Source organism: Kitasatospora sp. NPDC096147, from assembly GCF_044763225.1.
Taxonomy (GTDB): domain Bacteria; phylum Actinomycetota; class Actinomycetes; order Streptomycetales; family Streptomycetaceae; genus Kitasatospora.
Genome location: NZ_JBIWFX010000002.1, coordinates 435,628 through 807,343, shown reverse-complemented (window position 1 = coordinate 807,343; position 371,716 = coordinate 435,628). Strand labels below are relative to the sequence as shown.

Here is a 371,716-nt window from a genome sequence, read left to right as displayed (position 1 = left end):
CGCGCGGCGGTACTGCGCGAGCAGTTCGTCCGACGACGCGGCGTCCCCCCGACGGCCTACCGGCAAGCCTTCGGCCGGATCTGACGGGGCCTCACCCGGCACCACCCCGCACGCCCGGCTGCTGGAGCTGCGACTGTCCCGCGCCGAGGAACTGCTGGAGACCACCACACTGCCGGTCGAGGAAGTCGCCCGACTGGTCGGCTACCGCAGCGCGGCGGTACTGCGCGAGCAGTTCGTCCGACGACGCGGCGTCCCCCCGACGGCCTACCGGCAAGCCTTCGGCCGGATCTGACGGGGCCTCACCCACCGCCCGACTCCACCTCGTCGGGGCACGGTCCGCCGTCCGCCGCGAGGGCCCGGGCGGAGACGCGAGCGCCGGGTGCGGCGATGCACACCTGTCACCAGGTGTCCGCGCCCGGCGACCGACCCACCCTCTCCCGCTGCGCGCCGTCCCTCGCAGGCAGGGTGTCAGCCCGCCGTCGGCCACTGCGCCGTGCGCAGCAGGCGCGGGACGGCCAGCGCGAGCAGCGTCACGGCCAGCAGCACCGCCACCGAGCCGAGCACCGTACGGGCCTGGAAGTGGCCGAGCAGCACCCCGCCGAGGAAGGTGCCGAGCGGTACGCCGAGCATCAGCACGGTCATCGAGGCCGCGATCACCCGGCCGCGCAGTTCGTCGGCCACCCGCTGGAAGACCAGCAGGTCCAGCATCACCCGCAGGGCCGGGATGCCCAGGGCCATCAGCACCAGCGCGGCGAACAGCACCACCGGCGCGGCGCTGACGTAGGGCACCAGCAGCACCGGCACCAGCATCCCGCTGACCAGCAGGGTCAGCACGCCAGGCCCGAACCACCGGTGCAGCGGCCGGACCAGCAGCGCGCCGAGCAGACCGCCGACCGCCTCGCCAGCCAGCACCAGGCCGATGCCGGTGGAGTCCGTGCCGCCGTCCCGCAGCAGCACCACGATCGGCATCAGGCAGGTGGTGCCGGCCAGGTTGATCAGGCCGCTGACCGCCAGCACCGCGAGCATCAGCCGGTTGCCCGCCAGCTCCCGCAGGCCGTCCAGCAGGCCGCCCGCCGGTGACGCACCGTCAGCTGCCGGGCGCCCGTCGAAGCGCACCAGGCAGGAGGTGGCCAGGGCGTAGAGCGAGCCGCCGGCCACGGCCAGGAAGGGGACCGCCCGGCCCACCCCGAGCAGCAGGCCGGCCAGCGGCGGGCCGAGCAGCGAGGCGCCGTTGACCCGGATCTCGTCCTGCGTGAGCGCGGCGCGGAGCTGGCTCGGCGGCACCACCGAGCGGACCGCGAGCATCCGGACCGGACCGGCGTACGCCGTGGTGGCGCCGATCACCGCGGCCACCGCCAGCACGTGCGGGACGGTGAGCCGGTCGAGCCAGAGGGCGAGCGGCACGCTGAGCGTGGTGAGGGCCCGGACGGTGTCGCTGACGATCAGGATCACCCGTCGGTTCTGACGGTCCGCCACCGCGCCGCCGTGCAGGCCGAGCAGCAGCGAGGCGGTGAACTGCACCGCGCCGAAGGCCCCGGCCAGGGCCGGGGAGCCGGTCATCGCGAGCAGCATCAGCGGGTAGGCGGTGTCGGCCACCATCGTGCCGAGCATCGAGGCGGCGGCCCCGCTCCACAGCGCCTGGAAGCGCCAGTTGCGGCGCAGCGGCACCACCGGCTCCGGCTCGGACTCCGGCCCGGTCCCCGCCCCGCGTTCGACCTGAAGCGCAGTCATCACACCCACCCCGTTCACTCACTGGACACCATTCACGTTCGAGTGAACGATTGCAGAAGCGTGACCGTTTGCGCAAGGGTTGATGTTCATGGGTTAATGACCGCATGAATGACCGCATGGTGGAGCAGCTGACGGAGCGTGAGGTCACCGACGTGGCGACCCTCAAGGCGCTCGCCGACCCGGTCCGGATCGCGATCATGAACGCGCTGTACCGGCGCGAGCCGCAGGAGCTGACGGTCAAGGAGATCGCGGCCGCACTGGACGAGCCGCAGACCAAGCTCTACCGGCACATCAAGCAGCTGGAGCAGACCGGCCTGATCCAGGTGGCCGGCACCCGGCTGGTCTCGGGCATCACCGAGAGCCGCTACCGGCTCGGCCAGAAGTCGCTGAAGATCTCCCCCGGGGTGTTCGCGGGGGACTCGGCGGAGCGGCCGGAGGCGCTGAACGCCATGCTGGCCACCCTCGACCTGGTCCGGGAGGACTACCAGCGGCTCTACCTGGCCGGGCGGCTCGGCCTGCCCACCACCGACCCGGCGCAGCCCGCCTCACCGGGCCTGTTCAGCCACGTCGGCCTGCGGGTGCGCCCGGAGCGGGCGGTGGAGATGCGGGACCGGCTGCGCGCGGTGATCGACGAGCTGATCGCGGAGGGCAACAGCACCGACCCCGACGCGGTCGAGGTCACGCTGATGAGCCTCTACTACGCCGTCAGGCCGGACCGGCAGGAGCGGAGCTGACCACCGGTCAGACGTAGCGCTCCAGGATGGACGATTCTGCGAGCCGGGAGAGCCCCTCGCGGACCGAGCGGGCCCGGGTCTCGCCGACGCCCTCGACGGTCTGCAGGTCGTCGATGGAGGCGGCCAGCAGCTTCTGCAGCCCGCCGAAGTGCTCGACCAGGCGCTCGATCACCGTGTTCGGCAGGCGCGGCACCTTGGCCAGCAGGCGGTAGCCGCGCGGCGAGACGGCCGAGTCCAGCGACTCGGGGGTGCCGGAGTAGCCGAACGCCTTAGCCACCGTCTGGAGGTCCAGCAGCTCGGCGTGGGTGAGCGCCTCCAGGTCGGCCAGCACGTCGGCGACGGTCTTGCCGCGCTTGGCGGCCCGCTCCGGGAAGTAGTCCCGGGCGACCAGCTCGCGCTCGGGCTCGACGCCCGCGATCAGCTCGTCCAGCTGGAGCGAGAGCAGCCGGCCGTCGGTGCCGAGCTCCAGCACGTAGCCGGCGATCTCGGCGGCGATCAGGCGGACCATCTCCAGCCGCTGGGCCACCGCCGTGACGTCCCGGACGGTGACCAGGTCCTCGATCTCCAACGCGGAGAGGGTGCCGGCCACCTCGTCCAGGCGGAGCTTGTAGCGCTCCAGGGTGGCCAGCGCCTGGTTCGCCCGGGAGAGCACGGTGGTGGAGTCCTCCAGCACCCGGCGGGTGCCGTTGACGTACATCGCGATCAGCCGCATCGAGTGCGAGACCGCGACCACCGGGTAGCCGGTCTGCCGGTTGACCCGCTCGGCGGTGCGGTGCCGGGTGCCGGTCTCGTCGGTGGGGATGGTGGAGTCCGGCATCAGGTGCACGCCGGCCCGGACGATCTTGGTGATGTCCTTGTCCAGCACCACCGCGCCGTCCAGCTTGCACAGCTCGCGCAGCCGGGTGGCGGTGAACTCCACGTCGAGGACGAATCCGCCGGTGCTGATGGCGTCGACCGTCTTGTCGAAGCCCAGCACGATCAGGCCGCCGGTGTTGGCCCGGAGCACCCGCTCCAGACCGTCCCGCAGGCCCGTGCCCGGGGCGATGGCACTGAGGGAGGCCCGCAGCAGGGCCTCCTCACGGGAGGACTTGTCCGCCCGGTCGCTGGCTGCCACGTGACTCCTCCGGTAGACCCGGACCGCGCGCGTGCTGCCCTGCGGTCTGTCTCTCGATGTATTGCATTACTGCACTGCATGCCGATTAAACAGGGGAAAGTCTAACGGCGTGCGGCAATAACGGGGCCGGGGTCAGCGGAGTTCGTCGGAGTCGACCGGCTCCCAACCCTCCATCAGCTCGTCCGGGTAGGCCGCGACCGGGGCCCGGCGCGGAGCCGGAGCCGCCGCCGAGCCACCCGCTCCGGCCTCGGACTTCGGCTTGGCCGCGGCCCGGCGGCGGCCCGGAATCGCCCGCAGCGCCTCACCGATGTCGGCGACCTCGACCACCTTCATGCCCGGCGGCACCTTGCCCGGGTCCGGCGGCACCAGGGCGTGGGTGAAGCCCAGCCGGTGCGCCTCGGCGAGCCGCCGCTGAACACCCGTCACCCGCCGCACCTCGCCCGCCAGGCCGACCTCGCCGATCGCCACCAGGTTGTTCGGCAGCGGGGTGTCGGTGGAGGAGGAGGCCACCGCGAGGGCGATCGCCAGGTCGGCCGAGGGCTCGGTGAGCTTCACCCCGCCGACGGTGGCGGTGTAGATGTCCTGCTTGCCGAGCTTCACCCCGCCGTGCCGCTCCACCACCGCCAGGATCATCGCGATCCGGGGCGACTCCAGACCGGAGGTGGTCCGGCGCGGCGAGGGGATCTGCGAGTCGACCATCAGCGCCTGCACCTCGGCCACCAGCGGCCGCTTGCCCTCCAGGGTGACGGTCAGACAGGTGCCGGCCACCGGCTTGTCACGGCGGGTCAGGAACAGCCCGGACGGGTCGGCCAGGCCGACGATGCCCTCGTCGTGCAGCTCGAAGCAGCCCACCTCGTCGGTGGCGCCGTAGCGGTTCTTGACGCCCCGGATCAGGCGGAGCCGGGCGTGCCGGTCCCCCTCGAAGCTCAGCACCACGTCGACCAGGTGCTCCAGCAGGCGGGGGCCGGCGATCTGGCCGTCCTTGGTGACGTGGCCGACCAGCAGGGTGGCCATGCCGCGCTCCTTGGAGACCCGGATCAGCGCGTTCGCCACCTCGCGGACCTGGGCCGGGCCGCCGGGCGCGCCGTCCAGCTCGGCCGAGGCGATGGTCTGCACCGAGTCCAGGATCAGCAGCCCGGGGTTGACGGTGTCGATGTGGCCGAGCACCGCGCCGAGGTCCGACTCGGCGGCCAGGTAGAGGTGGTCGGAGAGCGCGTTGATCCGGTCCGCGCGCAGCCGGACCTGGCCGGCCGACTCCTCGCCGGTGACGTACAGGGTGCGGTGCTGGGCGGTGGCCGCCTTGGCCGCCACGTCCAGCAGCAGGGTCGACTTGCCGACCCCGGGCTCACCGGCCATCAGCACCACCGCGCCGGGCACCAGGCCGCCGCCGAGCACCCGGTCCAGCTCCGGCACTCCGGTGGAGCGGGCGGTCGCGACCTGCCCGTCGATCTGCCCGATCGGCTTGGCCGGCGAGCTGACCGGCCCGGCGGCGGTGGTCCGGATCGGCACCGCGCCGTACTCCTCGACGGTGCCCCAGGCGTTGCACTCCGGGCAGCGGCCGACCCACTTGGGCACCACGTTCCCGCACTCGGTGCAGCGGTAGGCCGGGCGGGGCTTGGCGGTGGTCTTGGTACGGGCAGCCATGGCCCACACCGTAACGGCTGGCGCCGACATCGGGGGGCGCGCGCAGGTGACGGGGGAGCTGGTGTTGTTACCCGAAAGAAGTACAAGGAGCCGGAATCCGCCCCGGCGCGCGGGCCGGTGCCTAGCGTCGGAAGGGTGTCGACTTCCCCCACGCCCCCGGCCGGCTCCGCCGTCCCCACGGCCGCGGCCTACGAGCAGTACGCCGACGGGCTGTTCACCTACTGCCTCTCGGTGCTCTGCGACCACGACGCGGCGGTGGCCGCCGTCCGCGAGGTGCGCGACCTGGCCCTGCGTCACGACGCCCGGCTGGGCGCGCCGGAGCTGCGCCGGGCCTGGCTGTACTCGCTGGCCCGGCACTGCTGCCTGCGCCGGATGGCCGAGGGCCCGGCCGGCGACGAGCCGGGCGGCGGTCCCGCCGGAGCCGCCCCGGTCAGCCGGGAGCACCGGCGCGAGCTGGCCTCGCTGGCCTGGCCGGAGGGGGCCGGCACCTCGCCGGAGCAGCGCGAGGCGCTGGAGCTGGCGGTCCGTCACCGCCTCGGCCCCGGCGAGGTCGCGGCCGTGCTCGGGCTGCCGGGGGCGGAGGCGGACGGGCTGCTGGCCGCCGCCGAGGCCGAGGTCTGGCGGACCAGGGTGGCGCTGCTGGTGCTCGGGGTGGGCAGCTGTCCGGTGCTGGCCGAGCTGGGCGGGGCCGGGGCGGAGCACTGGCGGGAGTGGGTGCTCGGGCCGGCCCTGCGGCGGGAGCTGGTGCGGCACGTGGTGGAGTGCCCGACCTGCCGGGGCACCGCCGAGCGGGTCTCCGGCGAGCTGGACTCCGGGCTGGCCGCGATGCCCGGGCTGCCGCTGCTGCGGGCGCCCGAGGTGCTGCGGGAGCGGCTGGTGGTGCGGCGGCAGGCCGGGCCGGAGGAGGAGACCCTGCGCTTCGACCGGCAGGGCTTCCCGCGACACCGGGCGGCGCGCCGGCTGCGCGGTCCGGCGGTCCGTCAACGGGTGGTCACCACCGGGGTGCTGGCGGCCGTGCTGACCGCGCCCGTGGTGGCGCTCTGGGGCGCCCACCGGGGCGGCGACGACGGCGCCGGCACGGCCACCTCGGTCTCCTCGGTCCGGGTGGAGACCCCGGCGCCCGCTGGTCCGCCGCACGCCCCCGAGGCGGCCTCCCTCGCCGACGGCGCCCCCGACGACGGCCCCGGCCCGCTGCCGGCAGCCGGCCTCACGCTGGCCGGTGCGGTCACCGGCAGCGGCACCCCCGGCCATGCAGAAACGTTGCTCCCCGCGGTCCTCGGCCCGGCCGTGCCGGTGCCGACCAGGAACGCGGTCCGGCTGGATCGGGTGACCCCGCATCCGGAGACCCCGGCCGCCGCCCCGGCGGCCCCGCCGCAGGGCCAGTCCGGCGGCCAACTGAGCGTCGCGGCACAGGAGTTCGGCGAGCGGACGGTCATCACCCTGGTCAACTCCGGCAGCACCGTCCTGCACTGGCGGGCCGACAGCGACGCCCCCTGGCTGCGGCTCAGCCGGGACGCCGGCACCCTGGAGCCCTCCCAGCGGATCACCCTCACCGTGACGGTCGATCAGGACCTCGCCCCGCAGCACCCCTGGCAGGCCAGGATCGCCCTGCTCCCGTCCCGTGCCGTCGTCACCCTGGAAGGCGGCCCGTCCGACCGTGGCATCCCGACCCAGCCGGCCGAACCCACCCGATCGGCCACCCCGGCCCCCACGGCCGAGCCGACGCCGTCGACCGGTCAGTCCCCCTCCCCCGAGCCGACTCCGACGCCCACCCCGACCCCCACGGCCGAGCCGACGCCGTCCGGGTCACCGTCCGCCGACCCGAGCCCCGCACCCACCCCGTCCGACACCCCGTCACCGACCACGAGCCCGAGCGCGTCCTGAGCCCGTCCCGGGCCTGCCCCGAGCCTGTCCCGAGACCACCCAGGCCTGCTTCGAGCGCGCCGGGCCTGCCCCGGGCCTGTGCCACCGGCCGCTACGGCAGCCGGGCCTCGGCCCCCCAGGGCGAGGGCCACTACCCGGCCCTGCGCCCCGGGTATCGCCACCGGTGAGCGGGGATGCCGAGCGGTACAGCTGCCCGTTGCCGGACATGGCGAACTCCAGGTACTCCTGGTCCCGTCCCCCGTCACCCGCCACCACTGCGTCCACACCCCACTGACGCACCGACGGGCGGGGGACGTTACCGACCCCCGGGCACGGATTCGCCGGAACCGGGGGCGGCACGGCTCCGACCGGGGCGCGGCCGGGATGCCGGGCACGGAGAACGACACGCGGGGGCCGGCGGTGGGGTGGCTCAGTAGGCGCGGCGGGTGACCAGCTCGGCCAGGGCGAGCAGGTCGTCGGCTGCCGACGGGTCGGGAACGGCGTCGGCGAGGTGGCCGATGGCGGCGGCCATCCGCTCGCAGGACTCGCCCTGGGCCCAGGCCCGGCCGCCGGCGCGCTCCACCGCCTCGGCCGCCTCGGCCAGCTCCTCGTCCGTCAACGGACGCTCCAGTGCGTAGAGTTCGGCCAGCCGGTCACCGGCCTCCCCGCCCGAGCCGAGCGCGAAGACCACCGGGAGCGACTTCTTCCGGGCTGCCAGGTCGGCGCCGACCGGCTTGCCGGTGACGGCCGGATCGCCCCAGATGCCGATCAGGTCGTCGATCAGCTGGAAGGCCAGGCCGATCTCCCGGCCGAAGGCGTCCAGCGCCTCGGCCGCCTGCTCGCCCGCCCCGCCGTACAGGGCGCCGACCGCGCCGGCGCAGCCGAGCAGGGCGCCGGTCTTCGCCTCCGCCATCGCCAGACACTCGGCCAGGGTGACGTCGGTGCGCTGCTCGAAGGCGCAGTCGGCCTGCTGCCCGGCGCACAGCTCCACCACGCAGTCGGCCAGCCGCCGCACCGCCGCCGAGGCGGCCGGGTGGGAGTCCTCGGCCAGCACCCGCAGGGCCAGCGAGTGCATCGCGTCCCCCGCCAGGATCGCCTCGGTGATCCCGAACGCCCGCCAGGCGGTGTCCCGGTGACGCCTGGTCAGGTCACGGTCGATCACGTCGTCGTGCAGCAGGGTGAAGTTGTGCACCAACTCCACCGCCGCGGCCGCCCGGACCGCGACGGCCGGGTCGGTGCCGCCGACCGCCTGGGCGGCGGCCAGCACCAGGGCCGGGCGGATCGCCTTGCCCGAGCCGGTGGCCGAGGGCGTGCCGTCCACCTCCCACCAGCCGAAGTGGTAGCCGGCCACCCGGCGCATCGACTCCGGCATGGAGTCGACGGCGGCCCGCAGGGCCGGATCCACCACCGCCTTGGACCGGGACAGCAGTTCGGCCGCCTCCTGGCCCTCGTACGTCTCACCGCTCCCGGCCCCGGCCCCGCCCCCGGCTGTGTGCGAGGCCGTGCCCCCGACCTCCCGGCCGTCCTCGGTGCCGCTGCGCTCCAGCGCGAAGATCCCCATGCTGCTGCCCCCCAATTCTCGAACCACTGCTCGAACGACTGCTCGAAGCTCTCGGACGTACGGAACCGCCGGGACCGGTGCCGGCCCCGGCGGGGGTGGACGGGTGGCGCTAACTCCGGTGGGCCACGTCGACGTTCTCCAACACGCCGACCGCGTCCGGGACGAGGACGGCGGCGGAGAAGTAGGTGCTGACCAGGTAGGAGATCACCGCCTTCTCGTTGATCCCCATGAAGCGCACGTTCAGCCCGGGCTCGACCTCGTCCGGGATGCCGGTCTGCCGCAGCCCGACCACGCCCTGCTCCTTCTCGCCGACCCGCATGGCCAGGATCGAGGTGGTCTGCCCCGGGGTGATCGGGATCTTGTTGCAGGGCAGGATCGGCACTCCGCGCCAGGTGGTGAGCAGCTTGCCGTCCTTCTCCCGGGCGGCCGGGTACAGCCCGCGCCGGTTCGCCTCCCGGCCGATCGCGGCGATCGCCCTCGGATGGGCCAGGTAGAACCTGGTGCCGCGGCGGCGGCTGAGCAGGTCGTCCAGGTCGTCGGGGGTCGGCGGGCCGGAGCGGGTGGAGATCCGCTGCTCGTGCGAGGCGTTGGCCAGCAGGCCGAACTCCGGGTTGTTCACCAGCTCGTGCTCCTGGCGCTCGCGCAGCGCCTCGATCGTCAGCCGGAGCTGCTGCTCGGTCTGGTTCATCGGCTGGTTGTAGAGGTCGGAGACCCGGGTGTGCACCCGCAGCACCGTCTGAGCGACGCTCAACTCGTACTCGCGGGGCTGGAGTTCGTAGTCCACGAAGGTACTCGGGATGACCGGCTCGCCGGTGTGGCCGGCGGCCAGCTCGATCGCCGCCTCACCGCGCTTGTTGGCCGGCCGGGCGGCCGCCTCGCGGTAGCCGTGCAGCTGCGCGCGCAGCCCGGCCGAGCGCGCCGCCACCTGCCGGAAGTCGGCCAGCGGGAGGGCCAGGACGGTGCCCGCCGTGTCGGCGGTCAGGGTGTACGGCCAGTGCGGCTCCTCCTGGGCCAGCGCCTCGTCCCCGACCGGGTCGCCGTCGGTGGCGCCGCCGAGCGCGGTGGTCTCGCCGTACTTGCCGGTGCCGGTCCGGGTGAGCTTGCCGTGCACCACCAGCAGCACCTCGGCCACCGGCTGCCCGGCCTCGGCCAGCACCTCTCCGGGAGCGATCGGCCGCTGCACGCAGCGACCGGCCAGCTCGGCCAGCGGACCCTCCTCGGGGAAGCCGCGCAGCACCGGGAGTTCGCGCAGCGAGGGCGGTACCACCCGGACCTCGGCGCCGGCCTGGTCGAAGGCCACCCGTCCCCGGCCGGCCAGGTACGTCAGCCGCCGGTTGACCCGGTAGGTGCCGGCCTGCACCTCGACCCAGGGCAGCGCCCTGAGCAGCCAGCGGTCGGTGATCTCCTGCATCTGGGGAACGGACTTGGTGGTGCTGGCGAGGTTCCGCGCGGCCTCGGTGCCGAGGCTGGAGCGGGACTGCTCGGCCGCACGCGGGGCGGGGATTCCGTGCTGGATCTCGGTGGTCATCTGCGACCCCTCCGCGGGCACGACGAACGTGGACGTGGTTGCACCCCATGGTGCTGCCCGGTCGGACGCCCACGGTCCGCTCCGGTGGCCCGACTCACCCGAACTGATGACAGTTCAGGCGTTCGAGCCCCGGCGGCGCCACCACTGTGCTCCGGGCGCCCTCGTGCGCCCCGTTCCCGGAAGATTTCACCTGCCGGTAATCTTCCGCCGCTCCCCCCGGAACCCGTCCCCAGCAGGGTTTCTGACCACCTGTCCACCCCCGGGGCGAGGGGCCTCCCGGATCCGCTGCCACCCCCCGTTCACCCGGTTCGAACGGGGCGCTAAGGTGCCACCTCAAGGGCGCAGCAAGGCCGCTCTGGCCACTCTTCCGCCGGACGCCCTCTCCCTTCGCCATGCCTTCCGCCGTGCCTCCGCCGTACCCCCTGCCGTACCGCTGTGCCCTCCTGTCGTGCACTCTCCCCGGGAGACCTCCGTGAGCGCCCCCGTCCGCGTCTGGCTGAACCGCACCTACGCCGAGAACGTCTTCTTCATCGACCTGCTCCGGGCCGCCCCGGTCGAGGTCTTCGCCACCCACGTGGACATCGACTCACCCGTCCTGGCCGCCGCCGACCACGGCCTGCCGGAGCCGGACGGGCTGACTCCGGAGGCGTACCTGGAGTTCGCGCTGGACTTCTGCGCCCGGCACCGGATCGACGTCTTCCTGCCCCGGCTGCACCAGGAGGTGGCGGCCCGGCACCGCGCGGAGTTCGAGGCGCTCGGCACCGCGCTGGTCTGCCCGCCGGCCGAGGGGATAGCCACCTTCGCCGACAAGGTGGACGGCTACGTCGCGATGGCGGCTGCCGGACTGCCGGTGCCGCCCTGGTACCGGGTCCGCACGGCCGGCGAACTGCTGGCCGCCGTGGCCGAGTTGGAGGAGATGGGCGAGCAGCCCTGCCTGAAGCCGGCCAGCGGCGCGGGCGGCGAGGGATTCCGCACCATCACCCGGGAGCCGTTCAGCCTCCGGCAGCTGCACGGCTGGCCGGGCGGCAGCGTCCAACTGGACCAGCTGGCCGGTGCGCTGGCCGCCGCACCGGGCTCGGTGGACCTGCTGGTGATGCCCTACCTGGCGGGCCCCGAGGTCTCGGTGGACTGCCTGGCCGACCGGGACGGCCGGGTGCTGGCCGCCGTCGGCCGCACCAAGAGCGGCCGGCGCCGGAGCTTCACCACCGACCCGGTGTACCTGGAGCCGGCCCGGCGCCTGGTGGAGACCTTCGGGCTGTCGTACCTCTCCAACGTGCAGTTCCGCCACTTCCGGGGCGCTCCGGTGCTGCTGGACATCAACACCCGCCCGTCCGGCGGCCTGCACCAGCTCCGGCTGTGCGGCCTCAACCTGCCGCTGGCGGCGGTGCAGCTCGCCCTCGGCGCCACCCCGGTGCTGCCGGCCCTCGGTGACCTGCCGGGCACCGACTACGCCCTGGTCTCCTCGATCCAGCCGGTACTGCCGGTGCCCGCAGCGGTCTCCGCGCCGGCCCCGGTGGCCGCCCCGGTGACGGTGGAGCTGCCGGTGACCCGGCTCACCCCGCTCACCGCCGCGCTGGCCTGACGACCCCTCGGACTGGACCGGCCGCCCCGGGCCCCGTCAGGTCGGGCCGGTCCAGTCCAGAGTGGGCGGCAGCACGCCTTCCAGGGTGAGCAGCCAGCGCTTCACCTCGATGCCGACCTGGCCGCCGCCGAAGCCGCCGATCCCGTCCGAGGCCACCACCCGGTGGCAGGGCACCAGCAGGCAGAGCGGATTGGCCCCCATCATCTTGCCGACGGTCCGGGCGGCGGCCCAGTCGCCCTCGTCCAGCTCCTCGAACGCCCCGCTCCGGGTGGCGAGTTCGCCGTAGGTGACGGTCCGGCCGAACGGGACCTGGCGCTTCAGGGTCTCCAGCACCACCCGGTGCGGACCGGTGGCGAACCGCCAGTCCACCGGCAGCTCCAGGTCCCGGCGGTTCCCCGCGAAGTACTCGTCGAGCCGGGAGCGCACCCGCTCCACCCGCTCCCGGTCGGTGCACTCCGGCAGCCCGGCGGGCAGCCCGGCCACGGTGTCCCCGTGGTACGAGACCGCCGCCACCCCCTGGTCGGTGACGGCCAGCCGGACGGGTCCGCTCGGCAGCGGCGTCGGGACGGTCACCCACGAGATCGACATGCCCGCACGCTACCGGCCCGGCCCCGTCCCGCGTGCCGGACGGCGGAATCCGCCTCGTCCAGGTATCAAGAGAAAGGCCATCAAATCGGTACATAAGGAGCAGCCGCATGCCGGTCCTCGCCCCTCCGCCGCTGCTCACCGCCGACAGCTCCGCCCTGATCACCGAGATCGAGGCGTACCTCGCCGCCCTCCCCGCCCCGGTCCGGCTGGCCGTCCCGTACGTCTGCCCGCTCGGCAGCGTGCCCGTCCCGTGGCACCGGGGCTTCCCGCTGCCCGCCCCCACCCTGCTGGACCGCCTGCTCCGGCGGCCCCCGCGGCCGACCGGGCTCGGCGTCGCCGACCACCTCGCTCTGACCTCCCGCTACCTGACCGGGGCCGGCTGGGTGCAGGGCACCATGTGGGACGCCCGGGGCCGGGTCTGCCTGCTGGGCGCGCAGGCGGCGGTGCTGGCACACGGCCTCGGCACGGCGGCCGTGGCCCGCCGGGCCCGGGCCCAGGTGATGGAGGTGCTGCACTCCGACGGACACTCCGTCAGCTCCCCCGACGAGTACAACGACGCCCCCGGTACGAGGCTCGCGGACGTCCACCGCGTGCTCGCACGGGCCGAACTGCGCGCCCGTACACTCGACATCTGAGCCCTGTCGGCGGACCGCCGGCCCACCACCGGAGGGAGCACCCGCCATGAGCCAGGCCACCGTGCGCACGGCCGCCGTCCAGGACGAGAAGAGCCGCCGCAAGCAGATGTGGCTGCGGGCCAGCTTCTACGTCGCCGGGACCCACCTCTTCGCGGGCTTCGTGATCCTGCTGTTCGCCCTGGGCAACCGGCACTGACCGGCCGGGGCGCGAGCCCCAGCGGCGGTCAGCGGTACAGGGCGTCCAGCAGGAAGGCCCCCAGCGGCATGCCCACCAGCAGTGCGCAGATCGTGAGGTTGACCACCTTGTGCTCCCAGAAGACCGCGACGAACTCGCGGATGGTGGCGCTCGGCAGGTAGTACCCGGCGGTCGGGGCGCCGCGCACCTGGCCGTTGACCCCGGCCCGGCGGGCCAGCATGGCGGCCCGGTAGGCGTGGAAGTTGTTGGTCACCACGACGCAGCGGTAGTCGGGCACCGCCTCGCTCATGATCCGGTGACTGAGGATCAGGTTCTCCTCGGTGGTCCGCGACTGGTCCTCCTCCCGGACGTTCTCCGACGGCGCACCGTTCTCCACCAGCCAGGCGGCCATCGCGGTGGACTCCGGCAGCTTCTCGTCGGTCCCCTTGCCGCCGGAGGCGAGCAGCACCGGGGCCGGCCGGCCCTTGCCCACCTGCCGGTCGTGCACGGCCAGTCCGCGGCGCAGCCGGGCGGCCAGCAGCGGCGGCACCCGCTCGCCGTCGATCAGGCCGGCCCCGAGCACCACCACGTAGTCCACCTCGCCGCGGGCCGGGATGCGGCCGTAGAGCCAGGCGTAGCCGAGGAAGGAGAGGCAGAGGAAGGAGAGGTAGGCGGAGAGCAGCAGGACCGCGACCACGAAGGCCAGGTAGCCGGAGGAGGCGTCCGGCCGGCCCGCCAGCAGGACCAGCGCCACCATCGCGTAGATCGCCAGACCGAGCAGCAGCGAGAGCAGGGTGGCGGGGCGGGCGCCCTCCTTCCTGACCACGGTGACGCCGTTCAGGACCAGGGCCGCCCCGAGCACCAGCACCCCCAGCGCGGGCACCAGCAGCACCGCCGCGTAGACGATCATCGCCGGGGTGTCGGGCAGGTGCCGGGCCTGGGCGACCAGCGCCGCCGCCAGGCTGGTGAGGGTCAGCCCGAGCAGCACCGCGTTGCGGAACCGCCGTCGGTCCTGCCAGACGCTGGTACAGAAGGCCAGGAAGAAGACCAGGGCCGGAAGGAAGGCGTACATGCCGCCCATCGTAGGCGGCGGCCCCGCCGCCGCGGTGTGAGCGGTCGCGACCCTCCCTCGGTCCTCGGGCAGCAGTGCGAGGAACCGCCGGAGCGCCGCCGGCTGAGCCGGGGTCAGCGCGTCCGCACCCGGTGGGGAGCGCGAGGCCGACCAAGGCGGCGAGTTCGCTCGTGCGCATGGTCGCACCGGACACCGCGCGGCAACGCCGGGATCACACCCCCGCATCAACCAGATGTTATTGCGGGCACTCTGTCGATATTTTGCGCTTTTCCATGGACTTCATGCAGGAGCGCGCCTAGTCTCTCCCTCGCTCGGCCGTCGTCCCCCACCCACGAGCCAGCGAGGCCCCTCTCATGCAGCCACCCCCCGTCCGTCGCCACCGCCTGCGCGGACCGGTCGCCGTCCTGACCGCAGCCGCCCTCTCCACCGGCGCCCTGCTCGCCGTCACCACGGCCCCCGCGCACGCCGCCGCCGTCCCCACCCTCTCCCCGCTCGACGTGCCCGGCCGGGGCGCGAGCGTCCCGTTCAAGGAGCAGGAAGCCGAGTTCGCCGCCACCAACGGCACCGTGATCGGGCCGGACCGGCGCTACGGCACGCTCCCCTCGGAGGCCTCCGGCCGCCAGGCCGTGACCCTCAACTCCCCCGGTCAGTACGTGGAGTTCACCCTCACCGCACCCGCCGACGCGATGAGCTTCCGGTACTCCCTGCCGGACTCGGCCGACGGCCGGGGCCGGGACGCCTCGATCGACCTGCTGGTCAACGGCAGCAAGCTCAAGGACCTGCCGGTCACCTCCAAGTACGGCTGGTACTACGGGGGTTACCCGTTCAACAACAACCCCGGCGACACCAACCCGCACCACTTCTACGACGAGACCCGGACCATGTTCGGCTCCCTGCTGCCGGCCGGCAGCAAGATCCGGCTCCAGGTCTCCTCCACCGCGCAGTCCCCCACGTTCACCATCGACCTGGCCGACTTCGAGCAGGTCGGCCCGGCCAAGGCCAAGCCGGCCGGCGCCCTCGACGTGGTGACCGACTTCGGCGCCGACCCGAGCGGGGCCACCGACTCCACCGCGAAGTTCCAGGCCGCCGTCAACGCGGGCCAGGCGCAGGGGAAGACGGTCTGGATCCCGACCGGCACCTTCACCCTCTACGACCACGTGGTGGTGGACGGCGTCACGCTGGCCGGCGCCGGCCCCTGGTACTCGGTGCTCGGCGGGCGCGACCCGATCAACCGCAACCGCGCCGCCGGCATCTACGGCAAGTACGTCCCGGGCGGCGGCTACGGCGGTGCGGTCCGTCCGCACGAGGCGAACGGGCCGAGCCGGAACGTCACGCTCAAGGACTTCGCCATCATCGGCGACATCCGCGAGCGGATCGACGACGACCAGGTGAACGCCCTCGGCGGCGCGATGAGCAACTCCACCGTCGACAACCTGTGGATCCAGCACACCAAGGTGGCCGCCTGGATGGACGGTCCGATGGACCGCTTCACCCTGAAGAACAGCCGGATCCTGGACCAGACCGCCGACGGGGTCAACTTCCACACGGGGGTGACCAATTCGACCGTCACCAACACCTTCGTCCGCAACACCGGCGACGACGGCCTGGCCTCCTGGCCGGAGCGGGTGCCCAACGTCGGCGACAGCTTCACCCACAACACCGTGGTGCTGCCGATCCTGGCCAACAACATCGTCACCTACGGCGGCAAGGACTGGACCATCTCCGACAACGTGATGGCCGACACCATCTCCAACGGCGGCGGCCTGCACATCGCCAACCGCTACCCGGGCGTCAGCTCCGGCAACGGCACCGCCGTGGCGGGCACCATCACCGCGGCCCGGAACACCCTGATCCGGACCGGGAACAGCGACTACAACTGGAACTTCGGCGTCGGCGCGGTCTGGTTCAGCGGCCTCAACGAGCCGATCTCCGGGGCCACCATCGCCATCTCGGACACCGACATCCTGGACAGCTCCTACGAGGCGATCCAGACCATCGAGGGCCCGTCCAACGGGATCAGCTTCACCAACGTCACCATCGACGGCGCCGGCACCTACGCCGTCCAGGCGCAGGCCAACTCCTCGATGCGCTTCACCAACGTGAAGGCGCGGAACATCGCGCAGGCCGCCACCCCGGTCCACAACTGCGTCGGCACCGGCTTCCAGATCACCGACGGCGGCGGCAACTCCGGCCTGACCGGCTCGACCTGCACCGGTGTCTGGCCCGCCCCGCAGTTCACCTACGGCGGCCGACCGTCCAACGGGACCGACCCGACGCCCACCCCCACTCCCACGCCCAGCGCGACGCCCACCCCCACGCCGACCCCGTCGCCCAGCCCGAGCACCAGCACCCCGCCGGCCTGCACCCCGGGCGCCACGGCGAGCAGCACCAACCAGAACTACGGCGCCGCCAACGCGATCGACGGCAACACCTCGACCTACTGGGAGAGCGCCAACAACGCCTTCCCGCAGACCCTCACCCTCGACCGCTGCACGGCCTCCGCCGTCACCGGCGTCCGGCTCACCCTGCCCTCCGGCTGGGAGTCCCGCACCGAGACGGTCGCCGTCCAGGGCTCCACCGACGGCACCACCTGGACCGAACTCGCCTCCCAGCGGGGCGTGGTGATCAACCCTCAGGGTGAGATCACCTTCCCGGCGGCCACCGTCCGCCTCCTCCGCCTGACCTTCACCGCCAACACCGCCTGGCCCGCCGCCCAGCTCTCCGAGCTGACCGTCCTGACCGGCTCGACCCCGACCGGCACCCCGACCGCCACACCGACGCCCACCCCGACCCCGACCCCCACGCCCACGGCCTGCACCGCGAGCGCCACGGCGAGCAGCTCCACCCAGAACTACTACGCCGGCAACGCGATCGACGGGAACCAGGCCAGCTACTGGGAGAGCGCCAACAACGCCTTCCCGCAGACCCTCACCCTCGACCGCTGCGCCACCACCGCCACCACCGGCCTCCGGCTCGCCCTGCCCTCCTCCTGGGGCGCCCGGAACGAGACGGTGGCCGTGCACGGCTCCGCCGACGGCGTGAACTGGACCCAGCTGGCCGCCGCCCAGAGCGTGGCCATCGCTCCGACCGGCACCGTCACCTTCCCGTCCAGCACCGCCCGCTACCTGCGGCTGACCTTCACCGCGAACACCGCCTGGCCGGCCGCCCAGCTCTCAGAGCTGACCGTCCTCTAGCCTCCTGACACGACGACAGCGCCCCCTCCGGTCCGCGGACCGGAGGGGGCGCTGTCGTCGTGTCAGGGCTCAGGAGCGCTCGCGCGGCGGGGCGGTGGAACCGCGCACCACCAGCTCCGGCTCGAACAGCAGCTCGTCGTGGGTGATCTTCGCGCCGCCGATCTCGGCGACCAGCAGGTCGACGGCGGCCCGGCCCATCGCCTCGATGGGCTGGCGCACGGTGGTCAGCGGCGGGTCGGTGCAGGTCATGAAGGAGGAGTCGTCGTAGCCGATCACCGAGAGGTCGTCCGGCACCGAGAGCCCGGCCCGGCGGGCCGCCCGGACGGCCCCCAGGGCCAGCGGGTCGCTGGCGCAGATCACCCCGGTGACCCCCTGCTTGAGCAGCCGGGTGGTGGCCGCCTGGCCGCCCTCCAGGGTGAACAGCGCCCGCTCCACCTGACTGTCCGGCAGCTCCAGGCCGGCCTTGGCGGCGGCGGCCCGGGCCGCGTCCAGCTTGCGCCGGGACGGCACGTGGTCGGCGGGGCCGAGCACCAGGCCGATCCTGCGGTGGCCGAGCTGCTTGAGGTGGCCGATGGACTGCTCCACCGCCACCGCGTCGTCGCAGGAGACCCGGGCGAAGTCCAGACCGTCGATGGCGGCGTTCAGCAGCACCGTGGGCAGGCTGCGCTCGGCCAGCCGGTCGTAGTGGTCGTGCGGCGCGTCGCCCTGGGCGTAGAGGCCGCCGAAGAAGACCACCCCGGACACCTGCTGGGCGAGCAGCAGGTCGACGTAGTCGGCCTCGGACACCCCGCCGGCCGTCTGGGTGCAGAGCACGGGGGTGAAGCCCTGGCCGGCCAGCGCGCCGCCGACCGCCTCGGCGAAGGCAGGGAAGATCGGGTTCTGCAGCTCGGGCATCACCAGGCCGACCAACCGGGCCCGCTCGCCGCGGAGTTGGGTGGGACGCTCGTAGCCGAGCACGTCGAGTGCGGTCAGCACGGCCGCCCGGGTCGCGTCCGAGACCCCGGGCTTCTCGTTCAGCACGCGGCTGACGGTCGCCTCGCTGACCCCGACCTTCTGCGCCACCTGGGCGAGTCGTCGCGTCATGATGGGAGTGTACGTCGTCCTTCGCAAGCCGTTTGCGCTTTCTTGCGCTGCTGCCCCGGGCGCGTCAGGGGCGCCCGGGGCAGCAGCTGCTCTAGGAGGGATGGGACCCGGAGGGGACTACGGGTTCCTGGTGATGGTGAAGGTCGAGGTGGTGTTCTTGATGTCCTGCGCGTTGCCGCTCATCCGCAGGTTGTTGAAGACCACCGACCCGACCGCCGGGCCCTGGCCGGCCTCGGCCGCCTCGTTGGCCCAGATCCCGAAGCCGGACTTGGCGTCGAAGGCGTCGCCGCTCTTCTTGGCCCCGGTGATCGAGATGTTGCTGAACACCGTGTCCTTGACCGGGAACTGCGGCTGGCCGCCGACGTAGTTGGTCTGGAACATGATGCCGTGGTACGTCGGGTCGACGATGTCCACGTCGCTCACCCGGATGCCCTGGAAGACCTTCGAGGCCGAGAAGACCCAGATCCCCGGGAAGGTCTGCGAGCCCCAGAAGTGGCCGCCGGCCCGGACGATCGAGATGTTCTGCAGGTTGGTCGGGTCGGTGCCGAAGCCGTTCATCGGGTACCCGAAGTCCAGCGAGCTGATGGTGATGCCCGAGTAGACCAGGGTGTCGGCGATGTGGATGTTGCGGAAGGTGTTGGCGTAGCCGCCGTAGACCGCGACGCCGGCCGCCCGCCAGGTGAGGATCGAGGTCAGGTTCTCGAAGACGTTGTTCTTCTCGTCCGCGCCGCCCGCGTCGATCGCGGAGAACAGCGCGAAGGAGTCGTCACCGGTGGCCCGGGCCTCGATGTTGGTGATCAGGTTGTCGGTGGAGCCGTTGGTCATGTTGATCCCGTCCGCGAAGGTGTCGCGGATCCGGGAGTTCTTGATGACCATGTTGTCGGTGTTGGCGCCCCAGTAGAGGCAGACCATGTGCTCGACCCAGATGTTGTCGATCACCATGTTGGCCACGTTCGCGAAGTCGAAGACCTTGCCCGGGCCGTCGATCCGCGAGGTGTAGTTGCCGAAGTAGGCGAAGCCGGTGAACGAGGAGCCGTTGGCGGTCGCCTCGGCACGGAAGCCGACGTCGGTGTTGGACTGGGTCTCCGGCGCCTTGAAGCGGGTGAACCACGGGCCCGCGCCGACCACCTTCACGGCCTTGCCGTAGACCTGGAACTTGCTCGCGGTCTGGTAGTCGCCGGCCGGCAGGTAGACGCCGACCAGGGTGCCGGTGGTGTCCATCCGGACCTTGTCCAGGGCGTTCTGCACGTCCTGGTGGGTGAAACCGGCCGGGACGGCGTACCGGGCCGGGTCCGGGTTGGCGACCGCCGTGGCCTGCTCCAGGCTGACGAAGTCGATCGCGTACTGCGAGGTGTTCCCGGCGTCCTTCTGCAGCTTGATCTTGCTGCCGGCCGGGACGGTGGTGCCCAGCAGGACGTTGGCCTCGTCGTAGATGTGGCGGGGGCCGCCTGCGCCCGGCGAGTTGCCCGGGGCGGTCTCGCTGCCGTACAGCCAGGCGTACTTGGAGGTCAGGTCGATGGTCTTCAGGAAGGACCCGTTGACGTAGACGCTGAGCGTGGAGTTGATGCCGTCACCGCCGGCCGCGTCCGGGATGGAGAACCGGGTGACCAGGGTGTTGGTGGGCGCCTTGGTGGTGAACTCCACCGAGGCACCGGTGGAGTTGAGCGTCACCGCACGACGGCCGCTGGCCTCGCCGGCCAGGTCGCCGACCACCCGGTTCGGCCCGACCAGCGCGGCCCCGCCGGCCAGCACGCCGTCCTCGGCCTCGTAGGTGTCGTACGGCATGTTGGCGCCGCGGCCGACGTACAGCGACTGGGTGTCGGTGTTGTTGGCCCGCTTCACCGGCAGCTCGTTGGCGTCGTCGGCGATCACCGTCTTCACGGTGTACTTACCGTTGCCCGCCGTCCAGCTGCCCAGGTTGACCGGGGCGGCGGTGGCACCGGCCGCGATGGCCCCGGTGTACGCGCCGGTCAGGGTCTTCACCACGGCGCCGCTCGCGTCGGCCACCGTCAGGGTGATGGCGTGCGCGCCGCCGGCCGAGGCCACCGTGCCCTGGTTCTTCACCGCCACCGAGAAGGTGACGGCGTTCCCGGCCGCCGGGTTGGAGGGTGACCAGCTGACCGGGGAGGCGAGCAGGTCGGAGCTGGCCACCTGACTGACCACCAGCGGGGAGGCGCTGGTGAAGCTGTTGTTGGTCTCGTCCCGCTCGATCACCGCGTTGGCCTCGTCGACCTTGGCGGAGAGCTGGTAGCTGCCGGCGTTCTGCACGCCGGCGTTCACCTGGACGGTGGTGGAGGCCCCGGCGGCCAGCGCGCCGACGGCGGCGGTGCCGACCTTGGTGGAGCCCAGGTAGAGGTTGACCGAGCTGGCCGGGGAGGCCAGGTTGCCCACGTTCTGCACGGTGGCGGAGAGCGTGACGGCGTCGGTCTCCACCGGGTTCGCCGGGCTGGCGGTGGTGGCGGTGACGGTCAGGTCCGGGTTCGGCGCCGGGGTGCCGATCACCTGGAACTCGGCCACCTGGCCGCCGCCGGAGCCGGAGTTGGCGGTGAACTTCAGCTGCACCTCGGCGGCGGTCGCGCTCACCGGGATGGTGACGGTGTTCCCCGAGGGCTGGTCGAAGGTGTAGCTCTTGGCCGCCACCAGCGAGGTGAAGCCGCTCCCCGCCTGGTCCCGGCCGAGCACCTCGATGGTCTGGGTCCGGGTGGACCAGGCCGCCGCCGGGTTGAGCTTGACGACCACGGCGCTGACCGAGGCGTTGGAGCCGAGCTGCACCGCCAGGGTGCCGGGCTGGCCGGCCGCCTCCCAGTAGGTGTTCAGGTCGTTGTCGTTGGCGTTGGCCGCGACGAAGGTGTGGATCACCGAGGAGGCCGAGATCGGCTTGCCCGCCGCCAGGTTGGTGCCGCCGACGGTGCCGGTGCGCAGCACGGTGTTGCTCGCGGCCGACTGGTTGCCCGCCGCGTCCTTGGCCTTGACGTAGTAGGAGACCGTCTCGGAGTCGGCGCGGCTGTCGGTGTAGGTCAGCACGTTCCCCGCGACGCTGCCCCGCAGGGTGCCGTTGGCGTACACGTCGTAGCCCGTCACTCCCACGTTGTCGCCGGCCGCGCCCCAGGCCAACTTGACCTGGCCGGAGGCGGGTTGGGTGTAGGAGAGGGTGCCCGGAGCGGACGGCGCCTGGGTGTCGCCGCTCTGGCCGGTGCGGGTCACGGTGTTGCTCGCGGCCGACTGGTTGCCCGCCGCGTCCTTGGCCTTGACGCTGTACGAGACCGTCTCGGAGTCGGGGCGGCTGTCGGTGTAGCTGAGCGCCGTGCCGGCCACGCTGGTCAGCAGCTCGCCGTTGGCGTACACGTCGTAGCCGGTCACGCCGACGTTGTCGGTGGCCGCGCCCCAGCTCAACTTGACCTGGCCGGAAGCGGGTTGGGTGTACGACAGGGTCCCCGGAGCGGACGGCGCCTGGATGTCGCCGGTGTTCGGCCCGTAGACCTCCAGCTCGGAGAGCTGGGCGGCCGGCCAGGCGGTGTTCGCCGTGACGTTGACCCGCAGGTACCGGACGGTGGTGGTGCCGAGGTCCACCGTCACCGCGTTGCCGCTCGCCGGGTCGAAGACCCGGCCGGCCGAGGCGGAGAGGTCGGTGAAGGTGGTGCCGTTGGTGCTGCCCTGGACGGACAGCGTCTGGGTGCGGCGCTCCCAGCCGGCCGGCAGCTTGAGCACGGCCCGGTTGACCGCGACGGCCGAGCCGAGGTCGACCTGCACCCACTGCGGGAGCGCGTTGTTGGCGCTCTCCCAGTAGCTGGCCTGGTTGCCGTCGCCCGCGTTGGCCGCCACGTAGGTCTGGCTGACGCCGCTGGCGGAGAAGGCCCGGCCGAGCGCCAGGTTGGGGCTGGCGGTCGAGGAGCCGTGCACCTCCAGCTCGGAGATCTGGGCGGCCGGCCAGCCGGTGTTCGCCGAGATCGCCAGCCGGACGTAGCGGGTGGTGGCGGCCGGGAAGGTGATCCGGACGGTGTTGCCCGAGCCCGGCTCGAAGGCGTACCCGGCCGAGGTGGCCAGGGTGGTGAAGGAGGTGCCGTCGGCGCTGCCCTGCACGGCCAGCGTCTCGGTGCGGCTCTCCCAGCCCGCCGGGAGCTTCAGCACCACCTCGTCGATCGAGGTGGAGCTGCCGAGGTCGACCTGCACCCACTGCGGCAGCGCGCCGTTGGCGCTCTCCCAGTAGGTGCCCTGGTTGCCGTCGTTGATGTTGGTGACGGCCTGGCCGCCGGTGGTGCTGGAGGCGGAGACCGCCTTGCCGGCGGCCAGGTTGGGCCCGCCGGCGGCTGCGGCGGTACCGGCGGGCAGCAGCGGGCCGGCCAGCGCCAGCAGGCTGAGCGTGGCCGCGGTGGCCACCAGCCGGGGGATCGGAGCTCTGGTTCTCACGGGGGTCCTCTGTCTCTGACGACGGGGTGGGGGTGAGGAGTTGAGGGAACCTTGCGCGTACGGTGGCGACCGGGCCGAGACGGCCATCCGGGCCTCCGGTGAGGGGCGGCGGGCCGAGCGGCACCCGACCCGATGGCGGGCCGGGCGGAGGGAGGCCGCTCGGTCGGCGAGTCAGGCGACGCGCAGCCAGACCGCGGTGTCGGTGGGGAGCTGGGCGGGGCCGGCGAGCGGGCCGCTGGCCAGCAGCAGGGTGCGGTGCTCCGGGAGCAGGACCGGCTCGGCCCCGAAGTTGACCACGCAGAGCAGGTCGCCGCGGCGGAAGGCGAGCACCTCGCCGACCGTCGAGAGCCATTCGAACTTGTCGCCGTGCAGGGCGGCTTCGGTGCGCCGCAGCCGGAGCGCCTCGCGGTAGAGGGTCAGCATCGACTCAGGATCGGCCGACTGGGCCGCCACCGTGAGCGGGGCCCAGTCGGCCGGCTGCGGGAGCCAGGCCTCGGCCGTCGAATCCTGGCTGAACCCGTACGGGGGTCGGTCGCCCGACCAGGGGAGCGGCACCCGGCAGCCGTCGCGGCCGGGATCGGTGCCGCCGGAGCGGAAGTGCATCGGGTCCTGGAGCCGGTCCAGCGGGAGGTTCTCCACCTCCGGCAGGCCCAACTCCTCGCCCTGGTACAGGTAGACCGCACCGGGCAGGGCGAGCGAGAGCAGTGCGGCGGCCCTGGCCCGCCGCAGGCCCAGCGCGAGGTCGGTCGGGGTGCCCCAGCGCTTGGCCGCGAAGTCGAAGCGGGTGTCCCGGCGGCCGTAGCGGGTCACCGTGCGGGTGACGTCGTGGTTGCAGAGCACCCAGGTGGCCGGGGCGCCGACCGGGGCGTGCAGGGCGAGCGTGGAGTCGATCGACTCGCGCAGCGCCGCCGCGTCCCAGGGGCGGGCCAGGAAGTCGAAGTTGAAGGCGGTGTGCAGTTCGTCCGGGCGCAGGTAGCGGGCGAACCGTTCGGCGTCCGGCAGCCAGACCTCGCCGACCAGGATCCGGGTGCCGGGGTACTCGTCGGCGATCGCCCGCCAGGAGCGGTAGATCGCGTGCAGCTCCTCCCGGTCGGTGTAGGGGTGCGGATCGGTGCCCTTGACGAAGTCGGGCAGCGCCGGGTCCTTGGCCAGCAGTGCGGCGGAGTCGATCCGCACCCCGGCCGCACCCCGGTCGAACCAGAACCGGAGGATCTCCTCGTGCTCGGAACGCACCAGCGGATGCGCCCAGTTGAGGTCAGGCTGCTGGGTGGCGAACAGGTGCAGGTACCAGCTGCCGTCCTCGATCCTGGTCCACGGGCAGCCGCCGAACTCGGACACCCAGTCGTTCGGCGGGATCTCGCCGTGCTCCCCCCGGCCCTCCTTGAAGTGGAACAGCTCGCGCTCCGGGCTGCCCGGCCCGGCGGCCAGCGCGGCCCGGAACCAAGGGTGCTGGTCGGAGACGTGGTTGGGCACCACGTCCACCACGGTGCGGATGCCGAGCTCCAGCGCCTCGGCGATCAGCAGCTCGGCCTCGGCCAGCGTGCCGAACAGCGGGTCCACACCCCGGTAGTCGGCCACGTCGTAGCCGCCGTCCGCCATCGGCGAGGGGTACCAGGGGTTGAACCAGACGGCGTCCACCCCGAGTTCGGCCAGGTAGGGGAGGCGGGAGCGGACGCCGGCCAGGTCTCCCGTGCCGTCACCGTCCCCGTCGGCGAAGCTGCGCGGGTACACCTGGTAGATGGCCGCGTCGCGCCACCAGTCGGAGCGGTCGGGCGGGGATTGCTGTCCCACGGTCTGGGTGTCCTTTCGGGATCGGCGCCCGGGCCCCGGCCTCAGCCTTTGAGCCCACCCGAGGTGAGCCCGGACATGATGTTGCGTTGGAAGAGCAGGAAGAAGGCGATGGTCGGCAGCGAGGCGATGGCCAGCGCGGCGATGATGACGTTCTGCGGTACGCCCATGGCCAGCGACTTGATGCCGATGTTCAACGTCTGGTTGGCCGGGTCCGGCTGGACCAGCATCGGCCAGAGGAAGTCCTTCCAGACGTTCACCACGGCGAAGATCGAGACCACTCCGAGGATCGGCCGGGACATCGGCAGCACGATCGAGGCCAGGGTCCGCATCGGGCCGGCCCCGTCGATCGCGGCGGCCGCCAGCAGGTCGGCCGGGATGGAGTCGAAGAAGCGCTTCAGCAGGAAGATGTTGAAGGCGTTGGCCACCGTGGGCAGCCAGATCGCCCACGGGGTGTTGACCAGGTTGAGGTGGAGCACCGGCAGGTCCAGCACCGTCAGGTACTGCGGCACGATCAGCACCGCCGCCGGGATCATCAGGGTGGCCAGCATCATGCCGAGGATGACGTTCCCCAGCACCGGCCGGAGCTTGGAGAGCGCGTACGCCGCCGCCACGTCGAACACCAGTTGGAAGGCCAGCGCCCCCAGCGCGTAGTACAGCGTGTTGAACAGCAGCCTGCCGAGCCGCAGTTGGCTCCAGGCGGTGGCGTACGTCTCCGGGTGCAGCTCGCTCGGGAAGAGCGTCGGCGGATTCTGCACCACCTCGGCGGTGGACTTCAGGCCGCCGGTCACCAGCCAGTACAGCGGGCCCAGGAAGACCAGCGTGAAGCCGAGGACGGTGACGGCCAGGACCACCCGGTAGAGCCACCTGCCGAGCGGACGGTCGAGTTGGGTCTGGGAGATCAGCGTCCGGGTCTGGGGCTCTGCCACCGGGCGTCCTTTCTAGTCGGCCGCCTTGCGGGACAGCCGCGCGTAGAGCACGGAGAAACCGGCCAGCACCAGCAGCATGATCAGCCCGAGTGCGGAGGCGGCACCGTAGTTGTTGAAGTTGAAGGCGTACTGGTAGACCAGGAAGACCACGGTGGTGGTGGAGCCCTGCGGCCCGTTGCCACCGGTCAGCAGGAAGGGCTCCACGAACACCTGCATGGTGGCCACGATCTGCAGCAGCAGCAGGAGCGAGAGGATCAGCCGGGTCTGCGGGATCGTCACGTGCCAGATCCGCCGCCAGATGCCGGCCCCGTCCAGCTCGGCCGCCTCGTACAGCTCTCCGGGGATGCCCTGGAGGGCCGCCAGGTAGATCAGTGTGGCGCCGCCCATGTTCATCCAGGTGGCCGCGATCACCACCGAGATCATCGCGGTGTCCGGTGAGTTGAGCCAGGCCGAGGTGGGCAGGTGCAGGGCCCGCAGGATGCTGTTGAAGAGCCCGAAGTCCGGATCGTAGAAGTACTTGAAGAGCAGCACCGAGGCCACCGGCGGCATCATCACCGGCAGGTAGACCAGGATCCTCAAGTACGCCTTGGCGTGCCGGAGTTCGTTGAGCAGCACGGCCACGAAGAACGGCATCGCGAAGCCGAGCACCAGGGCCAGCAGGGTGAAGAGCAGGGTGTTGCCCCAGGCCTGCCAGAACGCCGGGTCCTGGAGCAGCTGTTCGACGTTGGCCCACCCGACCCAGGTGGTCCGCCCCCGCTTGGTGCGCTGGAAGCTCATCACGACTTCCCGCACCATCGGGTACCAGGTGAAGAAGCCGAAGCAGAGCAGCGCACCGATCAGGAAGCCGTGCGCCGTCAGCTGCTCCCGGACCCGACGTAGTGTCACTGCAGGCTCGCCAGGACCTGGTTGACCTGCGCCTCGGCGTCACTCAGCAGCTTGGCCACGTCGGCGTTCTTGTCGGTCAGGACGGCGGAGACCGGGTTGTCCAGCACCTTGTAGATCTGCTGGGCGTTGGCCGGCTCGGTCTTGCCGGGCACCTGGACGGCCAGGTACGGCGCGTAGTTCTTGACCGGCACGGTGGCGTTGGCGGCCTTGGACTTGTTGTCGCCCTCCAGCGAGGCGCCGGTGAAGAAGAACGGCTGCGGCAGGCCGACCGGCAGGCCGTCCGCCTTGGTCCGGGCGTAGTCGAACTGGCCCTTGCCCAGGGTGAGGAACTTGAAGTTGATCCAGGCGATACCCGCCTTGATCTGGTCCGGGGTGGACCCCTTCTTGAACATGTAGTCGTTGCCGCCGAGCAGTGCGGCCTTGGCGCCCGGCATCGGGCCCATGCCGTAGTCCTCGTAGTTGCCCTTGAGGGTCTGCACCATGTAGGTGATGTCGTCCGGCGCCCCGACGTACATGCCGAGCTTGTCGGTCGACATCTGGGTCATCAGGTCGGGCCACTTGAGGCTCTGCGCGGCGCCCATGCTGTTGTCGGTCCACCGCATGTCGTACAGGTTCTGCAGGACCTGCTTGCCCTCGGGCGTGTTGAACGCGGCCTTCTTGCCGTCCTCGCTCACCATCGACCCGCCGAGGCCGTACAGCTCGGCGGTGTAGTGCCAGCCGCCCTGGTTGGTCGCGCTGTACTCGCCGTACCCGTTCACCCCGTTGCCCAGCGCGGCGATCTTCTTGGCCGCCTCCCGGATCTCCGCCCAGGTGGCCGGCGGCTTGTCCGGGTCCAGGCCCGCCTGCTTGAACAGCTTGCGGTTGTACAGCAGGCCCATCTTGTAGTTGGAGGTCGGCAGGCCGTAGAGCTTGCCGTCGTCCTTGAGGGTGGCCAGCACCGAGGGGTCGATGTCCTTCAGCGCCGGCACCGTCTGCTCGTTGACGTACGCCGAGATGTCCTCGGCCGCACCCTCGTCCAGCACCTGCTGGAGGTCGGTGAAGTAGGTGTAGAAGACGTCGGTCTGGGTCTTGCCCTTGAGCTGGGCGGTGAACGGGGCGGGCTCCTCGCAGGGCGAGGCGTCCTTGCTCTTGATCGTCACGTTCGGGTACAGCTTCCCGAACGCCGCGATGTCCTCGTCCCACTGCTTGCGCTCGGCCGCCTTGGTCACCGGCGGCTGGCAGTCGACGCTGATCGTCACCTTCGCCGACGGATCGAGCGTGGCGCCCCCGGTCGCCTTGCCCTCCTCGCTCGCACCCCCCGAACTGCCGCATGCCGCAAGGGACATGGCCATACCTGCGGACACCGCGACGAGGACGGATCTGTGGACGATCCCGGTTCTGCTCATGACGGGGGAACCCTTCTACGGGCACGGGTGGGTGGGGTGCCGCGGCACTCACCGGCGGCAGCCACACTTAACCACCGCCCGACAGATGACCACAAGATGTCGACAGGATTCCGCAAAAAAATGACAGCCATAGACACGGGCTGAGCCTCGACCTCACACGGGGGCGAAGCCCAGCGCCAGCCACCCCGACGGGCAGTCGCCGTCAACGGGACCGCCGACCCGCGACCGCCACGAGGGGAGCCATCGGCAGCCACGGCCCCTCTCGGCCAGAAGCGGAATAGGTAATTCCGAATTACCGGGACGGCATAGGCCCCGTTCGAGCGTTTGGAATTTGGGCAACCATGATCAGGTGTGATTAGATGAACTTCGCGCTGTATCCCCAAATCCCGGCTTATGCCATCCAATCCCCCTAACGCAGCGCTGAAGGGCACAGCCATGCCTAAGGCCAGGTACTCGTTCGACCTGCCCACCCATCAGGTTGACTATGGTGTTGAGCTTCCGATCAAGAGCCTCAACATCGATCCGCAGGCCCAGCGGACCCTCAACGAGAAGCGGGCGCAGAGCATCGCCAACAACCTCGTGAGCGAGGCGATCGGCTCGATCATCGTGTCGCAGCGCTCGGACGGCGAGCTTTACATCGTCGACGGACAGCACCGGTGGCGCGCGTGCGCACTCGCGGAAATTCCCATGATCATGGCCGAGGTGCATCACGGCCTCTCCCAGGCCGAGGAAGCCATTCTCTTCCTGATCAAGAACCGGGAATCCCACAAGCCCCGCCCCATCGACGAGTACTACGTCGGACTCACCGGTGGCGTACCCCTGTTCGTCGACACCGACCGGATCCTCAAGAAGCACGGGCTCACGCTCGGCTCGACCTCCACCAACGGCGTGGGCGCCGTGTCTGGTGTCCTCCAGATCGTCGACCGCTACGGGGCCTCGGTCTTCGACCGCACGCTCGCGGTGGCCGAGGACGCCTGGGACCGTTCCCCCGAGACCTGGGACGGCATGTTGCTCGGCGGCATCGGCATGTTCCTCGGCCGCTGGGGCGACCTGGTCGACGACAAGGAGCTCGCCAGGAAGATCCTGGCGCTGGGAACCGCAGCGAAGTGGCGCTCCGAGATCCTGAGCCAGTCGTCGCGCGGGGGGTTCAACAACAGCGGTACCGGTTCCCGAGTCGCGACCGCCTATCGACTGGTCGTGAACGCGTGGAACAAGAACCGCAAGGTCGAGAACCGCATCGACGCATGACCCGATGCTCAGCCGGCGCGTCCGCGTGATCCGCGGAAGCTAATGTCCACCGGCTTGACCTGAGCGAACGCCGTTCCCCTCAGAGTCCTTCCCCCGTCACAGGGCAACCCCCGAGATCTCCGCGAGGAGATCTCGACCTGTGGCGTACTCCGGTCGAGATGACCGCTTCCGACAGGCATTCACGTCGATCTCGCTCATGTCTTGCCGACCTCAATGACAAGGGTCTGCAGCAGTGTTCTTCCAACTCCTGGACGGTGCGCCCGTAGGGGTCATCGTCGTAATCGCCGTTTCCTGCACGCTGCTCGCCGTGGCACGGGTGGTCAGGAACCTTCCCAAGGATTCGATCAACAAGTTCTTCGAGCACCAGACGTCCAAGTACCGGATCATCGCCGGCGACACGCAGGGCCGCTTGGCCGTAGTGCAGAAGCAGCGCCTGCTCTTCATGGCGTTTCTCTGTGCCTGTGTCGCCGTCGTTCTGCTCGGACTCATGGGCACGACGCGCGGCGAGGCCGAGGCCCCCGGCTCGCCGCCAACACCGACGCAATCGCAGTCCACGCGCTAGCGGTTCAGCGCCCCTCCGAGACGGACTGACGCAACGTACGAAGGGCCAACAGCGGGCGTTCTCCCGCCTGTTGGCCCTTCCGTCACCCGTAGAGCATGGAGCCCCCTGTCGGGTTCGAACCGACGACCCCCGCTTTACAAGAGCGGTGCTCTGGCCAGCTGAGCTAAGGAGGCACGGTGACCGTCCGCGGCGCGGCCACGGCGGTACCAGTGGGCAGTGTACCGGGCGTGGGTGGGGGCCGTGATCGGATTGATGCCGGATTCGGCGGGCGGAGGGGGCTGACAATCCGGCGATCGGGCGGGTAGCGTCGCCGGGAAGCCGCACGTGCGGCCGGGTGGTCCAGACCACTTGGCGCCGGACGGCGGACCACAACTCCACCCTTTACTCGGATCGTCCGGCACGTTCCTGCCGGTGAAGGAGCGCAGAAGCATGGCTTCGGTCACGTACGACAAGGCCACCCGTGTCTACCCGGGTGCCACCAAGCCGTCGGTCGACGGTCTGGACCTGCACATCGAGGACGGCGAGTTCCTCGTGCTGGTCGGCCCCTCCGGCTGTGGCAAGTCCACCAGCCTCCGGATGCTCGCGGGCCTCGAGGACGTCAACGGCGGTGCCATCCGGATCGGCGACCGCGACGTCACCCACCTGCCGCCGAAGGACCGGGACATCGCCATGGTGTTCCAGAACTACGCGCTCTACCCGCACATGACCGTCGCGGACAACATGGGCTTCGCGCTCAAGATCGCCGGCGTCAACAAGACCGAGATCCGGGCCAAGGTCGAAGAGGCCGCGAAGATCCTCGACCTGACCCAGTACCTGGACCGCAAGCCGAAGGCGCTCTCCGGTGGTCAGCGCCAGCGCGTCGCGATGGGCCGCGCGATCGTCCGCGAGCCGCAGGTCTTCCTGATGGACGAGCCGCTGTCGAACCTCGACGCCAAGCTCCGCGTCTCCACCCGCACCCAGATCGCCTCGCTGCAGCGCCGCCTGGGCATCACCACCGTCTACGTGACCCACGACCAGGTCGAGGCCATGACCATGGGCGACCGCGTCGCGGTGCTCAAGGACGGTCTGCTCCAGCAGGTCGACTCCCCGCGCAACATGTACGACCGCCCGGCCAACCTCTTCGTGGCCGGCTTCATCGGCTCGCCCGCGATGAACCTGGTCGACGTCCCGCTGGTCGACGGCGGCGTGAAGTTCGGCGGCTCGATCGTCAACATCTCCCGCGAGGACCTGGCCGGCGCCGGCACCGACAAGAGCGTCACCGTCGGCATCCGCCCGGAGCACTTCGAGATCGTCCCGGCGGGCGGCATCGAGGGCGTCGCGGTCACCGTCAACGTGGTCGAGGAGCTCGGCGCGGACGGCTTCGTCTACGGCACCACCAAGATCGGTGGCGACGACAAGGACATCGTGGTGCGCGTGCACGGCCGTCAGATCCCGCAGAAGGGCGAGACCATCCACGTGGTCCCGACCGGTGGCGAGACCCACGTCTTCAACACCACCACCGGCGCCCGCCTGAGCCGCTGATCGCCTGACTGATCATCATACGAAGGCCCCCGTCCGGGTGGACGGGGGCCTTCGGCGTCAACCAACGGGAGGGACGAAACCGGACACGCGTCACTCATTGGGGTAACGGAGAGCCACCGGAGCCCGACACGCCGCTACGCTCTCGTGCGTGAAGCAACTCGTGCGCCGCATCGGCCAGACCGTTGCGCTGACCCTGCCCGTGATCCTGGTGACCACCGGCACGCTCGCCGTCACCCGCGTGCCCTGGGCCCCGCCCACCGGCCTCGACCAGCAAGTGGTCGCGGCCTCCAGCGGCGACGGCACCATCGGGCGCAGCGCGACCGCCGTGAACACCGACGGCATGTCCCCCAAGGAAGCCCTGCGCACCGACCTGATGGCGGAGCTGCGCAGCCACAACCCGGGCACCGCGCTCGACCTGCTGGAGCGCTCCATGCGGGAGAAGCCCGCGCTCACCCCGTACTGCACCGAGCTGGCCGCCGATCTCGGCCGGGCCGCCGTGCGCAAGTACCAGGGCGACGCACAGCGGGCCCGCAGCTTCGCCCGGCCGGTCTGCGACGGCTCGTTCGCCACCGGCGTGGTGGGCTAGCAGCCTCCCGCCCCGTACCCCGCGTACCCCGCGTACCCCGCATACCCCGCGTACGGGGCGACAGGACGTCAGCTGTCATGCCTGGGCCTATCGTTCAGGCATGACAGCTGACACCGCCTCCACCACAGCCCTGCACTCCCCCGCCGTGACGCAGGCCGTCATCCTGGCCGGCGGCCAGGGCTCCAGGCTCCGTCCCTACACCGACGACCGGCCCAAGCCGCTGGTCGAGATCCCGGGTACCGGTACGCCCATCGTCGGTCACCAGCTGGCCTGGCTCGCCGCCGAGGGGGTCACCGACGTGGTGATCTCCTGCGGCCACCTGGCCGAGGTGCTCCAGGACTGGCTGGACCGGGCCGAACTCCCGCTCAGGGTCAGCACGGTGGTGGAGACCGAGCCGCTCGGCCGGGGCGGCGGGCTGAAGTACGCCGCGAAGGCGCTCCCCCGCCCGGACCAGCCCTGGTACGCCACCAACGGCGACATCTGGACCAGGTTCAGCCTGCGCGAGATGGCCGCCTTCCACCACGAGCGGGACGCCGTCGCGACGCTCGCGCTGGCCCGGCCGCGGATCCCCTGGGGCGCGGTGGAGACCGACCAGTTCGGCAACGTGCTGGACTTCATCGAGGCCCCGCCCTCGCCCTTCCTGATCAACGCCGGCCTGTACGTCTTCGCACCAGGCTTCCAGGACCTGCTGCCGGACGTCGGCGACCACGAGCGGACCACCTTCCCGCAGCTGGCCCGGAGCAAGCGGCTGGCCGGCTACCAGCTGCCGCAGGGCTGCTACTGGCGGGCCATCGACACCGCGAAGGACCTCACCGAGGCGGCCAAGGAGCTTGCCGTCGCGACGAACTGACCACCGGTCAGGGCCCGGCACGGCAGTCCCGGGCGCCGGTCAGGCCCGGCAGGGCAGACTCGGGCGCGGCAGCCCGGCACGGCAGGCTCAGGTGCGGCAGCCCACCACGACGCCGCAGCTCCGGGCACGGCGGCGGGGCTGGTGAGGCCCCGACAGCAGCGCGACCTCCCGTCCGGGTGGACGGGAGGTCGCGCGTGCGGCGGGGCCGCGGATGCCGGGGTGGCCTCGCGCCCGGAGCTACACCACCGGCCGCTCCGCCGAGCCGGGGCCCATGCCCAGCAGCGGGGCGCCCAGCACGCCGCCGAGGATGCCACCGCTGCCGCCCGTACTGGGGGTCGGCTTGGGGGCGGTGCCGGTGCTGGTGGAGCCGCCGGTGGCGCCCCGGTTGCTGGCACCGGCCGGGGTGCCTCCGCCGCCGGTGGCCTTGCTCGGGGTGGGGGCGGCGGCGGGGGTGGAGGCGGCCGGCGGGCGCGCACCGTCGCTCTTGCCGCTGCTGGAGGGCTTCGGCTTGGGGCTGGCACTGCCCTTGCCGGCCGAGGGGGCGGTCGGCGCCGGGGTGGGCTTGGCGGACGGCGGCAGCGGGGCCACCGGCACCGCGGAGGTGGAGGCGCCCTCGCCGGGCCACATCGGCGAACCGAAGTCCGTCGGCGGCTTGGCCGGCACCGGACCGGTCCGTCCGTTGGTGCGGACCGCCGCGCCGAGCATCGACCCGACCAGCAGCGTCAGCCCGACCACCACGGCCGTCAGCACGCCGCCGCGCCGCCGGATCCGGCGGCGGAGCGCGGCCGGGGCGGCGGCGGCGCCGTAGCGGCGCCAGGCGTCCAGCGCGATCCGCCCGTCCAGCGAGCCGAACGGCGCACCGGCGATCAGCAGCGGGCTCCAGGCCACCAGGAACAGCAGGTCGGGGGTGTCGTAGACCGGCACCGCCCGCCAGCTGACGGTGAACAGGAGCGCGGCGGAGAGCAGCATCGCGGCACCGGCCGCGACCCGCTGCCAGAGGCCGAGCAGCGAGAGCACACCGACCACGACCTGGGTGAAGGCGACCGCCAGACCGGCCCCGACCGGGTGGGCCATGGCGAAGTCCAGCAGCGGCTGGGCCACGCCCCACGGGTGCAGGGAGGAGAGCCAGCGCATCATCGAGCCGCGGTCGCCGCCGTCGAAGTACACCGGGTCGCAGAGCTTGCTGAACCCGGCGTAGACCGAGAGCGAGCCCAGCACGATCCGCAGCGGCAGCAGCACCAGCCCCAGGTCGACCTTCCGGCCGGGGTACCAGGCGTGCTTGGAGTCGGCACCGACCGCCGAGACCTCGGGCAGCTCGCCGGCCGGGGACCAGTCCCGCGGCCGGACCGCCGCCGCCGGGGCGGCCTGGGCCGCCGCCGGGGCACCCCGGTAGGTCTGGAGCTGCTCGGTGTCGCCCTCCTCGACCGGGCGGGCCGGGGCCGGCACGGTGTTCAGCCGGACGGCCTCCAGCAGCTGGGTCGCCGCCTGGTCACCGGGCCCGGTCTGGCCGGTCCAGGTGACGGCGGTGACCCGGCCCTTGCGCCGGGTGGCCGCCACCGATCCGGCCAGCGCCGGGACCTGGGCGCCGGCCACCACGACCTGCGGGGTGACCATCGGCCGGGGGGCGAAGCCGGGCGGCAGCCCACCGCTGAGGGTCCCGTACGGGTCCCCGAAGGCGGCGCCGGGCGGGGAGTCGATCAGCGGTGCCACCGGGGCGGCGAGCCTGACCCGGAAGCTGACCTGGGTACTGCTGAGCCGGGCCGGGTCGGACGGCACCTTGACCGTGTTGAGGCCGGGGTCGGCATCTATTCCCGCCATGCCGCCCGGTGCAGGGCGCCGAGGTGTTCTGGTGTCCACACCCGTCTAACCGGGTGACGGCCGGTTAGGACACTCTCCCGGGTGGATTCCTGACGGCAATTGAAGTGATCATGAGTAAACCGATCGGGCCTGGTCAGGCCCGATCGGTTTACCGTTCCAAACGTACGACTGACTCCGAACCCGGTCCCGGGCCGGCGGCCGGTCAGCCCTTCGAGCGCAGCCGGGCCGCCTCGTAGAGCACGATGCCCGCCGCGACACCGGCGTTCAGCGACTCGGTCAGACCGGACATCGGGATCCTGACCCGGATGTCACAGGTCTCCGAGACCAGCCGGGACAGGCCCTTGCCCTCGCTGCCCGCGACGATCACCACCGGACCGGTCAGCGCGTCCAGGTCGCCGATCTCCGCCTCGCCGTCGGCCGCCAGGCCGACCACGATCAGGCCGGCCTTCTGGTACGCCTCCAGCGCGCGGGTCAGGTTGGTGGCGCGGGCCACGGGCAGGCGCGCGGCAGCGCCCGAGGAGGTCTTCCAGGCGCCGGCGGTCATCCCGGCGGCGCGCCGCTCGGGGATCACCACGCCGTGCGCCCCGAAGGCGGCGGCCGACCGGACCACGGCACCGAGGTTGCGCGAGTCGGTGACCCCGTCCAGCGCGATCACCAGCGCGTCCTCGCCGTTCTCGGCGGCGTCGGCCAGCAGGTCGTCCGGGTGCGCGTACTCGTACGGCGGCACCTGGAGCACCAGGCCCTGGTGGTTCATCCCGCCGGTCATCTGGTCCAGCTGCGGGCGCGGCGCCTCCATCAGCGGGACGCCCCGCTCGTTGGCGGCCTGGAAGGCCTCGCGCACCCGGTCGTCCGAGTCGATGAACTGCTGGACGTAGAGCGCGTTGGCCGGCACGCCGCCCTGCAGCGCCTCGACCACCGAGTTCCGGCCGAACACCAGCTCGGCCGAGCCGGCGCCACCGCGACCGCCCCGGCCGCCACCGCCGGCCCGGCGCATGCCGGCCCGCGACTTGGCGTCCATCTCGCGCTTGGTGGCGGCGTTCGCCTGCCGCTGCTTGACGTGACCCTTCCGGGCCGAGGCGGGCGGGGTCGGGCCCTTGCCCTGGAGCGCCTTCCGGCTGTGGCCGCCGGTACCGACGGACGCGCCCTTCTTGGATCCGGGGTTGCGTCGGTTCCTGCGCTGGCTGTTGCCGGCCATGGCTGTACTTCCCTTGTCTGTCTCGCCCGCCCCGGCGACGACCGTCGGCGGCGGGCTCTGCGTCGTGCGGGTGGGCCGCACCGGTGAAGGTACGGCCCACCCGCGCCCCGAGGTCGGGGCTACTGGTTGTTGAGCGTCCAGCGGGAGCCGGTCGGGCCGTCCTCGACGGACAGCCCGGCCTGCGTCAGCCGGTCGCGGATCGCGTCCGCGGTCGCGAAGTCCTTGCGGGCCCGGGCGGCCTGCCGCTGCTCCAGCACCAGGCTCACCAGCGAGTCGACCACCGGGCGGAGGTCGTCACCGCGCTCGGCACCGGCCCACATCTCGTCCAGCGGGTCGAGACCCAGCACACCGAGCATCGCACGGACCTCGGCGAGCCGCGCCACCGCGTTCTCCTTGTCGTCCGCCGTGAGGGCGCTGTTGCCCTGGCGGACAGCGGTGTGCACCACGGCCAGCGCCTGCGGGACGCCGAGGTCGTCGTCCATCGCCACCGCGAAGGCCAGCGGCACCTCGGGCGCCGCGTCCACCGGCCCGCAGACCTCGACCGCGCGCTCGATGAAGTTCTCGATCCGGGCGAAGGCGGTCTCCGCCTCGCGCAGGGCCTCCTCGCTGTACTCGATCATCGACCGGTAGTGCGGGGCGGCCAGGTAGTAGCGGAGCACGATCGGACGCCAGCGCTGGACCATCTCGGAGACCAGCACCGAGTTCCCCAGCGACTTGGACATCTTCTCGCCGCTCATGGTGACCCAGGCGTTGTGCACCCAGAAGTTGGCGAAGTCGTCGCCGAACGCCTTGGACTGGGCGATCTCGTTCTCGTGGTGCGGGAAGATCAGGTCCAGCCCGCCGCCGTGGATGTCGAAGGCGGTGCCCAGGTACTTGTGCGCCATGGCCGAGCACTCCAGGTGCCAGCCCGGTCGGCCCCGGCCCCAGGGGGTCTCCCAGCTGGGCTCGCCCTCCTTGGCCTTCTTCCACATCGCGAAGTCGCGCGGGTCCCGCTTGCCGGTCTCGCCGGCCGACTCGGGCTGCCGCAGGTTCTCCAACTCCTGGTTGGAGAGCGCCAGGTAGTCCGGGTAGGTAGTGACGGCGAAGTAGACGTTGCCGTCCGACTCGTAGGCGTGGCCGCGCTCGATCAGACCGCGCATCATCTCGATCATCTCGGGCACGTGCCCGGTGGCCCGCGGCTCGATCGAGGGCGGCAGGCAGCCCAGCGCGTGGTAACCGTCGGAGAAGGCACGCTCGTTGACCGAGGCGACCTGCCACCACGGGACGCCCTGGATCTGGCCCTTGGCGATCACCTTGTCGTCGATGTCGGTGACGTTCCGGACGAAGGTGACCTGGTAGCCGCGGTAGCCGAACCAACGGCGCATCACGTCGAAGTTGAGGCCGGACCGGATGTGTCCGATGTGCGGGGGCGCCTGGACGGTCGCGCCACACAGGTACATCGAGACACAACCCGGTACGAGCGGGACGAAGTCGCGTACCTGGCGGGTGCTGGTGTCGTACAGGCGAAGGCTCACAGCGTCAAGCGTAGTGGGCGGCGGGGGGTGCCCCGCCACCTTTCCGTCATGGTCCTGTCGAATTCAGAGGTTCCCGACCGCCTTGCGGGCCGTCAGACGGCACACCACCCGGACGTCCCCGGGGCCGTCGAAGCCGTAGTCCTCACCCCGGTACTTCCGCGACAGCTCGTCGATCAGCTCCCGGCCGCCCTCCCGGGTCATCGCCACCTCGCCGCGCAACTCCAGGTAGGTGTACGGCGCCTCGGGCGGGTTGACCAGCAGGGTCACCCGGGGGTCGCGCACCATGTTGAGGTGCTTGCGGCGGCCCTCGACGGTGGAGAACAGCACGTCGTCCCCGTCCCGGGTGACCCAGACCACCGACGACTGCGGACTCCCGTCGGGCTGCACGGTGCTCACCACCGCGAAGGTCTTCCCGTCGAACCGCGCCCTGGCCTGCTCGGAGAGCTCAACGGCCATCCCGTACACCTCTTCCCGTGGAGTGCCCCCGGGGAACGCTACTGACCGCCGTGCCCCGCAGGGCAGTTGAACACCCGTCAGCCATCCGATCGGACCAACCGGCGTCAGCCCGTGCGTTTCATCAGCGCCACCGTCAGCCCCACCCCGGCGACCACGCTGGTCCTCGTCCGGCCGCTCCGCCAACCCCGGAGGGCGGTCACGAAGGCGACCGGCGAGGCGGCCGCCCCCGGCGGGACCGGCCGGCCGAATCAGTACCGGCCTCAACTCACCCGGTACACCAGGGCGGTGGCGATCGCGGCCAGGCCCTCGGCCCGACCGGTCAGACCGAGGCCGTCGGTGGTGGTGCCGGAGACCGAGAACGGGGCGCCGACGGCGGCCGACAGCACCGCCTGGGCCTCCGCCCGGCGCTTGCCGACCTTCGGGCGGACACCGATCACCTGGACGGCCACGTTCCCGATCTCGAAGCCCTCGGCCCGGACGATCCGGGCCGCCTCGGTCAGCAGCGTGACGCCGGAGGCGCCGGACCACTCCGGGCGGTCGGTGCCGAAGTGCGCCCCCAGGTCGCCGACCCCGGCGGCCGAGAACAGCGCGTCGCAGGCGGCGTGCGCGACCACGTCGGCATCGGAGTGCCCGGCCAGCCCGTCCCCGGCGTCGGGCCACTCCAGGCCGGCCACCCAGAGCGGGCGCCCGGCCTCGAAGGCGTGCACGTCGGTGCCGATCCCGACCAGCGGGACCAACGGAGCGTCAGAAGCCATCGGAGGCCCTCCTGCGGGCGAGCACGGCCTCGGCGAGCACGAGGTCCAGCGGACGGGTGACCTTGAACGCCTCTTCGTGGCCAGGCACGACCACCACGGGGCCGCCGTAGTGCTCGACCATCCCGGCGTCGTCGGTGACGGTGAGCTCCGGCTCGGCCAGCGCCCGCTCGTGCACCTCGGCCAGCAGCTCCCGACGGAAGCCCTGCGGGGTCTGCACCGCACGCAGCGCGGAGCGGTCCGGGGTCTCCAGCACCGGCTCCGGCCGCCCGCCCGGCTGCGGCTCGACCCGCTTCACGGTGTCCGCCAGCGGCACCGCCGGCACCACCGCCCCGGCCCCGGCCCGTACGGCTGCGGCCACCGCGTCCACCACCTCGACGGGCACCAGCGGCCGCGCCGCGTCGTGCACCAGCACCACCGGCACGTCGGCCGGGATCGCGGCCAGCCCGAGCCGCACCGACTCCTGCCGGGTCGCCCCGCCCGCCACCACCCGGACGTCCTTGCCGTCCAGCCCGTGGCTGTCCAGCAGCCCGACCACCTCGGCCACCCCGTCCGGCGGAGCGGCCACCACCACCAGCCCGACCGCCCGGCTCCGGGCCAGCGCCCGGACCGCGTGCACCAGCAGGGGCACCCCGCCGAGCTCCCGCAGGGCCTTCGGGGCCCCGGGCCCCAGCCGCTCGCCCCGCCCTGCGGCGGGGACCACGGCCGCTGCGACTGCTGCCGTACCGTTCAGGATCTCGCTCCTTCGGCGCTCTGGTGCATCCATGTTTCGCGCCCTCGGCGCGGTGGGTATGGCCACTGGCGAAGCCGAACGAGGCGTACCGGTCCCCTTCCGAAGCCGGCCCGCCACCCGTTCGTCCTCACACCGAGTGACCGGGGCGGCCCGCCCCCGGGTACGCCGAAGCGCCCGTGCTGCCGGACCGCACCGGGGCCACGTTACGTGACCACGGTGAGTGCACCGGCATCGGGCGCTTCGAACCGCGGTGGACCGCTTACGAGGCCAGGACCTCGTCGAGCAGCGTCTCCGCCTTGTCCTCGTTGGTGTTCTCCGCGAGCGCGAGCTCGCTGACCAGGATCTGGCGTGCCTTGGCGAGCATCCGCTTCTCGCCGGCCGACAGACCGCGCTCCCGCTCGCGACGCCACAGGTCGCGGACGACCTCGGCAACCTTGATCACATCGCCGGAGGCGAGCTTCTCGAGGTTCGCCTTGTACCGGCGGGACCAGTTGGTGGGCTCCTCGGTGTACGGGGCGCGGAGCACCTCGAACACCCGGTCCAGGCCCTCCTGGCCGACGACGTCACGCACGCCGACGAACTCGGCGTTCTCCGCAGGGACGCGGAGCGTCAAGTCTCCCTGCTGCACCTTCAGCACCAGGTAGGTCTTGTCCACACCTTTGATCTGGCGAATCTCGATGGCCTCGATGAGCGCGGCCCCGTGATGGGGGTAGACCACCGTGTCGCCAACCTTGAACGTCATGTGACAGGACCCCTTCCGTGGCTTACCAGAATAACACGGTTCGCCGTCCACCCGAAGGGCGTTTTCGCAGGTCAGGGCCGGTCTCAGGGCTTGACAACGACCCCTTCGGCATGCTGCGACCGATGTTCGACGCGGCCTTCCCGCAGGTCGGAGGCGGTCTGCACACCTGACGAAACCTCTGGCAACACTCCCGAAACCATGATTGGATCATGAGTTTTTGCCGCATGCGCGTGCGGGACGTGCTCACGGCACCCGAAGGGCGGCTCGGGGCGCGACACGGGGCCACCCCGTGATGAGCGGATATGTGCGGTCGGTAATCTGAGCCTGACCACCGATCAGATACCCAAGGAGATGCCGCCGCCGTGAGCCGCAGCCTTCGTCGCGGCGCGATCGCCGCCGTCGCCCTCGCCGCGATCCTCCCGCTGTCCGCCTGCGCCGCCGGGAACACCCCGGACACGCTGCAGATCAAGCCGGACAACGCCTCGACCTCGATCGGCACCACCCTCAAGCTCAACAACATCGTGGTGGTGACCGCGCCGGGCGCCAGTGAGGAGCACCCCGGCCCGGCCAACGTCACGGTGAACATCAGCAACAGCGGTTCCCAGCCGGAGACCCTGAAGTCGTTGGAGCTGGCCGAGGGCGGCGCCGCCACCTTCACCGACGCCAAGGGCGCCCCGCTCTCCGAGGTCGTCATCCCGGCCGGCGGCGCGGTGCTGCTCGGCGGCGAGGACCAGCCGGTGGCCAGGGTGGCCACCGCCAAGGTCCGGCTCGGCGGCAACGCCCCGGTCTCCTTCACCTTCGGCGCGGCCGGCAAGGTCGCCGCCGAGGCCCAGGTGCACACGGCGCAGGGCATGTACCGGCCGTTCGGCCCGTCGGTGGCGCCCAAGGTGCCCGCCGCCGGCGCCTCGGCCTCCGCGTCGGCCGGCGCTTCGGCCACCGCCACCGCTTCGCCCTCGGCTTCGGCCGGTGCCTCGGCGACCGCCTCCACCCCGGCCGCGCCGCCGGCGGCCAGCCCGAGCGCGAGCGCCGGCGCGCACTGACGCCGCGTCAGCACGGCCGAAGGCCCCCGCTCGGATCGATCGAGCGGGGGCCTTCGGGTGCGCGCGGTGCGGTTTACGGCTCGAACTTGTAGCCCAGGCCGCGGACCGTGACCAGGTAGCGCGGCGCGCCCGGGTCCGGCTCGATCTTGGCCCGCAGGCGCTTCACGTGGACGTCCAGGGTCTTGGTGTCACCGACGTAGTCGGCGCCCCAGACCCGGTCGATCAGCTGCATCCGGGTGAGTACCCGGCCCGCGTTGCGCAGCAGCATCTCCAGCAGGTCGAACTCCTTGAGCGGCAGGTCGACCTTGGCGCCGTCCACCGTCACCACGTGGCGGTCGACGTCCATCCGGACCGGGCCGGCCTCCAGCGCGCCGGGGCCGCTGTCGACGGTGCCGTCGGCCTCGCCGCGGCGGCGCAGCACGGCGCGGATGCGGGCCACCAGCTCACGGGTGGAGTAGGGCTTGGTGACGTAGTCGTCGGCCCCTATCTCCAGGCCGACCACCTTGTCGATCTCGCTGTCCTTGGCGGTGACCATGATCACCGGGACGTTGGAGCGCACCCGCAGCTGGCGGCAGACCTCGGTGCCGGGGAGCCCGGGGAGCATCAGGTCGAGCAGCACCAGGTCGGCGCCGTTGCGTTCGAACTGCTCCAGCGCGTCGGGGCCAGTGGCGGCGATGGCCACCTCGAAGCCCTCCTTGCGGAGCATGTACGACAGGGCGTCGCTGAACGACTCCTCGTCCTCGACCACCAGTACACGGGTCACGAGCGGGCCTCCGGGGCAGGAAGGGGGTTGGGCTTGGGGATGGGGTGCTGCTGTTCCTCGACCGGGGGTTTCCCGGCCGGGAGCCGAACGGTGAAGGTGGAACCCTGGCCCTCGACGCTCCACACGGAGACGGTGCCGCCGTGCGAGGCCGCCACGTGCTTGACGATGGAGAGGCCGAGGCCGGTTCCTCCGGTGGCCCGGGAGCGGGCCGGATCGACGCGGTAGAACCGCTCGAAGATCCGCTCGCGGTCCGTCTCGGAGATGCCGATGCCCTGGTCGGTCACCGAGATCTCGATCAGTTCGCCGTCCGCCTCACCGAGGGCGGCGGCGCTGGAGATGCGCCGGGTGGCGATGGCCACCCGGGTGCGCGGAGGGCTGTAGTTCACGGCGTTCTCGACCAGGTTGCCGAGGGCGGCGGCCAGCTGGCCGCGGTTGCCGTGCAGGTAGAGGCCGCCGATGCCGCCGGCCGCGATGTGGATCTGCTTGGCGGCGGCGGGCTGGCGGCAGCGGTCGATCGCCTCGGCGATCAGGGTGTCCACCGCGACCGGCTCCGGGTCGACCAGCAGCTGGTCGTCCTGGACCCGGGAGAGGTCGATGATCTCCTGGACCAGGCTGGCCAGCCTGGTCGCCTCGATCTGCATCCGGCCGGCGAAGCGCTGCACGGCCTCGGGGTCGTCGGAGGCGTCCGCGACGGCCTCGGAGAGCAGTGAGAGGGCGCCGACCGGGGTCTTGAGCTCGTGCGAGACGTTGGCCACGAAGTCGCGGCGGACGGCCTCGATCCGGCGGCGCTCGGTGCGGTCCTCGACCAGCACCAGGACCAGCCGGGAGCCGAGCGGGGCGACCCGGACGGAGACCGCGAGCGGCTCGCTCGGGCGGGCCACGCCGGGCTTGGGGACCTCCAGCTCGACCTGGCGGATCTCGCCGTCGCGGCGGGTGGCCCGGGCCAGCGAGAGCATCTGCTCGACCGCCACCGCGCCACCGCGCACCAGGCCCATCGCGTAGGCGGCGGAGCTGGCCTTGACCACCTCGTCGCCCTCGCCGAGCACGATCGCGCAGGAGCGGAGCACCGAGAGCACGGTGTCCACTCCGGGTGGGAGGGGTGATTCCTGGGCGGGGAGTCCGCCCGATCCGTTCTTCCCGCCTCCGCTGCCCGCACGCGCCTGCTCCCGCTCGCTCCAGCGGAAGGCGATCGCGGCCGTGAGACCGACCCCGAGCCCGGCTATGGCGCAGGCTGCGGCGGCGGCCACATTCACGTCCATGTGGCCAGCGTAAGCGCATCGCGGCGGCGCACCCCACGGGTGCGATCAAGGGATCGGCCGCACGTTACCGAGAATTCACCTCGAAGCTCCCGCCGGTTCACCACACCGGCCGTGCGTGGTCGCCCGAACGGCCCAGGGTGAGTTGCACAGCCCGTGCGGGCGGTGGCGGCACTACGATGCGGCCACCAGCAGCGGCCGTTCCGATCTTCCTACGGTACGGCCGGTCGGCACCGCCACCGACACAGCTACTGAGGAGAGCACAGCAATGCGCGACGCGTACCACGAGGAACTCGACTCGATCAGCGACAGCCTGGTCGAGATGGCACGGCTGGTCGGCTCGGCCATGGGCCGGGCCACCACCGCGCTGCTCGACGCCGACCTGGAACTGGCGGAGAGCGTGATCGCCGCCGACGAGAAGATCAACGCGCTCCACCACGACCTGGAGAACCGCGCGATCGACCTGCTGGCCCGTCAGCAGCCGGTCGCCACCGACCTGCGGATCGTGGTCACCTCGCTGCGGATGAGCTCGGACCTGGAGCGCTGCGGCGACCTGGCCCGGCACGTGGCCAAGGTGGCCCGGCTGCGCTACCCCGAGACGGCCGTCCCGAACGACCTGCACCCGATCCTGCTGGAGATGGGGCAGCTCGCCCAGCGGCTGGTGGCCAAGGCCGGCCTGGTGATCGCCACCAAGGACGTGGACAAGGCACTGGAGCTGGAGCAGGACGACGACGCGATCGACGCCCTGCACCGCGAGCTGTTCTCGCACCTGCTGGACGACCGCTGGCAGCACGGCATCGAGACCGCCGTGGACGTCACCCTGGTCGGCCGGTACTACGAGCGGTTCGCCGACCACGCGGTCTCGGTGGCCAAGCGCGTGGTGTTCCTGGTGACCGGTGAGCACGCGGGCGAGTTCGTGCCCCTGACCGAGGTCGAGGGCTGACCGCACCACCCGGACCGGGCGTGAGGGGCGGAGCGGGGGCGCACGGGAGGGCGATCTCCCCGCCCCCGCACGCCTGTTGACGGCGTGTCACCGGGGGGGCTTCACTCATGGACGGGGACACACCGCCGTGTGCACCCCCGGTGCCCTGCCGAGGAGGCCCAGCGCGATGAAGGCGACCACAGCCCCCCACACCCCGCCGCCGAGCTCCGTCACCCCGACGGCTGCCCGGCTGCTGCCGGTGCTCTCCGCCACCTGCGGCTGCGGCCCCGGCTGCGGCTGCGGCTGCCAGTCCGGCGCGCCCTGCCAGTGCGGCGGCGCCAGCGGTGGCTGCTGCGGCGGCCACTGACCCTGCTCCTCCTCCGGTCCCGTCGGCCGGGCGCCCCTGACCTGCCGGGGTGCCCGGCCGACGTACGTCCCGGGGTCCTGCCGGACCGTCAGAACTGCAGGTCGACGCAGGAGTAGAACGCGTTGGTGGTGTCCGCCACGTCCCAGACCGCGAGCAGCACGTGGTGACCGGTCAGGCCGGCCGGGAGCGGCACGCTGTGGGTCAGGGTGCTCGGCGGCTGCTGGTTGTTGCCGGGCACGGTGAGCAGCGGGGTGAGGTTGAGGTTGCTCCGGCTGAGCGCGGTGGCCGCGTTGTAGCCGGACTTGGTGAGGTAGTAGCGGTACGAGGAGGTGGCGTGCCGGGCGGTGAACTTCCAGGTGAAGTTCTGCCGGGAGCCCGCCGTCACCTTGGTGGTCGGCCAGGCCCCGTTGCGCGGGTTGTCGAGTTGGGCGAAGCGGCTGTTGCCGCCCGCGCAGAGCTTGCCGTCGGCCGGGCCGGAGTTCGGGAAGCCCTTCGGCCCCTCGACGCTCTGCGGCTCCCACTGGATGTCGCCGCAGTTGGTGACGGTGCCCGCCGCGCAGAGCGCGGCCCGGCTGGGCGGGCCGGTGACGTACCCGTGCGAGTAGGCCGGCAGGGCGGTCGCGACCGGGACCGCGACGGCCGCCACCAGGGCGCCGACGAGATGACGCTTGCGCATGGTGCTCCTTCCGACTCGGCTCCGGGCAGGCCGGAGCGAGCTGTGGGGGTGGATGGAGTACTGGGCCGCGCACGCCGGTCCGTGGGGGGATCTTGGCGTGCTCGTGCCACTGGTCCATACCATAGGAGCGCCTCGGGAGACCGTCAATGGTCTGAACCACCGTGATACGGAGGCGAGTTGACGAGGAAACGGCCCCACCCGTGCGACGGGTGGGGCCGTTGATGCAGACCGGGAGGCGCGTGCGTCAGCTCGCCTTGACGGTGATCAGGGTGGTCTCGTTCCGCCCCCCATTGGTGGCCTGCCCACCGAGCTGCAGGCTGCCCACCGCCGTCGCGGTGAACTTGGACAGCCGCAGCACGGCCTGGCTGCCCGAGCAGGCGACCGTACCGAGCGAACCGCGCTCGGCGGAGCCGGACTTGGTCCAGGAGAAGGCGATCTGGTCGCCGGACTTGCAGCCGTTGTACGTCACCGTCAGCGCCCCGCCGGTGGTGACGGTCTTCGGCTCGGCGACCAGGCTGCTGGCCGGCTGGGTGTTGTGGGTCTTGCTCTTGCTCTTCTTCTTCTTGCTCGAACCGCACGCCGCCAGCGTCAGCACCAGCAGCACGATGAGCGCACCCACCATGGACTTCTTGACCATCGGTCCCCCCGTAGTCCTCGTCTCGAAAGCCCACAGGATAACGGCCCCCCTCCCGTCCGGGAGGGGGGCCGTCGGAAGCCGGAGCCGGAGCGTTACTTCTTGCCCTGGTTCTTGACCGCCTCGATGGCGGCGGCGGCGGCGTCCGCGTCCAGGTAGCGACCGCCCTTGGTGACCGGCTTGAAGTCGGCGTCGAGCTCGTAGACCAGCGGGATGCCGGTCGGGATGTTCAGGCCGGCGATGTCCTCGTCGGAGATGCCGTCGAGGTGCTTGACCAGGGCGCGCAGGCTGTTGCCGTGCGCGGTGACCAGGACGGTCTTTCCGGCGGCCAGGTCGGGGACGATGGCGTCGTACCAGTACGGGAGCATCCGCTCGACGACGTCCTTGAGGCACTCGGTGGCCGGGCGCAGCTCGCTGGGGATGTCGGCGTAGCGGGCGTCACCGGCCTGCGAGTACTCGGCGTCGTCGGCCAGCACCGGCGGCGGGGTGTCGTACGAGCGGCGCCACAGCTGGAACTGCTCCTCGCCGAACTCGGCCAGGGTCTGGGCCTTGTCCTTGCCCTGGAGGGCGCCGTAGTGACGCTCGTTCAGCCGCCAGCTGCGGCTGACCGGGATCCAGTGGCGGTCGGCCTTGTCCAGGGCGATCTGCGAGGTGCGGATCGCGCGGCGCAGCAGGGAGGTGTGCAGTACGTCGGGGAGGAAGCCCTCGGCGGCCAGCAGCTCGCCGCCGCGCGCGGCCTCCTTCTCGCCCTTCTCGTTGAGGTCGACGTCGACCCAGCCGGTGAAGAGGTTCTTCTGGTTCCACTGGCTCTCGCCGTGACGGAGCAGGATCAGTCGGTAGGTCGTGTCAGCCATGGGGCTCAGCTTAATAGAGGCGGATAACGGCTAGCCGGGACCAAAGTCCGCCGGTAATGTTCACTTCGCAGATGAGCCACTTACATTACCGCCCAGCGGTCATCCGTCCTGCCCGGGTACCGCTGAGCGGTCCCTCACGCCGCCCGGGAGCCCCCACATGCCCTCCCTTCACCGCCTCTACGTCTCGGTCACCGAGACGGGTCGTGGACTACCCCGTCAGTTCTGGTGGCTCTGGGCCGCCACCCTGGTGAACAAGCTGGGCGGCTTCGTCGTCCCGTTCCTCTCGCTGTACCTGACCGTCGAGCGCGGCTGGTCGGCCGCGTACGCGGGCCTGGTCGCCTCGCTGTTCGGGCTCGGCTCGGCCATCGCGGCGATCGGCGGCGGGGTGCTCACCGACCGGATCGGCCGCCGGCCCACCCTGCTGGCGGCGCAGCTCGGCACCGCCGTGTCGGTGGCCGTGCTGGGCTTCACGGACGGCCAGGTGGCGATCGCGGCGGTGGTCTTCCTGGTCGGCCTCAGCAGCAACGCGTCCCGCCCGGCGATCTCCGCGATCATCGCCGACGTGGTGCCCGCCGCCGACCGGGCCCGGGCCTACGCGCTGAACTACTGGGCGATCAACATCGGCTTCGGCGCCTCCGCCGCCGTGGCCGGCCTGATCGCCGCCCACGGCTACCTGACGCTCTTCCTGCTGGACGCGCTGAGCACGCTGCTCTGCGCGGTGCTGGTCTTCGTGAAGGTGCCGGAGAGCCGACCGGTGGCGGCCGTCGCCGCCGAGGGGCCGGCCGGGTCGGCGGCCGGGCTCGGCCGGGTCTTCCGGGACAGCCGGTTCATGGCGGTCTTCGGGGTGAACCTGCTGCTCGCCCTGGTCGCCCAGCAGGGCTCCACCACCCTGGCCGTCGACATGGGGCAAGCCGGGGTGCCCGCCTCCCAGTACGGCCTGGTGATCGGTCTGAACGGGGCACTGATCGTGCTGCTCCAACTGCCCGTCACCCGGCTGATGGCCGGCCGCAACCGGACCGGCCTGCTGGTGGCCAGCTCCCTGCTGATCGGGTGGGGCTTCGGCCTCACCATGTTCGCCGGGTCCTCGGCCTGGTTCTTCGCCCTCACCGTGGCGATCTGGACGATCGGCGAGATCGTGAACGCCCCGACCATGATGGCGCTGGTCGCCGAACTGGCCCCGGCCGACGCGCGCGGGCGCTACCAGGGCGTGTACTCGCTCTCCTGGTCGCTGGCGATGTTCCTCGGCCCGGCGGGCGGAGCACTGCTGCTCCAGTACGGCGGCGGGGTCGCGGCCTGGGGCACCTGCGCGCTGCTGGGCACCGCTGCGGCAGCGGGCTTCCTGCTGCTCGGGCGGGGGCAGCGCCGACGGGCCGGCTCCGTCGCGGCGGAGGAGCCGGCCAAGGCGCTGGTCTAGTCGGCCTCGGGCGCGGCGGGTGCGGCGGGGGTCACGGGCTCGGCGGGGGTCGCGAGGTGGGTGAACGCCTCCAGGTTGCGGGTGGACTCGCCGCGCTTGGTGCGCCACTCCCACTCGCGGCGGATGGCGGTGGCGAAGCCGAGTTCGAGCAGGGTGTTGAAGGGCTCGTCGGCGGCCCCGAGCACGGTGCCCAGCAGCCGGTCCACCACCTCGGGCGTCAGCGCCTCCAGGGGAAGGCGCCCGGCCAGGTAGACGTCGCCGAGCGCGTCGATCGCGTACGCGACGCCGTACAACTTGGTGTTGCGCTCCAGCAGCCAGCGGTAGACCGCCTCGTGGTTCTCGTCGGGACGGCGGACCACGAAGGCGTTCACCGAGAAGGTGTGGTCACCGACCCGCAGGGCGCAGGGGGTCGCCAGCTTGCGGGTGCCGGGCAGCGTCGCGACCAGCGTGTACGGGTCGGTCGCGGCGGGCTCCCAGGCCACGCCCGCCTCGTCCAGGGCGGTGCGGAGCAGGGCCAGGGCGTCGTCCTTGGTGAGGGTTGCCATGGGGCAGACGTTACTCGGGGGTATGCCGCAGCCCTCGCCTGACTCCCCGTCACGCCGCGGCGGAACGGACCGGTACCGACCCGGCGGCGCAGCCCGGATCGTGACGCCGGGTCGTGACGCCGCACCGGGACGGCGGGTCAGGCCAGGCGGAGGCCGGCCAGCAGGGACGGGGCGTGCTGCATGGCGGCGGCGTAGACCTCGGCGGTGCGGCCGGCGGCGCGGTCCCAGCCGAAGGCGGCGGCGTGGGCGGCGGCGGCCCGGCCCTGACGGTGCACCAGCTCACGGTCCGTCACGTACGGGCGGAGCGCACGGGCCCAGTCCTGCGGGTCGTGGCCGGGCACCAGGGAGCCGGTGCGGCCGTCCCGCACCGCGACCGGGAGGCCGCCGACCGCAGCGGCCACCACCGGGGTGCCGCAGGCCTGGGCCTCCAGGGCGACCAGGCCGAACGACTCGCTGTAGGAGGGCATCACCAGCGCGGTGGCGGCCCGGTACCACTCGGCCAGCTGCTGCTGGCCGACCGGCGGGTGGAAGCGGACCACGTCCGAGATGCCCAGCTGGGCGGCCAGCTTCTGCAGGCTCTCCGGCTTGGCCAGGCCGGTGCCGGACGGCCCGCCGACCACCGGTACGACCAGCCGGCCGCGCAGCTCCGGCTCGCGCTCCAGCAGCACCGCGACCGCCCGCAGCAGCACGTCCGGCGCCTTGAGCGGCTGTATCCGCCCGGCGAACAGCAGCACCGCCGCGTCCTGCGGCAGCCCCAGCCGGGCCCGGGCGGCGGCGCGGGCGTCGGCGGGGCCCGGGCGGAAGACGTCGAGGTTGACACCCGGGTGCACCACGGCCAGCTGGTCGGGGCGGGCCGCGTAGTGGAGGGCCAGCTCCTCGGCCTCCTCCGCCGTGTTGGCGATCAGCCGGTCGGCCGCCTCGACCACCTGGCTCTCGCCGATCTCCCGGGCGGCCGGCTCGGGGGTGTCGCCCTCGGCCAGCGCGGCGTTCTTGACCTTGGCCATGGTGTGCATGGTGTGCACCAGCGGCACGCCCCAGCGCTGGGCGGCCAGCCAGCCGACCTGACCGGAGAGCCAGTAGTGCGAGTGCACCAGGTCGTAGTGGCCGGGCCGGTGCCCCGCCTCGGTGCGCAGCACGGCGTGGGTGAAGGCGCAGAGCTGGGCCGGCAGGTCCTCCTTGAGCAGCCCTTCGTAGGGGCCCGCCGTGACGTGCCGGACCAGCACGCCGGGGGCCAGCTCCACGGTGGGGGCGTCGTCCGAACTGATGGCGCGGGTGAAGACCTCGACCTCGATGTCGAGGGCGGCGAGGCGCTTGGCCAGCTCGACGATGTAGACGTTCATCCCGCCCGCGTCGCCGGTGCCCGGCTGGTGCAGGGGGGAGGTGTGGACGCTCAGCATGGCGATCCGGTGCGGGCGGCGGCGGCCGACCAGGCCCTGCAGGCGGCCCAGCGAGGGCGGGAGCAGGGGGGCACGGCGTGCCGCCGTACGGGCGGGGTGCTTGGTCACCTGGCTAGCCTCCTGTCGCTCCCCTGGGCACCACGCGTCCGGCCCTTGGGCATTCGTCCAGGCCTACAACCACCCGAACGCCGCGTCGCATTCCCGCTTGCCGGAAAGTGGCCGGAGATGGTGCGTCCTCGCAGGTCGGTGCGGAGGTGTCGGCGCGGGGCCGGGTGGTGGGGCGCGGCGGTGCCGGTGCCGGGTGCCGGGCCGGGTGGCGGGGCGGGTGCCCCGGATAGGCTGCGGGCATGGTCGCGCCGTCCGTTCCGCACAGCTCTCCCGCCCGGGGCCGGGGCTCCGGGCCCGAGGGGACGGTGACCCGGGGGACGACGGGCACCAACCGGCTGCGCCGGATGGACCGCTGGATCGCCCACACGCTCGGCCCCGCGCTGCGCGCCGCCGAGCAGCCGCCGACCGCCGTGGACCTGGGGTACGGGGCGGCGCCGTGGACGGCCGTGGAGCTGTCGAACCGGCTGCGCGCGGTCCGCCCGGACGTCCGGACGGTGGGCGTCGAGATCGAGCCGGAGCGGGTCACGGCGGCGCTGCCGTACGCCGAGCCGCCGTTGCTGACCTTCCGCCGGGGCGGCTTCGAGGTGCCGCTGGACGGCAAGGGCGGGGCGCTGCTGATCCGGGCGGCCAACGTGCTGCGGCAGTACGAGGAGGCCGCCGTCGGCCCGGTCTGGGAGCGGCTGTGCGGCCGGTTGGCGCCGGGCGGACTGCTGGTGGAGGGCACCTGCGACGAGATCGGGCGGCGGCACGTCTGGGTGGCGCTCGGCCCGGAGGGGCCCCGGACGGTGACCTTCGCCGCCCGGCTGGCCGGGCTGGCCCAGCCGTCCGAGCTGGCCGAGCGGCTGCCGAAGGCGCTGATCCACCACAACGTGCCGGGCCGCCCGGTGCACGCCTTCCTGACCGACCTGGACCGGGCCTGGTCGGCCGCCGCCCCGTACGGCGCGTTCGGCGCCCGGCAGCGGTGGATCGCCACCTGCCGTTCGCTGTCCGGCAGTTGGCCGCTGGCGGATGCCCGGGGGCGCTGGCGGCAGGGCGAGATCACCGTGGAGTGGCCGGCCCTGGCACCGTGACGCCCGGGCGGCGGGGCGGCGGAGCGGCGTGACACCGCATCGGCAGGGCGGAGCGACAGAGCGCCGTGACGCCGCATCGGTGGGGCGGAGCGACAGAGCGCCGTGACGCCGCATCGGCGGGATGAGGTGACGGAGTCTCAGCCGGTCGCGTCGAGCGCGTGCCGGAAGACCTCGTGGGCCTCCGCCCCGAACAGCACGAAGCGCACCTCCGTCAGCTCCGGGTGCTCCGCCACCGCCTCCCGCACCGCCGCGACGGCGATCCGGGCGGCGTCGGCGAGCGGCCAGCGGTAGACGCCGGTCGAGATCGCCGGGAAGGCCACCGTCCGGGCACCGAGCCCGGCCGCCACCCGGAGCGACTCGCGGTGGCAGGAGGCCAGCAGCGCGGCCCGCTCCTCGTACTCCTCCGGCAGGTGGACCGGCCCGACGGTGTGTACGACCCACCGGGCCGGGAGGCGGCCTGCCGTGGTGGCCACCGCCTGGCCGACGCCCAGCCCCCGCCCGTACCGGGAGGCCCGCAGGGCCCGGCACTCGGCCAGGATCTCCGGCCCGCCCCGGCGGTGGATCGCGCCGTCGACGCCGCCCCCGCCGAGCAGCGAGGAGTTGGCCGCGTTCACCACCGCGTCCACCCGCTGCGTCGTGATGTCACCCTCGACCGACGTGATGCGCGTCACCGTCCTGCCCTTCCTGAAGGTCCGTCACCGGTCCATACCAGAATCGTTCCTCCCGAGGCCAGCGCATCGTCCCGGTGGCGTGGTGATAGCCACAGAGCCGCCCGTCAGCCGGAGGAAAGGGCTCCGTCCGCGTTATGGTCACCGAAGCTCCCCGACACCCGGTGCCGACCGGGCACCACACGGCTGGCCCAGCCGTTGCGCTGTCGGGGAGAGGGAGGACCGAGCCAATGCCCGCAACGGGAGACGGGCGGGCGCCAGTCGCCCCGCCCCGGCCGGGCGCCGTCGCCGAGGCGCGCGGTGGACGCGCGGAGCGGTCGGCCGCCGACCGGGCGTCGGCGGCCGGGGCGCCCGTCGGCATGCCGATACCGCACCCCCGGGCCAACGGGGGCGAGCAGCCGTTCCGGCTGCTGGTGATCGAGAACGACTACACCGACGCGGCCTTCCTGGAGCAGTTGGTGGCCGAGTCCGGCGCCCCGATCGAGCTGCACTGGGCCCGGGGCGTGCCCTCCGCCGCGGACCGGCTGGCCGGACCGCCCGTCCCGCCCGGGCCCGGCCGCCGGATCCCGGCCCGGCCGCGCGAGCCGGAGTTCAGCTGCGTCCTGCTCGACCTCGCCGACCCGGCCGACCAGACCGGCCCGCTCCAGGGCCTGGACGGTCTGCGCGAACTGCTCCGCCGGGCCCCGCAGACGGCGGTCGTGGTGCTCACCGACGCCGCCGGGGCCGAGCTCGGCGCGGCGGCGGTGGCCGCCGGGGCGCAGGACTTCCTGATCCGCCATCAGACCGACGGGCCGCTGCTGGCCCGCGCCCTGCGGTACGCGGTCGAGCGCCGCCGGGCGGACGAGTCGCAGCGCCGGCTGGTCGAGGCCGAGCTGCGCGGCCAGGAGAACGCCCGCCTCCAGCGCCACCTGCTGCCCACCCCGCTGCTGGACGGCGCCGGGCTCTCTTTCACCCGCCGCTACCGCCCCGGCCGCAGCCGGGCGCTGCTCGGCGGCGACTTCTACGACGCCGTGCGCACCGACGACGGGACCGTGCACGTGGTGATCGGCGACGTCTGCGGGCACGGCCCGGACGAGGCGGCGCTCGGCGTCGCACTGCGGATCGCCTGGCGCTCGCTGGTCTTCGCCGGGCTGACCGGGCAGACCCTGCTCACCACCCTGCAGCACGTGCTGGAGCACGAGCGGCGCAGCGACGAGATCTTCGCGACGCTCTGCCTGCTGGTGCTCTCCCCGCCCTCGGCGGAGGGCCCGGCGGTCGGCGTCGAGCAGGCCCGGATGTACCTGGCCGGCCACCCCGCCCCGCTGCTGCTGAGCCGGGACGGCACGCCCGCCCTGCTCCCGGCCGAGGAGGCCGGACCGGCCCTCGGCCTGCTGCACTGCGACGACCCCGGGGCCGCCTGGCCCACGCAGGAGCTGACGCTCCGTCCGGGCTGGAGCCTGCTGCTGTACACCGACGGCCTGATCGAGGGCCGGGTCGGCGCCGGATCGCGGCGGCTCGGCCAGGACGGGTTGATCGGTCTGATCGCCGACCACCAGTCGGGCGGGCTGACCCGGGGCCGGCTGGTGGACAGCGCCATCGCCGAGGTCGAGGAGCTGAACGGCGGGGCGCTCGCGGACGACGTGGCGGTGCTGCTGCTGGAGCGTCAGCCGGTGCCGGTGATCATGGGCTGAGGCCCCGCACGCAGGACGGAGGGCGGGCCCGGCCGGGCCCGCCCTCCTGTCGCTTCCGCTCGCTCCCGGTCGCTCCCGGTCGCAGCCGAGCCGCCCGGGTCAGTCCCGAGGGGTCGTCACCAGGGGCCGTACGGCCCGTTGTTGCTCCGGCTGCCGTTGCCCCGGCCGTCCGTGAGCTGCTTGATCGCGGGGCGGACGTCCACCGTGTAGACGATCGAGGCCACCAGACCGATCAGCGTCAGCGGGCTGAACACCGAGGCTCCGAGCAGCAGGTCGAGCGCGAGCGAGGCACCCGTGACGGCCAGCCAGAACGGCTTGGTCTTCTTGTCCGCCGCCCGGTACGCGTCCTCACGTCTGGTCACCGCGTCGCCGAAGGCGAAGACCTTGAACGCGATGATCGCGATCGACAGCCACCACTCCGGGCTCAGGAAATGCAAGCTCAGGATGTTCACCACTGCTGCCGCCTCCTCACTGTGATCAGGACTGCCTTCCGGGCACTACCGTCGCCCATGGTGGCACGGCAGGGCGGCCGTGCCCGGCTCAACGAGCCGGACCGCCCGGATGTGCCCGGACCGGACCGGGTTCACACCCGTCCGCGCCCGTTCTCACTCGGCGTCGGCCGGCGCGGCCTTGGGCTTGCGGGTGCGCGGGGCGCGCTTGGGGGCCGCCGCCTCGGGCTCCGTCTCCACCTCGGGCTCGGGCTCCAGGTCGAGCACCACGGGCTCGGGCTCGACCACCTCGGCCTCGACGACCTCCTCCGGCGCCCCGGGCTCCGGCTGCGGCTGGTTCTTCTCCACCACGGTGCGGCCCCGGACGGCCAGCTCGTCGTAGGCCTCCTTCGCCTTGACCGCCAACTCCAGTGCCAGGCCGACCTGCTGGAGCGCCAGGCCCTGCACCTTCTCCTGAAGGCCCTTCAGGTCGGAGGGCAGCCCGCCGACCGTCTCGGTCACCTTGGCCTGCGCACCGACCAGCTTCGCCCCGGCCTCCTGGAACGCGGCGGCGGCCTTCTCCTGGGCCCCCTTGCGGTCGGCGGCCAGCGCCTCCACCCGGCCCGGCACCTCGCGCAGCTTCTCGTACGCCAGGTCGCCCGCGCCCGCGAGGGCGTAGAGCGGCGTCGGGTCGCTCAGGGTCTTCTTGATCTCGTCACCGATCGGCATGGCCGGTCCTCTCCTCCGCTGTTGCGTCTGCTGTCCGCACTGTCGCTCCTGCCGCTCCTGCCGCTCCCGGCGGCGTGGCGGCGGGCTGCTCCTGGTTCTCCTTCAGGAACGCCTCGTACACCGCGAGCAGCGCCTGCTTCTGCCGCTCGCTGATCGACGGGTCCGCCAACACCGCCGCCCGCACCCCGGGGGTCTCCCCCGGGCCGGCCTCCGGACGCTCGTCCAGGATCCCGGCCTGCACGTACAGGGTCTCCGCCGAGATCCGCAGCGCCTTGGCGATCTGCTGCAGGATCTCCGCGCTCGGCTTCCGCAGCCCCCGCTCGATCTGGCTCAGGTAGGGGTTGGACACGCCTGCGGCATCGGCGAGTTGGCGCAGCGAGTACTGCGCGTTCCGCCGCTGCTCACGGATGTACTCCCCGAGCGAGCCCACGTTCAGTGAAGCCATGGCAGCAGTCTGCACGGCCGTGCTTGCAATTGCAAGCACGGTGCTAGCGCGAGCATGCACCGCCTCTGCGCCCGTGCACGCGAGTCGGCCGGTCCGCGCGGCCTTGTCGGCCGGAGGCTCAGGGCCGGGTCGGCCTGGTGACCGGCAGGCGGGACCGGGCGACGTTGCGGATGCGCCGGGTCCGGCCGCCCTCGGCCAGTGCCGCCAGAGCCGCCTCGGCCGCGGACTTCTCGGCAATGTGGAGCTGAAGCCAGTTGGAGGCCGCGAGCAAGGCCTCGGCGTCCCACGGCTCGCCCATGGTCATCGCCCGGAGCAGGGTCCACTCGCGCAGGCGGCGGGCGGCGAAGTCGTCCACCGCCACGGGGTCGGTCATCTCCAGGGACCAGGAGGGGTAGCCGGGGTCCGTGAGGAGCGCGGCGGCGCGGCGGTCGAGGTACTCGCAGACGGCGCTGTTGGCCATCGACCCATCGGGGTCGGTGAGCACGCGGGAGACCAGGGCAGCCGCGTCCTCGGGGGTCACCTCGGCGAACGCCCTGCGGTAGCGGGCGAACCGCACGTGCTCGTCCGGATCCCAGTCCGGGTCACCAACCGACACCGCACCGCTCACCCTCGTCACCCCTCCAGCTGCTGAAGGCGGGATTCTGCCACAGCCGCCCACCCGATCAGGGCGCGGTGCCGACCACCGCGATCAGCGCCGGAAGGCACGGACCGGAGACCGGCCCTCTTCACCCCGACGCCGGGCGGTTGGCCGAGGCGTACTCCTCCGCGACGTTGAACACGCAGGCGCAGCTCGGGCACTCCGCATCGCCGAACAGGTGGGTGATCCCCTCGGCGAGCACGTCCTCCCCGTCGCGGGCGGCGGTGCCGTGCATCCACCGGCCGACGCCGGCCAGGGCCGCCGGCGGCACCGGTCGCAGGTGACGCCGGTCCACGTCACCCAGATCCCAGTCCCGGACCGCCGAGTAGCGTCCGTGGCCACCGATGGCGATCGTCACCTCGACGGCACAGTGCGGGCAGTCCACGCGGTGGAAGTCGTCGGTGAAGTCCCCCAGGACTGCCGCCCAGTGGTACTGCTCCTCGGCTGCGAGCAGCGCGCGGAAGCTCGCGAGGTAGTCGGCCGGCCGCGATCGGAGGTACCCGTCCAGCAGCTCCCGGAACTCCGCGACCGCACCCGCGCAGTCCGCGAACAGATCGTCGCAGCCGTGGTGGGCCGCAGCGCGTTCGAGGATCTCGCCGGCCAGACGACGCGCCGACGCACTGTCGGATGCTAGGCGCACGAGGCGCGGCAGCGCCACGAAGCCGGCGGCCGACACCATGTCGTGCTCGAGGACCAGCCGGTACCCCAGCTCCCTCCATGCCTCGGCGTCGTCCCCACTCTCGACGCGCGCCAGGAGTTCGGGGACACGGTCGGTGTCGGACCACCAGTCGTACGCCCCTGCCCAGTTCACCATCCGGGCATGGAACCACACCGTCGGGCGCTCGCGGCGGGCGGGCGTCAGGCGGTCACCTTGGCGACGAAGGCGGCGAGGTTGGTGGCGGTGCGGGCGATCCGCTCCTCGGTGGTCAGGGTCTCGTGGAGGCGGGTGCCGGAGGTCGAGGGGTGCCGGAGGTGGTGGGAGCAGGCGAGGTCGGTGCAGAGGTAGACGCCGACCGAGTTGCCCTCGCGGCCGGCCTTGCCCGCCTTGGGGGCGACCATCAGCGAGACGCCGCCCACGTGGGTGGTGACGCAGACCGAGCACATGCTGCGGCGGGCCTGCCAGGAGGCGGCGGACGGGCTGCGCAGGACCAGGCCGACGGGGGCGCCGTCGAGCTCGGCGACCAGGTAGGCGCGGTCGGGTGCCTGCGGGTCGCGCCAGCCGAGGTAGTCGAGGTCCGGCCAGGGGCGGGTCTCCAGGTCGCGGGGGACGGCGAGGCGCTTGGCCTCGCCCTTGGTGCAGTTCACGAAGGAGGCGCGGATCTGGGGGTCGGTCAGCTGCTTCATAAAGGTGAGGCTATTTTGCCTAAAGCTTTTAGGCAAACGCATAATGGGATCAGGCACGCCGGAACGACGACCGGAACGACGAGAGGGAGCCGAGCCGATGGCACGCGCAGGACTGTCCGCCGAACGCCTCACCCTGGCCGGAGCCGAGCTGGCCGACGAGGTGGGCTTCGACGAGGTGACCGTCTCGGCGCTGGCCCGGCGCTTCGACGTGAAGGTGGCCAGCCTCTACTCGCACGTGCGCAACTCCCAGGACCTGCGGGAGCGGATCGCCCTGCTGGCCCTCGCCGAACTCGCCGACCGGGGTTCGGCCGCCCTGGCCGGCCGGGCCGGCAAGGACGCGCTGACCGCGCTGGCGAACGTCTACCGCGACTACGCCCGCGAACACCCCGGCCGGTACGCCGCCGCGCAGCTCCGGCTCAGCCCGGAGGCCGCCGCCGCGAGCGCGGGCGCCCGGCACGCGGAGCTGACCCGGGCGGTGCTGCGCGGGTACCGGCTGGAGGGGCCGGACCAGACGCACGCCGTGCGGCTGATGGGCAGCCTCTTCCACGGGTACGTGACGCTGGAGCTGGGCGGCGGCTTCAGCCACAGCGCGCCGGACACCCAGGAGACCTGGGAGCGGGTGCTCGACGCGCTGGACGCGCTGCTGCGGAACTGGCCGGAGGCCGGCGCCGGGGCGTGACGGGACGTCAGGGGCGGTCCGCGTCCAGGAGGGCGAGGGCGTAGCGCTGGTCGGGGGTGAGGCGGGCGGGGTCGAGACCGTTCAGCCAGGTGAACAGTTCGGAGCCGGCCAGGTATTCACCACCGTGACCGAGCCGGAGGGCGTCCGCCCGGTCGTGGACCACCCAGCCGTCAAGGAGTTCGGCGAGCCGACGGTCGGCGACCGGATGGCCGGCGGCCGGCCAGCGGTCGAGCCACGGGGCAAGGCCTCCGGTGGCGGTCGCGACCAGGTCCAAGACCTCGTCCACCGGCACGGGCGCGGGATCGTGACGCACGGTCAGGTCGAACCAGGTCCGCCACAGTGTCAGCAGGGCGACCCGCTCGGGCTCCGGCCAGCGCGGCCAGTCCGCCTGCCGGAACCGCGTCCCCAGGGAGCCCGCCCCCACCCCCTGCCCGCCGGCGACCACGGCACGCATCAGCCGGGGCGCCAGACGGCGGAGCAGAGCGGTCGGATCGCTCCAGTGGCCGGGCGACCGGTACGCGACGGCAGCCAGCAGCCGGCCCGGGACCGATTCGACCGGACCGGCCAGGGCGGCCAGCTCCTCGGCGGTGTGGCAGTGGCCGCAGGCGGCCGGCCGGAACCGACTGTCACGCGGGGCTACGACGGCATAGGCGTCGAGGGCGGCACCGAGGCGCTGCCAGGGATCGGTCATGACGGTCCGTCCGGGGCTCCGACCGGCGGACCGGCGAAGATCCGCACGCTACCAGCGGCAGTCAGCCCGCGGCGGCCCCCTCGGCAACAGGGGCGGCAGCCGCAGAGGGAACGGCGGCCGGCCGGAGGTGGCGGGGGCAGACCCGGGCGCAGGTCAGGACAGGCGCAAGTCAGGACAGGCGCAGGTCAGGACGGGCGCAGGTCAGGACGGGCGGACGCCGATGACCACCGTGGCGTCGTGGTCCTCCGAGGCGGTGGTGCGGGTGAGCAGGCCGGCGGCGGTCATCGCGGCGGCGGTGGACGGCGACTGGCGTGCGCTGGTCTCGATCAGCAGCCGGCCGCCGGGGGCCAGCCAGTGCGGGGCGTCCGCGATCACGCGGCGCTGCACGGCGAGGCCGTCGGGGCCGCCGTCCAGAGTGGCCAGGGGCTCGTGGTCACGCGCCTCGGGTGGCAGGAAGCGGATCTCGTCGGTCGGGACGTAGGGGGCGTTGGCGATCAGGACGGTGATCCGGCCGCGCAGGGTGGCGGGGAGCGGCGCGTACAGGTCCCCCTGGTACAGCGCGGCGTCGGCGGGGAGGTTGCGGCGGGCGCAGGCGACGGCGGCCCGGTCGAGGTCGGCGGCGTGCAATTCGGCGTACGGGCCCCTGGCCAGGACGGCCGCCACGGCGCCGGCCCCGCAGCAGAGGTCGAGCACCACCGCCTCCGGGGTGAGCAGGGCGGTGGCGAGCTCGGCCAGGTACTCGGTGCGGCGGCGCGGGACGAACACGCCGGGTCCGACCGCGATCCGCAGGTCACAGAAGGCGGCCCAGCCGAGCACGTGCTCCAGCGGGTAGCCGGCGGCCCGACGGGCCGTCAGCTCGGCGAGCCGTCCGGCGTCGGTGGTGGCGGCGAGCAGCAGCTCGGCCTCGTCCTCGGCGAAGACACAGCCGGCGGCACGGAGGGTGGTGACGGTGGTGGCGTACGACATGGTGAGATGCCTTTCGAAGCTTCGAAGGGCGCTCTCGGTTCGGTCGGTCAGACCGAACGGGAGACGGAGGAGAGCACCCGGACCGGCACAGCGGTAATGGGACTCACCTCCTCGAACGGCCCGTGGACCGTGACCACGGGAAGGCTTGCACTCTATCGGACACCCGGCTCGGTGCCCGTCATCCGGCGGTAGCCGTCGGCCAGCACCGCCGCGAGGTCGCGTCCGCCGAGGCGCAGGCCCGCCGGGCCGAGGGCGTCCAGTGCGGTGCCGCCCTCCTCCGGCTCACCGGGGGGAGCAGCCGCTCCGAGGGTGAAGTCGCCGTCCCAGAAGCCTTCGGCCACCTGCCGACCGTCCGTCATGTCTCCTCCTGCGCTGCCTCGGTGGCCAGGGTGACCAGCTCGCGCAGGGCGGCCGGGTCGAGCTCGGTGAGCCACTTCTCCTCGGCGGCGACCGCCTGCTCGGCCAACGAGCGCTTGGCCTCGATGAGTTCGCCGATCCGCTCCTCCACGGTGCCGACGCAGACCAGGCGGCGGACCTGGACGGCCCGGTGCTGGCCGATCCGGTGCACCCGGTCGGTGGCCTGGTCCTCCACCGCCGGATTCCACCAACGGTCCAGGTGGATCACCTGGTTGGCGGCGGTGAGGTTGAGGCCGGTGCCGCCCGCGCGGAGCGAGAGCAGGAACACGCCCGGGCCGTCCGGCTGCTGGAAGCGGGCCACCATCTCCTCCCGCCGGTGCCGGGGCACCCCGCCGTGCAGGTAGAGCACCTCGGTGCCGAGCCGCTCGGCCAGGTGCGGCTGGAGCCGCCGCCCGAACTCGGCGTACTGGGTGAACACCAGCGCCCGGTCCCCCTCCGCCAACGCCTCGGTGAGCAGCTCCTCCAGCCGCGCCACCTTGCCCGACCTGTCGCCCAACGGCGATCGGTCGCGCAGCAGTTGGGCCGGATGGTTGCAGACCTGCTTGAGCCGACCGATCGCGGCCAGCACCGCGCCCTTGCGCTCCACGCCCTTGATGCCCTGGAGACGGTGCAGCAGCTCGGCCACCACCGCCTGGTAGAGCCCCGCCTGCTCGGCCGTCAGGTGGCAGCGGACGGTGATCTCCTGCTTGGCCGGCAGCTCGACGGCCACCGCCGGGTCGGACTTGCGGCGGCGCAGCACGAACGGACCGGTGAGCCGCCGCAGCCGGGCCCCGGCCGCTTCGCTGCCGTGCTGCTCGACCGGCAGGCCGAAGCGCTCGCGGAATGACTCGGCGGTGCCGAAGAGTCCCGGGTTCGCGAAGTCCAGCACCGTGTGCAGCTCGGCCAGCCTGTTCTCCACCGGCGTGCCGGTGAGGGCGATGCGGTGCACGGTGGCGGGGATCGAACGGAGCGCCCGCGACTGGGCGGTGGCGGCGTTCTTGACGTGCTGCGCCTCGTCGGCGACCACCCGGCGCCAGCGGACCCGGCGGAGCAGGGCCGTCTCGCGCTGGAGCACGCCGTAGGTGGTGATCACCAGATCCGCGCCGGGGAAGGGACTCCGGGCCGGACGGGTCGCGCGAGCGGCCCCGGCGGCGAGATCGGGATCGGCGGCAAGGTCGCCACCGACGGCGAGGTCAGGACCGGCAGCGAGATCGGCCCGGTCGGCGCCGTGGTGGACGTGCACCCGCAGCATCGGGGCGAACCGGGCCGCCTCCCGCTGCCAGTTCCCCACCAGGGTCATCGGGCAGACCAACAGGGTCGGGCCGGCGCCCCGTCCCGACCGGGGACGGGCATGGTGCTCGGCCGCGAGCAGGGCGAGGGTCTGCACGGTCTTCCCGAGGCCCATGTCGTCGGCCAGCACCCCGCCCAGGCCGAGCCGGGCCAGGGCGTGCAACCAGGCCAACCCCCGCTCCTGGTAAGGACGGAGGGTGGCCCCGAAGTCGGGCGGCAGGGGCGGGGCGGCGGTGTCCACGGCGCGGCCCGCGAGCAGATCGCCCAGCGGGCCGACGGCGGTGACGGCGGTGACCGGCAGGCCCCCGGCGGTGGCGGAGGGGTCCAGCGCGAGGCGCAGCAGGTCGGGGGTGGTGATGGTTCCGCCGCCGTACTGCTCCAGGAAGCGCAACGCGGTGGCGATCTGACCGGCGTCCACCTCCACCCAACGTCCGCGCAGCCGGACCAGGCCCTGCTGGGCCGCTCCCAGATCGGTCAACTCCTGCTCGGTGAGGGCCGTTTCACCGAGCGCCAGCTGCCACCGGAAGTCCACCACCGCATCCCGGTCGACCTGGGCCTCGCGCTTCACCGAGCCGGGTGGGGTGACCCGAGCCGCCGTCAGGGCGAAGCCCAGGCGCGGCCGGCGTTGCCACCAGGTGGGGAGCAGGACGCCGAACCCGGCCTCGGCCAGGGCCGGAGCCGCATCCCGGAGGAAGGCCAGGGCTTCGGTGCGGTCCAGCCGCAGCGCGGTCGGCCGGGAGCCCGCCAGGGCGGGCCGGAGCTCAGGGCGGCGCAGCGCGGCACGGTGCAGTTCGATAACGAACTGTTCTGCCGCATCCGGCACTTGACGGAGGAGAGCGGCTGCGGGCGGGCCGTCGGCCCAGAGCTCGGCGGCGGAGAGCAGCAGCGAAGGCCGGTCCACCGCCTGGAGCAGGAAGTCGAGCCGCCAGTCGTCCTCGTCCGGGCGGCCCTCGGGGTCACCGTCGCCCGGCCCGAGCGGTTCGGAGAGCCGGAAACAGAGCCGCAGCGACCGGTCGGGGGCGGGATCGCCCGCATACCAGCGCGCCAACCCCTCCCGCAGGGCAGCCAGTTCACCCCCGATCACGGGGACGGCCGCAGCGGTATCCCCCTGACGGTCGGCCGGGGGCGGGGGCGTCGGAGCGCCGGAACCGCCGACGGAGGAGCCCCGGGACGGAGCCGACCCCGCGTCACCTCGGGTGCCACCGGCGTGGCCCGGCCCGCCCTCGCGGCTCACGGCATCGACCCCCGGTGCCCCGACTACGCCCGGAGGAACGGACGGTGAAGCCACCGAGCCCCTGGCCGCACGCTCACTCGACGCCGACGCCGACGCCGACGCCGACGCCGACGCCGAGACCGAGACCGGGCACACGGGCAGGGACGGGGCCGGCCCCGGGTCGGCGAACGCCCCGTCGGCGGCGTACAGCGCGCCGAGCCAGGCAGCGACCGGCCCGTCCCCTGCGGGCACGGGCGCCCCCTCCAGCGCCACCCGCACCTCCCGGTCGGTGAGCACGTCGAGCAGCTCGGCGACCAGGGCGGCGGCTCCCACCCCGGAGGGCCGCCCGCCGGGGCCGGCCGCCACCTCCGCCAGGGCGATCGGCGGGCAGCCCCGGGCCAGCGCCTCGGCCTCCGCCCGCGCGGCCCGGTCGGGGGCGGGCTGCCAGTGGGCGTACGGCCGGCCGTCCCGTTCGCGCAGGACGGGGAGGACGCGGCCCCGGCCGGCCAGCCGCCAGGCGAGGTCGTGCACGGCGGTGAGCCAGCGCAGCGAGGCGCCGTAGGCCAGCTCCACCGGCTCGTCCAGGCCCGGCAGTTGGACGGTGGCGGCGGACCACCGGGGGTCGAAGAGCTCGCCGAGCAGCTGGGCGGCGGCGGTCGCCGGGAAGAGTAGGACGGGCACCCGCCAGTCGGCGAGCGAGAGCCCCTGGCCGGTGACCCCGACCGGGAGCTGCGGGGACGGACCAGGGGCCCCGCCGAGGCCGGGCAGCCGGAGGGTGCCCCAGCGCTCGGGGGCCTGGCCGGCCAGCCAGCCGACGCCGGGGCCGAGCGCCGCCAGCAGGCGGACCACCTCGGCGGCAGGGCAGGCGTAGGGGTGGGCGGCGGACGTCCCCCGGGGAGTCCCGAAGGCCCGGGCGTCCTCCGCCCAGAGCGCCAACTGCCCGTCGGCCCGCCAGAACGCGTGGAGCGCGAACATCGGCGCACCCACCTCCTGATCACCGGGAATCCTCGCTCCCACCTTAAGCGGCACCCCCGACACCACCCCGGCTCGCACACCCACCCACCCCGCCCGTCCCGTCCCGTCCCGTCCCGTCCCTCAAAGCCTCCCTCCGAAGCCCTCCGTCTGAAGCCTCGAAGCCGACCCGCGCGCCCATGGTTGAACTTTGAACGAAATGGGTCTACGGTGGAGCCATCGACAAAGTTGAAGCCTAAACAACTGGCTTCGCACCCCGAGGAGCAGCAGCCATGGGCATCTTCAACCGCAACAAGACCGCCGCCGCCACCACGACCACCGCCGTCGCCGAGCGCCCGGCCGGCCCGGACCTCTCCCACCTGACCGGCGACTACGCGATCGACGCCGCGCACAGCAGCATCGGCTTCGCGGTCCGCCACGCCATGGTCACCAACGTGCGCGGCCAGTTCACCGAGCACGAGGGCCTGCTCAAGCTGGACGGCACCACCCCGGAGAACTCCACCGCCACCCTGACCATCAAGGTGGCCAGCGTGGAGACCGGCAACGGCCAGCGCGACGAGCACCTGCGGACCGGCGACTTCTTCGCCGCCGAGACCTACCCGGAGATCACCTTCCGCTCCACCTCCGCCCAGCGCCTGGACGGCGACTCGTACCGGATGACCGGCGAGCTGACCATCAAGGACACCACCCGCCCGGTCGTGCTCGACCTGGAGTACACCGGCAGCGCCACCGACGTGTACGGCGCCCAGCGGGTCGGCTTCGAGGGCTCGACCACCGTCGACCGCACCGACTGGGGCCTGAGCTACAACGCCGCGCTGGAGACCGGCGGCGTGCTGATCGGCGAGAAGGTCAAGCTCACCTTCGACATCTCCGCCGTCAAGCAGGGCTGACCCCACCTCGAGTCCGGAGCGCGACCCCGGGGACTCCATCCCCGGGACCGGCGCCCCGACACCCGGACTCCCGGGCCTCAGCTCCCCGGCAGCAGCGCAGCGTCCTCGGCGGGCAGCCAACTGCCCGCCGGACGGCGCAGCCAGTCCTCACGGACGGCGAGCCGCCCGGCCGCCTCCCACAGGGCCCGCAGACCCGGATGGCGTTCCCCCGGCCGGTGCACCAGGCTGACCAGGGCGAGCGGCACCGGATCGACCAACGGCAGGGTCACGGCCCCGGGTATCCCGGGGCCGCCCGTCGTGGTGAGCATCGCCTCACCGTGCCGGGCCAGGTAGTGCCCCACCTCGTCCACCCCGACCGGCGGCACGTGCGGATCGGCCGCCACCAGGCCGAACGCGTCCAGCAGCCGGCGCCCCAGCGCGGTCCACTCGGTGGTGGTCGGGTTCCCCGCGCAGATGTCCACCGGATGCCCGGCCAGCGCCGCCAGCGGCACCCGGGCCGACCCCGCCAGCGGATGACCGAGCGGCAGCATCACCGCCATCTCCTCGCACCGGACCGGCAGTTGGACCAGCGCGGCCCGTACGTCCGGCGCCAGCCCCGCGTACCGCCCGAACGCGGCGTCCAGCCGGTACGCCAGCAACTCCCCCGCCGCAGCGGCCAGTCCACCGTGGAAGCGGGCCAGCAACTCCTGCTCCGGGCAGGCCTCCCGGGCAGCCGCCAGGACCCGTACGCCGGTCAGGTCCAGCCCGTCGACGTCGTTGCCCAGGTCCACCAGCAACGGCCGGCCCGCCTCCGGGCCGCCCAGCAACTCGTCGTGCAGCGCGAGCAGTTCCCGCACCTTCGGCAGCAGCCGCTCCCCGTCCGGGGTGAGCCGCACGCTCCGCGTGGTCCGGTCGAACAGCCGTCGCCCCAGCGCCTCCTCCAGTCCCCGGACGTCCCGGCTGAGCGCCTGCTGCGCCACGTGCAGCCGCTCGGCGGCCCGGCCGAAGTGCAGGGTCTCGGCGGTGGCGACGAAGCCGCGCAGCAGCCTGGGGTGGAGATCACGGGGCATCCGGGCACCCTAGCCGAACTGACAACACCAGTGCGTCAATCGTTCCGAACAGGTGTTGGACCGGGCCGGGTGCGGGCGGTCAGGGTGGGTGGCATCCCCCACTGACGCCCGTTCAGGAGTTCCGTGTCCGCCTCGTACCGCCGCCTGTTCGCCGCTCCCGGCGCGCTCGCCTTCACCCTGACCGGGCTGCTGGCCCGGCTCTCCTTCTCGATGACCGGCGTCTCGACCGTCGTGCTGGTCGCCACCCGGTGGGACTCCTACGCACTGGCCGGGGCGGTCTCGGCCGCCGGGGTGGCGGCGGTGGCGGTCGGGATGCCGCTGCTCGGGCGGCTGGTCGACCGGTACGGGCAGGCCCGGGTCTCGGTGCCCTGCGTGCTGGCCGCCGCCGGGCCGATGGCCGGACTGCTGCTCTGCGCCCACTACGGCGCGCCCGCCTGGACGCTCTTCGTCTGCCAGCCGCTCGCCTCGGTCCTGCCCAACCTCGGCGGCATGGCCCGGGCCCGTTGGGCCCACCTGTACGCCGACGACCCGGACGCCCGGCACACCGCCAACTCCCTGGAGCAGTCGCTCGACGAGGTGTGCTTCATGGCCGGGCCGGTGCTCGGGATGGCGCTGTGCACCTCGCTCTTCCCGGAGGCCGGACTGCTGACCGGCGCGGTGCTGGGCGGCACCGGGCTGCTGCTGTTCGCGGCGCAGCGACGGACCGAGCCGCCGGTCGCTCCCCTGGCCGCCCCCGGGACGGCACGGTCCGGGGTACTGCGGTCGCGACGGCTCCGGCTGCTGGTGGCGGTCTTCACCGCGACCGGGGTGCTGTTCGGCGCGATGGAGGTGACCACCGTCGCGTACGCCGACGCGCTCGGGCACCGGGCGGCGGCGGGCTGGCTGCTGGGCCTGGTGGCGGCCGGGTCCGGGATCTCCGGGCTGCTGTCCGGCCTGGTCCGGAGCCGGACCGGGCCCGCCACCCGGTTGCTCGCCGGCCTCGGGGTGCTGGCCCTCCTGGTGCTGCTGCCCCTGCTGGTCGGCCGGGCCGGGGGCGGACTCGCGCTGCTCGGACCCGCGCTGTTCGCGGTCGGGGTGGCGGTGGCCCCGACCATGGTGACCGGTATGACGCTGGTGCAGGAGGTGCTCCCCGAGGGCCGGTTGAACGAGGGGATGGGCCTCGCGGTGGCCGGCATCCTGGTCGGCATCTCCGCCGGAGCGGCGGTCGGCGGCGCCGTCGCCCAGCACGCGTCCCCGGGCACCGGCTACGCGATCCCGGCCGCCGCGGCCCTGCTCGCCCTCGCCGTGACCGCAGCGGGCCACCGGCAACTGAACAGGGCGACCGGTCGGGCCACGGGCGGTGGCGGCACGCACGAGGGGGCGGAGGTGCCCGTCGCCGGCTGACGGTCCCTCAGCGGTTCCCGCCCGGGGCCGGCCGCCTCAGAAGGTGTACTCGTACTCCGGCAGCGCGTACCCGCCCGGGAACCAGCCCGTGCGCTCGGCCGTGCGGACGGCGCCCTCGCGCTCGTAGAAGGCCACCGCCCGGACGTTCGCCCGGAGCACCTCCAGGTAGAGCACGCCCTCCGCACCGTACGCCCGGCCGCGCTCGCGGCAGTGCGCCCGGCAGGCGTCGAGCAGGCGGGCCCCGATCCCACACCCCGTCAGCCCCGGCCGGACGTGCAGGTTGTCGAGCAGCACCCGGCCGTCCGGCTGCGGCTCCAGGTACGCGAAGCCGACCACCTCTCCGCCGGTACCGGCACCGGCACCCGTACCGGCGCGCTCCGCGATCAGCAGGACGGGCGTGTTCGCGGGCTCGCCGTAGTCGACGGTCAGCCGCAGCTCCCAGAGCTCGCGGCGCTCGGCCGCCAGCCCGTCGCCGAGCGCGGCGGCCGGGACGATGCCCGCGTAGGCGGTGCGCCAGCTGGCGCTGTGCAGGGCGGCGACCGCAGGGGCGTCGGCGGCGGTGCCGGGCCGGATGAGCAACTGGTCCATGCCCGGAGCCTGCCACAGCGCCCCGGCCGCGAACGACCCCGGACCAGCCGTATTGAACATGTTCAAGAAAGGGCCTACAGTCATGCCCAAGAGTTTTGAACACGTTCGAAACGGAGTCGCTCCATGGACCTCACGGTCGTCAGCTATGCCGTCTACCTGCCCGTGGCCACCGGGGTCACCTTCTGGGTGGCCCGCACCCTGCGCCGCAACGGCCGCCTCTTCCTCACCGACGTCTTCGCCGGGGACGACCGGCTGGCCGACGCGGTCAACCACCTGCTGGTGGTCGGCTTCTACCTGATCAACCTCGGCTTCGTCGCGCTCTGGATGCGCAGCGACGCCCGCGCCGAGGACGCGGCCGGGGTCTTCGAGGCGGTCTCCTACAAGCTCGGCACCGTGCTCCTGGTGCTGGGCGTGATGCACCTGGCCAACGTCTACGTGCTCAACCGGATCCGCCGCCGGGGCTCGCTGGAGAAGCAGCAGCGCCCGCCGGTCGCACCGCAGGGCTTCGTCGCCCCCCAGCCGCTCTGACGGGGAGTCACCTTCCATGACCACCATCCCGGCAGCCGCTCCCGTCACCCGCCTCACCGTGCTGCACGATCCCGGCTGCCTGCTCTGCCGACACCTCACCGGATGGCTCCAGGCCCAGCCGAAACTGCTACCGGTCGACCTGGTCGTGGTCGGCTCCCCTGCCGCCCGGCGGCGCTTCCCGGGGCTGGACCACGACGCCTCGCTCGGCGAACTGACCGTGGTCGCGGACACCGGCGAGGTCTGGCGCGGGGCCCCGGCCTTCGTCACCGCACTCTGGGCCCTGGCCGACCACCGGGCGCTGGCCGTCTCGCTGGCCACGCCCGCCGGGCTGCCGATGGCGCGGGCCGCCGCGCTCGCCGCCAGCGCGTACCGCCGGGCCACCGGCGCCGCAGTGCCGCCGGGCCCGGCCGGCGGCGGGGCCGTCGGCCCGGCCGACGATCGCTCCGGCGGGTCGCTCGGTGGCCCGGCCTGTGACGACGACTCATGTCCGCTGCCGGGCACGCCGTCCGGGTAGGCTCAACCAGCGTGGAGCAGCCGAACCAGCAAGAGAGCGCCAGCAGCACCGCCGCCGAGCAGGCCACGGAGCTTCCGGGCGGCCGTGCCCTCCCCAAGACCGGGAAGAGCGAGCAGACCCGGGCGCTGATCCTGGACACCGCGATGCGGTTGTTCAAGGAGCGCGGCTACGACAAGACCACGATGCGGGCGATCGCCTCCGAGGCCGGGGTCTCGGTCGGCAACGCGTACTACTACTTCGAGTCCAAGGAGTTCCTGATCCAGGGCTTCTACGACCTGATGACGTACGACCACGCCGCCGACGCCCGGGTCCGGATGGCGGGCCACACCGACTTCGCCGACCGGCTGCAGATCGCCCTGGAGTCCTGGTTGGACACGGCGGCGCCGTACCACGAGTTCGCCTCGCAGTTCTTCCGGACCGCCGCCGACCCGAACAGCTCGCTGAGCCCGTTCTCCAACGAGTCGCACCCGGCCCGGGCCACCGCCGTGGCGCTGTTCGGGGAGGTCCTGGCCGGCTCGGCCCTGGAGAGCAAGCTGGACGCCGAACTGGCCGAGCTGCTGCCCGACTTGCTCTGGCTGCACCTGATGGTCGTGGTGCTCTACTGGGTCTTCGACCGCACCGAGGACACCGAGCGGACCCGGGAGTTCGTCCGGCGCTCGACCCCGTTCGCGGCCAAGCTGCTGACGCTCTCCCGGTACCGGGTGTTCCGCCCGATCGTCCGGGACGCCAAGGGCCTGATCCAGGACTTCATCCTGCCGACCATCGGCCGGACCCAGAAGCCCTGAGCCGGTCGGCCACGGGGCAGGGGCGCAGGACCGCCGGACGCAGGACCGCCGGACGCAGGACCGCCGGACGCAGGACCGCCGGACGCAGGACCGCAGGGCGCAGGACCGCAGGGCGCAGGACGCGGGTCAGAACGGCTCGGGATTCCAGGCCCTCAGCGGCGTGCGGAGCAGCAGGTCGGCGGTGGCCGCCGCCCCCGGGCGCAGCTCCGTCACTAGGCCGGCCGGCACCCGCCGGGAGGCGGATTCGGAGCCGAGGTAGAGGGCGCCCAACTCGGCAGCGTCGAGAGCGAGTTCGGCCGGATCCTCGGTGCGCTCGGCCCGGCCGGTGCCGTCCTCGGCCACGGTCAGCGCCCAGCGGCCGGCCGCGTAGCCCTGACGGTCGGTCACCTCCAGCACCACGCGCCCGGGGGCGGCGTACGTCCGGGCGGCGAAGGCCGCGGGCACGTCCAGCAGCCGGAGCCAGGTGGCGTCGCCGTACTCCTCGCCGGGGACGGCGTAGCGCGGGTCCGTCAGCAAGTACGGCAGCGGGTCGTCGGCGCCGAGGTTCTCCACCACGACGGTGCGGACCCAGTCCACCGAGAAGACCAGGCGCCAGAGGGCGACCGCGGCCGTGGGGTCCAGGGCGATGAAGTCCATGACCGTGAGGGTGCAGTTGGGCAGCCCGCCGTCCCAGGTGTCGTCCACCTTGTAGGCGACCAGGCCGGTGACGGTGCCGTGCTCGTCCCGGTGGACGGCGACGAACGGCTCCTTCCAGTCGTAGCCCGGTGCGGCGACCTCGCCGGTGTACATCTTCCACCGGTACGGCTTGCGCTCGATCGCCCCTGGCTGGCCGGGGCGCCAGCGGTCGTAGAGCTCCGGACCGACCTTCCCGTACTCGGCCATCGAGACGAAGTCGACCCGGCCGGCCGTCCGGGGCAGGTCGTCCCGGATGCCGCGGCTGCCGAGCACGTCGATCTTCAGCCCCTCGATCCGGGAGGCGGGACCGAAGCCGAAGCGGCCGTAGATGGTGTACTCGGCGGCGAGCAGGATCGCGACCGCACAGCCCCGGGCGGCGGCGTCGGCCAGGTCGGTGGCCATCATCCGGGTGAGCAGGCCGCGCCGGGTGTGGGTCGAGTTGACCGTGACGGCGGAGACCGCGTCGGCCAGGACGGTGCCGCCGCCCGGCACGGTCAGCTCGGTGTCGAAGCTGCGGAAGGTGGCCACGCAGCGGGTCGGGTCGAAGGGGTCGAACGCCCCCTGGAAGCGGTTCGGCTCGAACATGAGACTGCGGAACTCACCTCCCACCCCGATGTGGGGACGGAGGAAGCCCCGGGTGAGGGCGCGGTCCCAAGCCGGGAGGTCGTCCTCGGTGATGTAGCGGATCTCGACCTGGTCACCAGGTCCGTCGTTGCCCATCCAGCCACCGTACGACGCACCGTCAGGGCCGGGCATCCGGTTTTCCGCCGGGTGGCGGTCAGGGACTCCCAGGACCCTCCCAGCCTTCCTCATCTCACATATGAGATATCGTCTGGCGAATGAGCGACGACTACCTCAAGCGCATCGGCGGTCTCATCCGCACCGCCCGCGAGCACAAGGGCAAGACCCAAGGCCAGCTCGCGGAGGCGCTCGGCACCAGCCAGAGCGCGGTCAACCGGATGGAGAAGGGCCAGCAGAACCTCACGCTCGAGATGGTCGCGCGGATCGGCGAGGCGCTGGACAGCGAGATCGTCTCGCTCGGCTACGCCGGCCCGATGCACCTGCGGGTCGACGGCGGACGGCAGTTGAGCGGCGCCATCGAGGTGCGCAGCAGCAAGAACGCCAGCGTCGCCCTGCTCTGCGCCTCGCTGCTCACCACCGGCCGCACGACGCTCCGCCAGGTCGCCCGGATCGAGGAGGTCTACCGCATCCTGGAGGTGCTCTCCTCCATCGGCGTCAAGGCCCGCTGGGTCAACGACGGCCGCGACCTGGAGCTCACCCCGCCTGCCGAACTCGACCTGGACGCCATGGACGAGGCGGCGGCGGTGCGCACCCGCAGCGTGCTGATGCTGCTCGGCCCGCTGATGCACCGCGCCGAGCGCTTCCGCATCCCCTACGCGGGCGGCTGCGACCTCGGGACGCGGACGGTGCAGCCGCACCTGGGCGCGCTCCGGCAGTTCGGCCTGGAGGTCGCCGCCACCGACGGCAGCTACCACGCGCACGTCGAGCCCGGGGTCTCGCCGGGGCGGGCGATCGTGCTGACCGAGCGCGGGGACACCGTCACCGAGAACGCCCTGATGGCCGCCGCCCGGCACGACGGCGTGACGGTGATCCGCAACGCCAGCCCCAACTACATGGTCCAGGACCTGTGCTTCTTCCTGGAGCAGCTGGGCGTGAAGGTCGAGGGCATCGGCACCACCACGCTGGTGGTGCACGGACAGCCCGATATCACTTGTGACGTGGACTACGCGCCGGCCGAGGACCCGGTCGAGGCGATGAGCCTGCTGGCCGCCGCCGTGGTCACCTCCTCGGAGCTGACCATCCGGCGGGTGCCGATCGAGTTCCTGGAGATCGAGCTCGCGGTGCTGGAGCAGATGGGCCTCGACTACGACCGCACCCCCGAGTACCCCGCCGCCAACGGCCGCACTCGCCTGGTCGACCTGACGGTCCGTCCGTCCAAGCTCACCGCCCCCGTCGACAAGATCCACCCGATGCCCTTCCCCGGCATCAACATCGACAACGTCCCGTTCTTCGCGGTGATCGCCGCCGCTGCTCACGGCACCACCCACATCAACGACTGGGTCTACGACAACCGGGCGATCTACCTGACCGACCTGACCCGCCTGAACGCGGACGTCACCCTGCTCGACCCGCACCGGGTGCTGGTGCAGGGCCCGACCCGCTGGCGGGCCGCCGAGACGGTCTGCCCGCCGGCCCTGCGGCCGGCCGTGGTGCTGCTGCTCGCCATGCTCGCGGCGGAGGGCACGTCGGTGCTGCGCAACGTCTACGTCATCAACCGGGGCTACGAGGACCTCGCGGCGCGGCTCAACTCGATCGGCGCCAACATCGAGACGTTCCGCGACATCTGACGGGCAGTCGGAGTGGCGCCGGGCAACGATGACTTGGCGCCGGACATCATCTCGGGAGCTGTGACCGGGGCGGTGGTCGCCGATAGCCTGACGCGCAGGTCCACTCTCTACAGATTGTCTGCAATGCCCGCTTCGAAGGAAGTTGCACGCACCACCCACCTCCGCTGACATCACCCCAGGTCACGGAGACTGCTCCCCGCGCATGCGGGGTTGGTCCCCTCAAGTGCGCAGCGATCGGCGAGGTGCAGCGCTGCTCCCCGCGCATGCGGGGTTGGTCCCAACGAACTTGTCGATTCCGTCGTGCAGACGCACTGCTCCCCGCGCATGCGGGGTCAGCTTTCTGGCCGCCTGCTGCTGTGCTGCTCGGGTCTCGCGAGGCCAGGTGGGGACGGGTCGCACCGAAGTGATATCCCCAGCGATCGATCAAACAGAGTGCAAGATCAGTCTCTTCTATTCATCCGGACCCGAAGCAGTCGTCGGCGTGTTCAATTGGGCCCGTGATTGGAGCGACGCCCGATCCGGGGTTGCCAGCCGGGCTCTCGCCTGCCGCTCGTGCTGTCTGGGCCAAGTCCGAGCAGGGTACCGGTGCGTGGTTGCCGCTGTGGCGGCACATGGCGGACAGCGGTGCGGTGGCGGGGCTGCTGTGGGACAGCTGGGCGCCGGAGAACGTCCGGGAGTTGATCGCGGCGGTCGTCGAGGGGGATCGCGAGCGGGCGCGGGCAGTCGTGGTCTGGCTGGCGGCCACCCACGACGTGGGGAAGGCCACCCCCGCCTTTGCCTGCCAGGTGGACGGCCTGGCCGGCCGGGTGGAGCAAGGCGGCGAAGCGGCGGCGGTTCGGGGGGCGTTAGGGGCTGTCTCCTCGGTCTCCTCGGTGTCCGAGGGGGCGGTTAGCCTCCGGGCATGACGATCTCTGGAGGGCGGGAGTTCCCGGGCGGCCTGGCGGCGGCGATGGCGGTGCCGTTCGCCGGGGAGGGCGGAGAGAGCGGGGTGGACTTCGAGGCCCTGGGCGGGTTCCTGCCGGCGGCGGAGACCGCGCAGTGGTTCCGGGAGTGGTGCGGGAACGAGGAGCAGAACGGGAGCGAGTTCCTGGTCTTCGGGGCCGACGGCTCGGGTGGCTGTGCGGCGGTGTGGCTGACCAGACCGGGGCGGCCGTTGGCGGATCAGCCGGTGGTCTTCCTGGGGTCGGAGGGCGAGGCGGCCGTGGTGGCCCGGGACCTGGGGGACTTCCTCTGGCTGCTGGCGGACGGCTTCGGGCCGAAGGAGGCCGCCGAGCACGCGGCGGGGCGGCGACGGCAGGCCCGTCCGCATGCGGAACTGACGCTGATCGCGCAGGAGTTCGCGCCCGGCCCACGGCGGCCGGCCGCGATCGTGGTCGAGCAGGCCGCCCGGGAGTTCCCCGACTTCGAGGACCTGGTGTCGGCAATGAGCTGGACCGAGGCGGATCGCGCCCTGGGGTGAGGGATCGCCAGGGAAGGGTGTGGGGTGAAGGCCCGTCAGGGGGTGGCGGACGGGGCCGGGACGCGCAGGGCGAGCAGCAGGCCGTGTACGGCCGCGACGAGGGCGGCGCGCAGGGCAGGCCGCCCCGCCCGTGCGGTCCACCGGGACGACGACACCGGCACTCCGCCGGTCCGAGGCTGCGTCAGCCCGGCGCTCAGGCCGACTCCTCGGCCGGGGCACCGGCGAGCTGCACTCCGCGCAGGGTGAGCAGCATCAGGGTGGCGGCGGCGCCGACCAGGGCGATGTCGGCGACGTTGCCGACGAACGGGCCGTAGTCGATGAAGTCGACCACGTGCCCCCGGGCCGGGCCGGGCGCACGGAACAGCCGGTCACCGAGGTGGGACACCGCACCGCCGAGCATCGCGCCCAGCACCAGGGCCCAGGCCGTCGAGGTCAGCCGCCGGGCGGTGTACAGGATGCCGGCCACACCCGCTGCCGCCGCGAGGGTGAACACCCAGGTCGAACCGCTGCCCAGGGAGAACGCGGCACCGGGGTTGTACAGCAACCGGAAGTGGATCAGCGGCGGGACGACGGCGACCCGCTCGCCGCCGGAGAGGGCGGAGACCGCCCACAGCTTGGTGAGTTGGTCCACGAGCAGGACCACTGCCGCCAGGACGAGCATCACCCCGTACAGCCGGCCCGAACCCCGCTCCACCCGCACCATCCTGGCCTCCGTACCCGGCGATCCCGAACTGAGGTTCCCGAGACTATCCGGCCCGTTGCAGGTTCCATTCATGATCTTCGTTCGGTGTCGAGATGAGCTGGGCCGATGAGCCGCTTCCCAGCGATCTCGCGTGGATTTTGACCCGTCGTCTTTGCACTTCCCTCGCTGGCAGGGTGGTCGGGCCGCGCCCGGGTACTCGTTGAAGTGCCCAGGCACGTACCGGACATCGCGCTCGTCCTGGTGACTCTCAGGTGGCAGGTCCGCTGAGGCTCGCAGCGCAGTCGGCTGACCCTCGCGGCGCACGCTTCTGGCGGGGACGAGACAACGGGAAGGTTCACCAGGCCGGAACAGCGGCCTGCCGTCGTGAGAGGGCCAGCCTTCGCCGCTCTCGGTCGAGGTCGATGACGACGACCGAGACTTCGTCGCCGACCTGGATCGCGTCCTCTGGCGTCTTCACCGGCGTCCGGGCGAGCTCGTCGAGGTGGACCAGTCCCTCGATGCCGTCGGCCACCTGGACGAAAGCGCCGAATGGAACCAGCTCGGTGACGACTCCGCGCAATGTCCGACCCACCGCATGGCCGTCGGCGAAGACCTGGAAGGCGTCCGGCTGCACCGCTCGCAAGGACAGCCGGGCCTCTCCGTTCCAGGTGTCGAACTGAAGGAACTCGCAAGAGACGTGCTCCCCGACCTGCACGATGTCCGACGCTGCTTCGAAGCGGCTCCAGGAGAGTTCGGGGATCGTGATGAATCCGACGCCGGGGAAGACCGGGTGCTCAGGGCCGTCGTCCAGCGCCACGAACACGCCGAATGACTCGATGGCCGCGATCGTGCCGGAGAGGATCTCGCCGCGGTCGAGTCGGTTCAGAAACGTCCAGAGCTCCGGATTCTCGGTGGCAGCCAGTGACAGCCGGACGTGGCCTTCTTCCAGGTCGACGGCCATCACCTCGCCGGTGATCCGCTGACCGACCTGCACGGCTTCGGCCCTGGGCTGTCGCCAAGACACGTCGAGCGGCCAGACGGACCCCAGCGGCTTGGCGGTGAATCCGTCCAGCGTCACCGCCACCCCGTGAGAGCGGGTGATCTCGGTTGCCACCCCGCTGCAGAGGTCACCTACGTGAATCGTTGACAGAAAGCTCCGTATGGCTTGATCGTCCGACGCTTCATCCATGACGACAGCCTTTCACGGGGGCAGTACGTCGACTCGAGAATCCGCTCTCCCCGGAGGCGTGAGGGCACCTGCCCCGAACGGCGGCTCTTCTCCCTGCAGCAGCGGGTCCGCGGGCCTTGCCGGTCACGGCAGCGTCGTCGTCCGGTGCCGATGCACGGCCTTCAGGTCCACGCCGACCACTGAGGCGTCCGTGAAGTGGGAACCCATACCCGGCCGGCTCCGGTCAGGGGCGGCCGTAGAAGTCCGGGCGGCCCATGATCCAGAGGCTGGCCTGCTTGATGACGGTGCCGGGGCGGGGGGCCTCGATCATCTGGTCGTCGCCGATGTAGATGGCGACGTGGTGGATGTCGCGGGCCCGGCCGGTGTCGGTCCAGAACACCAGGTCACCCGGCCGGAGTTGGGCGTAGGAGACCGGGGTGGATTCGGCGTACTGGTCGGCCGCGAAGTGGGTGAGGGACTTGCCGCCCTTGCGCCAGGCCATCATGGTCAGCCCCGAGCAGTCGTAGCCGGCCGGGCCCTCGCCGCCCCAGATGTAGGGCAGGCCGATCTTGGAACGGGCGAAGGCGATCGCGGCGGCGGCACCGTCGGCGGACCACGGGGTGTCGGCCGCGTAGGAGTCGGAGGATGAGGACGAGGACGAGGGGGACGACGAGGGGGCGGGCTTGGTGGCCTTGGCCTTCGCGGCGGCCTCGGCCTCGGCGGCGGCTGCGGCGGCTGCCGCTTCGCGGGCGGCGGCCTCCTCGGCTGCGCGGGCGGCTGCGGCGGCCTGCTCGGCGGCGATGGCCTCCAGTGCCTCGCGGCGCTGACGCTCGAGTTCGAGGGTGGTGTTGCGGGCGGCGGCCAGGGCGGTCAGGAGCTGCTCGCGGCGGGCGGCGATCTCGGTGACCTGGGTCTGCTGGCTCGCGAGCCGGGACTCGGCCGCGATCCTGGCCAGGTGCACGGCGTCGGCGGCGCGGCCCGCGTCCTCCTCGGCCCCCCGGGCGGCCTCGGCCGTACGGGCCGCCTCGGCGGCGGTGGAGGTGGCGGCGTCCAGGATCGCCTTGGTGGTGGCGCCGATCACGCCGACGGCCGCCGCCTGACGGCCGGCGGCGGCCGGACCACGGGCTCCCAGCAGGGCGTCGATGGCGGAGAGTTGGGGCCCTGCGCCGCCCTGCCGGTAGGTCTCGGCGGCCAGCGCGGCGGCGGTCTCGGCGGCTTCCGCGCGGGCCGCCTCCGCAGTGGCGGCCTGGGCGGCGCGGGTCGCGGCCTCGGCGCGGGCCCGCTTGAGGTGGGCCTGGGCTCCGTTGTAGGCCTCGACGGCCTGCTCGGCCTCACGGCCGGCCCGCTCCAGGTCGTTCTGGGCGGTGGTGAGGCTGGCCTCGATCGCGGCGGTGTCCGCCTGGGCGCTGGCCTCGTCGGCCCGGGCGGCGGCGATGTCCTCGGTGGACGGGTACGGGTCGGGGGCGGCCACGGCGGCGGGGAGGAGCCCGAGCAGGCCGGCCAGGGTGAGCACCAGGGTGGGGAGGAGTCTGCGGGTCACAAGGGTCCTCTCGCTCACGCCGCCTGACGATCAGCCAACTATCCCATCAGGTGACAAATCAGTCACTCTCGGTCATAGTCTCAGACCTGACGGGGACTCAGAGCCAGACCCACGGCGCCGTTCGGGTGAGATGTCGGATTTTCGGCGCCGCCGCCTCGCCTGCGGCGGGCTTCGGTGGACGGCCGGCCGGGACCGCCTGCGGCGAGCCCTCCGGACCAAAACCGGAACGACCGGACCGGCGCAGCCCGGCAACGCTCCCGCCCACAACGAGCTTCAGGACGACAGCCCGAGCGGCCTCGCCTGCGGCGGGCTTTAGGGAACTACCGACCAAGAGCGCCAGCGGCGGGCCCCAGACCGGGGCCGGAACGACCGGATCGGCGCAGCCCGGCAGCGCTCCCGCCCACGACGAGCTTCGGGACGACAACCGGAGCGGCCTCGCCTGCGGCGGGCTTCAGGGAGCTACGACCGGGAGCACCTACGGCGGGCGCCTGGCCAGGACCGGAACGACTGGACCAGCCCGGCAACGCTCCCGCCCACGGCGAGCTTCAGGACGACAGTCCGAGCGGCCTCGCCTGCGGCGGGCTTCAGGGAACTACCGACCGGGAGCGCCTACGGCGGGCCCCTGAGCAGGGCCGGAACGACCGGACAGGTACTCCCCGGCTACACCACCGCCCCCAACGAACCCCGGGGCAACCGGAGGAGCCGACGGGAGCACCCGCCCCGCCTGCGACGGCCCCGACGGACGGCCGGCCGGGACCGCCTGCGGCGAGCCCCACTTCGCCGCCCGAGGGTGGTCGCCCACCGCAGGCTCCGGGCGGTCAGGCGGGTGACGGTCCGCGGTCTGCGGGTGGCGGTCAGGCGGGTGGGGCCGGGGTGGCCGTCCGGTGGGTCGTCGTCAGCGGTGGTTGACGGTAAGTCAACTCTTGACCCCGGGCGGGTGACGGGAAGCGCCCCCGCCCGAGGGGTGAGCGTGCCGTCAGAGGCCAGCGGGACCCGGGGTCGCGGACTGCCGTGGCGGGCGGGGCCGGGGCGCCGCCCCGGGTCAGCGGCGGGCGTACGGGCGGTGGCGGCCGGCGTGGACGGTGCGGCGGCGGCGGGCGGCCGGGGAGCGGCGGTCGGGGGTGGTGGCACGGGTGGTGGCCCGGGGGGTGGGGCTGCGGTCGGCGAGGCGGGCGTGGCGGCGGGCCAGCGAGCGGGCGGTGTGGGCGTCGAGGTGGGCGGTGGCGGAGGCGGCCATCCGTTCGGCGACCCGGTGGGCGGCGGGGTGGTTGGCGGGGACCTTGTCGGGGGCGCCCGCGATCAGGTCGAACAGCCAGGTGCGTGCGCGGTCCGCCCGAGCGTGCAGCAGCCGTTCACGCCGGAGGGCGCGCGCCCTGCGGCGCGGACGGCGCTCGTACCGCCAGCGCGCCCACGGGCTGCTGGGACGGGCCAGCCGGACGGCGCCGACCCAGGAGATGCCGGGCACCATGATGCCGAGCAGGCCGGTCCACATCTTCCCCTTGAAGAGGGCGACGATCGAGGCCAGCGAGTTGAAGGAGATCACCGCGACCAGACCCCAGCGGGTGTCCTCCCCCGGGACGACGCCGAGCGGGACGTAGCCGATCAGCAGCAGGCCGGTGACCAGGATGCCGATGATCACCGCGTCCACGGACTTGCGGCCCTGCTCGCTCCAGTAGACGTCGTCCAGGTGCAGGATCAGCGCGAACTCGTCCAGCACCAGCCCGCAGCCGATGCCGAAGGTGAGGCCGAACCAGTCGATCCACGGGTGCCCGCCGTTGGTGGCGAAGACCCCGATCCCGCCGAACAGCAGGAAGCCCAGGCCGAAGACCATGTGGTGGATGTGCAGGCCGCCGGGGGTGATGTTGCCCGGCCACCAGCGCACCTTCGCCCGGATCATCCGGACGCTGACCCGGATGAAGACGAACGACGAGATGAACCCCACCAGCAGCAGGAACAGCGGCTGCTTGTGGGCAGCCACGATGTGCGTCCGGTAGCCGTCCAACAGGGATTCGATCACGGGCCGTACCTCTTCGTTCGCTGCTCACCACACCCACCACAGACCTTCGGCATCCTGACGACGGGTCAGAAGCCCCGGGTGCGTTTGGCCGCCCGGCGGGGCACCAGCAGGTACGGGGCGAGGCGCTCGCCCGCCGTGCCGGGTCCGCGCAGCGGGCTGCCGGGACCGCCCAGGGTGCTGGGCATCTTCATGGTCAGACGCGCGACCTCGCCTCCGAGGTTCACCCCGACCGCGAGCGCCAGCGCCAGGGTGGCGGCCCGGCCGACCTGGACCACCCCGCCGACCGGGTTGTTCTGGGTGAAGGCGAGCATCCCGAGGTAGAGCGCCGAACCGGGCATCAGCGGACCGATCGCGGCGGTCACGTACGGGAGCGAGGAGGTCGCGTTGTAACGGGCCATCAGCTGGCCGAACAGGCCGACCACCCCCGCCGCCACACCGGTGGCGACGATCGGGGAGGTGTCGGCGTTGTAGGCCAGCACGCCGTAGGTGGACCAGCCGATGCCGCTGTTGAGCACCACCGGAAGAAGGTTTCTGCGGCTGGTCTGGAGCAGCATCGCGAAGGCCAGGGTCAGCACCATCGCGGCGCAGAGCTGGATCGGCGGGCTGCTGATGCCGATCAGGCTCTCGCTCGGATTCAGCTTGGGGTCGAACTTGGAGCCGGTGTAGAGCACCAGCATCACGCCGATCACTATGCCGGCGACCAGGTAGAGCACCTCCAGCAGGCGGGCCGCGGCGGTGATGTAGAAGCCGGTCAGACCGTCCTGCACGGCGGCCACCAGGGCCCGGCCGGGCAGCAGCGCGAACAGCCCGCCGGTGATCACCACCGAGCCGCGCAGGCCCAGGTGGTTCAGCGACAGGATGATCCCGGAGACGGCGGCGGGCATCGCCGCGATGACGAACTGGTAGAACTCCGGCAGTCCGCGCCGGGCGATCGCCGAGGCCAGCTTGTCGCCCAGCACGGCGGCCACGAAGGCGTTGGCGAAGACCAGCCACGCCTTGGCGTCCACCTTGCCGCCGACCAGGAAGGTGGCCGCGCCGGCCAGCAGGCCGGTGGCGAGGGAGAGCAGCCAGGACCGGTACGGGTGCCGGTTGCGGCGGATCTCGGCGAGCCGGCGGTAGGCGTCGTTGACGGTCAGGCGCTCGGCGGTGATGTCCGCGACCAGGCGGTAGACCGCCGCCAGGCGGGTGTAGTCGGAGGTGCGGCGGCGGACCACCCGGTCGGCGGTGACCGGGGGCTCGACCAGGGACGGCTGGTGCGAGATGCCGATCAGGGTGAAGGTGACCTGCGGCTCGCAGTGGTCCAGGCCGAAGGCGTGCGCGATGCCGAGCATGGCGGCCTCGACGTCCTCGGCGGCCTCCCCGCTGGCGAGCAGCAGTTCGCCGATCCGCAGGGTCAGGTCGAGCACGCGGGGGACGTTCTTGCGGACGGCGGCGGGTTCGGGCTTCTGCTCGGGCTGGGTGCGCTCGTACTTGGGACGCTCGGCCATCGGGGTGCGGAGCAGGGTGCGCATCCGGTCCGGCCAGGGAGCGGCACCGGGGGCGCCCTGACGGAGCGCCTGGACGTCGATCTCGACGGTCTGCTCCATCGAGACGGCGCGCCAGAGCTCGGGGGTGAGGGTGTCCTCGGAGCCGTGGCCGGGGAGGGCGTGTTCGCCGGTGGACTCGGCCGGGGAGAGCAGGCCCTCGGTCTGCTGCGGCTTGGGGGCGAGCGGGATGGGGTGCGGCTGCTCGACCGGCGGGGCGGCGGGGCCGAGCAGCCCCTCGGTGGGCGGGGCCTGCCTGGGCGGTACGGACCGCTTGGGCGCAGGCCGCTGGGGCCGGCCGCCCCTGACCTTCTTGGCTCCGCCGCCCGCTCGTCCCCGGCCCCGCTTCGGCACTGCCGCTCCGTCCCGCACGTGTGATCGTCGGTCCCACCTTGCCTGATGACGTGCGCGGATGCACAACGCCTGCGGCGGGCGGGAGGCACATCCTGCCCGACCGCCGACCCCGGCGGGAGGGGGAGCGGGCGAAGGGACGGTGACCGGACACCGGGCCCGGATGAACGGCGCGTGCGACCGGCCGCCGGGCGGGACCTGACGGGACGTCGGGGGGCGGACGCGAAGCAGCCTCCGGCTGGGGGGACGGCCGGAGGCTGCGGGGGTACGACGGTGAGCACCGCCGTCGTACCCGGCTCGTGGGGTGAGGGGGCGTCAGGCCGCGATCCGCTCGCGGTCCTGGTCGGCGCCCTTCCTGGATGCGCGGCGGGCCCGGAGCACCTCGACCACGATCGGGAGCACCGAGAGCAGGACGATGCCGATCAGCATCGCCTCGATGTTCTCCCGGACGAACGGGATCTGGCCGAGGAAGTAGCCGAGCACGGTGACGCCCGCGCCCCAGAGGACGCCGCCGATCACGTTGTAGAGCACGAAGGTGCGGTAGTTCATCCGGCTCACCCCGGCCACGATCGGGGTGAAGGTCCGCACGATCGGGACGAAGCGGGCCAGCACGATCGCCTTGGGGCCGTGCTTGTCGAAGAACGCGGCGGCCTTCTCGACGTTCTCCTGCTTGAACAGCCGGGAGTCCGGGCGCCGGAACAGGCTCGGGCCGACCTTGCGGCCGAAGAGGTAGCCGACCTGGTCGCCGACCACCGCCGCGACCACGATCAGGGTGCAGACCAGCCAGAGCGGCTGCTTGAGGTAGGTGCCGTCGGCCACCAGGAGGCCGGCGGTGAAGAGCAGCGAGTCGCCGGGCAGGAAGAAGCCGATCAGCAGACCCGACTCGGCGAAGACGATCACCAGGATCCCGATCAGACCGAAGGTCGAGATCAGGTGGTCGGGATCGAGCCAGGAGGGGCCCAGGGCAAGGCTGGTCACGGTCGGTGGCTCCTCGGGCAGGGTTCGGGAGGATCGGACCTTGGCAATGAAATGGTAAAGCATTCGCCAAGCAGACCCCTTGATGAGCCGCCTACAACGGGCATACCGGGCAGACTGACCCGTCATGAGCACCGTCGAGGGCGAGGGCCGGGGCCAGGACCAGGAGCAGGACCGGGGTCGGGGTCGGGGTCGGGAGAACGGCGAGGAGCAGGGCGAGGAGCAGGAGAGCCTGGGCACGGTGGTGGTGGCCGGGCTGTGCAACCTGGGGATCGCCGCCGCCAAGGCGGTGGCCGGGGCCCTCAGCGGCTCCAGCGCGATGCTCTCCGAGGCCGCGCACTCGCTGGCGGACACCGTCACCGAGCTGCTGCTGTACGCGGCGATCAAGCGCGGCTCCCGCCCGGCCGACGACGCGCACCCCTTCGGCTACGGGCGCGAGCGCTACCTCTGGGCCCTGCTCGCCTCCTTCGCCACCTTCGTCGGCGGCGCGGTGTTCTCCGTGCACGACGGCATCCACACCCTGCGGTACGGCGAGGAGCTGGGCAGCCCGGCGCTCTCCTACCTGGTGCTCGCGCTCGCCTTCCTGCTGGAGGGGATCTCGCTGCGCCGGGCGTACCGTCAGGTGCGGGGCGAGGGAAGGCGGTTCGGGGTCGGCCCGGCCCGGTACCTGCGGCACACGCCGGACACCGCGCTCAAGGCGGTCTTCCTGGAGGACTCGGCCGCACTGGCCGGGCTGCTGCTGGCCTTCGGCGGCCTGCTCGGCGCCCAGCTGACCGGCTCGCCGGTCTGGGACGGCACCGCCTCGCTGCTGATCGGGCTGCTGCTGGCCTGGGTGGCCTACGTGCTGGCCCGGGACAACGCCTCGCTGCTGATCGGCCGGGCGCTGCCGCAGCCCTTGGAGGACCGGATCGAGGAGACGCTGCGCCGCCAACCGCAGGTGCGGGCGGTGCTGGAGCTGGTCACCGTGGTGCACGGCCCGCAGGAGGTGCTGGTGGCGGCCAAGGTGGACTTCTCCGAGCTGGCCACCGCCACGGAGGTGGAGCTGGCCTGCGACGCCGCCGAGCGGGCGATCCGGGCCGAGCTCCCCTCCGTGACCCGGGTGTTCCTCGACCCCACGCCGGGGCCCGGGGCGAAGCGCGGGACCCCGGCCTGACGCCGGGTCGGCCCGGCCCGACGGATCGGGACCTGACGCCAGGTCGGAACCTGACGCCAGATCGGCCCGGACCGACGACCCGGGTGGGGTCGGAGGCAGCCGGTGGGTCAGAGGCCGTAGCGCCGCAGCACGTCCAGGTGGGGTGCCTGGTCGGCTCCGGCGGCGGCGGCCAGCTCGGGCCAGCTGAGCGGGTGCGGCCAGCCCTTGGTGAGGGTGGTGAGCACCGCGTCCGCCTCGGCGGCGGTGGCCAGCGGCGGGACGCCGACCGCCGCGTAGACGCCGCGCAGGCTGCCGCCCGGGGTGTCCGGATCGGTGATCAGGTAGCCCTCCCCGCTGTGCACCCAGAGCCCGTACCCGGCGTCCGCCAGCGCCTCCCGCAGGGCGGTCCAGGTGGTGGTGCCGGGCCAGGCGCCGTCCAGCCACCAGGTGGTGTAGCCGGCCGGGTCGAGCAGGGTGAGCAGGTCGAAGGCGGGCCGCCACTCGGCACCGTCCTCGTCCGGGGACGGGTTCTGCACCGCCGGTCCGAAGACCACCACGTCGTGGTGGTTGAGCGGCAGGTCGTCGCCGAGCACCGGCAGGATCCGGGCGGTGGCCGGGCCGGTGCGCAGGGCGGAGAGCTCGGCCACCGTGCCGTCGCTGCGCGGCGCCCGGACGGTGACCAGCTGCCAGTCCTCGTCCACCGGGCCCTCGTCCTCCTCGAACTCCAGGCCCAGCAGGGCCCCGGCCTCCCGGACCACCGGCCAGTCCCGGTTCACGGTGGCCACGGTGACCAGGTGCCAGAGGTCCGCGGGCCAGGTCTCCTGGTGCAGGTCCTCCACGCCGTCCGACAGGGCCAGCAGCTCCTGGTAGAGCCGCTGGGCGGTCGGGTAGTCGCCCAGCCGGGTGGCGGCGGCGGCGCCGAGACGGCGCGGGGCGGGCCGGGACGGGTCCCGGGCCAGCACTGCCGCGCAGCGCTCGGCCGCCTCGGCCCAGCGGCCCTCGGCGGCGGCCCAGCGGGCCCGCACCCAGTGCGCCTCGGCCGGGCTGCCGGCCGCCAGCCGGTCGGCCAGGCGCCGCACGCCCTCGCCGTCCCTGGCCTCGATCAGGGTGGCCGCCAGCAGGTCGGCCACCGGGACGTCACCCGGCGTCAGGTCGAGCTGCTCCCAGAGCAGTCCGGCGGCGGCGCGGGCGTGGCCGAGCCCGCCGAGCACCCCGGCCAGCGCGGGCAGGTGCCCGCCGTGCGGGTCGGCGGCGTGGGCGACGGCCAGCAGGTCGGCCGCGCGCTCGCCGTTGGCGGCGGCCGGGTGGTCGGCCAGCCACTGCGCCAGTTCGCCGACCGGGACCGGGAGTTCCAGCAGCGGGAGGGCCTCGACGGCCGACCGCAGGGCGGCCAGCTGACCGGACACCCCTGCGGTGCTGCGCAGTTGGGACAGCTTGCGCTGGCCGGCGATGACCAGGGTGCGGGCCACCTCGCGGGCACCGCGCGCCACCGCCAACCGGCCGGCGATCAACAGCAGGTCCAGGCAGGGACGGTGGGAGCCGGCCGCGTCCAGGTACCCGACCCAGTGGGCCAGCCGGACGCCCAGCTCCGGGTCGTTCGGGTAGGCCCGGGCCCCGGCCAGCAGCTCCACGGCGGCAGCCCAGCGCAGCCGGATGTCGGCGTAGCTCTCGGCCTCCTCCAGGTCCGGGAGCTGGGCCAGCGCCTCCTCCCGGCGGCCCAGCGCCGCGTACTGCAGGGCCCGGCCCACCGCGAGCTTGCGGCGGTCGTCCTCGTCCAGCCGGCGGCGGGCCGCCACCTGCGCCAACTCGGCCACCCGGTAGGCCTCCAGGGCCTCCTGGTGGCGGCCGAGCCGGTGCAGCGCGGAGGCCCGGCCGTGGCCGAAGGCCAGCGAGACCTGCTCCCCGGCCGCCAGGATGCGGGCCTGGGCCCGGTCCAGGTGGGCCAGCGCCTGCTCGGGCCGGCCGGCGTCCTCCAGGGTGTCCGCGTACTCCCGGGAGAGGCAGTCGAAGCAGGCCCGGGCCGGCTCCACCCGCTCCAGCGCCTCCTCCAGCACGGCGAGCCGCTCGGGGACGTAGCCGGGGCCGTCGATGTTGGCGTGGCAGATGGTGAAGTCCTGGACGGCGCAGACCGCCTGCGGGCAGCCCTCGGTCTCCGGGCGGTGGGCGTACTCGAGCAGGGAGACCGCCTCGGCCAGTGCGGCCTCGCCCTGGTGACGCTTGTTCAGCAGGTTCTGCAGGCGCCAGTGCCGCAGGAAGACCTCCACCCACGGCAGGCCGAGCGCCCGGGCCGAGGCCAGCGCCTCCGGGAAGACCGCGTCCAGCTGCTCGTTCCGGCCCTCGACGGCGTGGCCGGCGATCTCGGCCAGTGCGGTGGCCAGCCGGTGGTGGCCGGCCTCCACCAGCCGGCCGTGGCTGTCGTGCACCCAGGCCCAGATGTCGGTGGTCATGCGTCCTCTCCCTCGGCCGGAGCACCGGCGTCGGCGGATCGGGGGGTGGTGGGCGCGGCGGCGGACGGGACGGCGGCGGTCAGGGCCGCCACCGCCGTGCCGATGCCGCCCAGGGCGGCGGTCAGGTCACCGGTGGCGGAGCCGGAGGCCGCAGCCATGATGACCTTGAGCGAGCGGAGCAGCCCGGCCGCCGTGGCGCTGCCGGTGTGCCCGGCCCGGTAGGCGTCCAGCAGTTGACGGACCGCCGGAGCGGAGAGGTTGAGGTAGAGCCGGGCCCGGACGCTGCCGTCGGTCCGGCCGGTGAAGGCCCGGGCCAGCCGGAGCGCGGCGGCCGGGATGCGGGCCTCCGCCTGGTCGTCCTCCAGCCGGGCCTTGAGCTCCGCCTCCCGGTCCGGCACCAGCACCAGCGGCAGCCCCGGCGGGTCGAAGCGGGCCGGCACCAGCTGCTCGCCACGGTCCGTCAGGGCGGCCGTCAGCCAGCCCGACTCCTCGCTGGTCAGCGGCTGTTCGGGATCGCGGAACAGCTCGCGGTTGCCGCTCTCGCCGCCCAGCTCGACCAGCCGGCACTCGCGCTGGCGGGCGTACCGGCGCAGGAAGGGCAGCACCGCGTACCGGTCGCCCCGGGCGATCGGCACCTGCATGGCCCGGTAGAGCATCTCCTCGAAGCCGCCCTCGGAGCCGAGCGCCACGTGCACCGCGCCGTCCCCGGCCGCCCGCAGCGCGCCGGCCGTCAGCTCGCCCTGCGAGGTGGGCACCGGCACGTCGTCGGCGAGCAGGGTGAACAGCCGGTCGTCGCAGAGCGCGGCGCCGAGCAGCTCCTGACCGTGCCGGGCCAGGATCCGCCGCCAGGTGGCGGGGTGCAGCCGGGCGGTCTCGTACAGGCCGTCCACGATGGCGTCGGTCAGCACCTGCTGGAGCGCGCGGTAGTGCCCGTCCCGCTGGAGGTCCTCCCGGCTGGCGGTGGGGGTGAGCAGGTCGGACTCGATCACGCCGCCGATGAAGCCGGCCCAGGAGGGCAGCAGGTCGCGGGCGTCCTCGGCCAGCAGCATGCCGCGCAGGTAGACCGCGAGTTCGCGGTTGTCGGTGGAGCCGTAGGTGCCGCCGTCCTGCACCCAGAGCAGGCCGACGGCGTCGCTGGCGCCGTCCACCGGGGCCACCGGCAGGGTGGCCAGCGGTGGGAACCGGCGGCCGAAGGCGGTGGCGAAGTGCAGCCGGGCGGCCTCCAGGCCGCCGGCCGGCCGGGGTGCCTCCCGGCGCCAGGGCACCGGCACGTCGTTCACCGGCTCCGGATCGGCGCCGACCAGCACCGGGACGGGCAGCAGCACGCAGTACCGGACGAGCACCTCGCGCAGCGTGTACTCGTCGGCCAGCCGGGCGTGTTCGGGCTTGAGCAGCAGCTCCACCCGGGTGCCCGGGGTGGCCCTCGGCGGCACCGGTTCGACGGAGTACTGCTCGCCGCCGCGGCTGGTGTAGCGGTGGCCGACGCCGGGCTCGCGGTGCGAGGTGGTGGTGACGACGACCCGGTCGGCGATCGAGAAGGCGGAGAGGAAGCCGAGTCCGAATGCTCCGATGAGTTCCTGACTGCCCGTCAATTCCCTTAGCAGTCTGGTGTATCCGGTGCCGACGGTGGCGAGGTAGGCGTGGATCTCCGGCTCGGTCAGGCCCGCGCCGGAGTCCTCGATCGCGATGGTCCGGCGGGCCGGATCGGCGCTCACCCGGATCACCGCACCACCGGCACTGCCCGGGGCCTCCAGGCTTCTTCGGGTGTGCGAATCGTGGGCGTTCTGGACGAGTTCGCGAAGGGCCACCAGGGGGGTGGAGTAGAGGTGGGTGGCCAACACTCCGACCAGGCCCCCGAGGTCGACCTCGGTCGTTCGCAGATTCCGTTCCGGCTGCCGACCGGGCTCAAGGTCTTCCGACATGAGGCCTAAGTCTGCCAGTCGGACAATCCGCCTACTAGGTTTTTCGCTTTACCGTTACCTGGCCCGGAGTTGTCCGCCTCCTGCCCGGGAGCCCCGCAGGTCAGGAGGGGGGAAATGAACCGGAGTGACGGCCTTCGGCATTTGCCGCCGACCCGCCCCACGGCAGGGCCGTGACTCGTTCGGGCGAACCGGGCGAGGACCCATTGAAGTCAATCGGCCGACTGGGGAATGCTGATCACGCGACGTCAGACACCGGCACGTTGCGGGGCGGCCACCCCGTACGGGCCACATTCGCACCAGTTAGCAGGGAGACCACCGTGTCCCGAATTCGCGCAGCCGCCACCGTCACCGCCCTCGGCGCCATTCTGCTCCTCGGAGCCGGCACCGCCCACGCCGACAACGGCGCGGGCGCCACCCACGGCTCCAACAGCAGCGTGGTGAGCAACACCGGCTCGGGGAACATCGTCGGCAGCGTCAACGGCAACGGCAACGCGACCCAGCAGGCGGCCACCGGCTCGGGCGCCTCGAACCAGAACAACAGCGCCGGGGTGGCCGGGAATTCCGGCGGCATCGGCGTGATCCAGGGCAACGGCGCGTTCACGCACTCGGTGTACTACCCGTTCGTGCTGTACTGACCCACCTCGTCCTGAGCACCCCGCAGGGGCGGGCCCGACCGGGCCCGCCCCTGTACCGTGTCCAGGCCCGGCAGCCCCGACACCGCCCCGGCGAGATCGGTCAGACACTGCGTCAGGTCGGGCCCGGCCCAACCGCCCCGCACCCCGTCGTTGACCAGGGCGAACACCGCGTGCACCCGGATCCGGGCCTCCGCCCGGCCGTACTCCGGCCGGACCCGCCGGAGCAGCTCCACCCAGCTGCGCAGGAACGCCCGGCGGAAGTCCACCGCCGCCCGGCGGTCCGGCGCCGCCAGCCGCTCGGTCTCGCTCACCATCACCCCCAGGTGGTCGCCGTGCCGCCGGGCGAAGTCCACGTACGCGTGCAGCCCGGCGGTCAGCGCCGCGTGCGGATCGGCCGCCGGCCGGCCGTCCGCCCCGGCCAGCACCTCCGACACCTCCTGCCGTAGCCGGTCCCGACAGTCCGTCAGGACGGCGGCCAGCAGCTCGGTCTTGGTGCCGAAGTGCTTGTAGACGCTCGGCCCGGCGATCCCGACGGCGGCGCCCAGCCGGTCGGTGGTCACGTTGTCGAAGCCGTGCCGGTGGAACAGCCGGACGGCCGCACCGAGCAGCTCCTCCCGGCGCCCGGCCGATGGGGACGGCGGCGCCACCGGCCGGACGGGGGCGGGCCGGTGGACGGCGGCGGGTGGCAGCGGGGCCGCCAGCACCGCCCCGGTCAGCTCGACGAGCAGCCGCTCGAACCGCTGCCGGGACGGGGCGAAGGTGTGGTGGGACAGCGCGGCCAGCACGGAGAGCGCCGACCAGCAGAGCAGACCGGCCTGTGCGGAGGAGAGTTCGGGCCTGGAGCGGCGTACGGTGGCGGCCATCACGGCCACCTCGGCCCGTAACTCCCGGCGCAGCCCGGCCCGGTGGGCCGGTGGCAGCAGCCGGGCGTCCCGCTGCCAGAGCGTGCCCAGCGCCCGGTGGTCGATCGCGGCGGCGGCCAGCGCGGCCCGCAGCCCCGCCTCCCCGGCCGCCCCGGCCCGGACCGCGCCGCGCAGCGCGGCCAGCTCGGCGGCCAGCACCTGACGGAGCAGCTCCGCCTTGCCCGGCACGTGCCGGTAGAGCGCGGGCGCGGTGACCCCGAGCTCGGCGGCCAGCTCCGCCATCGAGACCCGGTGGTACCCGTCCCGGTGGAACCGCTCCGCCGCGACGGCCAGGATCTGCGCCTTCCGCCCCGGCGACCGCCTCGTCGCCACTGCCGCCCCCCGCCGAAGCCCTCCGCGAAACCGTCCGGCCAGGCTAGCAACGATTCACTTGACGGGCCGTCCGAAGCCCCAACACCGGACGGACCGGCGGACGAAGTGCTGGACACCGGAAGCTACCGGCGATTAACTTGACCCGCGATCAGAGCCGCATCGGAGCCGACTCCGGGCCGCCACGAAGGGAGCGCCGCCGTGCGCCGCACCGTGTTCGACGAGGACCACGAGGCGTTCCGGGAGACCATCCGGGACTTCATCGCCAAGGAGGTCGTGCCGGTCTACGAGAGCTGGGAGACCGAGGGCCACCCGCCCCGCGACTTCTACCGCAAGCTCGGCACGCTCGGCGTCTACGGCATCGAGGTCCCGGAGGAGTACGGCGGCGCGGGCCAGACCGGCTTCAAGTACCAGGCCGTGGTCGCCGAGGAGTGCGCCCGGGCCGGCGTCACCTTCGGCTCCTCCGGCGTGCACACCGGCCTGGTGCTGCCCTACCTGCTGGAGTACGCCACCGAGGAGCAGAAGCAGCGCTGGCTGCCGGGCTTCGTCTCCGGCGACCTGATGACCGCGATCGCGATGACCGAGCCGGGCGCGGGCTCCGACCTGGCGGGCATCGCCACCACCGCGAAGCTGTCCGAGGACGGCACCCACTACGTCCTGAACGGCGCCAAGACCTTCATCACCGGCGGCGTGCTGGCCGACCTGGTGCTGGTGATCTGCCGCACCAGCCCGTACGACCCGGCCGACCGCCGGGCCGGGCTCTCCATCCTCTGCGTGGACACCACCTCGGAGGGCTACGCGGTCGGCCGCAAGCTGAAGAAGATCGGCCTGCGCACCTCGGACACCGCCGAGCTCTCCTTCACCGACGTGAAGGTACCGGTCGGCGACCTGCTCGGCGAGGAGGGCAAGGCGTTCGGCTACCTGACCCACAACCTGGTGCAGGAGCGGCTGGCCATCGCGGTGGGCGCGTACGCCACCGCCGCGGCGGCGGTCCGCTTCGCGGTGGGCTACGTGAAGGACCGCAAGGTGTTCGGCCAGGCGGTGGCCGAGTTCCAGAACACCAAGTTCACCCTCGCGGACTGCCAGGCGCAGGTGCTGGCCCAGCAGGCGATGGTGGACCAGGCCCTGGAGCTGTACCAGAACCGGGAGTTGACGGTGGCCGACGCCGCCGCGACCAAGCTGTTCTGCACCGAGTCGACCTCCCAGGTGGTCGACAAGTGCCTCCAGCTGCACGGCGGCTACGGCTACGTCCTGGAGTACCCGATCGCCCGGCTCTACACGGACAACCGGGTCTTCCGGATCTACGGCGGCACCAGCGAGGTCATGCGGACCATCGTCGCCAAGTCGCTCGGCCTGTAGCTCCCCACCGACCACGTCCGGCGGTGTCCCCCACGACATCGGCCGCCGGGCGTCCGGCAGCGGGCCGCTCCCCCATCGGCCCGCTGCCCATCCCCCGTCCGCCGGTCGTCAGTTGTGGTGCCCGGGGTGCTCCGTGCGCCAGGCGTCCCAGCCCGCCATCGAGGCGGCCCGGGCCTGGTGCAGGGTGCGCTGGGCCAGCTCGCCCGGCGGGGTCTCCAACTGCCGCACCCAGCCGCGCCCGGCCGAGAGCAGCGCCGCCCCGACCATCGCGGTGCCCGCGAGACCGACCAGCGCCGCCGCGCCGGTCAGCGCCACGCCGGTGACCAGCAGACCCCGGTTGACCTCGAACCCGCCGATGAACTTCTGATACGTCGCCATGGCCCCCACCCTCGGCCAGCCCCGGGCGGGCCGCACGCCGAGCGCCGGTCCGCTCGGCCATCAGGGGTGAGGCACCGTCAGCCGCCGTCCGGCCCCGCCCCCAGCACCCGGCCGGCCGCCAGCTCCAGGCCGCGCAGCATCTGCTCCCCCGTCAGGGACTGCGCCGGATCGACCAGCCACTGCGTCACCACCCCGGCCAGCAGCGCCTGGTAGAACGCGCCGAGCACCACGTCGTCCTCGGTCCCCGCGGCGTCCGGCCCCCCGATCCCCTCGGTGCCGCCCACCATCCGGGCGATCTCCAGCCGGGCCAGCCGCTGGACCCCGGCGAAGGACGCCTGCACGTCGGGCACGTCGTCCATCCGCGCGATCACCTCGAACTGCGCGGCCCAGATGCCGCGGTACTCGACCATGGCCGCCCTGATCGCGTCCCAGACCACCACGAACCGCTCGCGCGGCGCGGTCGGCGCCCCGGCGGTGGCCGCCTCGACGGCGTCACCCCAGCCGGCCACGGACGCCATCATCGCCTCGTTGAGCAGCGCGTCCTTCGACCCGTAGTGGTAGCCGATCGCGGCCAGGCTGACCCCGGCGGCGGTGGCGATGTCCCGCGCGGTGGTGCGGCTGTAGCCCTTCTCGGCCAGGCAGCGCTTGGCCCCGTCGAGCAGATCCTCACGATTTCCCATGGCCCGAAGCGTACGCCCCGTCCCAGACGATCGTCTTGCACGCTTGTACTAGACACTCGTCTCAAACGCTCGTACAGTCTTCCTCGTGACCACCACCCACGGCCTCGCCGGCCGCCGCGAATGGACGGGCCTCGCCGTCCTGCTCCTGCCGACCCTCGTGATCGCGATGGACATGGGGATCCTGTTCTTCGCCGTCCCCTTCATCAGCACCGAGCTGCGCCCGAGCGGCACCGAGCAGCTCTGGATCATGGACATCTACTCGTTCCTGCTGGCCGGGCTGCTCATCCCGATGGGCGCGATCGGCGACCGGATCGGCCGCCGCCGGCTGCTGATGGCCGGCGCGGCCGGCTTCGCCGCCGCCTCGGTACTGGCCGCCACCTCGGACGGTGCCGGGCAGTTGATCGCGGCCCGGGCGCTGCTCGGGATCACCGGGGCGACCCTGATGCCCTCGACCCTGGCGCTGATCCGGAACATGTTCCACGACCCGAAGCAGCGTCAGGCCGCAATGGGCGCCTGGGGCGCCGCGATGATGGCCGGCGCCACCCTCGGCCCGGTGGCCGGCGGGCTGCTGCTGGACCACTTCACCTGGAGCGCGGTCTTCCTGGCCGCCGTCCCGGTGATGGTGCTGGTGCTGCTCACCGCCCCGCTGCTGCTCCCGGAGTACCGGGCCCCGAAGTCCGGCCGGTTCGACCTGCCCGGCGCACTGCTCTCGGCCGCCGCCGTGCTGCCCGCCGTCTACGGCGTCAAGCACCTGGCGGTGGAGGGGTGGAGCACCGGTGCCCTGCTGGCGCTGCTGGCCGGGGCGCTGCTCGGCGCCGCGCTGGTGTGGCGGCTGCGCACGGCGGCCACCCCGCTGGTCGACCTCGGACTGTTCCGCAACCGCACCTTCAGCGGTGCGGTGGTGGTCAACACCGTGACCATGCTGGCCATGATGGGCTTCACCCTCTACACCTCGCAGTACCTCCAACTGGTGCGCGGCATGGCTCCGTTGACCGCCTCGCTGTGGGCACTGCTGCCGAGCGTCGGGGTCTTCGCCACGGTCGGGGCGTCCGGGGCGCTGGCCGACCGGGTACGGCCGGGCGTCCGGCTGGCCGGCGGTCTGGTGGTCGCCGCCGCCGGGTTCGCGATCATGACGCAGGTGCAGCCCGGATCCCCGCTGGCACTGATCCTCACCGGGGCCGGCGTGCTCGCCGCCGGGACGGTGGCGAGCATGATGCTCACCGCCGAGCTGGTGGTCTCGGCCGCACCGCCGGAGGAGGCCGGCGCCGCCTCGGCGGTCTCCGAGACCGCCACCGAGCTGGGCGGCTCGCTCGGGATCGCGCTGCTCGGTGCGGCCGGTGCGGCGGTCTACTCCGCCCGGCTGGACGACACCCTGCCCGCCGGGCTCCCGGCGGACCTCGCGGAGGTGGCCCGGGACACCCTGGGCGGGGCGGTCACGGTGGCCGGCCAGCTGCCCGACGGGCTCGGCGGACAACTGCTCACCGCCGCCCGGGAGGCCTTCACCGACGGGATGCACCTGGCCGCCGTGGTGGGCCTGCTGACCATGCTGCTCGGGGCCTTCCTGGCCCACCGCATGCTGGGTGACCTGCCCGTTCCCGCCCACACACCGGAGACGGCCGAGGACGGCGCCCGGCAGTCGGAATTGGTCTAGACCGCGAATTGTCCAAACCTCGTGTGAACACCTGGTTTTCGTCCGATGTTTCAGGACCGCTGTATACGTCGGCCCGGCGCGCCATGCATACTGGCCGAGGTGGGGCAAGTTCGCCCGACCCACGAAACAGCGAGTAATCCGAAGGGACCGGTGGTCAGGGATGCTGCGCAACGGTCTGGAACCCTGGCACCTCCTCGTGGTGCTGGCTGTCGTCATCCTGCTTTTCGGCTCGAAGAAGCTGCCCGAGATGGCACGCGGCCTCGGCAAGTCGATGCGCATCCTCAAGGCCGAGACCAAGGCCCTCCGCGAGGAGGACGGCCAGCCCGCCCCGGCGGCCGAGGGCACGGCGCAGAGCACCGCCGCCGAGCAGCCCCGGCAGCCCGCGGTCGAGCCGACGGTCATCACCAAGGCCGCCGACCCGAGCGCCCAGCAGAAGAAGATCTGACCCGCCACCACGCGCGGTCCGCACCGGGCCGCCGGCCTCGTCCCCTCCGGGACGGCCGGCGGCCCGGTCTTCTGCGTTCGGGGCCCGGCGGCTGACTGGCCGTCGGATTCATCCTGGTATCTGCTGGTGTGCACCGACGCGCACACCGGGAGGAACGGATGGCCGACCCGACCCCCGACCCCGAGGTCGAGGAGCTGCGGCAGCGACTCGCCGCGCTGGAGCAGCGGCAGGCCCCGCCCCGGCGGCACCGGGTCAGGTCGGCGTTCGCGGTCCTGCTGGTGCTGCTGGCCGCCGTGCTCACCCCGCTGAGCGTGGTCGCCGCCTGGACCAGGGCCGAGGTCGGCGACACCGACCGGTACGTCGCCACCATGGCGCCGCTGGCCGAGGACCCGGCGGTCCGGGCCGCCGTGACCGACCGGGTGACCGCCGAAGTGATGAAGCACCTGCCGGTGAGCACCCTGCTGGAGCAGGTCGCCCCCGACGACCGGCCGCTGCTGGACAAGGCACTCGGCGCCCTCGGCTCCACCCTCACCGACGGGCTGACCGGCTTCGTCCACGACCGGGTGGCCAGGGTGGTGGACAGCCCGGCCTTCGCCACCGCCTGGGTGACCGTCAACCGGGACGCGCACGCCGCCGTCGACCGGATGCTCACCGGGAAGGGCGGCGGCGCGGTCGAACTCCGGGGCGACACCGTGACGCTGGACCTGGCACCGGTGATCGCGCAGGTGAAGGACCGGCTGGTGAGCGAGGGCCTGGGCGTGGCCGCGAAGATCCCCGAGGTGCACACCGACTACGTGCTGGTGCAGTCGGACGCCCTGCCGAAGGCCCGGACCGGCTTCCGCCTGCTCGACCTGGCCGGCTTCTGGCTGCCGGTGCTCACCGTGCTGGTGGCGGCCGGCGGCGTCCTGCTGGCCGGACGGCGGCGCCGGGCCCTGGTCACCGCCGCCCTGCTGGTGGCCGGCGGAGCGGCCCTGCTCGGTCTGGCCCTCACCGTCGGCCGGGCCTTCTACCTGGACCGGCTCCCGGCCGGCGTCAGCCAGGACGCCGCCGCAGCCGTCTTCGACGCCCTGGTGCGCTACCTGCACACCGGCGTGCGGACGGTGCTGGTGCTCGGCGTCCTCGTCGCCCTGGGCAGCTGGCTGACCGGGCCCGGCCGGCGGGCGACCGGTGTCCGGCGGGTCTGGGCGGCGGGCTTCGGCGCCGTCCGGTCCACCGCCGGACGGGCCGGACTGCGGCTCGGGCCGGTCGGACGCTTCGTCCACCGGTACAAGGCGTGGCTGGGATGGGCGGCGGTGGCCGGGTGCGCGCTGGCGCTGCTGTTCTGGAGCTACCCGACCGGGGCGGTGGTGGCCTGGCTGGGGCTGGCGCTGCTCGCCGCGCTGGGCTTGCTGGAGCTGCTGGACGAACGGCCCGAAGGGCTGCCGGGCGAACGGCCCGAAGGGCAGCCGGGCGGACCGCCGGACCGGCCCGTGGACGGGGCGGCCGGGCCGTGATCCGTCGGACCGACCCCGCCCGGCGGTTCGACCTGGTGGGTCTGCTGTACGGCGTCGGCGGGGCCGTGCTGCTGCTGACCGCGTACTTCCTGGTCCCGCTCGGGGTCTTCGGGCCGCACCATCCGGTGCCCAGCTGGCTGACCTTCACCGGGGCGCTCTGCCTGCTCGCGCTCTTCCTGCTCCGGGAGATCCGCCGGGAGTACCTCGGGCTGCCCGGCCGGCCGGCCATGGCGATCCTGCTGCTCAGCGCGCTGACCCTGGTGGTCTTCTCCTCCACCTACTACGCGCTGGCGGGCGAGTTCAGCGGGCTGGCCACCCGGATCGACGCGCTCTACTTCACCGTCGTCACCCTGGCCACGGTCGGCTTCGGGGACGTCACCCCGACCGGGCAGTCGGCCCGGGTGGTGGTGATGCTGCAGATCCTCTACACCCTGGTCTTCCTGACGGCCGGGGCCACCACCGTCAGCCGGCGCCTGCACGAGCGGCTGGCCGAGCGCGCCACCGCACGGGGCGGCGGGGGCGGTGGGCACCGGCACTGACCGGCCCGGTGCCGACCGGTGCGAGCCAGTGCCGGCCGGTGCGGGCCGGGCTGACGGGAGGTCAGCCGACCAGGGCGATGACCGCGCCGATCTTGGCCTGCCAGAGCAGGCTGGTGTCGCCGTCGATGGCGTGCCGCTTGCCCAGGTCGCGGACCATCTTCTGGGCCTCCTTCAGGGAGCGTGCGGCGTCGTCGGGTTGACGGTCCCCCAGTGCGTCGGCGGCCTCGTCCAGCCGCTCCAGCAGATCCTGCTGCCGGTCCCGGTCCCGGTCGAAGTCGCTCTGCGCCACGCTGGAGCGGAGCAGCGCCAGCGCGGCGGCCGGGCCGGACTTCGCACTCGGCGAGGGCTTGGCGCTCGGGGAGGTCTTGGCCGAGGGGGTGGGCGTCGGGGTCGGGGTCGGAGTGGGGCTCGGGCTCGGGCTCGACGCGAGGGACGGGGCGACCGAGGCGGCCGCGGCCGCCTTCGGGGCCGACGCCTTCGGGGTGCCGTCGTCCGGGCCGCCCATGGTCAGCAGCGCCACCACCGCCGCGCCGGTCAGCGCGACCACCCCGGCGCCGGCGTACAGCAGCGGGTTCCGCCGGCGGGCGGGCCGCTGGTCGGCGTGGTCGGGGGCGTCGTGGAAGTCGTGGGAGTCCTGGGAGTGGTGCGAGCCGTACGGCTGGGCGGCGTAGGGCTGTTGGGCGAAGTGCTGCGGGACCGGGGGCAGGACCGAGGTCGCCCGGGGCGGCGGGGGGAACTGACCGCCCGTCAGGAGGTGGGCCGGGACCGGGGCGATCACCTGGGTGGCCGCGAGCAGTTCGCTGGTGCGGTCGGCCGGTGCGTGCAGCGGGACGGCGGCGAGCAGTTCGGCCCGGGCGGTGGCGGCGTCGGCCGGGCGGTCGGCCGGGTTCTTGGCGAGCAGCCGGAGCACCACCGCGTCCAGCGCCGGGGTCAGCCCGGGGCGGCGGTAGGACGGCGGGGTGGGCTGGGTGCCGACGTGCTGGTAGGCGATGGCCACCGAGTTGTCCCCGCCGAACGGCGGTGCGCCGGTCAGCATCTCGGTGAGCACGCAGCCCACCGAGTAGAGGTCGGAGCGGCCGTCCAGCGGGCTGGCGGTGGCCTGCTCCGGGGAGAGGTAGGAGGCGGTGCCGAGCACCTGGGCGGCCTGGGTGAGCTGGGCGCCGGACGAGCCGGCCCGGGCGATCCCGAAGTCCACCACCTTCACCCCGCCGTCCTGGGTGATCATGATGTTGCCCGGCTTGATGTCCCGGTGCACCAGGCCTGCCGCGTGCGCGACCTCCAGCGCCTCGCAGACCGCCGAGGCGATCCCGACCGCCCGCTCCACCGGGAGCCAGGTGGTGTCGGCGATCAGCCGGCTCAGCGGGTGGCCCTCGACCAGTTCCATCACGATGTACGGCGAGCCCTGGTCCACGCCGGAGTCGAAGACCGTGACGATCCTCGGGTGCACCAGGCGGGCGGCGTGCTGGGCCTCCTGTGCGAAGCGCTCGGCGAACCGGGGGTCGTCGGCCAGGCCGCCGTTCAGCAGCTTCACCGCGACCGGGCGGCCGAGCTGGTGGTCGTACCCCCGGTGGACGGTGGCCATGCCGCCGACGCCGAGGACCTCGCCCAGCTCGTAACGCCCGTTCAGTATCCGGCCGATCACCTCGACCACTCCCTTCCACTCCGCGTGGCCGAGACGGCCCGGTGCTCGCGCACCCGTGCACGATAGCGGTTGGCCCGGTGGGCGATCCGGGTGCCGGTCACCGGACGAGCCGGCCGGTGTCCTCGGTGGCGGGGCCGGCGGCGGGCTGCTCGGGCGCCTCGTCCTGCCCCTCCTCCTTGCCGCCGCCCTTGCCGTTGCCGTTCTCCGGCCTGCCGCTCTCGGTGGGGGACTTGGTGCCGCCCTTCCCCCGGCCCTCGGCAGGCGAGGTGGAGGGCGAGGGCTTGGTCCCGTTCGCCGGGGCCGGATCGGTGGCCGGGTCGGTGGCCGCGGGCGGTGCGTCCGGCCGGGCCGCGCAGTAGCCCGCCACGGCCTGGGCCCCGCCGGCCGCCGCGACCAGCGGGGCGAACCTCGGCTCGGTCAGCGGGGACACGCCCCGCTCGCCCTCCGCCGGCCGCTCGGCCAGGTCGTGGCAGAGCTGTGCCAGCTCGGCCCGGGTGGCGGTGGCCGACCCTCCGCCGCCGCCCTCCGACGGACCGTCAGAAGGCGTGGCGGGGACCGCTCCCGGGGTGGTGCCGCCCGCCTCGGGCGTCGGACCGGGTGAGTGCGGGGTGCCGAAGCCCTGCGGGAGCGACGGGACGGAGCCGGACGGGCCGGCGCTCGGGCCGGACCCCGGGCTCGGGCTGCCGCCGGTCCGGTGCCCGGCGCCGCCCCGGGAGGACGAGGACGGGGACGGGGCCGAGGAGGACGGCGCGAGCGGCTGGGCCTGGATGGCCCGGCCACCGCCACCGAGGCCGCCGGGCAGCCCGGGGAGCCGGGCCAGACCGCCGGTGCCGGCCGCGACCGCGGCCCCGCCGAGCGCGGTGGCCACGCAGGCCACCAGCACGGCCCTGGCGCTGAACGCCCGCACCCGGAGACGTCCGGGCCCGGCCGGGCCGTGCCGGGGAGCGGGGGTGTGCGCGGCGGGCGGTGCCGCGACCGGGGGGCGGGCGGGGCCGGTGACCGGGGCGGGGTGCGCCGCCCGGAAGGCCGCCAGGGCTGCCTGCTCGCCGGGCTGCTCACCGCCGTCGGCTTCGGGGGCAGCCGCGGAGGCGAGCAGCCCGGCCAGCGCCGCACGGCCCGGCGGGGCCGTGCGGTCGGCGAGTCGGTCCGGACCGGCCGCACGGGTGCCCGGGGCTCCGCCGAGCAGGCGCTCGGCGGTGGCTCGGTCGATCCGGCGGGATCGGTTGGTGCTCATCTCATGTCCTTCAGCGTCACGGGCTGCTCGGGCGTCACACCCGGCGGAAAGGATTCCCCGGTTTCGGTCCCGGACTCCGGCTCGGGGCGGGCGGCCCGTCCGAGGCGGCGCGGCTGCCGCCCCTTCCCGGCCTGCGGCGGTACGGCGGCGGGCTGGTGGTGCAGGCCCGCACGCGGCTCCCGGCGCGGTTCGACCGGCTGCCGGTGCGGCTCGACGGCCTTGCGGCGGCGGGCCGGGAAGCCCTCGGCCGGTACCTCGCCCTCCAGTCGCGCGGCCAGCCGGCGCAGGCCCCGGTGGGCCGCCATCCGGACCGTGCCGGCTCGCTTGCCGAGGACGGCGGCGGCCCCGGCCGCGTCCAGACCGACCACCACCCGGAGCAGCACCGCCTCGGCCTGGTCCGGCGGCAGCTCGGCGATCAGGGCCAGCGCATCGGCGGTGGAGACCGCCGACACCGCGCTCCCGGCGGTGTCCTCGGCGGCGGCCAGCTCGGCCAGGTAGGCCTCCGGCAGGTCGGCGATCGGCCGGCGGCGGACCCGGCGCAGGTGGTCCATGGCGCGGTGCCGCGCGATGGTCGCGGCCCAGCCCCGGAAGCCGTCCGCGTCACCCCGGAATCCGCCCAGGTCGCGGGCTATCTGCAGCCAGGTCTCGGAGGCGATGTCCTCCGCGTCCTCCGGGCCGCCACCGACCAGCACCCGCAGGTAGCGCAGCAGACCGGGCTGGACCGTCCGGAAGAGCAGGCGGAACGCCTCCTCGTCACCGCGCTGGGCCGCCAGGACGGCCTCGGCGAGGTCGGGCGGCAGGCCGCCGGGTCGGTGGTGGGAGCTGTGCACCCGCCACATCATGCGCCATCGCGGGCCCGATCCGGACCGGTTCGGCCGCTCCGGTCCCGGGGAGCGGAGGTGACCGGACGGGGTGGTGAGCACGTCGGTGCGGTGAGGAGGAACGGCCCGGCCCGACGGGACCAAGGGCCCGCCGGGCGCCGCCCTTGGCCCACAGCCGGGGGCCGGTCCGCCGACCTAGCGTTGGAGGTGAACGAACCATCACCCCCCACCTGCAAGGACCTGCGATGACGGCTGCCCGGGAACTCTTCGCCGAAGGGCTGCGCTACCACCTGGCGCCGGCCCTGCGGGCGATGGGCCTCACCGACCAGCGGCAGGTCTTCCTCCTCCCGGCGCCGCTGCACTGGGCGCAGGTGGGCGTGCGGGTGGTGGACGCCGACGCGCACGCGCTCCGCTACACGGTCCACCTCTCGCTCGCCGCCAAGCCGACCGCCGAGCGGGACCACCTGCTGCCGGTCGCCCCGCCGGAGCCCTGGGCACCGGACGGCAGCGAGCTCTGGCACGCCCGGATCGGCGAGCTGATGCCGGTCGACGACGAGGTCTGCTGGGAGATCGCCCCCGGACCGCGCTGGCTGGTCGCGGTGGAGGACTCGATCGCCGCCGTCCGCCACTACGGACTGCCCGAGCTGCGCCGCCGACTGGCCGCCGCCACCGCCGGGGCCCCCGGCGCGGGCGAGACCTACCTCTCCCCCGCCGAGCTGGACGAGGTCAACGCGGCCCTGCTGACCGCCGCCGTGGCCCGCATCCAGCGGGCCGAACTGGACGGCAAGACGCTGGTGTTGACGGGTGCCTGGAGCCGCTCCGACCCAGTCGCGTACGAGGTGCTCACCGGTGTGGCCACCGGTTTCCTGGCGGGCGGCGACGAGCGCTTCGTCCAGGTGCGCTGCACCGACACGCTCGGGCGGGAGCTCTGGCTCTTCTGACCCGCACCACCCGGTCCGGCCGACTCGCTGTCCGCCGGGCCGCTCACCAGAGGCGGTCCACCGTGCCCGGGTGGAGCGCGATCCGGCGGTGCGCCCAGACGGCCGACCGGGCCCGTTCGGTGCACAGGTCGGCCAGCACCACCTTGTCGAACCCCGGCCGGTCGGTCGGGAACGGGTCCTCCGGGGTGCCGCCGACCAGGACCGCACCGGGGAGTTCGGCCCAGCCGGCGCCCTGGTAGAACGCGCGGAGCGGCCGGTCGCAGCTGAAGATCCCGAGGTCCGCCCCGCTCTCCCGGACGGCCGCCCGGGCGGCGCCGACCAGCCGGCCGCCGTGGCCCCGGCCTCGCTCGGCCGGGTCGGTGACCACACAGCTCAGGCCCCGGGCCAGGTACCGGCCGCCGTCGTGCCCGATCTCCTTGATGAGCAGGTCCAGCGCGGCCAGCACCCGGGCGCCGTCCACCAGCAGCAGGCTCTCCGGGGCCAGCGCGGGATCATGGCTGAGGCCCGGGTCGGGCGCACCGCTCGGCCAGGCCGACTCCTGCAACTGCCAGACCTGGCTGCGGAGTTCGGCCGGCACCCGGGCCTCGGGGAAGGTCAGCAGCCGCACCGTGGGCCTCCGGGAAAATGGCTGGCGGCCGTACGGCCGGTGAGTGAACACTGCGAAGTATGGTGCAATTCGCGGACTTTGACTCCCGCCACTACCCGACCGTGGACGTCCGGACCGGCTACGGCCAGTGGGTGGCGAACTACGAGGACACCGTCGAGGACCTGATGGACCTCGCGGTGCTGGGGGACCTGACCGTCCCGCACTGGGTGGAGCTGGCCCGGGCGGCCGACCTGGGGTGCGGCACCGGGCGGACCGGCGGCTGGCTGCGGGCGCGCGGGGTGGCGGCCGTGGACGGGGTGGACCTGACCCCCGAGATGCTGGACCGGGCCCGCCTGCGGGGCGCCCACCGGGTGCTGCTGGAGGGGGACTTGGCGGATACCGGACTCCCCGGGGGCGAGTACGACCTGGTCATCTCCTCGCTGGTGGACGAGCACCTGCCCGAGCTCGCGCCGCTCTACCGGGAGGCGTACCGGCTGGCCGCGCCGGGCGGGCTCTGCGTCCTGGTCGGCCTGCACCCGCAGTTCATCATGACCGCCGGCATGCCCACCCACTTCACCACCGCCGAGGGCACCGACCTGGCCATCGACACCCACCTGCACCTGGTCAGCGACCACCTGACCGCCGCACTGGGCGAGGGCTGGCAGCTGGCCGAGATGCGGGAGGCCGTGGTGGACGAGCGGTGGACCGCCCTCAAGCCCAAGTGGGTCAAGCACCTCGGCGTCCCGGTCTCGGCGGCGTACGTGTACCGCAAGCAGGGCTGACCCGACGTCAGAAGCCGGATTCGGGGCTGGTGACGATCCGGGGGCGGCCGTCCGCCCGGGCCTCCAGGGCGGCGGCCAGCCGCAGCGAACGGCTCGGCCCGAGCAGCCGCAGCGCCTCCTCGACGGTGGCCCACTGCCATGCGTCCAGCTCGTCCTCGGGGAGCACCACCGGGGTGTCGGCGGCGACGGTGCCCAGGTCGAAGAGGAAGTGCACGGCCGGGTGGTCGAGTTCGTCGGAGGCGTGCGTCCAGGCCACCGCGAGCAGCGGGCCGGCCTCCCGGACGATGCCGGTCTCCTCCGCCAGCTCCCGGGCGGCGCACCGGGCGCCGTCCTCGCCCCGGTCGATGGTGCCGCCGGGGAACTGCCAGTGCTCGCGGTAGCCGGCCTTCACGATCAGCACCCGCCCGTCGGGGTCGGTGAGCACGCAGCCCGATCCGGTGTAGGAGCGGGGCAGCGAGGCCAACCACTCCTCGCGGGGCAACAGCTTCTCCGGCATGACGCTCCTTCAGGTCGTGGATCAGCTTCGGACCCTACTGCCCGGAGGGCCGTGGGGCGCGGAGAACTGGGCGGAGCGAGAGACGGTGACCTCCGTGCCGGGCGCGGGGCCTCACGTACGGGCGGCTGTCCGTACCCGTCAGACGGGCCGCCCCTTCCGTCTCGCCCAGCTCCCCGCGCCTCTGACCGCCCTCCTGACCGCCCTCCGGAGAGGCACGGAGCGGCGGGTGGACGGGGGTACGGCAGGAGGGCGGTCTCCGGTGGGGTCCGGGGGCCGCCCTCGTGGGGGTGGTTGTGGGGGTCAGTGGGCAGAGTGCTTCTCCGCGCCCCGGTGTCGGTGGCCGGGGAGTTCGGCGTGGTGGGCCGGGCCGGCGGCCATGGCCGGGGTGGCCATCGAACGGCGACCGCCGTGGCTGAAGACGGCGTCGCCGAAGTGCGGGGCGGACGCATCGCCGGTCATCCCGGTGCCGCCGGTCATCGGTGGCCGCATGCCGGGGTCGGCCGCCATGGTCCGGCGCTGGAGCAGCTCCTGGGTGCCGGTGCGGAGCTTGGTCATCATGCCCGTGGATCGCTTGGTCATCATCGACCTCCGTTCGGCGAACGATCGCCCCGCCGGTGTGCGCGGCGATCCGGACGCCAGGCAGTTATGCCCGGATTCTAACCTTCTGACCCATTCTGTCCATCGGTGGTGGTCAGCGGTACTCCTCCTCGTCCAGGTCGACCACCCGGCTCTGCTCCGCCACGTCCGCGTCGTCCGCCTCCTCGTGGCCGAGCGCGCGGCGCTCCCGCAGTTGCTCGTAGCCGTCCGGCGCGTGGTCGGCGGCGTCGCGCTCGGCGTCCACCACCTCCTGGGCGACGGGCGCCGCCTCCGCCTCGAAGTCGTCGTAGTCCTCGGGGAACTCGGGATTCTCGGGGTTCTCGCGCATGGCTCCGTCCCTGCTGGGTTCGACAAGACAGGCCCTAGCAGTATCCGCCCGGCACCACTGCGGCGCGTGCCCTCGGCAGCCCGGCGGCGTGTCCCGGGCACCCGTCGGGCGCCGGTCAGGTGCCGGTCGGGGGCGCCCCGGTGCCGCCCGGGTGGTGGGGGGTCAACCGATCGGATGACCCCCTGGTCGGCCGGGGCGCCGACGGGATCGGGCCGCGACCGGAGAGAGGATCGATACCGAGAGCGGGAGCCGGTGGCTCCCCCGAATCCTGAGTGGAGCAACTGGCATGCAGAAGAAGACTGTTCGGGTCCGCGTCCTGACCGGTGCCGCCGTCCTCGCGGTGGCCGGGGCCGGCACCGTCGGCGTGCTCTCCGCCAACGCCGCGCCGAAGAACGACACCGCCCAGACCGCCCAGGCCAAGCCCGCCGCGGACCTGAAGAAGAACGAGACCTTCACCAGCACCCACCTGACCGTCGAGGCCGCCACCAAGGCCGCCCAGGCCGCGCTGGACGCCGCGAAGAAGGAGAACCAGCGGGTCTCCGTCGCGGTGGTGGACCGCAACGGCAACACCGTGGTCACCCTGCGCGGCGACGGCGCCGGCCCGCAGTCGTACGAGTCGGCCGAGCGCAAGGCGTTCACCGCCGTCTCCTGGAACGCCCCGACCTCGGAGCTGGTCAAGCGGCTGGCCCAGACCCCGAACCTGAAGGACATCCCGGGCACCCTCTTCCTCGGTGGTGGCGCCCCCGTCGCCGACAAGGGCGCCCCGATCGCCGGCATCGGCGTCGCCGGTGCGCCGTCCGGCGACCTGGACGAGAAGTTCGCCCAGGCCGGCGTGGCCGCGCTCGGCAAGTGACCCGGCTGCCGGGCACCTGGCACCCGGCACCGCCACGGACCGGCGGTCACCGGCGGAGACCCCCGCGCGCCGGTGACCGCCTCCCGCGCGGAGGGCCCCGTCGGCGGCCCTGCCTGACGAGTGGTCAGCCTCGGCCGGGGGCGCCGGAGGCCTCGGCCGCGCGGAGCGTACGGGCCGCCAGCTCGCGCAGGTGCGTGACCAGCTCGGCGGGCTCGCGGACCTCGAACTCGCAGCCCAGCGCGGCCAGTCGGATGCCGATCCACTCCAGCGAGTCGGACCGGGTGCGCAGCAGCGTCCGCCCGTCCGCCAGCGCGGTCAGCTCGTCCTCGGCCATGCCGAACCGCTCCCGCATCCGCTCCGGCGGCGCGTCCAGCACGGCCACCGCCTCGAAGCTGCGCGGGCGGGTGTGCAGCCGTTCCCGGACGTACTCGCCCGCGTCCTCCGCGGGCAGCTCCCGCGCCGCGCAGCGGGCTCCGGTGAGCTGAGGGGCGGTCACCCGGTCCACCCGGAAGATCCGCCAGTCGTCCCGCTCGTTGTCGAAGGCGACCAGGTACCAGCGCCGCCCGGTGGCCACCAGCCGGTGCGGCTCGACCAGCCGGCGGGTCTCGGCGCCGTCCCCGGCCCGGTACCCGAAGCGCAGCCGCTCCCGGCCGGAGGCCGCGGCGGCCAGGGTGGTCAGCACCTCGGGATCGACCCGGGGCCCGGCCCCGACCATCGGCACGGTGGCCGCGTTCAGCGAGCCGACCCGGTGCCGCAGCCGGGACGGCAGCACCTGGACCAGCTTGGCCAGGGCCCGCACCGACGCCTCCTCGATGCCCTCCACCGCCTGCCCGGCGGCGGCCCGCAGGCCGACCGCGATCGCCACCGCCTCCTCGTCGTCGAGCAGCAGCGGCGGCATCGCGGCGCCGGCCACCAGCCGGTAGCCGCCGATCGCGCCCTTGGTGGCCTCCACCGGGTACCCGAGCTCGCGCAGGCGCTCGATGTCGCGGCGGATGGTGCGGGGGCTGACCCGGAGCCGGTCGGCCAATTCGCTGCCTGGCCACTCGCGCGGGGTCTGGAGGAGGGAGAGCAGGCTCAGCAGCCTGGCCGGGGTGTCCGTCATGGGATTCAGCATGACGGACCAAGCGGCCAGGATCTGACCTAGATGGCCCCTATCTTCGGACCGTTCCCGAGCGACGCACGGCGTCCTGGCCGAAGGAGTACCCCCATGTCCACCACCCCCGTGACCGCCCCCGACCGGAGGCGCTGGCTCGCGCTGGCGGTGGTGATGACGGCCAGTCTGATGGACCTGGTCGACGTCACCATCGTGAACATCGCGATGCCGAGCATCCAGCAGGACCTGGGAGCGGGCTTCGGCGCGCTCCAGTGGATCACCGCCGGGTACGCGCTGGCCTTCGCGGTCGGCCTGATCACCGGCGGGCGGCTCGGTGACATCCACGGCCGCAAGCGGCTGTTCCTGCTGGGCATCACCGGCTTCACCCTCGCCTCGGCGCTCTGCGGCCTGGCCTGGAGCCCCGAAGTCCTGGTCGGCGCCCGGGTGTTGCAGGGTGCCACGGCGTCCCTGATGGTGCCCCAGGTGCTCTCCATCATCCACGTGTCGTTCTCCGCCGAAGAGCGCGGCAAGGTCTTCGGCCTGTTCGGCGCGATGGTCGGGATGGGCGCGGTGCTCGGCCCGCTGGTGGGTGCGCTGCTGACCCAGTGGGACCTGTTCGGCCTCGGCTGGCGGCCGATCTTCCTGGTCAACCTGCCGATCGGGGTGGCCGCCCTGGTGCTGGGCGCCAAGTACGTCGGTGAGTCCCGGGCCGAGCGCGCGCTCAAGCTGGACCTGGTCGGCATGGTGATCGGCGCCGTCGGCCTGCTGATGCTGCTCTACCCGCTCACCCACGGCCGGGAGGCCGGCTGGCCGCTCTGGGGCTTCGTCTCGATGGGCCTGAGCCTCCCGGTGCTGGCGCTGTTCGTCGCCTACGAGAAGGCCAAGACCCGGCGGGACGGCTCGCCGCTGGTGGAGCTGACGCTGTTCCGGGTGCGGAGCTTCGCGGGCGGGCTGGGCGTGCAGCTCTGCTTCGGACTGGCCACCGGCATCTTCTTCCTGGTCTGGACCCTCTACCTGCAACTCGGCCTCGGCTGGAGCGTGTTGAAGGCCGGCCTGGTCGGCATCCCGTTCTCGCTGGCGGTCTCGGCGGCGGCCGGCACCTCGGTCCAGGTGCTGGTGCCGCGGTTCGGCCGGAAGGTGCTCCAGGCGGGCGCGCTGGTGATGGCGGCCGGGACCCTGCTCTACCTGGCCGAGGCGGACCGGTACGGGCAGTCCGTCGCCTTCTGGCAGATGCTGCCGCCGCTGGTGCTGATGGGCCTCGGGATGGGCCTGATCGTGGCGCCGCTCACCGACCTGGTGCTCTCCGAGGTGCCGCGCGAGCACTCCGGCTCGGCCTCCGGACTCGTCAACACCACCCAGCAGTTGGGCTTCGCGCTCGGCCTCGGGCTCTCCTCGGTGGCGTTCTTCACCGTGGTCGACGCCGCCGATCCGGCCGCCGGGCCGATGGGGCCGGTCTTCGTGGACGCCTTCCAGCACGCCCTCTGGTGGGTGGCCGGCGGCCTGCTGCTGGTCTTCGCCCTGGTCTTCGCCCTCCCTCGCCGCACCGCCCGCCCGGCGGAGGCCACCCCTGACGGCACGTCGGCCCCGGCCGACCGGGAGCCCGCCCTGGTCTGACCGCCCCTCCCCCTGACCGCCCCTCGGGCCGCCCATGCCGCCCGGAGGGCGGTCAGGGGCGCGGGGAGCTGCGCGGGACGGCGAAGTCGGCCCGGGTGCCGGAGTACGGAGCGCTACGTGCCGGTGGTCCTCCGTACCCGGTATGCGGGCGTCACCTCCGCCCCGCGCAGCTCCCCGCGCCCCGGGTCGACCGGCTCCCCACGCCTCGAACCCGTCGTTCCCCCACGCCCCGGGGCCACCGGGTGCACGCCGGCCGACTCGGTCAGGTGACCCCGCACTCCGGCCCGGCCCGCGTGCCGCGCTCGGCGAGGTACTGTCCGAAGGCCGGGGCGGGAGCAGGCCCTGACGGAGACTCAGCGGGAGCTGGGCTCGCCGAGCCAGCCGAGGGCGGCGACCTGGATGCCGGCCTGGAAGCGGCTGCGCGCGTCCACCCTGACCATCAGGTCGGCCATCATCCGGCGGACGGTGCGCAGCGAGACCCCGAGCCGCTGGCCGGCCCGCTCGTCGGTCAGGCCCTCGGCGAGCAGCCGGAGCAGTTCGCGCTCCTGCGCGGTCAGACCGTGCGGGTCGCGCTGCACCGTCTCACCCAAGGCCCGCGCCTGGTCCCAGAGTTGCTCGAAGAGTGCACGCAGCGCGGCGATCACCCCGGGGCTGTGCAGCAGCACCGCGCCCTTGGTCGGGTCCTCCGGGTCGATCGGGACGATGGCGGTGGCGTTGTCCACCAGGATCATCCGCAGCGGCAGGGTCGGGGTGGTGCGCACCGCGCCGCCGAGGCCGTGCAGCCAGCGGGCGTACTGCACGGTGGCCGGGTCGTTGCGCACGCTGTCCTGGTAGATGGTGCGCATCCGGACGCCGCGCTCCAGGGTCTCCTGGTCGAGCGCCCGGCTGGCCTCCATCACCTGCGGCGGCTGCGGGCCGCCGGGGGCGAGTGCCAGCACCTCCGCCGTTGCGTCGGAGGCGAGTTGGACCAGTCGGCCGCGCACCTCGCCGAGGTCGGAGATCAGCTCCACCCCGGTCTGGTTCGCTGGCGTGCGCACACTGGCGTACTCGGCGATCAGCCCGGCCATCGCGGCCCGGCTGCGCTCGATCTCCTGCTGCCGGCGGGCCGCCTCGGCCTCCTGCCGGGCGAGCAGGGTGGCCAGGCCGAGCTCCGGGTTGACCGCGCGCCAGCGGTCGTCCGCGCCGGTGGGTCTGGTGAGCGCCAGATCGGCCAAGTGGTCCAGTGCCGACCGGACTTCGGCCTCGGGGGCCTCCAGCCGGGCGGCGATGCCGTGGGTGTCCAGCTCCGGGTGGAGCAGCATCGTCCGGTACACCGCTTCGCCGAACGGGTCGAGCCCGATCGGCCGGGACTCGGTCAACGTTCCGTCGCCAAGAGGTCGGAACACATCACACCCTCCCCGTGGGACCGAACGTCGGACCGCCGTGTCCGCTACCCGACACTGACAGGCGGTCAGCGTAGCGTTACTTGACGGAACTTAGAACAGTCTTCCGGACAATCGCGGCGATCCGATGGATGAACCGTGAAGGCCCGGGCACCCCTCCGCGCAGGTGGCGGCGGAGGGCGGGCCTCCGCCGCCCGAGCGGCATTTGACCCAGGCTTGACCGCGACATGTTGGTGCCAGGCGGCGAAATGCCACCCGGAACTGCCGGTCGAAGGCCTGCCGGTGCATCAGTCTTGGTGCTGTGTACGCGATTCGTGCCCACCTGGAGACGAGCGGCCCCTCGGCCTGCCCTCCCGGGGCACCCACCGTGCGGGACGGCCTGGAGCGCGGCTTCCGGGGCCCGGCCCGGCTCAGCCACGCGCGCGTGCGGGTGACGCCGCAGGCGGTGGACGCGGTGGCCTTCGTGGTGGCCGGCAGCCTGCTGGACGCCGAGGACGGGCTGCGCGAGGCGTGGCACCAAGTGACCGCCCCCGGCGCCGTACTGAGCGGGTGGCACCTTCTGCACTGCGAGGCGGACTCCCGGCTCGCCCTCGGCCTGCACGAGCTGCCCAGCCTCCCCTGACCTCCTTGCGGGGCATCCCCGCAGGTCAGTGCCACTGCGGGGCACCTGGCACCAACCGGCCCGAGCTGGCCTCAGGGTGTCACGGCACTCTGGTGCCAGCTCGGAGTGCTGACAGGGAGCACCCCGGGCGGCCAATCTCATGGTGTCGGCAAGAACGACGGACCGGAACACCGGGACAGCAGCCCCTCCGGGGGCCCGGTGAGGACCGTCAGCCGCACTCTTCGAGTCCCGGAAGCAGCCCGGGGTTCAAGTCGAATTGCGAGAGGTTGGGCACACCCATGACGCAGAAGGTCCGTTTCCTCACGATTGTCGCCCTGGGTTTCAGCGTTCTGACCGGCACGGCGGCCCTGCAGCTGGCCGACTCCGCCCCGACCTCGGTCGTCGTCTTCGCCGACGGCACCGCCGCCCCCGACGCGGTCACCGGTGGCCAGCCGGCGCCCGTTCCGGCTCCGGCCGGCACCCCGATCCCGATCCCCACCGGCACCCAGGGCACCTGGGGCTGGGGGTGAGCAGCACCCCTCCACTGACCGCACCACCAGCACGGCCGGCACGACCAGCACGACCCGTGTCACGCGTGTCACCCCTGTCACCCGTGCCACCGCACCACCAGCACCGCACGTACCGCACGCACCACCAGCGCTTCCTGCCTGACCGCTCGTCAGTCCACTCGTTCGCCCGACACTTCCTGTCACCGAGGTAGCCGGATGATCACCCTCCTGGACCAACCCCCGTACCGTTCGGTGCCGGCCACCCCCGCCGGGACCACCGACGTGAGCGTCCTGCTCGCCGACGGACACCAGCTGTTCCGTTCGGGGCTCGGCGCCCTGCTCGACCGGGAGCACGGCCTCGCCGTGGTCTCCGAGTCGACCAACGCCGAGGAGGCCGCCGCCGAGGCCGCCCGGACCAGGCCGACCGTCGCGGTCCTCGACCTGGACCTGCCCGGCTCCGGAGGCCCCGCCACGGCCGCCCTGATCCGGGACCGCTCACCGGAGACCGCCGTCCTGCTCATGATCGCGGTGCCGCGGTCCTCCGACCTCCAGCGGGCGGTCGCCGACGGGGTCGCCGGGGTCCTGCTCAAGGACGTGCCGCCCGGCGCGCTGATCTCGGCCGTCCGCGAACTCGCCCGGGGCGGACAGGTCTACGACCCCCGCCTGGTCGCGGAGGTGGTCCGGCCGGCCGCCGTGCCGCTCACCCCCCGCGAGCTCACGGTGCTCGGCCACGTCGCCGAGGGAGCCACCATCTCCGAGGTGGCCGCCGCCCTCTCGCTCTCCCCCGGCACGGTGCGCAACTACGTCTCGTCCGCGATCGCCAAGACCCACGGACGCAACCGCTGCGACGCCATCCGGATCGCCCGCGAGCACGGCTGGCTCTGAGGCCGCCGAGGCCACCGGGCCGGAAACACCCATGGACATGCCGCTGCCCCGCCACTCCACGGCGGGGCATCGGCATGTCCGGGTTCAGAGCGCAAAGACCGACAACGGTACGTCAGTTGCCGCGCGAGGGCGCGACGATGTCACGGAAGCCGTGCGCGGTGCGCGGCACGTCGGCCGGGCGGCTGCCGATCAGGAACTCGCCGACCGAGGACTCGGCCGTCCAGTCCAGGCCGAGCGCCCGGGCCGCCGCGTCGGTGTCGCCGGAGCCGAGGCCGCAGGGGGCCAGGCCCATCGCGGTGGCGACCAGGTAGAGCGTCTGGTAGACCACGCCGACGTGCTTGAGGGTCAGCGCGTAGGCGATCTGGCTGTACTTCCAGGAGAGCCGGCCGAACCGCGAGGTGACGGTGAGCAGCACCTGCGGGTCCACCGTGCAGCCGGTGGCCCGCCAGGCCGCGGTCATCAGCTCCCGGAAGGCCGCCTCGTCGGCGGTGCCCGCGAACGGCCGGGGCCGCAGCCGGTGCGCCGCCGCGTCGTAGCGGTAGACGCCCGGCACCAGACCGTCGCAGCGCACCACCGAGAGGTAGATCTCCAGCTCCCCGGTGGAGCCGCCGGCCGGGTAGGGCCGGTCCACGATGTCGTAGCCGTGCGGATCGGACGGGTCGCCCGGGATCACCCGGCGGACCCGGGCCACCCGGTACAGCAGCTCGCCCAACTGGGCCAGGGTGACCGGGGTTTCGGCGTAGCTGCGGACCGAGCGGCGGCCCTCCAGCACCTCGCTGAGCGCCGGGTCGCGGGCCAGCACCTCGTCCCAGTCCGGCACCGGGAGGTCGATGCCCGTGCCGTCCTCCCGGGCACCGGCGCCGGGGATGGCCGGCAGCTGGGCCACCTCCGGGTGGGCGAACAGGCCGCCGCTCGGGTAGTCGTGCCGCCCCGGGCGGCTGCGGGCGTGGAACAGCAGGTCGTGGAAGTCCCAGAGCGGCGGCTCGCCGGTCGCGCCGTCGTCCAGGAAGCCGGCCCCGGCCAGCAGCCCGGCCAGCGCCTGCCCGGCCGGCTGGCTGATCCCGGCCAGCAGGGCCGCCTCGGCGACCGAGCGGTTCGCGGTCACCGCCGCCACGAAGGCGCCTGCGGCCGGCTGGTGCAGCGTCAGGCGGAAGGGCGCCATCGGGGACTCCAGCACGCAGGCCCCGGCGTGCTCCTCCGGCAGCCGCCGCAGGTAGGCGAAGCGCGACAGCACCACCGTCGAGGGGGCCCGGACCAGGCCCGGCAGTCCGGCCGCCCGGGCGATCGGGACGGCGGTCGCCAGTGGCTCGCCGAGCGGGTCGGCCAGCGTGGTGGAGACCAGGTAGGGGAATCGGCTGAGCAGGTGGTAGAGCCGTCCGCCGTCGGCGAGTTCACCGACGTCGAGGTGGCCCCGGGTGAGGGCGGCGAGCCGCTGGACGGTTTCGGCGCCGAGCGCGTGCACGCGCTGCCGGCCCCACGGGTGGCTGAGTTCCAGGTCGTCACCCTGGGCGGTGACTTCCACCTCGGGACGCAGCCGCAGCAGCGTCCGCGGCGCCCCGCCCTCGGCGGCGAGGTCGGGAGGCAGCTGTTCGGTCACGGTCATGGTTGAACCTCTTTCCGGGTCTGGGCTGGTCGTTCGGGCCCCTCCGGACGACTCCGCCGCGCGGCGGGCGCACGGCGGGGTCCGGACGACCAGCCCGGGCCGCCGCCGCGTGGATCGGGGCGGCGGCCGGGCGGGTGGATCAGATGAAGATCGGGATCGGGTTGAGGTCCTCCTCCGGCGTGGGCGCGTCAAGCCAGCCCAGGGCCACCGGCACGTCGTACAGCCGGCCGGGGGCGAACCGGGCCCAGAAGTGCCGCATGCCGGGGACGATCACCTTGGCCACCGGGAGGCCGATGTCGGGGCGGGTCTGGTCGAGCACCAGGAACTCCATCCCCCGCTCCTCGACCAGGCGTTGGACCAGCGCCAGGTCCTCGGCGAGGTCGGCGCCGGCCAGCGGCTCCCAGCGGTCCGGGCCGGCCGCCTCGGCGGCCGGGTCGGGCAGCAGGTAGGGCTGGTTCTGCACGGTGGCGGTCAGCCACCACTGCTTCTGCTCGCGGTCGGCCCCGGCGTAGCTGACGTGGCCGTTCTCGTCCCCGGCCACCGGGCCGAGGAACTGGTTCATCTCGGTGAGCGCCCGGGTGAGCGCGATGTGCGGGTCCAGGTGGGCGCCGAAGGCGATCAGGATGTCCTCGGCCGGCTTGTCGGTGCGCCGGGAGAACGCCCCGACCACCGGGATGCCGAAGTCCGAGGTCAGATCGAGGGCCCAGATCTCCCGGTTCAACCCCCGGTAGATCTCCCGGAGTTGACCGATGTACGGGTCGCCGAAGGCGTCCAGGTCGATGGCCGGGCGCTGCACCCGGTTGTACCACCAGAGCGCCACCGCGTCCCGCTCCACCAGCTCCAGGAAGCCCTGCAGGGTGGCGTCCTCGAAGGAGGTGCCGGCCGCGCAGCCGTTGGAGTCGCCGGCCGCGAAGAAGCCGTCGTGGTGCCGGTAGCCGTAGTACAGCGACATGGTGGGCAGCCAGCGGGTCCGCTGCTCGGTCAGCGACCAGGCCGGGGACCACTCGATCTCGTCCTGCTCGCGGAACCGCTCGGGGATCGTGTTGAACATCGAGGGCTGGCCGTTCCACTGCTCCCGCTCGGCGTACTGCCGCTCGCTGTAGAGCAGCGAGGCCGAGGGGTGGATCGCGGCGTCGCCCAACTCGGCGAAGGTGGCCCGGCGGCGGGCCTCGTCCCCCTGGAAGACGCCGGAGTACCGCTCCATCGCCTCGCCCAGCGCACTGGCCCTGGCCTGCACGTCGGTGCGGCCCTTGCCGCAGCTCACCGAGCGCAGGCCGGTGCGGAGCTGCTTGAGGTCGCCGCTGCGGCGGGAGAGGTTCTGTCCGGAGACGTAGACCCGCAGCCCGGTGGGGGTGCGGCCGGCCGGCACCAGCGAGGTCACCACGCCGGTGACGGGCGAGAGTTGGGGCTTGTACCGGTCCAGCATGTCCTCCGGCGAGGCGGACCGGTGGCCGCCGTCGGCGGTGAACGCCTTCGGGCGGCTCTCGAACCGGACCGGCGCCGACTGGCGCTCCGCGACCAGGCCCTCGTCCCCGCAGGCCGGGCATTGCGGGCGGCGGATCAGCCGGTGCCGCTCGGTCTCCAGCAGCACCGTGTCCAGGGTGAGCACCACCGGCTCGGCCGGGCGGACGCCGGCCAGCCACTTGGCGGTCTCCAGCGCGGCCAGCTGGACGCCCGCCCCCAGCGTCGGTGCCAGGTGGGCACCGGCCGTGGAGATCGGGTTGTCCTGGCCCAGGCGGTGCTGGAGGTAGCTGAGCGACTGCCGGTTGGCCGAGAGCCGGTGGGCCAGGCACTCCCAGCAGCCGGTGGTGGTCTCGTCCTCGGCCGGGCCGGGCACGAAGACCGGGCCGACCCAGAGGATCGAGCCGACCGGCCGGACCAGCAGCCACGGCCGGCCGCTCTCCCGGGCCGCGCGGTCCCGCTCGGCCAGGCCGGGGTGCAGGTAGTCGTCGGTCAGCGCGACGGTGAACTCGGCCTCCTGGTCCACCGTCACCCCGGCCCCGGCCAGCGCGGCCAGGAAGGGCTCCGGGTCCAGCTCGCCGTACACCTCGACCCGGGCCCGGGCCGTGCGCAGCGCGGTGCTCGCGGCGGCGCCGTCCAGACCGGCCATCTCGAAGTAGGCGGCCACCGCCGGGTCCCGGACCGGGCCGGTGTCGGCCAGGTAGCCGCGCTCGCGCAGGCGGTCGACCGCGATCCTGACCTTGTCGGCCGGGACGGTGCCGCGCAGCGCCTCGCCGATCTGCTCGGCGGTGCGGGTGCCGTCCAGCAGCGGGGCGAGGGCCTGGGCCAGGCCCCCGTCCACCACCGAGACGCCTCGCTCGGAGACCAGGTAGACGGCCTCGCCGGCCACCACGTAGGGGGTGTACTGGTGCTTGAAGCCGATCGTGCCGTCGGTCGCTGCGGCGTGGGTCGATGCAGCGTGGGTCGATGCGGTGCCGGCCGTTGCGGTGCCGGCCATTGCGGTGCCGGTCGTTGCGGTGTGGTCGGTGGTGATGTCGGCCGCCGCGAGGTCGGCCGCTGTGGTGTCGGACATGACGGTCCCTCGGATCTCGGGCGTGGTCAGCGGAGGGTGGCGAGCGGGGCGGTGGCCGGGTCGAGCAGGCGGAGCAGCAGCAGGGCGACGGCGGCCGAGCCGTCCAGCGCGCTGAGGTTGATCCGGTCGGCGGCGGCCCGGTCCGGGTACCAGTCGCCGGTGGCCTCGCGCCGTGCGATCAGCTCGCCGACCAGCAGGGCGGCGGCCTCCCGGCCGTCGTAGAACGGGCCGGGGAGCAGCGAGTCCTGGGTGTCCGGGACGGTGTGCAGCAGACCGGCCTCGGCGGCGCTGAGCGCCTCGCCGGCGGTGGCGACCAGGTCGCGGGTGGACCGGTCGGCGATCTGCCGGGCACTCACCGGCGGGGTGAGGGCGGAGAGTTCGGCCGGGTCGACGATGCCGGAGCCCAGCGCCACGGCGGTGTCCAGGCAGGCCAGACGACCGGCCCGGGTGGCGGTGGCGAAGCGGTGGCCGCGCAGCCGCTCGCGGACCGCCTCGGCGTTGGCCAGCAGGCCGGGGGCCTCGGCCACGGTGCGGGCCAGGGCGGCGGCGACCGAGTCGGGGCCGGCCGGCACCAGGTCGAGGAAGCCGTTGTCGGCCTCCGCCTCCGCGCCCTCGGCGGGCTCGGCGGCCAGGTGCTCCAGCGCGGCGGCGGCCAGCCTGCGGATGCCGTCGTCGGTCGGCGCGTGGCCGGGGCCGGTGACCCGGCGCAGCCGGAGCAGGTTGAGCAGCAGACCGGCGCTGCCGAGCGGCGCGTCCGGGTGCGGGGTGCGCACCGGACGGCCGGGCCGGGCCGCCGTCGGGAACGCCACGCCGACCGCGCCGGGCACCAACGCCTGCGCGGAGGCGACCAGTTCGGGTTCGCCGATCAGGGTGCCGACCCGGGCCAGCGCGTGGATCAGCGCGCCGGGGCCGGAGAGGCCACCGGGCACCGGGGCGCCGCCGGCCAGCCGGCCGTCGGAGGCGAAGGCGAAGGCCTGCGGAGCCTTCGGGTCGATCAGCCGGGCCGCAGCGGTCATGGTGTGGTGGGCGGCCCGGTGGAAGCGCGGCTCGCCGGTGGCGGCCCAGAGCTCGGCGAACAGCACGCCCAGCCCGGAGGTGCCGCTGACCAGGTCCAGGCCGAGCACCTCGACCTGGCGCAGGCCGCTGCCGGGGTACCAGCTCAGGCCGAGCCAGCCGTTGCCGTGCCGGTCGGCGAGCAGCCGGTCACCGATCTCGACGGCGTGGTCGAGCAGTTCGGTGTTCCCCGGGATGCGGGCCCGCACGGTCGGCGGGACGGCGGGCACCGGCAGCTCGGCGCCGGACCGCGCGGCGTCCACGCAGCCGGTGAGCACCGCGAGGTGGGCGTCCAGGTCGAAGCCGTCCAGCTCGGCGATCCGGTCCTGGAGGCGCTGCCAGCCGGTCGAGCGGAAGTGGCCCGGGATCTCCCGGCCGTCGGCGGTGAAGGCGGACGAGGAGGTGGTGAGCGAGCGGAAGAACGGGATGTCGAGCTGGCGGAAGGAGTCCAGCTCGGCCAGCACCACCTCCAGCAGGTCGCCCCGGCCCGGATCGCCGGCCAGCGCGGTGATGGCCCCCTGCAGGGCACCGGCGATCACCGTCTCGCGGGTGGCGCCGCTGTCCAGCGCGAGCGGGCTGGTGGAGGCTCGGATGATCTTGTAGCCGTCCCAGGTGTGCCGCCAGATGTAGCGCACCCAGACTCCCCGGAATCCGGCCAACGGGCCCTCCGGGTCCGCCAGTTCACCGCTCAGCGCGACCAGCGCCCGGTGCATCTCGCGGTAGCCCTCGGTGAGTTCCTCGGTGTACTGCCACGGGTCGGCGGTGACGGTCTCACCGCTCTCGTCCAGCCGGACCGGGCGGTACGGCGGCAGCGGCAGGGCCGGCACCCCGGGGGTGATCTCCAGGCTGCCGATCCGGGACAGGCAGCCGATGTCCAGGGTGGCGCCGAACTTGGCCGGGGTCCACGGCTGGAAGGCCATCGCGGTGCGCACCACGGTGGACTCCAGGGCGTCCAGCAGGCCGTGCTGCTCGGCGCTGATGCTCGGCGGGGTCTGCACCCTCGGGTAGAGCACGCACTCCAGGTCGATCATCGTCGGGTACTCGCCGTCGGCCAGCAGGTTGTCGGCCCACAGGTCGCGACCCTCCAGCAGCTGCACCAGACGGATCGTCATGCCGAGCCGCCGGTAGAAGCGGGCGAAGCCGCCCTCGTCGGCGACCGGGCCGTGCGGGATCAGCTGCTCCCAGCCGTAGTCGCTCTCGCAGTCGGTGGCCAGCGAGGCGGCGTGGCCGTCGTCCCCCCGGTCACTGCGGATCAGCACGGTGCGCAGCGGGAGGTCGAGCGAGAGCTCCCGGTTCAGCCGGGCGGAGACCTCCAGGTAGGCGGAGACGTGCCGCATGTCCTTCGGCTTGTAGACCACGGCCCGGTCACCCTCGAAGTGCAGCAGCGCGACCGACCGGCCGCCGGCGTGCCGGTCACCGGCCTCGCCGCGCAGCCGGCTCAGCGCGCCCGGGTCCTCGCCGCCCCACATCCGCTCGACCAGCAGCTCGCGGTCGGCGGCCAGCCGGGCGAACATCTCGGTCTGCACGTGCTGCCACTGACGGCAGGCGGTGCCGACCAGGTAGGCCAGACCGGGCAGCCGCTCCAGCCGGGCCAGCCAGCCCTCCTGCGAGGTGTCCAGGCCGCCGGAGGCGTCCCAGTCGGTGGCGCGCGGCCGGCCGGTGGTGGTCTGCAGCTCGTGGCAGAGCGCGAGGTTGCACGCCTCGACCAGCCGGCCGGTGAGCGAGCCGGCCAGGTCGGCGAACGCCTCGTCGGTGACCGGGACGCCGAGGATGCCACCGTCCGAGCGGGGCAGCAGCTCGCCCGCGGCCCGGCCGAAGGCGGCGCTCAGCGCGCCGGGTGCGGAGGTCTCCGGGCCCGGGGTGGCCGGGAGGGTGCGCAGGAAGACGGCCAGGGCGAGGGCCCAGTCCGGCAGCCGCTCCGGGTCGGCCAGCACCACCGGGCGCAGACCGTCGCCGAGCGGGCGGCCGGTCGCCGCCAGGTGGTCCAGCAGGGCGCCCGCGCCGCCGCGCTCGCCGGCCGCCCGGCGCAGCCAGGTGTCGACGGTGGCGCTGCGGCCCCGGCGGTCCTCGTCCGGGTCCGGGGCGAAGAAGGCGGAGCCGTCCGTCCGGGCCTCGGCCCGCTCGGTGAACGAGGCGGCGGCGGCGACCACGGCGCGCAGCCGTTCGTCGCCCCGGGCCGCGCCCGGCAGCAGCCGGCCCTGGCCGGGCTCGGTGGAGTGGTCGGTATCGGAGGGGGTGGCGGCGTCGGTGGTCGGGGCGGAGGCACCGTCGACGGGGAGCCAGGTCTGCAGGTCGAGCGGCATCTCACATCTCCTGGAGTCGGGCGAGTCGGGTGAACAGCGGGTCGTGGCCTAGTAGTTCGTCGTAGGTGCCGGAGGCCGTGAGCCGGCCGCCGGAGAGCACGTGGATCCGGTCGGCGGTGCGGATGGTGCTGAGCCGGTGGGCGATCACCACCCGGGTGCGGTCCAGGCCCGCGACGGCCTCGGCGACCCGCAGCTGGGTCGCGTTGTCCAGCGCGGAGGTGGCCTCGTCCAGCAGCAGGACGGCGGGCCGCCGGACCAGTGCGCGGGCCAGCAGCAGGCGCTGCACCTGGCCCCCGGAGAAGCCCTGGGCGTCCTCACCGACCCGGGTGCCGAGCCCCATCGGCAGGGCACGCAACTCCTCCGCGATGCCGGCCAGTTCGGCCGCCTCCCAGATCCGGTCCTCGGTCACGTCGGGGTCGTTGCCGGCCAGGTTCTCCAGCAGCGAGCCGCGCAGCATCCGGCCGTGCTGGAGCACCACGCCGAGCCGCCGGCGGACCAGCCGGGCGTCCAGCCCGGCCAGGTCCTTGCCGTCGTAGCGGACGGCGCCGGACTCGGGCGTCTCGAAGCCGAGCAGCAGCCGGATCAGGGTGGACTTGCCGGCCCCGGACGGGCCGACCACCGCGACCAGCTCGCCGGGCTCGGCCCGGAGCGAGAGCTCGTGCACCACCGGTGCGGCGGTGCCGGGGTAGCGGAAGGTCACCCGGTCCAGCTCCACCGCGCCGCGCAGCTCCCCGGGATCGGTCAGCTCCCCGGTCCGGTCGGTCACCTGGACCTCGGACAGGATCGGCCGGAGCCGGTCCAGCACCGGGGAGATGCCGTAGGCACTGGCCGCCGCATGGGTGACCTGGCCGAGCGCGGCGGCCACCTGTCCGGCTGCCACACCGGCCGCCATCAGATGGCCGGACAGTGTGCCGCCGTCGAGCGTGGCACCGGCCAACAGGACGGCCAGCAGCAGGGGTTGGAGCCCCGAGGTGAGTGCGGAGGCCGCCGCGTCGGCCCGTTGGGCTGCCGCGTCGGCCCGCTTCTGCGCCGCGAACGGCACCGCCCAGCGGGCGAATGCCTGGATCTCCCGGCCGGCGGTCTGGATCTTGTCGATGCCGAGCAGCAGGCCGTAGAGCACGCCGTTCAGCTTCCCGTGCAGTTCGAAGACCGCACTCTCGTGGCGTTGGCGGCGGCGACCGAGCACCAGCAGCAGCCCGGTCACCGCCAGGACGGCGAGCAGCAGCAGCCCGCCGAGCCAGGCGTCCACCACCATCAGGACCGTGAGCCCCGAGGTGGCGAACACCGCCCCCAGGACCGCACTGACCAGGACTTCGGACAGCGCGGCCCGGGCCTGGGCCACCGCATTGGCACGGTGGACCAGGTCTCCGGTGCTGAAGTCGCGGAAGAACCGGGCGTCGTGACCGAGCAGACGGTCCCAGACGGCCGGTTCCAACGCGCTCTGCACCCGCCCGGTCAACCGCACGGCGGCGGTGTTCCGGACGATCACCAGCAGCCAGGCCGCCAGCACGGCCGACCCCAGCAGCAGGGCCAGCCAGCGGACCGGATGCCGGTCGGCCGCCATCAGCTCCGGCATCAGCACACCGGCGCTCAGCGGCACGATCAGCCCGAGCAGTGCCGCCCCCAGACCGGCTGCGGTCAGCCGGGCCAGGTCGCGGCGGGCACCGGGCACCCGCAGGACGAAGCGGGCCAGGTCCGCCGGACCCAACTCGCCTGCGGGCAGCGGCAGGTAGAGCAGCAGCGCTCCGGCCTGCAGCGCGACCGGGGCCGGCGCCCCGGTCGGGTCGATGCGGCGGTGGCCACCCGCCGGGCGCGGCACCAGGGCGACCGGGCGGCCGTCCTCGGCCGCGAAGCCCACCATCGGACCGGCCGTACCGGCCGGCTCGCCGTGGCCGTCCGGGCCGGTCGGCAGGGTCACCGGGCGGTACCGCAGCCCGGCCGACCGCAGCAGAGCGGTCAGCGGGTCACGGGAGTTCCGCACGGCGGAAGGGAGTTCGGCGTCTGCGGGGAGCGCCCCGAGCGCGACGAGCACGGCGTGCGCCTGCTCGGCCGGGTGGGTGGTGACGGCCTGTCGGTGGTTCGGTCGTCCGCCACGGCCGGGGTGCAGCACGCCGATGGTCGCGGCGAGCGCGGCCCGGTTGGCTTCGGCGGTGGCCGTGGCGGTCATGACTTCTCCTCCTTCGGGGTGTCGGATCCGGTGGGTCGCCCCCGGGTCCCGGTCTGCCGGGCCTGCTGGGTGGGCGGGTTGGTCACGGAGCGCCCGCGGGTCCCGGTGCGCCGGGCCTTCTGGGTGGGCGGGCTCGCTGCGGAGGGCTCATGGGTCCCGGTCTGCCGGGCCATTTCGGTGAGCGGCGTCGCTGCGGAGGGCTCAGGGGTCCCGGTGCGCCGGGCCTTCTGGGTGGGCGGGCTCGCTGCGGAGGGCTCATGGGTCCCGGTCTGCCGGGCCTTCTCGGTGAGCAAGTCCTGGTAGGGGCCGGGGACGGTGGCGAGCTCGGCGGGGGTGCCCTGCTGGACGATCCGTCCGCCGGCCAGCACCACCACCCGGTCGGCGGCCTGAATGGTGCTCAGGCGGTGCGCCAGCACCAGGCAGGTGGTCCCGCGCCGCCGGAGGTGCTCGTTGACGGCCGCCTCGGTGTGCGCGTCCAGCGCGGAGGTGGCCTCGTCCAGCACCAGCAGGGCCGGATCCAGGGCGAGCGCGCGGGCCAGTTCCAGCCGCTGGCGCTCACCTCCGGAGAGGTTCCGGGCGTCCTCGTCGATCCGTCCGGCGTCCAGGCCGCCGCGCCGGGCGACCAGCTCGGCGACCTCGGCGTCGGCCAGCGCGCGGTGCAGGGCGTCCTCGTCGGCGGCCGGGTTCCAGAGCGTCAGGTTCTCCCGGACGGTGCCCTCGAAGAGCCGCAACTGCTGCTCCACGTAAGCGACCTGGGCCGTGACCACGGCACGGTGCCAGTCGTCCCGGGGCCGGCCGTCCAGCAGCACCTGGCCGGACCACGGCCGCAGCACCCCGGCGGCCAGTCGGGCCACCGTGGACTTGCCGCTGCCGCTGCCGCCGACCACCGCGACCCACTCCCCCGGGCGGATGGTCAGCGAGATGCCGGTCAGGGTGGGCGGGCGGTTCGGGTCGTAGCCGAACTCGAGGTCACGCAGCTCCAGTGCACCGCTGAGGCGCGGGCCGGGCTCGGCCGGAGCGTCCAGCACCGGGGTCAGGTACGGGTCGGGCTCGCTGCTCTCCACGTCCTCCAGCAGCGCGTTCTGCGCCCGGGCCATGGTGAGCTCGGAGGCGGCGCCGACCAACTGGCCGACCGGGCCGAGGAATCCGTTGAGCAGCAGCAGGAAGGCCAGCAGGGTGCCGATCGACAGCGAGCCGCCGATCAGCATCGAGGTGCCGGCCACCACCACGGTCGCGGTGGCCGCCGCGTTGAACGCGCCGGGCAGCGAGAGCGGCACGATCACGGCGGCGGTGACCTTCTGACCGGTCTCCATCGCCCGCGCCTGCCAGCCCGCCCAGGAGCGGAAGAACGAGTCCTCGGCGCCCTCCGCCTTCAGCGTCTCGATCGCCGAGACACCGGCGAAGGCCACCCCGTCCCGCTTGTGCTGCTCGGCGTGCAACCGGTGCACCAGCCCGCCGCGCCGCCGGTCGGCGACCCGCAGGGCCAGCACGTCCAGCACCGCGACCAGCACCGGCACCACCGCCAGCCGGGGCTCCAGCCAGGCCAGCGCGCCCAGGTGGACGGCGGCGGCGGTCAGTTGGGCCGAGGCCGAGGCGACCCGGTGGGAGAGCAGCATCGCCAGACCGTCGTTCATCTGCACCCGGGTGACCAGGCCGCCCAGCTGCCGACGGTGGAAGAACGAGCCGGGCAGCCGGATCAGCCGCCAGAGGAAGCCCGCCGAGGAGCGGGCCGCCATCGACTCCAATACCCGGTTGACCAGTGTCTGTTGCAGCCAGCTGCCGAGCACCACGGTGCCGGCCACGGCCGCCGAGGCGAGCGCCAGTGGCAGCGCCCAGGAGACCATGCCCCCCAGCACCACCGAGCGCAGGTAGGCCCGCAGCAGGAAGGCCGCGACCACCCCCGGCACCGCCAGCGCGACCGAGAGCAGCACCGCCAGCAGCAGCGGAGCGGCGAACGCCCGCATCCGGCCGCCCAGCGCCCGCAGCAGCGGGAAGCGCTGCCCACCGGGCTCGAAGTCCGGGCCGGGCTCGAAGCCGACCGCGATGCCGGAGAACGAGTCCCAGAACTCGGCCGGGGTGGCCGAATAGGAGCCCATGGAGGGGTCGTTGACGTACACCCGGCCGCGCTTGATGCCCTCGAAGACGGCGAAGTGCGGGCCGGTGACCAGGACCATCGACGGCACCTGGACGGAGTCCAGCCCCTGGAGCCTCTCCTCGGTGCGGACGATCCGGCGGCCCTTGGCGAGCACGCCGTACCGGCCGGCCGCCCGGGCGACCGCAGCGGCACTGACACCGTCCCGGCTCACCCCGCAGGACCGGGACGCCTCCTGAAGGGTCACCCGGCGGCCGAGCGCACCCAGCACCACGGCCAGGCAGGCGGCGCCGCAGTCCTGCTCCTCCATCTGCGGCACCACGGGGGTGCGGAGGTGGCGGCGCGGCTTGCGGGTCCTGGCCGGCTTGGCGGGCTTGGACGACTCGGCGGGCTCGGTGTGCTGGGGAGCCGGCTGCTCCTCGGCCTTCACCGACTGCTCGGGGGCCTTCGGGCGGCCGGCCGTCGAGGGTGCGTCCGCTGAAGGCGCGTCCGCTGAAGGCGCGTCCGCTGAGGGCGCGTCGGTCGGGGGCGCCGCCGCCGTCTGCCGGACGTCGAGGCTCATCGGCCGGCTCCCGTCCCGAAGACGGCCTGGTACGGATGCCTGGCTCCCAGGTCCACCGCCACCGTCAGCGGCACCGGGCCACGCAACTGGCTCACCGAGTAGGGGAGTTCGGCGCGGGCCGTCCAGACCGGGGCCGCACCCGTGGGTACGCCCGGCAGCGGGACGGGGAAGGTCCCGTCCAACGAGTCGGCCCGGACCGGCAGCGGATCGACCGCGGTGATGGTGGCCTGGACGGTGCCCGCGCCGGGCACCGGCACCAGCACCGTCCGGCCGGGCACCAGGTGTCCGGCGTCCTCCAGCGAGGTCGCGAACAGCCGTACGGTGTCCGGGAGTCCGGCCGCGTCCAGGGCGGCCAGCGCGGCGCCCGGTGCGATCGTGGCGCCGGGAGCGGCCAGCAGCGCGGTGACGGTCCCGGCCTGCGGAGCCGGGACGGTGAGCTCCTCGCCCGCCGCCGTCCTGAGCACGGCGATGGTCTGGCCCTCGGTCACGGCGGCACCGGGGCTCACCCGGTAGGCGAGCAGTGCACCCGGGCGGTCGGCCCGGACGGTCTCCGGGGCGGCGCCGTGCGCGAGCACCGCCGGGAGCGGAAGGGTGTGCGGGAGTGTGCCGAAGGCCAGCCAGCCCCCACCGGCCCCGACCACCAGCAGCAGCGCAGCCGCAGCGGCCCGGAGCCGGGCACCGACCAGGCCCACCGGGCGGTCCAGCCCGGGTTCGAGGACGGCGGCCGCCCGGGCAGCCGCCACGGCGGTGCTCTGTGCGCCGGACGTGCTCCCGCCCTTGGTCTCGGTCCTGGCGTCGGTCTCGGTCCCGGCTTCGGCTTCGGTCTTGGTCTTGGTCGTGGCGTCGGTACCGGTCTCGGCGTCGGCGTCGGTCGTGCGGATGGCGTCGGCCCCGGTCTCCGAGGTCCGTTCGGCTGCGGTGAGGCTCATGCCTGTCCCACCCCCACCAGCTGCGCCACCGGCGGGCACTGCAGCGGGAGTTCACGCATCCCGCCGAAGACGAACTGGGTGCTCCAGCGCACCGTCCGCTCGGTCAGCGGAGTGCTCAGCGCGCGGGTGCGGCCGGCCTCGGCCAGGCCGCGCAGCACGGCGGCCCCGGCCATCAGGGAGAGCGGTGCGCCCAGGCAGTGGTGCGGACCGTGGCCGAAGGCCAGATGGCGGGTCTCGGCCCGGTCCGGGTCGAAGGTGTCGGGGTCGGCGAAGCGGCGCGGGTCCCGGTTGGCCGCCGCGTAGAGCATCAGGGCGACCCGGCCGGCCGGGATCACGGTGTCGCCGAGGACGACGTCCCGGGTGAGGGCGCGGGCGCTGGCGCGCACCGGACTGCCCAGCCGCTGGGCCTCGTCGAACACCGCTTCGGCCCGCTCGGGCCGGTTCCGGATCAGTTCGGCGAGGTCCGGGGAGTTCAGCAACTGCCAGACGGCCAGGGCCAGTCCGGAGGTGAGCGTCTCCAGTCCGTTGGCGAGCAGCATCACCACGAAGGCGAGCAGGTCCTCGTCGTCGAGCCGGCCCTCGGCGCGCGCGACGGTGAGCCGGCTGATCAGGTCGTCGCCGGGAGCGGCTGCGCGCGCGGCGCACAGCTCCTCGACGTAGGCGCGGAACTCCTCGAACTCCGCGTCGAGTTCGGCGATCCTCGCGGCGTCGGCGGTGGTGTCCGTGCCGCCGCCGAAGTCGTCCAGCAGCGAGCGGGCCACCAGGCCGGCCCAGCCGACCACCCGGTCCTGCTCGGAGTCCGGGATGTCCAGGATGGCGCAGGAGACGGCGACCGGCAGCGGCACCGCGAGGTCCGCGACCACGTCGAACTCGCCTGCGGCGATCAGGGGTTCGATCATCCGGGCGGTGGTCGCCTCGATCCGGGCGCGCATCTGCTCCAGGCGGCGGGCGCTGAAGGCGGTGGTGGCGAGGCGCTTCAACCGGGTGTGGTCGGCGCCGTCGCGCATCGGGAGCATCCGGTTCACGATCCGCGCCAGGGCGGTCGAACCGGCGCTGGGCAGACCGACGGTGGTCGGATCGACGGCCGTCCCGGGGTTCGTCAGGACGGTGACGATCTCCTGGTAGCCCGAGACCACGTGCACCCGTCCGAGGTCCAGCACCGGCGCCTCGGCCAGCAGTCGGCGGTAGAGCGCGGGCGGGTCCTGCTGAGCGGCGGGGTCCTGGATGAACCGCGTCAGCTCGTGCCGGAGGTTCTCCATGACCCGGCTTCTCCTTCGCTGCTGAATGTCGGTCAATTCGCTTGCGGTGGTGGAATGATGGGGAAGACGAGGGTGCCGCGGTGACCCCGCCCGAAGGCGGACTCACCGCGGCACGGTTCCCGCATTACTCGGCAGCGACCTCGGCCGCGGCGTTCGACACCGAGCTGAAGCTCGAGACCGGGCAGGCGGCGCAGGCCAGGGAGGAGACGGAGACGCCGGCGTTGACGCTGTCCAGCTCCTCGATCTCGATGTCGAACTGGTCGTTCGCGGGGGTGGTGTTCTCAGCCATGATGAGCTCCCTCTTGGGTTTCGGTGCCCGCCCCGGCGGGGCTGGTCACCTTCTCCGCCGATTCGCTTTCCGGTCTTTTTCTCCGGCTCGTTCTCGGCGATGAGGAAACTATGCACCCGGGGCCTGCTCGAACATCAGTAGGGAATGTCAAAAACCCATCCGTCGAAAATGCCACACCTGCACCCATGACATTTTGCATACCCTCTGACCTGCAGTTATGTCGTGCACTTGCCTTATAGGGGAAGCCAGGGCCACCCTATGTCCCATGACACTCACCACAGGCCCGGGAATTCCCGGGGAGGCGGCCGTGGAGGTCCACGGTCTGCGGATCAGCTACGGCGACTACGAAGCCGTCCGGGGCATCTCCTTCACGGTCGCGCGGGGCGAGCTGTTCGCCCTGCTGGGGACCAACGGAGCCGGCAAGACCACCACCATGGAGGTCCTGGAGGGGTACCGCCCGCCGAGCTCCGGCACCGTCCGGGTGTTCGGCCTCGACCCCGTCGCCCAGGGCGCGCAGGTCCGCAGGCGGACCGGTGTGATGCTCCAGGAGGGCGGCTTCTTCAAGGAGTTGACCGTCAAGGAGACGGTGGACTCCTGGCGCACCTTCATCTCCGGGGCCCGGCCCACCGCCGAGGTGCTCGACCGGGTCGCCCTCACCGAGCGCGCGGGCACCCGGGTGGCCCAACTCTCCGGCGGGGAACGGCGTCGGCTGGACCTCGCCCTCGCCGTGCTGAACACCCCGGAGCTGCTCTTCCTGGACGAGCCCACCACCGGCATGGACCCGGAGGCCCGGCGCACCACCTGGCGGCTGGTCCAGGAGCTCCGGGCGGCCGGCACCACCGTCCTGCTGACCACCCACTACCTGGAGGAGGCCCAGCAGTTGGCCGACCGGGTGGCCATCATGGACCGGGGCGAGATCGCCGCCGTCGGCACCGTGGACGAGGTGCTCTCCGGCCAGGGCACCCGGGTCACCTTCCCGCTGCCGGCCGGCGTCCTGCCCGCCCAACTCCCCACCGTGCTGGGCGAGTCTCCCACCCTCGACGAGGGCACCGTGCTCTACACCGTCGCCAAGACCGCCCCCGCGCTGGCCGCCCTGCACTCCTGGGCCGCCGAACTGGGCGTCGAACTGGACGGCATCGAGGCCCGCAACGCCTCCCTGGAGGACGTCTTCCTGCAGCTCGCCCACGACAAGGCGGAGACCCGATGAGCACCCTGACCACCCCCCTCGCCCTGTCCGTCCCGGCCCGCAAGGAGCTCAGCTGGCCCGCCTACGCGCGGGGGCAGTTCCTGCTCTCCTGGCGGGTCTTCTGGCGCAACCGGCGCTCCACCTTCATCGGCTTCCTGCTGCCGGTGCTGCTCAACCTGGTGATCGCCGCCCCGCTCCGCGACAAGGAGATCGGCGGGGTGAACGCCGCCGCGTACAGCACCATCGGCTTCATCGGCTTCACCCTGGTCACCTCGTTCATCAACCTGCTGAACGGCGTGGTGGCCCGCCGCGACGACCTGGTGCTCAAGCGGCTGCGCGGCACCGAGGTGCCGGCCACCGCCATCTTCGCCGGGCAGTTCGGCGCGGCCGGCGCGGTGGTGCTGCTCCAGGTGCTGGTGCTCGGCGGCACCGCGGTGGTCTGGTTCGGCGCTCCGCTGCCCGCCGACCCGCTGCTCTTCCTGCTCACCCTGACCGGCGGCTTCCTGCTCTTCGCGATCCTGGCGGTGGCCCTCTCCGGCATCACCCCGAGCGCCGAGTCCGCCCCGATGATCGCCACCCCGGTCCTGCTGATCTGCATGTTCGCCAGCGGCGTGGTGGCCCCGCTCAGCTCGATGCCGCACTGGCTCCAGGGCCCCGCCCACAACCTCCCGCTGGCCCCGGTGGTGGAGACCCTGCGCACCGCCTGGTTCGGCCGGGGCTTCGGCACCGAGTCCTGGAGCAGCGCCGCCCTGCCCGAGCTGGACCTGGTGCACGGCTGGCAGCACGCCGCCACCGCGCTGCTGATCATCGCCGCCTGGACGGCCGGGGCCGCCGTGCTGGGCCGCCGCCTGTTCCGCTGGGAGCCGCGCCACGGCTGACCCGCCGTCACGATGCCGCTGGGCGAGCCCGCCGAGGCAGTACCTCGGTCCGGGCCCGCCTTCGGCGTCTCCGGGCCCGGGCGGCTCAGGCCGCCGGGGCAGCTCAGGGCGACTCGGGTCGAAGCCGACCGGCGCGGAGGCCACCCCGCACCGGGCGGGCCCACCCCGGGCCCGCCCTGCCGCGCCGCTCCGCTACAGCACCGGGATGTCCACGTTCAGCACGAACGCGTGCGGCGGCGGGTCGGCCGGCGCCTCGTAGGTCAGCACCGCCCGCACCGTCCCGCCGGACGGACAGTGCTCACCCACCCGGACGGCGAAGTCGCGCTTGGCGGTACGCCAGGTGTTGCTGACGATGTCGTAGGGGCAGACCGCGGTCGTGCCGTCCGCCGAGATCTCGCACTGGTCCCGCTCCTGGGTGGGCAGGAAGCTGGACCCGGGCGGCAGTTGGGCCACCACCCGCCCCCGCCACGGGTAGTCCACCGACGGCCCGAGGTTGCTCTCCTCCACCTGGAACTCGGCCGTCCCGCCCGGCGCGGTCGGCGCCGGCTGCTTCGTCAGCGCCAGGAAGGCACCGGTCACCGGCGCGGTGATCTCGGAGGTCCAGGTGGCCAGATTGTCCGACGGATCCTGGTCCGCGTCCCAGAACACCTGGGCCGTCCCGCCGGGGAAGGTCCGCGAGCCGTCCATCCCGGCCAGGGTCCGTGCCCGCAGCTTCAGATGGATGCAGTCGTGCGCCCGCAGCCCCGCACCCGTCCTGAAGCCGATCCAGTTCCACCCGCTGTCCTGCACCCCCCAGCTCTCCGAGGTGAGCTCCATCCCCTCGTCCGGCGGGCCGTTCACCACCACGCCCACGTCCTCGCCGAGGTCCTCGCTCCCCTGGTTGCACACCACCACGGTGAACGGCACCACCTCACCCGGCGCCGACGGCTGCGGCGCCGCCACCGAGACCGACAGGTCCCGGGCGTACGGCTGCCCGTCCCCCTCCGCCGCCTGCGCACTGACCGGTACGAGCGCGGCCACCACCACGGCGGCCACCACTGCGGGAATCCGCACGGGCATCTCCCTCGAAGACATCGCGGGCAACGCTGCTCGCCACCCACGTTTCGCCCACGAAGCTATCCGCCCCCGCCCCTCACGGGCGCCGCCCGCACGGGTGAACCTCACCCTGAAACAGCGTCAGTTCCAGCCACCCGCAAGGAGCTCCCCCTGCCCCTCACCCGACCGGACGCGGACCACGACCGACCCCGTATCGTCCTGCCATGAACGTCGTCTACAAGATCACTTACCCCGACGGGAAGATCTACATCGGCTCCGATCGCACGGACAGCAGGCTGACCTACTTCGGAAGCCCTTCCAAGGAAAGGCGGCACCACGACTTCGACTTCGCAGAGCTGCGAGACTTCACCATCCGCAAGGAAATCCTGTGGGAGTCCGAGGACGCCCCGATCGGCGAGGTGTTGCGGATGGAGAAGCAGCTCATCGTGGAGCACGGCGCGAACGACCCCGAGCGCGGCTACAACCAACGCCCCCACCACAAGCCGGCGGTCCGCCGGTAGCGAGGACTGCGGGGCCGACGCACCGGGCAAGCGGCCATTGACGATCACGGCCTTCCTGCAGCGCTCGCAGATCGGCAGGACGCGGACAGCAAGAAGCCCGGCCAGAGCATCTGACCGGGCCTCTTCATTCGGAGCCGCCTATGGGATTCGAACCCATGACCTACGCATTACGAGTGCGTTGCTCTGGCCAACTGAGCTAAGGCGGCACCGCTGCCCTGGCCGTGCGAACACGGCTTCGGCAACGCGGGCCAGTCTACACGGTGCGTACTGGTGGTCCGCACCGGCTTTCCGGCGGGCGCGGCGTCAGGCGGAGGACACCGCGAGCTTGGCGGCGAAGCCGGCGAAGAGGGCGGCGACGCCGGTGGTGAGGGTGGCGGAGAGGCGCTTGCGGCGGCGGAAGGCGCCGGCGAGGGTGGTGCCGGCGAAGATCAGCACGGAGAGGTAGAGGACGCTGAAGGTCTGCAGGACGCCGCCGAGGAGGGCGAAGGAGAGGACCGGGGCGCCGTAGGACGGGTCCACGAACTGCGTGAAGAACGACAGCAGGAAGAGGATCGCCTTCGGGTTGAGCAGGCTGATCACCAGGGCCCGGCGGAACGGGCGCTCGGAGTCGGCGGCCGGGGCGTCGCCCGCCTCGGTGGCCTCGGCGGCGGGCAGGGCGTGCCGTTCGCGCCAGAGCTGGCGCGCGGCCCGGAGCATGCCGAAACCGATCCAGAGCAGGTACGCGGCGCCGCCGAACTTCACCACGGCGAAGACCGCGGGGTTGGCCTCCAGCAGGGAGGAGGCGCCGAGCGCGGTGAGGCTGATCAGGGTGAAGTCGCCGAGGAAGACGCCGGCGGCGGCCTGGTAGCCGGTGCGTATGCCCTTGCGGGCGGCGACGGAGAGCACGTAGAGCGAGTTGGGGCCGGGCAGCAGGACGATGAGCAGGGCGCCGAGGACGTACGTCGCCAGGTCGTTGACTCCGAGCACGGAGCACTCCTTGGGCGGGCAGGGGTAGGGGCGGTCATCGTACATACGGACCACCCCGCTGCCGAAGCCCGTTTCCGGGTGAGGTGGGCTACTTCGCGCAGCGGGTGCCGTCGGCCGGGGCCTCGCCGCCGAGCAGGTAGCGGTTGACCGCGCCGTCCACGCAGGCGTTGCGGCGGCCGTAGGCGGTGTGGCCATCGCCGTCGTAGGTGAGCAGGCGGCCGGAGTCGAGCTGGTCGGCGAGGGACTGGGCCCAGGCGTAGGGGGTGGCCGGGTCGCGGGTGGTGCCGACCACCACGATGGGGGCGGCTCCGGCGGCGGCGATGGTGTGCGGGGCGCCGGTGGCCGGGACCGACCAGTAGGCGCAGGCCAGCGCCATCCAGGCCATGTCCCGGCCGAAGTGCGCGGAGGCCCGCTCGAAGTCGGGGACGGCTGCGGCGGCCTGCTCGGGGGTGGTGAAGGGGGCGGGGAGGTCGAGGCAGTTGACGGCCATGTTGGCGTACATCAGGTTGGGGTAGCCGCCGTCGGCGTCGCGCTCGTAGTACTGGTCGGAGAGCTTCAGCAGGCCGGTGCCGTCACCGGCCTTGGCCGAGGCGAACGCGGTGCGCAGCTGGGGCCAGAGGAACTCGGCGTACATCGCGTGGATCACCCCGGTGGTGGCCTGGGCCTCCGTCAGCTTCCGGGCCGAGTCGGTGGGCAGCGGGGTGGCGTCGAGCTGCTTGAAGAGGGCGAGCAGCTGCTCGCCGGCCTTCCGTTCGTCGTCGCCGAGCGGGCAGTCCGCCCCGCGCCCGGTGCAGTCCTCGGCGAAGGCGGACCAGGCGGTCTCGAAGCCGGCCGCCTGGGTGCGGTTGCCGGCCACCGCGTCGAGCGCCGGGTCCATCGCACCGTCCAGCACCATCCGGCCGACCCGGGTGGGGTGTAGCCCGGCGTAGGTGGCGCCGAGGAAGGTGCCGTAGGACTTGCCGAGGTAGCTGAGCTTCTGGTCGCCGACCAGGGCCCGGAGCACTTCGAGGTCACGGGCCGACTCGACGGTGGAGACGTGGCCGAGGACCTGACCGGCGTTCTTCGCGCAGCCGGCCGCGAACTCCTTGTCGGAGGCGACCAGGGCGTCGATCTCCGACTGGTCGTCAGGGGTGATGTCGACGGCGGTGTACGCGTCCATCCGCGCGTTGCTCAGGCAGGTCACCGGCTGGGAGCGGCCGACGCCGCGCGGGTCGAGGCCGACCAGGTCGTACTTGGCCCGCACCTCGGGGTCGTAGCCCTTGGCCACCGCCTCCATGTACTCCACGGCGGAGGAGCCGGGGCCGCCCGGGTTGAGCAGCAGGGAGCCCAGTTCGGCCCGGCCGCCGGTGCGGGTGGAGGCGGGCTTGCGGGCGGCGGCCAGGGTGAAGTCGCCGGCCGCCGGGTCCGCGTAGTCGAGCGGGACCTTGAAGGTGGTGCACTCGAAGTCGTCGTCGCAGGCCCGCCAGCTGAGCTGCTGCGCGTAGTACGGCGCGAGCGCGGCCGGGATCTCGGCGGGCAGCGGCAGGAGCGGAGTGGCGGAGGCGCGCGCGGCCGAGGCGGCCGAGGCTCCGGCGGCGTCCGAGGAGGGCGGGGTGGACGCGGCGGGGCGGTCGGACGACCCTCCCGAGCTGCACCCGCCGGCCAGCAGCGCGGCGGCCAGCAGCGCGGGCACGAGGCGGGCGGGCCGGACTGCGCGCATCGGTACGTCTTCTCTCGGCAGGGGGCGGCGGATGCCCCGAGCCTAGCGTTCGGCGGATCACCCGCCCGTGCCCCGGCGCGCGGTCCGCTCCGCACGCCACCCGTCCGCCTCCGGTGCGCGTCGGCGTCCACGCCGCGCTGCCGGTGCGGTGGCTGGCGGTGTGTCAGGTCCTCACCGACCCCGGAACCTGCCCGCGCCGACCGACGTGGCGGTGCCGTCAGTGCGTCAGGTTCTCCGCCAGGTACTGGACCGCCACCCGGACCAGGCGCAACCGCTCCCGGTCGGGCGCGAAGTCCCGCACCACGTCGGAGAGCCGGACGTTGGCCTTGGCCGCCCGGCCCTGACCCTCCTTCAGCGCCTTCTGCAGTCCGCGCGCCGCACCCAGCCCCTCGACATCCTCCTTGGCGGCGGCCAGCAGCAGCTTCGCCGCCGTGCCCTCCGGCGCCTCCGCCGCAGCCGCGGCCAGCGCCGCTCCGTCGTACCGGCCCGAGACGGCGGCAGCCGCGCCGTACAGGTCCGGGCGGGCCAGCCCGGCGGCGGCGGCGCAGGCCGCGCCGCCCTCGACCCCCAGCACGCCCCAGCCGCCGGGGCCGGGCGGCAGGGTGCGGAAGGCGGCGCCGACCGCCGTCCGCAGCGCCTGGTCGTCGGCGATAGCCTGCGGGGCGGCGGCGACCAGTTCGCAGGGGTGCCCGGTACCGGCCGGAGCCGCCGGGGCGACCAGGACGAACGGGCGGGAGCGGCCGAGCTTCACGGCGGACGCGACGCCCTCGAAGACGTCGGGCAGCTCGGCGTCGGCGGTCCGGCCGGTGGTGCCCGCATGCAGCACGACCACCGGGAAGCGGGCCTGCGGCTCGGCCCGGTAGCGGTCCGGCAGCCAGACCCGCACCGTCCGGGGACGGCCGTCCGGCCCGGCCACCGCACCCTCCATCAGCTCACCGCCCGCGGGCTTGCCGATCAGGTCGAACTGCGTGACCACGGGAGGGAGTTCGACCGCGGAAGGCGAGGGCTGCAGTGGCGGCGCGGCGGGCTTCTCCACCGACACCACGGTGACGGCCCGGTCGGGACGCACCCCCCGGCCGTCCAGCACCACCGCGACGGTGAGCGCGGTCGCGCACATCCCGCACAGTACCGCGCCACCCGCCCTGACCAGCAACGGCCGTTGCTCGGCGGTCAGTTCGTAGGTCTGGGCGGCCTTCAGGTCACGCCAGCGGACCAGCGCGGCCCGGGCCAGCAGGAACCCGACGGCCAGGGCCGCCACCAGCGGCACGACGAGGAACGGTCTGGGCATGCGGCGCACCACCTCGTGGACGGTCGGCCCGGGTGAGCGGGCCCGGGCCACTGCGGGCTCGGTGCACAGCGTGCCGGGCGCAGCGGCGGGCGGCGGCGCGGCTCCCGGGGTGGGTCCGGGTTTCACTCGAAGGGAGGAGGCGAGGTTTCGTCAACCCACCGCCGTACGGCGGCAGCCGGGGCTCCGTGAGGGCGGGCCCGGCGCGGCCGGGGCCCTGCGGGAGCGGGGCTCGGTGGCCCGCAGTTTCGTGGGCCCCGGGCTCGGACGGCCACCGCTCCACGCGGGCGCAGCTCGGTGCGGGCGCAGCTCAGTGGAGGCGCCGCTCAGCGGAGGCGCCCCGGGTGACGGCCGGTCAGCCCGCCCGCAGGGCGACCGTCATCGCCTCGACCGCCAGCAGTGGGTCCACGTTCCGGTCCAAGGCCCGGCGGCAGGCCAGCACGGCCTCGATCCGGCGCAGCGTGTTCTCCGCGCTCCCGGCGCCCGCGACCCGGCCGAGCGCCGGGCGCTGGTCCTCGTTGGAGAGCGGACCGGTGGCGCCGAGCTGGATCGCCAGCACGTCCCGGTAGAAGCCGAGCAGGTCGAGCAGCGCCACGCCGAGCGTCTCCCGCCGGGTCCGGGTGGCCCGGCTCTTCTGGCGCTTCTCCAGCTCCTTGACGGCGCCCGCCATGCCACGCGGCGCGCGGCTGCCCTCGACCGCCCCGTAGGCCGCCCTCAGATCGCCGGTCTCCTTGGCGTCCTGGGTCTCCGCCAGTGCCTCGGCGTCCGCCTTCGCGGTGTCCACCAGACGCTGGGCGGCGGCCAGGCAGCCGCCGATGTCCGCGACCTCCAGTGGGATCTTCAGCACGTCCAACCGGCGGGCCCGGGCCTGGTCGTCCACCGCCAGGCGGCGCGACCGCTCGATGTCGCCCTGCCCGGCGAGCGCGGCCAGCCGCGCGGTCTCCGCCGCCACGCCGTCCCGGCGGACCAGCATGTCGGCCACCGCCTCGGCCGCCGGGGTGCGCAGGACCAGCAGGCGGCAGCGCGAACGGATGGTGGGGAGCACGTCCTGCACCGAGGGGGCGCAGAGCAGCCAGACGGTGCGCGGGGAAGGCTCCTCCACACCCTTGAGCAGCGCGTTGGCCGCCGCCTCGGTCAGCCGGTGCGCGGCGTCCACCAGGATCACCGACCAACGGCCGCCGGTCGGGTAGCTGGCGGCACGGAGCACCAGGTCGCGCATGTCGCCGACACCGATCGAGAGGCCGTCGGTGCGGACGTACTTCACGTCGGCATGGCTGCCGGAGAGCACCGTGTGACAGCCGTCGCAGAAGCCGCAGCCCGGCACGCCGCCGAGGTCGAGGTCGGGGCTGGTGCACTGGAGCGCGGCGGCGAAGGCCCGCGCGGCGGTGGTCTGCCCGGCTCCCGGAGGACCGGTGAACAGCCAGGCGTGGGTCATCAGCGAGGCGTTCCCGCCAGGGATGCCCTCTGACGGGGCGTCACCCGAACGTCCGGCGACCACCGTCGCCCGCGCCGCCACGGCCGCCGCCGTCAGCTGCTCGACCACCCGATCCTGGCCGACCAGGTCGTCCCACACACTCACGCCGCACTCCCTCGTCCCACCCGAGCCTAGCCGCAACGGCGGACACCCAGGGGCCGCCACCGTCCCGGGGCACCGGACCGGACGGCGCCGGAGCACGCGCCCCTGGGCCGCACAGTACGGAACCGCACGACGGAGGGGCGGGCCCGGCCACCGGCCGCACCCGCCCCTCCACCCTGCTCACTTGCGCTTGCGGCCCTTGCGGTTGCTCTCCGGGTCCTCGCCGGTCTCCTCCCAGCGGGCCCACTCCTCCCGCGAGCCGAGCAGGCTGTCGGTCAGGCTCGGGAGGTCGTCCATCGGGGTCTCCTCGGCCCAGGACGGACGAGGCCGCGCCCCGTCCACCGGCACCTCCAGCTCCCGGGTGGACTCGGCCTCGGACTCCGCCGGTTCGTCCCGCCACAGACCCGGCGGCACCCGGTCGACGGGCGCAGCGGGCACGGCCGGCGTGGCGGGTGCAGCCGGCGCCACGGGCGCGGCCGGAGCCGCCGCTCGGCCGCCGGTCAGCTTGGGCAGCTCGGCGGTCCGGGCCCCCTCCACCTTGGGCAGCACGGCCGTCTCGTCCGCCGGGACGCGCGGCATGACCGCCGTCTCGTCCGCCGGCACCCGGGGGAGCACCGCGGTCTCGTCGGCCGGCACGCGCGGCAGCACCGCGGTCTCGTCCGGCTTCCGGAGCTGGGTGGTGGCCTGGTCCCGGTCGCGGCCGGGGTGGGCCAGCTCCATGGTGGTGGCCGACTCATCCGTCGCGGAGCCCGTACCGGAGCCCGCACCCGCCGCACCCGCCGCACCCGCCGAAGCAGCAGCCGTTGCCGCCGCAGCCGCCAGCCGGGCCGCCTCCGCCCGCTGCAGGGCCTCCTCGGCCCGCCGTCGCTGCTCGGCCCGCTGCTCCTCGCGCTGCCGCTGGAGCTCGGCCTGCGCCGCCGCCTCGGCCGCCAGGCGCTGCCGCTCGGCCTCCTCGACCTTGCGCCGTTCGGCCTCCGCCGCCGCCCGGGCGGCCTCCTCCTCGGCCCGGCGGGCGGCCTCCGCCTCCGCCTTCAGCCGCGCCTCCTCGGCGGCCTTGGCCGCCGCCTCGGCCGCGACCCGCTCGGCCTCCTCACGGGCGAGCCGGTCCTTCTCCTCCTGCTCCTTGCGCAGTTCCTCCAGCAGGGCAAGCCGCTTGCGCTCGGCCTCCTCGGCCTCGGCCTTCAGCCGGGCCTCCTCGGCGGCGCGGCGGGCCGCCGCCTCCCGGGCGAGGCGCTCCTGCTCGATCCGGGCGGCCTTCTCCTGGTCGGAGAGCGGCAGCTCGCGGTCGAGCCGGTGCCGGATCGCGGTGGTGACGGAAGCGGGCTGCTGGCTGCCGTCCACCACCAGGTAGCGGGCCGGGTCGGCGGCGGCCAGCGCGAGGAAGCCGGCCCGCACCCGGGCGTGGAACTCGGTGGGCTCGGACTCCAGCCGGTCCAGCGCCTCGGTGAAGCGCTCGCGCGCCGCCTCGGGCGCCACGTCCAGCACCACGGTCAGGTCGGGCACCAGCCCGCCGGTCGCCCAGCGGGAGATGCGGGCAACCTCGGTGGCGGCCAGGTCGCGGCCGGCTCCCTGGTAGGCGATCGAGGAGTCCATGTACCGGTCGGTGATCACCACTGCGCCGCGCTCCAGCGCGGGACGGATGACGTTCTCCACGTGCTCGGCCCGGTCGGCCGCGTAGATCAGTGCCTCGGCCCGGTGCGAGAGGCCGGTGTTGCCGACGTCCAGCACCAGGGCGCGCAGCCGCTGCCCGATCGGCGAACCACCGGGCTCGCGGGTGATCACCACCTCGTGGCCCTTGCTGCGGATCCACTCGGCCAGCGCGTTCGCCTGGGTGGACTTGCCGGCACCGTCCCCGCCCTCCAGGGCAATGAAGTAGCCGGTGCCGCTGACCCGGTGCGGCGGCACCTGGTCCGCTCCCCGGACGGAGCGCAGCAGCTCGCGGCCGAACGGCACGCTGCCCCGCTGGTCGTCGGTGCGCAGCAGCACCACGGCGGCCAGCACCAGCACCAGCAGACCGGCGGTGCCGACGGCCAGCGCGGCGCCGTCGTGGATGAAGGTGAAGCTGCCCGGCCGGACCTCGCCGAGCGAGATCTCGCCGTACCCGGCGGCGGCCAGCGGCATCAGCACCAGCGCGGCGCCGACCACCACCCGCAGCACCGCCTGGAGGTGCTCGGTGACCTGCGGCAGCCGGGCCTCCTCGACCTCCTGGGCGAGCAGGGTCCGACCGGTGCCGATCACCACGCCGGCGGCCAGGCCGGCCAGCACGGTGAGCAGCAGCACCAGGACGAAGTCCAGCACCAGACCGGCCAGGATCAGCGCCACGCCCTCGGTGATCAGGGCGAGCGCCAGCAGCCGGCGGCGGGAGAGCGAGGGCAGCAGCGGGCGGGTGATCCGCACGCCGACGGCGGGGGCACCGGCCGCCGCCAGCACCAGCAGGCCGTAGCCGATCGGGCCGCCCCGGTGGTCCACCGAGGTGAGCACGCCGAGCGCGACCACGCCCGCCATCGAGGCGTAGGCGGCGGCCACCGCGAAGGTGAAGAACGGGGCGGAGCCGGTCCGGCCCTTGCGGAGGGCCGGACCGGGGGTGGCGTCGGTCGGGGCGCGCAGGCCCCGCAGCGGGGAGCGCGGGGCGGCGGCCGGGCCGGCGGGCAGCTGCTGGAGGGCGAAGAGCACCGCGGAGGCGGCCAGCAGCAGCGCGGCACCGACCCCGGCGGTGGTGAACTGGTGCGCCCGCAGCCAGTCCGACCCGAAGGCGGCGAAGACGTTGTTGACCAGGGTCAGCACGACCAGCAGCGCGCCGGCCATCGGCACCACGGCCCAGCCGGTGCGCAGGTCGACCGCGCGCACGGTGTCCAGGTAGGCGGCCGAGGGCCGCTGCTCCGACTCGGGCGCGTACTGGTCGGCCACCGGCAGCAGGCCGGGCACGGCCGCGTCCTTGGCCACCGCCCAGATCCGCTCGGCCGCACCGAGCAGGAAGGCGGTGCCCAGCAGCAGCCAGAGCGCCGACCCGGAGGCCCAGCTGAGCCACCAGGGGGCGAGTCCGATCAGGACCGCGCGGAAGGCGTCGGCTCCGATCAGCACCCAGCGCCGGTCCAGCTTCGAAGCGAACAGACCGTGCACCGGTCCGAGCAGCGCCGCACCGAACAGCACGGTGGCCAGCAGCCGCGCCGCCAGCACCGCCGCCACCGCCAGCGCCCCGGCCCGGTAGCCGTGGCCGAACTGGCCGCCGACCAGCGCGGCCACCCAGGCCAGGCCGACCAGCACCAGCAGCCCGAGCCGGTCACCGGCCCCGCCGATCAGCTGCGCGGTCCACAGCCGCCGGTACGGGCGCAGCCGCAGCAACGCCCTGGCCCGCTCACCGGGGGTCCCGGCGGGACGGATCTCCGGCGGCTCGGCGACACCGGTCGGACTGGGCTGCTCCTCGCTCGTCATACCGTCAGCGTAGCGGTCACGGACGGTCGGATAAGAGGGGCGAGGCGCTCCGGAACGCCGTCATCACAGGGTTGTGACACTCCCCCCGCACACGTCGAGGGCCCGTACCGGAGTACGGGCCCTCGACCCTGACGGAGGCTCAGCCGCGCGCCGGGGCGGGCTGACGACGGCTCAGTCCTGCTCGGGAGCAGCCACCTTCTCGGCCGCGACCTTCTTGGCCGCGGTCTTCTTGGCGGCGGTCTTCTTCGCCGTCGCGGTACCGGCCGCCGTGGTCTTCTTGGCCGCCGTCTTCTTCGCCGTGGTGGTCTTCTTGGCGGCGGTCTTCTTGGTCGCCGCCGCCTTCTTCGCCGGTGCCTTCTTGGCGGCCTTCTTCACCGGGCCCCGGGCCCGCTTCTCGGCCAGCAGCTCGTAGCCGCGCTCCGGCGTGATGGTCTCGACGTCGTCGTCCTTGCGGAGCGTCGCGTTGGTCTCGCCGTCGGTCACGTACGGTCCGAACCGGCCGTCCTTGACCACCACCGGTCGCTCGCTGACCGGGTCGTTGCCCAGCTCCTTGAGCGGCGGCGCCGCGGCGGCCCGGCCGCGCTGCTTCGGCTGGGCGTAGATGGCCAGCGCCTCCTCGAGGGTGACGGTGAACATCTGCTCCTCGCTGGTCAGCGAGCGCGAGTCGGTCCCCTTCTTGAGGTAGGGGCCGTACCGGCCGTTCTGAGCGGTGATCTCCACGCCCTCGGCGTCGGTGCCGACCACCCGGGGCAGCGACAGCAGCCGCAGGGCGTCGTCCAGCGTGACGGTGTCCAGCGACATCGTCTTGAGCAGCGAGGCGGTGCGCGGCTTGACCGCGTTCTTGCCGGTCTTCGGCGTGCCCTCGGGCAGGATCTCGGTGACGTACGGACCGTAGCGGCCGTCCTTGGCGACCAGCATGTTGCCGGACTCCGGGTCCTTGCCCAGCTCGAAGTCGCCGCTGGGCTTGGCCAGCAGCTCCTCGGCCAGCTCGACGGTCAGCTCGTCCGGCGGCAGCTCGTCCGGGATGTCGGCGCGCTGCCCGGACTCGCCCTCGACCGGCGAGGCCTTCTCCACGTACGGGCCGTAGCGGCCGACCCGCAGGGTGATCTCGTCGTTGAGCGGGAACGAGCTGATCTCCCGGGCGTCGATCGCGCCCAGGTCGGTGACCAGCTCCTTCAGCCCGCCCAGGTGGTCACCGTCGCCGTTGCCCGCGTCGGCGGCGCCGCCCGCGATCGCGGCACCCTCGCCCTCGCCGAAGTAGAAGCGCTTGAGCCACGGCACGGACTCGGCCTCACCGGCCGCGATCCGGTCGAGGTCGTCCTCCATCTTGGCGGTGAAGTCGTAGTCGACCAGCCGGCCGAAGTGCTTCTCCAGCAGGTTCACCACGGCGAACGAGAGGAAGGAGGGGACCAGCGCGGTGCCCTTCTTGAAGACGTACTTCCGGTTGATGATCGTGTCGATGATCGACGCGTAGGTCGACGGGCGGCCGATCTCCCGGTCCTCCAGCTCCTTGACCAGCGAGGCCTCGGTGTAGCGGGCCGGCGGCTTGGTCGAGTGGCCTTCGGGGGTGAGCTGCTCGGCGGCCAGCGGGTCGCCCTCGGCGACCTGGGGCAGCCGGCGCTCGCGGTCGTCCAGCTCGGCGTTCGGGTCGTCGGCGCCCTCCACGTAGGCCTTGAGGAAGCCGTGGAAGGTGATGATCTTGCCGGAGGCGGAGAACTCCACGTCCTGCCCGGTGGCCGCCCGGCCGCCGACCTTGACTGTCACCGACTGGCCGACGGCGTCCTTCATCTGGGAGGCGACGGTGCGCATCCAGATCAGCTCGTAGAGCCGGAACTCGTCGCTGCTCAGACCGGTCTCGGCCGGGGTCCGGAAGCGGTCGCCGGAGGGGCGGATCGCCTCGTGCGCCTCCTGGGCGTTCTTCACCTTGGAGGCGTAGGTGCGCGGCGCGTCCGGCAGGTAGTCGGCGCCGTAGAGCTGGGTGACCTGGGCCCGGGCAGCCGCGATCGCGGTCTCCGAGAGCGTGGTCGAGTCGGTGCGCATGTAGGTGATGAAGCCGTTCTCGTACAGCTTCTGGGCCACCTGCATGGTGCGCTTGGCGCCGAAGCCCAGCTTGCGGCTGGCCTCCTGCTGGAGCGTGGTGGTGCGGAACGGCGCGTACGGCGAGCGGCGGTAGGGCTTCGACTCGACGCTGCGGACCGAGAACGCCGTCTGCTCCAGGGCGGCGGCCAGCGCGCGGGCGGCCGTCTCGTCCAGGTGCAGGGTGTTGGCGCTCGCGGACTTCAGCCTGCCGTCCGAGCCGAAGTCACGGCCGGAGGCGATCCGCTTGCCGTCCACCTGGGACAGCCGGGCGCCGAAGGACTCCGGGTCGGCCGCGTCGGCGGTGGTGCGGCCGGTGCCGAAGGTGCCGGTCAGGTCCCAGTAGGAGGCGGTGCGGAAGGCCATCCGCTCGCGCTCCCGCTCGACCACCAGGCGGGTGGCGACGGACTGCACGCGGCCCGCCGAGAGCTTCGGCATGACCTTCTTCCAGAGCACCGGCGAGACCTCGTAGCCGTAGAGGCGGTCGAGGATGCGGCGGGTCTCCTGGGCGTCCACCAGGCGCTGGTTCAGCTCGCGCGGGTTGCGCACGGCCTCCTGGATGGCGTCCTTGGTGATCTCGTGGAAGACCATCCGGTGCACCGGCACCTTGGGCTTCAGGACCTGCTGGAGGTGCCACGCGATGGCCTCGCCCTCGCGGTCCTCATCGGTGGCGAGGAAGAGCTCGTCGGACTCCGCGAGCAGCGACTTGAGCTTGGTGACCTGGGACTTCTTGTCCGCGTTCACCACGTAGATCGGCGCGAAGTCGTGGTCCACGTCGACACCGAGGCGACGCACCTCGCCGGTGTACTTGTCCGGCACCTCGGCGGCCGTGCCGGGAAGGTCGCGGATGTGCCCGACGCTGGCCTCGACGACGTAGCCGGGGCCCAGGTAGCCCTTGATCGTCTTGGCCTTGGCCGGCGACTCGACGATGACGAGTCGCTTGCCGTGCGCGGTCTCGCTGCTCGGGGACACCTTCGCTCTTCTCTCCCGGTCGTTTCTACGTCTGCTGGGCGGCGCTTGGTGGCCGGGGAGAGTGCGAAAATCCCGTCCTCCCCGCCGTGCGGGACTGTCGCTCCGCGACGGCCCCACCAGCGGAGTGTGACCGTACCCTGGCCACCCTTGTCAAACGAACGGATCGCACTTTTTCACCGGCAAGGCCGACCTACGCCACTCGAACGGTAACCCGATGGCGCGCGTTCCCGCCGCGCGGAGGGGGGTCCCGAGTGTCCCGGGGGTCGGATTCCGGACGGCGGCGACCGTTCAGCGGGCGCACCCGGCGAGCCGAACCGGGGGACGCGACGGCCCGTCCGGGCCGCCCAGGACGGGGCCACGGGCCTTGCAGTCATGGGATCGATCGCATCCGCACCGATGACGGCGCCGGGCGGAGCGGGCGGTGGCGGGCGGCTCCGGCGCCCGGGCCGTCGCGACGGGAGCCCCGCCGTCGGGCGCCGGGTACGCGGTGACGTGAACCCGTGAATCCGGCGTCCCTGAGCTTCAGAGCCCCGGAGCTTCGGAGGCCTTGAGCCTTGAAGCCTTGAGCTTCAGGCCCGGGGGTCAGCGGGCCAGCACCTCGCCGAGCAGGCTGAGGCCGCCGGCCAGCGCGCTGGTTCCGAGCAGCAGCCACAGCACGTCGCCGGGGACGGCCGAACCCGCCGAACCCGCCGCCAGCACCACCCGGCTCGGCCGCCGCGCGTCGTACCGCACCGGCACGGCTGCGCCGGGCACCAGCCAGGCCGGGCGGCGCAGCGGGGTCTGCCCGCGCGGCCTGGTCAGCACGGACCGGTCAGGACCGGTCGGGACGGCGAGCAGCGGGGCGCTGTCCAGCTCGCCGTAGGTCTCCGCACCGGGCTCGCCGAACGCGTCGCGGTCCGCGACCACCCGGGCGGTGACGGGCACACCGTGGCGGCGCAGGTGGTGGCGAAGTCGCAGTTCGACAGCGCACCAGAGCAGTAGCGCGCTACCGAAGAGCGTGAGTACCACCCCTGCCGCCAATGCCGTCGGCGTCTCCATCGCCCCACCCCTCCCGCCCGCCCCACCTCGTCCACAGCCTGTGGACGGGAGGCTGGCAGGTGCGGACGGCCGGGTGTCGTACGCCCGGCGAAGCCGGGGCCCCCTGGGGGTGAACCGGAGATGACGGGCCGTCACAGGGCCCCTGGTGGCCGCCGGGCCGGCCGCCGACGGGCCACTTCCGCGTTCGAACCGGGCCGGGCCGCACCGTTGTCCACCGCCTGTGGACAACGTTCTCCACTCTCACCGCCCGGGCCCGAAGGGCGCACCCCTCGGGCCGCCACCGGCGCCCCGCTCCGCCGGGCTACCCGACCGGCTCGATGAAGCCCTGCTCGGTCAGCAGCCGCAGCGACTCCGGCACCCGGTCCCGCAGCACCACCCGGTCCTCGCCGAGCAGCTGCGCGATCGCGTCCACGATCTCGCCGGCCGCCAGCGTGCCGTCGCAGACCCCGACGAAGCCCGCGCCCACGGTGTCCACCTTGGTGGCGCGGCGCATGCCCCGGTTGTGACGGAGCACCACGTGCTCCGGGTCCTCCGCGCCGGGGGCACCGACCTGCTCCTGCACCACCTCGTCGGCCAGCTGGTAACGGGCCGCCAGCAGCGCGGCATCGTCGTGGCCGCGCAGGAAGTCCTGCCGTTCGAACCAGCCCTCGATGTGCGGGCCGAGCGGCTGCTCCACCGGGTGCGGCCACTCCTCGATCCGAACCGTCGGCTGCTCCGCGCCGCCCGCCCGCAGGGTGATCCAGCCGAATCCGATGCCCTCGACCCCGCCCGCCGCGAAGGCGTCCAGCCACTCCCCGTACCGGGCCTGGTAGTCCGAACCCGGGCCCCGGTGGTCACCCCCGTCGCGCAGCCAGAGCTCGGCGTACTGGGCCGGGTCCTGCACCTCTCGCTGCACCACCCAGGCGTCCAGCCCGGTGCCGGCCACCCAGCCGGCCAACCGGTCCTGCCAGTCCTCGCCCCTGACGTGCTGCCAGTTCGCCAGCAGGTGGCAGTAGCCGCCCGGCTCCAGGTGCGCGGCGGCACCCCGGACGATAGAGCGGCAGAGCTCGTCGCCCGCCATCCCGCCGTCCCGGTAGACGAAACGGCTGCCGGGGGAGATCACGAACGGCGGGTTGGAGACGATCAGGTCGAACCGCGCGTCCCCGACGGGCTCAAACAGGCTGCCCTCGGCGGTCTCCACGTTCTCGAAGCCGGACAGCGCCAGGGTCAGCGCGGTGAAGTGCAGCGCGCGCGGGTTGAGGTCGGTCGCGGTGACGTGCTGGGCGTGCCGGACGGTGTGCAGCGCCTGCACACCCGAACCGGAGCCCAGGTCCAGCGCCCGGCGCACCGGGCGGCGCACGGCCAGGTTGGCCAGCGTGGTGGACGCCCCGCCGACACCCAGCACCAGGTCCTTGCGGGCCACCCCGTTCGAGGTCTCGCCGGAGCCGATGCCGCCAGCCCCGCCGACCGCGCACCCCAGGTCGGAGACCACCCAGGCATCGGCGCTGGGCAGACCGGAGACCTCGTTGGCGTACGGGCGCACGTCCACCGCGGCCCGCACCTCGTCGCCGTCCCGGACCAGCCAACGGTCCGTCAGGCAGTCCTCCACCGGCAGCGCGGCGGCCGCGGCGGCGTACGGCGCCGGCTGCTGGAGCAGGAACAGCCGGACCAGGGTCTCCAACGGGCTGCCGCCCCCGGTAGCCCGCAGGGCGGGCACGGCCTCGCTCCGGGCGAGCGCGGCGTACGCGGTCGGCCCGAGCAGGTCGAGGCACCCGTCGGCGGTGAAGGAGGCGGCGAGCAACGCCTCGCGCAGCTTCGCGAGGCGGGCATGGTCAAGTGCAGGGCTGCTACTGGTCACCGGCCCATTCTCCCGCCTGTCGGCGGGGCGGCGGGCCGGTGACCGGAGCTCAGCCGCTCGGCGTGGCGGCCGGGGTCCCGGACGGGGTCCCGGAGGCGGCGGCCGAGGGAGTCTCCGAGGAGCCGGTGGAAGGCGTGCCGGAGGCCGCGGCGGAGGGCGACTGCCCCTCGGTCGGCGCACCGCTCTGCCCGGGCGTCTGGCTCGGCGCCTGGCTCGGCGTCTGACCAGCCGTCTGGCCGCCGTCCGGGCCCGGCGTCTGACTGCCCGTCGGCGAGGGCTTGCAGCCGGTCTGCTTGGAGATCGCGACGCCGAGCTCACCGCTCTGCAGCGTGTTGAGCGCGTCCGTGGACTGCTGGGCCAGCCGCTGGATCTGGTCACTGACGCTGCGCAGACCGTCGGCGAACTTCGCCTGGTCCTCGTTGGGCAACGCGGTCAGCTTCTGCTGGACGTCCAGGTAGCCCTGGGCTGCCTGCTTGAGCTCGTCCGAGGCACCCTGCTGGACCTTGGCGCCCTCACCGACCTTCGGCGCACCCGCCTTGGCGATCGCGTCCGCCAGCTGCTGGTTGGTCTGCGCCAGCGTGCCCAGGTCGCCGGCGAGCCGCTTCTGCAGCTCGGCCGGAGCCTCACCCGGGACGACCTTGCCGCTGTCCTCCAGCGCGGTCTTCGACTGCACGATCGGATCGTGCGCCGCGTCGCAGACGCTCTTCGCCCAGGAGTCGAGCGCGGCGGTGGCCGAGTCGTCGTCACCGCCGCAACCGACGGCGCCCACCGCCAGCGTCAGGCCCAGCACGGGTACGGCCCACAGCCGCTTCTCGAACTTCACCCTGTGAACCTACACGGCGGCCACCTGCCACCGATCCGCTCCGCCGGATCCCGCTCCGGGCCGTGCGCCCGCGCTGCGACTCGGGACCACCCGAGTCACCGTACGACGCTGCGCTCCCGCGAGCCGAGCCTCCCCGGAGGTGTCCGGCTCCCGGACATGCTCAGGACCCGTCGATGTGCTCAGGACGCCTCGATGTGCTCAGAACTCGCCGAGGTGCTCAGAACTCGCCGAGCTCCGGCAGCAGCGGCCAACTCATCCGGATCAGCCCACCGCCAGCCCCCGAGGTGACCTCGACGTCCTCGACCAAGCCGGTGATCACCGCGAGTCCGAGTGCGTCCTCCGCATCCTCGCCCGCCTCCTCGGCGGCACTGCCGACCGGCGGCAGACCGGACGGGCCGGCCTCGTCCTCCACCTCGACGAGGAAACGCTTCTCCTGATCGGTGAGCGCCACCCGGACCGCGCCGTCGACGCCACCCCGCTGGTGCAGACCCACCGCCCGCGAGCACGCCTCGCCCACGGCGAGCCGGACCTCATCGAGCACGGACTCATCGACTCCGGCACGCCGCGCCACCGCCGCAGCCACCAGACGGGCCGTCCGCACGTGCTCGGGAAGTGCGCTGAACCGAAGTTCGACCGTTGCCATTGTCTTCCCCTCCGGGATCGTGCCCGGGATCACACCCCGGGCTCGCGCGGGCCGGACGGCGCCGCGCCGGGGCAATCGCCCACCATCCGCCACCGGCGGGGCCGCAGTGGCCCCGCCGGTGTGCGAGTGAGCTTCATCGAGTGCCGCCGCGCGGGACGGGCCGGAAGCCAGGCTCCGGATCGCCCTGCTGACGGCAGGTCAGCGCCGCTCGACCGGTGCCGAGTCCGCACTGACGCCTGGTCAGACCACCAGGCCGGGGTGCCTGAGCACCCGTCAGTCGTTCGCCGCGACCGCGTCGTCCACCGAGGGGTGGATCGGGAAGACCTTGGTCAGACCGGTGATCCGGAAGATCTTCAGGATGCGCTCCTGGTTGCACACCAGGCGGAGCGAACCCTCGTGCGCGCGAACGCGCTTGAGACCGCCGACCAGGACACCGAGACCGGTCGAGTCCAGGAAGTCAACGCCCTCCATGTCGACGACCAGGTGGTAATTGCCCTCGTTGACGAGCTCGACCAGCTGCTCGCGCAGCTTGGGGGCGGTGTACACATCGATCTCGCCGCCAACCTCGACGACCGTACGGTCGCCGACAGTGCGGGTCGACAGGGACAGGTCCACGGAACCTCCAGCACCTTGCCTTGCTACGTCATTGCGATCCTCGGCCGGGTGACCGCGACCGCTTGGTCGCAAGGCCGGGCACGGCACGGCCACTGTCCTCGTGCGAGCGCGGCGATGCAACCCTCGGCCATGCGGCCGTCACGGCTTCATTCAACCACCTGTGACCATGCCCGCACGATGGCTTGGCGCGATTCTCCGTCACGGCAGTGACACACTGGATGGTCATGCCGCCCCGACACCACCAGCCAGAGGCCCTGCTGGCCGCCCTCTCAACCAGCCGTGGCAGAGCCGACCGCCTCACCCATACGGAGCACATGGCGGCCCGCCCCGCCCGGCACGCACCGTGGCCGGAGGGCATCCGCCCGGAGGTGGTGGCCGCCGCTCGGGAGCTCGGCATCGGCGAGCCCTGGGCCCATCAGGCCGAGGCGATGGAATTGGCCAAATCGGGCCAAACTGTGGTCCTGGCCACAGGCACCGCCTCCGGGAAGTCCCTCGGCTACCTGGCACCGGTGCTCAGCGACCTGCTCACCGGCACCGAGGCGCGCAACGGCCGGGGTGCCACGGCGCTCTACCTCGCCCCGACCAAGGCCCTCGCCGCCGACCAGCGCCGCCGCGCCGCCGAACTCGCCCCGAGCCGGGTCCGGGCCGCCCTCTACGACGGGGACACTCCGTTCGAGGAGCGCGAGTGGGTCCGCCAGTACGCCTCCTACGTGCTGACCAACCCGGACATGCTGCACCGGGGCATCCTGCCCGCACACCCGCGCTGGGCCTCCTTCCTCAAGACGCTGAAGTACGTGGTCATCGACGAGTGCCACAGCTACCGGGGCGTCTTCGGCTCGCACGTGGCCCAGGTGCTGCGGCGGCTCCGACGGCTCTGTGCCCGCTACGGCTCCTCCCCCACCTTCCTGCTCGCCTCCGCCACCACCGCCGACCCGGCCGTCACCGCGCAGCGGCTGACCGGACTGCCGGCCGTCGCGGTGACCGAGGACGCCTCGCCGCGCGGGCCGATGGTCTTCGCCCTCTGGGAGCCGCCGCTCACCGAGAACGTCGGGGAGCAGGGCGCGCCCGTACGCCGCACCGCCACCGCCGAGGCCGGGTACCTGCTGACCGAGCTGGTCGAGCAGGACACCCGCACGGTGGTCTTCGTCCGCTCCCGGCGGGCCGCCGAGTTGGTCGCCCTGCAGGCCCAGGAGCAGCTCGGCCAGCCGCTGGCCGCCCGGGTCGCCGCCTACCGGGGCGGCTACCTGGCGGAGGAGCGCCGGGGGCTCGAACAGGCCCTGCACTCCGGCCGCCTGCTCGGCCTGGCCTCCACCTCGGCGCTCGAACTCGGTGTGGACGTCTCCGGTCTGGACGCCGTCCTGATGGCCGGCTACCCGGGCACCCGGGCCTCACTCTGGCAGCAGGCGGGCCGGGCAGGGCGCGAAGCCCAAGGGGCGCTGGCCGTGCTGATCGCCCGGGACGACCCGCTGGACACCTATCTGGTGCACCACCCCGAGGCGCTGTTCGCCACTCCGGTCGAGGCCACCGTGCTGGACCCGGACAACCCGCACGTGCTCGCACCGCACCTGTGCGCAGCCGCCGCCGAACTCCCGCTCGGCGCCGAAGACCTGACGCTGTTCGGCCCGTCTGCCGAGCCGCTGCTGCCGGTGCTGGAGAAGCGCGGACTGCTCCGGCGCCGGACGGAAGGCTCCTGGTACTGGACCCGCCGGGAGCGGGCCGCCGATGCCGTGGACCTCCGGGGCAGTGGCGGCAACCCCGTGCAGATCGTGGAGGGCTCGACCGGCCGGCTGCTCGGCACCGTGGATGCCGCCGCCGCCCACACCACCGTCCACACGGGGGCGGTCCACCTGCACCAGGGGCGCAGCTACCTGGTGCAGGACCTCGACCTGGAGACCTCCGTCGCCTTGGTCGAGCCGGCCGACCCGCCCTACACCACCTCCGCCCGGGACATCACCTCCATCTCCGTGCTCTCCACCGACACCACCGTGGAGTGGGGCGAGGCGCGGCTCTGCTTCGGTTCGGTGGAGGTGGTCAACCAGGTGGTCGGATACCTCCGCAAGCGCATCTCGACCGGCGAGGTGCTGGGCGAGAGCAAGCTCGACCTACCGCCCCGGACGCTGCGCACCCGCGCCGTCTGGTGGTGCGTCACCGAGGACCAACTGCTGGACGCCGTGATCCCGTTCGACCAGCTGCCGGGCGCCGCCCACGCCGCCGAGCACGCCTCGATCGGCCTGCTCCCGCTCTTCGCCACCTGCGACCGCTGGGACATCGGCGGGGTCTCGGTACCGCTGCACCCGGACACCGGCCTGCCGACGGTCTTCGTGTACGACGGCCACTCCGGCGGTGCGGGCTTCGCCGAGCGGGGCTTCCGTGGCGCCGAGCAGTGGCTGACCGCCACCCGGGAGGCCATTGCGGCCTGCGAGTGCGAGCGGGGGTGCCCGTCGTGCGTGCAGTCTCCGAAGTGCGGCAACGGGAACGACCCGCTGGACAAGGCGGCAGCAGTGCGTCTGTTGGACGTCCTGCTGGCGGGTGCACCGGGGCGACAGGGCGAGCGGCTGCCGTCGGCAGGCGGGGAGCAGTCCTGAGGCGCCGTCACCTCATCTGCAGGGTTGGAGCGGGCGGGCCGGGCCGATCCATCCCCGTCCGGGGGCGACGGACTCCGGGGCGGCCTGCCGCCGGGCAATCCACTCCCGGGCTCTCCACGAGCGAACAGACCGGTCGAGGACAGTCCGGTCACGGCCGAGGTCACGGCCGGGACCCCCGGCACCCTCGGGACCGATCCGGCAGCGGACGGCCCGGGTAGGAGTGGCAGCGTAGGGGTGAGCGCGCTCGCAGCACCGGGACCGGTGTCGCCGCTGACGCCGACTGCTCCATCGCCCCAGGCCCACACCGGACCTGCCCTGGACCGCGCCCGCGCCGGACCGACCGGGAGGGGAACGCCCGAGACCCGGACCTCCACCACCACGTCGACCGCGTCGATGCTCTCGTGCACCTGGCAACTCACCAGCCGGGCCCGGTGCTCGCCAACAATCCGGGCCGCCCGGCCACAGCCGCCGTCCTCGTCCACCATCAAGTGTCCGGCGGCGGCGAGCGCAGCCAGATCAGCGGCCGACTCCGCCCGGTGCCGGGCGGCCACCACCGCCCCGACGGCCAGGCTCGCGGCGAAGACGACGCAGCCGAGCATCGCCAGCGAGACCAGCCAGATGCTCGCCGAGCCCCGGTCGGCCGCCGACCGAGGACCCGAATACCCTTTCTTTTGACGGCTGTTGGCGCCTGCTCGCCTGGCATCCGCCGATGCCATGGGGTCCTGTCCCTCTGTGCTCAGGCCGGCCACGGACCCCCGCCTCCCTCCGCGCCGATCACGTCCTCCCTGGCTGCAGCAGCCTCCGCGTGCAGACGGACCGACAACAGCCCGCCCAGCCGTCCGGGTGCCGGACTCGGGGCGTCGACGCTGACCCGGACGGTGTCGCCGGTCACCGAGACGGAGACGCTCGCCCCTGGTGGGGCAGCCGCACGCGCGAGCCCAGCCGCGCCACCGTCACCACGGGCAGCCGCCCGGGCCCCGATCCGCGCCGCGTCCACGCATTTGATCTGTGCAGCCGCCGCGACCACACCCCACACCAGCAAGGCGACCAGGAAGACCAGCGCGGGCAGGACGACCGCCGTCTCCGCCGTCACGAATCCGCGCTCCGCCGACCGCCTGCCGACCTGACGTGATTGCCCTGACCGTCGTCGCCCCCGGCCCGGCCAGCCAGCCGCCGTGCCACCGGCCCCCGGGGCGGGCACGGCCCGCCCGCCCCGGGCCGACGGCACGTCAGACCGCATGGAGCGCCCGGTTGAGCAGCTCGCTGATGGCTCCGGAGACCGCGCCACTGGTCACCACCTTGTACAGCAGGGCGGCGAACCCGCAGGCCGCCACGGTACCCACGGCGTACTCGGCCGTGGTCATCCCGGCGTCGCCCCGGGTGGTCCGCAAGCGGTGGACCCGGCTCGTCAGCCAGCGTCGGCGTCGGCGCATCAGCACGCGGATCCGGCGACTGCCGCCGATCGGCTGACGGGAACGGACCTCGTTGTAGGGGTGGGCGTGGCGAACGGTACGAGTCGTCATGACAGAACTCCTTCGTCAGTGCGGAGAGTTGGAGGTGCTCGAAATCGGAACAGGGCCACAAGGACGGCCGGGCCGGCAGGGTCGAAGGAACGGCGGGGTCGAAGGAACGGGATGTCGGGCCGCAGCGACTCACGCCCGTGCGGCGAACAGCGAGGTCAGGCCCATCACCACCGGCACCACCCCCACCAGCACGAAGGCGGGCAGGAAACAGACCCCCAACGGGGCGGTGGCCAGCACCCCGGCCCGGCGGACCCGGGCGTGGGCGGCGCGGGAGGCCGTGGCCCGGTGGGCGTGCGCCAGGCCGGTCAGCGGAGCCGTGGGAGGGGCACCGCTGATGCTCGTACGGACCAGGCAGCGGGCCAGCGGGGCAAGCGAAGGGCAGTCGACTCCGAGCCGCTCCCAGCACAGCTCGGGTGGGGCACCGAGCGTCAACTCGGCTGCCACAGCTGCCAGTCGGCCGCTCATCGGCTCGTCCACGCTCTCCGACACGGCCGCCGCCGCAGCGGCCGGCGAACTACTGGCACCCAGACAGGCGGCCAACAGCTGCGCAGCGAGCGGGAGTTGCCGGGTGAGGTGGTCCTGCTCCGCCGCAGCCCGGCGAGCAGCAGGGGAACGGACCCGGGGCAGCCACCTACGCGCCGCCGCCCCGGCCAGCAGACCCACCCCCAAGCCGGCCGGGCCACCCACCAACACGGCTGCTCCACCACCGACCAGCACCGGAAGCACCCGCTCCAGCAGCACCGTCCGGCTGACGCCCCGCGCGGTCATGGCCCGGCCGAGACGTCCACCACCCGGCCGCCACACGCGCCGGGCCCCGATCGAGCGCTGCCACCTCCTGATCCGGCGCCGGATCACCCACCCTCGGACCACCTGGGCCACGCCCGCTCCGACCGTGACCGCTGCCGCTCCAGCGAACAGCAGCAGTGGCAGCAACTCCCGCCTCACCACGCCGCCTCGGCCTGCACGGACGGGGCGCTCCGCCCGACCCACTGGTCCTGGGGCCGGCCCTCGGGCGAGGTCCGGGAGATCCCGCACCGGGCCACGCCCCGGCTACCGCCGTCCTCGCCCAGGGCTCCCGGCACCCCGTCGCGGGGCTTCCCCCGCTCCCGCCGCTCGGGCGCACCCTCGGCGGCCCGGACGATCCTCGCCGTCCACGCCAGCCCGGCTGCCTCCAGCACGGCACCGGCCACCAGGCAGGCCAGACCGGCCGGGGTGTGCAGCAGGATCCGGACCGGATCGGCACCGAGTGCGGCGCCGAGTAGCAAGCCGATCAAGGGGAGGGCCGCAAGCAGCGCGACGGTGGTCCTCGGCCCCGCCAACTCCCCCGTGATCTCCTCGACCAGGGCGCGCTCCGCCCTGAGCGCGTCGGCGAGTTGGTCGAGGCCCGGGGCGAGACCGGTGCCGCTCTCGGCGGTGACCTGCCAGCAGGCCGCCAGCGCCGCCGCGCCCCGGCCGCCGGGCAGTTCGGCGATCAGGCGCAGGGCGGCCGGGACGTCGGCCCCGTACCGGCCGGCCGTCAACCGCGCTGCGGGCTCCGCGCCGAGGCCGTCCCTCAGCCCCGAGGGGCGGCTCATCAGTAGGGCCAGCGCCTGCCCCGCCGTGGCTCCGCTGCGGAGTTCGGCGGCCAGCCCCTCGCAGAGCTCGATCACTGCCGAGGCCCGCCGCCGCGCCTCGGCAGCCCTCCGCCGTCGGCCCCGCCAGCGCCGCACCGGGACCACGCCCGCGACGGCCAGGAGGACCGGCACCGGCGAGAGGGTGAACTGACCGATCACCAATCCAGCCGGCACCAGCAGGAGTTCGACCACCAGCCACGGCGGCCGGGCGGTCCCGAGCGCCAGCAGCCGCCCGCGGCGGCCATGGCTCGCCACCGCCACACCCAGGAGGGAACGGGCCCGGATCGCCACCTTGGCCCGCCGCCTCAGTCCGAGCCAGAGGCCGACGGCCACACCTCCGGCCCCGGCGACAGCCAGCATCTGCCCGGCCATCATCGGCACCCCTCCCCGTCCGCACTCCTGTCGGCACCGCTGCCGCCTCCGGACGGCACCGCCCGCGCACCGCTCTGCAACAGGCACCAAGCCGTCACCGTGACCCCGCAGAGCGCCGCCGCCCAGAGCAGCTCCACCTGCCGGAGGCTCATCGCGCCACCTCGTCCACCGCCCCGGCCGTCCCGAACCCCGTCGTGGTCGGCGCCACGGTCCCGCCCACCGCTGCCGGGATGTCCGGCAGTCCGATTCCCCGTTCGGTGCAGCGGCGGCGCAGCCGCTCCCACCCGGGCCCCGGCAGGGCCACGCCGCCGGCCGTGAAGGTCACCGCCGGCACTGTCACGGCTAGCCCCCGGTCATCGCCGACCAGCATGTGGAGCTCCGCCACCCGGCGGCGCCCGGTCCGCTGGTCCCGGACCAGGTGGACCACCACGTCCAGCGCGGCCCGGAGTTGACTGTGGAGCGACAGCCGGTCCAACCCCGCCTGCGAGCCGAGTGCCTCCAGCCGGGCCGGGACGTCCGCCGCCGTGTTGGCGTGCACCGTGCCGCAGCCACCCTCGTGGCCGGTGTTGAGAGCGGAGAGCAGGTCGACCACCTCCTCGCCCCGGACCTCGCCGACCACTACCCGGTCGGGCCTCATCCGCAGGGCCTGTCGCACCAGGTCCCGAAGGGTCAGCTCGCCGAGCCCCTCCTGATTCGGCGGCCGGCTCTGGAGCCGCACCACGTGCGGGTGGTCGGGTCGGAGCTCGGCCGAGTCCTCGGCGAGCACGATCCGCTCGTCCGGCCCGACCAGACCGAGCAGGGCCGCCAGCAGGGTGGTCTTGCCCGTGCCCGTCCCGCCGGAGATCAGCAGGGAGAGCCGGGCCCGGAGCACTGCGGTGAGCAGCTCGACCCCGACCGGGGACAGCGCGCCTCCGGCCGCCAGCTCGTCCAGGGTGAACGGGCGGGCGCGGCAGATCCGGAGCGAGATGTGGGTGCAGCCGGCGGCGATCGGCGGCAGTACGGCGTGCAGGCGGGTGCCGTCCGGCAGCCGGGCGTCCACCCAGGGTCTGGCGTCGTCGAGGCGCCGCCCGGCCGCCGTGGCCAGGCGGTGCGCCAGCCTCCGCACCGCCTCGGCATCGGTGAAGCGGACCTCGGACATCCGGCGCAGGCCCGCTCCCCGGTCGACCCACACCTCGTCGGGCCCATTGACCAGCACGTCCGTCACGTCCGGCTCGCGGAGCAGACCATCCAGCGGCCCAGCCCCGACCAGCTCGGAGCGCAGCACCCGGACCGCGTCCAGCACGTCGTCCCCGCCCAGCGGCGGCCTCGCGGCCCGCAGCGCAGCCGCCACCGATCCAGCCGTGGGCGCGGCACCGGCCTCGGCCAACCGGATCCGCACCGCATCGATCAGCGCCGCCGCCCGATCGTCCGTCACCCGTCGGGGAACCGCAGGGCCGCCAAAACCTCCGGCACCCCCCGGACTGCCCGGGCCACCCCGACCGTCGCTGCGGAGCCTGCTCCCGGAGAACCGGTCCTCCTCCCCGGCGCGCTGACGCCCGATCAACGGCCGGCGCGGTACGGCACGTTCGGCGCTCCGACTCGCGGCCGGACCTCCCGGTCCGATGGCCGGCCGGCCGGGCCAGGGGATTCCGGCATCCGCCGCCCCCCGCCCCGGCTCCATCTCTTCGGGCCACTGCGACCCACTCTGACGATCCGTCACGGCGCTCCTCCTTCGACTGTCTGGACGGGCGGCATCGCCTCGGCCAGGAAACGTGTGCAGAACCGGGCCAGCGGGCCCCGCTCGCGTATGCCGGGCGGGGATCCGCGCTCGACGTCCACCGTCAGGCCGGGCTCCGGCGGCAGCTCGCCCGCCAGCCGGAGCCGGAGCCCCCGGGCCACCTCCGTCCCGGTGAGCCCGGCCGGCCCTGGCACCCGGACCACTGCACGCAGATCGTCCAGCCGCATCCGGACTGCGGCCGAGACCCGGTCGGCCGCCGCCATCGCGCGCAGCTCGGCAGGCACCACCAGGAGTCCGGTGTCGGACTGCTCGAGGGCCTGCCCGGCAGCCGGATCGAGGTGCCGGGGCAGGTCGAGGACCACCAGGCCGCCCCGGCGCCGGGCGGCCGCCAGGACGCTGTGCATGGCCTCGGGCGGCACCGCCAGGGTGTCCCCTCTGTCCCAGGACAGGGCCGTCATCCGGTGCAGGGCCGGCAGCGCCTTGGCCAGTTCCGTGCCGCTCACCCGGCCCCGGGAGCCGGCCAGGTCGGGCCAGCGCAGGCCGCTGGCCTCTTCCCCGCCGAGCAGCACGTCGAGCCCGCCGCCCAGCGGGTCGGCGTCGATCAGCATGGTGCGGTGTCCGGTGCGGGCCGCCGTGACGGCGAGGGCGCAAGCGAGGGTGGAGGCCCCGGCCCCACCCCGGCCGCCGAGCACCGCCACGGTGAGGGCCGGGGTACCGACGCCCTCGGCCGCGTCGGCGATCCGGTCGAGCAACCATGCCTGCGCATCGGGCAGGAACAGCACGTGCTCGGCGCCGAGTTGGACCGCCCGGACCCAGATGTCGCAGTCGTCCAGGTCGAGCCCGAGCAGCAGCACCCCGGCGCGCCTGCTGAGGCCGGCGCAGCGCTCGGCGAGGTCGTCGCCGACCAGGACCAGCGGCGCCTTCTCCCACAGGCTCCGGGGCGGCGGAGCCCCTGCGAGGAGCTGGGGGTCGGTCCCGGCAGCGGCGCACAGCCTCAGCAGGTGCTCGGTGAGCGCCTGGTCCTCGGTGACGATCAGCGGCCCCGGCAGGGCTGACCGTTCGGTCGTGGGCGTCGACATGGCTGCCTCCCCGGCGTGGTGCGGCCGGGCGGTACCCGGCCGGACACCACCGTGCGGGTGGACGAACGGTCCGTCGGCCGAGGTCCCTTTGCCTGTGGATAACCCGGGGCTGTGGATAACCGAGTTCACTCACACGGGGGGTGATTGCGCAATGAATTGACGCCGATGACGTCACGGAGAAGATCCGGAGGATTTCGAACAGTGGCAATCGGGGCTGATTGGCACCCACGGGACAGTGGTGCCGCACCGACACGCAGAGTGACGAGATCGGATCGCCCGCCGGCTGCGGCGCCGGGCGCCGTCGAGCCTCGAGGTGGTCTCCGCGAGCCGCCCCCGTGAGCCATCAGGCCCGGAAAATGGGCCTGGACGTGCGACGACCCCCGCCGGGGGGGAGAGCGGGGGTCGTCTATCCACGGTCCGACTCGGGGGGGAGGAGCCGGACCGGGTTAGCACGGTCGCGAACGATCCGTGACTTCCATGGTGTACCCGAAGGCCCAGAAACACAAACCCGAGCGCCTGCGAGTACGCCATATGGCGGGGTGTTTCACCCGGCCAACTATCCTCTGATCCCGTGGACACCACCGAGAACGCCGACACCGCCGACCACGGCGAGAACTCCGCCCCCGCCCCGGCCGCGGGCGCCGCCGCCCGCGCTCCGGAATCCGCCGCCCCGGCGACACCCGCCCGCCCGCTCGGGGCGACCCGCACCGCGGCGTTCTTCGACCTGGACAAGACGATCATCGCCAAGTCCAGCGCCCTGGCCTTCAGCCGCCCGTTCTACCAGGGCGGCCTGATCAACCGTCGGGCCGTCCTGAAGAGCGCCTACGCGCAGTTCCTCTTCCTGGCCGGCGGCGCCGACCACGACCAGATGGAGCGGATGCGCGAGTACCTCTCCGCCCTCACCAAGGGCTGGAACGTTCAACAGGTCCGTGAGATCGTCGCCGAGACGCTGCACGGGATGATCGACCCGATCATCTACGACGAGGCCGCCTCGCTGATCGAGCAGCACCACCAGGCGGGCCGCGACGTGGTGATCGTCAGCAGCTCCGGCTCGGAGGTCGTGGAGCCGATCGGCCAACTGCTGGGCGCCGACCACGTCATCGCGACCAGGCTGCAGGTCGAGGAGGGCCGCTACACCGGGGAGATCGAGTACTACGCCTATGCCGAGACCAAGGCGGAGGCGATCCGGGAGCTGGCCGGACGCGAGGGCTACGACCTCACCAACTCCTACGCCTACAGCGACTCCTCGACCGACCTGCCACTCCTGGAGGCAGTCGGCCACCCCTCCGCGGTGAACCCCGACCGGGCCCTCCGCAAGGAGGCCGCGGCCCGCGACTGGCCGGTGCTCCGCTTCGAGCGGCCGGTCGAACTCCGGCGGCGCCTCCCCGAGTTCGGCGCCCCGAGCCGGTCAGCCCTGCTGGCGGTCGCGCTCGGCGCCGCCGCCCTGACTGCCGGGCTGCTCTGGTACGCGGCCAAGCACCGCCGCCCCGGGCCGGCGGGCCCGGTCGCCTGATCCGATCCGGACAGTCAGGCGAATCGGACAAAGGGTGAAGAAAATCCCATTTCGAGTTCCCCTTTGCCCGGAATCGCGGTAGAAAGGACTTACGGCCCGCGAGACCCGGTCAGGACCCACGAGAGGTCAAACCGACAACGCATCATCAGGCCCCACGGACCGCGTACAGATCACTGAGCACCCACATGCAGCCGACCCGCTGTCGGGCCGCCGCACCAGGTGAACGGGCACGAGATCCCCGCCTGATGGGCACTGAACGGTGCATGCTTGGTCACCCGGTACCTGTACCAGCGGCGGCGCCCAGTACCACCGGGCGCCGCCGCAACCACGTTCCCGGCCGGCAGGTCAGCTCCGGCCCGCGCTCGGGTCAGACCATCCCGCGCTGCATGGCCTCGCAGACCGCCGTGCTCTCCCGGACCCCCAGCCCGACCGCCCGGCCGCAGTGCGTGATCCAGGCGGCCATCCCGTCGGCGCTGCCGCTCGAGTAGCCGAGCAGCGCCTCCTGGTAGGCCGCCGTGCCCAGTTCCGCCAGGCCGACCTCGGCCGGGCAGATCGACTTCGGGTCGAGCCCCTCGGCGATCAGCACGATGCGCTGGGCAGCCCGTGCGACGACGCCGTTGTGCGAGGCGAACGGGCGCAGGGCGAGCAACTCGCCGTGGACCACCGAGGCGACCACCAGGGCGGGCGCGCCCGACCCCGGGGCACGGTCGGCACGGGCCACCAGCAGCTGTGCCAACTGGTCCAGCCGGGCCGCCGCTTCGGCGGCGGGCGGCGCGGCGGGCAGCCGGCCGGCGAACGGCCCACCTCCCACGGCCGGCCCCTCGACCGCTTCCAGGGCGAGCGGAAAGAGCTCCTCGGCCCGCTCGTCGCCACGTCGGGGGCGGCCGGCCTGCTCCGCCGGGCTCCCCTCTCCGACCGCCAACAGGTGCAGGCGGGCGAGCACCTGGAGCGGCGAGTGCCGCCAGACGCTGAGCAGCTGACCGACCTCGGCGGAGACCCGCAGGGCCCCACCGAGCACCCGCGCCTGCTCGTCGGCACCGAAGTCGCTGCGGCGCCGCACCTCCTCCAACGGCCAGTCCGCACCGTCCAGTGCGGCGGAGGCCCGAGCTCCGCGCAGGGCCGATTCCGAGGTCACCTCAGCGGCCCGGCGGCGCATCACCCGGTGGCCGTACAGCCGGTCCGCTGCCTTGCGCACCTCCGCGACGGCCTCGGGGACTCCGGGGAGACCGGCCAACGGGGCGAGGGGATCAGTTCCAGTGGTCACCTACCCGAGGGTAATGAACCCGCCTCCCGGGACTCCACAGCAACCCCACCATCACCCGTTCGAGGCAATCCGCACGACCCGTCCTCCCGGGCCCCCTCCGCCTCGCTAGCATGACAGCTATCGGTGACGATAACGATTACCAAATACCGAGCACCACGGCCGGCCGGATCGCGGCCGCCCCGGCCGCACCACGGCCGACCCCGAGAGCCAGCAGCCAGAGAGCCAGCCCGAGAGCCGGAGCCTCAAGATGAAGATCGCCTTCGTGGGCAAGGGCGGCAGCGGCAAGACCACGCTGTCCGCACTGTTCATCCGCCACCTCGCCGCGGCGGGACGCCCGGTGATCGCGGTCGACGCCGACATCAACCAACACCTCGGCCCGGCCCTCGGCCTGACGGACGATCAGGCAGCCGCGCTGCCCTCGCTCGGCGCCCACCTGCCCGAGATCAAGGAGTACCTGCGCGGGACGAACCCGCTGATCCGCTCAGCCGAGGAGATGATCAAGACCACCCCTCCCGGCCCGGGATCCCGCCTGCTGCGGATCGTCGAGGAGAATCCGGTCTACACCGCCTGCGCCCGGCCGGTGGCACTGGACGAGGGATCGGTGCGCCTGCTCGCCACCGGCGCATTCACCGAGCAGGACCTCGGCGTGGCCTGCTACCACTCCAAGGTCGGGGCGGTGGAGCTGCTGCTGAACCACCTGCTGGACGGCCGGGGCGAGTACGTGGTGATGGACATGACCGCGGGATCGGACTCCTTCGCCTCCGGCCTGTTCACCCGATTCGACCTGACCTTCCTGATCGCCGAGCCGACCCGGAAGGGCATCTCCGTCTACCGCCAGTACAAGGAGTACGCCCGGGACTTCGGGGTGGCACTGCGGGTGGTGGGCAACAAGGTGCAGAGCCCGGACGACCTGGCCTTCCTGCGCCGCGAGGTCGGCGAGGACCTGCTGGCCTGCTTCGGCCAGTCGGACTGGGTGCGCCGGCTCGAACAGGGGCGGGAGCCCGCACTGCGGGAGCTCGAACCCGCCAACCGCGCCGTACTGGGACTGCTGCGGGAGCAGGCGGACCAGGCCTTCGAGACCCGTGATCCGCAGAGGTACACCGAGCAGGCCGTGCACTTCCACCTGCGGAACGCGGAGAGCTGGGGCAACGCGAAGACCGGCATCGACCTGGCCAGCCAGGTGGACCGGGGCTTCCTGCTCGGCTCCGCGCAGGCCGACCGGCTGGACGCTGCGGGAGTCTGACGCGCCGCCCACGGGGCTGCCGGGCGACGAGGGTGACCCCCGCGGGGGCCGCCCTCGTCGGCATTGGTACAGGCACCCGTGGTCGGGGGTGGTGCTAGGGCGAACCTTCCCATGGACCCAACTGGTTCGACTACTCCCCATTCGAGTGAATCCAACACTCTGATCTAGCACTCGATTTCACGCTGTGCAAAGCTCTCATTACTCTCGGTTTACCGAGTCTTGATTGTTCAAGGGTGGACACCACCATCCCCGCCACACCGTCGCGACCCACGACAGCCGATCCGATCCCCCGAGCACCACCCGGACCTGACTGCGTTCGTTCCCCCGGAAAGACGGGCAACCATGACCCTCGACATCTCCTCCGCTCCCATCGCCTCCGACACCACGGACCACGCGCCGCCCTCCGCCCGGGCCACGGCCCCGGCCGCCGCTCCGGCTCCGCGCGCCTCCCTGCTACGGGACCTCCCCGCCTCCGTGGTGGTCTTCCTGATCGCCGTTCCGTTCTCCCTGGGCATCGCCCTCGCCACCGGCGCCCCGCTCACCGCCGGCCTGGTGGCCGCCGCCGTCGGCGGCCTGGTCGCCGGCACGCTGGGCGGCGTCCCGCTCCAGGTGACCGGCCCGTCCGCCGCCCTGACGGTCGTGGTGGCCGGGCTGATCACCCAGTTCGGCTGGCAGCTCACCTGCGCGGTCGTGGTCGTGGCCGGCCTGCTGCAGCTGCTGCTCGGCTCGCTCCGGGTGGCCCGGGCGGCGCTCGCCGTCTCGCCCGCCATCGTGCACGGCATGCTGGCCGGCGTCGGGCTCACCATCGCCATCGCCCAACTCCACGTGGTGCTGGGCGGATCCCCGCAGAGCTCCGCCCTGGCCAATCTGGTCGCGCTCCCCGGTCAGCTCTCCACCGCCCACCTTCCCGCCCTCGCGGTCGGTGCACTGGCGATCGCGCTGCTCTTCGGCTGGCCCCGGCTGAGCCGCCTCCCCGGCAAGGCCGGGCGCTTCGGTGCCCGGGCCACCCGGATCCCGGCCGCGCTGGTCGCGGTGGGCGCCGCCACCGGCCTCTCGGCCGCACTCGGCCTGACCCTGGCCCGGGTCGAGCTGCCGACCTGGGAGCAGCACGGCATCGCCACCCTGCCCTCCCTCAGCCTGCTGGAGCAGCACTGGCCGACCCTGCTCGCCGCTGCCCTGACCATGACGGTGGTGGCCGGTGTCGAGTCCCTGCTCTCCGCCGTGGCGGTCGGCCGGATGGCTCCCGGCCCGATCGACCTGGACCGCGAGCTGCGCGGACAGGGCATCGCGAACATGGTCTCCGGCCTCCTCGGCGGCCTCCCGGTGGCCGGTGGCGCCGTCCGGTCCACCGCCAACGTCCGTGCGGGGGCGAGCAGTCGGTGGTCCTCCGTCATCCACGGAGTCTGGGTCCTGATCGCCGCGCTGACCCTGTCCACCGGCTTCCGGCACATCCCGCTCGCGGCGCTCGCCGCGCTGGTCCTGGTGGTCGGCCTCCAGATGGTCAGCTTCGCCCACATCCGGCAGGTGCACCGGCACCGCGAGTTCCCGGTCTACCTGGTCACCGTGCTCGGTGTGGTGCTGATCGACGTGCCGCTCGGCGTCCTGGCCGGCGGCGCCGTCGCGGGCGTGCTCGCACTGCACCGCCTCACCAGGGCGCACGTGGACGTGGTCGCCGAGCCCGACGGCTCGTACACCGTCCGCACCCACGGTCCGCTGACCTTCGCGGTGGTGCCCCGGCTCAGCCGGACCCTGACCAGGATCCCGGCCGGTGCCACCGTGGCGGTCCGCCACGACGGGTCCTTCCTCGACCACGCCGCCTACGAGGAACTGCACACCTGGCGGGCCGGGCACCAGGCCGGCGGCGGCCGGGTCTCGATGCTGACGGAGCCTCACGAGGACGACGTGCTCGACCCGGACGGCACCGTGCGATCCGGCAGCTCCCCCGGCCCGCACCGCTGCCGCGCCTGGACTCCGTGGGTCGGCCACCACTGCATCGAGCAGGCCGAGGACGATCCGCACGGCCGCCTGATGGAGGGCGTGCGCGGCTTCCAGCAGCACACCGCCCCGCTGATCCGTCCCGAGCTCGCCCGGCTGGCCCGGGAGGGCCAGACTCCCTCGCAGCTCTTCCTCACCTGTGCGGACTCCCGGCTGGTCACCAGCATGATCACCAGCAGTGGCCCCGGTGACCTCTTCACCGTGCGCAACGTCGGGAACCTCGTGCCGGCCCCCTACGAGCCCGGTGCGGCCGACGACTCGGTGGCGGCGGCAGTGCAGTACGCGGTCGAGGTCCTGGAGGTCCGCTCGATCACCATCTGCGGGCACTCGGGCTGCGGGGCGATGAAGGCTCTGCTGGACGGTGTGCACGAGCAGTCCGGCCCGCCCACCCCGCTCACCCGCTGGCTACGGAACGGCCGGGGGTCGCTGGCCCGGCTCCGCCGGGCGCCCGCCTCGTTCGCCCATCGCGCGGTCGGCGACGAGGCCGAGCAGCTCTGCATCACCAATGTCGTCCAGCAGTTGGACCAGTTGCTCGCCCACCCGTCGGTGGAGCGGAGGGTGTCCGAGGGGAGCCTGCGCCTGGTCGGGATGTACTTCGACTTCGCCGACGCGCAGACGTACGTGCTCGATCCACAGGCCGGCGCCTTCGTCCCGGTCTCCGAGCACCGACCCGGCACTGACGACCCGTCGGACACCCGACGCCGACTGGTCCTCGATCCTCCGGCCGCCGGCGCACCGGCGGGCCAGCCGCTCGCCGCCTGAGAGCCCCCGCCGCTCGAGCCTCGCCCCGGCCCGCCCGGGGCGAGGAAGCAGGAGAAGCCCGGACCTCCACGGCCCAGTCCGGTGGACCGCCTTACGGGTCCAGGAGGTTGGCGAGGTCAGCCGGCGTCACGTACCCGGACCAGCGGCCGTCGGTGAAGAGGTGCACGCCGGCGTCCTGGTAGCACTGGTCGACCAGTTGGGAGCAGATCATGTGGCCGCTGTTCGCCACGTAGGCCCTGATCAACAGCCCGACGGGGAGGCGGAAGCGGTGCGCGGCCAGGGCCAGGTAGTCGGCCACGCTGTAGGGCGTGCCGACGTACCCCCGGGCAGCGGCGACGATCGCCCGGCGTTGGTCGTCCGTCAGCGGTATCCGGCCGGTGGACCAGCGGATCGGCCGACCGTCGGTGTAGACGGAGAGGGGACGGAGTTCGGCACCGCCCGGCTGGGCCTCGACCAGCTCCTCGTTGCCGACGTGGACGAAGGCGTGCTCGAAATCGTCGAAGCCGTCCCCGTTGAGCCACTGGCCGATCCGGATCGCGCGGCCACCCCGGCCGCCCATCCGGACCACGGCGAAGTCACCTGGGAGGGGTCTGACTTCGGCGCCGCCGACCGGGTCGGGGAGGGGGGCGGCTGGTGTGTCGGGGACCGAGGAGGAGGGCTCGGTCGGCGGGACGGGTGCGGTCGGCATGACTGTCCCCCTGCCACGGTGGAGGGCGGCCGGCCCGGTGCCGGACGAGCCCTGCCCGCTCTGATAGTGGAGTACCGGACTGACGGACCGTCAATGCCCGCCGCACCGTCACCCCATCCGGTACCGACGCCACCTGACAGAGCCTGCACCGATCCGGCACCGCCACCCCACCCCGCGCACCGGCACCACCCTGCCCCGGGCCGTGATCCCGCGACCTCCCCGCCCCCGGAGCTCGGGTGCACCCACCAGCCCCACCGCCCGACCCTGCTGCCGCACCCGACCGTGCGCCCGACCACGCAGCCGGCCAGGTGCCTGGTCACGCGCCGGTCAAAGGTCTACACCAATTAACGGGCGCCTCTTGTCAACATGGCGGTTCGCCTGGTGAGCTGTGCGCTGGGACACACGGGACAATCCCTCCGCACGGGGTACCCCGCAGCATTGAGACTCGATGAGGAGTGCGCGTTGAGTAACGAGAGCCTGGCCAACCTGCTCAAGGAGGAGCGTCGCTTCGCCCCGCCCGCGGAGCTGGCGGCCAACGCAAACGTCACCGCAGCCGCGTACGCGCAGGCTTCCGAGGACCGGCTCGGCTTCTGGGCCGAGCAGGCCCGCCGTCTCAGCTGGGCGGTCGAGCCCACCGAGACCCTGGACTGGTCGAACCCGCCGTTCGCCAAGTGGTTCGCCGACGGCAAGCTCAACGTGGCGTACAACTGCGTGGACCGCCACGTCGAGGCCGGCAACGGCGACCGGGTCGCCATCCACTTCGAGGGCGAGCCCGGCGACTCCCGCTCGATCACCTACGCCCAGCTGAAGGACGAGGTCTCGCAGGCCGCCAACGCGCTGCTGGAGCTCGGCGTCCGCAAGGGCGACCGGGTCGCGGTCTACCTCCCGATGATCGCCGAGGCGGTCGTCGCGATCCTCGCCTGCGCCCGGATCGGCGCCACCCACTCGGTCGTCTTCGGCGGCTTCTCCGCCGACGCCGTCGCCTCCCGCATCAAGGACGCCGACGCCAAGGTGGTCATCACCGCCGACGGCGGCTACCGCCGCGGCAAGCCCTCCGCCCTCAAGCCGGCCATCGACGAGGCCCTCACCAAGGTCGAGGGCGTCGAGAAGGTCCTGGTCATCCGCCGCACCGGCCAGGAGATCGACTTCACCGAGGGCCGCGACTTCTGGTGGCACGAGCTGGTGGAGCGTCAGTCCACCGAGCACGCCCCCGAGGCGCACGACGCCGAGCACCCGCTCTTCATCCTCTACACCTCCGGCACCACGGGTAAGCCCAAGGGCATCCTGCACACCTCCGGCGGCTACCTGACCCAGGCCGCCTACACCCACCACGCGGTCTTCGACCTCAAGCCGGAGACCGACGTCTACTGGTGCACCGCCGACATCGGCTGGGTCACCGGCCACTCCTACATCGTCTACGGCCCCCTCGCCAACGGCGCCACCCAGGTCATCTACGAGGGCACCCCCGACACCCCGCACCAGGGCCGGTTCTGGGAGATCGTGCAGAAGTACGGCGTCACCATCCTCTACACCGCGCCGACCGCGATCCGCACCTTCATGAAGTGGGGCGACGACATCCCCGCCAAGTTCGACCTCTCCAGCCTGCGGGTGCTGGGCAGCGTCGGTGAGCCGATCAACCCCGAGGCCTGGGTCTGGTACCGCGAGCACATCGGCGCCGGCAAGACCCCCATCGTCGACACCTGGTGGCAGACCGAGACCGGCGCCATGATGATCAGCCCCCTGCCGGGCGTCACCGAGACCAAGCCCGGCTCCGCCCAGCGCGCCCTGCCCGGCATCGCCGCCACCGTGGTCGACGATGAGGCCCGCGAGGTCCCCAACGGCTCCGGCGGCTACCTCGTGCTGACCGAGCCGTGGCCGTCCATGCTGCGCACCATCTGGGGCGACGACCAGCGCTACATCGACACCTACTGGTCGCGCTTCGAGGGCCGCTACTTCGCGGGCGACGGCGCCAAGAAGGATGACGACGGCGACATCTGGCTGCTCGGCCGCGTCGACGACGTCATGCTCGTCTCCGGCCACAACATCTCCACCACCGAGGTGGAGTCCGCCCTGGTCGGCCACCCGGCCGTGGCCGAGTCCGCCGTGGTCGGCGCCACCGACGCCACCACCGGCCAGGCGATCGTGGCCTTCGTGATCCTGCGCGGCAACGCGACCGAGAGCGAGGAGCTGATCGCCGAGCTCCGCAACCACGTCGGCAAGACCCTCGGCCCGATCGCCAAGCCGAAGCAGATCAAGGTGGTCGGCGAGCTGCCCAAGACCCGCTCCGGCAAGATCATGCGCCGCCTGCTCCGCGACATCGCCGAGGGCCGCGAGGTCGGTGACACCACCACCCTCGCCGACGCCTCGGTGATGAACCTGATCCAGTCCCAGCTGCCGACCGGCGAGCAGGGCTGACCGGAGCCGGTCATCACGACCGGCTGACGCTCCGCCGTCCCGCCCGGGCTCGCGCCCCGGCGGACGGACGGTCCTGGTGGTGCCCGTGGCACCGGGTCCCACCAGGACCGTCCGGCAGGCGAAGTGGCCCGGGCGGGACGGCCGCCGGCCACGGGCCCAGCCCCGCGTGCCGCCCGCACCAGCGGCCTTGCCTCCGCCGCAGCAGCACCTCGCCGCCACACCCGGTCGGCCGCACGCCGCCGCCACACCCCGCCACCCCACCCGCCCGGCCCCACTCCGCTACGCGGTCACCCATTCGCGCAGCCACCACGGCGCCAGGCGCCGGCGCCCCCGCAGCGGCGCCCCGCTGCCGCAGCCGTCCCCCCAAGTGCCGGTCCCCGCTACCCCGCCAGGCGGCGCAGCGTCCCGTAGGCGGTCTGGGTGAACCGCCGCCGCAGCCCCGGCAGGGTGCTGGTCATCGCCACCAGCCCCACCTGGGTCACCGGGTTGAAGCCCGCGAAGACCGCCGAGGGCGCCCCGCTCCCGGTGCTGTCGCCCCGCCCGATCCGGCCCCGCGCCGAGCCGGTCGATCCCGCGTGGTAGAGCAACTCGCCGTCCTCCACCGGCCGCTGGTTCCACGTCAGGGCGATCCGCACTCCGCCCCGGCCGCCGCTCCCCCGCCGGCGCTCCACCCTGGGCAGCCGGACGTCGCGCAGGGCCGAGCGCAGCGCCGCCGCCGCACCGCCGCGCTCCGGGATCGGCACCGCGTCCACCGCCAGGTGGGCCTGGAGGTAGCGCAGCATGTCGTCCGCCGTCGAGCTGAGCGCCGCCGCGCCGGGCAGGGCCGGGAGTCGGAAGGACGCGACCCGCCGGCCCCGCCGGTAGCCGGAGGCGGGTTCGCGGTCCTCGGCGCAGGAGGTGTCGACCAGACCGAGCGGGCCGCAGACCCGGCCCGCCAGCAGTTCCTCGTAGCGCTGGCCCGCCGCGTTCTCCAGGGCCAGCCCGAGCAGTCCGCAGCCCAGGCTGGAGTAGCGGTACTGCGCGCCCGGCATGCCGCGCACGGGTGTCCGGGGCAGCGCACGGAGCAGGTGCGGGCGGCTGAAGCCGGCGTGGGCGTCGGTGAACCAGCGCGGCACCGCCGCCGGGGTGAGGCCGACCGGCAGCCGGGGCAGGCCGGAGGTGTGGGTGGCCAGGTGGAGCAGGGTGATCGGGCGTTCCTGTGGGTAGCCGGGCAGCGAGTCGGCCGGCAGGTAGAGGTCGATCGGATCCTCGTAGCGGACCTCGCCACGGGCGACCATCTCGGCAAGCAGCAGTCCGGTGAAGGTCTTGGTGACCGAGCCGAGGGCGAATCGGGTGTCGGCTCGGACCGGTCGGGAGGCGGAGCGGTCGGCGTACCCCCGGCAGACCACCGTCCGCTCGCCGCCCCGGATCACGGCGACGGCGATGCCCCCGCCCGGGGCCGCCCCGCTGAACAGCGGCCTGAGCAGCTGGGCGAGTTCGGGCGAGAGCGCCGAGGAGGGCGGCGCCTCGGGCGGTGCCTCCGGTGACGCCTCCGGCGGAGACGCGAAGGGAACGGGTATCGGGGCGGGAGTCTGACTGACCATCACATACTCCGGTGGGACGAGCCGGCCCGCCCGGTCTGGGCGGCACATTGCCCCGACGTTAGGAAGGCGCCGGGAGTGTCGCACCACGCTGCGGCCATTCGAGGGAGCGCACGGGGAGCGGTGGCCGAGCACCGCGAACGCGCTCCCCGTCGTAGCGGCAGCCGCGCCCCCGGACTCCCCGCGTCCCGACGCTCCCGGATCCCCCGAATCTCCCGAACGCCCGCGAGCGGACCGCCGCCGACTTCATAAAATGGGCAAACCGGACACCACCTCGGAGTTCCCGGACAGCACCCGATAAGCTGTCAAAAACACAACAAGAACTCCGAGGCGCGCCGGGAAGTCTGGTCGGCACTGCACCACCCGTGTGTCCACATCCGTGGGCACGCCCCGCCGCCCCCGCCTTGGAGGTCCGCCCCCGTGGTCACGCCGCCGCCCGCCCCGACCCGCCGTCAGTTCCTCGGCAGGCTCTCGCTCCCCGAGCGGACGTACATCACCGACGCCCTGCGCACCGAGACCGTGGGCGGTGTCCTCCTCCTGCTGGCCGCCACCGCCGCCCTCGTCTGGGCGAACGTCTGGCCCGGCGCCTACGAGAGCGTCAAGGAGTTCACGGTCGGCCCGTCCGCCCCGCTGCACCTCGACCTCTCGCTCGACGCCTGGGCCAAGGACGGCCTGCTGACGATCTTCTTCTTCGTCGCCGGGATCGAGCTCAAGCGCGAGTTCGTGGCCGGAGAGCTGCGCAATCCGGCAGCCGCCGCCCTGCCGGTGGTGGCGGCGGTCTGCGGTGTGGCACTACCCGCCCTGGTCTACACGCTGACCAACTCCGGGGCCGGCGGCCACCCTTCCGGCTGGGCGATCCCGACCGCGACCGACATCGCCTTCGCCCTCGGCGTGCTGGCCGTGGTGGGCAGTCACCTCCCGTCCGCCCTGCGGGCGTTCCTGCTCACCCTGGCCGTGGTGGACGACCTGATCGCGATCCTGATCATCGCGGTGTTCTACAGCTCGGGCATCAAGTTCTGGGCACTCGGCCTGTCCTTCGCCGGGCTGGTGCTGTTCTGGTACCTGCACCGGCACGGGGTGCGCGGCTGGTACCTGTTCGTGCCGCTGGGCGTGGCGATCTGGGCGCTGATGCACGAGAGCGGAGTGCACGCCACGGTGGCCGGCGTGGCGATGGGTCTGATCCTGCGCTGCCACCGGGAGGAGGGGGAGGAGGTCTCCCCCGGCGAGCACATCGAGCACCTGGTGCGGCCGTTGTCGGCCGGGTTCGCGGTACCGGTGTTCGCGCTGTTCGCCGCCGGGGTGACGATCTCCGGCCCGGCGCTCAGGGAGGTCTTCACCCAGGCGACCCCGCTCGGCATCGTGCTCGGGCTGATGATCGGCAAGACCGTCGGCATCTTCGGCGGCACCTACCTGGCGGCCCGCTTCACCCGGGCCGAACTGAACCCCCAGCTGAAGTGGGCGGACCTGTTCGCGGTCGCCGTGCTGGCCGGGATCGGCTTCACCGTCTCGCTGCTGATCAGCGAGCTGGCCTTCCCGGACGACCCGGCGCTGGCCGACCGGGCGAAGGCCGCGGTGCTGGTCGGTTCGCTGCTCTGCGCACTGATCGCCACCGTCCTGCTGAAGCTCCGCAACCGCCACTACCGCGCGCTCTGCGAGGAGGAGGACCGGGACTCCGACGGCGACGGGATCCCGGACGTCTACCAGCAGCAGGCGGGCTGACGGAGCGTCGGCTGAGGGGCCGTCGGATGCCCCTCCCGAAGCCCTGACGGGTGACGCCGTCGCTCCAGGGGCGCCCCGGAGTGGTGCCGGACTGGCCGGTAGGGGCATGATTCAGAGCTGTCGGTACCGAACGCCGAGGACCGCAGCCCACGCCGAAGGAGAACCGCTGATGCCCACAGGAACCGCAGACCCGACCAGCGCCGGCCGGGCGCCCTACGAGGGTGAGCGTTCGGTGGGTCAGCTGTTCGCCGCCGCCACCGCCGACCTCTCCGCCCTGGTGCACGACGAGATCGCGCTGGCCAAGGCCGAGATCCGCCAGGACGTGAAGCGTGGCGTCTCCGGCGGCGTCTCGCTGATCGTGGCGGGCGTGGTCGCGCTGGCCGCCGTCCCGATGCTGAGTGCCGCCGCCGCGTACGGCCTGCACGCGCTCGGCCTCTCGCTCGGTTGGTCGTTCCTGATCGTGGCCGGTGCCTACCTGCTGCTGGCCGTGCTGCTCGGCCTGCTGGCGCTGCGCTCGTTCAAGCGGATCGAGAAGCCGCGCCGCACCATCGAGGGCGCCCAGAAGACCGCCGACGTGCTGAAGAACGCCCGGCCGCGCCCCGCCACCCAGGAGGAGATCGACCGGGGCCTCGGCCGCATCCGCTGAACCGGCGCCCGGCGCTCCCGCACCGTGGGCCGAGGGGCCGAGGGGCCGCCGGCAGCTCGCCAGCCGGGCTCACGGCCCGCACCCGGACCTGACGTGACGCGGCATCAGCCTCCCGGACCGAGTGCCGGGAGGCCGTTCCGCAGCCGGGTGTGACAGGCTCTCGGGTATGTCGCTGACCGCCAACAGGCCGAACCCCGGAACGAGAGCCACCGAGATCGCCGAGACCCCGTGGGAGCTGCGTTCCGCCGGCCCGTGGACCCACCGCGACCTGGCGGCCAACGGTGCCCGGTTCCACATCGCCGAGGTCGGCGAGGGTCCGTTGGTCCTGCTGGTGCACGGGTGGCCCGAGTACTGGTGGGCCTGGCGGCACCAGCTGACCGCGCTGGCGGAGGCCGGCTTCCGGGCCGTCGCGCTGGACCTGCGCGGCATCGGCGGCAGCGACCGGACCCCGCGCGGCTACGATCCGGGCAACCTCGCGCTCGACATCACCGGGGTGATCCGCTCGCTCGGCGAGCGCCAGGCGCACCTGGTCGGCCACGCGCTGGGCGGTTCGCTGGCCTGGGTCGCGGCCGTGATGCGGCCCTCGGTGATCCGCAGTCTGACGGTGGTCTCCGCCGCCCACCCGCGCCACCTGCGCCGGGCCCTGCTGACGGACCGTCGGCAGATGGCGGCCTTCGACCACATCCTCGGTTTCCAGCGCCCCTGGGTGCCCGAGCGCAGGCTGGTCGCCGACGACGGCGCCCTGGTGGCCGAGTACCTGAACGCCTGGACCGGCCCCAACCAACTGGCCCCGGAAGCCCTGCACGCCTACCGGCAGGCCATCCAGATCCCCAGCACCGCGCACTGCTCGATCGAGCCGTTCCGCTGGCTGCTGCGGTCGATGGCCCGGCCGGACGGCATCCAGTTCGCCCGCCGGATGAAGCGCCCGATCACCGCGCCGACCCTGCACGTCCAGGGTGCGGCCGATCCGGTGCTGCTCTCGCACACCGCCCTGGGCGCCGGCGAGTACGTCGAGGCGCCGTACCGGTGGCGGCTGCTGCCCGGGGTGGGGCACTACCCGCACGAGGAGGTCCCGGAGGAGTTCTCGGCGGAGTTGGTCTCCTGGGTCCGCGAGCACCGGTCCTGACGGCGCTCCCGCCCACCACCCGCGCCTATTGCCCGGGGTCCGGGGTCCGGGGTCCGGGGTCCGGGGTCTGGCAGCAGTCGGACCTGACAACGGTTCTGACAGAGCACCGGACGCACCTCCGCAGTCCGGCGGACCGGCCCGGACGAACTGACGGAGTCTCATAGCGCGACACTCATATGACAATCGCATAGTCCAGGTGACCATCCGGTAGCGATTAGCCCGCCCGACACGGGGCATCCATCCGGTATGACCTGGATGCCCGATCGCGAAGCTGTCACGCGTCGACGCCGCCGTGCCGACAGCCCGCAGTACCCCGAACCCCAAGCCGTGGACTGGCGCCACGAGTACGACGGCCACGGCCGGATCGGTCGGCAGCGCCAAGCCGGGGACGAGCACCCGCTGGGCATCCCGCGCATCCTCGGCCGCCGCGCCCGATGGGTCGGGGCGCGCCTGCGTCGCGAAGGCTGACGACCGGCAGACCGTGCCCCGGGGACGTCTCCCCGGGGTGGCCTTCAGAGACGGCTCATCAGACCGGCACGGTCGGTGAGACGGCGGTGAACCAGAGCAGGGCGAAGGTGACCACCGACATGATCGGCACCAGCACCTTGGTCTCCATCGCGTTGCCGCTGCGCTTGATCAGCACCGTCTCGTAGCGTTCCTTGTGCGGCCAGAGCAGCGGCGCACCCTTCTTGGTGAGGCAGTCGCCCAGCAGGTGGGCCAGCGTGCCGAGGGCGACCGCGTACGGGAGCCAGCCGGGGGCGCTGGGCAACCAGTTGTCGAGGCCGGCCGTGCCGAGCACGGAGAGGCCGACGATGGTGATCCACATCGTCGGCCCGTCGCCCGGCGGGTGCAGCCGGAGGGCGCGGACGGCCAGGGCGAGCAGGAAGAACGTCGTGCCGAGGGTGAAGCCGCGTCCCAGGTAGCTGATGCCCGCCCAGGTGCCGCCGCCCATCAGGGCGACGAAGAGCAGCGAGTGGGTGGCGTGCCGGTGCCCGCCGGACACCCAGGCCACGAAGCGGCAGAGCAGCCTGGAGACCGGGCCGAGGAAGTTCGCGATCGTGCCGTCGTGGTGGTCGAGGTCGGGCAGCAGCGCGGCGCCGGCCGCCAGCACCGTGCCCATCAGCACGTCGGCGGGCGCCAGGTGGACGTCGAACAGGACCGGCGCGAGGAACGGCGCGGTGCCCGCGTACAGCATCGCCCCGCTGACCGCGTGCGAGTGACCCATCATGACCGGCCGTCCTCCGTCCTCCCCGGCAGTCGCCCCGCCGGAGCAGGCACCCAACCGACCGACCACCGACCGGCCGGTCCCCGGCTGACTCATCGTCGGCTCGCCTGCGCGGCAGGGCAGGTGACCAGGGTGCAGCTGAGCCGAACGGGTGAGCCCGGCGCGACGCTACCAGCCGGGACGGCCGGAGCCGGGGAGGTCGGGGCCGGGATCACCCGTCAGAGTGCGCAGCCCTCGGTGTCCACCCGGCCGGTGGCCGCCGCGCCCGCCAGCGCCTCGCCCTGCACCTCGGCGGCGGTCAGTACGTACCCGGTGTCCGAACTGTCCAGCGACTTGGCGAACACCACGCCGAAGACCTTGCCGTCCGGGCTCAACAGCGGGCCGCCGCTGTTGCCCTGACGGACCAGCGAGCGGATCGAGTAGATGTCCCGGACCACCTGACCACGGTGGTAGATGTCCGGTCCGGTGGCCTTGATCCGGCCCCGGATGCGGGCGGGCTGGACGTTGAAGGCGCCGTTCTCCGGGAAGCCGGCCACGATCGCGCTGTCGTTGCTCTTCGCCTCGTCCGCGAACTCCAGGGCGGGAGCGTCCAGTTTGGGCACGTCCAGCACCGCGATGTCGCGCTGCCAGTCGTACCGGACCACGGTGGCGTCGTAGAGCTTGCCGGTACCGCCGATCTGCACGGTCGGCTCGTCGACACCCCCGACCACGTGGGCGTTGGTCATCACCCGGTGCGGGGCGAACACGAAGCCGGTCCCCTCCAGGGTCTTGCCGCAGGCGGTGGCGGTGCCGACCACCTTCACCAGGCTCAGCTTGGCCCGGGCGACCACCGGGCTGGCGGCCAGTGCCGGATCGGGCGGGCTGACCTCGGTGATCGGCTCCTGCTCGAAGGGGTTGAAGACCTGGGGGAAACCGTTCCTGGCCAGGGCGTTGGTGAAGTCCCGGAACCAGTTCGGCGCCGAGGCGGGCAGTGTCGACTGCACTCCGCCGAGCACCTGGGAACTGCGGACCTGCTTGGAGACGGTCGGCATCGAGGTGCCCGCCAGCGCCGAACCGATCAGCCAGGCCACCAGCAGCATCGAGATCACGTTGACCACCGAGCCGCCGATCGCGTCCAGCGTCCGGGCCGGACGGCGGCCGATGTGACCGCGCAGCTTCCACCCGAAGTGCGTGGTCACCGCCTGGCCCACCGCCGCGAAGACGATCACCACCAGCACCGCGACCACCGAGGCCACCGTGCCGGGGTCCAGATGGCGCAGCAGCAGCGGGAGCAGCTGAACGGCGATCAGACCGCCGCCCAGGAAGCCGAGCACCGACAGCACGCCGACCACGAAGCCCTGCCGGTAGCCGGTCACGGCGAAGCCCAGCGCGGCGACGATCAGCAGAAGATCCAGGACGTTCACCCGGCTACCCTCCCACGGGCCGCCGCCCGAATGGCCGAAGGACCGGGCAAAGGCCGGGACAAGGCCCGGTAAGCCCGCCGCCGGAACGGACCCGTCACCCCGGCCACACCGGCCGCCCCACCCGGACCAGCTGCCCCACCCGGACCGGCCACCCAGGGCCGTACCCGCCGCACCGGCCCCCGGCACGGACCCGCCGCACCCACCGGACCCGCCGCACCCGCGATCAGAGGTCGAACGTGCGGGAGGTGTCCCACTCCCGCTCCAGACCGCCGTAGTGCAGCACCCGGTCGATCACCCCGGCGGTGAACCCCCAGACCAGCCGCCCCGCCACCTCGAAGGCCGGGCCGACGTGCCCGGAGGGGTGCCGCAGCCGGGCCCGGTTGGCCGGATCGGTCAGTTCGGCGATCGGCACCCGGAACACCGCACCGGTCTCGGCCAGGTCCACCGGGGCGACCGGGGTCTCCCGCCGCCACCAGCCGAGCACCGGGGTCACCACGAAGTCGCTCACCGGGATGTAGAGCGCGGGCAGGGTCGCGAAGACCTGCACGCCGCTCGGGTCCAGCCCGGTCTCCTCCTCCGCCTCGCGCAGCGCGGCCACCACCGGACCGTCGCCCTGCGGGTCGCCGTCCTCCGGATCGAGCGCACCGCCGGGGAAGGAGGGCTGCCCGGCGTGCGACCGGAGCGCCCGGGCCCGCTCGATCAGCAACAGGTCCGGACCCGACGGCCCGTCACCGAACAGCACCAGCACCGCCGATGCCCGCCCGCCCTCGGCCGGGGGCAGGAAGCGGCTCAGCTGCTCGGGCCGGACGGTCTCCGCCGCCTCGCGCACCGGCACCAGCCACTCCGGCAGCCCGTCCCGCTCCACCCGCACCGTCTGCTGCCCGGTCACTCCGCCTCCCCCACGGCCGAAGCCGTCTCCACCCATCCCGCCGGCCGGGCCGGCTCGCCCGGGTAGTCGGCCGGTGGCCGCAGCCGCTGGCCCGGCTGGCCGCCCTTCTCGTACTTCAGCAACTTCGCGGCCTTCTCCGGGTCGATCTCGCCCACTCCGTACGACGGGCAGAGCGCGGTGATCGGGCAGGCGCCGCAGGCCGGACGGCGGGAGTGGCAGATCCGGCGGCCGTGGAAGACCACCCGGTGCGAGAGCATCGTCCACTCCGACTTCGGGAAGATCTCCGCGACCGTGGCCTCGACCTTCACCGGATCCTCGTCCTCGGTCCACCCGAACCGCCGGGCCAGCCGCCCGAAGTGGGTGTCCACGGTGATGCCGGGGACGCCGAAGGGTTCTCCCGTTTTAGGATCACGTGCGTTTCCGAGGACGACGTTGGCGGTCTTGCGGCCGACACCAGGCAGCGATGTCAGGTCTTCCAAGGTCTTCGGCACCTCGCCACCGAAGTCATCCCGGAGCCTAGCCGACAGGCCGAGCAGGGACTTCGCCTTGTTCCGGAAGAACCCGGTCGGGCGGATCAGCTCCTCCAGCTCCTCCGGCACCGCCACCGCCATGTCCTCCGGCGTCGGGTACTTCGCGAACAACGCCGGCGTCGTCTGATTCACCCTCAGGTCGGTGGTCTGCGCCGACAACACCGTCGCCACCAGCAGCTCGAACGGGTTCTCGAAGTCCAACTCCGGATGCGCGTACGGGTACACCTCCGCCAACGCCCGGTTGATCTTCCGCGCCCGCCGCACCATCGCCAGATGCGACTCCGGCTTCCTCGGCTTCCCCACCGCCGTCTTCGCCGAGCTGGCTGCGGCCTTCCGGACCTTGCTCTCTGCCATGCACGAAGGCTACGCCGTACTGCCGCACCCTTGAGGCGGATCATCAACACGCGCGATCACTGGCAGCTAGCCGTGAACCGATACTCCGCAGCTCGCCGTAGGAGCCTGCCAGAGCAGCGAAGCAGACGATCGAGGCGATCACCGCTGCGGTCATCGCCTGGACACGCACCCTCAGCTGCGGACTCCGGTCCGGGCTCGCCACGGTGGCTGCGCGCTGAATCGCGAAGCCCGTCTCGCGCGCTCGGAACCCCGGCCCAAACATCGTCCGTGGGAAATCACCGACAGCCGCTTACACCCTCCATGACCGTCTTTGCCTTGCATCAGACGTAAGCAACCGCACAAGCGCCGTGGTGCCTGACCGTTCAGGTGGTACGCCGAGCGGTCTGATCATTCAGACTGGCCGGCGAGTTCCTCGAAGTTCAGGGCGCGCTCCGCGCTATCCAGCAGGTCGGCATACGTGAGGACCTGGATACGGCTGAGGTGCGCGTTATATGTGCGGATGGTCTGGTCGACCTCTTCGCGGGACACCAATCCACTCCTGTCGGGGTGGCCGATCACGACGGTCGCACGGGCGCGCCGGTAGTCGTGGTCGATGCCGAGTTCGCTGCGCTGGATGGTTCGAAGAGCTGCACCCAGCTCATCCATTGTCCTCAGATAGTTCATGCACTGGCCGACCGCTTCGTGAACGTCGGCAGTGACGATCGCGTGGTTCTTGCGGTGCCGGCGAACCAGGGGGGCCTCCGGGCCCTTGAGCTCGATGATGTTGAGGCTCTGGTCGGCCGAGATGAGCGGGATGTCGTGCTGCTGCAGGGGCATCAAGTCTCGTCGCTCTGCAACGCCCACGTACTGACCTCCGAAGAGCCAGTAGTTCCCGCCGAGGGCCTTCTGCATAGCAGTCTCGTTGACGCCTTCGGACAGGGCCAGCACCCGCAGATTCGCGATCAGCTCGCGACGTCGACGGATGACTGCGGCTTCTGCCGCGACGAGACCCTTGCGCGTCGAGGTGAAGCCAGTCATCAGTGCGTCGATGTCGCTGGTCTGCACGAGCAGTTCACCGAACCGCACGGAGGTCAGCCCACTTCCCTCCCTGAGCTCGCCGACCTGCGACACGTGACTGGTCAGGGCCGAGAGAAGCCCCTCCATGCCCATCTGCGGACGCGGCTCGAGCTGGTCCGCGTCCCCGGCGATGTTAGGGGTGGCGTAACAGATCCCGTCATAGAGCTCATCAACGAGGAAGCGTTGGAAGGCATCCTCGAACCTCTCCTTTACGGACGACGGGCGTCGAGACCCCGGGGCGGTTCGTCGTCCCCCCGCGATCGGCCTGGTCGTCTGCTCACTGTCTTCGAGGATGAAGATCAGGCCGAGGAAGGGCTGGTAAGGGTCGAGGTCGGGTGATCCATAGCCTCGGCGGACGTCGAACGCCGAGGCCATGAACTCCTGGATGCGGTTCGTCACGTTCTTGGAGGATCCGCTACCGGACTGTGCCTTGATGATGATGGCCGCCAGCGGGATGTCGTCCCGAACGATGGTGATGTCCCAGGGGCGCCCGACGGCGTGGAAACCTGGTAGTTCTGCGCCGCGGCCGGTGCGGATCCAGGCAGGGTCAATGCCTCGTTCGATGAGTTCGTCGACCAGCGCCTTCTCAAGGTGCTGGTGCGCGCCAACGGCGAAGCCTGACCGAGACATCCAGCCGGCGCCTCCGTCGTCTTGCCGGCTTCTAACAGCAGCTTCAGCCTCCCGCCAGAAGCCCTTGATGAGGTCGTCAATCCGCTCGGTCATCGATCCCCCTTCGAGTAGCGACGGTCGGGGACAACACTATCGATCGCCTGCGACAGTGTCCTCGATGTAAGCAGCGGACCAGAACAAGCTCAGCGACGCTTGATCTTCCGCAGCACCTTCTGCCCTGGCAGGTAAGCCTCCGGCATACTGCGGTCACTGCGCAGGACTCCGAGCATTGGCTGCCCTGCTTCGCAGCTGAAGTAGTCGTCGATCCCCACACGTGTGACCCGCGCCGATCGATAGTTGCCGTAGGCCGACTCGATCAGAATCGTGTCACCTTCGCGGAGTTCGCTTGCTGACACGCTCTCAGCGTTTCGGAGGACCGGTGCATTGCGCCGCTCCCGCTCCCGCTGCCGTTCCTCAAGCATGGCTTCCATCGCCGTTGTCTGGATGCGGATCCGCTCCAGGCCAGCACGCTCTACCTCAATGGCCTGGCGGGCCTCGCTAACCAGCGCCTGGACTTCGACTGGGGAAGGCCAGCCAGCAGGACGGCTCGGGTTTCCAAGCTCGCGCGCGAGGTGATCAGCGAGCGAAGCCATGAGGTCTAGGAGATCATCTTCGCGGCTCATGTCGATCATTCTGCCGGATATCAAGCCCCTCGAAGGCCAGAACGGACCCGACCCTCGAGCTTCATGGCTACGCAGCGAGCAAGCATTCCACCGAGCCGGTGGACGGCCCAGTCCGATCAATCGACAGCAGCCCTCAGGTCCTCGACGGCTGCGCGGATCGTCTCGTCCTCCGTGAAGGCCCGCCAGTTACCGGAGTCGTGCACCCGTCGGTCGGAGTCCGGGAGCTCGCGCAGAAGGCGCGCTGCCGGGCGTGCGGCCGGGCCGATCCGGGTCAGGTGGCGTACGGCGGTGAGCATGACCGGGCGGTAGGTGCCCTCGGCGAGTGGTCTAACGGCTGTCAGCAGCGCAGGTACAGCGGCCTCTGCGTCCCCGGTCGCCGTCCAGAGGGCGTGTGCCGCCTGCACGCTGGCCCAGGGATCCTCCGTCGCAATGGTCATCGCCCGCAGCCGGTCCGCGTAGTCTGCCGCATGCGGGCCGAGGTCGGCGAGCCTTCGCAGGTCGGGATGCGGGAAGCGGCCTTGCGTGGCGGCCGGGCCGAGGACCGCGAGGGCGCGCTCCGGCTCGCCGCCGACCTTCCAGTACGCCCAGGCGGCCAGTGGGGCGCCGGGGCCACCTGCGTCGGCGCGCGCCAGCAGCAGTTCCTTCGCGCCGTTGCCGGCGGGGCCGATGCCGCCGAGGGCAGTCGCTGCCGGCTGCCAACCGTGGTCATCCTCCAGCAGGGCAAGCAGTTCCGGGACGGCGGCCTTCGCCGCCGGCCCCCAGGCGGCGAGCACCTCGCCGAGCCGGTTGAGCAGCAGGGTTTCCGCGTCGGGGCGCAGGACCTCTCGGATGGCCGGCAACAGCGGCTCGGTGTGATCCTTCGCCAGGAGCAGCATCTCGTCGAGGGCCGGCAGGTGCGGCCAGTAGGGCATACCGCGGCTGACGTGCGAACCGCCCAGGCCGAATCCGCCCCTCGCGCCCGTGAGCCGCTCGGTCAGTCCCGGCACGCAGCGTGGGTCGTTCATGCGGACCAGTGCCCACAGGGCGGCGTCCGCGACCGTGTCCTTGCCGCTGCGCGTCGGCCGGACCGCTGTGTCACCGAGCAAGCCGGCCACCGCGTCCGCATGCCCGGCGGCCAGGGGGCCGAGACACGCCAGAAGGTCGACCGCGCGGTAGCGGACCTCAGTGTCCGGGTCGGCCAGCCGCTTCCCGAGAACGGGGAGCAGCACGGTCGTGGGAGAACGCCACTCCGAAAGCAGAGAGGCGGCCTGCGCGAGGGAACCGATCCGCTGCTCAGGGTCCGGGTGATCGGCCAACAACCCGATCGCGTAGTCCGGGTCGGCGCCCGGAAACAACTTTCCGTTCCACAGGTGGACTCCCAGGACTCTGGTCCCGACCCACGCTGAGTGCTTCCAGAGCTCGACACTGCGGTCTCGTGCGGCCGCCACGACGAGTTCCCGGCACCGTGCGGGCAGGTCGGGGTCACTCACGGCCCGCGCGTGGACCGCCGCCAACCGTAGCTGGGGCTCCCCGTTCTCCAGCAATGCTTCGAGGAGTTCCACGACCTCGTCGGCGGGCTCGGTTCCGGCGGCCCGTCCGATCGAGAGCACCAGGTCCAGGCGGTTCACCTGGTCCTGCTCAGCTTCGAAGGCGCGGAGCAGTGCGGGCAGCAGCTGTGCCGCCGTGCCGCCGCAGACGCCCAGTAGATAGGCCGTCATGCGCCTGATCGAGGGGGACGAATCAGCCAGCAGAGCCAGCACCTCGGGCAACACGTCGGCCCAGGCCGGATGCCACCCCGGATCGACGTACTTCGGAACGGCTTTCACGGAGGTCGACGCCAGGTGGGCCAGCGTCTCCAGCGCCTCATGTCGGCTCGGCACCTCGGCCCCAGCCGCCAACCGCACCAAGAACGGCAACGCGGCGGTGGCGGCGTCGCAGACCCAACCACCCTGGTGAAACAGCAGATTGTCCAGTTCCGAGGCCGCTTCCTGCGCGTCCTCGACATCCGGCCCCTGGCATCGGCGCAACAGGGCCGGTACGTCCTCGGCCGATCCGTAGTTGTGCCTCAGCCCCGCCCAGTCGACGGCGTCCAGTCGCTCCCACATGCACGGGACGCTAGCGCCGACCACCACGCCGGGGCGATGCCCTCTTCAGCGGCTGTTCGGACCCAGTCGTCTGCGACACGATCACTCGTCAGCCTCGCACCCGCCCACCACCCCGCCTTGCAGCACGGTGATGTCACGCCGCCAGAACCGTGATCGGTCGCTCCCCGAAGGGTTCTCCCGTTTTAGGATCACGTGCGTTTCCGAGGACGACGTTGGCGGTCTTGCGGCCGACACCAGGCAGCGATGTCAGGTCCTCCAAGGTCTTCGGCACCTCGCCACCGAAGTCATCCCGGAGCCTAGCCGACAGGCCGAGCAGGGACTTCGCCTTGTTCCGGAAGAACCCGGTCGGGCGGATCAGCTCCTCCAGCTCCTCCGGCACCGCCGCCGCCATGTCCTCCGGCGTCGGGTACTTCGCGAACAACGCCGGCGTCGTCTGATTCACCCTCAGGTCGGTGGTCTGCGCCGACAGCACCGTCGCCACCAGCAGCTCGAACGGGTTCTCGAAGTCCAACTCCGGATGCGCGTACGGGTACACCTCCGCCAACGCCCGGTTGATCTTCCGCGCCCGCCGCACCATCGCCAGATGCGACTCCGGCTTCCTCGGCTTCCCCACCGCCGTCTTCGCCGAGCTGGCTGCGGCCTTCCGGACCTTGCTCTCTGCCATGCACGAAGGCTACGCCGTTGAGGTAGCCGCACAGGGACGATCGGCGGACCTAGGCCGGTCAACTAGCCCAGGGCCAAGCCCAAGACGTTGGCGATCCTCACCGAACACCCCCCGATTGGCGGAACCTCCGGACAGAGATAGCGTTATCTTAAGAAGATTTTCCGTATAGCAAAATTTTCATCCTTGAGAAAGGGTCACCCAGGACAAAAAAGGGGTTATTGTGGACTACTCCAAGCTTGCACCGTCCTTGATTGCGGCCTACGACCGGTACCAGAAAGGCGAAATAGATCCTCTTCGCCGACAGGCCAAGAGCTTCGGGTGGACAGCGCTAGACGAACCAGCAAAGCCAGCCTCGGCCATCGTCTCCCTCAAGTGTGATCCCGATGCCAATTTGGATGATCTGAGAAAAGACGGGATCCGAGTCAATGGCGGCGGCAAGCGCATACGCACCGCCAGCGTGAAATTCGAGGACCTAGAGATAGTCGCCAAGCACGGCGAAGTCAATCGCATAGTATCCGCACACCGCCTTCATCCGTGCCTGGATGAAGCTTGCAAGAATTCCGGGATATCAGAGCTTCGAGAAGGGACCAAACTCTCCGGCAGTGGGGTACTAGTCGGTATAGTCGACACTGGGATTGATCCCCATCATCCTGCCTTCGAAGGGCGGATCGAGAGAATATGGGACCAGACAATAATCGGAGGCGAAGGAGTCGATGAAGGTCGGTATGGGCTTGAATTTTCCAGCTCCAGCGCAATCCTTCCGCAAGACACCGACGGACATGGGACGCACGTGGCCGGGATCTGCACTGGATCAGGAAGCGAATACGAGGGCGTAGCACCAAATGCTCAAATAGCCATCGTTAAGACAGGATTTCTTGATACTCAAATCATCGATGGGGTCCAGTACCTCTTTAGGCTGGGCCAAGAGCTCGGCTTGCCTACTGTAGTGAACTTGAGCCTCGGGGGCCACAATGATGCACACGACGGCAGCGATTCACTGTCTGAGGCGGTAGACGACGAATGTGGACCGGGGCGAATCGTGTGCTGCGCCGCCGGAAATGAGGGCGACATCGATATCCATGCCCGCGTTTCAACCAAGGCAGGACAGTCTCAATCGATCCCCTGTATTTCGGGCACCCTGCAAGGGCTCCCGGAGCCATTTTGGCTAAACGGATGGTACGCGCCGGATGCGAAGGTCGAGGTCGCAATCGCATCACCTGACGGCCAGGCAACACCATTCCAGTCGGCAACAACCGATCCAAGCATCTCCGCGTCGACACTTTACACCCTTTCAAGCGGGCGAGTTGAGATAACAACCCCGCCACCCGACCCATCGAACGGCGACTTCAATTTCCACGTCCGAGTGGAGCCGTCGCCGATTTCCCCGTTTACCATTCTTTCCACATGGCAACTCCTTCTGCGATCAACGAGCGACGCCAATATAGTTGACATCTGGATCATCAGTGAAAGTGACCGCGCGCGCTTCGATGGGCCTTTCAATTCGCCGGAGATGAAGGTTGGATCACCAGGGGTATCCTCGTCCGCCATTACCATCGGGGCATACACGACAAAGACGAATTGGGTAGATATCGATGGAAATCCGCAGTCAGCGCCGTGGTTGCAGGCCGACGACATAGCGAGCTTCAGTAGCCCTGGTCCCAGACGCGACGGTGCACACAAGCCAGACTTCACCGCTCCCGGCGCAATGATCGTCGGCCCTCTCGCAGTGAACTCGTCACCTAACCGATGGCTGACCCTAGACACCCATCACGTCGCCCTTCAGGGCACCAGCATGGCCTCACCGTTTGTTGCCGGCATCTGCGCACTGCTACTAGAGCGTGATCCAGAACTCGATCCGACTAGACTAAAGGAGCTTCTGCGCGCACACTCTGTTGTCCCAGGCTCCGCGACAGGCAGCTTCGACCGTAGATGGGGCTACGGGCGCATCCGCGCGATGAACCTATGAGGGGTGGGACGATGGACTACCGCAAGCTCGATGCCGCCCTTGCCCGGACGGTCGACAGTGTGGGCGATCCGAAGGCCAGAAACATCGCGGTCGTCATCCGGCTGGTCGAGGCGGCCTCTGAACAGCAACAAGTGCTGCTCCGAGCTGCCGGGGTCGTCCGGAGTGCGGCAGGCCGCAGGGTGCTTACGGCGAACATGTCCCGCGAGGACGTAGAGGCCCTTTCTGCTCTCCCCTGGGTCCGCGCCCTCTCGCTGTCGGAAAGCCGCCAGCCGTTGACCGCCCCCCTGTAGTCGCATCGCCTGCCTCGCGAACCAAGACGCCTCACCCAACGCCCCTCTGCAAGCGGTCTCGTCCTGCGCTCTGGCAGCGGACACGGCATGAACGTGGCGGGCGAACTTCGGGATGAGTAGCGCGACCGGGCGGCCCGTCGGCACCGCCACGCACCAAACTTCGGGCTGGACCGGTCAGATCCCTGTCGTTCGGCTCCGGAGCCAAGGCACCGGAGCCGGGTGACGATGGCTGGTGTGACCTGGTGCAAGCCGGCTGATCCACCGGGCCCGCAAATCCGGGCCGCCAAGACGAGCCGAAGGGCTTCGACTGGCGATGCCTCCGTGACCTGATCGCCCGCCTACCCCTGACAAGCCGCTGCGGGTGTTCATCGCCACCAAAGCTGACTGGTTCACGCCAGGTCAGCCACGCGTCGGAGCACCAGACCGTGGATTTCGATGCTCCGACTCGTGGTGGCGATAGATCCGCTCTACTGGGGACGTAGCTGCAGCCTGGTTCAAGAGTGGGATGGAGATCGGCGAGTGCTGGCCATCCCTGCGAGCCCTGGTTCCTCAGCTATACCGAGCCACTCCCGAAGGGCCAGGCCGAGACCTCGACTGTGAGGCGACTCCCGTCTTCTCCTGCCATGATCAAGGCCACTACCGGCAAGGCCGCCGCAAGGTCCGTTCCGTTGTCCTCAGCCTGCCGCCTCGCCTCAGCCCGTGCCCGTTCCATCGCCGGCACCCAGGGCTCCGGCACCACCACTGGTTGCGCCAGTAGCAGGACCTGGCCCCCGTTCGCGAGAAGGATCCGGCCGACCTCGGTCAGGGCTGTGTCCCACCCCACGGGCGGAGCGGATGCGTCCCCGAGCAGCACCATGACGGCGACGGCGCGACCTGGCCCAGCAGCCGGGAGCAACGTGGTCTTCTTCGCCTCGGCTGGGTAGTTCTGGAGCTCCGAATCAGGCATGACGATCGTGTACCCAAGTGTCCAGCCCGGTGCCATGGGCTCGCCCACGGGTTCGAACTTGTCGAAGGCTCGATCGGCACCGGTCGCAAGGAACCCAGACGCAGCCGCTTCGTTCAGGAAAGCATGCCGCCACCTGCCTGATTCGTGGAGGCTCACCTTGATCCGTCCCGCTATGGGGCGCGCGGCGATATAGACGTCCGAGGTCCCGGAGTTGGCGAACACCGTCCATGAGGACGACCTGCGCCCGTCCGCGGCCACGGTCTGGAACCGAAGCTGTCCGCCTGTCTTCGTTGCCACTTCCGACGCCAACTCGCCATCTCCCCAACTGCTTGCACCAGCCACCGCAGTCACGAGGGCTTCGAGCGATAGACGAGCGGGGCCGCCGTCCAGTGCCCCGGGCCGACAAATCTCGGCCATCCTGCCCACCTTTGACGCATCGGAGCCGACGAACACCAGGCCATCGAGGTGTCGGCCTGGCGCCATCGGCTTTCGCCGAGGCGGCCGAGCTGCCGGTCCTCGGTGAAGTCCCAGAGTGCCTCCCGGATCTGTAGGGGAGCTGGACGAGGTGCTCACCGAGTTGGGCAAAGTGGAGGTCGTTCCGCTACGGCACTACATCGCCTACCAGCGGCTCCAGGTCGTAGGTCTGGGCCGCGCAGCAACGAGGCCCAGCAACCATCGCAGCTTGCCGGGCCTCTGACCGGTCGTCAGTCGACGAGGTAGTGGGCCTCGATGTAGGCCACGGTGGAGTCGTACGGCTCTCCCACCGGCTTCAGCGTGTACCGCCGGAAGACCGCTGCGGTGGCACGGCGGGCGCCCCTGTTGCGAGCGTCAGCGTTGTCCCACGAACGGGCAAGGGTCTGGGTGACCACCTGGTCGATCTCCTCGGCCAGGTTCCTCTCCGTGACGGTCACACCGGGTGGTGCGTGGTCGTGGATGATCCGCGACAGCACGCCCACGCGATCGTCGTCCAGCACGATGACGGCTTCGTTGGGGTGCTTCTCCGCGTCCACAACAGCGCGGGCAACCCGGAGTGCATCGGCTAGGAAGTCCAGGGCGTCCTGCGCGTTCTGGATAATCCGGTCCCGCAGCTGCCTTATCCGCTCCGCGAGGGCGGTGTACTTCGCGGATTCTGGTTCGACGCCCTTGTCGAGGGCGGCCTTGATGCGGTCGAGGATCTCTGCTGCGGACGGCGGCTTCTCGCTCTTGCTGTCGTCGTTGCCGGGATTGGGGCGGACAAGAGCGAGCAGTTCCTTGAGGATGGCGATGCCCTGGGCATCCAGGACGAGGGCTTCCTCCTGGGAGCGGACCACGGAGAAGGAGTGGACGTGGGCGTTGATGATCTCCAGGACCATCGGCCCGAGCTCAGCCAACCGCTCCTTTCGCTCGTCGTCGGAGGACTTCTTGAACAAGGTCGTGTACACGGACCCGAACAGGCCGAAGCCGTCCCGGTACTTGGCAACTCGATTGTCACTGATGATGAGCGGGTACAGGCGGGCTAGAAGCCGGTAGTCCTTGGCGAACACCTCAGCGATGTCGGGCCTGGCGTCCAGGAAGTTGTTGGCGGCTCGCACGGACGCGTATCCGTGCGCTGTGAGGTCCAGGCCTTCCACGTACGCCAGTAGGTCTTCGATCCGGGCAAAGACCTTTCGGAACTCCTTGACCAGGTCGGACAGGTCGGCAACGAACCCGCCGCCCTTGACTCTGCCCTTGGCAGTGGGGTCGGCGACGGCCCGCTGAACCTCCTCTGCCAGGCTGATGAAGTCCACGACCACACCACGAGTCTTCACGAACCCGGTCGGGGAGACCCAGGTGCGGTTTGGGCGGGTGATCGTCTGGAACAGGCTGTGTGCCTTCAGCGGCTTGTCCAGGTAGAGGACGCCTTCGTTGGGGGCGTCGAACCCGGTCATCAGCTTCGCAGTAACCACCAGGAAGCACAGAGGGTCGTCCGGGGCGAGGAACTTTCGCTTCTGTTCCTCTTCCTGAGCCTCCGAAAGCTGGAACGGCCGCATGGCGGGGTCTTCGTCCTTGGAGTCAGAGACGGAGATGTTCACTTCTGCGGTGATCTGGGCGTGCCTACCGACCTTGGCGAGCACTTGCGACGCCTCGTAGCCGGCGAGCAGCTCGTTGATCTTGTCCGTGTAGGCCACGGCTAGCTCGCGGTTGTAGGCGACGACCTGGGCCTTGAGGCCGTTGCGGTAAGCGCTGGCCAGGTAGTGGTCCACGATGTGCTGACACACCGTGTGGACTCGCTCGGGGTTGGCGAAGACCGAGGTGAGGCGCCCGAACTTGCGGGACAGGGCTTCGCGGTCGGGGTCGTCGAGGTCGAAGGTGTCGGCAAATTCGTCGAACTCGTCCTGCAGCGCCTGGTCGTTCATCTCAAAAGAGACCGGGTAGGGGTCCAGCACCACTGGAACGGTCGCCTCGTCCACTAGGGAGCGAGATACCGAGTAACGGTGCAGCACTCTGTCCGGGTCGCTCTCTTCACCGAAGAGCGCGAAGGTGTCAGTGGCGAGGTTCCTGACCGGGGTGCCAGTCATGCCGAAGAACTTGGCGTTCGGCAGAGCTGCGCGCATCTGCCAGGCCAGGGACTTCTCCTTGGTGGACTGGGTGCGGTGCGCTTCGTCGACCAGCACGATGATGTTGTCCCGGGTCGACAGGTCCTTGCCGGCGTCGGCGAACTTGTGGACGGTCGTCGAGATGACTCCGCGCACGTCGTCGGCCAGCAGGGCGCGCAACGCTTGGCCTGTAGCTGGCCGGTGAAAGTAGGAGTCGCCCATAGCGGAGGTATAGGCCTTGGACGTCTGCCGAACGAGCTGGGTCCGGTCCGAGAGCAGGATGATCGTGGGTGACTCAGTGCGGGAGTCAGCCAGTAGCAGCGAGGCCGCAAAAACCATGAGCAGCGTCTTGCCCGAACCCTGGTGGTGCCAGATCAGACCCTTCGAGCCACCTGCCAGGACTCGCGCGTGGATCAGGTGCGCAGCCTCCATCTGCGGGTAACGGGGCAGGAACTTCTTGTCCGCCCCACCCCCGGAGGTGGCGAAGAGGACGAAGTTGGCGAGCATGTCCAGGATGGTGGCCGGCTTCATCAGCAGTTCGACGGATCGCTGCACGTCGGCTTGCCCAGACAAGTTCTCGTCGTCGGAAGTAGACCGGAACGGCTGCCACAGGTTTGTGGGCGCGCCAGCGGCTCCGAACCGCAGCTTCAGCCCGTCGGAGGCCACGGAGAATACGTTGGGGGTGAAGAACCACGGGTACTCGGTCGCGTACACGTCGTTGATCTCGTGCGCAGCGTTGATCCACCCGGACTTCGCGGTGGGGGATTTCACCTCGACCACGACCAAGGGCAGACCGTTGACCCAGTACACGAGGTCGAACCGGCGGGAGGTCTTGCCGGGAACGGTGATGGTCACTTCGTCCGACACGATCAACGTGTTGGCGGCTGGGTCTTCGAAGTCGATGACCTTCAGGGCGTGCCAGACGCCGTCGGTGTCCCGGAACTCCTTGCGCCCACGTAGTAGGTGCAGCACCTGCTCGTTGGCCCGCACCAGACTGCCGTCGACGGCATTGACCGTGGCGGTGATCTCCTCAACCACCGCGTCCACGTCGAACCCGTCGATCAACCCAGGGTTGAGTCGGATGATGGCGTCCCGCAGCTGGCCGATGATCACCGTCTGCGTCGGCTCACGCGGCAGTGACCTACCCGCCGTGAAGCCCCACCCCAACGGGAGGGACCACTGGATCATCAAGTTCTGGAACTCACGCTCCCGTACGCCCTTCGCCACAGCCAAGACCCCCTACTCAGCGGACTCAATATCGATCGTGCGATCCAATAGCCCCGCCAGCAGGCTTGCCCGCGCCCGGCGGAGACGATCAGCTTCGGTGCGGGTAACCGCGTAGACCTCACTCACCGCGTCGAGTCGTGCTGTGATGCGTTCCTGTTCGTCCAGACTTGGGAGGCGAACTCCCATGCGGACTGCCCGCTTGGACCCGATGTGTTTGATGTTGGTCCCTCCAGCGACTTCGCTGAACTGCCCAGACTCATATGCCCAAAGACACCAGTGCTTGACGAATTCTGGAATACTGACGCCCTCGACAGCACGGTAGCGAAGTAGAGTATTTTGGAAGCAGATCGGACCGGCAATCTCATCCCGCCACATAGCCGGCATGCCGACTGCGCTCTCGCTTGCGCTTCCTTCGGAGACAAGGACGTCACCCCATCGAAGAGCAAAGTTCTCGCGCTCGGCTGGATTGAAATCCATTTCCAGGACGTCGGAGAGTTCGAGCGTGCCATAGCCGACATTTGCAGACCGCAGGTAGGGAGTCATGTGAGGGCCAGTTGCACGTTGCGGTGAGCGCTGGCGCCCCATAGTGATGCTAAATGCCTCGTCCGCTCGGACTTCAGCAGCAGGTCCTTCTGTCATCGAATCGTCACGAAGTCGACGGAGAACGTTGAGAATCGCTCCCGCTTCGTCTTCAAGTGCGGCGATCTGGACGTCAACCGCGTCCAACACCTCAACGATCCGCGCCTGTACTTCGCGAGGCGGGACCGGGAATTCAATCTGCAAAAGTTGCTCTGGGTTGAGGCGCTTACGCCGTTGAACTGTCCCGCTGACCCGATTCTTCATTTCCGCCCACAGTCGCGGCGAGCGGCAGACATGACTCATCCATCGAGGCTCCAACTCTGGAGTAAGCGTGAATGTCGGGAACTCGCTGCTGACGACGAATCCGTCGAAATCTGCGGGCACTACAGTGATCGGACCCTCCCACGCAGTGAGCTTTCGCATGACTACCTGGTCGACGCGCAGCACGTTCATCGCCGCGTACTCTGTTTCTCCGCCGTCGAGTTCACCTTTAGCGATAAGGCCCTGTCCCGCATTCAGGACCCCAGCCAGACGATAGGCGGTCCCAGGAACCATCGGCGTGCGCTGAATGTCGAGGCGCATCAGCGAACCGAGTGAACGAAGCGGGTAGCCATCACTCATCGAAGCCCTCGATTCCGGCCTCCGCCAGCACAGTGAGCATGCGCTCCTCGGCCCGCTGACGCTCTGCCCTGGCGAGGTTATAGGCCTTAATAAGGATACCCAGATCTTCCTGCTCGGCGGCGAACTGCTTGATGTAGCGACCAATCTTGAGGTCATACCCGTTCGCCACGATCTCCGTGATGGGGACGAAACGCGCCGCGAGGCCGCCATCTCCTCCAGGATCCACGGGGTTGTTGCCCGCGCCGATTTCGGAGTGGTAGGCGGTCACGACATCGGCAATGTCCGCGTCGGTGAAGACGTTGCGATTCTTGGCCTTGGCGAACCGCTTGGAGGCGTCGATGAACAGCACGCCATTCCTGCGCCCCTTGACCTTAGTCCCACGAGCACGGAAAACAAGGATGCAGGTCGGGATATCGGTCGAATAGAAGAGGTTTTCGGGCAGGCCGATCACGGCTTCCAGGAGGTCATCGTCCAGGACACGCTTGCGGATGGCTGCTTCCTGCCCTCCCCGGAACAGGACGCCATGGGGAAGGACGACGCCGGCACGCCCCTTCTCCGGATCCATGCTGGCAATCATATGCTGCACGAACGCCCAGTCTGCCGACGACCGCGGCGCTACTCCGCCGATTGCGCGCGGGTCGTTACTCCAGGGCTTCCAACTCTGACTGTAGGGTGGATTGGCGACAACTACGTGGAACTGCCGGACGGACCCATCCGGCTTCTTGAAGCGTGGGTCCTTCAGAGTGTCGCCGACTTCGATCTTGAACTGGGTGAGGTTGTGCATGAAGAGGTTCATGCGCGCCACACCTGCGGTGTCCCCCACAGTCTCCTGCCCATGCAGGCTCAGGGTGTAACCGCGCTTGCCGCGGGCCTTCAGAAGGCCAGCAGAGGCGATGAGCATGCCGCCCGATCCACACGTCGGGTCGTACACCGACTCATAGTTCTGAGGGTTAAGGATCTCGATGATCAGCTCTACTACCTCGCGCGGCGTGAAGAACTGGCCAGCACGGGTGCCGGATCCATCGGAGAACCGCTTCAGCAGATACTCGTACGCACCGCCGAGCACGTCGTAGGACATGTTGCCCTCGTGCATCTTTGGGACGCGGTTCATCGCCTGCATGACCGCTGCCAGCACGTCTCCCGGCAGAACCTCTTCAGAGGTCCAAGGCATGTTCCCGAAAATGCGTGAGAACTTGTCGGGGTTGGCTGTCTCGATGGCTCGCAGAGAGGTACGGACCCGCTGGCCGAGGCCAGGCTGCGCGACGGTGGCGAGCTGGGCCGACCAGGAGGCGCGCCGCTCCCGGTCCGTGCCGCGGAGGACCAACGGGATCTCGAACGACTGGTAGTCGCGGTACTCGATCTGGTGAGCTTCCTCGGCGGTAAGGCTGTCCCAGCCCTCGTTCTCAGCCAGGAATTTCTGGTGCTCGTGGTCCCAGGTGTCCGACAGGTACTTCCAGAACATCAGCGGAAAGATCACCGAAGAGTACTGTGCTTCCGGCATCGCCACGCGCAGCTCGTCGGCGGCGGCCCACAATCGGTTCTCGATCTCCTGCTGGGTCACTGCCATCAGTCGGTGTGTCCTTGCTCGTCAACGGTGGCCACGTAGGCCGCGGTATTCCTGCTGGTCCCCCAGGGTTCGGGCGTGCTCGGCACGTGCAGGCGGGCTCGTCCTGCCGAGCGAGGGCACGCCGCCGAAACCCCTGTGCGGGCGACTCGCCAACGATAGCCCTCCAGCAGGACAAACGAACGGCATCACCGATGGCGTCCAGACAGCTCTGCTGAACCCTCATCGCTTCAGCCAACTGCCGACTTGAGCTGGGCGTTCGGGGCACTGGCCGCCAGGGCAGCAAGCAGCTTCCCCAAGCAAGTACTGCGAAGAGGCCGTTGGGGACTGTCGTCGCCGGGTTCAGCCCGACCGGAGCCACAATGGCGGGGTCACCCTTGGTCAGGGAGACGCCAGAGCTCCATCCAGGTACTGCTGCACCGGCTCGAACAGGCCATACGGTACGTACTCGGCGATCTGCTCGTGCGTGATCCACGCCAGCTCGGCCAGTTCCTCGGTGTCGACCACCGTGGCGGTGCCGCTCACGATCTCGCAGGCGGTGTAGCTCATGTGCCGACCGGTCTTCGGGTGAACGCGCTCGCCGAGCAGCTGCGTCGCCTTCACTGTCAGGCCGACCTCCTCCGCGGTCTCGCGGACGGCAGCCTCCTCGGCCGTCTCGCCGGCCTCAACTTCACCGGCTGGGAACTGCCACGACAGCTCGCCCTCCTTGACCCGACGCTGGACCATCAGCACGCGGCCGTCCTGCACCACGATGGCGGCGGCGATGCCCGGCTTGTCGGTCTGCTCGGTCATGTCTGCGACTCCTCCAGGGCGGCCAGGATGGGCGGGAAGATCGTATCGACGGGGATGAACCGCGGCACGGCGTTTCTCGGAACCCACATGACGTCGGCGTTCTCGATCGTGTCCTGGTTCTGGGCTTCGCCGACCAGGTACTCGGCGAGGAAGTACTGGCACCAGACGCCGGTGGTCGGGTGGAGCCGGCCGCCGAGGTCTTGGCGGACGGCGCAGTGGACGCCGGTTTCGGCGAGCGTCTCTCGGACGGCCGCCGACGCCGGGCTGCCTCCCGGCTTGATCACACCAGCTGGGAACTGCCAGCGGATGCCGGCTGACTCGTCGTCCCGGCGGCAGACGAGCAGCACCTCGGCCCCGCGCACCACGACCGCGATGGCGACTCGCAAGGCCTGGGCCGTGGCGAGGCTGCTGTTGGCCTCGGCGGTCAGCAGAGCGAACCGCTTCTGGGTGGCAGACGGCGCCTTCTCCAGGATCTGGTCGAGCAGTTGCCGCATCTCGGTGCGAGGGACGAGCTCCGGGTTCTGGTGCCAGCTGGCCACCGTTCGCAGCCCGATGCCGAGCCGGCCGGCGAAGGCCTCGTTGGTATCGCGCAGCGCCTCTTGGAGCTGGCAGGCTGACTTGCCGGTCCAGGTCTCGACGACGTCCACGCTGTCCCCACTCTGTTGGGTGCTGCTGCCGCGCTGCCATCAAGCTGCACCGCGGCTGCACTGGCAGTGCATGGTGACGGGGCTCGGATGCGGCCAGACTTTGCCCCGTGCCGATGAACACTCCGACCCCGAGCGCCAGTTGCGAGCGCTTCGCCCACCAAGGACGGGCGGGGCCGCAGCGATTCTAGGCGAGCTCATCGGGTACGTCTGGTCCTTCTTCAACCTGGTGACAGCCCTGCCAGCCCAACGCGCAAAACCGCTTCACTCGCACGGGTAACCTCAGTGCCGGACGTGTTTGATGCACCGTCAAATCGCCACTCTGGCAGGGGAAAGGGAACAAATGACCGAGGAGACCCAGGGCCAGATCGAGCGCACGCTCGTCCTGCTCAAGCCCGACGCAGTGGCCCGTGGTCTGTCCGGCCGAGTCTTGCAGCGGTTCGAGGACGCCGCGCTCAAGGTCGTTGGCACGAAGATGAAGTGGATGGACGCCGAGTTCACCCGCAAGCACTACGCGGACCTGGAGGAGCGCCTTGGCTCCGAGGTCTACAACCTGACCGCCACCTTCATGCAGCAGGGGCCGGTCATCGCCTTGGTGCTGGAGGGCTACGACGCCATCGCCACGGTCCGCAAGATCGTCGGCAGCACCTACCCGGACCAGGCGCCCGCCGGCACCATCCGCGGCGACTTCTCGCACATGAGCCGGGGCGCCAGCGTGGCCGTCGGGAAGGCGGTGGCCAACCTGATCCACGCCTCCGGCAACCGCGAGGAGGCCGCGCAGGAAGTCGATCTCTGGTTCGCCAAGGACGAGCTGTTCGACTACAAGACGCTGGCCGAGACGTACATCTACTGATTCGGCGGCCTCCCGGGCGTCACTCCGGTGACGTCGGCCAAGTTCACCACCACGAGAACGACTGGCACGAAACGAGGAGAAGGCACCGATGACGAACACCATCCGTCTGGCTTCGCCGACCGAGCTGGAGGCCGCCTTCCAGCAGGAGCTGGCGACGGACCGCTGGGCCGCGGCCGAGACGGCGTACGCCCTGACGCTGCTGCTGCGGGACGCCGGCGACTGGAGCAAGTCCCGCGAGTGGGTGACGCAGTGTCTCCAGCTGCTGGAGGGCTTCCCGGCCGACACCGAGGACCAGGTGGCGACCAAGCGCACTGCCGTCGGCGGCGTGCCGCTGCCGAACTACCTGCACGCGGGCGTGATCCGCGAGCGCTTCGGTGAGCAGGCCTGACGTAGAGAGCTGCTGGCGGTGCAGCCCGGGAGCAGAGACCGGCCGCACCGCCAGCGCACCACCAACTTCATACCGATCACCGCACCGGCCAGGGGGTACCTGACGCCGGTGCGGGCCATCAACCATGCCCGAAACAGGAGAGGACGACTGCCTTGGCCGTCGAGATCGAGATGCGCGCCCGGTTCGACAAGGACACCCACGACGCCCTGGTGGAGCGGCTCGTCCGCGACGGCGAGGACCTGGGCCAGGACAACAAGCTGATCCACTTCTTCGTGCTGCCGGACCAGCTGCTGAAGGTCACCGACAACCAGTCCGCCGGCACCGCGAAGATCACGCTCAAGGACAGCAAGATCGGCCGGGGCGCCGCGTTCGGCGAGACCGAGTTCCCGATCGCCCAGGCGGACGTGGCCGCAGCCGTCCAGCTGTTCGGCGCGCTCGGCTTCGAGGACACCCGCCACGAGGCCTTCAACTTCCGCCGCAACTTCCGCTTCCACGGCGTCGAGATCGCGGTCAAGTGGAGCGAAGCGTGGGGTTACCACGCCGAGTTCGAGCGGCTGCTGGACGACGGTGCCTCCGACACCGATCGCGACGGGGCTGCCGCCGAGATCATCGATGTCGCCGCCGAGCTGGGCGTCACCGTCATGACCGAGCAGGAGCTGGCCGACTTCACCGCCGCATTCGAGGCCGAGGAGGCCGCGCGCAAGGCCGCCCAGTCGGCCGAGATCCGGTAGGACACCTACCGTCCCGACCACCGAGGGGGTGGGCTGCACGATGAGCACGAGCACGACCCACACGGACAGCTTGGTCGAGTTGGCTGCCCGCAAGGAACTCCCGCTCCACCAGTTCACCGACACCGCCACGGTCGAGTGGATCAAGGCCAACCGGCCCGACTTCCCGCCGGCCTGGCCGCCGCCGCTCCGGTCCTCCACCAAGGCCCTGGTGGAGCAAGCCGCCATCCCCACGCGGTGGTTCGCCGAGCCCCAACTCACCGACTCCATCCACGGCTACCGCCACGGTCTGCGGACGGCCGTCCTCGCCGCACTGCTGGCCGACTGGCACGGCTTGAACGAGACGGACACCGCCGCCACGGTCATCGCGGCGGCCGTCCACGACTGCCAGCGTCAGCACGACAAGGACGACCAGGACCACGGCAGCAGAGCCGCGGTCTGGCTGGCGGCCAACGCGGAGTTGGCCTGGTCGCACTTCCGCCGCACGCCCAGTCCGAGCGAGATCATCCGCGCCGCCACCGCGGTCCGGCTGCACGAGGTGCCGTACGAGGCGTTCACCGCTGACGATCGCGCCGACTACAGCCGGGCCGAGCGGATCTGCGACTTGGTGAAGGTAGCGGATGCACTCGACCGCTACCGGCTCCCGAAACGCTCCTGGTGGCCGAACAGCCGGTACGTTCGCGAGCCGGCCTTCGACCAGTTGCTGCCGCTCGCCTTCGACCTGGTGGTCGTCTCCGAAGAAGCCTTCCTCGCCGGTGCCTCCGGCGTGGCCGCCGTCCGCTACGCCGTGGCCGAGAAGGGGCTGGTGTAGCACCGTGGACTTCACCGACTCCTACGAGAGCTGGGCCGACGCCCACGCCTTCTTCGGCACCAGCCTCGTGCCGGCGACGCCCAACCCGGACGATCCACTCGGCATCCAGAAGGTCGCCTGGACCGACCGGCTGTCTCTCGGCACCCCCAACGGCCACCTGCTTCGGCGCAACGCTCTGTTCGACTCCCTGGCCACCGGCGGCAAGCTCCACCTGCTGCACGTCACCCACGCCCTGGAGAAGATCAACCAGGACGGCGTGCTCTATCCCTCCGGCGGGTGCCTGGTCGGCAGCATCTACTGCGCGCCGCTCACCGCGACCAACCACGGCTTCCGGCCGCACAACCTGGGCTCCTACATCCTCGACCGCGAGGCGCCGGCCTTCCTGGCGAAGATCGGGCGACCGGACCACCGGCCCACCCCGCTGGTCTTCGAGCTGGACCTGCCACCGCAGGCGTACCAGGGGCTGGCCGGCGTGGACTACCTCCGACTCGGGTCGATCCACCTGGCCATCTACACCCACCTCGAGTACCTGCTGTCCAAGGCCGAGCGGCACCAGCTGCGCGAGACCGTGGTCAGCCGGGTGAAGAACTCCACCGCCTTCCTGGCGACCGCCGCCGCCATCGCCTACCAGGGCGCAACCGTCGCTCCCGTCGACTTCCTGCGGCAGCTCGACGCCACCATCCCGCGGCTGCCGATCCTCGGCTACCTGTTCTTCGAAGCCTTGTCCGAGTACGCGATGCTGCACTCCACCAGCCCACGCACGCGCCGGCTGGCCGAGCTGGGCGAGTTCAACAACTGGCTCTACAAGGAGCTGCTCTTCGCCGTCCCCGGGATGATCGGCCGGTTCGACCTGGCGAAGTTCCACGTCCCCGACCTCGCCGACACCCTGGTGAAGGTCGACTCCACCCTCGACCCGACCGCCGCGGCTGCCTACCTGACCGACCGCATCAGCCACCTGGTCGCTGCCCGCCTCTTCACCCCCGGCCAGATGCCGGACCGCTGGCGCCACACCAAGTGGGAGTTCGACAGCCTCGCCACCCAACTCGGCCCGCTGCTCGGCCACCTGATCCACCGTGAGCTGCGCACGTTCGGACGCTCGCCCGACTTCTACTTCTACTTCGACCAGGTCAAGGCACTCCAAGCCTGGAACTACTGGAACCACCTCGACATCCCGGTGCCCTTCAACGGCACCATCCCCAAGGGCGAGATCGGCATCAACCCGGCCTACCCCGACCTCCAGTACCGCGTCTGGCGCGCCGACGCCGACGAAGCCGGCAACCTCCACCCGACCGAGCAGCTGGAGCTGACGGTCGCCCCGCGCCTGGTCGACCTCCGGTCCACCCTGATGCGCAACAACCAGTGGTCCCAGCCCGCGCCCAGCGCCGCCTGATCACTGCTCAGCTCACGCAACTCGGTACTCCACCCAAGCCACCACGCCCAAGGGAGACGTCTGCCATGCCCCGAGACATTTACGGCATACCGTCCATCGACCTGCTCGGCGAGCACATCACGGCCGCCCTCGCAGAGCCGACCACCACCCACGGCCTGGCCCGGACACTACGCGCCGCCGCCAAGGAGATCGAGCTCACCCGCTACCACCGGGCGAGCCAGCGGGCCTACCCCAACGGACTCGAGGAGCGGCCGACCAAGGTTCAGATCGGCGGTGGCAGCCACCAGCTCGACGGATTCTTCAACATCGACTTGGTGCCGCCGGCCGACCTGCTGTGGGACGTGCGAGAAGGCCTGCCGCTCCAGGACAACACCGTCGAGCTGCTCTTCAACGAGCACTTCCTCGAGCACATCGACTACCCGCGGTCGGCCAAGGGCTTCGCCCGCGAGGCCCACCGCGTGCTGGCGCCGGGCGGCCAGGTCGTCACCGGCGTGCCGGACGCCGCCTTCGTACTGGATGGTTACCCGGCCGCGCCGGACCAGGCCACCGAGATGGTCGAGCGCTGGTACGCCAAGCGCGGCTGCCAGGGCGACATCAACACGTACCTCGATCTGGTCAACTACGTCTTCCGGGACCAGGACGACGACCCGAAGTACACCCCACACCTGTGGGCGTACGACTTCGAGAAGCTCGTCCAGTTGTTCAGCGAAGCCGGCTTCACCACGGTCGAGCCCTGGCCCTTCGATGCCACCCTGGCCAACCCCAAGCGCGAATGGGCCAGCGTCTACGTCATCGCCACCAAGTAGGAACTCGGCCCCAACCAGCGCGGTGGTCGAGCTGGAGCTCGGCCACCGCCTCGCCGGGAGGCGTCCGCAATGTCGCAAGTCCCCACCGCGCGCAGCCACCTGCTGCTGGCCGACACCCCCAACGCTGTCGGTTGGGCCAGGCGCCACACCCGTGACGTGCTCAGCCGCTGGCAGGTGCCTCCCGACCTGATCGACAGCGTGCTGTTGGTGGTGTCCGAGCTCGCCACCAACGCCGTCCGGCACCCCGCTGCGAAGCAGCCCGAGAAGCTGACCTCGGCGGTGCTGTCCAAGGTGCAGACCTTCGCGCTCGACCTGCAGCTGCACGGCCGGGCCGTCGTCGTCCAGGTCGCCGACCACGACCCGCAGCCGCCAGTGCTTCAGCACGTCGGCGAGGAAGCCGAGGGCGGACGCGGCATCTTCCTGGTCGAGCACATGAGCAGCAGGTGGGGCCACTACCAGCCGCCGGGCGGCGGCAAGGTGGTGTGGGCCGAGCTCCGCCTCGGCATGCAGAAACTGGCGGCCCCGTCAGTGACAGTGGCTCTGCGGCCGACGTCGAATCGGACGGGCAGGCCTCGACCGTTCAAGCCGATCACCGACGAGCAGCTCGCAGTTGATGATCCCCAGCTCATGGGCCGAGTGTTGGTCGGCCTGCGGGGGCTGTAGAGAGGGGCACCTGTGCAGCGGCATCCGCCATGCCGATCCCTTCTCTGGCATCCCGATGGCCCGCCGGTAGGCCGTCATCCAGCTACCTCACAAGCTGCTCCGGGAGAACCGGCCGTAGGCAACTTCGACTGGCCTCGGTAGCGCGACGCAGCCTTGGCAGCCAGGAGAACCGCCCGTGCTCGGGCAATTCCACCTGGAGTGGCGGCTTCACCACCGCCGACGGCAGGTATGCGGGTTCCGAGGCCCGCACAGGGGCGGCAGATACCGGGCCGCGGCACTGGGTCGTGGCACTTGGCGCACTCGGCATACCGAGCCGCTGCCGGTCGCACGGGCGCCTGGACGGGCGGCATCTTGCGCTCCAATCGGCTGCGGAGCACCGCAGCGGGCGAGTGCATCGGGGTGGGCAGGCCCGGCAGTAGTGCGGCGGTGAGATCGGCGTGGGTGCTGCCGCGTTCCAGCCACTGGGCGACCAGGGGCGCGAGGTCCTCGGCTTCTGCGGCGCCGAGCCTCAGCCGGGGTTCTGGGCGGATCGCCCGGAACAACGTGGCGACCGCCTCGCGGGCGGGGCCGTCTGGCATCGTCACGGGCTGCCGGTCGGCTTCCTCGTCGGGATCTTCCTCCCGCCCTCCCTCCATCGCCTGCGTCTCGTCGGCGAGAGCGGTCTGCGGATCGGGGAGGGAGGGTTCTTGGTACCGGTCCTTTGGAAGGACGTCAGCACCGCCGGTGGTCGCTTCACCGGAGTCCGGACGGGTGGCACCCGGCAGGGCGCGCTGCGGGGTGTCGTAGACGTGGGTCTCGGTGCGGATGGTGCCGTCGGGCATCCGGATCTTCTCGACCCGGTAGAAGCCGGCGTCGGCCAGCTCCTTCAGGGCCTTGCGGATCGCCCCGCGTCCCTGGGGGCTAGTGTCGGCCATGTGGCGGCCGTCCTCGCGCCAGCCGTCGGGACGGGAGAGAAGGTCCGCGAGCAGGCCGCGGGCGGTGTAGGACAGCTGCCGGTACTGCAGCACGCAGTTGGGCAGCACCGTGAAGTTGCGCACGTGGGCGCTACGATGGACACGCATCGGGAGGTTGCACTCCTGTTGCCGGACCCCGGGGTGTTACCAGCACCGCCGGGGTCGCCTATTTTCGGTTGGACTTCGGAACGTAGCACACGCACCGTCCGAAGATCGACTCGATCGGCGAGCGGTCACTCTCACACTTCGCTGATGGCAGATCGTGCTACGGCCAGGTCGCCAAGTAGCGGGACTGCCTTTCCACTTCGGATCACTGACGCACAGTCGGGCAACTGCTCTCGACTGCCTCGTAGCAGGTCGGAGCACCGCCTCCGGCACCCCGCCCGGGAGGCAGTCGCGCCTCCCGGCCGGTTCGACCCGTTACAGCCAGATGGTGCCGGCGAGGAGGCCGTCGAAGCCGAGTCCTCGGTACATCTCCTCGAAGGACGCCCACTCGCGTTCTTCGAAGGAGTCGTCACGGGCGTCGTGGACGTGGGTGGGCTCCAGGTCGTGTTCGAGCCATTCGTGGGTGCAGCGGCAGCGGACGAAGACCAGGTCGGGGTGGACGTGGATCAGCAGCCAGTCGCGGGCGGCGTTGCAGGCGGCGCAGGTGATGGTGATGCCGCGGGGGTTGAGGGGGCCGGGGTGGGGGACGGCGAGGGTGGTGTTGCGGTCGGCGGGGTTGGTCATACGGTGCCCTTCCGTGTCGGTTGCAAGCACCACAAGACGACCGGCGGGCACACCCTTCCCGGACTTCGAAGAAGACATCGAACCGACACCACACCTTCCCCGCAAGCCAGTTGGCGGTGCCTCCATGGGCGGTTGGCTTGGCTGTCGTCGTCTCGGGGTCCGACCGGCACGACGATCGGTGCGCCCTTCCAGGCCCGCACGGCTGCCGCCCTGGTGGGGTGGCAGCCGTGCGGGGGGCCGGCTACTGGCGTTCTGTGGCCTGGTAGTTGATGACGCCTTGGCGGGCGAGGGCGGGCAGGTCGGCGTGGTCGCTCAGTCGCTGGCCGACGAGGATCGGGACTGCGTCCGTCCAGGAGAGGGAAGGACGATGGGTGTGGAGTTGGGCGACATCGGTTGAGCTGATGGCGGTGATCTGGTCGGTGTCGAGGCCCTCCAGGATCTCGTCGATGATCCTGTCCTTGGGGATCATGGCGTCGATCGCCGCACCGACAGCTGCGGCGACGCGGTGGCGCAGGGAGCCTTCGGCGTTGACGGACAGCCAGCTGTCGGGGGGTATGACCTTTCCGGTGGCGTGGTGGCGGGCGAGTCCTTCCTCGATGTAGGCGATGAGCTCGGGGGAAGAGAAGGCGTTCAGCTCGACGCGCTGGTAGCGCCAGCTGGCGGGCTTGCCGTCCGGCTTGCGGGCGATGGGCTTGCCGGTGAACCAGGCGCGGGCGGTTGGGGTGAGGTGGGGGAGGATGCGGGCGGGCAGGGCGGACTCACGGGTGTCGGGTTCGGCTTCCAGGCCCTTGGCGATGGCGTCGTCGACGCTCAGGCCGAGGTCGATGACCTCGATGCGGTGGTCGGGCATGCGGGCGGTCGCCTCTCCGAGGGTGCGGGCGATGTTGTAGCCGGCGGGGTCGGCGTCGTGGAGGACGAAGATCTGCACCTCGCCGGCGGGCATCCTGGCCAGCAGGTCTCGGCACGCCTCGGTGCTGTAGCCCTCGTTGGTGATGACGGCCATGTCGTACCGGTCGGCGATGCCGGACTCGCGCACCGGCGGCCACAGGCCCGTCTTCTCGATGACGAGGATCTTGTTGTAGCTCCACTGCGGCGGCTGGTACTCCCGGACCTCGCGGGTGCCAAGGCGTACGTCCTTCGTCCCTTCTGGGTCGTGGGGGTGGTGGAGGGTTCCGCGGGGTTCGCGGTACAGGCCCCGGATGGGGCCGTTGGCCCGTTCCCACATGGGGAGCAGGGTCTGCTCGACGTAGGGCGCCGTGACCTTGGAGCCGGGAGGCAGGAGCTTCAGCGCGAGCGGGCGGATCTTGTAGAAGAGGGTGTGGGAGGAGAACGACAGCTCTTCGGTGCCGCGGGCCTGCGCGATGGCCTCGCGGATGACCGCGAACACGGCGTCCTTCAGGGTCACCTTCGGCTCGGCCGAGGTGGCGGCCTCAGCGTCGAGCTCGCGCATCGCCGCCCGCATCTCGCGCCGATCGGCGCTCTGCTTGGAACGCTTGTCCTTGAGCAGCACCCGACTCGCCTCGGTCAGGGCCTTGGCGCAGGCGTCGGCGACCTCGCGCGGGACGACGAGCGTCGTCTTGCCCTTGTCGGTGAACTGCGGCACCGGGCAGACCAGATGGACGATCGCGGCCCGGAGCGACTGGTTGGCGGGGACGGGGGCCGCGTCGGCCTGAGTCAGGAACGAGAGCGCCCCGTACTCGGAGATCTTGTCGCCGGCCAGGCGGGTGCGCGCCAGCGGCTCACCGAAGGTCGCCGAGTAGTTCACCGCGAAGCCGACGTCGCCGGGGCTCTTGGTACGGGCCACCGTGACCTCGATGCTCCACGGGATCCCGGCCGCGTCGGTGAGCTGCTTGCGCGCGAACCACGACTCCTCGACGCCGAACGCCTGGTCCAGGACGTGGTGGTAGTGGTCGCGGGGCACCTTGCCGAGATAGGAGGGCGTGGGCGGCTTGCTGTGCTCCTTCAGGGCGGCCAGCAGCACCGGCACCTGCTCCCGCTTCTCCTCGAACCCGGACAGGTGCGTGATCTGGGGGAGCCGTTCGGCGACCTTCTTGGCCTTGGCCGAGCCGGACAGCCCGGTGAAGGTGTTGGTGAACGCCCGAACGGTCAGGTCCGCGCCACCCTGGCGGTGCTCGCGGATGTGGGCGAAGACCAGTTTCTCCATCGCCGCGTTGTCGTAGTGGTGTGCGCTGGTCGGGTCGGTAGGCCAGGGCTTGCGCCATCCCTCGGGAGCGGTGGGCTCGTAAATTCCGGCCCCCTCGCCGCCCGAGGCCTGACCGTGGTCAACGAAGCGCGCGTGCGGGTTGACGAGCGCGAACTTTCGCAGCCACCCGGCCGCCTTGGCGGCGGTGACCCGGTCTGCCGGCAGCGGCACGGTCACCGCCGTGCCGGTGGTGCGGGTGGAAGAGGTCTTGGCGTGGCGGATGGCGAGCTCGGACGACGGGTCGGTGGACAGGGCGATCTCGTGGCGTACCCCGTGCGCCTCGATGACCACCGACTCGGTGACGCCGAGCGCGTAAGGGATGCCGAGCAGGGTCTTGAAGGCGTTGCCCTGCATACCGCGGGTCGGCGAGCGCAGGCTCTCCTTGTCGGAGACGTTGCGGGTGAAGTCCAGGATCCGCTCGATGACGGCGGCCGGGATGCCGGGACCGTTGTCGCTCACGCACACGCGCGCCACGTCATCGGCCGACGACACCGTGAGGCCGATCTCGGGGGCGACGCACTCGGACTCCGCCGCGTCCAGGGCGTTGTCGAGCAGTTCCTTGATCACGACGTCACCGAACCGATCGTGGGACTGGCCGGTCTGGGACTGCAGAGCCTGCCGGTCCAGGAACTCCGCGGTGCGGGACGTCGAGAACACGGTGCGCGGCACAACAGGGATCGAACGCAAAGAAGAAGTCTCCAGTACTGGGTTGGGGGTATGCGGATCTGCCCAGCCACCGTCGGGTGGCGGGCGAACAGAGGGGAAGGGGCTGCCGGCCACATCGGTACCGGCAGAAGGGCCCCGGTGGGCGGGGACGGGAAGGGGCTTCCCATCCCCGCCCACCGGGGTTGGTCACCGCGTGCGACGCGAAGTCTCCGGCGCGGGCGGGGGCGGCGGGGTGACTGCAGCGGCCGGCGTGCCGGTGCTGCGGTGGGTGACCGTGCGGGACAGCGCCGCACCGGTGCGGCGCTCCTCCGGGGTGACGATCGGCGCGGGTGCCGGGAGGTGGGCGCCCCGGCGGATGCGCCAGGTGAGCACGGTGGCCGGGGAGTCGGCGCTGGCCAGCTCTCTCTGCCCTGCGGCCTGGGCGAGCAGAGCCTGTGGGTCGTGGCCGGCTTGCCCGGCTTCGGCCAGGGTGGCGGCGAGCGCCGCCCAGCCCTGGTCCGCGAGCACCCTGGCTGCCAAGTCGGCAGGCAGTGCCCGGCGGGCCTGTGCCTCGTGCCGGTCACGGGCGGGCCGGGGCAGTTGGCGGCCCTGGGTGTCGAGGACAGCGATCGGCCGTCCCGCGTGCCTGCCGTAGGCGGTCCGCAGGTGCTGTGCCGCCGCTCGTGCGGCCTCGGCCTGGTGCCGGTGGCCTTGGGCGGCGTGCCACTTGGCGATGACGATCGCCAGCAGGATCAGGCTGGCCAGGATCGTGGCGGCGGCCGTGCCCTCCTCACCCCGGCCTCCGGCAGGGCCGGTGTAGAGGAGTTCGCGGGCCACCGAGCGCATCGCCCGCGCCTCGGCCCGGGCGGCTCGGGTGCGGGCAATCGCGGTGAACTCCAGTGCCCGGGCGGCCTGGTTGATCTCCTTCCTGGACAGGACCGGGCTGGTGAGGGCGAGGGCGTCGAGGACCTCGATCGTGCCGCTGACCACCGCGCTGACCTGACCAGCGCGCGGGTCGTCGTCGACGGTGGCGGTGGCACGCTCGATGCTGGCGCTGGCCCGGTACCGAACCGTGGCCGGCCGCCTCTGGCCGACCGGGTCGCGGGGCGCGGGCTGGTCGATCCCGGCCGCGAACCGCTCGTGGATCTTGGGCAGGGTCAGGTCGGCCGCGAGTTGGCTGCCGGAGAACCACACCACAGGGCCCGGTTCGCCGGTGGGCAGGGCGAACTTGTAGCCCCTGGCGTCGCCGGAGGGCAGGCGGCGGACCTCGCACCGGATCCCCTGCGCGGCTAGGCGGGCAAGGAACTCCTCCTCCCCCACAGCCCCCGCGAGGGCCCGCCGTACCCCGGTCCGCAGCCGGGCCCGCCCCGGCTCCTCCTGGCCCAGGCGCTCGGCCTTGCGCAGCTCCGGGCTCTTCGGGCGCTTGGGGATCCCCGCCCGGTAGTCGCGGGTTCGGGTGTCGGACCAGTCCTTGAGCCCGAACTCGCGCTCGATCTTCGTTACTTCGGCCTCCGTCCGGTACTGGTCGCCCCGCAGGCGGGCCTGGGTCAGGTCGGCGCGCACCACGGTGGCGAGGATGTGGATGTGGTTGTCCCCGTGGTGGACGGCGACCCACCGGCAGCCGTCCGAGTCGCCGTCGGGGGCGATACCGGCGGCGGCCACGACCCGGCGTGCGACCGCGCCCCACTCCTCGTCGCTCAGGTTCCGGTCGGTGGGGTCGGCGCGGACCATGCGGTGGTAGACGTGCTTGGCGACCGGCCTGCCGTACCGGACAACGTGCAGGTCCAGGGCGTCGCGCAGCTGGGCCAAGGTGGCCTCGCCGTCGCGGCCCGGGTCGGGGGCGAAGCCGTCCCAGGAGGCCACCAGGTGCGGGTCGGTGTGCTCGTTGCGCCGGCCCGGACCGTATAAGTACTTGAGCGCCTTGAGCGTGTCCGCCCCGGAGCGGGCGGTGGTGATCACCGGCGGGCGGCCTTCGCCGCCCGCATCGCAGTGGCGTCCACCCCGGCCACCGCCCTGCGGACCTCGACCACCGCCTCCCTGGCCCTGGCCAGGGTGGCCTGTGCCGGGCCGTGCTCGATGCCCATCTCGGCGTTGAGTTGGAAGGCGATCTGGTTGACGTTGACGCCGAGTCGGCTGACCTGGAAGCGTGCAGCGTCCAGCGCCTGCACGGCTTGATCGAGCTGCTCGTCGCGGGTCACCGTCCCGGCGCCGCCCGGGGTCAGGGCCTGGCGCTCCAGGTAGTCGGCCACGTTCAGGCCAGCCTCCTGAGCGAGCCGCTTGATCTGCGCTGCACGCTCCGCGGTGCACCGGAAGCCGAGCTTCTTCGTCTTCGGGTTGTCGTTGTCACGCCGGCGGCGCTTGGCACAGCGAACGACGGCACGCGGGGCGCGCTCGGCGGATCGAGCGGACGGGTGCGGCTCGACGGCGGGCGTCTCCTCCTGCTTCGCCGCGCCCCCGCGGTGAAGCTCCGGTGCTGCCGCCCCCGGCAGCACCGCCACGTCCACGCCCCCCTGGGCGTGGACACCCGCGTGCGTGGCCCCGTAGGGGCCCCGCACGCACTCGCTTGCTCCGCCGTTGACGTGTGGATGGTCAACTCCGGTGCGGTCGAGGGAGGTTACACCACCGGCAGAGCGGTGGTCCGGAACGGGAAAGATGTCGGTCAGGGCATGCTCCAGGGGTTGTCGGGATCAGGTTGGTCAGCGTCCGGACCATGCCCAACACGAGGGCGGAAGGCTTCGCGCGCAGGCCGCCATGTTCCGGAGGCGGGATGGTCCGGTGTGCGCACGGCGAAGGGATGCGGTCCGTCCGCAGCGACCGGGTCAGCTGCGGACGGACCGAATCGGACCAGGGAGTTCTGCGCATCGGCAGAAGTCGGAGCGGACGCACCGGACGGTGGACCGGTTCGCCGGGGTGAGGTCAGTCGACCGGTGGGTGCTCGCGGTCCGGACCGTGCGGGAACTCCTTGCGGAGCTCGTCCATCAGGACCGTGAAGCGGGTACTGCCCATGGGCAGGTTGGCCTCGCGGACCGCGCGCTCGACAACCGGACGGCTCGGGCGGCCATGGGCTCGGACCGCAGGCCGGCTGACCTCCAGCAAGCGCGCCATCGACGCCCCCGCCGGACGACCCGTCCGCCGCCCCGGACCACCCCCAGCAGCAGGAGGCGGCTCGGCTACGCCATCGGCATCCGGACCGCCGCCGTCCGTCCGCACCTCGGAGCCGGGGAGTTCTGCCGACCCCGCCCCCGGACCACCGGAGGCCCGGACCAGCACCGAGTCCGCGACGAACGAGAGCGGACCACCGACTTCGTCGGGCGCGGAGGAGGCGGACGGCGCGGACCGGACCGCAGTCTCGTCCGGACCCTCCGGACCCTCCGGACCCTCCGGACCCTCCGGACCCTCCGGACCGCCGGAGACGGACCGTCCGGTCGCGGCGGACGGCCAGGCGGGTGCGACCGGACCATCAGACGGCCGGTCCGGCGCACCGGGGGTCCGGGAACATGGGGTCGGCAGAAGTCTCGCCGTACGCTCCGGCCGGGGCAGGCTGCGGGGTGACGGCGTGGCGGGCGATGAGGATGTAGAGGTGGACGGCGCCGCCGAGCGCGAGCGGGGAGAGCATCGACAGGACGGCGACGACGCCGTCGCCGAGCTGCAACCCGTCGCCCTGGTCGAGCACCTGGTTCAGGCGCACAGCGTGCAGGGCGTTGGCCCACACGCTGGCGGCGGTCGCACCGGCGAACAGGAACCAGGCGTACAGGCGCGCCTGCCACGGCGCGGCCCGCAGGACCAGCAGGGCGCGCACGCCGTAGGCGATGAACCCGTCAACGGTGAGCGGGAAGACGTACGCCAGCGGGCCGCGCACGTGGATGGCGACGGCCATCTGCTGCAGCGCATCGAAGGACAGGGCGAAGCCGGCCACGCCAATCAGGGCGACGGCGAGCCGGTCCCAGGCGGTCACCCGGACAACCCGGGCAGGGGACGGAAGGCGAGCAGGGAGTATCGCGGTAGCGGGGGTCGTGGTGGGCTCCGGGGGCTCGATGGGATGATGCATTTCGGATGGACTTGCCATCCGCCAGGGATGACTGTAGCTTCACTCTAGCGACGATGCAAGAACGAGCCGACTTCGATGCGAGGTGAATCGAGTGACCGACCAGCCAGGCCAGCCCGAGAACTCCCCTGCAGCTCCCGCGCTCAGCGAGGAGCACGCCGCCGAGCGGGTCCGCCTGGAGCGCGAGTACCTCGGCTGGAGCACCGGCGAACTCGCCAAGCGCATGACCGCCGCCGGCTATCCCATGAACCAGTCCTCGGTCTGGCGGATCGAGAGCGGCGAGCCCCGCCGGCGGATCAACCTCGACGAGGCGATCGGCTTCGCCAAGGTCTTCGGCCTCACCTTGGAGGAGTTCCTCGGCCCGCCCGAGTCCTCCTCCAAGCGGCACATGGCCGACATGACCAACGCCGTGGCCGCCATGTACCGCAGGCTGCTGGACCTGATGAAGAACACCGACGCGGCCTTCCAGATCGTCGACCAGTACAGCCAGACGTTCCCCCAACATGCCAAGGAGCTCGAGGACCGCATTGCCCGCGCCATCACCGAGGAGAACCGCCGACGCGGCCCGATCGGCACCAGCCCCCTGATCTTCCTCCGCTTCCCGGCCTTCCAACGGTCCAAGCAGCAGGCAGACCAGCCACAAGGCCCTGCATCCCTGGGATAGCCACCGGCCAGCCCGCAGAAGGCCAAGATCGTTCTACGGCCCGAGTGGTGTGTCGTCTACTGTGCCGACCTCGTGGACGGCGGTCCGCCGCTCGATCACTACCGGGAACAGAGCCCCCTCCCCAGCCCAGCCACTAACCACCAAGAAGGGAGCCGCGCGCCATCCACCCCTACCGTCCCGCAGCCCTGCCCCGCGTGACTGTCCAGCCATCTCGGCCACAGCACGGCCCCACCGACCCGGCTTCCATCGCCGAAGTTCACAGACCGATCTGACGGTCTTCCCCAGCTGCCGCCCGCACGCGCAGAGCTCCACCCTGCTCTGCTCCGGGCCCAGCTTCCTCCGCCGACCCACCGCGCCTCCGGCGCGCGGCCCGGCTCCGCGGCGCTGACGCCTTGCTCGCGCCGCCACCCCTGCTCCGGTTCTGGAGCGAACACCACCTCTTCCTTCACCAACGGCGCGCGCTGCCCGCCCATCAGCCCGAGCGCCGACTGCCCAACAGGAGACCCATGCCCATCACCGCCATCGCGCGGAAGTCCCACGTCGTCACTACGTCTGCGCCGAGCCCAGGCGCAGCGGATCGGCACACCGAAGCGGAACCAGCCGCGGGGCAGTTCTACATGGGCCGCAGGCTCGACAACCGCCCCGAGTCCCTGGCCACGTGGCGCATCGAGACGTCCGATGTCGCAGTTGGGTCCGGCGTCGCCGAGCTGCTCGGCGCTGCTCCCGCGCCGAGCGCGCCCGGCGCCATCGGTGCAGTAGAGGTGCAGACCCGCGCGTCCGAGGTGCGGATCGTCCTCGCCGCCAACAGCGCGGTCACCACCGACATGCGGCTCTGGGGCCAGGGCCGGCTCACCCACCACTGCGACGGCATCGTGCATCTGTCGCCGGCGCCGGTCTCCGGGGAGCTCTGCGGCTGCCCGACGCTGATGGCGGAGCGTAAGGCGCTCGCCAAGGCGGGACGTGGCCCGCACCCCAGTGCGACCGTCAGGTTCCGCCTGGCCCAGGCGCCAGCCTTCGGCCAGTTCCGCTTCCAGTCCGCTTCCTGGAAGTTCGCCGAGTCCCTGCCCGGTGTGCGGGCCGCGCTCGCGGCCATCGAGGGAGCAGCTCTCTGTGAGCTGGCCATCCGGCGCGTGGATGTCCCTGTCGGCGGCGGGTCCTGTCTTGCCTACCGAATACCGGTCCTCACCGTGCTCGGCCCTTGGGGCTGACAAGGAGGGCAGCCCCGTTCGGGGCTGCCCTCCTTGTCGTTCACCGGCGGCTACTCCTGCTCGGCGAGGTGGTCGTCCTCACCGTCGCCGGTGGCCCGCACCCAGTCCAGGTCAACGCGCGGCTCGACGTCGTACGCCGCTGTGCGGGAGTGCCCCCAGCGGCTCTCGGCCTTGGAGACGACGATGCTGCGGACGAAGAGGCTGACGAAGCTCCGGCGGGCGTTGCGGTCGGCACCCTGCCACCATGACCCCTCCCTGACCGGGTCGGCTTCCGGATCGGTCGGCAGCCACTCGGAGAGCGGCAGGACTACCTCCTCCGGTACGCGCAGGCCTGCCAATCGGGTCTCGGCCGCGTCGATGCGGGCTTCGACCTTGGCCTTCTTCGAGAGGAACCGGTCGCGGCCCATCCTGCCGCTGTAGACGTTGGCGTCGAGGTCGTCGTACAGCTCTACCAGTGCCCTCGTGGCGTCCGCCCGCTCCGCCACCAGGGCGTTGCGCTCGGCAGCGATCTCCGGGCTCTCCTGCGATCGCGCGAAGGTCTTGGTGGCAGCCGCGATCACGGGCAGCACTTCCGGGTCGTCCTCGGACGCCAGGATCAGCGCGAAGATGCGCCGGGCCACGAACTCGTCGAGGTGCCGCATCATGATGGCGTTGCCGCCCTGGTGCTCTTCCTCGGTGGCCGCCCCCGGCGCCCGGGTGCAGCGGTAGACCGGCTTGACCTTCGGGTCTGTGGCCGCGGCGTTCAGGCTGGTCATAGGGCGTCCGCACTCGCAGGTGAGGATCGGCTCCTTGTCCTCGTTCTTCAGGCTGGCCAGCAGGGAGGTGCCGCGCGAGAGCCCCTGCCCGCGGCCTCGGCCGGCGAGCCAGTCCTGCAGCTCGTACCACTCGGCCGGCGGGATGATCGGTTCGCAGATCATGATCGGGCGGCCTTCGTCGTCCCGGTTGATCCGGTAGCCCTCGACCGTCTTCGTCAGCGTCCCGTCCTCCTTGACCTTGTAGAGCGTCTCGTAGCTCATGCCCGCGATCGCGGGGTTCAGGAGGATGCCCTTGAGGGTTCGGCTGTGCCACTGCGAGTCGGCCCGCTCCTTGCCGGTGCGCTGCCCCCGCGTCGGGACGCCCTTCTCGTTCATGTCGGTGCAGATGCCTGACAGGGAGCCGGGGTGCTTCTTCCCGGGCTTGATCGGCTTGTCCTTGTGGAGCTTGATCGTCGACCAGATCTGACGCAGGTTCTCCGTCTCCTCGTTCTCGTGGAAGAGCCGGTAGATCGCGAGCTTGCCGTGGATCTCCTTCTCGGCGCGCAGACCGTACGGCGGGGCACCGCCGAGCCAACTCCCCGCATCACGCTGGGCGGCCTTCACGTCCCGGACGGCCTGGCTCTTGTTCTCGGACTCCTGGTGGGAGGCGTCGAGGCGCATGATCAGGTAGATCAGCGCCATGCTGTCCCTGGGCGCGAAGACGCCCTCCATCACGCTGACGATGGTGATCCCGAGGCGGTGCAGCTCCGCGACGACCGGGATGGCGTCGGCCACCTCGCGCCGCGAGAAGCGGCTGACGTTGTACACGATGAGGACCTGGAAGAGGCCGGCCCGCGCGTCGGCGAGCATCGTCTCGAAGCCCTCGCGCTCGGCGTCGGCGTCCCAGCCGGAGATGCCGATGTCCTCGTAGTGGCGCCGGAAGGTGCCCCAGCGCAGGGACTCCTCCTCGTTCTTCGTCCGCTGGGTCTCGGGTGAAGCCTCCGTACTGTCCGCCTTGGCCGACGACTGCCGGACGTAGCTCACGGCGATGCGGTTGATCGCCTCGATGAGCTCGGGGTCGATCTCGACTCGGCGGCCAGGGATGGTTCGTACAGGAGCGTTCACCCGCGAGAGTCTATCGACCTGATGTACGAACCCCCTGGGCCTCCCCGAGGATGCAGCGCCAGGCCCGGGCCGGGCGGCCTGCGCGGTTGCAGATGTGTCGTGCTGAACTGTGAACACCGAAGACGTTGCCCAGCACCACGTTGGCAGTCTTCCGGCCGACGCCCGGCAGCTTCACCAGGTCGTCCAGGCGCCCCGGCACCTCACCGCCGAAGTCGTCCCGGAGTGCGATCGACAGCCCGATCAGCGACTTGGCCTTCGACCGGAAGAACCCGGTCGGCCGGATGATCTCCTCCAGCTCCTCCGGCACCGCCGCCGCCATGTCCTCCGGCGTCGGGTACTTCGCGAACAACGCCGGGGTGGTCTGATTCACCCTCAGGTCCGTCGTCTGCGCCGACAGCACCGTCGCCACCAACAGCTCGAACGGGTTCTCGAAGTCCAGCTCCGGATGCGCGTACGGGTACACCTCCGCCAACGCCCGGTTGATCTTCCGCGCCCGCCGCACCATCGCCAGGTGGCTCTCGGGCTTCTTCGGCTTCGCCGCCCGCACGGCCTTGATCTCTGCCATGCACGAAGGCTACGCCGGGCGGTCGGCCGTCCGCCGCGCTTCCGGGCGGTCGGCCGTCCACGGCGTTCCAGGGCAGTCGGCGCCACCTGCACCTCCCGGGCCGACGGCCACCGCACCGGCCGGGGAGAGGACGACGTACGCCAAGTCCGCCACGCCGCCTCCGCTGCGGCGCTAGCCTCGGCCGAGGGGGTGCACGGACGGCCGAGGCGGGGGATGGCAGTGGGGGCGGAACGGACCGCGCTGTACGAGCGCGAGGCGGAGACCGGGGCGGCCGAGGAGGCGGTCCGGGCGCTCGGGGCGGGGCGGGACGGAGCCGGGACCGGCGGGCTGCTGGTCTTCGTGGGGCAGGCCGGGCTGGGCAAGACGGCCCTGGTCACCGAGGTCCGACGGCTGGCGGTCTGGGCCGGCTGCACCGTGCTGTTCGCCCGGGGAGGTGAACGGCGTCGGCACGAACCCTTCCACGTGGTGCGGCAGTTGCTGCAACCCGTGCTGGCCGGGTTGGGCGAGGAGGGCCAGCGGCAGGTGACCGGCCGGTGGCACGGCATCGTCGGCCCGGCCGTCGGGCTGCTGCCACCGACCGGGGCGCTCGATCCGCAGGGGGTGCGGGACGGCCTGGACTACGTACTGGTGCGCCTGGCCCGGCTGTTGGAGCCGCTGGTGGTGGTGGTCGACGACCTGCACTGGTCCGATCCGGAGTCGCTCGGCTGGCTGGCCGCGTTCGCGGAGCGGGCCAGGGAGCTCCCGGTCCTGCTGGTCCTCGCCTGCCGCCCCGGGTTCGACCGGACCTCCACCGACCCGACCTTCACCGACCCGACCTCCGCCGACCCGACCGGCAGCGCCCCTGCCACGCTCCCGGGCCCGCTTCCGGACACGTTCGACCAGCCTGACCGCCCCGGCCCCACCGGCCTCACCGGCCCGGCCGACCAGCCCGATCGGGGCCCGGAGTCACTGCGGCGCATCCACGGCCTCGCCGACCGGGTGCACCGACTCCGCCCGCTGCAGCCCGACTCGGTGGCCGGTCTGGTCCGGGCCTCGCTCGGGCCGGAGGCCGAGGAGGGCTTCTGCCGCCAGGTGTGGACGGTCACCGGCGGCAGCCCGTTCGGGACCAGCGCGCTGCTGCGCGAGGTCGGCGACCAGCAGCTGGAGCCGGTCGAGGGCAACACCGAGCAGCTGCGCGAACTCGCCGCCAAAGCCCTGGGACTGACGCGCGATCACTGGCTGGGACGGCTGGGCCCGAGCACCCTCGGCTACGCCTGGGCGGCCTCGCTGCTCGGCACCGACATCCGCCCGGAGCTGGCCGCCGCGATCGCCGCCCAGGGTCCGGACGCCGCCGCCCGGTCGCTGCGGGAGCTGCGCCACCACCGGGTGCTGATCGGCACGGCCGACGGCCGGCTGGAGTTCGTCCACCCGCTGATCGCCACCTCGGTCTACCAGTCGGTGCCGCCCGCCGTCCGGACCGCGATGCACGGCATCGCCGCGACCGAGGTGGAGAACGCCGGCCTGGGCCTGGCGGCGGCCTCCCGGCACCTGCTGGAGACCCGGCCGGACGGCGACGAGGAGACGGTGCGCAAGCTCCGCCGGGCCGCCGCCGAGCACCTGGCGACCGGCGCGCCGGAGGCGGCCCAGCGCTGCCTGCGTCGGGCCTTGAGCGAGCCGCCCGACGACCGGGACCGGGCCGAGGTGCTCTACGAGCTCGGCTGCTCGGCACTGCTCACCGACCCCGCCACCACGGTGAACCAGCTGCGCCTGGCCCTCGACGCCCTCGACGAACAGCCCGGCCTCGCCCCGGGGGAGCGCCGGGTGGACGCGACCTTCCGGCTGGCCCAGGCCCTGGCCCACAGCAACCGGCTGCGCGAGGCCGCCGAGGTCTGCGCCGAGGAGGCGGCCCGGACCCCGTCCGGGCCGGGGCGCGGTCGGCTGGAGGTCGCGCACTTCATGTTCTCGGCCTTCCAGGCCGAGGAGCCGGACAGCCGGGACCGCTTCCGGCGGCTGGAGCGGTACGCCCGCAGCCTGGCCGGGCCGGACGGTACCGCCGCTGCCGTGTCGGTGCTGCGCTGCTGGGAGTTGGTGCTGCGGGGCGGGACGGCCGACGAGGCGATCGCGCTGGCCGAATGGGTGCTGGAGGAGGGCAGGCTGCCACCCGAGCTGGGCTGGACGAACACCACCTGGGGCTTCGAACTCCCGGGCGTGCTCGGCATCGGCTACCTCTACGCGGACCGGGTGGACCGGGCGGAGGCGCTGTTCGACGAGGCGGTGACGGCGTACCAGGTGGCGGGGTGGAGCGGTGGGCACCTGGGGTTCGCGCTCTTCCTCAAGGGCCTGCTCCGGTTCCGCTGCGGCGCGCTCGCCGAGGCGGAGGAGTTGCTGCGGCACTCGCTGCGGACCGCCGAGCGGATCGCGCCCGGCATCCCGCTGCAGTGGTTCGCGGTCGGCGTGCTGGCCGACACCCTGCTCGCCCGTGGCCGCCCCGAGGAGGCCTGGGAGCTGGCGCAGCACTACTCCTTCGGGCCGCCCTTCCCGACCGTGATGGTGCTGCCCGACGCCCCGACCCTGTACGGCCGACTGCTGCTGGCCCGGGGCGACGCCGCCGGGGCGGCCGAGGCACTGGCCACGGCCGGGGCGGCCCTGGACGAACGCGGCTGGCACAACCCGGTCTGGGCACCCTGGACCGGCCACCTGGCCCTCGCGCTGCTCACCCAGGACCCGCCCCGGGCCCGGGAGTTGGCGGAGGAGTCGGTACGCCGGGCCGAGCGCTTCGGCCCCGCCTCGGCGGTCGGCAGCGCACTGCGGCTGGCCGCCGCCGTCCACGACGGTCCCCCGGCGACGGCCCTGCTGGAACGGGCGGTGGAGCGGCTGGCCGCCTCCCCCAACCGCTACGAACACGCCTTGGCCCTGGTCGAGTTGGGCGAATCCCTGACCACGGACGGCCGCCCGGACGAGGCCGGGACGCGGCTGTCGGAGGGCCGGAAGCTGGCCGTGCACTGCGGAGCCGACGGACTGGCCGAGCGGGCCGGCACTGCACTCGCCGCACTCGCCGGGCCGGAAGGGCCGGAAGGGCCGGAAGGGCCGACCGACACCGCATGACGACCCGTCAGACCGTCGCCCCGAGGCGCTCCTCCACGGCGGAACCGCAGCCGTGGAGACCGGACGGAAATCTCCTGCGGAATCCCGTCACAACTCCGGACGCGCATCCGTCGGTGTGGTGAAGCAACCGCAACGGACCGCAGGAGGAACCACCATGACGCAGCAGTCGATCTCCCGGATGCCCGACCCCGGCCGGTACGTCCCCGAGCTGGCCGAGGTCAGCGCCGCCCTGTTCAAGGCCACCGGCAACCGCTCGGTGCCCCGGACCACCATCAACCTGGTGCACCTGCGGGCCGGCCAGATCGTCCGCAACACCTACCTGACCACCCTCAACACCGGCTTCCTCCGCAAGGCCGGCGAGACCGAGGAGCGCATCACCGCCGTCTCCTCCTGGGTGGACGCGCCCTGCTTCACTCCGGCCGAGCGCGCCGCCCTGGCCCTGGTCGAAGCCACCCTCCAGCCCGCCCCGGCCGGGCAGGAGCGGGTCACCGACCGGCTCTACGCCGAAGTGGCCGAGCACTACGACGAGAAGGCGATCGCCACCCTGACCATCGCCATCGGCCAGATCAACTTCTTCGTCGCGCTGGCCGTCATCGGCAAGCCGCAGCCGGTCACCTCGCTCGCCGACCAGCAGTGGGACTGACCCCGGGAGCGGCTGCGGGCCCCACCCGCGCCGAGGGGCCCGGCCGACGGACCGTCAGGGCACCGGGACCGGCATCACCAGGGTGGTGAAGCTGCCCTGGTCGGCCGAGCGCAGCACCACCGGGTGCTGCGGGCCGACCAGTTCGAGCAGCACGTCCGGCCCGATCCCGGCCTCCAGGGCCGGCCCGAGCACCTCGGGGTCGAAGGCGATCCGCCACGGCGGCGGGGTGCCCTGGCTGACGGCGGGCAGCTCCCCGGCGCCGGCGGTGAGGCGGTCCGGGGCGAAGGAGAGCACCGTCACCGGCTCGGCCAGCGCGTCCCGGAGGGCGAGCCGGTCGACCAGGACGCGGTGCGCGGGCTCCGGGAAGGCGTCCAACATCCGGCGGTAGTCGGGGTACTCGCCGTCCCGGACCGGGAGCGGGCGGGCGGTGCCGTCGGCGGCCCGCAGCCCGCCGCCGGTGAGCACCAGTTCGTGCGAACGGGCGGCCCAGCGGGACAGCTCCAGCAGTTCGTCCACCGCGAGCAGCAGCCGGCGCGGGGTGCCGCCACCGGCGGTGCGCAGGGTGCGCATCGCGAAGCGGTACCGGTCGGTGGCGACCAGCCGGACCTCGGCCGGGTCGACGTCCAGCAGGATGCGGGTCAGCTCCGGGTGCTCCGCCGTCCGGGCCACCGCCGGGGCGACCTGGCGGACGGCGGCGGCGAACTCGGCCCCCGAGATCCGGATCTCCTCCGCCGGGTCACCACCGACCTCACCACCGCTCCCGTCGCTCCCGTCGCTCCCGTCCAGGGCACCCAGCACCGCGTCCAGCGCGGCCCGGGCCGCCGCCGCCCGCTCACCGAGCCGCTCCCGGTGCTCGGCCAGCACCGTCCGCGCCTCACCGGGCGTGCCGTCCAGCACCACCGCGACGTCGGCCAGCGGCACCCCGGCCTCGCGCAGGCCGCGCAGCAGCCGGGCCCGGCCGGCCTGGTCCGGGTGGTACTGGCGGTAGCCGGTGACCGGGTCCACCCGGGCCGGGAGCAGCACCCGGCAGTCGTCGTAGAAGCGGAGCGCGCTCGGGGCCAGTCCGACCGAACGGGCGAAGGCGCTGATGCTGAGGAGATCGAGGTCCATGCGGGCGATGCTGCTCCTTCAGGCCGCTCGAAGGTCAAGCCGGGGACCGGCCCGCGCCCTCCCGAGCCCGCCACCACCCTTGCGGCGAACGGGTGAACGAACCCGCCCGGCGGTACCCGGGCCACCGCGATGAGTACAAATGGCCCCGTACCGTACTCCCTGCCCGCACCCCTCCTCATATGATCGGAGCGACATGCGTCATCCTTGGTGATGCAAGTCATGACCGGAAGCACCACCCACCACCAGCAGGAGGAAGCACGTGGACGACGTTCTGCGGCGTGCCGCGCTGTTCGCGGCTCTCGATGACGAGCAGGCCGGCGAGCTGCGTGCCTCCATGACCGAGGTGACGCTCGCCCGCGGCGAGTCGCTCTTCCACGAGGGCGACCCGGGTGACCGGCTGTACGTCGTCGCCGAGGGCAAGGTGAAGCTGCACCGCGCCTCGCCGGACGGCCGGGAGAACATGCTCGCCGTGCTCGGGCCCAGCGAGATGATCGGCGAGCTCTCGCTCTTCGACCCGGGCCCGCGCACCGCCACCGCCAGCGCGCTGACCGAGGTCAAGCTGCTCGGCCTCGGCCACGGCGACCTCCAGCCCTGGCTGCACGCCCGCCCCGAGGTCTCCATCGCGCTGCTCCGGGCCATCGCCCGCCGCCTGCGCCGGACCAACGACGTGATGTCCGACCTGGTCTTCTCCGACGTGCCCGGCCGGGTGGCCAAGGCGCTGCTCGACCTCTCCCGCCGCTTCGGCGTGCAGTCCGAGGAGGGCATCCACGTCGCCCACGACCTCACCCAGGAGGAGCTGGCCCAGCTGGTCGGCGCCTCCCGCGAGACCGTGAACAAGGCCCTCGCCGACTTCGCCGGCCGCGGCTGGCTGAAGCTGGAGGCCCGCGCGGTCGTCCTGATGGACGTCGAGCGCCTCTCCCGCCGCTCGCGCTGACCCGCCGACGCACGACGCAGGCCCCGGACCGTTCGGTCCGGGGCCTCCGTCGTTCCCGTCGTGCCACGACCCGTCAGATCAGGCCGTGGTCCTCCAGGTAGGCGAGCTGGGCGCGGACCGAGAGTTCGGCGGCCGGCCAGAGGGCGCGGTCGACGTCGGCGTACACGCGGGCCACCACCTGCTCGGCGGTGCGGAAGCCGGCCTCGACGGCGGTCTCCACCTGGGCGAGGCGGGCGGCCCGGTGGGCGAGGTAGTAGTCGACGGCGCCGAGGGCGTCGGTGAGCACCGGGCCGTGGCCGGGGAGGACGGTGCGCACGCCCTGCTCGGCGGCCATGGTGTGCAGGCGGCGCAGCGAGTCCAGGTAGTCGCCGAGCCGGCCGTCGGGGTGGGCGACCATCGTGGTGCCCCGGCCGAGCACGGTGTCGCCGGTCAGCACCGCGCCGTCGGCGGGCAGGTGGAAGGTCAGCGAGTCGGCGGTGTGGCCGGGGGTGCCGACCACCCGGATCTCCAGGCCGCCTACCTCGATGACCTGCCCGCCGTGCAGCCCCTCGGAGCCCAGCCAGTGGGCCGGGTCGAGTGCGCGGACCTGAGTGCCGGTCAGTTCGGCGAAGCGGGCGGCGCCCTCGGCGTGGTCGTGGTGCCCGTGGGTGAGCAGGGTCAGCGCGATCCGCTTGCCCTGCCGCTCGGCGGTGTCGACGACCCGGCGCAGGTGGCCCTCGTCCAGCGGGCCCGGGTCGATCACGACCGCGAGGTCGGAGCCGGGCTCGGAGAGCAGCCAGGTGTTGGTGCCGTCCAGGGTCATCGGACCGGGGTTCGGCGCCAGCACGCAGAACGCCCGGGGGGTGGCCCCGCCGCCGATCCCGTCGGCGGGGTCACCCGGGAGGAGACCTGTCACCGGCCGCCCTCGCTGACCCGGTGCAGGCTGCGCAGGGGCAGCTGCCGCTCCAGGCTCCGCAGGGTCGGCTCGTCCGGCACGCGGTCGGCCACCCGGCCGGCCAGCGAACGGAGCGTCAGCGGACGCGCGGCGAAGGTGGTGTCGGTGAGCGCCGACCGGCGAGCCACGTCGTTGTGGGTCATCGGATCGTCCTTCCTGGGTATGAGCTGCTGCTTCTGATCGGATGCGGGCGAGCGGCGTCGGGCCCCCCACGGTCCCGGTGGGAGATCGTGACGGCCTACTCGGGAGGAAAACTACCGTCGATGGTCAGCTCTTCATACCCCGGCCAGCGAACTGTCAGCCGGTCCCCCGCGATCTCCGCCCGCCCGAGCACCGGAGTCACCTTCCGATCGGCTCCGGCGGCCACCGCCTCCGCCGCCGAACGGACCGTCAGCAGCTCCCGCTGCACCGTCACGGTGGGCGGCAGCATCCGGTACCGGCCGTCGCCGTACCCCTCGACCACCTCGGCCGGGGTGAGCCAGGCCACCCGGTCCGCCTCGCCCACGGTCTCGGCCGCCACCTGCCCGGACGGCATCGCGGCCACGAAGAACCAGGTGTCGTAACGGCGTTCCTCGAACTCCGGCGTCACCCAGCGGGCCCACGGCGCCAGCAGGTCGGAGCGGAGCACCAGGGCGTTGGCGGCGAGGAAGTCGGCGAAGGCCAGTTCGTGCCGCTCCATCGCGGCGCGCTCGGCGGACCAGTCGCGCGGGTCGGCGGTGCGCTCCGCGTCCGGTCCGGCCAGCAGCACCCCGGCCTCTTCGAAGGTCTCCCGGACCGCCGCGCAGACCACCGCCCGGGCGGTCGGCTCGTCGGTGCCCAGCCGTTCGGCCCACTCGGCCGGCGAGGGCCCGGCCCAGCCGTAGCCGCCCTCGGAGTCCCGCGGGTCCACCCCGCCGCCCGGGTAGGCGTACAGCCCGGCCGCGAAGGCCATCGAGGTCCGCCGGCGCAGCAGGTACGCCTCCGGCCCGGACGCGCTCCCGACGGTGTCCCGCAGCAGCACCACGGTGGCGGAGGGCTTGGGTACCGGCGGGGTCAGTTCACCCGCGGCGACGGCCCGGATCCGGGCGGGCCACGACGGCGGCATCGGCATCATGGCCGGATGCTACCGGCCGTCCCGCCCGCCCCGGCAGGGCGCCGCCCGGGGCGGAAGGCACCGAGGGCGGGAACCAGCAGGGGTGCGGGGAACCGCACGAACCGGAAGGCGGCCCACCGGCAACCGACCCACCATCAGCCCGTTGCCGGGGCGGCCTTCCCACCCCGCGCAGTTCCCCGCACCCCTGATCGCCTGCCCCGCCGCGCCTCCGGCCCGAGCCGGACCGGCACGGCCGGGCCCGCGCGGCGAGCGCCGCCGAGCACGTGCCCGGCCGGCGCCCTCGCGCATTCCGGATCAGTCCCGGACGCGCACCTGGAACTCGATCTCGACCGGCGCGTCCAGCGGCAGCGCCGCGACACCGACCGCCGAGCGGGCGTGCACGCCCGCTGCGCCGAGCACCTCACCGAGGAACTCGCTGGCACCGTTGATCACCAGCGGCTGGCCGGTGAAGTCGGGGGCGGAGGCGACGAAGCCGACCACCTTGACGACCTGCTCCAGCTTGTCGAGGTCACCGATCACGGACTTGATCGCCGCCAGGCCGTTGAGCGCGCAGATCTGCGCCAGCTCCTTGGCCTCCTCGGCGGTGACCTCGCCACCGACCTTGCCGGTGGTCGGCAGCTTGCCGGCCACCATCGGGAGCTGACCGGACGTCAGCACGTACTCGCCGGAGCGGATCGCCGGGACGTACGCGGCGACCGGCGGCACCACGTCGGGCAGGGTGAAGCCGAGCTCCGCCAGCTTCTCCTCCACCTTGCTCATCAGATCTTCTCCCGCTTCAGGTAGGCCACCAGCTGCTCCGGGTTCGGGCCCGGCACGACCTGGACGAGCTCCCAGCCGTCCTGGCCCCAGGTGTCCAGGATCTGCTTGGTGGCGTGGACGAGCAGCGGCACGGTGACGTATTCCCAGTTGGTCATGGCCCCGACTCTAGTGCCATGTCACCCACGGACGGTCGCCCGCCGGTGGTTCTCCGTCAGGGGTCACCCGTCCGGGAATCCCGTCATCCGGGGCGGCGGCTGGTTACCCTCGCGGGAGAGCACCTCGGCAACGGCAGCACAGAGCGGCACCTGAGAGACGCACGGAGGCGGAGCGTGGAGCAGCAGGACCGGCAGGGCCCGGACTGGGAGGGGGTCCGGCTCCACGTGGTGAGCGGCAAGGGCGGTACCGGGAAGACCACCGTCGCCGCCGCCCTGGCACTGGCGCTGGCCGCCGAGGGGGGCCGGACGCTGCTGATCGAGGTGGAGGGCCGGCAGGGCATCGCCGAGCTGTTCGGGATAGCCGCACTCCCCTACGAGGAGCGCAAGGTGGCCACCGTCTCGCCCTCCCGGCTCGGGCTGCCCGGGCGGGGTCCGGCGGGCGAGCTGTACGCCTTGGCGATCGACACCGAGCAGGCGCTGCTCGAGTACCTGGACATGTTCTACAAGCTGGGCCGGGCCGGGAAGGCGCTGCAGAAGGTCGGCTTCGTCGACTTCGCCACCACCATCGCGCCCGGCGTCCGGGACGTGCTGCTCACCGGCAAGGCCTGCGAGGCGGCCCGCCGCAAGGGCCCGGACGGCCGCCGGGCCTACGACGCGATCGTGATGGACGCACCGCCGACCGGACGGCTCACCAGGTTCCTGAACGTCAACTCCGAGGTGGCCGGGCTGGCCCGGTTCGGGCCGATCCACGGGCAGGCCCAGGCGGTGATGCGGGTGCTGCGCTCGGCCGAGACGGCCGTGCACCTGGTGACCCTGCTGGAGGAGATGCCGGTGCAGGAGACGGTGGACGGCTTCGCCGAACTGCGCGAGGCCGGGCTGCCGGTCGGCGGGGTGCTGGTGAACATGGTGCGACCGCCGGTGCTGGACGCGGCGGCGGTCGCGGCGGTGGACGGCGACCACCGCGAGGAGGTCGCGCTGGCCCTGGTCGAGGCCGGGCTCGGCGGGCGCTCCCGGACGGCCGCCACCCGCCGGGCGGCGGTCGAGCCGCTGATCGACCCGCTGCTGGAGCAGGCCCGGGAGCACGCCGAGCGGGTCGAGCTGGAGCGTGAACAGCGCGCTGCGGTCCGGCAGTTGGAACTGCCGACCTACGAACTCCCGCTGCTCGGCGGTGGGGTGGACTTGGGCGGTCTCTACCGCCTGGCCGGTGAGCTCAAGCGGCAGGGGGCGGCATGACCGGGCTGGACATCGACGCGCTGATCGGCGACCCGGAGACCCGGATCGTGGTCTGCTGCGGCTCGGGCGGGGTCGGCAAGACCACCACGGCGGCGGCGATCGGCCTGCGGGCGGCCGAGCAGGGCCGCCGGGTCGTGGTGCTGACCATCGACCCGGCCCGGCGGCTGGCCCAGTCGATGGGCCTGACCGAGCTGGACAACACCCCGCGCGTGGTCAAGGGCGTCCGGCAGGCCGACGACGGGCGCTCCGAGGGCGAACTCCAGGCCATGATGCTGGACATGAAGCGGACCTTCGACGAGGTGGTGATCGCGCACGCCGACCCGGAGCGGGCCCGGACCATCCTGGAGAACCCCTTCTACCAGTCGCTCTCGGCCGGCTTCGCCGGCACCCAGGAGTACATGGCGATGGAGAAGCTCGGCCAGCTGCGCGCGGCCGAGGAGTGGGACCTGATCGTGGTGGACACCCCGCCGTCCCGCTCGGCGCTGGACTTCCTGGACGCCCCCAACCGGCTCGGCTCCTTCCTGGACGGCCGGCTGATCCGGATACTGACCGCCCCCGCCAAGGTCGGCGGCCGGAGCGCGATGAAGTTCCTGAACGTCGGGATGGGCCTGGTCACCGGCACCCTCGGGAAGATCTTCGGCGCCCAGCTGCTGACCGACGTGCAGACCTTCATCTCGGCCACCGACTCGATGTTCGGCGGCTTCCGGGAGCGGGCCGACCGCACCTACCAGCTGCTCAAGGCGCCCGGCACCGCCTTCCTGGTGGTGGCCGCCCCGGAGCGGGACGCGCTGCGCGAGGCCGCCTACTTCGTGGACCGGCTGGCCGCCGACGAGATGCCGCTGGCCGGGCTGGTGCTCAACCGGGTGCACGGCACCGGCGCCCCGCAGCTCACCGCCGAACGGGCCCTGGCCGCCGCCGAGACCCTGGAGGAGAACCACCCCGCCGAGGTACCGACCGGCACCGACACCGGCTCGACCGCCGATCCCGGCCCCCGCCCCGGCACGCATCCCGACCCCGAGGCGACCGCGAAGACCCTGGCCGCAGAGACGCTGGCCGCCGGACTGCTCCGGCTGCACGCCGAGCGGATGCAGGTGATGGACCGCGAGCGGCTCACCCGCGACCGCTTCGTCTCGGTCTACCCGGACGTGCCGATCGTCGAGGTGCCGGCCCTGCCGGGTGACGTGCACGACCTGGACGGCCTCCGGGCCATCGGCGCGCGATTGGGCGGCGAGCCGACCGACTGACCGTCAGCCCGCCTCTGCGACACGCCCGTTGAGCACACGGCACCTCGGATTCTCCGACACCGCGGTACTCAGCGGGCGTACCCCCACACAGCCGTACGGTCGCGATCTCGGCTCGGGCTCCCCCACCCGGGCGTCGGCGCGTCCGACGGATCCTTCGATCTTGCGGTCCTGCAGTCGTACGGCCCTGCGGTCGTACCGCCATGCAGTCGAACGGTCCTGCGGTCCGACTAGCCCGCCTGGGCGTAGTCGGTGAGGATGACGCCCGTGGCGAGCGACTCCTCGTACTCCGTCCTGGCCGTCTCCAACAGCCTGCGCCAGGACATCACCGTCGGCCGGCGGCGGAGCAGTGCCCGCCGCTCCCGCTCGGTCATACCGCCCCAGACACCGAACTCCACCCGGTTGTCCAGGGCGTCGGCCAGGCACTCCGTCCTGACCGGACAGCCACTGCAGACCGCCTTCGCGCGGTTCTGCGCCGCCCCCTGTACGAACAACTCGTCCGGATCACTCGTGCGGCAGGAAGCCTGCGCACTCCAGTCGTCCACCCAGCCCATCCCGGCGCCGTCCTCTCCCGAATCGGGGCTCCCCCACGGCGGCAACGGCATATTCACCGCTGCCAGTTGAGGACGTTACGGAAGAACGCCAGGACGCAACAGCCCCTTCGGGCCCAATCTCAAATGACCCGATCGGACTATGGGTATCCGTCTTCTCACTCGTTGGAGTGATCGCAGGTCGGGGGCCTTGCCAGGCCTCGTCCGACCACTTTCGTCACCCTCTGCCACGCCAGCGCCGATGGACCCGCCAGTAGAACATCTGAAAGCGGGTCAATTCGGACAAATCTCATCACTCACAAGAGTGATGAGCATGAACGGAGCGAAGCTGTCGCAGTGTTGTGACAAGCGTAGGCGAACACCCGCCCCGTTGTGCGGGAATCAGCGACGTAGTGTTCTCCCCATGGCACCTCAGCGACCCGCGGGATCTCCGCTTGACAAGGCCGGGCTCGGAATCAAGTTCCTGGGCATCAGCGTGCTGTCCGGAGTCCTGGTGGCCGGGATGGCACTGCCGGCGATCGGCGCCCTGGGCCTCACCGCGAAGGACACCGCCGAGAGCTTCGACAACGTCCCGACCGACTTCAAGACGCCGACCCTCTCGCAGGCCTCGTTCATCTACGACGCCGGCGGCGGCCTGATCGCCAAGGTCTTCGACCGCGACCGCACCATCCTCTCCAAGGAGCAGATGGCGCCGATCATGCGGCAGGCCCAGGTCGACATCGAGGACGCCCGGTTCTACGAGCACGGCGCCGTCGACCTCAAGGGCGTGGCCCGCGCGATCGGCAAGAACGCCGAGTCCGGCGAGGCCACCCAGGGCGCGTCCACCCTGACCCAGCAGTACGTGAAGAACGTCTTCGTCGAGCAGGCCGGCGACGACAAGGAGGCCTTCGCGCTCGCCACCCAGAAGAGCCTCGGCCGCAAGATCAAGGAACTGAAGATCGCGGTCAAGCTGGAGGAGGAGCTGAGCAAGGAGCAGATCCTCACCAACTACCTGAACATCACCTTCTACGGCCACCAGGCGTACGGCATCGAGTCGGCCGCCCAGCGCTACTTCAGCAAGAGCGCCAAGGACCTCACCATCCCCGAGGCCGCGATGCTGGCCGGCCTGGTGCAGAACCCCTCGGCCTACGACCCGGTGCTGCACCCCAAGGCGGCCCAGATCCGCCGGGACGTGGTGATCGGCAAGCTGCTGGAGAACAAGCACATCACCGCCGAGGAGGCCAAGGCGGCCACCGCCACCCCGCTCGGCCTCAAGTACAAGGAGCCGTTGAACGGCTGCATCACCGCGCAGAACGGCATGGGCTTCTTCTGCGACTACGTCCGCCACGTGGTGAAGCAGGACCCGGCCTTCGGCAAGACCGCGACGGACCGTCAGAAGCTCTGGTCCCAGGGCGGTCTGAAGATCTACACCACCATCGACCCGAAGAACCAGGCCGCCGCCAACAAGGCCGTGACCACCAAGGTCTACCCGACCGACGACGTGTCGGCCGCGATGACCATGATCAAGCCCGGCACCGGCGAGATCCTGGCGATGGCCCAGACCCGCCCGTACGGCCTCGACGGCAACCAGAAGCAGACCGTGCTCAACCTCAACGTCGACGCGGCGATGGGCGGCGGCAACGGCTTCTCCCCCGGCTCGACCTTCAAGCCGATCCTGGCCGCCGCCGCGCTGGACAACGGCGTACCGGTGACCCAGGCCTACCCGTCCGAGTACAAGATCCCGTACCCGCAGATGACCACCTGCAGCGGCGTCTGGAAGAACCCCTCGGGCGACACGGTGGAGAACGAGAGCAAGTCGGAGGTCGGCCCCTACCAGCTCAAGGAGGCCATGGCGAAGTCGGTCAACACCTACTTCGTCCAGATGGAGCAGCAGATCGGCCTCTGCGCGTTCAAGCAGATGGCCAACAAGCTCGGCATCAAGAACCTGGCCAGCGGCAAGCCGCTCCAGGAGGTCGCCTCCATGGTGCTCGGCACCCAGGAGGTCAGCCCGATGACCATGGCGAGCATCTACGCCGCGTTCGCCGCCCGGGGCAAGTACTGCACCCCGGTCGCGATCAAGTCCGTGGTCAACAACGCCGGCACCCAGCTCCCCGTGCCGCAGGCCAGCTGCACCCAGGCGATGAGCGAGACCACCGCCGACGGCATCAACACCCTGCTGCTCGGCGTGACCGAGAAGGGCACCGGCTCCTCGCTCCAGCTGGACGACGGCCGCCAGATCGCCGGCAAGACCGGCACCACCGACAACCGCTACGCGGCCTGGTTCAACGGCTACACCCCCGAGCTGGCCACCGCCGTCTGGCTCGGCGGCCCGACCACCTACGTCTCGATGAAGAACATCAAGATCGGTGGCAAGCGGTTCTCGGCGGTCTACGGTGCCGACGGCCCCGGCCCGATCTGGCAGATGGCGATGAACGAGGTCCTGATGGGCACCCCCAAGGGCACCTTCCAGACCGTCGACATCCCGGACCCGCAGCCCAAGCCCGACCCGAACGCCACTCCCGCCCCCGGCACCCCGCCGGGCACCCAGCCCACGGTGCCGTCCAACGACGGCGCCCAGGCGGCCGGCGGTCTGATCGGCGGCAACTTCACCTTCCCGCCCGGCATGATCGGCGGCGGGAACGGCGGCAACGGAGGCAATGGCGGAAACGGCAACGGCTGGGGCAACGGAGGCCACCGCTGACCCGCCCGGACTGATCCGACGTCAGAGGGCCACCCCCGTGCCGGGGGTGGCCCTCTGACGTTCGTCGGCACCGTCCCTCGGCGCCGTCCCACCGTCCTGCTACGGCAGCAGCGCGGCCTTCACGGCGGCAGCCACCCGGCCGCCCTCCGCCAGGCCGTCCACCTTCGGCTTCACCAGCTTCATCACCGCACCCATGCCCTGCGGCCCGGTCGCCCCGCTGGCGGCCACCGCCTCGGCCACGATCGCGGTCAGCTCCTCGTCGCTCAGCTGCTTCGGCAGGTAGTGCGCCAGCACCTCGCCCTCGGCCCGCTCCTGCGCGGCCGACTCCGCACGCCCGCCCTGCTCGAAGGCCTCGGCCGCCTCCCGGCGCTTCTTCGCCTCACGGGCGATCACCTTCAGCACCTCGGCGTCGTCGAGCACCCGCTCGGGCTTGCCGGCCTTCTCCTCCACCGTGACGGCGGCGAGGGTGAGGCGGATGGTGGACGAGCGCAGCGCGTCCCGCGCCTTGATCGCGGCGGTGAGGTCCTCCTGCAGCTGCTGCTTGAGCGTAGTCATGCAGCATTCCTACGCCGCCACCCGCCGCCCGGCAAACCCAATTTCCCGCACGCCGGACCCGAGGAGTCCGCCCGGTGGCCGGTCGGCAGGTGCTCGGGAAAATTCCTCCGGCTCACCTGCAACCCCTCGGGGGGATGCACGTCCATCAGAGTGTGAGGGCGGCGAGGAACCCCCGAACACCCGGCGGCCCGGTTCAACGGACGCCCCGTCAGAAACCACAGACCACCTCTCGGGGGATCACCATGACCAAGCTGGTTCGTACTCGCACCATTGCCGCCGCGCCGACCTCCACCGCCCTCTCCACCACCGCTGCCACCGCCGCCGTACTGCTCGCCGTCGCCGGCCCGCTCGTGCTCGCCCCGGCCGCCTTCGCGGCGGACGGCGGCACCGACGCCGCCGGGTCCGTCGCCCTCTCGGTCCAGGCCCCCGCAGCCATCGGATTCGCCGGACAGCCGGTCGAGTTCACCGAGGCCGTCACCAACCGCGGCGACACCGAGCGGAAGCTCACCCTCGCCTTCTCCGCCGACGTCAGCCAGGGCGCCCCGCAGGACTCCCTGGTGATCGACTACCGGGACCAGGCCTCCGGCACCTGGACGGCCGTCCCGCTCACCTTCAGCTCCGGCATCTACTCCGGCACCCTGCCCACGACCATCACCGTGCCGGCCCACGGCGAGAAGACCCTGAAGCTGCGGATCGGCGCCCCGATGGGCCTCCCCGGCGAGGGCGCCACCAACGGCGGCATCGCGTCGATCCCGCTGCACTCCGTGCTCACCACCGAGGGCGCCACCGCACCGCTCGCCGACGAACTCCGCACCATCGGCGTCCAGGGACCCGAGGTCGGCATCGGCACCGTGCCGGGCACTGCGGTGGCCGGCGGCGCCCCGATCGAGTTCGACACCACCCTGGTCAACGACACCCCGTCCGCCTACGTGAACCTCGCCGACCTGATCCTGGTCGACGCCCGCGCCACGGTCGAGACCCGGCTCGCCGACGGCTCCTGGCGGCGGGTGACCCAGCTGCCGACCGAGGACCTGACCCGATCCGGCGCCTACCTGGACGGCCGCAACTCCAGCCTGAAGGTCGGCGCCACCAGCAAGCACCGCGTCCGGGTCTCCTACCCCGCCGACTTCACTCCCGGCACCACCAAGATCGGCCGCTGCCTGATCGTCAACGAGCGCCCGGCGCAGCCGATGGTCGGCACCACCATGTGCGCCCACGGCGCGACGGTCAAGGTCACCGCCGCCGCCCCGACCAAGCCCTCCCCCTCCCCCGCCGCGACCGCCACCTCGAAGGCCCCGACCGCCCCCGCCACCAGCCCGGTCGCCGTGGTCCCCACGACGGGCACCTCCCCCGCCCCCACCCCCGTCAGCGCCTCGGTCGACACTCCGGTCGCCCCGGTCACCCCCGTCGCGGCCGACCGGCTGGCCGAGACCGGCGCGGGCCGGACCACCACCCTGGCCGCCATCGGCGCCGCCCTGCTCGCGCTCGGCGCCGGCGCCCTGCTGACGCTCCGTCGGCGCAGCTCCTGACCCACCGTCCCCTCCCGCCGGGTCCCACCGGCCTCTCCCACCAGCCCGATCCGGGCCCACCGTCCCCTCCCGCCGGGTCCCACCGGCTTCTCCCACCAGCCCGATCCGGGCCCACCGTCCCCTCCCGCCGGGTCCCACCGGCTTCTCCCACCGGCCCGATCCGGGCCCACCCGACGAACGTGCCCGGGCCACCCCGCCCAGCCGTGCGCCACTCCCCCGGGCGCCCTCCTGACCCGGGGTCAGCCCGGGCACGTTCTCGATGCGATCAGCAGTCTGAGAGCATGGACCGATGCGACCGCTGTACTCCGTCCCGCTCGGAATCGCCGCCACCGGCGCCGCCTGCCTCGCCTACTCCGCCGGTTACGAGGTCCGCTCCTTCCGGCTCCGCCGGGTCGAGGTGCCGGTCCTGCCCGCAGGGGCCCGGCCGATCCGGGTGCTCCAGGTCTCCGACATCCACATGGTCGACGGACAGCAGAAGAAGCAGCGCTGGCTCCAGAGCCTCGCGGGCCTGCGCCCCGACCTGGTGGTCAACACCGGCGACAACCTCTCCGACCCGCTCGGCGTCCCCGCCACCCTCGACGCCCTCGGCCCCCTGCTCGACTTCCCCGGCGTCTACGTCTTCGGCTCCAACGACTACTACGGCCCCGCCCGGAAGAGCCCCACCCGCTACCTCAAGGCCCTGCGCACCGGCGTTCACGGCCTCAACAACCCCGACGGAACCGGCCGCCACGGCATCACCGGCGCCATCCACAACCCGTGGACCGATCTCCGCGACGCCTTCGACGCGGCCGGCTGGCTCGACCTCACCAACACCCGCGGCCGCCTCAAGATCGCCGGCCTCGACGTCGAGTTCACCGGCCTCGACGACCCCCACATCCGCCGCGACCGCTACAACGCCGTGTCCGGCGGCCCCTCCCCCGACGCCGACTTCTCCCTCGCCGTCGTCCACGCCCCCTACCTCCGCGTCCTCGACGCCTTCACCGCCGACCGCTACCCCCTGATCCTCGCGGGCCACACCCACGGCGGCCAGCTCTGCGTCCCCTTCTACGGCGCCCTGGTCACCAACTGCGACATCGACGCCCGCCGCGTCAAGGGCCTCTCCGCCCACCGCGCCGGCGGCCACCAGTCCTACCTCCACGTCTCCGCAGGCTGCGGCACCAACCGCTACACCCCCGTCCGCTTCGCCTGCCCCCCGGAAGCCACCCTCCTCACCCTCACGCCCCGCCGCTGACCTCGCCCGACGCCCACCCGAAACCGGATTTCGCATCTCGGCGCACGTCCGATAGAGTTCTACTCGTTGCACCGGAGACGGAGAGCAACGAAGCAGGACCGGGGTGTGGCGCAGCTTGGTAGCGCGCTTCGTTCGGGACGAAGAGGCCGTGGGTTCAAATCCCGCCACCCCGACCCAGTGCAGAGGCCCTGCCGGAGAAATCCGGCAGGGCCTCTGTCGTTTGCATGTGACTGCGCACCTGGGTGACTGCTCGTCAGGACAGCTTGAAGAGGGGCCCACCGGATCTCCGGTGGGCCCCTCTTCGTCATGGGTGCGGGCGGCGGCCGGGGAGGCGGAGGGCGGGGAGGAGGGCCAAGGCGAGGAGGAGGGTGGCGGCGGTGTAGGCGGTGGGGAAGGTGGCGGTGGTGAGGAGGGTGGAGATGAGGGCGGTGCCGACGGCGGACCAGAGTTGGGAGTTGATGCTGAGGGCGGTGCCGGCGGCGGCGAGGCGGTCGGTGGGGAGGGCTCGGGTGGCGGTGGTCATGGTGGGCATCAGGACGGTGCCGGCGCCGATGCCCATGAGCATGGCGGAGGCGACCAGGCGCCAGGCGGGGGTGGTGGGGTCGCCGATCTGGAGGGCGGTCAGGGCCATGCCGAGGGCGCCCAGGGTGATGCCGGCCGGGATCAGGCGGCGGGGAGAGGTGCGGTCGATGCGGCGGGCGGCGAGTTGCATGGTGAGACCGACGGTGAGGCCGACGGGGGCTCCGAGCAGGCCGGCCGTGGTGGGGGAGAAGCCGCGGACCTGCTGCCAGTAGACCGGGCCGAGCAGCATCGAGCCGAAGTAGCCGGCCGCGAACAGGGCCAGGACGCCGATGGAGGCGGCGAAGGTGCGGTCGCGGAGCAGGCGGAGGTCCAGCAGGGGCTGACGGGTGGTCAGGGCGTGCCGGACGAAGGCGGCGATCAGGAGGGTGCCGGCGAGGGCCGGGAGGAGGGCGCCGGGGGTGGTGAAGTCGCCGCGTTCGCCGCCCAGGGTGAGGCCGTAGAGGAGCAGGGCCAGGCCGGGCGAGAGGGTGAGCAGGCCGGGCAGGTCCAACCGGGGCGCGGTGGCGGCGGGGACAGGGGCGTCCGGGTGGAGGAGGCGGGCGGCGAGGGTGAGGGCGAGGGCGCCGACGGGGAGGTTGACCAGGAAGATCCAGCGCCAGTCGGCGGTGTCGACCAGCCAGCCGCCGAGCACGGGGCCGAGGACCGGGCCGATCATGATGGGGAGCCCGGAGAAGGCCATCGCCCGGCCGAGGTGGTCACGGTCGGCGGCGCGCATCACCATCGTCATGCCGACCGGCATCAGCAGGCCGCCGCCGAGGCCCTGCACCGCGCGGAAGGCGATCAGGCTGCCCACGTCCCAGGCGCCGGCGGCGAGCAGGGAGCCGAGGGTGAAGACGGCGAGGGCGGTCAGGTAGGTGCGCTTGGCGCCGATCCGGGCGATCGCCCAGGGGGCGGTGGGGATGACGGCGGCGAGGGCCAGGGTGTAGCCGGTGGTGGCCCACTGGACGGTCTCCAGTGGTGCGGCGAAGGCCGTGGTGAGGCTGCGCAGGGCGACGTTGACGATGGTCATGTCGAGCACCGCCATGACCGAGCCGGTGATCACCACGGCCAGGGTGCGGTTGAGCACGGCGGAGGAGGGGGCGGCCGGGGTGGGGACGGGACGGGTGGTCGTAGGCGTGGGAGGCATGACGGCACCTCAGCCCTGGTAGGGGTGGGTGGCCCGGGCGGTGCGCAGGGCGTGGGCCCACCAGGCGAGTTGGCCGAGCATGCCCTTCGCGGCGCCCTCGGTGACAGCGGTGTCGCGCGGGGCGCCGTCGGCGCCGAGGCCGGACCAGGGGCCGTGCAGGCTGACCGTGTCGCGGACCGTCACGGCGTGCAACTCGGCGAGGACCAGACGGAGTTGCTCCACGGCGCGGAGGCCGCCGCCGAGGCCACCGTAGGAGACGAAGCCGACCGGCTTGGCGTGCCAGGGGGCGGCGTGCCAGTCGAGGAGGTTCTTCAGGGCGGCCGGGAAGCTGTGGTTGTACTCGGGGGTGACGATCACGAAGGCGTCCGCGGCGGCCAACCGGGGCGTGAGGTCGGCCAGGGTGGCGGCTGCCTCAGGGGACGGTTCGGTGCCCCAACCCGGCATGACCAGGGGGAGGTTGACCTCGGCCAGGTCGAGGAGGTCGAACGACAGGCCACCCTGACGGGCCGCCACTCCGAGGAACCACTCGGCGACGGCGGGCCCGTGGCGGCCCTCGCGGACACTGGCGACGATCACGGCGACGCGGAGCGGAGCGGATCCGGGCGCGAGGGCGGCAACGTCAGGCGCGAAGGCGGTGGAGCCGGCGTCCTCCGGCGAGGAAGTGCCGACGGACTGGGGCGTGGTGATGGCGGTCATGGGTGTTCCCCTCCCTGGCGGACCGCCCCGTGCGGCCCGATGTGGAGTAAAGTACAACGAGCGTTGTAGAAGCAACAACGGTCGTTGTACCTAGGCCGGAAGTAGGAGCAGGAGGCGGCGGGCGTGGGCAGCAGCACGGACGGACCGAGCGGCGCGGTGTCGGCACGGAGGCTGGAGAAGCAGATCGCGATGGCGAGCGCCGCCTGCACGGTGTTCGGTCGCGAGGGGTACGCGCGGGCCTCGGTGGACGTGCTCGCGGCGGCCGCCTCGGTCTCCACCCGGACGCTCTACAACCACTTCCCGGGCGGCAAGGCGCAGCTCTTCGAGACCGTCATCCGGTGGACCGCGAGCCAGGTGAGGGAGGCTCAACTCAGCCGACTGAGCGCGCTCCTGGACCCGGAACGGCCGCCGCACCCGGAGGATCTGGAGCGCGACCTGACGGCGCTGGCCCGGGCCTTCGCCGAGCTGATGACCGACTATCCGGACCACTTCGCGCTGGTGCGGCACATCCACGCCGAGGCCGGCCACGTACCGGCGGAGGTGCTGGCCGCCTGGCAGGAGGCGGGGCCGGCGCCCGTCAGTCGGGCGCTGGCCGAGTCGCTCGACGCACTGGCCGCAGCAGGACTGCTGGACCTGCACGGGGACGCCGCGCTGGCCGCGACGCACTTCATGGCGCTCGGCTCGCAGCCGATCGTGCACCTCTCCCACTACGGCGTCCTGCCGCTACCGCCCGAGCAGGTCGAGCACCTGGTCACCGGCGGCGTCGCCGCCTTCCTGCGCGCCTACCGGGCCGGAGCGGCCACCGACGCGGGCGCCTAGGCTGAGCCGGACAGCAGCCGGGAGGAGAGGGGTACGGACATGGCGGAGGCACTGATCGTCGGGGTGGCCGGGCGCGAGCCGCAGGTGGATCCGGGCGCGTTCGTGGCCCCGAACGCGGTGGTGGTCGGGGCGGTCACCCTGGGGCCGGGGGCGAGCGTCTGGTACGGCGCGGTGCTGCGCGGGGACGCCGAGGCGATCACCGTCGGGCCGGACACCAACATCCAGGACAACTGCACCGTGCACGCCGACCCGGGCTTCCCGGCGGTGCTCGGGGCGCGGATCTCGGTCGGCCACAACGCGGTGCTGCACGGCTGCGTGGTGGAGGACGACGTCCTGGTCGGGATGAACTCCACCGTGCTCAACGGGGCCCGGATCGGCACCGGTTCGCTGGTCGCGGCCGGGGCGGTGGTGCCGCAGGGGATGCAGGTGCCGCCCGGTTCGCTGGTGGCCGGGGTGCCGGCGAAGGTGAAGCGCGAACTCACCGAGGAGGAGCGGGCCGGGATCAAGGCGAACGGGGAGGGCTACCTGCTGCTCGCCCAGGCCCATGCCGGTATCGAGGCGGGCCCGGACGGGCCGCACCGCGCAGAGACCCCGAACGCCTGACACGCCGCGCGGAGGCCCCGAGGGCCTGACGCACCGTCCGGCGGACCGACCCCCGCCCGCCCCGCGTCACCGGAGGCGGGCGGGGGTCGTTGGACAGACCATGCGCCTCCTCCTCCAACTCAGGGACACCAACCACCCCGCCTTCTACACGGGCCACCTCCTGGAGACGGTCTACCTGCACCGTCTCGACGACGAGCACCTGATCGGCATGGTGACCGTCGAGCAACTGGCCGGCCTCGGCACCGCCGTCGACGCGGCGCAGCAACTGGACGCCCGCCGTGGCTACTTGGCCGACTCGGCGGAGAACACGGCGCTGGAGCAGCTGATCCGGGAGCACCCCGAGGAGTTCGGCCGGATCGGCAGCATCGCGCTCGGCGCCGAGGAGTTGCTGTGGATCCCGGACCCCTCCCGGGGCAGCGGCACCGTCCAACTGATGGGCGCCACCTGCCTGGACGGGCTCCAGCGGATCAAGCTGCTGGCCCACCTGTCGGGCGAGGCGGGCTTCCAGCGGATCGCCCACAACCAGGTCGAGCTGCACATCCACATCGGGGCGAGCCGGGCCCCGATCCAACGGGCCTACGACCACGAGCACCTCTACCGGAACGGGGCGACCGCGCAGGACCTGCTGATCCGGGAGCCGGAGATGCTGCGGCTGATCGGCGAGTTCCTGACCGAGGAGGTGCACCTCGCCGTCCTGCGGGGCAGCCACCGGGGGCCGTACGCGGACGGGTACACGGTGGAGGAGGCCACCGAGGCGCTGGCGCTGTTCCGGCCGGGGGACGATCCCGGGCTGGCACACCTGGCGCTCAGCCCGGCCGGCCGGGAGCTGATCTGGGGCAGCCCGGCCTCGGAGCCGTACCGCTCGCTGTTCCACCCGGGCACCACGGCGGTCGGGGTACGGCGGGCGATCCTGCTGCGGCGTCAGATGCGGGAAGGGCTGCGGAAACTGGCGGCGGCCGGCGTCCGGGCCCACCGGCACCTGCTGGCCGACGTACCCGACCTGATCGTCTGGGAGGCGGCCAGGCGGCTCCCGCTGGCGGAGCTGCACGCACCGGCGGCCGACTGGCACCCGTTCGAGGCGGCGGCCACCGCGCTCGCCGAGGACGCGGCCGAGCGGCTGGTCGCGGGCTACCGGGCGTACCGGCCGAAGAAGGTGCGGGACCGGAAGGAGGTGCAGGAGCTGGCGGTCTGGCAGCGGTTGCTGAGCGAGGCCCGGAGCGCCGGGCGGGCGGCGGAGCATGCGGCCGGACAGGGAGCGGAACGGGGAGCGCCAATCGAATAGGTGTTCGCATTCATGGGCACATCTGGGTAAGGTCCTGTCCGCAGCACCGCGGTACAGCGCCCAGCAGCAGGAGGCACCGTGTCCACGCCGAACGACTTCTTCGGTGTGCCGATCCACCGCAACCGCCACCCCGCCGCCACCCGGGTCCCGCAGCGACCGCTCTCCGCGCTCCGGCCGCTGTTCGAGGCGGTCCTGCAGGACCCGGAGATCGCGGCCTTCGGCTGGTCGCAGTCGGGCCCGGTGCCGAGCGGGGACGGGCGGACGGCCGGACTGCGGATCGGGCCGCCGTGGTTCCGCACCACCACCGACCACGCCGTGCGGGACCTCCGGACGCTCTCCCTCGAACACCAGCACCCCAGCCTCGGCGGCCACCGCTACGACGAGTCCGGAGGCGGGACCGCCCGGCGCCGGCTGCCGTACCAGGGGCCGGACCGGGAACGGTACGGCCGGGCCAAGCGGCTGGCCGAGGCACTGGAGTCGGGCGCCTTCGACCGGGCCCTGGTCGAGTTCTTCGGCGGCGGTCGGGGCGCCACCGAGGTCACCGTCTGGCCCGACCGGATCCGGGTGGTCGAGCACACCCTGGCCTGAGGCCCCACCCCGGTCCGAGGCCCCGCCCCGGCCTGAGGCCCCGCCCCGGCCCGAGGCCCCGCCGTCCCGCCCCGGCCCGAGCACACCCCGCCTCCCGGCACCCGGCACGCACCTGACGACGGCTCGGATCACCCGACCCCTGCTGCCGCGCCCCGCCCCCGTGACACCCTGGGGGGATGACTGACGAGACGAGTGCCGTACCGGCGTGGGAGCAGCGGTTCCGAGCAGCGCGGGTGTCCCTGCCGGACTGGGCCGAGGAGGCACCCGACCGGGCGCTGTACGTGTCGAACTCCACCGGCACCTACGAGGTCTACGCCTGGGACCGCTCCACCGACACCCACCGCCGGGTGACCGACCGGCCGAACGGCACCACCGACGCCGAGCTCAGCCCGGACGGCGAGTGGATCTGGTGGTTCGACGACACCGACGGGGACGAGCTGGGCGTCTGGCGGCGGCAGCCGTTCGCCGGCGGACCGGACGAGCCCGCCGTCCCGGGCATCGAGGCCGCGTACGGCGCGGGCCTGGCGCTGGGCCGGGACGGAACGGTGCTGGTCGGCACCTCGGAGGACGACGAGGGCACCACCATCCACCTGCGCCGCCCGGGATCGACCACGATCGAGACGGTCTACCACCACCAGGAGTACGGCGGGATCGGCGACCTGAGCCACGACTCCTCGCTGCTCGCGGTCGACCACACCGAGCACGGCGACGCGATGCACTCGGCGATCCGGGTGCTCCGGCTCTCCGACGGCGCCACGGTGGCCGAGCTGGACGAGGTGACCGGCCGTCAGGACCCGCGCGGGCTGGCCTGCCTGGGCTTCGCCCCGGCCGACGGGGACACCCGGCTGCTGGTCGCGCACCAGCGCCGGGGCCGCTGGGAGCCGATGGTCTGGGACGTGGCCACCGGTGCCGAGACCGAGCTGGTGCTCCGGGACGAGCAGGGCCGGGAGTTCCCCGGCGACCTCTCCGCGCAGTGGCGCCCCGGGGCCACCGCGCTGCTGGTGGAGCACGAGTACGAGGCCCGCAGCGAGCTGTTCTCCTACGAGCTGGCGAGCGGCGAGCTGACCAGGCTGGCCACCCCCCGTGGCACCGTGTCCAGCGCGACCGCCCGGCCGGACGGCACGGTGGAGTTCCTCTGGTCCTCCGCCGCCGAGCCGGCCGCCGTGCGCTCCACCGCCGGGCACGTGGTGCTGCGGGCGCCCGGTCCGGTACCGCCCGGCTCGGTGGCGGTGGAGGACGTCTGGGTCGAGGGGCCCGGCGGCCGGGTGCACGCGCTGGTCCAACGACCGGCCGGGGACGGCCCGTTCCCCACCGTCTTCGAGGTGCACGGCGGTCCGACCCACCACGACAGCGACTCCTTCGCGGCCGGCCCGGCCGCCTGGCTGGACCACGGCTTCGCCGTCGTCCGGGTCAACTACCGCGGCTCGACCGGCTACGGGCAGGCCTGGACGGACGCCCTCCAGGAACGGATCGGCCTGATCGAGCTGGAGGACATCGGCGCCGTCCGCGACTGGGCGGTCTCCTCCGGCCTCGCCGACCCGGCGCAGCTGGTGCTCTCCGGCGGCTCCTGGGGCGGCTACCTCACCCTGCTCGGCCTCGGCACCCAGCCGGAGAGCTGGGCGCTCGGCCTGGCGGCCGTGCCGGTGGCCGACTACCTCGCCTCCTACGAGGACGAGATGGAGGCGCTGAAGTCGCTGGACCGCACGCTGTTCGGCGGTTCGCCGGAGGAGGTGCCGGAGCGCTACCGGGCCTCCTCGCCGATCACCTACGTCGAGCGGCTGAAGGCGCCGGTCTACATCAGCGCCGGGCTGAACGACCCGCGCTGCCCGATCCGGCAGATCGACAACTACGTCGGCCGGCTGGAGGAGCTCGGCAAGGAGCACGAGGTGTACCGCTACGACGCCGGGCACGGCTCGCTGGTGGTGGAGGAGCGGATCAAGCAGCTGCGGCTGGAGATCGGCTTCGCGCTGCGGCACCTGGGCCGGGCTCAGTAGCTGCGGAGGTGACCCGGGGTCAGGCGCCCGTCTGACTCCGGGTCAGTCCGGGCCCGGGGCCCGACGAGGGCCGGCCCCGACCCTGGGCCGGAGCCGGTACCGGGGCCGGACGAGGAGCCGGGCCGGAAGAGGAACGGGATCAGTCCAGGACCGGGTCCAGCCCGAGGGCCCGGTCCCTGGCCCGCTCCGCCTCGCGGCGGGCCAGCCGGAACCACATGAAGACCACGAAGCCGCCGAAGACGAACCACTCCAGGGTGTAGCCCAGGTTCTGGAAGGCGCGCAGGCTCAGGCCGTTGCCGCCCTGCGGCTGCACGGTGGGCACCGGGGCGAGGCCGGCCGGCACCGTGTCGGCCGCCAGCCAGCCGTCGGTGGTCGGGTAGGGCAGGACGTTCACCAGCGAGGCCGGACTGATGGTGCCCAGCTGGCCGGCCGGCAGACCGCCCGTCACCGCGCCGTCGCTACCGCTGTTCTCCGGTGCCTGGAGGCGGCCGGCCACCGTCACGGTGCCCTCGGGCAGGGCCGGCGGCTCGGCCGGGGTGCCCGGCGCCCAGCCCCGGACCACCGGGACACAGGCCGGGTCGGCTCCGCTGGCTCCGTCGGCTCCGTCGGCTCCGGCCGGGCAGAGCGGGGTGAGCACGTAGTGGCCCTGACGGCCGTCCACGGTCCGGTTGGGGACCAGCAGTTGGTGCTCCCGGTCGTACCGGCCGGTGACGGTCACCGAACGGCCGACCGTCTCGGTGGTCACCTTCGCCCCCGGGCCCGGCAGCAGGTCGGCGAGCGGGACGGCCGGGCCGGTCGAACCGGCGGTGGCGGTCCTCGCGGCGTCCTCGTGCCGGTCGACCTGGTCCTCGAAACGGCTGAGCTGCCAACTGCCCATGAGGACGCAGACCACGACCGCCAGGACGGCGACCGCGGTGCCGCCGAGCCAGCGCGAAGTCAGGAGGAACCGGTACACACGCACCACGGTAGCCGTCCCTACACCGCTCCCCGGCACCGGGCCAGCGGCTGGGACGGGCACCGACCGGGCCGCCCCGGCATGCCCCTGGCCCCACCCGTGCCGGGTGCCGCCGCCGTGGCTACGGCGTGGAGCCGGCCGCCGGCTGGGCCTCCGCCTCCGGCGCGGTCCGGTAGACCGTGCCGCTGCACGCGTTCGGGACGGCGGCCGAGACCGACTGGCCGCCCGGGTCGGGGACGTGGGTGAGCAGCAGGGTGGTGCTCTCCGGGGCGGCGGTAGGCGAGGGGCTCGGACTGGGACTCGGTGTCGGCTCCGCGCCGGGGGCCTCGCTCGGGGCACCGGTGCCCGACGGACCGGGGACGGCGGCCCCGGCCGGGACCGCCTCGCCCTTCACCGGGACCGACTCGGCTGCGGGGGCGGTGGACGGGGCCGGGCTCGGCGCCGCCGGGCAGGCGGTCTCGGGGACCCAGCCGAACCGGACCAGGTACGCCGCCGAGGGCGCCAGCAGCAGCGGCCCGCCGCCGGAGGGTGCGGGCAGGGCGGTGGCCGGGCCGCCGGCCGTGTGGCCGGTCACCCGGATCCGGGCCCGGTCGGAGTTGACCACTCCGCCGCCGGTCAGTACGCAGGCTCGCCCGGAGACGTTCTGCACCCGGAACCAGCCGTAGACGTTCCCGGCCGCGTCGGGCTGGCCCACTCCTGCGGTGAGGCGTCCGAGGTCGGCGGTGGTGCAGGCAGGCGTCGCCGGTGTCGGGGTGGCGACCGGGCCGGACGGCGCCGCGGCCGTGGCGCCGGAGGTACCGGCCGAAGGCACCGCGACGGCGCCGGCCGAGGGCGAGCCGGATTCGGCGGGCAGGCTCGGGGAGGCACTGGGCTGCGCGGGCTGCGGCGCGGGCTCGGCCGGCCGGCCGGCGCCGCTCCGGCTGGGCCTGACGCTGCCGCTGGGCTTGGCGGAGGCGCTCGCCGTCGGGGTCTCCACCGGGCCGCCGGACAGGTCGAGTCCCTGCACGCCCTGGATGGTCGGCCAGGCGGCGGCGCTGAGCAGCACCGCGGCAGCCGCCGTGGTCCACAGCGTGCGGTGCCGGGCCCGGCGTCTGGGCACCTCCTGCCGCAGTCTGGGCAGGGCGGTCGGCGCGGGCTCGACCCGGGCCACCGCCCGGTGCAGCCGGGACCGCAGTTCCTCCTCCAACTGACTGTCCCCCGAAGGCAGTTGGTGGTCAGTCATGGTCCGCCCCGGCACTCTGGTCCATCCGCACCCGGAGCGCGGCCAGCCCGCGCGAGCCGTACGCCTTCACCGAGCCGATCGAGATGCCGAGCGCGTCGGCGACCTGCGCCTCCGTCAGGTCCGCGTAGTAGCGCAGCACCAGCACCTCCCGCTGACGGCGTTGCAACCCCCGGAGCGCGGCCTTCAACTCGTCGCGCTCCAGCGCATCGTAGGCGCCTTCCTCTGCACTGGCCATGTCAGGCATCGGCTTGGGCAGCAGGCGCAGGCCCATGATCCGACGGCGCAGCGTGGAGCGGGAGAGGTTGACCACGGTCTGCCGCAGGTAGGCGAGCGTCTTCTCGGGCTCGCGGACCCGGCGGCGGGCGGCGTGCACCCGGATGAACGCCTCCTGCACCACGTCCTCGCAGGAGGAGATGTCGTCCAACAGCAGCGCGGCCAGCCGGAGCAGCGACCGGTAGTGCGCCCGGTAGGTCTCGGTGAGTTGGTCGACGCTGGCCCCCAGCGCCTCCGGGGCGGTGCCCACCAGGCTATCGACCGGACGCGCCGCCACGCGCACCGTACCCGGACCGGCACTTCTGCCCGTGCCCATGCCGGCACGCACGCGTACCGGGCCGATCTGCACCGCGCCCACGCGTACTGCCCCCACCACGTTCGCCACGCCTGTTGGACACTCGATCCCCTGTCATGGTTGCCCCGGACTGCGGGCCATTCTCGCCTACCGGACCGAGGCCCTCCAGTGCCCCGGGAGGGGAATCTGACGGAACGTCCGGTGACGCGCGGGCCGGGGAGGTGCCGACCGGGCCACCCGGAACGAGCCGGAGCGGCCGGGGCGGCGCGGGGTCAGCGCAGGGCGGCGGCTTCGGCCGCGACCAGCTCGGCGGTCTGCAGCAGGTTGAGCGCGGCGCCCTTGCGCAGGTTGTCGCCGCAGAGGAAGAGGTCGAGCGCGGTGGGGTCGTCCAACGCCCGCCGGACCCGGCCGACCCAGACCGGGTCGGTGCCCACCGCGTCGTTCGGGGTGGGGAACTCGCCGGCCGCCGGATCGTCGTAGAGCACCACGCCGGGCGCCCCCTGGAGGATCTCCTGCGCCGCCTCGCGGGTGACCTCGCGTTCGAAGACCGCGTGCACCGCCAGCGAGTGGGTGGTGAGCACCGGGATCCGCACGCAGGTGGCGGAGACCTTGAGGTCCGGCAGGCCGAGCACCTTGCGGGGCTCGTCGCGCAGCCGCAGCTCCTCGGAGGACCAGCCATCCTCGGCCGGGGTGCCGACCCAGGGCACCGCGTTCATCGCCAGCGGAGCGGGGAACGGACCGTGGTCGCTGACCACCGCTCGCAGGTCACCGGTCAGCTCCCCAACGCCGGTGCCGGCGATCTCGCCCAACTGCCCGCGCAGGGTGGCCATCCCGGCCCGGCCAGCGTCGGAGGCGGCCTGGTAGGAGGACACCACCAGCTCGCGCAGCGCGTACTCGGAGTGCAGCGCGGCCAGCGCGCCGATCATGGTGAGGGTGGTGCAGCCGGGGGTGGCCAGGATGCCGCGCGGCCGGATCATGGCGGCCGGGGCGTTCACCTCGGGCACCACCAGCGGGACGTCCGGGTCCTGCCGGAAGGCGGCCGAGCCGTCGATCACCACGACGCCCTTGGCGGCGGCGACCGGGGCCCAGCGGGCGGCCACCGGCTCGGGCACCGCGAGCACCGCGACGTCGACGCCGGCCAGCGCCTCCTCGGTGAGTTCGAGCACCTCGGTCTCGATCCCACGGACCGTCAGCTTGCGGCCCGCCGAACGGGGGGAGGCCAGCAGCCGCACCTCGCCCCAGACGTCCTGCCGGACGGAGAGGAGGCCGAGCAGCACCCCGCCGACGACGCCGGTGGCGCCGATCACGGCCAGGTTCGGCCTCCTCCCCGCCGAGGTCATCGGCCGGTGCCGCCGTAGACGACCGCTTCGTCGCTGTCGCTGTCCAGGCCGAAGGCGCTGTGCACGGCGCGGACCGCCTCGGCGACGTCGTCGGCGCGGGTGACCACCGAGATGCGGATCTCCGAGGTGGAGATCAGCTCGATGTTCACGCCCGCCTCGGAGAGCGCCTCGAAGAAGGTCGCGGTGACCCCGGGGTTGGAGCGCATGCCCGCGCCGACCAGCGAGATCTTGCCGATCGCGTCGTCGTAGCGGAGCGACTCGAAGCCGATGCCCTCCTTGACCCGGCCCAGCGCGTCGATGGCCTTCTGGCCCTCGGTCTTCGGGCAGGTGAAGGAGATGTCGGTGAGGCCGGTGGACGCGGCGGAGACGTTCTGCACCACCATGTCGATGTTGACCTCGGCATCCGCGATGGCGCGGAAGATCCGGGCGGCCTCGCCCGGCTTGTCGGGCACGCCGACGACCGTGACCTTGGCCTCGGACGTGTCGTGGGCGACTCCGGAGATGATCGCCTGCTCCATCTCGCCCCCTTCGGGCTTGGTCGGATTGGTCCTGCTGACAATGGTCCCCGGCAGGCCGGAGAAGGACGAGCGTACGTGAATCGGGATGTTGTAGCGCCGCGCGTACTCCACACAGCGGTCGAGGAGCACCTTGGAGCCGGAGGACGCCAGCTCCAGCATGTCCTCGAAGCCGATCCAGTCGATCTTGCGGGCCTTCTTCACCACGCGCGGGTCGGCGGTGAAGACGCCGTCCACGTCGGTGTAGATCTCGCAGACCTCGGCGTTCAGCGCGGCGGCCAGCGCCACCGCCGTGGTGTCCGAACCGCCCCGGCCCAGCGTGGTGATGTCCTTGCTGGCCTGCGAGACGCCCTGGAAGCCGGCCACGATGACGATGTTGCCGTCGTCCAGCGCGTCCCGGATCCGGCCCGGCGTCACGTCGATGATGCGCGCCTTGTTGTGCACGGAGTCCGTGATGATGCCAGCCTGACTGCCCGTGAAGGACTGGGCCTCGTGGCCCAGCGACCGGATCGCCATGGCCAGCAGGGCCATCGAGATCCGCTCCCCGGCGGTCAGCAGCATGTCGAACTCGCGCCCGGAGGGGATCGGGGAGACCTGCTCCGCGAGTTCGATGAGCTCGTCCGTCGTGTCACCCATGGCGGACACCACGACGACGACCTCATGGCCGGCCTTCTTGGCGTCTACGATCCGGCGGGCGACGCGCTTGATGCCCTCGGCATCCGCAACGGATGAGCCGCCGTACTTCTGCACGACAAGGCCCACGTGCGCTCCTCGACTAGTGTCGGTTTCGGGGGGTGGTGGCCCCCGCACCCCCGGTGAGCGGGGGTTCTGCGGTCGGGCGCCAGTCTAGCGAGCGGCCCGGCGCCGACCGGCGGATTCCATATGATGAGACGCTGATCTCGTCCCCTGGGCGGACCGGACCGGCGAGTCTGCGGGTCCGGCCGGGCCGCCCCGGAGATTTGCCGGGGCGGAGCCCGTCCGGCTGCCGTTTTCCCGCCCGGACGGCGCGGATGACTGGTACGTCACACCCGCCGCCCGGGCCGGCCGCCGGACGCGGCCCGGTCGCCTACAGACCGAGCTCGGCCGCCATCAGATCGCCCGCCTGCTTCTCCAGCTGCTCGTCGGTGAGGCCGTCATCGTCGGTGTCCGCACCGTCCGGCACCGCACCGATCGGGCTGTCCAGCCGGACGTGCGCGATCAGCGACTGGAGCGCCCGCAGCACCGCGCTGCAGGTCGAGCCCCAGCTCGACAGGTAGGAGAACTGCCACCACCAGAGCGCCTCGCTGACCCGGCCCTCCTGATAGTGCGTCAGGCCGTGCCGCAGCTCGCTGACCACGCCCGCCAGGTCGTCCGAGATCCGGAACGCGTTCGGCTTCTCCGGCGGCCCGTACGGGTCGAAGACCTCGTGGTAGACGTCGATCGGAGCGAGCAGCTCGGCCAACTTCTCGCGCAGCTCGATGCCGTCCGGCTCCGGGCCGGCGTCCGGCTCGAACCGGTCCTCCGGCAGCACGTCCTCGATCGCGCCGAGGCGCCCGCCGGCCAGCAGCAGCTGGGAGACCTCCAGCAGGAGCAGCGAGACCGCACTGCCCGGTTCGTCGCCCTTGGCGACCTCGGTCACGGCCAGCACGAAGCTCCCGACCGAATCCGCGATCTGCACCGCGAAGTCGTCCGGCTCGTCCGCGCCGTGGCTGATCCGGTTACCGCTGCTCTGGTCAGACATCGAGAAGTCGTCTCCCTTCGAAGGCCCGTCCGAGGGTGACCTCGTCGGCGTACTCCAAGTCCCCACCGACCGGCAGGCCGCTGGCCAGCCGGGTCACCTTCAGGCCCATCGGCTTGCAGAGCCGGGCCAGGTAGGTGGCGGTCGCCTCCCCCTCCAGGTTGGGGTCGGTGGCCAGGATCAGCTCGGTGACCGTGCCGTCCGCCAGCCGGGTCATCAACTCGCGGATCCGCAGGTCGTCCGGGCCGACCCCCTCGATCGGGCTGATCGCCCCGCCGAGCACGTGGTAGCGGCCCCGGAACTCGCGGGTGCGCTCGATCGCCACCACGTCCTTGGGTTCCTCCACCACGCAGATCACCGCGAGGTCGCGGCGCGGGTCCAGGCAGACCCGGCACTGCTCGCTCTCGGCGACGTTCCCGCAGGTCACGCAGAACCGGACGCGCTCCTTGACCTCCAGCAGCGCGTGCGCCAGCCGGCGGACGTCCACCGGATCGGCCTGCAGCACGTGGAAGGCGATCCGCTGCGCGCTCTTGGGCCCGACGCCGGGCAGCCTGCCCAGTTCGTCGATCAGGTCCTGAACCACGCCCTCGTACAACGTCGCGCCTCTCTTCGGCCCGGGCCGGCGGCCGTGCCGCCGACTCCGGTGCCATCATCCAACGAGTCGGGCGCCGGACACACCGTCCGACGCCCGACTCACGATAAATCCCCGCAGCGCGTTCGAACCGGCGCTCCGGATCGTCCCGGCGAGCGGCCCGGGCCCGGCCACGGCTCCCGCTCGGGCTCCCCCTACCGCTGCGGCTCCGGCCGTGGGGCTCAGAAGCCGAGGCCGGGCAGACCGCCGCCGAGACCCTGGGCCAGCGGGCCCATCCGCTCGGCCTGCATCTTCTGCGCCGTCGCGTTGGCGTCCCGGACGGCCGCCAGCACCAGGTCGGCCAGCGTCTCGGTGTCCTCCGGGTCCACGGCGGCGGGAGCGATGGTCAGCGCCACCAGCTCACCCGCGCCCGTCACCGTCGCCTCCACCAGACCGCCGCCGGCCGAGCCCGAGACGTGCGTCTCGGCCAGCTCGCGCTGTGCCTTGCCCAGCTCCTCCTGCATCTTCTGCGCCTGCTTGAGCAGCTGCTGCATGTTGGGCTGGCCACCACCAGGGAACACGGGTCACTCCTGAGATCTCGGGTCGTTCTTGCTCGTTCCAACGCTCCGGACCGAGCCTACGTGCCCGGCCCCGCGGGCAGGTGGTGTCAGCGGTTGTGCCGGATCTCCTCCAGCACCGTGGCACCCAGCTCGCGGACGATCAGCTCGGTCGGGTCCACGCCCGGCTGCTGGGCGTGCACGGGCGGACCCGTGTACACCTCGTCACCCTCGATGTCGTAGTCGTCCGGCGGGTAGTCGTCGTGCGGGGGCTGCTCGGCGGCGGGCGCCGGGGGCGCAGGCTGCTGCACGGGGGGCGCCTGCTCGGCGGCGGGCGCCGGAGGCTGCGCGGCGTACCCGGGCGCGGCGTACCCGGGCGCGGCGGCCGGGGCCTGCGGCTGCTGCATCTGCGGGGCCGGAGCCGGCGCTGCCGGCACGGCCGGGGCCTGGACGGCAGCCGGGCCCGGCTGCGGCGCCTGCGGCGGAGCGGCGGGCTGCGGGGGGCGGGCCTGCTGGAACGCCTGCGGCTGCTGCGGCTGGGCACCCCAGCCACCACCCGCCGGCGCGGCCGGCTGCTGGGGCGCACTCCCGCCGCCACCGCCCGGCCCGTTCGTCCCGCCCGAGGGGTCGACGATGCACTCGACCCGCCAGTCCACCCCGAGGGCGTCGGACAGCGCCTGCTTCAGCACGTCGTCGCTGTTGCTGCTGACGAAGCTGTCGCGGGCACCCGCGTTGATGAACGAGACCTGGAGCACGCTGCCGTCGAACCCGGCCACCTGCCCGTTCTGGCTGAGCAGGATCCAGGTGAACCGGCGACGGTTCTTCACCGCCTCCAGGATCTGCGGCCACAACTGCCGCACCTGACCGGCTCCCTGCTGCGCCGCCACCGACGGCTGACCGGCAACGGACGGCTGCTGCACCTGCGGCGCTGCGGCCACGGCCGGGGCGGGCTGCGGCGGCTGCTGGACGGCTGGGGCGGGCGTGGCCGCCGGCGCGGGTGCTCCACCGCCGGCCGGGAAACTGCGCGGGATCGGCCAGGCACCGGGCGCGGGCTGAGCCGCCGTCACCCCGGCCTGCGGGGCGGGCTGCTGAGGCGCCGTCGGCTGGGGCTGCGCCGGCGCCGCCGGCATCTCCACCGGGGGCGCCGCGTGCTGCACCGGCTGCTGGACCGCCTGCTGGGCCTGGTGCTGCACCGGGGGCGCCATCTGCTGCACCGGAGGCAGTTGCTGCGCAGGTCCGGCCGCGAAGCCTCCGGCCGTCGCCCGCCGCTCCAGCTTGTCCAGCCGGGCCTGCAGCGACAGCTCGTCCCCGTACGCGCCCGGCAGCATCACCCGGGCACAGATCAGCTCCAGCTGCAGCCGAGGCGCCGAGTTCCCGCGCATCTCGGTGAGGCCGGTGTTGACGATGTCCGCCGCCCGGCTGAGGTCGGCCGGGCCGAAGCGGTCGGCCTGGGCCTGCATGATCGCGATCCGGTCGGCCGGCGCGTCGATCAGGCCCTTCTCCCCCGCGTCCGGCACGGTGGCCAGGATCACCAGGTCGCGCAGCCGCTCCAGCAGGTCGGTGACGAACCGCCGGGGGTCGTTCCCGCCCTCGACCACCCGGTCGATCACCTGGAACACCGTCGCCCCGTCGTGCCCGGCGAACGCGTCCACCACCTCGTCCAGCAGCGCCGAGTCGGTGTACCCGAGCAGCGCGGTGGCCATCTGGTAGGTCACGCCACCCTCGGTGGCTCCGGCCAGCAGCTGGTCCATCACCGACATCGAGTCACGGACCGAGCCCGCGCCCGCCCGCACCACCAGCGGGAACACCGGGTCCTCGACCTGGATGCCCTCCCGGCCGCAGACCTCCGCCAGGTAGTCCCGCAGCGTGCCGGGCGGCACCAGGCGGAAGGGGTAGTGGTGGGTCCGGGACCGGATGGTCCCGATCACCTTCTCCGGCTCGGTGGTGGCGAAGATGAACTTGAGGTGCTCCGGCGGCTCCTCCACCACCTTGAGCAGCGCGTTGAACCCGGCCGAGGTCACCATGTGGGCCTCGTCCAGGATGAAGATCTTGTACCGGCTGTGCACCGGAGCGAAGAACGCCCGCTCGCGCAGCTCGCGCGCGTCGTCCACACCACCGTGCGAGGCGGCGTCGATCTCGATCACGTCGATCGAGCCCGGCCCGCCGGTCGCCAGGTCCCGGCAGGACTGGCACTCGCCGCAGGGCGTCGGGGTGGGGCCCTGCTCACAGTTGAGGCAGCGGGCCAGGATGCGGGCGCTCGTCGTCTTCCCGCAGCCGCGCGGCCCGCTGAACAGGTACGCGTGGTTCACCCTGTTGTTGCGCAGGGCCTGCTGGAGCGGAGCGGTCACGTGCTCCTGCCCGATGACCTCGGCGAAAGTCTCGGGGCGGTAGCGGCGGTACAGGGCTAGGGACACACCCCGACGATATCGGGCCAGACGGACACCCGGGCCGCCCCCGGAAACGCAAGGACCCCTCGTGCACCCGCCAGAGCCCTCCTACCCTTGCTGCCTTCCGGCCCTGGGGGGGTTCAGAGAGATGACGCCACACGAGGGGCTGGCCCCCACACTAGCGGATCCCGGACCCGGGCCGCACCACCCCACCCACTCCCCGATCCGCAGGCACCCACCCTCGACCACCTGCGGAAGGTTGGTCGCGAGCACCCCCGGACATGTACTAAGCTCTCCCACGGAGGATTCGCCTAGAGGCCTAGGGCGCACGCTTGGAAAGCGTGTTGGGATAAAACCCTCACGAGTTCGAATCTCGTATCCTCCGCCTTCACGAAGGCCCCGGACCGCGCAGCGGCCCGGGGCCTTCGTCGCTCCCGGACACCGTCCGGAACGGCAGGGCTCGACGACGCCAGGGATACGGGCAAGCCGGATGGGTCGGCGAGGGCCTGCGCGCGACGGGCGCTCGGCCATATCGTCGTCCTCCGAGGACCGAACCGGTCGGGCGATGGAGGACGGACACCGAGATGCGGGCTGAGGAAACACACTTCGCCGACCTGGTCCAGGGACGGGCCCAGCAGTTCCAGGTCCCGCTGTACCAGCGGACGTACTCCTGGACCGAGAAGCAGCTGACGCAGTTGTGGAGCGACATCCTCGACCAGGCCGAGCTGGTGGGCACCGACCCGACGGTGCACACACACTTCCTCGGCTCCGTCGTGCTCGCGCCGTCGCCGCAGAACGAGGCGACGTTCCCCCGCTGGCTGGTCGTCGACGGCCAACAACGGCTGACCACCCTCTCGCTCGCGCTCATGGCCGTCCGTGACCACATCGCCGGCACCCATCCGGACGAGGCCGAGCGCATCGACGAGGACTACCTCATCAACAAGCGCAAGCCGGGAGAGCAGCGCCTCCGTCTCCTCCCGACCCAGGCGGACCGGCCGCAGTACGCCGCGCACGTGAACGGCGCGCCGCCGGTACCGGCGGCGGGCGACCGGGTCTCGGAGGCGTACCGCTTCTTCCGGATCAGGCTCCTGGAGCTCTCCGGCTCGGAGGAGCCCTCGGCGACGCAGGAAGCACTCCGGATCGAGCAGGCCATCACTTCGCGGCTCACGCTGGTCGCCGTCACGGCGGAGCGCGGTGACAACGTGCACCGCATCTTCGAGTCCCTCAACAACACCGGCCTGAAGCTCAGTCAGGCCGACCTGCTGCGCAACTACCTGTTCATGCGCCTGCCGACCCGCGGTGAGCAGGTGTACCAGCACCACTGGCTGCCGCTTCAGAACAGCCTCGGCAACGACGAACTCGAACAGCTCATGTGGCTGCAGCTGGTCCTGGACGGCGACGACCGGGTCCGCCGTCAGGATCTGTACACCGCTCAGCAGCGACGCTTCGAGGACGGGGCGGTGAGCGGGACACCGGCCGAGGCGGACATCGAGGCGTACATCAAGGAACTGCACCGCCGCAGTGCTCATTTCCGAAGGATCATCCGTCCGGAGGAGGAGCCCGACCTCGTGGTCCGCGGACACCTGAAGCGGTTGCAGGACTGGCAGGCGGTGGTGACGCACCCCGCGCTCATGGTGCTGCTCGACCGGCGCGATCGGGGAGACGTGGACACCGGCGAGGCGGTCCGCTCGCTGTCCTACATCGAGAGCTTCCTGGTGCGGCGGACTATCTGCCGGGTACCGACGAACAACCTCAACCGGATCTTCCAGTCCGTACCCGCTCAGCTTCCCCGGGACGAGGGGGTGGCCGACGGACTGCGCCGGGTCCTTTCTGCCGAGAACCGGTCCTGGCCCGACGACGACGAGCTGCGCGAGAAGATCCGCACCGCGCCGTTCTACCAGTACGGGCGGTCGAACCAGCGCAAGCTCGTGCTGCAACGCCTGGAGGAGAGTTACGGGCATCCTGAGCCGGTCGACTTCGCCTCGGCACGTCTCACCATCGAGCACGTACTGCCGCAGACGCCCGGGAACGAGTGGCTGCGCATGCTCGAGGACGACGCCGCCGACGGCGAGAGTGCGGAGGACCTGCACTCCCGGCTTCAGCACACCCTCGGCAACCTGACCCTCACCGCCGTGAACTCCGAGCTGTCGAACCACCCCTTCGAGCGCAAGCAGGGGCTCCTGAACGGCAGTCACCTGGAGATGAACCGTCAGATCGCCGCCACCGACCGCTGGGGTGCCAAGGAGATCCTGGCGCGGGCCGACGACCTCGCCGACCGGGCCGTCCACCTGTGGCCGGCCCCGCTCGGAGGTGTGGGGCGTGCCGAGCGGAGCCGCGACTGGCAACTCGCCCACCGAGCGCTGGCCGCGCTCCCGCACGGTACCTGGACGTCCTACGGAGACCTCGCCGCGTTCATCGGCTCGGGACCGCAAGCGGTCGGCACCCACTTGGCCAACGCCGAAGGGCTGACCAACGCCTACCGCGTCCTCAACGGCGACGGCAAGATCGCGGAGGGCTTCCGTTGGACCGGGCCGGACGGTGGCGACGTACGCGCCCGGTTGAGCGCCGACGGCATCCACTTCACTGCCACCGGGGCCGCAGACCCGGCTCAACGCCTCGACGTCGACGACCTCTCGTTGCTCCTGGACCGGACGGAGGGACGGTCGGCGGAGGAGACCTCACTGGCCGGCCCGGAGCAGGAGGGGGAGGAGACCCGGGCCGCACGCTTCCTGCGCCAGCTCTCCGCCGACGACTCCCCGGCCACCGTCGCCGCCGTCCGGGAGCTCCTCACCCGGTGGGAGGGGCTCGGAGGCTGGATCGGCTACGGTGCCGGCAAAGTCACCACCAGCGCGTTCCTCATGCTGGGCCGTGCGGGAGCACCGGGGCAGGGCATCTGGCCGCTCACGCTGTACCCCGGGGGCGGGCGGGGCGGCACTGCCGAGGTCGTCTTCGCCCACATGGCGAACCGCGAACCGTTCGTCGACCGGGCACGCCGCGCCGAACTGCTGGACCGGCTCAACGCCCTGGACGGCGTCACGATCCCGGAGGGCAAGTTGGAGCTCCGCCCCAACTTCCGTCTCGCCGTGCTGGAGAAGAGCCAGGACCTGGAGCTCTTGGAGGCTGCACTGCTGTGGTTCCGGGACCGCTGGGAGGAGCACCGCCGGGGCTGACGGCCCCGGCGGAGCACTGGTTCGTCGGCGCACGCCCCTAAGGTCGTCCTGGATACGGACTGCGGAAAGGGGTAGGTGTGGCCGTCATCGACGACCAGTACAGCGACATCCTGGACAGGCTCCGGGGCAGGATGCCGGGCTTGGCCGACCAGGTGGAACAGGAGGTCCGCCACGGCCGCGTCGTCTCCGGGCAGGAACTCCGGGACGAGGGCCAGTACGAGGAGCGGGCCAGCCGCCTGGCCGCGACGGAGCTGCCACCACTCGGCAAGAGCGATGTCGCCGTGATCCCGTACACCGGCGAGGAACGCCTGGAGCTGGTCCGCGAGGCCCTGCTCACGCTGGCCGAGACGATGTACGCGACGCGGAGGTCCGCGCTGAGCATGGCCCTGGCACGCGGGATGGAGACGGACGTCGAGTTCGGGGATCCCGAGCTCGAGGAGATCTCCCACATCGACCTACAGGCGGAGACGGAGCAGGCACACCAGGCGCTGCTCGTCGTCCGGCAACTCCTGGATTCGGACCCGGACGCACCCACGGAGGTCGTGCGATGACCAAGGCCGAGCTGGTGGCCGCCATCGAGAAGGCGATCGGCACCTTGCAGCAGGTGTACCGGAACGGCGCGGACGAGTCCGACCTCTACGAGGCGTCCCTGCTCGCGCTGTGCCTCGATGCCGCAGGGGCCGCCGGCGGGACCGTCCTGCTCACCCAGAACGGCATCGATCCGGCACCCGCCCTCCGCTTCCGCCGGGCTCCGGGCAACATCTGGTCCGGCAACTTCACCTACGCACTGGTCAGTTTCCCCGGTACCTCGAAGCAACTCGAAGTGCACCTGGGCGTCTTCGTCGTCGCCGGCCGGTCGAAGGTGGCTCACGAGTGCGATGTCGCGATCCTCGATCACCAGGAGGCCGAGCGCAGCCGGCAGGGTTTCGTCCACCCCCGGAACAGCAAGCTGGTCGCGGCGATCGAAGCCAAGCACTACAGTGCCTCACCGTCCCTTGGCATCGGCCGGGCCTTCCTCGGCCTCGCGCAGGAACTGGGCGAGAAGAACAGCTCGTTGGTGTATCCCTCGAAGAGTTCGGCCAATCTCGCGGGGCTCATCGCCAAGCGCCCCAGCGAGGCCTACTCCGAGCTCCTGCCCGGGACGCCTGCGGCCGACCGGCTGCGGTCACGCCTCGACCAGGCGATCCGGAACTGGAAGGACCGCATCTGACCACTCGCGGGCTCCGCACGGTGCGGCGACCGGAGAGCCGCGTCAGAGCGGGCCCTCCGGTCGCCTTCACCGAACACCGTCCGGTCGAACGTGTCGCATCAGCTGAAGTCCATCGCGTGGTCGGTGGTCCACTCGGTGTACGGGCGGGGCTGACGGCCGGTCAGGGTGTGGATGGTGTCGTTGACCAGGGCCGGCTTGCCGGTGGTGTCGGCCATCAGGTCGAGCAGGGCGGCGACGAAGTCGGGGTCCATGAACCGGCTGAGCTGGGCGCGGACGGCCTCGTGCGGGACCTCCTCGAAGGTGAGCGGGCGGCCGAGGGCCCGGCCCAGGACGGCGGCCTGCTCGGTCTGGGTGAGCGACTGGGGGCCCGTCAGCTCGTAGACCCGGCCGGCGTGGCCGGAGGCACCGAGGACGGCGGCGGCTGCCTCGGCGACGTCGCGCTCGTGCACCAGCGAGGCGGCGGCTGCGGCGTGCGGGCCGCGGATCACGTCACCGGCGCCCAACTGCATCGCCCAGGCGAGGGAGTTGATCGCCGGGAAGAAGAGGCGGAGGAAGGTCCAGTCGAGGCCGGTGGCGCGGATCTCGCGCTCGACCCGTGCGTGGTACGCGGCGATCACGTCGGGCTGCGGGTCCGCGCCGTCGCCGACCACGGCGCCGGAGGAGAGGAACACCACCTGCCGCACCCCGGCCCGGACCGCCTGGTCCAGCAGCGGCCGGGCGTCCAGGCCGTAGGGCAGCACCAGGAAGAGTTCGGTGACGCCGTCCAGTGCCGCACCGAGGGTCGCGGCCTCGGCCAGGTCGCCGCGCACCACCTCGACGCCGGCCGGCAGCCCGGCCCGCTCGGGGGTACGGGACAGGGCCCGGACCGGCCGCCCGGCCGCCGCCAGCGCCTCCACCGTCTGCCGTCCGAAGTGTGCGGTCGCGCCGATCACCAGAATCATGAGGGTTCCTCCCCGGAAATCACCGTGCTGGTCAGTGCCTACGAGAAGGACAGTAGAGGCCATCTAGGTCAGGAACCGTCCGCTATGCCCGACCACGAGGGCCGTCCTGACTCCATAGGTAAATCATCGACATATGGCGAAGCTCCACCTATGCTCGGCCCCATGACGGAACGTCAACTCCAGGAACCCACCCGACTGGTGCTCACCGCTCTGGCCGACGCCCCGCGGCACGGCTACGCGATCATCCAGGAGGTGCTGGCCATCTCGGCCGGCCGCACCCGGCTCAGCACCGGGACCCTGTACACCGCGCTCGACCGCCTACTGCACCAGCACCTGATCGAGGTGGAGAGCGAGGAAGTGGTCGGCGGGCGACTGCGCCGGACCTTCGCCCTCACCCGGCAGGGGCAGGACGTGCTGGCCGAGGAGACCGGCCGGCTGCGCGCGGCCGTCACCGAGGCCGAACGGCGGCTCGCCGTCCGGCTGCGCCCGAACGGAGCCGGCGCATGAGCGGCAGCCACCCGGACGGGCCGACCGCCCGCGCCGGAAGCCGTACGGCCCCGCAGGCCGGACGCCTGCTGATGGGGCTCTACCCCGCCGCCTACCGGGCCGCCCACGGCGAGGACATCGCGGCCGTGTTCGCCGAGACCACCGAGGGGATGACCCGCCGTCAGATCCTGCGGGAGCGGACGGACCTGGCCAGGCACGCGCTCCGGCTGCGGCTGCGGATCAGTGCCGACGACCCGACCGGCCGGGTGCTGGCCGGTGCCGCCCCCGTCACCCTCGCCGTCTCGGCCGGCCTGGCCCTGTACCTGGTCATGCCCCGGATCCCCGAGCTGGTCCTCCGGCTCCGCCAGCCGTACCCGAGCCACGACCTCGGCGCCGACCTCCTCGCTGTGGCCCTGTTCACGGCGGTCGCCGCACCGTGGCTGGTGGCCCTGGGAGCGGCCGTCATGGGCCGGTGGCGGGTGGCCCGGAAGGCCGGCCTGCTGGGCGCGCTGGTGCACGGCACGATGCTGCTGACGCTCTTCGGCCCGCCCCGGGCATCCACGGTCGGCGAGGCCGCCGGGCCGGCCCTCACGGCCCTGGTGCTGCTGCTGGCTCCGGCCGGCCAGGTCGACTCGGGCCGCCGCGGCAGGTGGGAGACGGCCGGCCTCGCGCTGGCCGTCGCACTGCCGCTGACGGCGGCGGACCGGTTCGGGGTGCTGCTGACCGGTGGCCCGATCGGCCTGCGGCAGCCGACCCTGCAGTGCGCGGCGGCGGCGGTCCTGCTGGCACTCCACCTGTCCGCCCGTCGGCCGGACCTGCTGCGGGCGGCCGGGATCGCGCTCGGGGTGCTGCCCTGGCTGCTGTTCGTGCCGACCGCACTGCTGTTCGGCCGCTCAGAGCTGGGGCACCTGCTCCGAATCCTGGAGACCGCGCTCGCACCGTTCGGCCTCGCCCTGACGATCGGCCTGGTGGCCCAATTCGCCCGGCGGGCCCGGCGGACGACCGAAACGTCCGGCCCGGGCGGCCTGGCCTGAGGAGCCGTCGGCTCCACTCACCGGCGGGCACGGTCCGGCACCGTACGGCCGAGCATGCCGGCGGTGGTCGACGGACCGGTCGGTGGCGGCCCCGGCCGCTCCACCCGGCTCGACCCGTGGCCGCCGGCCCGGCCCGCCCGCGGCCCCCGGGCGCTCCCGGGCCCCACCGCGGTCCCCCCCTCCCCCCCCCCGGCCAGCAGGCCCCGGCGCGCCGGGGGGGGCGGGGGGCCCCCCCGGGGGCCCCCCCCCCCCCCCCGGGGGCGGGGCCCCCCGGGGGGGGGGGGGGGGGGGGGCCCCCCCCGCGGGGGGGGGCGCCCCCACCGCCGGCCTCGTCAGAGGTCGAGCAGGGTCCGCTCCGCCCGGCGACCGGCCCGGAGCGGGCGGACGGCGAGGCGGAGCAGGGGGAGCGGGTTGTCGTCGCCGGCGATCCGGTTGGCGCTCAACTCGCCGCAGGAGAGGCACTGATGGATGATCAGCCACTCCCCGTCCGCCCGGACGGACAGGCCCAGCGCCTCCATCCGGCCCCGGCAGTCGGCCGCCCGGTCACCCGGGACCCGGCGGTCCACGTGGAGACTGGCCAGGCAGTTGGGGCAGTGGTTGCGGTGGGCGGTACCGGGGGCGGCCAGCGGGACGTCCAGGCGGCAGGAGACGCACCGGAAGTCGTTCGCCCGGTGGCCGCTACCGAGGCCGTGCAGCACGTCCTTGTGGCGCTGGGGGCGCTGCGGGCGCCGGTTCGCGTTGCCGTGTCGTGGCATGCCGACCTCCTCAGAGCGCGCCGAACGCTTCCAGCGGGAACGGAGGTTGGGCCAGTGGCCGGACCGCCGTGCGCATCAGGATGAGCTGGTTGTCGTCCGGGCAGACCGGGTTCGAGGTCAGCTCGTCGCAGCGGACGCAACGGTGGACGACCATCCAGTCGCCGGTGCGCAGCACCGCGATGGCGATCGGTGTCATCCGGCCGTGGCAGTCGCTCGGGCCGCCCTCCGCCTGGTCGTGGACGTGCCGGGACTGCAGGCAGGACGGGCAGTGGTTGCGCCGCGTGCCGTCGGCGGTGAAGGTGGTGACGGTCAGCCCGCACCAGGCGCAGCCGAAGGTGGCCGTCTTCATGGTGCCGGAGACGGTGATGGGCGAAGTGGTGCAGTGGGAGTGGGAGTTGGACACCCGGGGTGCTCCTTGCCGATGAGTCGGTGATGACAGCAAGAGCAGGCCGAGCGGCCTCGACAGGGGTACCCCGTCCGGTGCTCGCCGGTCCTCAGGACGGCGACGGGGAGCGGGAGTTACGCGTTACCGCGAGGCGCACTCGGCGCGGTCCGGGTCATACACTTCCCCACTTTCCGGCCACGGTGGCCACTGGACGTCTCCGACGGAGCGGCCACGCTAACAAGACCCCCGCGCCGGGCACCAGCGATTTCCGGTCGCCCGGGACGCCGCAGGTCGGATACGGTGCGCAGCCGGACCGGGCGCGAGCCCGGCGGACGCGGAGAGGGACGAACCGATGACCGGGGTAGTCGCAGTGACCGGACTTGCGGAGCACGTCGTGACGGCCGCCATGGCCCGCGTCCTGCCCCGCGGAGCCGAGGCGCGCGACCCGCTGGTCCGGCCCTCCGAGCACGCCGACTTCCAGTCGAACGCCGCCCTGGCGCTGGCCGGTGAACTCCACCGGGCACCGCGGGAGTTGGGTGCGGAGCTGCTGGCCGCCCTGGACGGCGGCACGTTCACCGCCGAGCTGTCCGGGCCGGGCTTCCTGAACCTGACGGTGGCCGACGCCGCGCTCTGGGGCCAGCTGGCCGAGCGGCTGGCGGACGACCGGCTCGGCGTCGGCCTGCCACTGGCCGGCAGCCGGACGGTGATCGACTACTCCGGGCCGAACATCGCCAAGGAGATGCACGTCGGCCACCTGCGGACCACGGTGATCGGCGATGCGCTGGCCCGGGTGCGGGGCTTCCTGGGCGGCGAGGTGATCCGGCAGAACCATCTCGGCGACTGGGGCACCCAGTTCGGCATGCTGATCCAGTACCTGGACGAGCATCCGGAGGCGGCGGCGACCTGGCAGGGCGGCTCGGTACGGGGCAGCTCGACACCGGGCGGCCCCGTACCGGACGACCTGGCACCGGACGACCCGGCAGCGGACGACCCGGGGCGGCAGGTGTCGGCGCTGGACGCCCTCTACCGGGCCGCGCGGCAGGAGTTCGACGGCGACCGGGAGTTCGCCGAGCGGGCCCGGCTGCGGGTGGTCGCACTGCAGTCCGGCGACCCGGCGACCCTCGCGGTGTGGCGGGAGCTGGTCGCGGTGTCGTCCCGGGCGTTCCAGCAGCTCTACGACCGGCTCGGCGTGCTGCTCACCCCGGCGGACTCGGTCGGCGAGTCCGCGTACAACGACCAACTGGCCGATGTGGTCGGTGATTTGGTCGAAGCCGGGATCGCGGTGGAGAGCGATGGAGCACTCTGCGTCTTCTTCGACGGCCTGACCGGCCCGGACGGCCTGCCGCTCCCGCTCATCGTCCGGAAGCAGGACGGCGGCTACGGCTACGCCGCCACCGACCTGGCCACCCTCCGGCACCGGGTGCGGCAGCTACGGGCCGACCGGATCCTCTACGTGGTGGACGCCCGGCAGGCCCTGCACTTCCGGATGGTCTTCGAGACCGCCCGGCGGGCCGGCTGGCTGACCGATGGGGCCGAGGCGGTGCACGTCCCGTTCGGCACCGTGATGGGCCCGGGCGGGAAGCCGTTCAAGACCCGGGAGGGCGGCACCGTCCGGCTCGCCGGACTGCTGGACGCGGCGGTGGAGAGCGCCCGGCAGGCGGTGGCCGACAAGGTGCACGGGCTGTCGGCGGCCGAACTGGAGCAGGTGGTCCGGGCGGCCGGGATCGGCGCGGTGAAGTACGCCGACCTGTCGACCTCACGGGCCAAGGACTACGTCTTCGACGTCGACCGGATGGTCTCGCTCCAGGGCAACACCGGCGTCTACCTCCAGTACGCCCACGCCCGGGTCCGGGCCATCCTCCGGAAGGCCCCGGCCGACCGGCCGGAGACCGGTGTGGACACCTCACTCCCGTTGCACCCGGCCGAACGGGCGCTGATCCTGCGGCTCGACGGATTCGAGGCGGTGCTGCGCGAGGTGGCGGCCGAGTCGGAGCCGCACCGGCTCTGCGGCTATCTCTTCGCCCTCGCCAAGACCCTCACCGACTTCTACCGCCACTGCCCCGTCCTCCAGGCCTCCACCCCGGAGCTCCGGGCCAACCGGCTGGCCCTCTGCCGGCTGACCGCCGCGACCCTGGCCCGGGGCCTCGACCTGCTGGGCCTCCGGGCACCGGACCGGATGTAGCCGCATCCTCAGAGCGCTCCCGAGCTCTCAGAGCGCGTGCCGGGCCAGGAAGCCGGTGACCAACTCCTGCCATTCGTGCGGCCGTTCGGCCATCAGCAGGTGGCCGGTCGCCAGCTCCGCGTACTCCGCGCCGGGGATGGCGGCGGCCAGGGCGCGGGAGTTGGCCGGATCGACCAGCAGGTCGCGGGTGGCGTTGACCACCAGCACCGGGACGGCGAGGGCGGCCAGGTCGGCGGTGGTGTCGGCCTCCGCCACCAGTCGGGCCTGCGCGGCGGTGCCGGGCGGGACGGCAGCGGCGATCTGCTCGACCAGCGCCGGGAAGCCCTCCTCGGGAAGCGAGTTGACGAGATCGGCACCGAAGCCGAGGACGAGGGCGATCCGGGCGAACGCCTCCCGGTCGCCGCGCGCCAGGGCGTCCTGCCAGACCCGCATGCCCAGGCGCAGGCGGTTGTCGGCGCGGGCGAAGCCGGCCGCCAGCACCAGCCCGCGCACCCGCTCGGGGTGCCGGGCCGCGGCCCGGACGGCCACGGCGGTACCGAGCGAGTAGCCGATCACGGTGAAGGCCTCCACCCCGGCGTCGACGGCACTCGCCACCACCGCGTCGGCCAGCCGGTCCAGGTCGAGCGGCCGGTCGTCCCCGGGGTAGGAGGGGCCCACCACGGTGTGACGGGTGCTCAGCTCCGCCGCGAGCGGGCCGAAGTTCTCGGCCACGCCGCCGCCCGCACCGTGTGCGAGCAGAACACCGGGGCCGGTGCCCGTGACGACGGTGGACAGGACGTACGGGGCGGAGTGAACGGCGGAGGGGGCAGTGTGCGTGGACGGGACAGCGGGCGCGGAGTGGGCCTGGGCGGCCGGAATAGCGGTCATGGCGGCCACGCTAGGTACTCACACCAGTGTGAAGGTCAACCCGAAGGGCGCGGCATGCGGATCGGTGAACTGTCCCGGCGGACCGGAGTCCCGTCCCGGCTGCTCCGCTACTACGAGGAGCAGGGCCTGCTGCACCCCACCCGGGACCCGAACGGCTACCGCGCCTACGCCCCCGAAGACGTGCCCACCGTCCGCCGCATCCGCGACCTCCTCGCCGCCGGCCTGCCCACCGAGGCGATCGGGCGGCTCCTCCCCTGCGCCCACGACGAGGCTCCGGGCGTCACCCCCTGCACCCGGTCGCTGAACGTCCTGGACGACCGCCTCGACAGCCTGGCCGAACAGATCACCCGGCTCCGGCACCAGCACGAGCTGCTGACCGCCCAGCGCACCGCGACCGCCGACCGGGCCGGCTGAACCCACGCCCACGCCCCCGGCCACCTCGGCCACCCCGGCCACCCGTGTCCGGATCTGACAGGGAATCGTCATTGCCGCCATCCGGGAGCGGGGCCAGGATGGAGCCATGTCCACTCCGCACCGCGTCGTGATCGCGGTCTTCCCCGACGTCGACCTGCTCGACGTGACCGGTCCGGCCGAGGTGTTCGCGCTGGCCAACCGGGAGACCGGGGGGCGGGCCGGGTACCGGGTCGAGCTGGCCGGGCCGGAGCCCGGGGAGGTGCGGACCTCCGCGGGGGTGAGGTTGGCCACCGACCTGGCGTTCGCCGAGGTCACGGGGCGGGTGGACACGCTGCTGGTGCCGGGGGCGGTCGAGGTGACCGCCGACGGGCCGGTGGCGGCGAACGATCCCCGGGTGGTGGCCTGGGTGCGGGAGACCGCGCCCCGGGCCGGCCGGGTGGCCTCGGTCTGCGTCGGCGCGCACGTGCTGGCCGCGGCCGGGCTGCTGGACGGGCTGACCGCGACCACCCACTGGTCGACCGCTGCCCAACTGGCCGCCGAGCACCCGGAGGTGACGGTCGATCCGGACCCGATCTTCGTCCGGACCGACCGGGGCCGGATCTGGACCGGCGCCGGGATCAGCGCCTGCCTGGACCTCACGCTGGCGCTGGTCGCCGAGGACCAGGGCGAGGAGGTCGCCCTGGCGGTGGCCCGGCAGCTGGTGATGTACCTCAAGCGGCAGGGCGGCCAGAGCCAGTTCTCGGTGCCGCTGTCCCGGCCGGCCTCGGCCCGACGGGACCTCGACGAGCTGCGGCTGTGGATCGCCGACCACCTGGACGAGGACCTGTCGGCCGCCGCACTGGCCGGCCGGATGTGCCTGAGCGAGCGTCACTTCGCCCGGGTCTTCAAGCAGGAGACCGGCACCAGCCCGGCCGACTACGTGCAGGCCGCCCGGGTGGAGGCTGCCCGCCGCCTGCTGGAGAGCACCGACGAGCCCTTGGAACGGCTCGCCTCGGCGGCCGGCTTCGGCTCGGCCGAGAGTCTGCACCGCGCCTTCCGTCGCCAGCTGGCCACCACACCGGCGGCCTACCGCCGCCGCTTCCGCACCGACTGACCCCCACCACGCGCCTACCGCGACCACCACGCACCACCGGGCGAGGACCGCCGCGCCCTGCCATGCCCTTTTTCTCACGGAAAGTCAGGAATCCACCATGTCCGCAAGCACCGCAACCCCCTCCACCACCCTCCGCGACGTCATCGGTCTGGACGGCGCAGCGCCCCGGCTGAGCGAGTCCGTCCTGGTCCTGATCGACTTCCAGAACACCTACCGCTCCGGCGTGATGGCGCTGGACGGCGCCGAACCGGCCCTCGCCGCCGGCGCCCGGCTGCTGGCCCGGGCCCGCGAGCTGGGCACCCCGGTGGTCCACGTCGTCAACGACGGCGGCGAGGGCACCCCGTACGACATCCGGGCCGAGATCGGCGCGATCAGCCCCGAGGTCGCTCCGGCGGCGGGCGAGCCGGTCGTGGTCAAGCAGCTGCCGAACGCCTTCCACGGCACCGAACTGGAGCGCGTGCTGCGCGAGTTGGGGGCCACCCCGGAGGACGGCAAGGCCCTGGTGCTGGCCGGCTTCATGACCCACATGTGCGTGAACTTCACCGCCCAGGGCGCCTTCAACCTCGGCTACCGGCCGACCGTGGTGGCCGAGGCCACCGCGACCCGCGCGCTGCCGGGACCGGACGGCTCCGTGGTGCCGGCCGGGACGCTGCAGGCCGCAGCGCTGACCACCGTCGCCGACCTGTTCGGCACCGTGGTCCCGACCGTCGAGGCGCTCCCCGCCTGACGGACCACCAGGACCATCAGGACCGCCAGGAGCACCAGTCCGGCCAAGGCGACGGGCCCGGCCGGGCCACCCGGATCTACCGTGCGGCCGTGGCAGCCGCGCGGTAGACCGGGTCCTCGGCCAGGTCGGCCAGCAGGGCGTCCAGCTTGGCCCGGTCCACCGAGGGCATCAGGAAGACGTGCACGTAGTCCCGCCGGGAGGCCGGATCGCCGGGCACGGTGAGCAGGCTCTCGGAGGAGAGCGACCACTTGGCCACCAGCTCCGGCCCGGGCCGACGGAACCGCACCGTCACCGCGCCGGGCGTGCGCGCCGTCCACAGCTCGGCCCCGGTCTCCCGTTCCAACTCGCCGAGCCGGCGCTCCAGGTAGGCCGCCAGTTGCTGCGACTCCCGGATCCGGTCCACCTGGTCCTGGTAGGAGTGCCGGGAGAGGTGGTCCCAGAGCACCAGCGGGGAGAAGCCGTTGCGCGAGCCGGCGAAGGTGGAGTCGGGTGCGCCGATGTACTCGGGCCGGGTGGGCGGCTCCAACTGGTACTTGGTCCGGGTCATGAAGACCCCGCAGGGCCAGGGCACCCCGGCCCACTTGTGGCCGCTCATCGCGATCGAGGAGACGAAGTCCAGCTCGCCGTGCGCGGCGGTCGGCAGCCGCAGCCCGAAGTCGAACTCGGGCAGGTCGTGCTCCGGCCGCCAGCCGTACGTCTGCGGGTCGGCCGCCGCCATCCGCAGGAAGGGGGCGTACCCGCCGCCGAGCGCACCGTCCACGTGGATCCAGAAGCCCCGGCGGACGGTCCCGTCCGCGAGCCGGCGCTCCATCAGCCCGTGCCGCTCGAAGACCGGCAGCAGCAGCTCACCGGCGGCGCGCACGTCGTCGTGCGCGCCCTTGAAGGTGCTGCCCAGGTTGAAGTTGACGAAGACCGGATGGCCCTTGGCCGCGAAGAACTCCACCAGCAGGGCGAGTCGCTCCGGGTCCATCGCCCCCGGCCCGTCCCAGGAGTGGCCGGAGGGCCCGGCCAGCGAGGGCACCTCGGTCGGCCAGGCACCGCCGAGCGGGCACTCGTCCGGGTAGAGCTCGGAGCCGACGGCGTGGAAGGTCGCGACGCCGAGCACCCGGACGGCCTTGGCGAAGGAGTAGTGGGTGTCCTCGGAGTAGAACGCCACCGGGGCGGGCGAGCCCGGCACCGTCAGGTAGTCGCGGGCGTTCCAGAGCGCGTACATGTTGCCCTCGGTGGAGCCCATCGAGAGCATGTAGCCCCAGTACGAGTCCGGGTCGGCCGGGTCGTACGGGCGGCCCGCGTGCCAGAGCCCGGCGTAGTAGTCGAGCACCGCACGCTCGACCACCTTGGTGTTGGGCTTGTAGCCGCCGCTCTGGAACGGGTCCCCGAGGTTGTTGATGTTGCTCATCATGAAGCGGGCCAGGTCGAGCGCGCTGCCCGCCATCGACTGGGTCGCCTGGTAACCGACCAGGTGCTGCCGCTTGCGGGTCAGGTAGTCGTCCATCGAGTCCAGCGCGCGCAGCCGCTCCGCGTCGGGCAGCCCGGCGGCCGGGATCGCGAAGTCGGCGGCCTCGGGCTCGGGGTCCGGGCCGGTCGCGGGGTCGGAGTGCCGGGCGACGGCGGGGCTGCTCATACGGCCAGGATGGAGTTTTCCGATGATCCACCGAAAGTGATCCGAACGATATTCGGAATCCGGTCGTGGGAGCTTGCGGATCAGCGGCCGGGCCCCCGACCCTGGGGGGCGTGCCGAATTATCGTCAGCCCGCCCGGGGCCCCGTGGACGCGGTCGACCAGGCGATCCTGCGGGTCCTGGTGGAGAACGCCCGCACCCCGAACAACGCGCTCGCCGAGGCCGTCGGGATCGCACCCTCGACCTGCCTGGCCCGGGTCCGCTCGCTCCGCGAGCGCGGCATCATCAAGGGCTTCCGGACCGAGGTGGACCCGGCCGCGATCGGGCTGCCGCTCCAAGCGATGATCTCCGTCCGGCTGCGCGCGCACACCCGCGAGCAGAACGAGAGCTTCCGCAACGCCGCCCCCGGCCTCCCCGGCGTACTGGCCGTCTTCCACATGGCCGGCTCCGACGACTACCTGCTGCACGTCGGCGTGGCCGGCCCCGAGGGGTTGCGCGACTTCGTGGTCGACCACCTGACCACCCATCCGGCGGTGGCCCAGACCCGTACCAACCTGATCTTCGAACAGATACCCGGCCGCCACTACCTCACCCCGGAGGACTGACCGACCGTCAGCCCTCCGGACCGCCCCCGCGACGGGCGCCGGCGCGGCTCGGACCGCAGGGCGTCGGCGTCCTCCGGCCGGGCCCCGAGGAGTAGTCCCGGTTTCGCGGGGTCCTCCGTGACCGTATGGTCCGATTGGTGACGGTTCGTCCGGTGGAGAGGGAGAGCGATGGCGCTGCACGAGGTACGGGAGCCCGGCACGTACGACGGGGCCACGGACGTGTTCGCCTCGCCGCTGAGCGAGGCCGTGCTGCCCAAGCACCACCTGCCCGCCGAGCACTCCCGGCCCGAGGTGGTCTACGCCCTGCTCCACAACGAACTGCTGCTGGACGGCAACGCGGCCCAGAACCTGGCCACCTTCTGCACCACCTGGACCGATGACGAGGTCCGGCGGCTGATGGTCGAGTGCCTCGACAAGAACCTGATCGACAAGGACGAGTACCCGCAGACGGCGGAGATCGAGGCCCGCTGCGTCAACATCCTGGCCGACCTCTGGCACGCCCCGGCCGACGGCACCGGATCCGGCACCGGATCCGGATCCGGCACCGGCACCGCCGTCGGCTGCTCCACCACCGGCTCCAGCGAGGCCGCGATGCTCGGCGGGCTGGCCCTCAAGTGGCGCTGGCGGGAGCGCCGCCGCCGGGAGGGCAAGCCCACCGACCGGCCGAACCTGGTGGCCGGGCCGGTGCAGGTGTGCTGGGAGAAGTTCGCCCGGTACTTCGACGTGGAGCTGCGCCAGGCGCCGCTGGAGCCCGGTGCCACCGGCCTGCGGCCCCACCAGCTCCGCGAGTACGTCGACGAGAACACCATCGGCGTGGTGGCCATCATGGGCGTCACCTACACCTGCGACTACGAACCGGTGGCCGAGCTCGCCGCCGAGCTGGACCGCATCCAGGCCGAGACCGGCCTCGACGTGCCGGTGCACGTGGACGCGGCCAGCGGCGGCTTCGTGGCCCCGTTCCTCCATCCCGACCTGGTCTGGGACTTCCGACTGCCCCGGGTCGCCTCGATCAACGCCTCCGGCCACAAGTACGGCCTGGCCCCGCTGGGCGTCGGCTGGGCCGTCTGGCGCACCGCCGAACTCCTGCCGGAGGAGCTGGTCTTCCGGGTCTCCTACCTCGGCGGCGACATGCCGACCTTCGCGCTCAACTTCTCCCGCCCGGGCGGCGCGGTGGTCGCGCAGTACTACGCCTTCCTGCGACTCGGCCGGGGCGGCTACCGCCGGGTGCAGCAGGCGTGCGCCGACACCGCTCGCCAACTGGCCGGGGAGATCTCGGAGTTGGGCCCCTTTACGCTGCTCTACGACGGCACCGGTGCACTGCCCGCCGTCTCCTACACCCTCACCGACCCGGCCACGGCCGGCTTCAGCCTCTACGACCTCTCCGACCGGCTACGGATGCGCGGCTGGCAGGTGCCCTCCTACCCGCTGCCGGCCGACCGGCAGGAGACGGTGATCCAGCGGGTGCTGGTCCGGCACGGCGTCGGCCGTGACGAGATCGCCCTGCTCGCCCGGGACATCCGCGACGCCGTGGCCCACCTCACCCAGGGCGGCCCGGCCGACGCGGACCGGAGCGGCTTCCGGCACTGACGCGCGCCCGGCCGCGTTCGGCACCGCCGCTGGCGCTACGGCGGGCGCGGGCACGGCTACGGCTACGGCTACGGCTACGGCTACGGCTACGGCTACAGGTCAGCGCAGCAGGTCCGACCAGCGCAGCCGCAGGCGCGGCCAGCGGCGCTTGACGGCCTCGGCGCGCCGCTGCCGGCCCGACCACGGCGCGGTCGGCAGCCCCGCGCCGGCGATCACCGCACGCAGGTGAGCCTCCATCAGCACCCGGTCGAAGGTGACGTACCCGGGCCGCTCCGGGTGCGGCAGGCAGCCCTCCCGGAGCACGGCCGGCACCTCCGCCGAGCCCAGCACGGCGGCGTGCTCGGCCCGGTAGCGCAGCCGGGCACCGGAGCCGTCCACCGTCAGGTCGCTGCCACGCGTGTCCTGGTACCAGCGGCCGTGGACCGGGGCGAGGAAGAGCAGCACCTCGTCACCGGGCTCCGGAGCGTGCTGCGCCCAGGCGGTCGACCGGTGGACGAACTCGAAGTCCTCCCCCGGGCGCAGCCAGAACTCCCGTGCGGAGTAGACCTCCTGGACCACTGCCCGGAGGTGCTGCGGCCGCGGCCGCCCGGTGACCAGGACCCGCACCAGATCGTGCCGAGAGGTCGGCTCCACCAGGAAGGCCACCCCGGTCAAGCGCCCTTGGCCCGCCCGCGCAGCGCCTCCTGGCAGGACACGTAACGGAGCATCAGCCGAGCCAGCTCGACCCGGTCCCGCTCACTCCAGTCGGCGGTGATCTGGTCGTAGGCGGCGCGCTGGTGACGGCGGAAGCGGGCCATCAACTCCCGTCCCTGATCGGTGAGGTGCAGCACGCTGCGGCGGCCGTCCTGCTGCGAGGCACCCCGCTCCAGATGGCCCGCGCCGATCGAGTCGGAGACCATCCGGCTGGCCACCGACGGGTCCACTCCGAGGTGCTCGGCCACCGCCCCGACGGTGACCTCGCGGCCGTCGTCCTGCTCGGCCTCCAGCACGATGTTGAGCACCAGCGTGCGGGACAGGTCCTTGGGGGAGATCGGCTCGGCGACCTCCAGCAGGGAGGAGCGCCGCAGCTTGCCGAAGGCCGGGCCGACCGCGTCGAGCAGCGCTTCGGCCTCGTCCGCCTGGTGCTTGGTCATGGCGCCATCGTAAACCGGATGCCCTCGTGAAGGAATGTGTTGACCCACAGATACATGCATGCAAGCATGCATATGTCTTCAGCGAGCAATCACCAGGGAGCCCTCATGTCCACCGTCCTCGTCACCGGCGCCCGCGGCAGGGTCGCCCGCGCCGTCACCGCCCGCCTGGCCGCCACCGGCCACGTCGTACGCGCCGCCGGCTCCGTGCCTACCGAGATCACGGCCCCCGCCGGCGTCGAGACCGCCGAGCTCGCACTGGACCGGCCGGAGACCTTCGAGGCCGCGCTGCGCGGCGTGCGGCAGGTCTTCCTCTACCCCGAGCCGGCCGGCATCACGGCGTTCATCCGGGCCGCCGAGTCGGCCGGGGTGGAGCACGCCGTGCTGCTCTCCTCATCGACCGTCACCGGCCCAGACGCCGCCGCCGACCCGCTGGCCGGGCACAGCCTGCGGGTCGAGCAGGCCCTGACGGCCGCCGGGGTCCCCAGCACCTTCCTGCGTCCGGACGCCTTCGCCAGCAATGCCCTCGGCTGGGCACCCCTGGCCGGCCGCGCCCTCGCCGTACCGCTCGCCTACCCGGACGCGGAGACGGCCCCGATCCACCCGGAGGACCTCGCCGACCTCGCCCTCGACGCCCTCACCGGCGGCCCGCTGGCCGGCCGCTCCGTCACCCTGACCGGCCCCGAATCGCTCAGCTTCCGCACCCAGCTCGCCGTACTGGCCGAGGCCGGCGGCCACCCCATCGAGATCGAGCGCGTCAGCCGCGCCGAGGCCGAGGCGCAGATGTCCCGGTACCGGCCGCACACCATGGTCTCGGCCCTCCTGGACCTCTGGGCCGCCGCCGACGGCCGGCCGGCCACCGTCCACGACACCACCGCGACCCTGCTCGGCCGCCCCGCCCGCACCTTCCACCAGTGGGCCCGGGAGAACGCCGCCGCCTTCGCGCCGCACTGACACACCGACACCTGCACGCACCGACGCACCGACGCAGCCGGCCCCGACCGACACACCCCGACACACCCCGTACGGACCGACCTCCGCATCGACCGCTCGAAGGAGCCCCCCGTGAAGCCGATCGGCTACTGGCTCAACCGCACCGACCGGGCGCTCACCCTCCGGATGGACGAACTGCTGGCCGACCACGACCTGACCCGCCTCGGCTGGCAGCTGCTCGGCTCCGCCCGCGAGTCCACCACCGACCGGGCCGTGCACGCCGAACTGGCGGCCAACGCCACCCCGAGCGAGCTCACCGAGACCATCGAACTCCTGCTCCGCACAGGCTGGTTGACCCGGCCGGCCGCAGGGCACCTCGCCCTCACCGATACGGGGAGCCGCTGCCTGGCCGAGGCGGGCACCCGGGTGGCGGCGTTCCGGGCCACCGCCACGGCGGGCGTCTCCGACCAGGACTACCGCACCACGGTACGGGTGCTGGAGCGGATCGTCGGCAACCTGAGCCGAGCGGGACACCAGGAGGACGGGGGCGGCGTCAGCCCTCGGCGGCAGCAGCATCCAGAGCGGTCGTGACCTTGGCCAACTGGGCGTGCAGCGTGGCGAGTTCGGCCACCGGAAGGCCGGTGGCCGCGAGAATCCGGCGCGGCACCTCGACCGCCTTCGCCCGCAGCACCGCACCGGCCTCGGTCAGGCTGACGGTGACCGAGCGCTCGTCCTCGGGGCTGCGCTCACGGCGGATCAGCCCGGCCGCCTCCAGCCGCTTGAGCAGCGGGGAGAGGGTGCCGGAGTCGAGCCGCAGGTGCTCGCCGATCCGCTTCACCGGCAGCGCGCCCTGCTCCCAGAGCACCAGCATCACCAGGTACTGGGGGTAGGTGATCCCGAGGTCCTTGAGGATCACCCGGTAGACGCCGTTGAAGGCACGCGAGGCCGCGTGCAGGGAGAAGCAGATCTGGCTGTCGAGACGGAGGAAGTCCTCCTCCGGGAGCTCGGCGGGCGGCGTGTTCATGGGTCCAGCGTAGCGCCACTCCGCGCGATTCAGTTGCGCACAATTTAATTGCGTGCTCTACTTGAACCCGTCAGGAGAACCGCCGGACCCCACCGGCAGGACAGACCGAAGGGACCTCGACATGAGCGCGCTCTACACCGCCGTGGCCACCGCGAACGGCCGGGAGGGCCGGGCCGTCAGCTCCGACGGCCGGCTGGACCTCGCCCTGGCCATGCCGCCGGCCCTCGGTGGCACCGGTGAGGGCACCAACCCCGAGCAGCTCTTCGCCGCCGGGTACGCCGCCTGCTTCGCCAGCGCCCTCGGCCTGGTCGGCCGTCAGGCCCGGGTCGACACCGGCGACATCTCGGTGACCGCCGAGGTCGGCATCGCCAAGGACGACTCCGGCTTCGGCCTCTCGGTGGTGCTGCGGGTCGAGCTGCCCGACACCCTCGACAACGAGACCGGCCACCAGCTGGTCAAGCAGGCCCACGAGGTCTGCCCCTACTCCAAGGCCACCCGGGGCAACATCCCGGTCGAGCTCGTCGTCGAGTGACCGGCCGTCACCCTGCCGGAAGGCCCGGACCGCCTCTGCGGTCCGGGCCTTCCGGCGTCCGCGCCCCCGGGCCCCGGCCCCGCAGCATGCTCAGGACTCCACCCGCAGCTCCTCCACAGCCCGGGAGAGGCTGGCTGCGGCGTGGCCGGCGTCCAGCTGACGGAGGAACAGCTCCTGGAGCGGGGCGAGCAGGGCGGTCGGGACGCCCTGCCGCTCGGTGGCGGTGAGGATGTTCCCCAGGCCGGTCGCGTTGATCGCGAGGTTGGAGGTCTCGGTGGTGTAGTCCCGGGCGTCCATCTCGGCCGCGAAGTGCGGCAGGGCCGGCAGCAGCGCGGTCAGCCAGCGCACGAGCTGCCCGGTGACCTCGACCGCCGAGAGCCCGGCCGACCACCCCAGCGCCACCGCCTGGAAGTGCCCGGCGAACAGCCCGTACATCCCGCTCAGCAGGGCCACGTCCTGGAGCAGCGCCAGCCCCGGGTCGTCGCCCAGGTGCTTGGGTTCACCGAACAGGGCGAGCAGCTCGCGGTGCTCGTCGTACGCCTCGGGCGAGCCGCTGTAGAAGACGAACGCCTCCGGGGTCCCGATGGTCTGCGGCACCGCCATCACCGCGCCGTCCAGGTAGCGGACACCGTACCGCTCGGCCCAGGCGGCCATGGTGCGGGCCTGATCGGGAGTGCCGCTGGTCACGTTGACCACGGTGCGACCGGCCAGCACCTCGCCCAGGGGTTCGAGGACACCGTGCACGGTCGGGAAGTCCAGCAGCGAGACGACCACCAGCTCGGCGCCGGCAACCGCCGACGCCGGATCGGTGGCGTGCCGGGCACCCCGCTCGGCGAGCCCGGCGGCCTTCCCGGGCGAGCGGTTCCAGACGGTGGTGGAGTGGCCGGCGGTCAGCAGGGTGGCGGCCAGGGCCTGGCCGAGGTTGCCGAGGCCGAGCACGGTGACGTTGGTCATGGGAGGTCCTCCGGATCGATCGGGCGGCTGTTCCGTCCGCTGGGACCACCGTCGCGGCAGCCGCTTGCGGTCCGCTGTCGGCCTGCTGTCGGTCCGCTGTCGGTCCGTGTCGACCCAGCCGTCGCGGTGCTGCCGGTGCGTCAGCGCCCCCTGGGGCCCGACCACCTCGGGGTGCGGACCGGCGCCCCGCGCCCCGCCCCGGCTAGGGTGGCGATCATGAGATTCGGGGTGCTCGGGCCGCTCGCGGTGTGGACCGCGGACGGCGTGCCCGTCCACGTCCCCGAGGCCAAGGTCCGCACCCTGCTGGCCGTCCTGCTCACCGAGCCCGGCCGGCCGGTCCCGCCGCACGTCCTGGTCGCCCGGCTCTGGCCCGACGAGCTGCCCGTCCACCCGCTCAACGCCCTCCAGGGCAAGGTCTCCCACCTGCGCCGTGCCCTGGACCGGGCCGAACCCGGCGCCCGTGCCCTGCTGACCTCGGGCCCGGCCGGGTACCGACTCACCCCGGATCCGGCCGAGTTCGACGCCGCGCTGTTCACCGCCCGCGCCACCGAGGCCCGGGCCGCCGCCGACCCCGCCGAACGGGCCCGGCTGCTGACCGAAGCCCTCGGGCTCTGGCGCGGCCCGGCCTTCGCCGACCTCGCCGACCACCCGTCCGCCCTCGCGGCAGCCGCCGGTCTCACCGAGGCCCGGCTGACCGCCGAGGAGGAGCTGGCCGAGGCCCGGCTCGACCTCGGTGAGCACCACCAACTCCTGCCCGTGCTGGCCGAACTGACCGCCCGACATCCGCTCCGCCAGCGCCTGGCCGCCGCCCGGCTGCGCGCCCTGTACCGTTCCGGCCGCCAGGACGAGGCCCTGCACGCCTACGCCGAGCTGCGCCACTCCCTCGCCGAACAGCTCGGCCTGGACCCCGACCCGTCCCTCACCGCCCTCCACCAGCAGGTCCTCCGCCGTGATCCGGCCCTCCTCCCCCGTCCCCGCACCGCCCCGACGGTCGACCACCTGCCCGCCCCGATCACCGAACTCATCGGCCGCGACGCCTCGTTGGCCGAGATCGGCGCGCTGCTGACCACCGAACGCCTGGTCACCCTGACCGGCCCCGGCGGCATCGGCAAGACCCGGCTGGCCCTGGGCGCCGCCCGCGCAGCCGGCCCGGCGCACCGCGACGGCGTCCGCCTGGTCGAACTCGCCTCCCTTCCCCCGGCACCCGCCTCCACCGCCGACACCGTCGCCGAGGCCGTCCTCGCCGCCCTGCGGATCGAGGACGAGCGGACCACCACCGTCAGCTCCCCCGGCGCCCGCCTCCACGAGGCGCTGCGCGGACGCGAGCTGTTGCTCCTGCTGGACAACTGCGAGCACCTGACCGAGGCCGTCGCCGAGCTGCTCGGCCCACTGCTGGCCGCCACCCCCGGCCTGCGCACTCTGCTCACCAGCCAGGACCTGATCGACCTGGACGGCGAACTCCCCTACCCCGTACGGCCACTCGCCCTCCCGGCCGACGACGGCCTCGCCCAGGTCGGCGGTTCGGCCGCCGCCCGGCTCTTCCTGCGCCGCTCCGGTGCCGCCCTCGCCGAGGAGAACGCCCCCGCCGTCGCCGAGCTCTGCCGCCGCCTGGACGGCAATCCGCTGGCCCTCGAACTGGCCGCCGCCCGGGCCCGCACCCTCGGGGTGCACGGCCTGCTCGCCCGGCTGGACGACCGCCTCGGCCCGCACTCCACCCCACTGCCCGACCAACAGCCCGACCAGCGCCTCGACCTGCTCACCGGAAGCCGCCGGGGCGTACCGGACCGCCACCGAACGCTCCGCGCGGTGATCGACTGGAGCTGGAGCCTGCTCACCCCGCCCGAGCAGGCCGTCCTACGTCGCCTCGCGGTCACCGCCGACGGCTGCACCCCCCGCACCGCCACCGCCCTCTGCACCGGCCCCGACGTACCGCCCGAGGACGTCCCCGACCTGCTCGCCCGGCTGGTGGACCGCTCGCTGCTCACCCTCGCCGACCGGGCCGACGGCCCGCGGTACGGGCTGCCGGAGTCCGTCCGGGCCTACGCGCTGGAGCAACTGGCGGCCCACGGCGAACAGGCCGCCACCCTCGATCGCCACCTCCGGCACTTCACCGAACTCGCCCTGGCCACCGACCCGTTGCTACGCGGCCCGGAGCAGCTGCGCGGGCTCGCCGTCCTCGACACCGAGACCGGCAACCTCCGCCGCGCCCTCGCCCACGCCACCACCCCGGGGGCCGCCCACCCGCTGGTGCACGCCCTCGCCTGGTCCTGGGTGCTCCGCTGCCGCTACGCCGAGGCCCGCCGTGCGCTCACCGCCGCCCTCGCCCTCGGCGACCACCCCACCAGCGCCGTCTGGCTGGCCGGCTTCCGCCTCCTCGAAGGCGGCGCGGAGGCCGACGGCCCGCACCTGCGAGAGCTGCTCGCCCGTCACCCGGAGTCCCCCGATCTCCCCTTCCTCACCTGGTTCCTGGGCTGGGCCCAACTCGGCAGCGGAGACGCCGCCGAGAGCGAGCGGCTGATCGCCGCCGCTCTCGACACCGCCACCACCGGCACCGCCACCACCGACTCCGGCTCCGACCGCTGGACCACCGCCGCCGCCCTCAGCGTCCGGGCCCGGCACGCCCTCGGCCGGGGCGATCTCACCGGAGCCCGCGCCGACGGCGAGCGAAGCTCCCTGATCTTCCGTGAACTCGGTGACAGCTGGGGCGAGTTGCAGAGCGTCTTCCCGCTCGCCACGCTGGCCGAGATCGCCGGCGACTACCGCACCACCACCCGCCTGCACCGCACCGGCCTGGCCACCGCCGAGCGGCTCGGCCTGCGCACCGAGCAGGCCAAGCGCCTCACCAGCCTCGGCCGCACCGCCCTGCTCACCGGAGACCTGGCCGACGCCCACGCTCTGCACGAGCAGGCCCGCCGCCTCTTCGCCGAACAGGGCCACCGCGCAGGCGAGTTGAACGCCGAGGTGGGCCTCGCCCTGGGCGAGCGCCGCAGTGGCGACCTGCCCGCCGCCACCACCCGCCTGCACCACCTGCTCACCGCCTACGGCGGCCGTGCCGGCTACGCCCCCGTCACCACCCTCCTGCTCGCCGAACTCGGCTTCGCCGCCGAACAGTCCGGCGACCCGGACACCGCCCGCCGCCACCACCTCGACGGCCTCGCCATCGCCCGCACCCTCGGCGACCCGCGCGCCATCGCCCTGGCCCTGGAAGGCCTGGCCGGCACCGCCGCCGCCACCGGCGACCACCCCACCGCCGCCCGCCTGCTCGGCTGCGCCGCCGCCACCCGCGCCGGCGTCGGCGCCCCCCTCCCCCCGGCCGAACGCACCGACGTCGACCGCATCACCACCCCCACCCGCGCCGCCCTCGGCCCCACCCTCTTCACCACCCACCACACCGAGGGCACCCACCTCCCGCACACCGCCCTGGTGCCCTGACCGACCCCCACCGGGTGCGACGCCGCCGGAGCGGCAGCCGGGCGGGGCCGGTGGTGCCGCCTACGCTGGGCCGCAGCGACGGAGGAGGAGGCCGCGATGGCGACCGAGGTGCACCTGGCTCAGCAGGTGGAGGCGGACGAGCTGCTGGGGCGGAGCCCGTTGGCGGCGCTGGTCGGGATGCTGCTGGACCAGCAGGTGCCGATGGAGAAGGCGTTCGGCGGGCCCCGGGTGATCCTGGACCGGATGGGCGGGGAGGACCTGGACGCGCACGCGATCGCGGTGTACGACCCGGAGGCGTTCGTCGCGCTCTGCGCGGAGACCCCGGCGGTGCACCGGTACCCGGGGTCGATGGCGAAGCGGATCCAGCAGCTCTGCCAGTACCTGGTGGCGGAGCACGACGGGGACGCGGCGGCGGTCTGGCGGGGCGCGGCGACCGGGGCCGAGCTGCTGAAGCGGCTGGAGGCGCTGCCGGGCTACGGGCGGCAGAAGGCGCAGATCTTCCTGGCGCTGCTGGGCAAGCAGTTCGGCGTGCAGCCGGAGGGTTGGCGGCAGGCGGCGGGGGCGTACGGCGAGGAGGGGGCCTACCGTTCGGTGGCCGACATCACCGGGCCGGAGTCGCTGGTGAAGGTGCGGGCGCACAAGCAGGAGATGAAGGCGGCGGCGAAGGCCGAGAAGGCCGCCAAGGCGGGGAAGGCCGGCTGACCCTCCGGTCAGGGTGGCGGCGGGTCAGCCGACCCTGCGGTACGGGTAGCGGTCGCGGATGTGCGCGTGGAAGTACCGGCCGAGGCTGGGTGCGGCGAGCAGCGCGCGGTACTCGGTCTCGGGCACGTCCGCGTAGGCGTAGACCGAGCCGCTGCGGAACTCCAGCTCCAGCGTCGTGCCCTGGTGGCCGGCGGAGGAGAGGCAGCTGGATTCGACGGGTCGGCGTTCCACGGTGTGCTCCGCCTCCCAGTATGGGCCGGTGGCCACCGCCCGGCAGACGTCCGGCGCCGGACGGACGCCCGGAACGGGCCGGTGGCACCGGGGCGGCGGCCAGGAGTACGCGGTGCACCCCGACCGGCCACCCCCGCGCGCGAACCCCGGCCGATGAAGGTCCGGGACACCGTCCACGGCGGCGGCGGCGCCGCACGCCACCACCCGCGACCCCGAGCAGGCGGCGCGGAGCGCGGCGATACTGACGGCATGTCACCCATGACGGACACCGGGCACCGGCTGCTGGCCGATCTGCTGGCGCTCGGCACCCGCTTCCCGCTGGTGCTCGGCGGCGACTGCGCCGCCCTGGCGCACGGCCTGCCGGACCGCCCGGTGCGGACGGTGGAGCTGGCCACCGCGAGCCCGGTGCCGCTGGCGGAGCTGACCACCCGGGCGGCGGCCGAGCTGGAGGCCCGCGGCTGGGCCGTCCGGGTGCTGGTGGACGATCCGGTGGCCTCGGCGCTGACCGCGGCCGATCCCGGGACGGGCGAGCGGTTCGGGGTGGAGCTGCGGAAGGAGAGCTTCTGGCAGCCGCCGCACCAGGGCCCGGACGGGCCGGTGCTGGCCCTGCCCGACCTCGCCGGGACGAAGGTCCGCGCGCTGGTCGACCGGGGGCTGCCCCGGGACCTGGCGGACCTGTTCGCCCTGGCGGACCGGTGGTCCTACCCGGAGCTGGAGACGCTGGGCGACCGGCACACGGGGGAGCCGGGGCTGGACCCGGCGGAGCTGCAGGCCCGGCTGGCCGAGGCGGGCTGGCGCGAGGCACGGGACCTGGCCCGGCTGGGGCTCACGGCGGAGGAGTCCGCCGCCCTGCGCGACTGGGCGCAGGGCTGGCTGGACGACCTCACGGAGCGGTTGATGGAGCGTCAGGCCCCGGCGGACGCGGACGCGACCGAGGATGAGGACGAGGACGAGGAGAGCGGGGACGGGGCCCCGGGGGCCTGAACCGCCGTCACTTGTAGAACGGCGCGTCGTCCGGGCCGACGTACTCGGGCCGGTACCAACGGGCCGGGCGGAGCGAGTCGGCGATCTCGTCGGCCACCCCGAGCACCGAGGCGAACAGCGCCATCCGGGTCGGGATGCCGGCGTCGGTCTGCCGGAAGACCGCCAGCCGGGGGTCGCGGTTGAGGTCGGCGCTGAGGTCGTTGGAGCCGGGGCGGGAGTCGCGCGGCAGCGGGTGCATGATCACCGCGTCCTCCCGGCAGACCCGGTTCACCAGCGCGCTGTCGATCCGGAACTCGTCGCTGTACGGGACCGGGCGGTCCTTGAAGCGCTCGGTCTGCAGCCGGGTGGTGTACACCAGGTCGGCGTCCTTGAGGCCCAGCGACGGCTGGTCGGTGACCTCGATCCGGTGGCCGCGCTCCTCCGCCAGCTCCAGCAGGTAGGAGGGCATGCCCAGCTCCTCCGGGGCGACGCAGACGATCGTCATGTCCTGGTAGCGGGAGAGCAGCTTGACCAGCGAGTGCACGGTGCGGCCGTGCTTGAGGTCGCCGACCAGGGCGATCCGGCGGCCGTCCATCGGCTTGCCGAGCCGGTCGAACTCGCGGTGCAGGGCGAACATGTCCAGCAGCGCCTGGGTCGGGTGCTCACCCGCGCCGTTGCCGGCGTTGACCACCGGGACGTTGGTGGCGGCGGCGAACTCGTGGATCGAGCTGACCTCGGGGTGACGCATCACCACCAGGTCGGCGTAGCCGGTGACCACCCGGCTGGTGTCGGCCAGCGACTCGCCCTTGGCGATCGAGGTGACCTCGGTGCCGGTGGTGGAGGTGACCCCGCCGCCGAGCCGCAGGAAGGCGGTCTCGCAGCTCAGCCGGGTGCGGGTGGAGGCCTCGAAGAACAGGCTGGCCATCACGGCGCCTTCCAGCACCCGGGTGACCTGCTCGCCCCGGGCGACCGGCACCAGCTGGTCGGCGAGCCGGAACAGCCGCTCCAGGTCCTGCCGCTCGAACTGGTCGCTGGAGAGGATGTGCTTCCCGGTCAGTGACATGGCGGCTGGGTTCTCCCTCGGGCGACGCGCTGGACGCCGCCAGTTTACTGGCCGGTCCCCGGCCGCCGCCCGGGCCCTCCGGGAGCCCGGACGGCGGCCGGGCGCAGGTCAGGGCTGGGCGTACTCGACGGTCAGCAGCGCCCGGCCGAGCGCGTGGTGGGTGAGGTGGAAGCCCACCACGGCGGCCGGGGTGTCCGGGGTGAGGTCCAGCTCGGCGACGTCCAGCGCGTGCACCACGAAGGCGTACCGGTGGGCGGGGCCGGGCGGCGGGGCGGCGCCGTCGTAGCGGTGCCCCGGGAAGTCGTTGCGGACGTGGAACGCGCCGCCGGGCAGCGTGCCGTCCGAGGCCCCGGCGCCGGCCGGGAGCTCGGTGGTGCCGGCCGGGATGTTGACGGCCAGCCAGTGCCACCAGCCGCTGCCGGTCGGCGCGTCCGGGTCGTAGCAGGTGACGGCGTAGCCCAGCGTCCCGGCCGGGGCGCCGCTCCAGGAGAGCTGGGGGGAGGTGTTCCCGGCGGCGTGCACCTGGGCGTCCGGCATGGTGCCACCGTCCGTCAGATCGGCGCTGGTGAGCGCGAACGACGGGACGGGGGGCAGGAATTCGTACGGCAGCGGCGGGCGCTGGCTCATCGCGGAACCTTCCTCGACTTCGACGGCGGGGGTCACTTCGCAGCCTAGGACCTCTAGAGTCACAGGCATGGCAGCCGAACAGACTCCCGCTCCCGACTACGGCCGGATGGTCACCGAGGCCCGACGGGCGTTCTACGTGATGTTCGGGCTGCTCTGCCTGGTCTGGGGGCTGCACCTGGTCAACTGGCTGACCGACTACCGGCTGAGCATCGAGGGCGGCATCCTGCCGCGCGATCCGGAGTCGCTGCCCGACCTGCTCTCCTCCGCCTTCCTGCACTTCAACTGGGAGCACCTGGAAGGCAATTCGGGGCCGCTGTTCATCTTCGGCTTCCTGGCCGCCTACCGGGGCGTCAAGCGCTTCCTCGGCCTGACCGCGCTGCTCACCCTGACCAGCGGTGCGGCGGTCTGGCTGTTCTCCCCCGAGCAGTCCCTCACCGTGGGCGCCAGCGGGCTGGTCTTCGGCTACTTCGGCTACGTGGTGCTGCGCGGTCTGATCGACCGGAACCTGATCGACAGCCTGATCGGCGTCGTGATGGGCGCCTCCTTCGCGTACATCCTGGTCACCGCCGTCCCCGGCACCCCGGGCATCAGCTGGCAGGGCCACCTCGGCGGGCTGGTCGGCGGGCTGGCCGGCGCGTGGATCTTCCGCGAGCGCCGCCGGAAGGCCCCGGCCGCCCCCGGTACCACCGGCACGCCCGGCACCGACGCGCCCGCCCTCCCCGCACAGGCCGCGCCCACCCAGAGCAGCGCCGCGCTGACGGAGCGCCAGCAGCTCCTCAAGGAGCTGGACGACCTGGGCCTTTAGGCCGGCCGGAGGAGCGCGGCCCCGGATCGACGGACCACCGTGCAGGTATAGACCATTGCCCGCCCCCCGGTTAGCGTGGTCGCACCCGCCCGCACCACCGCCGCCCGGAGCCGCCCCGTGGACTCGTCCGTCCTCGCCTTCGCCACCGACCTGATCGACGAGGGCCCCGACACCTTCTTCGGCAACCTCACCGACCGCGCCGGGGTCGGCGGCGTCACCCTGGCCTCGGTCTACCACGAGGCCCGCGACGTCTTCCCGCACAACCCGCACCGGGTGATCCGCTACCTGGAGCCGGGCGCGGCCTACTTCCGCCCCGACCCGGCCCGCTGGGCCGGCCGGCGCCTCACCCCGCTGCCCTCCACCGCGATCGGCGACCGCGACCCGTTCGCCGAGGCGGCCGAGGAGGCGCAGCGGCGCGGCCTGAAGCTGCACGCCTGGACGGTCTTCTGCCACAACGACCGGCTCGGCTTCCGGTACCCCGAGGTCTCCCCGGAGAACGCCTTCGGCGACCGCCACCTGACCGAGCTCTGCCCGGCCAACCCGGAGGTCCGCGCGTACGCGACCACGCTGGTCGGCGAGTTCGCCCGCTACGGGGTGGACGCCATCCGGGCCGAGTCGCTGCACTTCCACGGCCTGCGCCACGGCTACCACCACGAGCGCTACTTCGAGCAGCTCGGCCCGGCCACCGAGGCGCTGCTCGGCCTCTGCTTCTGCGAGCACTGCCGGGCCGCCTTCGGCGACGGCGCCGAGGCCGTCCGCGGCACGGTCCGCGCCGAGATCCGGGCCCGGCTCGCCGACGAGCGGCGGGCCGCCGTCCCGCTCCCGCTGGACGAGCTGGCCGACGGCGCGGTGGCCGCGTACGTGGACGCCTCCGCCCGCACCGTCACCTCGCTGGCCACCGAGGTCGCCGAGGCGGCGGCGGCCGACGGCATGCGGCTCAGCTTCATGGACGGCGGCGGCCCCGGCACCGGCTGGCTCTCCGGCATCGACCTGCCCGCCCTGGCCAAGGGCGTCCAGCAGATCGAGACCCTCGGCTACGCCCGTACCCCCGAGGAGGTCCGCGACAAGGTCGCCGCCTTCGCGGTGCACGGCGTCCGCCCCGAGGAGATGGCCGTCATCCTCCGCCCGATGACCGAGGACTGCGACGGGCCCGCCAACCTGGCCGCCAAGATCGCCGTGCTGCGCGAACTCGGCGTCCCGGAGGTCGAGTTCTACAACTACGGCCTGATGCGGCTCAGCTCGATGGACCGGATCGGCCAGGCCCTGCGCGGCTGACCTCCCGTCACCACCCCGCCGGGAGGGCGCGCCGCCGCGCCGCGCACCCTCCCGGCCCCGGGCCCGTCCCGCGGATCACGCCGGACGCTCACCCACCGGGACACCCGCCGTGCCGCCTCCCGCCGGCCGCCGGCGATCCGCACCCGCTCGCACCCGCCTCCGGCCGGGAGGCCCCGCTCGCGCTCCGACGACGCCCGCCGGTCCGGTGGCCGGGCCTCAGCGCTTGCGCCGGGAGGTCCCGAAGATGCTCCGGGAGATCTCCCGCCCGAGCTGCGTGCCGGCCGAGCGCGCGAAGGACTTCAGCATCGGGTTGTTCAGCAGCGAGTCCATCAGCCCGGGCTCGGGCTTCGGAGCCGGCGGCGCGGGGGCCGGCACCGGCTCGGGCAGCGCCTCCGCCGGCGGCACCGGCTCGGGCTCCGGACGGGCCGTCAGCTTCTCGTACGCGGACTCGCGGTCGATCGCGTCCCGGTACCGGCCGATCAGTGCGGAGCCGTCCACCGCCGCCCGCAGCACCCCCGGCTCCACCGGCCCCATCAGCGACTGCGGCGCGCGCAGCCGGGTGGCCGCGACCGGCGTCGGCGCGCCCTTCTCGGAGAGCACCGTCACCACCGCCTCCCCCGTCCCGAGCCCGGTGAGCACCTCGCCGAGGTCGTAGGCGGCCGACTTCGGGAAGGTGGAGACCGTCGCCTTCAGCGCCTTGGCGTCCTCGGGGGTGAAGGCCCGCAGCGCGTGCTGCACCCGGTTGCCCAGCTGGGCCAGCACGTCGCCGGGCACGTCCTTCGGGGTCTGGGTCACGAAGAAGACGCCCACCCCCTTGCTGCGGATCAGCCGCACCGTCTGGGTGATCGCCTCCAGGAAGCCCTTGGACGCGCCCTTGAAGAGCAGGTGCGCCTCGTCGAAGAAGAACACCAGCTTGGGCTTCTCCGGGTCCCCCACCTCCGGCAGCTCCTGGTAGAGCTCGGCCAGCAGCCACATCAGGAAGGTGGAGAACAGCCGGGGCCGGTCCTGCACGGCCGGCAGCTCCAGCAGCGAGACGATCCCGCGCCCGTCCGGGGCGCACCGCAGCAGCTCCGCGATGTCGAACTCCGGCTCGCCGAAGAACGCCCCGGCCCCCTCGTTCTCCAGCACCGTCAGCGAGCGCAGGATCACCCCGGCGGTCGCGGCCGAGAGCCCGCCGATCCCCTTCAGCTGCTCCTTGCCCTCCGGCGAGGTGAGGAAGGTGATGACCGCCGAGAGGTCCTTGAGGTCGTAGAGCTCCAGGCCGTTCCGGTCGGCGAAGTGGAAGATCAGCGAGAGCGAGGCCTCCTGGGTCTCGTTCAGCTCCAGCACCTTGGACAGCAGCAGCGGCCCGAAGCTGGTCACGGTGGCCCGCAGCGGGACGCCGTCGCCCAGGCCGCCCAGGGCGTAGAACTCGGCCGGGCAACCCTGCGCCGACCAGACCTGACCGACCTCGGCGGCCCGGCCGGCCACCTTCTCGTTCGCCTGCCCGGGGGCCGAGATGCCGGAGACGTCGCCCTTCACGTCGGCCAGGAAGACCGGGACGCCCTGGGCGGAGAGCTGTTCGGCGATCAGCTGGAGGGTCTTGGTCTTGCCGGTGCCGGTCGCCCCGGCGACCAGGCCGTGCCGGTTCAGCGCGCCGAGCGGGATGCGGACCGGCGCCGCGGGGTGGGCGGTGCCATCCAGCAGCACCGCGCCGAGCTCCAGGGCCGGCCCGGTGAAGGCGTACCCGGCCGCGATCTCCCGGACCGCTCCCGGCAGATCGTCGTCGGACGGCACGCCGGCGGTCCGGCCCGTGGTCTGGTCCGTGGTCATCTCGGCAGGCTCCCCGCAGTGCGAACGGATCGTCAGAAGGACACCCCCATAAAAGGGATCTTTCCTATGTAATCCCGATGAATCACCGAACGCAGGCCGGGCGGCGCTTGCTGTGCCCGGGGGCGGCGTGACGGTAGGCTTTCCGTGTGATCTTCAAGCGCATCGGCAACGCACGGCCGTACCCGGATCACGGCCGTACCACCACCCGCCAGTGGGCGGACGTCGCACCGCGCCCGGTGCGGCTGGACCAACTGGTCACCACCAAGGGCCAGCTGGACCTGGAGACCCTCCTGGCGGAGGACTCCACCTTCTACGGGGACCTCTTCGCCCACGTGGTGAAGTGGCGCGGCGACCTCTACCTGGAGGACGGCCTGCACCGCGCGGTCCGGGCCGCGCTCCAGCAGCGCCAGGTGCTGCACGCCCGCGTCCTGGAGATGGACTGACCCTCCGTCACCCCCCCCGGGGCGGCTCGCTGCCGACGTCCGTTCGGGCGCCGGTACATCCTTTCGAGTGCCCGGGTACTCCAGATGATGATCATTTAGTACCTCCGGGCCGGGAGTGGCACTAATCTGCTGATTACGGCCGCAAGCTCCGGCAATCCGCCCCCGTCGGCCGTACCCGCCGATGACCCTTGCCCTGGCACGAGGGGGAGACCGACCCGTGAGCATGTTGACTCCCCAGGGACTGAAGGGGAAGCAGTACCGGATCACCGGTAACTCCTACCCCCGCCTTGGACGCCCGCCGAAGAAGAGCCGCAAGATCCTTGCCGCGATCGGCGCCGCACTGGCCCTGGCCCTGATCGCCCTCGGCGGCGTGCAGCTGGTGGACATCTTCTCCGGCAAGAAGGGCGGCACCGCGCAGGCGTGCGCCTCCCCGAACGCCACCGTCTCCGGCAAGCCGCTCGCCGCCCCCGAACCGGCCGGCTCGCCGGCCGCCACCCCGGCCGCACCGGCCGCGGGGGCCACCTCCACCGCCGTACCGCAGCCGAACGCCGTGACGGTGAACGTCTACAACGCCACCGCCAAGTCCGGTCTCGCGGCCCGCACCGCCGAGGAGTTCAAGAAGCGCGGCTTCACCATCGGCAAGGTCGGCAACGCGCCGGCCAACGTCGAGAAGCTGCCCACCACCACCGTCCAGGTGATCAGCGGCCCGGCCGGCCTCGGCAGCGCCACCCTGCTCGCCTCCCAGGTCGGCGGCGCCACCAAGTCGGCCGACACCCGGGTCGACGGCTCGGTGGACGTGGTGGTCGGCGACGCCTTCACCGCCCTGCTCGAACCGGCCCAGGCCGCCGAGGCGCTGGCGCTGGCCACCAAGCCCTCGCCGAGCCCGACCCCGGTGCCCGGCAACTGCTGACGGCAACTGCTGACCGGCAGCTGCTGACCGGCCGTCAAGCGCGAGGAGGGCCCCACCCCTGGCCGGGGGTGGGGCCCTCCTCGCGTCCGTCGGGCTGCCCGGCTCAGCCGGCCGTGCCGTACAGGCGGTCGCCCGCGTCACCCAGGCCCGGCACGATGTAGCCGTTCTCGTTCAGCCGCTCGTCCACCGCGGCGGTCACCACGGTGACCGGCAGACCGGCGAGCTCACGCTCCATCACCTCGACGCCCTCCGGCGCCGCCAGCAGCACCACGGCGGTGACGTCGGTGGCGCCCCGCTCGATCAGCATCCGGATCGCCGCGACCAGGGTGCCGCCGGTGGCCAGCATCGGGTCCAGCACGTACACCTGACGGCCCGAGAGGTCGTCCGGCATCCGGGTGGCGTAGGTGGAGGCCTCGAGGGTCTCCTCGTTCCGCACCATGCCGAGGAAGCCGACCTCGGCGGTCGGCAGCAGCCGGGTCATGCCGTCCAGCATGCCGAGACCGGCCCGCAGGATCGGCACCACCAGCGGGCGCGGGTAGCTGAGGCGGGTCCCGGTGGTGACGGCGACCGGGGTGGTGATCTCCACCGCGTCGGTCCGCACGTCCCGGGTGGCCTCGTAGGCGAGCAGGGTGACCAGCTCGTCGGTGAGGCGACGGAAGGTCGGGGAGTCGGTGCGCTCGTCACGCAGGGTGGAGAGCTTGTGGGCCACCAGCGGGTGGTCGACGACATGGAGACGCATGTTCCGACCATAACGGGCATCGGCACACCCGTACGACCAGCCGGGCCGCACCCACCCCCACCTGCGGGCTTCGGCACCCGTCCGCCCCTCCCCCGGTGACCCCGGGGGCCGGAACCGCGTTCCTGCTGTGGTATTTACCGGACACATCTGGGAAAGTCGGACCCTATGAAGAGCAGCACCCCGGCACCCGGGCCTCGCTCGACAGAGGAGCCCGAGGTCCCGCACGAGACCGAAGCCGAACGCCGCCGCCGGCGCGCAGTCTTCCTGCGCGAGCTGGCCGAGGCCCGTGAGCTCCGCGCCAGGGTGCAACCACGGCGCACCAAGGAGCGCAGGATGCGCGAAGCCCTCCGGATGCGAACCTTCCGAATCTGACGGTGCGCCGGTCATTCCGACACGACCTGCGAAGACGCGCTGCCGAACACTCCCCGCAGCGCCGGGCTTTCTGTCACGATGCCGGAGGGACGGTCCGCACACGGGCCGCACCCGGCGCGGGGGCGGCCAGGCCGCGCCCGTTCCGAGATCGCCGACAGCCGAGACCAATCTTGGGAGAGTCCCTGGTGGCGTACTTCGCTGCAGTGCTTGCTCGCACCTCCGGCGGGTGGGACGTGAGCGAGACAGAACTGGACGACGTCGAGACCCTGACCGACCTGGCCGACCTGGCCCGGGAGGCCGCCCAGGACGACGACAGCGTCCTGATCTTCATCGAGCAGGAGGACGCGTGGTTCGCCGTCCTCCGGGTGGACGGCGAGGAGGATCCGCGGATCTTCGTCTCGGACGGGGCCGCCGCCGCCCGCAGCTCCTACGGCTCGATCCTCACCGACGAGCTCCTCGACCGGGGCGCCGACGACTTCGACGAGCTCGACCGCCTGGTCGACCTCGACGAGGACGCCGAGGCCGACGCCGAGGACTCCGACGACGAGGACTCCGCCACCGGCCACGGCGGCGTCCCGATCGGCCCGCTCGGCGACCCCGAGCTGCTCGCCGACTTCGGGCTGGCCGCCGACGGCCTGCGCGAGCTCAGCGGCGAGGGCGCGCTGCCCGGCGACGCCCTCGGTGAGATCGCCGAGGCGATCGGCTGCGGCGAAGTCCTGGAGGCGGTCCGCTGAGGCCCTGAGGGCCGCATGCCCGACACTGGTCCCATGCAGATCGCCCCGCTCCCGGCCCCCGTACGCCCCGACCCGGTACGCGACCGCTGGACGGACGCGATGCGCCTCGCCATCGACGAGGCCGCACTCGCCACCGCCACCGGGGACGTACCGGTCGGGGCGCTCGTGCTCGGCCCCGACGGCACCGTCCTCGGCCGCGGCCACAACGTCCGCGAGGCCCTCGGCGACCCCACCGGCCACGCCGAGGTGGTCGCCATCCGGCAGGCCGCCGCCGCCCTCGGCGAGTGGCGCCTCAGCGGCTGCACACTGGTGGTCACCCTCGAACCCTGCACCATGTGCGCCGGCGCCATCGTCCTCTCCCGCCTCGACCGCGTCGTCTACGGCGCCCACGACGACAAGGCCGGCGCCGCCGGCTCCCTCTTCGACGTCGTCCGCGACCGCCGCCTCAACCACCGCCCCGAGGTCATCCCCGGCGTCCTCGCCACCGCCTGCGCCGACCAGCTCCGCACCTGGTTCGACACCCACCGCTGAACGGATTTCGTCCGAGCCCGCCCCGTCCGGTAGAGTCTCGTCTCGGTAGCGTGTCCGAGCGGCCAAAGGAGCACGCCTCGAAAGCGTGTGTGGGGGCAACTTCACCGTGGGTTCGAATCCCACCGCTACCGCCAGAAGCCCGAAGGGCCCCGATCCACCGGATCGGGGCCCTTCGGCGTTCCCCACTTCCGAGAGGCGTGCACCGATGCCCTCTTCGCTGACGTCCCGCATCGACGGCCTGTCGATCCAGCACCCGCACCGGCCGCTTCTGCTGCTCTGGGCGATCGACCAGGCCCTGCGAGGACGGCCGAGGCTCCAGCACTGGTCGGTCATCCGGGAGGAGACGGACGCCCTGCTGGCCGAGTACGGGCGGTCGGACGGAGCGCTCTACCCGTTCTGGGTGCTGCACCTCAACGGCCTCTGGGAGATCGAGGGTGCCGGCACGCTGCCGCTCACCAGCGGCGGCCGGCGGCCCTTGGTGAGCGCCTTGAACGCGCCGGACCCGCTCGCCGGGCTGCCCCCGGAGGACCACGCCCTGCTACTGGCGGACCGTCAACTGGCCGACGAGATCACCGAGTCCCTGCTGGAGCGCCACCTCGATCCGGTGCCGGCCGGGGTGGCGGCACGCATCGGCTGGCACGGCCCGGGGCCGGCGGACGAGGTGGTGGTGTCCCCGTCGTCCCCCGAGCAGACGGCAGCGCGCTACCGGAGCCTCAAGCGTTCGGCCCACGCCTCAGCCGAGCGGCGGGGCGAGGACCGCAGCGCACCGGTCGGCGGTGAGCGCCCGAAGCGGACGCGGTCCGCCCGGCGGGCCGTGCTGCTGCGCTCGGGCGGCAGGTGTGAGAACCCGGGCTGCCTCGGCCACCCGGACGAACTGACGGACCGCGGGGCGCCCCTGCTGGAGGTGGACCACCTCAACGGGCTGGCGGCGACCGGCGAGGACGTCCCGGAGCTGATGATCGCGCTCTGCCCCAACTGCCATGCCCTGAAGGGCCGGGGCCGGCACCGGCACCGGCTCCTGGAGGTGCTGGCAGCAGCCGTCGCGGAGAAGGACGCCGCCCTGGAACGCCTGGGCGCGGGCATGCAAGAGGCCCCGCACTCGGGGCTTTGACCACCGTGGCCCGGGGTGAGTGCGAGGCCTGTTGAGGGGGCAGCCGTCCCGGGGGGACGGACGGCTGCCCCGGGCGGAGGTCCCACAACCGGGGTCGTGTCGGGGGGAAGCCACGACGCCCGGTCCCACAGCGGGGAGCTCCGGTCCTCGTACCGCGGATTCCTGCCAGATCCCTCGGTACGTGTTCCATCCTGCTGGACGGGGTGGGGGCGGGCGAGCGGAGAAGGGCCCGTCTTGGGGGGACCTTCGTCCCGGAGGGTGAACGGGGTGCCGACCTGATGGGCCGTCCGGTCGATAAGCTGCTCGGGGATTGGGCCGGGCGGGCTAGCGGGAGGCGGCGAGCAGGGTGGCGCAGGCGAAGAGGATCGGGATGTGGCTGCTGCTGATCTTCGTGATCTACACGGTGATCACCTCCCCGACCAGGGCGGCCGAGCTGGTGCAGTCGGGCTTCGTCGGGATCTCGGACGCGGCCAAGGCGATCGGGACGTTCATGACCGGGCTGGTCAGCTAGCGGACGCGCGGACGGGGCCGGACGGGCGGCGGCTACGGTGGGCGGGCAAGCAGCACACACCCTCGACCGCTGGGAGCGGCATCGTGATTCGGCATCTGGTCCTGTTCAGGCTCAACGACGGCGTCGGCAAGGACGACGAGCGTGCGGTGGCCGGCGCGAAGGCGTTCGAGGAGCTCGGCGGGCTGATCTCCGAGCTGCGCGAGTGGGAGTGCGGCTGGAACACCACCGAGCGGGACATCGCCTACGACTACGCGATCAACAGCCTGGTGGAGGACCGCGAGGCGCTGGCCGCGTACCTGGGCCACCCGGCCCATCAGGCAGCCGCCGGACAGTGGCGTGAGTTCGCCACCTGGGTGATCGCGGACATCGAGGTCTGAGCCCGTCCGACCGAAAGGTCGTACCGGAAGTACCCTTCGGCCCCCTGGCACGCACCGTGCCAGGGGGCCGTTCCGCACCCCGACAGCTCTCCCGACCATCCGCCAACACGCCTAAGACGGGTGCTTGCTCACGATGTGCACGACTTGTGATGCTATGACCGTTTTTGCCGGACCTGGCGCGAGGTGATGACGGGCAGCGGACCACGACCGGTGGGACGGGCCGCAGGACGTGGGAGGGGTGGCGTGGCCGTGCGGACGCAGGACAGTCAGGACAGCAGTGCGCCGGAGGCCGTCGAGCAGGAGCCCCCCGTGGCGGAGGGCGGGCCGGTGGAGGTGCGCGGCGGCACCGGCCGGGGCCAGGTCGACGTCCGGACGCTGACCCGGGTGCTCTTCGAGCGGCTGGCCGAGCTGCCGCCGGGAGCGCCGGAGCGGGACCGGGTGCGGGCGGCGCTGATCGAGGCGAACATCCCGCTGGTGCGCTACGCGGCGACCCGCTTCCGCAGCCGGAACGAGCCGATGGAGGACATCGTCCAGGTCGGCACCATCGGCCTGATCAACGCGATCGACCGCTTCGACCCGACCCGGGGCGTGCAGTTCCCGACCTACGCGCTGCCGACCATCCTGGGCGAGATCAAGCGCTACTTCCGGGACAACGTCCGGACCATGCACGTGCCGCGCCGGCTCCAGGAGCTCTGGGTCCAGGTCAGCGGCGCGATGGAGGAGTTGACGGTCACTCACGGGCGCTCGCCCAAGGTGCCGGAGATCGCGGCCAACCTGCGGATCCCGGAGGAGGACGTCCGGGCCTGCCTGGCGGCCGGGCGGGCGTACAACGCGGCCTCGCTGGAGGCGGCGCAGGAGCACGAGGGCGGACTGGCCCTGCTGGACCGGCTGGGCTACGAGGACTCGGCGCTGGCCGACGTGGAGCACCGGGACATGGTGCGGCACCTGCTGGTGCAACTGCCCGAGCGGGAGCGGCGGATCATCATGCTCCGGTTCTTCGCGAACCTGACGCAGTCCCAGATCTCCACCGAACTCGGTATGTCGCAGATGCACGTCTCCCGGCTACTGTCCAGAATCCTGACCCGCCTGCGGACCGGGAACTCCTGGGAGGAGTGACGTCCGGGTGGGTAGCCGTGCGTCACTGCGGCGTGACATCTTGCGACGTTCGGGTTTGCCGGGGCTCCTGGGCCGGTATGGAGCTGGAGGGGTAGTCCGACGGCGGGAACTGTCGCTGGGTAGTGCCCGTTGTACAGTCGGTCACGAGGGGGTGGAGCATGTCCGCAGAACTGGGCAGCGCGGAGGGCCACGGCACGGCCGTCACGCTCGCGTCGGTGGCAGTGCCGCAGCCGGGGACGGCACCCGGGCCGGAGACGGTCGTGGTGGGCATCCCCACCCAGCCGACCCAGGCCCACCCGACCCAGGCCCACCCGGCCCAGGCCCACCCGGCACCGGCCCACCCGACCGCCGGGGAGCCGACCGGGCAGGACGCCCCCGCGCAGGACACCGCCGGACAGGACGACCCCGGACAGGCGGCCGCGAGGGCTCCCGAGAAGGGCCTGGACACCCGGACGCTGTCCCGCTCGCTGTTCGCCCGGCTGGCCGGGCTGGAGGCAGGGAGCGACGAGCACACCTACGTCCGAGACACCCTGATCGAGCTCAACCTTCCGCTTGTCAGGTACGCCTCCGCCCGCTTCCGCAGCCGGAACGAGCCGATGGAGGACATCGTCCAGGTCGGCACCATCGGCCTGATCAAGGCGATCGACCGCTTCGACCCGGAGCGCGGGGTGGAGTTCCCGACCTTCGCGATGCCGACCGTGGTCGGCGAGATCAAGCGCTTCTTCCGGGACACCAGCTGGTCGGTCCGGGTGCCCCGGCGGCTCCAGGAGCTGCGGCTGGCGCTGACCAAGGCCGGCGACGAGCTCTCGCAGAAGCTGGACCGCTCGCCCACCGTGGCCGAGCTCGCGGTCTTCCTCGGCGTCAGCGAGGAGGACGTGGTCGAGGGCCTGGCGGTGGGGAACGCGTACACCGCCTCCTCGCTGGACTCCACACCCGGCGAGGAGGACGGCGACGGGCCGCTGGCCGACCGGCTGGGCTACGAGGACTTGGCGCTGGAGGGCGTCGAGTACCGCGAGTCGCTCAAACCACTGCTGGCCAAGCTGCCACCGCGCGAGCGCCGGATCATCATGCTCCGGTTCTTCGGCGGGCTGACGCAGTCTCAGATCGGCGAGGAGATCGGCATCTCGCAGATGCACGTCTCGCGGCTGCTCACCAAGACCCTGACCCAGCTGCGGAACGGGCTGATCAGCGAGTAGCCGGGCTGCCCGCCCGGTCGATCCGCCGGGCGGGCGGGCCCGCTCAGGCCAGCAGGTTGGCGCGCAGCCCGGCCAGCACGGCGTCGTCCAGGCCGAGGCCGTCCCGCCAGAAGTGCCCGAAGTCGTCCCAGCCGGCCTCGACCTCGGCGAAGGCGGCGTCCAGGAAGGCGCGATCGGCCCGGAGCACCGGCAGCAGCAGCGAGGGGTCGGCCATCAGGCCGGAGGTGCCGAAGCTCTCCATCAGGTGGTCGACCACCTTGGCGGAGCGCTCGTTGGTGAGCAGGTAGTCCTGGTAGACCGTCTCGCGGTCCACGCCGAGCGCGGTGAGGGCGAGGGCGGCCACCCAGCCGGTGCGGTCCTTGCCGGCCGAGCAGTGGAAGAGCAGCGGCACTCCGTCCGGTGCGGCCAGCAGCCGGAGCACCTCGGCGAACCGCTCGCGGGCCACCGGGGAGGTGACGAACCAGCGGTAGAGGCCGATCATGATGCCGGCCGCCCGGCCGTCGCCGAGCAGCTCCCGCTGGCGGGCCGGGTCGCGGTCGGCCAGCGCGTCGCGCAGGGCCACGTAGACGTCGAAGTCGGCGGCGAAGACCGGCAGGTGGTGGAGCGTCAGCTCGCCGTCCACGGTGAGCGCGGTGGCGGACAGCTCGGCCTGCTCCAGCTCGGGCAGGGCGGCCACCGGCAGGCCGGGGATCCGGTCCGCGCCGGCCTCCCGGACCTCGCCGAAGCTGCGCAGGTCGACCACCCGGCGCACCCCCGCGGCCAGGAGCGCGGCGCCGTCCTGCTCGGTCAGCCGGTGCAGCGCGTCGGCGCGCAGCGCCACGCCGGAGCGGACCAGCGAGCCGTCCTCGGTGCGGTAGCCGCCGAGGTCGCGGGCGTTGGAGGCACCGGCCAGTCCGAGGCTGCGGGCTTGCTCGATCGACTGGGTCACGGGGGCCTCCGGGGCATGCTGGAACAGGCGTACGGGTCTTCCGCGCCAGTCTAGGCTGGCGCGGCTCCGTACCCCGGAGGGTGCCCCGGCCGTCGGCCCGGCGGGAAGGCGGGCAGGACGACCGGGCCGGTGCGCGACGGCAGGCCGGTGCGTAGCGGCACGACCGGGCCGGCGGGGCGGCCCGTGGAGCGACGTGCCGCTACGCGGAGGTCACTTGACGGCCAGCCAGATGACGGCGCCGAGGATCGCGAGGCCGAGCACGGTGAGGCCGATCACCAGGCCGGTGCGGCTGCTGCCGCCCGAGCTGCCGTAGGTGGTCACCGAACCGGGGGCCTGCGGCGCCGGGGTCTCGTCGACGAAGGCCCGGAACATCTGGGTGCTGCCGGCGGGGTCGTAGTCGTTGTCAGCCATGGCACGGACTCTAGCCAACTCCGCAGGTCGTGGGACACCCCGGACCCCCTCGTTCGTGGCGGCCGGTGGGTGCACTGCTACGGGCGTACGACGGCCCTGTGAAGAGGTGTGGAGAACCCGCGCGGACCCGGGCGCGGTGGGGTTGGATCGCCCCATGACCGACATCCTCAGTGACGCTCCCCACCGGGTGACCCTCGGTGCCTCGGACCTCTCCGTCTCCCGGCTCGCGCTCGGCGGCAACGTCTTCGGCTGGACCGCCGACCGGGACGCCTCCTTCGCCGTGCTGGACGCCTACGCGGCGGCCGGCGGCAACTTCGTGGACACCGCCGACGTCTACTCGGCCTGGGTGCCGGGCAACACCGGCGGCGAGTCCGAGGTGATCATCGGCGAGTGGCTGCGCACGCGGGGCGGCCGGGACGGCGTGGTGGTCGCCACCAAGGTCGGCGCGCACCCGGAGGCGGAGGGCCTCTCGGCGGCCACCGTGCGCTCGGCCACCGAGGCGTCGCTGCGCCGGCTCGGCCTGGACCACATCGACCTGCTCTACACCCACCGGGACGACCTCGGCACGCCGGTGGCCGAGATCGTCGGCGTGCTGGACGAGCTGGTCAAGGAGGGCAAGGTGCGGGCGGTGGCCGCCTCCAACATCGGCGCGGACCGGCTGGCCGAGTCGCTGGAGCACTCCGCCGCCGAGGGCCTGGCGGCCTACGTCGCGGTGCAGCCGAACTACAGCCTGGTCTCGCGCGGCACCTACGAGGGCGGGCTGGCGAAGGTGGTGGCCGACCACGGGCTGGCCGCCGTGCCGTACTACGCGCTGGCCTCCGGCTTCCTGACCGGCAAGTACCGGCCGGGTGGCCCGGAGGTGGCGAGCGCCCGCGCGGTCGGCGCCTCCCGCTACCTGACGGAGGGTCGGGGCCTGGACGTGCTGGACGCGCTGGACCGGATCGCCGGGGAGCGCGGGGCGGAGCTCGCCAGCGTGGCGCTGGCCTGGGTGGCGGCGCAGCCGACCGTCGCGGCGCCGATCGCCAGCGCCCGGACGGTGGAGCAGCTGCCGGCCCTGCTGGCGGGCGTGCGGCTGGAGCTGACGGCGGAGGAGCTGGAGCTGCTGGAGGCCGCGTCGGCGGTCGGCTGAGCGGTCGGCCGATCGGCCATGCGGCGGTCGGCCATGCGGCGGTCGGCCGGGCGTGGGGCGGCTGGTGCCCCACGCCCGGCCGGGTGCTCGACCTGCCGGGCGCTCGACCGACCGGGTGGTCGACCGACCGGTCAGGGACGGCCGAGATGGGTCGGGAAGTAGCCCTTGCTGAGGGTGGAGATCCGGATCGTGGTACCTGGACGGGCCGCCTCCAGGAACGTACCGTCGCCCAGGTAGATGCCCACGTGGTGGATGCCTGAGGCGCGGCTGCTGTTGGACCAGAACAGCAGGTCACCGCGCCGGAGTTGGCCGGCGCTCACCGGCGTGGTGGCGGCGTACTGGTCGTCGGCCACCCGGGGCAGCGAGACGCCGGCCCGGCGGTAGGCCTGCTGCACCAGGCCCGAACAGTCGTATCCGGAGGGGCCGTTGCCGCCCCAGACGTAGGGCTTGCCGAGCTGGGCGGTGGCGTAGGCGATGGCCGTCTCGACCGAGGAGGACGCGGGCGGCTGCGGCGTCGGCTGTGGGGTCGGCTGCGGCGTCGGGGGCTTCGGCTGCTGCGGCTGGGACGTACCGGTACGGGAGGTGTAGACGGAGAGGTGGCTGGTCCAGCGCCACTCACCGGCGGCGTTCTTGAACCAGTACCTGGAGCCGTCCCAACCCTGCTTGATGCCACCGGAGTTGACCGTACGGTCCGGGGCGCTGCCGGTCCTGGCCTGGTAGACGGAGAGGTGGCTGGTGTAGCGCCACTCGCCCGAGGCGTTCTTGAACCAGTACTTCGAGCCGTCCCAACCCTGGGTGCCCGCAGCCGCGCTGGCGTTCGCGGCGCCCAGACCGAGGCCGACCGTGCCGGCACCGGCCAGCACCGTGGTCGCCACGCAGGTGGCGCGCACCGCCCGGTGTATTCGCCCCGGATCCGCCGCCGACCGGGCGGCGGCCTCCTGCCGCCGGGCCTGCTGCCGGCAGGGCGGACACCCGCACGCGGCGTCCTCCACGGCGACCTCGGAGAAGCCGATCAGGTCGGGGTCGGTGGCTGTCTTCACGCGCGCTTTCCTTCCTTGCGCCCGGCCCGGACGGCCGGGGACGGCACGGGGGCGGACACCCCGGCGGGGGCCACGAAGGCGACCAGCAGGTGCTCCATCAGCGCGCTGCGAGCCGCCTCGTCCAACTCGTGGGCGGTGGCCCGCTCCAGGCGACGGACGGCCAGCGCGGCGGCCTCCACCGCGTCGTCCACCATCACGGTGCGCAGCCCCGCGTCCAGGTCGGCGAGCCGGCGGCGGCGCATCGAGTCGGCCACCTCGGGCGCGTAGTCCAGCGAGATCGGCTGCACCGAGTACGCCTCGATCCCGGCCGGGGCCACCTCGGCGGCCAGCGCTCGGGTGAGCTCGTCGGCGAACCAGTGACCGTCCCGGAGGGCGGGCCCCGGCGCGGAGTTGGAGTCACAGGGCAGGGCACTCGCGGTCCGGGTGAGCACCGCGTGCACCTGCTCCCGCAGGTACGCCTCGTGCTCGGCGATCCCGAGGGCGGCCCGGGCGGTGTCCCGCACCCGCCAGACGATCAGCAGCCGGACCACGATCGGGGTACCGGTGCGGTCGGTGACGTGGACCGGCTCGCTGCGCCAGTGCCGGAGCCGGACGTCCACCCGGCGGCGGCGGAACAGCGGGTTGACCCAGAGCAGGCCGGTACGGCGGACGGTGCCCCGGTACCTGCCCCACCGGGTCAGCACCCGGGTCTCGCCGCCCGCGTTGGCCAGCAGGCCGGCGAGGACGAGGACCACCGTCAGACCGGCGGCGGCGACCGCCGCCACCGAACCGGCGGTGACCTCGGGACTCCCGCTCCGCCTGGCAGCCTCGCTGCGGAGGTCCGGCAGGCCGGCCAGGTGCGGGAGCACTCCGGCCCGGGCCAGCACCAGCAGGACCCCGGCCACCCCGGTCAGCAGCACCAGCAGGGCGAGCCAGCCCGGCAGCGAACGGGCCCGGAACTCCCGGAGATTGGCATCGGCACGGGGCGGGCGACGGGCGGCCCGACCCTCGGTGGCCACCCCGGTGACGGCTGCGCCCTCCACGGTGGGCGGGTCGGCGATCGGCGTGGCGGCCGGCGCGTCGACCGGCGTGGCGACCGGCGTGGCGACCGGCGTGGCGATCTCCACGGTGGGCGCCTGCGGGTCAGCGGTCGGCGTGGCGTCGGCCGCCCGGTCGGCGATCGGCGCGGCGGGGGACGGCGCGGCGGCGGCCTGCTCCTCGGCGGCGACCGGATGCACCTTGATCAGCGGACGGGCGACCGCACCGGCCACCGCCCGGCTGAGCGGCGTGGCGCCACCGCTCCGCAGCAGTTCGGGACGGCCCGGGAGAGCGGGCGGCCAGCTCTCGGGGCGCGGGGAGGGTTCACGGGTGACGTCCATGCACGGGTTCCTTGAGGGTCGGTGTGTCGCGCAACGGGCGGCCCGGAACGGGTCGGGCGGTGCCGAGTTCAGGCTAGGTTGATAAGTCATCAAATGCGACATAAGCGGCGTGGCGTGTCGAGCATATCTGACGGCGCGTCGGGCGACGCGCCGTCAGATTCCGCAGCTCAGCGGCGTCGTCGCCCGCCGCTGCCCCGGCTGAGCACTCGCTTGGCCAGCAGACCCAGCGCGGTCGCCACGAGCAGCAGCCCGAAGGCCCCGGTCCGCCAACTCTCCGCCTCGCTCATGGCGCCGACCGGCGGGGCGGCCAGGTTCCGCGACTCGGGCCCGGTCTCACTGGGCGAGGGTGCCGGCTCCGCAGCCGGTGCCGGCGGCCCGGCCGCCTCGATCACCGGGGCCTCGTCCGCCGGAGCGCCGCCCGGCTCCGGGGACACGGCCACCGAGGTGGCACCGGCGGCGGAGGCCGACACGTGCGGGGACGGAGAGGCCGACGGGGACGGGGACGAAAGGGTCGAGGGGGAAGGCGACGGCGACGGGGTGGCCGATGGCGACGCCTCGGCGGAGGCAGCCGGAGATGCGGGCGGAACCACCGCCACGGATGGCGTAACTGACGGCGCGTCGGTCCGCGTGTCGCTCGGCGCGGACGGAGTCACCGACGGCGACGGCGTGGAGATCGTGGGAGTGGCCGACACGACCGGGGCCGCTGGTTCCGACGAGGGCGCGGCCACCGGAACGGCCGACTCCGAGGAGACCGGGCCACCCGGTTCCGGGGTGGTGGACGGAGAGGCCGAGGGCTTGGCCGAGACCGGGCCGCCCGATTCCGATGGCGTGGCGGACGGGGAGGCCGAGGCCGACGGCTCCACGGGGACCGCAGGCGACGGTGCGGCCGGAGCGGACACCGTCGGCACGGCGGGGGAGGCCGACGGGGAAGCGTCCGGCGGCGAGGGGTCAGTACCGCCCCCGGGCACCACGATGGGCACGATCACGGCCAGCTCGTCGGGGGTCAACACCGGCTCGGTGAAGGGAGGTTCGACCGGCTCACCGGACGGGCTCGGCTGAGCGGAGGCCGGCACCATCGGGAGCAGCGACGGCGAACCGGACGGCAGCGGGAGGGTGCCGGCTTCGGTCGGCCCGGACGGCGAGACGGACGGCGAAGCGGGGGGCGCCTCGGGAGAGGTCGAGGCCGACGGGGACCCGGCGGCCACGGCGGAGGCCGAGACGGACGGTGAAGCCGACACGGACGAACTCTCCGAGGGTGACGCGGAGGGAGTCGGCTCCGGTGAAGGCGACGGAGACGAAGACGGAGACGGCGAGGGCGACGGGGACGGCGAAGCGGACGGCGAGGGCGAGGGCGACGGCGCACCGGACGGCGAGGGCGACGGCGACTCGACCGGAGCCTCCGACGGCGACGGCGACACCGCCGTCGGACGGACCGTCAGGTCGGCCGCGTCCGCCGAAGCCGTGTTCCCCGCCCGGTCGGTGGCCGTGACCACCACCGACCACGCGCCCTCCGCGAGGTCCCGGGCCGCCGTGCAGCTCCAGGCCCCGTCCGCCCCGGTGACGGCGGTGCAGAGCACGAACCGCTCTCCCGCCGCCCGGGGCCGGGCGGTGACGGTGACGGTGGAGCCGGGCTCGGCGCGCCCGGTGAGGCGGGGGCGGGCGGTGTCGAGGACGGCTCCGGAGGCGGGGGAGCCGAGTTGGGGGCGGGGCGGGGCGACGGTGTCGACCACCAGCGGGACGGGCTTGCCGGCCGTGCGGTTGCCCGCGCCGTCGGTGGCGGCGGCGGTGAGCTGGTGGGGGCCGTCGGCGAGGTTCTCGACCGGGAGGCAGGACCAGGTGCCGTCGTCCTGGGTGGCGGAGCTGCACAGCTCACCGGCCGCCCGGTCGGCCCCGGGCCCGCGGGGGGCGTCCACCACCGAGACGGTGGTGCCGGGGTCGGCGGTGCCGGTGAGCAGTAGGCCGGGGTCGTTGGTGTACTCGGGCAGGGTGAACTGCGGGGCGCGCGGTGGATCGGTCTTGACGGTGAGTCGGATCTCCTCGCCGCGCAGCACCACCCCGCCCCGGGTGGTCTCCACCGGCACCAGGACGTGCTCACCGCTCCGGAGCGGCTGGTCGGGCCGGCAGGCCCAGCCGCCGTCCCGGGCGACGGTGGCGCGGCAGAGTTCGCGCTCGCCCTCCAGCACCGCGACGGTGGCCCCGGCGACCCCGGCCTCGCCCCGGATCTCCGGGCGGGCGTCGGCCAGCACGCTGCCGCTGACCGGTCCGGTGATCTCCGGCCGGGCGGCGCCCACGGTGAGCCGGACCTTCTGGTCGAGCACCTCGCCGGAGTCGGCGAAGCCGCCCGGGTTGACCACCTGGGCCGCCGCGTGGGCGAGCCGGAGCCGGGCCCAGGTCTCCCCCGCCGCCGCGTTGCCCGGCACGATCCACTCCAGCCGGGCGGCCCGCTGACCGGGCGTCACCTCCGCCTGCACCCGCTCGGTGGCGTCGAACCGTCCGTTGTGGTCGAAGTCGATCCAGCCCGCCAGGGTGGCCGGCCCGGAGGCGGCGGCGACCGGGACGGTGGCGGTGTAGTAGCGCCCGATCGCGGCCTCGGCGGGGAGGTCCACCGTCGGGTCGGGGCCCTGGTAGTCGCCCCGGCCGGGCTGCGGGCCGCCGGCGCTCGGCCGTTCGAAGGTGCTGCGGCGGGATTCGCCGCCGTCCAACTCGACCATCGGCTGGGAGCGTTCGAGCACCGCCTCGGGCTCCTGCGGGCCGGCCGGGCCCTCCGGCACCAGCGGCCGGGCCACGGTGGCGGTGGCGGGCCGCGCCCCGGGGGTGGCGGTGCGGCCGAGGAAGAGGTCGGAGACCAGGTGCGAGGCGTTGGTGTAGCCCTGCGGCGCGCTGCCGACGCCCTCGTCCAGGGTCACCGTGTACGCCTGCCGGAGCGCGGCGGGGGCGGGCGCCGAGCCGCCCCGGGCGGTGCTGCGCTGCTCCAGTCGGAAGGTCACCGTGGAGACGGTGCCGGAGAGTTCGACGGTGCCCTGCCCCGGTCCCTGGGCGACCTCGGCCCCCTCCCCGGCGTCGGCCGGGGTGAGGGCGTTGTCCGAGACCGTCCAGCCCGGCCAGTCGGTGCGGGCGACCAGGCTGGGGGCGCTCGGGCTGCCGCCCGTGACGGTCAGCCGGCTCACCGTGGAGGTGCTGCCGTTCCGTCCGGTGGCCTGCGCGGCCAGGCCGCTCAGGTGCAGCCGGGGATTGCGCACCGGCCCGGAGAAGGACAGCTGGAGCGTTCCGAGGGTGCGCCAGGAACCGTCCGCGGTGGGCCGTTCCAGCCCGAGTTCGAACGCGGTGGCCGGATCACCGCCGCGCAGTCCGTCGGCGTACCCGCCACCGCCGGTGGCGAGCTTTCCGGTAGCGCCTTTCGCGGTCACTCCCGGGAGGGGGGAGAAATCCAGCTGCACCCGCAGTCCGGAAGGCAGTGCGGCCCGGCGTTCGGCGGACCACGAGTCGGGTGTCTGCTGGGCCACGGCCGCCGGGCCGAGCAGGGGTGAATTCCAGCCGATCAGCAGCCCGGTGGCGAGCACGGCGGCCATTCGGCGGCCGATTCCGGCCCGGCGGGAGCGGCCTGGCACCGCAGGTGCGGCGGGTCGGCCCGAGCGGGTGGCTGACGACGCGTCGGCGGGGCGGAGCTGTCGGCTCATCCGGCTCTCTCCTTCGGTGTCGGCCGCCAACCGGCGCGGCAGGCATAAGTTCTGACAAAACGGAATCACGACATGGAGCCCGTCGTACCGTGACACCTCGGTGAACGCCCCGGTGCAACCCGAATGGCGGTCACTCGCCCGGCAGTCTCGGGCCTACCCCGACCACACGGATTCCAGCGGTCGTACTTGTCCGGCAACGGGCCGTCCCGGCCCGTTCACTGACCATTCGTCACCGATTCCCGTTCGAATTGATCTCCGGGTGAGTAGAGTCGGCGCGGTGTCCTTCGACCCCGCGCTGCTGCGCGCCAGCTTCGCCGTCGTCGAGTGCCGGGCCGATCAGCTGGTCCGGTTCTTCTACGTCCACCTGTTCGCACACCACCCGGACCTGCGCCGGCACTTCCCGGCCGACCTGACCGAGCAGCGCGACCGGCTGTTCCGCGCGCTCGCCCACGTGGTGCGGCAGCTCGACCAGCCGGCCCGGCTCACCGAGTACCTGCGCGCGCTGGGCCGGGACCACCGCAGGTACCGGGCCGCGGCCGAGCACTACGCCGCCGTCGGGGCCAGCCTGGTGGCCGCCGTCCGGCACTTCTCCGGCCGCACCTGGACCCAGGAGACCGAGCGGTCCTGGACCGAGGCGTACGCGGTGGTCTCCCGGACCATGCTGGAGGCCGCCGAGGAGGAGGACGGCGCACCCGCCTGGTGGGAGGCCGAGGTGACGCACCGTCGGCGGGCCGCCCCCGACCTGGTGGTGCTCACGCTCCGCCCGGACCGGCCCTACCGGCACACGGCCGGCCAGTACCTGACGCTCGGCTCGCCCCGGCTGCCGCAACTCTGGCGCCCGTACTCGATCGCCAACGCCCCGCGCCCGGACGGCACGCTGGAGCTGCACGTGCGCCGGGTGCCCGGCGGGCGGCTCAGCCCGGTGCTGGTGCACGACGTGCTGCCCGGCGAGCGGCTGCTGCTCGGTGCGCCGCAGGGCACCGCCGTGCTCGACCCGGCCTCCCGTCGCCCGGTGCTGGCGGTGGCCGGCGGCACCGGCTGGGGCGCGGTCAAGGCGCTGCTGGAGCAGCTCGCCCGGGGCCCGGCCCGGCCGGTCACCGTCTACCTGGCCGCCCGGGACGACGCCGACCAGTACGACCTGGCCGCCGTGACCGCGCTGGTGGCCGAACACCCTTGGCTGGAGGTGGTGCTGGCGGCCCCCGAGTACGGCACCGACCCCGCCGAGGCGGCTGCCCTGCTCCGCACCGGACTACGGCGGCACGGGGACTGGTCCGGCCACGACGTCTACCTGAGCGGCCCGCCCGCGCTGGCCCCCGAGTTGACCCGGCTGCTCACCGGCCTGCACGCCGATCCGGCGCTGATCCGCCACGACCCGGTCCCGCCGCCGCCCCGCCCGGGCGGCCACCTCAGCCCGGCCGAGTGGCTGCTCGGCCCCCCGCCCGACCCGCTGCCCGGTCGCTGAGGCGGGAACGACGAGAGGCCCCGGGATCTCCCGGGGCCTCTCGGTTGGTGCGCTCAGCAGGATTCGAACCTGCAACCTCTTGATCCGTAGTCAAGTGCTCTATCCGTTGAGCTATGAGCGCTTGCGCGGCCCAACTCACGGGCTGCGAAGCGGTGGTGCGTGGTGCGCTCAGCAGGATTCGAACCTGCAACCTCTTGATCCGTAGTCAAGTGCTCTATCCGTTGAGCTATGAGCGCTTGCCCCTGACGGGGCGTTGCGGGGACAACATTACATGACCCGCGACCTGGGGCGAAATCGATTGCCCCGGGGGTGCGACGCACAGGAGCCCCGACGGTCAGTGACCGCCGGGGCTCCCGGTTGAGCGGAGGCTGAGGGATTTGAACCCTCGATCAGGAATAACCCCGAAACCGCATTAGCAGTGCGGCGCCATAGACCGGACTAGGCGAAGCCTCCTCCGCAAGGACCACACCGGCGCAGCCGGTGCACTCCGTGCGAGTGTGATGATGCCACAGCCTGGGGCCCCGACACCAACCGCCGCCCACGATACTGGGCGGGTCGTCCGCCGTGCAAAGAAGAATGAGATACTCCAGTCTCCCGAGAGAGCGCGAGCCGCCGGTCGCACGCCGTGACGCAAGCCGTGAGGAGACCTGTCGACATGAGCAGCAGGCCGATCCGAGGCGCTGCTCGCCTCGCCGCGATACTCGACGCGCTGCCGGACGCACTGCTCCTGGTGAACAGCAACGGCACCGTGGTCGACGCCAACGCCGCTGCCGTGCAGGCGATGCAGACCCCCGGCACCTCCCTGGTCGGACGCGGGGTGCTCGACCTGCTGCCGGAGTTCGACCCCAGCCGGATCCCCGGGTCGATGCGCCCGGCCCCGCGCGAGCCGGAGGGCCTGGACCGGCCGGTCCGGATGACCGCCCGGCGGACGGACGGCACCACCTTCCCGGTCGAGGTCTCGGGCAACGACTTCACCGACGAGGGCGAGGGGCGCGGCGGGGGCGGCTACTCCTTCTATCCGGACGGCGGCTCCTCGGCCGGCGAGCTGCTGCTCCTGCTGGTCCGCGACCTGAGCGGACGGCTCGGGGTCGAGGCCGAGCTGCGGCGCCAGCACAAGCAGACCGAGATGATCCTGCGGGCCGCCGCCGAGGGCGTGCTCGGGGTGGACCTGGACGGGCGGGTGGTGCTGGTCAACCCGGCCGCCGCGCACATCCTGGACTACCGGGCCAGCGAGTTGGGCGGCCGTGAGCTGCACCCGCTGGTGCAGCACTCGCAGGCCGACGGCACCCCGCTGGCCCTGGAGGGCTCGGCACTGCTGGACACCCTGCTCTCCGGCCGCAAGCACCGGGTGCGCGGCGCGGTGCTCTGGCGCAAGGACGGCACCCCGGTGACGGTGGACCTCACCACCGCCCCGGTCCGGGACGGCGACCAGCTGGTCGGCGCGGTGATGACCTTCACCGACCGCACCAGGGAGCTGGCCCTGACCGCCCGGAACGAGCACCTGACGGCCGTTCTGGAGGGCGAGCTGGGCGGGGCGTTGGCCGACCTGCGGCGCCGGATCGACGGGCTGGCCGAGGACCCGGCCGGCTCGCTCTGGCCGGAGGCGAACTGGACGCTGCGGCGCCTCGCCGACGAGTGCCGCCGCTTCGGCACCCTGATCGACGGGGTGCTGGCGCACCAGCGGTTCGAGGTGGACGCCGAGGCCGGCCGGGAGGCGCTGGACCGCGAGCCGGTCCCGCTGGACGAGGTGGTCCGGGACGCCGTCGAGCAGGCCGGCCTGCTGGTCGGGGCCGGCCGGGTGCGCTACTCGGTCCACGCCGCCCCGGTCGAGGTGGTGGCGGACCGGGAGCGGCTGGCCCGGGCACTGGCCCACCTGGTCGCGGACGTCAGCGGCGTGTCGCTCTCGCTGGACGGCGACGACGGCCAGGCCCCGATGGTCGTGCTGGCCGCCGCCCAGCGCGGCGAGGTGGCCCGGATCGAGGTGCGCGGCCCCGCCCGGGCGGCCAACCCGGTGCACCTGCCGATCGCCCGGGGCACCGTGGAGCGGCACGGCGGAGTGCTCCAGCGGCACGAGCTGCCCGCCAAGGGCGGCACCACGTACGTGGTCGAGCTGCCGCTCGACCCGGCCGTCACCGCCCTGCACCGGGGCCGGCCCAGCGTCCCCAAGGAGACCGACACGGCGATGCTGCCGGACCTCCCCGAGGTGCCGCCCGCCGAGGAGGCCAAGGGCCCCGCCACCGGGGGCGAGCCCGCGGAGGCGGCCGGGCCGGCGGGCCCGGGCACCGCGCCGGGCGACGCCGGGACCGGCGCGGCGGACGGCGCCGCGGTGGACGGCGGGGCGCGGGACGGCGGGGCGACCGGCGGGAAGCCCGCCGGGGAGGCCGTACCCCGCACCCCGATCGCGCTCGGCTCCGGTGCTCCCGGCACTCCCGACGCTTCCGGTGCTGACGCGCCGTCGGTCCCTGACACCCCGTCGGGCGAGGCCGCCGAGCGGGCTGCCGCACCGGCTGCGGAGGAGGGCGGCAGCGGACGGCTCGGGCGGCGGCGGCGCGGCGCGCCGGCGGCCGGCGAGGCGCTCGCGCTGCCGGGCGTGCCGGACCCGGGCACTCCCGTGTACCCCGGGCTGGAGCAGTCGCTGGCGGAGTCCCGGCCCCCGGCCGAACCGCCGGCCACCCCGCCCACCGGCCGCCGCCGCCGGCTCGCACTGCCGAGCCAGGCCGGCCAGGGCCAGGACGACCGGACCGGCGACCCCCAGGACCGGGGCCCGCACGACCAGGCCCTCGGACACCGGAACGGCCAGGACCCCCAGGCCGCCACGCCCCGGGGCGCGTTGGAGCTGCCGGCCGGATCGGACGCGCCGTCAGCCGACCTGCCCGCCCACCTCCCCGAGCCCCCGTCGGCCCCGCCCACCGCGCACCTGGTGCCCTCCGGTGAGGACGGCCAGCCGAAGCCGGTCGGCAGCGGTCTGGGCGAGCTGGCCCCGCCGCGCCCGCTGGGCGGCGGCTTCGCCGGAGCCTTCCCCAGTGCCTTCCCGCAGCCCGGTGCCTTCCCGCAGCCCGGCACCTTCCCGCAGCAGCCGGTCGGCCCCGGTGGTGCCGAGCGCCAGGCGCTGCCCGCGCTGGCGGCTGGCTCCGACCCCGCACCCGGCGACCCGACCCGGCAGGACGGCTCGCTGCTGCCCGCCACCACCGGCGGCGCGCCCGCCGCGCCCCGCACCCCGCCCCGGCCGACCGCCGAACTCGCCCTGGCCACCGGTCCGTCGGGCCCCGGCCCGGACGGGCAGCCGACCGTGGTGGGCCCCGCGCTGGACGGCGGCCCGCGCCGCCTGCTGGTCTGGCCGGAGCCCGAGCCGGCCACCGAACGGGCGCTCCAGGAGCGGGGCTTCCAGCCCGTCACGGTGCACTCCCGCGAGGAGGTGGACGCCGAGCCGCCCGGCTACCCGGCCGCGCTCTTCGTCGATCCGCTGACCGGCCCGATCACCCGGACCGCGCTCCAGTCGCTGCGCACCGCCGCGCTCAACAACCGGGTGCCGGTGCTGGTCACCGCCGGGCTCGGCCAGGCCGGCCGGGACGCCGCCTACGGGGCCGAACCGGCCGTGCTGCTCCGGGCGTTGGCGCCCAAGGACAGCGAGAACCACGCCTCCCGGGTGCTGCTGGTGGAGTCCGACCCGGACGTGGCCGCCGCGCTGATCGGCGGGCTGGAGCGGCGCGGCATGCACGTGGAGCACGCCACCGACGAGAACGACGCGGTCTCCCGGGCCAGCAGCGTGCAGCCCAACCTGGTGGTGATGGACCTGCTGCAGATCCAGCGCCGCCGGGTCGGCCTGCTGGACTGGCTGCGGGCCAACGACCGGCTGCACCGCACCCCGCTGGTCGTCTACACCTCGGTCGGCCTCGACCCGGCGGAGCTGCCCCGGCTGCGCACCGGGGAGACGGTGCTCTTCCTGGCCGAGCGCTCCACCGGCGAGGACGTGCAGGCCCGGATCGTCGACCTGCTGGCCCGGATCGGCTCGCTGGCCGAGCCGGCCGCCACCGCCCGGTACTGAGCCCGGCGCGTCTCCCGACGCGGGGAGGGGCCCGGACCGCCGCACGCGGTCCGGGCCCCTCGCCGTTCAGGGCTGACCCGGCGTCACTTCCCGAGGGTGGTGACGTCCAGTTGGTCGGCCGCGTACTGGGCCCGGATCACCTTCTTGTCGAACTTGCCGACCGAGGTCTTCGGCACCGCCTCGACCAGCGACCAGCGCTCGGGCAGCTGCCAGCCGGCGATCCGGCCGGCCAGGAAGGCGCGCAGCTCGGCCAGGTCGGCGGTGGCGCCGGGGCGCAGCACCACGGTGGCCAGCGGGCGCTCGCCCCACTTCTCGTCCGGCACCGCGACCACGGCGGCCTCGGCGACCTGCGGATGGGCCATCAGGTGGTTCTCCAGCTCGACCGAGGAGATCCACTCACCACCGGACTTGATCACGTCCTTGGCCCGGTCGGTCAGCGTGAGGTAGCCGTCGGGGGTGATGGTGCCGACGTCACCGGTGCGCAGCCAGCCGTCGGGGCTGAACTTGTCCTCGGGGCGCTCCGGCTCCTGGCCCGCGCCGCCGAAGTACGCCCCCGCGATCCACGGACCGCGCACCTCCAACTCGCCGGTGGCGGCGCCGTCGTGCGGCATCCGCTCGCCGCCCGGGCCGATCAGCCGGGCCTCCACCGAGGCCGGGAAGCGGCCCTGGGTGTAGCGGTAGGGCCACTCCTCCTCCTCGGTCAGGCCGCCCGGGGGCAGGCCGAAGGAGCCGAGCGGGGAGGTCTCGGTCATGCCCCACGCGTGCACCACCCGGATGCCGTGCCGCTCCTGGAAGGCGCGCATCAGCGCGGGCGGGCAGGCCGAGCCGCCGATCACCACCATCTTCAGGCTGCTGGTGTCGTAGGAGCCGGCGTCCAGCTCGTCCAGCAGGCCGTTCCAGATGGTCGGCACGGCGGCGGCCACGGTCGGCCGGCAGCGGTCGATCATCTCGGCCAGCGGCTTGGGCTGGAGGAAGCGGTCCGGCATCAGCAGCTTGGCGCCGGACATGAAGGCGGCGTACGGCTTGCCCCAGGCGTTCACGTGGAACATCGGGACCACCGGCAGCACGGTGTCCACCTGGCTCATGCCGAAGCTGTCGGCGGAGAGCACCTGCAGGCAGTGCAGGTAGACCGAGCGGTGGCTGTAGGCCACGCCCTTCGGGTCCCCGGTGGTGCCGGAGGTGTAGCAGAGCGCGGCGGCCCGGCGCTCGTCGATCTCGGTCAGCCAGGGGTAGTCCGCCGGGCGGTCGGCGATCAGCGCCTCGTAGTCGTGCACCCGGCCGGCGAAGCCGTCCAGCAGCGAGCGGTCGCCCGGGCCGTTCACCACGATGTGACGGAGCGTCGGGTTGAGCTGCGGCAGCACCCCGGCGAGCAGCGGGAGCACGCTGCCGTCCACCAGGATCGCGTGGTCGGCGGCGTGGTTGATGATGTACGCCAGCTGCTGCGGGGGCAGCCGGAGGTTGAGGGTGTGCAGCACCGCGCCCATCGAGGGGACGGCCAGGTACGCCTCCAGGTGCTCGGCGTTGTTCCACATCAGGGTGCCGATCACGGACTCCTCGCCCGCGCCGAGTTCGTCCCGCAGCGCGTGCGCGAGCTGACCGGCCCGGGCGCCGACCTCACCGAAGGTGCGGACCACCGGGCCGGTGCCGTCCCAGGTGGAGACCGTCGATGCGGCGTGCAGGGTCGATCCGTGCGTCAGGATCCTGGCGACGGTGAGCGGTACGTCCTGCATGGTGCTGAACACGCGGGTCCTCCTTGACCGGGCGGGGGGACGAGCAACCGTGCCAGTGACTACTGGCAGGTAGTGAGATGCTGCTCGGCCGGGATTGCGTCGTCAAGGGAATGGACCGTCAGCGACGAAGGTCACGCCCCGGACACCGCCGGCCCCGCCCGGTCCCGCCCGGCCCGACGGGCCGTCAGGTGGCGACCGGGGCGTCCGCCGCGTTGTGGTCGATGGCCAGGGTGGCACCGCCGTGGGTCTCGGTGGTGTTGCCCCGGTACTGGTGGATCCGGGCGTGCGGGGACCACTGGCCGGGGTCGAGCGCGGTGGTGGAGGTGGTGTCGGCCCGGTCGTCCCAGCGGGCGTACCAGAGCGCGTCCGGCAGCGGGGAGGCGCCGGCCCGGGCGGCGGCGGCCAGGTCGGCGATGCCGGAGTCGGTGCTGGAGTAGAAGCCGGAGCGGAAGCCCGCGGCGTGCAGGGCCCTGGTCCAGGAGAGGGTGAAGTCCACCACGCCCTGGGAGCAGCGCCGGTCGCCGCGCGGGTAGGACTCGATGTCCAGGTAGACCGGGCTCCCCGGGCCGAGGCCGAGGGCCCGCAGGGCGGCGGCGGCCTCGGCGGCCTCCTCCTTGCCCTGGCGGACGGCGGCGGCCGGGTCGATCCGGTGCGGCTTGGCCCCGAGGGTGGCGCACGGGGCCTGGAGGCCGACGTGGGTGGGGATCAGCTGCCAGCCCATCGCCCGGACCTCGCGGACCCAGCCGGCGGTCAGCCGGGGCTGGGCGCAGCCGCGCTGGCCGCCGCTGACGTAGATGCCGACCGCGCCGTACGGGGAGTCCTCCTTCCAAGCCCGCATGGTCTCCAGCGGGGGCGCGGTGCAGGCGTCGAAGGCGGTGCCGGTGAAGATCCGGGCGGGGGCCAGGGCCCGGCGGCCGGGCTTCTCGGCCAGCCGGGTGCCCCGGATCACCACGGGCGGTGGAGCGGGCTTGGCGGGCGCGGGCGCGGGCGCGGCTCCGGCGGCGGGGCGGGCGGGCGCGGCGGCCCCGGCGGTGGCCGGGAGCACGGCGGCGACCGGGGCGGCGGCGGGGATGCCCCCGGCGGTCGGGCCGGGCATCCCCTCGGCGGCCAGCAGCAGCACGAGGGAGGAGGCGGTGAGGGCGGCCGGGGCCAGGTAGCGCATCACATCCGGGATACCTGACCATCCGTCGGCCGGACTCGACCCCGGAGCGGGAAGTTCATCCGTTCGCCGTCACCCTGTCATGGGTTTGCCCGGCCTGCGGTCCTTACGTCACACTCCTTGGATGTCCACCGCCGACCTCGCCGCAGCTGCGGTCACCACCCCTGCCACCAGCACCGCTCCCCCGTCCGGGGGCCGCACCGCCCGCATCCCCGCCCCCCTGCTCTGCGTGGTGGCGATGTTCACCGTCCAGCTGGGCATCGCCCTCTCGAAGCCGCTGTTCGGCCAGCTCGGCGTGGGCGGCGCGACCTTCCTGCGGATCTCCTTCGCGGCGGTGCTGCTGCTCGCCCTGACCAGGCCGAGGCTGCGCGGGCGCAGCCGCCGCGACCTGGGGGCGACGGCCCTCCTGGGTGCGGTCTCGGCCGGGATGACGCTGCTCTTCGCGGGTGCGGTGGACCGGCTGCCGATGGGCACGGCGGCCACCATCGAGTTCCTCGGCCCGCTCGCGGTGGCGCTGGCCTTCTCCCGGCGGCTGCCGCACCTGCTCTGGGCCCTGCTGGCGGCCGGCGGGGTGGCGCTGCTCACCCTGCTCGGCGAGGGCGGCGGGGAGCACGGCGGCGGACTGGACCCGGTCGGCCTGCTCTGCGCCTTCGGCGCGGCCGCCTGCTACGCGGGCTACATCCTGCTGACCGACAAGGTGGGCGCCGCCTTCCAGGGCTTCCAGGGGCTGGCGGTCTCGATGGCGTTCGGCGCGGTGCTGCTGGCCCCGATCGGCCTGGGCGGCGCGTGGTCGGGGCTGTCGGGCGCGGAGTCCCCGTGGCTGCTGCTGCTCGCCTCGGCGGGGGTGGCCCTGCTGCTGCCGGTGATCCCGTACGCGCTGGAGATGACGGCGCTGCGGCGGATGCCGCAGCGGGTGTTCAGCGTGCTGGTGAGCCTGGAGCCGGCGGTCAGCGCACTGATCGGTCTGCTGGTGCTGGGGCAGCTGCTCGGCGCGGTCCAGCTGGCCGGGATCGCCTGCGTGGTGCTGGCGAGCCTGGGAGCCACCCTGACGAGCCGTCACTGATCCTGCCGTCGAACGCGCCCGTGGGCGGTGCCGCTACTGCGGCACCGCCCACGGGCGTCTGCGGAGCGAGTGACCCTTCCCACTCCGGGAGGTCCGGGCGCCGGGGTGCTCAGCTCACCCCGTGCCCGGCGACGCTCAGTGGAACACCGGCGCGAAGACGAAGTTGAAGTCCCGGTTCCCCTGGTCGCTGAAGATGAAGCCGTTGTTGTCCTTCGCCTGCAGGTTGTTGTTCTGGTTCGACGCACCGGAGCCGGTGGCCACCTGCTGGGTCGAGTTGTAGTTGCCGTTCACGGTCCCGAAGATGTTCCCGCTGCCGACGTTGGACACCACGCTGCTGTTGGAGCCGTGCCCGGCCAGCGCGCCGTTGTCGGCCGAGGCCGTGCCGGCGCAGACCACCAGCAGGCCGGCCGCGAGCGGGGCGGCGGCCAGCAGGCCGACCAGTCGGGAGGTGCGAGAGCGAACCATGGTGAAAGCCTCCAGATAACCGCACAGATAACTGCACATCGGGTACTGCGTGCGGGAGTTCGCGGCCAGACGAACTCCTGCGGGCTGCGACGCCGAGGAACAGGTTTCCTTAACAAATCGACAAAGTGCCAGTACCTGGAGGGGTTTTCGCCCATTAGCGTGATCTCGCGGCCGGTTCGCATAGTCCGCGCGGAGCTGGTTCGTAGGCCGCCACACCGCCCGCGACCAGCACGTTCCCCCGAACGGCAGCAGCTCGCCCGACCGATCGTCCCCGCGCGAACCGACACGCGGGGACCGGCAGTTCACCACCACGGCGCGCATGGCGGGGGAACGCGCTGGCGCGCGTACGACAGTGATTTGAATGACTGTCGGACGCCGCCGGATCAGCCCCGGCCGTGCGGGGTGAGGAAGATCTCCGGATCCGGACCGATCGCCACGATCCGGGTCGGGTTCAGGTGCTCGTGGGTGGCGTAGTAGTGCCGCTTGATGTGGTCGAAGTCGACCGTCTCGGCGAAGCCCGGGGTCTGGTAGAGGTCCCGGGTGTAGCCCCAGAGCGCCGGGTACTCGGTCAACTTCCGCACGTTGCACTTGAAGTGGCCGTGGTAGACCATGTCGAACCGCACCAGCGTGGTCCACAGCCGCAGGTCCGCCTCGGTGTACTCCGCGCCCAGCAGGAAGCGCTGCTCGCGCAGCCGCTCCTCCAGCCGGTCCAGCCGGTGGAACAGCGAGACCACCGCGCGGTCGTAGACCTCCTGAGTGGGGGCGAAGCCGGCCCGGTACACCTGGACGTTCACCTCGTCGTAGACCACCGCGTTGAGCGCGTCGATCTCGGCCCGCAGGTGCTCCGGGTAGAGGTCGGGCACCTCGGTGGCGGTCTGCAGGTCCTTCCACTCGGTGGCCAGGTCCAGGGTGAGGTTCTCGAAGTCGTTGCTCACCAGGTGGCCGGTCCGGGTGTCCACCAGACCCGGCACGCTGACCCCGCCGGTGTAGTCCGGCTCGGCGGCCAGGTAGGCCTCGCGCAGCGCGTGGATGCCGAGCACCGCGTCCCTGCCGTCCGGGTCGCCGTTCCGCTCGCTGAACACCCAGTGGTACTCGCCGTCGATCATCTCCTGCACCGGGTCGGTGACGGCCAGCGTGATGGCGTCCTGGAGACCGAACAACTCCCGTACCAGCACGACCCGGTGGGCCCACGGGCAGGCCCGGCTGACCACCAGCCGGTACCGGCCGGCCTCCACCGGCCGGCCCTCCCGGCCGTCCGAGGTGAGCCGGGTGGTGAAGTGCTGCGGAGCCCGGACGTGCTCCTTCCGTCCGGTCTGCCCGGTCTGCTGCTCGGTGCTCATGCCCGTCCCTCCAGGTGTGCGGTCACTCCAGGCCCAGTGCGGCCAACTGCTGTGCGAACGGTATGAGTTCGGCCTCGGCCGGTGCACCGGCATTTCGACCGTCGGACACCGAAGGGGAGCCGGACGCACCGAGGGCGGCGGCCAGTTCGGCCCCGGCACGGTCGATCCGGGAGGCCAGCTCCTCGGTGCCGCCCTCCACCCCCGCGCCCCAGTCCGCCGAAGCGGCGTAGACCGCCGTCGGCAGCACCACGGCGCGCAGGTACACGAACATCGGGCGCAGCGCGTGCTCCAGCGCCAGCGAGTGCCGGGTGGAGCCGCCGGTGGCACCGAGCAGCACCGGCTTGCCGGCCAGCACGGTCGGGTCGAGCACGTCGAAGAAGGACTTGAACAGGCCGCTGTAGGACGCGGTGAAGACCGGCGTCACCGCGATCAGCGCGTCGGCCCCGCCCACCGCCTCCTGCACCTCCCGCAGCGCCGCCGAGGGGAAGCCGCTGACCAGGTGCTTGGCCACGTCCACGGCCAGCTCGCGCAGCTCCACCACCCGGCTCTCGACCGGCCGGCGGCGGGCGGTGGCGGCGGTCAGCCGGTCGGCCAGCAGCCGGGTCGAGGACGGGTCGCTCAGCCCGGCCGAGACCACCACCAGGCGGCTCACCACTCGGTCCGCCCGGTCATGACCACCCGGTCCTCGTGGATCGGACCGGCCGGCACCTCGACCGGGCGGCCGAGCGCGAACTCCTTGCGCAGCACCGGCAGGACGTGCTCACCGAGCAGGTCGAGCTGCTCCAGCACCACCTTCAGCGGCATCCCGCCGTTGTCCATCAGGAAGAGCTGGCGCTGGTAGTCGCCGAAGTGCTCGCGGAAGGTCAGGGTCTTGTCGATCACCTGCTGCGGGCTGCCCACGGTGAGCGGGGTGGCCTCCAGGTAGTCCTCCAGCACCGCGCCCCGGTAGACCGCCGTGTTGCCGAAGTACGGGCGGTAGTCCCGGACGGCCTGCCGGGAGTCCTTCCCGATGAAGATCTGCCCGCCCAGGCCGACGTACGCCTGCTCGGGGGAGCCGTGACCGTAGTGCGCGTACCGGGTCCGGTAGAGCTCGATCAGCTTCCGGAAGTGGTCGGTCGGCCAGAAGATGTGGTTGGCGAAGAAGCCGTCGCCGTAGTACGCGGCCTGCTCGGCGATCTCGGGGCTGCGGATCGAGCCGTGCCAGACGAACGGCGGCGCGTCGTCCAGCGGCCGGGGCACCGAGGTGAAGCCCTGGAGCGGGGTGCGGAAGCGGCCCTTCCAGTCGACCGCCTCCTCGCGCCAGAGCTTGTGCAGCAGCGCGTAGTTCTCGATCGCCAGCGGGATGCCCTCGCGGATGTCCTTGCCGAACCACGGGTAGACCGGGCCGGTGTTGCCCCGGCCCATCATCAGGTCCACCCGGCCGTCGGCCAGGTGCTGGAGCACCGCGAAGTCCTCGGCGATCTTCACCGGGTCGTTGGTGGTGATCAGCGTGGTGGAGGTGGAGAGGATGATCCGCTCGGTCTGCGCGGCGATGAACGCCAGCAGCGTGGTCGGCGAGGAGGTGACGAACGGCGGGTTGTGGTGCTCGCCGGTGGCGAAGACGTCGAGGCCGACCTCCTCGGCCTTGCGGGCGATCGCGACCGTGGCCTTGATCCGCTCCTGCTCGCTCGGCAGGCGCCCGGTGTGCGGGTCGGCGGTCAGGTCGCCGACGGTGAACAGACCGAACTGCATGTCTCTCTCCATACCGACAATCGTGGATCCGGGCGGGAGGGGGCCGTGAAGCGCGGCCCGATACTTCGTCAACTCCGGTGCGGGCCCGGCCCGGAGGGGGATTCCGGGCCGGGCCGCGCGGCACCACCGAGGAGGCGGTCCCTAACGGATGGTCAGGGCGTCCAGGTAGCCGGAGAGGTTGCGGGCGGTCTCCGCGACGCTGTCGCCGCCGAACTTCTCCAGCACCGTGTCGGCCAGCACCAGGGCGGTCATCGCCTCGGCCACGATGCCGGCCGCCGGGACGGCGCAGACGTCGGAGCGCTGGTGGTGGGCCGGGGTGAACTCGCCGGTGCGGACGTCCACCGTGCGCAGCGCGTGCGGGACGGTGGCGATCGGCTTCATGGCCGCCCGCACCCGCAGGGTCTCGCCGGTGGAGATGCCGCCCTCCACCCCGCCGGCCCGGGCCGAGGCCCGGCGCAGGCCCGCCGGGGTGGGCACGATCTCGTCGTGCGCCTGTGAGCCGGGGAGGCGGGCCAGGTCGAAGCCGTCGCCGACCTCGACGCCCTTGATCGCCTGGATGCCCATCAGGGCGGCGGCCAGCCGGGCGTCCAGGCGGCGGTCCCAGTGCACGTGCGAGCCGAGCCCGACGGGGAGGCCGTAGGCCAGCACCTCGACCACGCCGCCCAGGGTGTCGCCGTCCTTGTGCGCGCGGTCGATCTCGTCCACCATCCGGGCCGAGCTCTCCGGGTCCAGGCAGCGCACCGGATCGGCGTCCAGGTACGGCTGGTCGGCCGGACGGGGCGTCAGCCAGGACGGGGCGGTGGCCCGGCCGAGGCCGACCACGTGCGAGACGATCTCGATCCCGGCGGCCACCCGCAGGAAGGACCTGGCCACCGTGCCGAGCGCGACCCGGGCGGCGGTCTCCCGGGCCGAGGCCCGCTCCAGCACCGGCCGGGCCTCGTCGAAGCCGTACTTCTGCATGCCCGCCAGGTCGGCGTGGCCGGGGCGCGGACGGGTCAGCGGTGCGTTCCTGGCCAGCCCGGCGAGCACCTCGGGATCGACCGGGTCGGCCGCCATCACCTGCTCCCACTTGGGCCACTCGGTGTTGCCGACCATGACCGCGACCGGGCTGCCGATGGTCTCGCCGTGCCGGACCCCGCCGAGCAGGCTGACCTCGTCCTGCTCGAAGGCCATCCGGGCACCCCGGCCGTGGCCGAGCCGGCGCCGGGCCAGCTCGGCGGTGACCGCGTCGGTGGTCACCGGCACGCCCGCCGGCAGGCCCTCCAGGGTGGCCAGCAGGGCCGGGCCGTGCGACTCGCCCGCGGTCAGCCAGCGCAGGCCGCCCACGGTCAGTGCTCCCCGGCGGTGGCGGCCCGACGACCGATCACCGGCGGCTCGATGACGGTGCCGTCGCCGACCCGGCTGCCGTGCAGCCACTCCACCTTGTCGTACAGCTGCTCCGGGGTGAGCGAGGCGAGCAGCGCGTTGCGCGCCTTCGCGGCCTCGCCGACCGGGTGGTAGAGCTGCTTGCCCATCTCCCGGGCGACCAGCTGGGTGGCGGCGGTGCGCTGGCGCCGCTCGCCGTTGAACTTCTCGAAGCGCTGCGGGAATTCGCACGCCTCGGTGCCGATCACCTGGCCCAGCACCACCGCGTCCTCGACCGCCTGGCAGGCGCCCTGGGCGGCGTACTGGAGCATCGGGTGCGCGGCGTCGCCGATCAGCACCACCCGGCCGTCGGTCCACTGCTCGACCGGGTCGCGGTCGCAGAGCACCCAGGCCTTCCAGTCCTCGCCGAGCTCCAGCAGCCGGCGCGGGATCTCGCCCAGGTCGGGGAACTCGTTGAGCACGAAGTCCTTCTCGGCCGGGGCGCCGATCACCGCCTCCCGGGCGTCGTCGTCCCGGGTGGCCGCCAGGTTGAAGTACTTGCCGCCGCCGATCGGGTAGTGGACGAAGTGCCACTTGGGGCCGGCCCAGAGCGTCACGGTGTTCCACCGGAGCTCCTCCGGCACCTTCTCCATCGGGATCACCGAGCGGTAGATGGTGTGCCCGGAGACCTGCGGGAAGCCGTCGCCGACCAGCTGCTTGCGGACGTAGGAGTTGATGCCGTCCGCGCCGATCAGCGCCTCGCCCCGGACCTCCTCGCCGGAGGCCAGCACGGCGGTGACGCCCTCGGCGTCCTGACGGTAGCTCAGCAGCTGGGCGTCGGTGCGCAGTTCGATCGCGTCCGAGGCGCGGGCCGCGTCCAGCAGCGGGGCGTAGATGTCGATCCGGTGCACCACCGCGTACGGGTTGCCGAAGCGCTCCCGGTAGGCGCCGGTCAGCGGCATGGTGACGACCAGCTCGGAGGTGGTGCCGTCCATGAAGCGCAGCTCGTCGATGTGCACGGCCCGCGAGCGGACCTCGTCGCCGACGCCGAGCACGTCCAGCGCGTGGAAGGCGTTCGGGCCGAGCTGGATGCCGGCCCCGAGCTCGGTGAAGGTGTCCCGGCTCTCCAGCACCACCACCTGGTGGCCCCGGCGGGAGACGCTCAGCGCGGTCGCCAGGCCGCCGATACCACCACCGGCTATCAGGATCTTCGCCATCTGGCTGTTCTGCCTTTCGGAGGGGTCGAGTTGGTGCTCTGTCGGCCTTGGTGGTTCGTTCGGGACGGCTGGGACCGGTGCAACCGACCCGGCGCGTCGGGTGGTTGGGGCCGGTACGGTGGAGCGGGCCCGGTCAGCGGCGCGCGTCCGCCGCCCGGTGCCCGGCCGTCCGGTGCCCGGCCGTCTAGTGCCCGGCCGGCGGAGCCCCGGCGTCCTGGAGCTCCGACTCCCGGACCTCGGTGAGCCGGGCCAGCACGGACTCCAGCAGCTCGGTGCGGGTCCGGCGCAGGCCGGCCAGCGACTCCCGCTCCAGCCCGTCGAGCAGTTCGGCCAGCTCCAGGCCGAACCACTCCAGGTAGCCCAGCACCCGCTCCGCGTCGGCGTACCCGGCGGCGAACCGCTGGGCCCGGGCCGGGCGGCCGTGCTCGGCGACGGCGGCCAGGGTCCGCTCGGTGACGGCGGTGACGGTGTTCGGGGCGACCAGCTCGTCCACGTACCGGGTGTCCCGGCGGCCGGGGCCGCCGTCGGTGCCGGTGTGGCTCCAGAGCAGCCGCTGCGGCCGGGCGCCGAGCGCGGCCAGCGCCGTCCAGCGCGGCGAGGCGAACTCCGCCTCGTAGCGCCGGTAGGCGAGCCTGGCCAGCGCCGGGCCGGCCTGGCCCCGGAAGGCCCGGGCCTCCTCGGTGCCGATCGCGTCCAGCGCGTGGTCCACCACCGCGTCCAGCAGGCCGACCGGCACCGCGGCCACCGAGTTGATCCGGGAGACGTCCCGGCCCTGCTCGGCGGCCAGCTCCAGGCCGGTCAGGAAGGCCTCGAGCACCTGGCCGTACCGCTCGGGCGAGAGCACCAGCGAGACGTGCACGCCGATCCCCTCGGCCAGGCAGCGGGTGACGGCGGGCAGCGCCTCGACCGTGGCCGGCAGCTCGACCAGCAGGTTGGGGCGGTCCACCGCCCGGTACAGCGCCCGGGCCTCGGCCAGCGCGGCCAGCGTGCCCCGGGCGAAGGCCGGGTCGACCGCGGCCGAGACCAGCCCGTCCGAGCCGGCCGTGCAGCGGTGGATCGGATCCAGCAGGGTGCAGACCCCGTGCAGGTCACGGACCGTCAGCTCGCGCAGCGCGACCGCCGCCGAGGCACCCCGGGCGGCCAGCTCCGCCAGCTGCCGGTGGTAGGCCGGGCCGGCCGACGGGGTGGCCACCACCCCGACCACGGACCGGTCCCCGGCCAGCTCGGCCAGCCGTCCGTCGGCCAGCCGGTCCCGGCCGAGGCCGTCCAACCAGAGCGAGACGCCCTCCTCGGAGAGCCGCCGCAGGATGCCCGTCATCAGGCCGTGGCCCCGCCGTCCAGCACCAGGTCGTGACCGACCACGAAGCTGGACTCGTCGCCGGAGAGCCAGAGCACGGTGTCGGCGATCTCCTCGGTCCGGGCGACCCGGCCGATCGGCACGCCGCTGCGGACCCGCTCGTCCCGCTGCTCCTCGGTCTCGTTGTAGCGGCGGCCCTGGTCGGTGTCGACCGTGCCGGGGCTGATCGCGTTGATCCGGATGCCCTCCCGGATGTACTCCCGGGCGGCCGTCCGGGTCAGCGTGGAGAGCGCGGCCTTGGAGGCCGCGAAGGCGCCGAAACCGGGGATCCGGCCGTGGATGCCGATGTTGGCCGCGGTGTTCACGATCACGCCGCCGCCGTGCTCGCGCATGTGGGCGATCTCGTGCTTCATCAGCAGCCAGGCACCGGTCAGGTTGGTGGACAGGATGTCGCCCCAGACCGCCTCGCAGACCTCGGCCAGCGGGCTCGGACGGCCCATCACTCCGGCGTTGTTGAAGGCGATGTGCAGCCCGCCGTGGCGGTCCACGGTGGACTGCACCAGCTTGATGACGTCCATGCCGTGCGTGACGTCGGCGCGGATGCAGTCGGCCTTGCCGCCCGCCTCCTCGATCAGGGCCACGGTCTCCCGCAGCTCGCTCGGCTCGCGGCCGGCCACCATCACGGTGGCCCCCTCCCGGGCGAAGGCCAGCGCGGTGGCGCGGCCGATGCCCGAGCCGCCACCGGTGACCAGGGCGACCTTGCCGTCGAATCGTGCGGTCATCAGGTTCCTCCTGTGGATGTGCAGCTGCCGGACGGTCAGGCGGCGTTGGTCAGCTCGACGGGGGAGACGGCGGCCCGGATCTCGTCGATCACGGCGCGCAGCGCGTCGGTGAAGTAGGCGTCCGCGGCCTCCAGGAACCTGCTCTCGCGGACCGCGCGCTCGATCCCCTCGGGGGCCAGGTCGACCGAGATGGTCAGCGCCAGCGAGCCGTCCTCGGTGCGGTCGATCCGGTTGCTGATCGCCCGCACCTCGCTGTCGCCGGGCTGCCGGTAGACGATCTCGTCCCCGGGCTCCATTTCGATGCGCTGGAACACGGTGCGGCCGTCCCGGACGATGCTCCGGTGGAATCCACCGGGAAACCGGTCGAGTACGGTGCACTCGGTGATCGCGGGGACGTAGGGCACGGGATTCTCGGCCTTGGCGACCAACTGCCGCCACAGCCCGTGCGCGTCCATCCGTGCAGGCCCGGACTCCGTCCCGGAATTGACCGGTACCGTCCAGGAGATCGTCACCGTCGACATCCGCTGCCCCTTCGCCGGGTAATTCGAAGCGTTCTCCTTCCGAGAACTCTGGGGCAGCCGCGCGGAGTGCGGCAATGAGGGTCGGCTGACTTCGTCAGTTGCACGTAATACGGGCAGCGCAGCGGATTACGGGAATTCCCGCATCCACTGCGCTGCCGTCGGGGTGACGCGTCGTCAGGCGGCGGCGAGGCCGGCCTTCAGGGCGGTGGCGATCTCCACCGTGCGGCGGGCCTGGTAGCCGATCGCGGCCAGGTTGTCCTGGTCCGGGGTGCCGACGTGGTGGTGCGAGACGTGGCTGGTGCCGTACGGGTTGCCGTTGGTCGGCGCGAACTGCACCTCGTGCGCGTAGCCGGGCGGCACGATGATCGCGCCCCAGTGGTAGAAGGTGTTGTTCAGCGCCAGCAGGGTCGACTCCTGACCACCGTGCAGGGTGGAGGTGGAGGTGAAGGAGGAAACCACCTTGTTCACCAACTTGCCCTGGAACCACAGGCCGCCGGTGGTGTCGATGAACTGCTTGAGCTGGGCGGCGGGCAGGCCGAACCGGGTCGGGGTGCCGAACAGCAGCGCGTCGGCCCACTCCAGGTCGGCGAGCGTGGCCTCGGGCACCTCCCGGGTGGCCTCGTGGTGCTCGGCCCACTCCGGCTTGGACGCCACCACGTGCGCGGGGGCCAGTTCGGCGACCTTGCGCAGTCGCACCTCGGCGCCCGCCTTGGCGGCGGCCGAGGCGGCCTCCTCGGCCAGCTTGTGCACGTGGCCGGTGGACGAGTAGTAGATGATGGCGACGTTGGTCACGGCCGCTCCCCCATTCCCCGAGTTCGTCGTGCGAGCGCGTCGCGCACGACTCTCCCGCGCGGGCGTGCGGACCGGCAACCGTGGCCGGGCGACTCCATCACCTCGTCCCGATCTGCCACTGCCGGTGGCACGGTCCGTCAGATCGCCCGTGGATCCGGAAGTACCGACCGGCTCTCCCGGAAGTCTCAGTAGATCTCCATCTGCCCCATCATTCCCATCGCTCCGTGGTCGAACATGTGGCAGTGGTAGGCGTACACGCCCCGGTAGCTCCGGAAGCTGATCAGCAGCTTGACCGTCTCCCCCGCCAGCACCCGGACGGTGTCCTTGAGTCCGGCCTCGCCCGGGGCCGGCGGCTGCCCGTTCCGCTCCAGGACGCGGAACTGCACCAGGTGCAGGTGGAAGTTGTGCGGGGCGGTGGTGTTGGCGTTGGACACCGTCCACACCTCGGTCGAGCCCCAGGGGATCCGGACGTCGATCCGGGCCTGGTCGAAGCTCCGTCCGTTGATGTACGCCTGCGGCTCGGCCCGGCCGTCCTCGTCCATCCGCAGCACGAAGCTCCGGCTGACGGTGGCCGGCAGCGGGGTGGGCAGGGTGGCCAGCCGGGCCGGCACGGTGGAGTCGTCGGACGCGGTGCGGACCACGTCGAAGCGCATCACCTTCCCGACCTGCTCGACCGGCCCGGGCCCGAGGGTGTTCTCCAGCACCAGCTGGGTGCCGACCGGGTAGCGGGAGAAGTCGATCACCACGTCGGCCCGCTCACCGGGTGACACCGGCAGCACGGCGGTCTCGTGCGGGGCTTCCAGCAGCCCCCCGTCCACCCCGATCTGGGTGAAGGTGCCGCCGTTCGAGAGCCGGAGCGAGAGGAATCTGGTGTTCGCCGAATTGAGCACCCGGAAGCGGTACTTGCGGGCCGCGACCCGGAGGTACGGCCACGGGGAGCCGTTCACCGTGATGGTGGTGCGGTTCCTGAAGTCGTCCATGATGTAGACGAGTTGGCCGTTCTCGTCGTACCGGCCGTCCCGGATCACCAGCGGCACGTCGTACGGGCCGGACGGCAGGCCCAGCGACTGCTCGTTGTCGTCGCCGATCAGGTAGACCGAGGAGAGCCCCCGGTAGACGTGCTCCGACTCGTGGTGGTGGGCGTGGTCGTGGATCCACAGCGGCGCGGCCGGCTGGTTGTTGGGGTACGTATAGACCTTGCTGCCACCGGGGGCGATGGTGTCCATCGGCGCGCCGTCGCTGTCCACCGGCACCTCGGCGCCGTGCAGGTGCACCGAGACCGGCGTGTCCAGCAGGTTGGTCTGCCGGATCACCACCCGGCGGCCCTTCCTGGCCCGGATGGTGGGGCCGGGCACCAGCCCGTTGTAGCCGAGGAGTTCGGTCCGCTTGCCCGGCACCACCTCCTTCGACAGCTTCTTCATGGTCATCAGGTAGTAGTCGGTGGTGCCACTGGAGAGCAGCGGCGAGAGCACCGGCGGCACCGTGAGCGGGACCGCGAACTGCGGGATCACCGCAGGTGCGCCGATCGCCTCGGGCCCCGCGCCGCCGGCCGGCTCGGCCGCCTCCGCGTCCCGCCGGCCGAGCACCGGGCTGGCCAGTCCGGCCGCTCCGACCACCCCCGTGGTGAGCACACCGGTCTTCAGGACGTTCCTACGTGACAGCATCGGCTCCCCGTTCCCGTACCGTCGACGACACGTCGACTACGCTCGGGCGATCGTTCGATCAACCCGACGGGAAGCCTGCGGATCCTTTACACGACCTATCAAACGTAGGTTCGGGACCATGTCAGCTATCCGATTACCAGGCAAATAGCATCGTGGGCATGTCATTCCACGGTGCGTGACGGAGTGTGCCGGGAATCCCGTCAGGTCGTCCTCGAACGTGACTCTGTGTCAACCGGCCCGCCCGTTCCGGCGGGGTGCTACCTAAGCTGGGCTGACACCGGGACAGTGAGTGGAACCTGCCCGTCCGGTAGGCCGTTCCCCCCTGGCGAAAGGAGTACGACGATGCGCATCGCACAGCCCCCCGTGCTGGAGAGCAGCACGCCGCCCCGCCAGGCCGCCCGCCGCACCGCGGTGCTCGGCTCCCCCGTCGGCCAGTCCATCACCGCCGCCCTGCACCGGGCCGGCCTGACCGCCATGGGCCTGGACTGGTCGTACCAGAACATCGAGTGCGACGAGACCGAACTCCCGCACGTGCTCGCCGGGTTGGAGGGCGGCTGGGCCGGTCTCGCGCTCGGCATGCCGCTCAAGCGGGCCGTACTGCCGCTGATCGACGAGGTCTCCGACCTGGGGCTGGACGTCGGCGGGGTGAACACCGTGGTGTTCCGCCGCGGACGCAGCCACGGCGAGAGCACCGACGTGTACGGGATGCTCACCGCGATGCGCGAGGCCGGGGTCACTTCACCCGGCTCGGCGGTCGTGCTCGGCGGCGGCGCCACGGCCTGCTCGGCGCTGGCCGCACTGCGCGAACTCGGCGTGCTGGAGCCCTCGGTGGTGGTCCGCGAACGCAGCCGGGCGGCCGAGGCCACCGCCGCAGCCGGCCGGCTCGGCATCGCCGTGGACGTGCACACCTTCGGCAGCCTGGAGCAGCTGCTGCCCGGCGCCGGACTGGTGATCTCCACCCTGCCGGCCGGCGGAGCCGACGCCTTCGCCGCCGCAGTGATGCACTCCCGGGCCGCCGTCTTCGACGTGGTCACCTCGGCCTGGCCGACCCGGCTGGTCAAGGCGGCCGGCTTCGCGGGCTCCACCGTGGTGGACGGGGTCTCCTTCGCGGTCCACCAGGCCGCCCGGCAGCTGGAGTTGCTCACCGGCCGGAGCGACGTGCCGGTCGCGGCGCTGCGCCGGGCCGCCCAGGAGGAGCTGCTCCGCCGCGCGGACTGACCGCGCCGCGGCCTCGCCGCCGCCCTCGGAGCCGCCTTGGCGGCCGAGGCCCTCATGACGACCCTGGCTCGCCTGACCACCCGAGCCCTCCCGACCGCCCGAGCCCTCACGGCGGCCCGAACTCTCCCGATAGCCGGTGCTCTCACGGCCTCCCGAGCCCTCACGGAAGCCGGTGCCCTCACGGAAGCCGGTGCCCTCACGGCGTCCCGCGTTCTTCCGACGGCCGGCACCCTCACGGCCGTCGGCACCCTCGCCACCGCCGAGCGGGACGGCGGCCGGGGACCGGCCGGCGCACACCCGTGCACCGGCCGCCCCGGCCGTCCTCGTCTCCCGCCCCCGGATCGCCATCAGGCCGACAGCTCCTGCGACTTGTCGAAGCCCTGGCGCCGCGCGGTGGAGAGCACCGAGATCGCGTGCGCCACCGAGCAGAGGGTCGCGTGCCGGTGCCAGCCGGCGTAGCTGCGGCCCTCGAAGTCCCGCATCCCGACCCGGCCGGAGACCTCGGCGAAGTCCTTGGCCACCCGCCGGGTGAGCCGCCCCAGCCGGAGCAGGGCGACCGGCGGCACGTCCACCAGGTTGGACAGCCAGAGCTCGGCGGGCTTGCCCTTCGAGCCGGACCATCCGCCGACCAGGGCCAGCGCGCGCTCCGGCGGGACCAGCATGCCGGGCCTGCGGACCGTCGGCATGGTCACCCGGGTACCGCTGACCAGGATCGAGCGGGTGATCGAGTAGTCCGGGTCCACCCAGCCGACCGGCCGGGAGAACCGCTTCGCCCACTCGATCAACTGCTGGGCCTGGAAGACCCGTTCACCCCGACCGGGCAGGCTGCCGTCGAAGCCGACCAGCCTGGTCGAGCCGCTCACCCGCATCACGAACGGCACCCCGCGCCGGCAGAACTCCTCGACCAGGGTGGCCGCGTCGAGCTCCCGGGCGTCCAGCACCGCCGGACGGCGGCGCAAGCCCCAGTCCGGACCGGCCAGTTCGACCACGCTGTTGACCGCGCAGAGCTCCGGGGTGGTGGCCGAGACCTCGTCCGGGATCTTCGCGCGCTTGCGCCGTTCCTCGTTGGCCAGCCAGTCGGCCGGCAGCACCAGGCCCCAGTTCACCGGAGCGCTCATGTCCTCGCTGGCCAGCCAGACGCCGTACGCCTGCTGGCTGTTGACCACCCGGCCGAGCTCGGTCCGGAAGGACTCCTCCACACCGACCGAGTGCTCGCCGGCCTTCGGGATGGCCATCGAGTTGAGCACCCAGGCCTGCGGGAGCAGGACCCGGTCCAGGTGCTTGGCCAGGGCCTGGCGGACCGGAGCCCAACGCCAGGACGAGTCACTGATGAAGTGGTGCAGACTCTGCTCGGCGGCCCCGTATCCGGCCACTGCGGCTAAGGCCCGCATGGACTTGCGGCCCTGGACCGAGAGCAGCCCCGAGATGTACCACTCTCCCCGCGCCCGCTGGTCGCGCCGCTTCAGCGAGGCCAGCATCCGGCGGGAGAACTCGGTGACGAAGTCGTCCGCCACGTCGCCCCAGATGTGCTCAGGAACGTTCTTCTCGCTAACACCTTCCACAGCCCCCGTCCCCTCCTCCGTGTCGCCACCTGGTGGCAGCCGGGCGCCGGACGGCGCCGCAGCCAGGCAGCGAGATGCTGGTGATGGATAACAGTACAGAACCGACTGGTTGGTTTTAGAGACTCCGTCATCTTACGCGCAGGCAGCGCAAGGTCACCAGGGGGAACATGACAGACCTTAGAAATACCGGGTAAGCGGTTTGTTACGCTACCCCCGGAGATGAACACTCAGCAAACCGGGGTCTTCGCGCGAGGCCGCCGTGGGCCGCCAGGGAGGATCCTCGATGGCCCGTCAGGAACGCGCCGAACGCACCCGCAAGCTTCTGATCAGGGCCGCTGCCGCCTCATTCGATCAAGTCGGCTTCGCGACGACCGGTCTGAACGACGTGACCCGGCCGACCGGGATCTCCAAGGGCGCGCTCTACTTCCATTTCGGCTCCAAGGAACTCCTGGCCGAAGCGGTCATCGCGGAGTCGAGGCGCGGACTGCGTGAGGTCGTCCGCCGGGCCCGGCACTCCGCCGGATGCCCGCTCCAGTACTTGATCGACCTCAGCCACGGCCTGGCGCACCTGCTCGCCACCGACATCGTCTTCCGGGCCGGCCTGCGGCTCACCGACGACAACGGCCTGCCCGAGGACCAGCGGCCGAATCCGCACCCGGCCTGGGTGCGGCTGGTCAACCGCGAGCTGACCCGCTGCTCGACCGCCGGACGGCTGCACTCCGGAGCCGGCGTCGAGGAGGCGGCCGGTCTGCTCGCCGCCGCCACCGCCGGGGTGGAGATCATCGCCCGGCGGGACCGGAACTGGCTGGACCCGAAGGTGATCACCCGGCTCTGGGAGGCCGTCCTCCCCTTACTGGTCCCGGCCGATCAGCTGGCCGGTCTGCGGGTGACGCCCCGCTCCCCCGTGGACGGCCCGGCGCCCTGCTCCCCCGTGGACGGCCCGGCGTCCTTCTCCCCCGTGGAGTGACCCGCCGTGAACGCCCCGGCCGGGGGCCCGGCCTGACGGAGTGTCCGCCCCTCCGCCGTCCGGGCACCGCTCCCCCGTGCACCACTCAGCCGACGATCTGCTGCACCACCTTCGCCCCGCGCCCCGGCTGGGCATCCAGCCGCACCAGGGTGGCCGGCAGCGCGATGGTGGGCAGCAGGTGGCGCCAGAGCACCGAGACCCGCTCCTCCATGTCGCTCAGCCCGGTGGTCGCCTGCGAGAAGGTCTGCACCCCGGCGAAGCTGGCGACCAGCATCTCGGCCGTCTCCTTGCCCTCCACCTGGGTCAGCACCTCGCCGCGCAGCTTGGCCTCCTCCAGCAGCTCACCGCAGATCCGCGCCCAGGCGAGCAGCGGATTGCTCTCGGAGAAGTCCACCGAGCCGCGCTCCATGGCCAGGCGCAGGCCGGCCCGCAACAATGGGTCGACCGGCAGCATGTGCGCCACCGCCATCGTCAGGTCGATCAATTCCTGGAGCTTGGAGACGTTATCCGGAATGTCCAGATAGACCGTCTGTTCCTGCAGGACTCCGCGGGCCAACTCCTCCTTCGAAGGAAAGTGGAAGTAGAGCGCCCCCTTCGTCACCTGCGCCCGCGCCAGGATCTCCTTGATCGAGGCGGCGTCATATCCGTACTCGTCGAACACCTGGGCCGCGCCGAGCAGGATGCTTCTCCTGGTCTGAACTGCACGTTCCTGCTGTGCCATGGCTGGTCTCTCCCGTCTTGCATTGATCTGTTCATGACAGGCAGGTCAACTACTGCCGGAGTTCGAGGTATCAGGGTCTACAAATAAACCGGCTGCCCTGTATTGTAAGTGCCTGTTGCGCGTCGTCGCCGTCCGTTGACAGTGATCCTTTGGGGGGGACCATGTCCGACCTGCTTTCGACCACCGCACTCGGAGCCGAGGCGGTGCACCATCCGACAAGCACCACTTCCCTGCACTCCCTACTGGCCCCACCTGCGTCTTTCACCACCACGGTGCCCAAGGAGCTGGTGCACCGCGCTGCCGTGGCCGAGGTGCTGCTGACCCGTTGGCGCCGGATCGACGACCGGTTCTTCTCGGTCTCCGCCCAGTGGCCGCGTGGTCACAGCTTCTTCAGCTCGCCCGATGGACTTCACCACGACTCCACTCTCATAGCAGAAACCATCCGGCAGGTCGGTACTCTACTCGCCCACGCCGAGTTCGCCGTACCTCTCACGAGCCGATTTCTGCTGCACGACCTGGAGTTCACCGCCGTCCTGCACCAGCTCACCGTCCGGGACACCCCGGCTGAGCTGGAGGTCCTGGTCAGCACCACGGTGACCAGGCAGCACGGCCGCCGGGTGGCCGGCCTGCGGTACCAGATGACGATCCTGAGGGACGGTCAGATCGCGGCGGTGGCCAACGTGAGCGCCACCTTCATGAGCCCCGAGGTCTACCGCCGGGTGCGGGACAACCGGATCACCCCGCCCGCCGCGCACCTCCAGCCGGCCCCGCCGGTGGAGCCCGCGCTGGTCGGGCGGCTGACCCCGCAGGACGTGGTGCTCTCCGGCATCGGCGAGACGAACCGCTGGCAGCTGCGGCTGGACACCCGGCACCCGGTGCTCTTCGACCACCCCGGCGACCACGTGCCCGGCATGGTGATGCTGGAGGCGGCCCGGCAGGCCGCCCGGATCCTGGTGCCGGAGGCCACCCTGGTCTCCTCGGCCGACTCCGAGTTCACCCACTACGTGGAGTTCGACTCGCCCTGTTTCATCGAGGCGACCGAGCGGCCGGCCGAGCACCCGAACCGGCGCACCGTCGCGGTCCGCGCCGAGCAGGAGGGACGGACGGTCTTCACCAGCACCCTGACCGTGCCGACCTGCCTGCTCAACGGCACCCGGAGCAGCGGCGACGCCTACGGCCAGAGCCGGGCGAGCGCCGAGCTCAGCCACCCGTGGGTCTGCAGCCCGGCCTGACCGACCGTCGGCACCTCTGCCCGTCGGGTCCGCCCGGTCTGCCCGGTCCGCCTGCGGCAGTCAGCCCCAGAGCTTCCCGTTGGCGGACTCCTCGTCCACCGTGCGCACCAGCCACTCGTCCACCCCGGCCGGCGAGGCCGCCAGGTGACGGACCCCGGCCGCCCTCATCAGCTGCGGCTGGAAGCCGTGCTCGAACCCGCTCGGGTGACCGATGAACGCCGCGCCCAACCCTCGCGCGGTCTCGGCCACCCGGGCCACGTCGTCGATGAAGAGCACCTCGTCGAACTCCAGCCCCAGCACGTCCGTGACGATCTCCCGGACCCCGGGACGGAAGGCGTCGGTGCAGACGTAGACCGGATCGTCGAACAGCCCGGCGTGCTCGCCGAGGAAGCGGTCGAAGTGCGGCCGGGCCAGGCCGCCGTAGCAGACGGTGCGCAGCCCGAGGGCTCGCAGCCGGGCCACCATCGCGGGGGCGCCGTCCAGCACCCGGAGCGGGTGGCGCTCCAGGTACTCGGCGCGCTCCTGGAAGTAGACCTCCAGCACCTGCTCGACCGGCCAGTCCAGACCGGCCGCCTCGGCGGCGACCTCGGCGGCCTGCCGCTGGTTCTGCGAGAAGATCCGGCGCTCCACGTCGGCCGTGTAGGCGCCGCCCCGGCTGGTGACGAAGTGGTGGATCACCGGGCTGAAGGTGTCGTCCAGCATGACACCGTCGATGTTGACGGCGGCTGCCCGTAGCCGCCGGAGCGGTACTGCCGCCATCGGCCCTCCCCGGTTCGGAACGAGTGCCATCCTAGTGCCCGCCCACTGGAGCCTCGCCAGAGCGGGGCCAACCCGGCGGTGGGCTACGTTACTTCGACGGATCCGCGCGGAACGGGCAGCGACGGGAACCGACATGACGGAGCGTCAACTCTCCGGATCGTGCGCCAGCCCGAGCCCGGGCAGGGCTGCCAGCAGGTGCGCCGCACCCTCCACGGTGGCCTCCACGTCGAAGGCGGCACGGTGGGTGGGCGGGTAGCCGATCAGCTCCACCGCCCGGGGCGGGAGGATCGGCCGGTCGGCCGCCTCGGCGGACTCCCAGAGGAAGACGGCGCCCCAGCGGTTCGCCGCCCGGTCGGAGATCCAGGTCTTGCGGACCAGCCCGGGGTGGCCGGTGAACCGCTCGACCGCCTCCTCCCGGAGGAAGGCGCGGAGTTCGTCCAGGCCCGCCTTCGAATCGGCGAGGTCCCACCAGACGATCACGACTCGCATGTCGGTGCTCCAGCTCGGGCCGGTGGTGCGGGCGGAAAGGTCTTCGTGCGGGGCGGCCGGGGGAGGAGGGGCCGCCCCGCACGGGTCGGGGTAGTCGTCGCGGCTCAGGAGGAGAGCAGCGAGACCAGGGTGTCGGTGATGATGTGCAGGCCGTCCTGGCTCAGCACCGACTCGGGGTGGAACTGCATGGAGCGGAAGCCGGGGCCGCGCAGCGCGTGCACCTGGCCGGAGAGCAGGTCACGGCTCACCTCGACCTTCCCCAGCGGGAGTTCCAGCACGTCCTGCTCGGAGTAGCCGGCGAAGGTGTTGTAGAAGCCGACCAGCTCGGTCCGGCCGAACAGGTCGATCTTCCGGGCCACCCCCTGGTTGGGCATGTCCCGGCGGACCAGGTCCAGCCCGAGCACCGCGCAGAGCACCTGGTGGCTGAGGCAGACCGAGAGGAACGGCGTGCCCCGGTCCAGCAGCTGCCGGGTGGCGCCGTGCAGGTGGGCGATCTTCGGGTGGCCGGTCTCCTGCGGATCACCGGGGCCGGGGCCGAGCACCACCAGGTCCCATCCCTCGTCCAGCGCGTACTCCTGGTCGAACCGGCGCAGCGTCACCTCCAGTCCCAGGGAACGGAGTTGGTGGTCCCACATGGCGGTGAAGGTGTCCTCGGCGTCCACCACCAGCACCCGGCGGCCGGCCAGCTCGGGCACCGGGCGCTTGCGCTGCTCGGTGTCCTCCAGCCAGAACGGCGCCAGCGCGAGGTTGCGCTGTGCCAGCGCGGCCAGCACGTCGGGGTGCTGCGCGAAGCGCTCCGGCTCGGCCGGGGCCGGAGCGTCGCCGGCCCGGGCGGTGAAGGCGGCCAGCAGGCCGGCCGCCTTGGCCGCGGTCTCGGCCACCTCGGACTCCGGCTTGGAGTCGCGGACCAGGGTGGCGCCGACGCCGATGCTCAGGCGGCCGGCGGCCGAGATCTCGGCGGTGCGGATCAGGATCGAGGAGTCCAGGGTGCGACCGCCCTCGGCGTCCCGGCCGATCAGCGCGACCAGACCGCTGTAGTAGCCCCGGCCCTGCGGTTCGTAGCGCTCGATCACCTTGGCCGCGCTCTCCAGCGGGCTGCCGGTGACCGTGGGGGCGAACAGCGTCTCGCGCAGGATCTCGCGCGGGTCCCGGGAGGTCTCGCCCTCGATGAAGTACTCGGTGTGGGCCAGCCGGGCCATCTCCATCAGGTGCGGGCCGCGCACCCGGCCACCGGACTCGGTGATCCGGGCCATCATCTTGAGCTCTTCGTCGACCACCATGTAGAGCTCGTTGGCCTCCTTGGGGTCGGCCAGGAAGGAGAGCACACCGGTGAGTTCGGGCCCGCCCGCCGGGTAGCGGTAGGTGCCGCTGATCGGGTTCATCACCGCGACGCCGCCGGCCAGGCTGATGTGCCGTTCGGGGGTGGCACCGACGAAGGTGCGCTCGCCGGTGTGGATCACGAAGGTCCAGTAGGCGCCGCGCTCGCGCTCCAGCAGCCGGCGGAAGAAGGTCAGGGCGGCCTGCGGGCTGTGGCCGGTGATGTCGGCGGTGAAGGCCCGGCGGATCACGAAGTTGGCACCCTCGCCGTTGCCGATCTCCTCGGCCAGCACCTGCCGGACCACCTCGGCGTACGCGGCGTCGTCCACGTCGAACGCGCCGTTCGCCAACTCGATGTCGTGGTTCGGCAGTTGCGCCAGTACCTGGCCGAGCGGGAGCGAGGCCTGCTCGCGCACGGTGAGCGCCAGCAGCGGCGCACCGTCGTCGGCCGCCGCGTAGCCGCGCTCGGCGATCTGCCGGTACGGCACCAGGGCCAGCACCTCGTGCTCGGCCCGGCCGGTGCCGGCCGGGGCGGCGGTTCCGGCCGACGGCTCGGCCAGCGGGATGTCGGCCAGTCGGGCCACCTCGGCCACCTCGCCGCCGAGCAGGTCGATCCGGCCCGGTCCACCGGCCTCCGGCCGGTGCAGCAGCGCGTAGCCGGACTGCCGCCCGGACAGGATCCGCTCCAGCAGCTCGTGGCCAACCTGACTGTCCGTCATGGTGCACTCCTCCGTGGTCCGTTGTCGGGGTGGTGCGGGTGCCGCTCAGTCCAGGTCGGCGAGGACGGCCTTGGTGGTGACCGCCATGGCGCAGCGCTCGGCCGCGTACTTCAGCGCCAGCCGGTGGTAGTCGAGGGTGAAGTCGGCGATCGCGTCGCCGACCAGGAAGGGCTGGATGTCGTGGGTGTAGGCGTCGAGGGTGGTGGCCAGCACGCCGATGTGGGCGTAGACCCCGCAGACCACCAGCTGGTCCCGGCCCTGGTCGCGCAGGAACTCCAGCAGCTGGGTGCGGTGGAAGGCGCTGTAGCGCCACTTGGTCAGCACCAGGTCGCCCTCGGCCGGCGCGATCGGCTCGACCACCTGCTTGTCCTCGGGGCCGATGCTCATCCCCGGACCCCAGAAGTCCTTGAGCAGGCCGCGCTGTTCGGGCGTCATGCCGCCGGGCTGCGCGGTGTAGGCGACCGGGATGCCGAGCGTGGCGGCCCGGTCGCGCAGCAGGGTGGCGTTGGCCACCAGCTCGGTGACCGGGGACTCGCCGGCCGGGAAGGGCTTGAGGAAGTACTTCTGCATGTCGTGGATCAGCAGCACCGCGCGGGCCGGGTCCACCGTCCAGCTGACGGTGTTCTCCGGCAGGTCGCCCTGCTGGGGCATCGGGTACGGGCTGATGGTCGGGATCCCCATGACCGTGGTCCTCTCAACTCTGCTGGGCGGTGGGGCTGCTGGGCGGTGGGGCTGCTGGGTCTTCGGGTGCTCGCGTCGGCTGCGGCGGGCGGCGGTGGGCGACCGGGGCGGCTGCGGGCCGGTGGGGCGGCCCGCAGCCGGAGCGGTCAGTGCCCGAGGGCCGCGCCGCCGTCGACGGTGAGGTCGTGCATGGTGATGTGCGCCGCCTGGTCGGAGAGCAGGAAGAGCACCGCGTCGGCGATGTGCGAGGGCTGGGCGATCCGGCCGAGCGGGATGCCCACCCGGAAGACCTCGGCCACGCCCTCGATCGAGGCCCGGGAGGCGCTGTCGTCACCGTCGGACCAGAGCGCGGTGAGCATCGGGGTGTCGGTCGAGCCCGGCGCCACCACGTTGCAGCGGATGCCGTACTTGGAGACCTCCAGGCCCAGGCACTTGGTGAACATGGTGGCCGCCGCCTTGGAGGCCGCGTACGCCGACATGTCCACCCGGGCGGTGCCGGCCGCGTTGGACGCCACCGTGACGATCGCGCCCCGCTGCCCGCGCTCCACCATCCGGTTGACCACCGCACGGGAGATGAAGAAGACCCCGGTGGTGTTCACCGCGAAGGTGCTCGCCCAGTCCTGGTCGCTCAACTCCTTGGCCGGGCCGAGCCGGAGCACGCCGGCCCCGTTCACCAGGTAGTCGATCCCGCCGAGCTGCTGCTCGATCGCGTCCACCACCGCCTCGACGTCGGTGCTGCTGGTCACGTCGGCCGCGAACGCCTCCGCCCGTCCGCCCGCGTTCCGCAGCTCCTTGGCGACCTCCTCCAGCCGATCCCCGTTCCGGTCGACCAGGGCGACGGTGACGCCCCGTTCGACCAGGCCCCGGACGACCGCCTCGCCGATGCCGCCGGCCGCGCCGGTGACCATCGCGACCTTGTTTTCCATTCCGTGAATGCTCATGACGACCCCAAAGATCGAGGATGATCGACCGTTGTCGGCCGGTAGACGAGGGGGCGGTGGGCCTTGTCAGCCCCGCCAGGCAGCCGCGACTTCAAGGGCCTGCTCCGGGTTGAGCCGGGGGTCGCAGAAGCTGGTGTACTTGTCGCCGATCCGGGCGAGCTGGCGCTCGTCCCGGGCGCACTCGGTCACGTGGTCCGGTGTGGTCTCCAGGTGCAGGCCGCCCGGGATCGCGCCGACGCTCAGCAGCGCGTCCTGGAAGCCCCGGACCTCGCGCACCACGGTCTCCACCAGACGGGTCTTCAGCCCGCCCGGCCCGTTCACCGTGTTGCCGTGCATCGGGTCGGTCAGCCAGACCACCGGGTGGCCCTCGGCCCTGACCGCCGCCGCCAGCGCGGGCAGCTTCGCCGCCACGTTGTCGGCGCCCATCCGGGCGATCAGCACCAGCCGGCCCGCCTCGCGCCCGGGGTCGAGCGTGCGGCAGAGCGTCAGCAGGTCCTCGACGCTCATGTTCGGTCCGACCTTGGACGCCACCGGGTTGGCCACCGAGGCGAGCAACGCCACGTGTGCGTGGTCCAGTTGGCGGGTCCGGTCACCGATCCAGGGCAGGTGGGTGGAGGCCAGGTAGGAGCGGCCGTCGTCGGTGCGGCGCAGCAGCGGCACCTCGTAGTCCAGCAGCAGCGCCTCGTGGCTGGTCCACACCGGGGCGCCGGCCGCGGCCAGACCGGCCGTGCTGCGCTCGCGCAGCGCGCCGAACGCCTGCGCGGCGGCGTCGTACCCGGCCAGCAGCCGGGCCGGGTCCGGGCGGCGCAGCTCCGGGTCGGGCTCCGGGCTGTTCACCATGTGGCCCCGGTAGACGGGGAGTTCGACCCCACCGACGTTCTCGGTGGGCTTGGAGCGCGGCTTGCCGAACTGGCCGGCCATCCGGCCGATCCGCAGCACCGGGCGCAGGGTGTTCATCGAGATCACCCCGGCCAGCGCGTCCAGCAGGCCGACCTTGCGGGTCACGTAGCCGGGCTCGCACTCGGCCGGGTCCTCGGCGCAGTCGCCGGCCTGCACCACCTGGAGGCGGCCGGTGGCCACCTCGGCGAGCAGACCGCGCAGCTCGGTGAGCTCCGCCGGGGTGACCAGGCCGGGCCGGTCGGCCAGCTCGGTGGTGACCCGGGACAGCTGCTCGGCGTCCTCCCAGGCAGGCTGCTGCTGGGCCGGGAGCGATTTCCAGTACTGGAGTTCGCTCCCGGAGAGCGGCGGGCCGACCGGGGCCGGCTGCGCCGCCATGACGTCGCTACTCACTCAGAACCTCCGTGGTCATGAATTCTTTTCCATTTGCCCGGAAAGAGCGGCTGCCGGATATCCGGCCAATGTTCTGGATTCAGTGCGGAAGGCAACCTTTACTTGAGTTTGGGTAGCGCAAATCTCCTGGTCAACGGCGTGTTTGACACTCCGTCAGATACACGGAACCGTGTCATTAGGAACCGTCCGGTTGGATTGTTTTTGAAATTGGCCCATCGCGCGCGAAGTGTCGCCGTGTCAGGTCGGGGTGATTTCCGATGGTCAGCGCACCACTCCGCCAGATCACGCCCGATCGACAGGCCGGGCCCGGTACTGCGTCAGATCCGCGCCGGGGGGCGGAGAACGGCGGAGCGCCGCCCGGCCAAGGCCGGACGGCGCTCCACTGACTCCGATCTATCCCGCGGGCCGCCCGTCAGGCGGCGCGCTCACGCCCCTCGACGAGACGCTGCCGGGCCTGCGCGGCCACCCGCTCGGCGGCGAACGCCACCTGCTCGTACAGCGTCTGGTACGGCGCGGACAGCCCCGCGCCGGCCAGGCCGACCGGCGCCCCAGCCTGGCCGGCCAGCGCGTACCAGCCCAGCGAGGAGCCGGCGCCGACCGAGACCCTGGCCACCCCACGGGGCAGCACCCGCTCGCGGTACTCCGCCGGCTGCCGCTCGAACCGGGCCGGACGGGGCATCGCCACCACCCGGCTGGCCACCCCCGCCGCCTGCAGGATCTCCCGGGCCCGCAGCGCGACCGGCTCCTCACCGGCCGCCGCGATCAGGACCACGTCGGGCGGCCCGCCGACCGCCTCCGCCAGCACGTGCCCGCCACGGGCCGCCAGGGTGTCCTCCCCCGTGCTGCTCATCGCCCGTGCCCTGCCTCTCCGTCGAAGCCGCACCCGACCCGGCGCGCTCCGCTCGGGATGCGACGGGTGTCCATCCCATGACTCTCCGCCCACTCCGCGGAGCGGACAATCCCGCATCTGTCACTCCGTCACATGCCGGTCACCGCGCTGTGGTTGGATCTCCGCGACAGGTTTCCGACCGGGGAGGGGGCTCCGATGGGAGCGCTGGAGGGCAAGACCGCACTCGTCACCGGTGCCAGCCGGGGGATCGGCCGGGGCATCGCCCGCAGGCTGGCCGCCGACGGCGCACTGGTGGCGGTCCACTACGGGGTGAACGAGGCCGCCGCCGACGACACCGTGCGGCTGATCGAGCAGGACGGCGGCAGGGCCGTCACGGTCGGCGCCGACCTGACCGCGCTGGACGGGGCCACCGTGCTCTGCGACGCGCTCTGGAAGGCGCTCGCCGGAGCCGGAGCCGAACGCGGCCTGGACGTCCTGGTGAACAACGCCGCCCTGTCCGGCGGCGGCCACCTGGCCGAGCTCTCGGTCGAGCACTACGACCGGCTGCACCTGGTGAACACCCGCGCACCGCTGCTGCTGATCCAGCAGCTGCTGCCCGACCTGCGCGAGGGCGGACGGATCGTCAACATCTCCTCCGCCGCCACCCGGGTCTCCTTCCCCGAGTCCATCGGCTACGCGATGACCAAGGGCGCCCTGGAGGCACTCACCCTGGCCCTGGCCAAGGACCTCGGCCCGCGCAACATCACCGTCAACACCGTCGCGCCCGGCTACGTCGCCACCGACATGAACGCCCGCCGCCGCACCACCCCCGAGGCCACCGCCTCGATGGTCGCCCTGAACGCCATCGAGCGGCTCGGCTCCCCCGAGGACATCGCCGAGATGGTCGCCTTCCTCGCCTCCCCCGCCGCCGGCTGGACCACCGGCCAGCGCCTGGAGGTCAGCGGCGGCCTGCTGATCTGACCCGTCGTCACCACGGCCACCGCCGTCTCCGGAACCGGCCTCCCACCGGGCGCGTCCGGTCCCGGAGACGGCGGTGATCGACGGACGGGGGCGGACATGGACGGACGGACGAGGGCCGACGGCTGCGGCTGGACGGCGGCGCGCTGGCTGGTGGGGTTCCTCCTCGCGACCACCGCCCTCTTCACCGCCTCCGACCGGGTCCAGGAGACGTGGCACTGGTGCCTGACCCAGGACCACGAGGTCGACCCCGACGCCTTCCCCGCCATGATGGCCGCCTGGGGGATCGCCGTCGTCACCGTGCTCTCGGTAGGCGCGGTGGTCCACCGCCTCCCGTACGGGAGTTGGTACGTCCTCCCGGTGATGGCCGCGGTGGCCGCCCTGCTCGGCTGGCTCTACCTGATCGGCATGGGCTCCCCCGCCCCGGTCGCTCCGGACGGCTATCCGGAGGACGCCTGCCGGACGCTGCGGGTCTTCCCCTTCCTCGACTGAGGAACGCCACAGGGCGGGTACCGGAACCGGTACCCGCCCTGTGCGGGGGAATCCCCCTCCTGCGGAGAGTGTGGGATTTGAACCCACGGTGACGGGTCACGCCACGACAGTTTTCAAGACTGGTCCCTTAGGCCGCTCGGGCAACTCTCCAGGCGGAGGTCAGCCTAACGGTTCCCCAGGGGTTCCGCGCACACCGTTTCGCGGTGGCCCGTCAGTTGTCGCCCTTGCGCTCGCCGAGGGTGACGGTGGTCTTCGCGTTCTTGCCGTCGCGGGTGTACTCGACCTCGACCTTGTCGCCGGGCTTGTAGGTCCAGATCTCGCTGACCAGGGTGGGGCCGCTGTCGATGACGTGACCGCCGAGCTTGGTGATCACGTCGCCGGGCTTGAGGCCGGCCTGGTCGGCGGGGCCGCCCGGGGTGACGGCGGGCTTGCCCTGGACGGAGGAGGTCTGGATCTGGGCGCCGTCACCCTTGTAGTCGTCGTTGCGGAGCACGCCGAGGATCGCGTAGACCGGGGTGCCGTTGGCGATCAGGTCGCCCGCGACGCGCTTGGCCTGGTTGATCGGGATGGCGAAGCCGAGGCCGATCGAGCCGGCCCGGCCGGAGCCGCCGCTGTTGGACTGGATGGCCGAGTTGATGCCGATCACCGCGCCGGAGGCGTCGAGCAGCGGGCCGCCGGAGTTGCCCGGGTTGATCGAGGCGTCGGTCTGCAGGGCGTTCATGTAGGACGCCTGGGCGCTGGTCTCGTCGCCGGAGGCCACCGGGCGGTCCTTGGCACTGACGATGCCGGTGGTGACGGTGCCCTCCAGGCCGTAGGGGGCGCCGATCGCGATGGTGGCGTCGCCGACCGCGACCTTGTCCGAGTCGCCGAGGGCGAGCGGGACGAGCTTGTCCTTCGGCGGGTTGTCGAGCTTGATGACGGCCACGTCGTAGCCCTGGGCGCGACCGACCACCGAGGCGGGGTAGGAGGCGCCGTCGGAGAACCTGACGGTCAGTTTGCCGCCGCTGGCGGCCGGGGCCACCACGTGGTTGTTGGTGAGGATGTGGCCCTCGGTGTCGAAGACGAAGCCGGTGCCGGTGCCGGACTCGCCGGAGCCCTGGGCCTTGATGGTGACCACGCTCGGCAGCGCCTTGCTGGCGATGCCGGCCACCGACTCCGGGGCCCGGTTGACCGCCTGCTGGTTCTGGCTGGCCTGGACGGTGGTGCTGGAGTTGCGGCTGCCCGAGGAGGAGACGGAGCCGTCGCGGTCGGCGACCGAGACGCCGATCGCGCCACCGGCCAGGCCGGCCAGCAGGGCGACGGCCGCGACCAGGGCGATCAGACCGCCGCGCTTGCGACCGGGCACCGGGGCGGGCGCGCCGGGGAACTCCGGGTAGCCGGGCAGACCGGGCCCGCCCGCACCGCCGGCCGGAGCGGCCCAGCCGCCGAGCGGGGTGCCCGCACCGAAGGGGTGGTGCGGCTGGTGGGGCTGGGGCTGCGGCTCGCCGAGCGGGGCGGCCGACACGGCGGCCGGCGGCGCGGGGGCCGGGGCCGGCGGCGCGGCGGCCGGGGTCGCGTACGGGTTCTCGGCGGCGACCGGCGCAGGGGCCGGAGCGGAGACCGGCGCCGGAGCCGGAGCCGGGACGGCCGGCGGCGGCGCGTCCAGGTAGGACGGAGCGGGCGGCGCGGCCGGGGCCGGGGGCAGGACCGGGGGCGGCGCATCCAGGTAGGAGGGGGCGGCCGGCGGCGGCGCGACCTTCCCGAAGACCACCGTGTCGGCGGGCGCGGGCGCGGCGGCTGACCCGGCGTCAGCCGGCTCCACCGGACCGTGCCCCGTGGAGGTGCGCTCCTCCTCGGGACCGGTGGCCCCACTCACGTGCTCGGTGCTCACGGACGACCTCCATAGCTGACAGGACCTTGGGCCACAGTTTTCCGCATGTCCGATTCAGTTGTCGTAAGGAGCGTCCTGAAGGATTGGTGAGAATCCTTAGCCGTCCCCGACATCCCACTCCTCGGGCCCCGCCTTGGTGTTCGACGGCCCGGCGGCTAGCCTGGCGCTCCAAACTGACACGCGGGAGCTTGGACCGTCCAGGCTGAGAGTGCGCGGAACGACCGTACGCCATGCAGACGCTGGCCGTGCGGCGAGGGAGCGCAGACCGCTCGAACCTGTCCGGGTAATGCCGGCGTAGGGAGCTACGGCCATGACGGCTGCTTCGCCTTCCCCTGTCCACGACGTCCCCGCGAGAGCCGAGGCGCCGCTGGTCCTCGACACGGCGCCGCCGCGCACGCTGGACTTCCGCGCGCTGTTCTCGCTCTGGGCCAACCTCGGCGTCAGCCTGATCGGCTTCACCAGCGCCGTCACCGTGATCGGCGTCAAGGGCGCCGAGCTCTCGCTGGCCGCCGCGATCACCGCCACGGTGGCGGGCACCGCGATCGGCACCTCGATGCTGGGCGTGGCCGCGCTGATCGGCGCCCGGACCGGCGCCCCGGCGATGGCCCTGCTGCGCGGCCTGTTCGGCACCAAGCTGTCGTACCTGCCGACGGTGCTGAACATCGCGCAGTGCATCGGCTGGGGCGTGTACGAGCTGCTGGTGATCGCGATGGGCGCGCAGGAGGTGACGGGCACTCAGGGCTGGCACTGGCTGTTCGTCCTGCTGGCCGGGGTGCTCACCACCGTGCTGACCATCTGGCCGCTCGGCTCGATCGCGGTGCTGCGCAAGTACGTGACGATCGCGGTGGGCATCGCGATGGTCTACTTCACCGTCCAGCTGGTGCGCCAGGGCGTGCCGAACCCGGGGGCCGGGAACTGGAGCGGCTTCCTGACCGCGACCGACGCGATCATCGCGGTCTCGATCTCCTTCGTCCCGCTGGCCGCCGACTACACCCGGCACGCCCGCACGCCCGGGGCCGCCTACTGGGCCACCTTCTCCGGCTACTCGCTGGCGCAGGTCTGGTGCTACCTGCTCGGCGTGGTGGCACTGCTGCAGTCGGACGGGGACGCCACCCGGATCTTCTCCTCCTTCACCGGGGTGGCGGCCGGCTGGGCCTTCCTGCTGGTGCTGGTGGTCCGGGAGACCGACCAGTCCTTCGCCAACGTCTACTCCACCGCGATGTCGGTGCAGAACCTGCTGCCCACGGTGGACCGCCGCCTGCTGACCGGCGGGATCGGCGCGCTGGTGACGGTGCTGGCGCTGAACATCGACGAGTTCACCGCCTCCTACTACGCCTTCCTCGGCCTGATCGGCGCGGTCTTCGTGCCGATGTTCGCGGTGCTGGCGGCCGACTTCTTCCTCGGCTCGGGCCGCCGCGGCTGGAACCTTGGCGAGGACGCCCCGCCCCGGCCGCTGATGCTGGTGGCCTGGGCGCTCGGCTTCGCCGCCTACCAGTTCATCGCTCCCACCGCGGTCGGCGGCTGGCAGGAGTTCTGGCAGGACCTGCAGTCCTCGGTCGGCTTCACGGCCCAGCCGTGGACCTCGGCCTCGCTGATCTCCTTCCTGGTGGCCGGGCTGGCCACCCTGGCGGTCCAGCCCCGCAGGTAGCCGGCCGGTACCGCCGCCACGGGGACTTCACCGGGAGTTTCCCGTGGCGGCGGTCGGGCGTCACCGGGCGCCTCGTAGGGTGGCCGGGTGGACACCCGTGACCAGCCCTCGACCTCGACGAACGCCGCCGACCGCAGCGCGGTGCGGGTGATCGCCCACCGCGGCTCCTCGGCGGCTCAGGCCGAGCACACCCTGGCCGCCTACCGGCTGGCGATCGAGGAGGGCGCGGACGGGCTGGAGTGCGACGTCCGGCTGACCGCCGACGGGAAGCTGGTCTGCGTCCACGACCGCACTGTGCACCGCACCTCCGACGGCCGGGGCGCCGTCTCCGCCCTGACGCTGGCTCAGCTGGAGGCGATGGACTTCGGCTCCTGGAAGCACCCCGAGGCACCCGAGCCCAGCCCGGTGCTCACCCTGGAGCAGCTGCTGGAGCTGACGGCCGACGCCGGCCGCCGGATCGAGCTGGCGATCGAGACCAAGCACCCGACCCGGTACGCCGGGAAGACCGAGGCCGAGCTGCTCCGGGTGCTGGCCCGGTTCGGCCTGCTGACGGACCGTCCGGAGGAGTCCACCGTCCGGATCATGAGCTTCTCCGAGCTCTCGCTGCGCCGGGTCCGCCGGGCCGCCCCGGCGGTGCCCACCGTCTACCTGCTGGAGCGCCGACTGCCGCTGCTCGGCCGCACCCGGGTGCTGCCCGGCGGGGCGCCGATCGCCGGTCCGGGCATCGAGCTGGTCCGGGCCGACCGGGCCCTGGTGCCGGCCCTGCGCCGGGCCGGGCACCGGGTGCACGTGTGGACGGTGGACGAGCCGGCCGACGTGGAGCTCTGCCTGGAACTCGGCGTCGAGGCCATCATCACCAACCGGCCGCGCATGGTTCTCGGTCAACTCGGCCGATAACTGTGTCAAGTCGGCTCGAATTCGCCCGCGCGGGGTTGTGAACGGGCGTGAACTGCGGCGCATCCCACCGGGAGTGGCCAATTCCGACCGCATTCACGACGTTCCGTGAGCGGCCAATCACCATCTGCGCACCACCCGTTACGGCGCCCGTTAATGTCGCGCCGCGATCGGTGAACGCCCGTTTCCGACGTATTGCCGAGGGGCATCCATCCATCGGCGAATGCTGAAGGAGGTCCGGGGGTGGCGTTGATGATGGCACACGAGGTGCCGACTTCATCGACCATGGCGGTGCCGCACGGGCCCGCCGGAGTCGGAGCGGCACGACGCCGGTTGCGCAGTGATCTCGGTGACCGCTCGGTGGACGAGACGGTGATCGACGACGCTGTCCTGATCCTGTCCGAACTGCTCAGCAACTCCTGCCGGTACGCCCGCCCGCTGGGGCGGCTGGCCGACCTCAAGGACGACGTGCCGGGCGGCTACCCGGCCCCGGTCCTGGTCGGCTCCGGCGGCGAGGACGGCGAGCCCGAAGGGGTGACGGTCCGCTGGCAGCTCCCCGGGGACGGCTCGCTCACCCTGGAGGTCACCGACGGCGGGGCCAGCACCCGGCCGCTGCCGGCCCGGCCCTCGCTGACCGCCCGGGGCGGGCGCGGCCTGACCATCGTCGGGCGGCTCGCCACCGACTGGGGCGTCCGGGACACCCCGGGGCAGGTCACCGTGTGGGCCGAACTACCACTGCACCCGGGCCGTCCGGGCCACGGCGCGCGCAGCGCCTGACGGCCCGTCGGCACCGACGGTGCACGCCCCGGCGCGGCACCCGCCCCGGCCCGGAGCGCGGCACCGACGGCGGCACGGGCACCGCACGGACGCGGTACCCGTCGAAAGCTCAGTAGGCTTCCGGGGCAAGCAAGTCGCCGTACCGGGAGCCGCACCATGGCCAAGAAGGCCGCGAAGAAGTCGCCGCAGCGCCGTCCGTCCACCGCCGTGACCTCGGGTGAGATCCCCGTGGTGGGGGCCCGCGAGGACTGCCCCTGCGGTTCGGGCCGCCGGTACAAGGCGTGCCACGGCCGGGAGGCCGCACACGCCGTCCAGGAGCTGGTGCACCGCCCGTTCGAGGGCCTGCCGGGCGAGGCCGACTGGGTCGCGCTGCGCGAGCTGGTGCCCGCCGCCACCGTCCCGCTGACGCTGGCCAAGGGCGTGGCCGACAGCGCCAACGGCCCGGTCCCCTCCGTCACGCTGGCCACCGTGCTGCCGCTGGCCTGGCCGGCGCTGCGCCGCCAGGACGGCTCGATCCTGCTCGGCCTGCAGACCCAGTCCTCCTCCGGCGACCTGAGCCGTGACCTGGCGGACGCCCTGGAGCTGGCCCTGGCCACCGAGCCGGGCACCCCGGTGCCGGCCCGCCGGACCGTGCCCGGCGGCCGCCGCCTGCAGGAACTGCTGGACCTGGAGGCCGAGTTCACCCCCGAGGTGTTCAGCGGCTTCGAGTTCTGGCTGGAGGACGCGGAGGCCGCCGAGGGCGAGGTGGCCGCCTCCCTGGAGCGGGCCAACGCCTCGGCCATCCCGACCGAGAAGATCTCCAGCGTGCCGTCCTCGTACTGGTGCGCCGCCGCCGACAAGAACCACCTGCGCTGGGTGATGACGGTGCCCGAGGAGCAGCTGCTGGACGCGCTGGCCCGGCTGGACACGGCCGGCGAGTCCTCGCTGGGCGAGGACACCCGGCTGGTCGGCTCGTTCCGCGCGCACGGTCTGACCGTGCCGGTCTGGGACCTGCCGCAGTCGATGACCGCCGCCGACTGCGAGGCCCCGGCCGCCGCCTTCGCCGAGCGGCTGGCCGGCGCGCTGGCCGCCGAGGCCCCGCTGACCGTCGAGGAGCGCAAGGCGCGGGCCAATCTGGTGAACCGTCAGGTCACTCTCAACTGACGCCCGTCCGGGCCGGAGTGACTCCGGTCACATTCCGGCCCGGACGGAAGAAATCCCAGGTGACAGAGTCCTCGGACAAATTGGCGCGCACGAGGATCTTTGTTACCATTTAAACAGTCCGGTCGCTGGTGCATCCCCCGTCGCCAGCGGCCGGATTTACTGTTTCCCCAGGGAAGTTGAGGCGGCGTCAGCCGAACTCGCCGCGATCAGCGCGCCGAGCAGGCCTCCCACCTCGGGCAGCCAGGGCCGCTCCCCGACCGGCGGCCGGACCCACCGTACCGGCCCCGCACCGGTCCGCGAGGGCGGCAGCACCAGGTAGCCGTCCGGCCCGTGGTAGCGCATCACCCCCGGCACCGAGGGCTGCTCAGCCAGCAGCTCACCCAACTCGGCCAGCGAGTACGGCGCGACCAGCAGCAGGTACCTGCCCTGCCCGGCCAGCACCGGCCCGACCGGCAGGCCCATCAGATCGAACCAGGCCAGCGCCCGCGCACCGGCCCGGGCCGGCACGCTCACCGCGCTGACCGACCGTCCGGTGGCCAGCAGCACCGGGGCGTCCGGCGAGCGCTTCTCCCACCACCAACCCACCATCCGGGCATCGGTGGTGGCCGCCGCCAGCGGCGGATCGTGCGGGTGTGCACCGGGCACCGGGCAGGACGGGTCCGCGCAGGAGCACGGCCCGGCCGGGCCGGACAGCGGGCGGGCACCCGGCAGTACCGGCCACCCCCGGGCGACGGCGGTCAGCGCGGCCTCCCGCAGCGCCGCCCTGACCCGGCGCCGGCTGCCCGGCCAGCGGAGCCAGACCCGGCCGGCCGCCGGGGCGCGGTCTCCGGCCGGGGTACGGCCTGAGGCGCTGCCCCGTCGGGGACGTGACCATGGCATCGGCGCTCGTTCCTTTCCGCTTCCGCGACCGCTTCCGGGGCCACTCGGGCTCGGGGACCGCTGATGGACCGGCCACGTCGGCGGTGCGCGGGCCACGTCGGGGTGCGGACGGGGCGGGGGTGACGGGGAGCGGCCGGAGGGCTGGGCCCGGGACGGAGGGGCCCCGGAACGAGAATCCCGCATACGACCGGACGGACGCGCATCGGAAGCCCTCGGTTCCACCGTACGGGTGAGTGACGGGCGGCCCGGACGGCGGCCGGACCGCCGAACCCTACGATCGCCGACGGCAGCTGACGGGCCGTCGGGCGCTCCGGACCCGTTCGGCCGCCGCACCCCGGCCCCCACCGGGGCCCGGCCGGGGGCGCGTCCGGGCAGGTCGGGGCGGTCGAGAACCAGCCATCCGGCCTTGTCCCGATTCTGGACATGCCCCTTTCGGCCTGTGTACAAGTGGTGGATTGATGCCGAGTAGTGACATAGCAATCCTTTTGGGCGGTCCTGAGGGTCCTGCGTGACACGTACCAATGTGTGGGGAGTTGGGACATGACCGACGCCAAGCCACCGGCAGCGGCGACCACCGCCGTGCTGCCCGACCTCGGCTTCCTGGCCACCAGTGGGACGGCCGACCTGCAGGACCGGCTGGCCGGACAGCTGTCCGATCTGACGGTGCTCCAGGAGCACACCGAGCTGCTCTCCCGGGCCCGGGGCCTGGCCGACACGCTGGCCACCGTGCTGGAGTCCGGCGCGGCCCTGCTCGGTGCCCGGCGTGGCCTGATCACCACCACCGCCCGGGGCGCCGGCCGGCCGGTCGGGCTCGGCCTGGACCGGGCCGAGCTCGGCGCGCTGGAGACCGTCCCGGCCGAACACGGCCCGTTCGCCGGGCTGTTGAGCGAGCCCGGCGGGTCCGGGCAGCTGCTGATCACCGACCTGGCCGAGGACCCGGCGGCCGGGCCGCGCTTCCGCGAGGTGGCCGGGCAGCTCGGCCTGGGCGCCTGCTTCGCCCTCCCGTTGGCCACCGGGGCGGACGGACCGCTGGGCGCGGCGGCCTGGTTCTACGACGAACCGGCCGAGCCCGACCCGGGCCGTCGGCTGCTGGCCCGCCGGTACTGCGAGTTCGCGGCCGAGCTGCTGGCCCGCCAGCTCGACCAGGACCGGGCCGAGCAGCAGGCCGAGGCGCTGCGCCGGGGCCTGCTGCCGGACCGGCTGCCGGTCGGCGCCGGTCTGCGGATGGCCGCCCGCTGCCTGCCCGCCGCGCTGGAGCACTCGGCCGGCAGCGACTGGTACGACGCCATCCCGCTGCCCGACGGCACCTTCGGACTCACCGTGGGCAGCGTGGCCGGCGACGGGCTGGGCGCCGGCCCCGGCTCCGCACCCGGCGCCGCCGCCGCGATGGGCCGGGTGCGGGCGGCGCTGCGGGCGTACGCGGTGCTGGAGGGTGAGGACCCGGTCTCGGTGCTCGGCGATCTGGAGCTGCTGCTCAAGACCACCGAACCGGCCCGGACCGCGACCGCGCTGTACGCCTGGGTGCAGCCCGAGGAGCGCCGGATCACCCTGGCCGGGGCCGGGCACTGCCCGCCGGTCCTGCTGACCCGGCAGGGCGCCGAGTTCGTGGAGACCTCGCTGTCCGCGCCGCTCGGCATGCTGAGCTGCTGGGAGGCGCCCGGCATCGAGGTGGAGGCGGCGGTCGGCGACGTGCTGGTGCTCTACACCGAGGGTCTGGCCCGCCGGCTCGGCCCGACCCTGCACGCCGGGCAGAACGCGCTGCGCCGGGCCGCCGCCGACGCGCCGCGCGAGGTGCGGGCCGATCCGGACCGGCTCTGCGCCCACCTGCTGGCCGCGGCCGGACCGGACGGCGGCTCCGACGACCTGGTGCTGCTGGCGGCCCGCTTCGACTGAGCGGCCGGCCGGGAGGCGAAAACTCCGGCGGCACCCGGTCAGCAGTTCGGTGGCGATCCGTACCATGGGGGCCGACGGCCGCCCACGTGCGTCGCGATCCGACGCGCCGAGGCGGGACCACATCGCAAGGAGGCGACGTAGTGACCGAGGACCGCAGCCCCGCAGCAGCCGAGAACCCCGAGGGTGCCGTGGGCGAGGACACCGAGGAGCAGCCGGTCAAGGGCCGGAAGAACGGCCTCTACGGCGACGTCTCGGACGAGCTGGCCGCCTCGATGAAGTCCGGCTGGGCCGACACCGAGCTGCGCGGCCTGGAGCCCGTCGCCCAGGCCCCGTACGCGGCGGCCCGGCGCGCCGCGCTGTCCGCCGCCCACCCGGGCGTCCGGCTGGTGGTCCCGGCCGGGAACCTGCGCACCCGGGCCAACGACACCGAGTACTCGTTCCGCGCCGCGAGCGAGTACGTGCACCTGACCGGTGACCAGACCGAGGACGCGATCCTGGTCGGCGAGCCGCGCGAGGGCGGCTCCGGCCACGACTTCCACCTCTACCTGCTGCCGCGCTCCAACCGGGAGAACGGCGAGTTCTGGCTCGACGGCAACGGTGAGCTCTGGGTCGGCCGCCGGCACAGCCTGGCCGAGGCCGAGCAGCTGCTCGGCCTGCCCTGCCGCGACGTCCGCAAGGCCGTCGAGGAGCTGCAGGCCGCCCCGGCCGCGCCGACCGTCCTGGTGCGCGGCTACGACGCCGCCCTGGAGAGCGCGCTCGCGGAGGTGACGGAGGAGGAGAAGGACGCCGACTTCAAGACCTTCCTGAGCGGCCTGCGGCTGGTCAAGGACGACTGGGAGATCGGCGAGCTGCGTGCCGCCTGCGACTCCACGGTCAACGGATTCACCGACGTGGTGCGGGAGTTGGGCCAGGCCGTGACCACCTCCGAGCGCTGGATCGAGGGCACCTTCTGGCGCCGCGCCCGGGTCGAGGGCAACGACATCGGCTACGGCTCGATCTGCGCCGCCGGCCCGCACGCCACCACACTGCACTGGGTCCGCAACGACGGCGACGTCCGCCCGGGCGAGCTGCTGCTGCTGGACGCCGGCGTGGAGACCCACACCCTCTACACCGCCGACGTCACCCGCACCCTGCCGATCAACGGCACCTTCACCCCGCTCCAGCGGAAGATCTACGACGCCGTCTACGACGCCCAGGAGGCGGGCATCGCGGCGGTGAAGCCGGGCGGCCGGTTCCGGGACTTCCACGACGCGGCCCAGCGGGTGCTGGCCGAGCGGCTGCTGGCCTGGGGCCTGATCGACGCCTCGGTGTACGACGTGGAGAAGGTCCTGGAGCTGGGCCTCCAGCGCCGCTGGACCCTGCACGGCACCGGCCACATGCTCGGCCTGGACGTGCACGACTGCGCGCACGCCCGCCGCGAGGAGTACGTCGACGCCGACCTGGTGCCGGGCATGTGCCTGACCGTCGAGCCGGGCCTGTACTTCCAGCAGGACGACCTGACCGTGCCGGAGGAGTACCGGGGCATCGGCGTCCGGATCGAGGACGACATCCTGGTCACCGCCGAGGGCAACGAGAACCTCTCGGCCGGCCTGCCCCGGCAGGCCGACGAGGTCGAGGCCTGGATGGCCCGCCTCACCGGCTGACGCCGCGTCACCCATGACCACGGCGACCGCGCCCCGGACGGAGGTGCGGTCGCCGTGGTGGTTCAGCCCAGGCCGATACTGACGTACGGGGACTCGCCCGCCGAGCCGACCGTCTTGAACTCGCCTCCGGCCGTGGGCAGATAGGCTCCACCGACCATCTGGATGCTCTGGAGGTCCGACACGTTGGTGAGCTTCATCCGGTAGGTCACCGTGCGGCTCTTGCCCGGGGCGAGCGGGAAGGCCGCGTCCTTCCCGGTGCTGGCGTAGTCCATCCCGCCGCCCACCCGGAGCATCGGCAGCTGCTTCCACTGCTCACCGTCCTTGCGCTCCAGCGTCCCGTTGGGCTGCTTGGCCATCGCGTCGGAGTCCGCAGGCTGCCGACCCGCCACCACCGGCTCGATCGAGGCGTAGGCGGTGGAGCTGACGTTGGCCCAGGTCACCGGGAAGGTCACCACCCGGGTGTCGCCCTCCTGGGTCACCGTGGACTCGCCGAAGGTGACCTTCACGTCCGTGGTGTGCCTCGGGTCCGAACGGCCGCTCACATCCAGGCCGGCCACGATCGACTCCAGATCCGCCTGGTACTTCGCCGGCAGGCCGTTGGCGTTCACAAAGACCTGCTCCTTGTGGAAGCTCCACATCTGGGCAGTGAACTGCGTCGTGGCGTCACAGGCGACCCGCCAACGGACCTTGTTCACGTACCTGGAGCCGATCTTCAGCAGCGAGCGTTCCGGGGCACCGATCAGACGCTGGGCGGTCGGCATCGTGCCGGCCTTCTCCGGTGCGAAGCAGATCGGCTGGTGCGCCCAGCCGCTGTCGGAGTCCGCATCCGCCTCAAGGGGCCAGTTCAGCTCGTCACCCACGTTCCAGGCAGTAATGAAGACACCGTTCGGGAGGCACTCGCCGACGGTGACCGGCACGTCCGGCGTGCGCAGACAGAGTTTGTTCGTGTCCGATTTACCGACGGTCCACCCGGCTGGCACCAAGACCTTGATCTTCTGGAAGTCCTTGAAGGTCGGGGGTGGTGTGCTAGGGGGCTGGCTGGTGGTGGCCGATGCGGCGCCGCTCGGGGACGGCTCGCCCCCCGGGAGGACGTCACCGGTCGGGGTGGCGCTCGGGCTCGGGCTCGGGGTGGGGGTGTCGGTCGGGCTCGGGCTGTCGGTGGGGGTGAGGGAGGGGAAGGGGGACTGGGAGAGGGTGGCTGCCGGGTTGGCGTCGGCGACCGTCTCGGTACGGGTGGTGAGCAGGCCGACCACCAGGCTGGCGGCCAGGCCGAACATGGCGATGGTGGTGACCACGTGGAACGGGCGGATCCGGCGCATCCGCTTGGTCGGCGGGTCGGCGGGGCGCAGGCCCTGCGCGGTGACCTGGTCGGCGCGGGCGGCCAGGGCGGCCCGCAGGAGTTGCTCGGTCGGCGATTCGAGCCTGTGGGGATCACTCGGCTTATCGGTCATCGGGCCTTCTCCAGTTGCTTCTCCAGGGCGTCCAGGGCCCGGCTGGCGGTCGACTTCACGGCACCCCGGGAGAGCCCCAGGGTCTCGGCGATCTGCGCCTCGGAGAAGTCGGACCAGTACCGCAGCACCAGCACCTCACGCTGACGGGGGGTCAATTCCTGCAGTGCCACCAGCACCCGGCGGTGCTCGTCGTTGAGCACGGCCTGCTCCTCCGCCGAGGCGGCGTCGGCCTCGTGCGGCGGCACGTAGTCACGGGCGGTCTTGCGGCGGCGCAGCACGGAGCGGGCGCCGTTCACCACGGAGGTGCGCAGGTAGCCGAGCGCGTTCTCCAGGTCGTCCAGGTTCTCGCCGTGCCGCTGGTAGAGGGCGGCGAAGGCGTCCTGCACCACGTCCTCGGCGATGTCCTGCCGGTCCACCAGCAGGATGGCCATCCGGACCAGGCCGAGCCGGTGCGCATGGTAGAGCTCGGTGAGGGTGGGGCGTTCGGAACCGGGGGTGCCGACGCCCCGGATCACCCGGAGCTTGGGGCTGGTCTCCGAGGAGGAGTACGGTTCGGCGGCCTCCGTGCCGAACAGCAGCTTCCGGAACCCCCTGAGCACACCCGCGCCGGAGGATCCCCGGGCGGGTGCGATCGCTATGGACATGCTTCTTCGTCCGTTTCCCCCGAGGCGCCCGTCGATCGGCGGGCGCCGTAGTCAGTGTCTTCTCGGATGATCTTCGACGTGCGCGATTGTGCCACCGGGCGCGGTGGGGGCCGCTGCCCGGTGGCAGGTTGTCGTGCCGGGGGGGTCAGAAGCGGATCGGGGCGCTCGGGTGCTGGTCACCGACGGCGCCGACGGTGTAGTCGAGGACCCGGGCCCGGCCGGTGCCGATCCGGAAGACGTAGTCGTGCTGCGCTCCGGCGGCGGGCGGCGCAGCGGGGGCGGGCGGGGCGACCGGGGCGGCGGCCGAGGGGGCCTGCGGGGCACCGACCAGGGCCGTGGGCTGCGAAGCGGAGCAGCCCGCCAGGCCGAGCGAGGCCGGGACGGCCGACGAGACGGTGATGTTCTTCGCGAAACGGCTGAAAACGGGCGCGTTCACGGCGCAGTCCCCCCCAGGGCGGTTGATGCTTCGTCAGTGGATGAGAGCCGCCGGGCTCGGCCGTACTCCCGGCTCCCCTTGCTCCCACCCTGATAGACGCGCATCCCCCCGGGGGGTTGCAGGTGACCTCAGAATATTTTTCGGCCGACTGCCAGAGGCGGCATCGCCGCAGTTCAGCACACCAGACCGAGGTCGTTCGGGGTGGCCTTGGCCGGGTCGATCGCCCGCCGGCCCTCGGTCGGCCAGCCCTCGCGGACCCAGTACTCCAGGCCGCCGATCATCTCCTTGACCTCGCGGCCGAGCGCGGCCAGCTTCATCGCGCCCTTGGTGGAGCCGTTGCAGGCCGGGCCCCAGCAGTAGACCACCAGCAGGCCGGCCGGGAGCTCGGCCACCCGCTCGGCGGTGATCTCGGCCAGCGGCAGGCTGATCGCGCCGGGGAGGTGGGCCTTGCGGTGCGAGCCCTCGGCCCGGACGTCCAGGACGGTGAAGTCCTGCTTCCCGTCCCGCATCGCGTACCAGACGTCGGCCGGGTCGGCCTGGCAGCCGAGCCGCTCGGCATGGAAGGCGAAGGCCCGCTCGGGGGAGATCGTGGCGCCCAGCGAGCCGGCGTAGGTGGCGGTGCTCATCGCGGCCTCAGTGGCGATGACGGCCTCAGCGGCGGTGGCGGTCACGGAGGTGGTGGCGGTGGTCATCTGCGGGCTCCTGGTGGGCTGGTGTGCGCTCTTTCCGACATGACGATCTTCCGATCCGGACACCCGCCCCCGACAGTGGCGCCCACGACTACACTCGCCAAGATCCCGCCAACCCGCACCGCCGCGCCAGGAGCACCGATGGCCGACCACACCCCCTCTCCCCGCCCCGTCGTGCCGGTCAGCATCGGCCCCCGCCCCGAGCCGGTGCACACCATCGCGGTGTACGCCTTCGACGGCATGGCCCCGTTCGAACTCGGCGTGGTGGTCGAGGTGTTCGGCCTGGCCCGGCCGGAGCTGGCCGGGCTGCTGGCCGCTCCCTGGTACGGGCTGAAGATCTGCGCCGACCGGCCCGGGCAGCTGCTCGGAGCGGTCGGCGGCTTCTCGCTGATGGCCCATCACGGGCTGGACGAACTGGCCGCCGCCGACACCGTGATGGTGGTCGGGGTGCCGAACGCGTTCAGCGGCGAGGTCTCCCCCGGGCTGGTCGCCGCGCTGCGCACCGCGCACGAGCGCGGGGCCCGGATCGTCTCGATCTGCTCGGGCGCCTTCGCGCTGGCCGCCGCCGGGCTGCTCGACGGCCGGGAGGCCACCACCCACTGGCGGTACGCCGAGCTGCTCCAGCAGCGCCACCCCACCGTGAAGGTCAACCCGGACGTGCTCTACGTGGACAACGGCTCGGTGCTCACCAGCGCCGGCAGCGCGGCCGGCATCGACCTCTGCCTGCACCTGGTGCGCAGTGACCACGGTGCCAAGGTGGCCAACACGGTGGCCCGCCGGTTCGTCGTCCCGCCGCACCGGGACGGCGGGCAGGCGCAGTTCATCGAGGCGGCGGTGCGGCCGGTGGAGGAGGAGGACGACGGCATCGCCCGCTCCATGCAGTGGGCGCTGGACCACCTGGCCACCCCGCTCACCATCACCCGGCTGGCCCGGGCCGCCCGGATGTCCGACCGCTCCTACCTGCGGCACTTCACCGCCCGCAACGGCACCAGCCCGATGCGCTGGGTGATCACCCAGCGCATCGCGGCCAGCCTCGCCCTGCTGGAGTCCCCGGAGGGGACGGTGGAGGAGATCGCGGCGGCGGTCGGCTTCGAGTCCGCCGCCACCTTCCGGCACCACTTCGGCCGCACCATGCGGACCTCCCCCACCGCATACCGGCGGGCCTTCGGCCGGGGCGTGGCCTGAGCCCCGGCCGATTCCCGGCCCGGACCCTGGCCCGACTCGTGGCCCGACTCCTGGCCCGACCCCTGGCCGGGGACGGCTCCGACTCCGCCCCGGACCTCGGTCAACTCTCCTTGTGCGCATCCGCGTTGGCGACGATGGCATCCCGCAGCCAGTGCGCCAGGCCGGGGGCCACCTTGTCGTAGGTCGCCGTGAAACGGGGATCCGCGACGTACATCTCGCCGAGGCAGCGGTGCATCTCGTGGCCGCAGTCGTAGAAGGCACCGGTGATCTGGAGCCGGTGCTCCTCCGCCAGCGCCATGCCGTCCGCGCCGGCCGGGTCGACCCCCGCGTTCATCGCGGCGGCCAGTCGCTCGTTCAGCGCGGCCTGCTCCTGCTGGAGCGTGGCCCAGTCCTCCTTGGTGTACCGCGCGGTCCGGCGCTGCGACTCCTTCCAGGCGTCGGTGCCGCCCCAGCGCTGCTCGGCCTCGGTCTCCCAACTCTCCTGGTAGTCCTGACCGAAGACCTCGAACTTCTCCTCCGGGGTCAACTGGATTCCCATCGTGCTCGCCTCCATGGCTCGTTCCACTGCCGCCGCCAGCTCCTGGAGCCTGCCGATCCGGCCCTGCAGCAGCGCGTGCTGCCGACGCAGGTGCTCGGTCGGCCCCGCCGAAGCGTCGTCCAGGATGGCCGCGATCTCGTCGAGGGAGAAGCCGAGTTCGCGGTAGAACAGGATCTGCTGGAGCCGGTCCAGGTCCTCGTCCCGGTACCGGCGGTACCCGGCCGGGGTCCTGCCCTCCGGCGACAGCAACCCGATCTCGTCGTAGTGGTGCAGGGTCCGCACCGTCACCTTGGCGACGGCGGCGACCTGCCCCACCGAGTACGCGCTGCCCATCTCGGCCGCTCCCTCCTTCACTGGCCCCAGCCTCCGGCCTCACGTCGCGTGAGGGTCAAGCCGGTACGCGGGCGCACGCCGTACGAGTCTCCGAGCGGAGCCCGCGTACGGCCGCTGACCTTGGCCTACCGCCCTATTGTCCGGCCGCCGGGGCGCCCCGATCATGACGCCATGACCACACCCTCACTCGCCCGGCGGCTGGCCGCCGAGGCGTTCGGCACCGCCGTGCTGGCCGCCGTCCTGATCGGTTCCGGCATCCGGGCCGCCGAGCTGAGCCCCGACGGCGGCGTGCGGTTCCTGGCCAACGTGCTGGCCTCGGTGCTGGCCCTGGCCGTGCTGATCACCCTGCTCGGGCCGGTCTCCGGTGCCCACCTCAACCCGTTGGTCTCGGCCGCCGCCTGGTGGACCGACCGGCGCGGCTGCACCGGCCTGACCCTGGCCGAGTTGGGCGGCTACGTGCTCGCCCAGCTGCTCGGCGGCGTGGCGGGCGCCGCCCTGGCCAATCTGATGCACCGGCAGCCGGTGCTGGCCGCCGCCGCCCGGCCGCTGGCCGGCCCGCACCTCTGGCTGGCCGAGGCGGTGGCCACCGGCGGCCTGGTGCTGCTGGTCTTCGGCCTGCTGCGGACCGGCCGGGAGCGCTACGCACCGGTCGCGGTGGCCGCCTGGATCGGCGCCGCCTGCTGGGCGGTCTCCTCCGGCAGCTTCGCCAACCCCGCGCTCACCCTGGCCCGTTCGCTGAGCGACAGCTACACCGGCATCGCCCCGGCCTCGGTGCCCGCCTTCGTGCTGGCCCAGGGGGCGGGCGCCGTCCTCGGCCTGGCGCTGGTGCCGGTCCTGTTCGGCCGGCCCCGGCACCGGGCCCCGGACGACGCCCGCGAACTCGTCCCCGAGCTGCGGGGCTGAGCCCGCCGGATCGGGCTGACGGACCGTGAACGGGACGGCAACGGAACCGAGGCGGCGTCAGGCCCCCTGGAAGAAGCCCTTCGCCTCGGTGAGGGCCAGCTCGTCCCGGTGCACGTCACCCGGGCGGGTGCCGTTGCCGAGCAGGGCGCCGCCCCAGGGCATGCCCATGTAGCCGGCGGTCAGCTTCAGGGTGCCGATCAGCGGGTCCACGTCGGAGCGGTCGCCGGAGTGCGAGGTGACGCTCCAGAGCGTGGTGCCCTTCATCCGTGCCCGGAAGTCCGAGCCCGGCACCCGGAACCAGCCGGACCAGTGGTCGAAGTAGAGCTTGGTGCTGGTGGAGACGGTGTACCAGTACAGCGGCGAGACGATCACCAGATCGGTGGCCCGGGCGGTCGCCTCGAAGAGGGTGAGGGCGTTGCCGGTGAGTGCGGGGTAGGTGCCGTCGCCGGTGTGCCGGACGTCGGTGAAGGGCTCCAGCGGGAGGTCCGCCAGGCGCAGCCAGGTCTGCTCGACCCCGGCCGGAAGGTGCTCGGCGGCCAGCCGGGCGAGCTGCTCCGAGTTGCCGTCCTCGCGGACCGAGCCGAGCAGGAAGAGGAAGCGACGGTCCGTCAACGGGGCTTCGGGAGAAGCGGGTTCGGTGGTCATCCGGCGATCGTACGGCGGGCCGCGCCCGGCCTGGTCAGTCGGCCACTCGGCTGACCGCGATCACCTTCTCGATCGCGATCCGCACCAGCAGCTCGCCGGGCACGCCGTTGCGCGCCCCGTACTCCTCGGCCCGGTCCTCGCCCATGTAGCGGGCGGCGATCCGGCCCGCCCAGAGCCGCACCTCGTCGAGGTCCTCGCTGAGCTTCGCCCGGCCCCGCACGGTGACGAAGTCGAACGGCGGCCGGTCGTCGTCCACGCAGAGCACCGCCCGGCCGTCCCGCGCCAGGTTGCGCCCCTTCACCGTCTCCGCACCCGTGTTGAACACCAACTCGTCCCCGTCGAGCAGGAACCAGACCGGCGCCACGTGCGGGCTGCCGTCCGCCCGGGTGGTCGCGAGCTTGCCGGTACGGGTGCCGGCGGAGAGGAAGGCGCGCCACTCGGTCTCGGTCATCTGAGGCATGGCCCCATCCTGGCCGAGCCGCCCCGCCGGGGCCAGCCCGGCAGGGCAGGCGGGTCAGGCGGGGCCGGGTCGACGGGTACGCGGGCCGTGGGAACGGCTCCGGGTCAGCCCTCGATCGCGTAGTAGTGGAGCGTCCCGTCCGACCCGGTGCGGTGCAGGCCGCTCTTCTCCAGCACCCGCTGGGAGCCCGTGTTGTCGTGGGTGGTGTCCGCCACCGCGCGACGGACTCCTTCCTCGGCGAACGCCCGGTCGAGCAGGGCCCGGACCGCCTCGGTGGTGTACCCCTGCCCCTCCGCCTCCGGGGCCACGCCGTAGCCGAAGGCCACCGTGCCGGTCTCCCCGTCCGGCGGCCCGAAGAGCCCGAGCCCGCCGATCACCTGACCGGTACTCAGCAGCACCATCTGCAGCGGCGCGTACAGCGGATCGCCCGCCGGCAGCCCGAGGACCATCCGGGCCACGTCCCGGTCGTCCTCCCTCGGGTACCCCGGGCTCCACTCCGCCGATCGCTCGGTGCCGTCGGCCACCAGGCGGGCCTGGGCCGTGGTGAACGGGCGCAGGCGCAGCCTGGCGGTCTCGATGGTGAAGTCGGTCATCTCTGCTCCGTCGTCCGGTGATGGGAGGACGCCAGTATGTCGGCCGCCGTGGACGGGCCCACCCGCGGTACCCGCGGAACGGACGGCGGCAGGCGGCACCGCCACCGGCCCGGCCGCCACCGAGCTCCGCCACCTACCTCCGCCACCGAGCTCCGCCGCAGGGGCCACCCGGATCCCGACCGGCTCCACCGCCCCTGCCCCGCCGAGGCCGCACACCGTCACCCCCGGGCCCGGCGTGGGCGGGTGTCAGCCGATCGGTTGACCTCCTTCCCCGCTGCTTCGGGTGAGGATGGAACGGTGAGCGAGACGAGTGGGACCGAGCGCGGCGGTGGGCGGCTGACCGTGGTGATGTACGGGGCGTTCCTGCTGCTGCTGGGCGCCTCGCTGACCCGGTACCTGCTTCGGCACGGGGACAGCGGCCGGGCCGGCTGGGTGATCGGGCTGAGCCTGGCGCTGGCGCTGGCGCAGCTGCCCGAGGTGCCCGGGGCCGGCGGGCTGCGGGGCGGCCGGGCCGTCCGGATCGCCCGGCTGGCGGTGGTGGCGGGGCTGTGGACCGTGCTGGTGCTGCTGGCGCCGAGCTTCGCCTGGTGCGCGGTGCCGTTGATCTACACGGCGCTGCGGACGCTGCCGGCCAGGGCCGCCGTGCCGCTGGTGGCCGTGCTGACCGGGCTGGTGATGTACGCGGAGCAGCAACTCGCGGACGGCATCGATCCCGTCACCCTGCTCGCACCGCCCGCCGTGGCCGGCCTGGCCACCGTGGTGTTCCTCCAGATGGAACGTCAGGCGGAGCGCCAGCGCGCGCTGATCGCCGACCTGGTCTCGACCCGCCGCGCGCTCGCCGAGACCAACCGCCGGGAGGGCGTCCTGGCGGAGCGTCAGCGGCTGGCCATCGAGATCCACGACTCCCTGGCCCAGGGCCTGTCCAGCCAGCGGATGCTGCTCCAGGCGGCGGACCGGGTCTGGGACAGCGACCCCGCCACCGCCCGGACCCACGTCCGGACCGCGACCTCGATCGCCGCCCGCAGCCTGGCCGAGGCCCGCCGCTTCGTCCGGGACCTGACCCCGGCCGACCTGGCCGACGGCGTCGGGCTGGACCAGGCGCTGCGCACCCTCGCGGACCGGGAGGCGGCGGAGAGCGGCCTGACGGTCCGTTGCCATCTGGAGGGGACCCCGGCCCCGCTCCCGGACGCGGTCCGCAGTGCACTGCTGCGGATCGCCCAGGGTGCGCTGGCCAACGTCCGCGAGCACGCCGGAGCCCGGACCGCCGCGCTCACCCTCACCTACCTCGGCGACCAGGTGGTGCTGGACATCGGCGACGACGGCCGGGGTCTGCCGCCCACCGCCGAGGCGGCCGACGTCGACCCGTCCCGGGGACACGGACTGCCCGCGATGCGGGCCCGGGTACGGCAGTTGGGCGGCACGCTCACGGTGGAGTCGGCTCCCGGTGAGGGCACCGTGGTCACCGCCGCCGTCCCGCTCTCACCCCCTGCCGACGTCGCGTGACCACGCCCGGCACTTCCACGCCCGGCCCACCAACCCCCGGCCCGCCCCACCGCCGACGCCCCCACGGACCAGCACACCCACCACCGGAGGACCCATGACCGAGAGCACCCCCGTCCGCCTGCTGGTCTGCGACGACCACGCGGTGGTCCGGGCCGGGCTGCTGGCCCTGCTCGGCAGCGCTCCCGACATCGAGGTGGTCGGCGCGGCCGGCAGCGGGGAGGAGGCGATCGCGCTGGCGGCCAAGCTCCGGCCGCAGGTGGTGCTGATGGACCTCCAACTCGGCGACGGCATCGACGGGGTGGAGGCCACCCGCCGGATCGCCGGCCGGCCGGGCGCGCCGTACGTGCTGGTGCTGACCACCTACGACACCGACGCGGACATCAACCGGGCGATCGCGGCCGGGGCGACGGGCTACCTGCTGAAGGCGGAGCGGCCGGAGGAGCTGTTCGCGGCGATCCACGCCGCCGCCGAGGGCCGCACCACGCTCTCGCCGCCGGTGGCCTCCCGGGTGATGGCCCAGCTGCGCGCCCCGGCACCCCAACTCACCGACCGGGAGCAGGAGATCCTGGCCCAGCTGGCCCAGGGGCTGGGCAACCGGGAGATCGCCCGGGCGCTGTTCATCAGCGAGGCCACCGTGAAGACCCACCTCGGCCGGATCTACGACAAGCTCGGCGTGGACACCCGCTCGGGCGCGGTCGCGGTCGCCAAGGAGCGCCGCCTGCTGCGTTGACGCCCCGGGCGGCGGACGCGCCCCGGCCCCCACCACGGCGGGGATCCGTGGTGAGGGCCGGGAGGGGCGGATCGGTCCGCCCGGGCAGAACGGTCCGGCCGGACGGGGCGGCTCAGAGCCGGTCGAACAGGTCGCCCACGCAGCGGTGGGCGTCGGCCAGCGCGCGGTTCGGGCCGCCGGGCGAGGGCACGTAGTGGTTGTAGAAGGTGGCGCCCTCGCAGAGCGGGCCGAGCACCCAGAGCCGCCGGTCGACCGTGCCGTCGGCGCCGATCGGCTGGTTGCCCCGGTCGACGTCCACGCCCCGGCTGCTCGGCGAGGCCGCGCGGTGGCGGCGGATCCGTCCGCTGTCCCGGAGCTGGCGCAGCAGCGGGCTGGCGGTGCGCTCCACGTCGGGCTGGCCGGAGGTGGCCAGGCAGAGCCAGTCCACCCACTCCTGGTGCGGGGTGGCCAGCTCGGTGGAGGAGACCACCCAGCCGACACCGTCCCACTCCACGGTCGGCGCCGGGCCGAACGGGATCCTCACCACGCCCGCCTCGACCAGGGCCAACAGCTCGGCGTGCCGGTCGAGTTGGGGTCCGGTGACGTTCCGGTTCAGCACCCCGGTGTAGCTGCCGTAGAACTCCTCGTGGGACTTCTCGTCCAGCCCGCCGAAGTCCACCGCGTAGCGGATCACGTCGCGCAGGTCACGGAGCACCTCCAGGGCGGACTTCACCGGGCTGCCGGCCAGGCCGAGCCGGGCCTGCGCCAGGTCCTCGTCGATCCGGCCCAGGTACCAGTCCTGGTACGCGTCACGGCCCTCGGTGCCACCGACCGGCGGGTGCAGCACCTCGACCGGGTCGAAGTCGCCCTGCTCGCGGTCGAGTCGGTCCAGCTCGGCGCCGATCCGGCCGGCCGCGTGGGCCTCCCGGAGCGCGCGCTCCACCGCCGCCTCCCGCTGCTCCCCGCCGCCGAGCGCGGCCGCGCGGCGGTGGAAGGCGATCCGCATCTCGGTGAGGATCAGCGGCTCCACCTGCCCGCGCAGGTCCAACTCGGGCCGGGCCTCCCGCAGTCGGTCGATCGCCTGCCGGGTGAAGGCGATCGGCAGGTAGCCGCCGCGCCGGTTGTTCTCCGGCCGGGCCCGGAACGGCAGGCCGGTGCGGGAGTAGAGCAGGATCTGCGGCTCCCGGCCGCTCGGCTGGTAGCAGCGCCGGCCGTCCGGGCCCGGCACGTGCTCGCCGCCCCGGCCGACGGTGAGCGCGGCCAGCGCGTCCATCGCGGACAGGCCGGTGCCGCCGAGCGCGACCGTCTGGCCGGGCTCGATCCGGGCCAGCCGGCTCGGCAGCGGGTAGATCTCCCGCAGGTACCGCTCACTGCCGGGGCCGGGCGGCGGCTCGGCCGGCGGGGTGTGACCGGTGGTCAGGAAGACGTGGTCCACCTCGACCCGGCGGCCGTCCTCCAGGGTGATCGTCCGCCCGCCGTCCGGGCCGTCGTCGAGGGCGATCGCGGTGGACCGGTGCAGCTCCACCGTGACGTGCTCGGGAGCTCGGGCCAGCGTCCGGCGCAGGCACCAGGCCAGGTACTCGCCGAGCACCCGCCGGGGCAGGTAGTCGTCCGGGGCGACCGGGCGGCCGAAGGCACCCAGGGTGAAGCCGTCCTCGGCCAGCCGGAGGCTGCGGCCGGTGGCCCAGGTGTAGAGGTCGGTGCCCCGGTCGCCGACCGCCGCACCGACGGTGGCCTCCTCGGGGAAGTGCGAGACCTGCGCGGCCACCGTGTTCAGCAGCAGGTAGTCCGGCTGCTCCGGGTCGTGCAGTCCGCTGCCGTCGCCGACCGGGTCCACCAGCTCGACCCGGACCGGGCGCTTCCCCCAACTCTCCTGCGAGGCCAGGGTGATGATGCGCTCTAGCACCCCGAGTCCGCGGGAGCCGAGCCCGATCACGCCGATCCTGGCCGCGGCCCGCTCGGGCGTCTGCTCCTGCGTCTGCTCCGGTGCCGGTGCCTGCGTCTGCTCCGTGTCGGCTACCACCGCTTGGTCTCCCCGAAGAAGTCGGCGATCTCGACCGCCTGGCCGGACTGCTGGGCCTCCTGGTGCACGAACCGGCCGACCGCGAGGTCCAGCACCCCGAGGCCGAACGGCGAGAAGATCACCGGCTTGTCGTCGCCCACCACCGCATCGCCGTTGATCACCTGGGCCAGCGTGCCGGTGACGAAGTCCCGGTTCCCGGTGAGCTGTTCGGCCAGGTGGGGAGAGGTGTTGGCCTTCATGCAGTGCTCGACGTCGTCCAGCACGTTGTACGAGCCGAGCACCAGCTCGGGAGCGATGTCGCGCAGCGAGATGTTCAGCACCAGCTGCCCGGGGGCGAAGCTGTCCGGAGCGGTCACGTACGGCTCACCCGCCGTGGTGGCGAAGACCACCAGGTCGGCACCCTTGAGCACCGGGGCCAGCTCGGCGGCGAACTCCGCCTCCCAGCCCAGCTCGACGGCCGTGTACTCGGCCAGTGCCTCGCCGTACTGGGGGAGTTGGTCGTGCACCTGGACGCTGCCGAACTCCCACTCACGGGCCCGGAAGAACTCCAGGATGTTCCGGGCGATGATGCCCGCGCCGACCACCACCACCCGCTCGGCCCGACGGCCGCCGGAGAGCACCTCGGCCGCCAGCACCGCCGAGGCGGCGGTCCGGGCCGCGCTGATCTGGGAGGCCTCCAGCACCGCGTACGGGTAGCCGGTGGCGTAGTCGTTGAGCAGCAGGGCGGCCGAGGCGCGCGGGATGCCCTGCTCGATGTTGGCCGGGAAGCTGCTGATCCACTTGATCCCGGCCACCTCCTGGCCGCCGCCGAGGAAGGCGGGCAGCGCGATGATCCGGGCGTCCGGCTTCTCCGGGAAGCGCAGGAAGTAGCTGTCCGGGTTGACCGACGCGCCGGCCTCGTGGGTCAGGTAGGTCTCGCGGACCTGCTCGACGATCCGGGGCCGGTTCCGGCCGATGATCTCGCGGGCGGCCTTGCCGCCGATCACGCTGAACTCGAACACGCTGCTGCTCCTTGCCACGTGGGCACTGGGGAAGGGTGGGTGAGGTGCGGATGAAGCGGATGACGCGGGTGGAGCGGGTGGTTCAGTGGTGTGCGGGGGTGGCCAGCGCGCGGAGATCGCCGAACCGGTCGGCCACCCAGGTGTCGTCGTAGACGGTGTTCAGGTAGCGCTCGCCGAGGTCCGGGCCGATGGCCACCACCGAGGCTCCGGAGGGGAGTTCGAGCCGCTTGCGGTCCACCGCCGCGAGCACCGAGCCGGTGGAGCCGCCCATCGCCAGTCCGCGCTCGGCGGCCAGTCGGCGGCACATCACCACGGCCTCGGCCTCCGGCACCATCACCACCTCGTCCACCCCCTCGGGGCGGAGGATCTCCGGGCGGCGGCTGGTGCCCAGTCCCGGGATGTGGCGGCGACCGGGCGGGGTCCCGAAGGTCACCGAGCCCTCGGTGTCCACCGCGATGATCCTGGTGTTCGGCGAGTGCACCCGGAACCACTCGACGCAGCCCATCAGGGTGCCGGTGGTGCCGGCTCCGACGAACAGCACGTCCACGTCGAGGAACTGCTTGCCGATCGCGGCGGCGGTGCGCTCGCGGTGGGCCGCCGGGTTGGCCGGGTTGGCGTACTGGTTCGGCCAGACCAGCTCCGGGTCCTCGGCCAGCCGCTCCTGGATGTGGTCGATCCGGGACTGCAGGAAGCCGCCGTTGGCGTCCCGGTTCTCCACCATCGCGACCCGGGCGCCGAAGGCCCGCATCAGGCCGATCGACTGGATCGAGGTGTTGGGGTCGATCACGCAGGTGAACTCGTAGCCCCGGGCCGCGCAGACCGAGGCCAGCGCGATCCCGAGGTTGCCGGAGGAGGACTCGATCACCCGGCCGCCGGGGCGTAACACCCCGCGTGCCTCGGCGTCCTCCAACAGGCCCACCGCGGCCTTGAGTTTGATCGATCCGGCCGGGTTCAGGCCCTCGATCTTCAGGGTCAGGTCGACGCCGGGGACGAAGCCGTTGAGGTCCAGGAAGAGGTCGTCGAGCACGATCTCGTAGGCATGCCGAAATATCATCACGGAACCTGTCGGTCAGTGGGATGGGGTACGGACAGGTACGGCAGGTACGCGGCCGGGGCGGCGGGGCGGACCGGCTCAGGCGCCGGTCATCCTGACGACCTGCCAGCTGTCCGCGACCGGCGCTCCGGCGGTGTCCAGCAGCAGCGCCGAGCGCTCCCGCACCGCCGCGGCCAGCTCCACCCCGGTCACCCCGGGGCGGTCGGTCAGGGCACCGGCCAGCGCCGCCAGCGCGGCCCGGACCCTGGGCGCCCGGCCACCGGCCGGGCGGCAGAGCAGCGCCCCGGCGGCGGCCGTACCGGCCAGCCGGGCGAACTCCGCCAGTTCACAGTCGTCGGGGAAGGCCAGCTGCCCGGTGTACCCGGACTCCCTGAGCCCCCTTGCCAGTTCGGCCGCCTTGTGGAACCTGGCGGCCACCACCACGGTGCGCAGCGCGGTCGGCACCGGGCCGACCGGGCCGACCGGACGGACCGGACGGCCGGGCTCGTCGGCGCCCAGCAGGTGGACCCCGAGCCGGTAGCCGTAGGCACTGCCGTCGGTCAGCACGCCGACCCCGGAGGTGCCGAGCGAGTCCAGGGCGGCCAGCAGGGCCTTGGCCTGGCCGGCCTCGTCCGGCGCCCAACTCAGCGCCAGTGACTGGCCGTCCGCTCCACCGCCGCCGCCGGCACCGCTGCCACTGCCCGCACCGGGCAGCAGACCGCCGACGGCGCCGAGGCCCTCGCCGGGCAGGGCCGTCACCGGCAGCAGACAGGGCAGCCCGGCCGCCCGGTACAGCGGCAGCGCGGCGGCGGCGCCCCGGCTGCCCAGGTGGCCGACCACGGCCCGGTAGCCGCCGCTCTCCACCACCTTGCGGGCCACCCGCCGGGCCCCGTCCAGGGCCGCCGACTCGTCGTGCAGCACCCACTCGATCGCCGGCCCGGTACCGCCCCGGGCCACCGCTCGCAGCGTCCGGCCCCAGGCGGCCCGGGGGCCGGTGGCCGGCAGCACCAGCGCGACCTTGGGGCCGGCCTTCGAGCCGGGGCCGCTGAGGCCGCTGAGGCCGGCCCGCACGGCATCCGCTCTCGCGAATTCCATCGGGACTATCCCCAGATCGCCGAGGAGCGGGCCACCCCGGCCGACTGCGCCGCAGCCGTCTGCACCGGAGCCGACTGCACCGCCGTGGCCGTCTGCACCGGAGCCGACTGCACCGCCGTGGCCGTCTGCACCGAGGCCAGCAGCACGGTGCTCAGCAGCAGACCGGTCAGCACCAGCAGACGGCCGGTGGCGGACCCGCCGCGGCGGCCGAACCTGCCGAGCCTGCCGAGCTTCTGACCAAGAACGGCACCCAGTCGGTCAGATCGTGGCATGGCAAAGCCTCCTCGTCGGACAACTCGCTAGGGGATCCGGCCTGTTCAGCGCCCTGCGCTCGCCGGTGGATCCATCGTCACCCGGGCACCACGACTTGGAACAGTAGCTACGGCTTTCCTGTACAGGCCACGACCGGTCGCGGACACTTGCTCGGGTGATCCAACAGAGCGCTCAGAAGGCGGCCACCCCGCCCCACCAGCGCCGGACCGCCGACCGGGACAGGCGGCCCACCGGCGCCGACCAGCCGTACGCCCCCCTCACCGAGGACTGCGGCACCCTGACGGCCGCGCTGGCCGAGGACAGCACGGCGCTGGCCGACGCCCGCGAGCTCTACCGCCGGGCACTGGCCGACCCCGAGTGGGATCCGTCCCCGGCCCGGGCCCGGCTCGGCTGGGACGACGACCGGTTCATCCGGGCCATCGAACTCCTCGACACCATGGGCCTGTTGACCCCCGCCGCGAGCACCCCCAGCGGCTGGACCACCCTCTCGCCGACCAGTGCGATCGGCCGGCTGCTCGCCGACGAGGAGCAGCGGGTGGCCACCCGGCTGGCCGAGGCAGCCGCCGCCCGGCACACCCTGGCTCGGCTGCTGACCGACTTCCACCCGCTCCACGTCAATCAACTGTCCGGCACTGCCACGGAGTTGGTCGTCGGCCCGGCCCGGGTGACCGCCATGCTGGAGGACGTCGTCCGGCGGGCCCGGACCGACTTCCTCACCCTGCACCCCGGCCCGCCGGTCCCCCGCGAGATGCTGGCAGCCGGGCTGGCCCGGGACAGGCTGCTGCTGGAACGCGGGGTGACGATCCGTTCGGTGCACCTCGGCTCCTCGGCCGCCACCCCGGGGCTGCACGGCTACCTCGCCGAACTCTCCGCCGCCGGGGCCCGGGTGCGCACCGCCCAGACCCTGCCGATGCGGATGATCCTGGTCGACGCCTCACTCGCGGTGCTGCCCGCACCCGCCGTCCCCGACGAACTGGCCGCCCTGGTGGTGCACGGTGAGCAACTCGTCGCGGTGTTCCGCCAGCTCTTCGAGCACTGCTGGTCACTCTCGGCCGATTTCGCCCCCGTGCACGCCGGCCCGGCCGCCGTCGACCCGGATCTCACCGAGCGCCACCACGAGATCCTCCGGATGCTCGCCTCCGGCCTCACCGACGAGGCGATGGCCCGCCGGCTGGCGGTCTCCGAACGCACCGTCCGCCGCCTGGTCGCCGAGATCACCCAGCGCCTCGGGGCCGACAGCCGCTTCCAGGCCGGGGTGATCGCCACCCGCCTCGGCTGGCTCGACTCCCACCCGCTCTGACCCGGTCCGGCCACGATCGCGGTCGGCCACCACGTAGTCGGGCAGCACGTGGTCGGGTAGCACGACGGCCAGGTGCTCGCGCAGCCGGGCCGGCTCGACGGTCTTCGGAATGGTCAGCCGGACGTCACCGCCGGCCACCGTCACCGAGGACGGGCTCCTGGTGATCCCCGCCGTGACGTCCCCGGTCTCCGCCGTCAGGCTGACCTTCGACGTCCCCGGGCTCTCAGCCACGATCCGCCCCGACCCGGTGCTCGCCTCGACCTCCCCGGTCAGTCGGGAGAGCTTCAGGCCCCCGGTGCTGGCGCTGACCTGGCGACCAACGCGGCCCACTGCTCGGCGGGCAGCCCCGGACCGCCCGCCGCCACCGCAGCATCGAGCCGCCGCCCGTACTCGGCCGAGCCCACGCCGGTGAGATCGGGCAGCACCGCCCCGTGCGACTCCCCGAACTCCGGCCGGTGGACCCAGTGGTGAGGGATGGCCTCGACCACCCCGCCGACCTCCGCCAACCATCCGGGGCCGGTGGCGGCGTGCGGTGATTCAGCCCCGAGGGACGGCGAACCAACAGATCTCGTCGGCGATCGGTAGTTCGTCGAGTTCGTGCAGTTCCGCGTCGATCCGGGCGAGGGCCGCCCGGTCGTCGAGCGGCCACGGGACGAACGGCGTTTCGCTCCCCAGGTCCAGTTCCCCGGGGCGGACTCCAGCCGCGAGCAGGTCGGCGACCAGACGGAGCGTCAGTTCGATGTCCTGCTCGCGCTCGGCGTCCAGCCCCAGCAGCCCCGTGGCGGAGCCGACCACGACGTGGAACCCGACGAGGTCCTCACGGGCGTAGGAGACCAGGTAGTCGAGTTCCTCGGCGTACTTGGACGGGTCTACCGCGATCATGGATTGCTACTCCTTGATGTGGATCCGCTTGACCTGCTCCAGGCCCGGAACATTGGTGAAGTCGATGGTCCGGTCGCCACCGCCACCGGAACTGCTGAAGTCCCGGTGCGTGATGTTGATCTTACGACCGCCCAGGAACCACGTCTCGATACTGCCCTTGTCGGCACCGGTCGTCTTGTCCTTGATCGGGGTGATCTGCCCCGGCCCGAGGAGGTCACGCAGTCCCTGGTGCACCCGGTCCAGTTCGTCCGCGGTGACCTCCCGCACCCGGGGGCTGCCCTCGCGCCCGAGGGGCGTGCCCTGGTCGTCCTTCAGGAGCTTGTTGACGGCCTCGTGCTGTTCCTCGGGGGTCAGCTCGTGCGGGGACAGGCCGAGCGCGTCCGTCCCGGAGTGCGGGTTGAGCACGTAGGTGTCGGGGTTCGGGTCCGGGACCAGCCCGAGTGGGTCGGGGCTGGTGTAGCGACCGGTCTCCGGGTCGTAGTACCGGTGGACGTTGTAGTGCAGTCGACTCTCGGGGTCGAAGTACTGGCCGGGGAACCGGAGCGGGGTGTACGTCGTACTGGTACCGGGCCAGCTGGTGTTGCCCCACAGGGTGGGGGTGGCACGCCAGGCGATGCTTCCGGTGGCGGGGTCCAGCAGTTCGGTGGGGGTACCGACCAGGTCGGTGACGATGGCGAAGAACCGCCGCTCAACCTCGACCTCGGACAGGTCCGGGGCGGGGCGGGGCGCGATGGCCTCGGTCTGGGCGATCGGTCGGAGGCCCCGGTGGTCCCAGCTGAGGGTGTGCGGGCCCGGCAGATAGGAGGCGTGGACGGTCTGCTCGGCGAGGGTCATGCCGTCCCAGACGAAGTCGGTCCGCTCGACGACGGACTCGCCGTCGTCACCGAGCTTCGCCTTGGCGATCCGGCGCCCGAGCGGGTCGTACAGATAGCGCCAACGGGTGCCGTCGGGGGTGACCAGCCCGTTGAGGCGCCCCTCGGCGTCCCAGGTGTAGTACCAGGTGTCGGGCTTCTTCGAGAGCCGCTGCTTCTGACGGAGTGTGACCTGCCCAGCCGCGTCGTACTCGTAGCGGAGCTTCCCGGCCGCAGTGAGCCGTCCGTCGGTGTAGCTGCGCTCGCCGGTCGCCGCTGCGGTGGCGGCGGTGGCCGGCCAGTCCGCGTGGGTCTGGTTGCCGGCCAGGTCGTAGGCGTAGGTCTCGGTCCAGGATTCCGCGCTGATCCGGGTGACCCGCCCGATGGCGTCGAGCTCGATCGCCCGCCGGCCGGCCAACCGGTCGTCCACCCCGACCAGCCGACCGTCCGCACGGTACGAGTAGCCGCGCTGTTGGAGCAGGTCGTCGCCGACCCGTACGGACTGCCCGACCAGACGGTGCAGATCGTCCCACGCGCTGGTCAGGGTCAGGCCGGCTCCGACGGTGCGTTCGTGCTCGCGCCCGGCGGCGTCGTAGTGGAAGCCGAGATCACCCGCGGGGGTGGTCAGCGTGACCGGCCGACCGGCCGGGTCGTAACTCCAGGCGCTGGTGTGCCCGGCAGGGGTGACCCGCCCGGTGCGACGGCCCAACTCGTCCCAGGAGTTGGTCAGCACCCGGCCGTTGACGGATTCGCCGACCAGCCGGCCGAGCACGTCGAAGGAGCGGAGCAGTTCGCAGTCGGGGGAGGACGCTGCCACGATCCGGCCGGCCACATCGTGGCGGAACGTGGTCGTGCTGCCGTTGGTCTCCCTGGCCGTCACACGGCCGAGTACGTCGTGCTGGAGCGTGGTGCGGCGCCCCTGCGGGCCGGTGAGGTGGACGAGCTGCCCAGCCGCGTCGAGGCCGTAACCGACGGTCCGTCGCTGGAAGTCGGTCTCGCCGATCAGCCGACCGGCCGGGTCGTACTCGTAGTGCCACGTACGTCCGAGCGGGTCGGTGACCGCCACCAGCTGCATGTGAGCGTCGTGGGTGAAGGTGACGCGCGCCCCGTCGGGGGTGGTACGGGCCGCGAGGGTCTCGAAGTGGGTGTACTCGTAACCGGTGACCTGGCCGAGCTGGTCGGTGTGGGTCAGACAGTTGCCCTCGCCGTCGTACGTCCACGTCTCGGTGTGCCCGTCCGGTGTGGTGCGGGACGCGGGCCGGCCCTCGGTGGTCCACCCCAACCGGGTGACCGCCCCGAGCGGGTCGGTGATCGTGCTGGTACGGCCGAAGGCGTCGTACGTGTACCCGGTCGTGGCACCCGTCGCGTCGGTGATCGACAGTGGCTGCCCGGCCGGATTGCAGACCACCCGGACGACACCGCCGAGCGCGTCGGTGACCGAGGCCAGGTGTCCCAGGACGTCGTGGGAGTAGCGGGTCACGGACCCCGCGGGGTCGGTGAGTGAGGTGCGGGACCAGGAGTCGTCGAACTCCTGCTGCCAGGTCGCCCCGTCCGCCTCGACCAGCAGGGTCGGCCGACCGTGCCGACCGGTGTACGCCGCGCTGCTGCGTGCTCCGTCCGGGCGGGTGACGGCGATGAGGTCGCCCGCGCCGTCGTACTCGTAGGTGGTGGTGCGGCCGAGCGGGTCGGTCTCCGTCAACAGGCGGTCGTACTCGTCGCGTTCGTGGGTGGTGGTGTGGCCGAGGGGGTCGGTGATGGTGGTGATCTGGGCGTGTTCGTTGACGGTGTAGGTGGTGGTGTGGCCCAGGGCGTTGGTCTCGGTGTGGGTCCTGAGGCCGGTGGCCGGGTCGGGGTCGCCGTAGGTGAAGGTGAAGCGGAGGGCGCCGGTGGTGCCGCCTTCGTCGGTGACGCGGTCGTGGGCGTCGTAGGTGTAGCGGTACTGCGAGTCGTTGCGGTCGGTCCAGGAGAGGACGCGGCCGGTGGCGTCGTTGGCGAAGCGCATGGGCTTGCCGGAGGAGTTGTAGACGGCGGTGAGGTGGCCGTGGGTGTAGGAGTAGCGCATCAGCAGGGCGTCGCCGCCGGTCTCGCCGGCGTCGGCGAGGCGGAGGGCGGTGATGCGGTCCTTGTCGGCGGTGACGAGGAGTCGGTAGCCGCCGGAGTGGGTGAGGGAGAGCGGGGTGCCGTCGGCGTCGTAGGCGAGGGTGTAGTGGCGGCCGTGACGGTCGCGGACCTCGGTGAGCAGGGCCTCGCTGCCGTCGGGGGTGGGGGTGAAGGTGCGGACCAGGCCGGTCGAGGGGTCGGTGACGGTGAACAGGCCGTCCACCAGCTCGAGTTCGTGGCGCGAGCCGGCCTCGGCGTGGACCGGGTCGCCCGGCTCGGGGTGGGGGTAGGACTGGGTGATCCGGTCGGCGCGAACGTGGACGACACCGTGCTCGTCGATCTCCAGTCGCTCGTCGAAGGTGCAGATCCAGCGCGGGCCCATCCAACGCCCGGTCAGCAGACCGGATTCGAAGCTGCGGGTGAACTCCAGCGGGAGCGACCCGGGGAGGGAGGCGTCGACCTGGTCGATGTACATCCGGCCGGTGGCCATGTCGACGGGCTCGCCGCCGCCGCAGCGGGTGTCCTGCGGGCGGCCTTCGGTGCGCGGGCTCTTGACCTGTTCGCGGCCCTTGCCCTTGGGGTGGGAGCCACCGCGCGGGCCCCCGCCACCGCCACGGCCGGGCTTGGCGGGGGTGTTCCGGTCGTTGGCGCCGAACTTCTTGAGGTCGTCGAGGATCTTCTGCTCGTTGGCCCGGTGGTTGCGGCTGGTCATGTCCAGGCCGCGGCCGATGTCCTTGAGGTGCTTGGTCAGCGCCTTCTGGCCCTGCTCCATCGAGTCCATCAGCTTGCTGATGCCCTGTTCGGCCGCCGCCGCCAGACCGCCCTTGCCCTTGGTCCGGCCGAAGGCGGAGCGGGCCCGGCCGTGGTGGCGCTTGTGGGAGTCCTCCAGGTTCCGGGAGTGGCGGTCGAACCGCTTGGCCAGGTCGTCGATCGAATCCGGGTCGTGCTTGAACTCGCCGCTCATGCCGCGTTCCCCCCGCTGCCCGCCGCGTCCTCCAGCAGGTTGATCACCAGGCTGCCGGCCATGCTGCCGAGCGCCTCGATCACCGCCCCGGTCGCCATTTCCATCAGCTGGTCGATGATCATCTGTTCGGCTTCCTTGAGCAGCCGTTTCACGATCACCCTGGTCACCTGCGTCGCGCCCAGTGCACCGACCTCGGAGAGCCCGAAGGTGAACGGCGCAGCCGCCTGAGCTGCGATCACTTCGGCTGCCATGATGCCGAGTTGGACGATCGCGGCGATCTTCGCACCCTCGATCACCACCGCCACGCCGTCCAGGCAGAACGCCACCACCCTGCCGCCTTCGGCAAGTTGATGCAGGTGCGTGCCCGAGACCTTGCCCCAGTGCGCCTCGAAGGCCTGCACCGCGAGCCCGGCGTTCGCCCCGAGCATCTCCTGCACGGCCCCGTGCGCATCGGCCACGCCGGAGTCGATCTCCGAGGCGAACTCCCTCAAGGAGTCGGCCATTTCACGGTAGTCGTCCTCGTCCACGTTCGGCCAGTTCACGCCGATCAGGTCGAGGACCCACGCCAGTTCGTCGGGCAGCACAACGCCCATGCCACTTCCCCCCGTTGCATGACAACTTCGGCAGGCTAGCGGAGAGCGGCCGACACCGGAACCGCCGTCCGGACCCCGACCCCGACAAGGGGTCGATTTCAGCTGGTGCACCAACGGGTCCGCGCCCGCGTCGAGCACGTCCTCGCGATCTACCGGGTCCACCAGCATGCGGCAGGGGCCCGGCGGGACGGCGCCGCCCAGAAGGAGCCGCCGGGCAGCGTGGGTGACGAGCCGGCGGACCATGGGTTGGGCCGGTCACGCGGCGGCTTCACCACCAAGATTCATCCAGCGTGCGAGCAGCGGCAGGAGCCGTTGCCCCTGATCGTCACAGCCGGTCAGCGTGGCGACTCACGGGAGTTCGAGGCGGTGCTCGAAACGATAGGTGCGCCCCGTCCCGGCCCGAGCCGGCCTCGCACCCGGCCTCTTCGGTTGCAGGGTGACAACGCGTATTCGTCCAAGGTCAACCGCGCCTGTCTGCGCAGACGCGGCATCCGGTGCCCGATTCCGGAGCCGGCGGACCAGATCCGCAGGCGACGGGGTGCGAGCGGCGGGCGTCCGCCTGCCTTCGACTGTGAGGACTACAAGCGCCGCCACACCGTCGAGTGCGGCATCAACCGGTTGAAGCAGCACCGGGCGGTGCCCCCCAGTGCGACAAGCTCGCGGTCCGTTGCGAGGTGGCCGTCCTCGTCGCCGCGATCAACCAGTGGCTGCGAGACCCGACGTGTCGGGCTCGCGTGCCATGCTGACCGCGGGCCCGGAGCCGGCGTCACAGAATGGGAGAGTCTGGTGGCCGCTGACTACTGCAGCGCCGACAGTGAGACCGGCGACCACATCGACGACCCGTCCGAGGACGCCATCTTCATGCTGGTCGACGACCTCAACGACACCGACAACACCTTCATCGTCATCCAGCCCGACGAGGACGATCCCGCGTGGTTCGCCTCCGTCGCGGTGCGGGACGAAGGCGGCTTCGAGGTCGTCCTGAGAGACAGCCAACGCCGCGAGCACGAGGTCGTCGTCGAGGAAAGCATCGACCGCATCGCCAAGGGACTGACCATGTGGATGGCGGGCCGCAACCGCTCCGGCGGCCCGACCAGACAGTTCCACGACATCTAGAACACGGACTTGGCGGTGGCTTGGCGCTGCTGTCCCCGCACTGTCCCCACAGAGGGACATATCGGGCGCATTACGGGGCCGGCAGCGGGCACAGAAGGGGTGTCAGAAATGAAAAGACCCAGGTCAGTTGGGACACGACCTGGGTCTTCGAGGGGTGGGCCGCCAGGGGTTCGAACCCTGAACCTACGGATTAAAAGTCCGCAGCTCTGCCAATTGAGCTAGCGGCCCGCCGGACCGCGCCACCGTGGTGCCTGGGCGCTGCCACGGTGATCCTACCCGGTGATCCCTCGGCGGCCACCACCCCTTTGCCCCGGGCGGTTCGCCCGGCGCGCGGAGGCGGCGGACCGTCAGCGGGCGGGCGGACCCCGGCTGCGGACGGCACCGGATCAGGCTGCGGCAACCAGGTGGGCGGCGCGGACCCGGCGCAGCCACGCCTCGGCCGGCGCCTCGTCGGGCGCCTCGGGCAGCACACCGGGGCGGGCGAAGCGCTGCTCCGCGTCGGCGAGCAGCGGGAGGGCCGACTCGGCGTGGTCGGCCAACCGCTCGGCCTCGGCACGGACCGCGTCCGGGTCGGGCAGCCGGATCTCCAGGTGACCGGTCTCGTGCAGGGTGACGCCTTGGCGGACCAGCCGGATCAGGTGCCGGGCGTGCTTCGCCGCCCGGGCCCGGCCGGCCACGTCGGACGGGTCACGGGTGGTCAGCTTCCGGAACTGCTGGGTGGCGTAGCCGAGGTAGGAGTTGCGGACCGCCCGGGTGGAGAGGAAGGAGGTGCGGATCGCGATCAGCTCCTCGCCGAGCGGGGAGCGCACCTCGTAGAGCTCCTCGGGCAGCCAGACCAGCTCGGAGGCGGTCGGATTGCCGCCGAGCGCGAGGCGGCACCATTTGGCGGCCTCGTGCAGGGTGCGGTCGGGCGCGGTGGTGACGTGGGACTCGGCCGGGCGGTGCAGGCCGTGGAACTCCTCGGTGGGTGCGGCGAACAGGCCGAGCCGGTCGAGGTCCGAGCCGGCGTGGGCCAGGCCGTAGGCGGTGGAACCGACGATGCCGGAGAGCAGGACGTTCACGGGCAGTCGCCTCCTCGGCGGGTACGCGGGCCGCTGACCCGTCCAGTCTGATGACCCGTCCAGTCTGACGGCGGGACTCCCGGCCGGTCGAACGGTTATCCGGTGCCGCCCCGTCCCACGGCCGACTGCCGCGACCCGCCCGGGCCCGGCTCCGCCGCACCGCCGATCCACCCGCCGATACTGACCCCATGGCGCACCCCGACCCCTCGCCCGCACCGCTCCCCAAGCTCCGCGCCTGGTGGGCGCACCGGCAGTGGCTGGACGGCGCGCACCCCGGTGCCACCCCGGCCGAGGTGCTGACCGCCACCGGCTGGGCCCGGTCGGTCGGCGGCGCGGCCCCGTACCTGGGACTGTTCGCCCGGGCCGGGCTGGGCCGGGAGGCGGTGGACGCGGCGGTGGCGGCCCTGGAGGTGCACGAGCTGCCCGCCGCCCGGGGGTGCACCTACCTCCTGCCGGCCGGCGACTACGCGCTCGGCCTGGCGGTCGGCGCAGGCGCCCCCGAGGGGGAGCTGGCGGCGGCCGGGAAGCACCTGGGCGTGACCAGGGACGAGATCGAGAAGCTCTGCCTCGCGATCACCCAACTCCTCTCCCAGCAGGGCCCGTCGGAGCCCTCGGCGATCCGGGCCGGGGTCGGCGGAGCCTCCCGGAGCCTGGGTGAGGCGGGCCGCCGGCGCGGCCAGTCCACCACCCTGCCGCTCGCCCTCGGCCTGCTCCAGGCCCGCGGCCTGATCCGCCGGGTGCCGCTCAACGGCCGTCTGGACCAGCAGCGTTACGCCTACGCCGGGTGGGACCAACCGGTGGTCGGCTCCGCCGCTGAGCTGGCCGCCCGGTACTTCTCCTGGGCCGCCCCGGCCTCGGTGCAGCACTTCCGCTGGTTCTCCGGCTTCACCGCCGCCACCGCCAAGGCCGCACTCGGCCCGCTCGACCTCGTCCAATTGCCCGGCACCGATCTCCTGATGCCGGCCGAACTCATCGACGAGTACCACGAGTTCGTCCCACCCACTGCCTCCCACCCGACCCTGCTGGCGGGCATCGACGGCATCCACCTGCTGCACCGCGACCTCCCCCGCCTGCTCGACCCGACCGACGCCGCCCGTCCCTCCCCGATTGTCAAGGGGGGCCGCAGCTTCGGCTCCGAGGCCGACCCGCAGACCCACGTCATCCTCGACCGCGGCCGGATCACCGGCATCTGGGAGTACGACACCGAGCAGGAGCGGATCGTCCACCAGCTCTTCGTCCCTGACGACGAGCCGCTGCGCGGGGCCATCGACCGCACCGAACGCTTCATCCGCGAACAGCTCGGCGACGCCCGGGGGTTCAGCCTGGACTCACCGAAGAGCCGGGCCCCGAAGATCGCCGCCATCCGAGCGGCGTCGGCGACCGGGCCCGGCCCCGCACCCGGCTGACGCCACGCCGCGCCACACCGCGCACGCGCCCCCGTGCCCCGCGCCCCCGCACCCACGCCACCGGACCGGCACCGTACCGGTTCGCACCCGTCCGCTACGGTCGCCCCATGAGCGACGACAACGTCATCCTGATCACCGGCGCCGGGCGCGGCATCGGCGCCGCCACCGCCCTGCTGGCCGCCGAACGCGGCTACCGGGTCTGCGTCAACTACCGCTCCGACGAGGCCGCCGCCACCACCGTGGTCGAGCGGATCACCGAGGCCGGCGGCACCGCACTGGCCGTCCGGGCCGACGTCACCCGGAGCAGCGAAGTGGAGCGGCTGTTCAGCACCGTGGACCGTGAACTCGGCCCGCTCGCCGCCCTGGTGAACAACGCCGGCACCCTGGAGCGGCAGTGCCGCCTGGAGGACCTGGACGAGGAGCGGCTGGCCCGGATCTGGACCGCCAACATCACCGGCCCCTTCCTCTGCGCCGGCGCCGCCGTCCGCCGGATGTCCACCCGGCACGGCGGCAAGGGCGGAGCCATCGTCAACGTCTCCTCCGCCGCCTCCCGGATCGGCTCCCCCAACGAGTATGTCGACTACGCCGCCTCCAAGGGCGCCCTGGACACCATGACCACCGGCCTCTCCCTCGAGGTCGCCGCCGAGGGCATCCGGGTCAACGCCGTCCGCCCCGGGCTGATCCACACCGACATCCACGCCCTCGGCGGCGAGCCCGGCCGGGTCGACCGGGTCGGCCCCAAGCTCCCGATGGGCCGGGGCGGCCACCCCGAGGAGGTCGCCGAGACCATCCTCTACCTGCTCTCCCCGGCCGCCTCGTACGTCACCGGCGCCTTCCTCGACGTGGCCGGCGGTCGTTGACCCGCCGACTCGGCCGCACACCTGACACCGCCTCACCCCCCACCCGGATAGCGCCGCTACCAGGTGCCACCCGCCCGCTACCGTACGACTCATGACCGCTCGTGAGTTCGACGCCGCACCGCCCACCCTCACCGTCTCCGACGTCCTGAACTTCCGGGACGCAGGCGTCGCCGGCCTGCGCCCGGGGGTCCTCTACCGCTCGGCCTCCCTCAACACCCTCACACCCGAGGGTGCCCACCGGCTGGAGCAGTTGGGCATCCGCACCGTCATCGACCTGCGCACCGCCTCCGAGCGCGCCATCCGGCCCGACCTGCACCACCACCTCGAACTGGAGGACCTCCACCATCCCCTCCTCCCGGACCAGGGCGCCGAGTTCAGCTGGCCCAGGACCATGGAGGGCACCTACCAGGCCATGGCCGAACTCGGCGGCGCCTCCCTCGCCGCCACCGTCCGCCGCCTCGCCGCCGACGACGGCCTCCCCACCCTGATCCACTGCGCCGTCGGCAAGGACCGCACCGGCCTCACCATCGCCGTCCTCCAGTCCCTGGCCGGCGTCCCCGAAGCCGACATCCTCGACGACTTCATCCGCTCCAACCCCCACCTCGGCCTCGACACCGACGAGCCCGTCTACTACTACGACGAACACGGCAACCGCCACCGCTCCCACCCCGTCACCCCCGCCCTCCTCCACCTCGCCCTCACCCACCTCCGCACCAGCCACGGCTCCCTCCACGGCTACCTCCGCCACCACGGCGTCACCCCGGCAGAACTGTCGGCGGTCAGTGCGAACCTTCGTCCGTGAACCAACTCCAACTCCTGGACACCCTGGCCGACCTGCGACAGGACCGGTCCTGCGGCGAGCCCGCCCCGCACAAGCCGCTGCTCCTGCTCACCCTGTTCGGACGGCTCCAGAGCACCCGGACCAGCCGGGTCGACTACGCGGAGGTCCGTGGACCGCTCTCCGCACTGATCACCGAGGTGATCGGCGACGGTGCCGAGGTCGAGCCCTCCACCGTGGCCGGGCGCGCCAAGCGTCCGCTCAAGCACCTGGAGAGCACGCTCTGGGATGACCGGGGCAGCCACGGCGTGCTCCGCCCCGAGGTGGAGCGCCTGCTGCTCGACCCGGAGAACCTCGACGACGCCGTCGCCCTGGTGCTGCGCCGGTACCTGCCCGAGGAGTCCTGGCAGCACGTCCTCGAGGCGACCGGGCTGGGGACGGGGTCCCCGTTCGAGCGCGCGCTCCAGGAACTCTCCCCCCGGTACCGGACCTCGACCACCACCGAGCGCGTCCGGGAGACGGCGTTCCGCTCCGGCGTGCTGCTCGCCTACGCCCACACCTGCGCGATGTGCGGCTACTGGGGACTGATCGCGGAGAAGCCGGTCGGGATCGAGGCCGCGCACGTGCGCTCCCACGCGGAGCAGGGGCCGGACACCGTGGACAACGGCCTGGCCCTCTGCTCCCTCCACCACACCCTCTTCGACCGCGGCGTACTCGGGCTGACCCCCGCCCGGACCGTGCTGGTCTCACCGGACTACAGCGCCCGGGGTGACCTCGGTCGGGCCGTCGAGGCACTGCGCGGCGCGGCACTCGCCGTCCCCCGGGCGTCGTACCCGCCGGTCGCCGAGCCGTTCATCCGCTGGCACACCGAGCACGTCTTCCGCGGCTGACGGACGGCAGGCACCCGATCCGCCGCCCGGACGTTGGTCATGGTGTACCCCACCGACAGAAGGTCCGAGGAGACGAGCGACATGGCGACGTACCCCAGCAGCACGGCGAGCACGGCGATCGCGGCGGCTGGCCTGATCGGCGGCTACGGGGCCGCCCGGTGGAGCGGGCGGCGGGAGTTGGGCGGAGCGGTGCTGGCGGTGGCCGGGGCGGCTGCGGCGGTGGGGTGGAAGCGGCAGGCCGGGGCGGGGGTGGCGGCCGGGCTGACGGGGCTGTACGTGGCGGCGTTCGGGGGCTCGCACCCGTTGGCGAAGCGGATCGGGGCCTGGCCGGCGGTGTTCGCGGTGACCGGGGTGGTGGCCACCGCCTCGGCCGTGGCCGGGGTGGTGACCACCGAGCGGTGAGCCGCCCGTGACGGGGCGTCAGGCGGAGGGGGTCAGGCGGAGGGGGTCAGGCGGAGCGCGCCCGGCGGACGGGGTCAGGCGGAGGGCCGGGCTCCGAAGCGGGCCTCGAAGGCTGCGCGGTTGGCGGAGACGGGGGTGCGGTCCCAGACGGCGAAGACCACCCGGGTGAAGGGGGCGCCGTGGGTGGCGAGGGCCTGGTCGAAGGCGTCGGCCACCTCGGCCGGGTCGTTGCGGAAGACGCCGCAGCCCCAGGCGCCGAGCACCAACTCCCGTACGCCGTGCGCCGCCGCGACCCCGAGCACCCGCCCGGCCCGCTCCACCAGCTCCGCCCGCACGTCCACCGCCGCTCCGCCGGCTCGCAGCGCGAGCTGCCCGGCGTTGGGGGCGGGGGAGGTGAGGAAGGAGACCGTGTAGGGGTCGGCCCGGAGGTCGCCGCGCGCGTCGCGGATCACCGGCACCTCGGGCGACCAGATCACCCGGTGGCTGTAGCGCAGGTCGGTGGAGGCGCGGTGCGCCTCGTAGTAGTCGGGGGCGGCCAGCAGGCAGTGGTAGAGCAGGGCGGCGCGGCAGAGGTCCTCCTCCTGGGCCCGGGCTCCGCGCAGGTAGCCGCCGCCGGGGTTGCGCGCCGAGGCGAAGTTGAGCACCGCCACCGGGCCGGGGCCGCCGGAGCTGCCGGACCGACCGGGGACCGAGAGCCGCTCGGCCGCGGCCATGCTGCCTTCGGCGGTCACCTCCACCACTCCGCTGAACGGGCCCGTCGGGGCCGGCCGGTGGTCCGGCCCGTACGAGACCGTGCCGGCCCGCGCGGCGGCCAGCACCGCCCCGATCTCCACCGGCTCCGCCGACCCGGCCGGCCGGTACTCACCCCGCTCGACGATCTCCTCGTTCACGACGGCGACTTGGTGCATTCGGCTACTCATACCGATCGACGCTAGGGGACGCCCGGGCGGCCGTCACCCGATTAAGGGAGACCGGCGGACCGACCGGCAGGAAACGCGGACGGGCCCGCCCCACCGAAGTGGAACGGGCCCGTCCGGGCGCCACCGGGCGCCGGAGCTACGGAGTGTCAGCTCTTCCAACGCGGCTTGCGGTCGCCGCCGTTGAAGCTGCCCGAGCGGTCGTCACGGTTGAAGCCACCGGAGCGCGGAGCGCGGTCCCGGTCGCCACCGAAGGAACGGCCGCCACGGTCGTCACGGTTGAAGCCACCCTGCGGACGGCCACCGGAGCGGTGGTCGTCGCGGCGGGCGAACGGACGGCTGCCGCCGCCCCGGCTGTCACGGTCGCCACCGAAGGACGGACGGTCGCCACCGAAGGAACGGCCGCCACGGTCATCGCGGTTGAAGCCACCCGAGCGGTTGTCGCGGTCGCCACCGAAGGAGCGGCCGCCACGGTCGTCACGGTCACGGTTGAAGCCACCGGAGCGGTTGTCCCGGTTGAAACCACCCGAACGGTCATCGCGGTTGAAGCCACCGGAGCGGTTGTCCCGGTTGAAACCACCGGAGCGGTCATCGCGGTTGAAGCCACCGGAGCGCGGGGCGCGGTCGCGGTCGCCACCGAAGGAGCGGCCACCACGGTCGTCACGGTCACGGTTGAAGCCACCGGAGCGGTTGTCCCGGTTGAAACCACCGGAGCGGTCATCGCGGTTGAAGCCACCGGAGCGCGGAGCGCGGTCCCGGTCGCCACCGAAGGAACGGCCACCACGGTCGTCACGGTCACGGTCCCGGTTGAAACCGCCGGAGCGGCTGTCCCGGTCGCCGTAGGACGGGCGCTCGGAGCGCGCCTCGCGGTAGGACGGCGCGCGCTCGGCCTCGACGGCCGGAGCGGCGTCGGCCTCGACGGCCGTGCCCTCGGCGGTCTCGCCGGCCTCGGCGTCGGCCTCGACCACCGGCTCGTCCTCGATGCCCAGCTCGGCCCGCTCCCGCGCGGCACGGGCGGTCAGCCGGTCGGCCTCCTCGCGCAGCTCGGTGGCGCGGCGCTGCGCGCGCTCCAGCTGACGGGTCATCTCGGCGACCTCGCGCTCGGCGGCACCGGCGATGCCGGAGGCCGACTCGGCCTGCACCTCGACCAGCGAGCGGGCACCGGTGATCTTGGCGACCTCGGCGTCGAAGGCGTGGTCCAGGATGTGGCGCGAGGCGTCCACGCCCGCGTCCTCCATCAGGCGGAAGACGCCGCGGCGCTGGTGCGGCAGCACCAGGGTGACGACGGCACCGGAGCGGCCGGCCCGGGCGGTGCGGCCGGAGCGGTGCAGGTAGTCCTTGTGGTCACCGGCCGGGTCGACGTTCAGCACCAGGTCGATGCCGTCGACGTGGATGCCACGGGCGGCGACGTCGGTCGCGACGACCACGTTGACGTAGCCGTCCTTGAAGTCGCCGAGCACCCGGGTACGGGCGCCCTGGGTCATCCCGCCGTGCAGCGCGTCGGCCTTCACGCCGGCCTCGATCAGCTGCTCGGCGACCCGGTCGGCACCCATCTGGGTGCGGACGAAGATGATGGTGCGGCCCTTGCGGGCGGCGATCGCGTTGGTGATCGGCGCCTTGTCCTTGGGCTTCACCACGAGGATGTGGTGGGTCATGGTGGTGACCGCACCGGCCGACGGGTCGACCTCGTGGGTGACCGGGTTCTTCAGGTAGCGCTTGACCAGGGTGTCGATCTCGTTCTCCAGGGTGGCGGAGAACAGCAGGCGCTGGCCGCCGGTCGGCACCTGGTCGAGGATCTCGGTGACCTCGGGCAGGAAGCCCATGTCGGCCATCTGGTCGGCCTCGTCGAGCACCACGGTCTCGACCTCGGCCAGCTTGGCGCTGCCCCGGTTGATCAGGTCGCGCAGACGGCCGGGGGTGGCGACCAGGATGTCGACGCCGCGCTCCAGCGCGTAGATCTGGTTCGACATCGAGGTACCGCCGCAGACGACCTTGAGCTTGAGGCCGAGCACCGAGCCGAACGGCTCCAGCGCGTCGGCGACCTGCATGGCCAGCTCGCGGGTCGGCACCAGGATCAGGCCGCGCGGGTGCTTGGGCTTGGTGCGCTCGCCGCCCGCCAGGCGGGTCAGCAGCGGCAGGCCGAAGCTCAGGGTCTTGCCGGAGCCGGTGCGGCCACGGCCGAGGACGTCCTTGCCGGCCAGCGCGTCCGGGATGGTGGCGGCCTGGATCGGGAACGGGGTGGTGACGCCGCGCTTGGCCAGCGCCCGGACCACGTCGTCGTGCAGGCCCAGGTCGCCGAAGGTGATGGTGGGCTCGGCGGCCTCGGGGGTCTCGACGTCGCCCTCGATGGCGGCGTCGGTGGTGTCGATGGAGTCGGTGGCCTCGACCTCGGTCTCGAGGGAGGCGGTGTCGGCGGCGGCGGAACCGTTCGCGGGCATGCTGAAGCGGTCGTCGTCAACGAGAGACATGCAAAACCTTCCGGAAGTGGCACGCGCCAAAGTCCGGGGTTCTGTTCACAACCGCCTCTATGCGGTCAGCCACGGATCGCCGGAACGCGCCAAGGGCGCCAGATGGAAATAGGGCGCCAATCAAATGGATCAAACTAACGATCTACCACCATACGGGAACCTCCGGATCAAAGGCAAACGTGCTGGCCAGGCCGGTATCAGCCAGCCGGACTGGCGCTCGGGGCAGTGGTTCCGGGGTCGGTGGGTGTGGGTTCGGCGGTGGGCGAGGCGCTGGGGGTGTGCTCGTGGGTCGGCGACGGGCTCGGCGAGGGGGCGGCGGGGGTGGGCGAGGGGCTCGGCTGGGCGTGCTCCCCGCCGCCGGCGGTCCGGGAGGCCGAGGGCGAGGCGGCCGGAGCCCCGGGGCTCACCGGGACGCTCTCCACCGGTACCGGCACCGGCGCGCTCTGGCCGACGGCCGCCGCCTCCGCGCCCGGCGTGGCCCCGGGGCTCACGACTCCGGACTGCGCCGGGGCGCTCGCGCCGCCGACGTGCTCCACCCGCTGCCCGCCCACGGCCTTCCCCGAAGGGTGCGACCCGACGGCGCCCTTCGCGGGCGTCCCCCCGGTCTGGCCCACCGGACGGCCCGTCACCTGGGCGTCCGAGGAGGCCGACCCGCCGACCGACATGCAGCCGGTCATCCCCACCCCGGCCAGCGCCAGCACCGCCCCGGCCCGGACCGCCCGCACCACCCGCGTCCCCCGGCCCGCCATCTGACCCGCCGTCACCTGGGCACCTCCCCTGCTCGGCGGCACACGCCGACGCGGCACCCACCGCGCCCGGTCCACCTGCGGTGACCAACGCGCTCCGGTCGGCCAGGACACGGGCGTTCCCCGAACGCCCCGCCAGGGCCCCGGCATCCGACCGACCGTCAGAACACCCGTGCGCAACCGGAGCTGCGCCCGGGGCTCGCGCGAACATCCGTACGCCCCCGGTGCGCGCTGCCGCCGACCACCGCGCGCTGCCCCGAGCCGCCCCGAGCGGCCTGGAGCCACCCGGAGCCGCCCCTCACCGACCTCGAAGCCACCACGGATCGTCCCGGGTCGGCACCCCGGCCCCTCGGACGGCTCAGAGCGCCTGCGCCAGCCCCGCCCCGGCCCAGACCGCCGCCAGTCCGGCCACCAGCGTGCCGAGCACATTCAGCAGCGCCGCCCCTCGCCACGGCCCGGCCTCGGCCAGCCGCAGCGTCTCCCAGGAGAAGGTCGAGTAGGTGGTCAGCGCCCCGCACAGCCCGGTGCCCAGCAGCAGCTGCCCCCGGCTGCCGCAGGCCCCGGCCACCAGGCCGAGCAGCAGCGAGCCGGCCACGTTCACCGCGAAGGTGCCCCAGGGCAGCTCCGCCCCGTACCGCGCCTTCAGCCCACGGTCCGTCAGGTACCGCAGCGGGGCCCCGACCAGCGCGCCC

327 protein-coding genes, 10 tRNA genes, 1 other RNA gene, 4 pseudogenes and 1 riboswitch (1 of these 343 cut by a window edge) are annotated in these 371,716 nt (G+C 72.8%); of the genes and pseudogenes, 137 read left to right on the top strand and 205 right to left on the bottom strand.

What is annotated here, in order from left to right; translation table 11 throughout:
* A partial coding sequence (locus ACIRBX_RS09180) for a helix-turn-helix domain-containing protein (RefSeq protein WP_402294864.1) occupies positions 1-292 on the top strand: 292 nt, incomplete at its 5' end.
* Between the two features lie 176 nt (positions 293-468).
* Here the strand turns inward: ACIRBX_RS09180 and ACIRBX_RS09175 are convergent.
* Positions 469-1,731 carry an MFS transporter gene (locus tag ACIRBX_RS09175; RefSeq protein ID WP_402294863.1) on the bottom strand — a complete coding sequence of 421 codons (1,263 nt, stop codon included), beginning with the start codon at positions 1,729-1,731 and terminating at the stop codon, positions 469-471.
* A gap of 104 nt (positions 1,732-1,835) precedes the next feature.
* Here ACIRBX_RS09175 and ACIRBX_RS09170 point away from each other — a divergent pair, with 104 nt between their 5' ends.
* The gene (locus ACIRBX_RS09170) at positions 1,836-2,465 is read left to right on the top strand and encodes an ArsR/SmtB family transcription factor (protein WP_402294861.1); all 630 of its coding nucleotides are present in this window, start codon (positions 1,836-1,838) and stop codon (positions 2,463-2,465) included.
* Positions 2,466-2,472: 7 nt separating this feature from the next.
* Here the strand turns inward: ACIRBX_RS09170 and disA are convergent, their stop codons facing one another.
* Complete coding sequence (disA, locus tag ACIRBX_RS09165; RefSeq protein WP_402294860.1) at positions 2,473-3,579, bottom strand: DNA integrity scanning diadenylate cyclase DisA; 1,107 nt, start codon at positions 3,577-3,579, stop codon at positions 2,473-2,475.
* Between the two features lie 132 nt (positions 3,580-3,711).
* Entirely contained in the window at positions 3,712-5,223 is a 1,512-nt protein-coding gene (gene radA / locus ACIRBX_RS09160; RefSeq protein WP_402294859.1) for a DNA repair protein RadA, read from the bottom strand.
* Positions 5,224-5,358: 135 nt separating this feature from the next.
* Here radA and ACIRBX_RS09155 point away from each other — a divergent pair, with 135 nt between their 5' ends.
* The gene (locus ACIRBX_RS09155) at positions 5,359-7,107 is read left to right on the top strand and encodes a hypothetical protein (protein ID WP_402294857.1); all 1,749 of its coding nucleotides are present in this window, start codon (positions 5,359-5,361) and stop codon (positions 7,105-7,107) included.
* Between the two features lie 409 nt (positions 7,108-7,516).
* On the opposite strand, the gene ACIRBX_RS09150 is transcribed toward ACIRBX_RS09155, so the two are convergent.
* Together ACIRBX_RS09150 and ACIRBX_RS09145 are read right to left on the bottom strand one after the other, a co-directional pair.
* Positions 7,517-8,647: a family 2 encapsulin nanocompartment cargo protein polyprenyl transferase gene (locus tag ACIRBX_RS09150; protein ID WP_402294856.1), complete on the bottom strand. Its 1,131-nt coding sequence runs from the start codon at positions 8,645-8,647 to the stop codon at positions 7,517-7,519.
* A gap of 109 nt (positions 8,648-8,756) precedes the next feature.
* Complete coding sequence (locus ACIRBX_RS09145; RefSeq protein ID WP_402294854.1) at positions 8,757-10,175, bottom strand: family 2B encapsulin nanocompartment shell protein; 1,419 nt, start codon at positions 10,173-10,175, stop codon at positions 8,757-8,759.
* Between the two features lie 472 nt (positions 10,176-10,647).
* Here ACIRBX_RS09145 and ACIRBX_RS09140 point away from each other — a divergent pair, with 472 nt between their 5' ends.
* Positions 10,648-11,757 (top strand): ATP-grasp domain-containing protein, encoded by a 1,110-nt coding sequence (locus ACIRBX_RS09140; RefSeq protein ID WP_402294853.1) that lies wholly within the window; start codon positions 10,648-10,650, stop codon positions 11,755-11,757.
* 36 nt (positions 11,758-11,793) lie between these two features.
* Here ACIRBX_RS09140 and ACIRBX_RS09135 read toward each other — a convergent pair whose 3' ends face one another.
* A complete protein-coding gene (locus ACIRBX_RS09135) occupies positions 11,794-12,345 on the bottom strand; it encodes a methylated-DNA--[protein]-cysteine S-methyltransferase (protein ID WP_402294851.1) in 552 nt (183 codons plus the stop codon).
* Between the two features lie 107 nt (positions 12,346-12,452).
* Between ACIRBX_RS09135 and ACIRBX_RS09130 the strand changes: the two genes are divergently transcribed.
* Both ACIRBX_RS09130 and ACIRBX_RS09125 read left to right on the top strand, forming a co-directional pair.
* Positions 12,453-12,980 (top strand): hypothetical protein, encoded by a 528-nt coding sequence (locus ACIRBX_RS09130; protein WP_402294850.1) that lies wholly within the window; start codon positions 12,453-12,455, stop codon positions 12,978-12,980.
* 46 nt (positions 12,981-13,026) lie between these two features.
* Positions 13,027-13,176, top strand: coding sequence for a DUF6126 family protein (locus ACIRBX_RS09125; RefSeq protein ID WP_402294849.1), 150 nt, complete (start codon positions 13,027-13,029; stop codon positions 13,174-13,176).
* A gap of 28 nt (positions 13,177-13,204) precedes the next feature.
* On the opposite strand, the gene ACIRBX_RS09120 is transcribed toward ACIRBX_RS09125, so the two are convergent.
* Positions 13,205-14,227, bottom strand: a complete 1,023-nt coding sequence (locus tag ACIRBX_RS09120) for a YdcF family protein (protein WP_402294847.1) — start codon at positions 14,225-14,227, stop codon at positions 13,205-13,207.
* A 353-nt stretch (positions 14,228-14,580) separates the two neighbouring features.
* On the opposite strand from ACIRBX_RS09120, the pseudogene ACIRBX_RS09115 reads away from it, so the two are divergent.
* Both ACIRBX_RS09115 and ACIRBX_RS09110 read left to right on the top strand, forming a co-directional pair.
* Positions 14,581-16,968: pseudogene (locus tag ACIRBX_RS09115) on the top strand (discoidin domain-containing protein); the annotation flags it as partial.
* The gene (locus tag ACIRBX_RS09110) at positions 16,954-17,421 is read left to right on the top strand and encodes a discoidin domain-containing protein (RefSeq protein ID WP_402295281.1); all 468 of its coding nucleotides are present in this window, start codon (positions 16,954-16,956) and stop codon (positions 17,419-17,421) included. The pseudogene ACIRBX_RS09115 and the gene ACIRBX_RS09110, both read left to right, overlap by 15 nt.
* Before the next feature lie 69 nt (positions 17,422-17,490).
* Here ACIRBX_RS09110 and ACIRBX_RS09105 read toward each other — a convergent pair whose 3' ends face one another.
* The 6 genes from ACIRBX_RS09105 to ACIRBX_RS09080 all read right to left on the bottom strand — a co-directional run bounded on the left by ACIRBX_RS09105 (position 17,491) and on the right by ACIRBX_RS09080 (position 27,898).
* Positions 17,491-18,504, bottom strand: coding sequence for a LacI family DNA-binding transcriptional regulator (locus ACIRBX_RS09105; RefSeq protein WP_402294846.1), 1,014 nt, complete (start codon positions 18,502-18,504; stop codon positions 17,491-17,493).
* A gap of 117 nt (positions 18,505-18,621) precedes the next feature.
* The gene (locus ACIRBX_RS09100) at positions 18,622-22,998 is read right to left on the bottom strand and encodes a discoidin domain-containing protein (protein WP_402294844.1); all 4,377 of its coding nucleotides are present in this window, start codon (positions 22,996-22,998) and stop codon (positions 18,622-18,624) included.
* Positions 22,999-23,082: 84 nt separating this feature from the next.
* Positions 23,083-24,702: a glycoside hydrolase family 13 protein gene (locus ACIRBX_RS09095; protein WP_402294843.1), complete on the bottom strand. Its 1,620-nt coding sequence runs from the start codon at positions 24,700-24,702 to the stop codon at positions 23,083-23,085.
* A 41-nt stretch (positions 24,703-24,743) separates the two neighbouring features.
* Positions 24,744-25,628 carry a carbohydrate ABC transporter permease gene (locus ACIRBX_RS09090; RefSeq protein WP_402294841.1) on the bottom strand — a complete coding sequence of 295 codons (885 nt, stop codon included), beginning with the start codon at positions 25,626-25,628 and terminating at the stop codon, positions 24,744-24,746.
* Between the two features lie 12 nt (positions 25,629-25,640).
* A complete protein-coding gene (locus ACIRBX_RS09085) occupies positions 25,641-26,513 on the bottom strand; it encodes a carbohydrate ABC transporter permease (RefSeq protein ID WP_402294839.1) in 873 nt (290 codons plus the stop codon).
* On the bottom strand, positions 26,510-27,898 hold the full coding sequence (locus ACIRBX_RS09080) for an ABC transporter substrate-binding protein (RefSeq protein ID WP_402294838.1): 1,389 nt from the start codon (positions 27,896-27,898) through the stop codon (positions 26,510-26,512). The genes ACIRBX_RS09085 and ACIRBX_RS09080 overlap by 4 nt, the downstream gene beginning before the upstream one ends.
* Positions 27,899-28,333: 435 nt before the next feature.
* Between ACIRBX_RS09080 and ACIRBX_RS09075 the strand changes: the two genes are divergently transcribed.
* Together ACIRBX_RS09075 and ACIRBX_RS09070 are read left to right on the top strand one after the other, a co-directional pair.
* On the top strand, positions 28,334-29,146 hold the full coding sequence (locus ACIRBX_RS09075; RefSeq protein ID WP_402294836.1) for a DUF6551 family protein: 813 nt from the start codon (positions 28,334-28,336) through the stop codon (positions 29,144-29,146).
* A gap of 232 nt (positions 29,147-29,378) precedes the next feature.
* Positions 29,379-29,708, top strand: coding sequence for a hypothetical protein (locus ACIRBX_RS09070; protein ID WP_402294834.1), 330 nt, complete (start codon positions 29,379-29,381; stop codon positions 29,706-29,708).
* 96 nt (positions 29,709-29,804) lie between these two features.
* On the opposite strand, the gene ACIRBX_RS09065 is transcribed toward ACIRBX_RS09070, so the two are convergent.
* Positions 29,805-29,881 (bottom strand) — tRNA-Thr (locus ACIRBX_RS09065).
* Positions 29,882-30,137: 256 nt separating this feature from the next.
* On the opposite strand from ACIRBX_RS09065, the gene ACIRBX_RS09060 reads away from it, so the two are divergent.
* The 3 genes from ACIRBX_RS09060 (at position 30,138) to ACIRBX_RS09050 (ending at position 32,665) form a co-directional block, all read left to right on the top strand.
* Entirely contained in the window at positions 30,138-31,229 is a 1,092-nt protein-coding gene (locus ACIRBX_RS09060) for an ABC transporter ATP-binding protein (RefSeq protein ID WP_402294832.1), read from the top strand.
* Positions 31,230-31,377: 148 nt separating this feature from the next.
* The gene (locus ACIRBX_RS09055; protein ID WP_402294831.1) at positions 31,378-31,815 is read left to right on the top strand and encodes a hypothetical protein; all 438 of its coding nucleotides are present in this window, start codon (positions 31,378-31,380) and stop codon (positions 31,813-31,815) included.
* Between the two features lie 100 nt (positions 31,816-31,915).
* A complete protein-coding gene (locus ACIRBX_RS09050) occupies positions 31,916-32,665 on the top strand; it encodes an NDP-sugar synthase (protein ID WP_402294830.1) in 750 nt (249 codons plus the stop codon).
* A gap of 237 nt (positions 32,666-32,902) precedes the next feature.
* Here ACIRBX_RS09050 and ACIRBX_RS09045 read toward each other — a convergent pair whose 3' ends face one another.
* From ACIRBX_RS09045 to ACIRBX_RS09015, 7 genes are all read right to left on the bottom strand, one after another.
* Complete coding sequence (locus ACIRBX_RS09045) at positions 32,903-34,483, bottom strand: DoxX family membrane protein (RefSeq protein ID WP_402294828.1); 1,581 nt, start codon at positions 34,481-34,483, stop codon at positions 32,903-32,905.
* A 202-nt stretch (positions 34,484-34,685) separates the two neighbouring features.
* Positions 34,686-35,678, bottom strand: a complete 993-nt coding sequence (rlmB, locus tag ACIRBX_RS09040; protein ID WP_402294827.1) for a 23S rRNA (guanosine(2251)-2'-O)-methyltransferase RlmB — start codon at positions 35,676-35,678, stop codon at positions 34,686-34,688.
* 119 nt (positions 35,679-35,797) lie between these two features.
* Positions 35,798-37,192: a cysteine--tRNA ligase gene (gene cysS / locus ACIRBX_RS09035; protein WP_402294825.1), complete on the bottom strand. Its 1,395-nt coding sequence runs from the start codon at positions 37,190-37,192 to the stop codon at positions 35,798-35,800.
* A gap of 63 nt (positions 37,193-37,255) precedes the next feature.
* Positions 37,256-37,648, bottom strand: a complete 393-nt coding sequence (locus ACIRBX_RS09030) for a PPOX class F420-dependent oxidoreductase (RefSeq protein ID WP_402294824.1) — start codon at positions 37,646-37,648, stop codon at positions 37,256-37,258.
* Positions 37,649-37,908: 260 nt separating this feature from the next.
* Positions 37,909-38,403, bottom strand: coding sequence for a 2-C-methyl-D-erythritol 2,4-cyclodiphosphate synthase (gene ispF, locus ACIRBX_RS09025; RefSeq protein ID WP_402294822.1), 495 nt, complete (start codon positions 38,401-38,403; stop codon positions 37,909-37,911).
* A complete protein-coding gene (gene ispD, locus ACIRBX_RS09020) occupies positions 38,393-39,166 on the bottom strand; it encodes a 2-C-methyl-D-erythritol 4-phosphate cytidylyltransferase (protein WP_402294820.1) in 774 nt (257 codons plus the stop codon). The genes ispF and ispD overlap by 11 nt, the downstream gene beginning before the upstream one ends.
* A 226-nt stretch (positions 39,167-39,392) precedes the next feature.
* Positions 39,393-39,875, bottom strand: coding sequence for a CarD family transcriptional regulator (locus tag ACIRBX_RS09015; protein ID WP_030244332.1), 483 nt, complete (start codon positions 39,873-39,875; stop codon positions 39,393-39,395).
* Positions 39,876-40,237: 362 nt separating this feature from the next.
* Between ACIRBX_RS09015 and ACIRBX_RS09010 the strand changes: the two genes are divergently transcribed.
* On the top strand, positions 40,238-40,915 hold the full coding sequence (locus ACIRBX_RS09010; RefSeq protein WP_402294818.1) for a DUF461 domain-containing protein: 678 nt from the start codon (positions 40,238-40,240) through the stop codon (positions 40,913-40,915).
* 73 nt (positions 40,916-40,988) lie between these two features.
* On the opposite strand, the gene ACIRBX_RS09005 is transcribed toward ACIRBX_RS09010, so the two are convergent.
* Together ACIRBX_RS09005 and ACIRBX_RS09000 are read right to left on the bottom strand one after the other, a co-directional pair.
* Complete coding sequence (locus ACIRBX_RS09005; protein ID WP_402294816.1) at positions 40,989-41,678, bottom strand: response regulator; 690 nt, start codon at positions 41,676-41,678, stop codon at positions 40,989-40,991.
* Complete coding sequence (locus ACIRBX_RS09000) at positions 41,675-42,937, bottom strand: sensor histidine kinase (RefSeq protein WP_402294815.1); 1,263 nt, start codon at positions 42,935-42,937, stop codon at positions 41,675-41,677. The genes ACIRBX_RS09005 and ACIRBX_RS09000 overlap by 4 nt, the downstream gene beginning before the upstream one ends.
* A 265-nt stretch (positions 42,938-43,202) precedes the next feature.
* On the opposite strand from ACIRBX_RS09000, the gene phoU reads away from it, so the two are divergent.
* Positions 43,203-43,877 (top strand): phosphate signaling complex protein PhoU, encoded by a 675-nt coding sequence (gene phoU, locus ACIRBX_RS08995; protein ID WP_402294813.1) that lies wholly within the window; start codon positions 43,203-43,205, stop codon positions 43,875-43,877.
* A 166-nt stretch (positions 43,878-44,043) separates the two neighbouring features.
* A complete protein-coding gene (locus tag ACIRBX_RS08990; protein ID WP_402294811.1) occupies positions 44,044-44,223 on the top strand; it encodes a hypothetical protein in 180 nt (59 codons plus the stop codon).
* A gap of 88 nt (positions 44,224-44,311) precedes the next feature.
* Here ACIRBX_RS08990 and ACIRBX_RS08985 read toward each other — a convergent pair whose 3' ends face one another.
* The 3 genes from ACIRBX_RS08985 to ACIRBX_RS08975 all read right to left on the bottom strand — a co-directional run bounded on the left by ACIRBX_RS08985 (position 44,312) and on the right by ACIRBX_RS08975 (position 46,387).
* The gene (locus ACIRBX_RS08985) at positions 44,312-44,899 is read right to left on the bottom strand and encodes a lytic polysaccharide monooxygenase (RefSeq protein WP_402294809.1); all 588 of its coding nucleotides are present in this window, start codon (positions 44,897-44,899) and stop codon (positions 44,312-44,314) included.
* A gap of 244 nt (positions 44,900-45,143) precedes the next feature.
* Complete coding sequence (locus ACIRBX_RS08980) at positions 45,144-45,536, bottom strand: hypothetical protein (RefSeq protein WP_402294807.1); 393 nt, start codon at positions 45,534-45,536, stop codon at positions 45,144-45,146.
* Between the two features lie 92 nt (positions 45,537-45,628).
* Entirely contained in the window at positions 45,629-46,387 is a 759-nt protein-coding gene (locus ACIRBX_RS08975; RefSeq protein WP_402294805.1) for a phosphoglyceromutase, read from the bottom strand.
* Positions 46,388-46,544: 157 nt separating this feature from the next.
* On the opposite strand from ACIRBX_RS08975, the gene ACIRBX_RS08970 reads away from it, so the two are divergent.
* Positions 46,545-47,801 carry an MDR family MFS transporter gene (locus ACIRBX_RS08970; protein ID WP_402294804.1) on the top strand — a complete coding sequence of 419 codons (1,257 nt, stop codon included), beginning with the start codon at positions 46,545-46,547 and terminating at the stop codon, positions 47,799-47,801.
* Here the strand turns inward: ACIRBX_RS08970 and ACIRBX_RS08965 are convergent.
* Together ACIRBX_RS08965 and mshA are read right to left on the bottom strand one after the other, a co-directional pair.
* Positions 47,798-48,346, bottom strand: a complete 549-nt coding sequence (locus ACIRBX_RS08965) for a YbjN domain-containing protein (RefSeq protein WP_402294802.1) — start codon at positions 48,344-48,346, stop codon at positions 47,798-47,800. The two genes, ACIRBX_RS08970 and ACIRBX_RS08965, sit on opposite strands and share 4 nt — an antisense overlap.
* Positions 48,347-48,483: 137 nt before the next feature.
* Positions 48,484-49,809 carry a D-inositol-3-phosphate glycosyltransferase gene (mshA, locus tag ACIRBX_RS08960; protein ID WP_402295279.1) on the bottom strand — a complete coding sequence of 442 codons (1,326 nt, stop codon included), beginning with the start codon at positions 49,807-49,809 and terminating at the stop codon, positions 48,484-48,486.
* 281 nt (positions 49,810-50,090) lie between these two features.
* On the opposite strand from mshA, the gene ACIRBX_RS08955 reads away from it, so the two are divergent.
* Positions 50,091-50,921, top strand: coding sequence for a class I SAM-dependent methyltransferase (locus tag ACIRBX_RS08955; protein ID WP_402294801.1), 831 nt, complete (start codon positions 50,091-50,093; stop codon positions 50,919-50,921).
* 137 nt (positions 50,922-51,058) lie between these two features.
* On the opposite strand, the gene ACIRBX_RS08950 is transcribed toward ACIRBX_RS08955, so the two are convergent.
* The gene (locus tag ACIRBX_RS08950) at positions 51,059-51,592 is read right to left on the bottom strand and encodes an O-acetyl-ADP-ribose deacetylase (RefSeq protein ID WP_402294799.1); all 534 of its coding nucleotides are present in this window, start codon (positions 51,590-51,592) and stop codon (positions 51,059-51,061) included.
* 227 nt (positions 51,593-51,819) lie between these two features.
* Between ACIRBX_RS08950 and ACIRBX_RS08945 the strand changes: the two genes are divergently transcribed.
* Positions 51,820-53,259 (top strand): PP2C family protein-serine/threonine phosphatase, encoded by a 1,440-nt coding sequence (locus ACIRBX_RS08945; RefSeq protein ID WP_402294798.1) that lies wholly within the window; start codon positions 51,820-51,822, stop codon positions 53,257-53,259.
* A 116-nt stretch (positions 53,260-53,375) separates the two neighbouring features.
* Here the strand turns inward: ACIRBX_RS08945 and ACIRBX_RS08940 are convergent, their stop codons facing one another.
* From ACIRBX_RS08940 to ACIRBX_RS08915, 6 genes are all read right to left on the bottom strand, one after another.
* On the bottom strand, positions 53,376-53,705 hold the full coding sequence (locus ACIRBX_RS08940; RefSeq protein ID WP_402295276.1) for a DUF2516 family protein: 330 nt from the start codon (positions 53,703-53,705) through the stop codon (positions 53,376-53,378).
* Positions 53,706-53,864: 159 nt separating this feature from the next.
* On the bottom strand, positions 53,865-54,416 hold the full coding sequence (locus ACIRBX_RS08935) for a hypothetical protein (RefSeq protein WP_402294796.1): 552 nt from the start codon (positions 54,414-54,416) through the stop codon (positions 53,865-53,867).
* Positions 54,403-54,861 carry a helix-turn-helix domain-containing protein gene (locus ACIRBX_RS08930; protein ID WP_402294794.1) on the bottom strand — a complete coding sequence of 153 codons (459 nt, stop codon included), beginning with the start codon at positions 54,859-54,861 and terminating at the stop codon, positions 54,403-54,405. Before ACIRBX_RS08930 ends, ACIRBX_RS08935 begins: the two co-directional genes overlap by 14 nt.
* 118 nt (positions 54,862-54,979) lie before the next feature.
* Entirely contained in the window at positions 54,980-55,456 is a 477-nt protein-coding gene (locus tag ACIRBX_RS08925) for a hypothetical protein (RefSeq protein ID WP_402294792.1), read from the bottom strand.
* Between the two features lie 130 nt (positions 55,457-55,586).
* Positions 55,587-56,312: a hypothetical protein gene (locus ACIRBX_RS08920; RefSeq protein WP_402294790.1), complete on the bottom strand. Its 726-nt coding sequence runs from the start codon at positions 56,310-56,312 to the stop codon at positions 55,587-55,589.
* A gap of 44 nt (positions 56,313-56,356) precedes the next feature.
* On the bottom strand, positions 56,357-56,842 hold the full coding sequence (locus ACIRBX_RS08915; protein ID WP_402294789.1) for an FBP domain-containing protein: 486 nt from the start codon (positions 56,840-56,842) through the stop codon (positions 56,357-56,359).
* Positions 56,843-56,939: 97 nt separating this feature from the next.
* On the opposite strand from ACIRBX_RS08915, the gene ACIRBX_RS08910 reads away from it, so the two are divergent.
* Positions 56,940-57,521: a TetR/AcrR family transcriptional regulator gene (locus tag ACIRBX_RS08910; RefSeq protein WP_402294787.1), complete on the top strand. Its 582-nt coding sequence runs from the start codon at positions 56,940-56,942 to the stop codon at positions 57,519-57,521.
* Positions 57,522-57,528: 7 nt separating this feature from the next.
* Here the strand turns inward: ACIRBX_RS08910 and ACIRBX_RS08905 are convergent, their stop codons facing one another.
* From ACIRBX_RS08905 to ACIRBX_RS08890, 4 genes are all read right to left on the bottom strand, one after another.
* Positions 57,529-58,212 carry a hypothetical protein gene (locus ACIRBX_RS08905; RefSeq protein WP_402294785.1) on the bottom strand — a complete coding sequence of 228 codons (684 nt, stop codon included), beginning with the start codon at positions 58,210-58,212 and terminating at the stop codon, positions 57,529-57,531.
* A 201-nt stretch (positions 58,213-58,413) separates the two neighbouring features.
* Positions 58,414-59,178, bottom strand: a complete 765-nt coding sequence (locus tag ACIRBX_RS08900) for a putative protein N(5)-glutamine methyltransferase (protein WP_402294783.1) — start codon at positions 59,176-59,178, stop codon at positions 58,414-58,416.
* A gap of 152 nt (positions 59,179-59,330) precedes the next feature.
* Positions 59,331-59,537: a hypothetical protein gene (locus ACIRBX_RS08895; RefSeq protein ID WP_402294781.1), complete on the bottom strand. Its 207-nt coding sequence runs from the start codon at positions 59,535-59,537 to the stop codon at positions 59,331-59,333.
* Positions 59,534-63,052: an SNF2-related protein gene (locus tag ACIRBX_RS08890; RefSeq protein ID WP_402294780.1), complete on the bottom strand. Its 3,519-nt coding sequence runs from the start codon at positions 63,050-63,052 to the stop codon at positions 59,534-59,536. Before ACIRBX_RS08890 ends, ACIRBX_RS08895 begins: the two co-directional genes overlap by 4 nt.
* Before the next feature lie 269 nt (positions 63,053-63,321).
* On the opposite strand from ACIRBX_RS08890, the gene ACIRBX_RS08885 reads away from it, so the two are divergent.
* Positions 63,322-63,939, top strand: coding sequence for a YceI family protein (locus ACIRBX_RS08885; protein WP_402294778.1), 618 nt, complete (start codon positions 63,322-63,324; stop codon positions 63,937-63,939).
* A 77-nt stretch (positions 63,940-64,016) separates the two neighbouring features.
* Here ACIRBX_RS08885 and ACIRBX_RS08880 read toward each other — a convergent pair whose 3' ends face one another.
* Positions 64,017-64,988, bottom strand: coding sequence for a LysR family transcriptional regulator (locus ACIRBX_RS08880; protein ID WP_402294776.1), 972 nt, complete (start codon positions 64,986-64,988; stop codon positions 64,017-64,019).
* Between the two features lie 123 nt (positions 64,989-65,111).
* Between ACIRBX_RS08880 and ACIRBX_RS08875 the strand changes: the two genes are divergently transcribed.
* Positions 65,112-66,371, top strand: a complete 1,260-nt coding sequence (locus ACIRBX_RS08875) for an MFS transporter (RefSeq protein ID WP_402294775.1) — start codon at positions 65,112-65,114, stop codon at positions 66,369-66,371.
* A gap of 36 nt (positions 66,372-66,407) precedes the next feature.
* On the opposite strand, the gene ACIRBX_RS08870 is transcribed toward ACIRBX_RS08875, so the two are convergent.
* Positions 66,408-66,959 carry a GNAT family N-acetyltransferase gene (locus ACIRBX_RS08870; RefSeq protein WP_402294773.1) on the bottom strand — a complete coding sequence of 184 codons (552 nt, stop codon included), beginning with the start codon at positions 66,957-66,959 and terminating at the stop codon, positions 66,408-66,410.
* A gap of 123 nt (positions 66,960-67,082) precedes the next feature.
* Between ACIRBX_RS08870 and ACIRBX_RS08865 the strand changes: the two genes are divergently transcribed.
* Genes ACIRBX_RS08865 through ACIRBX_RS08855 form a run of 3 tightly spaced genes read left to right on the top strand, consistent with a single transcriptional unit; the run spans position 67,083 to position 68,786 of the window.
* Positions 67,083-67,487 carry a hypothetical protein gene (locus tag ACIRBX_RS08865; protein ID WP_402294771.1) on the top strand — a complete coding sequence of 135 codons (405 nt, stop codon included), beginning with the start codon at positions 67,083-67,085 and terminating at the stop codon, positions 67,485-67,487.
* Positions 67,488-67,503: 16 nt separating this feature from the next.
* Positions 67,504-68,001 carry a hypothetical protein gene (locus tag ACIRBX_RS08860; RefSeq protein WP_402294769.1) on the top strand — a complete coding sequence of 166 codons (498 nt, stop codon included), beginning with the start codon at positions 67,504-67,506 and terminating at the stop codon, positions 67,999-68,001.
* Between the two features lie 11 nt (positions 68,002-68,012).
* The gene (locus ACIRBX_RS08855) at positions 68,013-68,786 is read left to right on the top strand and encodes a TetR family transcriptional regulator (RefSeq protein ID WP_402294768.1); all 774 of its coding nucleotides are present in this window, start codon (positions 68,013-68,015) and stop codon (positions 68,784-68,786) included.
* A gap of 126 nt (positions 68,787-68,912) precedes the next feature.
* Here the strand turns inward: ACIRBX_RS08855 and ACIRBX_RS08850 are convergent, their stop codons facing one another.
* The gene (locus ACIRBX_RS08850; protein WP_402294767.1) at positions 68,913-70,181 is read right to left on the bottom strand and encodes a GNAT family N-acetyltransferase; all 1,269 of its coding nucleotides are present in this window, start codon (positions 70,179-70,181) and stop codon (positions 68,913-68,915) included.
* 119 nt (positions 70,182-70,300) lie between these two features.
* On the opposite strand from ACIRBX_RS08850, the gene ACIRBX_RS08845 reads away from it, so the two are divergent.
* The 3 genes from ACIRBX_RS08845 (at position 70,301) to ACIRBX_RS08835 (ending at position 73,289) form a co-directional block, all read left to right on the top strand.
* Positions 70,301-71,830 carry a helix-turn-helix domain-containing protein gene (locus ACIRBX_RS08845; RefSeq protein ID WP_402294766.1) on the top strand — a complete coding sequence of 510 codons (1,530 nt, stop codon included), beginning with the start codon at positions 70,301-70,303 and terminating at the stop codon, positions 71,828-71,830.
* 497 nt (positions 71,831-72,327) lie between these two features.
* Positions 72,328-72,735, top strand: a complete 408-nt coding sequence (locus ACIRBX_RS08840) for an HD domain-containing protein (RefSeq protein WP_402294765.1) — start codon at positions 72,328-72,330, stop codon at positions 72,733-72,735.
* Positions 72,732-73,289 (top strand): SMI1/KNR4 family protein, encoded by a 558-nt coding sequence (locus ACIRBX_RS08835; RefSeq protein WP_402294763.1) that lies wholly within the window; start codon positions 72,732-72,734, stop codon positions 73,287-73,289. Before ACIRBX_RS08840 ends, ACIRBX_RS08835 begins: the two co-directional genes overlap by 4 nt.
* A 193-nt stretch (positions 73,290-73,482) precedes the next feature.
* On the opposite strand, the gene ACIRBX_RS08830 is transcribed toward ACIRBX_RS08835, so the two are convergent.
* The 6 genes from ACIRBX_RS08830 to ACIRBX_RS08805 all read right to left on the bottom strand — a co-directional run bounded on the left by ACIRBX_RS08830 (position 73,483) and on the right by ACIRBX_RS08805 (position 81,548).
* Positions 73,483-73,992, bottom strand: coding sequence for a signal peptidase II (locus tag ACIRBX_RS08830; RefSeq protein WP_402294761.1), 510 nt, complete (start codon positions 73,990-73,992; stop codon positions 73,483-73,485).
* 334 nt (positions 73,993-74,326) lie between these two features.
* Positions 74,327-75,085 (bottom strand): S1 RNA-binding domain-containing protein, encoded by a 759-nt coding sequence (locus ACIRBX_RS08825; RefSeq protein WP_402294759.1) that lies wholly within the window; start codon positions 75,083-75,085, stop codon positions 74,327-74,329.
* A gap of 298 nt (positions 75,086-75,383) precedes the next feature.
* Positions 75,384-76,679, bottom strand: a complete 1,296-nt coding sequence (locus tag ACIRBX_RS08820) for a C40 family peptidase (protein ID WP_402294758.1) — start codon at positions 76,677-76,679, stop codon at positions 75,384-75,386.
* Positions 76,680-77,721: 1,042 nt separating this feature from the next.
* The gene (locus ACIRBX_RS08815; protein WP_402294756.1) at positions 77,722-78,696 is read right to left on the bottom strand and encodes a hypothetical protein; all 975 of its coding nucleotides are present in this window, start codon (positions 78,694-78,696) and stop codon (positions 77,722-77,724) included.
* A gap of 65 nt (positions 78,697-78,761) precedes the next feature.
* Positions 78,762-80,573, bottom strand: coding sequence for a threonine/serine exporter family protein (locus ACIRBX_RS08810; protein ID WP_402294754.1), 1,812 nt, complete (start codon positions 80,571-80,573; stop codon positions 78,762-78,764).
* 312 nt (positions 80,574-80,885) lie between these two features.
* Positions 80,886-81,548, bottom strand: coding sequence for a DedA family protein (locus tag ACIRBX_RS08805; protein ID WP_402294752.1), 663 nt, complete (start codon positions 81,546-81,548; stop codon positions 80,886-80,888).
* Positions 81,549-81,672: 124 nt separating this feature from the next.
* On the opposite strand from ACIRBX_RS08805, the gene ACIRBX_RS08800 reads away from it, so the two are divergent.
* Entirely contained in the window at positions 81,673-82,698 is a 1,026-nt protein-coding gene (locus tag ACIRBX_RS08800) for a cation diffusion facilitator family transporter (protein WP_402294750.1), read from the top strand.
* Positions 82,699-82,805: 107 nt separating this feature from the next.
* On the opposite strand, the gene ACIRBX_RS08795 is transcribed toward ACIRBX_RS08800, so the two are convergent.
* Both ACIRBX_RS08795 and ACIRBX_RS08790 read right to left on the bottom strand, forming a co-directional pair.
* Entirely contained in the window at positions 82,806-85,124 is a 2,319-nt protein-coding gene (locus ACIRBX_RS08795; RefSeq protein WP_402294749.1) for a hypothetical protein, read from the bottom strand.
* Entirely contained in the window at positions 85,121-87,046 is a 1,926-nt protein-coding gene (locus tag ACIRBX_RS08790; protein WP_402294747.1) for an ATP-binding protein, read from the bottom strand. Before ACIRBX_RS08790 ends, ACIRBX_RS08795 begins: the two co-directional genes overlap by 4 nt.
* A gap of 317 nt (positions 87,047-87,363) precedes the next feature.
* Here ACIRBX_RS08790 and ACIRBX_RS08785 point away from each other — a divergent pair, with 317 nt between their 5' ends.
* Positions 87,364-87,681: a hypothetical protein gene (locus tag ACIRBX_RS08785; protein ID WP_402294745.1), complete on the top strand. Its 318-nt coding sequence runs from the start codon at positions 87,364-87,366 to the stop codon at positions 87,679-87,681.
* Here ACIRBX_RS08785 and ACIRBX_RS08780 read toward each other — a convergent pair.
* Complete coding sequence (locus ACIRBX_RS08780) at positions 87,660-88,916, bottom strand: TetR/AcrR family transcriptional regulator (RefSeq protein WP_402294743.1); 1,257 nt, start codon at positions 88,914-88,916, stop codon at positions 87,660-87,662. The two genes, ACIRBX_RS08785 and ACIRBX_RS08780, sit on opposite strands and share 22 nt — an antisense overlap.
* A gap of 198 nt (positions 88,917-89,114) precedes the next feature.
* Here ACIRBX_RS08780 and ACIRBX_RS08775 point away from each other — a divergent pair, with 198 nt between their 5' ends.
* Positions 89,115-90,272, top strand: a complete 1,158-nt coding sequence (locus tag ACIRBX_RS08775; protein ID WP_402294741.1) for an acyl-CoA dehydrogenase family protein — start codon at positions 89,115-89,117, stop codon at positions 90,270-90,272.
* Between the two features lie 108 nt (positions 90,273-90,380).
* Here the strand turns inward: ACIRBX_RS08775 and ACIRBX_RS08770 are convergent, their stop codons facing one another.
* Both ACIRBX_RS08770 and ACIRBX_RS08765 read right to left on the bottom strand, forming a co-directional pair.
* On the bottom strand, positions 90,381-90,650 hold the full coding sequence (locus ACIRBX_RS08770) for a hypothetical protein (RefSeq protein WP_402294739.1): 270 nt from the start codon (positions 90,648-90,650) through the stop codon (positions 90,381-90,383).
* A 77-nt stretch (positions 90,651-90,727) separates the two neighbouring features.
* Entirely contained in the window at positions 90,728-91,330 is a 603-nt protein-coding gene (locus tag ACIRBX_RS08765) for a TetR/AcrR family transcriptional regulator (RefSeq protein ID WP_402294737.1), read from the bottom strand.
* A gap of 85 nt (positions 91,331-91,415) precedes the next feature.
* Between ACIRBX_RS08765 and ACIRBX_RS08760 the strand changes: the two genes are divergently transcribed.
* The 4 genes from ACIRBX_RS08760 (at position 91,416) to ACIRBX_RS08745 (ending at position 95,458) form a co-directional block, all read left to right on the top strand.
* Positions 91,416-92,981: an MFS transporter gene (locus ACIRBX_RS08760; RefSeq protein ID WP_402294736.1), complete on the top strand. Its 1,566-nt coding sequence runs from the start codon at positions 91,416-91,418 to the stop codon at positions 92,979-92,981.
* 160 nt (positions 92,982-93,141) lie between these two features.
* On the top strand, positions 93,142-93,426 hold the full coding sequence (gene tatA / locus ACIRBX_RS08755) for a Sec-independent protein translocase subunit TatA (protein WP_402294734.1): 285 nt from the start codon (positions 93,142-93,144) through the stop codon (positions 93,424-93,426).
* 158 nt (positions 93,427-93,584) lie between these two features.
* On the top strand, positions 93,585-94,919 hold the full coding sequence (locus ACIRBX_RS08750) for a hypothetical protein (protein WP_402294732.1): 1,335 nt from the start codon (positions 93,585-93,587) through the stop codon (positions 94,917-94,919).
* Entirely contained in the window at positions 94,916-95,458 is a 543-nt protein-coding gene (locus ACIRBX_RS08745; protein ID WP_402294731.1) for a potassium channel family protein, read from the top strand. Before ACIRBX_RS08750 ends, ACIRBX_RS08745 begins: the two co-directional genes overlap by 4 nt.
* Positions 95,459-95,519: 61 nt before the next feature.
* Here the strand turns inward: ACIRBX_RS08745 and ACIRBX_RS08740 are convergent, their stop codons facing one another.
* The 3 genes from ACIRBX_RS08740 to ACIRBX_RS08730 form a co-directional block, all read right to left on the bottom strand.
* Positions 95,520-97,100, bottom strand: a complete 1,581-nt coding sequence (locus tag ACIRBX_RS08740) for a protein kinase (RefSeq protein WP_402294730.1) — start codon at positions 97,098-97,100, stop codon at positions 95,520-95,522.
* 97 nt (positions 97,101-97,197) lie between these two features.
* The gene (locus ACIRBX_RS08735) at positions 97,198-98,334 is read right to left on the bottom strand and encodes a hypothetical protein (protein ID WP_402294729.1); all 1,137 of its coding nucleotides are present in this window, start codon (positions 98,332-98,334) and stop codon (positions 97,198-97,200) included.
* On the bottom strand, positions 98,331-99,164 hold the full coding sequence (locus ACIRBX_RS08730; RefSeq protein ID WP_402294727.1) for an RNA polymerase sigma factor: 834 nt from the start codon (positions 99,162-99,164) through the stop codon (positions 98,331-98,333). Before ACIRBX_RS08730 ends, ACIRBX_RS08735 begins: the two co-directional genes overlap by 4 nt.
* 236 nt (positions 99,165-99,400) lie before the next feature.
* On the opposite strand from ACIRBX_RS08730, the gene ACIRBX_RS08725 reads away from it, so the two are divergent.
* Positions 99,401-100,096 carry a hypothetical protein gene (locus ACIRBX_RS08725; RefSeq protein WP_402294726.1) on the top strand — a complete coding sequence of 232 codons (696 nt, stop codon included), beginning with the start codon at positions 99,401-99,403 and terminating at the stop codon, positions 100,094-100,096.
* Between the two features lie 43 nt (positions 100,097-100,139).
* Here ACIRBX_RS08725 and ACIRBX_RS08720 read toward each other — a convergent pair whose 3' ends face one another.
* Positions 100,140-100,754, bottom strand: a complete 615-nt coding sequence (locus tag ACIRBX_RS08720; RefSeq protein WP_402294724.1) for a GNAT family N-acetyltransferase — start codon at positions 100,752-100,754, stop codon at positions 100,140-100,142.
* Between the two features lie 8 nt (positions 100,755-100,762).
* On the opposite strand from ACIRBX_RS08720, the gene ACIRBX_RS08715 reads away from it, so the two are divergent.
* Positions 100,763-101,464, top strand: coding sequence for a class I SAM-dependent DNA methyltransferase (locus ACIRBX_RS08715; RefSeq protein WP_402294723.1), 702 nt, complete (start codon positions 100,763-100,765; stop codon positions 101,462-101,464).
* Positions 101,465-101,471: 7 nt separating this feature from the next.
* Here the strand turns inward: ACIRBX_RS08715 and ACIRBX_RS08710 are convergent, their stop codons facing one another.
* The 3 genes from ACIRBX_RS08710 to ACIRBX_RS08700 form a co-directional block, all read right to left on the bottom strand.
* Positions 101,472-101,960 carry an NUDIX domain-containing protein gene (locus ACIRBX_RS08710; RefSeq protein WP_402294721.1) on the bottom strand — a complete coding sequence of 163 codons (489 nt, stop codon included), beginning with the start codon at positions 101,958-101,960 and terminating at the stop codon, positions 101,472-101,474.
* A 300-nt stretch (positions 101,961-102,260) separates the two neighbouring features.
* Entirely contained in the window at positions 102,261-102,539 is a 279-nt protein-coding gene (locus ACIRBX_RS08705; RefSeq protein WP_402294719.1) for a hypothetical protein, read from the bottom strand.
* 112 nt (positions 102,540-102,651) lie between these two features.
* Positions 102,652-102,885: a hypothetical protein gene (locus ACIRBX_RS08700; protein ID WP_402294718.1), complete on the bottom strand. Its 234-nt coding sequence runs from the start codon at positions 102,883-102,885 to the stop codon at positions 102,652-102,654.
* A 286-nt stretch (positions 102,886-103,171) separates the two neighbouring features.
* Between ACIRBX_RS08700 and ACIRBX_RS08695 the strand changes: the two genes are divergently transcribed.
* Complete coding sequence (locus tag ACIRBX_RS08695; RefSeq protein WP_402294716.1) at positions 103,172-103,738, top strand: heme-binding protein; 567 nt, start codon at positions 103,172-103,174, stop codon at positions 103,736-103,738.
* A 124-nt stretch (positions 103,739-103,862) separates the two neighbouring features.
* Here the strand turns inward: ACIRBX_RS08695 and ACIRBX_RS08690 are convergent, their stop codons facing one another.
* Positions 103,863-104,840 carry a helix-turn-helix transcriptional regulator gene (locus tag ACIRBX_RS08690; protein ID WP_402294714.1) on the bottom strand — a complete coding sequence of 326 codons (978 nt, stop codon included), beginning with the start codon at positions 104,838-104,840 and terminating at the stop codon, positions 103,863-103,865.
* 105 nt (positions 104,841-104,945) lie between these two features.
* Here ACIRBX_RS08690 and ACIRBX_RS08685 point away from each other — a divergent pair, with 105 nt between their 5' ends.
* Complete coding sequence (locus ACIRBX_RS08685) at positions 104,946-106,445, top strand: MFS transporter (RefSeq protein WP_402294712.1); 1,500 nt, start codon at positions 104,946-104,948, stop codon at positions 106,443-106,445.
* A gap of 353 nt (positions 106,446-106,798) precedes the next feature.
* Here the strand turns inward: ACIRBX_RS08685 and ACIRBX_RS08680 are convergent, their stop codons facing one another.
* Complete coding sequence (locus ACIRBX_RS08680) at positions 106,799-107,803, bottom strand: LuxR C-terminal-related transcriptional regulator (RefSeq protein ID WP_402294710.1); 1,005 nt, start codon at positions 107,801-107,803, stop codon at positions 106,799-106,801.
* Between the two features lie 325 nt (positions 107,804-108,128).
* Here ACIRBX_RS08680 and ACIRBX_RS08675 point away from each other — a divergent pair, with 325 nt between their 5' ends.
* The 3 genes from ACIRBX_RS08675 to ACIRBX_RS08665 all read left to right on the top strand — a co-directional run bounded on the left by ACIRBX_RS08675 (position 108,129) and on the right by ACIRBX_RS08665 (position 109,822).
* Positions 108,129-108,449: a hypothetical protein gene (locus tag ACIRBX_RS08675; RefSeq protein WP_402294708.1), complete on the top strand. Its 321-nt coding sequence runs from the start codon at positions 108,129-108,131 to the stop codon at positions 108,447-108,449.
* A gap of 278 nt (positions 108,450-108,727) precedes the next feature.
* Complete coding sequence (locus tag ACIRBX_RS08670) at positions 108,728-108,958, top strand: hypothetical protein (RefSeq protein ID WP_402294706.1); 231 nt, start codon at positions 108,728-108,730, stop codon at positions 108,956-108,958.
* A gap of 195 nt (positions 108,959-109,153) precedes the next feature.
* Positions 109,154-109,822 carry a response regulator gene (locus ACIRBX_RS08665; protein WP_402294705.1) on the top strand — a complete coding sequence of 223 codons (669 nt, stop codon included), beginning with the start codon at positions 109,154-109,156 and terminating at the stop codon, positions 109,820-109,822.
* A 112-nt stretch (positions 109,823-109,934) separates the two neighbouring features.
* Here ACIRBX_RS08665 and ACIRBX_RS08660 read toward each other — a convergent pair whose 3' ends face one another.
* From ACIRBX_RS08660 to ACIRBX_RS08625, 8 genes are all read right to left on the bottom strand, one after another.
* Positions 109,935-111,425, bottom strand: coding sequence for a SagB family peptide dehydrogenase (locus ACIRBX_RS08660; RefSeq protein WP_402294703.1), 1,491 nt, complete (start codon positions 111,423-111,425; stop codon positions 109,935-109,937).
* 139 nt (positions 111,426-111,564) lie between these two features.
* Positions 111,565-113,958 carry a TOMM precursor leader peptide-binding protein gene (locus ACIRBX_RS08655; protein ID WP_402294702.1) on the bottom strand — a complete coding sequence of 798 codons (2,394 nt, stop codon included), beginning with the start codon at positions 113,956-113,958 and terminating at the stop codon, positions 111,565-111,567.
* A 26-nt stretch (positions 113,959-113,984) separates the two neighbouring features.
* Complete coding sequence (locus ACIRBX_RS08650; RefSeq protein ID WP_402294701.1) at positions 113,985-117,314, bottom strand: DUF4135 domain-containing protein; 3,330 nt, start codon at positions 117,312-117,314, stop codon at positions 113,985-113,987.
* Between the two features lies 1 nt (position 117,315).
* Positions 117,316-119,481: an ATP-binding cassette domain-containing protein gene (locus ACIRBX_RS08645; RefSeq protein ID WP_402294700.1), complete on the bottom strand. Its 2,166-nt coding sequence runs from the start codon at positions 119,479-119,481 to the stop codon at positions 117,316-117,318.
* Positions 119,478-122,135, bottom strand: coding sequence for an ATP-binding cassette domain-containing protein (locus ACIRBX_RS08640; RefSeq protein ID WP_402294698.1), 2,658 nt, complete (start codon positions 122,133-122,135; stop codon positions 119,478-119,480). Before ACIRBX_RS08640 ends, ACIRBX_RS08645 begins: the two co-directional genes overlap by 4 nt.
* Complete coding sequence (locus ACIRBX_RS08635) at positions 122,132-123,064, bottom strand: acetyl-CoA carboxylase biotin carboxyl carrier protein subunit (RefSeq protein ID WP_402294696.1); 933 nt, start codon at positions 123,062-123,064, stop codon at positions 122,132-122,134. The genes ACIRBX_RS08640 and ACIRBX_RS08635 overlap by 4 nt, the downstream gene beginning before the upstream one ends.
* Positions 123,061-124,323, bottom strand: coding sequence for a cytochrome P450 (locus ACIRBX_RS08630; RefSeq protein ID WP_402294694.1), 1,263 nt, complete (start codon positions 124,321-124,323; stop codon positions 123,061-123,063). The genes ACIRBX_RS08635 and ACIRBX_RS08630 overlap by 4 nt, the downstream gene beginning before the upstream one ends.
* A 124-nt stretch (positions 124,324-124,447) precedes the next feature.
* Positions 124,448-124,612, bottom strand: a complete 165-nt coding sequence (locus ACIRBX_RS08625; protein ID WP_402294692.1) for a hypothetical protein — start codon at positions 124,610-124,612, stop codon at positions 124,448-124,450.
* 265 nt (positions 124,613-124,877) lie between these two features.
* Between ACIRBX_RS08625 and ACIRBX_RS08620 the strand changes: the two genes are divergently transcribed.
* Positions 124,878-125,819, top strand: coding sequence for an ABC transporter ATP-binding protein (locus ACIRBX_RS08620; protein WP_402294690.1), 942 nt, complete (start codon positions 124,878-124,880; stop codon positions 125,817-125,819).
* Positions 125,816-126,676 (top strand): ABC transporter permease, encoded by an 861-nt coding sequence (locus tag ACIRBX_RS08615; RefSeq protein ID WP_402294688.1) that lies wholly within the window; start codon positions 125,816-125,818, stop codon positions 126,674-126,676. Before ACIRBX_RS08620 ends, ACIRBX_RS08615 begins: the two co-directional genes overlap by 4 nt.
* Positions 126,677-126,868: 192 nt before the next feature.
* Here the strand turns inward: ACIRBX_RS08615 and ACIRBX_RS08610 are convergent, their stop codons facing one another.
* On the bottom strand, positions 126,869-127,729 hold the full coding sequence (locus ACIRBX_RS08610) for a hypothetical protein (protein WP_402294686.1): 861 nt from the start codon (positions 127,727-127,729) through the stop codon (positions 126,869-126,871).
* Positions 127,730-127,935: 206 nt separating this feature from the next.
* Here ACIRBX_RS08610 and ACIRBX_RS08605 point away from each other — a divergent pair, with 206 nt between their 5' ends.
* Positions 127,936-128,232: a hypothetical protein gene (locus ACIRBX_RS08605; protein WP_402294685.1), complete on the top strand. Its 297-nt coding sequence runs from the start codon at positions 127,936-127,938 to the stop codon at positions 128,230-128,232.
* 132 nt (positions 128,233-128,364) lie between these two features.
* Here the strand turns inward: ACIRBX_RS08605 and ACIRBX_RS08600 are convergent.
* From ACIRBX_RS08600 to ACIRBX_RS08545, 12 genes are all read right to left on the bottom strand, one after another.
* Positions 128,365-128,438: transfer RNA gene (locus ACIRBX_RS08600), tRNA-Thr, on the bottom strand.
* 97 nt (positions 128,439-128,535) lie between these two features.
* Positions 128,536-129,198, bottom strand: coding sequence for a leucine efflux protein LeuE (gene leuE / locus ACIRBX_RS08595; protein ID WP_402294683.1), 663 nt, complete (start codon positions 129,196-129,198; stop codon positions 128,536-128,538).
* A gap of 88 nt (positions 129,199-129,286) precedes the next feature.
* A complete protein-coding gene (locus tag ACIRBX_RS08590) occupies positions 129,287-130,897 on the bottom strand; it encodes an alpha/beta hydrolase (RefSeq protein WP_402294681.1) in 1,611 nt (536 codons plus the stop codon).
* Between the two features lie 217 nt (positions 130,898-131,114).
* Positions 131,115-132,185 carry a hypothetical protein gene (locus ACIRBX_RS08585; protein ID WP_402294679.1) on the bottom strand — a complete coding sequence of 357 codons (1,071 nt, stop codon included), beginning with the start codon at positions 132,183-132,185 and terminating at the stop codon, positions 131,115-131,117.
* A 352-nt stretch (positions 132,186-132,537) separates the two neighbouring features.
* Positions 132,538-133,761 carry a DNA polymerase III subunit delta' gene (locus tag ACIRBX_RS08580; protein ID WP_402294677.1) on the bottom strand — a complete coding sequence of 408 codons (1,224 nt, stop codon included), beginning with the start codon at positions 133,759-133,761 and terminating at the stop codon, positions 132,538-132,540.
* Positions 133,762-133,938: 177 nt separating this feature from the next.
* Positions 133,939-137,190 (bottom strand): dTMP kinase, encoded by a 3,252-nt coding sequence (gene tmk / locus ACIRBX_RS08575; protein ID WP_402294675.1) that lies wholly within the window; start codon positions 137,188-137,190, stop codon positions 133,939-133,941.
* 171 nt (positions 137,191-137,361) lie between these two features.
* The gene (gene topA / locus ACIRBX_RS08570) at positions 137,362-140,238 is read right to left on the bottom strand and encodes a type I DNA topoisomerase (RefSeq protein ID WP_402294673.1); all 2,877 of its coding nucleotides are present in this window, start codon (positions 140,236-140,238) and stop codon (positions 137,362-137,364) included.
* Positions 140,239-140,820: 582 nt separating this feature from the next.
* Positions 140,821-141,276, bottom strand: a complete 456-nt coding sequence (locus ACIRBX_RS08565) for a DUF3592 domain-containing protein (protein WP_402294671.1) — start codon at positions 141,274-141,276, stop codon at positions 140,821-140,823.
* Positions 141,277-141,577: 301 nt separating this feature from the next.
* Positions 141,578-143,113, bottom strand: coding sequence for a methyltransferase (locus ACIRBX_RS08560; RefSeq protein WP_402294670.1), 1,536 nt, complete (start codon positions 143,111-143,113; stop codon positions 141,578-141,580).
* A gap of 49 nt (positions 143,114-143,162) precedes the next feature.
* A complete protein-coding gene (locus tag ACIRBX_RS08555) occupies positions 143,163-143,936 on the bottom strand; it encodes a hypothetical protein (protein WP_402294668.1) in 774 nt (257 codons plus the stop codon).
* A gap of 217 nt (positions 143,937-144,153) precedes the next feature.
* The gene (locus ACIRBX_RS08550) at positions 144,154-144,579 is read right to left on the bottom strand and encodes an ATP-binding protein (protein WP_402294666.1); all 426 of its coding nucleotides are present in this window, start codon (positions 144,577-144,579) and stop codon (positions 144,154-144,156) included.
* A gap of 273 nt (positions 144,580-144,852) precedes the next feature.
* Positions 144,853-145,194 (bottom strand): STAS domain-containing protein, encoded by a 342-nt coding sequence (locus ACIRBX_RS08545; protein WP_402294665.1) that lies wholly within the window; start codon positions 145,192-145,194, stop codon positions 144,853-144,855.
* Positions 145,195-145,418: 224 nt separating this feature from the next.
* Between ACIRBX_RS08545 and ACIRBX_RS08540 the strand changes: the two genes are divergently transcribed.
* Entirely contained in the window at positions 145,419-147,779 is a 2,361-nt protein-coding gene (locus tag ACIRBX_RS08540) for a DEAD/DEAH box helicase (RefSeq protein ID WP_402294663.1), read from the top strand.
* A 317-nt stretch (positions 147,780-148,096) separates the two neighbouring features.
* Here the strand turns inward: ACIRBX_RS08540 and ACIRBX_RS08535 are convergent.
* From ACIRBX_RS08535 to ssd, 8 genes and pseudogenes are all read right to left on the bottom strand, one after another.
* Positions 148,097-148,495: pseudogene (locus tag ACIRBX_RS08535) on the bottom strand (Rv3654c family TadE-like protein); the annotation flags it as partial.
* Positions 148,496-148,515: 20 nt separating this feature from the next.
* Complete coding sequence (locus ACIRBX_RS08530; RefSeq protein ID WP_402294661.1) at positions 148,516-148,872, bottom strand: TadE family type IV pilus minor pilin; 357 nt, start codon at positions 148,870-148,872, stop codon at positions 148,516-148,518.
* 136 nt (positions 148,873-149,008) lie between these two features.
* Positions 149,009-149,302 (bottom strand): DUF4244 domain-containing protein, encoded by a 294-nt coding sequence (locus tag ACIRBX_RS08525; protein ID WP_402294659.1) that lies wholly within the window; start codon positions 149,300-149,302, stop codon positions 149,009-149,011.
* A 129-nt stretch (positions 149,303-149,431) separates the two neighbouring features.
* Positions 149,432-150,070 carry a type II secretion system F family protein gene (locus ACIRBX_RS08520; RefSeq protein WP_402294657.1) on the bottom strand — a complete coding sequence of 213 codons (639 nt, stop codon included), beginning with the start codon at positions 150,068-150,070 and terminating at the stop codon, positions 149,432-149,434.
* 173 nt (positions 150,071-150,243) lie between these two features.
* The gene (locus ACIRBX_RS08515; protein ID WP_402294655.1) at positions 150,244-151,275 is read right to left on the bottom strand and encodes a type II secretion system F family protein; all 1,032 of its coding nucleotides are present in this window, start codon (positions 151,273-151,275) and stop codon (positions 150,244-150,246) included.
* A gap of 11 nt (positions 151,276-151,286) precedes the next feature.
* Positions 151,287-151,439, bottom strand: coding sequence for a hypothetical protein (locus tag ACIRBX_RS08510; RefSeq protein WP_402294654.1), 153 nt, complete (start codon positions 151,437-151,439; stop codon positions 151,287-151,289).
* Positions 151,436-152,701, bottom strand: coding sequence for a TadA family conjugal transfer-associated ATPase (locus tag ACIRBX_RS08505; RefSeq protein ID WP_402294652.1), 1,266 nt, complete (start codon positions 152,699-152,701; stop codon positions 151,436-151,438). Before ACIRBX_RS08505 ends, ACIRBX_RS08510 begins: the two co-directional genes overlap by 4 nt.
* A gap of 281 nt (positions 152,702-152,982) precedes the next feature.
* Positions 152,983-154,083 (bottom strand): septum site-determining protein Ssd, encoded by a 1,101-nt coding sequence (gene ssd, locus ACIRBX_RS08500; RefSeq protein WP_402294650.1) that lies wholly within the window; start codon positions 154,081-154,083, stop codon positions 152,983-152,985.
* Between the two features lie 571 nt (positions 154,084-154,654).
* Here ssd and ACIRBX_RS08495 point away from each other — a divergent pair.
* Positions 154,655-155,596, top strand: coding sequence for an HAD family hydrolase (locus tag ACIRBX_RS08495; protein ID WP_402294649.1), 942 nt, complete (start codon positions 154,655-154,657; stop codon positions 155,594-155,596).
* 367 nt (positions 155,597-155,963) lie between these two features.
* Here ACIRBX_RS08495 and ACIRBX_RS08490 read toward each other — a convergent pair whose 3' ends face one another.
* Positions 155,964-156,860: an oxidoreductase gene (locus tag ACIRBX_RS08490; protein WP_402294647.1), complete on the bottom strand. Its 897-nt coding sequence runs from the start codon at positions 156,858-156,860 to the stop codon at positions 155,964-155,966.
* 247 nt (positions 156,861-157,107) lie between these two features.
* Here ACIRBX_RS08490 and ACIRBX_RS08485 point away from each other — a divergent pair, with 247 nt between their 5' ends.
* Complete coding sequence (locus tag ACIRBX_RS08485; protein ID WP_402294645.1) at positions 157,108-158,103, top strand: ATP-binding protein; 996 nt, start codon at positions 157,108-157,110, stop codon at positions 158,101-158,103.
* A gap of 342 nt (positions 158,104-158,445) precedes the next feature.
* Positions 158,446-160,860 carry a SulP family inorganic anion transporter gene (locus ACIRBX_RS08480; protein ID WP_402294643.1) on the top strand — a complete coding sequence of 805 codons (2,415 nt, stop codon included), beginning with the start codon at positions 158,446-158,448 and terminating at the stop codon, positions 160,858-160,860.
* Positions 160,861-160,951: 91 nt separating this feature from the next.
* Here the strand turns inward: ACIRBX_RS08480 and ACIRBX_RS08475 are convergent, their stop codons facing one another.
* The gene (locus ACIRBX_RS08475) at positions 160,952-161,548 is read right to left on the bottom strand and encodes a hypothetical protein (protein WP_402294641.1); all 597 of its coding nucleotides are present in this window, start codon (positions 161,546-161,548) and stop codon (positions 160,952-160,954) included.
* A 462-nt stretch (positions 161,549-162,010) separates the two neighbouring features.
* Between ACIRBX_RS08475 and acs the strand changes: the two genes are divergently transcribed.
* Entirely contained in the window at positions 162,011-163,963 is a 1,953-nt protein-coding gene (acs, locus tag ACIRBX_RS08470) for an acetate--CoA ligase (protein WP_402294640.1), read from the top strand.
* 380 nt (positions 163,964-164,343) lie between these two features.
* On the opposite strand, the gene ACIRBX_RS08465 is transcribed toward acs, so the two are convergent.
* Complete coding sequence (locus ACIRBX_RS08465) at positions 164,344-165,546, bottom strand: serine hydrolase domain-containing protein (RefSeq protein ID WP_402294638.1); 1,203 nt, start codon at positions 165,544-165,546, stop codon at positions 164,344-164,346.
* 417 nt (positions 165,547-165,963) lie between these two features.
* On the opposite strand from ACIRBX_RS08465, the gene nhaA reads away from it, so the two are divergent.
* The 4 genes from nhaA to ACIRBX_RS08445 all read left to right on the top strand — a co-directional run bounded on the left by nhaA (position 165,964) and on the right by ACIRBX_RS08445 (position 169,502).
* On the top strand, positions 165,964-167,262 hold the full coding sequence (nhaA, locus tag ACIRBX_RS08460; protein ID WP_402294636.1) for a Na+/H+ antiporter NhaA: 1,299 nt from the start codon (positions 165,964-165,966) through the stop codon (positions 167,260-167,262).
* A gap of 169 nt (positions 167,263-167,431) precedes the next feature.
* Entirely contained in the window at positions 167,432-167,908 is a 477-nt protein-coding gene (locus tag ACIRBX_RS08455) for a phage holin family protein (protein WP_402294634.1), read from the top strand.
* Positions 167,909-168,074: 166 nt separating this feature from the next.
* On the top strand, positions 168,075-169,034 hold the full coding sequence (locus tag ACIRBX_RS08450; RefSeq protein ID WP_402294633.1) for an alpha/beta fold hydrolase: 960 nt from the start codon (positions 168,075-168,077) through the stop codon (positions 169,032-169,034).
* A 246-nt stretch (positions 169,035-169,280) separates the two neighbouring features.
* Positions 169,281-169,502 (top strand): hypothetical protein, encoded by a 222-nt coding sequence (locus tag ACIRBX_RS08445; RefSeq protein WP_402294631.1) that lies wholly within the window; start codon positions 169,281-169,283, stop codon positions 169,500-169,502.
* A gap of 58 nt (positions 169,503-169,560) precedes the next feature.
* On the opposite strand, the gene ACIRBX_RS08440 is transcribed toward ACIRBX_RS08445, so the two are convergent.
* The 8 genes and pseudogenes from ACIRBX_RS08440 to nth (ACIRBX_RS08405) all read right to left on the bottom strand — a co-directional run.
* Positions 169,561-170,262 (bottom strand): metal-dependent hydrolase, encoded by a 702-nt coding sequence (locus ACIRBX_RS08440; RefSeq protein WP_402294629.1) that lies wholly within the window; start codon positions 170,260-170,262, stop codon positions 169,561-169,563.
* A gap of 215 nt (positions 170,263-170,477) precedes the next feature.
* Positions 170,478-171,662: a MarP family serine protease gene (locus tag ACIRBX_RS08435; RefSeq protein WP_402294628.1), complete on the bottom strand. Its 1,185-nt coding sequence runs from the start codon at positions 171,660-171,662 to the stop codon at positions 170,478-170,480.
* Positions 171,663-171,885: 223 nt separating this feature from the next.
* Positions 171,886-172,587, bottom strand: coding sequence for an NUDIX hydrolase (locus ACIRBX_RS08430; RefSeq protein ID WP_402294626.1), 702 nt, complete (start codon positions 172,585-172,587; stop codon positions 171,886-171,888).
* Positions 172,548-173,435, bottom strand: a complete 888-nt coding sequence (gene nth / locus ACIRBX_RS08425) for an endonuclease III (protein ID WP_402294624.1) — start codon at positions 173,433-173,435, stop codon at positions 172,548-172,550. The genes ACIRBX_RS08430 and nth (ACIRBX_RS08425) overlap by 40 nt, the downstream gene beginning before the upstream one ends.
* Positions 173,436-173,822: 387 nt before the next feature.
* Positions 173,823-175,214: a Shedu anti-phage system protein SduA domain-containing protein gene (locus ACIRBX_RS08420; protein ID WP_402294623.1), complete on the bottom strand. Its 1,392-nt coding sequence runs from the start codon at positions 175,212-175,214 to the stop codon at positions 173,823-173,825.
* Positions 175,215-175,303: 89 nt separating this feature from the next.
* A complete protein-coding gene (locus ACIRBX_RS08415) occupies positions 175,304-175,783 on the bottom strand; it encodes a hypothetical protein (RefSeq protein ID WP_402294621.1) in 480 nt (159 codons plus the stop codon).
* 116 nt (positions 175,784-175,899) lie between these two features.
* Positions 175,900-177,867, bottom strand: coding sequence for a hypothetical protein (locus tag ACIRBX_RS08410; protein ID WP_402294620.1), 1,968 nt, complete (start codon positions 177,865-177,867; stop codon positions 175,900-175,902).
* Between the two features lie 193 nt (positions 177,868-178,060).
* Positions 178,061-178,531, bottom strand: a pseudogene (nth, locus tag ACIRBX_RS08405) (endonuclease III domain-containing protein); the annotation flags it as partial.
* 220 nt (positions 178,532-178,751) lie between these two features.
* Between nth (ACIRBX_RS08405) and ACIRBX_RS08400 the strand changes: the two are divergent.
* On the top strand, positions 178,752-180,497 hold the full coding sequence (locus tag ACIRBX_RS08400; protein ID WP_402294618.1) for a S8 family serine peptidase: 1,746 nt from the start codon (positions 178,752-178,754) through the stop codon (positions 180,495-180,497).
* 11 nt (positions 180,498-180,508) lie between these two features.
* Positions 180,509-180,787, top strand: a complete 279-nt coding sequence (locus ACIRBX_RS08395) for a hypothetical protein (RefSeq protein WP_402294617.1) — start codon at positions 180,509-180,511, stop codon at positions 180,785-180,787.
* Between the two features lie 553 nt (positions 180,788-181,340).
* Here the strand turns inward: ACIRBX_RS08395 and ACIRBX_RS08390 are convergent.
* The 6 genes from ACIRBX_RS08390 to ACIRBX_RS08365 all read right to left on the bottom strand — a co-directional run bounded on the left by ACIRBX_RS08390 (position 181,341) and on the right by ACIRBX_RS08365 (position 189,718).
* Positions 181,341-182,186 carry a hypothetical protein gene (locus tag ACIRBX_RS08390; protein ID WP_402294616.1) on the bottom strand — a complete coding sequence of 282 codons (846 nt, stop codon included), beginning with the start codon at positions 182,184-182,186 and terminating at the stop codon, positions 181,341-181,343.
* Positions 182,187-182,437: 251 nt separating this feature from the next.
* A complete protein-coding gene (locus ACIRBX_RS08385; protein ID WP_402295274.1) occupies positions 182,438-185,515 on the bottom strand; it encodes a type I restriction endonuclease subunit R in 3,078 nt (1,025 codons plus the stop codon).
* 12 nt (positions 185,516-185,527) lie between these two features.
* Positions 185,528-186,715 (bottom strand): restriction endonuclease subunit S, encoded by a 1,188-nt coding sequence (locus tag ACIRBX_RS08380; protein WP_402294614.1) that lies wholly within the window; start codon positions 186,713-186,715, stop codon positions 185,528-185,530.
* A complete protein-coding gene (locus tag ACIRBX_RS08375; protein WP_402294612.1) occupies positions 186,708-188,282 on the bottom strand; it encodes an N-6 DNA methylase in 1,575 nt (524 codons plus the stop codon). Before ACIRBX_RS08375 ends, ACIRBX_RS08380 begins: the two co-directional genes overlap by 8 nt.
* 378 nt (positions 188,283-188,660) lie before the next feature.
* Positions 188,661-189,071 carry an NUDIX hydrolase gene (locus ACIRBX_RS08370; RefSeq protein ID WP_402294611.1) on the bottom strand — a complete coding sequence of 137 codons (411 nt, stop codon included), beginning with the start codon at positions 189,069-189,071 and terminating at the stop codon, positions 188,661-188,663.
* Positions 189,068-189,718, bottom strand: coding sequence for an NUDIX hydrolase (locus tag ACIRBX_RS08365; RefSeq protein ID WP_402294609.1), 651 nt, complete (start codon positions 189,716-189,718; stop codon positions 189,068-189,070). The genes ACIRBX_RS08370 and ACIRBX_RS08365 overlap by 4 nt, the downstream gene beginning before the upstream one ends.
* 340 nt (positions 189,719-190,058) lie before the next feature.
* Between ACIRBX_RS08365 and ACIRBX_RS08360 the strand changes: the two genes are divergently transcribed.
* The 7 genes from ACIRBX_RS08360 (at position 190,059) to ACIRBX_RS08330 (ending at position 195,354) form a co-directional block, all read left to right on the top strand.
* A complete protein-coding gene (locus ACIRBX_RS08360) occupies positions 190,059-190,568 on the top strand; it encodes a nucleoside-diphosphate kinase (RefSeq protein WP_345278801.1) in 510 nt (169 codons plus the stop codon).
* Positions 190,569-190,656: 88 nt separating this feature from the next.
* Positions 190,657-190,956, top strand: coding sequence for a hypothetical protein (locus tag ACIRBX_RS08355; RefSeq protein WP_402294607.1), 300 nt, complete (start codon positions 190,657-190,659; stop codon positions 190,954-190,956).
* Between the two features lie 152 nt (positions 190,957-191,108).
* Positions 191,109-191,687 carry a hypothetical protein gene (locus ACIRBX_RS08350; protein WP_402294605.1) on the top strand — a complete coding sequence of 193 codons (579 nt, stop codon included), beginning with the start codon at positions 191,109-191,111 and terminating at the stop codon, positions 191,685-191,687.
* Between the two features lie 40 nt (positions 191,688-191,727).
* A complete protein-coding gene (locus tag ACIRBX_RS08345; RefSeq protein WP_402294603.1) occupies positions 191,728-192,495 on the top strand; it encodes an HD domain-containing protein in 768 nt (255 codons plus the stop codon).
* Between the two features lie 4 nt (positions 192,496-192,499).
* Entirely contained in the window at positions 192,500-193,885 is a 1,386-nt protein-coding gene (locus ACIRBX_RS08340; protein WP_402294602.1) for a hypothetical protein, read from the top strand.
* Positions 193,886-193,950: 65 nt separating this feature from the next.
* Complete coding sequence (locus ACIRBX_RS08335) at positions 193,951-194,691, top strand: class I SAM-dependent methyltransferase (RefSeq protein WP_402294601.1); 741 nt, start codon at positions 193,951-193,953, stop codon at positions 194,689-194,691.
* Positions 194,692-194,760: 69 nt separating this feature from the next.
* The gene (locus ACIRBX_RS08330; protein ID WP_402294599.1) at positions 194,761-195,354 is read left to right on the top strand and encodes an ATP-binding protein; all 594 of its coding nucleotides are present in this window, start codon (positions 194,761-194,763) and stop codon (positions 195,352-195,354) included.
* Between the two features lie 74 nt (positions 195,355-195,428).
* Here ACIRBX_RS08330 and ACIRBX_RS08325 read toward each other — a convergent pair whose 3' ends face one another.
* The 6 genes from ACIRBX_RS08325 to ACIRBX_RS08300 all read right to left on the bottom strand — a co-directional run bounded on the left by ACIRBX_RS08325 (position 195,429) and on the right by ACIRBX_RS08300 (position 203,839).
* Entirely contained in the window at positions 195,429-196,391 is a 963-nt protein-coding gene (locus ACIRBX_RS08325; RefSeq protein ID WP_402294597.1) for a hypothetical protein, read from the bottom strand.
* A 336-nt stretch (positions 196,392-196,727) separates the two neighbouring features.
* Positions 196,728-197,036 (bottom strand): hypothetical protein, encoded by a 309-nt coding sequence (locus ACIRBX_RS08320; RefSeq protein ID WP_402294595.1) that lies wholly within the window; start codon positions 197,034-197,036, stop codon positions 196,728-196,730.
* 241 nt (positions 197,037-197,277) lie between these two features.
* Entirely contained in the window at positions 197,278-199,908 is a 2,631-nt protein-coding gene (locus ACIRBX_RS08315) for an ATP-binding protein (RefSeq protein WP_402294594.1), read from the bottom strand.
* A 183-nt stretch (positions 199,909-200,091) separates the two neighbouring features.
* The gene (locus ACIRBX_RS08310) at positions 200,092-201,843 is read right to left on the bottom strand and encodes a hypothetical protein (RefSeq protein WP_402294592.1); all 1,752 of its coding nucleotides are present in this window, start codon (positions 201,841-201,843) and stop codon (positions 200,092-200,094) included.
* On the bottom strand, positions 201,840-202,376 hold the full coding sequence (locus tag ACIRBX_RS08305; protein ID WP_402295272.1) for a plasmid mobilization protein: 537 nt from the start codon (positions 202,374-202,376) through the stop codon (positions 201,840-201,842). The genes ACIRBX_RS08310 and ACIRBX_RS08305 overlap by 4 nt, the downstream gene beginning before the upstream one ends.
* Positions 202,377-203,344: 968 nt before the next feature.
* Positions 203,345-203,839, bottom strand: a complete 495-nt coding sequence (locus ACIRBX_RS08300) for a DUF2637 domain-containing protein (protein ID WP_402294590.1) — start codon at positions 203,837-203,839, stop codon at positions 203,345-203,347.
* Between the two features lie 184 nt (positions 203,840-204,023).
* On the opposite strand from ACIRBX_RS08300, the gene ACIRBX_RS08295 reads away from it, so the two are divergent.
* Both ACIRBX_RS08295 and ACIRBX_RS08290 read left to right on the top strand, forming a co-directional pair.
* Positions 204,024-204,593 carry a helix-turn-helix domain-containing protein gene (locus tag ACIRBX_RS08295; protein ID WP_402294588.1) on the top strand — a complete coding sequence of 190 codons (570 nt, stop codon included), beginning with the start codon at positions 204,024-204,026 and terminating at the stop codon, positions 204,591-204,593.
* Between the two features lie 506 nt (positions 204,594-205,099).
* A complete protein-coding gene (locus ACIRBX_RS08290; protein WP_402294586.1) occupies positions 205,100-205,801 on the top strand; it encodes a hypothetical protein in 702 nt (233 codons plus the stop codon).
* 50 nt (positions 205,802-205,851) lie between these two features.
* Here ACIRBX_RS08290 and ACIRBX_RS08285 read toward each other — a convergent pair whose 3' ends face one another.
* Complete coding sequence (locus tag ACIRBX_RS08285; RefSeq protein ID WP_402294585.1) at positions 205,852-207,660, bottom strand: recombinase family protein; 1,809 nt, start codon at positions 207,658-207,660, stop codon at positions 205,852-205,854.
* A gap of 55 nt (positions 207,661-207,715) precedes the next feature.
* Positions 207,716-208,225: pseudogene (gene nth / locus ACIRBX_RS08280) on the bottom strand (endonuclease III domain-containing protein); the annotation flags it as partial.
* A gap of 213 nt (positions 208,226-208,438) precedes the next feature.
* On the opposite strand from nth (ACIRBX_RS08280), the gene ACIRBX_RS08275 reads away from it, so the two are divergent.
* Positions 208,439-211,309 carry an ATP-binding protein gene (locus ACIRBX_RS08275; RefSeq protein ID WP_402294583.1) on the top strand — a complete coding sequence of 957 codons (2,871 nt, stop codon included), beginning with the start codon at positions 208,439-208,441 and terminating at the stop codon, positions 211,307-211,309.
* Between the two features lie 154 nt (positions 211,310-211,463).
* Positions 211,464-211,952, top strand: coding sequence for a carboxymuconolactone decarboxylase family protein (locus tag ACIRBX_RS08270; RefSeq protein WP_402294581.1), 489 nt, complete (start codon positions 211,464-211,466; stop codon positions 211,950-211,952).
* Positions 211,953-212,006: 54 nt separating this feature from the next.
* On the opposite strand, the gene ACIRBX_RS08265 is transcribed toward ACIRBX_RS08270, so the two are convergent.
* On the bottom strand, positions 212,007-213,062 hold the full coding sequence (locus ACIRBX_RS08265; protein ID WP_402294579.1) for a MerR family transcriptional regulator: 1,056 nt from the start codon (positions 213,060-213,062) through the stop codon (positions 212,007-212,009).
* Between the two features lie 259 nt (positions 213,063-213,321).
* Between ACIRBX_RS08265 and ACIRBX_RS08260 the strand changes: the two genes are divergently transcribed.
* Entirely contained in the window at positions 213,322-213,996 is a 675-nt protein-coding gene (locus ACIRBX_RS08260) for a Crp/Fnr family transcriptional regulator (RefSeq protein WP_030240972.1), read from the top strand.
* A gap of 73 nt (positions 213,997-214,069) precedes the next feature.
* On the opposite strand, the gene ACIRBX_RS08255 is transcribed toward ACIRBX_RS08260, so the two are convergent.
* The 5 genes from ACIRBX_RS08255 to ACIRBX_RS08235 all read right to left on the bottom strand — a co-directional run bounded on the left by ACIRBX_RS08255 (position 214,070) and on the right by ACIRBX_RS08235 (position 216,937).
* Entirely contained in the window at positions 214,070-214,891 is an 822-nt protein-coding gene (locus tag ACIRBX_RS08255; RefSeq protein WP_402294578.1) for an MBL fold metallo-hydrolase, read from the bottom strand.
* Complete coding sequence (locus ACIRBX_RS08250) at positions 214,888-215,073, bottom strand: hypothetical protein (protein ID WP_402294576.1); 186 nt, start codon at positions 215,071-215,073, stop codon at positions 214,888-214,890. The genes ACIRBX_RS08255 and ACIRBX_RS08250 overlap by 4 nt, the downstream gene beginning before the upstream one ends.
* Positions 215,074-215,168: 95 nt before the next feature.
* Positions 215,169-216,023, bottom strand: a complete 855-nt coding sequence (locus ACIRBX_RS08245; RefSeq protein WP_402294574.1) for an NUDIX hydrolase — start codon at positions 216,021-216,023, stop codon at positions 215,169-215,171.
* A gap of 294 nt (positions 216,024-216,317) precedes the next feature.
* On the bottom strand, positions 216,318-216,782 hold the full coding sequence (locus ACIRBX_RS08240) for a RidA family protein (protein ID WP_402294572.1): 465 nt from the start codon (positions 216,780-216,782) through the stop codon (positions 216,318-216,320).
* The gene (locus ACIRBX_RS08235; RefSeq protein ID WP_402294570.1) at positions 216,782-216,937 is read right to left on the bottom strand and encodes a hypothetical protein; all 156 of its coding nucleotides are present in this window, start codon (positions 216,935-216,937) and stop codon (positions 216,782-216,784) included. The genes ACIRBX_RS08240 and ACIRBX_RS08235 overlap by 1 nt, the downstream gene beginning before the upstream one ends.
* A gap of 174 nt (positions 216,938-217,111) precedes the next feature.
* Here ACIRBX_RS08235 and ACIRBX_RS08230 point away from each other — a divergent pair, with 174 nt between their 5' ends.
* Positions 217,112-218,170, top strand: coding sequence for an ArsA-related P-loop ATPase (locus tag ACIRBX_RS08230; protein WP_402294569.1), 1,059 nt, complete (start codon positions 217,112-217,114; stop codon positions 218,168-218,170).
* Positions 218,167-219,414 carry an ArsA family ATPase gene (locus tag ACIRBX_RS08225; protein ID WP_402294567.1) on the top strand — a complete coding sequence of 416 codons (1,248 nt, stop codon included), beginning with the start codon at positions 218,167-218,169 and terminating at the stop codon, positions 219,412-219,414. The genes ACIRBX_RS08230 and ACIRBX_RS08225 overlap by 4 nt, the downstream gene beginning before the upstream one ends.
* Before the next feature lie 227 nt (positions 219,415-219,641).
* Here the strand turns inward: ACIRBX_RS08225 and ACIRBX_RS08220 are convergent, their stop codons facing one another.
* A complete protein-coding gene (locus ACIRBX_RS08220) occupies positions 219,642-219,965 on the bottom strand; it encodes a WhiB family transcriptional regulator (protein WP_345286967.1) in 324 nt (107 codons plus the stop codon).
* Between the two features lie 400 nt (positions 219,966-220,365).
* On the opposite strand from ACIRBX_RS08220, the gene ACIRBX_RS08215 reads away from it, so the two are divergent.
* Positions 220,366-222,642: a transglycosylase domain-containing protein gene (locus tag ACIRBX_RS08215; protein ID WP_402294565.1), complete on the top strand. Its 2,277-nt coding sequence runs from the start codon at positions 220,366-220,368 to the stop codon at positions 222,640-222,642.
* A 99-nt stretch (positions 222,643-222,741) separates the two neighbouring features.
* Here the strand turns inward: ACIRBX_RS08215 and ACIRBX_RS08210 are convergent, their stop codons facing one another.
* The gene (locus ACIRBX_RS08210) at positions 222,742-223,197 is read right to left on the bottom strand and encodes a GatB/YqeY domain-containing protein (protein ID WP_402294563.1); all 456 of its coding nucleotides are present in this window, start codon (positions 223,195-223,197) and stop codon (positions 222,742-222,744) included.
* A 242-nt stretch (positions 223,198-223,439) separates the two neighbouring features.
* Here ACIRBX_RS08210 and ACIRBX_RS08205 point away from each other — a divergent pair, with 242 nt between their 5' ends.
* The 3 genes from ACIRBX_RS08205 to ACIRBX_RS08195 all read left to right on the top strand — a co-directional run bounded on the left by ACIRBX_RS08205 (position 223,440) and on the right by ACIRBX_RS08195 (position 226,130).
* Complete coding sequence (locus ACIRBX_RS08205; RefSeq protein ID WP_402294561.1) at positions 223,440-224,726, top strand: hypothetical protein; 1,287 nt, start codon at positions 223,440-223,442, stop codon at positions 224,724-224,726.
* A gap of 289 nt (positions 224,727-225,015) precedes the next feature.
* Complete coding sequence (locus ACIRBX_RS08200) at positions 225,016-225,957, top strand: metallophosphoesterase (protein WP_402294560.1); 942 nt, start codon at positions 225,016-225,018, stop codon at positions 225,955-225,957.
* Positions 225,958-226,056: 99 nt separating this feature from the next.
* Positions 226,057-226,130 (top strand) — tRNA-Pro (locus ACIRBX_RS08195).
* A 131-nt stretch (positions 226,131-226,261) separates the two neighbouring features.
* Here the strand turns inward: ACIRBX_RS08195 and ACIRBX_RS08190 are convergent.
* On the bottom strand, positions 226,262-227,665 hold the full coding sequence (locus ACIRBX_RS08190; protein ID WP_402294558.1) for a DHA2 family efflux MFS transporter permease subunit: 1,404 nt from the start codon (positions 227,663-227,665) through the stop codon (positions 226,262-226,264).
* 9 nt (positions 227,666-227,674) lie between these two features.
* Positions 227,675-228,361: an NADPH-dependent FMN reductase gene (locus tag ACIRBX_RS08185; RefSeq protein ID WP_402294556.1), complete on the bottom strand. Its 687-nt coding sequence runs from the start codon at positions 228,359-228,361 to the stop codon at positions 227,675-227,677.
* A 123-nt stretch (positions 228,362-228,484) separates the two neighbouring features.
* Here ACIRBX_RS08185 and ACIRBX_RS08180 point away from each other — a divergent pair, with 123 nt between their 5' ends.
* The 5 genes from ACIRBX_RS08180 (at position 228,485) to ACIRBX_RS08160 (ending at position 233,647) form a co-directional block, all read left to right on the top strand.
* Positions 228,485-229,180: a TetR/AcrR family transcriptional regulator gene (locus ACIRBX_RS08180; RefSeq protein ID WP_402294554.1), complete on the top strand. Its 696-nt coding sequence runs from the start codon at positions 228,485-228,487 to the stop codon at positions 229,178-229,180.
* Positions 229,181-229,219: 39 nt separating this feature from the next.
* Positions 229,220-229,783, top strand: coding sequence for a gamma carbonic anhydrase family protein (locus ACIRBX_RS08175; RefSeq protein ID WP_402294553.1), 564 nt, complete (start codon positions 229,220-229,222; stop codon positions 229,781-229,783).
* Between the two features lie 100 nt (positions 229,784-229,883).
* On the top strand, positions 229,884-231,065 hold the full coding sequence (locus ACIRBX_RS08170) for a hypothetical protein (protein ID WP_402294551.1): 1,182 nt from the start codon (positions 229,884-229,886) through the stop codon (positions 231,063-231,065).
* 78 nt (positions 231,066-231,143) lie between these two features.
* Positions 231,144-231,653, top strand: coding sequence for a hypothetical protein (locus ACIRBX_RS08165; protein ID WP_402294549.1), 510 nt, complete (start codon positions 231,144-231,146; stop codon positions 231,651-231,653).
* Between the two features lie 176 nt (positions 231,654-231,829).
* Positions 231,830-233,647 carry a S9 family peptidase gene (locus ACIRBX_RS08160; RefSeq protein WP_402294548.1) on the top strand — a complete coding sequence of 606 codons (1,818 nt, stop codon included), beginning with the start codon at positions 231,830-231,832 and terminating at the stop codon, positions 233,645-233,647.
* 139 nt (positions 233,648-233,786) lie between these two features.
* On the opposite strand, the gene ACIRBX_RS08155 is transcribed toward ACIRBX_RS08160, so the two are convergent.
* The 10 genes from ACIRBX_RS08155 to ffs form a co-directional block, all read right to left on the bottom strand.
* Positions 233,787-234,602: an SURF1 family protein gene (locus ACIRBX_RS08155; protein WP_402294546.1), complete on the bottom strand. Its 816-nt coding sequence runs from the start codon at positions 234,600-234,602 to the stop codon at positions 233,787-233,789.
* 121 nt (positions 234,603-234,723) lie between these two features.
* Complete coding sequence (locus tag ACIRBX_RS08150; protein ID WP_402294545.1) at positions 234,724-235,824, bottom strand: hypothetical protein; 1,101 nt, start codon at positions 235,822-235,824, stop codon at positions 234,724-234,726.
* Complete coding sequence (locus ACIRBX_RS08145) at positions 235,817-236,413, bottom strand: SigE family RNA polymerase sigma factor (protein ID WP_402294543.1); 597 nt, start codon at positions 236,411-236,413, stop codon at positions 235,817-235,819. Before ACIRBX_RS08145 ends, ACIRBX_RS08150 begins: the two co-directional genes overlap by 8 nt.
* Positions 236,414-236,664: 251 nt before the next feature.
* Positions 236,665-237,732 (bottom strand): aspartate-semialdehyde dehydrogenase, encoded by a 1,068-nt coding sequence (locus tag ACIRBX_RS08140; protein ID WP_402294541.1) that lies wholly within the window; start codon positions 237,730-237,732, stop codon positions 236,665-236,667.
* The gene (locus ACIRBX_RS08135) at positions 237,729-239,009 is read right to left on the bottom strand and encodes an aspartate kinase (protein WP_402294539.1); all 1,281 of its coding nucleotides are present in this window, start codon (positions 239,007-239,009) and stop codon (positions 237,729-237,731) included. The genes ACIRBX_RS08140 and ACIRBX_RS08135 overlap by 4 nt, the downstream gene beginning before the upstream one ends.
* Before the next feature lie 304 nt (positions 239,010-239,313).
* On the bottom strand, positions 239,314-239,967 hold the full coding sequence (locus ACIRBX_RS08130; RefSeq protein ID WP_402294538.1) for a DUF5063 domain-containing protein: 654 nt from the start codon (positions 239,965-239,967) through the stop codon (positions 239,314-239,316).
* Complete coding sequence (gene recR, locus ACIRBX_RS08125) at positions 239,960-240,559, bottom strand: recombination mediator RecR (protein WP_402294536.1); 600 nt, start codon at positions 240,557-240,559, stop codon at positions 239,960-239,962. The genes ACIRBX_RS08130 and recR overlap by 8 nt, the downstream gene beginning before the upstream one ends.
* 218 nt (positions 240,560-240,777) lie before the next feature.
* Complete coding sequence (locus ACIRBX_RS08120) at positions 240,778-241,116, bottom strand: YbaB/EbfC family nucleoid-associated protein (protein ID WP_402294535.1); 339 nt, start codon at positions 241,114-241,116, stop codon at positions 240,778-240,780.
* An 86-nt stretch (positions 241,117-241,202) separates the two neighbouring features.
* Positions 241,203-243,506, bottom strand: coding sequence for a DNA polymerase III subunit gamma and tau (locus ACIRBX_RS08115; protein ID WP_402294533.1), 2,304 nt, complete (start codon positions 243,504-243,506; stop codon positions 241,203-241,205).
* Positions 243,507-243,556: 50 nt separating this feature from the next.
* Positions 243,557-243,647: signal recognition particle sRNA small type (gene ffs, locus ACIRBX_RS08110), an RNA gene on the bottom strand.
* A gap of 132 nt (positions 243,648-243,779) precedes the next feature.
* Between ffs and ACIRBX_RS08105 the strand changes: the two genes are divergently transcribed.
* The 4 genes from ACIRBX_RS08105 to ACIRBX_RS08090 all read left to right on the top strand — a co-directional run bounded on the left by ACIRBX_RS08105 (position 243,780) and on the right by ACIRBX_RS08090 (position 247,859).
* Positions 243,780-243,864, top strand: a tRNA-Ser gene (locus ACIRBX_RS08105).
* Positions 243,865-244,063: 199 nt separating this feature from the next.
* Positions 244,064-246,649 (top strand): DUF262 domain-containing protein, encoded by a 2,586-nt coding sequence (locus ACIRBX_RS08100; RefSeq protein WP_402294532.1) that lies wholly within the window; start codon positions 244,064-244,066, stop codon positions 246,647-246,649.
* Positions 246,650-246,726: 77 nt separating this feature from the next.
* A complete protein-coding gene (locus ACIRBX_RS08095; protein ID WP_402294531.1) occupies positions 246,727-247,200 on the top strand; it encodes a hypothetical protein in 474 nt (157 codons plus the stop codon).
* Positions 247,197-247,859 (top strand): hypothetical protein, encoded by a 663-nt coding sequence (locus tag ACIRBX_RS08090; protein WP_402294529.1) that lies wholly within the window; start codon positions 247,197-247,199, stop codon positions 247,857-247,859. The genes ACIRBX_RS08095 and ACIRBX_RS08090 overlap by 4 nt, the downstream gene beginning before the upstream one ends.
* A 98-nt stretch (positions 247,860-247,957) precedes the next feature.
* Here ACIRBX_RS08090 and ACIRBX_RS08085 read toward each other — a convergent pair whose 3' ends face one another.
* Positions 247,958-248,800: an NmrA family NAD(P)-binding protein gene (locus ACIRBX_RS08085; RefSeq protein ID WP_402294527.1), complete on the bottom strand. Its 843-nt coding sequence runs from the start codon at positions 248,798-248,800 to the stop codon at positions 247,958-247,960.
* A gap of 162 nt (positions 248,801-248,962) precedes the next feature.
* Between ACIRBX_RS08085 and ACIRBX_RS08080 the strand changes: the two genes are divergently transcribed.
* Both ACIRBX_RS08080 and ACIRBX_RS08075 read left to right on the top strand, forming a co-directional pair.
* Entirely contained in the window at positions 248,963-249,307 is a 345-nt protein-coding gene (locus ACIRBX_RS08080) for a PadR family transcriptional regulator (RefSeq protein ID WP_402294525.1), read from the top strand.
* The gene (locus ACIRBX_RS08075) at positions 249,304-250,320 is read left to right on the top strand and encodes a hypothetical protein (RefSeq protein ID WP_402294523.1); all 1,017 of its coding nucleotides are present in this window, start codon (positions 249,304-249,306) and stop codon (positions 250,318-250,320) included. Before ACIRBX_RS08080 ends, ACIRBX_RS08075 begins: the two co-directional genes overlap by 4 nt.
* A 332-nt stretch (positions 250,321-250,652) precedes the next feature.
* Here the strand turns inward: ACIRBX_RS08075 and ACIRBX_RS08070 are convergent, their stop codons facing one another.
* Both ACIRBX_RS08070 and ACIRBX_RS08065 read right to left on the bottom strand, forming a co-directional pair.
* Positions 250,653-251,075, bottom strand: a complete 423-nt coding sequence (locus ACIRBX_RS08070) for an RNHCP domain-containing protein (protein ID WP_402294521.1) — start codon at positions 251,073-251,075, stop codon at positions 250,653-250,655.
* 10 nt (positions 251,076-251,085) lie between these two features.
* Positions 251,086-251,424 (bottom strand): RNHCP domain-containing protein, encoded by a 339-nt coding sequence (locus tag ACIRBX_RS08065; RefSeq protein ID WP_402295270.1) that lies wholly within the window; start codon positions 251,422-251,424, stop codon positions 251,086-251,088.
* 388 nt (positions 251,425-251,812) lie between these two features.
* Here ACIRBX_RS08065 and argS point away from each other — a divergent pair, with 388 nt between their 5' ends.
* Entirely contained in the window at positions 251,813-253,642 is a 1,830-nt protein-coding gene (gene argS / locus ACIRBX_RS08060) for an arginine--tRNA ligase (protein ID WP_402294520.1), read from the top strand.
* Between the two features lie 27 nt (positions 253,643-253,669).
* Here the strand turns inward: argS and ACIRBX_RS08055 are convergent, their stop codons facing one another.
* Complete coding sequence (locus ACIRBX_RS08055) at positions 253,670-254,509, bottom strand: alpha/beta fold hydrolase (RefSeq protein WP_402294518.1); 840 nt, start codon at positions 254,507-254,509, stop codon at positions 253,670-253,672.
* Between the two features lie 54 nt (positions 254,510-254,563).
* On the opposite strand from ACIRBX_RS08055, the gene ACIRBX_RS08050 reads away from it, so the two are divergent.
* From ACIRBX_RS08050 to ACIRBX_RS08040, 3 genes are all read left to right on the top strand, one after another.
* A complete protein-coding gene (locus ACIRBX_RS08050) occupies positions 254,564-254,923 on the top strand; it encodes a MerR family transcriptional regulator (RefSeq protein ID WP_402294516.1) in 360 nt (119 codons plus the stop codon).
* A 106-nt stretch (positions 254,924-255,029) separates the two neighbouring features.
* Positions 255,030-256,016, top strand: coding sequence for a GlxA family transcriptional regulator (locus ACIRBX_RS08045; RefSeq protein WP_402294514.1), 987 nt, complete (start codon positions 255,030-255,032; stop codon positions 256,014-256,016).
* Between the two features lie 97 nt (positions 256,017-256,113).
* Positions 256,114-256,743, top strand: coding sequence for an isochorismatase family protein (locus ACIRBX_RS08040; protein ID WP_402294512.1), 630 nt, complete (start codon positions 256,114-256,116; stop codon positions 256,741-256,743).
* Positions 256,744-256,819: 76 nt separating this feature from the next.
* Here the strand turns inward: ACIRBX_RS08040 and ACIRBX_RS08035 are convergent, their stop codons facing one another.
* A complete protein-coding gene (locus ACIRBX_RS08035) occupies positions 256,820-258,367 on the bottom strand; it encodes a histidine decarboxylase (RefSeq protein ID WP_402294511.1) in 1,548 nt (515 codons plus the stop codon).
* Between the two features lie 110 nt (positions 258,368-258,477).
* Between ACIRBX_RS08035 and ACIRBX_RS08030 the strand changes: the two genes are divergently transcribed.
* Together ACIRBX_RS08030 and ACIRBX_RS08025 are read left to right on the top strand one after the other, a co-directional pair.
* Positions 258,478-258,969, top strand: a complete 492-nt coding sequence (locus ACIRBX_RS08030; protein ID WP_402294510.1) for an Lrp/AsnC family transcriptional regulator — start codon at positions 258,478-258,480, stop codon at positions 258,967-258,969.
* 168 nt (positions 258,970-259,137) lie between these two features.
* Positions 259,138-260,556: a glutamate decarboxylase gene (locus ACIRBX_RS08025; RefSeq protein WP_402294508.1), complete on the top strand. Its 1,419-nt coding sequence runs from the start codon at positions 259,138-259,140 to the stop codon at positions 260,554-260,556.
* 99 nt (positions 260,557-260,655) lie between these two features.
* On the opposite strand, the gene ACIRBX_RS08020 is transcribed toward ACIRBX_RS08025, so the two are convergent.
* Both ACIRBX_RS08020 and ACIRBX_RS08015 read right to left on the bottom strand, forming a co-directional pair.
* Entirely contained in the window at positions 260,656-261,189 is a 534-nt protein-coding gene (locus ACIRBX_RS08020) for a hypothetical protein (RefSeq protein ID WP_402294507.1), read from the bottom strand.
* Between the two features lie 17 nt (positions 261,190-261,206).
* Complete coding sequence (locus tag ACIRBX_RS08015) at positions 261,207-261,689, bottom strand: MarR family winged helix-turn-helix transcriptional regulator (RefSeq protein WP_402294505.1); 483 nt, start codon at positions 261,687-261,689, stop codon at positions 261,207-261,209.
* A 105-nt stretch (positions 261,690-261,794) separates the two neighbouring features.
* Between ACIRBX_RS08015 and ACIRBX_RS08010 the strand changes: the two genes are divergently transcribed.
* Together ACIRBX_RS08010 and ACIRBX_RS08005 are read left to right on the top strand one after the other, a co-directional pair.
* Positions 261,795-262,640, top strand: coding sequence for an NAD(P)H-binding protein (locus ACIRBX_RS08010; RefSeq protein ID WP_402294504.1), 846 nt, complete (start codon positions 261,795-261,797; stop codon positions 262,638-262,640).
* 111 nt (positions 262,641-262,751) lie between these two features.
* The gene (locus ACIRBX_RS08005) at positions 262,752-263,210 is read left to right on the top strand and encodes a MarR family winged helix-turn-helix transcriptional regulator (RefSeq protein WP_402294502.1); all 459 of its coding nucleotides are present in this window, start codon (positions 262,752-262,754) and stop codon (positions 263,208-263,210) included.
* Here ACIRBX_RS08005 and ACIRBX_RS08000 read toward each other — a convergent pair.
* Positions 263,173-263,643, bottom strand: coding sequence for a MarR family winged helix-turn-helix transcriptional regulator (locus ACIRBX_RS08000; protein WP_402294500.1), 471 nt, complete (start codon positions 263,641-263,643; stop codon positions 263,173-263,175). The genes ACIRBX_RS08005 and ACIRBX_RS08000 overlap by 38 nt on opposite strands.
* 121 nt (positions 263,644-263,764) lie before the next feature.
* Between ACIRBX_RS08000 and ACIRBX_RS07995 the strand changes: the two genes are divergently transcribed.
* Complete coding sequence (locus tag ACIRBX_RS07995) at positions 263,765-264,175, top strand: organic hydroperoxide resistance protein (protein ID WP_402294498.1); 411 nt, start codon at positions 263,765-263,767, stop codon at positions 264,173-264,175.
* 90 nt (positions 264,176-264,265) lie between these two features.
* Here the strand turns inward: ACIRBX_RS07995 and ACIRBX_RS07990 are convergent, their stop codons facing one another.
* Positions 264,266-265,129, bottom strand: a complete 864-nt coding sequence (locus tag ACIRBX_RS07990; RefSeq protein WP_402294496.1) for an NAD(P)-dependent oxidoreductase — start codon at positions 265,127-265,129, stop codon at positions 264,266-264,268.
* Positions 265,130-265,345: 216 nt separating this feature from the next.
* Here ACIRBX_RS07990 and ACIRBX_RS07985 point away from each other — a divergent pair, with 216 nt between their 5' ends.
* Together ACIRBX_RS07985 and ACIRBX_RS07980 are read left to right on the top strand one after the other, a co-directional pair.
* Positions 265,346-268,561, top strand: a complete 3,216-nt coding sequence (locus ACIRBX_RS07985) for a BTAD domain-containing putative transcriptional regulator (RefSeq protein ID WP_402294495.1) — start codon at positions 265,346-265,348, stop codon at positions 268,559-268,561.
* 96 nt (positions 268,562-268,657) lie between these two features.
* Complete coding sequence (locus tag ACIRBX_RS07980; protein WP_402294493.1) at positions 268,658-269,263, top strand: HhH-GPD-type base excision DNA repair protein; 606 nt, start codon at positions 268,658-268,660, stop codon at positions 269,261-269,263.
* A gap of 24 nt (positions 269,264-269,287) precedes the next feature.
* On the opposite strand, the gene ACIRBX_RS07975 is transcribed toward ACIRBX_RS07980, so the two are convergent.
* Complete coding sequence (locus tag ACIRBX_RS07975; protein ID WP_402294492.1) at positions 269,288-269,494, bottom strand: KTSC domain-containing protein; 207 nt, start codon at positions 269,492-269,494, stop codon at positions 269,288-269,290.
* A 249-nt stretch (positions 269,495-269,743) separates the two neighbouring features.
* Here ACIRBX_RS07975 and ACIRBX_RS07970 point away from each other — a divergent pair, with 249 nt between their 5' ends.
* Positions 269,744-270,478 carry a nucleotidyl transferase AbiEii/AbiGii toxin family protein gene (locus ACIRBX_RS07970; RefSeq protein ID WP_402294490.1) on the top strand — a complete coding sequence of 245 codons (735 nt, stop codon included), beginning with the start codon at positions 269,744-269,746 and terminating at the stop codon, positions 270,476-270,478.
* 7 nt (positions 270,479-270,485) lie between these two features.
* On the opposite strand, the gene pyrB is transcribed toward ACIRBX_RS07970, so the two are convergent.
* Together pyrB and ACIRBX_RS07960 are read right to left on the bottom strand one after the other, a co-directional pair.
* The gene (gene pyrB, locus ACIRBX_RS07965) at positions 270,486-271,520 is read right to left on the bottom strand and encodes an aspartate carbamoyltransferase (RefSeq protein WP_402294489.1); all 1,035 of its coding nucleotides are present in this window, start codon (positions 271,518-271,520) and stop codon (positions 270,486-270,488) included.
* Positions 271,521-271,628: 108 nt separating this feature from the next.
* Positions 271,629-272,147, bottom strand: coding sequence for a YbhB/YbcL family Raf kinase inhibitor-like protein (locus ACIRBX_RS07960; protein ID WP_402294487.1), 519 nt, complete (start codon positions 272,145-272,147; stop codon positions 271,629-271,631).
* A 67-nt stretch (positions 272,148-272,214) separates the two neighbouring features.
* Here ACIRBX_RS07960 and ACIRBX_RS07955 point away from each other — a divergent pair, with 67 nt between their 5' ends.
* Both ACIRBX_RS07955 and ACIRBX_RS07950 read left to right on the top strand, forming a co-directional pair.
* The gene (locus ACIRBX_RS07955; RefSeq protein ID WP_402294485.1) at positions 272,215-272,952 is read left to right on the top strand and encodes a rhomboid family intramembrane serine protease; all 738 of its coding nucleotides are present in this window, start codon (positions 272,215-272,217) and stop codon (positions 272,950-272,952) included.
* 117 nt (positions 272,953-273,069) lie between these two features.
* Positions 273,070-274,227: a hypothetical protein gene (locus ACIRBX_RS07950; protein ID WP_402294483.1), complete on the top strand. Its 1,158-nt coding sequence runs from the start codon at positions 273,070-273,072 to the stop codon at positions 274,225-274,227.
* Between the two features lie 216 nt (positions 274,228-274,443).
* On the opposite strand, the gene ACIRBX_RS07945 is transcribed toward ACIRBX_RS07950, so the two are convergent.
* Positions 274,444-276,039, bottom strand: coding sequence for a helicase HerA-like domain-containing protein (locus ACIRBX_RS07945; RefSeq protein ID WP_402294481.1), 1,596 nt, complete (start codon positions 276,037-276,039; stop codon positions 274,444-274,446).
* Between the two features lie 146 nt (positions 276,040-276,185).
* On the opposite strand from ACIRBX_RS07945, the gene ACIRBX_RS07940 reads away from it, so the two are divergent.
* Both ACIRBX_RS07940 and ACIRBX_RS07935 read left to right on the top strand, forming a co-directional pair.
* The gene (locus tag ACIRBX_RS07940) at positions 276,186-276,482 is read left to right on the top strand and encodes a type II toxin-antitoxin system VapB family antitoxin (protein ID WP_402294480.1); all 297 of its coding nucleotides are present in this window, start codon (positions 276,186-276,188) and stop codon (positions 276,480-276,482) included.
* 223 nt (positions 276,483-276,705) lie between these two features.
* Positions 276,706-277,392, top strand: coding sequence for a LytR C-terminal domain-containing protein (locus ACIRBX_RS07935; RefSeq protein ID WP_402295268.1), 687 nt, complete (start codon positions 276,706-276,708; stop codon positions 277,390-277,392).
* Positions 277,393-277,495: 103 nt separating this feature from the next.
* Here ACIRBX_RS07935 and upp read toward each other — a convergent pair whose 3' ends face one another.
* Positions 277,496-278,131 (bottom strand): uracil phosphoribosyltransferase, encoded by a 636-nt coding sequence (gene upp, locus ACIRBX_RS07930; RefSeq protein WP_402294478.1) that lies wholly within the window; start codon positions 278,129-278,131, stop codon positions 277,496-277,498.
* Positions 278,132-278,296: 165 nt separating this feature from the next.
* Here upp and ACIRBX_RS07925 point away from each other — a divergent pair, with 165 nt between their 5' ends.
* From ACIRBX_RS07925 to ACIRBX_RS07885, 9 genes are all read left to right on the top strand, one after another.
* Positions 278,297-278,503: a hypothetical protein gene (locus ACIRBX_RS07925; RefSeq protein WP_345287121.1), complete on the top strand. Its 207-nt coding sequence runs from the start codon at positions 278,297-278,299 to the stop codon at positions 278,501-278,503.
* A gap of 185 nt (positions 278,504-278,688) precedes the next feature.
* Positions 278,689-279,237, top strand: a complete 549-nt coding sequence (locus ACIRBX_RS07920; protein WP_402294476.1) for a tRNA adenosine deaminase-associated protein — start codon at positions 278,689-278,691, stop codon at positions 279,235-279,237.
* 33 nt (positions 279,238-279,270) lie between these two features.
* On the top strand, positions 279,271-279,768 hold the full coding sequence (tadA, locus tag ACIRBX_RS07915) for a tRNA adenosine(34) deaminase TadA (RefSeq protein WP_402294475.1): 498 nt from the start codon (positions 279,271-279,273) through the stop codon (positions 279,766-279,768).
* A 44-nt stretch (positions 279,769-279,812) separates the two neighbouring features.
* Positions 279,813-279,902, top strand: a tRNA-Ser gene (locus tag ACIRBX_RS07910).
* Positions 279,903-279,973: 71 nt separating this feature from the next.
* Complete coding sequence (locus ACIRBX_RS07905; protein WP_402294473.1) at positions 279,974-280,879, top strand: hypothetical protein; 906 nt, start codon at positions 279,974-279,976, stop codon at positions 280,877-280,879.
* A gap of 346 nt (positions 280,880-281,225) precedes the next feature.
* Positions 281,226-281,390, top strand: coding sequence for a hypothetical protein (locus tag ACIRBX_RS07900; protein ID WP_402294471.1), 165 nt, complete (start codon positions 281,226-281,228; stop codon positions 281,388-281,390).
* An 83-nt stretch (positions 281,391-281,473) separates the two neighbouring features.
* On the top strand, positions 281,474-281,767 hold the full coding sequence (locus ACIRBX_RS07895) for a Dabb family protein (protein ID WP_402294469.1): 294 nt from the start codon (positions 281,474-281,476) through the stop codon (positions 281,765-281,767).
* Between the two features lie 186 nt (positions 281,768-281,953).
* Positions 281,954-282,883: an RNA polymerase sigma factor SigF gene (locus ACIRBX_RS07890; RefSeq protein WP_402294467.1), complete on the top strand. Its 930-nt coding sequence runs from the start codon at positions 281,954-281,956 to the stop codon at positions 282,881-282,883.
* A 158-nt stretch (positions 282,884-283,041) separates the two neighbouring features.
* The gene (locus ACIRBX_RS07885; RefSeq protein ID WP_402294465.1) at positions 283,042-284,079 is read left to right on the top strand and encodes a SigB/SigF/SigG family RNA polymerase sigma factor; all 1,038 of its coding nucleotides are present in this window, start codon (positions 283,042-283,044) and stop codon (positions 284,077-284,079) included.
* A 43-nt stretch (positions 284,080-284,122) separates the two neighbouring features.
* On the opposite strand, the gene ACIRBX_RS07880 is transcribed toward ACIRBX_RS07885, so the two are convergent.
* A complete protein-coding gene (locus tag ACIRBX_RS07880; RefSeq protein ID WP_402294463.1) occupies positions 284,123-285,007 on the bottom strand; it encodes a tyrosine-protein phosphatase in 885 nt (294 codons plus the stop codon).
* 210 nt (positions 285,008-285,217) lie between these two features.
* On the bottom strand, positions 285,218-285,418 hold the full coding sequence (locus ACIRBX_RS07875; protein ID WP_402294461.1) for a hypothetical protein: 201 nt from the start codon (positions 285,416-285,418) through the stop codon (positions 285,218-285,220).
* Positions 285,419-285,572: 154 nt separating this feature from the next.
* On the opposite strand from ACIRBX_RS07875, the gene ACIRBX_RS07870 reads away from it, so the two are divergent.
* On the top strand, positions 285,573-286,547 hold the full coding sequence (locus ACIRBX_RS07870; RefSeq protein ID WP_402294460.1) for an aldo/keto reductase: 975 nt from the start codon (positions 285,573-285,575) through the stop codon (positions 286,545-286,547).
* Between the two features lie 131 nt (positions 286,548-286,678).
* Here ACIRBX_RS07870 and ACIRBX_RS07865 read toward each other — a convergent pair whose 3' ends face one another.
* From ACIRBX_RS07865 to ACIRBX_RS07855, 3 genes are all read right to left on the bottom strand, one after another.
* Positions 286,679-287,587, bottom strand: coding sequence for a C40 family peptidase (locus ACIRBX_RS07865; RefSeq protein WP_402294458.1), 909 nt, complete (start codon positions 287,585-287,587; stop codon positions 286,679-286,681).
* Complete coding sequence (locus ACIRBX_RS07860) at positions 287,584-288,945, bottom strand: SPFH domain-containing protein (RefSeq protein ID WP_402294456.1); 1,362 nt, start codon at positions 288,943-288,945, stop codon at positions 287,584-287,586. Before ACIRBX_RS07860 ends, ACIRBX_RS07865 begins: the two co-directional genes overlap by 4 nt.
* A gap of 167 nt (positions 288,946-289,112) precedes the next feature.
* Positions 289,113-292,622, bottom strand: coding sequence for an Ig-like domain-containing protein (locus tag ACIRBX_RS07855; RefSeq protein ID WP_402294455.1), 3,510 nt, complete (start codon positions 292,620-292,622; stop codon positions 289,113-289,115).
* Positions 292,623-292,899: 277 nt separating this feature from the next.
* Between ACIRBX_RS07855 and ACIRBX_RS07850 the strand changes: the two genes are divergently transcribed.
* Positions 292,900-294,084: a globin domain-containing protein gene (locus tag ACIRBX_RS07850; protein ID WP_402294453.1), complete on the top strand. Its 1,185-nt coding sequence runs from the start codon at positions 292,900-292,902 to the stop codon at positions 294,082-294,084.
* 45 nt (positions 294,085-294,129) lie between these two features.
* Here the strand turns inward: ACIRBX_RS07850 and ACIRBX_RS07845 are convergent.
* From ACIRBX_RS07845 to ACIRBX_RS07835, 3 genes are all read right to left on the bottom strand, one after another.
* A tRNA-Arg gene (locus ACIRBX_RS07845) sits at positions 294,130-294,205 on the bottom strand.
* Between the two features lie 39 nt (positions 294,206-294,244).
* A tRNA-Arg gene (locus ACIRBX_RS07840) sits at positions 294,245-294,320 on the bottom strand.
* Positions 294,321-294,446: 126 nt separating this feature from the next.
* A tRNA-Ser gene (locus ACIRBX_RS07835) sits at positions 294,447-294,537 on the bottom strand.
* Positions 294,538-294,739: 202 nt separating this feature from the next.
* Between ACIRBX_RS07835 and ACIRBX_RS07830 the strand changes: the two genes are divergently transcribed.
* The gene (locus tag ACIRBX_RS07830; RefSeq protein ID WP_402294451.1) at positions 294,740-298,129 is read left to right on the top strand and encodes a PAS domain-containing protein; all 3,390 of its coding nucleotides are present in this window, start codon (positions 294,740-294,742) and stop codon (positions 298,127-298,129) included.
* Between the two features lie 83 nt (positions 298,130-298,212).
* On the opposite strand, the gene ACIRBX_RS07825 is transcribed toward ACIRBX_RS07830, so the two are convergent.
* Both ACIRBX_RS07825 and ACIRBX_RS07820 read right to left on the bottom strand, forming a co-directional pair.
* Positions 298,213-299,871, bottom strand: coding sequence for a long-chain fatty acid--CoA ligase (locus ACIRBX_RS07825; RefSeq protein ID WP_402294449.1), 1,659 nt, complete (start codon positions 299,869-299,871; stop codon positions 298,213-298,215).
* 172 nt (positions 299,872-300,043) lie between these two features.
* On the bottom strand, positions 300,044-301,021 hold the full coding sequence (locus ACIRBX_RS07820; RefSeq protein ID WP_402294447.1) for a DUF1906 domain-containing protein: 978 nt from the start codon (positions 301,019-301,021) through the stop codon (positions 300,044-300,046).
* 121 nt (positions 301,022-301,142) lie between these two features.
* Between ACIRBX_RS07820 and ACIRBX_RS07815 the strand changes: the two genes are divergently transcribed.
* Positions 301,143-302,081, top strand: coding sequence for an EamA family transporter (locus ACIRBX_RS07815; RefSeq protein WP_402294445.1), 939 nt, complete (start codon positions 301,143-301,145; stop codon positions 302,079-302,081).
* 135 nt (positions 302,082-302,216) lie between these two features.
* Here ACIRBX_RS07815 and ACIRBX_RS07810 read toward each other — a convergent pair whose 3' ends face one another.
* The 11 genes from ACIRBX_RS07810 to ACIRBX_RS07760 form a co-directional block, all read right to left on the bottom strand.
* On the bottom strand, positions 302,217-302,546 hold the full coding sequence (locus tag ACIRBX_RS07810; RefSeq protein ID WP_402294443.1) for a hypothetical protein: 330 nt from the start codon (positions 302,544-302,546) through the stop codon (positions 302,217-302,219).
* Between the two features lie 383 nt (positions 302,547-302,929).
* Complete coding sequence (locus ACIRBX_RS07805; protein ID WP_402294441.1) at positions 302,930-303,886, bottom strand: glutathione S-transferase family protein; 957 nt, start codon at positions 303,884-303,886, stop codon at positions 302,930-302,932.
* 22 nt (positions 303,887-303,908) lie between these two features.
* Positions 303,909-304,538, bottom strand: a complete 630-nt coding sequence (locus ACIRBX_RS07800; protein ID WP_402294439.1) for a CE1759 family FMN reductase — start codon at positions 304,536-304,538, stop codon at positions 303,909-303,911.
* Complete coding sequence (locus tag ACIRBX_RS07795; RefSeq protein WP_402294437.1) at positions 304,535-305,617, bottom strand: CE1758 family FMN-dependent luciferase-like monooxygenase; 1,083 nt, start codon at positions 305,615-305,617, stop codon at positions 304,535-304,537. The genes ACIRBX_RS07800 and ACIRBX_RS07795 overlap by 4 nt, the downstream gene beginning before the upstream one ends.
* A 141-nt stretch (positions 305,618-305,758) precedes the next feature.
* Positions 305,759-306,943, bottom strand: a complete 1,185-nt coding sequence (aroC, locus tag ACIRBX_RS07790; RefSeq protein WP_402294435.1) for a chorismate synthase — start codon at positions 306,941-306,943, stop codon at positions 305,759-305,761.
* 2 nt (positions 306,944-306,945) lie between these two features.
* On the bottom strand, positions 306,946-308,178 hold the full coding sequence (locus ACIRBX_RS07785) for a 3-hydroxybenzoate 6-monooxygenase (RefSeq protein ID WP_402294433.1): 1,233 nt from the start codon (positions 308,176-308,178) through the stop codon (positions 306,946-306,948).
* A gap of 184 nt (positions 308,179-308,362) precedes the next feature.
* Positions 308,363-309,496 carry a transaldolase family protein gene (locus ACIRBX_RS07780; protein ID WP_402294431.1) on the bottom strand — a complete coding sequence of 378 codons (1,134 nt, stop codon included), beginning with the start codon at positions 309,494-309,496 and terminating at the stop codon, positions 308,363-308,365.
* Positions 309,496-310,257: a glucose 1-dehydrogenase gene (locus ACIRBX_RS07775; RefSeq protein WP_402294429.1), complete on the bottom strand. Its 762-nt coding sequence runs from the start codon at positions 310,255-310,257 to the stop codon at positions 309,496-309,498. The genes ACIRBX_RS07780 and ACIRBX_RS07775 overlap by 1 nt, the downstream gene beginning before the upstream one ends.
* Positions 310,258-310,292: 35 nt before the next feature.
* On the bottom strand, positions 310,293-310,778 hold the full coding sequence (locus ACIRBX_RS07770; RefSeq protein ID WP_402294427.1) for an AtaL-like protein: 486 nt from the start codon (positions 310,776-310,778) through the stop codon (positions 310,293-310,295).
* Positions 310,779-310,952: 174 nt separating this feature from the next.
* Positions 310,953-311,570, bottom strand: a complete 618-nt coding sequence (gene wrbA, locus ACIRBX_RS07765) for an NAD(P)H:quinone oxidoreductase (RefSeq protein WP_402294425.1) — start codon at positions 311,568-311,570, stop codon at positions 310,953-310,955.
* A 185-nt stretch (positions 311,571-311,755) separates the two neighbouring features.
* The gene (locus ACIRBX_RS07760) at positions 311,756-313,234 is read right to left on the bottom strand and encodes a multicopper oxidase family protein (protein ID WP_402294424.1); all 1,479 of its coding nucleotides are present in this window, start codon (positions 313,232-313,234) and stop codon (positions 311,756-311,758) included.
* 342 nt (positions 313,235-313,576) lie between these two features.
* On the opposite strand from ACIRBX_RS07760, the gene ACIRBX_RS07755 reads away from it, so the two are divergent.
* Positions 313,577-314,452, top strand: coding sequence for a shikimate dehydrogenase (locus ACIRBX_RS07755; RefSeq protein WP_402294423.1), 876 nt, complete (start codon positions 313,577-313,579; stop codon positions 314,450-314,452).
* Positions 314,453-314,799: 347 nt separating this feature from the next.
* On the opposite strand, the gene ACIRBX_RS07750 is transcribed toward ACIRBX_RS07755, so the two are convergent.
* Positions 314,800-316,014 (bottom strand): IS701 family transposase, encoded by a 1,215-nt coding sequence (locus ACIRBX_RS07750; protein WP_402294422.1) that lies wholly within the window; start codon positions 316,012-316,014, stop codon positions 314,800-314,802.
* 283 nt (positions 316,015-316,297) lie between these two features.
* Here ACIRBX_RS07750 and ACIRBX_RS07745 point away from each other — a divergent pair, with 283 nt between their 5' ends.
* A complete protein-coding gene (locus ACIRBX_RS07745) occupies positions 316,298-316,981 on the top strand; it encodes a ScbR family autoregulator-binding transcription factor (protein ID WP_402294421.1) in 684 nt (227 codons plus the stop codon).
* An 85-nt stretch (positions 316,982-317,066) separates the two neighbouring features.
* Here the strand turns inward: ACIRBX_RS07745 and ACIRBX_RS07740 are convergent, their stop codons facing one another.
* A complete protein-coding gene (locus tag ACIRBX_RS07740) occupies positions 317,067-317,702 on the bottom strand; it encodes a ScbR family autoregulator-binding transcription factor (RefSeq protein ID WP_402294420.1) in 636 nt (211 codons plus the stop codon).
* Positions 317,703-317,863: 161 nt separating this feature from the next.
* Between ACIRBX_RS07740 and ACIRBX_RS07735 the strand changes: the two genes are divergently transcribed.
* Positions 317,864-318,934, top strand: coding sequence for a ScbA/BarX family gamma-butyrolactone biosynthesis protein (locus ACIRBX_RS07735; protein WP_402294418.1), 1,071 nt, complete (start codon positions 317,864-317,866; stop codon positions 318,932-318,934).
* Between the two features lie 60 nt (positions 318,935-318,994).
* Here the strand turns inward: ACIRBX_RS07735 and ACIRBX_RS07730 are convergent, their stop codons facing one another.
* The 7 genes from ACIRBX_RS07730 to ACIRBX_RS07700 all read right to left on the bottom strand — a co-directional run bounded on the left by ACIRBX_RS07730 (position 318,995) and on the right by ACIRBX_RS07700 (position 325,980).
* Positions 318,995-319,693 carry an HAD family hydrolase gene (locus ACIRBX_RS07730; RefSeq protein ID WP_402294417.1) on the bottom strand — a complete coding sequence of 233 codons (699 nt, stop codon included), beginning with the start codon at positions 319,691-319,693 and terminating at the stop codon, positions 318,995-318,997.
* Positions 319,694-319,837: 144 nt separating this feature from the next.
* A complete protein-coding gene (locus tag ACIRBX_RS07725) occupies positions 319,838-320,182 on the bottom strand; it encodes a hypothetical protein (RefSeq protein ID WP_402294416.1) in 345 nt (114 codons plus the stop codon).
* Positions 320,183-320,286: 104 nt separating this feature from the next.
* The gene (locus ACIRBX_RS07720; protein WP_402294414.1) at positions 320,287-322,218 is read right to left on the bottom strand and encodes an anthranilate synthase family protein; all 1,932 of its coding nucleotides are present in this window, start codon (positions 322,216-322,218) and stop codon (positions 320,287-320,289) included.
* Positions 322,219-322,263: 45 nt separating this feature from the next.
* Complete coding sequence (locus ACIRBX_RS07715) at positions 322,264-322,899, bottom strand: isochorismatase family protein (RefSeq protein WP_402294413.1); 636 nt, start codon at positions 322,897-322,899, stop codon at positions 322,264-322,266.
* 146 nt (positions 322,900-323,045) lie between these two features.
* Positions 323,046-323,825, bottom strand: coding sequence for a 2,3-dihydro-2,3-dihydroxybenzoate dehydrogenase (locus ACIRBX_RS07710; RefSeq protein ID WP_402294412.1), 780 nt, complete (start codon positions 323,823-323,825; stop codon positions 323,046-323,048).
* An 81-nt stretch (positions 323,826-323,906) separates the two neighbouring features.
* The gene (locus ACIRBX_RS07705; protein WP_402295266.1) at positions 323,907-325,115 is read right to left on the bottom strand and encodes a 3-deoxy-7-phosphoheptulonate synthase; all 1,209 of its coding nucleotides are present in this window, start codon (positions 325,113-325,115) and stop codon (positions 323,907-323,909) included.
* A 427-nt stretch (positions 325,116-325,542) separates the two neighbouring features.
* Positions 325,543-325,980: a transketolase-like TK C-terminal-containing protein gene (locus ACIRBX_RS07700; RefSeq protein WP_402294410.1), complete on the bottom strand. Its 438-nt coding sequence runs from the start codon at positions 325,978-325,980 to the stop codon at positions 325,543-325,545.
* A 195-nt stretch (positions 325,981-326,175) separates the two neighbouring features.
* On the opposite strand from ACIRBX_RS07700, the gene ACIRBX_RS07695 reads away from it, so the two are divergent.
* Both ACIRBX_RS07695 and ACIRBX_RS07690 read left to right on the top strand, forming a co-directional pair.
* Positions 326,176-326,940 carry an SDR family oxidoreductase gene (locus tag ACIRBX_RS07695; RefSeq protein WP_402294409.1) on the top strand — a complete coding sequence of 255 codons (765 nt, stop codon included), beginning with the start codon at positions 326,176-326,178 and terminating at the stop codon, positions 326,938-326,940.
* A 96-nt stretch (positions 326,941-327,036) separates the two neighbouring features.
* Entirely contained in the window at positions 327,037-327,429 is a 393-nt protein-coding gene (locus ACIRBX_RS07690; RefSeq protein WP_402294408.1) for a hypothetical protein, read from the top strand.
* Between the two features lie 62 nt (positions 327,430-327,491).
* On the opposite strand, the gene ACIRBX_RS07685 is transcribed toward ACIRBX_RS07690, so the two are convergent.
* Positions 327,492-327,579: transfer RNA gene (locus ACIRBX_RS07685), tRNA-Ser, on the bottom strand.
* A gap of 61 nt (positions 327,580-327,640) precedes the next feature.
* Positions 327,641-329,299 (bottom strand): S1C family serine protease, encoded by a 1,659-nt coding sequence (locus tag ACIRBX_RS07680; RefSeq protein ID WP_402294407.1) that lies wholly within the window; start codon positions 329,297-329,299, stop codon positions 327,641-327,643.
* A 170-nt stretch (positions 329,300-329,469) separates the two neighbouring features.
* Positions 329,470-329,617: riboswitch (TPP riboswitch) on the top strand.
* Between ACIRBX_RS07680 and ACIRBX_RS07675 the strand changes: the two genes are divergently transcribed.
* The 4 genes from ACIRBX_RS07675 to ACIRBX_RS07660 all read left to right on the top strand — a co-directional run bounded on the left by ACIRBX_RS07675 (position 329,610) and on the right by ACIRBX_RS07660 (position 333,761).
* Entirely contained in the window at positions 329,610-330,947 is a 1,338-nt protein-coding gene (locus tag ACIRBX_RS07675) for a purine-cytosine permease family protein (RefSeq protein WP_402294405.1), read from the top strand. It overlaps the preceding riboswitch by 8 nt.
* An 87-nt stretch (positions 330,948-331,034) precedes the next feature.
* A complete protein-coding gene (locus ACIRBX_RS07670; RefSeq protein WP_402294403.1) occupies positions 331,035-331,844 on the top strand; it encodes a glycerophosphodiester phosphodiesterase family protein in 810 nt (269 codons plus the stop codon).
* Positions 331,845-332,093: 249 nt separating this feature from the next.
* The gene (locus ACIRBX_RS07665; RefSeq protein ID WP_402295264.1) at positions 332,094-332,618 is read left to right on the top strand and encodes an ATP-binding protein; all 525 of its coding nucleotides are present in this window, start codon (positions 332,094-332,096) and stop codon (positions 332,616-332,618) included.
* A 156-nt stretch (positions 332,619-332,774) separates the two neighbouring features.
* Positions 332,775-333,761, top strand: a complete 987-nt coding sequence (locus ACIRBX_RS07660) for a DUF5926 family protein (RefSeq protein WP_402294401.1) — start codon at positions 332,775-332,777, stop codon at positions 333,759-333,761.
* A gap of 156 nt (positions 333,762-333,917) precedes the next feature.
* On the opposite strand, the gene ACIRBX_RS07655 is transcribed toward ACIRBX_RS07660, so the two are convergent.
* The gene (locus ACIRBX_RS07655; RefSeq protein ID WP_402294400.1) at positions 333,918-334,640 is read right to left on the bottom strand and encodes a bifunctional DNA primase/polymerase; all 723 of its coding nucleotides are present in this window, start codon (positions 334,638-334,640) and stop codon (positions 333,918-333,920) included.
* 540 nt (positions 334,641-335,180) lie between these two features.
* Here ACIRBX_RS07655 and ACIRBX_RS07650 point away from each other — a divergent pair.
* Both ACIRBX_RS07650 and ACIRBX_RS07645 read left to right on the top strand, forming a co-directional pair.
* A complete protein-coding gene (locus ACIRBX_RS07650) occupies positions 335,181-336,533 on the top strand; it encodes a PP2C family protein-serine/threonine phosphatase (protein ID WP_402294398.1) in 1,353 nt (450 codons plus the stop codon).
* Between the two features lie 140 nt (positions 336,534-336,673).
* Complete coding sequence (locus tag ACIRBX_RS07645) at positions 336,674-338,176, top strand: aminopeptidase P family protein (protein ID WP_402294397.1); 1,503 nt, start codon at positions 336,674-336,676, stop codon at positions 338,174-338,176.
* A 62-nt stretch (positions 338,177-338,238) separates the two neighbouring features.
* Here the strand turns inward: ACIRBX_RS07645 and ACIRBX_RS07640 are convergent, their stop codons facing one another.
* From ACIRBX_RS07640 to ACIRBX_RS07625, 4 genes are all read right to left on the bottom strand, one after another.
* A complete protein-coding gene (locus ACIRBX_RS07640) occupies positions 338,239-339,627 on the bottom strand; it encodes a hypothetical protein (protein WP_402294395.1) in 1,389 nt (462 codons plus the stop codon).
* A complete protein-coding gene (locus tag ACIRBX_RS07635) occupies positions 339,624-340,271 on the bottom strand; it encodes an RNA polymerase sigma factor (protein WP_402294393.1) in 648 nt (215 codons plus the stop codon). The genes ACIRBX_RS07640 and ACIRBX_RS07635 overlap by 4 nt, the downstream gene beginning before the upstream one ends.
* A 145-nt stretch (positions 340,272-340,416) precedes the next feature.
* Positions 340,417-340,707 (bottom strand): hypothetical protein, encoded by a 291-nt coding sequence (locus ACIRBX_RS07630; protein WP_402294392.1) that lies wholly within the window; start codon positions 340,705-340,707, stop codon positions 340,417-340,419.
* A 173-nt stretch (positions 340,708-340,880) separates the two neighbouring features.
* On the bottom strand, positions 340,881-341,399 hold the full coding sequence (locus tag ACIRBX_RS07625) for a rhodanese-like domain-containing protein (protein WP_402294390.1): 519 nt from the start codon (positions 341,397-341,399) through the stop codon (positions 340,881-340,883).
* A gap of 138 nt (positions 341,400-341,537) precedes the next feature.
* Between ACIRBX_RS07625 and ACIRBX_RS07620 the strand changes: the two genes are divergently transcribed.
* Positions 341,538-342,581, top strand: a complete 1,044-nt coding sequence (locus ACIRBX_RS07620; RefSeq protein ID WP_402294388.1) for a helix-turn-helix domain-containing protein — start codon at positions 341,538-341,540, stop codon at positions 342,579-342,581.
* Between the two features lie 100 nt (positions 342,582-342,681).
* Here the strand turns inward: ACIRBX_RS07620 and ACIRBX_RS07615 are convergent, their stop codons facing one another.
* Positions 342,682-343,452 (bottom strand): MerR family transcriptional regulator, encoded by a 771-nt coding sequence (locus ACIRBX_RS07615; RefSeq protein WP_402295262.1) that lies wholly within the window; start codon positions 343,450-343,452, stop codon positions 342,682-342,684.
* 171 nt (positions 343,453-343,623) lie between these two features.
* Here ACIRBX_RS07615 and ACIRBX_RS07610 point away from each other — a divergent pair, with 171 nt between their 5' ends.
* Entirely contained in the window at positions 343,624-344,355 is a 732-nt protein-coding gene (locus ACIRBX_RS07610; RefSeq protein ID WP_402294384.1) for an aquaporin, read from the top strand.
* A gap of 57 nt (positions 344,356-344,412) precedes the next feature.
* Here the strand turns inward: ACIRBX_RS07610 and ACIRBX_RS07605 are convergent, their stop codons facing one another.
* The 3 genes from ACIRBX_RS07605 to ACIRBX_RS07595 all read right to left on the bottom strand — a co-directional run bounded on the left by ACIRBX_RS07605 (position 344,413) and on the right by ACIRBX_RS07595 (position 346,053).
* Positions 344,413-345,000, bottom strand: a complete 588-nt coding sequence (locus tag ACIRBX_RS07605) for a flavodoxin family protein (protein ID WP_402294383.1) — start codon at positions 344,998-345,000, stop codon at positions 344,413-344,415.
* Between the two features lie 34 nt (positions 345,001-345,034).
* Positions 345,035-345,460 (bottom strand): PPOX class F420-dependent oxidoreductase, encoded by a 426-nt coding sequence (locus tag ACIRBX_RS07600; RefSeq protein WP_402294381.1) that lies wholly within the window; start codon positions 345,458-345,460, stop codon positions 345,035-345,037.
* Positions 345,461-345,564: 104 nt separating this feature from the next.
* Positions 345,565-346,053: a GNAT family N-acetyltransferase gene (locus ACIRBX_RS07595; protein ID WP_402294379.1), complete on the bottom strand. Its 489-nt coding sequence runs from the start codon at positions 346,051-346,053 to the stop codon at positions 345,565-345,567.
* A 297-nt stretch (positions 346,054-346,350) separates the two neighbouring features.
* Between ACIRBX_RS07595 and ACIRBX_RS07590 the strand changes: the two genes are divergently transcribed.
* Together ACIRBX_RS07590 and ACIRBX_RS07585 are read left to right on the top strand one after the other, a co-directional pair.
* A complete protein-coding gene (locus ACIRBX_RS07590) occupies positions 346,351-347,556 on the top strand; it encodes a sensor histidine kinase (protein ID WP_402294377.1) in 1,206 nt (401 codons plus the stop codon).
* Between the two features lie 94 nt (positions 347,557-347,650).
* A complete protein-coding gene (locus tag ACIRBX_RS07585; RefSeq protein WP_402294375.1) occupies positions 347,651-348,286 on the top strand; it encodes a response regulator in 636 nt (211 codons plus the stop codon).
* A gap of 112 nt (positions 348,287-348,398) precedes the next feature.
* Here ACIRBX_RS07585 and ACIRBX_RS07580 read toward each other — a convergent pair whose 3' ends face one another.
* The 5 genes from ACIRBX_RS07580 to ACIRBX_RS07560 all read right to left on the bottom strand — a co-directional run bounded on the left by ACIRBX_RS07580 (position 348,399) and on the right by ACIRBX_RS07560 (position 353,689).
* On the bottom strand, positions 348,399-350,288 hold the full coding sequence (locus tag ACIRBX_RS07580; protein ID WP_402294373.1) for an FAD/NAD(P)-binding protein: 1,890 nt from the start codon (positions 350,286-350,288) through the stop codon (positions 348,399-348,401).
* Positions 350,282-351,289, bottom strand: a complete 1,008-nt coding sequence (gene sbnB / locus ACIRBX_RS07575; RefSeq protein WP_402294372.1) for a 2,3-diaminopropionate biosynthesis protein SbnB — start codon at positions 351,287-351,289, stop codon at positions 350,282-350,284. The genes ACIRBX_RS07580 and sbnB overlap by 7 nt, the downstream gene beginning before the upstream one ends.
* 82 nt (positions 351,290-351,371) lie before the next feature.
* A complete protein-coding gene (sbnA, locus tag ACIRBX_RS07570; RefSeq protein WP_402294371.1) occupies positions 351,372-352,343 on the bottom strand; it encodes a 2,3-diaminopropionate biosynthesis protein SbnA in 972 nt (323 codons plus the stop codon).
* A 78-nt stretch (positions 352,344-352,421) separates the two neighbouring features.
* Positions 352,422-353,417 (bottom strand): ABC transporter substrate-binding protein, encoded by a 996-nt coding sequence (locus tag ACIRBX_RS07565; protein ID WP_402294370.1) that lies wholly within the window; start codon positions 353,415-353,417, stop codon positions 352,422-352,424.
* A 5-nt stretch (positions 353,418-353,422) separates the two neighbouring features.
* Positions 353,423-353,689 carry a hypothetical protein gene (locus ACIRBX_RS07560; RefSeq protein ID WP_402294369.1) on the bottom strand — a complete coding sequence of 89 codons (267 nt, stop codon included), beginning with the start codon at positions 353,687-353,689 and terminating at the stop codon, positions 353,423-353,425.
* A 155-nt stretch (positions 353,690-353,844) separates the two neighbouring features.
* On the opposite strand from ACIRBX_RS07560, the gene ACIRBX_RS07555 reads away from it, so the two are divergent.
* Positions 353,845-354,990, top strand: coding sequence for a LuxR C-terminal-related transcriptional regulator (locus ACIRBX_RS07555; protein WP_402294367.1), 1,146 nt, complete (start codon positions 353,845-353,847; stop codon positions 354,988-354,990).
* Positions 354,991-355,274: 284 nt separating this feature from the next.
* On the opposite strand, the gene ACIRBX_RS07550 is transcribed toward ACIRBX_RS07555, so the two are convergent.
* Genes ACIRBX_RS07550 through ACIRBX_RS07535 form a run of 4 tightly spaced genes read right to left on the bottom strand, consistent with a single transcriptional unit; the run spans position 355,275 to position 360,380 of the window.
* The gene (locus tag ACIRBX_RS07550) at positions 355,275-355,478 is read right to left on the bottom strand and encodes a hypothetical protein (RefSeq protein WP_402294365.1); all 204 of its coding nucleotides are present in this window, start codon (positions 355,476-355,478) and stop codon (positions 355,275-355,277) included.
* Between the two features lie 49 nt (positions 355,479-355,527).
* On the bottom strand, positions 355,528-355,872 hold the full coding sequence (locus tag ACIRBX_RS07545) for a hypothetical protein (RefSeq protein WP_402294363.1): 345 nt from the start codon (positions 355,870-355,872) through the stop codon (positions 355,528-355,530).
* A 6-nt stretch (positions 355,873-355,878) separates the two neighbouring features.
* Positions 355,879-359,787 (bottom strand): DUF6531 domain-containing protein, encoded by a 3,909-nt coding sequence (locus tag ACIRBX_RS07540; RefSeq protein WP_402294362.1) that lies wholly within the window; start codon positions 359,785-359,787, stop codon positions 355,879-355,881.
* Positions 359,784-360,380, bottom strand: coding sequence for a hypothetical protein (locus ACIRBX_RS07535; protein WP_402294360.1), 597 nt, complete (start codon positions 360,378-360,380; stop codon positions 359,784-359,786). The genes ACIRBX_RS07540 and ACIRBX_RS07535 overlap by 4 nt, the downstream gene beginning before the upstream one ends.
* A gap of 786 nt (positions 360,381-361,166) precedes the next feature.
* Here ACIRBX_RS07535 and ACIRBX_RS07530 point away from each other — a divergent pair.
* A complete protein-coding gene (locus ACIRBX_RS07530; protein WP_402294358.1) occupies positions 361,167-361,496 on the top strand; it encodes a hypothetical protein in 330 nt (109 codons plus the stop codon).
* Positions 361,497-361,651: 155 nt separating this feature from the next.
* Here ACIRBX_RS07530 and ACIRBX_RS07525 read toward each other — a convergent pair.
* Positions 361,652-361,724 (bottom strand) — tRNA-Lys (locus ACIRBX_RS07525).
* A 158-nt stretch (positions 361,725-361,882) separates the two neighbouring features.
* The gene (locus ACIRBX_RS07520) at positions 361,883-362,557 is read right to left on the bottom strand and encodes a DNA polymerase beta superfamily protein (protein WP_402294357.1); all 675 of its coding nucleotides are present in this window, start codon (positions 362,555-362,557) and stop codon (positions 361,883-361,885) included.
* A gap of 188 nt (positions 362,558-362,745) precedes the next feature.
* Here ACIRBX_RS07520 and ACIRBX_RS07515 point away from each other — a divergent pair, with 188 nt between their 5' ends.
* The 5 genes from ACIRBX_RS07515 (at position 362,746) to ACIRBX_RS07495 (ending at position 366,893) form a co-directional block, all read left to right on the top strand.
* Entirely contained in the window at positions 362,746-363,963 is a 1,218-nt protein-coding gene (locus tag ACIRBX_RS07515) for a DNA glycosylase AlkZ-like family protein (RefSeq protein WP_402294355.1), read from the top strand.
* Positions 363,964-364,070: 107 nt separating this feature from the next.
* Positions 364,071-364,823 (top strand): SDR family oxidoreductase, encoded by a 753-nt coding sequence (locus ACIRBX_RS07510; RefSeq protein ID WP_402294353.1) that lies wholly within the window; start codon positions 364,071-364,073, stop codon positions 364,821-364,823.
* 91 nt (positions 364,824-364,914) lie between these two features.
* Positions 364,915-365,625, top strand: a complete 711-nt coding sequence (locus ACIRBX_RS07505) for a tyrosine-protein phosphatase (RefSeq protein ID WP_402294351.1) — start codon at positions 364,915-364,917, stop codon at positions 365,623-365,625.
* Positions 365,622-366,491, top strand: a complete 870-nt coding sequence (locus tag ACIRBX_RS07500) for an HNH endonuclease (RefSeq protein ID WP_402294349.1) — start codon at positions 365,622-365,624, stop codon at positions 366,489-366,491. Before ACIRBX_RS07505 ends, ACIRBX_RS07500 begins: the two co-directional genes overlap by 4 nt.
* 81 nt (positions 366,492-366,572) lie before the next feature.
* Positions 366,573-366,893, top strand: coding sequence for a hypothetical protein (locus tag ACIRBX_RS07495; RefSeq protein ID WP_402294347.1), 321 nt, complete (start codon positions 366,573-366,575; stop codon positions 366,891-366,893).
* Positions 366,894-366,967: 74 nt separating this feature from the next.
* On the opposite strand, the gene ACIRBX_RS07490 is transcribed toward ACIRBX_RS07495, so the two are convergent.
* Positions 366,968-367,813 (bottom strand): TIGR02452 family protein, encoded by an 846-nt coding sequence (locus tag ACIRBX_RS07490; protein ID WP_402294345.1) that lies wholly within the window; start codon positions 367,811-367,813, stop codon positions 366,968-366,970.
* Between the two features lie 146 nt (positions 367,814-367,959).
* Complete coding sequence (locus ACIRBX_RS07485; protein ID WP_402294343.1) at positions 367,960-370,278, bottom strand: DEAD/DEAH box helicase; 2,319 nt, start codon at positions 370,276-370,278, stop codon at positions 367,960-367,962.
* A gap of 246 nt (positions 370,279-370,524) precedes the next feature.
* On the opposite strand from ACIRBX_RS07485, the gene ACIRBX_RS07480 reads away from it, so the two are divergent.
* Positions 370,525-371,031, top strand: coding sequence for a hypothetical protein (locus tag ACIRBX_RS07480; RefSeq protein WP_402294341.1), 507 nt, complete (start codon positions 370,525-370,527; stop codon positions 371,029-371,031).
* 351 nt (positions 371,032-371,382) lie between these two features.
* Here ACIRBX_RS07480 and crcB read toward each other — a convergent pair whose 3' ends face one another.
* Positions 371,383-371,716 carry the 3' portion of a fluoride efflux transporter CrcB gene (gene crcB, locus ACIRBX_RS07475; protein WP_402294340.1) on the bottom strand. 23 nt of this gene lie beyond the right edge of the window, so only the last 334 of its 357 coding nucleotides appear in the window; its start codon lies beyond the right edge, outside the window; its stop codon occupies positions 371,383-371,385.

Bases quoted from the DNA above. Each gene is read 5' to 3' on its own strand.
- ACIRBX_RS08010 (WP_402294504.1), top strand. From the start codon at position 261,795: ATGTCCACCGTCCTCGTCACCGGCGCCCGCGGCAGGGTCGCCCGCGCC.
- ACIRBX_RS08700 (WP_402294718.1), bottom strand. From the start codon at position 102,885: ATGCGCGAGAACCCCGAGAATCCCGAGTTCCCCGAGGACTACGACGAC.
- ACIRBX_RS07775 (WP_402294429.1), bottom strand. From the start codon at position 310,257: ATGACCGCACGATTCGACGGCAAGGTCGCCCTGGTCACCGGTGGCGGC.
- ACIRBX_RS08565 (WP_402294671.1), bottom strand. From the start codon at position 141,276: ATGGAGACGCCGACGGCATTGGCGGCAGGGGTGGTACTCACGCTCTTC.
- ACIRBX_RS08215 (WP_402294565.1), top strand. From the start codon at position 220,366: ATGGCACCTCAGCGACCCGCGGGATCTCCGCTTGACAAGGCCGGGCTC.
- ACIRBX_RS07705 (WP_402295266.1), bottom strand. From the start codon at position 325,115: ATGGCGGCGCAGCCGGCCCCGGTCGGCCCGCCGCTCTCCGGGAGCGAA.
- ACIRBX_RS08540 (WP_402294663.1), top strand. From the start codon at position 145,419: ATGCCGCCCCGACACCACCAGCCAGAGGCCCTGCTGGCCGCCCTCTCA.
- ACIRBX_RS07770 (WP_402294427.1), bottom strand. From the start codon at position 310,778: ATGTCGACGGTGACGATCTCCTGGACGGTACCGGTCAATTCCGGGACG.
- ACIRBX_RS08015 (WP_402294505.1), bottom strand. From the start codon at position 261,689: ATGACCAAGCACCAGGCGGACGAGGCCGAAGCGCTGCTCGACGCGGTC.
- tadA (WP_402294475.1), top strand. From the start codon at position 279,271: ATGCAGATCGCCCCGCTCCCGGCCCCCGTACGCCCCGACCCGGTACGC.
- ACIRBX_RS07615 (WP_402295262.1), bottom strand. From the start codon at position 343,452: ATGGGCAGCGCGTACTCGGTGGGGCAGGTCGCCGCCGTCGCCAAGGTG.
- ACIRBX_RS08860 (WP_402294769.1), top strand. From the start codon at position 67,504: ATGACCACCATCCCGGCAGCCGCTCCCGTCACCCGCCTCACCGTGCTG.
- ACIRBX_RS07720 (WP_402294414.1), bottom strand. From the start codon at position 322,218: ATGACGGACAGTCAGGTTGGCCACGAGCTGCTGGAGCGGATCCTGTCC.
- ACIRBX_RS08655 (WP_402294702.1), bottom strand. From the start codon at position 113,958: ATGTCCGACACCACAGCGGCCGACCTCGCGGCGGCCGACATCACCACC.
- ACIRBX_RS08240 (WP_402294572.1), bottom strand. From the start codon at position 216,782: ATGAGCAAGGTGGAGGAGAAGCTGGCGGAGCTCGGCTTCACCCTGCCC.
- ACIRBX_RS08160 (WP_402294548.1), top strand. From the start codon at position 231,830: ATGACTGACGAGACGAGTGCCGTACCGGCGTGGGAGCAGCGGTTCCGA.
- ACIRBX_RS08585 (WP_402294679.1), bottom strand. From the start codon at position 132,185: ATGCCCAGACCGTTCCTCGTCGTGCCGCTGGTGGCGGCCCTGGCCGTC.
- ACIRBX_RS07890 (WP_402294467.1), top strand. From the start codon at position 281,954: ATGACGGGCAGCGGACCACGACCGGTGGGACGGGCCGCAGGACGTGGG.
- ACIRBX_RS08885 (WP_402294778.1), top strand. From the start codon at position 63,322: ATGGGCATCTTCAACCGCAACAAGACCGCCGCCGCCACCACGACCACC.
- radA (WP_402294859.1), bottom strand. From the start codon at position 5,223: ATGGCTGCCCGTACCAAGACCACCGCCAAGCCCCGCCCGGCCTACCGC.
- ACIRBX_RS08975 (WP_402294805.1), bottom strand. From the start codon at position 46,387: ATGGCTGACACGACCTACCGACTGATCCTGCTCCGTCACGGCGAGAGC.
- ACIRBX_RS08550 (WP_402294666.1), bottom strand. From the start codon at position 144,579: ATGGCAACGGTCGAACTTCGGTTCAGCGCACTTCCCGAGCACGTGCGG.
- ACIRBX_RS07820 (WP_402294447.1), bottom strand. From the start codon at position 301,021: ATGCGCTACCTGGCCCCGGCCGCCCTCACCGCCTCCTCCCTCGTGCTG.
- ACIRBX_RS07625 (WP_402294390.1), bottom strand. From the start codon at position 341,399: ATGACCACCGCCACCACCTCCGTGACCGCCACCGCCGCTGAGGCCGTC.
- ACIRBX_RS08515 (WP_402294655.1), bottom strand. From the start codon at position 151,275: ATGCTGGCTGTCGCCGGGGCCGGAGGTGTGGCCGTCGGCCTCTGGCTC.
- ACIRBX_RS07495 (WP_402294347.1), top strand. From the start codon at position 366,573: ATGGCGACGTACCCCAGCAGCACGGCGAGCACGGCGATCGCGGCGGCT.
- ACIRBX_RS08590 (WP_402294681.1), bottom strand. From the start codon at position 130,897: ATGCGCGCAGTCCGGCCCGCCCGCCTCGTGCCCGCGCTGCTGGCCGCC.
- ACIRBX_RS09100 (WP_402294844.1), bottom strand. From the start codon at position 22,998: ATGGCCGTCTCGGCCCGGTCGCCACCGTACGCGCAAGGTTCCCTCAAC.
- ACIRBX_RS07945 (WP_402294481.1), bottom strand. From the start codon at position 276,039: ATGACCACGGACCAGACCACGGGCCGGACCGCCGGCGTGCCGTCCGAC.
- ACIRBX_RS07595 (WP_402294379.1), bottom strand. From the start codon at position 346,053: ATGACCGACTTCACCATCGAGACCGCCAGGCTGCGCCTGCGCCCGTTC.
- ACIRBX_RS07540 (WP_402294362.1), bottom strand. From the start codon at position 359,787: ATGAGCGGCGAGTTCAAGCACGACCCGGATTCGATCGACGACCTGGCC.
- ACIRBX_RS07700 (WP_402294410.1), bottom strand. From the start codon at position 325,980: ATGAGCAGCACGGGGGAGGACACCCTGGCGGCCCGTGGCGGGCACGTG.
- ACIRBX_RS08480 (WP_402294643.1), top strand. From the start codon at position 158,446: ATGACCCTCGACATCTCCTCCGCTCCCATCGCCTCCGACACCACGGAC.
- ACIRBX_RS07490 (WP_402294345.1), bottom strand. From the start codon at position 367,813: ATGAGTAGCCGAATGCACCAAGTCGCCGTCGTGAACGAGGAGATCGTC.
- ACIRBX_RS08050 (WP_402294516.1), top strand. From the start codon at position 254,564: ATGCGGATCGGTGAACTGTCCCGGCGGACCGGAGTCCCGTCCCGGCTG.
- ACIRBX_RS07740 (WP_402294420.1), bottom strand. From the start codon at position 317,702: ATGGCACAGCAGGAACGTGCAGTTCAGACCAGGAGAAGCATCCTGCTC.
- ACIRBX_RS08605 (WP_402294685.1), top strand. From the start codon at position 127,936: ATGAACGTCGTCTACAAGATCACTTACCCCGACGGGAAGATCTACATC.
- ACIRBX_RS07485 (WP_402294343.1), bottom strand. From the start codon at position 370,278: ATGTCTCTCGTTGACGACGACCGCTTCAGCATGCCCGCGAACGGTTCC.
- ACIRBX_RS08420 (WP_402294623.1), bottom strand. From the start codon at position 175,214: ATGACCGAGCGGATTGACGACCTCATCAAGGGCTTCTGGCGGGAGGCT.
- ACIRBX_RS08980 (WP_402294807.1), bottom strand. From the start codon at position 45,536: ATGGTCAAGAAGTCCATGGTGGGTGCGCTCATCGTGCTGCTGGTGCTG.
- ACIRBX_RS08275 (WP_402294583.1), top strand. From the start codon at position 208,439: ATGGCAGTGGGGGCGGAACGGACCGCGCTGTACGAGCGCGAGGCGGAG.
- ACIRBX_RS07730 (WP_402294417.1), bottom strand. From the start codon at position 319,693: ATGGCGGCAGTACCGCTCCGGCGGCTACGGGCAGCCGCCGTCAACATC.
- nth (WP_402294624.1), bottom strand. From the start codon at position 173,435: ATGGCAGAGAGCAAGGTCCGGAAGGCCGCAGCCAGCTCGGCGAAGACG.
- ACIRBX_RS09175 (WP_402294863.1), bottom strand. From the start codon at position 1,731: ATGACTGCGCTTCAGGTCGAACGCGGGGCGGGGACCGGGCCGGAGTCC.
- ACIRBX_RS08650 (WP_402294701.1), bottom strand. From the start codon at position 117,314: ATGCCGCTCGACCTGCAGACCTGGCTCCCCGTCGACGGTGCCTCCGCC.
- ACIRBX_RS07885 (WP_402294465.1), top strand. From the start codon at position 283,042: ATGTCCGCAGAACTGGGCAGCGCGGAGGGCCACGGCACGGCCGTCACG.
- ACIRBX_RS07635 (WP_402294393.1), bottom strand. From the start codon at position 340,271: ATGTCCATAGCGATCGCACCCGCCCGGGGATCCTCCGGCGCGGGTGTG.
- ACIRBX_RS08090 (WP_402294529.1), top strand. From the start codon at position 247,197: ATGACCAAGGCCGAGCTGGTGGCCGCCATCGAGAAGGCGATCGGCACC.
- ACIRBX_RS08920 (WP_402294790.1), bottom strand. From the start codon at position 56,312: ATGGTGAACTGGGCAGGGGCGTACGACTGGTGGTCCGACACCGACCGT.
- ACIRBX_RS08935 (WP_402294796.1), bottom strand. From the start codon at position 54,416: ATGCCGATCGGTGACGAGATCAAGAAGACCCTGAGCGACCCGACGCCG.
- ACIRBX_RS08370 (WP_402294611.1), bottom strand. From the start codon at position 189,071: ATGACCGAGCAGACCGACAAGCCGGGCATCGCCGCCGCCATCGTGGTG.
- ACIRBX_RS09015 (WP_030244332.1), bottom strand. From the start codon at position 39,875: ATGACGTTCAAGGTTGGCGACACGGTGGTCTACCCCCATCACGGGGCC.
- ACIRBX_RS07985 (WP_402294495.1), top strand. From the start codon at position 265,346: ATGAGATTCGGGGTGCTCGGGCCGCTCGCGGTGTGGACCGCGGACGGC.
- ACIRBX_RS08665 (WP_402294705.1), top strand. From the start codon at position 109,154: ATGATCACCCTCCTGGACCAACCCCCGTACCGTTCGGTGCCGGCCACC.
- ACIRBX_RS08270 (WP_402294581.1), top strand. From the start codon at position 211,464: ATGACGCAGCAGTCGATCTCCCGGATGCCCGACCCCGGCCGGTACGTC.
- rlmB (WP_402294827.1), bottom strand. From the start codon at position 35,678: ATGGCCGGCAACAGCCAGCGCAGGAACCGACGCAACCCCGGATCCAAG.
- ACIRBX_RS08790 (WP_402294747.1), bottom strand. From the start codon at position 87,046: ATGTCGGAAGACCTTGAGCCCGGTCGGCAGCCGGAACGGAATCTGCGA.
- ACIRBX_RS09150 (WP_402294856.1), bottom strand. From the start codon at position 8,647: ATGGGGATCTTCGCGCTGGAGCGCAGCGGCACCGAGGACGGCCGGGAG.
- ACIRBX_RS08200 (WP_402294560.1), top strand. From the start codon at position 225,016: ATGCGACCGCTGTACTCCGTCCCGCTCGGAATCGCCGCCACCGGCGCC.
- ACIRBX_RS08965 (WP_402294802.1), bottom strand. From the start codon at position 48,346: ATGGCAACCCTCACCAAGGACGACGCCCTGGCCCTGCTCCGCACCGCC.
- tatA (WP_402294734.1), top strand. From the start codon at position 93,142: ATGCTGCGCAACGGTCTGGAACCCTGGCACCTCCTCGTGGTGCTGGCT.
- ACIRBX_RS07990 (WP_402294496.1), bottom strand. From the start codon at position 265,129: ATGACCAACGTCACCGTGCTCGGCCTCGGCAACCTCGGCCAGGCCCTG.
- ACIRBX_RS08670 (WP_402294706.1), top strand. From the start codon at position 108,728: ATGACGCAGAAGGTCCGTTTCCTCACGATTGTCGCCCTGGGTTTCAGC.
- ACIRBX_RS08725 (WP_402294726.1), top strand. From the start codon at position 99,401: ATGACGGCTGCCCGGGAACTCTTCGCCGAAGGGCTGCGCTACCACCTG.
- ACIRBX_RS07665 (WP_402295264.1), top strand. From the start codon at position 332,094: ATGATGGCACACGAGGTGCCGACTTCATCGACCATGGCGGTGCCGCAC.
- ACIRBX_RS08900 (WP_402294783.1), bottom strand. From the start codon at position 59,178: ATGTCGTACGCCACCACCGTCACCACCCTCCGTGCCGCCGGCTGTGTC.
- ACIRBX_RS09030 (WP_402294824.1), bottom strand. From the start codon at position 37,648: ATGGCCGTTGAGCTCTCCGAGCAGGCCAGGGCGCGGTTCGACGGGAAG.
- ACIRBX_RS08465 (WP_402294638.1), bottom strand. From the start codon at position 165,546: ATGGTCAGTCAGACTCCCGCCCCGATACCCGTTCCCTTCGCGTCTCCG.
- ACIRBX_RS09130 (WP_402294850.1), top strand. From the start codon at position 12,453: ATGCCGGTCCTCGCCCCTCCGCCGCTGCTCACCGCCGACAGCTCCGCC.
- ACIRBX_RS08475 (WP_402294641.1), bottom strand. From the start codon at position 161,548: ATGCCGACCGCACCCGTCCCGCCGACCGAGCCCTCCTCCTCGGTCCCC.
- ACIRBX_RS08265 (WP_402294579.1), bottom strand. From the start codon at position 213,062: ATGGACCTCGATCTCCTCAGCATCAGCGCCTTCGCCCGTTCGGTCGGA.
- ACIRBX_RS08055 (WP_402294518.1), bottom strand. From the start codon at position 254,509: ATGACCGCTATTCCGGCCGCCCAGGCCCACTCCGCGCCCGCTGTCCCG.
- phoU (WP_402294813.1), top strand. From the start codon at position 43,203: ATGCGCGACGCGTACCACGAGGAACTCGACTCGATCAGCGACAGCCTG.
- ACIRBX_RS08225 (WP_402294567.1), top strand. From the start codon at position 218,167: ATGACCGGGCTGGACATCGACGCGCTGATCGGCGACCCGGAGACCCGG.
- ACIRBX_RS08080 (WP_402294525.1), top strand. From the start codon at position 248,963: ATGACGGAACGTCAACTCCAGGAACCCACCCGACTGGTGCTCACCGCT.
- ACIRBX_RS08430 (WP_402294626.1), bottom strand. From the start codon at position 172,587: ATGGGTGGAGACGGCTTCGGCCGTGGGGGAGGCGGAGTGACCGGGCAG.
- ACIRBX_RS08645 (WP_402294700.1), bottom strand. From the start codon at position 119,481: ATGACCGCCACGGCCACCGCCGAAGCCAACCGGGCCGCGCTCGCCGCG.
- ACIRBX_RS07715 (WP_402294413.1), bottom strand. From the start codon at position 322,899: ATGGGGATCCCGACCATCAGCCCGTACCCGATGCCCCAGCAGGGCGAC.
- ACIRBX_RS08955 (WP_402294801.1), top strand. From the start codon at position 50,091: ATGGTCGCGCCGTCCGTTCCGCACAGCTCTCCCGCCCGGGGCCGGGGC.
- ACIRBX_RS07565 (WP_402294370.1), bottom strand. From the start codon at position 353,417: ATGGAATTCGCGAGAGCGGATGCCGTGCGGGCCGGCCTCAGCGGCCTC.
- ACIRBX_RS08620 (WP_402294690.1), top strand. From the start codon at position 124,878: ATGACACTCACCACAGGCCCGGGAATTCCCGGGGAGGCGGCCGTGGAG.
- ACIRBX_RS08985 (WP_402294809.1), bottom strand. From the start codon at position 44,899: ATGCGCAAGCGTCATCTCGTCGGCGCCCTGGTGGCGGCCGTCGCGGTC.
- ACIRBX_RS08360 (WP_345278801.1), top strand. From the start codon at position 190,059: ATGACCGAGGAGACCCAGGGCCAGATCGAGCGCACGCTCGTCCTGCTC.
- ACIRBX_RS08525 (WP_402294659.1), bottom strand. From the start codon at position 149,302: ATGACGACTCGTACCGTTCGCCACGCCCACCCCTACAACGAGGTCCGT.
- ACIRBX_RS08880 (WP_402294776.1), bottom strand. From the start codon at position 64,988: ATGCCCCGTGATCTCCACCCCAGGCTGCTGCGCGGCTTCGTCGCCACC.
- ACIRBX_RS07725 (WP_402294416.1), bottom strand. From the start codon at position 320,182: ATGCGAGTCGTGATCGTCTGGTGGGACCTCGCCGATTCGAAGGCGGGC.
- ACIRBX_RS08615 (WP_402294688.1), top strand. From the start codon at position 125,816: ATGAGCACCCTGACCACCCCCCTCGCCCTGTCCGTCCCGGCCCGCAAG.
- ACIRBX_RS08765 (WP_402294737.1), bottom strand. From the start codon at position 91,330: ATGGGAAATCGTGAGGATCTGCTCGACGGGGCCAAGCGCTGCCTGGCC.
- ACIRBX_RS08870 (WP_402294773.1), bottom strand. From the start codon at position 66,959: ATGGACCAGTTGCTCATCCGGCCCGGCACCGCCGCCGACGCCCCTGCG.
- ACIRBX_RS08895 (WP_402294781.1), bottom strand. From the start codon at position 59,537: ATGACGGACGGTCGGCAGGTGGCCGAAGGCTTCTGGGACGGCGACTTC.
- ACIRBX_RS07855 (WP_402294455.1), bottom strand. From the start codon at position 292,622: ATGAGCCGACAGCTCCGCCCCGCCGACGCGTCGTCAGCCACCCGCTCG.
- ACIRBX_RS08715 (WP_402294723.1), top strand. From the start codon at position 100,763: ATGGTGCAATTCGCGGACTTTGACTCCCGCCACTACCCGACCGTGGAC.
- ACIRBX_RS08290 (WP_402294586.1), top strand. From the start codon at position 205,100: ATGCCCATCACCGCCATCGCGCGGAAGTCCCACGTCGTCACTACGTCT.
- ACIRBX_RS09105 (WP_402294846.1), bottom strand. From the start codon at position 18,504: ATGACGCGACGACTCGCCCAGGTGGCGCAGAAGGTCGGGGTCAGCGAG.
- ACIRBX_RS08835 (WP_402294763.1), top strand. From the start codon at position 72,732: ATGACGATCTCTGGAGGGCGGGAGTTCCCGGGCGGCCTGGCGGCGGCG.
- ACIRBX_RS08065 (WP_402295270.1), bottom strand. From the start codon at position 251,424: ATGAAGACGGCCACCTTCGGCTGCGCCTGGTGCGGGCTGACCGTCACC.
- ACIRBX_RS07755 (WP_402294423.1), top strand. From the start codon at position 313,577: ATGCGCATCGCACAGCCCCCCGTGCTGGAGAGCAGCACGCCGCCCCGC.
- ACIRBX_RS08735 (WP_402294729.1), bottom strand. From the start codon at position 98,334: ATGAGCACCAACCGATCCCGCCGGATCGACCGAGCCACCGCCGAGCGC.
- ACIRBX_RS08235 (WP_402294570.1), bottom strand. From the start codon at position 216,937: ATGACCAACTGGGAATACGTCACCGTGCCGCTGCTCGTCCACGCCACC.
- ACIRBX_RS07960 (WP_402294487.1), bottom strand. From the start codon at position 272,147: ATGAGCCAGCGCCCGCCGCTGCCGTACGAATTCCTGCCCCCCGTCCCG.
- ACIRBX_RS07545 (WP_402294363.1), bottom strand. From the start codon at position 355,872: ATGATCGCGGTAGACCCGTCCAAGTACGCCGAGGAACTCGACTACCTG.
- ACIRBX_RS08445 (WP_402294631.1), top strand. From the start codon at position 169,281: ATGACCTGGATGCCCGATCGCGAAGCTGTCACGCGTCGACGCCGCCGT.
- ACIRBX_RS07600 (WP_402294381.1), bottom strand. From the start codon at position 345,460: ATGCCTCAGATGACCGAGACCGAGTGGCGCGCCTTCCTCTCCGCCGGC.
- ACIRBX_RS08520 (WP_402294657.1), bottom strand. From the start codon at position 150,070: ATGACCGCGCGGGGCGTCAGCCGGACGGTGCTGCTGGAGCGGGTGCTT.
- ACIRBX_RS08070 (WP_402294521.1), bottom strand. From the start codon at position 251,075: ATGCCACGACACGGCAACGCGAACCGGCGCCCGCAGCGCCCCCAGCGC.
- ACIRBX_RS08705 (WP_402294719.1), bottom strand. From the start codon at position 102,539: ATGACCAAGCGATCCACGGGCATGATGACCAAGCTCCGCACCGGCACC.
- pyrB (WP_402294489.1), bottom strand. From the start codon at position 271,520: ATGTCACTGACCGGGAAGCACATCCTCTCCAGCGACCAGTTCGAGCGG.
- ACIRBX_RS09120 (WP_402294847.1), bottom strand. From the start codon at position 14,227: ATGTACGCCTTCCTTCCGGCCCTGGTCTTCTTCCTGGCCTTCTGTACC.
- ACIRBX_RS08865 (WP_402294771.1), top strand. From the start codon at position 67,083: ATGGACCTCACGGTCGTCAGCTATGCCGTCTACCTGCCCGTGGCCACC.
- ACIRBX_RS08185 (WP_402294556.1), bottom strand. From the start codon at position 228,361: ATGACCGCCATCACCACGCCCCAGTCCGTCGGCACTTCCTCGCCGGAG.
- ACIRBX_RS08025 (WP_402294508.1), top strand. From the start codon at position 259,138: ATGGCGCTGCACGAGGTACGGGAGCCCGGCACGTACGACGGGGCCACG.
- ACIRBX_RS08205 (WP_402294561.1), top strand. From the start codon at position 223,440: ATGACCAAGCTGGTTCGTACTCGCACCATTGCCGCCGCGCCGACCTCC.
- ACIRBX_RS08795 (WP_402294749.1), bottom strand. From the start codon at position 85,124: ATGACCACCGACATCTGGGCCTGGGTGCACGACAGCCACGGCCGGCTG.
- ACIRBX_RS08930 (WP_402294794.1), bottom strand. From the start codon at position 54,861: ATGGCTTCACTGAACGTGGGCTCGCTCGGGGAGTACATCCGTGAGCAG.
- ACIRBX_RS08170 (WP_402294551.1), top strand. From the start codon at position 229,884: ATGCGCCTCCTCCTCCAACTCAGGGACACCAACCACCCCGCCTTCTAC.
- ACIRBX_RS07980 (WP_402294493.1), top strand. From the start codon at position 268,658: ATGGCGACCGAGGTGCACCTGGCTCAGCAGGTGGAGGCGGACGAGCTG.
- ACIRBX_RS08380 (WP_402294614.1), bottom strand. From the start codon at position 186,715: ATGAGTGATGGCTACCCGCTTCGTTCACTCGGTTCGCTGATGCGCCTC.
- ACIRBX_RS08000 (WP_402294500.1), bottom strand. From the start codon at position 263,643: ATGAACACGCCGCCCGCCGAGCTCCCGGAGGAGGACTTCCTCCGTCTC.
- ACIRBX_RS07875 (WP_402294461.1), bottom strand. From the start codon at position 285,418: ATGGCTGACAACGACTACGACCCCGCCGGCAGCACCCAGATGTTCCGG.
- ACIRBX_RS08150 (WP_402294545.1), bottom strand. From the start codon at position 235,824: ATGACTGACCACCAACTGCCTTCGGGGGACAGTCAGTTGGAGGAGGAA.
- ACIRBX_RS07995 (WP_402294498.1), top strand. From the start codon at position 263,765: ATGAGCGCGCTCTACACCGCCGTGGCCACCGCGAACGGCCGGGAGGGC.
- ACIRBX_RS08075 (WP_402294523.1), top strand. From the start codon at position 249,304: ATGAGCGGCAGCCACCCGGACGGGCCGACCGCCCGCGCCGGAAGCCGT.
- ACIRBX_RS07860 (WP_402294456.1), bottom strand. From the start codon at position 288,945: ATGGACGTCACCCGTGAACCCTCCCCGCGCCCCGAGAGCTGGCCGCCC.
- ACIRBX_RS07935 (WP_402295268.1), top strand. From the start codon at position 276,706: ATGTTGACTCCCCAGGGACTGAAGGGGAAGCAGTACCGGATCACCGGT.
- ACIRBX_RS08905 (WP_402294785.1), bottom strand. From the start codon at position 58,212: ATGACCGATCCCTGGCAGCGCCTCGGTGCCGCCCTCGACGCCTATGCC.
- ACIRBX_RS08220 (WP_345286967.1), bottom strand. From the start codon at position 219,965: ATGGGCTGGGTGGACGACTGGAGTGCGCAGGCTTCCTGCCGCACGAGT.
- ACIRBX_RS08990 (WP_402294811.1), top strand. From the start codon at position 44,044: ATGAAGGCGACCACAGCCCCCCACACCCCGCCGCCGAGCTCCGTCACC.
- ACIRBX_RS08845 (WP_402294766.1), top strand. From the start codon at position 70,301: ATGAGCGACGACTACCTCAAGCGCATCGGCGGTCTCATCCGCACCGCC.
- ACIRBX_RS09080 (WP_402294838.1), bottom strand. From the start codon at position 27,898: ATGAGCAGAACCGGGATCGTCCACAGATCCGTCCTCGTCGCGGTGTCC.
- ACIRBX_RS08175 (WP_402294553.1), top strand. From the start codon at position 229,220: ATGGCGGAGGCACTGATCGTCGGGGTGGCCGGGCGCGAGCCGCAGGTG.
- ACIRBX_RS08100 (WP_402294532.1), top strand. From the start codon at position 244,064: ATGCGGGCTGAGGAAACACACTTCGCCGACCTGGTCCAGGGACGGGCC.
- ACIRBX_RS08140 (WP_402294541.1), bottom strand. From the start codon at position 237,732: ATGACCTCGGCGGGGAGGAGGCCGAACCTGGCCGTGATCGGCGCCACC.
- ACIRBX_RS07655 (WP_402294400.1), bottom strand. From the start codon at position 334,640: ATGCCATGGTCACGTCCCCGACGGGGCAGCGCCTCAGGCCGTACCCCG.
- ACIRBX_RS07905 (WP_402294473.1), top strand. From the start codon at position 279,974: ATGCCCTCTTCGCTGACGTCCCGCATCGACGGCCTGTCGATCCAGCAC.
- ACIRBX_RS08450 (WP_402294633.1), top strand. From the start codon at position 168,075: ATGTCGCTGACCGCCAACAGGCCGAACCCCGGAACGAGAGCCACCGAG.
- ACIRBX_RS07605 (WP_402294383.1), bottom strand. From the start codon at position 345,000: ATGACCACCGAACCCGCTTCTCCCGAAGCCCCGTTGACGGACCGTCGC.
- ACIRBX_RS08630 (WP_402294694.1), bottom strand. From the start codon at position 124,323: ATGGAGAACCTCCGGCACGAGCTGACGCGGTTCATCCAGGACCCCGCC.
- ispF (WP_402294822.1), bottom strand. From the start codon at position 38,403: ATGGCTTCTGACGCTCCGTTGGTCCCGCTGGTCGGGATCGGCACCGAC.
- ACIRBX_RS07620 (WP_402294388.1), top strand. From the start codon at position 341,538: ATGGCCGACCACACCCCCTCTCCCCGCCCCGTCGTGCCGGTCAGCATC.
- ACIRBX_RS09145 (WP_402294854.1), bottom strand. From the start codon at position 10,175: ATGACCACCGAGATCCAGCACGGAATCCCCGCCCCGCGTGCGGCCGAG.
- ACIRBX_RS08035 (WP_402294511.1), bottom strand. From the start codon at position 258,367: ATGAGCAGCCCCGCCGTCGCCCGGCACTCCGACCCCGCGACCGGCCCG.
- ACIRBX_RS08750 (WP_402294732.1), top strand. From the start codon at position 93,585: ATGGCCGACCCGACCCCCGACCCCGAGGTCGAGGAGCTGCGGCAGCGA.
- ACIRBX_RS08510 (WP_402294654.1), bottom strand. From the start codon at position 151,439: ATGAGCCTCCGGCAGGTGGAGCTGCTCTGGGCGGCGGCGCTCTGCGGG.
- ACIRBX_RS08415 (WP_402294621.1), bottom strand. From the start codon at position 175,783: ATGAGCCGCGAAGATGATCTCCTAGACCTCATGGCTTCGCTCGCTGAT.
- ACIRBX_RS07870 (WP_402294460.1), top strand. From the start codon at position 285,573: ATGACCGACATCCTCAGTGACGCTCCCCACCGGGTGACCCTCGGTGCC.
- argS (WP_402294520.1), top strand. From the start codon at position 251,813: ATGACCGGGGTAGTCGCAGTGACCGGACTTGCGGAGCACGTCGTGACG.
- ACIRBX_RS08145 (WP_402294543.1), bottom strand. From the start codon at position 236,413: ATGGGCACGGGCAGAAGTGCCGGTCCGGGTACGGTGCGCGTGGCGGCG.
- ACIRBX_RS08085 (WP_402294527.1), bottom strand. From the start codon at position 248,800: ATGATTCTGGTGATCGGCGCGACCGCACACTTCGGACGGCAGACGGTG.
- ACIRBX_RS08970 (WP_402294804.1), top strand. From the start codon at position 46,545: ATGCCCTCCCTTCACCGCCTCTACGTCTCGGTCACCGAGACGGGTCGT.
- ACIRBX_RS07710 (WP_402294412.1), bottom strand. From the start codon at position 323,825: ATGGAAAACAAGGTCGCGATGGTCACCGGCGCGGCCGGCGGCATCGGC.
- ACIRBX_RS08245 (WP_402294574.1), bottom strand. From the start codon at position 216,023: ATGATGCCGATGCCGCCGTCGTGGCCCGCCCGGATCCGGGCCGTCGCC.
- ACIRBX_RS07780 (WP_402294431.1), bottom strand. From the start codon at position 309,496: ATGACGGGCATCCTGCGGCGGCTCTCCGAGGAGGGCGTCTCGCTCTGG.
- ACIRBX_RS08335 (WP_402294601.1), top strand. From the start codon at position 193,951: ATGCCCCGAGACATTTACGGCATACCGTCCATCGACCTGCTCGGCGAG.
- ACIRBX_RS07925 (WP_345287121.1), top strand. From the start codon at position 278,297: ATGAAGAGCAGCACCCCGGCACCCGGGCCTCGCTCGACAGAGGAGCCC.
- ACIRBX_RS07760 (WP_402294424.1), bottom strand. From the start codon at position 313,234: ATGCTGTCACGTAGGAACGTCCTGAAGACCGGTGTGCTCACCACGGGG.
- ACIRBX_RS08695 (WP_402294716.1), top strand. From the start codon at position 103,172: ATGCAGAAGAAGACTGTTCGGGTCCGCGTCCTGACCGGTGCCGCCGTC.
- ACIRBX_RS08210 (WP_402294563.1), bottom strand. From the start codon at position 223,197: ATGACTACGCTCAAGCAGCAGCTGCAGGAGGACCTCACCGCCGCGATC.
- ACIRBX_RS08355 (WP_402294607.1), top strand. From the start codon at position 190,657: ATGACGAACACCATCCGTCTGGCTTCGCCGACCGAGCTGGAGGCCGCC.
- ssd (WP_402294650.1), bottom strand. From the start codon at position 154,083: ATGTCGACGCCCACGACCGAACGGTCAGCCCTGCCGGGGCCGCTGATC.
- ACIRBX_RS07745 (WP_402294421.1), top strand. From the start codon at position 316,298: ATGGCCCGTCAGGAACGCGCCGAACGCACCCGCAAGCTTCTGATCAGG.
- ACIRBX_RS08690 (WP_402294714.1), bottom strand. From the start codon at position 104,840: ATGACGGACACCCCGGCCAGGCTGCTGAGCCTGCTCTCCCTCCTCCAG.
- ACIRBX_RS08660 (WP_402294703.1), bottom strand. From the start codon at position 111,425: ATGACCGTGACCGAACAGCTGCCTCCCGACCTCGCCGCCGAGGGCGGG.
- ACIRBX_RS08770 (WP_402294739.1), bottom strand. From the start codon at position 90,650: ATGGCGACGTATCAGAAGTTCATCGGCGGGTTCGAGGTCAACCGGGGT.
- ACIRBX_RS08320 (WP_402294595.1), bottom strand. From the start codon at position 197,036: ATGACCAACCCCGCCGACCGCAACACCACCCTCGCCGTCCCCCACCCC.
- ACIRBX_RS07560 (WP_402294369.1), bottom strand. From the start codon at position 353,689: ATGCCACGATCTGACCGACTGGGTGCCGTTCTTGGTCAGAAGCTCGGC.
- ACIRBX_RS09125 (WP_402294849.1), top strand. From the start codon at position 13,027: ATGAGCCAGGCCACCGTGCGCACGGCCGCCGTCCAGGACGAGAAGAGC.
- ACIRBX_RS07535 (WP_402294360.1), bottom strand. From the start codon at position 360,380: ATGGGCGTTGTGCTGCCCGACGAACTGGCGTGGGTCCTCGACCTGATC.
- ispD (WP_402294820.1), bottom strand. From the start codon at position 39,166: ATGGATGCACCAGAGCGCCGAAGGAGCGAGATCCTGAACGGTACGGCA.
- ACIRBX_RS07610 (WP_402294384.1), top strand. From the start codon at position 343,624: ATGACCACACCCTCACTCGCCCGGCGGCTGGCCGCCGAGGCGTTCGGC.
- ACIRBX_RS09050 (WP_402294830.1), top strand. From the start codon at position 31,916: ATGACAGCTGACACCGCCTCCACCACAGCCCTGCACTCCCCCGCCGTG.
- ACIRBX_RS08345 (WP_402294603.1), top strand. From the start codon at position 191,728: ATGAGCACGAGCACGACCCACACGGACAGCTTGGTCGAGTTGGCTGCC.
- ACIRBX_RS08685 (WP_402294712.1), top strand. From the start codon at position 104,946: ATGTCCACCACCCCCGTGACCGCCCCCGACCGGAGGCGCTGGCTCGCG.
- ACIRBX_RS08040 (WP_402294512.1), top strand. From the start codon at position 256,114: ATGTCCGCAAGCACCGCAACCCCCTCCACCACCCTCCGCGACGTCATC.
- ACIRBX_RS07690 (WP_402294408.1), top strand. From the start codon at position 327,037: ATGGACGGACGGACGAGGGCCGACGGCTGCGGCTGGACGGCGGCGCGC.
- ACIRBX_RS07805 (WP_402294441.1), bottom strand. From the start codon at position 303,886: ATGAGCACCGAGCAGCAGACCGGGCAGACCGGACGGAAGGAGCACGTC.
- ACIRBX_RS08710 (WP_402294721.1), bottom strand. From the start codon at position 101,960: ATGCCGGAGAAGCTGTTGCCCCGCGAGGAGTGGTTGGCCTCGCTGCCC.
- ACIRBX_RS08640 (WP_402294698.1), bottom strand. From the start codon at position 122,135: ATGAGCCTCGACGTCCGGCAGACGGCGGCGGCGCCCCCGACCGACGCG.
- ACIRBX_RS09075 (WP_402294836.1), top strand. From the start codon at position 28,334: ATGCCTAAGGCCAGGTACTCGTTCGACCTGCCCACCCATCAGGTTGAC.
- ACIRBX_RS07640 (WP_402294395.1), bottom strand. From the start codon at position 339,627: ATGACCGATAAGCCGAGTGATCCCCACAGGCTCGAATCGCCGACCGAG.
- ACIRBX_RS08440 (WP_402294629.1), bottom strand. From the start codon at position 170,262: ATGATGGGTCACTCGCACGCGGTCAGCGGGGCGATGCTGTACGCGGGC.
- ACIRBX_RS08915 (WP_402294789.1), bottom strand. From the start codon at position 56,842: ATGAAGCAGCTGACCGACCCCCAGATCCGCGCCTCCTTCGTGAACTGC.
- ACIRBX_RS08375 (WP_402294612.1), bottom strand. From the start codon at position 188,282: ATGGCAGTGACCCAGCAGGAGATCGAGAACCGATTGTGGGCCGCCGCC.
- ACIRBX_RS07695 (WP_402294409.1), top strand. From the start codon at position 326,176: ATGGGAGCGCTGGAGGGCAAGACCGCACTCGTCACCGGTGCCAGCCGG.
- ACIRBX_RS07810 (WP_402294443.1), bottom strand. From the start codon at position 302,546: ATGGTTCGCTCTCGCACCTCCCGACTGGTCGGCCTGCTGGCCGCCGCC.
- ACIRBX_RS08830 (WP_402294761.1), bottom strand. From the start codon at position 73,992: ATGGTGCGGGTGGAGCGGGGTTCGGGCCGGCTGTACGGGGTGATGCTC.
- ACIRBX_RS07970 (WP_402294490.1), top strand. From the start codon at position 269,744: ATGTCACCCATGACGGACACCGGGCACCGGCTGCTGGCCGATCTGCTG.
- ACIRBX_RS08130 (WP_402294538.1), bottom strand. From the start codon at position 239,967: ATGTCTGACCAGAGCAGCGGTAACCGGATCAGCCACGGCGCGGACGAG.
- ACIRBX_RS08625 (WP_402294692.1), bottom strand. From the start codon at position 124,612: ATGGCTGAGAACACCACCCCCGCGAACGACCAGTTCGACATCGAGATC.
- ACIRBX_RS08890 (WP_402294780.1), bottom strand. From the start codon at position 63,052: ATGTTCGCGCTCCACGCGTTCTGGCGGGCCGACGGGCAGTTGGCGCTC.
- ACIRBX_RS07795 (WP_402294437.1), bottom strand. From the start codon at position 305,617: ATGCAGTTCGGTCTGTTCACCGTCGGCGACCTGACCGCCGACCCGCAC.
- ACIRBX_RS08410 (WP_402294620.1), bottom strand. From the start codon at position 177,867: ATGTGGGAGCGACTGGACGCCGTCGACTGGGCGGGGCTGAGGCACAAC.
- ACIRBX_RS07510 (WP_402294353.1), top strand. From the start codon at position 364,071: ATGAGCGACGACAACGTCATCCTGATCACCGGCGCCGGGCGCGGCATC.
- ACIRBX_RS09045 (WP_402294828.1), bottom strand. From the start codon at position 34,483: ATGGCGGGAATAGATGCCGACCCCGGCCTCAACACGGTCAAGGTGCCG.
- ACIRBX_RS07735 (WP_402294418.1), top strand. From the start codon at position 317,864: ATGTCCGACCTGCTTTCGACCACCGCACTCGGAGCCGAGGCGGTGCAC.
- ACIRBX_RS09000 (WP_402294815.1), bottom strand. From the start codon at position 42,937: ATGGACGTGAATGTGGCCGCCGCCGCAGCCTGCGCCATAGCCGGGCTC.
- ACIRBX_RS07830 (WP_402294451.1), top strand. From the start codon at position 294,740: ATGAGCAGCAGGCCGATCCGAGGCGCTGCTCGCCTCGCCGCGATACTC.
- ACIRBX_RS08045 (WP_402294514.1), top strand. From the start codon at position 255,030: ATGTCCACTCCGCACCGCGTCGTGATCGCGGTCTTCCCCGACGTCGAC.
- ACIRBX_RS08800 (WP_402294750.1), top strand. From the start codon at position 81,673: ATGAGCACCGTCGAGGGCGAGGGCCGGGGCCAGGACCAGGAGCAGGAC.
- ACIRBX_RS09060 (WP_402294832.1), top strand. From the start codon at position 30,138: ATGGCTTCGGTCACGTACGACAAGGCCACCCGTGTCTACCCGGGTGCC.
- ACIRBX_RS07515 (WP_402294355.1), top strand. From the start codon at position 362,746: ATGGCGCACCCCGACCCCTCGCCCGCACCGCTCCCCAAGCTCCGCGCC.
- ACIRBX_RS07585 (WP_402294375.1), top strand. From the start codon at position 347,651: ATGACCGAGAGCACCCCCGTCCGCCTGCTGGTCTGCGACGACCACGCG.
- ACIRBX_RS08395 (WP_402294617.1), top strand. From the start codon at position 180,509: ATGGACTACCGCAAGCTCGATGCCGCCCTTGCCCGGACGGTCGACAGT.
- ACIRBX_RS08850 (WP_402294767.1), bottom strand. From the start codon at position 70,181: ATGGGCAACGACGGACCTGGTGACCAGGTCGAGATCCGCTACATCACC.
- ACIRBX_RS08945 (WP_402294798.1), top strand. From the start codon at position 51,820: ATGCCCGCAACGGGAGACGGGCGGGCGCCAGTCGCCCCGCCCCGGCCG.
- upp (WP_402294478.1), bottom strand. From the start codon at position 278,131: ATGCGTCTCCATGTCGTCGACCACCCGCTGGTGGCCCACAAGCTCTCC.
- ACIRBX_RS07675 (WP_402294405.1), top strand. From the start codon at position 329,610: ATGACGGCTGCTTCGCCTTCCCCTGTCCACGACGTCCCCGCGAGAGCC.
- sbnA (WP_402294371.1), bottom strand. From the start codon at position 352,343: ATGATATTTCGGCATGCCTACGAGATCGTGCTCGACGACCTCTTCCTG.
- ACIRBX_RS07955 (WP_402294485.1), top strand. From the start codon at position 272,215: ATGGCAGCCGAACAGACTCCCGCTCCCGACTACGGCCGGATGGTCACC.
- ACIRBX_RS08910 (WP_402294787.1), top strand. From the start codon at position 56,940: ATGGCACGCGCAGGACTGTCCGCCGAACGCCTCACCCTGGCCGGAGCC.
- ACIRBX_RS08485 (WP_402294645.1), top strand. From the start codon at position 157,108: ATGAAGATCGCCTTCGTGGGCAAGGGCGGCAGCGGCAAGACCACGCTG.
- ACIRBX_RS07815 (WP_402294445.1), top strand. From the start codon at position 301,143: ATGTCCACCGCCGACCTCGCCGCAGCTGCGGTCACCACCCCTGCCACC.
- ACIRBX_RS07650 (WP_402294398.1), top strand. From the start codon at position 335,181: ATGACCGACGCCAAGCCACCGGCAGCGGCGACCACCGCCGTGCTGCCC.
- ACIRBX_RS08190 (WP_402294558.1), bottom strand. From the start codon at position 227,665: ATGCCTCCCACGCCTACGACCACCCGTCCCGTCCCCACCCCGGCCGCC.
- ACIRBX_RS09135 (WP_402294851.1), bottom strand. From the start codon at position 12,345: ATGTCGATCTCGTGGGTGACCGTCCCGACGCCGCTGCCGAGCGGACCC.
- tmk (WP_402294675.1), bottom strand. From the start codon at position 137,190: ATGACGAGCGAGGAGCAGCCCAGTCCGACCGGTGTCGCCGAGCCGCCG.
- ACIRBX_RS08330 (WP_402294599.1), top strand. From the start codon at position 194,761: ATGTCGCAAGTCCCCACCGCGCGCAGCCACCTGCTGCTGGCCGACACC.
- ACIRBX_RS08635 (WP_402294696.1), bottom strand. From the start codon at position 123,064: ATGAGCCTCACCGCAGCCGAACGGACCTCGGAGACCGGGGCCGACGCC.
- ACIRBX_RS08455 (WP_402294634.1), top strand. From the start codon at position 167,432: ATGCCCACAGGAACCGCAGACCCGACCAGCGCCGGCCGGGCGCCCTAC.
- ACIRBX_RS07785 (WP_402294433.1), bottom strand. From the start codon at position 308,178: ATGGCGAAGATCCTGATAGCCGGTGGTGGTATCGGCGGCCTGGCGACC.
- ACIRBX_RS07660 (WP_402294401.1), top strand. From the start codon at position 332,775: ATGGCCAAGAAGGCCGCGAAGAAGTCGCCGCAGCGCCGTCCGTCCACC.
- ACIRBX_RS07505 (WP_402294351.1), top strand. From the start codon at position 364,915: ATGACCGCTCGTGAGTTCGACGCCGCACCGCCCACCCTCACCGTCTCC.
- ACIRBX_RS09170 (WP_402294861.1), top strand. From the start codon at position 1,836: ATGAATGACCGCATGGTGGAGCAGCTGACGGAGCGTGAGGTCACCGAC.
- ACIRBX_RS08250 (WP_402294576.1), bottom strand. From the start codon at position 215,073: ATGACCCACAACGACGTGGCTCGCCGGTCGGCGCTCACCGACACCACC.